We start from the raw sequence: 461,373 nt of genomic DNA on the forward strand, positions 1-461,373 counted from the left end.
GTAGACACCACGAGAGCGGAACAACCGAGTCGGAATAGGACCGGTCGTTCACTATGTCCTCGCTGTGTGCATTGCCTACCAGGCCGTGAAGCCTGTTAGGACTTTTCAAAGGAACCTCGAACCTGCCGAAACAGGTCGGGGTATCAACATATCTGGCGTTGACTTTTGGCACGCTGTTGAGTTCTCAAGGAACGGACGCTTCCTTCGTACTCACCCTCAGAACATTTTCTCGGGCTTTCCTCCGGGCGCTTCCCTTCGGTCTTGCGTTTCCGACTCTATCAGACTCTTTCGTGTCCGATTCCCGGTCGAAGCGGGCCTCGCATTTTCGCTTTCCAGTTCTTCGCTTTCGCGCTTTCCCTTTTCAGCGGTTCCAACCTTACCAGACCCATTTCGTTCCGTTTACCGGTCCGAATTTGAATCCAGTGGCCGTTGAAGAGGCCTTGCCTTTCGGCGGATCCGACATTATCAGAAGTTCTGAGTCGGAATTCTCAGCCTCCTCGGGGGCTCGCGGCGTACACGTGCGCGCGCTGCTTCCCGGTGAGGCGGAGACGTAAACGTACTGGAGCGGGGCGCCCCGATGCAAATCGGGGGCCCCGCTCCGGAGTTCGCGCCTGTCGGGGTCAGACCTCGACGACGACGGGAAGGATCATCGGGCGCCGGCGGTAGGTGTCGGAGACCCACTTGCCCACCGTGCGGCGGACGAGCTGCTGGAGCTGGTGGGGCTCCATGACGCCGTCCTGGGCCGACTTGTTGAGCGCCTCCTGCACCTTCGGCACGACCGCACTGAACGCGGCGTCGTCGATGCCGGAGCCCCGGGCCTGGATGTGGGGACCGCCCACGATCTTGCCCGAGGAGCTGTCGACCACGATGAAGACCGAGATGATGCCCTCGTCGCCGAGGATGCGGCGGTCCTTGAGGGAGGTCTCGGTGACATCGCCGACCGAGAGGCCGTCGACGTACACGTAACCGGCCTGAACCTTGCCGACGATCTTGGCCTTGCCGTCGATCAGGTCGACGACCACGCCGTCCTCGGCGATGACGATGTGGTCCTTCGGAACGCCGGTGAGGGCGCCCAGTTCGGCGTTGGCCCTGAGGTGGCGCCATTCGCCGTGGACCGGCATCAGGTTCTTCGGCTTGCAGATGTTGTAGAAGTACAGCAGCTCGCCGGCCGAGGCGTGGCCCGAGACGTGCACCTTGGCGTTGCCCTTGTGGACGACGTTGGCGCCCCAGCGGGTCAGGCCGTTGATCACGCGGTAGACCGCGTTCTCGTTCCCCGGGATCAGCGACGACGCGAGGATGACGGTGTCGCCCTGGACGATGCGGATCTGGTGGTCGCGGTTGGCCATCCGGGACAGGGCCGCCATCGGCTCGCCCTGCGAACCCGTGCAGACCAGCACGACCTCGTCGTCGGGCAGGTCGTCGAGGGTCTTGACGTCGACGACCAGTCCCGCGGGCACCTTCAGATATCCCAGGTCACGGGCGATGCCCATGTTCCGGACCATCGAACGTCCCACGAAGGCGACCCTGCGGCCGTATTCGTGAGCCGTGTCCAGGATCTGCTGGATGCGGTGCACGTGGCTGGCGAAGCTCGCCACGATGATGCGCTTCTGCGCATTGGCGAAGACCGTGCGCAGGACGTTCTGGATGTCCCGCTCCGGCGGTACGAAACCGGGGACCTCCGCGTTCGTCGAGTCGGAGAGAAGAAGGTCGATGCCTTCCTCGCTCAGCCGGGCGAAGGCGTGCAGGTCGGTGAGACGACCGTCCAGCGGCAGCTGGTCCATCTTGAAGTCGCCCGTGGCGACGGCCATGCCCGCAGGCGTGCGGATGGCGACCGCGAGAGCGTCCGGGATGGAGTGGTTGACCGCGATGAACTCGCAGTCGAAGACTCCGATGCGCTCGCGCTGCCCCTCCTTGACCTCAAGGGTGTAGGGACGGATGCGGTGCTCCTGGAGCTTGGCCTCGATGAGCGCGAGGGTCAGCTTGGAGCCGATGAGCGGGATGTCCGGCTTCAGGCGCAGCAGGTACGGGACACCACCGATGTGGTCCTCGTGTCCGTGCGTGAGGACGATGCCCTCGACGTCGTCGAGGCGGTCCCGGATCGTGGTGAAGTCCGGAAGGATCAGGTCGATTCCCGGCTGCTCCTCTTCGGGGAAGAGGACGCCGCAGTCGACGATGAGCAGGCGGCCGCCGTACTCGAAAACCGTCATGTTGCGGCCGATTTCGCCGAGGCCACCCAGCGGGGTGACCCGGAGGCCGCCCTTCGGGAGCTTCGGCGGGGTGCCGAGTTCGGGATGCGGATGACTCAAAAGACTCTCCTTACCACGCACGCCACGTACCGCTTGGGCACGTGGCGCGCATGTCATTCGTGCACTTGCTGTTGTCTTTGGTGTGGCTCTGTCGCGAACGTTGTTCGCGTATTCAGTTGTGAAGTCCGTGGTTACAGCTGTACCCCACCGGCGGCGAGATCGATCTTGAGCTGTGCCGTCTCCTGTGCGGTGAGTTCCACCATGGGGAGGCGCAGCGGGCCCGCCGGGAGTCCCTGGAGGGTCAGCGCGGCCTTGGTGGTGATGACGCCCTGCGTGCGGAACATGCCCGTGAACACCGGCAGCAGCTTCTGGTGGATCTCCGTGGCCTTCTGCACGTCTCCGCCGAGGTGGGCCTCGATGAGTGCGCGCAGGTCCGGGGTCACGACGTGACCGACGACCGAGACGAAACCGACCGCGCCCACCGACAGGAGCGGCAGGTTCAGCATGTCGTCGCCCGAGTACCAGGCCAGCCCGGACTGGGCGATGGCCCAGCTGGCGCGGCCGAGATCGCCCTTGGCGTCCTTGTTGGCCACGATGCGCGGGTGCTCGGCCAGCCGGACCAGGGTCTCCGTGTCGATCGGCACACCACTGCGGCCGGGGATGTCGTAGAGCATGACCGGCAGGCCGGTGGAGTCCGCGATCGCCGAGAAGTGCCGGAGGAGGCCCTCCTGCGGCGGCTTGTTGTAGTAGGGCGTGACCGCGAGAAGGCCGTGGGCGCCGCTGCGCTCGGCCGTGTGGGCGAGTTCGACGCTGTGACGGGTGTCGTTGGTCCCGATGCCGGCGACGACGTGCGCCCGGTCGCCGACCGCCTCCAGGACAGCCCGTACGAGCTGGTCTTTCTCCGTGTCGCTGGTGGTCGGGGACTCGCCGGTGGTGCCGTTGATGATCAGGCCGTCGTTGCCTGCGTCCACCAGATGGGTGGCGAGCCGCTGGGCGCCGTCGATGTCGAGTGCGCCGTCCGCCGTGAAGGGCGTGACCATAGCGGTGAGGACCCGCCCGAAGGGGGTCTGCGGAGTGGAGATCGGAGCCATGGGTACCACGCTACTCGTTGCTCGGCGCCCGGTGTCCCCTCGGGGGGACACGCAGTAGGAGCCCGGCACTGCCTGCTCGGGGGTTCAAGCAGTGCCGGGTCCGTTTGATCAGCCTAGATGAACTTCACGAAACGCCGCAATACGGACACCGCCTACGGGGCGACGCGTCCGTTTTTGTTGAAGGCTGCATGGGTGAGCGGCATGAGCTGGGCCCAGTGCGCCTCCATCTGCTCGCCGACCATCTCGATCTCCCGCTGCGGGAACGACGGCACCTTCGCGAGCTCGTGCTGCGTGCGCAGGCCGAGGAAGTGCATCAGCGAGCGGGCGTTGCACGTGGCGTACATCGAGGAGAACAGGCCGACGGGGAGGACCGCCCGGGCGACCTCGCGGGCGACGCCGGCGGCGAGCATCTCCTGATAGGCCTCGTACGCCTGGCGGTACGAGGCCTCCATGACACGGCCGGTGAGCTCTGCCTGGGCCGCGGTGCCGTCCACAAACTCGTACTTGCCGGGACGGCCCTGCTGGACGAGCTTGCGGGACTCCCCCGGGACGTAGAAGACCGGCTCCAGCTCCCTGTAGCGGCCCGATTCCTCGTTGTACGACCATCCGACGCGGTGCCGCATGAACTCGCGGAACACGAAGATCGGGGCGCTGATGAAGAAGGTCATCGAGTTGTGCTCGAACGGGCTTCCGTGCCGGTCCCGCATCAGGTAGTTGATGAGCCCCTTGGAGCGCTCAGGATCCTTGGTGACCTCTTCGAGGGACTGCTCACCGGCCGTGGAAACACGGGCGGCGAACAGCACATCGGAGTCGCCTGCGGCGTGTTTCACCAGGTCAACGGTGACATCACTGCGGAAGCTGGGCCTTGCGGGCTCGGGGGTCTCGGTCACCGGCGGGGGTCCTTCCAATGGCGTCGCTCGGGCGGCGCCCACTCTACGGGCCGCCACTGACAACGCGGTCCGCACCGCCCGTCCGGGGATTTCTTCGGCCGATCCGGCGATTCGGGGCACCGATCGGGCTCGTCGTGCGTCTGACTCAGTAGCACCACCCGAATCAGAGTTCAAGGAGAGTTACCTCATGTTCCGCCGGCGTGAATCCGTCCCGTTCTCGTTCGTAGCCGAGGCCGACCGATTCCGCAGTAACGTCACACCGCCCCCGCGGGAGCGCACCTCCCTCTCCGAGAAGGCGGGCCGCGCCCTGACCGGTCTCGTCGTGGTCGCCGGACTCGTCGGCTCGCTGCTGTTCGGCCTGCCCGCCCTGGGACCCGAGCAGTCGCCGCAGCACAGCCAGCAGACCGAGGCGGCGCACGGACGCTGACTCGTACGGACCCCCTGGGGTGGTCGGGTCGGTGGCCACCTCGGTAGCCTCACCGGGCACAGCAATCGAGCGTGCTTGTGAGTGAGGATCAGTCGTGCCCCTGCCCTTTCTGACGGCCGACCGCGCATTTGACGCGAGCGCTGAGGACATCGCGCTGCCGTTCGACGACCACGACAGCTGGCGGCGCCCCTACCGCCCCGGGCCCTGGCGTGTCGCGGCCGCGGCAGGCCTGCTGCTGCTTGCCTCGTTCATCCTGTTCGCCGGCATGATCACGGCGTTCGCCGGGGCGATGCCCGGGGCCGGTGCGTGTCTCGCCCTGGCCCTCGCGATCATCCTCTGCGCCCTGCGGATGCTGCGGATCGGCGCCTGGGTGAGCCGGCACGGTGTGCGCCGCGTGGGCTTCTTCCGTACCACCACGGTGCCGTGGAACCGCGCCGCCGCGGTGCGTACGGTGCAGCAGCCGGTGAAGTGGCTCGGGTTCCCGCGCACGGTGCAGGGCCAGGCCCTGATCGTCGTACGCAAGGGCGGGGACGCGGTGCCGCCGCTGCTCACGGACTCCAACGCGGACTTCCTGGCGCGCGGTGAGGCGTTCGACCGGGCCGCCGACACGATCGAGGCGTGGGGGGACGAGTACCGGCAGCCCTAGCCGGGGCGGGCCCGTCCGGCACGTATGTCCTCAATCGCCGGACGGGCTCGATGTGGCCGCCGGGGCTGAGGTGCCGGACGGCGCCGTAGTGGGTGCCGGGCGGTTGTGGAGGGCGATGGCGCGCTGCATGGCCTTGCGGGCGCGCGGGGTGTCCCGGGCGTCCTGGTAGGCGACAGCGAGGCGGAACCAGCAGCGCCAGTCGTCCGGGGTGTCCTCCGTCTCCTCCCGGCGGCGGGCGAACGCCGCGTCTGCGGAGTCCCGGTCGATACGGCCGCTCGGGGTACGGGCCAGGTCATCGACCGGCAGGCCGCCCTCGGCGTCGAGTTCGGCGGCCAGGGCGTTGGCCCTCCGGACGAACTGGGTGTTCTTCCAGAGGAACCAGATGCCGATCACCGGAAGGATCAGCACGGCGACCCCGAAGGTCACCGTCAGCAGCGTGCCGTGCTTGATGAGCAGGACACCTCGGCTGCCGACCAGGACGAAGTAGAAGACCAGGACGGCGGCGGTGACGGCATAAGTGATCTTTGCGCGCATGGCGGTGGGCTCAGTCAGTTCAGGTCGAGGAAGTTTTCCAGGCCGAATGTGAGGCCCGGAGTGGTCACCACGCGGCGTGCTCCGAGCAGGATGCCCGGCATGAAGCTGCTGTGGTGCAGGGAGTCGTGCCGGATGGTGAGGGTCTCGCCCTCGCCCCCGAGCAGCACCTCCTGGTGGGCAAGGAGGCCGCGGAGCCGGACCGAGTGGACCGGGATCCCGTCGACGTCGGCGCCGCGCGCCCCGTCCAGTCCGGTCGCGGTGGCGTCCGGCTGCGGCGCGCAGCCCGCGTCGCGGCGGGCCTCGGCGATCAGCTGGGCGGTGCGGGCGGCGGTGCCGGAGGGGGCGTCGGCCTTGTTGGGGTGGTGCAGCTCGATGACCTCGACCGACTCGAAGTAGCGGGCTGCCTGCTGGGCGAACTTCATCGTGAGGACCGCGCCGATGGAGAAGTTGGGCGCGATGAGCACACCGGTCCCCGGCGAGGCGGAGAGCCAGGTGTCGAGCTGCGCGAGCCGTTCATCGGTCCAGCCGGTGGTACCGACGACGGCGTGGATGCCGTGCCGGACACAGAAGCCGAGGTTGTCCATCACCGACGTGGGGGTGGTGAGCTCGACGACGACCTGGGCGCCGGCGTCCGTGAGGGACTCCAGCTTGTCGTCGCGGCCGAGTGCGGCCACCAGTTCCATGTCGTCGGCGGCCTCGACCGCTCGTACCGCTTCCGAGCCGATACGGCCCCGGGCGCCGAGAACGGCTACGCGCAGCTTGCTCATTGCTCTGCTTCCTTACAAAGGGATTTAGGAGACCGCTTCGTCGAGGCGGTCGGCCTGCTTGTCCTTGAGCGGGCCGATGACGGAGAGCGAGGGGCGGTGTCCGAGGACCTCGCCCGCCACCGCGCGGACGTCGTCCGGGGTGACCTGCGCGATGCGGCCCAGCATGTCGTCGACCGACATCTGCTCGCCCCAGCACAGTTCGCTCTTGCCGATCCGGTTCATCAGGGCGCCGGTGTCCTCCAGGCCGAGGACGGTGGAGCCGGAGAGCTGGCCGATGGCGCGGCTGATCTCCTCGTCGTCGAGCCCGTCCGACGCGACGCGGTCGAGTTCGTCGCGGCAGATCTTGAGGACGTCATGGACCTGGCTGGGCCTGCAGCCCGCGTACACGCCGAAGAGTCCGCAGTCCGCGAAGCCCGAGGTGTACGAGTAGACGCTGTAGGCGAGGCCGCGCTTCTCCCGTACCTCCTGGAAGAGGCGGGAGCTCATGCCGCCGCCGAGGGCGGTGTTGAGTACGCCGAGCGCCCAGCGGCGTTCGTCGGTACGGGCCAGTCCCGGCATGCCGAGGACCACATGGGCCTGCTCGGTCTTGCGGTTCAGCAGGTCGACGCGGCCCGCGGTGCGCAGCGTGCGGGAGCCCTCGCGCGGCGCCGTCGGGACGGCGTCGGTGCGGGAGAGTGCTCCGGCTCGCTCGAAGGCCTTGCGGACCTGGCGTACGACCGTGGCGTGGTCGACGTTGCCGGCGGCGGCGACGACCAGGTGCGTGGGGTCGTAGTGCTTCTTGTAGAAGCGGGCGATCTGGCCGCGGTTCAGGGCGTTGATCGTGTCGACGGTGCCGAGGACCGGGCGGCCGAGCGGGGTGTCGCCGAGCATGGTGTGCGCGAACAGGTCGTGCACGCAGTCGCCCGGGTCGTCCTCCGTCATCGCGATCTCCTCGAGGATGACGCCGCGCTCGGCGTCGACGTCCTCGGGGGCGATCAGGGAGCCGGTCAGCATGTCGCAGACGACGTCGATGGCCAGCGGCAGGTCCGTGTCGAGGACCCGCGCGTAGTAGCAGGTGTACTCCTTCGCCGTGAAGGCGTTCATCTCGCCGCCGACCGCGTCGATCGCGGACGAGATGTCGAGGGCGCTGCGCTTGGCGGTGCCCTTGAAGAGGAGGTGTTCGAGGTAGTGGGTCGCGCCGTTCAGCGTCGGGGTCTCGTCGCGTGATCCGACGTTGGCCCAGATACCGAAGGTGGCGGAGCGTACGGAGGGCAGCGTCTCGGTGACGATGCGCAGGCCGCCGGGGAGGACCGTGCGGCGGACCGTGCCGATGCCGTTGGTGCCCTTGAGAAGCGTTTGGGTACGGGCGACGGCCCGCCCCTCCGAGGAGGGGCGGGCCGTCGTCACGGAACTACGGGACGTCACTTGTCGGTGTCGTCCTTCTTCTCGTCCTCTTCACCCTCGACGACGGGGATGAGGGAGAGCTTGCCGCGGGAGTCGATCTCCGCGATCTCCACCTGGACCTTGGCGCCGACGCCGAGCACGTCCTCGACGTTCTCCACGCGCTTGCCACCGGCGAGCTTGCGGATCTGCGAGATGTGCAGCAGGCCGTCCTTGCCGGGCATCAGGGAGACGAACGCACCGAAGGTGGTGGTCTTGACGACCGTACCCAGGTAGCGCTCGCCGACCTCCGGCATGGTCGGGTTGGCGATCGCGTTGATCGTGGCGCGCGCGGCCTCGGCCTGCGAGCCCTGCTGGGCACCGATGTAGATGGTGCCGTCGTCCTCGATCGTGATGTCGGCGCCGGTGTCCTCCTGGATCTGGTTGATCATCTTGCCCTTGGGGCCGATGACCTCACCGATCTTGTCCACCGGGATCTTGACGGTGATGATCCGCGGGGCGTTCGGGGACATCTCGTCCGGGACGTCGATGGCCTCGTTCATCACGTCGAGGATGTGGAGGCGTGCGTCACGGGCCTGCTTCAGCGCGGCGGCCAGGACCGAGGCGGGGATGCCGTCGAGCTTGGTGTCGAGCTGGAGCGCGGTCACGAACTGCTTCGTACCGGCGACCTTGAAGTCCATGTCACCGAACGCGTCCTCGGCACCGAGGATGTCGGTGAGGGCGACGTAGTGGGTCTTGCCGTCGATCTCCTGCGAGATCAGGCCCATGGCGATACCGGCGACGGCGGCCTTGAGGGGCACACCGGCGTTCAGCAGGGACATGGTGGAGGCGCAGACCGAGCCCATGGACGTCGAGCCGTTGGAGCCCAGCGCCTCGGAGACCTGGCGGATCGCGTAGGGGAACTCCTCGCGCGACGGCAGCACCGGCACGATGGCGCGCTCGGCGAGCGCGCCGTGGCCGATCTCGCGGCGCTTGGGCGAGCCCACGCGGCCGGTCTCACCGACGGAGTACGGCGGGAAGTTGTAGTTGTGCATGTAGCGCTTGCGGGTCACCGGGGAGAGGGTGTCCAGCTGCTGCTCCATGCGGAGCATGTTGAGGGTGGTGACGCCCAGGATCTGGGTCTCGCCACGCTCGAACAGCGCCGAGCCGTGCACGCGCGGGATGGCCTCGACCTCGGCGGCGAGCGTACGGATGTCCGTGACGCCACGGCCGTCGATGCGGACCTTGTCCTTGATGACGCGCTCGCGGACCAGCTTCTTGGTCAGCGCGCGGTAGGCACCGGAGATCTCCTTCTCGCGGCCCTCGAAGGCCGGGAGGAGCTTCTCGCCCGCGATCTCCTTGATGCGGTCGAGCTCCGCCTCGCGATCCTGCTTGCCGGCGATGGTGAGCGCCTTGGCGAGCTCGGTGCGGACGGCCTTGGTGAGGGCCTCCAGGACGTCGTCCTGGTAGTCGAGGAAGACCGGGAACTCACCGGTGGGCTTGGCAGCCTTGGCGGCGAGGTCCGACTGGGCCTTGCAGAGCGCCTTGATGAAGGGCTTCGCGGCTTCCAGACCGGCGGCGACGACCTCTTCGGTCGGGGCCTCGGCACCGTCCTGGACGAGCTGGATGGTCTTCTCGGTGGCCTCGGCCTCGACCATCATGATCGCGACGTCGCCGTCCTCGAGGACGCGACCGGCGACGACCATGTCGAAGACGGCGTCCTCGAGCTCGGTGTGCGTCGGGAAGGCGACCCACTGGCCCTTGATCAGGGCGACGCGGGTGGCGCCGATCGGGCCGGAGAAGGGCAGGCCCGCCAGGATCGTGGAGGCGGAGGCGGCGTTGATCGCGACCACGTCGTACAGGTGGTCGGGGTTGAGCGCCATGATCGTCTCGACGATCTGGATCTCGTTGCGCAGGCCCTTCTTGAAGGAGGGGCGCAGCGGGCGGTCGATCAGGCGGCAGGTGAGGATCGCGTCCTCGGAGGGGCGGCCCTCCCGGCGGAAGAAGGAGCCGGGGATCTTGCCGGCGGCGTACTGCCGCTCCTCGACGTCCACCGTGAGGGGGAAGAAGTCGAGCTGGTCCTTGGGCCGCTTGGAAGCGGTGGTGGCCGACAGCACCATGGTGTCGTCGTCCAGGTACGCGACGGCGGAGCCGGCGGCCTGCTTGGCCAGGCGGCCCGTCTCGAAGCGGATGGTGCGGGTGCCGAAGGTTCCGTTGTCGATAACGGCCTCGGCGTAGTGGGTCTCGTTCTCCACTAGTGATTTCTCCATACTCGTCGTCTTTCGTCCTGGCGCCCGTGTGGCGCAGGACGGTGCGGAGAAGCGCACCGTGTGTGCGGGGCCGGTCTTCGATCGAAGCTCCCGGGCGTTGTCCCGGGGGCCACTACCGAGGACCGGCGGCGGCCGTGGCGCGCCTCTCCTCGTCTGTCGTCGTACGTCCAGGGTACTGAGGTTGCCCCCGGTACCGCACGTACGGCAAAGGGAGCGGCCCCCTGGAAGTGGGAACCGCTCCCTTTCACAGCGTCCTTACTTGGCGCCGCCGGCCGCGCCACGGCGGATGCCGAGGCGGTCGACGAGCGCACGGAAGCGCTGGATGTCCTTCTTGGCCAGGTACTGCAGGAGGCGGCGACGCTGGCCGACCAGGATCAGCAGACCACGACGGGAGTGGTGGTCGTGCTTGTGCGTCTTGAGGTGCTCCGTCAGGTCCGAGATGCGGCGCGAGAGCATGGCGACCTGGACCTCGGGGGATCCGGTGTCGCCCTCCTTCTGCGCGAACTCGGTCATGATCTGCTTCTTCGTAGCGGCGTCGAGCGGCACGCGTACTCCTCTTGGTGTTCGATGCGCCCACGAGTGCCCCTGGTCTAGATCTCAGGGGAGCTTGGGTGACTCGGGAGCGAAGGTCCGATGAGCGCAGCTCCCAGGATGAACCGGGAACGCGTACACAAACGGCCACCGACAGAATACCAGCCGTACGGAGCGGCCTCGACAGGTGTCAGCCGGTGAGGGCCCTCGCGCGCGCGAAGACGTCGAGGACCGCCAGGCAGAGCGGCACCAGGGAGAGCAGGAGCGCGCTCTCCGTCAGGTCGAGCGCGCGCCCCCAGAAGGGGGAGAGCCCCTTGCGGGGAACGATCAGGCCGGCCGCGGTCAGCAGCGTCACTCCGGCTGCGACGGCCGCGCAGAGCCAGACCGTACGCAGGTCGAGGGAGCCGCGGTCCCCGTACCGGGCGAGCGCCGCCACCAGGTCGGCGGGCGGGTGCAGCGCGAGACCGAGGATCAGCACGGCGAGGGCGCCGAGGCCCGCCGCGAGGACGCACACGACCTGCGCGGTGTAGCGGAAGAGCCGGGCCCGCAGCAGCATGGCCGCTCCGGTGGCCAGGGCGAGGAGCTGGGCCCAGGAGTCGCCGGAGAAACCGAGCACCGCGCAGGCCGCGACGACGAGGGCCGCGCAGCCGCCGACGAGGCCGAGCAGGAGTTCGTGGCCGCGCCGCGCCCGGGCCGCGATGTGCGCGGCGTCGACGGGTGCGTCCCGGTGGCCGGCGTCCGGATCGGCGAACGGGTCGGCGAAGGCGTCGGCGTAGCCGGGCCGGGCGGTGCGCTGCGGGGCGTATCCGATGGGCAGGCGGGCGAACCGGGCCGACAGGCCGGGCAGGAAGGCGACGAGCCCGATGGCGACCGGGGCGCAGACGGCGGCCGCAGCGGCTGCCGAGGATTCCGCGAGGATCGCCGCGAAGGACGCCAGGGTGCCCGCGGTGGCCAGGAAGGCCGCCGCGACGAACGGCGCGTCGCCGCCCGGGGTGACGGCGACCAGGACCACCGAGACGACCAGCACGGCGACGCAGCCGAGCAGGAGCTGGAGCCTTCCCGGCCCCTGGCCGGCGTCCGGGCCGATGGCGCCGGAGCCGGCGATGAGGACGAGGGGCAGGGCGCCGAGGCCGAGGGCGACGGCCGTCACCCGGTCCCCGTAGACCCTGGCGCGGACGCCCGCGAAGGCGGTGAGCAGCACTCCGGCGGCGCCCGCGACGACGCCGGGCAGGCTGTGCGTGTCGTGGCGGACCGGGTCGGCGAACCAGAGGACGAAGCCCATCAGGACGAGCAGCAGCGCGGCGCCCGCCGGGCCCGCCCCGCGCAGCAGGTCGTCGCTCCACAGGTGGCGGTCGCGGGAGACGGCGGAGGCGACGGCGTCCGAGACGTCGTCGAACACGGCGGGCGGCAGGGATTGCGCGAAGGGGCGCAGGCTGAGGATCTCCCCGTCGAGCACCTGCTGGGCGGCGAGAGTGCGGGCGCCGTCGAGGACGGTGCCGTCGCGCCGTACGAGGTGGTAGCCGGTGGGGGTGGCGACGGCCTGGGTCCGGCCGGTGAGGCGGAGGATCTCCGGGCAGACGTCGGCGACGGCGAGGTCCTCGGGCAGCGCCACGTCGATCCTGCTGTCGGGCGCCACGACAGTGACGCGGCAGAAGCCGGTCGCTGCGGTCGTACTCACGTGTCCGGTCCCCCGCTCCGCGGTTGCGCACCACCTGATCCGCGGTCGCGCACGATGCGGGCGCAACCTTACCGGGAGGGGTGAATCCCGGAATCCGCGCCGGAGTCCGGGAAGTAGGATCGCGGTCGCGCGGAGGCCAGTCCGTGGGCGGAGGCAGCCACGGGGGCGCCGGTGCGGGTCCGCCCGGCCTCCGGCCCGTCCGTACCGAGGGATTGATGCACCGGTGAGCCAGATCGTCGTGAAGCGACCGCCGCGGGCCCTGCCGCCGGAACTCCCGACGGACGGGCTGACGTTGAAGGCCCCGCCCCTGCTGCCGCGCGGGCAGCGCGAGGGCTTGTTGATGCAGGTCCTGCCGGTGCTCGGCATGGGTTCGTCGGTGGTGTTCTTCTTCTCGCCGCAGGCACCGCCGTTCATGCGGATCATGGGTGTGCTGATGCTGGTGTCGACGGTCGCGATGGTGGTCGCCCAGCTGGTCCGGCACCGGCGGGGGACGCAGGGGCAGCTGGTGGATGCCCGGCGCGACTATCTCGCGTATCTGGCGCAGACCCGGCGTACGGTGCGCCGGACGGCGCGCGCCCAGCGCGACGCGCAGTGGTATCTCCATCCCGGCCCCGATCAGCTGTGGTCGGTGGTGGCGGAAGGCGCCCGGGTGTGGGAACGGCGGGCCGGTGACCAGGACTTCGGCCAGGTACGGATCGGGCTCGGGGTGCAGGGGCTGTCGACGCCCCTGTCGGGGCCGGACACCGATCCGGCCGATGATCCGGAGCCGGTGTGCGCGGGCGCGCTGCGGCGGTTCCTGGCCGTGCACCGCTCACTGGACGGGCTGCCGGTGGCGTTCCCGCTGCGGGGGTTCCACCGGGTGACGGTGTGCGGTGAGCCGGAGTCGGCGCAGTCGGTGGTGCGGGCGATGGTGGCCCAGGCGGTGACGCTGCACGCGCCCGACGACCTGGTGGTCGCCGTCGTGGCGGGGCCCGACGCGGTGGCGCGCTGGGACTGGACGAAGTGGCTGCCGCACACGCAGGTGCCGGGTCAGGCGGACGGGGCCGGTTCGAAGCGGCTGTTCGCCGCCGACCCGGCCGCTCTGGAGCCGTTGCTGGACGGCCGGCTGGAGGGGCGGCCGCGGTTCGGCCGGGAGAGCGCGCCGCTGCCGGACCAGCCGCACGTCGTGGTGGTGCTGGACGGCGGCCGGACGGCGCCCGACTCGGTGCTGGTGGCGCCCGAGGGGCTGCAGGGCGTGACCGTCGTGGAGGTGGTGCGAGGTGAGCCCGCCACTCCCCGCGGGGGGCTCACCGTGATGGTGCGGCCGGGACGGCTGCGGATGGAGTCGGGTGGGGACACGGTGTACGAGGGCGTGCCGGACGGCCTCTCGCTGCCGGCGGCCGAGGCGCTGGCCCGGCAGTTGGCGCCGCTGCGGACGGGCGGCGGCAAGGACGGTGAACCACTGCTGTCCGACCTGGGCTTCACGGAGCTGCTGAACCTCGGCGACGCGGACGCGGTCGACGTGGCGCGCACCTGGCGGCCGCGTCCGGCCTCCGAGCGGCTGCGGGTGCCGATCGGGGTGGGCGAGGACGGGCTGCCGGTGATGCTGGACCTCAAGGAGGCGGCGCAGGACGGGATGGGGCCGCACGGGCTCTGCGTCGGCGCGACGGGTTCCGGCAAGTCGGAGCTGCTGCGGACGCTGGTGCTGGGGCTGGCGGTCACGCACCCCTCCGAGACGCTGAACTTCGTGCTCGCGGACTTCAAGGGCGGGGCGACGTTCAGCGGCATGTCGCGGCTGCCTCACGTGGCCGCGGTCATCACCAACCTGGCCGACGACCTGGCGCTCGTCGACCGGATGGGCGACGCGATCCGCGGTGAGCTCCAGCGCCGGCAGGAGCTGCTGCGCTCGGCGGGCAACTACGCGGGCATCCACGACTACGAGCGGGCCCGGGCGGCGGGTGCGGCGCTGGAACCGCTGGCCTCGCTGGTGCTGGTGATCGACGAGTTCTCCGAACTGCTCACCGCGAAGCCCGACTTCATCGACATGTTCATCCAGATCGGCCGCATCGGCCGTTCGCTGGGCGTGCATCTGCTGCTGGCCTCGCAGCGGCTGGAGGAGGGCAGGCTGCGCGGTCTGGACACGTACCTCTCGTACCGGATCGGGCTGCGGACGTTCTCGGCCGCGGAGTCGCGGACGGCGCTGGGGGTGCCGGACGCGTACCACCTGCCGCCGGTGCCGGGATCGGGTTATCTCACGTCCGGCACGCAGGAGATGACGCGGTTCAAGGCGGCGTACGTGTCGGGGGCCCACCGGACGGGCGCTCCGGCCCCCGCTGCGGGGAAGGTGCCGGCCGTGCGACGGGCGGCGCTGTTCCGTGCCCTGCCGGTGCCGTCGGCGGATGCGGAGGGCGGCGGGGACGCTGTGCCGGCCGGGCCGGTGCGCCAGGACGTGTTCGCCGACACCGTGCTCGACGTGGTGGTACGGAGGCTGGAGGGGCAGGGGGTGCCGGCTCATCAGGTATGGCTGCCGCCGCTGGACCGGGCTCCGGCGCTGGACCAGCTGCTGCCGGGGCTCGCGCCGGCCGAGGGTCGTGGGTTCACCGCGACGGGGTACACCCGGCCCGGTGGGCTGACGGTCCCGCTCGGTCTGGTCGACAAGCCGTTCGAGCAGCGGCGCGAGGTGCTGTACCGGGACTTCTCGGGGGCCGCGGGGCATCTGATGGTGGTCGGCGGCCCGCAGTCGGGCAAGTCCACGCTGCTGCGGACGTTGATCGCGTCGTTCGCGCTCACGCACACCCCGTGGGAGGTGCAGTTCTACGGTCTCGACTTCGGTGGCGGCGGGCTCGCCCCGCTGTCGGAGCTGCCGCACGTGGGGCAGATCGCGTCGCGGCTGGATCCGGAGCGGGTGCGGCGCACGGTCGCGGAGGTGGCGGGGGTGCTGGCCCGGCGCGAGGAGCTCTTCCGCGCCGGGGGCATCGACTCCGTCGCCACGTACCGGCGCATGCGCGCGCTCGGTGAACTGCCCGGTGAGGCGTGGGGGGACGTGTTCCTGGTCATCGACGGCTGGGGCGCCTTCCGGACCGCGTACGAGTCGCTGGAGCCGGTCGTCACGGACATCGCCGCGCGCGGTCTCGGCTACGGAGTCCATGTGGTGCTCTCGGCCGCGCGGTACATGGAGGTGCGCGCCGGGCTCAAGGACCAGATCCTCGGGCGGCTCGAACTGCGGCTCGGTGACGTCATGGACTCGGAGTTCGACCGGAAGGTCGCCCGTCTGGTGCCGGCCGGGGTGCCGGGCCGCGGGCAGGTGGCGGAGAAACTGCACTTCATGGCCGCGCTGCCGCGCGTCGACTCGGCCACCGACGCGGCGGGTCTCGCCGACGCGACCGCCGCGCTCGTGGGGGCGGTGCGGTCGAACTGGCCCGGCCCGCCGGCACCTCCCGTACGGCTGCTGCCGCTCGGGCTGCCCGCGGAGCGGTTGCCGAAGGGGTTCGAGTTCCCGGACCGCGGGATCGCGATCGGGATCGCCGAGACGGATCTTGAACCGGTGTTCGTCGACTTCGACACCGATCCGTTCTTCCTGGTCTTCGGGGAGAGCGAGTCGGGCAAGACCAATCTGCTGCGGCTGATCGCGAAGCAGATCGCCGAGCGCTACTCCCCCGACGAGGCGAAGCTCGTCGTCGGGGACTACCGGCGGGGACTGCTGGGCGCGCTGCCGGAGAGCCATCTGCTGGAGTACGCGCCGACGGCGGACGCCCTGGGCACGCACATGGAGGCGCTGGCCGGTGTCTTCGCCCGGCGGCAGCCCCCCGCGGACGTGACGCCGCAGCAGCTGCGGGACCGGAGCTGGTGGTCCGGTCCGCGGATCTTCATCGTCGTCGACGACTACGACCTGGTGGCGACGGGCGCGGGCGGTCCGCTGGCCCCGTTGGCGGAGTACCTGCCGTTCGCCCGGGACACCGGGGTGCGCTTCGTCATCGCGCGCAGTTCGGCGGGGGCCTCGCGTGCCATGTACGAGACGTTCATGCAGCGGATCAAGGAGCTGGGGGCCCAGGGGGTGGTGCTGTCCGGCAACGCGGCCGAGGGAGACCTCATCGGGGCGGTGCGCGGTCATCCGATGCCGCCGGGGCGCGGGTACTTCGCCACCCGGCGGCGCGGCCATCCGCTGGTGCAGACCGGCCGGCTTCCCGAGCGGCCCTGAGCCGGTCGCGCGACGTCACCGGAGCACAGAAAAGGGGCCGTTCGCAGGGGAACCGCGGACAGGGCCAAAGGCCCGGGCCGTGCCTGTACGGTGCCGTGCAGAGCCACGTACGGAGAGGAACCCTTGACCATGGGCACGCAGGCGGAGAAGGACGAGCTGTACGCACTCGACATCTCGGGGGTGGAATGGCTGAGTGCGCCGGGGACCGAGGAGGCGGAGGAGCGCGTCGAGATCGCGCATCTGCCGGGCGGGGCGGTGGCGATGAGGTCCTCGCTGGACCCGGACACCGTGCTGCGGTACACGGAGGCCGAGTGGCGTGCGTTCGTGCTGGGCGCCCGGGACGGCGAGTTCGACCTGACGTAGGGCGGGGCGGGGCACGTTCACCGGAACGTGCTTCCCCGTACGGCGGGAGGGGCACGTTCGGGTGAACGTGCCCCTCTGCTGTACGCGGTGTTCCGGGTCTTCAGTACGCCTCGGTGAACAGGCGTGAGGCCCTGAGGTCGGTGGCGCGGTAGTTGTCCTTGCCGTTCTCGATGATCCTCGCGACGTGTTCCAGGCGGCCCTTCATGTCGTCGGCCTTGCCGCGGTACTTGTTCTGGAGCATCACGTACGCGGTGTGGGCCTCACCGTCCCAGGTGTCGGTGACCACCTTGAGCGCGCCGTCCATCTCCTCCAGGTCGCGGCAGATGTTCTGCGACACCACGCGGATGCGGTGCGCCATCTCCTGGACGCTTTCGTACCTGACCTTGGTGTGCGGGTCGTGCCCCATCCGGGTTCTCCTCTGGCTCGGCTGCGGGGGGAAAGAGGGTCGGCCTAGAGGCCGTTGAGCCCCGAGGCGTTGCCCGCCGAGGCCGGTGTCCTGACCGCGTTGAAGGCCGCGCGGACCTCGTCGTCGTTGGCGTTGCTGAGGTTTCTGGTACTGCCCACCGCGTGCAGCAGTACGTTCAGCAGCCGGCGGATCTCGTCGTGGTCGTCGTTGATCACGAGCTGCGCGGACGTGAATCCGGAGGCGCCGGCTCCGGTCCATCCCGCCCCGGCCGTCGCGAGGATGTCGGCGAGCTCCCTGGCCTGCGTGGAGACCGCCTCGGCGGTTTTGACGATCTTGTTCCTGGCCTGGATGACCGGCTCGTCGGCCAGTCCGAAACCGCCCGCGGGGTTGGTCATGCGAGGGTCCTCTCTCGGTACGCGAAGGGATGCGGGGCAGGGGTGCTCGCGCCGGCTCCGGCGTGACGCCTCCGGCCGTTCCCTGATCCCCCGTCACTCATGTGAAGTCCGTGATCACCCTAGCCATTTCGCCGCCTCGTCCCGGTACGTCCGGGCTGTCGGCGGCCTCCGCTGCGCGGGTCATCCGCGAGGCGGCACCCGGCGTCCGCGGAGGTCGCGCGCCACGGTCGCGATGCCGGCCACCGCACCGACGAGCACGGCCGCCGCGGCCAGTGCGTAGGTCGCGTACCGCTTGTCGCGCTGCTGCGGGGTATCCGACATCGCCAGGCGCGCGGGCTCGGGGGCGGGGGCCGCGGCGGGCGGTGGGTCGGCACGGGGGGCGTCCTGCGGGGTGTCGTCCCCGGACAGCGCGCGGACGGGATCGACTACACCCCATCCGACGAACGGGTCACGGCCGTTGACGGAGCGTTCCGCGGTCTGTTCGATACGGGCGATGATCTGCGCCGACGTCCAGTCCGGGTACTTGGCGCGCATCAGCGCGACGACCCCGGTGACGTACGGCGCGGCGAAACTGGTGCCGTTGTCGGTGCACTGGCCGTTGCCCGGGACGGTGGAGACGATGTCGACCCCGGGTGCGGCGATCCCCACGAACTCCCCCGCCTGGGAGAAGGGGGCACGTTCGTTGTCGCGGTCGGACGCGGCGACGGCGAGGACGCCGTCGAAGGCGGCGGGGTAGGTGCTCCGGCGTCTGCCGTCCATGCCGTCGTTGCCCGCGGCGGCGACGACCACGACGTCCTTCTCCACCGCCCGCGCCACCGCCCGGCCCAGCAGGGAGTCGGCGGTCAGTGGCCTGGTGGTGTCCTGGGAGATGTTGATGACCTGGGCGCCCTCGGAGATCGCGTGGTCGATCGCGGCGGCCATCGTGCTGTCCTTGCCGCCCCGCCTCCCGTCGTTCTGGCGGATCGGAATGACGGTGGCCTCCGGGGCCAGCCCGACGAAGCCGGTGCCGCCGCGGGGGCGGGCGGCGATGATCCCGGCGACCTTGGTGCCGTGACCGACCTCGTCCACGGTCCCGTCGCTCCCGCCGCCGTCGGTGTAGTCGATGCCCGCGGAGGTGTCCACGGCGTCCCTGAGCTGCGGGTTGGCGTCGTCCACCCCGGTGTCGATGACGGCGACCCGGATCCCCTTGCCGCGCGTGTCCTGCCACAGTTCGTCGAGGAGGACCCGCTGGAGCGGCCACGGGCGGCCCTCGAACTGGGTCTTCATCGGGAAGTCGCACGTGCCGACGCCGGCTGTGCGCAGGCCCTCCGGGTCCTGGGCGGCGTACGCGGCCTGCGGCCCCGCGAGGGTGCCCAGCGCGGCGGCTGCCGCCGCCAGCAGAACCGTCTTCCGGTACGGCATCCCGCTCTCTCCCCCGCCTGTGTCCACTGGTGTTCCGCCGCCCCGGTCCTTTCAGGAACCCTGGGGACTGCGGGCGCTGTTGGTGTCGAGCCGGGGCCCCTTGGCGAGGAACTCCGACCAGGCGATCGGGACGAGGGCGGGCGTCACCTTCCCGTATCCGAGCCTGATCTGTGCCTGGCCGGGTTCGGGCCGCGCGTCCGGACCGTCCTTCGCGCCGCCGGTGCCGATGCCGGACGGCCGGGCGTCGCTGTCCCCGTTCGCCTGAACCGCGTAGCGCAGTCCGGTGTCGGTCACCAGGAAGAGTGATCCGTCCGGGCTGGTCTGCCCCTCCCGGACCTGGGTGTAGAGCAGCCCGCTGCCCGGGGTGACGTACGTGCTCGTGCCGCCGGCGCCGACGGGCGCGGGATAGGCGGGGCCGGCCCAGGTGCTCAGCGTCGTGCGGCCCGTGCCGTCCGTGCGGCGCAGCACGTTGCACACGGTGTCGCGGCCGGAGGTGCCCGCATCGGTGGTGTTGACGCGGACCGCTCGGTGCGCGGGCCAGTGCGCGGCCTGGCCCGCGAACGGCTCGGAGCCGGGGACGAAGTCCTGGAGGCCGGCCGGACGCGCCTCGCCTGCCTGGTCGAGGGCCGCGGTCTGCGGGGAGTTGATGATCAGCCAGGCGGTGAACTCGGTGACCGGCCGGGCCTCGCCGTCGAGCACGACGTAGTAGGCGGTGCCCTCCCCGTTCCTGGTGCGCAGCACCGTGCCCACGCGGTTCTCCCGCGCGGACAGGTGGCCCTCGACGCGGGCCGGGGCGCCGATGTCGCCGGGGATCCGGGGGAAGGCGACGGGGCTGCCGTCGTGCAGGGTGGCCAGCCAGTCGTCGGTGACGGGCTGGGGCTGCGCGCCGCCGACCAGGGCGCCGGTCAGATGGCCGAGGTCGGCCGCGGTCTCGTCGACGCGGTACTTGGTGCCGCGGGCGTCGACGAGGTAGCGGGTGCCGTCCTGTCCCCTGACATAGAGGACCTGGCCGCCGGTGAGCCGGCCGGCGCCCTCGGTCAGGCCGTGGTCGCGTTCGGCGAGGACGAAGGCGGCCTTCTGCACGGTGTTCCCCCGGCTGCCGGGCTGCACGCAGACGGCCCAGCGCTTGGCGGTGCCCGCGTCCTCGTCCTCGGGCAGCCGGTCGGGGGCGTACGGGATGCCGAGGACGGGTCCGCGCGGGGGCGTGCCCGCGTCGAGGATGTCGTCGTCGACCTGGATGACGCCGTAGTTCCGCGGGGTCAGCAGCAGTCGTGCCGAGGCGAGGTTCAGCACCGGGTGCAGCAGCGTCCTGCGGTCCTGGCCCGTGCCGGTGGTGAGCACCACGTAGCGGGTGGTCGACGACTTGCCGACGATCACTTTGGTGCCGGGGCTGTCCCAGTCCTTGGGGGCGGCCGGTCTGAACATGCCGTAGGCGCCGAACCCCGCGAGGATCAGGGCACCGGCCACGAGGCCCGGCAGGACGGCGCGCAGGGGGCGCGGGGCGCCCTCGTCGGAACCGGTGGGCGAGGGCTGGAGGAAAGCCGCCACCATGCGCCGCTTCGCGAAGGTGTACGCGTTGAGGTCGTCGCGCCGCGATGCCATGAGTCCGTCCGTCTCCCCGTGTCCGACGGCGCGGCACCGGGGGCGACCGCGGCCGGCGTCCCGTACCGGACCCCCGATGCCGGACCGGCTCCCTACTATGCCTGTCGATCCAGGGGTGTTGCGGGCCGGGTAGGGTGATCCACCCCGCCGGAGACCTCGGCGGGACGGGCCTGGCACGGGCCGGGCCGGAAGGCGCCGGACCGGATGAACGGGGGGTGCCGCGATGACGGCTTCCGCGACGCGGACGGCTCCGGTGCCGGACGCGCGGCCTCCCGGAGCCCTTCGGGGCGAAGCGCCCGGCTCTCCGGGCCGGGGCATCGCGCGGTGGGGCGGACGGGCCGGGGCCATCGGGCCGTTACGGCTGCACCAACTCGTCCTGTTCGAGATCGCGGGGGCGCTGCTGCTCTGCGCCTGGGTCCTGGATCCGCTGCTGCTGGCCCCGGCCTCGGTGCCGGCCGCGCTGCTGGTGGTGTTCGCCGTCGTGCGCCGCCGGCGCCGTTCCCTTCCCGCACTGCTGCACGCGGTGCTCGCGCTGCGGGCCCGTCACCGCAGGGCCGCGTCGACGGGACCGGCCGCCGGAACCGAACCGGGCATCGCGCCCCTGACCGAGTGCGAACCGGCGCTGCGCACCCACTCGTTCGGGGGTCACGACCGGCGCCCGGTCGGCATGATCGGCGACGGTACGTATCTGACGGCCGTCCTCAGGATCGACGCGGACGGTACGGCGCTGCGCTCGGACCGGTCCGCTCGACCGCTCCCCCTGACGCTCGTACGGGACGCGCTCGACGTCGACGGCATCCGGCTGGAGTCGGCGCAGGTCGTGCAGCACACCCAGCCGGCCCCCGCACCGCATCTGCCGGAGCAGTCGGTCGTGGCGCGCAACTACGCGCCCCTGCAGGCCGGAACGGGCTCCCCCGCGGTCCGGATCACCTGGATCGCGCTGAAGCTGGCCCCGGAGCTCTGCCCGGAGGCCGTACGGGCACGGGGTGGCGGCCTCACCGGCGCGCAGAAGTGCCTGGTGCGCGTGGCCGACCAACTGGCCGGCAGGCTGACCGGGGCGGGGTTGACCGCGACGGTGCTCACGGAACAGGAGCTGGGTGCGGCGATCGCCACGTCCGCCTGTGCGAGCCCGTCGGCCACGGCGCGGGCGGGCCGTGACGGTGAGCCCGTCCGCCGCACCCGGGAGACCTCGCGCACCTGGCAGTGCGACGACCGGCCGCACACCACGTACTGGGTGCGCCGCTGGCCGGAACTGGGCGGGGGCGGTGCCCCGTTGCCCCAGCTCGTCGCGCTGCTCACTTCGGTGCCTGCCCTGGCCACGACGTTCAGCCTCACGCTGGGACACGGTGACCGGCAGGACGTCACGGTCACCGGCCACGTCCGCGTCACCGGTCGCGACGACGGGGAACTCCTGGCGGCTCGGCATGAGTTGGAGCGCACCGCCCGTGGAGTGAAGACCCGGCTGGTCCGGCTCGACCGTGAACAGCTGCCCGGTCTGCTCGCCACCCTGCCCCTCGGAGGTACTCGCTGATGTCCCTGCCCGTACGGCGCCGCGGCCGGCTGGGGTTCGGGCCGGCCGGCCCGCGCCGGCCCCGCCACACGGTCCGGCCGGAACAGCTGGGGTCGCTGGCCCTGCCGGTCGGCGACGACGGGGTGGTGATCGGTGTGGACGGCGAGGGGCGCCCCGCCGTGCTCGGCATCATCCGGCCCACTCCGTATGACGTCACGCTGATCGGAGGGCTCTGGACGGCGCAGGTGCTGGCGCTGCGGGCGGCGGCGACCGGCGCCCGGATCGTCGTCGAGACGGGGCGGGCCCCGGCCTGGGACGGGCTGGTGCGGGCGGCGGGCGGCGACGGCTGCGGCATCGCGCTGCATGAGGTGGGACGGGTGCCTCCGCAGGGCCCTTCGGCCGGATCGCCGGTCGTCGTGGTGCGGGACTGCGGCATAAGGCCGCCGCGCGGGCGGGTGGCGTCGGGTCCGTGGCAGTCGGTGGTGACGTTGCTGCCGTATCTGAGTCCGGTGGCGGCCGGGCTGATGGAGAAGGCGTCCGTGGTCGGCGTTCAGCGGGTGTCTCCCGACGAAGCCGGACAGATCGGGCAGCTCATGTCCCTGGGCTCCGACGAGACCCGGGCCCTGTCGACTCTGACGGACGGGGTCACCCTCTGGTGCACCCGGCAGGACCGGCAGTTCGTGATGCTCCGGCCGACCGATGCGGAATCGGGACTGCTGGGCAGTGCCCGCAGGATGGACTGACGGCCCACCACCGCGTGTACGAATTGTTCGGATTCCCCTGTACAGATGTGCAGGTTTGACCGCTTTACACCTCACCGCAGGTCGTACTCAGTCCACTTGGGCGCAGTACGTGACGTACGGGACAGCAGTCGCGGTGCCGTACGGCCTGCCGTGGCGGGCCCGATGGCGATTAGGGTGGGTCCGGGCGCGGCAGAAGAACCTGCGGGCAGGCAACGCGCGCCCCGGGGGGAGAGCCGGGCGGTTCGCACCAGGTCAGGACCTGAGAGGGAACGGTCGCCCCCACCCACCACGGCACAAGGGTGCTCGACCACACCAGGAGGCAAAGTGAACGGCGATCGGGACGAGATGCGCGGGGGCTGGAACAAGCCCGTCGACGAGTCGTCCGACGCGGAGCCCGCCGAGATGACGGGTGAGTTCACCATCGACTACACCCCGCCCGCCTGGTACACGCAGAACGCGCCGGGCGACTCGTCGGGCGGCGCCGGAACGCACCTGGCCCCGCCCCCGCCGCCCACCGGTGCCCCGGTGTCCGTGCCCGGCCTGCCGGCTCCGGGCGGTTACGACTCCGACTGGACTCCGGCGCCCCCGGCACCGGTCCAGGGTGCCGCCGACGGTCACCCGGGTGCGGGCGACGCGGGCGGTGCGCCGGATCCCTTCGGGAGTGGCGATGTGGAGAGCGGCGCGACCATGCGGTTCTCGTCCGCCGCGCTGAAGCGGGAGATCGCGGAGAGCGAGGCCGCGGAGACCGCTGCCTCGGCGGGCGACGGGGCCGAGGGCCATGCGGCCGATTCGGGTCCCGCCGTCGCCGTCGACCCCGCCGGGGACGAGGCCGCGGACGCGGATGCCGACATGGACGCCCCCGAGGACCGGTCCGGGGAGGACCTGGACTCGTCGTCATCCGCATCGTCCTCGTCCGCTTCCGATGCCGTGCCGTCCGACGCGCCGCCCTCCACCTCGACGGAGGAGGAACAGTCCGGCGAGGCGCCTCCCGGTCTCCCACAGGTGGACGACGCCGCCCCGGGCTCCGCGAGCCGCGACGGTTCCGACGACGGCCCGCACGCCGACGAGCCGGCCGACTCCGTACCCACCGACCCGGCCCCGTCCGACGCGTCGCCCGCCGCGGCCCCCACGGACGCGGCGCCCACTCCCTGGACCCCCGCGCCGGCAGCGGGCGGACTGCCGCCGCTGCCGCCGTCGTTCCAGCCCGCCGCGCCCCAGCCCGTGGCACCTCAGCCGGCCTCCCAGTGGCCGCCGACGCCTCCGGTCGGCGGCGGGCCCGGCGGCTACGGCTTCCCGCAGGCTCCGGCGGCCCCGGACCCGCAGAGCCCGCAGGCACCCGCGTTCCCGCAGCAGCCGCACCCCCACCAGGCCCCGCCCGGAGCCGCGCTTCCGGCACAGCTCCCGCCGCCCCCCGCGCCCCAAGCACCGCAGACACCTCAGGCTCACCAGTGGGCCGGGCAGCAGCAGGGCGCGGCGCTGCCGCCGCCGGCACCCCAGCCCCCGCACCAGCCGCAGCCGCACCAGCAGCCCAGCGGTTACGGGTTCCCCCAGGGTGCCCAGCCCCCGGCCCAGGCCGCCCCGAACCTGCCCGCGCAGATTCCGCCGCAGCAGCCGCAGCAGCAGCCCGGCCCGCACCAGCCCGGCCCGCACCAGCAGCACGCCCCCCAGCCGTACCCGCAGCAACTCCCGCCGCAGGGCCCGCCCGCCGACCCCCGGGCGGGAAACGCCTGGCCCACGCCGGTCACCCACGACCAGCGCGAGCGTTCGGTGCCCGGCGCACCGCTCGGTTACACGGCCGCCGTCGAGCTCTCCTCCGACCGGCTCGTCCGGGGCAAGCAGAAGGCGAAGAGCAGCCGCACCCCGTCCGGCGCGTCCCGGTTCAAGCTGGGCGGCAAGAAGGAGGAGATCGAGCGGCAGCGCAAGCTCGATCTGATCCGCACCCCGGTGCTCTCCTGCTACCGGATCGCGGTGATCAGCCTCAAGGGCGGCGTGGGCAAGACCACGACGACCACGGCTCTGGGCGCGACCCTGGCCACCGAGCGGCAGGACAAGATCCTCGCCATCGACGCCAACCCCGACGCCGGCACGCTGGGCCGCCGGGTCCGTCGCGAGACCGGGGCCACCATCCGTGACCTCGTCCACGCGATCCCGCACCTCAACTCGTACATGGACATCCGGCGGTTCACCTCGCAGGCGCCCTCCGGTCTGGAGATCATCGCCAACGACGTGGACCCGGCGGTCTCGACCACGTTCAACGACGAGGACTACCGGCGCGCGATCGAGGTGCTGGGCAAGCAGTACCCGATCATCCTCACGGACTCGGGCACCGGGCTGCTCTACAGCGCGATGCGCGGGGTCCTGGACCTCGCCGACCAGCTGATCATCATCTCGACCCCGTCGGTCGACGGCGCGTCAAGTGCCTCCACCACGCTGGACTGGCTGTCGGCACACGGATACGCGGAGCTGGTCCAGCGCTCCCTCACCGTCATCTCCGGGGTCCGTGAGACCGGAAAGATGATCAAGGTCGATGACATCGTCCAGCACTTCGAGACGCGCTGCCGCGGGGTGGTCGTCGTACCGTTCGACGAACACCTGTCGGCCGGTGCCGAGGTCGACCTCGACATGATGCGTCCGAAGACCCGGGACGCGTACTTCCACCTCTCCGCCCTCGTCGCCGAGGACTTCGCGCGCGCCCAGCAGCAGCAGGGGCTGTGGACGTCGAACGGCGGCAACCCGCCGCCGCAGTACGCCCCGCCGATGCCGGGACAGCAGATGCCGGGTCAGCCGGCGCCCGGACAGCAGCCGTACGCCCCCCAGCAGCCCTACCCGCCGCAGCAGCAGCCGTACGGTGGGCAGCCGCAGCAGCCCTATCCGCCGCAGCAGGCGCCAGGTGCCGGGCAGGGCTGGCAGCAGTCACTGCCCTCCCAGGCGCAGTCGACGGCCGGCCAGACCGGTCCGCCGCAGCCGCAGCCGCACGGCGGAGCGCCAGGTCAGCCGGGTCAGCCCGCGCACCCCGAACTCCAGGGCCCCGTCCCGCCCGCGGGGTGGCAGCAGCAGCCTCCGCCAGCGCCTCAGCAGTAAGGCGTCAGAGGTCTGAACCAATGAGGGTCCACATCGCTCCCGCGATGTGGACCCTCATTGCATTCCCGCAGACCACACGCCGTTTCGATGACCGTTGACGCGGCTCGACCACCGCTGATAAACCTTCGCTTCACCAGCTGGCGAACCACAGATCAACCCGCCTTCTCCGTGCGAGTCCTGACGCGAGGTCCCTGACCATGGTCGAAAGAGTTCCACCGCCCTCAGCCCAGCCACGCTCACGTCTGCGTATTCTCCTGGCCTCCGGCGCCGCCGCCCTCGCTCTCGCGGCCGGGTCCGTCGTGCCGGGTGTGCCCTTCGGGCCCGCGCCCCAGCAGGCGCAGGCCGCCGACAGCGGCGGCAGGACGCTGACCGTCGCCGTCGCGCAGAGCGTCGACTCCCTGAGCCCGTTCCTCGCCCAGAAGCTGCTGAGCACGAGCGTTTCCCGGCTCATGTACGACTTCCTCACCAACTACGACCCGAAGGACAATCACGCCGTCCCGGGTCTCGCCACCAAGTGGGAGCCGTCGGCCGACAAGCTGACGTGGACGTACACCATTCGGTCCAATTCCAAGTGGTCGGACGGTCAGCAGGCCACCGCCGAGGACGCGGCCTGGACGTTCAACAAGATCATGGACGACGAGGGCGCCGCCCAGGCGAACGGCAGCTTCGTCACCAACTTCAAGAAGGTGACGGCGCCCAGCCCGACAAAGCTGGTCATCGAGCTCAAGGAACCGCAGGCCACGATGGCCGCGCTCGACGTCCCGATCGTCCCCCGGCACGTCTGGGAGAAGGTCAAGGACTTCTCGAAGTTCAACAACGACACCGCGTTCCCGATCGTGGGCAACGGGCCCTTCGTGCTGAGCGACTACAAGGTCGACCAGTACGTGAAGCTCAAGGCCAACAAGGACTTCTGGCGCGGCAAGCCCAAGTTCGACGAACTGGTCTTCAAGACGTACAAGGACCAGGACGCCGCGGTCGCCGCACTCCGCAAGGGCGAGGTCTCCTTCGTCGCCGGCTCGCCCGCGCTGACGCCCGCCCAGGCCAACTCGCTCAAGGGCGACGCGAACATCAAGGTCAACGAGGGCCCGGGCCGCCGCTTCTTCGCGCTGGCCACCAACCCGGGCGCGCAGACCAAGGACGGCAAGAAGTTCGGCAACGGCAACAAGGCGCTGCTCGACCAGAAGGTCCGTCAGGCGCTGTTCCTGTCGATCGACCGCAAGACGATCATCGACAAGGTCTTCCAGGGCCACGCCGTCGAGGGCCAGGGCTACATCCCGCCGCGCTTCTCGGAGTACGCCTGGCAGCCGTCGGCGAGCCAGAGCCTCGCGTACGACCCCGCCAAGGCCGGGCAGCTGCTGGACCAGGCGGGTTACGAGCTCAAGGGCGGCAAGCGCGTCGGCAAGGACGGCAAGGCGCTCGACCTGCGCATCCTGTGCCACGCGACGGACCCGAACGACAAGGCGATCGGCAAGTACCTCAAGGAGTGGTGGGGCAAGCTCGGCGTCGGCCTCAAGGTCGACTGCCTCGACGACGTCTCCGTGCCCTGGTACGCCGGTGAGTACGACCTCGCCTTCGACGGCTGGTCCGTCAACCCGGACCCGGACTTCGTCCTCGGCATCCACACCTGCGCCGCCCTGCCGGCCAAGGCCAAGGCGAGCGCGGCCACGGACAACTTCATCTGTGACAAGACGTACGACGGCCTCTACAAGAAGCAGCTCGCCGAGTACGACCCCGCCAAGCGGGCGGACCTCGTCGGACAGATGCAGTCGTGGCTGTACGACTCCGGGTACATGAGCGTCATCGCGTACCCGAACGCGGTCGAGGCCTACCGCACCGACCAGATCGAGTCGATCACGACCATGCCCGAGGCGGCCGGCAACATCTACGGCCAGGACGGGTACTGGAGCTGGTGGTCGGCCGTTCCGGCGGGCGGTGACGACGCGAACGGTGACAGCGACTCCGGTTCGGGCTCCACCGGGATCGTCATCGGCATCGTCGTGGCCGTGGTGGTACTCGCCGGTGGCGGGTTCCTCCTCTCCCGGCGCCGCCGCACCACAGCGGACGACCGCGAGTAGTTCCGCGGACCGCGGGTAGTCCCCGCGGACGGGATGAGAGCGAACGGGGCGGGGCCCGGACAGCTGGGCCCCGCCGGCCGCTCCCTCTAAGCGCAGCACGAGTAACGAGAGTTCCCATGACAGCTGACAGCACTCCGGCGCTCGTGAAACAGGCGGACGCGGACACGGAAGGTCCGGCTCCGGCCGCCTCTCCGGCCGCCCGCGGCCCACGGGCGCGCAACACCAAGGCCTATCTGAAGTACGTGGCCGGCAAGATCGTCGGCGCGGCCGTCTCGCTGTTCGCCGTACTGGTCACCAGCTTCTTCCTCTTCCGGCTGATCCCCAGCGACCCGGTGAAGCAGATGACCGGCGGGCGCCGCGTGTCCGCCGAGCAACTCGAATCACTGCGTCACCAGTTCGGTCTCGACCAGCCGATGTGGCAGCAGTTCACCAGCTACGTGGGCGACGCGCTCACCGGCGACTTCGGCACCTCCTTCCAGTACCACGCGCCGGTCATGGACAAGATCACCGAGGCGCTCCCGGCGACCCTGCTCCTCACCGGAACGGCGTACGTCCTCTACAGCGCGCTGGGCATCTGGCTCGGCACCCGTACCGCCTGGCGCAACGGGTCCAAGAGCGACCGGTTCAACACCGCGCTGGCGCTCACGCTCTACTCCGTGCCCTCGTTCTGGCTCGGCCTGCTCCTGATCATCGTCTTCTCCGTGGGCGTCGGACCGATCCCGGGCATGTTCCCGACCGGCGGGCTGGAGTCGGGCAACGAGTCGGGCTTCGCGTACGTGCTCGACGTCGCGCACCACATGGTGCTCCCCGTGATCACCCTGGTCGCGGTCGGCTACGCGCAGACGCTCCTCGTGATGCGCTCCTCGCTCCTCGACGAGATGGGCAGCGACTATCTGACGACGGCGCGCGCGAAGGGGCTGCGCGACGACACCGTCCGCCGCCGGCACGCCGTCCCCAACGCGATGCTCCCGACCTTCACGCTGATGTTCGTCAACCTGGGCCATGTGGTCGCGGGACAGATCCTGGTGGAGACCGTCTTCTCCTGGCCGGGTCTGGGCGGACTCTTCTACCAGGGGCTGAGTGTCCCCGACCTTCCGCTCGTCCAGGGGCTGTTCTTCGTCTTCGCCACCGCGGTGATCCTGGCGAACACCCTGGCCGACCTGCTGTATCCGCTGCTCGATCCCCGGGTGGGCCGATGACGACCGAATCCATGCCCGCGTCCACACCGGGGGCCGAGGTCCCCGCGCCCGAGGAGTCCGGGCCCGAAGAAGCCAAGAGCGCGAGCGCACTGGCCCGGGCCCGCAAGCGCCGTTCCGTGGCCCGGTTCTGGCGGGAGTACCGCAGCCACCGCGGTGGCCTGTGGGGGCTTGCCGGGCTCATCCTGATCGCGCTGATCGCGGTGTGCGCGCCCGTACTGACGGGCGCGGACGCGCAGAGCGTCACCGAGGCACCGGGCGGCGCCCTGGAGTCGCCGAGCGGCGAGTTCCCGCTCGGGACCGATCAGTTCGGCCGTAGTGTCCTCGCCCTGCTGATCTGGGGTGCGCGCGTCTCGCTGACGGTGGGGCTGCTCGCGGCCTTCCTCTGCGTGGCCATCGGTACGGTCGTCGGGATCGTCGCGGGGCACTTCCGCGGCTGGTACTCGACGGTCCTGATGCGGGTCACCGACTGGTTCCTGGTGATGCCGACCCTGGTTCTGGCCATCGCGCTCGCCACCGTGATGGACCGCTCCCTGTGGACGGTCATCATCGCCATCGGCGTCACCACCTGGCCGACGACCGCCCGGCTGGTACGGGCGCAGACCCTCGCCGTGGAGTCCCGCCCGTACATCGAGCGGGCCCGCGCGCTGGGCGGCGGGCACGGACACATCATGCTCCGGCACGTCCTGCCGAACGTGATGCCGCTGGTGCTCGCGCAGACCACGCTGGTGATCTCCAGCGCGATCCTGACGGAGGCCACGCTGGCCTTCCTCGGGCTCGGCGACCCGACCATCACCTCCTGGGGCGGCATGCTCCAGGACGCGCGCGAAGCCGGTGCGGTGAGCGCGGGCGACTGGTGGTACCTGGCGCCCCCCGGCATCGCGATCGCCCTGGTGGCCCTGGCGTTCACGCTGTGCGGCCGCGCCATCGAGACCGTCCTCAATCCCAAGCTGGGGGTGGCCCGTTGAGCACGACGAGCATCCGTAAGACGCCTCTTCTCGAGGTACGCGATCTGACGGTGACGTACGCGGGCGGGGCCCGGGCGGTCCGTGGGGTGAATCTGGAGGTCGACGCCGGCCGGAAGCTCGGCATCGCCGGGGAGTCCGGCTGTGGGAAGTCCACGCTGGCGCTCGCACTGCTGCGGCTGCTGCCTGCGGGCGCGAAGGTCACCGGCGAGATCCTGCTGAACGGCGAGGACGTCCTCGCCATGAAGTGGGGTCAGGTCAGGGCCGTGCGCTGGGCGGGCGCCTCGATCGTCTTCCAGGGCGCGATGCACTCGCTCAACGCGGTGCACCGCATCGGGGACCAGATCGCCGAGCCGATCGTGCTGCACAAGAGGACGACGCAGGCCGCCGCGCGCAAGCGCGCCGGTGAGCTGCTGGAGCAGGTGGGTCTGCCCGCCGCCCGGGCGGACGCCTATCCGCACGAGCTCTCCGGCGGGCAGCGGCAGCGCGTGATGATCGCGATGGCGCTGGCCTGCGATCCGGGGCTGATCATCGCGGACGAGCCGACGACGGCCCTCGACGTGATGATCCAGGCCCAGATCCTGCGGCTGATCGAGCAGCTGGTCTCCGAGCAGGACCTCGGACTGATCATGATCAGCCATGACCTCGCGGTGCTCTCGGACACCTGCGACCGGCTCGCGGTGATGTACGCGGGACGGGTCGTGGAGCAGGGCCCGGCGTCCGAGGTCTACGAGCGGGCGCACCACCCGTACAGCAAGGCCCTGTCGGGCGCCTTCCCGCGGATCGGGGACCCGGCCTCGCGGTTCGCGCCCCGCGGGCTGCCGGGCGATCCGCCCGACCCGTCGGCGCTGCCGCCCGGCTGCACGTTCCATCCGCGCTGCACGGTGGCCCTGGACTCCTGCGCCACGCAGGACCAGGTGCTGCGGGTGGCGGGGCCCGGGCGGGAGGCCGCGTGTGTGCTGGTGGGGCCGGACGGGGCCGCGGCCCCACAGGGCGCCGAGGAAGCAAGGAGCACATCATGACCACCACCACGGACCTGCTCAGCGCGCGGGACCTGCGGATCGCGTTCCCCGGCAGGCACGGAGCCGACCCGGCGCGCGCGGTGGACGGGGTCGACCTGGACATCCGCCCCGGTGAGATCGTCGCGCTGGTCGGCGAGTCGGGATGCGGCAAGACGACCCTGGCCCGCTCACTGCTGGGCCTGGTCCCGCCGACGGGCGGACAGGTCACGTTCGACGGCAAGCCGCTCGACTACGGGAGCCGGGCGCTGAAGGCGTACCGCAAGCGGGTCCAGCTGGTGCTCCAGGACCCCAGCGGTTCACTGAACCCGCGGCACACGGTGTACGACGCCGTGGCCGAGGGGCTGCGCATCCACCGCTATCCGGGCGACGAGCGGAAGGCGGTGGCCGACGCGCTGTCCCGGGCGGGGCTCCGGCCCCCGGAGCGGTTCTTCCTGCGCTACCCGCACGAGCTGTCGGGCGGTCAGCGTCAGCGGGTCGTGATCGCGGGCGCGCTGGTCCTGGAGCCGGAACTCATCGTGGCCGACGAGCCGGTGGCCTCCCTGGACGCGTCGGTGCGCGGCGAGATCCTGGCGCTGCTGCTGCGCCTGCGGGACGAACTGGGTCTGTCCGCGCTGGTCGTCACGCACGACCTCGGTCTCGCGTGGAACATCGCGGACCGGGTGGCGGTGATGTATCTCGGCCGGATCGTGGAGACGGGGGACGTGGAGCAGATCCTCACGGCTCCGCAGCATCCGTACACCAAGGCGCTGCTGTCGGTGCTGCCGGAGGCCGAGGGCGAACCGGTGGTGCTGACCGGCGAGCCGCCGGACCCGTCCAAGGTGCCGTCCGGCTGCCGCTTCCACCTGCGCTGCCAGGTCCTGGCCTCGGGCGAGGCGGAGCGGGCGGGTGTCGCCGACGCCTGTCGTACGAAGGACCTGCCGGTGCTCGCGGGCGGCGGCGAGACCCAGGTGGCGTGCCACTGGGCGGCGGTGGCGCGGCCCTAGGTCCTCGGATTCGGGGGGGCCGCCCGCTACCGCCGGCCGTGGTGGTGGATCGCGCCGGACCGCTCGCCGAGCGGCTGCCCGGTGCCGCCCCACCGGTGCTGGATGATCTCCGCGGCGATCGAGACGGCCGTCTCCTCCGGCGTCCGGGCTCCGATGTCGAGCCCGACGGGTGAGGCCAGCCGGGCGAGCTCGGCCTCGCCCACTCCCTCCTCCCGCAGTCGCGCCACCCGGTCGAGGTGGGTGCGGCGGCTGCCCATCACCCCGATGTAGGCCGCGGGGGTGCGCAGTGCGGCGACCAGCAGGGGAACGTCGAACTTCGGGTCGTGGGTGAGCACGCACAGGACGGTGCGCGCGTCGACGTCCGTGTCCGACAGATAGGTGTGCGGCCAGGCGCGGACGACCTCGTCGGCGGTGGGGAAGCGCTCGCGGGTCGCGAAGGCGGGGCGGGCGTCGCACACGGTGACCCGGTAGCCGAGGAAGGAACCGATACGGGCGGTGGCCGCCGCGTGGTCGATGGCGCCGAAGACGATCATGCGGGGCGGTGGCGCGTACGTCTGGATGAAGACGGACACGTCCTGCATCCGGCGTTCGCCGTGGGCGCCGTAGCGCTGACAGCCCGTCGCGCCCTGGGCGAGCAGGCCCCGCGCATCGTCGGTGACGGCCGCGTCGAGCCCCTCGTCGCCGAGCGTTCCCTCCGCGCCGTCCCCCCGCACCACCCGTCGCGCACCCGCACCGGCGTCCGGGAGGAGGGTGGCGACGGCGACGGGTTCACCGCGTGCGACGGTCTCGGCCACGTCCCGGAGCCACGTCCGGTCGGTGGCCGCGGCGAAGGGGGCGACGAGGACATCGATCGTGCCGCCGCACGTCAGGCCGACGCCGAACGCCTCGTCGTCACTGATCCCGTACGACCGCAGCTGCGGGGTCCCGGTGGCGAGCACCTCGCCGGCCACCTCGTACACCGCTCCCTCGACGCACCCCCCGGAGACGCTGCCCGCCACCGTGCCGTCGGCGGTCACGGCCATCATGGCGCCGGGCGCCCGGGGAGCGCTGCCGCGGACGGAGACGACGGTCGCCAGTGCGAAGGGCGTGCCTGCCTCGTGCCAGGCGCGCAGTTCCGACAGCAGTTCACGCACGGTACGAACCTCTCCTCGGGGCCGGCACCCGGGCCCCGGCACGCCCGATGGGGGAAAGCCTGAGCACTCAGATACCGAGCACTATGGATTATGCACCGAATCCTTACGCATGGCCGCCGTCAACGCGGCACGGTCCGGCGGAGTCCGTTCCGCCGTCTCCAGCGAGCGTTCGAGCTTGCCGAGCAGCCGGCCCAGCCGGTGCCGTTCGGCGTCGGAGAGTTCCGCGAGCATCCGCTCCTCGTTGGCGAAGTGTGCGACGGCGACCACATCGGCGACCTCGACGCCTCGCTCGGTCAGGCACGCGTACACGACCCTGCGGTCCTTCGCGTCGCGCTCCCGGGTCACCAGACCGGCCTTCTCCAGCCGGTCCAGCCGCAGCGTGATGCCGCCCGTGGTGACCAGGGCGATGTCCGCGAGCTGTCCGGCGGTCTGCCGGTACGGTGGCCCTGACCTGCGCAGCGCCGCCAGCACATCGAAGGAAGCCATGTTCAGGTCGAAGCATTCGAAGAGTTCGGAGAGCAGCGCCTGGTATCGCAGGAAGCTTCGGTGGAGCCGGCCGAGCACCTCCATCGGCGAGGCGTCCAGGGTCGGGAGTTCACGCTTCCACTGCTCGAGGACGAGGTCGACCGCGTCGGGGCGGCCGGATGCTCTACGGGTCATGGGCGATGGGAGGACGGTGCGGTGCCGGGCCCCCGCGCCTCCTTCCGGAAACACCGCGCACGGTGCGGCGGCGAGGTGTTCACGATACAACCGGCGCCCGCCTCCGACTCCTGCTCTCGGGAGCCCTCATAACATTTAAGTGCTTAGTCATTGACCGCTAAGACACTTCTTCCTAGGGTCACCGCAACTCCTGTTCGCGGAAGGATCCCCATGTCAATCGTGGCCAACGGCCCCGCCGTGAGCTCCGTCTCGGCCAGACTCGAACGTCTGCCGAGCTCTCGCTGGCACATCAAGGTCCGCACACTGATCGGCACCGTCACGTTCTTCGAGGCGTTCGACCAGTTGCTGACCGCCTCCGCGCTGCCCGTCCTGACCGAACAGTGGAAGCTGAGCACCGGCCAGGGCACGATGATCGTCACCAGCGGCTCCGTCGGCATGCTGCTCGGCGCGCTCGTCGCCGGCTGGCTCGGCGACCGGATGGGCCGGGTGAACACCGTGGCCCTCGGTGTCGCCGTGACGGCGCTGGCCAGCCTGGCTGTCGCGTTCTCGCCCGGATTCACCCTGTTCACCCTCTTCCGGTTCGTTCAGGGCCTCGGGATCGGCGGGGTGGTACCGGTCGCCGCCACGTACATCAACGAGATCGCACGGGCGGAACACCGCGGCCGGTTCGTGCTGCTGTACGAGCTCATCTTCCCGGCCGGTCTCACGGTGGCCACGCTCGTCGCGAGCTGGGTGGTGCCCAGCTTCGGCTGGCGGGTGATGTTCGTGATCGGCGCCCTGCCCGTCCTCCTCGTCGTCGCCCTGCGCCGCCAGGTGCCGGAGTCGCCCCGCTGGCTGCTCTCCCGGGGACGCGTCACCGAGGCCGAAGAGGTCATCGCCCGGATCGAGAAGGACGTGGTGAAGTCGACCGGAGCCCCGCTCCCCGACCCCGGCCCGGCGACGGTCGTCGAGGCCTCCCGGGGCGGGCTGCGGGACCTCTTCACGGGCCGCTACCTGCGGCGCACGGTCGTGGTGTCGGCGCTGTGGTTCGTCGCGTACTACGTCAACCACGGCATCGCGGCCTGGCTGCCGTCGCTCTACACCAAGGAGTTCGGTCTCGATCTGCGCACCGCGCTCAACTACTCGCTGCTGAGCAATGTGACGGGTCTGCTCGGCTGTCTGCTGGTCGCGCTCGTCATCGACAGGGTGGGACGCCGGGTGTGCCTGACCGTCGGTCTCGGCGGGGCGGCCGTCGCCCTGCTCGCACTGGCGGTCTCCGGCGCCACGTCCGGCGGCCAGGTCGCGTTGTGGGCCTCGGTCTCGACGCTGTTCGTCTTCGCCACCAATGTGAGCCTCTACCTCTACGCACCCGAGCTCTATCCCACCCGGAGCCGGGCGCGCGGGGCCTCGTTCGGCGGGGTGTGGAACCGGCTCGGAGTCATCCTCGGACCGATCGTGGTCGGCGCGATCATCGGCTCGGGCGCCGGCCTGACCATGGTCTTCACCCAGCTGGGCTGTGTGGCCGTGGCGGGCGCGGTGATCGCGCTGTTCGCCGTGGAGACCAAGGGGAAGACGCTGGAGGAGCTGAACAGCTGACGCGTACGACGGCTTCGGCCGGGACCGCGTGATCGCGGTCCCGGCCGAAGCCGTCGGGGCGAGGCGAGCCGTCAGCCCCGGTCGTACGCGGAGATCAGCTCGCTGCACCGCTTCACGTCGGCGGCCATCGCCACGAGCAGATCGTCGATCGAGTCGAACTTCAGCATGCCCCGCACGTACGCGAGGAAGTCCACGGCGACGTGCAGGCCGTACAGGTCGAGGCCGACGCGGTCGATCGCGTACGCCTCCACCGTCCGCTCCGTGCCGTCGAACTGCGGATTGGTGCCGACCGAGATCGCGGCGGGCATCGCCTCGCCGTTCACATGCAGCCAGCCCGCGTACACGCCGTCGGCCGGGATCGCGGTGTGCGGCAGGGTCTCCACGTTCGCGGTGGGGAAGCCGAGTTCGCGGCCGCGCTGCGCCCCGCGGACGACGATGCCCTCGACGCGGTGCGGACGGCCGAGGATCTCCGCGGCACCGGCCACGTCCCCCTCGGCGACCAGGCGCCGGGTGAGGGTCGAGGAGAACGGCTCACCGCCGCCGGCCTCGCCGCGCACCCGCAGATCGATGACCTCGACGCGGTAGTCGTAGGTGTCGCCGAGCTCGGTGAGCAGGCCCACGTTCCCGGCGGCCTTGTGGCCGAACCGGAAGTTGGGGCCCTCGATGACCAGCTGGGCGTGCAGCTTGTCGACGAGCACCTTCACGATGAAGTCCGCCGGAGCCAGCTTCGAGAACTCGGTGGTGAACGGCAGGATCAGCACCGCGTCCACGCCGAGCTCGGCCATCAGTTCGGCGCGGCGGTGGTGCGGGGCGAGCAGCGGCGGGTGGCTGCCGGGCCGGACGACCTCGCTGGGGTGCGGGTCGAACGTCACGACGACCGACGGCACCCCCAGCTCGCGGGCCCGCTCGACGGCCCGGCCGATGATCAGCTGGTGTCCGCGGTGCACCCCGTCATAGGAGCCGATGGTGACGACGCTGCGTCCCCAGTCCTGGGGGATGTCCTCCAAGCCACGCCAGCGCTGCACTCTGACCGCTCCTCGCCCGAACCTGTGTACGTGGGTGTGTCTCTTACGCAGGTCTAAGACTGCCATGCTCACGCCCTGCGGCCTGCATCGGCATGGTCATCGGGGCTCCGAGGGCCTCGACCGTGTGCCGCGCGCTGGGCCCGACGACCGCCGCCCACTCCTGCGGGGCCTCGGCCAGCCACCCGATGACCAGAGTCCCGAACCCGGGCACGTCACGGGCGAGTACGACCAGCAGGCGGTCGAACACACCGGCCCCTTCGGGGGTACGGACCAGCAGCATCCCGGTGCGGTGCACCAGGGCCCGGGTGCGGGCCGGTGACCGCGCCGCGCTGCCGGTCGCGGCGGCCCGCAGCAGCGCCTCCAGCACGACCGGGTCCCGGCGGCCGGCGCCCTCCTCGAAGTCCAGCAGCACTTCCAGCAGGGTGTCCCGCAGGTGCTGGGACGAAGGGCTGCCGGGCGAGGCCAGCACCCCGGCGAGCGAGCCCCGGACCGGCGCGGGCGCCGGGCGGTCCCGGAGCAGACCGCTCACCAGGGGAAGCAGCAGGGCCCGGGCGGCGGGCCCGTGCTCCAGCCTGCGGTCGAGGTACGCGGCGGTGTGCGAGGTGTCCCCGGGGTGGCTCTCGACGAAGGCGCGTACGAGCCCGGCGGTGTGCAGGGCCAGCGCCGGCGCGTCGATCCCCGCGAGGGCGCGGAGCACCTCACCCGCGCCGTCCCCGGGCCGTGCGAGCCGCTCCCGGTACGCGGCCAGCACCGGCTCCGGATGGGTGGGCAGCGCGACGGCGAGCGCGGCGGCGGACACCTTCGGCCCGTCCCCGGTGAAGGCCCTCAGGGCTTGCGGCAGACAGCGGTCCCGGGTCTGCGGATCGGCCACGAGCAGGGCGAGCGCCGAGCCGTGCAGATCGGCGTCGGCGGGGCGGGCGAGCAGGGCGAGCGCGGCGCGGCGCAGCAGCGCGCGATCCGTGTCGCGGGTCAGGTGCGGGGCCACGAGCGCTCCGTACGAGGCTGCCGCGATCCGGCGGGCACGGCGGTCCTCGTCGCGGGACCACCGCTCGACGGCCCGGCAGAGCGCCGCCGGTTCGTCCTCGGCCAGTGCGGCGAGCAGTTCGTCGGCGCGGGGGTGGCCGGACGAGACGAGTGCGTCGGTGAGGTCGTCCACGGCGAGGTCGCGGCGGGCGTGGAGGAGCGCCTGCGCCGCCGCCGCGACGGTGGGCCGCGGGACGACACCCGCCTCCGCCGCGAGCGGCTGCTCGTCGGTGAACCAGGTGCACAGGAGGGGCTGGAGCACACGGGGATGGGCGGCGAACCGCCGGGCCACGGCGTCCAGGAAACGATCGCCGTCACCGTCGCCGCGCGGTGGCCCGTCGGCCGGGACGAGCCGCCGGAACAGATCCATCCGGTCCGCCTCGGGCAGCCGCAGCCGCCGCCAGAACCACGGACCGAACTCGGCGTACGCAGCCCGCGCACCGGTCCCGCCGGCATCGGCCGAGCTGCGGACGACGCGCCCGGCGAGCAGCCGGAGCACACCGAGGTGCGGCCGGGCGTCGGGGACCCGCAGGAGCGTCTCGGACAGCAGGTGCCCCGCCCACCAGCGCGCGTCGAAGGACGACACGACGGCATCGCGCTCCACGGCCCGGGTTGCCTTCGCGGTCTGCGCCGCCTGCGCGGCCTGTGTCGTCTCCCCCGTCGGCAGCCGGTCCAGCGCCTCGATCAGGTCGGCCAGCCGGTGGGCCAGGGCGGCCGGGCCCTGGCGGCGGCCCAGGAGCAGGAGCGCCTGGATCACCGGGCCGATCCGGTGGCGCGGCACGGGAAGGCTGTGCTGCCCCGGTGCGCGCGCCGGGGGTTCCCCGCCCGGCCGGCGCGGATGCGGCACCCGGCCCTCGCCCTCCACGGCCGCCGCCTCCGCGTGCCACCGGTGCACCAGCGCCCGCAGTGCGGCGTCCAGGTCCAGATGCGCCCCCTGGATCCAGTCCCCCAACTCCTCGTGCGCGAACCGGTATCCCGCCCCTGCCGGGACCAGCAGGCCCTCGGCCAGCACCGCCGACGCCCAGCCGGTGCGCCACGGGAAGACCTCCTCGAACGCGGCCCGGTCCAGCTCCCCCTGCCCCGGCCCCAGGCAGCGCCTGGCCGCCTCGTGGACCTGGCCCGCCACCCGCGCCGCGAGCCGCCGCACCACCGCCCCGTGCGGCGCGGGACGCCACTGGGCGGCGATCCGGACCGCGACGCGCAGGCACATGAGGTCCAGGTGGGCGCCGAAGACCTCCTCCGTGCCGGGGCGCCCCGGGGTGTCCGCGGGCAGGGCCTCGCGCACTTCCGCGAGGAGCCGCAGCGTGAGCGGATGCCGGTCGTGGCCGACGGCGAGCGCGTCGGGCGGGAGGGCGTACCGCTCCCGGGCCCGCTCGGCCTGGCCCACGGTCAGGTCGCCGATGCGGACGGCCGAGGGGAGCCGCCCGGCGGGACGGGCCGGGCGGTGCAGCGCACCGGGCGGGTGGAGCGCGCCCGCGCTCTCCCAGTGTTCGGGCCGGCAGGCGACGACGAGGCGCGCCCCGTGTTCCCGCAGCCAGGCGACCGTGCCCGCCGTCCACCGTGGCAGCCGGTGTGCCAGGACGGGCGGCATTTCCTCGGGGCCGTCCAGCAGGACGAGCAGTGGGCTGCCGGTGTCCGCGGCCAGCCGCGCCACCCGCTCGGGAGTGGCGGCCGCCATGTCCCCTGCGGCTCCGGCGGCGGTGACGATGCGCCCGGCCTGCCGGAGCGTGCGGGCGATCGCGTCGGCGACGGAGGCGTCCCCGGCCAGCAGATCGGCGCCGCGCAGCCACAGGGTGAGCTCGGGTGCCGGGCCCCGGGCCCGGCGTGCGGCGAGCGCCGCGAGTTCGGTGGTGCGGCCGGTGCCCGGCGCTCCGACCAGCGCGAGGACCACCGCGGCTTCATGCGCGTCCCCGTCCGGAGCGGCCGCCGCGAAGGCGTCGCACTCCGCGACGACGTCGGGCCGTTCCACCGGATCGGGCCAGGCGCCGGGGCCGCCCGGTGAGCCGACGGACGTGGCGGTCAGCTGGAGCGCACCCGCCGCGTTGAGATCGGCCCCGTAACCGGGTACGCCCCTCGCGTTGCGCCGCAGCAGCGCACCCAGCGGGTGGTCCCGGTCCGGGCCGGCCAGCGGCACCGCGCATCCGGCGACGGCGTGCCCGGCGCGCAGGGCGGAGCCGAGGACGGCGATGACGGCGCCGCTCTCCGGGTCCAGGACGGGCCCACCGACGGCCGCGCCGCCGAGCCGGAGCGCATCGCTGCCGTCCGTGCCGAGGGCCAGCTCCAGCGCCCGGCCGATCGTGTGGGTGCGCCCGCAGGCGGTGTACGTCACCGGGGTCGCGCCGAGGACGCGCGCCTCGCGCCAGCCGTGCGCGGCGATCGTCACGTACGTACCGGCGTCGACCCGCTTCCGCGCGCCGATCGGCAGGGGCGGGACGCCGAGGACATCCGGGCCGCCGGTGGGCAGGAGCGCGAGGTCCAGTTCCGGCAGGGCGGTGATGTCGTGGGCCTCGACGCGGCAGTCCCGGCCGTCCGCGCCGCGGAGCAGGAGGTGCGGGAGGCCGTCGACCGCCTCGTGACTGGTCACGACCGTGCCGCGGTCGTCCGCGACGAAGCCAGTCCCCCGCGGCCGGCCCGCCGGATCACACAGTCGTACCAGCGTCGCCCGGTCCCCGCATCCCATGATCCGACGTTAGGGCGGCGATGATCGGCGCGGGCAGCGATCGGGGTAAAAGCGCCCCGTTCGCACCCCCGATTCACTCCGAGCGCCTGCCCGTTGGTGTGAATCGGTGGCGTTCGCCGGACAGAATGCAGTGGGGGGACGTGGGGCGGGCCCGGGGGGGCCCTGCCCGCTCCACGACGGGGTCTCCCCCGGAAGGTCAGGCGAAGACGGCGAGGCTCTTGGCCTTGCCCTTCTGCTCCTCGACGAGGACCAGGAACCGCCCGTCGGGCCCGAAGACCGCGACCGGACCCGGCGGGTAGGCGGGCATGTCGAGCCGCACGCCGTTGAGCAGCAGCTTGGCCCGCCTCTCGTCGACGTCCCAGCGGGGGAACGCCGAGTCGGCGGCCTCGGCCACCGGCATCACGACGAGCTCCTCCTGGTGCTGGTCGAGCGTCCGCGCGCCATCGAGACCGTACGGACCGACGCGGGTGCGCCGCAGGGCGGTCAGATGGCCGCCCACGCCGAGCCCGGCGCCGAGGTCGCGGGCGATCGCCCGGATGTACGTACCGGAGGAGCAGACCACGGAGACGACGAGGTCGACGACCGGGGTGCCGTCCTCGGCGACGGCCTCGCGGACGTCGTAGACGCGGAAGGACGAGATGGTCACCGGCCGGGCCGGGATCTCGAACTCCTCACCGCCGCGCACCCGTGCGTAGGACCGCTTGCCGTCGATCTTGATGGCGCTGACCTTGGAGGGCACCTGCATGATGGCGCCGGTCAGCGCGGCGACTCCCGCGTCGATGCCCTCGCGCGTCACAGCGGAGGCGTCGGTGGACGAGGTGATCTCGCCCTCCGCGTCGTCCGTGACGGTGTCCTGGCCGAGCCGGATCGTACCGAGGTACTCCTTCTCGGTCAGCGCGAGGTGGCCGAGGAGCTTGGTGGCCTTCTCGACGCCGAGCACGAGCACGCCGGTCGCCATCGGGTCCAGCGTGCCGGCGTGACCGACGCGGCGGGTCCGGGCGATGCCGCGCATCTTGGCGACGACGTCGTGCGAAGTGAAGCCGGACGGCTTGTCGACGATGACAAGTCCGCTCTCCCTCGGCCCGCCGCCACCCTTGCCCGAGGCCGCCGCGCTCCCGCTCCCTTCCTGGGGCGTCTTGTTCTGCGCTGTCATTCGGAGGCGGTGTCCTCGTCCTCCGGCTTGCGGTACGGGTCCGCGTCGCCGGCGAACGTGGCGCCCGAGGACGCCTCGCGCACCTTGGCGTCCGAGGCCCGTACCCGGTCGAGGAGGTCCTCGATCGCCTTGGCGTTCTCGGGCAGCGCGTCCGCCACGAAGGAGAGGGTGGGGGTGAACTTCGTCCCCGCCGCGGAGCCGACCGCGGAGCGCAGGATGCCCTTGGCGCTCTCCAGGCCGGCCGCCGCGCTCGCCCGCTCCTCGTCGTCGCCGTAGACCGTGTAGAAGACCGTGGCCTCCCGCAGGTCGCCGGTGACGCGGGTGTCCGTGATGGTCACGTGCGTACCCAGGCGCGGGTCCTTGATCCCACGCTGCAGTTTCTCGGCGACCACCTCCTGGATGAGGTCCGCCAGCTTCTTAGCCCGCGCGTTGTCGGCCACTGGTCCGTCTCCTTCTCGCTTTGGACCGATCCGGGAACCGGGGGGCGGCGTCGCGCGGCTGCGCGCGTGCCTTCACCCACGATTCCCGGCCGGGTCCTGCTCAATCGTCTTCGTCGCTGTGCAGCCGCCGCCGTACGGACAGCAGCTCCACTTCCGGCCGGCCGGCGACCAGCCGCTCGCACCGGTCGAGTACGTCTGTGAGGTGTCCGGTGTCCCCGGAGACCACGGCGAGGCCGATCTCGGCCCTGCGATGGAGGTCCTGACCGCCCGTCTCCGCCACGCTCACCGCGTACTTGCGCTGAAGCTCGGCAACGATCGGACGGACTATGGAGCGCTTCTCCTTCAGCGACCGTACGTCGCCGAGAAGCAGATCGAAGGACAGTGTCCCCACATACATGTGTGTCCGGATGTCCCGCCGGTTCGGGTTCGCGCCCCGCCGTTGATTGGCAGGGACACAAGAACCGTACACGGAACGGCCGGGGCCGATCGACGGATATACGTCCCGTCGACCGGCCCCGACTGTTGAGGTACGGGTCAGCCTCGCGGCTTCTCGCGCATCTCGTACGTCGCGATGACGTCGTCGATCTTGATGTCGTTGAAGTTCCCGAGGTTGATACCGCCCTCGAAGCCTTCGCGGATCTCGGTGACGTCGTCCTTGAAGCGGCGCAGACCGGAGATGTTGAGGTTCTCCGCGATGACCTTGCCATCGCGCAGCAGGCGCGCCTTGGTGTTGCGCTTGACCTCGCCGGACCGGACCAGCACACCGGCGATGTTGCCCAGCTTGGACGAGCGGAAGATCTCGCGGATCTCCGCCGTACCGAGCTCGACCTCTTCGTACTCCGGCTTGAGCATGCCCTTGAGGGCCGCTTCGATCTCTTCGATCGCCTGGTAGATGACCGAGTAGTACCGGACGTCCACGCCTTCGCGGTCGGCCATCTGCGCGGCACGCCCTGCGGCGCGCACGTTGAAGCCGATCACGATGGCGTCGGAGCCGGTCGCCAGGTTGATGTCCGACTCAGTGACCGCACCCACACCGCGGTGCAGGACCCGGATGTCGACCTCTTCACCGACGTCGAGCTGGAGCAGCGAGGACTCGAGAGCCTCCACCGAACCGGACGCGTCGCCCTTGATGATGAGGTTGAGCTCCTGGACCAGACCGGCCTTGAGCGCCTCGTCCAGGTTCTCCAGGGAGAACCGGACACCCTTGCGGGCGAAGTTGGCGTTGCGCTCACGAGCGGCACGCTTCTCGGCGATCTGACGGGCCGTACGGTCCTCGTCGACGACCAGGAAGTTGTCGCCGGCACCCGGGACGTTGGTGAGACCCAGCACGAGGACGGGGGTCGAGGGACCCGCTTCCTCGACGTTCTCGCCCTTGTCGTCGAGCATCGCGCGGACTCGGCCGTAAGCGTCGCCGACGACGACCGTGTCGCCGATACGCAGCGTGCCGCGCTGGACCAGGACAGTCGAGACGGCACCGCGACCACGGTCGAGGTGGGACTCGATCGCAATACCCTGAGCGTCCTGCTCCGGGTTGGCCCGCAGGTCGAGCGAGGCGTCGGCGGTGAGGACGACGGCCTCCAGAAGAGCCTCGATGTTGAGGCCCTGCTTGGCGGAGATGTCGACGAACATCGTGTCGCCGCCGTACTCCTCGGCCACCAGACCGAACTCGGTGAGCTGACCGCGCACCTTGACCGGGTCGGCACCCTCGACGTCGATCTTGTTGACCGCGACCACGATCGGCACGTCGGCCGCCTTGGCGTGGTTCAGCGCCTCGATCGTCTGGGGCATCACACCGTCGTTCGCCGCCACCACGAGGATCGCGATGTCGGTGGACTTCGCACCACGTGCACGCATGGCGGTGAACGCCTCGTGACCCGGGGTGTCGATGAAGGTGATCCTGCGGTCCTCGCCATTGACCTCGGCGCCGACCTGGTACGCACCGATGTGCTGCGTGATACCGCCGGCCTCGCCCGCGATGACGTTCGTCTTGCGGATCGCGTCCAGCAGTCGGGTCTTACCGTGGTCGACGTGACCCATGACGGTCACGACCGGCGGACGGGAGACCAGGGCCTCTTCGCCGCCCTCGTCCTCGCCGAACTCGATGTCGAAGGACTCGAGCAGCTCGCGGTCCTCCTCCTCGGGGCTGACGATCTCCAGGACGAAGTTCATCTCGTCCGCGAGCATCTTCAGCGTCTCGTCGGGGACGGACTGCGTCGCGGTGACCATCTCGCCGAGGTTCATCATCACGCCGACGAGCGACGCCGGGTTGGCGTTGATCTTCTCGGCGAAGTCGGTGAGGGAAGCACCGCGGGACAGCCGGACAGCCTGCCCGTTGCCGCGGGGCAGCATGACGCCGCCCACCGACGGGGCCTGCATCGACTCGTACTCCTGGCGCCTCTGCCGCTTCGACTTGCGACCACGACGCGCGGGACCGCCGGGACGGCCGAAGGCGCCCTGCGTGCCACCACGGCCACCGGGACCACCGGGACGCCCGCCGAAGCCGGGACGACCGCCGAAGCCGCCGCCGCCACCCGGACGACCGGGAGCGCCACCGCCGCCACCGGGACGACCGGCGAAACCGCCGCCGCCGCCACCGGGACCGGCCGGACGGCCTGCGAAGCCGCCGCCGCCACCGGGACGGCCTGCACCGCCACCGCCGCCGGGACGACCGCCGCCGCCACCGGGACCACGGCCACCGCCGGGGCCACCACCGGGACGCGGGCCGGCAGCGGGACGCTGCGGCATCATGCCCGGGTTCGGACGGTTACCGCCGGCGCCGGGGGCGCCGCCGGGACGAGGGGACTGCGGGCGCGGCATGCCGCCGGGAGACGGACGTGCGCCGCCCTGGCCCTGACCCTGCGGACGCGGGGCGCCGCCGGGGCCGCCCTGCGGACGCGGGGCGCCGGGGCGCTCCGAGCCGCCACCGGGACGCGGGGCGCCGCCGGGACGGGGCGACTGCGGACGGGCCATGCCCGTCGAGCCACCGGAGGTGAAGGGGTTGTTGCCCGGACGGGGACCGGCCGGACGGGCACCGCCGGGGCGCGGGGCGCCCTGACCCGCGGGGCGTGCGGGGCGCTCGGCGCCACGCTCTCCACCGCGGCCGCCGTCACGCTGACCACCCTCACGGCCACCGTCGCGCTGGCCGCCGGCCGGAGCCGGACGGGAAGCGGCGGGACGGGGGCCCGGGGTGGCACCCGCGGGACGCGGGGCCTGCTGCTGCTGCGGCGCTGCCGGCTGGGCCGGTTCCGGAGCCGAGAACTCGGCTGCGGGCACCGGGGTGACCGGGGCGGCCTTGGGCGCCGGCTTGGGGCCCGGACGCGGGCCCGCGGACGGCGCGGAAGGTGCGGCGGGGGTGCTGCTCGGGGCCTCGGCGGCGGCCGGCTTGGGGGCCGGTGCGCCGGGCTTCGGGGCAGCAGGACGTGCCGCAGCGGCCGGGGAGGGCGCTGCGGGCTTCACGGGGGCGGCCTTACGGGGCGCGCCCGGCTTCGCAGCGGACTTGCCGGCGTTGCCGCCGGGCCCCTGCAGTGCGTCAGTCAACTTGCGTACAACCGGCGCCTCGATCGTCGAGGACGCCGAACGTACGAATTCACCGAGTTCTTGGAGCTTGGCCATGACGACCTTGCTCTCAACCCCGAACTCCTTGGCGAGTTCGTATACCCGGACCTTAGCCACTTCGCTCCTTTTAGGTCCGGGTTACCGCCGGACCGTCGCTACTTCATGGGCGTACTCATCGCGTACTCATCGAGTGCTCATCGCAATCTCGACCTACTTCCAACTCGCGAGGTACCTGACCGCACGGGGACCCGTGCCGTTCAATTTCTTACGGTGTCGCCCGCTCGACGAACCGCTGCACCGCAGCGGGGTCGAACGGCCCCTTGGCCTTGAAGGCCCGGGGGAAGGCCCGGCGGCGAACCGCCAGGTCCAGACAGACGGAGACGGGGTGAACGTATGCACCCCGGCCGGGCAGCGTACCGCGAGGATCGGGGACGCATGCATCCCCGTCCACCACGATGCGCAGCAACTCGCTCTTGGCCGCTCGCTCCCGGCATCCCACACAGGTTCGTTCGGGGCAAGCGCGAGCATGCGTCCGGCCAGACACGTTTAAGTCTACCTCCCCGCACCGACCTCACCCCTTTGGGGCAAGAATCGAACGGATGTTGTCGTGATCTCAGCGGCGTGTCGACGAGATCTATTCCTTGTCGCCCCGCCGGCCCGGCCCGGGCAGAGCCCGACCGGACCATCGGGATCGTCGTCCGGTCAGCGCCGCTCGGAGCGCTCCCGGGCCCGCTCGGCCCGCTCACGGTCCGCGACGTCGCGCTCGGCGTCGGTCTCGGTGTCCGGGCGGATGTCGATGCGCCAGCCCGTCAGACGGGCGGCCAGACGGGCGTTCTGCCCCTCCTTGCCGATCGCCAGCGACAGCTGGTAGTCCGGCACGGTGACCCGGGCGGAACGCGCGCCGAGGTCAACGACCTCGACCTCGCTCACCCGTGCGGGCGACAGCGCGTTGGCGACCATCTCGGCCGGGTCGTCCGACCAGTCCACGATGTCGATCTTCTCGCCGTGCAGCTCGGCCATGACATTGCGCACACGTCCACCCATCGGACCGATGCAGGCGCCCTTGGCGTTCAGGCCCGAGCGGGTGGAGCGCACGGCGATCTTGGAACGGTGGCCGGCCTCGCGGGCGATGGCGCAGATCTCGACCGAACCGTCGGCGATCTCCGGGACCTCCAGCGCGAAGAGCTTCTTCACAAGGTTGGGGTGGGTCCGCGACAGGGTCACGGACGGGCCGCGGACGCCCTTGGCGACGCGTACGACGTAGGTGCGCAGCCGCAGGCCGTGGGTGTACTCCTCGCCCGGGACCTGCTCCTGCACCGGCAGGATGGCTTCCAGCTTGCCGATGTCGACCAGGACGTTCTTCGGGTCCTTGCCCTGCTGGACGACGCCGGTGACGACATCGCCCTCGTGGCCCGCGTACTCGCCGAAGGTCCGGTCGTCCTCCGCGTCACGCAGCCGCTGCAGGATGACCTGCTTGGCGGTGGTCGCGGCGATCCGGCCGAAGCCCGACGGGGTGTCGTCGAACTCCTTGGGCTCCTGCCCCTCCTCGAGGTCGGCCGGGTCCTCCTTGGCCCACACGGTCACGTGGCCGCGCTCGTCCAGCTCCACACGCGCCCTGCGGTGGCTGCCGTCCGTGCGGTGGTACGCGATGAGGAGGGCCGATTCGATCGCCTCGACGAGCACGTCGAACGGGATCTCCTTGTCCTGCGCCAAGCCCTTCAGAAGCTTCACATCGATGTCCACGGCTACGCCTCCTCTTCCTTCTTGTCCTTGCGGTTGAATTCCAGCTCCACGCGCGCCTTGGCGATCTCGTCGAAGGCGATCCGGCGGGACGTGGGCTTGCGGCCCTTGACGCCCGGCACCTCGAGATCGAGGCCGTCCTCGTCGACCGCGAGGACGCGGGCCACCAGCTCGCCGCCCTCGTTCAGCGTCAGCCGGGCCAGACGGCCCGTGGCACGTACGTAGTGGCGGTGCTCCGTCAGCGGACGGTCGGCACCGGGAGAGCTGACCTCCAGGACGTACTCGTCCTCGCCCATCGCGTCGCTCTCGTCGAGCACGGCGGAGATCGCGCGGCTCAGATCCGCACAGGCGTCGAGCTCCACGCCCTCCTCGGAGTCCACGATGATCCGCAGCACCCGGCGACGGCCGGCCCGGGACACTTCGATCTCTTCCAGATCCAGCTGCTCGGCGCTGACGAGCGGTTCGACCAGCCCGCGCAGCCTCTCGCTCTGGGTGGTGCTCATCCGGGTGACTCCTCGGCCGCGTGTGCTGTTGTGGGGATCGTCGCGTGTCTGGTCAAAGGGTATCCGGTCCCAAGGGGTGTTGCTGTCCGCCGGCCCCCTGCGCGCGGGTACGCTCGCCAACGGTGATCACTTCCGGACAGATCCAGTCAAGACAGGTCCAGGCCCGAAGGAGAACAAGTGCGGCGCACGGGGACGACGCGCAGGGGAGCGCTGACCGCGACGGGAGCGATCGCCATGGGGGCGGTGCTGGCCGGCTGCGGCAGCGGAGGCGATGACGAGAGCGCCGGGCGCAAGGGCTCCGCACGGACCGGCGCACGGACCGCCGCCGAAGGCTCGTCGGCCGGCCGGGCGGAGACGTCGCTGCGGCTGGCGGCCCGCGACGTGAGCACCTCGCTCTTCGCCCAGTACGAGACCGTGGTCCGCGCCCACCCGGCGACCGCGCCCGGGCTCACTCCACTGCGGGACGCCGTCCGCGCCCACATCGCGGCCCTGGGCCCCGGCGCCGCACCCGGCCTCGTCCGGACCCGGCCCGGCACCGGCGACGCCCGGGCGGCGGTCAGGGAGCTGGCAGCCGCGGAGCGCCGCGCCGCCGCCTCGCACACCGAGGCGCTGATGAAGGCTCCGCCGGAGCTCGCCCGCCTGCTCGCGTCCGTCGCGGCGGCTGCCTCGGCCCACGCCTATCTGCTGACCGCACTGGCCAAGGAGACGAAGGCATGAGCGAGGACGGAACGCTGGAGGCCGCACAGGCGGCGCTGGCCGCCGAACACGCGACCGTGTACGGGTACGGGGTCGCGGGCGCCCGGGTCGCGGCGGAGCGCCGCGCCGAGGCCACCGCCGCGCATCACGCCCACCGGGCCCGGCGCGACGCGCTGGTACGGACGGTGCGCGACCTGGGCGGCGAACCGGCGGCCGCGGCTCCCGCGTACGCTCTGCCGTTCGCGGTACCGGACGCCGCCTCCGCGGTGCGTCTGGCCGCCGTGCTGGAGGACCGGGTCGCGGATGTGTACTCCGACCTCGTACGGGCCTCCGAGGGTGCTTTGCGGCGGTCGGCGGCGGACGCCCTCCGGGAGGCCGCGGTGCGCGCGGTCCGCTGGCGTGGCAGCGGCGTACCCTTTCCCGGGCTCGCCGAGCGGGCCGCGGACGGGTCCCGTACGGACGGGCCCGGCGAGAAGGACGACACGACCGGGGCACGGGCGAAGGCCGGGTCCGACGCGCAGGCCACTACCGGCACGACGCGCTGAAGAAGGCTCTGAAAGGGAACACGGCACGTATGGGTTTTGAACCGCCGCAGCGTCTGGTGCGAGCGCTCGGCGAGTCGTACGGGGATACGGCCGCCGCGCAATGGCTCGCGCGGCTTCCCGCGCTCACCGAGCAGGCACTGGCCGCGACCGGGCGGGAGTTGACCGTCGAACGGGTGGCCGCCCCGGGCGGGCGCAGCAGCCTGGTCCTGCTGGTACGTGCGGCCGACGGCACTCCGGCGGCGCTGAAGTTGGCCCCTGCCGGGGCGGACCCGGAGCTGGAGAGGGCGGCGCTGGCACACTGGAACGGCTGGGGCGCGGTGCAGCCGCTCGCGGCTGTGGACGGCGCCCTGCTGCTGGAGCGGCTGCACCCCGAGGTGTCGCTGCGCTCGCTCCCGGAGGCGAAGGCGCTGCTGGAGGCGGCCGGGACGGTGCGGCGGCTCTGGGTGGATCCGCCCGCCGGGCACGCCTTCGAGACGGTCGCCGGGCGCACCGGGCTGCGCACCGATGCGATGCGGGCATCCGCGGCGGCCGATCCCGCCCTGGAGCCCTTGGTGTCGGCGGCCCTGACTGCGCGGGACGAGCTGGTCACCCACTCCCCCGAGGCCCTGCTGCTGCACGGCAACTTCCGGCAGAGCAAGGTGCTTTCCGGCGAACGCGCGCCCTGGCTGACGGTCGGCCCCGAGCCGGTCGTCGGCGAGCGGGCCTACGACCTGGCGCGGCTGGTGCGGGACCGGGTCGAGGACCTGATCGCCTCGCCCGGTGGCGCGATGACCGCCCGGCGCAGGATCAAGAAGCTCGCGGACGCGCTGGACGTGGACCGCGAGCGGCTGCACGGCTGGACCCTGTTCCGTGCGGTGGAGTCGGGCACCCGGGCGCTGGCGGCCGGTCGACGCCAGGAGGGCGAAGTGACGCTGGAGTTCGCGGGCTGGCTGTAGGACGGACGCCTTCCGGGTCGGCCCGGATGCCGAAGGGCCCCGCACGGATGTCCGTGCGGGGCCCTTCGGCATGCGGCGGGGTGGGTCAGCCCTGATCGGTGAGGCGGGCGACCGCCTCGTCGACCGTGAGCTCCTCGCGCTCGCCCGTGCGGCGGTCCTTGAGCTCCAGGACGCCCTCGGCCGAGCGGCGGCCGGCGACCAGGATCTTCGGGACGCCGATGAGCTCGGAGTCGGTGAACTTGACGCCGGGCGAGATGCCCGGGCGGTCGTCGACCAGGACGCGCAGGCCGGCGGCGTTCAGCTTCTCGGAGACGTCGAGGGCGAGCTCCGTCTGGAGGGCCTTGCCCGCGGCGACGACGTGGACATCGGCCGGGGCGATCTCGCGGGGCCAGCACAGGCCCTTGTCGTCGGCGGTCTGCTCGGCGAGTGCGGCCACCGCGCGGGAGACGCCGATGCCGTACGAGCCCATCGTGACGCGGACGGGCTTGCCCTGCTGGCCGAGCACGTCGAGGGAGAAGATGTCGGCGTACTTGCGGCCGAGCTGGAAGATGTGACCGATCTCGATGGCACGGTCGACCTGGAGGCCGGCGCCACAGTTGGGGCAGGGGTCGCCCGCCTCGACGACGACGACGTCGAGGTGGTCGTCGACCTCGAAGTCGCGGCCCGCGACGACGTTCTTCGCGTGCTTGCCCTCCTTGTTGGCACCCGTGATCCAGGCGGTGCCGGCGGCGATGCGGGGGTCGGCGATGTAGCGGACCTTCTCCAGTCCCTGGGGGCCGACGTAGCCGCGGACCAGGTCGGGGCGGCCCACGAAGTCCTCGGCGGTGACGAGTTCGACGACGGCGGGGGCGAGGTGCTCGCCGAGCTTGCCGAGGTCGACCTCACGGTCGCCGGGCACGCCCACGGCCACGATCTCGCCGTCGACCTTGACCAGGAGGTTCTTCAGGGTGGCGGAGGCAGGGACGCCGAGGTGGGCGGCGAGCGTCTCGATGGTCGGGGTGTCGGGGGTGTCCAGCTCCTCGACGGCGGCGGTCGCCGAGCCGTCGACCGGGGTGGCCCTGTAGGTCACGGCCTCGGTGTTGGCGGCGTAGTCGCACTGGGGGCAGTCGACGAAGGTGTCCTCACCGGCGGGCGCGGGGGCGAGGAACTCCTCGGAGGCGGAGCCGCCCATGGCGCCGGAGACGGCGGAGACGATGCGGTGGTCCAGGCCGAGCCGCTCGAAGATCCGGATGTAGGCGGCGCGGTGCAGCTGGTACGCCTCGGCGAGACCCTCGTCGGTGGTGTCGAAGGAGTACGAGTCCTTCATCTGGAACTCGCGGCCGCGCAGCACACCGGCACGGGGGCGGGCCTCGTCGCGGTACTTCGTCTGGATCTGGTACAGGATCACGGGCAGGTCCTTGTAGGACGAGCACATGTCCTTGACGACCTGGGTGAAGACCTCTTCGTGCGTCGGGCCGAGGAGGTAGTCGGCGCCCTTGCGGTCCTTGAGCCGGAACAGCAGGTCGCCGTACTCGTCGTACCGGCCGCTCGCCTCGTACGCCTCCTTGGGGAGGAGCGCGGGGAGCAGGACCTCCTGGCCGCCGATGGCGTCCATCTCCTCGCGGACGACGCGGATCACGCTCTCCAGGACCTTCTTGCCGAGCGGCAGCCAGGACCAGATGCCGGCCGCGGTGCGGCGTACGTATCCGGCGCGGACGAGGAGCTTGTGGTTGAGCGTCTCGGCGTCCGCCGGGTCGTCGCGCAGTGTCTTGATCATCAATCGGGACATGCGCTGGACCTGGGCCATGATGAACTCCTGCTCGGAAGGGTGAGGTGGCCGAGGTTAGCCGGGCGGCACGGGCGGGCGGAAATCGATTCCCTCAGGCGTGCCCGCGGCGGAGCAGCGGAAGCGGCGCTCCCATGACCGCGTACGGCATGGGAGCACTGGGGAAATGCACCTGCCGGGCCAGGTCCCGGTAGCCGAGCGATCGGTACAGGCCGCGTGCCGGGCTCTCCGTGTCGATGGCGGAGAGGATGGAGCGGGGCTGGTCGACGGCGTCCGTGATGGTGGTGATGAGGGTGCGGCCGACGCCGCGGTTCTGGAACTCCGGGTGGACGTGGAGTTCGGTGATCACGAAGGAGTCGTCGAGCCAGTCCGCCGAGCCGGTGGCCCGCAGGCAGGGCTCGACGACGGTGGACCACCAGTGTCCGCGTTCGTTGGGCATGCCGTAGACGAATCCGACGAGGGCGCCGTCGGGCGTCGTGGCGCCGAGCGCGCGGGCGCAGGGGTGGTCGAGGTGTCTGAGGACGATGTGGCGGCGTACTTCGATCTCTTCGGGCCCGAGCCCGAAGGCGACGGCCTGCACGGCGAGCGCGTCGTCCACGCGTGCGGCGAGATCGATCGGTGCGATCCGGACGCCGGTGGTGTGGGGGCCGCCCCCGGGAGCTGCTGCCATGAGCAGACCCTACTGTCCGGGGCGGGGTGCCGGGTACGGGCCCTTGACGGGCGGCGTCGTGATCAGAACAGCACGCTCATGAACGCGCCGGTCTCCCGGAAGCCGATGCGGCGGTACGCCTTGCGCGCGGGGGTGTTGTAGTCGTTCACGTACAGGCTGACGATGGGCGCGACATCCGCCAGTGCGTAGCGCAGGACGGCCGCCATGCCGGTCTCGGAGTGGCCGCGGCCGCGGAACTCGGGGGCGACCCAGACACCCTGGATCTGGCAGGCCTGTGACGTGGTGGCGCCGATCTCAGCCTTGAAGACGACCTTGCCGTCCTCTATCCGGGCAAAAGAGCGGCCGGCGGCGATCAGCTCGGCGACGCGGGCCTGGTAGAGGAGTCCGCCGTCGCCGGCGAGCGGGGAGATGCCGACCTCTTCGGTGAACATGGCGACGCAGGCCGGCATGAGTACGTCCATCTCGTCCTTGCGGACGCGGCGGACCAGCGGGTCGGGGGCCACGTCGGCGGACGGGCTCTCGGTGACCATCACCGGCTGGTTGGCCCGGACCTCGCGGGCGGGGCCCCAGCCCGGTTCGAGGAGCCGCCACAGCTGTGTGGTGGGCACGGCCGGGCCGACGATCGAGGAGCAGCGGCGGCCGGCCCTGCGGGCCCGGTCGGCGAAGGCGCGCACGGCCTCGGGGGTGGCGCAGATGGGGACGAGGTTGGCCCCCGAGTAGCAGAGCGAGCGCAGGTGGCCGTCGGCGTACCAGCCCCACATCTCGCCGCCGAGGCGCCACGGGTCGAGGCCCGCGATCTGGACCCGGGACGTCACGAAGGCGTTGGTCACGGGTTCGCTCTCCAGCACCGCGAGGGCGGCGCCGAGGTCGCTGGGTTCGAGGACCCGGGTGGTGGTCTGCGTCAACACGAGGGGGCCTCACCATGCGGTCTGCTGATTTCCGCACTGTACCCAAAGAGGCTGGGGCACGCCGCTCGTGGCCGTGAACCGTTTCTGCGGAAGGCGGTGAGCTCGCTCACGGAAAGCGCCCCGCGGAGAGGGTTCCTCCGGCGGGGCGCTGTCGTGGCCGTCCTGAACCGGGCTGTCGCGGATGTCCTGAACCGGGCGGTCGTGGACGTCATGGGTCAGCCGGTGGATGTCATGGCTCAGCTGATCGAGACCTCGGGCTCGCCGGAGGCGATGCCGTCCTTCTCCATCTGCTCGGCGATCTTGAGGGCTTCCTCGATGAGGGTCTCGACGATCTTGGACTCGGGCACCGTCTTGATGATCTCGCCCTTGACGAAGATCTGGCCCTTTCCGTTGCCCGAGGCCACGCCCAGGTCCGCTTCACGCGCCTCGCCGGGACCGTTGACGACACATCCCATCACCGCGACGCGCAGCGGCACCTCCATGCCTTCGAGGCCCGCGCTCACCTGGTCCGCCAGCTTGTACACGTCCACCTGCGCACGGCCGCACGACGGGCAGGACACGATCTCCAGCCGGCGCTGCTTCAGGTTCAGCGACTCCAGGATCTGGAGACCGACCTTGACCTCCTCGGCGGGCGGCGCCGACAGCGAGACGCGGATCGTGTCACCGATGCCCTCGCTCAGCAGGGCGCCGAAGGCGACGGCCGACTTGATCGTGCCCTGGAACGCCGGGCCTGCCTCGGTGACGCCGAGGTGCAGCGGGTAGTCGCACTGTGCGGCGAGCTGCCGGTAGGCGTTGACCATCACGACCGGGTCGTTGTGCTTGACCGAGATCTTGATGTCCCGGAAGCCGTGCTCCTCGAAGAGGGACGCCTCCCACAGCGCCGACTCCACGAGGGCCTCCGGCGTCGCCTTGCCGTACTTCTTCAGCAGTCGCGCGTCCAGCGAACCCGCGTTCACGCCGATGCGGATCGGCGTACCGGCGTCGTTCGCCGCGCGCGCGATCTCCTTGACCTTGTCGTCGAACTGCTTGATGTTCCCCGGGTTCACCCGCACCGCCGCGCAGCCCGCGTCGATCGCGGCGAACACGTACTTCGGCTGGAAGTGGATGTCCGCGATCACCGGGATCTGCGACTTCGAGGCGATCGTCGCGAGCGCGTCCGCGTCGTCCTGGGTGGGACACGCCACGCGCACGATCTGGCAGCCGGAGGCCGTCAGCTCCGCGATCTGCTGGAGCGTCGCACCGATGTCCGACGTGCGCGTCGTGGTCATCGACTGCACCGAGACCGGCGCGTCCCCACCGACCGCCACCGACCCGACCTGGATCTTGCGGCTGACCCGCCGTACGGCGAGCTGGGTCGGAACGGTGGGCATTCCGAGAGAAATCGCAGTCATGCGCTGAGCATCCCCAAGGTGTGGATCGAGGTCCCGAAGTCGGCGGGCTCCGGCCTTCGAGGTTACGGCACCGAGCACGGCGTGAAGCACACCGCGTCCGGACGCCCGGGCAAAATATGGGCTTCCGGACGCACCGTGCGCATCCGCCGTCACTCGGGGTACTTACGGCCCCCGGAGGGCCCGATCAGGAGATCTTGACCGGGTTGACGACGTCGGCCACGAGGACGAGCAGGGTGAAGCAGATGAACACCCCGGCGACCACGTAGGCGACCGGCATCAGCTTGGCGACGTCGAACGGGCCGGGGTCGGGCCGCTTGAAGATCCGTGCCGCGTTCCGGCGCAGCGCCTCCCACAGCGCCCCCGCGATGTGACCGCCGTCCAGCGGCAGCAGCGGCAGCATGTTGAAGAGGAACAGCGAGAGGTTGAAGCCGGCCAGCAGGAACAGCATCATCGCGACCTGGTTCTGCGCCGGAACGTCCAGCGTCATCACCTCGCCGCCGATCCTGGCCGCGCCGACGACGCCCACCGGGGAGTCGGCCGCGCGCTCGCCGTCCGAGAAGGCCGCGTCCCAAAGGGCCGGGATCTTGGACGGCAGGGCGATGATCGAGTCGACGCCGTTCTCGATCATGTCGCCCATGCGGACGACGGAATCACCGAAGGAGAGCGGGACGATCTCCGTCTTCGCCGCGAAGCCGAGGTAGCCGGCGGAGACGAACTTGTCCGGGACGACCTCGCCGTCGGAGTCCTTCTTCGCCACGGCGTTCTTCTTCAGCACGGCGTGGAGGGTCTGCTCCTGCCCGTCGCGCCGGACCGTGATGGTGGCGGGGCCGATCGTGTCGCGGATCTTGTCGGAGAGTACGGACCACTCGTCGATCTTCTGGCCGTTGAAGGCGACGATCTTGTCGCCGACCTTCAGTCCCGCCGCCTGCGCGGGCGAGACCGGGTCGGACTTCTCGCAGGTCTCCCGCTTCTCGCTCTGGGAGATCACGCACTTCTGGACGCCCGCGACCTCGGTCGTCTGCGTCTGGAACCCGAAGGTCATGGCCACGCCGAGGAAGATCGCCACGGCCAGGATCAGGTTCATGAAGGGGCCGGCGAACATCACGATGACGCGCTTCCACGGCTTGCGCGTGTAGAAGAGGCGCTTCTCGTCGCCCTCCTCGAGCTCCTCGAAGGCGGCGGATCTGGCGTCCTCGATCATGCCGCGCCACGGGGAGGTGGACCGTGCCTCCAGCTTCCCGTCCGGCCCCGGCGGGAACATCCCGATCATGCGGATGTAGCCGCCGGCCGGGATGGCCTTGATGCCGTACTCCGTGTCGCCCTTCTTCCGCGACCAGACGGTCGGGCCGAAACCGACCATGTACTGGGGAACGCGGATACCGAAGAGCTTCGCGGTCGACAGGTGGCCCAGCTCGTGCCACGCGATGGAGAACAGCAGGCCGACGGCGAAGACCGCGATGCCGAGAATCGTCAGCAGGATCGTGGTCATGCTCATGCGCGCGCCTCCGCGGTGGCCTTGGCCGAGAGTTCCCGGGCCCGGGTCCGTGCCCAGGCCTCCGCTTCAAGGACGTCGGAGACCGTCAGCGAAGTTCCCGCCGGCGGCGTTCCGTGTTCGGACACCACCGTCGTGACGGTGTCCATGATGCCGTTGAACGCGAGCCGGCCGGCCAGGAACGCGTCCACGCACTCCTCGTTCGCCGCGTTGAACACCGCCGGAGCGGTGCCGCCCAGCGTGCCCACGTGCCGCGCGAGTCCGACGGAGGGGAAGGCCTCGGTATCGAGCGGGAAGAACTCCCAGGTGGAGGCCTTGGTCCAGTCGAAGGCGGGCGCCGCGTCGGGGACGCGCTGCGGCCAGCCGAGGCCGATGGCGATCGGTCCGCCCATGTCGGGCGGGGTGGCCTGGGCGAGGGTGGAGCCGTCGGTGAACTCCACCATGGAGTGCACGTACGACTGGGGGTGGACCACGACCTCGATCCGGTCGAAGGGGATGTCGTAGAGGAGGTGCGCCTCGATGACCTCGAGCCCCTTGTTGACCAGGGTGGCCGAATTGACCGTGATCACCGGGCCCATCGCCCAGGTCGGGTGGTTGAGGGCCTGCTCCCGGGTGACGTCCGCGAGCTCGCTCCTGGTACGTCCCCGGAACGGGCCGCCGGACGCGGTGACGACGAGCCTGCGCACATCGGCACGCTTGCCGGCCGCGAGCGCCTGGAAGAGCGCGGCGTGTTCGGAGTCGACCGGGATGATCTGGCCGGGGGCGGCGAGCGCCTTGACCAGCGGGCCGCCGACGATCAGCGACTCCTTGTTGGCGAGCGCCAGCGTGCGGCCCGCCTTCAGCGCGGCCAGGGTGGGGGCGAGACCGATCGAGCCGGTGATCCCGTTCAGCACGGTGTGGCAGTCGCTGCCGGCCAGCTGTGTGGCTGCGTCCGGTCCGGCCAGGATCTCGGGCGGCTGCTCACCCGCTCCGTACTCCTCGCGCAGCGCCTCGCGCAGGGCCGGCACCGCCTCGGGGGAGGCGACGGCGACCGTGCGCACCCTCAGTCGGCGCGCCTGCTCGGCGAGGAGGGCGACCCGGCCGCCCGCCGCGGAGAGCGCGGTGACGCGGAAACGGTCGGGGTTGCGCAGCACCAGGTCGATGGCCTGGGTGCCGATGGACCCGGTGGAGCCGAGGATGACGAGATCCCGGCGGCCTTCCACGGCGTCGAAGACGAGATGCGGGTCGGCGAGGGGGGCGGGGCTGTCGCTCATGGCCCCCATTGTTGCCGCATCGGCTGTGTGTGTGGACAGCGCGCCCCTCGCGCCGCGTCGTGACTGCTCGCTCACCTCGCTGTCAGCCCTTCGCCGCACGGAACTTGGCCCACTGGGCGGCCATCACCTCGGGCGGTACTCCGCCGATGTCCTTGGTGGAGGTGATCTCCGCCCGGAAGGCGAGGGTCGTGGAGCCGGAGCGGACGACGGTGAGGTACTCGTACAGCTTCTCCTGCCCCTTCACGTCGAGGATGGTGAAGCGGTACGCCTTCGCCTCGTCGGCCTCGGCCGCGAAAGCGGGGGCCTTGGCCGGTTCGGCCTTCAGGTACTTCGCCGCCGCGACGGCGCGCTGTTCGGTGAACCCGCCGGCGCAGTCCCGGCCGGCCCTGTCGAGGGCCTTCATGACGGTGGCGGCGCCGCCGTTCGCGTAGCTGCGCAGGGTGACGTCGACGGTGGTGCCGAGCATCTCGTCCGGAACGTCGACCTTGCGCTGGACCTGGGCGGCCGGGTCCGGGTCGCTGACCTCGCCGGAGAGGCTGACGAGCGGCTGGCAGCCGGCCGGGACGGCGGTGTACGCGTCACCGAGCGGGCCGTCGAGTACGTACTCGGACGCCGTGTACGCGCCGACCTTCTCGCCGTCGGTGAAGGACGCGGCCTTCAGCCGTGCCGCGTCGGGTGCCGCGGGCGCGGAGGGCCTGGCTGAGGCCTTGCCGTCCTTGTTCCCGCCGGCCGGGCCGGCCGCGCCGTCGTCGTCACTGCCGCAGGCCGACACCCCCAGTGCCATCGCGGCCACGATCCCGACGGCCGCCACCCGGCGCCGTCGGCCCCGCTGGTCCCTCACCCCGTACATGCCTGTCCCCATTTCGTGGTTCCCGATTTCCTGGTACTTCATCACGCGCCCCGGCAGGCGCGATGGTGCCGCGTGCCGCCGGCCGGGCTCACCGGCGGACCGGACCGGCTCAGAAATGTGTCGCCACACCGAATTCCTCGCGGAGCCGCGCCATGTCGTGCAGGTCGGCTTCCCGGGGGTCGTACCCCTGGTGGAACTCCGCCTGCCGCTCCGCCGAGAGGCAGCGCACCCGCGTCCCGCCGATTCTCCCGCCCACGAAGCACTCCGCCGGGTAGTGGAACGGCTTGCCCGGATCGAGCGAGGACTGCGTCGCCGATCCGTCGGCGGAGAACCGCAGGGGATGCAGGTCGATCTCCAGCCCGGACGGGTGGCTGAGGACGAACCGGGCGGGGCGCCGGTCGAGCGTCTCCGTGTAACCGGCCGCCGTCAGCGCGGCCACGAGCGCGGCTTCCCGCTCGTGACGGTGCAGCAGGTCGAGGTCCTGGTGGTCGCGGGTCTCCCGGCCGAGCAGCGCGTCGATACCCCATCCCCCGGCGATCACCACTTCCGCACCGGCCTCGCGCGCCACGGAGAGGACGGACAGCACATCGGAGGCGGACATCATGGCGCGCAGCCTAGCCGTCCCGCACCGGTGCGCGCCCGGAGATCTTCTCGGCCCGGCCCCCTGTTCCCCCGTGGCGTCCGCTATCCCCTCGTGAGGTCCGCGAACCCGGCGAACGCCTCGTGGAACCGGGGGAACGTCTTGCGTACGCAGCCGGGGTCGTCGTACGTGATGCCGGGTGTGCGCAGGGCCGTGACGGCGAAGGACATGACGATGCGGTGGTCGCCGTGGGTCTCGACCTCCGTGGGGTGAGGGGTGCCCGGCCGGATCTCGATCCAGTCCGGGCCGGTGGCGACCGAGATGCCCATCCGCCGCAGGTTCCGGGCGCACGCCTCCAGCCGGTCGCACTCCTTGACCCGGGTGTTGCCGACGTCCTCGATGCGGACCGGGCCGGAGGCGAAGGGGGCGATCGCGGCCAGCGTCGGCATGGTGTCGGAGATGTCGCGCATGTTGACGGTGACGCCCCGGAGCCGGCCGGTGGAGCGGACCGTGGTGGACTCCGCCGTCATGTGGACCTCCGCGCCCATGCGGCGCAGCACGTCGACGAAGCGCAGGTCCCCCTGGAGGGCGCCCTGTCCGAGGCCGGGGACGGTGACTTCGCGGCCCGTGAGCGCCGCCGCCGCGAAGAAGTAGCTCGCGGTGGAGGTGTCGGGCTCGACGGCGTACTCGGTGGCCCGGTAGCCGCCGGGCGGCACCGTGAAGACGGTGGCGCCGGGGCCGCCGCGGGTGACCTCGACGCCGAAGCTCCGCATCATCGCGAGGGTGATCTCGATGTACGGCGCCGACACCAGATCGGTGACGGTGATCGTGAGCCCCTCCGCCGTCAGCGGTCCGAGCATCAGCAGCGCGGTGAGGTACTGGCTGGACTGCCCGGCGTCCAGGGTCAGTTCACCGCCCTTGATGCCGGCGGCCTCGACGCGCAGCGGGTGGTGGCCCTCGGCGGCCTCGTGGCGGAGGTCGACGCCGAGCGTGCGCAGGGCCTCGGTGAGCGGGGCGAGGGGGCGGCGGCGCATCTGGGCGGAGGCGTCGAAGCGGTAGCTGCCGCGGGCGCCGGCCGCCGCGAGGGTCGGCAGGAACCGGGCGGTGGTGGCGCCGTCCCGGCAGTAGACGTCGGCGTCGGTGGCGGCGGGCCCTGACGGGCGGCCCGTGATGCGCCAGGCCTCCGCCTCCCGCACCACCTCGTAGCCGAGGGCGGTGAGTCCTTCGGCGAAGCCCTCGGTGTCGTCCGAGGCGAGGGGGCGTACGAGGGTGCTGGTGCCGTGCGCGGCGGCGGCCAGGAAGAGGGCGCGCGCGGTGACGGACTTGGAACCGGGGACATGGATGACGGTCACGGGCGCCCATCCTGCCGTGCCGGACGCACAGCGGCGGGGCACGTCCAGCGCGTGGACGTGCCCCGCCGGCCGGGCGCACGGGTCAGCGGATCGGCCGGTGCACGTTCTCCCGTGCCGAGGGGCCCGGGGTGGCGTCGGCGATCCACGGGCCTTCGCCGCTCGGGTCGATGACACCCTCCTCCAGCCAGGTGTACGTGCCCGCCAGGACTCCGTCGACCACCTTGCGGTCGAGGTCGTCGGTGTTGGACCAGAGCCGGGTGAAGAGCTCCTCGACCCGGAGGCGGGACTGGCGGCAGAAGGTGTCGGCGAGCTGGTACGCCTCGCGGCCGTGGTCGCCCTCGGCGCGCAGGTGTTCGGCCCGGACGCAGGCGGCGCTCATGGCGAAGAGCTCCGCCCCGATGTCGACGATCCTGCCGAGGAAGCCCTGCTTCGTCTCCATCCGGCCCTGCCAGCGGGACATGGCGTAGAACGTGGAGCGGGCCAGCTTGCGGGAGGTCCGCTCGACGTAGCGCAGATGACCGGACAGGTCGGCGTGGCCGGTGGGGTGGAAGTCTCCGTAGGTGCGCGGGAGCTGTCCCGGTCCGGCGACGAGCTTCGGCAGCCACTTCGCGTAGAAGCCCGCCGCGTTGGCCCCCGCCTTCGCCTTGGCGGAGAGCGGTTTGTCGGGGTCGATGATGTCGCCGGCGACCTTGAGGTGGGCGTCGACCGCCTCGCGGGCGATCAGGAGGTGCATGATCTCGGTCGAGCCCTCGAAGATCCGGTTGATCCGCATGTCCCGGAGCATCTGCTCGGCGGGGACGGCCCGTTCGCCGCGGGCGCCGAGGGACTCTGCGGTCTCGAAGCCCCGGCCGCCGCGGATCTGGACCAGTTCGTCCGCCATCAGACAGCCCATCTCGGAGCCGTACAGCTTGGCGAGCGCGGCCTCGATCCGGATGTCGTTGCGGTTCTCGTCCGCCATCTGCGAGGAGAGGTCGACCACCGCTTCGAGGGCGAAGGTGGTCGCCGCGATGAAGGAGATCTTGGCGCCCACGGCCTCGTGGCGGGCCACCGGCCGGCCCCACTGCTCACGGACGGCCGACCATTCGCGGGCGATCTTCAGGCACCACTTCCCGGAGCCGACGCACATGGCGGGCAGGGAGAGCCGGCCCGTGTTGAGGGTGGTGAGGGCGATCTTGAGCCCTGCCCCCTCGGGGCCGATGCGGTTCGCCGCCGGGACGCGCACCTGGTGGAAGCGGGTGACGCCGTTCTCCAGTCCGCGCAGGCCCATGAAGGCGTTGCGGTGTTCCACGGTGATGCCCGGGGAGTCGGCCTCGACCACGAAGGCCGTGATGCCGCCCTTGTGCCCTTCGGACTTCGGTACGCGTGCCATGACGACCAGCAGGTCCGCGACGACTCCGTTGGTGGTCCACAGCTTCACTCCGTCGAGGACGTAGTCGTCCCCGTCCCGGACGGCTGTGGTGGCGAGCCGTGCCGGGTCGGAGCCCACGTCCGGCTCGGTGAGGAGGAACGCCGAGATGGCGGTGCGGGCGAGCCGGGGCAGGAAGGTGTCCTTCTGCTCCTGGCTGCCGAAGGTCTTCAGTGGCTGTGGCACGCCGATGGACTGGTGGGCGGAGAGCAGGGCGCCGATCGCGGGGCTGGCGGAGCCGACCAGGGCGAGGGCCTTGTTGTAGTAGACCTGCGTCAGCCCGAGGCCGCCGTACTTCACATCGATCTTCATACCGAGCGCGCCGAGTTCCCTGAGGCCGTTGATCACCTCGTCGGGGATCTTCGCCTCGCGCTCGATCAGGGCGCCGTCGATGCGGGTCTCGCAGAAGTCGCGCAGTCGGGCGAGGAACTCCTCGCCGCGCCGGACGTCCTCTGCGGCGGGCAGCGGATGCGGATGGATCAGGTCGAGCCGAAAGCGGCCCAGGAAGAGTTCCTTGGCGAAACTGGGTTTGCGCCAGTCCTGCTCGCGCGCTTCCTCGGCCACCTGTCGCGCTTCGCGTTCGGTGACCTTGGGCGTATGCGGTTGTGCGGACGGACGCTGTGCGGATGGTGCGGACATGAGGAGCTCACCTCGCCGCTTCGTGGGGTGGGTGGATCCGGCAGATTCGCGGGCGGACGGAGGCCGTCCGCCTGTGCTTGCCCACCGGTTCTACTCGTCCGTATGTACCCGATTCCCGCACCTGTCACCAGCCTTCGGGCGCCGATCGGGTCGGGCACCACTCCACTGCCCGCCAGGGGGTGCGGTATTCCCTCAGGCGTATCCCCCGCACGCGAGAACGGCCCGAACCCCCGCACAGCGGGTTCGGGCCGTTCCCCTGACGCCCGCCGCCCGCCGTCTCGCTGTCCGGGCGGAGTGCGGGTGGCGTACGGGCGCCGGGGCTTACAGGGCGAGGCCGGTGAGGACCAGGACGCGCTCGTAGGTGTAGTCGTCCATCGCGTAACGGACGCCCTCGCGGCCCACGCCGGACTGCTTGGCTCCGCCGTACGGCATCTGGTCCGCGCGGTACGAGGGGACGTCGCCGATGATCACGCCGCCGACCTCCAGCGCACGATGGGCGCGGAAGGCGGTCTGCAGGTCGTGGGTGAACACGCCGGCCTGGAGGCCGTACTGGGAGGCGTTGACGGAGGCGAACGCCTCGGCCTCACCGTCCACCTTCTGCACCGAGAGGACCGGCCCGAAGACCTCCTCGTGGGCGAGGGTGACGCCGTCGGGGAGATCGGCGAGGACGGTCGGGGCGTACGTCGCCCCGTCGCGCTTGCCGCCGGCGAGCAGCCGCGCGCCGGCCCGCACGGCCTCGTCGACCCAGGACTCGACGCGCTTGGCGGCGTTCTCGTCGACGAGCGGGCCGACGTCGGTGGTGGCGTCGGACGGGTCACCGGTGACCTGGGCCTCGACGGCGGCGACGATCTTGGGCAGGAGCCGGTCGTGGACGGCGGCGTCGGCGATGACCCGCTGCACCGAGATGCAGGACTGGCCGCCCTGGTAGTTGGAGAAGGTCGCGATACGGGTCGCGGCCCAGTCCAGGTCCGCCTCGGAGGCGTAGTCGCCGAGGACGACCGCGGCGCCGTTGCCACCGAGCTCCAGGGTGCAGTGCTTGCGCGGCACCGAGTCCATGATCGAGTAGCCGACCGGCGCGGACCCGGTGAACGAGATCACGGGCAGGCGCTCGTCCTGGACGAGGGCGGGCATGCGGTCGTTGGGGACCGTCAGCACGGACCAGGAACCGGCGGGCAGGTCCGTCTCGGCCAGCAGCTCGCCGAGGATCAGCGAGGAGATCGGGGTGGCCGGGGCGGGCTTCAGGATGATCGGCGCGCCGACGGCGATGGCCGGGGCGACCTTGTGGGCGCTCAGGTTCAGCGGGAAGTTGAAGGGGGCGATGCCGAGGACCGTGCCGCGCGGGAAGCGGCGGGTCAGGCCGAGGCGGCCGGTCCCGCCGGCGTCGGTGTCCAGGCGCTGGGCGTCACCGCTGTTGAAGCGGCGGGCCTCCTCGGAGGCGAAGCGGAACACGGAGACGGCCCGGCCGACCTCGCCGCGCGCCCACTTGACCGGCTTGCCGTTCTCGGCGGAGATCACCTGGGCGATCTCCTCGGTGCGCTCGGCCAGGCGCCGGGCCACGTGGTCGAGCGCGGCGGCGCGGACGTGGGCCGGGGTCGCGGCGAACTCGTCGCGCACGGCGTGCGCTGCGGCGACGGCCTCCTCCACCTGGGCTTCGGTGGGCACGCTGACGGTGCCGACGAGACGCCCGTCCCAGGAGTTGGTGACGTCGAAGCTTTCCTCGCCGGTGGCCTCGCGGCCGGCCAGCCAGAAGGCGTGGGTGGAGGTCATGGAGGTTCCGGCCCTTCGAGGTCGTGGGGTGATTCAGTCCCCCACCGTAGGGCCGCACCGCGCACCTGGCGTTTGTCCGGCGTGGAGTACGGCCGGGTCCGGGTGCGCCGGATTGGCGCACGCCGACAGCCCTTACGTCTACGGCGCCGTCGGGGGGCTGGCGATCTTGAGGGCGAGCCACATCTCCATGCGCACGTCCGCGTCGTCCAGTGAGCGGCCGAGGATCTCCTCCACGCGGCGCATCCGGTAACGCAGGGTGTGGCGGTGCACGCCCAGGTCGGCCGCGGCCGCGTCCCACTGGCCGTGGTGGGAGAGCCAGGCGCGCAGGGAGGCCACGAGGTCGCCGCGACCCTTGGCGTCGTGCTCGTACAGGGCGCGGAGCATGCTGTCGGCGAAGGCCCTGACCGCGTCGTCCGCGAGCAGCGGCAGCACGGAACCGGCCGCCAGTTCCTCGTGCTCGACCAGGACCCTGCCGCGGCGGCGGGCGACCGAGAGGGCCTGTTCGGCCTGTTTGTACGCGGCTGAGACGGCGATCGGCCCCGCGGGGGCGGAGAGGCCGAGGACCACCTCCGCGTCCTGTCCGGACGGTTCGCCCGGGGGCGCGGCCTCCTGGGCCTCGGCGTGGGCGGCGACCGCTGCGACGGCGGCGCCGCGGTCGGCGGCCAGCACGACGAGGCGCTCGGCCTCGGGCACCATCAGCAGCGTCTCCCCCGACCTGGCGGCGGCGGTCTCCATGGCCTCGGTCAGCTGCGCCGTGGCCGACGGGTCGGTGGCCTCGGCGATGAGCAGCCGGAAGGGCGCGTCGAGCAGTCCGCCGTACAGGTCCCCGGCGACGGCGCGCGCGTGGTCGGGCTGGCCGGCCAGGAGCATGCGGAGCACCGCCGCGCCGAGCCGCTGTTCGGCGCCCTGGAGTGCCCGGGAGCGGGCGGTGGTGAGGGTGAGCAGGGCCACCGCCGAGTGCACCGCGTAGCGCTCCGCGGTGCCGAGCGCCGCCCCGGTGCCCACGGCCAGCGCGCCGCGGACCCGGCGGCCGGTGCCCAGGGACTGCAGCTCGACGCGGTCGTCGGTGTCGCCGACGACCACGCTGGCCGGCGCCGGTCGCTCGCGCAGGCGTTCCACGTCCGGGGTGAGCCGGGCGGCGCGGCGGGCCGCCCAGTCGGGCGCGGCGGCCACGACGGTGCCGGAGGCGTCGTACAGCGCCGCCCAGCCGTCGACGTGTACGGCGAGACGGGTGAGGAGTTCGGCGGGGCCGTCCCCGGCGAGGGCCGCCCTGGTGAGTTCCCGCTGGGCCTCGAAGCCCGCCGTGACAGCCCGGTACTGGTCGGCGGCGATCTCCGAGGAGACGGCTTTGGCGATGGCGAGGAACGGGGTGCGGCGCGGCACTTCGAGCAGCGGCAGCCCCGCTTCCTCGGCGGCGTCGACCAGGGGCTGCGGCACCTCGTCGTAGGTGACGCCGACGGCGAAGCCCAGCCCCACCACCCCGGCCCCGGCCAGCCGTCGCACGTACCGTCGCATGACCTCCGGGTCCTCGGCGTCGAGGTTGGTCGCGGTGACCAGGAGCAGCTCACCGCCCTCCATGTAGGGGACGGGGTCGGCCAGCTCGCTGGCGTGCGCCCAGCGCACGGGCGCGTCGAGCCGGTCCGCCCCCGCACGCACCGTGAGTTTGAGCGCCGAGTGCTGGACGAGCGAGGCGAGAGTGGGGGGCATGGGGATCGGCGACCTTTGGGATCGGGGCGATTACGCCGTCCCGTACGAACGGCTCCGGGCGATTCTGCCAGGGTGGCAGAGTCCCCGTCACCGCCCCTCCCGCGGGACCGTCAGTCGCCCAGCCGCACCAGGAGCGGCGGCGCGTGCTCGCCGCCGACCGTGGTGAGGGAGAGGACCGCGTGGCCGGCCGGCAACTCGTACGCGAGGCCGGAGGCGGACCACCGTTCCCGCTCGACCTGGCGCACGGTCACCGCGTCCGTGGTGACGGCCTTGCCGGTGGCCAGCTTCCGCAGGGCGTGCAGGGCGCGGGTGAGCGGCTGGTCGGCGAAGACGCCGTGCTGGGCGACCTCGCGTACCTCGACCCACTCCTTGCCCCAGGCCTCGGCGAAGCGCTTGCCGTCCCAGGTGGTGACACCGGGGAAAGCCATGGTGCAGCCGACCGCGCCGAGCAGCGCCGTGTGCAGTTCCTCGGGCACGTCGTCCAGGGTACGCAGGGTGAGGACCGCCCCGGCGTTGACGGAGCGCAGCCGGCGGATGCCCCTGACGGTCTCGGCGGTGACGGCGTGGGTGGCGTCGTCCAGGACCAGGCAGACGAAGAGCGAACGGTCGGCCCGGGCGGCGGTGATCGCGTTGAACTGGGCGAGGATCAGACGGGCCAGCACCCGGGACGCCTCGGCGTGGGCGCGTTCCGGCAGGTCGACGCGCACCCGCAGCGGATGCTGCTCCAGGGAGCGCAGCGAGAACGGGCGGGCGTCCGGTCCGGTGGCGAAGAACCCGGCGAACACCGGCCGGTCGAGCACGGCGATCCGGTCGGCGAGGGCGGCGGCGGGGTCACCGGCGCCCCCCGCCTGACGCTGCCGGGCGTCCAGCTCGCGCAGCATCGCGTGGTGGCCGGCCGAGTCCAGGGCCTCGCGCAGCCCGCCCAGCGCGGTGGCGGAGCCTTCGAGGAGTTCACGGAGTTCGGGTACGCCGGGGAAGGTGCCGTGGACGGCACGGTAGGGGCCGAGCAGCTGGCTGAGCGCGGTCGCCGCGCGCCGCGTGTCCAGGGCGGGGAGGTCTCCGGCCAGACCCTCGGCGAGGGCGGCCGCCGCTTCGTCGGGGTCGGTCGTTCCGCCGTACAGGTCGAAGTCGTGCACGGACGCGGGGTCACCGATCCTGACGACGACGTCGTAGGCACCGTCCGGGCCGAGCCGGTCGCCGGCCCCGCCGACGGCGAGCACCGCCGCCTGGCCGGTGAGCGCCCGCAGGGCGAGGGATTCGACGACGGGCCGCACCACCCGTTCCGTCTTGCCCGAGCCGGGCGGCCCGACGACCAGGAGCGAGGTACCCAGCGACGCGGGTTCGAGCGCCATGCCCGAGCCGCGGCGCGCGTAGGGATTGCGTGGGTCGTCGGCGCAGTCGCCGATGCGGACCTGGCCGGTGAGCGGGTCGTGGACGGCGGTGCGCCGGGGCAGGTCCCGGCGGCCCGAGGGGTGGAGATAGGCGTCGGCGCCCATGCGCAGCACGGTGTCGGTGAAGGAGGCGCGCCGGTCGGGGTGGGTGCGGGCGGCGCCCCAGGCGTGGCGCAGCCGTACGCAGTCGATGTCGTTGAGCCGGTCGGCGCGCAGGGCCCCGGTGAGCGCCTCAGCGGCGTCCGTGCTTCCGGCGGCCCGCATTTCGGGCCAGTGGGCGAGGTCCGGGCCGGTCTGCGCGGGAGCGGTCCCGCGCTGCTGCGGGGCGGGGCTGTCGCGCCCGAGCAGAAGGCGCAGTTCCCTCGCCCACGCGCCGGCCCGGGCGAAGGGCCACACGATCGCGACCGCCGCCAGGGCGTAGAGCACCCAGGAGAGCAGCGCGGCCGCGTACTGGTTGCCGCCGGCTTCCTGCACGCTCAGGGGGATGAGGGGGTACAGCAGGGCCATCAGCGGTACGTGCTGGGTGAAGTACAGCCACAGGGCGAGCGCGGCGCCCGCCGCCGCGGCCACCGCCCTGGCCCGGTCCCGCCGCTCACCCGCGTAGTAGCGGAACACGCCCGCCCAGTCGCCGATCCGGGCGGCCCAGAAGCCCAGGCCGACGACCAGGGCCTGGTAGTAGAGCGTGTTGGAGGTGCGCACCACCAGCGGCGCGTCCGCCCGGAGGCTGTGGTAGGGCCACCACTCGGGACCGGTGATGATCTCGATCGGCCAGAACACGTAGGGCACCCTGCGCTCCGTGAGCAGCAGCCACAACAGGAGCCACAGGGCCAGCGTGGCCAGCGGGCCCACCAGCGAGGGGCGCGGCGGCCGTTCGGCGGGCCGCGGCACGTGGGCGTACCGCCAGACACCCGGCTCGGCCTCGGGGCGGGGGGCGTTCAGCCACTCGGCCGTGTCCGCCCGGGCACCGGCGTGCCGGGGCTGCCCGGGGGACGCCGCGGGCCGCTTCGGTACGGCGGGCGGCGGGATCGTCGGAGGGAACGGGGGCGGGGCGACGGGGGGCGGGCCGGGCGGCAGGGCGGGCGGTGGGCCCGCCGGATGCGGCAGGGAGCTCCCGGGCCGTCCGTCGGGCGGCTGCGCACCCCGCGTGCCCCGGGCGCCGTGCGTGCCTTCGTTGTCCATGAACCGTTGCCCCCTGACCAGCCAGGTCCGACCGCTGCCCCGGCCAATCTAGTGCGCGAGCACGGTGAGTTCAGCCAGGCGCCGGATAGTGACGGCCAGGGGCCACGTCGTCCCCGTACGTGCCCCGGTCCGTGGGAGGGGCCCCCGGCGGCTCCCCGCCCCACGTCCCGTACCGCCTTCTGTCCGCCTTCTGCCCGTCTTCTGTCCGTCGCGGACAAGGACACGCGCGCCACCACTCCCGAACGGAGCATGCCGCACCCCCTCCCCCGCCCCTAGCCTGCAGAAAGAGAAGCGTCCGAAACACCCCCAGGAGCCCCGCATGACCGCAATTCCGCAGGAGCGCCGCGTCGTCACCGCCATTCCCGGCCCGAAGTCCGTGGAGCTGCAGGCCCGCCGGCTCGCCGCGGTCGCCGCGGGTGTCGGCTCCACCCTGCCGGTGTTCACCGCCCGCGCGGGCGGCGGGATCATCGAGGACGTGGACGGGAACCGTCTGATCGACTTCGGTTCCGGCATCGCCGTGACGTCCGTCGGCGCCTCCGCCGAAGCCGTCGTGCGCCGCGCCACCGCCCAGCTCGCCGACTTCACCCACACCTGTTTCATGGTGACGCCGTACGAGGGGTACGTCGAGGTCTGCGAGCAGCTCGCCGAGCTCACCCCGGGCGACCACGCGAAGAAGTCCGCGCTGTTCAACTCGGGCGCCGAGGCCGTCGAGAACGCGGTGAAGATCGCCCGCGCCTACACCAAGCGCACCGCGGTCGTCGTCTTCGACCACGGCTATCACGGCCGGACCAACCTCACGATGGCGCTGACGGCGAAGAACATGCCGTACAAGCAGGGCTTCGGCCCGTTCGCCCCGGAGGTCTACCGCGTCCCGGTGGCGTACGGCTACCGCTGGCCGACCGGTGCCGAGAACGCCGGGGCGGAGGCGTCCGCGCAGGCCATCGACGAGATCACCAAGCAGATCGGCGCGGAGAACGTCGCCGCGATCATCATCGAGCCGGTCCTCGGCGAGGGCGGCTTCATCGAGCCGGCGAAGGGTTTCCTGCCGGCGATCGCGCAGTTCGCCGCGGACAACGGCATCGTCTTCGTCGCCGACGAGATCCAGTCCGGCTTCTGCCGCACCGGCCAGTGGTTCGCGTGCGAGGACGAGGGCATCGTCCCGGACCTGATCACGACCGCCAAGGGCATCGCGGGCGGCCTTCCGCTCTCCGCCGTGACCGGCCGCGCCGAGATCATGGACGCCGCGCACGCCGGCGGCCTCGGCGGCACCTACGGCGGGAACCCGGTCGCCTGCGCGGGTGCGCTCGGCGCCATCGAGACGATGCGCGAGCTGGACCTGAACGGGAAGGCGAAGCGCATCGAGGAGGTCATGAAGGGCCGGCTCGCCGAGATGCGGGCGAAGCTGCCCAACGGCGGCCTGATCGGTGACATCCGCGGCCGCGGCGCGATGATCGCGATCGAGCTGGTGAAGGCGGGCACGAAGGACCCGAACCCGGAGGCCGCCGCTCAGCTCGCGAAGGCCTGCCACGCCGAGGGCGTCCTCGTCCTCACCTGTGGCACGTACGGCAACGTCCTGCGCTTCCTGCCGCCGCTGGTGATCGGCGAGGACCTGCTGAACGAGGGGCTCGACGTCCTCGAGCAGGCGTTCGCCGGCGTCTGATCCGCCGGGCACCGGGGGGCGGGGCACGACCATTCCTCCGGGGATGCCCGATGCCCGCGTGAGGGCCTGTGAAGAAGGTGTGCGGGGGCGATGGCGGGATAACGTTCCCGCTGTCGGTCCCCCCATCGCCTGACGTACGGTTTGCGCAGATGAGAGAAACACCCCGCCCGCAGGGGACTGCGGGCGACGCCGGGCCGGAGCTTCCCCAGCGCCGTCCTGGTTGTGCCTTCGCGCACACCACTGGGGCCTCCGGCTCCGGAACTCCTCACCGATCGGATGGCCGCCCGCCCCACACCCCCCGGGGCGCGCGGCACACCGGTCCCACCGTCCGGCCCGGAACAACCCCCCCTGTTCCGGGCCGGACGGCCCTTTTCCTCTCCGTGGTGTCGGCTCTGACGGCCCTGTTCGCGCTCACCACCTGGCAGATCGCGGCCGAGGGTCCGCTGCGCCGCCTGGACGAGCGCACCGGCCGGGCCCTCGTCGGACACGGCCCGGAGCGGCTCACCGAACTCCTCGCCGATCTCGGCAACACGCAGGTCGCCCTCCCGGTCCTCGGCTGCGCGATCGTCTGGTCCCTGCTGCGCGGTGAGCGACGGGCTCCCCTCGCCGCCGTCCTGGCCATGGCGGCGGTGCCGCTGCTCGTCGTCCCGCTCAAGGACTGGATCGCCCGCCCGGGGCCGCTGACCGACGCCACCGGCTACTACCCGTCGGGCCATGCCGCGACGGCCGCCCTGGCGTACGGCGCGGCCGCCCTCCTGCTCTCCCCGTACGTACGGCGCGCATGGATGATGCCCGTCGCCGCCGTCCTGATGACGGTGGCGACGGGCATCGGTCTGGTGCTCCGCGGCTACCACTGGCCCCTCGACGTGGCGGGCAGCTGGTGGCTGTGCGGAGTGCTGCTGGTGGCGCTGCGGGTGCCCGGCCGCCGAAGTGGGCGGCGGACGGCTACGGGCTCTCAGCCACCGAAGTAGGCGTCGAAGTTCTTCGAGAACTCCCAGTTGTTGAAGCGGTCCCAGTTGACGGACCACGTCATCAGCCCGCGCAGCCCCGACCAGGTGCCGTGCGTGGCGTACGAGCCGCAGTCGCTCTTCTTCGTCAGGCAGTTCAGCGCCTTGGTGACCTCGGCGGGCGAGGTGTGTCCGTTGCCGGCCTGGGTGGAGGCCGGAAGGCCGATCGCGACCTGCTCGGGGCGGAGACCGGGGAAGATCTTGGTCTGGTCGCCCGCCACCGGGAAGCCGGTGAGCAGCATGTCGGTCATCGCGATGTGGAAGTCGGCGCCGCCCATGGAGTGGTACTGGTTGTCCAGTCCCATGATGGAGCCCGAGTTGTAGTCCTGGACGTGCAGCAGCGTGAGGTCGTCGCGCAGTGCGTGGATCACCGGCAGATAGGCACCGGCGCGCGGGTCCTGGCCGCCCCACGGCCCGGAGCCGTAGTACTGGTAGCCGAGCTGCACGAAGAAGGTCTCGGGGGCCATGGTGAGGACGAACTTCTCGCCGTACTTGGCCTTGAGGGACTTCACCGCGGAGATCAGGTTGACGACGACGGGTGTGGTGGGGCTGCGGAAGTCGGTGTCGCCGGTGTTCAGCGAGAGGGAGTGGCCCTCGAAGTCGATGTCCAGGCCGTCAAGACCGTACTCGTCGATGATCTTGCTGACCGAGGAGACGAAGGTGTCACGGGCTGCCGTGGTGGCGAGCTGCACCTGGCCGTTCTGGCCGCCGATGGAGATCAGCACCTTCTTGCCCGCGGCCTGCTTGGCCTTGATGGCCGCCTTGAACTCGGCCACGGACTCGACGTTCGGGCATTCGGCGACCGGGCAGAGCGAGAAGCGGATGTCACCGGAGGTGACGGAGGTCGGCTCGCCGAAGGCCAGGTCGATGACGTCCCAGGAGTCCGGCACGTCCGACATCCGGGTGTAGCCGGAGCCGTTGGCGAAGCTGGAGTGCAGGTAGCCGACGAGCGCGTGGGCCGGCAGGTCCCCGCCGCCGCCCGAGCCGCCACCCGCCGTGGTGGTGGCCGGGACCGCGGCGGACTTCGCGGACTCACCGGCCTCGTTGGTGGCGGTGACCTGGAAGCTGTACGCGGTCGAGGCGGTCAGGCCCGTCACGGTCGCCGAGGTACCGGTGACGGAGAGGACCTTCGTACCGCCCCGGTAGACGTTGTAGCCGGTGGCGCCCGTGGCGGCGGTCCAGGACAGCGGGACCGAGGACGAGGTGGGCGTGCCGGCCCTGAGGCCCGCGGGGGCCGCCGGGAGGACGACCGGGTCGCCGCCGGGGCCGACGAGGGTGAGGTCGTCGGCGTAGTACGCGGGGGTTCCGTACCAGCCGTGGGTGTAGACCTTGACCGAGGTGGTCGACGCGCCCGTTTTGAAGGTGGTGGTGAGCTTCTGCCAGGCCCCGGCGGACTGCGTCCAGGTGGACACGTCCGTCGTGCCGGTGTCCTCCGCGCCGAGGTAGACGTAACTGCCCTGCACCCAGGCGCTCAGCGTGTACGTGGAGCCGGGCTTGACCGTCACGGTCTGGGAGCACTTGGCGTTGTCGCTGCCGGCCGGGGTCGCCTTCAGCGCCGAGGTGCCGCCGTGCACGGGCGTGCTGACGGCGACGCCGCTGCCGGCCGTACAGTTCCAGCCGGTCAGGCCGGCCTCGAAGGTGCCGTTGCGTGCCAGATCGGCGTCGGCCGCGGCGGCACTCGGCGCCGTGGCGGCCAGGCCGCCGGCGGCGAGCAGGGCGGCCGAGAAGGCGGCCAGAAGTCCGGTCATGCGGGCGGGGGGTCCCGTGCGTTCCACAACGGCCTCCGTGCAGGGGGGAATTGATGGTGGCGCACAACATGGTCCAGACCAATCAGGTTGTCAAGACCTCTGGCGCCCACCTCCCTGTTCCCGGCCTGCCGCCGCGGCCTCGTGCATCGCCAGTTCCAGCAGCGTGGCGTCGGTGAGCGTGCCGGAACCGTCCGGCGGAATCAGCCAGCGCACCCTGCCGACAACGGCCCGCCCCGGGTGCGGGACGACGATCCAGGTGCCCCGGCCCGCGCCCCGGACCCCCGTGCCCACCCAGCGGGCGACCGTGCCCGGCGGCACGAAGAAGCCCATGCGGGCGTCGCCGAAATCGGTCAGGACCGGTCCCGGCCGGTCGATGAGCCGGGTGAGCACGTCGAGCGTCGGATAGCCCAGCTCCCCCGGGAGGATCAGCACGTCCCATCGCCTGCCGGCCGGCAGGAGCGCGATCCCCCGCGGATCGCGCTCCCACCCCCGCCGGCAGGCGCCGGGATCCGGCGCCACCGCCGCGAGCCACTCGACTGCTGCCTCGACCTCCGAGCCGGTCATGGACGGCCTCCCTACCGTGGTGCACCAGCGGGAGTCGCCGGTGCGTTCACAGGAGAGAGAGCGGTGGGGCCGATCCATTACGCGGGTCTGCTACCCATCGGTAGTGAGCTGGGTCACGCCGCTCAGCTGTCGAACCCGAGGCCCACGCGGTCCATCGTCCGCAGCCACAGGTTGCGGTGGCCGCCGTTGTCGTCCGCCCTGGCCAGCGACCGCTTCGTCAGCTCGATGCCGGCCCATGCGAGGGGCTCCGGCGGGAACGGCATCGGCTTGGTCCGCACCATCTCCAGGGCGGTCCGCTCCGTCGCCGCGCCCCCGAGGAGGTCGAGCATGACATCGGCACCGAACCGGGTGGCCCCGACGCCGAGCCCGGTGAAACCGGCGGCGTAGGCGACCCGGCCCTGATGGGCCGTACCGAAGAACGCGGAAAAGCGGGAACAGGTGTCGATGGCGCCGCCCCAGGCATGACTGAAACGCACGCCCGCCAATTGCGGGAAGCACGCGAAGAACTGCCCGGCGAGCTTCAGGAACGTCTCGGGCCGCTGGTCGAGTTCGGCGCTGAGCCGCCCTCCGTAGGGATAGATCGCGTCGTATCCGCCCCACAGAATCCGGTTGTCCGCGGAAAGCCGGAAGTAGTGGAACTGATTGGCGCTGTCCCCGAGGCCCTGCCGGTTCTTCCAGCCGATGGCGGCGAGCTGGTCCTCGGTCAGCGGCTCGGTCATCAGCGCGTAGTCGTAGACCGGGACGGTGTACGGGCGGACCCGCTTCACGAGCGAGGGGAAGATGTTCGTACCGAGGGCGACGCGGCGGGCGAGGATCCTTCCGTACGGGGTGCGGACCGCCATTCCGGTTCCGGTTCTGGCCAGTTCCAGCCCGCGGGTGTGTTCGTACATCCGCACGCCGAGGTCCAGACATGCCTGCTTCAGGCCCCAGACCAGCTTGGCCGGATGCAGCATCGCGACGCCTCGCCGGTCCCACAGCCCGCCGAGGAATGTCGGTGAGTCGACTTCTGCGCGCAGGGCGTCGCGGTCGAGGAACTCCACCCCGCCGAAGCCGTGCTGTTCGGCCTCCTGCTGCCACTCCCGCAGCTCTTCGAGCTGGTGGGGCTGGGTGGCGACATCGATCTCGCCGGTGCGCTCGAACTCGCAGTCGATGGAGTAGCGGGCCACGGCCTCCTCGATGGCGTCGAGGTTGCGCGCGCCCAGCTCCTCCAGCGTCCCGATCTCGTCGGGCCAGCGCTCCAGCCCGTTGGGCAGTCCGTGAGTGAGGGAGGCCGCACAGAACCCGCCGTTGCGGCCCGAGGCGGCCCAGCCCGTCTCGCGCCCCTCGATCAGTACGACATCACGTTCCGGTTCGCGCTCCTTGGCGAGCAGCGCGGTCCACAGTCCGCTGTAGCCGCCGCCGATGACGAGCAGATCGCAGTGCTCGTCGCCGGTGAGCGCGGGAAGTGCCTCGGGCCTGCCGGGGTCGTCCAGCCAGAACGACACCGGCTTCGCGTCGGCGAGTGAGCGTGCGGCAGTACGCATGGCGGCTGGGGCCATGGTTTCCAACTCCTTCGGGACTTTCAGGGTCGTGCGTTCTTCCGCCGGTTCGCGATCAGCTGGCCGGCGAGGACCACCAGTACCGCGATGACGAACATCGCCGTACCGATGACGTTGATCTGTACGGGCGTGCCGCGCTGCGCCGAGCCCCAGACGAACATGGGGAAGGTGACCGTGGAGCCCGCGTTGAAATTGGTGATGATGAAATCGTCGAAGGAGAGCGCGAAGGCGAGCAGTGCTCCCGCGGCGATTCCGGGGGCGGCGATCGGCAGCGTCACCCGTACGAAGGTCTGGACGGGCCCCGCGTAGAGATCGCGGGCCGCCTCCTCCAGCTTCGGGTCCATCGACATGACGCGCGCCTTGACGGCCGTCACGACGAAGCTGAGGCAGAACATGATGTGCGCGATGAGGATCGTCCAGAAGCCGAGCCGCGCGCCCATGTTGAGGAACAGCGTGAGCAGCGAGGCGGCCATGACGACCTCGGGCATCGCCATCGGCAGGAAGATCAGCGAGTTGATCGCGCCGCGCGCCCTGAAGCGGTAGCGGACCAGGGCGAACGCGATCATCGTGCCGAGCACGGTCGCGCCGACCGTGGCCCAGAGCGCGATCTGGAGCGAGAGCGAGAGCGAGCCGCACATGTCGGCGACGCCGCACGGGTCCTTCCAGGCGTCTGTCGAGAAGCGCTGCCAGGAGTAGTTGAAGCGCCCGTTGGGCTTGTTGAAGGAGAACACCATCACGACGATGTTCGGCAGGATCATGTAGGCGAGGGTCAGCAGACCCGCGATGACGATCAGATGGCGTCGCAGCCTGCGCAGTATGGGCATCAGACCAGGTCCTCCGTCCCGGAGCGGCGGATGTAGAACGTGACCGCGATCAGGACGACCGCCATGAGGATGAAGGAGAGCGCGGCCGCCGTCGGATAGTCGAGGACGCGCAGGAACTGGCTCTGGATGACGCTGCCGACCATCTTGGTGTCGGTGGAGCCCAGCAGTTCCGCGTTGACGTAGTCACCGCTGGCCGGGATGAAGGTCAGCAGCGTCCCGGAGACGACACCCGGCATGGAGAGCGGGAACGTCACCTTGCGGAAGGTGGTGGCGGGGGTGGCGTACAGGTCCCCCGCGGCCTCGTGCAGCCGGCCGTCGATCCGCTCCAGCGAGGTGTACAGCGGAAGGATCATGAACGGCAGGAAGTTGTACGTGAGTCCGCAGACGACGGCCATCGGGGTGGCCAGCACACGGTTGTCCTCGGTCCAGCCGAGCCAGCTGGTGACGTCCAGGACGTGCAGCGTGTTCAGAACGTCGACGACCGCGCCGCCGTCCGCGAGGATCGTCTTCCAGGCGAGCGTACGGATCAGGAAGCTGGTGAAGAACGGGGCGATGACCAGGACCAGCACCAGGTTGCGCCAGCGGCCCGCCTTGAAGGCGATGAGGTAGGCGAGCGGGTAGCCGAGGAGCAGGCACAGGACCGTCGCGGTGCCCGCGTACAGCAGGGACCGGATGAACTGCGGGTAGTAGTCGGTCAGCGCGTCCCAGTACGTCCGGAAGTGCCAGGTGACCTCGAATCCCTTCTCCAGGGATCCCGTCTGTACGGAGGTCGAGGCCTGGTACACCAGCGGCAGTGCGAAGAAGACGACGAGCCACAGGATGCCGGGAAGCAGCAGCCAGTACGGGACGAGGCGCCTGCGGGTGGAGGGCTTGCGCACTTCCGGCTCGGTGGCGGGGGCCGGTGGCGCCTCCTTGGTGAGGCTCACGCCGCGTCCTCCACCGTCTCCACACCGGCGTCGATGTCCTGAGCGGCGTCGAGGCCGAAGGTGTGCGCCGGATTCCAGTGCAGGACGACCTCGGCACCGGTAGTGAGCCGGGTGTCTCTCTCGATGTTCTGCTCGTAGACCTGGAGGGACTTGCCGGCCGGACTCTCCACCACGTACTGCGTGGACACCCCGATGAAGCTGGAGCCGACGATCCGGCCGGTGACCCGGTTACGGCCCTCCGCTATCGCGTCGGAGTCGTCGCGGTGCGCCAGGGATATCTTCTCCGGGCGGATGCCCAGCAGCAGCCTGCCGCCGTTCGCGGTCGGTGACGGACACCGGTCGGCGGGCAGTCGCAGCTTCCCGCCACCGGCCGCTACGACGATGTCCGTGCCGGCGGAGACGACTTCGCCCTCGATGAGGTTCGAGGTGCCGAGGAAGTTGGCGACGAACGTCGTCCGCGGGTTCTCGTAGAGATCGGCGGGGTCGCCGAGCTGCTCGACCCGGCCCGCGTTCATCACCGCGACGGTGTCGGCCATGGTCATGGCCTCCTCCTGGTCGTGGGTGACGTGGATGAACGTGATGCCGACCTCGGTCTGGATGCGCTTGAGTTCGAGCTGCATCTGGCGGCGCAGCTTGAGGTCGAGAGCGCCGAGCGGTTCGTCGAGCAGCAGCACCTGCGGGTGGTTGATCAGGGCGCGGGCGACAGCGACGCGCTGTTGCTGGCCCCCGGAGAGCTGATGGGGCTTGCGCTTCGCGAAGTCGCCGAGCTGGACGAGCTCCAGCATGTCGTCGACCTGCTTCTTGACCGACTTGATGCCGCGCCGCCGCAGTCCGAAGGCGACGTTCTCCGTGATGTCGAGGTGCGGGAACAGCGCGTAGCTCTGGAAGACCGTGTTGACGGGCCGCTTGTAGGGAGGGAGTCCGGTGATGTCCCGGCCGCCGAGCGAGATGGTGCCGGTGGTGGCCTCCTCCAGGCCCGCGATCATCCGCAGGGTGGTGGTCTTTCCGCAGCCGGACGCGCCGAGCAGCGCGAAGAAGGAACCCTGCGGGACGGTCAGGTCGAGCGGCCGGACGGCGGCGAAGGAGCCGTACGTCTTGCTGATCCCGGTGAGGCGGACGTCGCCGCCTGTCTGCTGCTGTGTCATGGATCGCAGTCCCAGTGGTGTCAGAGGGAGATCAGGGGAGTCATCGAGGGAGGAGAAGTGCTGCGTCAGGCGCCGATGAGCTTGGCGAACTTCTCCTCGTACGCCGTCTCTTCCCCGGCGGTCAGGGAGCGGAAGGCGTGCGACTTCGCGGCCATCGCCTTGTCCGGAAGGATCAGCGTGTTGTCGGCCATCGCCTCGTCGATCCCGGCGAGTTCGTCACGGACCCCGTCGACCGGGCAGACGTAGTTGATGTACGCGGCGAGCTGGGCGGCGACCGGGGGCTCGTAGTAGTAGTCCATGAGCTTCTCTGCGTTGGTCTTGTGCCGTGCCCCGGCCGGGATGAGCATGTTGTCGCTGGAGGTGATGTATCCGGCGGCCGGGATGGCGAACTTGATGTCCGGGTTGCCGGCCTGGAGCTGGATGATGTCTCCGGCCCAGGCGACGCAGGCGGCGATGTCGCCCTTGTCGAGGTCCGCCGTGTAGTCGTTGCCGGTGAAGCGGCGTATCTGGTTCTTGTCGACGCCCTTCTGCATCCGGCCTATCGCGGCGTCGTAGTCGGCGTCGGTGAACTTCCCGGGGTCCTTGCCCATGTCGAGCAGGGTCATGCCGACGGAGTCGCGCATCTCGGAGAGGAAGCCGACCCGGCCCTTGAGCTTGGGGTCGTCGAGCAGCTGCGTCACGGAGTCGACCTTGCGGCCGCCGGTCGCCTTCGCGTTGTACGCGATGACGGTCGGGATGCCGGTCCAGGGGTAGGAGTAGGCGCGGCCCGGGTCCCAGTCCGGGGTGCGGAACTGGGGCGAGAGGTTGGCGAAGGCGTGCGGCAGGTTCGCCGGGTCGAGCTTCTGGGCCCAGCCGAGCCGGATGATGCGGGCGGCCAGCCAGTCGGTGACGATGATCAGGTCGCGGCCGGTGTCCTGGCCGGCCGCGAGCTGCGGCTTGATCTTCCCGAAGAACTCGACGTTGTCGTTGATGTCCTCGGTGTACTTGACCTTGATCCCGGTGCGCTCGGTGAACGCTTCCAGGGTGGGCCGGTGCTTCTCGTCCTCGCTGACGTCCATGTACTCGGTCCAGTTGGAGAAGTTGACCTGCTTCTCCTTGGCCGAGTGGTCGTCCGAGGCCGTCGCCGCGTCGCCCTCGCGTTTGGCGGCGGGGATGCCGCACGCGCTCAGCGTCCCCAGACCGCCGATCGCGAGCGCGCCCATGCCTGAGGCGCGCAGCAGCGATCGGCGGGTGAGGGCTCCCCTGCCGTTGGCCAGACTCCGGCGCATCGCGGCCAGCTGGGCCGCCGAGAGACGCTCGGGCTCGTAACTCTCCATACGCGTTGCCCTTTCGGGTGGGTGTGCGGCCGGACCGGCCGGCCGGGTTATCGGTCCCCGAAGATCGTGCGGTGCCAGTCCTTCCGGGCGACCGCGGTGTTGTCGTACATCACGTGCTTGACCTGCGTGTACTCCTCGAAGGAGTACGACGACATGTCCTTGCCGAAGCCGCTGGCCTTGTATCCGCCGTGGGGCATCTCGCTGATGATCGGAATGTGGTCGTTGATCCACACACAGCCCGCCTTGATCTCGCGGGTGGCGCGGTTCGCGCGGTACAGATCGCGGCTCCAGGCGGAGGCGGCGAGTCCGTAAGGGGTGTCGTTGGCCAGCGCGATGCCCTCGTCGTCGGTGTCGAAGGGGAGCACGACCAGGACCGGTCCGAAGATCTCGGACTGGACGATCTCGCTGTCCTGCGCGGCACCCGCGACCAGGGTCGGCCGGTAGTAGGCGCCGGCCTCCAGTTCACCGCCGGGGGCCTCGCCGCCGGTGACGACGGTGGCGTAGGCGCGGGCGCGCTCGACGAAGCCGGCGACCCGGTCGCGCTGGGCGTGGCTGATCAGCGGGCCGAGGTCGGTCTTCGGGTCGAACGGGTCGCCGAGGCGGACGGTCTCCATCAGCGCGGCGACGCCCTGGACGAAGGCGTCGTAGAGCGGGCGCTGGACGTAGGCGCGGGTGGCCGCCGTGCAGTCCTGGCCGGTGTTGATGAGGGATCCGGCGACGGCTCCGTTGACCGCGGCCTCCAGGTCGGCGTCGTCGAAGACCACGAACGGGGCCTTGCCGCCGAGTTCGAGGTGGAGGCGCTTGACGGTGGAGGTGGCGATCTCCGCGACGCGCTTGCCGACCGCGGTGGAGCCGGTGAACGAGGTCATCACCACATCGGGGTGGCCGACGAGGTGTTCACCCGCGTCCCTGCCGGCGCCGGTGACGATGTTGATCACGCCGTCCGGGATGCCGGCCTCGGTGGCCGCCTGGGCGAACATCAGCGAGGTCAGCGGGGTGATCTCGGCGGGCTTGAGCACGATGGTGTTGCCGGCGGCGATGGCCGGGAGGACCTTCCAGGCGGCCATCTGGAGCGGGTAGTTCCAGGGGGCGATGGAGCCGATGACCCCGATCGCCTCACGCCGCACGTACGAGGTGTGGTCGCCGTCGTACTCGGCGGCGGACTTCCCCTCCAGGTGACGGGCGGCGCCGGCGAAGAAGGAGGTGTTGTCGACCGTGCCGGGGACGTCGAACCCGGTGGAGAGCTTGACCGGCTTCCCGCACTGGAGGGACTCCGCGTACGCGAAGTCGTCCGCCTGCCCGGCGAGGACGGCGGCGAAGCGGTGCATGGCCTCGGACCGCTCGGCCGGGGTGGCTCCGGACCAGCCGGGGAACGCCTCGCGCGCCGCGGCGACGGCCGCGTCCACGTCGGCGGTCCCTGCCAGTTCGTAGGTGTAGACGGTGTCACCGGTGGCCGGATTCACCACCTCCTGCCTGCGTCCCGAGGTGCCGGACCGCAGCCTTCCGCCGATGTACTGCGCGCCGTCCGCGAAACGGTCCTGCACCTGGAAGTCGTTGCCCATCACGTTCTCCTCCGCCACCGTCCCGCAGACCGGGGGCGGCGTAGCTTCTGCCCGAGTTGAGTGCCGATCCTGACAGAGGGGACCGAGCCCAACAAGTGATTCCGTTGTTGCCTTTTGGTTACGCGACGGAATCTGTCGACCATGTGTCGTGTCGAGAAGGGCTACCCCGTACGGAGTGTCAGTGGCGGATGCCAGACTCGCGTGTCATGGAACACATCGGGGATGTCCGGGACGTCGACGCTCTCGTGGCGCGGGCCGGCGCGGGCGACAGGGTGAAGTACCTGCTGTTCTGGGGGCACCGGCCGCGCCCGGACGGCCGGATCGGTGCGAGCTGCCTCAGTCAGTGGTGGCCGTCACCGTTCACGGTCGACGGGGTGACCTATGCGTCGGCCGAGCACTGGATGATGGCCGGCAAGGCGAGGCTGTTCGGTGACGCGGAGGCCGCGGAGCAGGCGGTGGCGGCGAAGAGCCCGGCCGAGGCGAAGAAGGTGGGCCGCCTGGTCCGCGATTTCGACGCGGCCGTCTGGGAGCGGGAGCGGTACGGGCTGGTGGTCGCGGGCAGCGTCCACAAGTTCGGCCAGGACCCGGAGCTGTGCGATTTCCTGCGGGGCACGGGCGACCGGGTGCTGGTGGAGGCGAGCCCCATGGACCGGATCTGGGGGATCGGACTCGCGGCGGACGATCCGCGGGCGCAGGATCCGGCGACGTGGCGGGGTCTGAATCTGCTGGGGTTCGCGCTGATGGAGGCGCGGGCCGCGCTGCGGGACGGCGAGGGCGGAGCTCGGGGACAGGGCGGGACGGACAGGATATGAAACGGCCCGTGGGGCGGTGGGAGGGTTCCCATCGCCCCACGGGCCGTTTCGCGCGCACGGCGCCGGTCGACGTCCGGGGCCGAACGGCTCCCGGCCTTCGAGTCCTACGGGTGCGTCACCTCGACGACCAGCGACGTCGACTCGTAGATCGAACCGCTGTCGGAGTCCGAGTCGAAGTCGTCGTTGGTGACGGCCCAGATGAAGAACCCCAGGAATGCCGCGCTGACGACGATGCCGATCGAGCCGAGGATGATCCCGGCCAGCGCCACCCCGCCGTTGTTGGCCTCACCCTTGGTGACCCGACCCCGGCCTATCAGACCGAAGATCAGCGCGAGCACCCCGAGGATGATGCCGAGGCCGTACATGCAGAAACCGGCCACCGAGATGATGCCGAGCACCAGGGAGGCGATGCCCATCCCGTTCGCGGGGCCGGGCCCGCCCCAGGCGTTCTGGCCGTACCCGGGGTATCCCGGGTAGCCGCCGTACTGCGGGCCCGGCTGGGCCGGGTAGCCGTACTGCGGCTGCGGGGGAGCCGGGTAGCCGTACTGCCCCACGGGCGGCGGCTCCGCGTGCCCGGGACCGTTCGGCCCGACCGGCGGTGGCGGCACCGCCCCCGGGTCCTGCCAGGGGCCGGGGCCCGTCGGCGGCTGCCCCTGACCGGGCGGGCCGAAGCCGGCCGCGGGGATCGGACCCGTTCCGGCGTTCGGCACTGAGGTGACCGTCCGCTGGTCGTGCACGGCCGGCGGGCGGGGCTCCCCTGGTACGGCGTCCGACGGGGCGCCGGGTCCCCCGGTGTTCTTCTCCAACGGCACTCTGTTGTCCGGCGGAGCCCACGGATCGCGCGGCACGGACCCGTCCGCGGGCCGTTCTGAGCTGTCTGACATGGGCCTCCCCCATCGTGATGCCCGTCATGCTACGGGCCGCCCCCGTCCTACGATGACTCCCGTCCCCTGCCCGGTCCCCCGACGTACCGGGTCTCGCACCACCCCCTGCCCCCGGAGGATCCGATGACCGATCTGCACCCCTTCATCGCGGGGCTGCCCAAGGCCGAGCTCCACGTCCACCACGTCGGCTCGGCCTCGCCCCGCATCGTCGCCGAACTGGCCGCGCACCACCCCGACTCCAAGGTCCCCACCGCCGCCGAGGCGTTGGCCGACTACTTCTCCTTCACCGACTTCGGCCACTTCATCGAGGTGTACCTCTCGGTCGTGGACCTGATCCGCACCCCGGAGGACGTCCGGCTGCTGACGTTCGAGGTCGCGCGTGACATGGCGAGGCAGAACATCCGCTACGCGGAGCTGACCGTCACCCCCTTCTCCTCCACCCGCCGCGGCATTCCCGAGCAGGCCTTCATGGAAGCCATCGAGGACGCCCGCAAGGCCGCCGAGTCCGAGCTCGGGGTCGTACTGCGCTGGTGCTTCGACATTCCCGGCGAGGCCGGCCTGGAGGCCGCGGAGGAGACCACCCGCCTCGCCGTGGACCTGCGGCCCGAGGGGCTCGTCTCCTTCGGTCTCGGCGGCCCCGAGATCGGCGTGGACCGGCCCCAGTTCAAGCCCTACTTCGACCGGGCGATCGCCGAGGGCCTGCACTCCGTCCCGCACGCCGGGGAGACCACGGGGCCGCAGACCGTCTGGGACGCGCTGACCTCGCTGCGCGCCGAGCGCATCGGCCACGGCACCAGTTCGGTGCGCGACCCGAAGCTGCTGGCCCATCTCGCCGAGCACCGCATCGCGCTGGAGGTGTGCCCCACCTCCAACATCGCGACCCGGGCGGTCGCGGACATCGAGCAGCACCCGGTCAGGGAGATGGTGGAGGCCGGCGTCCTGGTCACCATCAACAGCGACGACCCGCCCATGTTCGGTACCGACCTCAACAGCGAGTACGCGGTGGCGGCCCGTCTCCTGGGGCTCGACGAGCGGGGCCTCGCCGCGCTCGCGAAGAACGCCGTCGAGGCGTCCTTCCTCGACGCGGCCGGCAAGCGCACGCTGTCCGCCGAGATCGACACGTACACGACGGACTGGCTGGAGCACACCGGTCGGTGAGCTCTCGGTGGTGACAATGTCCCCATGGCCACCCCTGTCACCCCCGTTGCCCCCGTCACCGCCGTCGCGCACCGCGGCGATCCCTACCGGGTCCGTGAGAACACGCTCGCCTCGATCCGCTCCGCCCTCCAGCGGGGGGCGGACGCGGTCGAGGTCGACGTCCGGATCACCCGCGACGGTGTGCCGGTCCTGCTGCACGACGCCACGCTGGAGCGGCTGTGGGGTCATGACGTGCGACTGGACCGGCTCACCCATCACGAGCTGACCGAGCTGACCGCCGGCGCGGTGCCGACCCTGCGCGAGGCCCTGCTCGCCGCCGGGGCGCACCGCCTCATGCTCGACCTGCCCGGCTCCACCGACGCATCCGTACGAGCGACCGTCGGCGTGGTCCGTGAGTGCGGGGCCGGCGAGCGCTCCTACTACTGCGCGGGCCCCGAGGCGATGCTGCGGGTGCGGGCCGCCGACCCCTCCGCCGAGATCGCGATGACCTGGACGACGCTCGCGCCGCCCCGCGCGGCGCTGCTGGACGCGGTGCGGCCGCGCTGGCTGAACTACCGCTTCGGTCTGGTGAGCCCGGAGCTGACGGACCGCAACCACCGGGACGGGCTGCTGGTGTCGGCGTGGACGGCGGACACCGGCCGCACCATGCGCCGCCTGATCCGGCAGGGCGTGGACTCCATCACCACGAACCGGATCGACGTCCTGCACAGGATGATTCTCAACTCGACGAGCGACGAGGGTTCTTGACCGTTCCGGCATCATGTACGGGACCTCATCGTCCCGATGCCAGGCCGGCGCCAAGGAGTCAGCAGTGACCGCCCCCCGCAGCAATCCGCTTCCCGCCCGCGTCCGTTCCGACGTCGCCCACAACGCCCGGGTCTGGAACTACTGGCTCGGCGGCAAGGACCACTTCCCGGTGGACCGGGCCGTAGGTGACCGGGTCACCGGCATGTATCCGAGCATCGGCGAAGTGGCGCGGGCGGACCGGGCGTTCCTCGGGCGGGCGGTCCGGTACCTGGCCGGGGACGCGGGCATCGGCCAGTTCCTGGACATAGGCACCGGCCTGCCGACGGCGGACAACACCCACGAGGTGGCCCAGCACACCGCGCCCGACGCCCGCGTCGTCTACGTCGACAACGACCCGATCGTCCTCGCCCACGCCCGTTCGCTCCTCACCAGCTCGCCGGAGGGCGCGACCGAGTACATCGACGCGGACGCCCGGCACCCGGACCGGATCCTGCGGGCCGCTCAGCCCACGCTCGACCTGGAGCGCCCGGTGGCGGTCATGCTGCTGGGCATCCTGAACTTCGTCCTGGACACGGACGAGGCGCTGCGGATCGTCCGGCAGCTGATGGACGCGGTGCCGTCCGGCAGCTATCTGGTCCTCACGCACCCCACGCTGGAGCTGGGCGGCGAGGGCAACGAGGCCGCGATGCGGTTCTGGAACGAGAACGCCACGCCTCCGATCACCGCACGCGGCCGGTTCGAGTTCGCCGCGTTCCTGGACGGGCTGGACATCGTCGATCCGGGCATCGTCTCGTGCGCGCGCTGGCGCCCGGGCTCCGGCCCGGCCGGCGCCGAGGTCGCCCAGTTCGGCGCTGTGGCACGGAAGCCCTGATGCGTCTGCGTGACCTCACGGCGAAAGCGCTCGGGGCCGGGCCACGCACCGTCGACCTGCTCATCGCGCTGCTGGTCCTGACCGCCATGACGATGCCGTTCGTCGTTCCGCGCGCCCCGGAACTGCCGGAGGCGACGTGGACGGCGTACGGCCTGACCACCCTGACGGTGGTGCCGTTGGTGGCCCGCCGCCGGGCGCCGGTCGCGGTCCTCCTTGCCGTGCTCGTGGCCGGCGGGCTGTACAAGTTCGCCGTCGACGGTCCGGGCCAGCCGCTGCCGTACACCGGTCTCGTGGCGTTCTACACGGTGGCCGAACTCTCCTCGCCGCCGAAGCGGATCGGGATCGCGGCGCTCACCGCACTGGCGGTGCTGGCCTCGGTCGGTCTCGACGGCAACGCCCTGCGGGAGCTCCTGTTCTCCCTCTTCGTGTTCGCCGCGGCCTACGCCTTCGGCCGGCTCGCCGTGACGCGCAAGGCCTATCTGCGGGCCGTGGAGGACCGGGCGCGTCAGCTGGAGCTGACGCACCGCATCGAGGCCGAGCAGGCCGCCGCCCGCGAACGGGCCCGGATCGCCCGGGAGATGCACGACATCCTGTCCCATGCGGTGAGCCTGATGATCGTGCAGGCGGAGGCCGGCCCGGTGGCGGTGCGGACGGCGCCGGAGCGGGCCGAGGCGGCCTTCGACGCGATCTCGGAGACGGGCCGGGACGCGATGGTGCAGTTACGCCGGATGCTCGGCCTGCTCCGTGAGGACGAGGGCGCGCCGGACGCCCCGCGCGAGCCGCAGCCCGCGCTGGACGGGCTGCCCGGTCTGGTGGAGCGGGTCCGGGCGGGCGGTCCGGCGGTCTCGTACGAGGTCACGGGCGATGCCAGGCCGCCCGGCCTGGCGGTCGAGGCCACGCTCTACCGGATCGTGCAGGAAGCCCTGACGAACGTGGTCAGACATGCGGACGCGGCCTCGGTCCGGGTGCGGCTGGAGCACGGCCCCGACGCGCTGACCCTCACGGTCACCGACGACGGACGCGGCCCCGGCGGCGGATCGGGGCTGGGACTCACCGGCATCCGGGAGCGCGCCGCCGCGCACGGGGGCACGGCCCGCACCGGTCCCGGCCCGGACGGCAGGGGCTTCCAAGTCGGGGTGACGATTCCGCACCCGCGGCCGGAGACCGTACCGGGACGACCGACAGGGGTGGGGCGGTGACGATCCGCGTGGTGGTGGCGGACGACCAGGAACTGGTGCGCAGCGGCTTCGCGATGATCCTTGACGCGCAGCCCGGCATCGAGGTGGTGGCCGAGGCCGGCGACGGCGCTTCGGCGGTCGAAGCGGTGCGGCGGCTGGCTCCCGAGGTGGCGCTGCTCGACATCCGGATGCCCGGCATGGACGGCATCGAGGCGTGCCGCGCCATCACGGCCGGGAGCGCCTGCCGGACGGTCATGCTGACCACGTTCGACTCGGACGAGTACGTCTACGAGGCGTTGCACGCGGGTGCGAGCGGTTTCCTGCTCAAGGACGTCCGCCGCGACGACCTGGTGCACGCGGTACGGGTGGTGGCGGCCGGGGACTCGCTGCTGGCGCCGTCGGTGGCCCGCCGGCTGATCGCCGCGTACACCTCGCGTCCGCCCGCCGCGGCCGTGGAGCCGTCGGCGCGCCTGGACGTGCTGACCGCGCGGGAACACGAGACGCTGCTCCACCTGGCGCGCGGGCTGTCGAACGCGGAGATCGCGGCCGCGCTGGTCGTCAGCGAGCACACGGTGAAGACGCATGTCGGCAATGTGCTGTCCAAGCTGGGCCTGCGCGACCGGATCCAGGCGGTGATCTGCGCGTACGAGAGCGGTGTCGTCTCTCCCTCCCCGGAGGGAGGACCGGCCGCTTCCTCCCCCGCGCAGGGGAGGAAGCCTCCCCCGAGGAAACCCTCGGACGGGTGATCCGCCCGGAGGCGTGAATCAACAGGATGGATCCCATCAGCAGTTGGGAACTCCACCCGATTCCACGCCCAGGAGGCACCGGACATGAACGCCCGTACGTCCCGCACCGTCATCGCGGCCGCCCTGCTCCTCGGCATCGCCGCGGGCCCCGCCTCACCGGCCCTGGCTGCGGCCGCCGCACCGGCGGCGCGCCAAGCCGCACCGCGGTCACCGGCCGTCGGGGCATCCGACGCGGCTGCGCTGCGCGCCGCGATCCGCGGGCTGCCGAAGGACGACGCCACGGCCGCACTGGTGCGCGTATCGGGCACGGCGGGTGTCTGGCGGGGCAGCTCCGGCGTCCACGACCTGGCTTCCGCCCGGCCGGCGGACCCGGCCGGGCGCTTCCGGGTCGGTTCGGTCACCAAGGTCTTCACGGCGGCCGTGGTGCTCCAGTTGGCGAGCGAGGGCAGGGTCGGCCTGGACCGGCCGGCCCGGCACTATCTGCCCGACCTGATCCCGGCGACGTACGGGAAGGTCACGGTGCGCCAGCTGTTGAACCACACCAGCGGCATCCCGTCCGTGGACCCGGGCAACGGCGACACGCTGGAGGACTGGTACGCGCACCGCTTCGACCTGATCGACCCGGCGGACGTGGTGCGCGAAGCCACCGCGCACCGGCCGGACTTCGCGCCCGGCACCCAGCAGCACTACGCCAACATCGGCTCCACCGTGGCGGGCCTGCTGATCGAGCGGGTCACCGGTGACACGTACGCCTCCCAGGTCTCGCGCCGCGTCCTTGAGCCGCTGCGCCTGAACGACACCTACTTCCCCGGCACCGATCCGTCGATACGCGGACGGCACAACCACGGCTACCAGGTCTTCGGCACGGAGGGCGAGCTGCGCGATGTGACGGTGTGGGGTGCGAGCGACGCCTGGGCGGCGGGGGACCTGATCTCGACCACGGCCGATCTGGAGCGGTTCACCCGGGCGCTGTTCGGCGGGCAGGTCGTGCGCGGACCGCTGCTGGAGGAGATGTTCACCCTGCCCGACGCCTCGGTGCGGGAGTACGGCACGGGCAAGCCCGCCGCGTTCGGCGCGGGTCTCTCCGTGATGACCCTGGGCGGGCGCCAGGTCTGGGGCAAGACGGGCGGACGCTGGGGATACAACACCGCCATCGCGGCCACCCGTGACCTCTCCCGGACCCTCGTCTACAGCGTCAACGCGACGGACGCGAAGGGGGACGGCATGAATCCCACCGCGCAGAACATCGTGGTGGCCGCGTTCGGCGCCCCCTCTGCCGGGTGATTCAGGCCGCCGGGGCGGCCGCTCCGTCGGGCGCCGGCTCCGGTGTCCGCGGGACGGTGGCGTACGCCCGCATACCGGCCCTCTACGCCACCCGTGACAGGGCTTCACAAGCCGACGATGGAGTTCCACTTCTTGGCGAATTCGGCCCGCTCCTCCGAGGTGATGTCGCGGGCGATCGCCAGCCGTTCGCGCATGTCACCGTCGGGGAAGATCAGCGGGTCCTCGGCCAGCGCGGCGGTTTCCTCGTCCTTGGAGGAGGCCAGGACGTCCCTGGCGGCGGGGACGGGGCAGACGTAGTTGACCCAGGTGGCCAGCTCGGCGGCCACCTCGGGCTCGTAGTAGTGGTCGATGAGCTTCTCCGCATTGCGCTTGTGGCGGGCGAGGTTGGGGATCATGAGTGATTCCGCCCAGAGCTCGGCCCCCTCCTCGGGCACCACGAACTCGATGTCGGGGTTGTCCGCCTGGAGCTGGATGACGTCGCCGGAGTAGGCCTGGCAGGCGAGTACGTCTCCGGTGGAGAGGTCCTTGATGTAGTCGTTCCCGGTGAAGCGGCGGATGTGCTTGCTCTTCACGAGCTTCTCCACCTGGTCGCAGATGTCGTGGAAGTCGTCGCTCCTCCAGCGGGTGATGTCGACACCGTTGCCCTGCATCAGCAGGGCGAAGGACTCGTCGAGCCCGGACAGGAGGGTGACCTTGCCGCGCAGGTCGGGGGCCCACAGGTCGCTCGTGTGCCTGATCTCCCGGCCGAGCCGCTCGCGGTTGTACGCGATGCCGGTGATGCCGGACTGCCAGGGGACGCTGTGGGTCCGGCCCTCGTCGAAGGCGGGCGAGCGGAGCTGCGGGTCGAGGTACTTCGTCACGTTGGGCTGCTTCGCCCGGTCCATCTCCTGGACCCAGCCCAGCCGGACGAAGCGCGCGGCCATCCAGTCGCTGATGACGATCAGGTCGCGGCCGGTCTGCTGGTGGTTCATCAGGGCGGGGCTGATCTTCCCGAAGAACTCGTCGTTGTCGTTGATCTCCTCGGTGTACGTCACGGAGATCCCGGTCCGCTCGCTGAACGCGTCGAGGGTGGGCCGCTTCGACTCGTCCTCGTCGTCGGTGTCGATGTAGAGGGGCCAGTTGGCGAAGTGCAGGGTGTGGTCGCCGGCGGAGTCGTCGCGTCCGGCACGGTCACCCGGCTCCACATAGGCGGCGGGGACGCCGCAGCCTGCCGACGTGACGCCGGCCGCTCCCGCCCCGAAGGCGCGGAGCAGGGACCGGCGGGACATGAGGTGGTTCGGGATCGCTCGCACCCGCGCAGAATGCCGGTCGGCCGGCGTCGCGGGCAATGGACCAACCGTCCAGCGGTACCCGTCCCGCACGCACACCCTGTCGAGGGGGTGGTCCACGGAAACGGGTACGGCCCCGGGCACTCGCACAGTGCGCCCGGGGCCGTACCCGTACCGACTGCCGCGACGGTCAGCCGTCGAGGGAGGTCATGACGTGCTTGATGCGGGTGTAGTCCTCGAAGCCGTAGGCGGAGAGGTCCTTGCCGTAGCCGGACTTCTTGAACCCGCCGTGCGGCATCTCGGCGACGAGCGGGATGTGGGTGTTGATCCACACGCAGCCGAAGTCGAGGTTCTTGGACATCCGCATGGCGCGGGCGTGGTCCTTGGTCCAGACGGAGGAGGCCAGCGCGTACTCGACGCCGTTCGCCCACTCCAGGGCCTGGGCCTCGTCCGTGAACGACTGGACGGTGATGACCGGGCCGAAGACCTCGTGCTGGATGATCTCGTCGTCCTGCTTGAGCCCGGAGACGACCGTCGGGGCGTAGAAGTAGCCCTTCTCGCCCACCCGGTGGCCACCGGCCTCGACCTTGGCGTGCGCGGGGAGCCGCTCGATGAACCCGCTGACCTGGGCGAGCTGGTTGGCGTTGTTGAGCGGGCCGTAGAGCACGTCCTCGTCGTCCGGCTGCCCGGTCTTCGTGTCGGCGGCGGCCTTGGCCAGCGCGGTGACGAACTCGTCGTGGATCGACTCGTGGACGAGAACACGGGTCGCGGCCGTGCAGTCCTGGCCGGCGTTGAAGTAGCCCGCGACCGAGATGTCCTCCACCGCCTTGGCGATGTCGGTGTCCTCGAAGACGACGACGGGGGCCTTGCCGCCGAGCTCCAGGTGGACCCGCTTGACGTCCTTGGCTGCGGACTCGGCGACCTGCATGCCGGCCCGGACCGAACCGGTGATGGAGGCCATGGCCGGGGTCCGGTGCTCGACCATCGCGCGACCGGTGTCGCGGTCGCCGCAGACGACGTTGAAGACGCCCTTCGGCAGGATCTGCCCGATGATCTCGGCGATCAGCACGGTCGACGCCGGAGTGGTGTCGGACGGCTTGATGACGACGGTGTTGCCCGCGGCGAGCGCCGGAGCGAACTTCCACACGGCCATCATCATCGGGTAGTTCCACGGCGCGACCTGCGCACAGACACCGACCGGCTCGCGGCGGACGATGGAGGTCAGGCCCTCCATGTACTCGCCGGCCGAGCGGCCCTCCAGCAGCCGGGCGGCGCCCGCGAAGAAGCGGATCTGGTCCACCATCGGCGGGATCTCTTCGGTGCGGGTCAGCCCGATCGGCTTGCCGGTGTTCTCGGACTCGGCCGCGATAAGGTCCTCGGCGCGCTCCTCGAAGGCGTCCGCGATCTTCAGCAGGGCACGCTGACGCTCGGCGGGCGTGGCGTCGCGCCACGCGGGGAAGGCGGCAGCGGCGGCGTCCATGGCGGCATCGACGTCGGCCTCGCCGGACAGCGGGGAGGTCGCGTAGACCTCCTCCGTCACCGGGTTGACCACATCGATGGTCCGCCCGTCGGCGGCGTCCCGGAACTCGCCATTGATGTAGTTGCGCAGACGGCGCACCTCGGTGGTCACAACCACCCCTCCTGTCGACACGTCCAATGGGTGAGACGCCCAGCCTAGCCGCATGGGTAACGGTTTCGACATACCCACCTGCCGTGAACTTCGGATTCAGTGAGATCAGGGCCCCTTCACAACGAATTTCATCGATCGAGGGTTGCGAGACAGACGAGTCGCGGTGCAGAGTGGGGCTGTGGCCAGTCGCAGCGCAGACTCCAGGACCGGGAACGGATCGTCCCCAGCGGTCGATGCCGTGTCCCTCGCAATCATCGAGCAGCTCCAGGAGGACGGGCGTCGCCCGTACGCCGCGATCGGCAAGGCCGTGGGCCTCTCCGAGGCGGCCGTACGGCAGCGCGTCCAGAAGCTGCTCGACCAGGGCGTGATGCAGATCGTCGCCGTCACCGACCCGCTCACCGTGGGGTTCCGGCGGCAGGCGATGGTGGGGATCAACGTCGAGGGCGACCTCGACCCCGTCGCCGAAGCCCTGTCGGCCATGACCGAATGCGAGTACGTGGTGATGACCGCGGGCTCCTTCGACCTGATGGTGGAGATCGTCTGCGAGGACGACGACCACCTGCTGGAGACGATCAACAAACGCATCCGGGCCATTCCCGGTGTGCGCTCCACCGAGAGCTTCGTCTACCTCAAGCTCAAGAAGCAGACCTATATGTGGGGAACCCGATAGCCGTGAGCAAGGACCTCAGCCGGACCGCGTACGACCACCTGTGGATGCACTTCACCCGCATGTCGGACTACGAGAACGCAAGCGTTCCCACCATCGTGCGTGGCGAGGGCACCTACATCTTCGACGACAAGGGCAAGCGCTACCTCGACGGGCTGTCCGGCCTGTTCGTGGTCAACGCCGGCCACGGCCGTCACGAGCTCGCCGAGGCCGCGTACAAGCAGGCGCAGGAGCTGGCCTTCTTCCCGGTGTGGTCCTACGCCCACCCGAAGGCCGTCGAGCTGGCCGAGCGCCTCGCGCACCACGCCCCGGGCGACCTGAACAAGGTCTTCTTCACCACCGGTGGCGGCGAGGCCGTCGAGACCGCCTGGAAGCTGGCCAAGCAGTACTTCAAGCTCAAGGGCAAGCCGACCAAGTACAAGGTCATCTCGCGTGCGGTCGCCTATCACGGCACCCCGCAGGGCGCCCTGTCCATCACCGGCCTGCCGGCCCTCAAGGCCCCCTTCGAGCCGCTGGTCCCCGGCGCGCACAAGGTGCCGAACACCAACATCTACCGCGCCCCGCTCTTCGGCGACGACCCGGAGGCCTTCGGCCGCTGGGCCGCCGACCAGATCGAGCAGGAGATCCTCTTCGAGGGCGCGGACACCGTCGCGGCCGTCTTTCTGGAGCCCGTGCAGAACGCGGGAGGCTGCTTCCCGCCCCCGCCCGGCTACTTCCAGCGCGTCCGCGAGATCTGCGACAAGTACGACGTGCTGCTCGTCTCCGACGAGGTCATCTGCGCCTTCGGCCGCCTCGGCACGATGTTCGCCTGCGACAAGTTCGGCTACGTCCCGGACATGATCACCTGCGCCAAGGGCATGACCTCGGGCTACTCGCCGATCGGTGCCTGCATCATCTCGGACAAGCTCGCCGAGCCGTTCTACGAGGGCGACAACACCTTCCTGCACGGCTACACCTTCGGCGGCCACCCGGTGTCCGCGGCGGTCGGCCTCGCCAACCTCGACATCTTCGAGCGCGAGGGCCTCAACCAGCACGTCCTCGACAACGAGAACGCCTTCCTCACCACGCTGCAGAAGCTGCACGACCTGCCGATCGTCGGCGACGTCCGCGGCAACGGCTTCTTCTACGGCATCGAGCTGGTGAAGGACAAGGCCACCAAGGAGACGTTCAACGACGAGGAGACCGAGCGCGTCCTGTACGGCTTCCTCTCCAAGGCGCTGTACGACAACGGCCTGTACTGCCGGGCCGACGACCGGGGCGACCCGGTCGTCCAGCTCGCCCCGCCGCTGATCTCCGACCAGTCCACGTTCGACGAGATCGAGGGCATCCTGCGGTCCGTCCTGACGGAGGCGTGGACGAAGCTCTAGGTCCGGTCCGGTCCGGACCGGACCTCGGCACGCGGCCGAACGGCCCAACGGCCGACACCGGCTTGACCGCCGCTTGACCGTCCCGCGACGGCCCTCCAGCGGTCATTTCATACGGCCCACGCGGCCCGGATGCGCCCATTCGAGTGGGAAGAAGCGCACCCGGGCCGCGTGCTGTGCGCACACCGCGATCCGAATCCTTACGGTGCCGAGTGACCGATCGGCCCCGCCTTCGTTCCCCCGTACGGGGGAACGGGATATCTGATCTGAACCGAGGTGTACGCCATGGTGGCCCCGCCGGACAACGACGTGATCTGGGCGCGTTCCCTGCAGCACTCCCACAACGGCTCACCCGCGCTCGGCGGGGTCTCCCTGGGGATCCGCGACGGCGAGATCCTCGCGGTGACCGGCCCGCGCGGCAGCGGCAAGACGACGCTGCTGCACTGCCTCTCCGGTCAGCTCGTGCCCCAGCAGGGCGAGGTGTGGTTCAACAGCGTCCCCGTCCACACCATGGGCCCGCGACTGCGTGAACGGCTGCGCCGCGACAAGTTCGGCTGGATCGCCCCCGAACCCCAGCTCGTCCCGGAACTGACCACCTGGGAGAACACCGCCCTGCCACTGCTGCTCCGCGGCTGCTCGCACCGGGAGGCCAAAAAGGCCGCCATGGAGTGGCTGGAGCGCCTCGACATCGGCATGTGCGCTCGCAAGCGGCCGCACACCCTCCAGCAGAGCCAGCGGCAGCGGATCGCCGTGGCCCGCGCGCTGGCCGCCGCCCCCGCGGTGATCTTCGCCGACGAGCCGACCGCGACGCTCCACCGCACCGACCGCGCGCATGTGCTGCGCACCCTGACGAGCGCGGCCCGCTCGCACGGCATCACGGTGGTCCTCGCCACGCACGACGCGGAGATCGCCGCCCTCGCCGACCGCGTGGTGCCGCTGCTGGACGGACGCCGGGTCGCCACGGTCGCCCTGCCCGCCGAGGCCGATACGGAGGGCCGCGCGGCGTGCTCGCTCTCCGTCTAGCCCGCGGTTCCCACCCACTGGTCCTGATGCGGCGGCTGCTCGTCGCGGCCGCCTCCGCGGGGGTCGGCTTCCTCCTGCTGTGCACGCTCGGCTACGCATCCGGGCACCCGGCGCACTCCGCCGGTTCCGTACTGCGGCTGCTGTGGTGTTTCGTACCGCTGGCCGCGACGGTGCAGTTCGCGGTCGCGGTGGCGCGTACGGACCCGAGCACCCGCCCGCGCGCCGGACTGTCCGCCGTCGGCCTCGGACCGGTCCGGCTCAGCGTGCTCGCCGCGGTCTCCACCGCCGTCTCCTGCACCCTCGGCTCGATGGTGGCGCTGCTCTTCTTCCTCCACCTGCGCGGTGACCTGTCCGGCCTGCCGTTCGACGGCGCCGCGGCCCGCCTGCTCGGCGCCGACGCGCCGCTGCCCCTGGCGGCCGTCCTCCTCCTGCTGACGCTGGTGCCCCTGGCCGCCGCGACGGCGAGTGCCCTGGCCCTGCGGACCAGTCCGGTGCGGGCCGCGGCCGCGGAGGAGTCCGAGGGCCTGCTCCCGGAGGAGGAGACCCCGGCCCCGGCGGCACCACCGGCCGGGCTGCCGTGGGGCGTGGCGCTGACCGCGGCCGGACTCGCCGTCGAGGCGTACGCGAACCGCGGCGCGGCCGGCAGCCCCTTCCCGCTCCCGGGAAAGCTCGACTCCACACCGGCGTGGGTGCTCGTCGGATGGACTCTGACGGCGATCGGTCTGGCCACGGCCGGCCCGGGACTGACCTACCTGTGCGGGCGCCTGCTCCAGGCGGCGCGTCCCGGAGCCGTACGCCTGCTGGCGGGCCGGGTCCTCATGAACGAGGCGCGCCGCATCGGCCGGCCGCTGGGAGTCGTCTGCGCCGTCGTCTCCGCGGTCGTCGCCGCGTTCGCGTTGTACGGGACGGGGCCGCGTCCCTTCGGCCCGCTCACCGCGCTCGGCGCCGTGCTCGTCATCGGCTGCACGACCGCGACACTGCTGACCTCGGCGCTGGAGGCGAAGCAGGCCCGTGCCGAGACCGCCAGGGCACTGCTGCGGCTCGGCGCACCGGCCTCGGCGCTGCGCGCGGCGACGGCGCTGCGCGCGGCCGCACTGCTGCTCGTCTTCGCCCCGCTGACCTGGGCGATCGCCGAGCTGGCCGCGCTGCCGCTGACCGCCTGAACGGACTCCGGCCGGGGCAGCTCCCGGCCGGTCCGTAGCATGAGGGCGTGGAGAGCCCAGAGGTCAGCATGCCCGCACCCGGCCCCGAGATCGAGTCACTCGCCGAATTCGACGCGGCGGTCGCCGCCGGCTCACTGGCGGGCAGCCGCGTCCAGTCCGTCGACCTGACGGACCGCAGCACGGCGCTGCTGGCCGCGGACACGTCCGGCGCCGTGTTCCTCGGCTGCCGGATGGAACCCGCGGCGGCCGAGAAGGTGCGGGCGGACGGCGCGTTCGTCTTCCCGCCGATACCCGGCCTCCCCTTCGATCCTTACCGCGGCCTGCTCTACTCCCCCGGCACCCTCTACGACGGGCTGGCGCGAGGCGGTTACGACGCGACGCCCGACGCCCGCGCGTACCGCTGGTTCTGCCGCACCCGCTCGGACGGCGACGCCTTCGCCTCGATGCTGCGCGCGCTGCACGACGACGCGATCTCCGACGCGTTGGAAGAACTCCTCGTCGGGGCGCGGGTGGTCGGCGTGATGGGCGGCCACGCGACACCCCGGGGCAGCAGCCAGTACGCGGCGGCGGCCCGTCTCGGCAGGACCCTGGCCCGCAGCGGCCTGACGGTGGCCACCGGCGGCGGCCCGGGCGCGATGGAGGCGGCGAACCTCGGCGCGTACGCGGCCCCGCACCCCGACGCGATGCTGGACAAGGCCTGTGAACTCCTGGGCGAGGTCCCCTCCTTCACCCCGTCGGTCACCGACTGGGCGCTGGCGGCGTTCGCCGTACGGGAGCGCTGGCCGGACGGTGGCCGGTCCGTGTCGATCCCCACCTGGTTCTACGGCCACGAGCCGCCGAACCCGTTCGCCGGCAGCATCGCCAAGTACTTCGCCAACGCCCTGCGCGAGGACGGGCTGCTGGCGCGCTCGACCGCGGGCGTGATCTTCCTGCCGGGCGCGGCCGGCACCGTCCAGGAGATCTTCGACAGCACCACCCCGAACTACTACGGCTCACGCGGCGAGCCGTCGCCGATGGTGCTGGTCGGCCGGGACCACTGGACACGGGAACTGCCCGCCTGGCCACTGCTCCGGTCCCTCGCGGCGGGCCGGCCTATGGAAGCGCGCATCGCCCTCGTCGACACGGTGGAGGAAGCGGCCGACGCGCTCGCCCGGCTGTCCTCGACGCAGGGCACCGCAGGCGGGTGACGGCCGGTCGGTGCCGCGGTCGTGGAACCCGGGCGCTGATGCCACCGGCCGTCCACGACGGAGGGTTTCAGCGGTCGCGTGAGCCGATCAGCGGATGCGCGGCCGACGGGACGTGGGCAGGGTCGGACATGTCGGCGTTTCCCGGTGCCAGGTCCGGCATCGGGCCGGATGCCACGGCCTGCGCGGCCGGTTCGGGGAAGTAGTCGGCGTCCTTGGGGCGACTGCGCGCCAGTCCCAGGGGGCGGGGAGCGGGCTCGAGGTGGGGAATGTGTTTGGAACAGTGCACGTAGGCCTCGTGGAGGGTGATGTGCGTCCACAGCACGGGGAGCCGCCCCGGGGCGGTCTCGGCGGGTATCCAGGAGTGGGCGGCGCGCAGTTCCTGGTCACTGACGAGCTGGGCGGAGCCGTTGACGTGCAGTCCGATGTGGTCTCGGGCGAAGTCCATGAAGAGCAGACCGATGTGTGGGTTGTCGGTGATGTTGCCGGCGCTGGCCATGACGCCGTTCCCGCGGTACTCGGGGTAGGCCAGGGTGCGGTCGTCCAGCACGGAGACGAATCCGGGAGGGCCGGCGCGGAAGGTGGCGTCGCAGTGGCCACGGGCGTCGGCGGTGGAGAGGAAGACCATGGACTGGCGGCCGATGAAGTCACGCATGGCTGCGGTGAGGTGCGGGTGGACCTGCCGGTCGTAGAAGGCGTCGGCGCGTTCGCTGGTGCCCAGATGGGCCTGCAGCAGGCGCTCCCCGTGCGAAGGCGTGGCGTCGTGGCGGGTCACGGCTGGTCGATCTCCTGATGGGGTCGGAGCGGAGTGAGGGGGGCGGTGAGAACGGGGGTGTCGAGCGGGTCGTGGTGGATGCGGGCCTGGGGGGTGCCCTGCTGCAGGAGGGTGCGCACGGCCGTGGTGACCATGTCGGGCGGACCGCAAAGGAAGGCTTCGTGCCGGTACCAGGGGCCGAACTCGCGCAGCACCTGCGGGAGTGTGCCCTGCTGGCCGGGGATGTGCTCGTGCGAGACGGCCGCCCTGACTGTCAGCCAGTAGTGACGCTGGGCCAGACGCAGCATGTCGTCGAGCCCGTACAGCTCCTGAGCGGTGCGTGCTCCGACGAACAACTCCACATAACGCCGCATGTCCAGGGCGGCGGCTTCCTCGATCAGGGCGCGGATCGGCGCGAGGCCGGTCCCGCCGGCCACCAGCAACAGGTCGCGGTCGCCTGCCGCGGCAAGGGTCATCTCGCCCTGGGGCGGACCGAGCCGCACCCGGTGTCCGGCGGCGGCGTGGTGAACCAGCGCGTTGCTGACCTGCCCCCCGTGGACGGCCCGGACGTGGAACGTCAGCGCGTTGTCCGTGCGCGGCGGGTGAGCGGGGGAATAGTGCCGCCAGGTACGGGGGTACCAGGGGGTCTCCATGCTCACGTACTGTCCGGCGGTGTACGGGTAGGGCAGGTCGGTCTGCACGGTGATCTCGGCGATGCCGTTGCCGCGGTATTCGTGGCGGATGATCTGCGCTTCCCAGGCAGCCGGGCGCAGGCGCGTGTCGTCCTCGGCTGCTGCGGTCATCACTTGGGCGGCGACGGTGTAGGCACGGCTCCAGGCTGCGGCGGTCTCGGCGTTCCACGCGGTTCCCGCGTAGCGGGCCAGGGAGGCCAGCAGACAGTCGCCCACTGCCGGGTAGTGGGCGTCCAGGGCTCCGAACTTACGGTGGTCCCGGCCCAGCCGGGAGCAGAACCGCACAAGGTTGTCGACGTCGTCGACCAGATCGATGATGCGCAGCAGTCCGCGCAGCAGCCGGTCACGCTGGACGTCCATGTTGTCGGGGAACAACCCCCGCACTTCGGGGTGCCGGGTGAAGAGGATGGCGTAGAAGTAGACGGTCATCTCCGTGGCCTGGGGTGCGACCACCGCCAGACTCGTACGTACCAGGGAGATCTCCCGGTCTGTCAGCGGAGCCGCTGTCACGATCTGCCCCCGGAGAGCGCGAGGGGCAGGCGCGTCCTCACGCGTCGGGCGGCAACGGGATGGGGATGGCGATGAGCGGGTGGCGCACATGGTGAAGGGGTCACCAGGTGTACTGGATGCGCTGGCAAGTAGAAGTTCGCAATCGTAGATGGACGTTCCACGTCAGTCGGGTTCAGAACAGTGAAAGTGTGTTCGCCTGACGAGCCATTGTGCACAGGCTGCCGGGACCGGACCCACCCATGGGGTCTGCCCCCGATCCTCGAACAAACACAATCCCGTGGAAAACGGCGTCCCACGACCGTCCGCACCTACGAGTGCGAGGCGTGGTCGTGGAACGTCCCCAGAGCTCCGACCTGCTTGATGATGCCCTCGGAGGGACACCGGCAGCTCGCAAACGAGCGTGACGGGGAGATTCGGTAAGCAAACCCGCGAGATCACGTGAACGCACGTCCACTGCGCGCACGATGGCGCGGCGCGCTCGCGAGAGACGTCCCGGGCGGCGGCCCAGTCCTGACGGCCGCAGCCGCCCGGGGCCGGTTCCGTCGCGCCGGCGCGGACGCGGAGCGAGCCAGGAGAGGCCCGTTCACACGACGGGCAGCACGACGCTCTCCGCCGAGGCGAACGTGACGCCGACCCGCGCGCCCTCGTCCGGAGTGCTGTTCAGCGCGCACTCCGCGTCCAGGACGGGGCCGACCTCCGGGTGCAGCTTCACCGCGACGTGGTTGCCGCGGAAGGTGCGCGCGCCCACAGTGCAGCGCAGGCCGTCCTGCGGAGCACCGATCAGGACCCCGGCCGGTCGCACCAGCAGATCGCACGCCCCCTGCGGCGACCCCGCCGGCACCGGCACCTTGCCCCAGTCCGTCGCCGCGGCCTCGCCGGTCACCATCGCCTCCACCACGTTGTCGAAACCGAGGAAGCGGGCGACGAAGGCGGAGGCGGGACGCTGCCAGACCTCCAGGGGTGTGCCCACCTGCGCGATGTGGCCGTCGCGCATCACGACGACGCGGTCGGCGAGCGCGAAGGCCTCGCCCTGGTCGTGGGTGACGGCGAGCACCGTCGTACCCAGCCGGGCGAAGAGCGTGCGCAGTTCGACGACGAGGCGTTCGCGCAGACTGCGGTCCAGCTGGCCGAGCGGCTCGTCCAGCATCAGCAGCTTGGGCCGGGGGGCGAGGGCCCGGGCGAGGGCGACGCGCTGCTGTTCGCCGCCCGACAGCGCGGCGACGGCCCGTCGTTCGGCGCCGGGGAGGCCCACCATGTCGAGGAGTTCGGCGACCCGGCGGTCCTGCTCGGCCCGTTTCACACCGTGCATCCGCAGGCCGAAGGCGACGTTGGCACCGACATCGCGGTGCGGGAACAGCTGGTGGTCCTGGAACATCAGGCCGAGGCCGCGCCGGTGGACCGGCACACCGCTCTGGTCCGCGCCGTCGAGCAGCACTCGTCCGCCGTCGGCCTCCTGGAGTCCTGCCACCACCCGCAGCAGGGTGGACTTCCCACTGCCGCTCGGTCCGAGGACGCAGACGATCTCGTGCTCGGCCACCTCCAGGTCCACCGCGTCGAGCGCGGCACGTTCGCCGAAGCGCACGGTGGCCGATTCCAGTGTCAGCATCTCTAGAACTCCCCGGATCGGTCCGTGCGGATACGTTCGAGCAGCAGCAGCGACACTGCGCACACGAGCATCAGGATGGTGCTGAGGGCCATCGCCTGGCCGTAGTTGAGTTCGCCGGACCGTCCCAGCAGCCTGGCGACGGCCACCGGTAGCGTCGGGTTGTCGGGCCGCGCGATGAACACGGTCGCCCCGAACTCACCCAGCGACACGGCGAAGGCGAATCCGGCGGCGACCAGCAGCGCCCGCCGCACCAGCGGCAGGTCCACCTCGCGCCAGGCCCGCAGCGGCGAGGCGCCCAGCACCGCGGCGGCTTCGCGCAGCCGCCCGTCCACCGCCCTGAGGACCGGCAGCATGGTGCGTACGACGAAGGGCACACCGACGAGCGCCTGGGCGAGCGGCACCAGGATCCAGGAGGTGCGCAGATCCAGCGGCGGCTCGTCGAGGGTGATCAGGAAGCCGAAGCCGACGGTGACGGCGGAGACGCCGAGCGGCAGCATCAGCAGCGCGTCGAACCCGCGGACGAGCCGGCCCGCCTTCCTGGTCAGGGCGGCTGCCGCGAGTCCCCCGACGACCAGGGCGATGAGGGTCGCGACCAGGGCGTAGCGCAGCGAGTTCCCGATCGCTTCGATCGGCGCGACCAGGAACGTACCGCTGTTGGCCTCCGCCGAACCGAGTGCGCGGTAGTACGCGAATCCGTGCCCGCCGGACACATCGAGCGACCGCTCCACCAGGACGGCGAGCGGCAGCAGGATCAGCACGAGCACGGTCAGCAGCACCCCGCCGAGCAGCGTCCACTGTCCCGCGCCGCGCGGCTTGCGGGCCGTCTGCGCCGGGTCGACGAGTTTCAGCGCGGTCTCCCTGCGCCGCACGGTCCACGCGTGCACCGCGAGTACGGCGCCGACCGCGACGAACTGGACCAGGGTGAGCACTGCGGCCGTGGGCAGGTCGAGCAGTTGCGCGGTCTGCCGGTAGATCTCCACCTCCAGCGTGGAGAAGCCCGGTCCGCCGAGGATCTGTACGACACCGAAGGAGGTGAAGGTGAAGAGGAAGACCATCAGCGCCGCGGCCGCCACGGCGGGCCCGAGGGCGGGGAGGGTGACACGCCGCCAGGCGGCGAACCGCCCGGCGCCCAGGACCCGCGCGGCCTCCTCCTGCCGCGGGTCGAGCTGCGCCCAGAGTCCGCCGACGGTGCGCACGACGACGGCGTAGTTGAAGAAGACATGGGCGAGCAGGATCGCCCACACCGTGGTGTCGAGCCGTACACCCCACAGCTCGTCGAGGAAGCCACCGCGGCCGAGCAGCGCGAGGAACGCGGTACCGACGACCACGGTCGGCAGGACGAACGGCACGGTGACGACGGCCCGCAGCAGTTGTTTGCCGGGGAAGTCGAACCGGGCGAAGACATAGGCACCCGGCAGCGCGATCAGCAGGGTCAACGCGGTCGAGGCAAGGGCCTGCCAGAGCGTGAACCAGAGGACATCCTGGATGTCCGGCCGGCTCAGCACCTCGCCGAACCGTCCGAACTGCCACACGCCGTCGGCCTTGAGCCCGCGCCCCACGATCGCGACGACGGGGTAGGCGAAGAACAACGCGAAGAACACCACGGGCACGGCCATCAGGCCGAGCCGCACCGCGCCCCCGCGCAGCGACCGGGCGCGCGCGGCCCTCCCGCGCGCGCCCGGTCCGCGTACGGGAGTCTTCGCTACTTCACTACGAGCGAGGACCATGACTGGACCCACTGCTCACGGTTCTTGGCGATCTCGTCCGGGGCGACGGTCGTCGGCTTGTCGACGGTGGCACCGAACTTCGTGAAGAGGTCCGGTACCTTCGCGCCCTTCGTCACGGGGCTGACGAACATGTTGAGCGGCATGTCCTCCTGGAACTTCTTGCCGATCAGGAAGTCCAGCAGGGCCTTGCCGCCCGCCTCGTTCTTCGCTCCGTCGAGCAGACCGGCGAACTCGATCTGGCGGAAGCACGTCCCGGTGGCGACACCGGTCGGCGCGGTCTTCGGCTGCGGGTCCGCGTACAGCACCTCGACGGGCGGACTGGAGGCGTAACTGACGACGAGCGGCCGGTCGGCCTTGGCCTTCTTGCCGCCGGCGGAGCCGGAGAACTCCTCGTTGTACGCCTGCTCCCAGCCGTCGACGACCTTGACCCCGTTGCTCTTCAGCTTCTTCCAGTAGTCCTGGTAGCCGTCCTCGCCGTACGTGGCGACGGTGCCGAGGAGGAAGCCGAGGCCCGGCGAGGAGGTCGCCGCGTTCTCGGTGACGAGCAGGTTCTTGTACGCGGGCTTCGCCAGGTCGTCGAAGGACCGCGGCGGAGCGAGCTTCCTGTCGGCGAAGTACTTCTTGTCGTAGTTGACGCAGATGTCACCGGTGTCGATGGGGGTGACCCGGTGCTTGGCGGCGTCCAGCTGGACATCGGGGGGGACCTGGTCGAGGCCCTTCGCCTCGTACGGCGTGAACAGGCCGTTGTCGAGGGCGCGCGAGAGCAGGGTGTTGTCGACGCCGAAGAACACGTCGCCGCGGGGCGAGCCCTTGGTCAGGATCTCCTGGTTGAGGGCGGCGCCCGCGTCGCCGCTCTTCAGCACCTTGACCGTGTAGCCGGTCTCCTTGGTGAACTCCTTCAGCACGCCCTTGGAGGCGTTGAAGGAGTCGTGGCTGACGAGGGTGACGGTCTTGGAGCCGGAACTGCCGGTGCTTCCGGAACCGGACGCCGAGTCGTCGGAACTTCCGCATCCGGCGAGCGCGCTCGCGCCGAGCGCGGCGGCGACGGCCGTCACCGCGATCTTCTTGGTGGTGCTCATGTGATTCCTCCTGGGGGTGACCAGGAAGAGACGCGGCCCTGCCCGCACCGGCGGAGACCGGAAGCGGGCAGGGCGCAACAGCTTGAGTAAGGTCCGAACTTCCTACCCGGAATGACCCGGGCGAGGTTCAGAGGGTCTGCGGCCAACCTGTCCTTGGTGCCGCACTCTCAGCGCTGTGGCGCTCCCCTGTCGGAATATGAAGTTGAATTCGAGCCCAGGCTACACGGCCGTTTCCGGCCGTGAGCGCGGCCGTCAGCGCTCGGACGCCGCCAGCTGTCCGCAGGCCCCGTCGATCTCCTGACCCCGGGTGTCGCGGACGGTCACCGGCACCCCGTGGGCGGCGATGGCCTCGACGAACGCCTTCTCGTCCTCGGGCCGCGAGGCCGTCCACTTCGAGCCGGGCGTCGGGTTCAGCGGGATCAGGTTGACGTGCACCCGCTTGCCCTTGAGCAGCCGGCCCAGCCGGTCGCCCCGCCAGGCCTGGTCGTTGATGTCGCGGATCAGCGCGTACTCGATGGAGATGCGGCGTCCGGACTTCTCCGCGTACTCCCACGCGGCGTCCAGTACCTCGCGCACCTTCCACCGGGTGTTCACCGGCACGAGGGTGTCGCGCAGCTCATCGTCCGGGGCGTGCAGCGAAACGGCGAGACGGCACTTGAAGCCCTCGTCGGCGAAGCGCAGCATCGCGGGGACGAGACCCACGGTGGAGACGGTGATCCCGCGCTGCGAGAGCCCGAGGCCGTCCGGCTCCGGGTCGGTCAGCCGGCGGATGGCGCCGACGACGCGGTTGTAGTTGGCGAGCGGCTCGCCCATACCCATGAAGACGATGTTGGAGAGCCGGGCCGGTCCGCCCGGAACGTCGCCGTCGCGCAGCGCCCGCATGCCGTCCACGATCTGGTGGACGATCTCGGCGGTGGAGAGGTTGCGGTCGAGACCGGCCTGTCCGGTGGCGCAGAACGGGCAGTTCATGCCGCAGCCGGCCTGCGAGGAGATGCACATCGTGACGCGCTCGGGGTACCGCATCAGGACGGACTCGACCAGCGTCCCGTCGTGCAGCTTCCACAGCGTCTTGCGGGTCGTGTCGTCGTCGCAGCTGATGTGGCGGACCACGGACATGAGGTCCGGGAACATCGCCTCGGCGAGCTTGCCCCGCGACGCGGCCGGGATGTTGGTCCACTCCGCCGGGTCGTGCGCGTACCGCGCGAAGTAGTGCTGCGAGAGCTGCTGGGCGCGGAACGGCTTCTCGCCGATCGCGGCGACTGCTTCCTTGCGCTCGGCGGGCGTGAGGTCGGCGAGGTGCCGCGGGGGCTTCTTGGCTCCGCGGGGCGCGACGAAAGTGAGTTCTCCGGGCTTAGGCATGGTTCTTCCAGTGTCGCAGACGCGCGGCGGTGCCCCCGCTCGTCACCCGGGACGGCCCCGGCGCGGGCTGCCGTGGCCCTGATGGTCCGGGGCGAACGGGGTATCCGGGACATGACAGGGACATCCGTCGACGTCGCAGGAGGTACGTGCTGTGCACACCGTGAAGCACTGGTTCAGTGACAGTCTGATGGCGCAGGGACTGGTGGTCCTCGTGCTGGGCGTGGGCCTCGGCGCCCTCTTCCGCGGGGACGCGCATCCGGGCTTATGGGTGATCCAGGGCCTGTTCTACACCGTGGTGGTCATGGGGGCCCTGGCCTTTCAGCGCCGTAGGACCAGCCGCGCGACCGGCGCCGACACCCGTACCATCGCCGGCCTGACCCGCAAGATCCGGCACCGCGAGGTGCCGCGGGATCCCGAGGAGCGGGCGGTGATGCGGCGGCTGGTCGACGATCAGTTGGGGAAGATCGAGCGCGGAGGCCGGTGGCTGCCGTACTGGCTGGGCTTCATGGGACTGGCCGCGGTCGGCCTGGTCGTCCTGGGGGCCACGACCGACGGCTCGCTGGTCTTCCCCCTGGTCTTCGCGGTGGGTGTCGTCGCGTTCTGCTTCTGGATCCTGTGGATGCGCCGCCGGGCCCTGGAGCTCCATCACCACATGCGCTCTGCCCTTCGCGACCGTGCCTGACATCACATGCGTGAGGGCCCCTCGTCCGCGGACGAGGGGCCCTCACGCGTGTGCATGCCCGCGTCGCTCAGCCGGAGCCGACGAAAATGACCAGCAGCAGCCAGGCGACCGGTGCGGTCGGCAGCAGGGAGTCCAGCCGGTCCATGATCCCGCCGTGCCCGGGGAGCAGCGTTCCCATGTCCTTGATCCCGAGATCCCGCTTGATCATGGACTCGCCCAGGTCGCCGAGGGTGGCGCTGGCGGCGACCGCGAGGCCGAGCAGCAGTCCCTGCCACCACGCACCGTCGTCGATCAGGAACTGCATGCAGAGCGCACCGGCCACCATCGCGAAGGCCACGGCACCGAACAGGCCCTCGCGGGTCTTGCCGGGGCTGATGCGCGGGGCGAGCTTGTGCTTGCCGAAGCGCCAGCCGACGGCGTACGCGCCCGTGTCGCTGACGACCGTCAACAGCAGGAAGGTCAGGACACGCTGCGGTCCGTCGTCGGCGGTCAGGAGCATGGCGACGAAGGTCGCGAGGAACGGCACGTAGAACGCGGCGAAGACGCCGGCCGTGACGTCCTTGAGGTAGCCCTCCGGCTGCTCGGTCATCCGCCAGACGAGCACCGCCAAGGCGGTGAGGGCCATGGCGATCCAAGCGCCCTCCGCGCCCCGTGCGTAACCGGCCACGACCATGGCCGCGCCACCGATCGCGAGCGGTACGAGGGGCGCCTTGATGCCCTTGCGCTCCTCCAGCCGGGAGGTGAGCTCCCACAGGCCCACGACGACGGCGACCACGATCACACCGACGAAGACGGCCTTGACGATGAAGAGCGAGGCGACGACGACGGCACCGAGCCCGACGCCGACCCCTATGGCGGCGCCCAGATCACGGCCCGCACGTTTCTTCTGCGGAGGTGGCGGCGCGGTGGACATGGGCTCCTGCGGCTTCTCGTCACGGAACAGGGGGCCGCCGCTCAGGCGTCCGGCCCCCTGGTCCCGGTCATCACGGTCGTCAGCGTCTCTACCTGCGTCGGGAACGTCCGGCACGATGGGCATGGGCCGAGTCTGCTGGGCGTCATGCACATCGTATGCAGGACCCGCCGGAGCGGCCCGCATCTCGGGCGCAGCCCGGTGGCCGGCGCCCTGCGGGACGCCCCAGGAGGAGTCGTTCATCAGACTTCGAGCAGCTCGGCTTCCTTGTGCTTCAGCAGCTCGTCCACCTGCGCGACGTACTTCGCGGTGGTGTCGTCGAGCTCCTTCTCGGCGCGGCGCACCTCGTCCTCGCCGGACTCCTTGTCCTTGACCAGCTTGTCGAGCGTCTCCTTGGCCTTGCGGCGGACGGCCCGGATCGAGATCTTGGAGTCCTCGGCCTTGGTCTTCGCGACCTTGATGTAGTCGCGACGGCGCTCTTCGGTGAGGTCGGGGAAGTTCACCCGGATGATATTGCCGTCGTTGCTCGGGTTGACGCCGAGGTCCGAGTCGCGGATGGCCTGCTCGATGTTGCGCAGCGCGGTCTTGTCGAACGGCGTCACGACGGCCATACGGGGCTCGGGCACCGAGAACGAGGCCAGCTGGTTGATCGGGGTCAGCGCGCCGTAGTAGTCCGCGACGATCTTGTTGAACATCGCCGGGTGCGCACGGCCGGTGCGGATCGCGGCGAAGTCCTCTTTCGCGACGACGACGGCCTTCTCCATCTTCTCCTCGGCCTCGAGGAGGGTTTCTTCGATCACCACGTGCTCCTGCGTGTCTTGAGTGGGCCCTGCGTGCTCGAGCCCGGCGGGTCCTGCGTCGCGTCCTCACCTGCACGGTGTCCGACCGGCAGGCCGTTGTCCATCCTTCGGGGGCGTCGTCCCGCGCGCCCCCGGGGCCTCACCGGGCTCCCCGGTGCGGCCCCCCGGTTGTCAGGCCCGGGTGCCCCGGTCACTCACGAGCGTGCCGATCTTCTCACTCTTGACGGCGCGGGCGATATTGCCCGCCGTGGTCAGCTCGAAGACGAGGATCGGCAGCTGGTTGTCACGGCAGAGCGTGATGGCGGTGGCGTCGGCGACCTTGAGATCGCGGGCGAGCACCTCGCTGTACTCCAGCGCGTCGAACTTCACCGCTGCGGGGTTGGTCTTCGGGTCGGAGTCGTAGACCCCGTCCACACCGTTCTTCCCCATCAGCAGCGCCTCGGCGTCGATCTCCAGGGCGCGCTGTGCCGCGGTGGTGTCGGTGGAGAAGTACGGCATGCCCATGCCGGCGCCGAAGATGACGACGCGGCCCTTCTCCAGATGCCGTACGGCGCGCAGCGGAATGTACGGCTCCGCGACCTGGCCCATGGTGATGGCGGTCTGGACGCGGGAGTCGATGCCCTCCTTCTCCAGGAAGTCCTGGAGCGCGAGGCAGTTCATGACGGTGCCGAGCATGCCCATGTAGTCGGACCGGGCCCGGTCCATGCCGCGCTGCTGGAGCTCGGCACCGCGGAAGAAGTTGCCGCCGCCGATGACGATCGCGATTTCCGCGCCGTCGCGGACGACTGCCGCGATCTCGCGGGCGATCGCGTGCACGACGTCGGGGTCGACACCGAGACCCCCGCCGCCGGCGAACGCCTCTCCGGACAGCTTCAGCATGAAGCGTCCGCGCACCTTGCCGTCGTCGCGCTTGTGGTCACCTGTTGCGGCGTCCGCGCCCTTGTTCATGGAGATTCTCCTCGTGCACATACGAAGAAGGCCATTGCCGGTGGGTCTGATGTCCCTCAGCGGCAATGGCCTCCTCGTCAGATCTGCGGTCGTACGGCGGTGTGCGGCCGTCGACTGCACCAGACCCTATCGGGGTCCACCGTTTTTCGCGGACGGACTCAGATGCCGACCTTGATGCGCGTGAAGCGCTTCAGGGTGACACCGGCCTCGTCCAGGACCTTCTGGACGGACTTCTTGTTGTCCAGCGCGTACGGCTGGCCGAGGAGGGTGGCCTCCTTGAAGAAGCCGTTGACGCGACCCTCGACGATCTTCGGGAGCGCGGCCTCGGGCTTGCCCTCGGCGCGCGTGGTCTCCTCGGCGACACGACGCTCGGCCTCGACGATTTCGGCCGGGACGTCCTCACGGGAGAGGTACTTCGGCGCGAAGGCGGCGATGTGCTGAGCAAGACCCTTGGCCAGGTCGGCGTCGGCCTTGTCCAGCTCGACCAGAACACCGATCTGCGGGGGCAGGTCGGGCATGGTGCGGTGCATGTACACGGAGACGTAGGCGCCGTCGAACTGCGCGAAGCGGTCCAGGACGATCTTCTCGCCGAGGTTGGCGTTGGCCTCGTCCACGTACGCCTGCACGGTCTTGCCGGGCTCGATCTCGGAGGCGAGCAGCGCCTCGATGTCGGCCGGGGAGGTCGCGGCGACGTGAGCGGCGAGCGTGTTGGCGACGGCCTGGAACTTGTCACCCTTGGCGACGAAGTCGGTCTCGCACTTCAGCTCGAGCAGAACGCCGGACGTCTTGTCCTCGGAGACGACGGAGACGACGGCGCCGTTCTCGGCAGAACGGCCCTCGCGCTTGGCGACGCCCTTCTGGCCCTTGATACGGAGGGCTTCGACGGCTCCGTCGACGTTGCCGTCGGCCTCGTCGAGCGCCTTCTTGCAGTCCATCATGCCGGCGCCGGTGAGCTCACGGAGCTTCTTGACGTCAGCGGCGGTGTAGTTCGCCATGAGTCTGTATTTCTCTCTCGAAGTCTGAAAGATCTACGGGTGAACGGCGGGGGCGGTGCCTGTGGCACCGGCCCCCGCCGTCTTCAGCCGTGACGGGTGTCAGGCCTGCTCGGCGTCCGCGGCCGGAGCCTCGGCGGCGGGGGCCTCAGCCGCGGGGGCCTCGGCAGCAGCCTCGGCGGCGGGGGCCTCAGCGGCCTCCGCGTCGGCGACCTTCTCGGTCTCGGCGGAGGTCTGAACCTCGGCGTCGGCCTTCTTGTCGCCCTCGAGCAGGTCGCGCTCCCACTCGGCGAGGGGCTCGCCGGCGGCCTTCTCGCCCGGCTTCGAGTCGCCGGTCGCAGCGCCGGAGCGGGCGATGAGGCCCTCGGCGACGGCGTCGGCGATCACGCGGGTGAGCAGGGTGACGGAGCGGATCGCGTCGTCGTTGCCCGGAATCTTGTAGTCGACCTCGTCGGGGTCGCAGTTGGTGTCCAGGATCGCGACGACCGGGATGTGGAGCTTGCGCGCCTCACCGACGGCGATGTGCTCCTTCTTGGTGTCGACGATCCAGACGGCGCTCGGCACCTTCTGCATCTCGCGGATACCACCGAGGGTCTTCTCCAGCTTGGCCTTCTCGCGGGAGAGAACCAGGAGCTCCTTCTTGGTGAGGCCGGAGGCGGCCACGTCCTCGAAGTCGATGAGCTCGAGCTCCTTCAGACGCTGAAGGCGCTTGTAGACGGTGGAGAAGTTGGTGAGCATGCCACCGAGCCAACGCTGGTTGACGTACGGCATGCCGACGCGCGTCGCCTGCTCGGCGATGGCCTCCTGGGCCTGCTTCTTCGTACCCACGAACATGATGGAGCCGCCGTGGGCGACGGTCTCCTTGACGAACTCGTAGGCGCGGTCGATGTACGACAGCGACTGGAGCAGGTCGATGATGTAGATGCCGTTGCGCTCCGTGAAGATGAAGCGCTTCATCTTCGGGTTCCAACGACGGGTCTGGTGACCGAAGTGGACGCCGCTTTCCAGCAGCTCCCGCATCGTGACGACGGCCATGGCCGTACTCCTTGAGGTGCTCGGTTATCGCGACCGCAGGTTTGCTGTCGCGCCTGACGCCCCGACGCGCCGTGCCACGAAGGACCGAGGAGCGCGGCCACCTTCCGCAGAGAGAAGGTGGCGGGGCGTGCGAAGTCGACCCGGTGACCCGGATCGCCAGAAGAAGTGTACGGGACCAGCCGGGTGCCGGGTGACGGCGCTGTCCACAACCGGCCGGTAGTCCACAGATCCGGTCCATGATCCCCGCGGGTCCCCGGGGACGGGGGACCGTGGCGGCATGCGATTCACATCGGAACGTGATGGTCGCCGGATCCGGTCCGGCCGCCGCCCTGCCGTGCGCCGCGGTGTGCCGGCCGGCGGAAAGGGGTGGCGGGCCGGCCGTGCGGTGGTGGCCGTTTCGGGGCTGCTGCTCATGGCGCTGCTCGCGTGGGGGTGCGGCGGGCTGTACGCCCTCGCGGCGCAGCCGCCGCCGAGTGGGGCGGGGGCTGCGGGGCAGGTGGTGGCTCCCAGTGCGGCGGACGGCCGTGCGCCTGTCCCGGGGGATCCGGATGCGGGCGCGGGTGCGGGCGCGCGTGTGGGCGCGGGTGCGGGTGCGGGTGCGGTCGGTGAACGGGGCTGGCCGCTGGAGGGCCGGCCCCCGGTCCTGCGGGGATGGGAGCCGCCCGCCACGGAGTACGGCCGGGGGCACCGCGGGGTCGACCTCGGCGCCGGGCCGGGCTCGCGGGTGCTCGCGGCCGCAGCGGGCCGGGTGTCCTTCGCAGGCGGGGTGGCGGGGCGCGGGGTGGTCGTGATCGAGCTCGCGGGGACGGGCGATCCACCGCTGCGGACCACCTACGAGCCGGTGCGCCCGCTGGTCGCGAAGGGCGACGAGGTCACGACGGGCCAGGTGGTGGCGGTGGTGTCGGACGGGCCCTTCCACTGCGCGTCCGGCTGTCTGCACTGGGGGCTGCGGCGCGCGGAGGCCTATCTGGACCCGCTGTCGTTGCTGCCGCCGTCGGCGCTGCGGCGCGGGCCGTCCCGGCTGCTGCCCGTGGCCGGTGTGCCCGTTCCGGCCCCGGCGCAAGCCGGGCCGGGACCGTGAGCGCCCCGGCCGGTGCGCGGGGCGGGGAGCGGAATGGAAATGGGGGGAGCAGGTCAGGCGTGGTCGCCGCGGATGTCCCGGACGCCGTTGAGGATCATGGCGACGGCGGTGTCCGCGATCACGCCGGGCTCCTCCGCCACGCTCAGCTCGATGCGACGGACCGCCGCGTCCACGGAACCCTGGAGCAGCATGGCCGCCAGCCGGGGCTGCTCGTGCCCGAGGTCGCCGAGCGCCTCCACGATCATGGCGATCAGACCCCCGTGCGCCGCCCGGATCTTCTCGCGCGCGCCGGCGTCCAACTCGCTCGCGGAGATGGCGACGACGGCCCGGTGGCGGCGGTCACCGACGAGATCGAGCTGCCGCCGGACGTACGCCTCGATCTTCTCCTCCGGCGTCCCCGCCCGCTCCATCGCGCCCTCCACCTCGGCCGCCCACACGGGGAAGTCGACGGTGCAGAGTTCTTCGACGACCGCGGCGCGGGAACGGAAGTACTCGTAGACGGAGGACCGTGCGAGGCCCGTGCGTTCGGCGAGGGCGGGGAAGGTCAAGGCCTCCGTGCCTCCCTCGGACAGCAGGGAGCGCGCTGCGTCCAGGAGGGCGCCGCGCTGCATGGTCCGGTGCTCGGCCACGGAGGCCGCTCGAATCCTGGGCACCCGACCACTCTACGGCGGCCGGTGTGCGCGAGGAGGGCGGGCGGCCCCCGCCGTTGGCCGAAGCGACCCTGCCGGGGTCCGCCCGGAGCCCGCCCGGGCCGTCTCAGCGTCCGGCGTCGGCGAGCTTCGCACGCAGTTGCAGCACCGACTTCGTGTGGATCTGGCTGACCCGGCTCTCGGTGACCCCGAGGACGTTGCCGATCTCGGCGAGGGTGAGCCCCTCGTAGTAGTAGAGCGTGACGACCGTCTTCTCACGGTCCGGGAGGGTGTTGATCGCTCGGGCGAGGAGCCTTCTCAGCTCGCGGTCCTCGGCCACCTCCACCGGGTTGTCGGCGGCGGTGTCCTCCAAGGTGTCCATCAGGCTCAGCCGGTCGCCGCTCTCACCCCCCACATGGAGCAGCTCCTCCAGCGCGACGACGTTGGCGAGGGACAACTGGCTGAAAACCGCGTGCAGTTCCTCCAGCGCGATGCCCATCTCGGCGGCGACCTCCGTCTCCGAGGGCGTGCGTCGCAGTTGCGCCTCCAGCGTGGCGTAGGCGCGCTCCACCGCTCGGGCCTTCTGCCGGACGGAGCGCGGGATCCAGTCCAGCGCCCGCAGTTCGTCGATCATCGCGCCCCGGATGCGGGTGATCGCGTACGTCTCGAACTTGATCGCGCGCTCGATGTCGAACTTCTCGATCGCGTCGATCAGGCCGAAGACCCCTGAGGAGACGAAGTCCGCCTGCTCCACGTTGGACGGCAGACCCACGCTCACCCGGCCGGCGACGTACTTCACCAGGGGCGAGTAGTGCAGGATCAGCTGTTCCCGCAGCCGCCCGTCGCCCGTGGTCTTGTAAGAACGCCACAACTCGTCGAGCGAGGAGGGGGCGGGCGGGCGCACAGTGCCACGCGCAGCCGGTGGTACTGCCGCGCGGTCAGACCCGGAGGTGTGCTGGGGCATGTGGTGCCTTGAGCCGTTCTGCCGTGAAGTGCTGGGGGACTTGTGTCTGGGCCGGAATCCTTGTGAGCGTAGCGTGACTGAAGTGTCGCGGTCCGCGCAGGATAAGGGATCGGTGCTGTGCGCTTCCCGGCGAACGGACATGGAGCGGGACGCGGCGGCGGTGAGGACCGCGCACCTGAGCGAGGACATGACGTGCGTCCGGGGCCGTCGCGTCGCGCGCCGGCCCCGGAGGCGTCGCCGAAGGAGCCACCGAGGTCATCGGCATCACCTTTTCACCCGAATGCCCCAGGTCAAGAACCGCCTCGCCGCGCGTCGCCATTGCATGTGGGCGGCTTCGTCAACCTCCATCCGTCGCCTTCGCGTTCGACGAACCCCAGTGAGTGCAGTTCGTACAGCTTGCCGAGGGCCTCGTCCGCGCTGGTCCCCGCATCACGTGCCACCTCCCGCCCGTTGACCGACCCGTGGGCCGGCAGGGCGTCAAGGACCCTGCCGCAGACGGGGTCAAGGTGGTCGCGGGGCAGCACCGGGCCGTGTCTCGGCGGGGCGAGATCACCGATGTCACCGACCATTTCCGCGACTTCGGCGGCGTCCGTCACCAGCACGCCCTCACCCCGGAGCAGTTCGTGGACGCCTGCCGAGAGGCCGCTCGTAGCGGGGCCGGGCACGCCCATGGTGTGGCGGCCGAGCCGTTGCGCGCAGCGGGCCGTGACCAGGGAGCCGCTGCGGTACTCGGCCTCGACGACGACGGTGCCTCGCGTCAACGCGGCGATCACCCTGTTCCGGAGGATGAATCTGCTGCGGGTGGGGTGATCGGCCGGTGGCAGTTCACCGAGGACGAGCCCCTGTTCGACCATGCGTCCGATGAGTTCGGCATGTCCGCGGGGGTAGGCGACGTCCACCCCGCAGGCCAGTACCGCCATCGTCGCGCCGCCTGCGGCCAGGGCGCCCCTGTGCGCGGCGCCGTCGACGCCGAAGGCCGCCCCGGAGACGACCACCCACCCCCGTTCCGCGAGGCCCGCGCCGAGCGACGTGGCCATGTGGGCCCCGTACGGCGTGCAGGCGCGGGCCCCCACCACGGCGACCGAGCGCAGCGCCCAGAGCCGCAGATCGGGCCTCCCCCGCACCCAGAGCCCCGTGGGCCTGGCGTCGCCCAGGTCGTCCAGCTGGCTGGGCCACTCCCGGTCGCCTGGGCAGATGAAGCGCCCGCCGGCCGAGGCCACCGCGGCCAGGTCCCGTTCGGGCTCGACGTTCGCCGCCCGGAGCCGGTATCCGGCCAGTCGTCTCGCCGTCATCCCGCTCAGCTGCTCGGCCGATCCGTCCGGGGTGGTGATCCTCCGCATCAGCTCCGTACCACCGCACTCCCGCAGCCAGCGCCCGCCGCGTACGTCCCCCGGCTCCAGGACCCGGGTCAGTGCCGCCCGGGCCAGCCGCTCCCCGTCGCCAGCCCCGCCGTGAGCGCCCGTCCCGCCCAGCACCCTCCGCTCTCCGGCCGCCTGCCCCTGTGGCCCGCCCGTACGGCCCGCTCCCCCGGCGGCGCCCGTGCGGCCCCCCGCCCGCTGCCCGGTCATGACGCTCCCGCACTCATCGGGGCCCCGCGCGGAATTCCGGTGCGCAGCTCCAGGGCCACCCCGATGTCCGAGGCGTCCGGGCGGTCGGCTCCGCGCAGATCCGCGACGGTCCACGCCACCCGCAGCACCCGGTCCAGACCGCGCGCCGTGAGCATGCCCCGCTCCATGTCCCGCTCGGCCGCCATCAGCGCGCCCGGTGCCGCGGCCAGCCGGGTCCGCAGCTCATGCCCGGGCACCTCGCTGTTCGTGGTCCACGGGGTGCCCGCCAGCCGCTGCGCGGCCCGCGCCCGGGCCCCGAGCACCCGGGCGGCAACCGCCTCGGTCGACTCGCCCCGGCCGCCCCGGCCCATCAGGTCCTCGCGCCTGACGGGGTCGACGGTCACCCGCAGATCCACCCGGTCCAGCAGCGGCCCGGAGAGCCGGGCCTGGTACCGCCGCACCGCCGAGGGCGGGCATTCGCACCCGGCTCCGCTCAGGGTGTGCCGCCCGCACGGGCAGGGGTTGGCGGCGAGCATCATCAGGAACCGGGCCGGCAGCCGCACCACACCGGCGCTGCGGGCCACCACGACGTGCCCCGACTCCAGGGGCTGACGGAGCGCGTCCAGCGCCCGTACCGAGAATTCGGGCGCCTCGTCCAGGAAGAGGATCCCGCGGTGCGCCAGCGATACCGCGCCGGGCCTCGGGAGTCCGTTGCCCCCGCCGACCAGCGACTGCATGGTCGCCGAGTGGTGCGGTGCGCAGTAGGGAGGGCGGGTGACCAGCGGTTCGCCCGGCGGCAGGATGCCGGCCACCGAGTGGACCGCGGTCACCTCAAGGGCTTCCTGCCTGGTCAGCGGCGGCAGGATGGCGGGCAGCCGTTCGGCCAGCATGGTCTTGCCCGCGCCCGGCGGTCCTGACAGCAGGAGGTGGTGTCCGCCCGCCGCGGCGACCTCCAGGGCCATGCGCGGCCGCTCCTGGCCCGCGACGTCGGCCAGGTCCGGCCGGTTGCCCTCGCCCTGCGCCGAGCCCCTGGCGATCCCGGTGCCCATACCGGCGCCGGGCACCATCAGCCCGGCCAGCATGGTGTCGGGGCGCCCCTGATCGTGGTCCTCGGGCTCCTCCGGCACCGGTTCGTCGCAGAGCACGGCGATCAGCTGCCGCAGGCTCCGGACCCCGAGCACGGAGACCCCGGGCACCAGGGCCGCCTCACCCGCGGTCTGCTCGGGGACGACCACCTGCCGGTATCCGGCCTCCGCCGCGGCCAGGACGGCGGGCAGCACCCCGCGCACGGGCCGCACCCGGCCGTCCAGTCCCAGCTCCCCGATTATCACCACGTCGGCGATCGACGCGGGATCGATCCGCTCGGCGGCGCCGAGCACCGCGCACGCGACGGCGAGATCGAAACCGGAGCCGCCCTTGGGCACCGAGGCCGGTGACAGCCCTACCGTGAGCTTCTTCTGGGGCCACTGGGCCCCGGAGTTGACCACGGCCGCCCTGACCCGGTCCCGGCTCTCCACCAGGCTCTTGTCCGGCAGTCCCACCAGGGTGAACGCCGCCACCCCGGCCTCCAGGTCCGCCTGGACCTCCACCACCACGCCCTCGACACCGACGAGTGCCACCGAGCAGGCTCGCGCGAACGCCATCAGGCCACCCCCCGCGCATGCTCGGCCAGGGGCGCGCCGCGCCTGGGCAGCACCACGCCGACCAGGTCGATCCGCACCCCACCGGGCGGCGGACCGCCGTGCCGCGCCAGCCAGAGTCCGGCCAGTCGCCGCAGGCGGTCCGCCTTGGCGGGTGTGACCGCGGCCATCGGGTGCTCGTAGGCACCCGCCCTGCGGGTCTTCACCTCGCAGATGACGAGCGCGTCACCGTCCTTCGCGACGATGTCGATCTCGCCGGCGCGACAGCGCCAGTTCCGTTCCAGTACGGACATGCCGGCGTCGGTCAGCAACCGAGCCGCCACGTCCTCGCCGTACCGCCCGAGTGCCCCCCGTGCGTTCATATCGGCACCACCTCCGGCACCGACTGTGACGCGTCCGCCCCCAACTAGTGGATCTTGGTGGACAACTCAGCCGTTGTGGACAACTCAGCCACCCGGAAGCTCGAGATCGCTCTTGTTGAGCTCCTCGATGTTGACGTCCTTGAACGTCAGTACCCGTACCTGCTTGACGAACCGTGCGGGCCGGTACATGTCCCAGACCCAGGCATCCGCCATGGACACCTCGAAAAACACCTCACCCTGGACCGAGTGCACCTGCATCTCGTAGTCGTTGGTGAGGTAGAAGCGCCGTTCGGTCTCGATCACATATTTGAACAGACCGACGACATCGCGGTACTCCCGGTAGAGCTTCAGCTCCATCTCGGTCTCGTACTTCTCGAGGTCCTCGGCGCTCATTGGCATGTTCCCCTTCAGCCGTGCGTTCCCCCATTGTGCGCCAGGGTCCCGCACCCCCGGTCGCTCAGGCGATTTCGGGGGCCAGGACCATCGGCGTACGCGGAGGACCCTCGTCGAGCAGCGTGCGCAGCAGCTCGGCGAGTCTGGTCGGGTACACCGTCTCACGCGCCGCCGACAGTTCGGCGGAGGTCCACCACCTCAGACCCGCGACACTGCGGCGTTCCAGCCCGGTCTGCCCGCTGGTGTCCGTCGTGGTCTGTGCCGTGCGGGCGAGGAAGTACCACTCGTCCTGCTCCCAGCGCCGCCCGTCGAACGGGAACGAACACATCCGCTGCCAGAGCAGGGGGCCCAGCTCGACGTCCGTGATCCCGGTTTCCTCGGCCAGCTCCCGCAGGGCGGCCTGCTCTCGGGTCTCGTCGCCCTCGAGACCGCCGCCGGGGGTGAACCACCAGGTGCTCGCCGGGTCTTCCGGTTCGAAGCCGTGCAGCAGCAGAACGCGGTCCTCCGGATCGAGGAGCACCAGGCGGGAGACCTTGCGCGTCTCAGCGGGCACCGGCGGTCACTTTCCCCTGCTTGTTCCGCTTCGACCGGGCGGACCGCGCCGCGACGGGGCCGTACACGGCACCGCCCAGAATGAGCAGCACGCCCCCGGCCATGGCCCCGAGCTGAACCTTCAGAGGCCCCGGGGAGGACACTCCGCCGGGCAGGGCGGCAAAGGGCTGCGGCCGCCCGATCATGCCGCCCAGCGGCCACGCGACGGCGTCCACCCGGGCCTGTACGGCGCTGCGCGGCACCGAGCCCTGGCCGCCCTCCTCCAGGTGGACCCGGGAGTCCAGCGAGGACCTGCGGTCGTCACCCAGGAGGAAGAGCTTGCCCTTCGGCACCTCCGCCGTGAAGTCGTTCGCCGAGGCGGGGTCACCGGCCTGAAGATACGGTTCCTCGATGGGTATGCCGTTGACCGTGAGCCGGCCGCCCTTGCCGCAGCAGGCGATCTTGTCGCCGCCGATTCCCACGACCCGCTTCACCATCGGCATGTCACCCCAGGCCTCATCGGTGAACACCACCACGTCGCCCCGGCGCACCTCGCCGCCGTCCACCCGCTGCGCGAGGACCCGGTCGCCGGCGTTCACCGTCGGGGTCATCGACTCGGTCGGCACCGTGTACGGCCGGTACACCACGGCCGCCCAGGCGAAGCCGCCGAGGAAGAGCACACAGCCGACGGCTACGGCCAGCCCCGACAGCTTGCTGCCGAGCCGGCCGCGGCCGTCTTCCGAACGTCCTGTTGCACTCATCGCAGCGTCCCCCATCGGAGATCGACAATCGCTGATCCGAGTCGGCACCCTACCCGGCGGTACGCCCGGCGGTCAGCCTCCGTCGCCGCCAGAACACGAGGGGCAGCGCCCCGGCTACACCGAGTGCTCCCGGAGCCAGCCCCATCGCGGCGTTGATCCCCGGCTGGTCGAAGGTCTTCGGGACCGGCAGGGTCGCCCAGCGGTTGACCGGCCACGCGATGACCACGGCCCGGCCGACGACCTCGTCGGTGGAGACGGTGCCGCCACCCGGCAGCTCCTGGTGGTAGCGCGAGTCGAGAGAGTTCTGGCGGTGGTCACCCATCACCCAGATACGGTCCTTGGGGATCTTGATCGGACCGAACGGCTCGTCGTTGCAGGGAGTGTTGCCCTCGAAAATGAACGACTTGTCGTCGAGCGCCTTGCCGTTGACCGTGACGGGGCCGTTCTTCTTGCACTCCACCGTGTCACCGCCGATCGCGATGACGCGCTTGATCAGGTCCTTCTCCTCGGCCGACGGCATCAGGCCGATGAAGCTCAGGAACTTCTGCGCCACGTTCGGGTCGGGTGCCGCGGTGTCCTCCAGCCAGCCGCCCGGGTCGTGGAAAACAACCACTTCGCCCCGCTCGGGCTCCGAGCCGAACCACGGCGTCAGCTTGTCGACCAGCACCCGGTCGCCCCGCTGCAGCGTGTTCTGCATCGAGTCCGAGGGAATCGAGAACGCCTGCACCAGGAATGTCTTGATCAGCAGCGCGAGAACGAGCGCGATGCCGATGAGCAGGGGCAGCTCCTTCCAGAAGGAGCGGGGCTTCTTCTGCGCCGCCGTACTGCCACTGCCCGGGGAGCCGCCGTCACTCTCCGTCGGGTCCGCCGTCGTCCCCGCGGGCTCGGCATTCCCCGGAATGTCCGGCCGGTCCTCGGGTTCGTCGTGTCCGGATCGTGCGCCGACCGCCAAATCCCCCACATCCACTCCTTATTCCGTGCCACCGCCTGCGCCCTAGCCGGTGCAGGCCCGCCACTCCCATAACGAGCGGGAGTTCCGCAGGAGTCGGGAGCCGGATCATTCCGTTCGGATCCGGAGACACACTATTCGACGCCCGGGGGGCAGCCGCCGTCCCGGCGCGCGCGTCCGGGACCGAGGAGAACGCCGAACGTTCCTCCAGCCGGCTCCAGTGTCCGAAGGGCCAGGCGATCACCACGGCCCGTCCCACCACCGCGTCCTCGGAAACCGTGCCGTGGCCCGTCTTGTCCAGGTGGAAGCGTGAATCGGCGGAATTGGAGCGATGGTCCCCCATCACGAAGATTCTGCCGGCTGGAACCTTTACCTCGAATTTGATCGTGGAGGGCGAATCGCCGGGATAGACATAGGGCTCGTCGACCGCCATCCCGTTCACGATGAGCCTGCCGTCCTTCTCGCAGCACTTCACCGTGTCGCCGCCGACGGCGACCACCCTCTTGATCAGATCCTGCTCGTCGTCGGAGGGCAGCAGACCGATGAAGGTCAGCACTTCCTTCACCTGCTTGATGACGACGGGTGACTCCCCGGACGTCTCCACCGGGTTCGGCGGGGGCCAGTCGGAGGGGTTCTTGAACACGACGACGTCACCCCGCTCCGGTTCGGACCCGAACCAGGGCGTCAGCTTGTCCACGAGCACCCGGTCGCCGATCCGGATCGTCTGTTCCATGGACCCCGACGGGATCACGAAGGCCTGCACCAGAAAGGTCTTGAGGACGAGGGCGATCAGCAGCGCCACGATGATGAGAACGGGAATCTCCTTCACCGCCGACCTGCGCCGCTTGCGCTTCACCTTGCGGGCCAGCTTGCGCCGCTCCGCGCGGGTGGGCAGCGAACGGGGGGTCGTCGGCCGGGTGCCGGTGGGCAGCGGAATCTCCGGATCCGCGGCGTCGGACCTCCGCCCGCGGTTACCCATGCGCCGAACCGGGCGCCGGTATGCCGTCGTACGCCGTGGTGTCCGGAACGGACCCCAGCCGTCCCAGCGGCCAGCCGAGCCAGTCGGCACGGCCGATCACGCGGTCGACGGGCACCATGCCGCCCCCGGGTTCGCCCAGGTGGTCGCGGGAGTCGCGGGAATTGCTCCGGTGATCGCCCATCATCCAGAGCGTGCCGTCGGGCACGACGATGTCGAAGGGCGCCCGGGACGGCACGTCCCCCGCGAACAGATAGTCCTCGTCCACGGGCCGGCCGTTCACCTCGACCCTCCCGCGTTTGTCGCAGCAGACCACCCGGTCACCCCCCACACCCACCACCCGCTTCACGAAGTCGGTCTCGGCGGGCTCCGCGAGCCCCAAGGAAGCCGCCGCGCCGTGCAGCAGTCCGGTCACGGGGTTCTCCGGCGGCGCCTCCTGGACGAAGGAGCCCGTGCCGTCAAAGACCACCACGTCACCGCGCTGGGGTACGGAGCCGAAACGGTACGCCAATTTGTTGACGAGCACCCGGTCCCCGACCTGCAGGGTGGACTCCATCGAGCCACTCGGGATCAGGAAGGGCTGCACCACGAAGGTGCTGAAGAGCAGCACGCCGACCGCGCAGACCGCACCGAGCGCGAGGGTGCGCCGCCACGACATCGAGGCGGCGATACTGCCTCCGACACGCGAGAAGCGCGACCCCTCCTCCGATCCCGTAGCGGGTGCGGAGGAGCGGTCGCGCTCCAGGGGCTGTGATTCCGTGTCCATCGGGGCCAGATCCTATCCGGCCGTCCTGTGGACCAGGGAGTCAGCTCAGCGGTCGCGCTTCTCCTTGATCTTCGCGGCCTTGCCGCGCAGCTCACGGAGGAAGTACAGCTTGGCGCGACGCACGTCACCGCGGGTGATGATCTCGATCTTCTCGAAGATCGGGCTGTGCACCGGGAAGGTGCGCTCGACGCCGACCTGGAAGGAGACCTTGCGGACCGTGAAGGTCTCGCTGATGCCCGCGCCCTGACGGCGGATGACAATGCCCTTGAACTGCTGGATACGGGAGCGGTTGCCCTCGATCACGCGGACGTGGACGTTGACGGTGTCGCCGGGGCGGAACGCCGGGACGTCGGTGCGCAGTGAAGCGGCGTTGACGCCATCGAGCAGGGAAGTCATGGTGTCTGCTTTCTTCGCCGATGCCACAGGTCATCGACGGGAGAGTGTGATGAGTTCGGGGTGCTGATCGCGTCGGACGGGCGTCTTTCCCCCTGTGGCAGGGGCGCACGCGGACGTACAGCAGCGGCCTATTCTTCCACGGCCTGGGGCCTGCGCCAAAATCGGCCGCCGGGCTCCGGCGACCAGCCGAGGATGGAGAGCATCTCGCGGTCCTTCTTGTCGAAGGCGCTCGCCTCGCAGCGCTCGATCAGATCGGGCCGGTTGAGCGCGGTACGACGGAAGGCCTCGTCCCGGCGCCAGCGTGCGATCCGGCCGTGGTGGCCGCTGAGCAGCACGTCCGGGATGCCCCGGCCGCGCCACTCGGGCGGCTTGGTGTAGACCGGGCCCTCCAGCAGGTTGGCCATCGCGCCCGGGGCGAAGGAGTCGTCCCGGTGCGACTCGGCGTTGCCGAGCACGCCGGGCAGCAGCCGGGCCACCGCCTCCGTGATCACCAGCACCGCGGCCTCGCCGCCGGCCAGCACGTAGTCGCCGATGGACACCTCGACGACCGGCATCCGGGTGGCGTACTCCTCCGTCACCCGCCGGTCGATTCCCTCGTAACGCGCCGGGGTGAAGACCAGCCAGGGCCGCTCGGCCAGTTCGACGGCGAGTTCCTGGGTGAACGGCCGGCCGCTCGGCGTGGGCACCACGAGCACCGGGGAGTGCGCCCCCGACTCGTACCCGTCCGCCAGTGCCTGGTCCAGCGCGTCGCCCCAGGGCTCGGTCTTCATGACCATGCCGGGGCCGCCGCCGTAAGGGGTGTCGTCGACCGTGTTGTGGCGGTCGTACGTCCACTCCCGCAGATCGTGCACGTGCACGTCGAGGCGTCCGCGGGCGCGGGCCTTGCCGACGAGCGAGACGTTCAGCGGTTCCAGGTACTCGGGGAAGATCGTGACGACGTCGAGGCGCATCAGACGTCTTTCCCGGGTGCGGCCGAACCCTCTTCGGAGGATTCGGCGGCCGCCTCCTCGTCGCGCGCGGACACCACGACCGCCTGGCTCTCGTCGATCAGACCGGGGGGCGGCGTGATCACCGCGCGCTGTTCCTCCAGGTCGATCTCCGAAACGATCTCCTCGACGAACGGGATCATCACCTCGGTGCCGTCGGGACGCTCCACGATGAAGAGGTCCTGGGACGGCAGGTGCGTGATCTCGGTGATCCGGCCGATCTCGGTGCCGTCGGCGAGAACCACGTCGAGGTCCATCAGCTGATGGTCGTAGAACTCCTCGGGGTCCTCCGGGAGCTCCTCGGGATCCACATCGGCGATCAGCAGCGTGTTGCGCAGCGCCTCGGCGGCCGTACGGTCCCGTACGCCCTCGAAGCGCAGCAGCAGCCTGCCGCTGTGCACCCGGCCCGTCTCGATCGTCAGCGGTCCCGTCGAGGCCGGCTCGGTGGCCAGTACGGCACCGGGTCCGAGCCGGATCTCCGGCTCGTCCGTGCGCACCTCGACGGTGACCTCGCCCTTGATGCCGTGGGCGCGACCGATCCGCGCGACTACCAACTGCACCTTGTGTCTCTCCTGTCGTACGACGACGGGCCGGGGCGGGCGCATGGCCCTCCCCGGCCCGTGCCGGTGTTCAACTCTGTCAGCGAACCTGGTCCACATCGACGAGGTCGACGCGGATACCACGGCCGCCGATGGCGCCCACGACGGTACGCAGCGCGCGTGCGGTGCGGCCGTTGCGGCCGATCACCTTGCCGAGGTCATCGGGATGAACCCGAACCTCGAGCACACGTCCACGACGCAGGGTGCGCGAGGCGACCTGCACGTCGTCGGGGTTGTCGACGATGCCTTTCACGAGGTGCTCGAGAGCCTCCTCGAGCATGCTCAGGCCTCGGTCGACTCGGTGGGCGCGGCAGCGTCAGCAGCCTCGTCCGCCTTCTTGTCGGCCTTCTTCGCCTTCTGCGTGATGGCCTCGCCCTTGGACTCCTCGCCGGCGTCCTTGGTGAGGGCCTCGAACAGGGCGCGCTTGTCGGGCTTGGGCTCCGGCTGCAGCAGCGGCGCGGGGGCCGGGAGGCCCTTGTGCGCCTGCCAGTCACCGGTGAGCTTCAGGATCGCGAGAACCGGCTCGGTCGGCTGGGCGCCGACGGACAGCCAGTACTGCGCGCGCTCTGCGTTGACCTCGATGCGCGAGGGGTTCTGCACCGGGTGGTACAGGCCGATCTCCTCGATGGCCCGACCATCACGGCGGGTACGGGAGTCGGCGACGACGATGCGGTAGTGAGGCGAACGGATCTTGCCCAGACGCTTCAGCTTGATCTTGACTGCCACGGAAGTGGTGTCTCCTGGTCTATGACGTGGGTGGGCACAACGTAGATGCCACGTGGGGTTGCGGTACTCGGAGTGCCCGATGGACGCGTCAGCCGGAGGAGAGAGGGGTCCTATGCGACTGTCGAGTACAGCTAGCCATTGTGCCACACCCCGTCGCCTCACCCCACCGCGACCACTGCCTCCGGGATCCGGAACGGCTTTCCGCAGCCGCCGCAGACGATCGGGGCCTGCGCGAGGACCGACGGGACCACGCGCACGTTGCGACCGCAGTCGCAGACGGCCTTGACGCGCACGCCTCCTCCGGAGGAGCCGTGCCGGGCGGCGGGCCCGCGGAACGAGCGCTTGGTGTCGGCGGCGGTGGCGACCGTGTGCGCCTTGAGGGCGCGCTGCAGTCGTTCCATCGTCGGCCGGTAACGGCGCTTGGCCTCGGGATTGAGCGAGACCAGCGAGAAGCCACTGCTGGGGTGGGGCTCCTCGGCATGGTCGAGGCCCAGCTCCTCGGCGATCGCGAGGAATCGACGGTTGTGGTATCGGCCGGCGCGCGAGGTGTCACGGACACCTCGGGCGGCGGCAATGCCGTGGACTGCCTCATGGAGCAGTCGCTCGAAGGAGAGCTCGCCGCCACAGGCGGACGAGGACTCTCCGATCAGGGACTCGGGCGCGGCAAGATCGGGCAGCTCGGAGTGGTACCGCTGAATGTCGGCCCACGCCTGTGCCAGCTCTGCGGCAAGTACAGGTGGTGTCGTGCTCACGTCGTGACAACGAGCGCGGGGGCCTCGGTGTTCCGATTCCGGGCCATCCCAAATAATTTGCACGTACCAGTCAGTTGCCGTTGATGCGTCCTGACGAGGGCGGGTGCGCTGATCTGCGGAGAAGACGCACAGCTCGCACCAAGGTGGTACGTAGCGCCGTGTACGCCCCGGCGCGTAGACGGCGCGTACGCCCGCCCGTCGAAGGGTGCGGGCGCGGGGGGCGGAGACCGACAGTACCCGGCCCGCCGTCCGCCCCCGCACCCCTCCCCCGAGCAGCGCCGCAGGCGCCCCGCGGCCCGGCCCGGAGCGCTCGACGTGCCCGCCTCCGCCCGCCGGGTGAGACTGGGACCGCGACACGGGACAGCGGAACCTCCGCGGCTCCCCGGCGCACGGGTGCCACGGCCCCGGTCGCATCGCCGGACGCCGCCGGGGGCAACCATTGCCCGTAGACCCCTGGACGCGGCGGCGGATGCGCAGTTCTCTGGCATACGGGGGAAGCGCGGACGCACGGCCACGGGGAGATCGTCCATACAGGCACGACCGAACGGTATGACCGGCATCTCGGCGGATTGGGGCGCATTCCATGACACCAACGCTCGTCCGGCACCACACGCAGGCGGAGCAGTCCGCGTCCGTGGACACCGGTTCCCGCGCCCGTGACTGGGCCGAGATCCAGGAGCGGATGCTCGCACCGCTCTACGAGGCGGTGTACACGCGGCTCGAGGTCGGACCCGCCACACGGATGCTGTCGCTCGGCTGCGGCTCCGGGCTCGCGCTGCTGATCGCGGCCGGCCGCGGGGCACACGTCACCGGGGTCGACCCCGACCTCGAACGCCTGGCGCTGGCCCGGGTGCGGCTGCTGCCCGGCCCCGGGGAAGGGAGCGGGTCCGGGTCCGCCGACGAACCGCAGCTCCTGGAAGCCCTTCCGGCAGCAGCGGCCGGCCACGAGCCGTACAACCTGATCACCGCGTTCACCCCCATCGGCTGCTCCCCCGACGACGGGGAGGAACTGGTGAGGACGCTCGGTGGCGCGGTGCCCTCGGCGGCCCGGCGCAGCACCGTCGTCCTCACCGGTTGGGGGCCGCCCGAGCGGTGCGCCACCGATGCCGTGCTCCAGGTGGCGACGCGGCTCGCGGAGGGCTCGCCGCGGGCCACGAGCGAACGGGGAGCGCGCCGGGACGACCTGGAGAACGTGGCGTTCCGGGCCGGGCTGAATCCGGACGGCTCGGGACGGGTGGCGTGTCCGTTCGGTTATGCCGACGTGGACAGTGCGGTACGGGGCCTGCTGTCGACCCGGCTGTTCGACTCCGCCGTACGGGCGACGGACCGCTCCCAGGTGGAGAAGGAGGTCGCGGAGGCCCTGCATCCGCATCTGCGCCGGGACGGGACGGTCTGGATGCCCAACGTGTTCCGCTACCTCGTCTGCACCACGTAGGACCTCACGGTGCCGGCCCGTGCGCGGGCCGGCACCGTAGAGCGGCTCTACCGGAGAACGGCTACTTCACCGTCCGGGTGATCCCCGCCGCCCGGTAGGCCTCCGCCTCGTCCAGCGTCTCGTTCGCCAGCAGCGCGGCGGCCAGCGCGTCCAGCCGTTCCCGGTTCTCGCGCAGCATCCGGCAGGCCTCCTCGTAGCACTCGTCGACGATGCGTCGCATCTCCCCGTCCACCGCGTCCAGCGTCGCGGGCGCCGCCGACAGGCCGTACGCCTGCTGGGCATCGCCCGGGATCGCCGTCAGCCGGCCCACTTTGTGGCTCATGCCCCAGCGGCCGGCCATGCCCCTGGCGAGCTGGGTGACCTGCTCCAGGTCGCTCTCCGCGCCCGTGGTGATGACCTCGAACACCACCTGCTCGGCCGCCATCCCGCCGAGCGCGCCGATGATCCGGCCGCGCAGGTACTCCTCCGTGTACGCGTACTTGTCGGCGTCCGGCGTCGAGAGCGTGACGCCCAGCGCGCGGCCGCGCGGCACGATGGTGACCTTGCGGACCGGGTCCGCGCCCGGCTGGAGCATCCCCAGCAGCGCGTGCCCGCTCTCGTGGTACGCGGTCCTGCGCCGCTCCTCGTCCGACATGACGAGCGAGCGCTCCGCCCCGAGCTGGACCTTCTCCAGCGCGTCCGAGAAGTCGGCGCCGTTGACCTCCGGCTGCCCCCGCTTCACGGCGAGGAGCGCGGCCTCGTTGGCGAGGTTGGCGAGGTCGGCGCCGGTCATGCCCGGAGTCGTGCGGGCCACCTGGGCCAGGTCCACGTCCCCGGCCATCGGGATCTGCCGGGTGTGGATCTCCAGGATCGCCTCCCGGCCGTTCCTGTCCGGCGGGCTGACCTGCACGGTCCGGTCGAAGCGGCCGGGCCGGGTGAGCGCCGTGTCGAGCACGTCGGCCCGGTTGGTCGCCGCGAGCACCACCACGCCCTCCGAACCGGAGAAGCCGTCCATCTCCGTGAGGATCTGGTTGAGCGTCTGTTCTCGCTCGTCGTGCCCGCCCATGCCCGAGCCGCCGCCGCGGGCCCGTCCGATGGTGTCGATCTCGTCGATGAACACGATGGAGGGGGCGACCTTGCGCGCCTCGGCGAACAGTTCCCGGACCCGGCCGGCGCCGACCCCGACGATCATCTCGATGAACTCGGAGGCCGAGGCGGAGAAGAACGGCACTCCCGCCTCACCCGCGACCGCCCTCGCCAGCAGCGTCTTGCCGGTGCCGGGGGGCCCCGCGAGCAGCACTCCCCCGGGCATCCGCGCACCCATCTTCCGGTAGGCGGCCGGGTTCTTCAGGAAGTCGACGACATCGTTGAGCTCTCCCTCGACCTCGTCGATGCCCGCCACGTCCTTGAACGTGGTACGCCGGTCCCCTTCCAGCTCGACCGGTTTCGGCGGGGCCTTGCGGCCGAAGCCGCCCATGCCGCCGCCCATCGGGCCGCGCGACATCCGCCGGGCGATGAACACCCACAGGAGGACGAGCAGCAGCATCGGCGCCAGCGAGATCAGCAGGTTGGCGAGGAAGCTGCGTTCCTGGACGACCGGTTCGGCGGTGACCGTGACGTTGTCCTTGACGAGTTCGCCCCAGAGGTTGTCATCGGCGAAGGCGGGCCGTTGCGTGACGAACTTCGTGTACTTGTCGTCGCTGCCCGGGACTTTCGCCTCCTTCTTCAGCTGCCCCTGGATGGCATCGCCCTTGGAGTAGATCTTGGAGACGTTGCCCGAGGTGACCTGCTTGCTGAACTCCGTGTACGCGATCGTCGGCTCGTCCTTGCCGTTGAAGAACGAGAGCACCAGATTGGCGATCAGATAGACGGCCAGCGCCATCAGCAGCAGTCCGCCCCAGCCTCCTGGCATCTTCCGGCCGGGTGGCGGGGGCTTCGGCGCGCCCTCGGAGCGCCAGGGCTGGTCCGTCCGATCACGCGGAGGTACGGGGCTGGTCACGTGTGCTCCTCTGCCGGCGGCCACTTCTCGTGACATTAAGGGAGAAACCACACAAAAACCTCCGGAGTATCTGACACTTCGCGGGACATGCTTGTCAGTATCCAGAATCCTGTTTACTGTTCCCTTCGTGAACGCCTTCGATGACCGCTTCCTCACGCGCAACGGACTGGCCGCCCGCCAGCTCGCGGTCCTGCTGCTCAACCACGAGCCGGACACGCGACTGCCCCGGGTGCGGGACTATGCGCAGGAGCTGGGCTGCGGAAACGGCACGGTCCAGGCGGCCCTTCAGCTGCTGGAGGAGTCCGGCGCCATCAGGACGACCGCCCGCGGGCACCTCGGCACCTTCCTCGTCCACTCGGACCGCTCCATACTCTGGCGGCTCTCCGGGCTCGGGACGCTGCTGGCGGCGATGCCCCTGCCCTACTCCCGCCGGTACGAGGGCCTGGCGACCGGACTGCGCAGCGCCTTCGAGGAGGCCGGCGCACCGTTCGCGATCACGTTCATGCGAGGCGCCGGAGCCCGTACCGCCGCACTGCTCGAAGGCAAGGTCGACCTCGTCGTCCTGTCCCGCTTCGCCGCCGACGAACTGATCGCCGAGCATCCGGTGGAGCTGGTGGCCGACCTGGGCCCGGCCACCTACGTCGGCGCGCACGGCATGCTCCTGCGGCACGGCGTGGACCTGAACACCCCGGGCCTGCGGGTCGCCGTCGACCACGCGTCGGAGGATCTGCGCATGCTGGTCGATCTGGTCTTCGCCGGGCGCGAGGACGTCCGGCGGCTGGAGGCCTCGTACATGCAGCTGCGCGATCTCTTCGCCCGCGAGGAGGTCGACGCCACCGTCTGGAACCTGGACGAGGTGCAGGACCGGCTCGGGTTCGGCGTCGACGTGCTCCCGCTGGGGGACGAGGTCACCCGAGAGCTGTCGCTGCGCAACTCCAGCGCGGCCATCATCGGCCGGACCGACGGGACCAAGGCCCTGGCCGCCGTCCGGGACTCACTGGACCTCTCGCTGATCACCTCGCTCCAGGGCGAGGTGCTCAGGGGCACGCGCGTGCCCTCGTACTGACCGCGGAAAGGGACGAAGGTCCTGCCGGGGCGGGACCTTCGCCCTCATCAAAATACAAAATCCTGGTTACTGTCGATTTTAGGAGGATCGCCATGGACGACCAGCTGGCCATGCGGCTTCAGCTCTTCCGCGAAGGCGGACAGATCAAGCCCGAGGTAGCCGACTTCGTCACGGCCGAGCTGGCCGCTCTCGAAGCGGAGGGCCGCACCGTGACCGAGGCGACCGCGGGCATGCTGACCAGCCATCTGATGATGGCGCTCACCCGGCTCCTGAACGGCGAGCCCATCGAGCAGTTCCTCACCGACGACCAGGTCGCCGCCGAACTGGCCGGACACCCCGACGCCGTCTCCCGCGCCCGCGCCGTCGCCGAGCGCGCCCGGCGGGAACTCGGGGCCGCCCTCCCGGAGTCCGAGGTGAACTTCCTCGGCATGCACCTCGCGGTGCTGGCCCGGCAGACCCCCGCCGCACCCTCCTCCTGACCACTCCCCCTCGGGCCGGCGCGACCCGGCCCGAACCACCAGAAAAGAAGCACGGACATGACAAAGATCCTCACCGGCGGCGTCGGCAAGACCGAGGTCACCAGCACCATCAAGCAGCTCGGCATCGAAGGGCTGGAGGTCGTCGCCTCCAGTGACATGGACGCCGCGATGAAGCTGCGCGTCGCCCAGGCCGACTACTACCTGGGTACCTGTCACACCGGCGCCGGCGCCTCGCTCGGCGTCCTCGTCGGCCTGATGGGCAGCGCCGCCTGCCACACCTTCGGCCGCAGCGTCCCCACCGAGGAGCAGATCAACGCCCTGCTGGCCGAGGGCAAGAAGGTCTTCGGCTTCTCGATGGACCAGATCGACATCATCGCCCCTCTCATGGCGCGCGCCATCGCCGCCCGCGGCTGACCCCAGCCACCCCGATCCGATCACCCCGGGCACGAAGGAGTGACCCCGTGAGTACGACACTCGCAGCCGGCGCAAGCCTCGATTTCTCGCTGGCCCAGCAACTGACCGTCATAGCCCTCTGTGCGCTGACCGCGTACATCTCGCACATGGCACTGGCCGTCTTCAACGACGGCGTACGTCCGTTCCTCCTGGACTTCATCCAGGGGCGCACCACGCGCAGCGCGACGACGGCGGTCTCGTTCGGCCTCTCGGCCGGATTCATCTTCGGACTCGGCGCCCCGATGGCACTGTCCACCGGTGTGCTGAACCCGTGGCTCCTCTTCCTGCCCACCGACATCCTCGGCATGCTGTCGCCGAAGAAGTGGCTCGCGCCGATCCTCGGCGGCGCCTGGGGCGCGGTCGTCGTCTTCGGCCTCAACGGCGCCAACGACGTGGCACACGACCTGCCGGTCGACTTCATCACCGCCATGCAGCAGATGTCGACGCCGATCCTCTTCCTCTTCACGCTGTTCCCGGTGCTGGCCATCACCAAGCAGTTCGGCCGCAAGTGGGGAGGCATCGCCGGGCTCCTGGAGTTCGCCCTGGTCGTCATGACCATGAAGCTGTGGCCCAACATGTTCGCCGGCGCACTGGCGATGGCCGTCGGCGTGCTGATGCTCATCGGCCTCGCCGTCGCCAAGGACCTCGCCCAGCGCAAGGCCGACAGGGCCGCGGGCGTGAGCGAACCGGTCATCGAGGGCGACGACCCGATGGCCTCCCTCTTCAGTGCCAGTGCGGCCCGGCTGCGCAGGTACCTGCCCCTGTTCATGGTGCTGGGCGCCGGAGTCTGTGTGCTCGCCCAGATGCACATATTCGGCGGCGGCGAGGCAACCAGCTTCCTGATCGCCAAGGGGCACTACTCCGAGGCCGCCCAGGTCGACTTCTACCGGGTCTTCGGTTTCATCCCGCTGATCGCGACCACCGCGCTGGCCTCCGGCGCGTACGGCATCGCGGGCTTCACCCTCGTGTACCCCATCGGCTACCTGATGCCGAACCCGTTCCTCGCCGCGATCGTCGGCGCCCTGGTCTTCGCGGCCGAAGTGCTGGCCCTGTCCTACATCGGCAAGCTCCTCGGCCGGCTCCCCAGCGTCCGCGACTCCTCGGAGCACCTGCGCAGCGCGATCAGCGACACCCTCCAGCTGGCGATCCTCTTCGGTTCGCTGATGGCGGCCAACGCCATGGGCGGCGGCCTCGGCATCCTCGTCGTCGGCGGGCTCTACCTGCTGAACGAGGCCATGGGCCGGCCGATCGTCCGCATGGCCGCGGCACCGGCGGCGGTCATCGTCGGCGGCATCCTCCTGAACCTCCTGTACTGGATGGACCTGTTCACACCGATCAAGGGTTAGGGCCTCTCGTCCGGATCACGCAGGCCACCCCAAGAAGGACCCCCCACGATGAACAGCCCCGCCCCCGTGCTGCGTACCGTCCTCGGAGACATCGCCCCCGACGCGGTACGCGGCCCCGCCCTCGCCCACGAACACCTCGTCCTCGACCTCGACCACCGGGGTGACGGCGCCGCGGTGCTCGCCCCCGGCCGGCACACCGCCGCCGTCACCGCCGAACTGGCCGCACTGCGCAAGGAGTACGGACTCGCCCTCGTCGTCGAGCTGACCTGCCGCGGCATGGGCCGCGACGTGCGCACCCTGGCCCGTATCTCCCGGGACGCCCAGGTCGCGGTCGTCGCCGCGACCGGCTGGTACTACGAGCCGTTCCACACCCCCGAGATCGACCGCGGCAGCGTCGGCGAACTCACCGAGACCCTCGTCCGTGAGATCGGCGACGGCATCGACGCCACCGGCATCCGCCCCGGCGTCCTCGGCGAGATCGGCAGCCACGGGGACACCCCGACTCCGCCCGAGAGCAAGGTGCTCCGCGCGGCGGCTCGGGCCGCCCTCGCCACCGGGCTCTCCGTCGCCACCCACGCCCAGCTCGGCCGCGGCGGACTCGCCCAGCTGGAGCTGCTCACCGGCGAGGGTCTGCCCCCGCACCGGATCTCCCTCGGCCACCAGGACCTGCTGGACGACCCGGCGGTGCACCGGGAGCTGGCCGCGAGCGGCGCGTACGTGGCCTTCGACACCATCGGCAAGGACGGCTACCAGAGCGACGACACCCGGCTACGGCTCCTGCTCGCCCTCCTGGAGGCAGGACACGCCGACCGGGCCCTGCTCAGCTGCGACATCTCCCGCCACGGCTACCTCACCTCCGAGGGCGGCCAGGGCTACGGCCACCTCTTCGGCGGTTTTCTGCCCGAGGTCCGCGCGGCGGGCGCGGACGAGGACCTGATCGACCTGCTGACCCGCCGCAATCCGCTGCGCTTCCTCACCGGCGCGAACGTGGAAGAGAGCTGACCATGAACCCCGTACTCCCCCGGACGTTCCCGCTGGCGACCGTGGCCCCGGCCGACGCCGTCGCCCGGCAGTTCCGGCTCATCGAGGCCACCGCCCGGCACTTCGAGGGCCCGCAGCTCTTCGCCTCCGACGCCGGGGTCGTGCCCGGCCTCGGACGCCCCGCCACCACCGCCCGCGTCGAGGCCGTCCTCGCCGACTTCTTCGGCGCCGAGGACGCCGCCTTCGTCCAGGGCGCGGGCACCGGCGCGATCCGGGCGGCGCTGGGCGCCGCCGTCCGTCCGGGCGACCCCCTCCTCATCCACCGCGCGCCCGTCTACCGCACCACCGAGGTCACGCTGCGCGGCATCGGGGCCGAGACCGTCGAGGCCGACTTCAACGACGCCGACGAGCTGCGCGAGGCACTGGAGTCCGGCCGGTTCCGCTGGGCCTACGTCCAGCACACGCGGCAGCGGCTCGCCGACTCCTACGACCCCGGCGCCGTCCTCGCGGCCTGCCGGGCCGCCGGCGTCCGCACGATCGTCGACGACAACTACGCCGTGATGCGCACCCCTGCGGCCGGGGTCGAACTGGGCGCCGACGCCTCCTGCTTCTCCCTGTTCAAGCTGCACGGCCCGGAGGGCGTCGGCATCGTCGTCGGCGCCCGCGACCTGGTCGAGCACATCCGCCGCGACAACTACTCCGGCGGCGGCCAGGTCCAGGGCCACCAGGCACTCGACGCGCTGCGCGCGCTCACCCACGTACCGCTCATGTGGTCCGTGCAGTCCCAGGTCGGCGCCGAGGTCGCCGAGCGGCTGGCCGCGGGCGAGGTGCCAGGCGTCGCCGAGGTCCGGCTCGCCAACGCGCAGGACCGGTGCCTGCTCGTCCGCCTCGACCGGCCCGTCGCCGGGGAACTGCCCGCCGTCGCCGCCCGCTTCGGCGCGGCCCCGTACCCCGTCGGCTCGAACTCCCGCTACGAGATCACGCCGCTCTTCTACCGGATGTCCCGTTCCGCCCTGGACGACTCCCCCGAACTGGCCGACTGGACCGTACGCATCAACCCGATGCGGGCGGGCGCGGACCTCGTCATCGAGATCCTGCGCCGCTCGCTGGCCGCACTGAACGACCCGAAGGACCACTGACCGTGTTTCTCGACACCGTGCTGACCCGCAACCCCGGGCTCGTCGAGGCCGCGGCCGCACTCCACCGCGACGGCCGGATCCCGCCGGACACCTATGTGATGGACCTCGACGCCATCGAGGCCAACTCCGCGCTGCTGGCCGCCGAGGCCGACCGGCTCGGCATCTCGCTCTGGTTCGTCGTCAAACAGCTCGGCCGCAACCCGGAACTGATCCGGGCCATCGCCCGGCACATCCCCCGGTACGCCGCCATCGACCCGCCCGAGGCCCGCACCCTGCACGCCTCCGGCGCCCGGGCCGGCAACCTCGGCCACCTCGTCCAGATCCCGCGCCGCGACCTGCCCGAGATGCTGGCATGGCGCCCCGAGACCGTCACCGTCTACGACCTGGACAACGCCCGCGCGGTCTCCGACGCCGCAGAACGGCTGGGGTTCGTCCAGGACGTCCTGATCCGCCTCGAAGGCGCCGAGGGCAGCGTGTACCCCGGCCAGGAGGGCGGCGTCCCGCTCACCCGGCTCGACGCGTTCGCCGACGCCGCCGAACAGCTGCCCGGCATCCGGATCGCGGGGGTCACCGCGTTCCCGTGCGTGCTGTGCGACCCGGCGACCGGAATCCCGTACGCCACACCCAACTTCGCCCTCGCCCTCAAGGCCCGCGAGGCACTCGCAGACCGCGGCCACCGGGACCTCGGGCTGAGCGCCCCCAGCGCCACCTCGATGGCCTCCCTGCCGCTGCTCGCGGGCCTCGGCGCCACCCACGGCGAGCCGGGCCACGCCCTGACCGGCACCACCCCGCTGCACGCACTCGACCCGACGCAGCCCGAGACACCCGCCTACGTGTACGTCACCGAGGTCGCCCACACCCTGGACGACGGCCGTCCCGCCGTCTTCGGCGGCGGGTTCTACGCCCGCTCCCACATCAGGAGCGCCCTGCTGCCGCGCACCGGGGCACGCCTGAACGTGCAGGACGCACCCGCCGAGAACATCGACTACTACCGGCTGCTCGACGCACCCGCCCCCGGACAGGACGTCCGGATCGGCGACACCGCGCTGCTCGCCTTCCGCACCCAGATCTTCGTCACCCGCTCGACCGTCGCCGTCGTCTCCGGAATCGCATCCGGTACGCCCCGTCTCAACGGTCTGTACGACGCCCAGGGCCGGTCCCTGAGCTGAGGAGGCACCCCATGGCCAAGACCGTCATCGTCGTGATCGACGGATTCGGCATCGGCGCCATGCCCGACGCGGGCGCCCCGCGCCCCGGCGACCTGACCGCCGACACCTGCGGACATGTGCTGGACCACTGCCGGGAGGCGTTCGGCCGCCCGCTGCGGCTGCCGGTGCTGGGATCGCTCGGGCTCGGCCTCGTCCACCCGCACCCCGACCTCGCCCGGCGCACCCACCTGCCCGTGGCCGCGGGCCGGGCGGCGCTCGGCTATCCGGGCGCCGACACCTTCGCCGGTCACCAGACCATGATGGGCGCCGACTTCAGCCGGGTCACCGTCGCCCGGCTCGCCGATCACATCGACGAGGTGACCGCCGCCCTCGAAGAGGCCGGTCACCGGGTCGAGCCGCTGGACGGCAAGCCGCTCCTGGTCGTCGACGGCGTGGTCCTGGTCCACGACAACCTGGAGGCCGACCCGGGGATCAACTGGAACGCGTCGGGGCGGCTGGAGGACCTGCCGTTCGACGGGCCGGACGGCATCCTCGCCGTGGCCCGCACGGTACGCACCGTCGCCCCCGTGGCCCGGGTCATCGCGGTGGGCGGACACGCGGACGGCCCGCTGGAGCGCTTCGTGCGGGCCGGGGAGGAGGTCACGGTCGGCCTCGACACCCCCGCCACCGGCTTCTACCGCAACGGCGGCCTCGAAGTGCGGCACCTGGGTGCCGGAATCGACCACACCCGCCAGCTCCCCGACCTGGCCGCCCGAGCGGGCATCCCCGTCACCCTGGTGGGGAAGGCCGCCGACATCCTGGCCTGCGACGCCGCGACCCGGCACCCGGCCGTGGACACCGCGGACGTCCTCACGCACACCCTCGAAGCGGTACGCGCCTGCGGCGACGGCCTGGTGATCGCCAACATCCAGGAGACCGACCTGGCCGGACACCAGCAGGACACCGAGCGCTACGGACATCTCCTGGAGCAGGCCGACGCGGGCCTGGCCGCACTCGTCGCCCTGCTCGACGCACCCGGTGACCGCCTCATCGTGACCGGCGACCACGGCAACGACCCCACGGTCGGGCACGCCTTCCACACCCGTGAGTACGTCCCCGTCCTCATCCACCGGCCCGGAGCGGACGGCGTGGAGCTGCTGCCGGACTCGGAGAGCCTGGCGGACGTCGGCGCGACCGCCGCCGTGTCCCTGTCGCTGGACCCGGACGGACTGGCGAACGGCCGGGAGCTGCGGACGGGCCGGCGGGCGGCGTAGGAACCGGCACGACGCGGACATGTGTAAGGGGCGCCCGCCAAGAGCGGGCGCCCCTTACACATGGCTCATCCGGGCCGTCAGCCCATGAACTTCTTGAACTCGTCCGGCAGCTCGAAGTTCTTGTCGTCCTGACCGGCCGGCAGACCGAGCGCGCCGCCCTGGGCCGCCTGCTCCCGGCGGGCGGCCTCGGCCGCTTCCTCGGCCTTGCGCTTCATCGGGTTACCGCTCTTGCGCTTGCCCTTGGCCTGCTTGACCTGCTTCTTCTGCCGACCGGGTCCGCCGCCCATGCCCGGCATCCCGGGCATCCCCGGCATGCCGCCGCCCTGCGCCATCTTCGACATCATCTTGCGGGCCTCGAAGAACCGCTCGACCAGGTTCTTCACGGCGCTGACCTCGACACCGGAGCCCTTGGCGATACGGGCCCGCCGCGAGCCGTTGATGATCGTCGGCTCGGCGCGCTCCTTCGGGGTCATCGACTTGATGATCGCGGCGGTGCGGTCGACGTCACGCTCGTCGATGTTGTTGATCTGGTCCTTGATCTGCCCCATGCCGGGCAGCATCCCGAGCAGCTTGGAGATCGAGCCCATCTTCCGGACCTGCTCCATCTGGGCCAGGAAGTCGTCGAGCGTGAAGTCCTTCCCGCCCTTGCTGGACGCCAGCTTGGAGGCCATTTGAGCGGCCTCTTCCTGGCTGAAGGTCTTCTCCGCCTGCTCGATCAGGGTGAGCAGGTCACCCATGTCGAGGATGCGGGACGCCATGCGGTCGGGGTGGAAGGCGTCGAAGTCCTCGAGCTTCTCACCGTTCGACGCGAACATGATCTGCTTGCCCGTGACGTGGGCGATCGACAGGGCCGCACCACCGCGGGCGTCACCGTCGAGCTTGGAGAGCACCACGCCGTCGAAGCCGACGCCGTCGCGGAAGGCCTCCGCGGTGTTGACCGCGTCCTGGCCGATCATCGCGTCGACGACGAAGAGGATCTCGTCCGGGTTGACCGCGTCGCGGATGTCCGCGGCCTGCCGCATCAGCTCCTGGTCGATACCGAGGCGTCCGGCGGTGTCGACGACGACGACGTCGTACTGCTTGGTCCGGGCGAACTCGATCGAGTCCTTGGCAACCTTGACCGGGTCACCGACGCCGTTGCCCGGCTCGGGCGCGTACACCGCGACACCGGCGCGGTCGGCGACGACGCTCAACTGGTTCACGGCATTGGGGCGCTGGAGGTCACAGGCGACGAGCAGCGGGGAGTGGCCCTGGCCCTTGAGCCAGACGCCGAGCTTTCCGGCGAGGGTCGTCTTACCGGCACCCTGGAGACCCGCGAGCATGATCACGGTCGGCGCGGTCTTCGCGAACCGCAGCCGCCGGGTCTCGCCACCGAGGATGGAGACGAGCTCCTCGTTGACGATCTTGACGACCTGCTGAGCGGGATTCAGCGCCTGGGAGACCTCGACGCCGCGCGCCCGCTCCTTGACGTTGGCGATGAAGGCGCGCACGACGGGCAGCGCGACATCCGCCTCGAGGAGGGCGATACGGATCTCGCGAGCCGTGGCGTCGATGTCCGCCTCGGACAAGCGGCCCTTGCCCCTGAGGTTCTTGAAAGTCGCGGCAAGGCGGTCGGAGAGAGTATCGAACACGGCGCTCGTCGGTCCTCAGGGTCGGGGGCGGGGGCAGGTAGTCGTCCCCCAGGGTATCCGGACGCCGGAGAACGCAAAGCCCTCGCCCGGTTCTCGTGACGGACGAGGGCTTCTTCACATGTCCGTCGGGCTCACCCGAGGGCCTTCTCGATCTCCCCGGCCAGCTCCGCGGCCCGCTCCGCGGACAGCGGTTCACCGTCCGCGTCCGTGACGTAGACGGTGTCCACCGCGTTCGCCCCCAGCGTCGACACGTGCGCGCTGCGTACCCGTACCGCGCTCTGTTCCAGCGCCCGTCCGATCCGGTGCAGCAGGCCAGGGGCGTCCTGGGCGCGCACCTCGATCACCGTGGCCAGCTGCGATCCCGCCGCCGCGACCGTCACCCTGGGCGGCGGGGCCTTCACCCCGCGGCGCCTCGGGTAGGCCGCCTCGCGCTCGGCGAGACGGGCCCGGATGTCCAGGGAGCCGTCCAGCGCGCGGACGAGGTCGGCGCGCAGCCGGGCCGCCTGGGGCAGGGAGCCGTACTCGGCCGCGACGCGCCAGCTGAGCAGCAGCAGGTCCGCGCTCTCGCCCAGTTCGGTGGGGAGCTCCACCGCCCGCAGGTCGGCGGCACGGACGGTGAGGCGGTGCAGGGCGAGGACGCCGGCGGCGGCGGGCAGGACGCCGGGTCGGTCGGGGAGTGCGATGAGGAGTTCGACGCCGACGGGTTCGGGGCCGCCGTCCTCGTGCGGCGCCTCGGTCTGGGTGTGCAGCGAGAGGACCGGTTCGCCGGTGCGCAGGGCCTCGATGGCCAGGCGCTCCTGTTCGGCGCTGGGGGCCTCGGGTGCGGGTTCCTCGGGTGCCTCGCCGGCGAGGACCGCCGCGACGCGCCTGACCAGGTCGGTGACGAGGGAAGCGCGCCAGGTGGACCAGGCGGCGGGCCCGGTGGCGAGCGCGTCGGCCTCGGTGAGCGCGTGCAGGAGCTCCAGCGTGGAGGCGGTACCGACCGCCGTGGCGACGGAGCGGACCGTGGCCGGGTCGTCGAGGTCCCGGCGGGTGGCGGTCTCGATCAGCAGCAGGTGGTGGCGGACGAGGGTGGCGATGACGCCCACGTCGTGCTGGTCGAAGCCGATCCGGGCGGCCATGTCGCGTGCGATGACCTCGCCGGCGACGGAGTGGTCGCCGGGCCAGCCCTTGCCGATGTCGTGGAGCAGCGCCGCGACCAGCAGGAGGTCGGGGCGTCCGACGCGGCGGGTGAGGGAGGAGGCGCGGACGGCCGCCTCGACGAGGTGGCGGTCGACGGTCCAGGTGTGGACGGGGTTGCGCTGGGGCCGGCAGTGGACTCGTTCCCAGTCGGGCAGGAGCCGGGTGACGAGCCCTTCGGCTTCGAGGGCCTCCCAGACGGGGACGGTGGCCTCGCCCGCGCCGAGGAGGGTGACGAGCTCCTCCCGGGCCTCGGCGGGCCAGGGCACCGGCAGCGGTTTGGCGGCTGCGGCGAGGTGGCGTACGACGTGGCGGGAGAGCGGGAGCTCGGACTGGGCGGCCGCCGCCGCGGCGCGCAGGACGAGGACCGGGTCACGCTCGGGCCGGGCGGTGCGGGCGAGCACGACCTCGCCGTCCGCCTCGACGACCCCGTCGGCGAGCGGGGTGCGGTCGACGGCGGGGGCCCGGCCGCCGCCCAGCATGGCGCGCAGCCGGGGGCGGGCCGAGCGGGCGCGCAGCACCCGGTTGACCTCGCGCCAGGTCACGTCGGTGGCGTACGAGACGGTGCGGGCGGCCTCGTACACCTGGCGCAGCAGGGCGTCGGCGTCGAGGAGGCCGAGGGCGGCGGCGACCTGGTCCTGCTCCTGGAGGGCGAGGCGGTCGGTGGCGCGGCCGGTGGTGAGGTGGAGGGCGTCGCGGGCGTCGAGGAGGACACGGCGGGCCTCGGCGAGGCCTTCGCGGGGGGCGTCGGCGACCCAGGAGGCGGCGACGGCGCGCAGGGCGGTGGCGTCCCGCAGTCCGCCGCGGGCCTCCTTGAGGTCGGGTTCCAGGAGGAACTGGAGCTCACCCTGGCGCTCGGCCCGTTCGCGGCAGAGCTCGTCGAGTGCGGGCAGGCGCTTGGGGGCCTGGTTCCGCCAGTCGGCGAGGATCGCGGTGCGCAGGGAGGCGACGAGTCCCAGGTCCCCGGCGACCGGCCGGGCGTCGAGCAGGCCGAGCTGGACCTTGAGGTCCTCGCCGGCTGTCTTCCGGGCTTCGGCCGGGGTGCGTACGGAGTGGTCGAGGGCCAGGCCCAGGTCCCAGACGGGGTACCAGACGCGGTCGGCGAGGGCCGCGACCGCTCCGGCGTCGGCGCTGCCGTCGTGCAGGAGCAGCAGGTCGAGGTCGCTGCGCGGGGAGAGTTCGCCCCGGCCGTAGCCGCCGACGGCGACGAGGGCGGCGCCCCGGACGCCGGCGTGCTCGGCCGCGGCGGTGAAGAGGCCGGTCAGCCACGTGTCGGTGAGCGCGGCGAGGGCCGCACGGCGCGGCGGCCCGGACCGCTCCTTCTCCTGGAGAAGGCGCAGCCGGGCCGCCGCGTAGCCGCTGGGTCCCGATTCCTCGGATTCGGTGGTCACTTCGGTGCTCGTCACCCAGCTGCCTTTCCGTGTGCGGAACAGTCGGTCAGAGTGCGTCCGGGCCGCGTTCGCCGGTACGGACCCGGATCGCGGTCTCGACCGGGACGCTCCAGACCTTGCCGTCACCGATCTTGCCCGTACGGGCGGCCTTGACGACGACGTCGATGAGCTGTTCGGAGTCCTCGTCCTCGACGAGGACCTCGATGCGGATCTTCGGGACGAGGTCGACGGTGTACTCGGCACCCCGGTAGACCTCGGTGTGGCCGCGCTGGCGCCCGTAGCCGCTGGCTTCCGTGACCGTCAGGCCCTGGACGCCGAAGGCCTGGAGGGCCTCCTTGATCTCATCGAGCCGGTGGGGCTTCACGACTGCGGTGATGAGCTTCATGCGTCCACCTTCTTGTTCGTCGGGGCTGCCGTGGTGCCGGGCGCGGTGCGCGGGGCCGCACCGCCGCCGGCGCCGCTGAAGTCGTACGCCGTCTCGGCGTGTTCGACCTGGTCGATGCCGGAGACCTCGTCGTCCTCCTCGACCCGCATCCCGATCGTCCTGTCGAGCAGGAAGGCCAGAATCGCGGAGACGACCAGAGAGTACGCGAGGACCGCGAAGACGCCGACGGCCTGCTTGCCGAGCTGGTCGAGGCCGCCGCCGTAGAAGAGGCCCTTGGCGTCGGACTGGACGCCGCCGGTGGCGAAGAGGCCGACGAGGAGCGATCCGGCGATACCTCCGACGAGGTGGACGCCGACGACGTCCAGGGAGTCGTCGTAGCCGAACCTGTACTTGAGGCCGACGGCCATGGCGCACAGCACACCGGCGATGGCACCGACGGCGATGGCACCGAGCGGGCTGACCGCGCCGCCCGCCGGGGTGATGGCGACGAGTCCGGCGACGGCGCCGGAGGCGGCACCGAGCGTGGTGAAGGAGCCGTGGCGGATCTTCTCGTAGCCGAGCCAGGCGAGCATCGCGGCAGCGGTGGCGACCTGCGTGTTGACGAACATGACCGCGCCGACACCGTCGTCGTTGCCGAGCCACGAGCCGGCGTTGAAGCCGAACCAGCCGAACCAGAGGAGACCGGCGCCGAGCATGACGAGCGGCAGGCTGTGCGGCCGCATCGGGTCCTTCTTGAAGCCGACGCGCTTGCCGATGACGAGGATCACGCCGAGGGCCGCGGCACCCGCGTTGATGTGGACGGCGGTGCCACCGGCGAAGTCGATGACGCCCAGCTCGAAGAGCCAGCCGCCCGCGCCCCAGACCCAGTGCGCGACCGGGAAGTAGACGACGGTGACCCAGAGGGTGATGAAGAGCGCCCACGAGGTGAATTTGACCCGGTCGGCGAGGGCACCGCTGATCAGGGCCGGGGTGAGCACGGCGAACATCAGCTGGAAGACGGCGAAGACGTACACCGGGATGGTGTAGCCGTCCCAGAGTTCCGTGACGCCGATCCCGCTGAGGCCGACGAAGTCCTGGCTCCATCCGATGATCGAGCCGGCGTCGGTGCCGAAGGCGAGGCTGAATCCGTAGAGCACCCACAGGATGGTGACGATCCCGAGGCTGATGAAGCTCATCATCAGCATGTTGAGGGTGCTCTTGACGCGGACCATGCCTCCGTAGAAGAAGGCCAGGGCCGGGGTCATGAGCATCACCAGGGCCGAGCAGATGAGCATGAACCCGGTGTTGGCGGCGGACAGCTCGATCGGAGCGTCTGCGGCAAGCGTCGTGATGCCTGGGGGCATCGGCGTCTCCTCGTCGTCGGTGCGGCCGCGTGCGGGGGCGGTGGGGACGTATCCACGTGCGGGACCACTGGGGAAAAGGTGCGGGCCGGTCGGACCGCCCTCCAGTTGCCGGTCGGTCCTTATGCGCCATGAGATTCGCCCAGCGCCGTTTCGGCCGATGCCACACGATGTTTCGCCGCAGTGACTAAGAGGACCGCCGTGTTACGTCCCCATGAACGCCCGTGCCGTATCCACGCTCGGGCCTACTCTGCGGCCTGAGCCGCATACGGTGCGGTTACGACGCTCCGGCAGGGGAACGACCACACGAACCGGCCACGACAACCACCCACTGACCAGGCAATCGGGGGAGCCGAAGTCGGTCCGTGCGGGGTGGCCGTCGTGGCCGGGGCAGAGGTGCCGCTCAGACCGCTTCCGCGGTCTCGGGCAGTTGTTCGGTGAGGAGATCGGTGAGCCGGGCCACCTCGGGAATGTCCCCGAAGTCCCTGGCAGCGGTGTCGACGGTCTTGCGCAGCCGGGTGTTGACGCGTTCCGAGCGGACCTTCTTGGCGACGCGCAGCGCCTTCTCGGCCAGCACGGTGGACTGCTCGGGCTCGCGCTTGAGGAGGTGCACGGTGGCGAGGCCGACGAGGTTGAGCGCGTACGACCGCTGGTGCTCGTCGTCCTCCCCGAAGAGCTCGACCGCCTTGCGCATCACCGGTTCGGCGAGCGAGGCGTACGTGGGACTGCGGCCGGCCACGTAGGCCAGGTCACGGTAGGAGTGCGAGTTCTCGCCGTTGAGCTCGGCCTCGGAGAAGAAGCGGATCCAGTCGGGCTCGGGCTCGCCGTCCATCCCCGCGTCGGAGAAGGTGTCCTCGGCCATCCGGACGGCCCGCTTGCACTTGCTGGGCTGGCCCATGTTGGCGTAGGCGCGGGCCTCCATCGCATACAGCATGGCCTGGGTCCGCGCGGTGGCGCATTCGCGGCTGCCGTACTGCGCGAGGTGGATGAGTTCGAGGGCGTCGTCGGGGCGGCCGAGGTGGATCATCTGGCGGCTCATGCTGGACAGGACGTACGAGCCCAGCGGCTTGTCGCCGGCCTCCTTGGAGGCGTGCAGGGCGAGCACGAAGTACTTCTGGGCGGTGGGCTGGAGGCCGACGTCGTAGCTCATCCAGCCCGCCAGCTCGGCCAGTTCGGCGGCGCAGCGGAACAGGCGCTTCGCGGTGGCGGCCGGCTGCGGCTCCTGGAGTAGGTCGGTGACCTCGTGGAGCTGGCCGACGACGGCCTTGCGGCGGAGCCCGCCGCCGCACTGGGCGTCCCACTGGCGGAACATCGCCGTGGTGGACTCCAGCAGGTCGAGCTCGGGCCCGGAGAGCCGGGACGGGCGGCGGGCGGCGTCGGCCGACTCCGGTTCGACGGGTCCGCCGGACGCGACGGGTACCAGCCAGCGCTGCATGGGCTCGATGAGGGCGGGTCCGGCGGCGAGGGCGAGGGAGCTGCCGAGGAAGCCGCGGCGGGCGAGCATCAGGTCGCTGCGGGAGAACTCGCTGAGCAGGGCGACGGTCTGGGGTCCGGCCCAGGGCAGGTCGACACCGGCCACGGAGGGCGCCTGGCGGGCGGCGCGCAGCCCCAGGTCCTCGACGGCGACGACGGAGCCGAAGCGCTCGGAGAACAGCTCGGACAGAATGCGCGGGATCGGTTCGCGCGGCTGCTCACCGTCGAGCCAGCGCCGCACCCGTGAGGTGTCGGTGCTGATGTGGTGGGCGCCCATCTGGCGCGCTCTGCGGTTCACCTGCCGGGCCAGTTCACCCTTCGACCAGCCGCTGCGCACGAACCATGATCCCAATTGCCCGTTGGGGCGCTTACCGGCATTCGCATCGCCCGCGCCGCTGCCACTCACTGGAACGCCCCCATCCGCCGAATACTGTCGCGCGAACCTCTATCAGAATGCCGCGAACCGATGCTGCCCGTATGCCCGTTGCCCACCATCGAACAGAAAATCGGGTTGCCTCCGGCATACCCATGCGCGCCCATACTCCCATGGTTCGTGTACCGACGGTAATCCTACGATCACCCTCCCGGGGAGGGTGTTTACAGAAACGCCACCATTCGCCACCCCTTCGAATGAACGCCATCACGTTCGGGCGCGATTCACTTGACAGACAGCGATCAGCGGCAGGCGCGGGGATACGCCCCGGGGCGTGCGAAAGGCCTCGCACCCCGGGGCGCCTCCCGCGCTCACGCCGGTCGGCCGGGAGGGCGGAGCGTCACGACTTCGCTCCGGTTCGTAACCACCGGCGCGTCGGACCCGTTGGAGGGGGCATGGGCTTCACGATCGGCGGCATCCGCGAGTTGCGCTCCGGCGCACGGCGCCGAGGCCGTGCACCGGAGGGCAGCATGGCGGTGGCCGAGTACACGGGACTGTGGGGCTGGGCGGTCGTCCCCGGAGCACGCGCCGCGGACGGCGCCTGCTCGTGCGGGAAAGCCCGTTGCCCCTCCCCCGGGGCGCATCCACTGGACTTCGCGCGGGAGGTTCCCGCCGGGGCGACGCTCGACACCGCGGCGCGCGCCTGGGCCGAGGTGCCCGGTGCGGCGATGCTGCTGCCGGTGGGCCGCAGCTTCGATGTGCTCGACGTCGCGGAGCAGGCCGGACGCCGGGCGCTCGTGCGGATGGAGCGGATGGGGCTGCCGCTGGGCCCGGTGGCGGTGACCCCGGCCGGCCGGGCGCAGTTCCTCGTGGCGCCCGGAGCGGCCGCCGAGCTGCCCCGGCTGCTGTACCGGATGGGCTGGGACGACACGGGCCTGGACCTGAGGGCCTTCGGCACCGGCTCCCACATCACCGCGCCCCCGTCGGACCAGGGCGGTCTCGGCCCGGTCCGGTGGCTGCGTCCGCCGGCCCTGGACACCGCGGCGGCACCTCCCGAAGCGCGGCTGCTGCTGGGCACGCTGGCGTACATCTGCCACCGACTGTCCCCCTGCGGCTGAACGGTTACAGCGAGGAGCCCGGTCGCACCGTGCGTGCGGCCGGGCTCCTCGAGGCAGTCGTACGGGGGAGGCCTCAGTCCCCGATCAGGGCGTCCACGAACGCCTCCGGCTCGAACGGAGCCAGATCGTCCGGCCCCTCGCCGAGGCCGACCAGCTTCACCGGGACGCCCAGCTCACGCTGGACGGCGATGACGATGCCGCCCTTGGCGGTGCCGTCGAGCTTGGTGAGGACGATGCCGGTGATGTCCACGACCTCGGCGAACACCCGCGCCTGCACCAGGCCGTTCTGGCCGGTGGTGGCGTCGAGGACGAGCAGGATCTCGTCGAGCGGTCCGTGCTTCTCGACGACCCGCTTGACCTTGCCGAGCTCGTCCATCAGTCCGGTCTTGGTGTGCAGCCGGCCCGCCGTGTCGATGAGGACGACGTCGGCGCCCTCGGCGATGCCTTCCTTCACGGCGTCGAAGGCGATCGATGCCGGGTCACCGCCCTCGGGCCCGCGCACGGTACGCGCACCGACGCGCTCCCCCCAGGTCTGGAGCTGATCGGCGGCGGCGGCACGGAAGGTGTCGGCCGCGCCGAGGACGACACTGCGGCCGTCGGCCACGAGCACCCGGGCCAGCTTGCCGGTGGTGGTGGTCTTGCCGGTGCCGTTGACGCCGACGACCATCACGACGCCGGGGGTCTCCGCGCCGCCCTCCGTCTTCACCGCACGGTCGAAGTCGGTGCCGAGCAGGGTCAGGAGCTCCTCGCGCAGCAGCTTGCGCAGCTCGTCGGGGGTACGGGTGCCGAGGACGCGGACGCGCTCCCGGAGCCGTTCGACGAGTTCCTGGGTGGGAGCGACGCCGACGTCGGCGGTGAGGAGGGTGTCCTCGATCTCCTCCCAGGTGTCCTCGTCGAGGTTGTCCCGGGACAGGAGCGTGAGCAGCCCCTTGCCCAGGGTGCTCTGCGAGCGGGCGAGCCGGGTCCGCAGCCGTACGAGACGGCCGGCGGTGGGCTCGGGGACGTCCAGCGCGGGGGCCGCGGGCGTCTCCGGTTCAGCGGTTTCCGGGGCCTCCTCGGGCGGAAGGCCGACCTCCTCGATGGTGCGGCGCGAGGTGTCGCGCGGCGTCTCGGCCTCCTCGCCGACATGGGGCTCGGCGGGAGGAGTGAGGGTCGGCGTGCTCGACGGTGCCGGGGGCAGCTGCTTCTTCTTGCGGCTGCTGACCACGAGCCCGCTGATCACGCCGACCGCGACCAGGGCGATGACTACAGCAAGGATGACGAATTCCATAACGGACCCAGTATCGGTCACGTACGGCGGCAAGCGAGGGATGCGCGGTCCCGCACGAGGTCGAGCATCCGGTGAGTTATGCCCCGTATGCCGGTAAAGGTACGATCCTGGCCGTGGAGACCCGTGGGCTGGACCCCGTGCCCGACCGTGAGCGGACCGCCCGGGTCAGGGCACTCTTCCCCACCTGGGCGGCCGCCAACATGACCGTGCTGCTGCTCACCATCGGGGCGGGTCTCGTCGTCCTCGACGGGCTGAGTCTCTGGCAGGTGCTGGTCGTCGCGGTCGCGGCGCCGGCCCTCTCGTTCGGCCTGGTCGGCCTGATCTCGGTGGCGGGGCGCAGTGGCGGCGCCCCCGGCATGGCGCTCTCGCGGGCGGTCTTCGGGCCGCGGGGCAATCTGGCACCCGGCGCGCTGATCTGGATGGCCCGCTGGGGGTGGGAGACGGTGAACGCGGTCACCGGTACGTACGCCCTGCTGGCCGTGCTCGGCCTGCTCTTCGGCGTCCGGAGCACCTCGACGCTGATCATGGTGACCCTGCTCGCGTTCGTGGCGAGCAGCTTCCTGCTGTCGGGGCTGGGCATCCGGGCGCTGCGGCTGTGCTGCGCCTGGTCCGCGTACCTCTTCGGCGGGTTCAGCGTCCTGGTCCTGGTGCACCTGGCGGGGGCGACGGCCTGGCCGGCGGTACTGGACCGGCCGGCCGGTCCGACGTCGGCCATGATCGCGGGGATCGGCACCCTGGCGGCCGGCGGCATCAGCTGGGCGCCCACGGGGCCGGACTTCACCCGCTATCTGCCGCGCACCGCGTCGGGGCGGGCCATGGTCGCGGCAACCATGGGCGGCGCCGGAATCGTGTTCCTGCCCCTGGTCCTGATGGGGGCGGTGATGGCGGTCGGCACGCCGGAGCTCGCCGTCACCCGCGATCCGGTCTCGTTCATCGGGGTGCTGCTGCCCGACTGGATCTCGGTTCCGTATCTGGTCGTCGCCGTGCTCGGCATGGTGCTGATCAACGCCATGTCGATGTATTCGGCCGGATTCACCGCGCAGACCCTGGGATTCACGGTCCCGCGCGCCTGGGCCGTCGGGGTGAATGCCGCGATCAGCCTGTTCCTGGGGGGCCTGCTGATGCTGGTGGCGAGCAGTTTCGTCGATTCGTTCGTCTCCTTCCTGAATCTGCTCGCCGTGACGTTCTCCGCATGGATCGGCGTCTTCGGCGTGGACCAGCTGAGGGGGCGCGCGTACGACCGGGTGGCGCTGATGGACACCACACCCACCAGTGCCTACTGGTACACGGGTGGTGTCGCGTGGACCGCGGTGGCGTCCTGGGCGGCGGGGCTGGTGGTGGGACTGCTGTTCACCGGCGTGGGGTGGTTCACCGGCCCGCTCGCGACGACCTGGACCGGGCGCAACGGGCTCGGCTGGGCGGCCACGATCATCGTCGCGGGCGGGCTGTACGCGGTGCTGCCGCGGCCCGCCGCACGGCGTCGGACCACACCCCTACACTTCTGACGCTGCGTCAGTTAAGGTCCGGCCCCCGCCCGTACAGGACCCAGGGGGAGAGCGTCATGGCCTTCACAGTCGTCCGGTTCAACCTCGTCGATCCCGATGCCACCCCGGGGCCCCTCTCGGCCCGTTACCGTGCGGCGCTGGACATGGCCGCGTACGCCGACGAGCACGGCGTCGACACGGTGCAGACCGAGGAGCACCACGGGGCCGCCAACTCGTGGCTGCCGTCCCCCTTCATCCTCGCCGGGGCCGTGTTCGGGGCCACCCGCCGGATCGCGGTCACGGTCTCCGCGGTCATCGGACCGTTGCACGACCCGTTGCGGCTGGCCGAGGACATCGCGGTGCTGGACCTGCTGAGTGCGGGCCGGCTGGTCACGGTCGCGGGGATCGGCTACCGGCCCGAGGAGTACGAGCGGGCGGGCGTCGAGTGGGGCAGGCGCGGCCGGCTCCAGGACGAGGTGCTGGAGACGCTGCTGCGGGCGTGGACCGGGGAGCCGTTCGAGTTCCGCGGCCGCACGGTCACGGTCACTCCCCGGCCGTACACCCGCCCCCACCCGCTGCTGCTGGTGGGCGGCAGCTCGCGGGCGGCGGCGCGGCGGGCGGCTCGGCTGGGGCTGCCGCTGTTCCCGAGCGCGCATCTGCCGGAGCTGGAGGCGTACTACGACGAGCGGCGCGCGGAGCACGGCACGGAGGGGTTCTGCATGATGCCCGCGGCCGAGACGCCGTTGCTGCACGTGTCCGAGGACCCGGACCGGACGTGGGCGCGGTACGGGGAGCACTTCCTCCACGAGGCCCGTACGTACGCCTCCTGGCAGTCCAAGGACATCCGCTCGGCCGTCCGCTCGGCGGCGACGACGGTGGCGGAGCTCCGGGACGAGGGCGTCTACCGGGTCGTCACACCGCAGGCGTGCGCGGCGCTCGCCGGGGAGCTGGACAGCCTGGTGCTGCACCCGCTCTGCGGCGGCATGCCGGTCGAGGAGGGGTGGCGCAGTCTGCGGCTGTTCTGCGGGGCGATCGGAGGGTGAGGTGCGCGTACGGCCCCGGTTCGCGGGTGCGAGCCGGGGCCGTACGGATGTCGAGGAGGAGGCAGCGGGGACGCGTGTCCTTCTCCCGCGCCCGCGAGAGGCCCTAGCCCATCTCCTCCAGCGCCTTGCCCTTGGTCTCCTTGACGAACTTGATGACGAAGGGGATCGAGAGCGTGGCGAAGCAGGCGTAGATGATGTACGTGCCCGACAGGTTCCAGTCGGCGAGGCTCGGGAAGCTCGCGGTGATCGCCCAGTTGGCGATCCACTGCGCGGAGGCGGCGACGCCGAGTGCGGCGGCGCGGATCCGGTTCGGGAACATCTCACCGAGGAAGACCCAGACCACGACGCCCCACGAGAGGGCGAAGAAGAGCACGAAGACGTGCGCGGCGACGAGTGCGACCACGCCCTGGGTGTTGGGGAGTTTGCCGTCGACCAGGTCGGCGGAGAAGGCCCACGCCTCGAAGGCGAGGGCGATGGCCATGCCGCAGGAGCCGACGAGGGCCAGCGGGCGGCGGCCCACCCGGTCCACCAGGACCATCGCGATCACCGTACCGATGATGTTGATGATCGACGTCGTGAACGAGTAGAAGAAGGAGTCGGTCGGGTCGATGCCGACCGACTGCCACAGGGTCGCGGAGTAGTAGAACGCCACGTTGATGCCGACCAGTTGCTGGAACACCGACAGGCCGATACCGACCCAGACGATGGGCAGGAAGCCGAAGCGGCTGCCGAGCAGGTCCTTGAAGCTCGACTTGTGCTCGCGGTGCATCGCGGTCTCGATCTCGGTGACCCGGGCGTCGAGGTCGATGTTCTTGCCCTCGACCTCTTCGAGGATCTTCCGGGCGCGGTCCTTCTTGCCGACGGAGATCAGGAAGCGCGGCGACTCGGGGATCGCGAACGAGAGGAGCCCGTAGAGAATCGCGGGCACGACCATCACGCCGAGCATCCACTGCCAGGCTTCCAGCCCGCCGATCTTGCCGCGCTGGTCGCCGTCGGCGATCTGCAGGATGCCGTAGTTGACCAGCTGGGAGATGGCGATGCCGATGACGATCGCCGCCTGCTGGAAGGAGCCGAGCCGCCCCCGGTAGGCGGGCGGGGAGACCTCGGCGATGTACGCCGGGCCGATGACCGACGCCATGCCGATGGCGAAGCCACCGATGATGCGCCACATCGCCAGGTCCCAGAGCGCGAAGGGAAGCGCGGAGCCGACGGCGCTGATGGTGAAGAGCACCGAGGCGATCTGCATGCAGCGGATGCGGCCGATGCGGTCGGCGATCCGGCCCGCCGTGGCGGCGCCGATCGCGCAGCCGATCAGGGCGATGGCGATGACCTGGGCGAGCGTGCCGGAGCCGATGTCGTACCGGCTGCGGATCGCTTCGACCGCGCCGTTGATCACGGAGCTGTCATAGCCGAAGAGGAAGCCACCCATAGCGGCCGCGGCGGTGATGAAGATGACATGGCCGATGTGGTCCGGATGGGCCGTCTTGGCTCCGGACGCTGGTCCCTGCGGTGTGCTGGTCACATGAACTCCTGGGGCCTGGCCGCAACGTCAGGCGTGGGGGGTGAGCTCCTCCAGTGGCGCATAACTTCAGCCCTGCCACCACTTGAAGGCAAAATCGACGTTGCAGAGACTATGCGTTCAACTTATGAAGTAAACATCGGGGTCAGGGCTGACGTGTACCCAGGCGTGTGCGCATATGCATGTTGGAGTCTTGAAGATTGAGTAAAAGCTCAGCGCAGCCGCTGGCTGATCACCTTGGAGACGCCGTCGCCCTGCATCGAGACGCCGTACAGCGCGTCGGCGACCTCCATCGTCCGCTTCTGGTGCGTGATCACGATGAGCTGGGAACTCTCCTGGAGCTCCTCCATGATCCGGATCAGCCGCTGCAGGTTGGTGTCGTCGAGCGCCGCCTCGACCTCGTCCATCACGTAGAACGGGCTCGGCCGGGCCTTGAAGATCGAGACCAGCAACGCCACCGCCGTCAGGGACCTTTCCCCGCCCGACAGCAGGGAAAGCCGCTTGACCTTCTTGCCCGGCGGCCTCGCCTCGACGTCCACGCCGGTCGCCAGCATGTTGCCCGGATCGGTCAGGATGAGCCGCCCCTCACCGCCCGGGAAGAGGCGCGAGAAGACCCCCTCGAACTCTCTGGCCGTGTCCCGGTACGCCTCCGTGAAGACCTGCTCGACCCGCTCGTCGACCTCCTTGATGACCTGCATCAGATCGGCCCGGGTCTTCTTCAGGTCCTCCAGCTGCTCGGAGAGGAACTTGTGCCGCTCCTCCAGTGCCGAGAACTCCTCAAGGGCGAGCGGATTCACCTTCCCGAGTTGCTGATACGCCCGTTCGGCCGACTTCAGCCGCTTCTCCTGCTCGGCCCGGACGAACGGCTTCGGCTGGTTGCGCGGGTGCTCCGGGTCCTGTGGCAACTCCTCCCCCTCGGCCGCGGGGGACGGCGGGACCAGCTGGTCGGGTCCGTACTCCGCCGCCAGACCGGCCGGCTCCACACCCAGCTCCTCCAGGGCCCTCGCCTCCAGCTGCTCTATCCGCAGCCGCTTCTCGGCACCGAGCACCTCCCCCCGGTGGACCGAGTCCGTCAGCTTGTCGAGCTCGCCCTTGAGCTCGCGGTCCCGGTGGCGCTCGGCCGCCAGCTCCCGCTCCCGCTCGGCCTTCGACGCCTCGGCGGCAGCCCGCTCCTCCGCCGCCCGCACCACGGACACCTCGACGTGGGCGAGCAGCTGCCGGGCGCCGGACGCGACGGCCGAGGCCACGGCGGCCTCGTGACGCAGCCGGGCGCGGCGCTGCTCGACGCGGGCGCGCGCCTCGCGTTCGGCGCGGGCGCCCCGGTCCAGGGAGTCGGCGCGTCCGGCGAGGGCCTTGACCCGTTCCTCGTGGGTACGGACCTGGAGCCGGGCCTCCATCTCGGTCTGGCGGGCGTTGGCACCGTCGGCGGCCAGCCGGTCGCGCACAGCGGTGTCCGGCTCCTCGTCCGCGCCGTCCTGTGCCGCCTCCTCGGCCACCAGCAGCCGTTCGGCCAGCTCCTCGGCCTCCTGGGTCGCCCGCTCCAGGGCGTCCTGGGCCCGGGCGGCGGACGCGGTCATCCGCTCGGCCTCACCGGCCGCCCCGCGCGCCTGCCCGGCCAGCCGGCCGAGGTCCTGGGCCACCCCGGACTTCTCCCGCTCCGCCGTCCGGCGGCGCTCCCCCAACTCCTCGACGAGCGCCGCGCAGTCGCCGCGCCGCCGGGCCGCGTTCCGCTGCGTCCCGGCCAGCTCCGCGCACCGCACGGCCAGCTCGGCGAGCTCCGCCGCCGCTTCGTCCACGGACGCCTGGACTTCCAGGAGGCTGGGCGCTCCCGCCGAGCCGCCGTGCGCGAAGTGCGCCGAGAGCACGTCGCCCTCGCCGGTCACCGCCGTCAGCTCCGGGCGGGCGGCGACCATGTCCTCGGCGTCCTCCAGCGTGGGGACGACCACCATGTCCCGTACGAGCCTGCGGACCGCGGCCATCAGTTCGGCGGGGCCGCTGACGAGATCGGCGACGGCTGGGGCGACCCGGCTGCCGGGGGGAACCAGGGCGGTCAGCTGTGCGTCCGCGTCGGCTTCCGCCCCGGTCGCGGTCCCGGCTCGGGCCGGTCCGCCGGGGATGAGGGGTTCGGCCGTCCCCGGCGCACGGGGTGCGTCCCCGGGCGCCGTTCCCTGCCCGGGGACATGGGCGGCACCGGCCGGCGCCGCGGGAGCCGCCTCGGTGCCCTGTCCGGGTACGTGGGGAGCGCCGCCGAGCAGCAGGGACGCGCGTCCCGCGTCCTGCTTGCGCAGCAGCCGGATCGCCTCCGCGGCGGTGGCCGGGTCCGTCGCCGCCACCGCGTCCGCGGCCACGCCCAGCGCCGCCGCCACCGCGATCTCGTGTCCCGGGGCCACCGTGAGCAGTTCCGCGGCCGGTCCGAGCAGTCCCGCCAGCCGGTCCCGGGCGCCGAGCAGCACACCGGTGCCGTCCTTCCGGCGCAGCCCGAGGGCCAGTGCGTCGTGGCGGGCCGCGACCGCCGCGCGCTCGCGTTCGGCGGTGGTGAGGGCTTCCCTGGCGGCGGAGAGCCCGCCCTCCGCCTCCTTCAGTTCGCTCCGGGCGGCCTCGTGGCGCTCGGCGAGCTCCGTGTCCCCGGCGTCCAGGCCGTCGACCTCGGCCTTCAGCTGCTCGTACTCCTCCTGGGCCCGGGCCGCCCGCTCCCTCGCCTCGTCGCGCGAGGCGGCCAGCCGGTCGATCTCCGACTGCGCCGAACCGGCCCGGCTGCGGGCGGCGTTGACCTGACCGCTGAGCCGGGCGAGCCCTTCGCGGCGGTCAGCGAGCGCGCGGGCCGCGTCCTTGAGCCTGCGCTCCTCGGCGGCCAGGTCCCGTTCCAGTTCGGCGCGGTGGGACGCGGTGTCCTCCAGCGCGTGCTCGGCCGCCTCCAGGGCTGCGGTCAGTTCCGCCTCCTGTTCGCGGATCCGGGCCGCCTCGCGCTCCATGTCCTCGGGGTCGCGTCCGCGTCGTTCCTCGTCGGGCGGCGCGGTGGCGCTCTTCACGCGGGCGTCGGCGAGCGAGACGGTGCCGCGTACGCGTTCGGCCAGTTGCGACAGTTCGTACCAGGTCTGCTGGGCGCGCTGGAGCCGGGGCGTCAGCCGCCGCACTTCCGCCTCCAGTTCGGCCTCGCGTGCCAGGGCCGCCTTCAGTTCCGTCTCGGCCGCTTCGCGGCGCTGCTTCAGCTCCGCCTCGTCGGCGATCTCGCTGCGCAGCGCGGTGTGCAGCCGCACCAGGTCGTCGGCGAGGAGACGCAGCCGGGCGTCGCGCAGATCGGCCTGGATGACGGCGGCCCGGCGGGCCACCGCCGCCTGCCGGCCGAGCGGTTTCAGCTGCCGCCGCAGTTCGTCGGTGAGGTCCTGCACGCGGGCCAGGTTCGCCCCCATCGCGTCCAGCTTCCGCAGCGCCTTCTCCTTGCGCTTGCGGTGCTTGAGGACGCCCGCGGCCTCCTCGATGAAGGCGCGGCGCCCCATCGGGTCCGCGTGGAGTACGGAATCCAGCTGGCCCTGCCCGACGATGACGTGCATCTCGCGGCCGATACCGGAGTCCGAGAGGAGTTCCTGGATGTCCAGCAGCCGGCAGGTGTCGCCATTGATCTGGTATTCGCTGCCGCCGTTGCGGAACATGATCCGGGTGATCGTCACTTCGGCGTACTCGATGGGCAGTGCGCCGTCGGAATTGTCGATGGTCAGCGATACCTCCGCCCGGCCGAGCGGAGGCCGCCCGGTGGTACCGGCGAAGATCACGTCTTCCATCTTGCCGCCGCGCAGGGATTTGGCCCCCTGCTCCCCCATGACCCAGGAGAGCGCGTCCACCACATTGGACTTGCCCGACCCATTGGGGCCGACCACACAGGTGATCCCGGGTTCGAACCGCAGGGTGGTGGCGGACGCGAATGATTTGAAACCACGCAGGGTCAGGGCCTTGAGATGCACGCCGCCGGACTCTACCTTTCGCTCTCGGTTTCGCTGATGAAGGTGCAGGGCACATCAGACGGTAAGGGAAGGGGTGTACGTCCGGGGGCGGGACGGGCGCGGTCCGGAGGGGAAAAGAAAGAAGGGACGCCGAAGCGTCCCCTGCAAATCTTGTGGCGTGGTGCGTGATCTCATACCGAGACCCGGTGTCCCGAGATCTCGTGCGGTGTCGAGTCGTCGGATCCGCCGCCTCCGGGTGAAGGCGTGCGTGCCCGGATCAGTGACGAGGCTCGGGAAGAAGCAGACCAAGAGCGATTGATCTTCAATGATCCGGTGACGATCCGACGATGGTCCTGTGCGGCTGACGCGTGCAGCCCGACCGGCCCCTGGGGGCCATGGGTCAGGTCAGCGCCGGCTCCGCCTGAGGTACGTCGATGTCGATGCTGTCGAGCAGCGACTCTTGGTGCTGGGCGGCGGCGTTGAGCGCGTCGTTCTCGTCCTGAATCCGTACGAGCTCGGATTCAAGATCCTGGACGCGCTGCTGAAGCCGTCGCATCTCGGCGAGGAGTCGCGGATCGGAACCGCCGACGTAACCGAGAAGCGCCTTTGCCATGATGGATGGTCCTCCACACTGAGTGACCGACCGATGCGGTGTGGGTCGTGAGGGAATCGCACCCGCGGTGCTCGGCAGTGCTCTGTGTTCACTGCTGTTCTGCTGCCAAACAGCTCTGCCGAACAGCTAAGGTGCGCGGGGATTTCAGCGTCTCACCAAAAAGTTTGACGGTCAACACGATCACACCCTGTAGAGGCGGGCGTCCCGGGGGTGCGCGGCTTGACGATCATGCGGCGCGACTCTCCAGCGGGGCCCTCAGGGGCAGGGAGATCATCCCTACTGCCGCAGCCTGGCACGGCAACCGAATCTTGGCAACCACCGGGTCATTCCGCAGGTCATTTCATGTGTACGCAGGAACGCGCCCTTCGCCGTCACCCCCCGCCGCGTATCGAACACGGCCCGAACACGGGCCGTGTTCCTCCCCTGTGCGGGCACCGTGTCAGCGGATCGCGAATCCCTCATATCCACCTCGCGGCGTGTCCCAGATCTCAGTGACTCCGTCAACGCGGCCGGGTGTGTCGTCCGAGCGCAGCCAATCCAGCAGACGGTGGCAATTCTCACGCCGCCCTTCCGCCACAACCTGCACTCTGCCGTCGTCGAGATTGAGGGCGAATCCGGTGAGGCCACCGATCTCCAAAGCGTTTGCCCTGGTGAACCAACGGAACCCTACTTGCTGTACTCGACCGCGTACCCAGGCGGTGAGGCGCACATCTTCGTTCATGCCCGAACGCTAACCGGGCAATTGCTCGCGGAGCACTTCTCGCCGATAAGCCATGGCGTACAGTCCCCTCGCAATAGCTCACTCGATCGGGTGAGTCAGGGTGCGCCGACAACGGCGTCCAGATCGTCAGAAGGGCACAGCAGATGGGACGCCATCGACGCTCCGCCGCAGCTCCCGCCGCTGAATCGCACGCGGAGGGAAACGCAGGCCAGAACCCGGGTGCGCGCCGCAAGAAGCGGGTGGGCATGCCCGTGCGCACGGGTCTGCTCGGCCTCTCCGCGGCCCTCGCCGTCGGCGGCGTGGCCGTGGCCTCCGGCTTGCTGCCCGGGGGTGACAACTACAACGTGAGCGGCGGCCCGGCCGCCGACCATGTGCGCTCCGACGGCGCCCCCGACCTGCTCACGCAGGGCGGCTCCACGACCGCGCCGGCCGACCGCGGATCCGCGCCGGCCACCGCCGGCCGGGGCACCGAGCGCGCCAAGGCGCCCACGAAGTCCGCTTCTCCCGAGGCCGGGACGCCCTCCGCGTCCCCCTCCAGGACGTCCGAGCCCACGAAGACCAAGGCGGCGGCCGCCAAGGAGCAGGCTCGGCGCACCGCCGCCGCGAAGGCATCCGCCTCCGCGAAGGCCCCCACCGCCTCGAAGACGGCCCCGGCCGCACGAACGACGAAGAGCTCGGCACCGGCCTCCGCGTCGAGCCCGGCCAGGACGGCCAAGCCGACGACCAAGCCTTCGGCCTCCGCGCCGGCCGCCGGGAAGACCACCGCACCGGCCGTCGCCACCTCGGCCCAGGCCGCCGTGCTCGCCCTGGTCAACCAGGAGCGGGCCACGGTCGGCTGCAGTCCGGTGACCGCGAGTTCCTCGCTGGCCTCGCTCGCCCAGAACTTCAGCGACGACATGGCGTCCCGCGGGTTCTTCGACCACACCGACCCCGACGGGAAGTCTCCCTGGGACCGCGCCTCCGCGGCCGGCGTCTCGGGTCTCGGCGGTGAGAACATCGCCCGCGGCCAGGCCGACGCCGCGGCCGTGATGGAGGCCTGGATGAACAGCGAGGGCCACCGCGCGAACATTCTCAACTGCGACTACAAGACGCTCGGCGTCGGTGTCCACTTCGGCTCCGGCGGCCCCTGGTGGACGCAGGACTTCGGCTTCTGAGGCTGCCGGGCCCCCTTGGGCCCGCACCTCCTCCCGTACCACCGCCCGCTCCGACCTCGTACGCCCCACCGCTCACCCACGGAATGCGCAATCCCGTGGAAAGCGCTGTGCGGGCGTACGCTGGTTTTCATGGACGAGACCGGCGCCGGCACAGCGGACGGGGGCTGCCCGGACGGCGGACTCCCCTTCGACGTCTTCTCCCGGCAGTGCCCCTCGCGCGGAACCCTGGAACACGTCACCGGCCGCTGGGGCAGTCTCACGCTCGGCGCGCTGTACGAGGGCAGCCTCCGCTTCAACGCACTGCGGCGCCGGGTCGACGGGGTGAGCGAGAAGATGCTCTCCCAGACACTGCACGCGCTGGAACGTGACGGGCTGGTGCACCGCGAGGCCCGGCCGACCAATCCGCCCCGCGTCGACTACGAGCTCACCCCCCTGGGGCGGCAGGTCGCCGGACAGCTCCTCACCCTGATCCAGCTCGTCGAGGGCCGGATGTCCGAGGTCCTGGACGCGCGTGGACGGTACGACGAGGCCCACGCGGACCCGCGCTGAAGGTCTTACGCGCGCGGCGGGCGCTGGCAGCGGGGGCAGAAGTAGCTGGACCGGTTCATCCAGGCGCGTCGCCGCATCGGCGTACCGCAGCGGTGGCAGGGCTCGTCCTCGCGGCCGTAGGCATCGAGCGAGCGGTCGAAGTAGCCGGACTCGCCGTTCACGTTCACGTAGAGGCTGTCGAAGCTCGTGCCGCCCTGTGCCAGTGCCGCGTTCATCACGTCGCGGACGTGGCCGAGAAGCTCGGCCGACTTGGGCCGGGTCAGGGTCGCCGTCGGCCGGTCGTAATGCAGCCTGGCGCGCCAGAGCGCCTCGTCCGCGTAGATGTTGCCGACGCCGCTGATCAGTGACTGGTCGAGCAGTGCCCGTTTGACCGTCGTGCGGCGCAGGCGCAGCGCGGTGTGGAACGCGGCGTCGTCGAAGGCCGGGTCCAGTGGGTCGCGGGCGATGTGGGCGATGGTGTCGGGCAGTCCCTCGGCGGTGTTCTCGTGGAGGGAGAGTCCTCCGAAGGTGCGCTGGTCGACGAAGCGCAGCTCGGTGCCGACGGCGTCGTCGAAACAGATCCTGATCCGCAGGTGTTTCTCGTCCGGTGCGCCTGTGGGCTGGACGAGAAGCTGGCCGCTCATGCCCAGGTGCCCGAGGAGCGAGGTGGCCGCGTCGTCGAGCGGCACCCACAGGTACTTGCCGCGGCGCATGGCCGTGCCCAGGCGGACCCCGCCGAGCCGGGCCGCGAAGTCCGCACCTCCCGCGAGGTGCCGGCGCACCGCGCGCGGGTGCAGGACCTCGACCTCTCCGACCGTACGGCCGGCGACCCAGCGCTCCAGACCGCGCCGGACGACTTCGACCTCGGGCAGCTCGGGCACGGTGTCGCTCCTGAATCAGTGGGCGGATCTTGGTCGCGGACAGAGAGAACCCCCCGGTGCACTGGGCACCGGGGGGTTCTCGGGGTCAGGCAGGAGCAACGTCCGTGGACGCCGGGTCGGCAGGGGTGTCGGCGGCCCCTCCGTCGGCAGCGGACTTCTCCGCTGTCTCCCGTGCTTCCGCGGCGGCGCTGATCTCACGCCAGGCGGACTCTGCCGCCTGCTGCTCCGCTTCCTTCTTGCTACGGCCGGTGCCGGTGCCGTACGAGACACCACCGACGCGAGCAGCAGCAGTAAAGGTCTTCTCGTGGTCCGGGCCGGTCTCCGTGACGAGGTACTCGGGGACTCCGAGGCTCTCGCTCGCGGTGAGCTCCTGGAGACTGGTCTTCCAGTCCAGGCCGGCACCGAGGTTCGAGGACCTGTCGATCAACGGGTCGAAGAGCCGGTGAACCAGCTCCGAGGCCACGTCGAGGCCCTGATCGAGATAGACCGCACCGATCACCGCTTCCAGGGTGTCGGCGAGGATGGACGCCTTGTCCCGGCCACCCGTGCCCTCTTCACCGCGGCCGAGCCGGATGAAGGAGCCGAGTTCGAGGCCGCGGCCCACTTCCGCAAGCGCACGCGAGTTGACCACCGCGGCCCGCAATTTGGCCAGCTGGCCTTCAGGCAGGTCGGGGTGAGTGCGGTACAGCGTGTCCGTGACCACCAGGCCGAGCACCGAATCCCCGAGGAATTCGAGCCGCTCGTTGGTGGGCAGACCGCCGTTCTCGTACGCGTACGAACGATGGGTCAGCGCACGCACCAGAAGGGCGGACTCGAGGTGGTACCCGAGCCGCCCTTCCAGAAGCGTGTGGGACGAGGCTGTGTTGACGTTGTCTGCCTGCTTCTTGGCGTGGGACAACTCAGACATCGGGCCTCTCACCAGCCGCTCAGACCTCGAGGACCTGGCGCTTGTTGTACGTGCCGCAGCTGGGGCACGCGATGTGCTGCAGCTTCGGCTCCTGGCAACGCTCGCACGAAACCAGGGTGGGGACCGCAGCCTTCCACTGCGACCGGCGGTGGCGCGTGTTGCTGCGCGACATCTTCCGCTTCGGAACAGCCACGGCTACTTCTCCTGCTTCTCGTCGACGCCGGGTTCGGCGCCGCCCATGTTGTCCTTCTCGCCGTCCTGAACGGTCTCGGCGAGTCCTTGCAATGCCGCCCAACGAGCATCGACGACATCGTGGTGGTGGCCCGGATTCTCGTCCAGCCTGATTCCGCATTCGGAACACAGACCGGCACAGGTCTCCTTGCACACCGGCTGCATCGGCAGTGCGAGCACCACCGCATCACGCAGCACCGACTCGAGGTCGAACAGGCCGTCCTCGAGGAAGTACCTGTCCTCGTCGTCCTCGGCGTCGTCGACCGGGTCCGCGGTCTTGCTGCGGTTCCGGTCATCGGCGTCAGGGTACGAGAACATTTCCTGGAAGTCCGCCTCGACCTCAAGGCTCAGCGGCTCCAGACACCTTACGCACTCCCCCTCGGCGGATGCACGGGCGGTGCCTGTGACGAGCACACCTTCCATGACCGATTCGAGGCGGACGTCCAGCTCCACGGGTGCGCCCTCCGGCACACCGATGACCCCGTCGATACCGAGGTCCTTGGGAGCGTCCGCCGAGCGGGTCAGCCGCTTGAGGGCACCGGGACGCCGACCCAGCTCGTGCGTATCGAACACGAGGGGGTTTCGGTGGTCGAGGTGGCCGTTCAGGGCTTCTCCTGCTTTCGAAATCGTGCGCATCACGCGTGGTGGGGGTGGGCCGACCGGTTCGGAGTCGAAGCGGGCAGCCGGGATCGCGGACATACGCGCGACCGAAGAGCCAGGATACTGGACACACCGCCCAGCTCCCAATCCGGCCCTGATCCGGGACCGGGAAGCGGCTCAGCGCTCCTGTTCGTACCGGCGGAGCTGCTCCAGGTCGATCATGCTGGTGTCGAACAGGCTGGTCTCGTCCAGCGCGCCCTCACCGTGCTGCTGGAGGGGCTGCTGCGGGGGCTGCGCCGGCTGCTGCCAGGCGTCGTAGCCCTGCGCCGGCATGGGGATCTGGACCTGGTTCGGGTCGTAGCCCTGCTGCTGGTACCCCGCGTACGGGTCGGGCTGCTGCTGGTATCCGGCGTACGGGTCGGGCTGCTGCGGCTGCGCCTGATAGGCGTCCTGCGGCTGCTGCTCCTGGTAGCCGTCCTGCGGCTGCTCCTGGTAGGCGTACGTCTGCGCGTACTGCGGCTCCGGCTGCGCCGGGTACTGCGGCTCGCCGTGCTGCTGGGGAACCTGCAGCGGTTCGGGGGTGGCGATCTCGGCCAGACCGGCCCAGTGGTCCTCGTCGCTGGTGTGGCCCTGGCTGCCCGCGGCGTCCTGGGCGGCCATGTGTGCGCCGAGGTCGTCGGTGGCGACCCGGCCGTGCAGCTTCTGCCGGCCGCGGCCGACGGCCTCCAGGGTCTTGGCGAGCACCGCCTCGAAGGCGCCGAGCTTGGTGTCCACGTACTCGTCGGCCCGGCGCTGGAGCGTGGCCGGGTCGGCGCTGCGCTCGGGGGCCTCGGCGAAGTCGGGGTCCTCGTAGCCCTGGTCGTCGAAGCCCTGACCGCGGCCGAGGAGCTTCTCGCGGCCCCGGTCGACCGAGCCGATCGTCTTGGTGAGGACGACCTCGAAGTTGGCGAGCTTGCTGTCGACGTACTCGTCGGCCTCGGCACGGACCTCTTCGGCCTCCTTGCGGGCCTCGCCGAGGATCCGGTCGGCCTCCGCCTGGGACCGCCGGGCGATCTCCGTACCGGAGATGAGCGAGCCGCGCTCGGCGTGGGCGGACTCGATGATCCGGCCGGCCTCCTGGCGGGCCTGCTCGACGAGCTGCTCGTGGCCGCCGATGACCTGCGCGGCCTGTGCGAGCGAGCCGGGCAGGGCCTCGCGCACCTCTTCGAGCATCGAGAGCAGGTCGGCGCGGTTGACCACGCAGGATGCCGACATGGGCATGGACCGGGCGTTCCCGACCGCTTCGACGATCTCGTCGAGCTTCTTCTGCACGTCCACCGTGTGCTCGCCACTCTCTACTGCCGATTGGAGACGGACGGAACGACTGTACGGCCAGTCGGCGCCCGTCCGACACCTACGGGGCCTCCGGAAAGGCCCTGGTGACGGGCAGTCAGCGCCTCACTGCTGAGCGAGGCGTTCGGTCAGGGCCTCGTGGACCAGCGGCGGCAGCAGGTGCGAGACGTCACCGCCCCAGGTCGCCACCTCCTTGACCAGGGAGGACGACAGGAAGCTGTAGGTCGGGTTGGTCGGCACGAAGAGCGTCTCGACACCCGAGAGCCCGTTGTTCATCTGGGCCATCTGGAGTTCGTAGTCGAAGTCGCTGACGGCCCGCAGGCCCTTCACGATCGCCGGGATGTCGCGCTGCTTGCAGAAGTCGACCAGCAGCCCGTGGAAGGCCTCGACCTGGACGTTCCCGAAGTCCGACGTGACCTGGCGGATCAGCTCGATCCGCTCGTCGACGGTGAACAGGCCCTTCTTGGACTGGTTGATCATCACCGCCACATGGACGACGTCGTACAGCTTCGAGGCACGGCCGATGATGTCGAGATGTCCATTGGTGATGGGGTCGAACGACCCCGGGCAGACGGCGCGGCGCAACTTGATTCCCTCGCTCTCCGGTCCGGTCATCGTGCGTCTTCGCACGTAGCGGCGGCGCGACCGTACCAAAGCGTCCCCTCGCCGTAGCGACGGGCCCGCAATGGCTCGAATCCCGTGGGCCAGCTGAATTCTCCGCCTCTGGTGCTGCGTTCCACCGTGACGATCGCATCGCCTGTGAGCCACCCCTGAGCACGGAGTGTGAGCAGGATCTCGCCAAGATCGTCGTCGGTGACGGCGTACGGAGGGTCGAGGAAGACCACGTCGTACGGGTCCGCGGGTGCCGGTCCTGTCACAATCTGTTCCGCTTTGCCGGCCCGGACCTCGGCGCCGGGCAGGCCCAGGGTGCGGACGTTGTCCCGGACGGTGCGCACGGCCTTCGCGTCGGCCTCGACGAGCAGGGCGTGGACCGCTCCGCGGGAGAGCGCTTCGAGGCCGACGGCTCCCGAGCCCGCGTAGAGGTCGGCGATCCGGATGCCGTCCAGGGTGCCGAGGAGCGCCTGCCAGGTGGAGAACAGGCCTTCGCGTGCGCGGTCGGAGGTGGGGCGGGTGCCGGTGCCGGGCGGGACGGCCAGGCGGCGTCCGCCGGCCACGCCTGCGATCACGCGGGTCATGGGTGTCTGGTCCTCGGCTCGGGGCGGCGCGCAGGGTGCTGCGGGCGCCGTGCCACCCACGATATGGCGTCGGGGCGGGCGGGGCTCCCGCGGATCCCGCACCACCCCGCGTCACCCCTTGTCGAGGTACTCCTCGCGGTCCTTGTCGAGCAGGGCGTCCAGGGCGATGCGCAGCTCGGGCAGGTGCTCCAGGTCGGGGTCGGCGGCCACGATCGTGACGGCCTCCTGACGGGCGGCGGCGATGACCTCCTCGTCGTCGATCACGCTGAGGACCCGGAGCGAGGAGCGGACCCCGGACTGGGCCTGTCCGAGGACGTCGCCCTCGCGTCGCTGTTCGAGGTCGATCCGGGACAGCTCGAAGCCGTCGAGGGTGGCGGCGACGGCGGAGAGCCGGGCGCGGGCGGGGCTCGCCTCGTGGGCCTCGCTGACCAGCAGGCAGAGGCCGGGAGCGGATCCTCGCCCGACCCGGCCGCGCAACTGGTGGAGCTGGGAGACGCCGAACCGGTCGGCGTCCATGATCACCATCGCGGTGGCGTTCGGGACGTTGACGCCGACCTCGATGACGGTGGTGGCGACCAGGACGTCGACCTGCCCCGCGGCGAAGCGGCGCATCACGTCGTCCTTGTCGTCCGGGTGCATCCTGCCGTGCAGCACCTCGACGCGGAGACCGGTCAGGGGCCCCTTGGCGAGCTGCTCGGCGATCTCCAGGACGGCGAGCGGAGGGCGCTTGTCCCCCTCCTCCTTCTCCTTCTCCTCGGCGGCCTTCTTCTTCCCCTTCTTCTTGGCGGCGTCGTCCTCGTCGTCACCGATGCGGGGGCAGACCACGTACGCCTGGTGACCGGTCTCCACCTCTTCACGGACCCGTTCCCAGGCGCGGCTGAGGAAGTGGGGCTTGTCCTTGGCGGGGACCACATGGCTGGCGATCGGCGAGCGGCCGGCCGGAAGCTGGTCCAGGACGGAGGTCTCCAGGTCACCGAAGACGGTCATGGCGACCGTACGGGGAATGGGGGTGGCGGTCATGACGAGGAGGTGGGGAGGCTGCTTTCCCTTGGAGCGCAGGGCGTCGCGCTGTTCGACCCCGAAGCGGTGCTGCTCGTCGACGACGACCAGCCCCAGGTCGTGGAACCGCACCTTGTCCTCGATCAGCGCGTGCGTCCCGATGACGATCCCGGCCTCCCCGGTCACCAGGTCGAGCAGGGCCTGACGGCGGGCGGCCATGCCCATCGAACCGGTGAGCAGGACGACCTTGGTGCCCTGGTCCGCGCCGCCCAGCATGCCGCCCTCGGCCAGCTCCCCCATCATCTCGGTGATGGACCGGTGGTGCTGCTGGGCGAGGACCTCGGTGGGCGCGAGCATGACGGACTGTCCACCGGCGTCGACGGTGCCCAGCATGGCGCGCAGCGCGACCATCGTCTTCCCTGATCCGACCTCTCCCTGGAGCAACCGGTGCATCGGGTGTTCGGTCGCCAGGTCGTCGAAGATCTCCTTGGAGACCTTGACCTGGCCGTCGGTGAGGGTGAAGGGCAGTTTGGCGTCGAAGGCGTCGAGGAGTCCGCCGGGGACCGGCCTGCGGGCGACGGCGGGCAGCTGGGTGTCCGCGTATCTGCGGCGGGCCAGGGCGACCTGGAGGACGAAGGCCTCGTCCCACTTCAGCCGGTCCCTCGCCGCGGCGACGTCGGCCTTGGTCTGCGGGCGGTGGATCTTCACGAGGGCCTCGGGCAGCGGGGCGAAGCCGCGGCCCTCGCGCAGCGCGGGCGGCAGTGGGTCGACCGCCTCCTGGGCGCTGGGCAGCACCGCGTCGACCGCCTTGGCGATCCGCCAGGAGTCGAGCTGCTTGCAGGCCGGGTAGATCGGGAGCAGCTTGCCGGCGAACGCGTCCACGGCCTCGGTCGCCCCGGCCTCGTCGACGGACTCCGCGTCCAGCAGCTGGTACGTGGGGTGGGCCAGCTGCATCTTGCGGTTGAAGACGGAGACCTTGCCGGCGAACATGGCGCGTCGGCCCGGCAGCAGCTCCTTGTGCGGCTTGTGGACGCCGTGGCCGAAGAAGACCAGCTGGAGGCGGCCGTGTCCGTCGGTGAGAGTCACTTCGAGGCGCTTGCCCCGGCCGCCGTTGAACGTCATCACGCGGGCGTCGTCGACCTGGGCGACGACCGTCACGTGTTCGTCGAGCGGGAGGTCGGTCAGCGCCGTGAGCCGGCCGCGCTCCTCGTACCGCCGCGGGTAGTGATGCAGGAGATCACCGACCGTGTGCAGGTCGAGGTGCTCGGCCATCACCTTCGCGGTGGCGCCACCGAGCAGCTTCTTGAGGGGTTCGTCGAACGCAGACACGCGGTCCATTGCACACCACGCCACTGACAGTTGTCCGCCGGGCAGCGCCCGAGCCGCGAAATCCGCGGGCGGTGACGGTGGTGCTACTCCACGCCGATCAGCAGCGGAGCGCACTGGTGGCCGCCTCGGTAGACCACCGTGTCCACCGCCAGGTAGCCCTCGCGGACGTGTGCCTCCAACGCGTCGGCCAGCGTCTCGGAGACGCCCTCGCCGAGGACCAGGGTGACGAGTTCGCCGCCCGCCGCCAGCATCCGGTCCAGCACCTTGCGGGCCGTTTCGGGGACGTCCTCGCCGATGACGGCCACATCGCCGTCGATCAGGCCCAGGATGTCGCCGGTCTGGCAGATGCCCGCCATGGTCCAGGACTGCCTCTCGGCGACGGCCAGTTCGGCGTAGCGGGTGGCGCCGGCCGCCGCGGTCATCGCGACCACGTCCTCGTCGAAGCTGCGGTCCGGCTCGTGGACGGCCAGGGCCGCGATGCCCTGGACCGCGGCCCTCGTGGGGATGAGGGCGACCCTGACGCCCTCGGCCCGGGCCTGTTCGGCGGCGGCGGCGGCGGTGTGGCGCAGGTCCCCGTCGTTGGGCAGGAGCACCACCTCGCGGGCGTGCGCGCGGCGGATGGCGTCCACGAGCTCGCCGCTGGCCGGGGGCTCCCCGGGCCGCGCGAGCACCGTCGTCGCTCCGGCCTCCGCGCACAGGCCGCCCAGGCCGTCACCGGGGACGACCACGACGACGGCGCGCTGGGCGGGTTCGGGGCGGGCGTGCGCCCGGTCCGCGGCGAAGTGGGTGATCCGGATGCGGTACGGCCGCCCGGCGTCGACCCCGGCCTCCACCGCCGCTCCCGCGTCGTCGACGTGCACGTGGACGTTCCACAGCCCGTCGCCGCCGACCACCACGAGGGAGTCGCCCAGCCCGTCGAGCCGGGCCCGCAGCCGCTCCACGGCCTCGTCACCGGCCTCCAGCAGGTAGATGACCTCGAAGGCCGGGCCGCCCTCGGGATCGTCCGCCGCGAGGCAGTCCCCGACCGCGGTGAGAGAGGGAACGGGCGTGGCCGGTGTCTCGTACATCCGTTCCGGCGCGCGGCCCGAGACCGCCTCGACCAGTGCGCCGAGCACCGCCACCAGGCCCCGTCCGCCGGCGTCGACGACTCCGGCCCGGCCGAGGACGGCGAGCTGTCCGGGGGTCGCGTCCAGTGCCGTGCGCGCCCCTTCGTACGCCGCACGCACCACCGCTCCCGCTCCGGCACCGTCCGCCGTCCGTCCCGCCGCCGCGGCGGCTTCGGTGGCCACGGTGAGGACGGTGCCCTCGACGGGGTGGGCGACCGCCTCCCGGGCCGACGCGGCGGCCGTGGTCAGCGCGAGGCGCAGCCGGCGGGCACCGGTGCCCTCGGCCAGGACTCCGGCCATGCCGCGCAGCAGCTGCGCCAGGATCGTGCCGGAGTTCCCCCGTGCCCCGATCAGCGCCCCGTGCGCCATCGCGCGTACCGCGTCGGCGGTGGAGGGGGCCGAGGTGCCGGTCTCGTGGGCGGCGAAGACGGCCTCGACTGCGGCCGCCGCGGATTCCACGGTCAGGTAGAGATTGGTGCCGGTGTCGCCGTCGGCGACGGGATACACGTTGATCGCGTCGATGGCCTCGCGCTCCCGGCCCAGTGCGTCCAGCGCCAGTGAGCACCAGGTACGCACCGCGACGGCGTCCAGGTCGTCGGCGGTCTGCGGCACCTGATGGTCCTCCTCGAAGCGCGTACCGGGACGGCGGGCTGCACCGCAGACTAGCCTCGGCGGGCGGCCGGGACGGGTCCAGGGGCGGGGCGGACGGCTGTGCACCCATGGTAGTTTCGTATCTCCGACGCAGCCGTTGTATGCTGCTTCGGTTGCCCGACGAGAGTCGGGAACATTCCCCCGGTACCGCCACTTCAGTCAATGAATCCGGCGTGCCGGAATTCACTGTAAGTGCATCTGAAGTTTTGGAGTGACCCGTGGCTGCCAACTGCGACGTTTGCGGCAAGGGGCCGAGCTTCGGCAACAGCATTTCGCACTCGCACCGCCGTACGTCCCGTCGCTGGAATCCCAACATCCAGCGCGTGCGTGCCGTGGTCGGGCGGACGCCGAAGCGGCTCAACGTCTGCACCTCGTGCATCAAGGCCGGCAAGGTCGCGCGCTGACGTTCCCGTCGTAGCGCAGCCTTACCGGTTGCCCAAAAAGCCGGTCCACCTCGGTGGACCGGCTTTTTGCTGTGCTCCTGCGGCGCTGCGGGAGCAGCGGGTCAGCGGGCGTTCCGGAGCCGCCACGCGTGGTCGACCGGGCCGATCCCCGACCCCAGCGGGAAGCCCGCCATGATCGCACCGGTGACATAGTTCTTCGCGGACCGTACCGCCGTGGGCACGTCCTGGCCGAGGGCCAGTCCGCAGGCGATCGCGGAGGCGAGGGTGCAGCCCGTGCCGTGGGTGTGGCGGTTGTCGTGACGGGGGGCGCGCAGCCAGTGTTCCTCGGTGCCGTCCGTGAGCAGGTCGACGGGTTCGCCCGGCAGGTGTCCGCCCTTGACGACGACCCAGCGGGGCCCGAATCCGAGCAGCGCGTCCGCGGCCGGCCGCATTCCTGTCTCGTCGGTGACGGTGATGCCGGTGAGCTGCGCCACTTCGTCGAGGTTCGGGGTCGCCACGGTCGCGACGGGCAGCAGCTTCGTACGGACCGAGTCGAGTGCCTCGGCGGCCAGGAGCGGGTCTCCGTGCTTGGAGACGCCGACCGGGTCGACGACGACGGGGGCGTCCGTCCCGGCGAGAAGTTCGGCGACGGTCTCGACGAGCAGCGTCGACGACAGCATGCCGGTCTTGACCGCGCTCACGCCGATGTCGTCCACGACGCTGCGGTACTGGGCGCGTACGGCCTCGGCGGGCAGGTCCCAGGCGCCCTGCACGCCCAGCGAGTTCTGGGCGGTGACGGCGGTCAGCACGCTCATGCCGTGGACGCCGAGCGCCAGCATCGTCTTCAGGTCGGCCTGGATGCCGGCACCGCCGCCGGAGTCGGATCCGGCGACGGTGAGCACGCGGGGCGGTACGGGGGAAGGTATGGCCATACGCGGCAATCTACTGGGTCCTGTCCGGAGCTCCCGGGCGTCGGGGCGCGGACGGGGAGCTCCGGACAGGACCGCAGGGTCCTTCGTCCGGATCGAGCCCAGCATGATCCGAACGAGAGGCGCTAAGGGCTGTCCCGTAATCCCGGGTGGATCAGCGCGCGGCGTCAGATGCGGTGCATCCAGGGATTACGGGACAGCCCTTAGGCGTCCTCGATGTCGCCGAAGTGGTCCCATCCGCTCTTGGCCGTCCAGGGCGCCCCGTCGACCGTCACCTGCGGCAGCGCCGAGGGGTTGAGGACCTCGCCGATCACCTTCCAGCGGGCCGGCAGCTTCACGTCGGGCGGGAACGTCGCGACGATCGCGTGGTCCTCGCCGCCGGTGAGCACCCACTGGAGCGGGTCCACGCCGACGGCCTGCCCGATGTCGGACATCTGGGTCGGGATGTCGATGAGCCCGGAGCGCAGGTCGATGCGGACCTTGCTGGCCTCGGCGATGTGGCCGAGGTCGGCGACGAGTCCGTCGCTGACGTCCGTCATCGCGGTGGCGCCGAGCCCGGCCGCCGCGGGGCCCGCGTGGTACGGCGGTTCGGGGCGGCGGTGGGCCTCCACGAAGGCGCGGGGCGAGCGGAATCCGCGGGAGAGGACGGCGTACCCGGCGGCGGACCAGCCGAGCCAGCCGGTGACGGCGACGACGTCTCCGGGCTGGGCCCCCGCCCTGGTGACGGGTTCGTGGTTGCGCAGATCGCCGAGCGCGGTGATCGCGACGGTGATGGTGTCGCCGCGCACGACATCGCCGCCGACCACGGCCGCCCCCGCGACCTGGCACTCGTCGCGGATGCCGTCCATCAGCTCCCCGGCCCAGGTGACCGGGAGTTCGGCGGGCACGACGAGGCCGAGGAGCAGTGCGGTGGGCACGGCGCCCATGGCGGCGATGTCGGCGAGGTTCTGCGCGGCTGCCTTGCGGCCGACGTCGTACGCGGTCGACCAGTCACGCCGGAAGTGCCGTCCCTCCAGCAGGATGTCCGTGCTGGCCACGACCCTGCGGTCGGGGGCGGTGACGACCGCGGCGTCGTCGCCGGGCCCCAGCCGTACCGCCGGAGTGGTGGTGAGGCGGGACGTCAGTTCTCTGATGAGCCCGAACTCCCCCAACTCGCCCACGGTTCCCTTCACCGAGTCTCACCTCTCATCTATGGGGCCGGACGGGCGTCCGGCCTGCTCCAGCGGCCGGGCGCCCGATCCGGCCGTGAAGCGTGTCCGCCGACGGGGGCGGTCCGTCCTGCTGGTCACGGGCATGCCTGTCCCCCGTCCGCCCCGCCGAGCTTGCGGTCGCGGGCGTTCACTGCTGTCGGTACTGTCAAGAGATACGTCAACTTGTGTGTGCTGTGCGCCACGCTGTGGGCGTCATCCGGCCCGCAGGTCTCCCCGCGGCCCGGGGCAACGCGATAACGTGGCGTCCCTTTCCCCCACATGATCCTCGTGGCCGCCCTGGAGGTTCCGTGGTACAGGCGTACATCCTTATCCAGACCGAGGTGGGCAAGGCGTCGACAGTCGCCGAGACCATCGCCAAGATTTCGGGAGTGATCCAGGCAGAGGACGTCACCGGTCCCTACGACGTGATCGTGCGGGCCCAGTCCGACACGGTCGATGAACTCGGTCGCATGGTGGTCGCCAAGGTCCAGCAGGTGGACGGCATCACCCGAACCCTGACCTGTCCGGTCGTTCACCTGTAGCCCCCGTCTACGCTGGGCCGGTGACGTCTTCCTGCCGCCGGCTTCCCCACCCCGTGCTCCTCGGTCCGTCCGCGGCCCTGGTGCTCCTGGCCGCGGTGGGCTGCACTTCCACGGATCCGTCGGCATCGGTCACGGTGCCCACTCCGTCCTCGGAAGCCGCAGCCTACTGCCGTGCACTGCACAAGGAGCTGCCGAGTTCCGTCGCCGGTCTGGAGCGCAGTGATCCCGCGCCCCGTTCGGATCTGACCGCCGGGTGGGGGGACGGGGCGATCGTACTGCGCTGCGGTGTCGCGCGCCCCGCGAAGATGGACGACTCCCAGGCGAAGGCCGCCGAGGCTAACGGCGTCAACTGGCTGCTGGAGCAACGGGACGACGACGGCCCGCGCTTCACGACCACCCTGCGCAAGGCGTACGTCGAGGTCACGCTCTCGGCGGCGTACGCGCACGACGCGACCCCGCTGGCGGCCTTCGCCCCGGCGGTCAGGAAGACGGTTCCCAGCAGCCTGTAGGGAGTGCGCCCCGAGCGGAGCGCACTCCCCGAGCCGTTCCGGGGGGTCTCAGCGCAGGCCGGTCGGCCGGTCCAGCGCCGCCTGGATGAGCCGGTCGACCAACTGCGGGTAGCTGACACCGCTCTCCTGCCACATGCGCGGGTACATGGAGATCGGGGTGAACCCCGGCAGGGTGTTGATCTCGTTGATGACGAAGCCGCCGTCCTCGGTGAGGAAGAAGTCTGCTCGCACCAGTCCCTCGCAGGAGGCGGCCTCGAAGGCCTCGACCGCGAGCCGCTGGACCTCGGCGGTCTCCTCGTCGGTGAGCGGGGCGGGCACGATCCCGGACGCCGCGTCGATGTACTTGGCCTCGAAGTCGTAGAAATCGTGCGAGGTGACCGGCGGGATCTCGGCGGGCACGCTGGCGCGCGGACCGTCCTCGAACTCCAGCACCCCGCACTCGATCTCGCGGCCGCGCAGCAGCGACTCCACCAGGAACTTCGGGTCGTGGCGGCGGGCCTCCTCGATCGCCTCGTCGAGCCCGGAGGCGTCCTCGACCTTGGTGATGCCGATGGACGAGCCGGCCCGGGCGGGCTTGACGAAGAGTGGCCAGCCGTGTTCGCCGGCGAAGTCCGTGATGCGCTTGCGGGCGCCCTCGGGGTCGTTGTCCCACTCGCGGGGGCGCACGACCGCGTACGGCCCGACGGGGAGCCCGAAGGAGGTGAAGACCCGCTTCATGTACTCCTTGTCCTGGCCGACCGCCGAGGCGAGGACGCCGGCGCCGACATACGGCACGCCGGACAGCTCCAGGAGACCCTGGAGCGTGCCGTCCTCACCGTAGGGGCCGTGCAGGACGGGGAAGACGACGTCGACCTCGCCGAGCGCCTTGGGGACCGATCCGGGCTCGCTGTAGACCACTTCGCGGCTGCCGGGATCGACGGAGAGGACGACGCCGCCCTCGTCGGATTCGGCCAGTTGTGCCACGTCGGGCATCTTCCGGTCCGTGATGCCCATGCGTTCGGGTTCGTCGGCGGTGAGCGCCCAGCGGCCGTCCGTCGTGATGCCGATCGGCAGGACGTCGTACTTCGTCCGGTCGATCGCGTTCAGGACCGCACCGGCCGTGACCACCGAAATGCCGTGTTCGGAACTGCGGCCGCCGAACACGACGGCCACACGCGGCTTGCGGAGCTGCTGCTCCGTGCTCTGGGGGAGGTTCTCGCTGCTCATATCGCGATGAGCGTACCTGCTGGTACGAGTCGCGTCAGCGCGGCCGGGGCCGTCCGGGGCCGAACGGGTCAGCTTCTCAGTGCCGTTCGGCCTTGGCGCTGCGCGACATCAGTTCCTTGAGCGCGACCATCGGCGGCTTGCCCTCGTGGACGATGCCGACGACCGTCTCGGTGATGGGCATCTCGATGCCGTGCCGACGGGCCAGGTCGAGCACGGATTCGCACGACTTGACGCCCTCGGCGGTCTGCTTGGTGACGGCGATGGTCTCCTTGAGCGTCATGCCGCGGCCGAGGTTGGTGCCGAAGGTGTGGTTGCGCGAGAGCGGCGACGAGCAGGTCGCCACCAGGTCGCCGAGGCCCGCGAGCCCCGAGAAGGTCAGCGGGTCGGCGCCCATCGCCTCGCCCAGCCGCATGGTCTCGGCGAGACCGCGGGTGATGAGCGAGCCCTTGGCGTTGTCGCCCAGTCCCATGCCGTCGGCGATGCCCACGGCCAGCCCGATGACGTTCTTGACGGCGCCCCCGAGTTCGCAGCCGACCACGTCCGTGCTGGTGTACGGGCGGAAGTACGGGGTGTGGCAGGCGGCCTGGAGGCGGCGCGCGACGGCTTCGTCCTGGCACGCGACGACCGCTGCCGCCGGTCGGCGTTCCGCGATCTCCTTGGCGAGGTTGGGCCCCGTGACGACGGCGACGCGGTCGGCGGAGACCTTCGTGACGTCCTCGATGACCTCGCTCATCCGCTTAGCGGTGCCGAGTTCGACGCCCTTCATCAGGGAGACCAGGACCGTCTGCGGCTCCAGGTGCGGCACCCAGTCGGCGAGGTTGGCGCGCAGCGTCTGGGAGGGCACGGCGAGCACGGCGAAGTCGGCGCCGCGCAGCGCTTCGGCGGCGTCCGTCGTGGCCCGGACCGAGGCGGGGAGTTCGATGCCCGGCAGGTAGTCGGGGTTGGTACGGGTGGTGTTGACGGCCTCGGCGACCTCGGCCCGGCGCCCCCAGAGGGTGACCTCGCAGCCCGCGTCGGCGAGGACCATGCCGAAGGCCGTACCCCATGAGCCGGTTCCGAAGACGGCTGCCTTTACGGGGTGCGTCACTTGGTTCCCTCTCCTTCGGCCTTGCGCCGTTGCTGTGCCCGGGCCTTGCGGTGGTCGTAGAGCTCGGCGGGCGCCTTCTCGCCGCGCACTTCCTCCAGCTGCGCGGTGACCGCGAGCATGATGACCTCGGTCGCCTCGCGCAGCACATCCGGCGTCGGCTCCCGGTCGTAGAACCGGGTGAGGTCGACCGGCGGGCCGGCCTGGACCTGAAGGGTCTTGCGGGGGAAGAGGCGCACCTTCTTCTCCGTGGCGTAGGGCGGCACCGCCAGGTTGGCGCCCCACTGGGCCACGGGGATGACCGGAGCGCGGGTCATCAACGCCACGCGGGCGGCACCGGTCTTGCCGGCCATCGGCCACATGTCGGGGTCGCGGGTGAGGGTGCCCTCGGGATAGAAGGCGACGCACTCACCGCGCTCGATGGCGTCGACGGCGGCCCGGAAGGCGTCCAGCGCGTTGGTGGTCTCGCGGTACACGGGGATCTGTCCGGTGCCGCGCAGCATCATGCCGACGAAGGGGGCCTTGAAGAGACCCGCCTTGGCGAGGAGCCGCGGCACCCGTCCGGTGTTGTACTGGAAATGCCCGTACGAAAGCGGGTCCAGGTACGAGTTGTGGTTGACCGCGGTGATGAATCCGCCGTCGGCCGGAATGTGATCCATTCCCCGCCAGTCGCGCTTGAACAGAATCACCAGCGGGGGTTTCGCGATGACCGCCGCCAAGCGGTACCAGAAGCCGATTCTGCGGCGGGACACTCGGACACCTTCCTTTAGGACCTGACTGCGGAGCTGACTGCTGGCTGACTACCGACGGTCAAGTCTCGCCCCAGGCCCCTGCTCTGTCGAGAACACCGTACGCCTCACCTTCGGGACCGACCCTCCGGGTTGTCGCACCGGCAGGCGAGAATAGGCGGCCATGCGCATCGAGGGGGAGACCGCCACGAACACCGACCCGACCGGCCCCTGGTCACTGGTCGTCCCGCTGAAGCCCCTGGCACGGGCCAAGAGCAGGCTGACGCCCGCTTCCGGGGCCCTGTTGCGGCCGCGGCTCGCCCTGGCCTTCGCCCGGGACACCGTGTCCGCCGCGCTGTCCTGCCCGGGGGTCGCCGATGTGGTGGTCGTCACGGACGACCCGGCGGCCGGGGCGGCGCTGGCGGCGCTCGGGGCCCGGATCGTGGCCGACACCCCGGCCGCCGGGCTCAACGCGGCCCTCGCCCACGGTGAGCGGGCGGTGCGGTCGGCCCGGCCGCGGGCGGCGGTCGCGGCGCTCAACGCCGATCTGCCCGCGCTGCGGCCGACGGAATTGTCACGCGTGCTCGGAATTTCTGCCTCTTTTCCGCGGACGTTCGTCACCGATGCCGCGGGAATCGGAACGACATTTCTCTCCGCCGGTCCGGGGGTGGAATTGCGCCCCGCTTTCGGCGGTCCGTCCAGGGCCCGGCATCTCGCGTCGGGGGCGGTGGAGATCACGCTGACCGGAATCGATTCGGTGCGCCAGGACGTGGACACGGGCGACGATCTGCGGGCGGCGCTGGCGCTGGGCGTCGGCCCGTACACAGCGGGGCGCTGGGCCGCGGGGGTTCGCTCGGCGGACCGATAGGCTGCCGCCCATGCAGGCGACCTCGTACACGTACGACCCCGAGACCCGCACCGGCAGCGTGCTGCTCGACGACGGCACCCCGGTGGACTTCGACGCCCCGGCCTTCGACGCCGGCGGCCTGCGGCTGCTGCGCCCCGGGCAACGGGTGCGGATCGAGGGGCGGGGCGAGGGTGCCGGGCTGCGGATCACCCTGGTGACGCTGCAGACCTTCTGAACCGGTCCGGACAGCCCGCGGGCCGGGCTCCCCGAGGGGAGCCCGGCCCGGCGCGTGTGTGAGGAGCCCTGAGGTTCCGGTCCTCACTTCTTGCGTGCGGTGGCCTTCTTGGCCGTGGTCGTGCGCGCGGTGGTCTTCTTCGCGGGCGCCTTCTTCGCCGTGGTCTTCTTGGCGGGCGCGGTCTTGCCTGCGACGGCCTTCTTGGCGGTCGTCGTCTTCTTCGCCGCCGCCGGGGTCGCCTTCTTCGCGGCCGGCGTGGTCTTCTTCGCCGCCGCGGACGTCTTCTTCGCGGTGGCCGCCTTCTTGGCGGTGGCCGTGGTCTTCTTCGCGGGAGCCACGGCCTTCTTGGCGGTGGCCGCCTTCTTGGCGGTGGCCTTCTTGGCGGTCGCCTTCTTCGCGGCGGCCTTGGCCGTCGTACGGGTGGAAGAACCGCCCGAGAGGCTGCCCTTGGGGGCCTTCTTCACGGCCACGTCGTTCTTGGGGAGCTTCTTCGAGCCGCTCACCAGGTCCTTGAAGCCCTGTCCCGCACGGAAGCGGGGCACCGAGGTCTTCTTGACCCGTACGCGCTCACCCGTCTGCGGGTTGCGGGCGTAACGGGCGGGGCGGTCGACCTTCTCGAACGAGCCGAAGCCGGTGACCGAAACCCGGTCACCTGCGACAACCGCACGAACGATCGCGTCGAGCACCGCATCGACGGCGTCCGCGGCCTGCTGACGGCCGCCGACCTTGTCGGCAATCGCTTCTACGAGCTGCGCCTTGTTCACGTCTTCCCCTTCGGAGACATTGCCCGAACGAAACTGTTCAGGCTTTTTCGCACGTTAGGCAGATATATACCGCAAATCAAACACGAAACGGGCTAATCACCCTAGTGCCGCAACGAAGTCGACCGCTGCGCAGTTCCGCAGAGTCAGTCACCTTCGGGGAATCGGCCCTCATCGAGGTCCTTCATCAAACGGTCCAGACGCCTTGCCGCGCCCGGGAGATCGTGCTTTGCCGCGGCCGTGACGACCAACAGCTTCCGGTTCAGCGCCATCCGTACGCCCTCCGGGACTTGCAGTGCACGCACTCGCGAGTGCGCTTCCTTCAATTGGTCGGCGACTTGGCCGTAAAGCTTGAGTTGGCTGTCGCGTTCCATGCACCGATTGTGCCATCTGGGGCGAGTTGTCGCCCGACGGGGTCTCAACAAGCGACTGCGCCCCCTACCAGAAGGCAGGGGGCGCAGTACGGGAAACGCGCTGCTCAGGCGTTAATTGTACGGGGCTTGTGGGCCGGCCTGGCCGCCTCGTAGCCCGCGATGTCCGCTTCGTTCTGCAGGGTGAGGCTGATGTCGTCCAGCCCGTTCAGCAGCCGCCAGCGGGCGTTCTCGTCGAGCTCGAAGTCGGCGGTGATGCCTTCCGCGAGGACCTGGCGCTTCTCCAGGTCGACGGTGATCTCGGCCGTCGGATCGGCCTCGGTCAGCTCCCACAGGGCGTCGACGACCTGCTGGTCCAGGACCACGGTCAACAGCCCGTTCTTCAGCGAGTTACCGCGGAAGATGTCGGCGAACCGGGCGGAGATGACGGTCTTGAAGCCGTAGTTCTGGAGCGCCCAGACCGCGTGCTCGCGGGACGAGCCGGTGCCGAAGTCGGGGCCGGCCACCAGGACCGAGGCACCCTGGCGCTCCGGGAGGTTGAGGACGAAGTTCTCGTCCTTGCGCCAGGCCTCGAAGAGCCCGTCCTCGAAGCCGTCCCGGGTGACCTTCTTCAGCCAGTGGGCGGGGATGATCTGGTCGGTGTCGACGTTGCTGCGGCGCAGCGGGACGGCCCGGCCGGTGTGTGCGGTGAAAGCTTCCATGATTCTCAGACTCCGGCGGGCGTACGGACGTCGGACAGGTCGGCGGGCGAGGCCAGATGGCCCAGCACGGCGGTGGCGGCGGCGACCTGCGGGGAGACCAGGTGCGTACGGCCGCCCTTGCCCTGCCGGCCCTCGAAGTTGCGGTTCGAGGTCGAGGCGGAGCGCTCGCCGGGGGCCAGCTGGTCGGGGTTCATGCCGAGACACATCGAACAGCCCGCGTGCCGCCATTCGGCGCCGGCGGCGGTGAAGACCTTGTCCAGGCCCTCCTCCACGGCCTGCAGGGCGACCCGGACGGAGCCCGGGACGACCAGCATGCGTACGCCGTCGGCGACTTTGCGGCCGTCCAGGATCGCGGCCGCGTTGCGCAGGTCCTCGATCCGGCCGTTGGTGCAGGAGCCTACGAAGACGGTGTCGACGTTGATCTCGCGCAGCGGCTGCCCGGCGGTCAACCCCATGTACTCCAGAGCCTTTTCGGCGGCGTTGCGCTCCGAGGCGTCCTCGTACGAAGCAGGATCGGGGACGTTGGCCGACAGCGGCGCGCCCTGGCCGGGGTTGGTGCCCCAGGTGACGAACGGCGCCAGTTCGGTGGCGTCGATGACCACCTCGGCGTCGAAGACCGCGTCGTCGTCCGTGCGCAGCGTCTTCCAGTACGCGACGGCCGCGTCCCAGTCCTCGCCCTGCGGGGCGTGGTCCCGGCCCTGCAGATAGTCGAAGGTGGTCTTGTCGGGGGCGATCATGCCCGCCCGCGCGCCGGCCTCGATCGACATGTTGCAGATGGTCATCCGGGCCTCCATCGAGAGCTTCTCGATGGCGGAGCCGCGGTATTCGAGGATGTAGCCCTGGCCGCCGCCGGTGCCGATCCGCGTGATGATCGCGAGGATCAGGTCCTTGGCGGTGACGGTGTCGGGCAGTTCGCCTTCGATGGTGATCGCCATCGTCTTCGGGCGGGCCAGCGGCAGCGTCTGGGTGGCGAGCACGTGCTCGACCTGGCTGGTGCCGATACCGAACGCCAGGGCGCCGAACGCACCGTGCGTGGAGGTGTGGGAGTCGCCGCAGACGACCGTCGTGCCGGGCTGGGTCAGCCCCAGCTGCGGGCCGACCACGTGCACGACGCCCTGCTCGACGTCGCCCAGGGGGTGCAGCCGGACGCCGAACTCCGCGCAGTTCCTGCGCAGGGTCTCCAGCTGGGCGCGGGAGACCGGGTCGGCGATCGGCTTGTCGATGTCGAGGGTCGGGGTGTTGTGGTCCTCGGTGGCGATGGTGAGGTCGAGGCGCCGCACCGGGCGTCCGGCCTGCCGCAGACCGTCGAAGGCCTGCGGGCTGGTCACCTCGTGCAGCAGGTGCAGATCGATGTAGAGGAGGTCGGGCTCGCCTTCGGCGCGCCGGACGACGTGGTCGTCCCAAACCTTCTCCGCGAGTGTCCTACCCATCGCTTTCCCTCCGGCCGGCGTCGTCGCCGGCCCAACTAGAGATTCGGTGCGCCCCCGTCCGGACCCCCGTGCGGGGCGGTGGCTACGGGCCGTTGTGGGGCCGCCCGTACAGGTTCGCAACTTCCCTGGAAAATTGAACTTGCGTTTCACAGAGTGAGACGCGAGTATCGTCGTATGGACAACTCTAGCGGCGTCGGCGTTCTCGACAAGGCAGCTCTGGTATTGAGCGCCCTGGAGTCCGGACCGGCCACCCTCGCCGGGCTGGTAGCGGCGACCGGGCTCGCACGACCCACGGCACACCGGCTGGCCGTGGCACTGGAACATCACCGCATGGTGGCAAGGGACATGCAGGGCCGTTTCATTCTCGGCCCCCGCCTGTCGGAGCTCGCCGCCGCGGCGGGCGAGGACCGGCTGCTCGCCACGGCGGGACCGGTGCTCACCCACCTCCGGGACATCACCGGCGAGAGCGCCCAGCTCTATCGCCGGCAGGGGGACATGCGTATCTGCGTGGCGGCGGCGGAACGGCTGTCCGGCCTGCGGGACACCGTGCCGGTCGGCTCCACGCTCACCATGAAGGCGGGATCCTCCGCCCAGATCCTGATGGCCTGGGAGGAGCCGGAGCGCCTGCACCGCGGCCTCCAGGGCGCCCGCTTCACGGCGACGGCCCTCTCCGGCGTACGGCGCCGGGGCTGGGCCCAGTCGATCGGTGAGCGCGAACCGGGCGTCGCCTCGGTCTCCGCCCCGGTGCGCGGCCCCTCGAACCGGGTGGTCGCGGCGGTCTCGGTCTCCGGACCGATCGAGCGGCTGACCCGCCACCCGGGCCGGATGCACGCCCAGGCCGTCATCGACTCGGCCGCCCGGCTGAGCGAGGCGCTGCGCCGCACGGGCTGAACCGCCGGGCCTCCGCTTTTCCCCAATGCCGCCCCAGCGTCGTGGCGGCCCCCACTCCGTTCAGCCCAACGCCTCACTTCGCCGTCGAGCGGTGTGCGAAACGATCCGCCCCACGGCGGCCCCGCCCCTCGATCGGCAGCGACCCGGTCGCCGCGGCCAGTCCGTACGCCGGCATATCCGCGTATATGGACTCGTACCCGCCCTCGGGCACCACGTAGGTCTCGTGCCACAGCCCCACGTGCTGCCGGGACTTCTTCTCCTTGCGGTTGATCATCGCCCACGCCTTGCGGTGCAGCATGTCCGGCGCCTGGGCGTATGCGTACAGCTTCTCCTTCGACTCCCAGTACTGGACGACGTAGTACGTCCTCGGCGAGCCGGACAGCAGCGTGTACCCGAGCAGGCCGCGGCTCTTGTTCCGGCTCAACTCCCTCAGCAGACGCGGCATCGCGAGCAGGACGGGAAGCCAGTGGTGAACGCCCCGGAAGTGGTTGATGCGCATGCCGATCAGCAGGATGACCACATCCCCCTCGGCCGCCGCGGTCGTCCGTCCCGGAATCGGTTGAGCGAACATGCGGGCCCCCAGGCTCCGTTGGAGAGTGGAACTATCCAATGATTGGATAGTTCCACTGCCCGAACGGCAGCGCAAGAGAGGGGACGGAATGCGGCTCTCGGAACTGAGCGAGCAGAGCGGCGTGAGTACGGCGACGATCAAGTACTACCTGCGCGAAGGGCTGTTGCCGCCGGGGCAGCGAGTGAGCGCGACACAGGCCGAGTACGACGACGGCCATGTGCGCCGGCTGCGACTGATCCGGGCCCTCCTCCAGGTGGGCCGCCTCCCCGTCGCCACGGCGCGCGAGGTGCTGAACCATGCCGACGACACGTCCCTGAGCCGGACGATCCGGCTGGGGGCGGCCCTCTGGTCGCTGCCGCACGGTCCCGAGCCGGATGAACAGGCGCCCGAGACGGCGCTCGCCGCCGCGGAGGTCGAGCGACTCCTGGACCGGCTGGGGTGGACCACCGCGCAGGAGATCGGCGCCCTCTCCCCCTCCCACCGCTCCCTGGTGGCGTCCCTGGCCACCCTGATCCGTCTCGGCTACCCGTGCTGGGGCGACTATCTGGCGGACCACGCCCGCCTCATGCACGCCGTGGCGGTCCGGGACCTGGACATGATGGAGACGTATCCCACACAGTCCGAGCAGGTGGAGATGGCGGTCGCCTCCGCGGTGCTGCACGAACCGCTGCTGGCGGCGCTGCGACGGCTGGCGCAGGAGGAGGAGTCGGCCCGGCGGTACGGGCTGTGAGCGCGCCCCCGGTAGACGCGCGGGCCGAATAGCCCACGCACACAAGCAGAAGGCCCCTCACCGGAGTGAAGGGCCTTCGCCTGCTGCTCTGTTGTACCCCCGACCGGATTTGAACCGGCGCTACTGCCGTGAGAGGGCAGCGTGCTAGGCCGCTACACAACGGGGGCTTGGATACTGCGACTTGCTGGTCTTGCTGTCTTGCGCTGGGCTACCAGGACTCGAACCTAGAATGACGGTACCAGAAACCGTAGTGTTGCCAATTACACCATAGCCCATGGTGTTTCAAGTACCCCCGACCGGATTCGAACCGGCGCTACTGCCGTGAGAGGGCAGCGTGCTAGGCCGCTACACAACGGGGGCCCTAGCGATCCTGCATCGAAAACGTGGGTGCGACCCAGGTGTTCTCGCGGGAAGGATCTGTACCCCCGACCGGATTTGAACCGGCGCTACTGCCGTGAGAGGGCAGCGTGCTAGGCCGCTACACAACGGGGGCTTGTTCCTGCAACTTACTTGTCTTGCTGTCTTGCGCTGGGCTACCAGGACTCGAACCTAGAATGACGGTACCAGAAACCGTAGTGTTGCCAATTACACCATAGCCCACTGAAACGCAACCCCTGGGGGTCTTGTCCCTGTCCGCGCTTCCCGTTCGGATCTTTCGTTCCGCTTGGGCGGCGCAGGAAGAACATTACCTGAAGGTGTCCGGCGCTCCAAAACGGGTATCGGCCGACAGCAGGCCGGGGAGCTGGTCGAGGGCCGTGATCCGGGCCAGTTCGGGGCGCCCGCCCCTCCCCCGCCGGTCCAGCCAGACGCCCGCGAGCCCGGCGGCCACCGCGCCGGCGGCGTCGATGTCGGGTTCGTCCCCCACGTAGGCGATCTCCCCCGGGGGCAGGTCCAGCGCCTCACAGGCGGCGAGGAACGCGCCCGCGTCCGGCTTGGAGACCCCCAGCTCGACGGCGCACAGCACCACCTCGAAACGGTCCCGGACGCCGAGCTTGCGCAGCTTGCGGTCCTGGTTGTGGATGCTGGAGTTCGACAGGACGGCGTGACGGTATCCGTCCGCCAGTCGGTCCAGGACCGGCACGGCGTCCGGGAACAGCTCCCAGGCCGCCTCGTAGTGCCCCGCATGCCTTCCGAACCAGCTGTCGGCCTCACCGTCGCTCAGCCACCGCCCCAGGAACGACCGCACCCGCTCCCTGCGCTGCCCCTGGAAATCGACCTCGCCGGCCGCGAACCGTGCCCACTGCACGTCCGTGATGGCCTTCCACGCGTCGAGGGCCTGTTCCAGCGAGGCGTATCCCTCGGGCAGGCCCTCGGTCTCCAGGTGCTTGCGCATGCCGACGCGGTCGGCGCCGGAGTAGTCGAAGATCGTGTCGTCGATGTCCCAGAGCACGGCGCGGATCGGCATGCGCACCAGCGTATGCGGCTACGCGGCGAGCGCGTGGGGCTTTGCGGTGCTGCGCAGGCCGAGGAGGACGGCCTCCAAGCCCTCTGCGCCCCGGCCGACGGCCCGCGCGAGGCGCCGCGCGTGTCGTGAACGGCCGGAGGCCGGGGCTCCCCTGTGGGAACCCCGGCCTCCGGCGTACGTACGGCTGTTACGCGGCAAGCTTCGCGAGCGCCGCGTCGATCCGGGCGATCGTGCGCTCGCGGCCCAGGATCTCCAGGGACTCGAAGAGCGGCAGGCCGACCGTGCGGCCGGTGACGGCGACGCGGACCGGGGCCTGCGCCTTGCCGAGCTTCAGGCCGTGCTCCTCACCGGCGGCGAGGATGGCGGCCTTCAGGGCCTCCGCGTTCCACTCGGCGGCGATGAGGTTGGCGCGGGCCGTGACGAGCAGGGCGTCGGAGCCCTCCTTCATCGCCTTGGTCCAGGACGCCTCGTCGGTCGCCGGCTCGTCGAGGAAGAGGAAGTCGACGTTGGCCGTGATCTCCGAGAGGACCGTGACCCGGGTCTGGGCGTGGGGGGCGATCGCCGCGAACACGTCCGCGTCGAAGGCCTCCGGGGCCCAGGGGGCGAACGGGGCCCGCAGCCAGGGGCCGCACGCCTCGGTGAACGTCTTCACATCCAGCTTGCGGATGTGTTCGGCGTTGATGTGCTCGCACTTCTTGAGGTCGAAGCGGGCCGGGTTGGCGTTGACGTCCGTGATGTCGAACGCGGCGACCATCTCGTCGATGTCGAAGATGTCCCGGTCCTCGGCGATCGACCAGCCGAGCAGCGAGAGGTAGTTGAGCAGCCCCTCACGCAGGAAGCCACGCTCGCGGTAGACGTTGAGCGAGGCCTGCGGGTCGCGCTTGGAGAGCTTCTTGTTGCCCTCCCCCATGACGTACGGGAGGTGCCCGAAGGCGGGGGTGTACTTGGCGATGCCCAGCTCGGTGAGCGCCGCGTACAGGGCGATCTGGCGCGGGGTGGAGGAGAGCAGGTCCTCGCCGCGCAGGACGTGGGTGATCTCCATCAGCGCGTCGTCGACCGGGTTGACCAGCGTGTACAGCGGGGCACCGTTGGCGCGGACGATGCCGTAGTCCGGCACGTTCTCCGGCTGGACGGTGATGTCGCCGCGGACCAGGTCGGTGAAGGTGAGGGCCTCGTCGGGCATCCGGAAGCGGACGATGGAGGTGCGTCCCTCGGCCTCGTACGCGGCCTTCTGCTCGTCGCTCAGGTCGCGGCAGTGGCCGTCGTAACCGGACGGCTTGCCGGCGGCGCGGGCGGCGTCGCGGCGGGTGTCGAGCTCCTCGGTGGTGCAGTAGCAGTGGTACGCGTGGCCGGCGGCGAGGAGCCTCTCGGCGACGTCCTTGTAGATGTCCATGCGCTGCGACTGGCGGTACGGGGCGTGCGGGCCGCCGACCTCGGGGCCCTCGTCCCAGTCGAGACCGAGCCAGCGCATCGCGTCGAGGAGCTGCTCGTACGACTCCTCGGAGTCGCGCGCCGCGTCGGTGTCCTCGATGCGGAAGACCAGGGTGCCCTGGTGGTGCCGGGCGAAGGCCCAGTTGAAGAGAGCTGTCCGGACCAGGCCCACGTGGGGGTTGCCGGTGGGGGAGGGACAGAAACGTACGCGATGGGGCCTCCCCTGCTCGAGCGGAGCCGAGGGCTTGGGGATAGGTGCGTTAACCACGCTTGATCACCTTGTTGGTGAGAGTGCCGATGCCTTCGATGGTGACGGCGACCTCGTCGCCGACATGGAGGGGTCCGACCCCTGCGGGAGTCCCGGTGAGGATGACATCGCCCGGGAGCAGCGTCATGGCTTCCGTGATGTGGACGACCAGGTCCTCGATGCTCCGGATCATTTCGCTCGTCCGGCCGAGCTGGCGTTGCTCGCCGTTGACGGTGGCCTGGATGGCGAGGTCGCTGGGGTCGAGGTCGGTCTCCACCCAGGGGCCGAGCGGGCAGGAGGTGTCGAAGCCCTTGGCCCTGGCCCACTGCTTCTCGCGCTTCTGGGCGTCGCGCGCGGTGACGTCGTTGGCGCAGGTGTAGCCGAAGATGACGTCCTTGACCCGCTCCCGCGGCACTTCGCGGCACATCCGGCCGATGACCACGGCCAGCTCGGCCTCGTGGTGAAGCTCGTTGGAGAAGGAGGGGTACTCGATGGCGTCGCCGGAGCCGATCACCGAGGTGGTGGGCTTGAAGAAGGCGACGGGGACGTCGGGGACCTCGTTGCCGAGCTCCGCGGCGTGCTCCGCGTAGTTGCGGCCGATGGCCACGACCTTGTTGGGGAGCACGGGCGGGAGCAGCCGGACCTTGCTCAGCGGGACCTTGGTCCCGGAGAGCTCGAAGTCGGCGTACGGGATGCCCTTGATGATGTCGAGGACGAGACCATCGGGCCCGTCGCCCTCGACCGCGCCGAAGGCGACATTGCCGTCGATGGAGAACCTGGCGATGCGCACGGGTTGCTGTCGCCCCTCACTTGCTGGGTAGCTGAAGACTGACGCTCCAGGCTAACGCGGGTGAGGGGCCGATCCGTGCGGGATTACTCCGCGGCGGCCGTGGTGGCCGCGGGGGCCGTCATCAGGATCGTGCGGCGCGGGTTGGCCGTCTGCGTCGGCAGGTCGAGTGCGTGCTCCGGCCGCTCCGGCGTCTGCAGCGCTTCGGCGTCCTTGAGGTGCGCCAGCGTGGTGCGCCGGGGGTTGGCAATGTTGCGGAACATCATCGTCGTCTTCATCTGCCGTACGGACCCTGTCGGTAGGGGCGCCACCCGGAGGGGCGCCGGTTGTCGGTTTCGCCATCCCTGTAAAGCGCCAGGCTAAACATCCCATTCCCTCCGGAGGCTCGGAAGAGACGGCGATCATCCTGTGAGTTTGCTCACGAAGTGCGCGACAATTCCACCAATTCGGGCGTCGAACGTGGATGGATGAAAGGGACATTGCATCACTGAATGATCCATTCCGCTCCTGATCATGCCGACTGGGACAGCTGAGGCTCCGCCCCGTTTCCCCGACAATGCCCCGTTATGCCGGGGAACGGTGTCCACGACTTGTGACCCCGTCATCACAACGTGTCACCCAGGTCACAGCCCGGTACCTGGCCCTTGTTGGAGATCCGGCACTGTGCTGGAATTCCACGCACCGCCGCGGGTTTCAAGCCGGCGCGCAGGGGCGCTACGCAGCGCCGAGTGGCGGCGGGAAGGGGAAGAGCGCCGGTCACTCACGACCACCATGGGGCGGTACAACGCCCCACGACGCCGACACCGTTCCTTCCGTTCATGACGGGAGAACGCCTGGTCCAGAGGTTGCGACGCTAGTGCAGGGACGTTTCAAGAGGGATGGCAGCGCTGCGGCGGAACAGGAGCCGCGCGGCGGGACCGGCCGCGGTTCCTCGCCCCAGCACGCCCAGAACCCGGGACCGGCCGCGGCCGGCGACAACGGCGAGCGCTCCCAGCGCCCGGGCGTCACGGCGGGCGGTGGGACCGATCCGGTCTCCGCGCTCAAGCCGCGGGGTCCGGTCAGCACGGGATCACGAGTGGCTCTGCGCAACTGGCGCATCAGCACGCGTCTGGTCTCCCTGCTCGCCCTCCCCGTGGTCGCCGCGACCACGCTGGGTGGTCTGCGTATCAACGACTCCATGAACGACATCCAGCAGCTGGAGCACATGCAGCTGCTGACCCAGATGACGAAGCAGGCGACCTCGCTGGCGCAGGCGCTCCAGGAGGAGCGCGACCGGTCGGCCGGCCCGCTGTCCAACAAGGTGGCCGCGACCGACTTCAAGGTCACCGAGCCGCGGAAGAAGACCGACCGGGCGAAGAAGGCTTTCCTCGCCGCGACGACCGACATCGGTGACACCACCGGTGACGAGGCCCTGGAGAGCATCCACTCCAGCGTCCAGCAGATCGCGTCGCAGCTCGGCTCGATCCGTGACATCCGCAAGCAGGCGTACGCCAAGAACAGTCCGAGTCTCCAGACCGTCGACGCCTACAGCCAGCTGATCACCTCGCTGCTGAGCCTCTCCCAGGACATGGCGCAGGCGACCAGCAGCCCCGAGATGATCAAGCGGACCCGCGCCCTGGCGGCCTTCTCCTCCGCCAAGGAGTACGCGTCGGTCCAGCGCGCGATCATCGCGGCCGCGCTGCCCGGCGGCAACGACAAGGAGCCGCACCTCGACCGCAACGACCAGCAGTTCGGTCTCGCGGCGCAGCGCAAGGAGGACGCGGCCCGCCGCTCCTTCGAGGCGATCTACACGACCACGGGCAAGAGCGCCGACGAGCTGACCTCCACGCTCGACGAGGGCCAGCCCGAGATCAAGGCCGCCGACACCTACGCCAAGAAGGTGCTCAACAACGCCAACGGCATGAGCGGTCCGGGCGTGCGGCGTTCGTACATGGACTGGTACGACCAGGACTCCACCAAGATCCAGGCCATGAAGCAGATCGAGGAGACGCTCCTCAGCGACATGGAGGGCAAGGCGCGCGAGCTGCGCGACGAGTCCCAGCGCGAAGCGATCATCTCCGGTGCGCTCATCCTGCTCGTGCTCGGTGTCTCGCTGGTCGGCGCCTTCGTCGTCGCCCGGTCCATGATCCGCTCGCTGCGCCGGCTGCAGGACACCGCCACGCGCGTCGCCCAGGACCGGCTGCCCGAGCTCGTCAAGCAGCTCTCGGAGACGGACCCGCAGGATGTCGACACCTCCGTCGAGTCGGTCGGTGTGCACTCCCGTGACGAGATCGGCAAGGTGGCCGCGGCCTTCGACGACGTGCACCGTGAGGCCGTCCGCCTCGCCGCCGAGCAGGCCCTCCTCCGGGGCAACGTCAACGCGATGTTCACCAACCTCTCGCGTCGTTCGCAGGGCCTCATCCAGCGTCAGCTCTCGCTCATCTCCGAGCTGGAGTCGCGCGAGGCCGACCCGGACCAGCTGTCCTCGCTCTTCAAGCTCGACCACCTCGCGACGCGTATGCGCCGTAACGGTGAGAACCTCCTCGTCCTCGCGGGTGAGGAGCCGGGCCGCCGGTGGACCCGTCCGGTGCCGCTGGTCGACGTGCTCCGTGCCGCCGCCTCCGAGGTGGAGCAGTACGAGCGCATCGAACTGGCCGCGGTGCCCGCCACCGAGGTCGCCGGCCGGGTCGTCAACGACCTCGTGCACCTCCTCGCCGAGCTGCTGGAGAACGCCACGTCGTTCTCCTCGCCGCAGACGAAGGTCCGGGTCACCGGTCACGCGCTTCCCGACGGCCGGGTGCTCGTCGAGATCCACGACACCGGCATCGGCCTCTCCCCCGAGGACCTCGCGGCGATCAACGAGCGGCTCGCCTCGCCGCCCACCGTGGATGTCTCGGTCTCCCGCCGCATGGGTCTGTTCGTGGTCGGCCGGCTGTCGCTGCGTCACGGCATCCGCATCCAGCTGCGTCCCTCGGACTCCGGTGGTACGACCGCGCTGGTCATGCTCCCGGTCGATGTCGCGCAGGGCAACAAGCAGCCGGCTCCGAAGCAGGCTCCGGGCCAGCAGCCCGCCCCCGGTGGGCTGCTCGCGGGCAACAACGCGCCCCGTACCGGCCTCGAAAGCTCTCCGTCGGCCCCCGGCGGGCCGCTTCCCGCCGGCCCCGGAGCCGCGCGCGGCCAGGTCGGCGCGGGCTCCGGTCCGCGGGCGGCCCTGCCGGCCCGCGACGGCTCGAACCGTCCCCAGAACCAGCAGGGTCAGCCCGGCCGGCCCGGTCAGCCCGGCAGCCAGCAGGACGCCGGCTTCCCGAGCCCCGGGTTGTCCGGCAACGGTCCGCAGGGCCGGCAGCCGGACGCCTCGCGCCAGGAGCCGCCGCGTCAGGGCGGCGGGCTCTCCGGTGCCTTCGGCGGCGGCGCCCGCCTCGGCGCCCGCGGTCAGGGTGACGGCTCCGGCCGTACGGACTCGGGCCGGCCCAGCCTGTTCGACCAGAAGCGTCCGGAGCAGAGCGGCCCCGGCCGTCAGGCCCCGCAGCCGCAGCACGCCCGGCAGGACCAGGCCGGCCAGGGCGGCGGCTTCCAGCAGCCCGGCGGGCCCGGCCGGAACGACCGTCAGCTGCCTCCCGTCGGCGGTCCGCGTGCGGAGCTGCCGGGTGGCAACCCCCAGCCGCAGCGCCCGCAGGCCACCAGCTGGGGCAGCAACGAGGAGCCGTCCGCACCGCGGCGCTCCCCGCTCGACGCGCCCCGCGGTCACGAGGAGCCCGAGTCCACCGGCCAGTTCCAGCGGCCGCTGAACCCGCCGCCGCTCAGCCCGCGTCCGCCGATGGACAACAGCCGGCAGGGTCCCGCCGCCACCGCCGAGTTCGCCCGTCCGGACTTCTCGGCACCGGCTCCGCAACAGCGGCCCGTGCCGCAGATGCCGGACCCGGCGAGCACCGCGCAGTTCGCCCGCCCGGACTTCGGGCAGCAGCCCGCGCAGGGGCAGGGCCGGCCCGCGCCGCGCCAGCGTGACCGTGACAACGGGGACTTCGGTGCCCCGCGTCCGCCCGTCGCGCCGGTTCCGGGCGGGGACTTCCGGCCGCCCGCGCCGCAGCAGCCCGAGGCGCTGCCTCCGGCCGGCCCCGGTGACGGCCGTACCCCGCTCTACGACACGCTGGAGACGAACTGGTTCCACGGTCCGCAGCAGGGTGGCCAGCAGCCGCCCGCCGCGCCGCAGGCACCCGGTTTCCCCCAGCAGCCCGCCGAGGAGCGTCCCGCTCCCGCCGCACCGCGTCGCGGTTCCGGTGACACCAACGGCGCCACAAGCTCCTGGCGCGCCTCGCCGAACGACGAACTCGTCCGGCAGGCGGAGCGGGTGAAGAAGCCCGCAGCAGGCGGAATTACTACGTCCGGTCTGCCTCGGCGGGTCCCGCGTGCCAATCTGGTGCCGGGTACCGCCCAGCAGCAGAACCATCAGTCCGGTCCCCAGGTCTCACGTGCACCCGATGACGTGCGCGGGCGGCTGACCAATCTCCGTCGGGGCATCCAGCAGGGACGGCAGGCCAACAACGGCCCGTCTACCGGCAGTTTTCCCCTCGGCCCCACTCACCAGCAGGAGCGTTAGTTGAGCCCGATGAGTCAGGCCGCACAGAATCTGAACTGGTTGATCACCAACTTCGTGGACAACACCCCCGGGGTGTCGCACACGGTGGTGGTCTCCGCAGACGGCCTGCTGCTGGCGATGTCCGAAGGTTTCCCGCGTGACCGCGCCGACCAGCTGGCGGCTGTCGCCTCCGGTCTGACCTCGCTGACCGCGGGTGCCTCCCGGATCTTCGAGGGCGGCGCCGTCAGCCAGACCGTGGTGGAGATGGAACGCGGGTTCCTCTTCCTGATGTCCATCTCGGACGGCTCCTCACTGGCCGTGCTCGCCCACCCGGACGCCGACATCGGTCTGGTCGGCTACGAGATGGCCCTGCTGGTGGACCGGGCGGGCACGGTCCTGACCCCGGACCTCCGTGCCGAGCTCCAGGGCAGCCTGCTCCACTAGGCGGCCGTGAACCGGTGACACAGACGATTAGCCCAGGTAACGCACTCATCTCTCGCCCGTCCGGCCGCTTACAGCCCCCCACCGGCCCCTTCAGACGGCAAGCCGACACCCTGCTGTCACGCCCGGAGGATTCATGACCCCGCCCCCCGCCTCACCCGATCCGTACGGCGCGTTGAACCACGCGTCGTACGAAGGTGAAGGCGACCAGCCGCTGGTCCGTCCGTACGCCATGACCGGCGGCCGGACCCGACCGCGCTACCAGCTAGCGATAGAGGCGCTGGTCAGCACCACGGCCGACCCCGCGCACCTGGGGACGCTGCTCCCCGAGCACCAGCGGATCTGCCACCTGTGCCGTGAGGTCAAGTCGGTGGCCGAGGTGTCGGCCCTGCTGTCGATGCCGCTCGGCGTGGCCCGCATCCTCGTCGCGGACCTGGCGGAAGCCGGCATGGTGGCCATCCACCAGCCGGGCAACGGAGAGGCCGGCGGCGCGCCGGATGTGACACTGCTCGAAAGGGTGCTCAGTGGACTTCGCAAGCTCTAGTGGCGGTGCAGCCCGGGCCACCACCTCGGCGAAGATCGTGGTGGCGGGCGGATTCGGCGTGGGTAAGACCACGTTTGTCGGTGCCGTTTCGGAGATCAATCCGCTGCGTACCGAAGCCGTGATGACGTCCGCCTCGGCGGGCATAGACGACCTGACGCACACCGGCGGCAAGACCACCACGACGGTGGCCATGGACTTCGGCCGCATCACCCTGGACCAGGACCTGATCCTGTACCTCTTCGGTACGCCCGGACAGGACCGCTTCTGGTTCATGTGGGACGACCTCGTACGCGGCGCCATCGGCGCCGTCGTGCTCGTCGACACCCGACGCCTCGCCGACTGCTTCCCCGCCGTCGACTACTTCGAGAACAGCGGCCTGCCGTTCGTCATCGCCCTCAACGGCTTCGACGGCCACCAGCCGTACACCCCCGACGAAGTCCGCGAAGCCCTCCAGATCGGACCCGACACCCCGATCATCACGACCGACGCACGGCACCGCGGTGACGCGAAGAGCGGTCTGATCACGCTGGTGGAGCACGCTTTGATGGCGCGGCTCAAGTAGGCACAAGTCGGTATTGCCGTACGACAATTACACTAGTCACACGGGGGTGGACTGTGTCCTTTGACACGATCCACCCCTGTGTTCATAACGTTTCGAGAGAGAATTACCCCCCGGTCAGTACCCGATGCGCACGTTCGGTTCCACTGCGCTCACCTGAGCCCCGTCATTTGACGGGGCTCGTTCTTTATGCCCGTTTTATCTGAGGCGTGGGCCACTCGGAATCGCACATTCCGACTGTTTGGAACGCGACCGGTAGCCGTGCTGCAATTCGACGAAACTCCCGAGTAGTACGGCCCTGAACGAACACGGCACAACGTAGGTGCCGACGCCGAGAGGTTGTTGGTCGAGTGAGGCGTAACAACGAGGGCGCTGCGGCGCAGGCGGAACGGGGCAACTTCACCCCGCCGTCGCGCACCGCGGTGCCGTCCGCCGATGTGTCCGAAGGGATACCGGCCGGTGGCAGCACCAGCCGGCTGTCCCCGCGCAACTGGCGGGTGCCCACCCGGCTGAACGCGATCCTGCTGATCCCGGTGCTGGTCGGCCTGATCATGGGCGGCTTCCAGGTGAAGGGCTCGCTCGACACCTGGCGGGAGGCCCAGGACGCCGAGAAGACCGCGCTGATCGTGCGCGCGGCCGCCGAGTACGGGCAGGCGCTGCTCAACGAGCGTGACCTCACCGCTCAGCCGCTGCTGTCCAACAAGCGCGACTCCGAGGTCGTCACCCAGGCCCGGGCCACCACCGACGCGGCGGCGGCGAAGTTCGACACGGCCGTGCAGGACAAGCCCGCCAAGCAGGGTCTGGAGCGCCGCCTCAAGCTGTTCAAGCTGGAGGAGCCCAAGCTCCCGGCGCTGCGCAAGGCCGCGTACACCGCCGCCATGGACCCGGTGAAGACCGAAGAGGGATACACCCAGGTCCAGCACTCCCTCATGGAGTTCTGCAACGAACTGGGCCTCGGCACCGGCAACATCACCAGTTACGGCCGTACCGTGTACGCGATCGAGCTGGCCAAGGCCGCAGAATCGCTTCAGCGCTCCATCGGCATGCACCTGCTGGTGCGGCCCAGCCGGGAGTCCGGGAAGTTCAACGACCAGGTCAAGGCATTCGGCTCGTACAACTACCTGGAGCAGATCGCCCTCGGTGAATTCGTCTCCGGTGGTACGGAGGCCGACGCCACCCGGCTGAAGACGGTCATGGCCGGCAAGGCCGCGGAGGGCGCCGCCAAGCTCAAGTCGGCGAAGGAGCAGGCCGACGCGGCCGGCGTTCCTTTCGTGACGCCCCCCACCGTCGACGGCTCGGTCTACGACGGCATGGCCCAGGAGATCGGCCTGGGCAAGGACCCCAAGGAACTCAAGGCGAAGGGGATCACCCCCGAGACCTGGATGGCCGCCGCGACCGCGAAGTTCGACGGGTACACCACGGTCGAGGACGAGCTCGTCGACAAGGCGGTGACCGAGGCCGCGGACATCTCGACCAGCGCCCGGACCGACGCCATCGTCAACGCCGCGATCGTGATCATCGCCCTGCTGGCCGCCTTCGTCCTGGCCGGGCTCATGGCCCGCCAGATGAGCCGCTCGATGCGTCAGCTGCGTACGGCGGCCTTCAGCATCGCCGAGCAGCGGCTGCCCTCGCTCGTCGACCAGCTCTCCCGGACCGACCCGGGCCGGGTGGACACCCGTGTCCAGCCGATCCCGATCAACACTCAGGACGAGATCGGCGAGGTCGCCCGCGCCTTCGACCAGGTGCACCGCGAGGCGGTCCGGCTGGCGGCCGAGCAGGCCATGCTGCGGGGCAACGTCAACGCGATCTTCACCAACCTCTCGCGCCGCAACCAGTCGCTCATCGAGGGCCAGCTGACCCTCATCACCGACCTGGAGAACAACGAGGCCGACCCGGACCAGCTGGAGAGCCTCTTCCGGCTGGACCACCTGGCGACCCGTATGCGCCGCAACGGCGAGAACCTCCTCGTCCTCGCCGGTGAGGAGCCCGGCCGCCGCTGGAACCAGCCGGTTCCGCTGGTGGACGTGCTGCGGGCCGCCTCCTCCGAGGTGGAGTCCTACGAGCGCATCGAGCTCTCGGGCGTGCCGGAGACCGAGATCCACGGCCAGTCCGTCACCGACCTCGTGCACCTGCTGGCCGAGCTGCTGGAGAACGCCACCACGTTCTCCTCGCCGCAGACCAAGGTGCGGGTCACCGCGACCCGGCTGCCCGACAGCCGCGTGATGATCGAGATCCACGACAAGGGCATCGGCCTCACCGCCGAGGACTTCGCCGACATCAACCACAAGCTGGCCAACCCGCCGACGGTGGATGCCGCGGTCTCCCAGCGCATGGGGCTCTTCGTGGTCGGCCGGCTCTCCGACCGGCACGGCATCCGCGTGCAGCTGCGTCCCTCGGGCGAGCAGGCCGGCACCACCTCGCTGGTCATGCTGCCGGACGCGATCACCCACGGTGGCGGCGGCGACAGCGCCCCCTCGCAGGACGACTTCACGGTCTCCTCGATCATTCCGCAGCAGGAGCAGGCGTTCGCCGCTGCCCCGCAGCAGCCCCAGATGCGTACGGCGGCGGAGCTCGGCTTCGACGACTCGCGCTACGAGGAGCCGTCGGCGGACTCCCCCCAGCTCGACCCGGTGGGCCGCTCGCTGATGCGTGAGGAGCGCCGTGCCGCGCTGGAGGCGCAGACCGGCGGTGAGCGGCCGCCCTTCCCGCAGCAGCAGGACCATAGCCAGGCGCAGCAGCAGTTCGCGCAGGCCCCGTACGGCGAAGCCCCGTACAGCGAGGACCCGTACGCCGCCGATCCGTACGCGCAGCAGCCGCAGCAGGCCCAGCAGGCGCTCGGGCAGCAGGAGCAGCAGCAGCAGTACGGGCAGCCCTCGCACGAAGGCGGTTACGACCCGTACCAGGGTGGCACCGGCTATGCCGAGCAGCCCGGGTACGACGCGCAGGGCGGCTACCAGGACGCCTCGTACGCGGCACCCCAGGCGCCCGTTCAGGCCTACGACGAGCAGTACGCCCCCCAGCCCCAGCAGGAAGAGTGGGCTGATCAGGGCTCGTACCAGGGCGCGTTCGAGCCGGCGGCGCAGGACGGGACCGATTCCCTTCCGGGAGCTCCCGCGCCGTCACAGGACCCCGTAGGCTTCGACCCTTCGGGACCCGTCCCGAACTCCGGCCACGAGCTGACCGACGCCGGTCTGCCGCGACGCGGCGGCCAGCAGCACTGGCAGCCCACCGGCCGGGGCAACGAACAGCCGGTCGCCGCGCCTCAGTCGGCGCAGCAGCAGGAGGAACCGCCGCCGCAGCCCGCACAGGCGGACGGGGCCGGTCCCGAGGACTGGCGCTCGGCGAACGACGAGCGCTGGGAGCGGGCCGAGAAGCTCCGGGAGCCGAAGGCGGGCGGGGTCACCCCCTCCGGTCTTCCCCGGCGCGTGCCCAAGGCCAACCTGGTCGAGGGCACGGCCGAACAGACCCAGCAGGGCGGCCCCCAGGTCTCCCGCGCCCCGGAGGACGTGCGTGGCAGGTTGAGCAACCTGCGACGTGGCGTGCTGCGGGGACGTAACGCGGGTTCGGACACCAGTAATACCTACCACCAGGAGCGTTAGTGTGAGCCCGATGAGCCAGGCGGCGCAGAATCTGAACTGGTTGATCACCAACTTCGTGGACAACACCCCCGGGGTGTCGCACACGGTGGTGGTCTCCGCGGACGGACTCCTGCTGGCGATGTCCGAGGGATTTCCGCGCGACCGTGCGGACCAGCTGGCGGCTGTCGCCTCCGGTCTGACCTCGCTGACCGCGGGCGCGAGCCGGATCTTCGAGGGCGGCGCCGTGAATCAGACAGTTGTGGAGATGGAGCGAGGATTCCTCTTCATCATGTCCGTTTCCGACGGATCCTCGTTGGCCGTTCTTGCACACCCGGACGCCGATATCGGTCTGGTTGGGTACGAAATGGCCCTTCTGGTCGACCGCGCCGGCAGCGTCCTCACCCCGGACCTCCGCGCCGAGCTTCAGGGAAGTCTTCTTAACTAGTAGACAGACAGTGCGTTTCGCGTCACCGCGCCATAGGGTTCGGTGGCGCGGACCCACTGTGATCGGGACCGGCAGGCGGAGGAGGAATCGTGGGTACACCCCCAGGCGGGCACCAGTTCAACGGTGGCCAGCGAACTCCGGGTGAGCACGGGGACAATGGTTTCGGCTTCCCCTCCACACCCGGCAGACAGGGCGCGCAGCAGCCTTACCAGCCGTACGGGCAGCCGCAGCAGCAGCCTCAGCACGTTCAGGGCTCGGACTGGCCGCAGCAGCCTCAGCACGGTCAGGGTTCGGACTGGCCGCAGCAACAGCCGCAGCAGCCCCACCGGCCGCAGCGCCCGCACCGGTACGACTCCCCGCAGCAGCCCCGCATTCAGCCGGTGCAGCCGCGGCGAGCCCCCGAGCCGGCCGCGCCCGCGGCCCACAATCCGCTCGTTCGTCCGTACGCCATGACCGGTGGACGGACCCGACCGCGCTACCAACTCGCCATTGAGGCGTTGGTCAGTACGACGGCCGATCCGAGCCGGTTGCAAGGGCAGTTGCCCGAGCACCAGCGGATCTGCCGGCTGTGCATCGAGATCAAGTCGGTGGCCGAGATCTCGGCCTTGCTCTCGATCCCGCTCGGCGTTGCCCGGATCCTCGTAGCCGACCTGGCTGAGGCCGGACTCGTCGCTATCCACCAGCCCGGCGGCGACGAGTCCGCCGGCGGCCAGCCAGATGTGACACTGCTCGAAAGGGTGCTCAGTGGACTTCGCAAGCTCTAGCGGCGGAGCGGCCCGCTCCACTACCTCGGCGAAGATCGTGGTGGCAGGGGGCTTCGGCGTGGGTAAGACCACGTTTGTCGGTGCCGTTTCGGAGATCAATCCGCTGCGTACCGAAGCCGTGATGACGTCCGCCTCGGCGGGCATCGACGACCTGACGCACACCGGGGACAAGACCACCACGACGGTGGCCATGGACTTCGGCCGCATCACCCTGGACCAGGACCTGATCCTGTACCTCTTCGGTACGCCCGGACAGGACCGCTTCTGGTTCATGTGGGACGACCTCGTACGCGGCGCCATCGGCGCGGTGGTACTCGTCGACACCCGACGCCTCGCCGACTGCTTCCCCGCCGTCGACTACTTCGAGAACAGCGGCCTGCCGTTCGTCATCGCCCTCAACGGCTTCGACGGCCACCAGCCGTACACCCCCGACGAAGTCCGCGAAGCCCTCCAGATCGGGCCGGACACGCCGATCCTCACGACGGACGCGCGGCATCGGGCGGATGCGAAGAGTGCGCTGATCACGTTGGTGGAGCATGCGCTGATGGCTCGCCTGCGGTAGGGCCTGCGGCCCGCTCACGGATGTACGTGAGGCCCCGTGCTCCCTTGCTGGGAGTGCGGGGCCTCTCGTGGTGCGTGCCGCCCGGCCTTCGGCCGTGCTGTGGTCTCAGCCTCCCCCACAGCCTGAAGGGCATGGGAGGTGCTCGACCGGCTTGGTCCGGCCGGTGTCAGCCCTGCCAGCTGTGGGGGGCGCGGAAGCCCGGGGTGCGCTCCAGGCGGCGCCAGCCCGCGGTGTTGCGGCCGAGGTGGGCGGCCGGGGCGTCGGAGGGCTGGGTGGCGGCGCGGGCGAGCAGGACCGCGGTGATGGCGGCCAGCTCCTCGGGGTCGGCCAGACCCTTCTCGACGCGCAGCACGGACTCGGTGGCAGTGGTCATGGGTGTTTCTCCGTCTTCTTCGGCAGGTCTTCGCGGGGCCTCGCAGGGTCACTGCGGGCCGCGGACTACTGCGGGGGGTTGCCGTGCTTGCGGGACGGCAGGTCGGCGTGCTTGGAGCGGAGCATCGCGAGCGAGGCGATCAGGACCTCGCGCGTCTCGGCGGGGTCGATGACGTCGTCGACCAGGCCGCGCTCGGCGGCGTAGTACGGGTGCATCAGTTCGGCCTTGTACTCCTTGACCATGCGGGTCCGCATGGCTTCCGGGTCCTCGGCGTCGGCGATCTGCCGGCGGAAGATGACGTTGGCGGCACCTTCGGCGCCCATCACCGCGATCTCGTTGGTCGGCCAGGCGTAGGTGAGGTCGGCACCGATGGACTGGCTGTCCATCACGATGTAAGCACCGCCGTAGGCCTTGCGCAGGATCAGGGAGATCCTCGGCACCGTCGCGTTACAGTAGGCGTAGAGCAGCTTCGCGCCGTGCCGGATGATTCCACCGTGCTCCTGGTCGACGCCGGGCAGGAAGCCGGGTACGTCCAGAAGAGTGACGATGGGGATGTTGAACGCGTCGCACATCTGGACGAAGCGGGCTGCCTTCTCGCTCGCCTCGATGTCCAGGACACCGGCGAGGGCCTGCGGCTGGTTGGCGACGATGCCGACGACCTTGCCGTCCAGCCGTGCCAGCGCGCAGATGATGTTGCGGGCCCAGCGCTCGTGGATCTCCAGGTAGTCGCCGTCGTCGACGAGCTCCTCGATGACCTTGTGCATGTCGTACGGGCGGTTGCCGTCGGCCGGGACCAGGTCCAGGAGGACGTCGCCGCGCCGGTCGGCCGGGTCGTCGCTCGGCACGACGGGCGGGTTCTCCCGGTTGTTCGAGGGCAGCATCCCGATGAGGTAGCGGACCTCGGCGATGCAGGTCTCCTCGTCGTCGTACGCGAAGTGCGCGACGCCCGAGGTCTCGGCGTGCACATCGGCGCCGCCGAGGCCGTTCTGCGTGATCTCCTCGCCGGTGACCGCCTTGACGACGTCCGGTCCGGTGATGAACATCTGCGAGGTCTCACGGACCATGAAGACGAAGTCGGTGAGGGCGGGGCTGTAGGCCGCGCCGCCCGCGCACGGGCCGAGCATCACACTGATCTGGGGGATGACACCGGAGGCCCGGGTGTTGCGCTGGAAGATGCCGCCGTAACCGGCGAGGGCGGAGACGCCCTCCTGGATACGCGCGCCGGCGCCGTCGTTGAGCGAGACCAGCGGAGCACCGGCCGAGATGGCCATGTCCATGATCTTGTGGATCTTCGTGGCGTGGGCCTCGCCCAGCGCGCCGCCGAAGATCCGGAAGTCGTGTGCGTAGACGAAGACCGTGCGGCCGTCGACCGTGCCCCAGCCGGTGATGACACCGTCGGTGTACGGCTTCTTCTCCTCCAGGCCGAAGCCGGTCGCCCGGTGCCGGCGCAGCTGCTCGACCTCCTTGAACGAACCCGGGTCCACGAGCAGCTCGATGCGCTCACGCGCCGTCAGCTTGCCCTTGGCGTGCTGGGCCTCGGTCGCCCGGTCACTCGGTCCGCGCCGGGCCTGCTCGCGCAGCGCCAGCAGTTCCGCCACACGGCCACGGGTGTCGCTCGGCTCGCCCTGGGTTTCGTCCACAACGGTCATGTATCGACCCTACGAACCAGACCTCGAAAACCCTGCCGTCGACTCTGTACAGTCTCCTGCCCGGTTTCCTGGTGGAGCCTGACAGAAGCCTTGGGCCATGCAGGCGAAGTACCAGCCCACACCCGTCCTCATTTGTGGGAGTCCCACAAAGACTCACTGTGGTCTGCCACACACCCCCGTCAGCCGGGGGGTTTCCGGGAGCTGGGTGTCCTGGACCTTCTGGATGTCCTCCAGCCTCGGCCGCACCGGCTCCGCGGGGTGCGCCATCGTGAGCAGTACGGCCTCGTAGAACGCGTCCCGCACCGCCGCCGGCATGACGTCCGACGCGTCCAGGCACAGCGGCACCCGCTGGTCCGCGAGGCGCCGGCTCACCTCTTCGTCGACCGCGCCCTTCCTGGGCGGGACCGCGGCGTTCGGCGAGAACACCCCGCCCTTGCGGCCCCAGTCCTCCTGGGTGTCGCGTGAGGCGAGCCGCCGGATCACTTCGCGGGCCGCGTCACCGCCGCCGAAGAGCGCGGCGAAGTCGGCCGAGACCTCGTGCGCCTTCAGCGTATAGGGGCCGCCGGGCAGCAGGGACGCCGAGTCCTCGAAGGCGGCCCGGCCGCTGCGGTCCCCGTAGAAGGCGCGGGCGAAGGAGCCCTGGTGCTCCAGGCCGCAACCGCCCCCGAACAGCAGTCCGTGTCCCCCGGCCGGGCCGCGGTGGTCGGCCAGCAGCATGTCACCGGCCCTGCCCGGGTCCCCGGCGAGCATTCCGGCCCAGATGGTCCAGGCGTCGGCCACCCGGGCGTCGGTCCACTCGAGGTCGCCGGTCGCCCAGCGCGCGTACAGCACCGGTCCGGCGCGCTGGAGGATGAGGTCCTCGATCCAGTCGCTGCCGGGCCAGCCGGACGCGCCGTCGTCCCCCATGCCCACGCACCACGAGGCCAGGGGTGCGGGGCGGGGCGCCGGGGCCTGGCCGTCGCGGTACCAGACGATGGACTTGAGGTCGGCCTTGAGCGGCACCCACCGGTGGGCGATGTCCTTGGCCGCGGGCTGCCACGGGTTCCCGTACTCCTCGGGCTCGTACAGCCCCTCCAGCGAGCGCAGCCGCCCCTCGTCCGCGTACTCGACGAGTTCGCCGACGCCCGGCAGGATCGCGATGTCGGGCGGGTTGCCCGCCTGGACCTCGGCGAGCAGCACCTCGCGGGTGGCGGCGGTCCCCTGGTAGGTGTAAGGGATACCGAACCCGTCCAAAACGTCCTTGAACCGCCGCTCCTGCGTGTCGGTCCACGGGCCGAGGATCGTCACCTTCGGTTCCGCGTCGCTGCCGCCGGGGGCGGCGAGTCCGCAGCCGGCCGCGGTCATGAGCAGGGCGAGGACGAACAGGAGCGCGCGGGCGCGCGGGTTCGTCCGGCCGTCGGGGCGCCCGGCGCCGGGCGCGTTCATCCGGCCCTCCAGTAGTCGGCGTTGAGGCGCCGGACGATGCCGACGGCGGGCAGCACGACGATCAGCGCGGCGCCGCCCAGCGCCCCGTAGTACGTCCAGCTCTGCCAGCTCCGGGCGGCCAGCCGGCCACGCAGCGCGGTGGAGTTGTCGGTGACGTACGTCTGGGAGCCGGCCAGGTCCACGCGGTCGTGGGCCCGTCGTTCGATCGCGACCAGCTGGTGGCGGGCGGTGTCCAGCCGCTCCTGGGTGTGGACGGTGGCCCACAGCGGGACGACGGCGAGCGCGACGGTCACCAGCAGCGTCGCCAGCAGCCAGGGGTCGTGACTGCGGCCGCAGCGTCGGCGCAGCACCCACAGGGCGCCGACGCAGGTCAGGGCGAGGACCAGCAGGCCCAGTTCGGCGGCCGCCCAGCCGGTCTGCTGGAGGGTGCCCAGCGAGCTGATCCGGTCCACGCGCCGCATCTGGTGCTCCTGGAGGACGTCCAGGCGCGGTACGACGCCGGTGCCGGGCCGGGTGAGGAGCGTCTCGGCCTCCAGGAACTTCTCCCGCTGCATCAGGTCGTCCTCGGCCCGCACGTACTTGACGGCGCCGGACGTGAGGGAGCTGCTGTACGAGGTCCGCACGCCGTTGACCGTATCCAGGACGCCCTGGCCGTGTTCCCCGTCGAGCTGCACGTCGTAGAGCCGGGACAGGCCCTGGCCGGCGGCGGACAGCTGGTTCTCGTACCGCGCACCGGCGCCGACCACCGTGTCGATCTTTCCCTCCACCGATCGCCGCGCCTCCTGGTGGGCGCGCAGCCAGGCCAGTTGGGTGGCCGCCACGCCCTGTACGGCGGGTGCGCCCCGGGTGCGCATCTCGCCCGCGGAGTTCTGCACCTCCCGGTAGGAGACGAGCAGGGCCGTCACCGAGACGAGCGCGGTGACCACCATGACGACCAGGTACCGCTCCAGCAGCCGCCTGGTGCGTGAACGGCTCGCCCGGCGGGCCCGGAAGGCGCGCACCCACCGGGCCGGCGAGGGCATCGGGCTCGGCATCACAGGTTCCTTCCGCAGGCGATGCAGAACCGGGCCCGGGGCCCGGCGGGATGACGGCAGTGCGGGCACTTCACCGGCTTCTTCGCCGGAGTGGGGCCGGGCAGTTCCAGCCCGTGGCCCGAGGCGATGTGCAGCCGTCCCCGGCGCACGGTGCCGCGGTCGACGGTCGGGCCGACCCGGACCACTCCGCCCGGGCCGTCGAGGATGTCGGCCACCTGGCGCACGTCCTGGAGGACCCAGGCGGCGCCGATCTCGTTGGCGAGCCGGACCGCGAGGCCGAACTGCGCCTCGGCCTCGTCGCGGCTCATCGGGTCGAGTGCGGCGTAGCCGCGGTTGAGGGCGGTCCGCATCCGGGTGGCGGCGTTCATCGCCCGGAGGGTGCCGCCCCCGCCGCCGGTCGCACCCGCGCCCACGGCGACGCCGGGCGGCAGCCAGCGCACCAGCAGCGCGGTGGTGGCGTCCCCCACGGAGACGGTGGCCAGTTGCAGCAGCACGCCGAGCGGGTCGGTGCTCGCGTCGGCGTGCACGGTGAGGAGGTAGTCGCGGATGCCCGGCTCCCACTGGTGGGTGGGGAAGTCGGTCCGGTGCGGCAACCACACCTGTTCCCGCGGGCGGGGGGCCGGTTCGAGGCGTTGCTGACGGGGGGCGGTCTCGGTCAGTTCCACCGCGCGCACCGCCGGACGTGCGGTCACCACGACGGGCAGTTCGGGGCTGCGGACCCGGCGCAGCCGTCGCAGTGCCCCGGTGACCGCGGGGGCGAACCGGTCGGGGGCGTGCTCGGCGGTGCCGTGCAGGGACTCGGCGACGGCGAGCAGCGGCGCGGGATCCCAGTCCCCGCCGACCGCCACCACGTCCGCGGTGAACACGCCTTCGCAGGAGGCGAGTTCCTCCTGCAGCGCGCAGCCGCCCCCGTCCGGTTCGGCGTCGTCCGCCGGGCCCCGGCCGCTGCCGTCGGTGATCAGCAGCAGGTGGCGCAGCGGCAGCGGGCGCCCGGCGAGCAGTGCGCGGGCGGCGGCGAGCCAGGCCGGGTACCCGGGCGGCGGCCGCTCCGGCGCGGCCGGGGCGATCCGGCCCGCGCTGAACGCGGCGCGGCGCCTCTCCATCGTGTCGGCCACGGCCCACCGTCCGCGCAGCGGGTAGCAGAGGGTCGGCTCCCCGCTCTCGTCGGCGCCGCCCAGGACGGCGAAGGAGGCCCCGTCGGGCAGGGCGCGCAGTGTGGCGGCGAGGGCGGCGGAGGCGGCCTCCCGGCGCCCGGCGGCGACGTCCAGCGCGAGGACGACGGCGAGTTCGACGGCCGGTACCTCGTCACGGGGGCCGATGCCGATGGCCTTGACGCGCAGATGGGCGTCGATCCGGGCGTCGTGGTGCGGCTGCTGGTCGCGCCGGACGTCCAGGGAGACCTTGAACTCCAGCCCGGACGAGGGGGTGTCAGCGCCCACGGACTACCTCCAGGGGTTACGGGACGGGGGTGCGGCGACGGGGTCAGAAGCGGGTCTGCGGGCGGACCGCGTGCGACAGGTCGATCAGGTGCTCGTACTCGGCCGGTCCCTGCCGCTGCCGGGCCAGCCAGCGGTAGCACTGCTCCAGTTCCGCCCGTACGGCCCGCTCCCCGGGTACGGGCGGGGGCGGCAGTCCGATCCGGAGCGGGCCGCCCCGGGGCCGCGGGGCCCGCGCCGCGGCGCGGACGGCGTCGAGCTTCCACTCGTACAGCTCGGTCCGCAGCAGCCAGGCCGCCTCGTCGCCCGCGACCACCGGGGACGGTGTGCCCGGCTCCGGGGCGAGGGCGCTCAGGCAGGCGTCGATCTCCGCCTCCCCCGGCAGCGGCCGCTCCCCCGTCGCCAGCCGGGCGGCCCTGATACGGAGGGCGGCGATCCGGGCGACGGCGTGGTCGCGCGACTCGTCCGGCACCAGGTCCAGGACCTCCGTGGCCGCCGCCCGGTCGCCGCGCGCCAGGGCGAGCCTGGCCAGCCCGAGGGCCGCGCCGACGTGCGAGGGGTTCCGGGCGTGCACGGCCCGGAAGAGTTCGTACGCCGAGGGGCCCGCCCCGGCCGGCCGGCCGTCGCCGAGCTGTTCCGCGCTGTACGCGAGTGCCAGCTTGGCCGCGTACTCGCCGGGCAGGGCCCGGTGCACGGCGGAGAAGTGCTCCAGGGCCGCTTCGAGCATCGGCTGCCGGTCGTCCAGCACATCGGCGCTGCGCAGCGCGACGAGCCCCCAGTGCCAGCTGAGCCGCCATTGCCGGACCGGCCCCGGGCCGGGGATCGCGGCGGCGGCCTGGACCTGCTCCCGGGCCGCGACGAGTGCCTCCTCGCCGTCCTGGCCGAGCAGCAGCCGGGCGTTGTGCAGGCAGATCTCCACCGACCGCTCACCGTGGGCCGGCTGGGCCAGCGGCTGTCCCGGGTCGTAACTGCTGACCCCGAAGCGGGCGGCCTGCGGATCCCGCGGGTAGGGCCGGGGCACCGGCAGCCTGCGGGCGATCTCGGTCGGGGTGGGCAGCCCGGAGTCGAGCGCGGGTGCCCGGGGCGTGTCCCGGCGGGCGTACAGCGGGCGGCGCAGCCAGTGGGCGTAGTCGGGTACCGAGCCCAGGCGCGCGCCCAGCAGTTCGGTGGACGCGGTGACGGCCGGGCCGAAGTAGGCGGAGGGCTCGGGCTGGTCGCGCTTGCCCCGCAGGGCCCGGATCTCGCGCAGCACTCCGCGCAGTTGGCCCGCCATGTCCTCGGCGGAGCCGAACCGGCGCTCCGGGTCGTGGGCCGTCGCCCGCTCCACGGCCAGCCGGAACGAGCTGATGCCGAGCCCCGGCACGTCGTCGCCGACGGCCCAGCCGGCCAGTTCGGCCAGGGTGACCCCGACCGTGTGCACGTCGTGGGCGACGGTGAGGGGGCCGGTACCGTCCGTCTCGGGCGCGGCGAACCACGGGGTGATGACGGGCGGCGGATCGGTGGCCCCCGCCTTGCGGACCCCGCCGAGGTCGATGACCTTGATGCCGTCGAGGTGGTGGATGACGTTGGACGGCTTCATGTCGCCGTACAGGAAACCCATCCCGTGCAGATGGGCGAGGGCCTCCAGGATCTGGCACCCGTAGGTGATGACGTGCTCGATGTCGAGGACGAAGGCGCCCTGGCGGGCCGACTCGACGACGGCCGTCAGGGTGCGGTCGCCGACGTCCTCCATGACGATGTACCCGCCGGAGACGGTGCCGTCGGCGTTTCGCGTACTGACGAAGTCGCGGATCTGGACGATGCGTTCGTGCCGGATGGCGACCAGGCTGCGGCGCTCCTCACCGGCCTGGGCGGCGCCGCGCTCCGCGTACCGGTTGAGGAGGCCCTTGACCGCGACGAAGTCCTCCAGGTGGGTGTCCTCGGCCAGGTAGACCCAGCCCTGGCCGCCGTGGGCGATGGGGCCGCGGATGCGGTACTGGTCCTGGAGCGGGGGCCCGTCCTTCGTCAGCTCGGGGCGGTAGGAGTACGGGGCGCCGCACTGGGGGCAGTACCCCTCGTCCGGTGGCGGGGCCGCGGTGTGCGGCGGGACGAACGAGGTGCGGCACGCGTCGGCCGAGCACGTCATCACGATGCGCACCGGCTGCTCGGCGGCGGCGAGGCGTTCGGCCGGGCTGCCCGGGTCCAGCAGCGGGAGTTCGAGCAGTCCGGCGGGGCCGTACCGCTCGGGTTCGGTGGGCAGCGGCGGCAGTCCGGGCGCCCCCTCCTCACGGCCGCAGGTGTCGCAGTAGCCGGTCTGCTGGACGGCGCCGCCGCAGGGGGCGCCCGTGAAGCGGCGGTGCGGGCACGGGATCCTCATCGGCGCTCCGCCGGGCCGCGACCGGTCCGGGGGCCGGGCAGACCCGGCGGCTCCGGCCGCCCGGAGCCGCTCGCCCCGTCGAGGCCGTCACGTAACCGCGGACCTGGCTGCTCCGGTTGCCGAGATCCGCTCGCCCGGTCGAGGTCGTCGCGTAACTCCCTCAGGAGCAGCTTCAGTTCGGCCAGCTGGTCCTGCGGGTCGGCCAGCAGTTCCACCTCCCGCAGCCGGTGGCGGCGGGCCGCCGCGTCGACCGCGGGGCGCGGGACGAGCGAGGCGGACTCCACCATGCCCCGCAGTCCGGTCCACTCCCGCTCGATGCGTTCGACCCGGCGCACCAGCGTCTGGGCCCGTTCCTCCAGGGCGGGCACCAGCAGGTGCCGCGCGACCTCGGCCCGCCCCTCGCCGTCGGCCCGGCGGAAGATGACCAGGAGCCGGAACCCGAGCGTCCGGACGCGGGCCAGCAGCGGCACCAGGGCGGCCGGGTCCGGGTCCTCGTCCAGGCCGATCACCGCGAGCACCGGCCCCGATCCGGCGGGCCTGCCGCCGTCCGAGCGGTCGGGGGCGTCGCCGCCCTCGAGGAGCCAGTCACGGTAGGCGTTGCGCTGGTAGCGGGGCGGGCGCAGCCGCTCCACGAGGGTCTCGACGAGTTCCTCGGGCCGGGTGACGCCGCCCCGGCAGACGAGGTGGGCCCGGTGGAGCTGGTGCTGGAGGGCGCGGTCGCGGCCGGTGCCGTGTGCGACGACGCCGAAGCGCACCGCGGGCTCCTCGCCGCCCGCGAACCAGTGCCGCAGCCGCTGTTCCAGGGCCCGGTCCCAGCCGTCCGGGCCGCTCAGTTCGGCGACCAGCGGGACGAGTTCGGCGATGCGGTCGACGGGGATCATGTACGAGAACGCCAGGTCGTTCTCGGTGGGCGGGGCCAGTTCCAGATCGCCGCGCCAGCTGACGACCAGGCCGACGACCTCCTCCGTCCCCGGCCGTGCGCCCCGGGTCTGGACGGCGGCGCCGCTGAAGCCGGGGCGCACCACCTCGGCGTTGGTCCGTGCGTCGAGCTGCACCCAGTCGCCGTGGAGTCCGCTGATCCGGCCGCTCAGCCACATCCCGTCGTCGAAGGCCTGGGAGTAACCGCCGATCCACACCTCCCGGCCGCGCTCCAGCCGACGGCCCAGCGGTGCGGGCGCCGCCTGTGGGCGGGGGCTGTCCAGGGCGAGCACGGCGATGTCCTCGCCCGCGGCCCCGCCCAGGCCCGGCAGCCAGCCGTCCGGTGCGACCCGCGCTCCGACGGGCGGAATGCCGGGGCTCTCGGCGAACTCCACCCACATCCGGGCATCCCGCTCACCGACGACATGGGCGCAGGTCAGCATCCGGTCCTGGGTGAGGAGCACCCCGGCCCCGCACACGGGCCCCTCCGCACCGCCGCGGCGTAACCGGAGCCGCCAGTCCGCTCTCAACTCCCCCATAGCTACCGAGAGTACGCGCGCACCACGCCTTGTTCCCAGAGTGCGCGCACACTCCGCCCAACGGGTTACCGGACGTCACACCGCAGGGTCGCCCCAGCCGTCCCCGGGTCCACACCGAGCACCAGCCGTCGGCCGGTGGCGCGGACCTCGATGCCCGGGTCCGCCGAGACGACCTCGCGCACCGGGCGGTCCCAGACCACTTCGAAGGGTGTGCCGCTCCGGTCGGGCCCGCTGACCCGCACCGCCGTGGTGCCTCGGCGCTCCCGTACGAGCACACTGGCCGCTCCGGTCGAGGAGAGGCGTCCGGCGGCGCCGGGCTGCCAGAAGTTGGCAACGGTCAGCCCGAGCGAGCGCACGGCGACGGCCTGTGCGGCGGCGGTGTTGGCGAGCACCTTCATCCAGTGGCCGTCCGCCGCGCGGGCGGCGACGGTGCGCCGGGGGGCGCCGGGCATCAGGAGGTAGAGGTACGTGGCATCGGCCGGGTCCGTGCCGTGGTCGAGCCAGAGGGTCTGCCAGTGGCGGGTCTGCCGCTCGGTGGAGCTGGTGGTGTTGATGTCGGACCAGCTGCCGGTCCTGGCCTCGCGCAGGGTGTGCAGGGCGGCGCCCCCGGGCAGCACCCAGCCGCCGTGGCCCTCCAGATGGGCCCAGCGGGGGCGTTCACGGTCGTCGACGGTGAGGCGCTGCTGCCCGGTGGGGCCGAGGTTGCGGTTGTCGACGACGGTCTCGACGGGGACCCCGTCCGCGGCGGTGATGCCCGCGCCGAGGCAGATGACCGTATCGGCCGCGCAGAACCAGGACTTGCGGGCCTCCAGAGTGGAGTCGAGGCCCTTCACGTGCTGTCCGACGGCGGCGAACTCACCGTCGTGGGCGCCGCCGACCCACCGCACGGCCGGGCGGGGTTCGCCCCATTCACCGCCGGCGCGGTCGGCGAGGCGCTTGGTGGAGACGGTGGTGCCGGGCAGCCGGTACCAGTCCACGGTGGGCCAGAACCAGTCGGTGTACTGGCCGCCGCCGTCCCGTCCCTGCCACCAGTAGAGCATTCCGGCCCCGGTGTGCCAGCCGCGCGGGTTCTCGCCGTTGCCGCACTCGTACGAGCTGATCCGCTCCGACGCCATGGAGAGGTTCGCGACCCAGCCGGGGCGGCGGTGCACGGCCCGGTCCATCGCGGCGAACAGGGTGTGCCCGACGGGTTCGGGCGCGGCCGGGACGGGTGCGGCGGCCGCCGCCCGCAGCCGGGAGAGGTCGGCGACCCCGAACTGCGGGGCGGCGAGGATCGGGCTGACGGTGTCCCGTTCGATCCACCCCTTGACCATGCCGTTCCACCGGTCGCGTTCGGCCGCGGACGCGCCGCCCGCGAGCAGGGCGATGGCGGCGATCAGCCCCTGGCCGTGGAAGTGGTCACTGCGCATGATGCGGCGTTCGTCGCTCTTGAGGAGGCCCCGGCTGATGGCACGGCCGTTGACGCTGTCCATCATCAGACCGTCGTGGATGAGCGGCGCGTAGGCGTGTTCGACGCTGTCGAGGATGATCTGCCGGTGGGGGTCGGTGACCTCCCAGGTGGATCCGGCCAGCAGGGCGAAGAGCCGGCCGAGGCCGTCGAGCATGACCTGGCCGTACGTGCCCGAGTAGGCGACCCAGGTGTGCTGGACGAACGAGCCGTCGGCGTACAGACCGTCGCCCTTCGTCACGTACGGGAAGACGGGCGAGAGCGCGTCGCGCGCGAGCGCGGTCCTGGCCGCGTCCCGGCCGAGGATGCCGCGCAGGGCGACGGAGCGGCACAGGTCGACCCGGTTGGCGCCGGTCGAGGTGCCGCTGTAGTCGGTGAGCATGGTGTCGGGGATGAAGTGGTCGACGGCGGCGCAGGCGGCGGCGACACGCTCCTCGCCGAGGTGGGGGCGGAGGACGGCGACGATGTCCATGAGCAGGCGGGGGCTGCCGATCTGCCACTCCCACCAGTTCCCGTACCGGGCCGTGGCCGGGTTGTAGACCGTCGCGGAGAGGTGGTCGAGGCCGCGGAGGACGTCGGCGAGGAGGCCCGCGTCGCCGGTGTGGCCGGTGCCCTGCTGGGCGTAGGCCTGGGTCATCGTCCACAGCCGGTTGTAGCTCCAGGTGATGCCGGACGGCGGGTCGAAGGTGTGCCCGTCCCAGAGGGAGTCGGCGGCCGGGGCCATGGTCGAGCGGAAGTCCGCGGCGAGTTCGCCGGTCTCGGCCAGCTTGGAGGCGTACGGCTCGGTGGCGGGGTCGTAGCCGGTGCCGAGCGAGAGGTCGTTCCAGCGGAGCCGGAGCGTCTCGAACTCGTCCTGCGCCGCGCGGGCCGTCGGGGCGAGCGCCAGACCGAGTGCGGTGGCGCTGCCGGTGGCGAGGAAGGCGCGGCGGGACCAGGCGGGCAGGAGTGACACGGGGCTACCTCCGGTGGGCAAGTGGTATAGACCGGACGGGTGTTGGTCTAGCACGCGCTTACTACGACCGGGAAGGGGGCGGGCCGTCTTCGGCCCGCCCCCTTCCCTTCATGGAGCGGTTCAGCTGCCGCAGTGGAAGCGGGCGCTGCCCCAGTCGGCGTGGTCGTTTCCGTTGCCGTCGCCGCCGTCCCCGGCGATCAGCTCGACGTACTTCGCGCCGGTGACGTCCGCCGTGAGCGACCAGGCGGTGTCGGCGGCCCTGAGGACCGGCGACTTCACCTTCTCCGTACCGTCGGCCTTGACGGAGAACTGCACGCTCCCCGCGCTCTTCTGCACGTCGTCCACGCCCACCTCGGCGGTGAAGGAGGTGCACTTGCCGCCCAGGTAGTAGCGGATGCTCGCCGGTGCGTGGCTGCCGATGCCCTTGTCGTACACGGTGCCGCCGATGGTCAGCGCGGTGCCGTCGCCGGTGCCGGTCTCGCCGTTGGAGAGGTCGCGCTCGACCGGCCCCCAGCCGTTCGAGGTGGCGGTCCAGTCCAGGTCACTGGCCCAGCTGTCCGTGGTGGGCGGCGGGGGCAGGGTCCGCACGGACGTCTGCGCTCCGAGCGTCCGCCGCGCACCGCCGACGGTGTACGACACCTCGGAACCCAAGGCGTACGTCTGGTACTTGGCGTCCACCGGCGGGGTCACCTGCCAGCTCGCGGTGACCTTCGCGCCGGCCGCGACGGAGTCGAAGGTGACGGCTCCAGCGGGCTCGGCCGTCCAGCCCTCGGGGAGGGTGAGGCCGGCCGAGACGCCGGTGGCCGCCGTTGCCTCGTAGTTGGTGAAGCTCGCCTTCACCGTGTTGGCCGCGCCCGGCTCCAGGGTCTCGGCGGCTGGGTCGAGGGTGAGCGTGCCGCAGGCCGCCTGCTCGCCGGCGGGGGCGGCGCCGAGGTCGGTCACGGTGAAGCCGTCGAGGACGAAGTCGGCGCCGTCGGGTGCGTCGCCGCGCTTGCGCAGCCCGGTCCATGTGTCGCCGCAGCCGGCCGTGACGGTCTCGGTGAAGTGCCCGGTCGTGTGCTGGGCGCCGATCGCGGTGGTCCGGGTCTCGACCGAATCGGGTGCGCCGTCCGCGGTGATCCGGTCGTAGCCGTCGACCCATTCGTAGGCGCCGGCGTGGCTGGACTGGTAGTCGTACTCGACCTTGTAGCGATGGCCGTCGGTCATCGGGACGGTCCAGGGGGCGGTCCGGTAGACGAGTCCGGTGTTCTCCTCGTGGGCCTTGAGGGACTCCTTGCCGCCGAGCACGTCATCGACGAGCTTTCCGTTCCACCCGGCCTGGGTGTACGGGGCGTGCAGCTGGGAGATGCTGGTGCGGGGGTCGGTGGAACCGCCCGCGTCGCCCTTGAGGAAGGGGCCCCAGCCCTGGTCGACGTCCTCGAAGTCCTCGTGGACGACGGTGTCCGCCTTCGTGGCGGGGGCGTTGGCCACGAGGCGTACGTCATCGGCGCGGACGGTCGCCGCGCTGCCGCCCGCGGCCTCGATGCGCAGGGTGGTGCGTCCGTTCGCCGGGGCGGTGAAGTTCACCTTCGCGCGCTGGAAGTACGTGCCGTGCCAGTCGGACGCGGCGACGTAGTCCTTCGCGGTGGAGCGGTCCACGGCGACGGACTTCCCGCCGGCCGACAGCGTGGTGTGCCGGGTCTTCCCGGGCTGGACCTCGATGCGGGCGGACGCGGTGTAGCGCGCGCCGGGCTTCAGTCCGGTGATGCGCTGGGAGAGCGCGGCGGCAGAGGCCCCGGAGAGCTTCGCGCTGTTGCGGCCCTGGTCATCGGTGTCGCGGACGGCGGCGCCGGTCCTGGACCAGTCGCCCAGCTCGTCGTCGTTGAAGCCGGGGTCGTCGACGAGGGTGCCTTCGCCCCACTTCGCGTCGGCGGCCTTCGGCGCCTTGTGCGGGTAGAGGACGTACGGCTGACCGGCCTCCGCCTTGAGCGTGATCTTCCCGTCGACGGGACGGACGGTGCCGGTCTTCACCCGGCCGTTGTCCGTGAGCTCGTACACCGTGTACGGGGCCTTGGAGGGGACCGCCCAGGTGCTCGTACCGCCGGAGCGGCTGTAGTGGTACAGCTTCTTGCCGCCGTCCCACGGCAGCAGGTAGTCGGTGCCGCTGAGCACCTTGCGGCCGTGGTCGTAGAAGGTCCGCTTCCCGTCCTCGACCGTGCCGCTCACCCCGCCCGTGAAGGCGATGTCGTTGCCGTCCCAGCGGGTGATCTTCTGCTGCTGGAGGTACTTGGCGGGCAGGTTGCGCTGCCAGATGTTGTCGTAGAAGGCGTTCCAGTCCGTCTCGCCCGTCCAGCCCTCGAACTCGTCGATGGCGCTCTGGCCGAGGACCGGGTCGTTGTTCCAGACGTCCCTCTCGCCGTTGCGGATGAACCGGATGATCTGCGAGTTGAGGCCCTTGTTGGTGGCGCCGCCGTAGTCGAGGTCGTTGGCCCAGTGCGACCAGAGCGAGCCGCGTTCGAACTTGTCGGACCATTCGCTGGAGACGTTCCAGCCCTGCTGCTGCACGGCCTGGAGGGTCTTGTCGGCGATCCAGCCGTGCGTGTAGTAGACGTCGATGTAGAGCATGCTGAGGTTGCGGTCGGTCTCGTCCCGCAGCTGCTGGAAGCGCCGGGCCAGGTCACCGCTGTTGATGTCGCGGCGCTGGTCGATGTAGTAGCTCTGGTTGAGCCAGTTCCAGCCGGGCTTCGACTTGTCGACGAGGTTCTCGTCGAAGGCCTTCGCTTCCGGGTAGGCCTCGGTGGCGTTGACGTGGACGCCGAAGGTGGCGCCCCACTTCCTGCCGTCCTTCAGGAGCTCGTTGAGGTCCTTCAGCCCGCCGGCACGCTTGTTGTAGTCGCCGCCGTAGTCCGGGTGGGCGGAGTCGTGCCCCTCGGAGGCGTACCCCTTGAGCAGCGCGAGCTGGCCGAGGCCGTCCGTGGCCAGGGAGATCCGCTTGACGTCGTCGAGCGTGCGCAGGAAGGGGTGGGTGGCCTGGCTGGCGAAGTTGAACGGAATGTGGGTGATGACCCGGTCCGCGGTGTCCTTGCCGCCCGGCGCGACCACGCCGATGGAGCGGAAGGCTACGGCGCCGTCCTGCCAGTCGACGGCCTTGTCGCCGTTGGCGTCGGGCGTGACGACGACCTTCGCCCAGGGCAGGTTCTCCCCGCTCTCCGGCTTCGGCGCGCCGGCGCCCCGGTAGGTCCACTGGCCGGACCACACACCGACGCGGGTGGAGCCGTCGGCGTCCTTGCGGGCCTGGTGCCAGAAGCGGGCGTCGTCGCCGCCGGTGGCGCCGGAGGGCTTGTCGTACGAGGAGTTGGACTCGACGGCCGCCGCGAGCGATCCGGTGTTGAGAAGCGCGTACGTGGCGCCGAGCGGCGCGGCGTCGGCCTCGGTGTCGGCGGTGACCTTCGCGAAGACGTCCGCGGTCTTCGTCGAGTCGGTGTCCAGCTTCGTGAAGGCGGTGGCGGCCCCGGTGTCGGTGCTCGCGACGGAGACGAGGTCATGGCCCGGGATGTCGATCGTGCCGACCCTGAACGCCTCGGTGTCGCGGACGGCGGTGACCTTGAAGGTGGTGGCGCGTCCGGAGACGGAGAGCGAGGCGTCGATCTCGACACCGGGCAGACCGGCGAAGACGAGCGTGTAGCGGGCGGCCGACGCGGTGATCTCCGGGGCGCCCTTGAGCCCCACCGGATGGGCGGTGCCGTTGAGGGTGACGGCGGTGACCGGCCGGGTGCTGCCGGACAGTGTGGCCCCGGTGGCCCGGTCGGTGTACGTGAGGACGCGCGGGAAGTCGTCGGCGACGGCGACGGCGAGCTGCGCCGATCCGATGACGGCGGCGTCCGCCGGGACGGCGGCTTCGGCCGCGGCGGGGGCGGGGGCGGCGGCTGAGGCGGGGAGGGCGGTCCCCACCAGAGCCAGGACGGCTGCTGAGGCGGCGGCTGCGGCGCCCACCGAAGTAAATCTTGGCGACATGTGCTCTGCGTAGTCGCCGTGTCGTGACACCGTCAACGACGTGCGGCCCCGAGGGCTTCTCCAGTCCAACAACCCCGCCGCGTAAGTCCAAGTGCGGGTGCGCGGGTCACCGTGGCCGCCGTGTTCAGTTCCTGATCGCGACCACTCGGGCCATCCAGCGGCCGACCCGCCAAATACTGTTCACCTGCGTCGAGTTGTGAAGACTTCTTTCATTTGAGAGCGCTCTCAGTCACAAGTCTTGACGCCCGTCCCGGCCGTCGCGAGAGTGGTGCGCACCGCGGACGCTCCCGTTCCACCTCCCCTCACGGCCCACCCGTCCGCGGCCCCCCACACACCCGGAGTCGTCTGATGATTTCGCGCAGAATGTTCCTCTCCGGCGGCGTTGCCGCCTCCGCGACCGCGCTCACCTATCCCCTCTGGGGCAGCGCACTGAGTCCGCACGCGTCGGCCTCCGCCGCGACCTGTGAACTGGCCCTGGAGAACAAGTCCCTGCCCGGCCGCGTCAACGCCTACGTCACCGGCCATGAGCAGGGCACCGACCGATGGGTGCTGCTGCGGCGGGACGGCAGCGTCTACCGCCCCGACTCCCCCGCCGCGCCGCAGACCCCGCTCCCGGTCGACTGCGCCATCCCGCTGAACGCGGCGGGCGGCGCCCCGGTGGTCCTGACGCTCCCGCAGATGTACGGCGCCCGGGTCTACTTCGTCCGGGACGACACCCTGGACTTCTACCTCAACCCCGGTCCTGCCCTGGTCGAGCCGGCCTTCGCCACGTCCACGGACGCGAACTACGGGCGCACCTGGTCGTTCTGCGAGTTCACCTTCAACCCGCAGCAGCTGTACGCGAACATCAGCTACGTCGACCTGGTGACGGCACTGCCCATCGGCCTGAAGCTGGAGGGCGACAGCACGCACACGGTGGCCCCGCTTCCCGACGGCGCCGTGCAGCGGATCGCCGACGGCCTCACCGCGCAGGCCGCCGCCGACGGGCAGCCGTGGGACCAGCTGGTCACGCGTGGCTCGAACGGCAGCGTGCTGCGGGTCATCTCGCCGCAGAACCTGATGGCCCCGTTCTTCGACCGGCCGGACCAGATGCCGTTCCGCGACCTGTTCACCGCGCAGATCGACGAGGTCTGGCAGAAGTACCGCTCGACCGACCTGCGGATCGACCTCCAGGGCGGACGCGGGGTCTTCACCGGCCGGGTCAGCGGCGACACCCTGACCTTCAACGGCGGGCACACGTTCACCAAGCCCGTCTCCAAGGACATCTTCACCTGCAACCACGGGCCGTTCACCAACAACCCGGCGGACTCCGACGACAAGAAGGCCCTGCTGGCCCGTCTCGCGGCCGGCTTCAACCGCTCCATCATGCTCAGCCACCCCGACCAGCCCAACGGCACCACAGTGGCCGACTACTACAAGGGTGCGGTGACCAACCACTGGTCGCGCATCGTCCACGCCAACAGCCCGATCGGCTACGCCTTCCCCTACGACGACGTCCGCCCCGACGGCGAGCCCGACGTCTCGGGCGCCGCGAACGACGGCAACCCGAGGCGCTTCACGGTGACCGTGGGGTCCTGACCCCCATCCGCGTACGCGTGTGCCCCCGTCCGTGCGTTCCAGGACGGGGGCACACGCGTACGCGGATGGGGGCATCCACAGGTCGGGGCCCGGACGGCCCCGCGACCGGTTTCCCGGAACCGGAGCGGGGCGGGCGCTTCCCTCATGGACCGGGCGGCCTCAGGCCGGGGAACACACCCCGAGTTCCTGCCGCGCCCGTGCCGCGCCGCCGACCGGTACGGCGTCGGCGCCCAGGCCGGACCTGACCAGCTGGACGGGATGACCGCTGACCGGCGGATCGGCGGCCAGCGATTCGAGGATGATCGGGCTCAGCAGCGACCACGCGTGGCTGACCCCGCCGCCCACGACGACCGTCGTGATGTCGACGACGCCCGCCGTCATCACGATCGCCCGTGCGATGCCGGCACCGGCGGCCCGGAACACCGCGAGGGCGTCCTCGTCACCGCGCTCCGCCGCTCCCGCGACCTCGCGGGCCGTCAGCCGCCGACCGGTGCGCTCCGCGTAACGCGCAGCGATGGAGCGGCCGGAGGCCAGGGTCTCCAGATGCCCCCGCCCGCCGCACGAGCAGAGCAGGTCACCGAAGCCGGGGATGTGCCCGATCTCGCCGGCCGCGCCGTGCGGGCCGGTGAACAGCGTGCCGCCGCTCCACAGCGCGCCACCGACACCGGTGCCGAGGGTGATCCCGAGTACGTCCGGCTCGTCCCGGACCGCGCCGCCCGACGTCTCCCCGTACAGGAAGGCGTTGACGTCGTTGTCCAGGAAGGCCGGGACTCCCAGCGCGTCCTCGACGGCGTCCGTCACCCCGAAACCGGCCCAGCCGGTGAAGGAGTCACTGGCCACCAGGATGCGACCGGTGGCGGAGTCCACGACGCCGGCGGCGCCGACCCCGCACCCCACGAGCCGGCCCGGGGTGCGCTCCAGCAGCGGGGCCAGCGCGTCCAGAGCCGCGCGGATCATGGCCCGGCCGCCGTGAGCCGCCGGGGTCACCGTCCCGGCACGGTCCAGGACGCTCAGGTCGTCGTCGCACAGGACCACCTGCGTGGTGGTGCCGCCGATGTCCACGCCGGCGAAGAGCCTGCGGTCGTACGGGTTCATGCCTGGACCTCCGTCCGGCCGGCCGAGAGGGCGGCCAGGCGCTCGGCCCTGCGGCCTCGCTGGATCACCGGGTCCGGTACCGGTACGGCGGCCAGCAGGCCGCGCGTGTAGTCGGTCTCCGGGTGCAGGAGGGTCGCTCCGGTGGGGCCCTGCTCCTGGATCCGGCCGCCCCGCAGCACCACGACGCGCTGCGCGAAGTGCTGGACGACGGCCAGGTCGTGGGAGACGAAGAGGCAGGCGAAGCCCAGCTCGTCCTGGAGCTCGGAGATCACTTCCAGTACCGCCTGCTGCACGCTCACGTCGAGCGCGCTGGTGGGTTCGTCGGCGACCAGCAGCCGGGGCTCCAGGACCAGCGCACGGGCCAGGCTGACCCGCTGGCGCTGCCCGCCGGACAGCTCCCGGGGTGCCCGGTCGGCGAGTTCGCGCGGCAGCCGGACGCGGTCGAGGATGGCGGCCACCTTGCTCCGGCGGTCCTTGGCGGTCAGGCCCCGGCGGTGGACCCTGAGCGGCTCGGCGACGCACTCGCCGACCGTCATCCGGGCGTCCAGCGAAGCGACCGGGTCCTGGAGGACCACGCCGATACCGGCCCGCAGTGCCCGGCGGGCCCGGGGCCCGGAGCGCCCCAGGTCGGTGCCGAACAGGGAGACCGTGCCGGAACTCGGCGCGATCAGACCGAGCGCGACCCGGGAGGCGGTGGACTTGCCGGAACCCGACTCGCCCACCAGTCCCAGGGTCTGGCCGGCGTGCACGGCCAGGGAGACACCGTCCAGAGCGCGCACGGCGTTCTTGCCGCGGCCGAAGACCACGGAGACGTCACGGAGTTCGGCCACCGGCTCGGTGTCCGGATCCGCGGCGGAGGCGGCCGGGGCCTCCTGGCCCGCCTCGGCCACCGACAGCCGGGGCACGGCGGCCAGCAGGCGGCGGGTGTATTCGTGGGAGGGGCGCAGGAGCACGTCCTCGACCGGACCGGTCTCCACGATCTCGCCGCGGTACATCACGGCGACCCGGTCGGCGAAGTCGGCGACGACGCCCATGTTGTGGGTGACCAGCAGGACGCCGGTTCCGGTCTCGGCGGCGAGCCGGCGCAGCAGGTCGAGGATCTCGGCCTGCACCGTGACGTCCAGCGCGGTGGTCGGCTCGTCGGCGATCAGCAGGGCCGGGTTGTTGGCGATGGCCATGGCGATGACCACCCGCTGGCGCTGCCCGCCGGAGAGCTGGAAGGGGTAGGCCGCGGCCCGCCGCTCCGGTTCGGGTATGCCGACCTTGCGGAGGAGTCCGACGGCCTCGGCGGCGGCGTCCTTGGCGGACACCTCGCGGTGGTTGCGGATCACCTCGGCGATCTGCCTGCCGACCCGGGTGAGCGGGTCCAGCGCGGTGGCCGGCTCCTGGAACACCATGGAGGCGGTCCGGCCGCGCAGCGAGGCGAGGTCGCTCTCACGGGCGCCGACGACCTGGGTGCCCGCGATGACGGCGCTGCCGGTGGCCCGGGCGTTGCCGGTCAGCAGGCCCATCGCGGCCAGCGCGATGGTGGACTTCCCGGAGCCGGACTCGCCGACGAGGGCGAGGGTCTCGCCGGGTTCGACGTGCAGGGAGACACCCCGCACGGCCGGCACCTCACCGGTCTCGGTGGTGAAGACGACGCCGAGGTCGTCGAGTTCGAGGATCGGCCCGGCCTGCGGTACGGCGGGGCTCTTGGTGACGGTCATCCGCGTCCCCTCACGTCGAATGCGTCGCGGAGCCCGTCCCCGATCGCGTTGAACGCCCACACCACCAGGATGATGGCCAGGCCGGGCGGAATGATGAGCCACCAGTAGCCGGAGTAGGCGGCGGTGAGACCGGCCGACAGCATGCCGCCCCAGTCGGTGGCCGGCGGCTGGACGCCCAGGCCCAGGTAGGAGACGTAGGCGACCAGCAGGATGGCGTCGGCGATCTGGAAGGTGGCCGCGACGATGATGGTCGAGACCGAGTTCGGCAGGATGTGCCGGGTGATGGCCCGGCTGTGCGTCCCGCCGATGGCCCGGAGCGTCAGCACGTAGTCGCGGTTCTTCAGACTCAGCGTCTCCGCCCTGATCAGCCGTGACGGCACCAGCCAGGAGACGAAGCCCAGGATGACGATCAGTCCCGTCAGGTCCGGAGTGGTGATGGCCGAGACCACCAGCAGGATGAAGAGCGCGGGGATGGCGATCCCCGCGTCCACGATTCGCATCATGACCGCGTCGACCCAGCCGCCCGCGTAGCCGGCGACGGCGCCCCACAGGGTGCCGATGACGGTGGCCAGGACACCCGCGGCGAGACCGACGATCAGCGACACCTTGCCGCCGTACATGAGCCGGCCCAGTACGTCATGGCCGACCGCGTCGGTGCCCAGCCAGTGCGAGCCGCTGGGCGCGAGGTTGACCTGCTCAAGCATGGTGTGGGTCTGATCGGTGGAGTACACCAGCGGACCGGCGAAGCAGAACAGGAAGAAGACGGCCACCACGCAGAGCCCGACGACGGCGAGCCTGTTGCGCCGGAAGCGCCTGACGGCGAGGCGGGAGCCGGACGCCGCGGGGGCGGTGGCCGTGCCGGGCACGTGGCCCGGCTGGATGACGGCACTCATGCCCGGCCTGCCTTCACTCGGGGGTCGATGACCCGCTGGACGATGTCGGCGAGGAGCGTGCCGGTCACCGTGGCGACCGCGATGACGAGCACGCAGCCCAGGAGTACCGGGTAGTCGGAGGACTGTGCGCCGGTCCAGAAGAGCAGGCCCATACCGGGGTAGTTGAAGAGCTGCTCGACCACCAGCGCGCCGCCGAACAGCACCGGCACGTAGTACCCGAGCATGGCGACCACCGGCGTCAGCGAGTTGCGGAACACATGCCGCCACAGGATGGCGCGGGAGCGGGAACCGCCGGCCCGCGCCGTCCTGACGTAGTCCTCGGAGAGGTTCTCCAGGGTGGCCGCCCGCATGTAGCGGCTGAACACCGCGATCATCGAGGCGGCGCCCGCGACCACCGGCAGGACCAGTGCCTGCGGTTCGGCGAACACCTGGGCGAGCGTGTCGCCCTGCGGTGCCTGGGAGGGGAACCACGGCAGCACCTGGCTGAACACCAGCACCAGGATCAGCCCGAGGAAGTACACGGGCGTGGAGTAGGCGATGAAGCTCAGCGTGGTGATGACGTAGTCCGCCGGCTTGTTGCGCCGCATGGCCTGCCACATCCCCAGCGGGATCGCCAGCACCAGGCCGACGAGCGCCGACAGGATGGTGAGCAGCAGGGTCTTCGGCAGCCGTTCGGTGATGAGCTGGGACACCGGCTCGTTGAGGGTGTACGAGGTCCCGAGGTCGCCGTGCAGCAGCTGGTTCAGGTAGTAGAGGTACTGAACAGGCAGCGGCTTGTCGAGGCCCTGTTCGTGGTTGAAGGACGTGATCTGCTGCGCGGTGGCCTGCGGGCCGAGGATCCCGCGTGCGGGACCCCCGGGCAGGGCGTGCAGCAGACCGAAGACCACGATCGTCACGATGACGATCACCACGACGGCCTGGAGGACCCGCCTGATGAGGTACGAGGAAGTGCTCATGTGTTTTCCGGTCGCTTCGGCTCAGTGATGCGCGTGGTCGGCGACCGGTCTCACTTGGTCCACTTCCACATGGCGGGGTGGAAGTTGGCGAGCGAGTCCTGGGCGAAGCCGCCGAGACCGCTCTTCACCACGGAGACCTGGTAGTCGGGTTCCGGCAGCCAGACCACCGGGAGGTCCTTGGCCAGGGCGGCGCTGTACTTCTGCATGGCGGCGTCGGAGGAGTCGGTGGTGGTCTCGCTGATCAGCTTGTCCACGGCGGCGTTGGAGTAGCTGCCGAAGTTGGAGCCGCCGCCGGTGGCGAAGAGCGCGTCACCGCTCGGGTAGGCCGGGAAGTACCAGCTGCCCGCGCTGCCGAAGAAGGACAGCTGCCACTTGCAGCCGGAGTCGCCGGCGTTGCACTGACCGGCCTGCGAGAGAACCGAGTTGACCGGTGCGGTCTTGATGGAGAAGCCGATGCCCGACTTGGCGAAGGACGACTGGAGCGCGCTCATCAGGTTGTCGGTCACGGTCGAGCCGGACTGCGACAGCACCTGCATCTGGAACTTCGTGCCCTTGTCCACCCCGGCGCCGCACTGGTCGTCGCCGCTGCCCGGGTCGGTGCAGACCATGGTGCCGCTCCGCTCGGTCCAGCCGTGGCCGGTGAGCAGCTCCTTCGCCTTGGCGGTGGAGAAGGGGTACGGGTTGTTCTTCTGCTCCGAGGAGACGAATGAGGAGGCCTGGCCCTGCGGGACGGGCCCGTAGGTGGAGACGGCGGTGCCGTTGAAGATCACCTTGGAGAGGGTCGTCTGGTCCACCGACATCTGGATCGCCTGGCGGGCGTAGAGCTGCTTGAAGACGGGGCCCATGGTGGGGTTGTTGAAGTTGTAGGGCATGTACGTGATCGCCCAGCCGGCCCACGGCTTGAGGGTGTAGCCCTTGGCCTTGAAGGACGCTTCCTGGCCGAGGTTCGTGGCGTTGATGTAGCCGTAGTCGACCGTGCCTGCCCTCAGGGCGTTCTCCTCGGCGTCCGCGGTGGTGAACGGGAGCAGGTTCACCGTCTTGATGTTGGCCTTGCCGCCGCCGTCGTACTTGGCGTTGGCCGACAGCTGCACCTTGCCCGCAGTCGAGAACGACTTGATGGTGTACGGGCCGCTGACCGTCTTCCAGAGCGGGTCGGTGGCGTAACCGGAGATCTTCTTGGCGGCGGTGTTGAGGTACGTCCAGACCTTCTTGGCGCCCGCGGGGGTGAGGTCGAGGTCCGACACCTTGCCCGCGTCGCTGGTCTTGTCCCAGACGTGCTGCGGCATCGGGCGGATCATGCTCAGCTCGTTGGCGAGCATCCACTGCGTGTTGTACGCCTTGTCGAACGTGATGGTGAAGTGCGTGTCGTCCACGATCTTCAGCGAGGTCCAGTTGTCCGGCGCCTTGCCCGGGCTGTAGCTGGCCCAGTCCTCCTTGTTCGCCTTGACCAGGTTGAACCAGAACTGCACGTCACGCGAGGTGATCTGCTTGCCGTCGCTCCAGTGCCGGTCACCGAGGGTGATCGAGACGCTCTTGCTGTCCTCGGCGAACTCGGCGCCGGTGGCCAGCGAGTTGTCCTTGTTCCAGCCGACCTTGCCGGTGGAGCCGTCGTACGCGATCAGCGGCTCCCAGAGGGACTGGGATATCGAGGAGTTGTTGGTGTTCAGGTGAGCGGCGGTGCCGACCGGGAGGATCCAGTTCGGCGTGAAGTTTGCCGGCAGGGCGTAGTTGATGCTGTCCGACGAGCTGGAGCCGGACGAGGTCGTACCGCCGCCGGAACAGCCGGACAGCAGAACGGCCGCCGTGGTGGCGACGCCCGCGGCGAGGGCCCAGCGGCGGCTGGTCGCCGTGCGGGTAAGGATCATGACTCTCCTCGGATTGAAACGGCCGCAGCCGCTCAGGAGGGTCGGCGCTGCGTTCACGACAGCTAACGCCGCCATTGTTGAAGAAACAAACAAGAATTAATAACAAGTAAGTTACTGCACATTCGACAAAAGCCATCTCGCCCCATTTCTTCCGACTACTTGGGGCATTTAGGAGGGATATGGGGGATTTTACGGGTGGCGTACTTCCTTCACGACACTGTTCCCCTGTGCGAAGTGCGGGCGTATCGTCTTCGCCACATACCCCGTTGCGGAAGTAACTTTGTACATGACTGGAATAAGTGCGTGGGACCGCAAGGCCACGAAAGGGACCCCGTCCCTCGCCGTGCGTGTCCTGGAACTCATCGCATCGGGCCAGGCGACGTCACGTGCCGAACTCGCCGAACGCCTCGGGGCCGCCGCCTCCACCATCTCCCTCGCCGTGGGGCATCTCGTGGAGCGCGGTCTGGTCGCCGAGGAGGGCACCCACTCCTCCACCGGTGGGCGCCCCCGCAAAGCGCTGAGGATCGGGAGCCGTGACGAGTTCGCCGTCGCCGCCGACCTCGGCGGCCGGCACGCCAGGATCGGCGTGGTGCTTCCGGGCGGCGGTCTGACCGACGTCTCGACCGTCCCCTTCCTGATCGCCGACGGACCCGAGGCGGCCCTGCCCCGGCTGGCCGAGGCCCTGGAAGCACTGGCCGACCAGCACGGACCCGCCCGACTGCGCGGGGTCGGGCTCTCGCTGCCCGGGCCCGTGGACATCGCGTCGGGGTCGGTCGTCCGCCCGTCGCGGATGCCCGGGTGGAACCGCTTCCCGGTCACCGCCTGGCTGGAGGAACGCTTCGGCGTCCCGGCGGCCGTGGACAACGACGCCAACTGCATGGCGGTCGGCGAACACACCGTCCGGCTCGACGGGCACGCCCAGACGATCATGGTGAAGGCCGGATCCGCGATCGGCGCGGGCGTGATGGCCGAGGGGCGCCTCTACCGCGGCGCGACCGGCGCCGCCGGGGACATCACCCATATCCGGATCGACGCCGGTGCCGGCATCCCCTGTTCCTGCGGCAACACCGGCTGCCTGGAAACCGTGGCGTCCGGTGCCGCGCTGGTCCGCATCCTGCGCGAGCGGGGGGCGGATGTGAACAGCATCGAGGACGTGGCCCGACTGGCCCTCGACGGCGATCCGCCGGCCACTCGCACGGTCCGCAGGGCCGGCGACTACCTGGGCCAGGTGCTGGCCGCCAACGTCAACTTCTTCAACCCGGACGCCGTCTACCTCGGCGGCATCCTCTCCACCCTGGAACAGTTCGTCGCCGCTGTGCGCAGCCGGCTCTACGAGAACTGCCACCCGCTCGTCACCGAGCACCTCACCATCGAGCGGACCAGGCTCGGCGCCGACGCCGGGCTGGTCGGCGCCGGGCAGTTCGCCCTCCAGCGCGCCCTGGCGCACGCCCTGCACGAGGTGGGCGGAACCGACCGGTTCGGCACTCTCGCCCCCCGTCACCTCTGACGCCCGACCCCTACGAGGAGCCATGTCGCAATCCCGCACCGCAGCATCCCGCCCGGTCATCGCCATCGCAGGGCTCGGCATCGAGTCCTCCACCTTCTCCCCCGCCCGGACCCGGGCCGCCGCCTTCCATCCCTCGCGCGGCGCCGAGGTGCTGGACCGCTACCCCTTCCTGGCCCCCGGTGAGGAACTGCGCGAGGCGGCCGACTGGCACGGCGCCCTGGTCGGCAAGTCGCTGCCGGGAGGCACCGTCACCGCCGACGCCTGGGCCGAGCTGACCGATGAGCTGATCGAACGGCTCGCCGCGCTGCCTCGCCCGGACGGCCTCTGGTACGACATTCACGGCGCGATGACCGTGGAAGGCATCGCCGACGCCGAGGCGGTCCTGCTGGAACGCATCCGCGCCACCGTCGGCCCCGACGTCATCGTCTCCACATCGATGGACCTGCACGGCAACGTCTCGCGCGAACTCGTCCACGGCAGCGACCTGATCACCTGTTACCGGATGGCCCCTCACGAGGACCACATGGAGACCAAGGAGCGGGCCGTCCGCAACCTGGTGGATCTGCTGGTCTCCGGGGCGCACCGTCCGGTCAAGGCCTGGGTGCCCGTACCGGTGCTGCTGGCCGGCGAGCAGACCTCCACCCGGATCGAGCCCGCCAGGAGCGTGTACGCGGCGGTGGACGACGTCGAGGCCATGGACGGCGTGACCGACGCGGCCATCTGGGTCGGCTACGCCTGGGCCGACGAGCCCCGCAACCGCGCCGCGGTGGTGGTCACCGGCACCGATCGGGCCGCCGTGTCCGCCGGTGCGGAGCGCCTGGCCGAGGGCTTCTGGAAGGCCCGCGACGACTTCGAATTCGTCGCCCCGACCGGCACCTTCGACGGCATCCTGGACGAGGCCCTGGGCTCCGACCAGCGCCCGTACTTCATCAGCGACACCGGGGACAACCCGACCGCGGGAGGCTCCGGTGACGTGACCTGGGGCCTGACCCGGCTGCTGGCCCGCCCGGAGTTCCAGGAGGATGACGGCCCGACCGTCATCTACGCCTCGGTGCCGGGACCGGCCGCCGTCGCGACGGCCGTCGCCGCGGGTGTCGGCGCCACCGTCACGGTCACCGCCGGGGCGGAGGTCGACGACCGGCACGCGGGCCCGGTCACCCTGACCGGCACGGTGCACTCCGTCCGGCACGGCGACCGCGACGCCCGGACCGAGGTCGTGATCCGGGTGGGCAGTGTGTACGCGATCCTCACGGAGCTCCGCAAGCCCTACCACCACGAACACGACTTCACCGGCCTCGGCCTCGACCCGCGGGGCGCCGACATCGTGATCGTGAAGATCGGCTACCTGGAGCCCGAACTCTTCGACATGTCGGTCGGCTGGAAAATGGCGCTCACCCCCGGCGGTGTGGACCAGGACCTGGTACGTCTGGGCCACCACCGCATCCGCCGCCCGATGTTCCCGTTCGACCGCGAGATGGCCGACCCGGACCTGTCGGCCCGCGTCATCCCCGCCTCCGACCAGCCGCTGACCGGGAAGGACGAGTGACCGCCCGCCCCGCCCTGGAGATCGCCGTCACCTCACCGGCGGGCGCCCGCATCGCCAGGGAGAACGGCGCCGACCGGGTCGAGCTCTGCACCGCGCTCGAACTGGGCGGCCTGACCCCGTCGGCCGCGCTCGTCGAGGCGGTCGCGGCAGAAGGGCTGCCGGTCCAGGTGCTGATCAGATGCCGGCCCGGCGACTTCGTCCATGACGCGCAGGAGATCGCACTCATGGTCGCCGAAGTGCGCTCCGCCATCGCCTCCGGCGCCGCCGGGGTGGTCATCGGCGCGCTCACCGCCGACGGCGCGCTGGACACCGTCGCGGTCGCCCGCCTCGCCGAGGCGGCCCGCACCGCGGGCCGCCCGGTGGAAGTCACCCTGCACCGCGCCATCGACCAGTCCGCCGACCCGGTGGCCACCGCCGCGCTCCTGCCCTCCCTCGGTCTGACCCGGGTCCTCACCTCGGGCGGCGCTCCCGCCGCGGCCGACGGGCGGGCGGCTATCGCCGCGATGGTCACCGCCGCGCCGGGGGTGCAGGTGATGGCCGGCGGCGGCGTGCGCCCCGCCGATGTCCCGGCGCTGGCATCGGCCGGTGTCGCCTCCGTCCACCTCTCCGCCAAGGCCCGCGCGCCTCGCCGGCTCGGCGGCACCTGGATACCGCTCGGCGCGGGCGGAGCGTCGGCCGAGCAGGACACCCACTTCGTCACCGACCCCGAGGTCGTCGCTCAGGCGCGACGGGCCCTGGAGTCGGTGGGCTGACCGCCACCCCGCGCATGACGGCGCCCCCGCCCGTGAACTCACGGGCGGGGGCGCCGTCATGCGCGGGGGCGAAAACTGTCAGCAGCCGCCGCAGTTGTAGTACGTCACGTCCCAGTGGTTGCCCTCGTCGGCGTAGACGTTGCCGGAGCCGGACTTGTACTGGGGCGCGCCGTCACCGCGCAGGCCGATGTAACTGAACACGCCGTGGACGTAGTTGGTGAGACAGGTGGTCTTGCCGAAGTCGAGCTTGTAGCCGTTCCAGTGCGAGTACGTGCCACTGGCGTGCCCGGTCTCGGTACCGCCGGTGATGTTGAGCGCGCAGCCCGTGGCGCTCTTGAGGGTCTGGGCGCCCTGGGCGGTCGGCAGGTTGAGCTGGTCGAACGACGTGCAGGTGGAGACGTTCCGGTTGGAGCAGCCGCCGGAGGACGACCAGGTGATGCCGGACGAGCTGAATCTGGCGGTCGCCTGGCTGTGGGTGAGCTTGGTGACGGCGTAGGCGTCCGTCGTACCGGCGACGACACCGATTCCGGGGGCGAAGAGGACCCCGAGGACCAGGGCGAGGGCGGTCAGGACGGGGCGCAGCGTCATACGGGACACCATGGGGGGACTCCTCCTGTGCATGACAAAGTTGGCAGGACGATACTGCCCGAGTTCTACGCGCGTCCGCCAGAGGGCCCGCGGTGACGGTCGAGTGAACACCCGCCCGCACCGGACCCTCCTTCCGTAACAGTCGGAGCCATGGATGTTGAACTTTGAACAAGATGGGTCTACAGTGAATCTCGTTGAAGGTTAAACAAATACGTCGAGCCCGCTCGATCACGTCCCCGAGGAGGAGCCATGGCTCTGTTCAACCGCAAGAACAACGACGCCCCCGCCACCACCACCGTCGCCGTCGACCCCGCCCTGGCCGCCCTCACCGGTGACTACGCGATCGACCCGGCCCACAGCAGCATCGGCTTCACCGTCCGTCACGCGATGGTCACCAACGTGCGCGGCTCCTTCGGTGAGCACGAGGGCAGTCTGAAGCTGGACGGGAGCGACCCGGCCAACTCCGCGGCCTCGATCGACGTCAAGATCGCCAGCGTGGACACCGGCATCGCCGACCGCGACGGCCACCTCGTCAGCGGCGACTTCTTCGACGCCGAGAAGTTCCCCCTCATGACGTTCCGCTCGACGGGCGCCGAGCAGCTCGGCGGGGACACGTACCGCGTCACCGGCGACCTCACGATCAAGGACGTCACCCGCCCGCTCGCCATCGACCTGGAGTTCAACGGCTCCGCGACCGATGTGTACGGCAACGAGCGTGTCGGCTTCGAGGGCAGCGCGGACATCCTGCGCTCCGACTGGGGCCTGACGTGGAACGCGGCGCTGGAGACCGGCGGCGTGATGGTGAGCGACAAGGTGAAGCTGAACTTCGACATCTCCGCGATCAAGGCCGCCGCACCGCAGGCCTGACCTACGGCGACACCCCGCACCGAGCGCGCCCGCCCTCCACCCCTTCCGGGGCGGACGGCGGGCGCTCGGCGTGTGCGCCCGCGCGGTCAGCGCGGCTATGCCCACTCTTGCCACCCTCCGCCAGAATGTAGTACTTCTTATACATGAGCGAGCAGGTGCACAACAGGTTGGCGATGGTGCGCGCGGAACGCAAGGTGTCGCGGCAAGCACTGGCCGAGGCGGTCGGGGCCCACTACCAGACCATCGGCTACATCGAGCGCGGGCAGTACAACCCGAGCCTCGATCTGGCGCTGCGCGTCGCCGAGTTCTTCGAACTGCCGGTGGAGGCGTTGTTCTCCCTCCGGCCGTTCCGCCCGCTCACGGACGAGGTCTACGGGAGGAAGCGATGACCACCACGGGTACGACGGCACCCACGCGCCACGACCGGCGCATGTTCGCCGTCATGAACGACGGCCGGGCGAGCGCCCTGTACGCGACGGCCACGCGCCGCCGCACGGCCGTCGCGGGCCACGCGGTTCTCACGGCGGCCGGTCTCGTCGCCGGCATCGGCGCGTACGCGACCGACCACCGCTGGCCCGCCTTCGCCCTCCTCGCCCTGCTCCTGCCGTGGTGCGTCGCCACCGGCGTGATCAACGGCGCCACCCGCGGCCTGCTCGAACTGAGGACGCGCGTCCTGGACGAGCGCCAGGTGGCGGAGCGGGACCGGGTGCGGGCCCGGGCGCACCGCCTGACCACACTGCTGCTGGCGAGCGCCTTCGGCGTCGTCGCCGTCGGCCACTGGACCGGGCGGGCCGACGCGGGCACGCTGCTCGCCCCCGTCCTGGCCACGGTGTTCGTCGCGCACTGTCTGATGCCACTGTGGGTGGCGGGACTGAGCGTCCGGGACGAGCCGGAGCAGGAGGAGGAGTTGTTCTGATCTCCGGTCCTGGGTCGTGCCGTGGTGATCCGCTGCGGTGATTCCGCCGGCTCGTCCGTCCCCGGCGGGCCGCCTCGGCGGGAAGAGCCGGCACCCCGCCACCCGCCGCCCGGTACGGCGTCGCCCCAGCACCCGGCCGGACGCTCAGCCCATGCTCTTGGCGCCGTCGATCGACTCCCGGATGATGTCGGCGTGGCCGGCGTGCTGAGCGGTCTCGGTCATGATGTGCATCAGCACCCGGCGTGCCGACCAGTGCGCGGCGCCCTCGAACCACGGAGCCTTGGGCAGCGGCTGGGTGGCGTTCAGGTCGGGCAGGGTGGCGATCAGCTCGTCGGTCCGACGGGCGGCCTCCGCGTAGTCGTCCAGCACGCCCGCCAGCGTCTCGCCGGGCAGCATGCGCATGTCGTCGGCCCGTTGCTCCCAGTCGGCTGCGGTCATCGCGGTGAAGTCCGGCATGGCCGCCGGGCCGTCCACGATGAAGTTGGCCCAGCTCCGTTCGGCGCTGGTGACGTGCTTGATGAGCCCGCCCAGACACAGCTCGCTCACCGTGGCGCGCAGCCCGGCCTGCTCGTCGGTGAGGTCACGGGTGGTGAAGCGGAGGAAGTGCCGGTGCTTGGCCAGCATCTCCAGCAGGTCGGAACGCTCGCCGGTGAGGGCCGGGGCCTCGGCCGCGTCGTGGGTGGTCGTCTCACTGACGGTCATGATGGCTGCCTTCTGTCGTCGTTCCTGTTTCGCCGTGCAAGGAACACGTTAGAAGTCATATAGGTCAGGTCCCGACCTGAATGCGCCCCGATCCGGGCGCAGTTGACGCCCGGACGGGTCAGCCCCGCCCGCCCCCTCCGCCTGATCCTGCCTGACCGGAGAACCTCCCCGGTGCGCGACGACGGCTACCGCCGCGCACCGGCCAACGACCCGCACGGCCTTCCGGCCGCCGGGCCCCGCGGGGCTCATCCCCTCGTCAACGGCGGCGCACCTTCAGCGCGTTGTCGGTACGGGTGGTGGGGTTCCCGTCCGGGTCGTTCTGGACGCGCTCGTGCTCCGCGCTGACCAGGACGTCCCACTCCCCCTCGGGAAGTTCGAGGGAGACGAGCACCTCGTCCGTGGTCGGGAGTTCCACGTCCGCGTGGTTGTGCTCCCAGGCCGGGAAGCCGGCGTGCCCGACGATCAGGAGCACCCCGCCGGGGGCGACCGCCGCCGCGGCCCGGCGCAGGATCTGCTCGCGCGGCAGGTCACCCATGGAGTGCAGGAACTGCGCGGAGACCAGGTCGAACTCCCCCTCGGGGAACGAGACCCCGAGGTCGTGGAACTGCCAGTCGATGCGGTCGGCGACCCCCGCCTCGGCCCCGTGCTCGGCGGCCCGGCCCAGGGCGACGCGCGAGATGTCGGTGGCGGTGACCTGCCAGCCCCAGCGGGCGAGCCACACCGCGTCGGCCCCTTCGCCGCACCCGAGGTCCAGGGCGCGCCCCGGCTCCAGGCCCTCCACCTCCCGGACGAGGGCGACGTTGGGGTTTCCGCTCCAGATCCGCTTGCTCTCGCGGTAGCGCTCGTCCCAGAGTCCCGCGTCGGAGGTGTCCGAGGCGCCCGAAGCGGTGTTGTCGGTGGTCATCGTGTCTCCTGCAGTCCGTGACGGCGGTTTCCGAGGGTCTTCTCGCAGACCTGGCGCTCGGCCTCAGCCGAGAAGGGTGCGCGGCGAGCCTCGACCGCGCGACGGGTGTCCTCGGCCATGAGGTCACCGTTGATGGCGGCACCGGCCTTCAGCCCGGCCGCCGCAGCGCCGATGACCTGCTCCATCAGACTCGCGACGTTACCGGCCACCCACACACCGGGCACCTCCGTCGCTCCTGTCGGGTCGGCCGCGATGTACGTACCGAGCGTGTGACCGCCCATCTCCATCGGGGTCGCGTGCAGCCCGAGCCCGTCGAGCACGCCGGAGCGCGCCGTGAACCGGGGCTGGACCACGACGGCGTCGCGCGGAACGACCCGGCCGCCGGCCAGCCGCACCCCGGTGAGGCGCTCGTCGCCGATCTCCAGCCCGGTCACCTCCCCGTCCACCACGGCGATGCCCCGCGCGGCGAGCTGCTCGTACTCCTCGTCGCTCGGCTCGGGCGCGTTGTGGAGGAAGAGGGTGACATCGGGGCTCCACTGCCGCCAGAGCAGCGCCTGATGGACGGCCATCGGCGTCAGCGCCACGATGCCGATCGCCGTGTCCCGGACCTCCCAGCCGTGGCAGTACGGGCAGTGCAGCACGTCATGCCCCCAGCGCTCGGCGAGGCCGGGGATCGGCGGCAGCTCGTCGACGAGCCCGGTGGTGACGAGGAGGCGGCGCGCCGTGACAGCGGTCCCGTCCCCCCGTACGACCCGGAACCCGGCCCCGCCCGGCAGCCGCTCGGCCGCCGTGACCTCACCCTCGACGATCTCGGCCCCGTACGCGGCCACCTCCTTGCGGCCGACGGCCACCAGCTCGCCGGGCGGTGTGCCCTCGCGGCCGAGGTAGTTGTGCACGTGGGACGCGGGTGCGTTGCGCGGGTTGCCCGCGTCGATCACCAGCACCGAACGCCGGGCCCGCCCCAGGGCCAGCGCCCCGCTCAGGCCCGCGGCCCCGCCACCGATGACCACCACGTCGTAGGTCTGCGTCATGTCGCTCATGCGAAACACCTCCATCTACGGAAGATGGTGCGCGCCGGGCTCCGATGCGGCAAACATCCTTGCCGAAGCGGCAAAATCGCATCGGGCGCCGGCGGCGGGTGTCCGCGAGGGCTTGACCCTCACACCGCGTCGAGGTCTGCACCTCCTCGTCGTCTCTCGTGGCTCCTCCGGCGTGCCGCTCGCCGCAGATCTGAGTGCGGGCGGGCACGCGGTCTCGTACGTCTCCGCGGACCTCGGCTCGCTGGACGGCGTCCGGTCTGCGGCCACCGAGATCGGTACGACCCGGGCGCCGACCGGGTCCTACGTCGACCGCACCCGTGAGGTCCGGTCGTCGGAGGAGTCCTACGACCCCCAGCGCGAGGGCGAGCTCTGGGACGCCGTCGAACGGTTCACCGCGACGTGCGCCGCCCGAGACGGGCGGAGCGACGGGAGTGTCCGCTCGTCACAGCCCGGCGCGGAGAGCGGCGACGCGCGCGGCGGCGGCGTCGAAAGCCGTACCGTCGAGCTCACCGGACGCCAGGGCGTCGCTCAGGGCGCTCACCGCCTCGTCCCCCTGGGAGACGCTGCGCGACGAGCAGAGCAACAGGTCCATGCCCGCGGACGCGGCCGTGACCGCGCGCTGCGACGTACCGCCGAAGGACTGGAGAGCACCGGCCTCCAGAGCGTCGGTGATCGTGACACCCGTGTAGCCGAGCCGGTTGCGCAGTTCACCGACGACGGCCGGGGACAGACCCGCGGGGCGGCCGGCGTCCAGGGCCGTGTAGATGGCCCAGGACAGCATGACGAGCTTGGTCCCGGCGGCGATGGCGTCCCGGTACGGTGCCTCGTCCACGCTGCGCAGGGTGGACGCGGAGGTGGTGATGGTGACGGGGCGGAGGTCCGTGTTCTGGCTCGCGGACGCGGGGCCGAGGCCGGGGAAGTGCTTGGCGGTGGCGGCGGCACCGACGCCCTGCTGCGCGGTGATGAAGGCCGAACCGCAACTGGCGACGGCGGCGGCGGACTTGCTGTACGAGCGCTCGTACTGGTCGGTGAAGTCGCCGTCCCGGCGGTAGACGTCGAGGACCGGCGCGAGGTTGACGTTCATACCGATGCCCGCGAGGTTCATCCCCGCGCCGCTGCCGGTGAAGTCGGCCCACTGGTGCGGGTCGACGGAGGCGCCGACGTCCTTGGCGGACATGACGGGTTCACCGGGCAGACGGCGGATCAGGCCGCCTTCCTGGTCGGTCATCAGGAGCAGCGGGGCCCGCACGGGGGACGAGGCGTGCGCCGCGTTCATCGACTGGATGACGCTCTCGATCTGGGTCAGGTTCCGGATGTTCTCCCCGAAGAAGATCACACCGGCCGTGCGGCCTTCCTTGATGGCGTTGATCAGGGAGGCGGGGGGTGTGAGGCCCGGGTAGGAGTGGATGACGCACTGCCCGGCGCGCTGCTGGGGGGACAGGGCGGCGACGCGGGAGCGGGAGCTCTCGGGTCGCCGTGCGGCCGCTTCGGAACCGGTCGCCGGCCCCAGTCCCGCGGCCAGGGCCGCGGTCCCGGCGATCAGCGCGGCGCGCCTGCTGAGAGGTGGTGTCGAGCGCATGACGTACTCCTTCGCGAACTGTCATGAAGCCGGGGAGGACCCCGAAGGAGGCGCGGGCCGGAGCGGCCGGGGCACGGCCGCTCCGGCCCCCGTGCCCTTACGCGGAGGCCGCGCCCGGGACGGGGCAACGTGTTCCGGCGTCCACCGTCATGCGGTGTTGTTGGCCAGAGCCAGCAGGCGGGAGCGGTCACCGCCGAACCGGTCGCGGTCGACGTTGCCCGAGACACCGCTCACCGAGCCGGTGGAGGAGTACTGCCAGACCGTCCAGTACGGGAATCCCGACGGAATGCTGGGGCTGCCGGCGGAGGTCCAGTGCGCGACCCACAGCGGGCTGAGGGCGGACATGCCGCTCCAGCCGCCGGTGCACGAGTTCCACCAGCTCGGGCTGGTGTAGATCACGACGTCACGGCCCGTGCGGGCCTTGTACTTGTTGTAGAAGTCGAGGACCCACTGCCGCATGCCGGCCTGGGAGTAGCCGTAGCAGGTGCCCTCGATGTCCAGCACGCCGGGCAGCGTGAGGTTGTCGCGGGACCAGGCGCCGCCGTTGCTCGCGAAGAAGTCGGCCTGGGCCGCGCCGCCGGAGACGTCCGGCCGCGCGTAGTGGTACGCACCCCGGATGACGCCCGCGTTGTAGGCGTTCAGGTAGTTGGCGCTGAACGTCGGGTCCTTGTACGTCAGGCCCTCGGTCGCCTTCATCCAGGAGAACTCGATGCCCGCGCCGCGGACCGAGCTCCAGTTGATGCCGCCCTGCCACTTGGAGACGTCGATGCCCTCCGGGTTCGCCTTGAGGTTGGCGTCCGCTTGAGCGCCGACGTGCAGTTGCCGGGCGTCGGGCCTGAAGTCCTCGCCGTCCTGGAGGTAACCGACGCCCATGTATCCCTGGCCCAACGGCACGGGGTTGTCCGGCAGGGGCGTTGCCGACGCGGTGCCGGACATCAGGCTCAACAGCAGCGCGGCGCTCGTGCCGACGACACCGGCCAGCGTGAGTCTCTTCTGGGTGGGCTTGAGGGAGATACTCCGGGGGAACATGGCGGCCTCCTGCTCGTGGGGGGACTTGCGTTCGGCGATGTTCTACGCGCGTCGCATTGTCGCGAACACGTCATAGTCAGCCACAGGAGCAGGCGCTCGGTAAATAGTTTTCCTCGTCGTTAGTGGACTAGACCAACCTCCGGTCTGCTGAGCTGTACGAATGGCCGAAGCGGGAAGGAAGTTTCCGAACTGACGGGTCTGCCCAGAAGGGCTTCTTCAAGGCGCCACCCATGAACCCCTCACCTCCGAGGGCAAGTTGCTCACCATCACGGACGTCGGGATCGGCTCGGTGGCGGTGCGAGGCCCGTCCGCGTCGCCGCCAGGTAGATACGGCGGGTCGGGATCTCGTCGTCGTACGCCTCGCGGACCGTGCAGTCGTCGATGCGGAACGCGGCGGCCCCGACCGCCGCGCGGAGCTCGTACTCCGTGAACTCCGCCCAGTACACCCGCAGATCGCCGCCGAGCGGATCGTCGATGACACCCTCGTGCGCCCCCTCCTTCGCCACGATCAGCAACTGCCCTCCCGGCCGGATGGCCACCGCCCATGACGTCAGCGTGGTGGCCAGCTCCCTCTTGGGCTGGTCGTGCAGCGAGTAGTACGAGACCAGCCCGTCCAGCCGCTCCCCCGCGACGTCCCGCTGGTCCATGACCGCGAACCGGCACCCCGGCTTCTCCTGTCTCGCGAGGGCGACACAGCTCGGTGAGAGGTCGATGCCCAGCACGTCGAGACCGCGCGCCGTCAGCAGCTCCGTGACATGGCCGCAGGGTCCGCAGCCGGCGTCGTACACCCTGCCACCCGCGGCGACTCGCCCCGCGAACGCGTTCAGGGCATCCAGGTCGAAGGGCTTGCCGTGCAGTTCATGCCGGAACAACCGGAGATAGTGGTCGGCGCGCGCCTCCCATGTACGGACGACGTCGTCGGCGCTGCCGGGCTCCGGCGGGAACAGGGGCATGTCAGCCATCGCCTCAATGTAGTGCGCCGCTTGCGGTACCGATGGCACGGGCAGCGGCGGGCAGGCTCCGCTCGTCAGCCGAACCGGCCGGCCGTGCGATCGCCGGCGGGCTGCCGGACGACGACCTCACGCGATTGACGGTGTTGATGAGGGCAATCCCGCACACCAGGGCGGCAGGCTCGCCGTCGTACCCGGGTCGCGATGCACGGACGCACCACGGGCCCGCACTCGATCGAGTGGACGTTCCGCACCTTGGAGGTGGTGCACGGGATAAATGCCCTTCCGGAAGCGATCATTCGGCGGTGATCTCAACCATTCGGACGGCACGCCGTCCCAAGTCCCTCTTCGTCGCCGGGCTCGGCGCGCTCACCGTGCTGACCCTGCTTCCGGCGATCCCGGCCGCGACCGCGTCGCCCGCCGACGCGTCGTCGCGGGCGGCCGGGTTCGCCTCGCCCCGCGTGGTGACCGCGGCCGAGCGCAGGACCGCCGCGTATCTCGATTCGCTGCAGGGCAGGCCCGGGAGGCTGAAGGCCTTCTTCTCGGCGCTGCCCAAGGGGGGTGACCTGCACAACCATCTGTCCGGCGCGGTCACCACCGAGTACCTGATCAGGCTGGCGGGCGAGAAGGGGCTGTGCATCGACGCGACGATGACGGCTGTCGCGCCGCCCTGCGGTCCCGGTACGCGGCCCGCCGCAGACGCGCGGACAGATGCCGCCTTCCGGCAGCAGATCGTCCGGGCCTGGTCCATGCAGGACTTCCCGGCCGACCAGTCCGGGCACGACCACTTCTTCGACACGTTCGGCAAGTTCGGCATGGCGACGTGGGACCGGGGCAAGCTCCTGGCCAACGTGGCCAACACCGTGGTGAAGCAGAACCAGTTCTACCTGGAGACGATGGTCACCCCGGCCTCGGACAGCGCCAAGGCGCTCGCCGAAGCCGTGGGTTACGACGCCGACCTGGCGGCGTTCCACCGCAAGCTCCTGGCAGGCGGGCGGCTCGACCGGGTGGTCGACGAGGCGGTGCGGGAGGCCGACGCCGCCAACGCGGAGTTCCGCGAGGCCGCGCACTGCAACACCCCGCGCCCCGATCCGGGCTGCCGGCTGCCCGTCCGATGGATCTCCCAGGTCTCCCGGGGCAGCACCCCGGCGCGGGTGTTCACGCAGATGGCGGTCGGCATGCGGCTGGCCGAGCGCGACCCGAGGTTCGTCGCCGTCAACCTCGTACAGCCGGAGGACGGGGAGAGCGCGCTCAGCAACTACAGCCTCCAGATGCGGATGCTGAAGTACCTGCGCGGCCAGTACCCGGGTGCCCATCTCACGCTGCACGCCGGTGAGCTGGCTCCCGGCCTGGTCAAGCCCGAGGACCTGACCTTCCACATCCGCGAGGCCGTCCTCGTCGCCGGAGCCGAGCGCATCGGTCACGGCGTCGACCTGGTCCACGAGGACGACTGGCGGCAGCTCGCCCGGACCATGGCCCGGCGCCAGGTCGCGGTCGAGGTGCCGTTCTCCAGCAACAAGCAGATTCTCGGCATCGCGGGCGCCGACCACCCGTTCAACGCCTACCGCCGCTACGGCGTCCCGGTGGTGCTGTCCACCGACGACCCGGGCGTCTCCCGGATCGACATCAGCCACGAGTACCAGTACGCCGCCCGGACGTACCGCCTCGGCTACACCGAGCTGAAGGACCTGGCGCGCGCCTCGCTGGAGTACGCGTTCCGTGACGGCCGCAGCCTGTGGGCCGCCGGTTCCGCGCCCTCCGGCTACCGCACCGTTCCTGCCTGTGCCGATGCCCGGCCCGGCAGCGATCACCCGGGCGCGCGCTGCGTCCGCTACCTCGCCGACAACCCGAAGGCCGCGACCCAGTGGCGCCAGGAGACGGCCTTCGCCGCCTTCGAACGCGACCACGCCCGCCGTAGCTGACCCGAGGCCTGCGTCGTAAGGGGTGCGGGGCCGCGGCCCCGCACCCCTCAGGCGCCCGCGAGGCGCTCGGACGGCCGGAGAGCGACGAAGAACCGTGGCCGGCCCCGCTGTGGGCGACCGCGCGGGGTGACCTCCCGGGGCGGGAGCGGCTGGAGAAGTGGCGCGAGGCCGGGGAGGTCCGGGAAACAGAGTGAGGCAGTGCGGCGCCGGCCGTGGCAGCGCCGTCCGCCCGCCCCCGCCCTGCCCCGGCACGGCTGCCTGTCCACCTCAGGTCCAGGGGAGCGTGCGCCACGGGCCGGCCGGGTCCCCGGTAAGGGCGCGGTGGGTCGCGAGGGCAGTCTCGTACCACTCGCCGAACTCCTCTTCGTCGAAGTGGAGGCAGCGGCCAAGGACGTAGGCGGCCGAGAAGTCCTCCCATGACCGGTAGTTGAGCTGGACGAGTCGGCCGGCGCTGACCACGGCCGCCTCCGCCTCCCGCAGGGAACACAGGCGGGCGGCGAGGCCCCAGCGGGCCATCCCGGAAGCCCGGCCGTAGTCCCAGGCCTCGACGCTCTGGACGAAGCCCGCTTCGGGGAGCAGGCCGTCGGCGCGGAACCGCGCCTCGTAGCGGGCGATGCGGCCGATCAGCCGCTGCACGCCGGTCACTTGGCCCTCCAGCTCCGCGGCGGTGACGGTGCGGCCCGGGGTGACGCCGTCCGCGGTCAGGCGGGGTTCGGTGGCGGCCTCGGTGCGCCGGCGCACCACATTCACCGCGGCCTGGCGCCAGTGGTCGACGTCGACGGGGCCCGCGAAATCCCGGGCCATGACGCGGCGCAGTTGCAGGACGAACTCCCAGACGCCGCTGACCATCCCGGCACGCAGCAGCTGTTCCTGTGTGTCCTGCCAGTCCTCACGGGTGGTGACGCCCCACCAGCGTTCCAGCGTGCGCTTCTCGGTGCGGTAGCCGCTCCCGTGGTAGGCCATCGAGTTCCAGTAGTGTCCGTTGCGCACGTTGACGTGCGCGCCGACCGCGAGACCGAAGGCGACGAGACCGCTGCGCGGGCCGCCCGTCTCCAGGGTGTGGACGACGTTCCGGGCCAGCCCCGGCCGTTCGACCGGGGCGGAGTGGCGCTGCCACAGGGCGCGGCCCTCAGGTCCGGCCGGCAGGACGCCCTCGCAGGGGCTGCCGGGGTTGACGACGAGGTAGGGCGGGTCGTTCTGGGCCCAGACCTCCGCGAACCACCCCAAGTCGTAGCAGTTGTAGACCGGGTCGGCGACGGGCGGCGGCAGCATGCCGCCGGTGTAGACGGCCAGGCACATGGTCTGGGTCTGCGGGTTCCAGTAGGGGTGGAAGCAGGTGTTGCCCGGGTTCGTGTCGACGTACTCCCGCGACTGCACCATGTACAGGTCGGCCCGGGCGACGAGGTCGTAGTATGCGGGCCAGTCGCCGCGCATCTTCGCCTCGTACAGACCCCTTTCGACCGCGCTCGGCGCCTGCCAGCCCTGCGCTGGGGCCGTCGGACCGGGCAGGACTCCTCCGTCGTGACCTGCTGTCAAACCCATGGGCAAACCTTAAGGGGTTGTCCGGCACGGTCGGCGTGCCGGACCGGCGCCGGGCCCTTGGGGCGAGGGTCGACCTGGGCGAGGGTGCCGAGGCGGTCCCCGAGGGCCTCGGCGGCGTCCAGGCGCCGGCTGCCCGGCTCCTACGACATGGGCTTCACGCCTTCGCCACCGTCCGGTAAGTGCACACCTGCACGCCCGCGTCGCTCGTGGCGTGCGAGACCAGTTCCAGCGTGCGCAGCCCGCCGTCCTCCGGGAAGATCGACTTCCCGCCGCCGAGCAGCACCGGCATGATCACGAGCCGGAGTTCGTCGACGAGCCCCTCGCTCAGCAGGCCGCGTACGAGGGTGGGGCTGCCCATCACCAGCAGGTCGCCGCCGTCCTTCTCGCGCAGCTGCTGGATACGGAGCGCGAACTTCTCGCCGGGGATGCGCTCGGTGTTGCTCCACGTCAGGTCGTCGTCGCCGAGGGTGCCGGTCACGACGTACTTCTCGATCGCGTTCATCCGGTCGGCGAACGGATCACCGGCCCGCTCGGGCCATGCCGCGGCCATCGTCTGCCAGGTGCGGCGGCCGAACAGCAGGGCCTCGGCCCCGTTCATCGAGTCGTTGAAGGAGCCGCCCACGACCTCCGGGTCGAAGAAGGGGTGCGACCAGCCACCGTGGGCGAAGCCGCCGTCCAGGTCCTCCTCGGCACCGCCCGGCGCCTGTACGACGCCGTCCAGGCTGATGAACTCACTGATGACGATGCGCATGTGGCTCTCTTTTCATGGGCCGCGGGTTCAGGTGTACGGGAAGTGAGACTGCCACGCCGTCCGGAACTCATCGCGAACCCGGCGGCGCTTCCCCGCGTACTCAGAAGCTCCCGCCCCCGAAGTCCCCGCCCCCGCCGAAGCCTCCCCCGTCACCGAAGCCGCCGCCGCCTCCGTCGCCGAAGCCGCCGCCCCCGAAGCCGGACGAGTCGAAGTCGGAGCCGGAGAAGTCGCCGCCCGAGAAGTCACCACCGCCGAAGTCGCCCCCGCCGTACTCCCCCGCGTACGCCGGGGTGGAGAGCATCGAGCCGAGCATGGTGCCGACCAGCAGGCCGGGGAGCAGGCCGCCGCCGAAGTAGCCGCCCGCCCAGGGGCCGTAGGCCGGGCCGGCCTCCCAGTACGGGCGGCGACTGCCGTCTCCCACGTCGACGGTGCGGCTCATCGGGTCCTCGCCCTTCCGCAGCCGTACCTCGTCGGCGCCGCAGACCGGGACCTCGCGGGCCGTGCCGCCGGAGGGGGCCCAGCGGACGTCGGCCACCGAGGGACCGTGGCGCGGGTCGAAGAAGCAGGGCGGGCGGCGGGCGGGGAGTTCGCGTCCCGCGCGGCGGGCTTCGAGGACGGTGAGCGAGTACCGCCCGTCCTCCAGGGCCTGGGTCACCCCGCGCACGTCCGAGGGGTGCCGGGCCTGTGCCATACGGGACTTCGCGGTCTCGTAGGAGTCGAGGGCGCGTTCGTAGTCGGCGCGCATCGTGTCGTCGGCGCCCGGCTCCGAGGGGTGGAAGTCGAGCCGGTCCAGGGCCTCCCCGTACGCCGTGATGTCCTCGTCCACGACGACCCGCAGCTTGTCCAGGGCGGCCTCCTCCTCGGCCTCCTTGCGCTTACGGTTGCGGCGCACGACCGTGTACGCCGCCGCGCCGCCGAGGACCACCACGGCGCCGACCGTGATCAGGCCCGCGGCGGCCGAGGAGCCCCGGCCGGAGGACGAGGAGCCGCCCCAGGAGCTGGGTGCGCTGCCCCGGGCCTGTTCGACGGCCCGGTCGACGAAGGCGTTCAGCTGGGTCGCGGCGGACGTGTCCGCGCCGGGTGCCTTCACGGCGGCGGTGAGGTTCTGGACTGCCTGCACGGACATCACCTGCGGGTCGGCGCCCGCGTTGAAGCCGTCGCCGAGGCGGATCGCGTAGACGCCGGTGATCCCGGTGTCGGTACGCAGGGTGCGCAGGACGCTGTCCTCGGGGAAGGCGGAACTCTGCGGCAGCACGGCCACGAAGACCGGCTTGTCGGCGTCCTTGATCTTCTTCGTCAGGGCGTCGGCCTGGCTCCGGGAGAGCTGGCCGGCCGCTGCCGGATCGACGTACACCGGGCCCTTGCGCAGGGCCCGGGCGACGTCATCGACGGTGGAGGCGGTCGCGGAGTGAGCGGCCGGGGCGGCAGGGGCGGCCTGGACGGCCGGGGCAGCAGGCGCCGCGGGGGCCAGGAGCAGGGCGGCTGCCGACAGCAGGAGGAGGAGTCCCGCGAGGAACGCCGGGACCAGGAAAGAGGGGAACGGCCTGTTCCGCATAATTCAACGTTAACCCGGACGGGTGAGAAACGCGGGCGGGCGGCAGACCTCACCGCCCGCCCGCTTCGCCTCAGGCGGCCCGGTACGCCGCCCTCAGCTTCGCCACCGCACCGGTCAGATCACCGGTGAGCAGCAGGTGGTCGGCGTCGGCGAAGGGCTTGGAGACCTTCTCCGTCAGCTTGCCGCCGATCTTCTGCTGGACCAGCAGCCGGGCCTGCCCGACGATGGTCCGGCCCACGTCCGTCCGGCCGAGGCCCGTCCGCTCCGCGACCTGTGCGGCCAGCGCCAGTGCGCCGAGCGTGAGCTCGCCACCGGCCGGGGGCTTCTTCAGCGTGGTGAGGCCCCAGCCGTAGGGGAACTGCGGGTCGTACGCCGCGTCGCCGACGTTGATCGGCAGCTGCGACTCGGACTTCGGCCAGGTCACCGGCAGCTGCCCGGTGAAGGCCCGCTTACCGAAGAGCACGTCGGCCACGCCGTCGCCCTCGGTGCCCGGCAGCCAGGAGGCCACCAGCGCGTCGATGCCGTCGAGCCGGTCGCCGATCAGCTGCGGGCGGCCCGAGACGATGAGCACGGCGCACTTCATCGCGGCGCAGACCTTGTCGACGGCGGCCTTGTCGGCGGCGGACAGCTCCAGGTCGTGGCCGTTGCCGACGTCGCCGATGCCCTCCGCGTACGGGGTCTCGCCGACGACCACGACACCGACGTCGTAACCGTCCGTGGCGGCCGAGGCGTCCTTGGAGTACGTGACCGAGGCGGCGTCCTTCTTCATGGCCGACAGGATCGTGGTGCCCGGGGTGATGTTGCCGGACGAGCCCTGCCAGCTGACGGTCCAGCCACCGGCCTGGTTACCGATGTCGTCGGCGTTGGAGCCGGCGACGTACACCTTCTGCGAGGACTTCAGCGGCAGCACACCGCCGTCGTTCTTCAGCAGCACCTGGGACTTGGCGGCGGCCTCGCGGGCCACGGCACGGTGTTCGGCCGAGCCGACCTTGTCGAGGTTGGACGTGTCGGCGTACGGCTTCTCGAACAGGCCCAGCTTGAACTTCTGGGTCAGGATGCGGGAGACCGCGTCATCGATCCGGGCCTGCGTGATGCGGCCCGCGGTGACCTCGGCCTGGAGCGTCTTCGTGAAGTCCTTGTACGCCGTCGGGACCATGATCATGTCGAGTCCGGCGTTGACCGAGGTGCGGACGTCGCTCGCGTAGTCGCCGGGGATCTGGTCGATCGCCTGCCAGTCGCTGATGACGAAGCCGTCGAAGCCCATCCGGTCCTTGAGCACACCGTTGATCATCTCGGCGTTGGCGTGCATCTTCACCGGGCCCTCGTCGTCCCCGAGGATGTCGAGCGAGGAGTACGACGGCATGACCGTGCCGACTCCGCGCTTGACGGCGTCGGCGAACGGGGCGAGGTGGACGGCTTCGAGCTCCTGCCGGGTGACCTTGGTGACGCCCTGGTCGATGGGGTACGAACCGGTGGTCGAGGAGCCGTACTCCGTACCACCGTCGCCGACGTAGTGCTTGGCGGTGGCCAGCACCTTGTCGTTGCGGTGGAGGTCCTTGCCGGACGCGGCGCCCTGCATGCCCTGGATCACCGTCTCCAGGGACTCCACGAGGGCCGGGTCCTCGCCGTACGCCTCGTAGGCGCGGCCCCAGCGGTCGTCGCGCGAGACGCAGAGGCAGGGGGCGAAGTCCCACGGGATGCCGGTGGCGCGCACCTCGTTGGCGGTGACGGCGCCGGTCTTCTCGACGGTCCTCGGGTCGCGGGTCGCGCCGAGGCCGACGTTGTGCGGCATGATCGTCGAGCCGATCACGTTGTTGTGGCCGTGCACCGCGTCCACGCCGTAGATCAGCGGGATCTGGAAGCGGGTCGCCTGGGCGCGCAACTGGTAGGCGTCGACCATCTTCGCCCAGGCCGCCGCCGTGTTGGGCGTGGGGACCGAGCCGCCGCCGGAGAGCAGCGAGCCGAGGTCGTACGTGGCGATGTCGCCCTGCGAGGAGAGCGCGTTGCGCTCCGCCTGCGTCATCTGGCCGGCCTTCTCGGAGGGCGACATCCGGGCGAGCAGGTCGGCGACCCGCTTCTTCACGGGCAGCTTCGGGTCCTGGTAGGGCAGCCCGTGGGCGTCGATGACGACCTGCGGGTTCTCCTTCGGCGGCCTGGCGCCGGTCACGGTGAGTTCGAGCGGGACCGTCTTCGCGGAGGCGGCTCCGGTGATCTTCTTCGTGGTGACGGAGACCCGGTGCGTGGTGCCGGAGGCCGTGCCCGCGGGGAAGGTGTACGTGCCGCTGACCGGGGCGTAGTCGGTGCCCGGCCCGCCGCTGCCGCCCTTGGTCTCGTACGCGACCGTGACGGGCTCGTCCAGGGGGAGCGAACCGGTGGTGGCGACGGAGAGGTCGATGTCCGCGGTCTCGCCCTGCTTGACGGGGTGCACGGCCGCGTCGGTGACGACGCTCGCCTTCAGGGCGGCGTCGGCCTTCCCGTACAGCTCCATGCCGTCGATGGCGAACTTTCCGGGGGCCCCGGGCGGCAGGGTGAGGGCGTACCCCCACATCTCGTTCAGACCGAGCACCTGGTCGATGCCGCCGACGGGCTGGTAGTCGCCGCGGTAGGTGAGGTCCGCGAACAGGATCTCGACCTGGTGCCAGCCCTCCCAGTCGTCGGTGAACGAGGTGGTCCACAGCTCGGAGGCCTCGCCGTTGGCGCCGCCGTCCTTGATCTCGAAGCTGATCTTCTTGCCCGAACCGGGCGGCAGGGGCGCGGTGTTCTGCCCGTACCACCAGAAGCGGATGCCCTTGTGCGCGGACCAGTCGTGGGCGGGCTGGTCGGCGGCGTAGTCGTGGCTGAGGCCGCCGTAACCACTGATGTCGTAGGTGCCTTCGAGGACCTTGGCGCCCTCGGGGGCGTCCGCGCGCTCCTTCAGGGCGAGGGTGGGCGGGTCGTCGGCGTCGCCGCCCCAGGTGAAGATGCCTTCGGCCGGCTGGTTGGCGAAGGGCACCTCGCCCTCGAACCGGTCGATGGCGACGGGTGCCGGTTCGTCGGCCGCGGCCGCGCTGGGGACGGCCCCGGCGAGGAGGCCGGCCAGGACGGTGGCGGCGGCCAGTGCGGCGGTCGCGGGTCTCGCCCGGTGACGGGTGCGGGGTGGCATGTGCGGCTCCTTCGTACGGTGGGTGCGACGTGGGTACGGGAGTGCGGTCGAGAGGGTGGCGAGGCGGCTGGGGGCGGTTACGCGCCGCGGGTGAGGCGGATGGTGTCGCGGTACCACTTGGCGCTGTCCTTGAGCGTCCGCACCTGCGTGTCGTAGTCGACGCGGACGATGCCGAAGCGCTTGTCGTAGCCGTAGGACCACTCGAAGTTGTCCATCAGCGACCAGGCGAAGTAGCCCCGGACGTCGGCCCCTCGTGCGCGGGCGGCGGCGACTGCGGCGATGTGGTCGAACAGGTACGTGGTGCGGTCGGCGTCGTGGATCTCGCCGTCGGCCGAGACGGTGTCGTCGAAGGCGGCGCCGTTCTCCGTGATGACCGTGGGCAGGCCGTAGTCCTCCTCCAGCCGGACCAGCAGGTCGGTGAGGGCGGTGGGGGTGATCTCCCAGTCCATGGCGGTGCGCGGCAGGTCGCGTTCGACGACGCGCGTGACGGGCAGTCCGTCGGTGTCCGTGGTCGCTCCGTCCTCGGTGACGCCGGAGAAGAGCGAGCCCCGGTAGAAGTTGACGCCGAGGACGTCCAGCGGGGTGGCGATGGCCGCCAGGTCGCCTTCCTCGACGGGGAGTTCGATGCCCTGGGCGGCGAGGTCGGTGACGATGTCCCCGGGGTAGGCGCCCTTGACGATGGGGTCCAGGTAGAGGCGGGCGCCGAGGCCGTCGGCGCGGCGGCAGGCCTCGGCGTCCTCGTGGCTGTCGGTCTCGGGGGTGGCGGTGCCCAGGTTGAGGGTGATGCCGAGTTCGAGGTCGTTGCCGCGTGCGGCTGCCTGCTCCCTCATGTACCGCGAGGCGAGGCCGTGGCCCAGGAGCAGGTGGTGGACGGCGTGGATCGCCTCGCCGAGGTTCTTCCGGCCGGGGGCCTGGTTGCCGTACGCGTAACCGAGCATCGCCGAGCACCACGGCTCGTTCAGCGTGGTCCAGTGCTTCACCCGGTCGCCGAAGGCGTCGTAGGCGAGGGCCGCGTACTCGGCGAAGCGGTGGGCGGTGTCGCGGGCCGGCCAGCCGCCGGCGTCCTCGAGCTCCTGCGGGAGGTCCCAGTGGTAGAGCGTGATCCACGGGGTGACGCCCTTGGCGTCCAGCTCGTCGAGCAGCCGCTTGTAGAAGTCCAGGCCCTTCCCGTTGGCGGGGCCCCGGCCGCCGGGCTGGATGCGGGGCCAGGCCAGCGAGAAGCGGTACGTGTCCACGCCCAGGCCGGCGATCAGCGACACGTCCTCGGACATCCGGTGGTAGTGGTCGCAGGCCACGTCGCCGTTCTCGCCGCGGACGACCATGCCCGGCACCCTGCAGTACGTGTCCCAGATCGACGGCGTTCTGCCGTCCTCCGCCGCCGCGCCCTCGATCTGGTACGCGGCGGTGGCGACGCCCCAGCGGAAGTCGGCGGGCAGACCTGGTACGGCCTGGGCGGCGAGCTCGCGGGCGTAGGCCTGAGGGGTGACGAGGTTCATGGTTCTCCTGTGGTGTGCGTGGCGTACGGCTCTACGAGCGGGCAGCGGCTGGGGCCGGGGCTCCCTTGTGGAGCCAGCAGGCCACCGAGCGGGAGCCGTCGCCCGTGTCCGGCGCCGCGAGCACCGGGACGTGGCTGTCGCAGCCCTCGACCTTCTTGGCACAGCGGGGGTGGAAGGCGCAGCCGGCCGGCATCGCGGACAGGTGCGGGGGCGAGCCCGGGATGCCGCTGAGTTCGCGTCGGGGGCCGTGCAGCGCGGGGAAGGAGTGCAGCAGTCCGTCGCTGTACGGGTGCCGGGGGTCGCGGTAGATGTCGGCCGCGCCGGCCTCCTCGACGATCCGGCCGCCGTACATGATCGCGATGCGGTCGGAGAACTCGATGAGGAGGGAGATGTCGTGCGTGATGAAGACGACGGAGAAGCCGAGCTCCTCGCGGAGCCTGACGAGTTGGCGCAGGATCTGGCGCTGCATGACGACGTCGAGCGCCGTCGTGGGCTCGTCCATGATGACGATCTCGGGTTCAAGGGCGAGGGCCATCGCGATCATCACGCGCTGACGCATGCCGCCGGAGAGCTGGTGCGGGTAGGCGCCGAGCCGGTCGGCGGAGATGCCGACCAGGCTGAGCAGTTCCTTGGCCCGGGCGGTCCGCTCGGGCTTCCTCATCTCCGGGCGGTGGGCCTGGAGTACGTCGGTGAGCTGGCTGTGGACCGTGTGCACCGGGTTGAGGGAGTTCATCGCGCCCTGGAAGACGATCGACAGCTCCTGCCAGCGGAAGGCGCGCAGTTCGGGCGCCGACAGGGTGAGCAGGTCGAGCGCCTCGCCGCCCGGCCGGTGGTAGTGGACCTCGCCGCCGGTGATCACGCCGGGCGGGGAGAGCAGCCGGGTGACGGCGTAGGCCAGGGTGGACTTGCCGGAGCCCGACTCGCCCGCGAGGCCGAGGACTTCGCCGCGGTGCAGGGTGAGGTCGATGTCGCGGAGCGCGTGCACGGCGTCCGCGCCGGTCCCGTAGTCCACGTTGAGGCCGCTGATGGTGAGGACGGGCTCGCTCATGAGCGGGTCTCCTTCTCGGAGGTACCGGTACGGGCGACGGGGGTGAAACCGGCCTCGGCGGATCCGATACGGGCCGCCGGCGTGCCGGTACGGGGCACGGGCGTTTCGGTACGGGCCACGGGTGTGAAGCCGACGCGCATCCGGACCTTCCGGGAGCCGCCAGTCTCGGTGCGCAGGCGCGGGTTGACGAATTCGTCGATGCCGAAGTTGATGAGGGCGAGCGACATGCCGAGCAGCGCGATGCAGAGCCCCGCCGGGACGAACCACCACCAGGCGCCCTGGGCGAGGGCCTGGTTGGACTGCGCCCAGAACAGGACGGTCCCCCAGTTCCAGTTGGAGATGTCGGCGACGCCGATGAAAGCGAGCGTGATCTCGGAGAGGATCGCGAAGATGACCGTGCCGACGAAGCCTGAGGCGATGACGGCGGTCAGGTTGGGGAGCACCTCGAAGAAGATGATCCGCCACGTCGACTCACCGGTGGCGCGGGCCGCCTCGACGTAGTCCCGGCGGCGCAGCGAGAGCGTCTGGGCGCGGAGCACACGGGCTCCCCAGGCCCAGGAGGTGAGGGCGATGACGGCCGCGATCAGGAGGTCGCCCGTGTCGGAGACGAAGCTGGCGATGATGATGATCAGCGGAAGTCCGGGGATGACCAGGAAGACGTTGGAGAGCAGCGAGAGCACCTCGTCGGCGGTGCCGCCGAGGAAGCCGGCGCTGACGCCGATCAGCACGGAGAGGATCGTGGCGATGATGCCGGCGACGAAGCCGACCACGAGCACGCCGCGGGTGCCGACGAGGATCTGCGAGAGCACGTCCTGACCGGTCTGCGTGGTGCCGAACCAGTGGGAGCCGGACGGCGGCTGGAGCAGTTCCTTGCCCATCATGTCGGGGTCGTACGGGGCGATCCACGGGCCGATGACGGCGATCAGCACGAAGAACAGCAGGATGGCGAGTCCGACGACGGTCTTGCGGCCGCGCAGGAAGCGGAACCTGCGCTTGCTCGCAGCCGGTGTCTCGGTCGCGTCGAGTACGGCGACCTCTGTGGCGGTGACGGCCATGTCCCTACGCCTCCCTTCGGGTACGGGGGTCGAGGAGCATGTAGAGGACGTCGGCGAGGAGGTTCGCCGCGAGGACGGAGAGCGTGATGATCAGGAAGACGCCCTGCATGAGGGGGTAGTCCTTGGCTCCCACGCCCTGGAAGAGCTGATAGCCGATGCCCGGGTAGGAGAAGACCATCTCCACCAGGAGCGTGCCGCCGACGATGAAGCCGAGCGAGAGGGCGAAGCCGGAGATGTTGGGCAGGATCGCGTTGCGGGCGGCGTAGCCGAACATCACCCGGCGCTCGGAGAGCCCCTTGGCCTGGGCGACCATGACGTAGTCCTCGCTCGACACCGTCACCATCATGTTGCGCATGCCGAGGATCCAGCCGGCCACGGCGCTGAGCACGATCGTGAGGCCGGGCAGCGCGCCGTGGTAGAGCGCGCTGGAGATGAACGGCCAGTCGAAGGCGGGTACGAGCGAGTTGTCGTATCCGCCGGCGGCCGGGAAGAGCGGCCACTTCACCGCGAACAGCGAGATCGCGATGAGGCCGAGCCAGAAGTACGGGATGGCGGAGATGAAGGTCGTGACGGGCAGCAGACCGTCCATCCAGGAGCCTCGCCGCCAGCCGGCGAAGACTCCGATCCCGGTGCCGAGCACGAAGCTGATCAGCGTGGTGATGCCGACGAGCGCCAGCGTCCACGGCAGCGACTGGGCGATGACCTCGCTCACCGGGGTCGGGAAGAAGGTGAAGGACAGGCCGAGGTCGCCGTCGAACAGATGCCCCCAGTAGTCGGTGTACTGCTGCCAGATCGACTGGTGCTCGTCCAGACCGAAGAGGGCCTGGAGCGAGGCGATGGCATCGGTGTCCAGCTGGCCCTGGAAGCGGGCCATGAGGGACTGCACCGGGTCACCGGGCATCATCCGCGGGATGAGGAAGTTGATGGTGATCGCGGCCCAGGCGGTGACCAGGTAGAAGGCGAGCCGTTGGAGCAGGAACTTCACTTCGCAGCCTCCTTCGCCGCAGCGCCTTCGGAGTCGTACAGCCAGCAGGCGGCCCACTGGCCGTCGTCGAGGTCGAAGCGCGGCGGGAGTTCGGTGCGGCAGCGCTCCATCGCCTTGGGGCAGCGCGGGTGGAAGCGGCAGCCGGCCGGCGGGTCGATGAGCGAGGGGGGTTCGCCGCTGCCGGTCTCCTCCTGCTCCTCCTCTTCGACGACCCGGTCCGGGTCGGGCGCCGAGGCGATCAGCAGTTGGGTGTAGGGGTGGGCGGGGTGCTGGGTGACGGTCTCGCTGTCACCGCCCTCGACGATCCGGCCCGCGTACATCACGAGGGTGGAGTCCGCGAAGTAGCGGGCGGACGCGATGTCGTGGGTGATGTAGAGGATCGCGAGGTGCATGCGGTCCTTGAGGTCCGCCAGCAGGTTGAGCACCCCGAGCCGGATCGAGACGTCCAGCATCGAGACGGGCTCGTCGGCGAGGAGGACCTGGGGGTCGGCGCCGAGCGCGCGGGCGATGGCCACGCGCTGGCGCTGACCTCCCGACAGCTCGTGCGGGAACTTGTCCAGATACTGATGAGGAGGAGTCAGCTGGACGCGGTTCAGCAGAGCGGTCAGGTTCTGTTCCAGTTCCGCCTCGCCGCTGCCCGCCCGGCCGTGGATCTTCAGCGCGCGGGTGAGGTGGTAGCGCACGGTGTGCACCGGGTTCAGCGAGGCGAACGGGTCCTGGAAGATGAGCTGGACCCGTCGTACGTAACTGCGGAAGGACCGGCCACGTCCGGCCTTCACCGCCTGGCCGCCCAGGTGGATCTCGCCCTCGGTGAGCGGATACAGCTGAGCGAGCAGGCGGGCGACGGTGGACTTCCCGGAGCCCGACTCCCCCACCAGCGCCGTGACGGTGCCGCGCCGCAGTTGCAGCGAGACGTCGTCGACGGCGTGGACACTGCGGCGCTTGCCCGCGACGAGGTCGCGGCCGGTGCGTCGCACGGCGAAGTGCTTGGTGACTCCGCGTGCTTCGAGCACGACGTGGTTCTTCTCGGTCTGTTCAGACATGGCCGGTACCTGGATCCCTGGGTTCTGGAACAGCCGGCTACTTCGACGGCTTGAGCTTCAGCACGACTTCCAGCGCCGAGCGCTGGGTGTGCTGCGGGTCGGCGTACGGGTCGGCCTCGGTGGGCCAGCCCACCCAGTTCTTCGTGGAGTACTCGGCCCCGATGGGCGCGGCCGCGGTCGGGATCACCGGCGCCTGCTCGACCATGATCTTCTGCAGGGTGCTCATCGCCCCGTTGCGCGCGGAGTCGGTCGTCGCACCGGCGAAGTCCTTCAGCGCCTCGGTCGCCTCGGTGCTCTTGAAGCGGCCGAAGTTGCCCTGCTGGGAGGGCTTGCCGATGGGCTGGAGCAGCGCGCCGTCCATGATGTTCTGGTACATGTCGTACGGGGTCGATCCGCTGTTGGTCCAGTGCAGGGTGGCGTCGAAGTTGCCGTTGGCCACGTCCGCGGTCCAGGCGTCGGCCGTCTGCGTCTTGACCTTGGCCTCGATGCCGATCTTCTTGATGTTGTCCTTGATGATCGCGAGGCCGGTGATGTAGTCGTTCCAGCCGGCCGGGTCGGTGAAGGTGAGCTTCACGGCCTTGCCGCCCGGGTCCTTCAGCACGCCGTCGCTGAGCGTGAAGCCGGCCTTCTCCAGGACCTTCTTGGCGCCCTCGACATCGGGCTTCGTGGTCGCGCTCTTGTACTCGGGCGAGATGAAGGACTCACCGGCGGGCAGGGGGATGCCGGTCGGGTTGGTGATCTCCGGGTAGAGCGTCGCCTCGGCCTGGGTGTAGATCGCGTTGCGGTCGACGACCATCGCCATGGCCTTGCGCAGCGCCGGGTTGTCGAAGGGCTTGCGGGTGGTGTTGAACCAGAGTCCGTGGATGCCGAGCCCGGAGGGGAACCACAGCTTGTGGTTCTTGGGGTCCTTGGAGATGAACAGCTGCTTGTAGTTCGGCATGAAGACGAACGACCACTCGAGCTTGCCACTGGCCAGCGCGGTGGTGGCGGCGCTGTTGTCGTTGTAGGTGCTGTAGCGCAGCTCCTTGACCTTCGTCGTGCCCTTCCAGTAGGTCGGGGTGGCGGTCAGCGTGGTGGTCTGCGGGGTGAAGGTCTTCAGCTTGTACGGACCTGAGCCGACGGGTGTGCGGTTGGGCCAGGTCTCCGGGTCCTTGACGCCCTCCCAGATGTGCTTGGGGACGATGAACTGCTGGATGATCTTGTTCTGGTTGACGTACTGCGAGTCCTCGAAGGTCAGGACGACCTTCTTGCCCTGGACCTTGACGTCGCCCCACGCGATGCCGTCGGCGTTGAGCGCCGGGTGCTTCTTCAGCAGGTCGAACGTGAACGCGACGTCCTCGGCGGTCAGCGGCTTGCCGTCGGCCCACTTGGCCTTGTCGTTCAGGGTGAAGGTGACCTTGGTGAAGTTGAGGTCCCACTTCCAGTCCGTCGCCAGCCACGGGTCGGCCTTGTCGGAGGGCCGGATCTGGCTCACCATCGCCAGCGGCTCGTAGATCATGAAGCGGTAGCCGAGGGTGGCGCCCGCCGAGGTCGCCAGGAACGGGTTGCTGTTGTTCGTCTGCGGCCCGTCCGGCTTGCCGATGTTCAGGACGCCCGTGGCGCCACTGCCGCTCTTGTCGCGGTTCGAGTTGGCTGACGAGCATCCGGCGGCGAGCGCGACCACCGCGGTGGCGAGCGCGACCGCTCTGAGCGTGTGGTGACGGCGTGCGGGCATGGCGACTCCAGGAGGGACTGGCGGGTCTGGGAGATCCGGAAACGGGCAGCGCTCGGCGCGCCGGGTACGGGAGGTGCGGGTACGTACGGGCGGTGCGGGTGGTGCGGGTGCGTGCGGGCCGGGGCCGCAGCGCTAGGGCGCCGAGTGGCGCACGACCAGTTCGGTGGGCAGCACGAGCGGTGCGTCGGGTACGGGCGTGCCGCCGAGGTGGGAGAGCAGCATCCGTGCGGCCGTCTCACCCATCTGCCGGGTGGGCTGGCGCACGGTGGTCAGAGGGGGTTCGGTGTGCTCGGCCATCGGGATGTCGTCGAACCCGACCACCGCGATGTCGCCGGGCACGGTCCGCCCCGCGGCGCGCAGCGCCCGCAGCACGCCTGCCGCGGTGATGTCGTTGTGCGCGAAGACCGAGTCGAACTCCGTCCCGGAGGCGAGGAGTTCCTCGACGGCCAGCCGGCCGCATCGCTCGGTGAAGTCTCCGCGGTGGACGAGATCGGTCGGCAGGACGGAGACGAATCCCTCCAGCCGGTCGCGTACGCAGCCGAAGTCCTGGGGGCCCGTGATGACCAGGGGCCTGGTGCGGCCGGCGTCCCGCAGATGGCGGGCGGCCGACGCGCCTCCTTCGTGGTTGGTGGTCACGACGGAGGGGAACTCGGGGTGGTGGCCGCGATCGTCGATCAGCACGATCGGCAGGCCGGCGCGGTGCAGCGAGGTGAGGTGGTCAAGGGTGTTCTCGGGCTCGACGACGACCAGTCCGTCGAAGGCGCGCGCCGACACCTGGCTGGTGAAGCGCTGCACGGACTCGGCTCCGCGGTTGCAGGTGAAGAGCAACAGCCCGTAGTCGGCGGCCTCGACGGTGTCGACGACGCCCTGAAGCACCTCGCCCATCCACGGCCAGGTCAGCGAGGGCACCAGCATGCCGACCGTACGGCTGCTGCCGCGGGCCAGACCGACGGCGCCCGAACTGGGTACGTAGCCGAGCTGTGCGATCACTTCACGAACACGGGCGGCCGTCGAACCGTCCACTTCGCCCTTGGTGTTGATGACCCGGGACACGGTCGTCTTGCTGACGCCGGCCTCGCGGGCGACATCAGCGATGGTGACACGCATCGGGGGCCTCCAGGACACAACGGGACAGAGCGAACGAACAGCTGTGGAACCGGTACCGCAACCGGTTCCGGAACCGGTACCGGCGTTGGTGGCGTGAGTTAACCCCCCTGGAACAGGGCCGTCAATACTTCACGCCGAGATTGGTCCGTACCCATATTCCGGGCAGCCGGAATTGACCCTTGCGTTCAAGTCATGAACGCACAAGCTCTTGACGTGGGCACGTAAGAGCAGTTCACTCCCGTCTCGTCCGACGGCACGTCCCCCCACGCTCCCGCCGAGGAAGGCATCAGCCATGACCCGTTCAGGAAGGGCGGCCAGGGCGCTGCTCGCCGCAGTGCTCGCGACCGCCGGCCTCACCGGGCTCTCGTCCACCGCCGCGCAGGCCGCGGGCGAGACGGTGAACATCGCCCTGACCACCACCGATGACTCCGGCGGCCGTCATGTCACCCGGGGGCTGGAGGCCCAGACCCCGGTCGCGTTCGCCGGCGGCAACGGGGGCGGCGGCACGAACATCACGGTCGACGAGAACACCCGCTACCAGACGTTCACCGGCGGCGGCGCCTCGTTCACCGACACCGCCGCGTACCTGATGAAGAGCAGCGGAGCCCTGAGCCAGGCGACCCGCGACGCCACGATGAAGAAGCTGTTCTCGCCCACGGAGGGCATCGGGCTGTCGTTCGTACGCAACCCGATGGGCGGTTCGGACCTGGCGCGCTACGGATACACGTACGACGACATGCCCGCCGGGCAGACCGACCCCTCCCTGGCGCACTTCTCGATCGCACACGATCTGGAGGATGTGCTGCCGCTGACGAAACAGGCCAAGCAGCTCAACCCGGCGCTGACGACGGTGGCGTCCCCGTGGACCGCTCCGGCATGGATGAAGGACAACGGGCAGCTCAACGGCGGCTGGCTGAAGGCGGAGAACTACGGCGCCTACGCCGACTACTTCGTGAGGTACCTCCAGGCCTACCGGGACCAGGGCGTGCCGGTCGACTACGTCACCGCGCAGAACGAGCCGACGTGCTGCGGCGGCTATCCCTCGATGAGCTGGAACGGCTCCGGCCTGGCCTATTTCACCAAGAGCGAGCTGCTGCCGAAGCTGGCATCGGCGGGCCTCGCCACCAAGGTGCTCGCGCACGACTGGAACTGGGACACCTACGACGCGTACGCGGCGGCCACCGTGGACGACGCGGCCGTGCGCGACCACCCCAACTTCGGCGGGGTGGCCTGGCACGGCTACGGCGGTGACATCGCCAAGCAGACGACGGTGCACGAGCGGTACCCGTCGATGGACGCCTTCCAGACGGAGCACTCGGGCGGCACCTGGATCGCCGACCAGCAGCGCGAAGACATGATGAACATCATCGATTACACCCGCAACTGGGCGAAGTCGGTGACCAAGTGGTCGCTCGCGGTGGACCAGAACCGCGGCCCGCACAACGGCGGCTGCGGCACCTGCGACGGGCTGATCACCGTGCACGACGGAGACAGCAGGAGCGGACAGGTCGACTACACGATCGAGTACTACACGATGGGCCACCTGACGAAGTTCGTCCGCCCGGGCGCCTCCCGGATCTCCTCCACCGCCAGCTCCACGGTGCCCAACGTCGCCTGGCGCAACCCGGACGGCTCGAAGGCGCTGATCGCGTACAACGGTGGCGGTTCCGCCCAGCAGGTGACGGTCAACTGGGGCGGCCAGAAGTTCACTTACTCCCTCCCGGCCCGCACATCGGCCACCTTCACCTGGTCGGGGACGCAGTCGGGTGCGGACGCCCCGTCGGGCGCCCTGTCCGGCCCGGGCGGCAAGTGCCTGGACGCGACGGGCAACACCGGCGCCGACGGCACGCCCGTCCAGCTCTGGGACTGCACCGGCGGCGCCAACCAGCGCTGGACGGTGCGGGGCGACGGCTCCATCCGTACGCTCGGCGCCTGCCTGGACGTGTCCTCGGGCTCCACGGCGAACGGCGCGAAGGTCCAGCTGTACACCTGCAACGGCTCGGGGGCACAACGCTGGACGTACAACGCTTCAACGGGCGACATCGTCAACACGGCGGCGGACAAGTGCCTGGACGTGACCGACCGGTCGACGGCGAACGGGGCCCGTACACAGATCTGGACGTGCACCGGGGCGGCCAACCAGAAGTGGCACCTCCAGCCTTAGGTCCGGTCTGGAGTTCCCGCGCGGCGTCGGAACTCCAGACCGGACCTGGCCGCACGCGCCCGGACCACGGGCCGGGAAGCCGGTCCGCGGTCCGGGCGCGTGCGTGCCGGACCGGCCTACTCGGTCGGCTCGATCCCCGCGCGCAGCAGACCGAAGGTGTACGCGTCCTCCAGCGCCTGCCAGGACGCGGCGATGATGTTCTCCGCGACGCCCACGGTCGACCAGTCGGCCGCGCCGTCACCCGTGGTGATCAGGACCCGGGTGGTGGAGTCGGTGCCGGTGCGGCCCTCCAGGATGCGGACCTTGTAGTCCACCAGCTCCAGCTTGGCGAGCTGCGGGTAGATCCGTTCCAGGGCGACGCGCAGTGCCCGGTCGAGGGCGTTGACCGGGCCGTTGCCCTCGGCGGTGGCGACGATGCGCTCGCCCTTGGCCCACAGCTTCACGGTCGCCTCGTTGGCGTGGGTGCCGTCGGGGCGGTCCTCGACGATGGCGCGCCAGGACTCGATGCGGAAGTACCGGCGTACCCGGCCCTCGGCCTCGGCGCGCAGCAGCAGTTCGAAGGAGGCGTCGGCCGCCTCGTAGGTGTAGCCCTGGAGCTCGCGCTCCTTGACCCGCTCGACGACCCGGCCGATGAGCTCGCGGTCGCCGCCGAGGTCGATGCCGAGCTCCACGCTCTTGAGCTCGATGGAGGCGCGGCCCGCCATGTCGGAGACGAGCATCCGCATGGTGTTGCCGACCAGCGCGGGGTCGATGTGCTGGTACAGGTCCGGGTCGACCTTGATCGCGGAGGCGTGCAGCCCGGCCTTGTGCGCGAAGGCCGAGACGCCGACGTAGGGCTGGTGGGTGGAGGGCGTGAGGTTGACGACCTCGGCGATGGCGTGCGAGATGCGCGTCATGTCGGCGAGCGCGCCCTCGGGCAGGACGGTCTTGCCGTACTTGAGTTCCAGCGCGGCGACGACGGGGAAGAGGTTGGCGTTGCCGACCCGCTCGCCGTAACCGTTGGCGGTGCACTGGACGTGCGTGGCGCCCGCGTCGACGGCTGCCAGCGTGTTGGCGACGGCGCAGCCGGTGTCGTCCTGGGCGTGCATGCCGAGGCGGGCGCCGGTGTCGGCCAGGACGGTGGCGACGACGGCCTGGACCTGGGCGGGGAGCATCCCGCCGTTGGTGTCGCAGAGGATGACGACGTCGGCGCCGGCCTCGGACGCGGCCCGGACGACGTCCTTGGCGTACGCGGCGTTGGCGCGGTAGCCGTCGAAGAAGTGCTCGCAGTCGACGAAGACCCTGCGTCCCTGGGCGACCAGGTGGGAGACGGTGTCGCGCACCATCTCCAGGTTCTCCTCCAGCGTGGTGCGCAGGGCGAGCTCGACATGGCGGTCGTGCGACTTGGCGACCAGCGTGATCACCGGGGCGCCCGACTCGAGCAGCGCCTTGACCTGGGGGTCCTCGGCCGCCTTGCCACCGGCGCGGCGGGTGGCGCCGAAGGCGACCAGCTCGGCGTTCCTGAACTCGATCTCCTGCCGGGCGCGCGCGAAGAACTCGGTGTCGCGGGGGTTGGCGCCCGGCCAGCCGCCCTCGATGAAACCGACGCCGAAATCGTCCAGGTGCCGGGCGATGGTCAGCTTGTCCGCGACCGTCAGGTTGATGCCTTCACGCTGGGCACCGTCGCGCAGCGTGGTGTCGAAGACATGGAAACTGTCGTCGGTGGGCTTGGCCTTGGTGGTCATGCTGGTCTGACTCCTGTCGGATGAGTGGATCCGGACGATCTGACTCCACTTGCCCCCATCATCCCGCGTGCCTCGTCCCGGCCGGTGGTGAGGGCCGGAAAACAAAAAACCCCTCGCGGGTGCGAGAGGTCTGCGCGCGGGTCTGGGGCACGGTGGCCGTGCCGTACGTGGTGGTACGGGACGATCACTGCGGACCGGCGCGCCTGTTGCCAATAATCATGACGAACGAGGACACGGAAGCAGTCTGACACAGGACCGCTTCCGTGCCCGGCCCGTCTCAGGATGCGGGCGTGACGCTCGTCGCCCCGGACGGCGAGGCCTTCTCCCCCGCCCGCACGGCGGCGACGCGGTTCAGGTCGATGTCGCGGGTCTCGCGCATGGTCAGGTAGACGACGAGCGAGACGGCGGCGCAGCCCGCCACGTACCAGTAGAAGCCGGACTCGATCCCTGCGTTCTTGAACCACAGCGCCACGTACTCGGCGGTGCCGCCGAACAGCGCGTTGGCGACGGCGTACGAGAGACCGACGCCGAGGGCGCGGATGCCGGTCGGGAACAGCTCGGCCTTCACGCAGGCGTTGATCGAGGTGTAGCCGGTGATCACGAGCAGGGCGAGGAGCGCGAGGCCGAGCGCGGGCCAGAAGGTGTCCGCGTGCTTGAGCATCGTCATGATCGGCACGGTCAGGAAGGTCGAGCCGACCGCGAAGGTGATCAGCAGCGGGCGGCGGCCGATCCGGTCCGACAGCATCCCGGCCAGCGGCTGGACGCACATGAAGACGAACAGCGCGCAGAAGCTGACGAGCGAGGCGGTGGACTTCTCCATGCCGGCGCTCTTGGAGAGGAACTTCGTGAGGTAGGTCGTGTACGTGTAGTAGGCGACGGTGCCGCCCATGGTCAGCGCCATCACGAGGAACGCCTCGCGCCGGTGCTGCCAGAGCACCTTCAGCGTGCCGCGGTCCTGCTGCTCGGCGGCGCCGGACTCGGCGTACACCTCGGTCTCCAGCATGGAGCGGCGCAGGTAGAAGACGATGCCGGCGCCGAGCGCGCCGACGACGAACGGGATGCGCCAGCCCCAGCTGTGCAGCGCCGCGTCGGACATGTTGCGCTGCAGGAGGATCTGGAGGCCGAGACCGACGAGTTGTCCGGCGGTCATGGACACGTACTGGAAGCTGGAGGCGAAGCCGCGCTTCTCGGGTGCGGAGGCCTCGGTGAGGTACGTGGCGCTGGCCGCGTACTCGCCGCCGACGGACAGGCCCTGGAGCAGCCGGGCCACCATCAGCACGGCGACACCGCCGTACCCGGCGACGTCGTAGGTCGGCGCGACCGCGATGAGGACCGCGGAGGCCGACATGAGGGTGACGGTCAGGGTGAGCGCGGCCTTGCGGCCCCTGCGGTCACCGATCCTGCCGAGCAGCCAGCCGCCGACCGGCCGCATGAAGAAGCCGACGGCGAAGATGCCCATGGTGTTCATGAGGTTGGCGGTCTCGTTGCCTTCGGGAAAGAACGCATCCGCGAAGTACACCGCGAAGGTCGCGTACACGAACCAGTCGAACCACTCGACCATGTTGCCGGCCGAGCCGACCCAGATTTTCTTCCACTGCTCTCGTCCCATGGTCGGCCACCGTGCCCGATCCACCGGAACCCCAACAAGGGTGCAGGGCGCAACGATCACGCGTACTTAAGTGCGTTGTGTTCACGGGCGGGTGACGTCAGCCGCCGCGGCCAGGGTTTCACCGATGAACTCGGCCACCCTTTCGAGGACTTGGTCCCGAGAGGTCCCGGGGAGGCCGACCGCCACATGGACGCTGAAGCCGTCCAGCAGGGCGCGCAGCCGGGTCGCGGAACGCTCGGCGTCGACCCGGCGCAGCTCCCCGCGCGAGCCGCCCTCGGCCAGCAGGGCCACCAGGTCGCGGTGCCAGGCCCCCTCGATCGCGGCCTGCCGGGCGCGGGCCTCGTCGCCGGCGTCGCGCGAGCGGTTCCAGACCTCCAGCCAGAGCGTCCAGTGCGGGTCGCGGGGGCCTTCGGGGAGATAGAGGGCGATGTACGCGTCGAGCCGTTCGCGGACCGTCCCCGGCCCGGACAGCAGCCGGCGCCGCTCGGCCCCGAGCCGGTTCTCGCTCCATTCGAGGGTCTGGAGCAGCAGTTCGTCCTTGGTGCGGAAGTAGTAGAGGAGGTGGCCGCTGCTCATGCCGACCTCTCGGCCGAGAGCCGCCATGGTCAGGCCGTCGAGGCCGCGCGCGGCGACGGTGGCCATGACGGCGGCGAGCACGTCCTCGCGGGGCGGGGCGGTGTGGCGACTGCGCGGGGCGGAGGGCACGGTTTCAGACCTTCGGCTGCTGCTGGGTGATGCAGTGGATGCCGCCGCCCCCGGCGAAGATCGCGCGGGCGTCGACGAGAGTCACCGTACGGGTGGGGAAGAGGCGGCGGAAAATCCCGGCGGCGAGCTCGTCGCGCGGGTCGCCGAAGGCGCACAGGACGACGCCGCCGTTGCAGAGGTAGTGGTTGATGTAGGAGTAGTCGACCCACTCCCCGCCGGCCCTCAGCACGGTGGGCGCCAGGACCTCCACGACCTCCAGCGGCCGCCCCTGCGCGTCGGTGGCGGCGCGCAGGACGCGGACGGTCTCCCGGGTGATCTCGTGGTCGGGATGGGCCGGGTCCGGCTGGACGTGGGCGACGACGGTGCCGGGGCGCGCGAAGGCGGCGACGATGTCGACATGGCCGAGCGTGCCGTACGTGCCGTAGTCGCCGGACAGACCGCGGGGCAGCCAGATCGCCTTCCGGGTGCCGAGGCGCGCGTGGACCTCGGCCTCGACGTCCGCGCGGCTCCAGCCGGGATTGCGTTCCCCGCCGAGCTGGACGGTCTCCGTGAGCAGGACGGTGCCCTCGCCGTCGACGTGGATCGCGCCGCCCTCGTTGACGAGCGGTGAGCCGTGCACGGGGACGCCGGCGAGCTCGGCGACGGAGCGGGCGATGTGCCGGTCCTGCTCCCAGCGGGCCCAGCCCTGGGCCCCCCAACCATTGAACGTCCAGTCGACGGCGGCCAGTTCATGGCCGTCGGTGACGAAGGTGGGACCGATGTCGCGCATCCAGGCGTCGTCCAGCGGGCGCACCGCCAGCTCGATGTCCGGGCCGAGCAGAGCCCGGGCACCGTCCTCCTGGCCGGGGCCGACGACCATCGTGACGGGTTCGAAGCGGCGGACGGCGTGGGCGACGGCGGCCCAGGCGCGCCGGGCCCCGTCGAGTTCGGCCGCGGTGTCGAAGGTGGGGTTGGGGCCGGGCCAGGCCATCCAGGTGCGTTCGTGCGGGGCCCATTCGGGCGGCATGCGGAAGGTCACGGCGGGTCGGGTCCTTGGAGGTCGTTTCTTACAGGAAGTAGAGCCGGTTGAGGGAGACCGATTCGGCGGGTTCGGAGCGGAGCGGGTCGCCGTCCAGAGTGACGAGACCGCTGTGTCCGTCCACGTCGACCGTCCCGGTACGGGAGTTGAGCCGCAGGTCGGCGGGGCCGATGCCACGCGTGCCCCGGACGCCGACACGTCGCCGGCGGGTCGGCATGGCGTCCGCCCCCAGCTGGGTGGCGGCCTGCGAGACGAAGGCGACCGAGAGATCGGCGGCGGTGGCCCCGTAGGCGCCGAACTGCGGACCGAGGACGAGGGGTTCACAGGTGTCGGTGGCGGCGTTGGGATCGCCGGTGACACCGTAGGCGGGGAAGCCGGACTTCAGGACCAGTTGCGGCTTCGCGCCGAAGAACTCGGGCCGCCACAGCACGATGTCGGCGAGCTTGCCGGTCTCGATGGAGCCGATCTCGTGCGCGAGGCCGTGCGCGATGGCCGGGTTGATGGTGAGCTTGGCCATGTACCGCAGCACCCGGGCGTTGTCGTCGCCCGGCCCGTCGCCCTCCATCGGGCCGAGTTCGGCCTTCATCTTCCCGGCCATGGCGAAGGTGCGGCGGACGGTCTCACCGGCCCGCCCCATGCCCTGGGCGTCGGAGGAGGTGATGCCGATGGCCCCGAGGTCGTGCAGCACGTCCTCGGCGCCCATCGTCCCCGCCCTGATCCGGTCCCGGGCCATGGCGGCATCCCCGGGCAGGTCCGTCTTCAGGTCGTGGACGGAGACGATCATCCCGTAGTGCTCGGCGACCGCGTCCCGGCCGAAGGGGAGGGTGGGGTTGGTGGAGGAGCCGATGACGTTCGGCACACCGGCCATCTTGAGGACGTTGGGGACGTGTCCGCCGCCGCAGCCCTCGATGTGGAAGGCGTGGATGGTCCGACCCTCCAGGACGCTCAGGGTGTCCTCGACCGACAGGCACTCGTTCAGCCCGTCGCTGTGCAGGGCCACCTGGACGTCGTACTCCTCGGCGACGCGCAGCGCGGTGTCCAGGGCGCGGGTGTGGGCGCCCATGTCCTCGTGGACCTTGAAGCCGCACGCCCCGCCCTCGGCGAGCGCCTCGACGAGCGGCGCCTGATGGGAGGAGGAACCGCGGCCCAGGAAACCGATGTTGACCGGCCAGGCGTCGAACGCGTTGAAGGCGTGGCGCAGGGCCCAGGGCGAGTTGACGCCGACGCCCCAGACCGGGCCGAACTCCTGGCCGATGATCGTGGTCACGCCGGAGGCGAGCGAGGCCTCCATGATCCGCGGCGAGAGCAGGTGGACATGGGTGTCGACGGCGCCCGCGGTCGCGATGAGGCCCTCGCCGGACACGATGGAGGTCCCGGTGCCGACGACGACGTCCACCCCGTCGAGGGTGTCCGGGTTCCCGGCCCGGCCGATCGCGGAGATCCGGCCCTCGCGGATGCCGACGGACACCTTGCGTACGCCCTGCACGGCGTCGATGACCAGCACGTTGCTGATCACCACGTCACAGGTCTCCCGGACGGCGGCGGCCTTGAGGTGGAGGCCGTCGCGGGCGGTCTTGCCGAAGCCGGCGAGGAACTCGTCGCCGGGCTTCTGGGCGTCGGACTCGACCCGGACGGTCAGCCCGGAGTCGCCGAGCCGGACCCGGTCACCGGCGCGCGGGCCGTGCACGGAGGCGTACTCGTGGGGGTCGATGCTCATCGCGTGGCCCCCAGGTATCCGCAGGCCGCAGCGCGCCGCAGCGCTTCCTCGCGCGCGCCGGGGACGTCGAGCGGGCCGTCGACCAGCCCGGCGAACCCGATCGCGACGCGGTCGCCGCCGATGGGCACGAGGCCCACCTCGACGTGCTCCCCCGGCCCGAAGCGGACGGAGGACCCCGCGGGGACGCAGAGCCGCATCCCGTAGGCCGTGGCCCGGTCGAAGTCGAGCCTCGGGTTGGCCTCGAAGAAGTGGAAGTGCGAGGTCACGGAGACCGGGACGGTCGCGGTGTTGCGGACGCCCAGCCGTACCGCGGGCACGGGCTCCGGTGTGGCGGGTCCGGGCACGACCGCGCCGGGCGCTTCGTCGCCGAGGCCCGCGCCCAGCGGCCGGGAGACCACGGCGAGCCGTGACCCGTCGTCGAAGACGGCCTCGACGTGGACCTCGGTGACGACGTCGGCGACCCCGGGCAGCACGTCGTCCGGGCCCAGCACGCGGCGCGCGGCCTCGATCGCCTCGGCGAGCCGTCGCCCGTCGCGTGCGGCCTCGCAGACGGTGTCCGCGATCAGGGCGGTGGCCTCGGGGACGTTGAGCCGCAGACCGCGGGCCCGGCGGGCGCGGGCCAGTTCCGCGGCGCCGAAGAGCAGCAGCCGGTCGCGCTCGGTCGGGGTCAGTCGCATCGTCACACCTCCTGGTTAGAGCAGCACTCTAACCAGGAGGCAGGGATAAATGGAAGCCTGGGCGTGATGATTCGAGTGCTGCTCCAAACCCTCGTACGGAGAAAGGCCGCGCCCGGCGGGGCGCGGCCTTTCTCCGTACGAGAGGTGTGACTAGCCGAGCGGGTGCATCCAGCCGTGGGTGTCCTCGGCGACACCGCGCTGGATGTCCAGCAGGCGCTCGCGCAGCCGCAGGGTGACCGGGCCCGGCGTGCCGTCGCCCTGGGCCCACTCGCCGCCCGCGCTCTTCACGATGCCGACGGGGGTGATGACGGCGGCGGTGCCGCAGGCGAAGACCTCGGTGAGGGTGCCGTTCGCGGTGTCGTCGCGCCACTGGTCGATGGAGACACGGCTCTCCTCGGGCTCGTAGCCGAGGTCCGCGGCGAGCCTGAGCAGCGAGTCACGGGTGATGCCCGCGAGCAGGGAGCCGGTCAGGGTGGGGGTGACGATCCTGTTCCCGTACACGAAGTACAGGTTCATCCCGCCGAGCTCCTCGACCCACTTGTGCTCGACTGCGTCGAGGTAGGCGACCTGGTCGCAGCCCTTGGCCGCGGCCTCCGCCTGGGCCAGCAGGGACGCGGCGTAGTTGCCGCCGGTCTTGGCGTCGCCCATGCCGCCGGGGACGGCGCGGACGCGGTCCTCGGAGAGCCAGATGGAAACGGGCTTCACACCGCCGGGGAAGTACGCGCCGGCCGGCGAGGCGATGACCAGGAAGAGGTACTCGTTGGCGGGGCGGACACCGAGCCCGACCTCGGTGGCGATCATGAACGGGCGCAGGTACAGCGACTCCTCGCCGCCGTGCTGCGGCACCCAGGCCGCGTCCTGCTGGACGAGCGCGTCGCAGGCCGCGACGAACGTCTCGACGGGCAGCTCCGGCATGGCCAGCCGGTTCGCGGAGCGCTGGAAGCGCTCGGCGTTGGCCTCGGGGCGGAAGGTGGCGACCGTGCCGTCGGGCTGGCGGTACGCCTTGAGGCCCTCGAAGATCTCCTGGCCGTAGTGCAGCGTCATGTTGGCCGGGTCGATCGACAGCGGCGCGTACGGGACGAGCTGGGCGTCGTGCCAGCCGCGGCCTTCGGTCCACTTGATCGTCACCATGTGATCGGTGAAGTGGCGGCCGAAGCCGGGCTTGACCAGGATCGCCTCGCGCTCCGCATCGGACAGCGGGTTCGAGGAGGGCTTGAGCTCGATCGTGGGCGTCGTCATGAGTACGTGTCCTTCACCGGTTTTGTGTGTGTAGGACCACGCCCGCGTCAGCTCCTGCGGGGCAGGTGCTAGGACGTCCGAGCTTCGTGGCGAGCCACGGTCCCGTTCGATTATCTCTCGCGGGGTGCCGTGCACGAAATGACGTGGATGCGGTCCAGGGTTCGATGGTGACACCCGGGGCCGCACAGGAGAAGCCGCCGGGTGCGTGTGCGACCCGGCGGCTTCGTGAGGCAGTCGTCGGGTCAGCCCGCTACGCGTACCGCGAGCGCGTCGCCGATCTCGTCGGTGGTACGAGCGGTCCCTCCCCCAGAGCCCGAAAGGCCTGGGAGGTTCCCCCCTCGCTCCGCGAGGTCGGCGGAGACGGCGTCCTCGATGCGCACGGCCTCGGCCTCGTAGCCGAGGTGACGCAGGAGGAGGGCGACGGAGAGGACCGTGGCGGTCGGGTCCGCCTTGCCCTGGCCCGCGATGTCGGGGGCCGTGCCGTGGACCGGCTCGAACATCGACGGGAAGGCACCCGTCGGGTTGATGTTGCCGGAGGCGGCCAGACCGATGCCACCGGAGATGGCGGCGGCGAGGTCGGTGAGGATGTCACCGAAGAGGTTGTCGGTGACGATGACGTCGAAGCGCTCCGGCTGGGTGACGAAGAAGATCGTCGCCGCGTCGACGTGCAGGTAGTCGGTGGTGACCTGGGGGTACTCGGCCGCGACCTTGTCGAAGGTGTTCTTCCACAGGTGGCCCGCGTAGACGAGGACGTTGTTCTTGTGGACCAGCGTCAGCTTCTTGCGCGGGCGGGCGGCGGCCCGCTCGAAGGCGTCGCGGACGACGCGCTCGACGCCGAAGGCCGTGTTGAGGCTGACCTCGGTGGCGACCTCGTGCTCCGTACCGGTGCGCAGCGAACCGCCGTTGCCGGTGTACGGACCCTCGGTGCCCTCACGGACGACGACGAAGTCGATGTCCGGGCTGCCGGCCAGCGGGGTCGCCGTGTTCGGGAACAGCTTCGACGGCCGCAGGTTGATGAAGTGGTCGAAGGCGAAGCGCAGCTTCAGCAGCAGCCCGCGCTCCAGAACGCCGGAGGGCACGGACGGGTCACCGATCGCACCGAGCAGGATGGCGTCATGACCCTTGAGGGCCTCCAGCTCCGCGTCCGGGAGGGTTTCACCGGTGCGGTGCCAGCGCTGGGCGCCGAGGTCGTACTCCTTGGTCTCCAGCTTCACGTCCTGCGGGAGAACAGCGTTGAGGACCTTCAGGCCCTGGGTCACGACCTCCTGGCCGATACCGTCACCAGGGATCACTGCGAGATTGATGCTGCGAGACATGTCCGGCACATTACTGCGCGTCCCATCCCATGACACGTGGCGTCCACCATACGGACACATGGGCAGCTGTACGTGTACCGTTCACCTACCCGACGGAGTGCCGTCAGGAAACGGGTGCACCTTGTCGCTCATGGACATCCCCCGCTTCGGCATCCCCGAGAAGCTCGCCGACCGCATGAGCATGGCCGAGCAGCACGACTACCTCCGCACCCGGCTGACGCGACGCGGTGTACTGCGTACGGGTGTGGCGACCGCCGCCGTGGCCGGCGCCGGTCTCGGCACCTCGCTCGCCGCCTCCCCCGCCTCCGCGGCACCGTCGGTGCTCACCTCGCACAGCACCACCCGGGTGGACGGTTCGCTGGTCGCGCCCTTCGGGCGGCACCTGGCTTACGGCGCCGACCCGAAGTCGCAGATGACGGTCTCCTGGCAGGTCCCGTTCGCGGTGCGCCGCCCGTACATCCGGGTCGGCCTGAAGCCGTGGGCGCTGAGCCGGAAGATCGACGCCGAGGTGCGCCACCTCACCACGCCGCGGCTGAACGACGGCAGGATCGCGGCCGCCGAGCAGTACTACGTGCACGCGGCCCTGGAGCGCCTCGAGCCCGGGACGACGTACTACTACGGTGTCGGACACGACGGCTTCGACCCGGCCGACACCCGCAACCTGGGCACGCTCGGCACCTTCACCACGGCGCCGTCGCGCGCCGCCTCCTTCACCTTCACCGCCTTCGGCGACCAGGGCGTCAGCTACCACGCGCTCGGCAACGACCAGCTGATCCTGGGCCAGAACCCCGCCTTCCACCTGCACGCGGGCGACATCTGCTACGCCGACCCGTCGGGCTCCGGCCAGAGCGGCGACACCTACGACGCGCGCACCTGGGACCAGTTCCTCGCGCAGACGGAGACGGTCGCCAAGACCGTGCCGTGGATGGTGACGACCGGCAACCACGACATGGAGGCCTGGTACTCGCCGGACGGCTACGGCGGCCAGAACGCCCGCTGGACCCTGCCGGGCAACGGCCCGGACCCGGTGAACCAGCCCGGGGCGTACTCCTTCGTGCACGGCAACGTCGGCGTGATCGCACTCGACGCCAACGACGTCTCGTACGAGATCCCCGCCAACTTCGGCATCAGCGGCGGCAAGCAGACGCGTTGGCTGGACCGGCGCCTGGGCGAGCTGCGGGCGCGCCACGACATCGACTTCCTGGTGGTCTTCTTCCACCACTGCGCCTTCTCCACGACCAATGCCCACGCCTCGGACGGCGGGGTGCGCGAGGCCTGGGTGCCGCTCTTCGAGAAGCACCAGGTGGACCTGGTCATCAACGGGCACAACCACGTCTACGAACGCACCGACGCGATCCTGCGGAACACCGTCCGGCGCACGGTACCGATCGGCGAGCGCACCGACCCGACGCGGGACGGCATCGTGTACGTCACGGCGGGCGGCGCGGGCAAGGCGCTGTACGACTTCCCGGCGCCCGACAGTTACGAGGGACATGTCGCGGACCGGGAGAGCGTGGACACGTACCACTCGGTCAAGGGCGGCGGCAGGGCCGTCGAGACCGTGGAGTGGTCGCGGGTGCGTTACACCGGCTTCTCGTTCCTCGCGGTGGAGGTCGAGCCCGGACGGAACGCGCGGATGAAGGTCACCGCGCTCGCCGAGTCCGGCGAGCGCATCGACCACTTCGAGATCAGCCGCGGCTGAGCGCGGCCGACCGGGTACAGACTGGCGAACGGCCCGGTTCAGTGACCGGTGGAACCGCCGTTGTCCCTGCGGTCGAGGGCGCGCTGCAGGGCGGCGGCGGCATTCTGCCGCTCCGACTCGGTCGGGCGGTGGGTGTGACGGACGCGGCGGCGGACAGTGGTCTCGGCCATGGTGGATCGACTCCTTGAGATCGCGAGGATTTCGAGATCGGAACAGCGTGAACACTGATTTCGAGATCGGTGATTTCGAGGTGCCGGAAGGGGCGGGAGCAGGCGCCGCAGGGGTTACCTGCATCAGGGCGCGCACTCACAACGCCAGTCGCTGGTTCCAGCGAGACGTTCGGCTCCTACAAAGCTAGAACAGCCGCGCCGGTCTGTCTCCACAATTACTCGGACTTCCTACTATCTGAGACGGAGGTTTACGCCCGCCCACCCCTCGCTCACTCTCAGCTCCCTGCTGAGCGCCCGCCCGGCGAGCGATCGTGCCTGCTCAGGGAGGGTGGTGTGGCCCACGGACCGGGTCGGGCGCTCCGGGCCGAGAGCGGTGACCCCGACCGTGTCCGGTGCTCCTTCGAGTGACCGTCCCGGCGCAACCGCCCTACCGGGAGCACGGGACACCATCGAGAGCACCGCTCCGCCACCCTCGGCCTCCCTCGACGCCCGCGGGCACCGCGCTGCCACCGGAATACTCAGCCGCCGTCTGAGTACCTGCCCCGTGTCGAAGAATGCCGCGGCGCACGACAGTTGTCCCCATGAACGGCCTCTACGCTCTCAAGCCCTGGTACGCGAACCGGCTCTCCGGCGTCCGCGCCTCGCTGGTCCGCCGCGAGGTGTCGCCCGACACCCTCACCGCCGCCGGTGTCGTCGCCGCGGCCGGCGGCGCGGCCGCGCTCGCCTGGCTGCCCACCGGGATCGCCGCGCTGCCGGTCGCCGCGCTGCTCGCGGCCCGGCTCGCCTTCGCCAACCTGGACGGGGCTCTGGCCCGTGACACGGGCCGTACGACGAGGCGCGGTGCGGTGCTCAACGAACTCGGCGACCGGGTCGCGGACCTGGTCGTGCTGGCGGGGTTCCTGGCCCTCGCCCCGCTGTGGCTGGTGGCGGTGGCCGCGCTCGCGGCGACGCTGCCGTCCTGGGTGTCACTGGCCGGGGCCGCGGCCGGCGCCTCCCGGCGCAACGGCGGACCGGTCGGCAAGACCGAGCGCTGCCTGCTGGTCGTGGTCGCCGCGGCGAGCGGCTGGGCCGTACCGGTACTGATCGTGATCGCCGCCGGTTCGCTGCTCACGGCGGCACTCCGGCTGGCCGGGCTCTGGAGGGAGCTGGCATGAGCGCCGTACTGATCGCCGAGGAGGCGGCCGCGCGGGCGGTGCCGCTGGTGGCGGGTGTGCTGGGAGCGGGCGGCGTCGCGGTCGCGGTCCTTCCCTCGAAGGTGCGGATGCGGGCCGAACTGCGCAGGCGGTGGCGGACCTGGGCCCTGGTCGCGCCGGTCTTCCTGGGGGCCTACTTCCTGGGCGGCGGCGGTACGTACGCGCTGGCCGCCGGGCTCGGGGTGATCGCCGCGAGTGAGTTCGTCCGGATGGCGGGGCTGCGACGCGGCGACCACATGGTGCTGGCGGCGGCCGCGGTCACCCTCCCGGCCCTGGCCTGGCTGGCTCCGCATCTCCTGGACACGCGGGCGGCGGCGCTGCTGCTGGTCGCCGCCGCGCTGCCGTCGGTGCTGGCCGGGGACGACCGGACGGGCTTCACCCGGACCGCCCGCACCGCGTTCGGGCTGCTGTGGATCCCCGTCGCGCTGACCGGTCTGGTGACGCTCGGCGAGACGGCTGTGGCGGTCGGCCTGGCGGTGGCGCTCGGCGATGTCGGCGCCTGGTGCGGGGGCACGGCGCTGGGCCGGAACGGCCCTCTCGCCCGGCCGCTGTCGCCGCTCTCCCCCAACAAGACCTGGGCGGGCGTGCTCGGCGCGGCCGTCGCAACGGCCGGACTCCTGCTCGTGCTCGGCCAGTTCAGCTTCCCCCTGTGGGCCGCGGTGATCGGCGGCTGTGTCCTCGGGGACCTGATCGAGTCCATGGTCAAGCGCGAGTCGGGGGTCAAGGACGCGGGCAGTTGGCTGCCCGGCTTCGGCGGCCTCCTCGACCGGATCGACTCCCTGCTGGTGGCCCTTCTCCTGGCGACGGTGATGACGTGATGAGTACGCTCCTGAACCTCCCCGCCCGAGCCGTGCTCCCGCGCCGCTCACGTGTCTCCGCAGCGCTCCGGCGCGGGCTGTGGTGGGGCGTACTGAGCCTCACCGGTGGGGTCGAGCGGCGCGGCAGGCTGCCGCGCGGCGGCTGTGTGGTGGTCGCCAACCACTCCTCGCACGCGGACACCGCGGCGCTTCTCGCGGCGCTCGACGCCCGGCACAGCCCGGCGATCGGGGCGGCGGCCGACTACTGGTTCGCCTCCCCGTGGCGTCGGCGGATCTGCCGCAGACTGGCGGCCGGCTTCCCGGTGCGGCGGGGCGGCGGCGGGATGGAGGACCTGCTCACGATGGCGGGTGAACTGCGGGCGGGCCGGGCGGTCGTGCTCTTCCCCGAGGGCACCCGGGCCGAGGACGGCGCGCTGGGCTCCTTCCACCGGGGCGCGCTGGTGCTGGCCGAGGAGGCGGGGGTGCCGGTGGTGCCGGTGGGGATCGCCGGTACGGACCGGTTGCTGCCCAAGCACGGGCGGCTGCGGTCGGCGCTGGTCCGGGTGACGATCGGTGAGCCGCTGCCGTCGGCCGTGTCGCCGGACGAGGCCCGGGACGCGGTGATGGCCCTGCACGCGCGTACGTCCGCCGAGCCGCTGAGGGACTCCGCGACGCGGCGCCGGGTCGCGGGGGTCGTCACCTCGCGCTGGGGCGTGCCGCTGGCGTTCTGCTGGGCGTTCGCGGAGGCGCTGAGCTGGCCGCTGATGCCGGAGCTGCTGCTGGGCGCGGTGTGCGTGGCGGTGCCGCGCGCGGCCCTGAAGATGTCACTGGGCGCGCTGGCCGGCAGCCTGGCGGGCGGCCTGCTGGCGCTCCAGCTGGCTTCGGCGGGCATCCACTTGCCCGCGCCGCTGACGACGGACCGGATGCGGGCGGAGGTCCGGCACGAACTGGCCCTGGAGGGTGCGTCCGCGGTGCGCCACCAGCCGTGGAACGGCATCCCGTTCAAGGTGTACGGCGCCGAGGCGGGCCGCGCCGGTGTCCCCGCGGCCGACTGGCTGACCGCGTCGGCGGCGGCCCGCGGCTCCCGCACCCTGACGGTGGGCCTCGCCTTCGCCGGCTTCGGCCTGCTGCTGCGCCGCCACCGCCGCCAGTACGGCCGTTACCTGGTGCTGCTGGGCGGCGGGTTCGCGGCGGGGCTGTCGATGATCGTGCACGGGTGGGGCTGAGCGACCGGCCGCCTCGGCAGGTCCAGGTCGCACATCGCGCGGACGCGGTACTGCTCCCGTACGGCATTGAGCGCGCCGCACCCGACATGGAAACCGCCCCCCGGCCGGCAGGGGAACCGGTCGGGAGGCGGAGTTCGGGGCGGGGTGCCGGGGGGCGGCACCCCGCCGGTCTCAGCCCTGGTGGGGGTAGGTGTACTCGGTCGGCGGGACCAGCGTCTCCTTGATGGCCCGGGTCAGGGTCCAGCGCTGGAGGTTCTGCGGGGCGCCCGCCTTGTCGTTCGTACCCGAGGCGCGGCCACCGCCGAAGGGCTGCTGGCCGACGACGGCGCCGGTGGACTTGTCGTTGATGTAGAAGTTGCCCGCGGCGTACCGCAGCTTCTCCATCGTGGACGCGGCCGCCGCGCGGTCGCCCGCGATGACGGAACCGGTGAGCGCGTAGTCGGAGACCGACTCCATCTGCTCCAGCATCGCGTCGTACTTCTCGTCCTCATAGACGTGCACGGCGAGGATCGGGCCGAAGTACTCGGTCGTGAAGACCTCGTTCTCGGGGTCGCTGCACTCGATGACGGTCGGGCGGACGAAGTAGCCCACCGAATCGTCGTACGTGCCGCCGGCGATGATCGTGCACGCCGGGTCGGCGGCGGCGCGGTCGATGGCGGCCTTGTTCTTCGCGAAGGCGCGGTCGTCGATGACGGCACCCATGAAGTGCGACAGGTCGGTGACGTCGCCCATGGTGATCGAGTCGACCTCGGCCGCGAACTTCTCCTTGAAACCGGAGTTCCAGATGGAGGCCGGGACGTAGGCGCGCGAGGACGCCGAGCACTTCTGGCCCTGGAACTCGAAGGAGCCACGGGTCAGCGCGGTCTTCAGGATCGCGTGGTCGGCCGACGGGTGCGCGACGACGAAGTCCTTGCCACCGGTCTCGCCCACGAGCCGCGGGTAGGTGCGGTACTTCGCGATGTTGTTGCCGACCGTCTTCCACAGGTGCTGGAAGGTGGGGGTCGAGCCGGTGAAGTGGATACCGGCCAGGTCGCGGTGGTTCAGGGCCACCTCGGAGACGGCGATGCCGTCGCCGGTCACCAGGTTGATGACGCCCTTGGGCAGACCGGCCTCCTCCAGGAGCTGCATCAGCAGCACGGCGGCGTGGGTCTGCGTGGGGGACGGCTTCCAGACCACCACGTTGCCCATGAGGGCGGGGGCGGTGGGCAGGTTGCCCGCGATGGCCGTGAAGTTGAACGGCGTGATCGCGTAGACGAAGCCCTCCAGCGGGCGGTGGTCCATGCGGTTCCACACGCCCGGGGAGTTGGCCGGGGGCTGCTCGGCGAGGATCTGGCGTGCGTAGTGCACGTTGAAGCGCCAGAAGTCGACGAGCTCGCAGGGGGTGTCGATCTCGGCCTGCTGGGCGGTCTTGCCCTGGCCGAGCATCGTGGAGGCGGCCAGCGTCTCGCGCCAGGGGCCGGAGAGCAGCTCGGCGGCGCGCAGGATGATGGCCGCGCGGTCGTCGAAGGCCATCGCGCGCCAGGCCGGGGCGGCGGCGAGGGCGGCGTCGATCGCGTCCTGGGCGTCCTGCTCGGTCGCGCCGGCGAACGTGCCGATGACGGCCTTGTGGTTGTGCGGCTGGACGACGTCGAAGCGCTCGCCGCCACCCATCCGCTTCTCCCCGCCGATGGTCATCGGCAGGTCGATCGGGTTCTGGCTGAGCTCCTTGAGCTTCGCCTCCAGGCGGGCGCGCTCCGGGGAGCCCGGGGCGTAGGAGTGGACCGGCTCGTTGACCGGCGCGGGGACCTGGGTGACAGCGTCCATGGGTTCCGTGGCTCCTTAAGTAGGGGGGAAGGGGGCTCAGCCCTTGGTGAGGATGGAGCGGCCGAAGAACAGCAGGTTGGCGGGCTTCTCCGCGAGGCGGCGCATGAAGTAGCCGTACCAGTCGGTGCCGTACGCGGTGTAGACACGCATGCGGTGCCCCTCGGCCGCGAGCCGGACGTGCTCGTCGCTGCGGATGCCGTACAGCATCTGGAACTCGTACTCGTCGAGCTTGCGGCCGGCCGTGCGGCCCAGTTCCTGGGCGATGGCGATCAGGCGGGGGTCGTGGGACCCGATCATCGGGTAGCCCTCGCCCTCCATCAGCGTCCTGAGGATGCGGACGTACGCCTTGTCGATCTCGGCCTTGTCCTGGTACGCGACGGAGGCGGGCTCCTTGTAGGCGCCCTTCACGATGCGCACGCGGCTGCCGGCGGCGGCCAGGCGGCGGGCGTCGTCCTCGGTGCGGAACAGGTAGGCCTGGATGACGCAGCCGGTCTGCGGGTGGTCCTTCCGCAGCTCCTCGTGGATGGCGAACATCGAGTCGAGGGTGGTGTGGTCCTCGGCGTCCAGGGTGACCGTGGTGCCGATCGCGGCGGCGGCCTCGACGACCGGGCGGACGTTGGCGAGGGCCAGCTCGTGGCCGTTCTCCAGCGCCTGGCCGAACATGGAGAGCTTGATGGACATCTCGGCCCTGGTGCCCAGGTCGAGGGCGCTCAGACGGTCGACGAGCTCCAAGTAGGCATCCCGCGCGGCGGCGGCCTGCTCGGGGGTGGTGATGTCCTCGCCGACCACGTCGAGGGTGACTTCGAGGCCCTTGCCGGTGGCGTCCTCGATGATCGGGACGACCTGCTCGACCGTCTCACCGGCGATGAACCGGTCGACGACCTGCTTGGTGCCCGGGGCTGCCGAGATGAAACGGCGCATCTTGTCGCTGCGTGACGCGGCGAGAATCACGGGACCCAGCACGGGGCACCTCCACGGAAAGTACGGACGAAGGCCGGACCGCCACACGTACCCGAGAGGGAACAGAGGCGGTACAGCACGGAGAACCACCGTGAAATCTAAGGATCCCTCCGATCCTGTGCCATCGACAGCTGTCACGCATCCGTGCCCTGGATCTCAGACATATGTCTGAAGGGGTGCGAGAATGGGCGGGTGAAGGGCGATTACCAGGAGCTGGTCGACGAGATCTCCGCGCTGCTCGGCGTCCCCGCGACGCTGGAGAACCGGGACTTCGGCCTGGTCGCCTTCGGGGCACACGACAGCGACGACGACACGGCGATGGACCCGGTCCGCACCCGTTCGATCCTGACCCGCCGCTCGACCCCGGCGGTCCGCGCCTGGTTCGAGAACTTCGGCATCACCCGAGCCACCGGCCCCGTCCGCATCCCGGCTGCCCCGGAGGCCGGTGTCTACCGGGAGCGGATCTGTCTTCCCGTGCGCCATCGGGGTGTCGTGCTCGGTTACGTATGGCTGCTGGACGCCGACCCCGGGCCGACCGACCAGCAGCTCGACGCGGCGATGGACGTGGCGGCCCGGATCGGGATGCTGCTCTCCGACGAGGCGCGGGCCGGCGCCGACCTGTCCCGCGAGTTCGGCGCGGTCCTCACGGCGGGACGCGGCCGGCAGCGCGACATGGCGGTGTCCGCACTCGCCGAGGCGCTCGGGCCGGACGCCGAAGGACTGCACACCGTGGTGTGCGTGACCCCTTGGCCGGACGACCCGCCGTCCGTGCGCACGGTGCCGTCCGCGGCGGCCCTGTCCGGCGCCCCTTTCCCGGGAGGCTCGGGGGCCCCGGCCCTGGCCGCGCTGGTCCGCCTGCGGTCGCACGACGTCCTGGACCCCGCGCTCACCGCCGCCGACCGCCTGCGCACCGGCGCGGGGACGGCCTCCACCGCCGGGCTCTCGGTCCCGCGCCGCGGCCTTTCCGAGCTGGCCGACGCCTGGCACGAGGCATCGGCCGCGGCCCGGGCGGCAGCGGCGGAGACACGGTTCGGCCCGGTCGCCGAGTGGTCGGCCATCGGCCCGTACCGCCTGCTGGCCGCCCTCGCCCCCGGCGCACCGCCGGACCCCGCGGTCCGCACGCTCCTCACCCCACCGCACCGCGAACTCGCCCGCACGGCCGAGGTGTTCCTCGACTGCGCGGGCCAGGCGTCCCGGACCGCAGCGGAGTTGGGCATCCACCGCCAGACGCTCTACTACCGCCTCTCCCGCGTCCACCAGCTCACCGGGCTCGACCTGAACGACGGGGAGGACCGGCTGCTGCTGCACATGGCGCTGAAGGCGTCGCGGCTCTGAGCGCCATTGGCGGTCAGAGAGGTGGGGCCCTGAGGCCGAAGAGGGAGCCGGAGCCCAGGGGCAGGCACGGCCGGCCCGCCGAAACGTGAGCGGCGGGGCCCCGATGTGACGGATCGATCCCTCTTACTCGGCGCCCTGACCAGGCTGCTTCCGGCCCTCCAGGACCGCCTTCAGGCCGTCCGTCAGGTCCTGCGCCGAGGGCGCCGATTCGCTGTCCATCAGCCACTGGACCATGACGCCGGCGAGCAGTGCCTGGCAGAAGAGGCCGGCCACCCGGGCCTTCTCGGGTTCGGCCTCGGGATCGATGCCGAGCATGTTCTCGACCAGTCCGTTACGACCCTCGCGCTGCGGGCCGGCGAGGGCCTTCTGCAGCTCGGGGTCGGAGTCGATCCGCGAGATGACCTCCATCTGGAGCTGCCAGACGGCGCGGGTCTGCTCGTAGCTCCCGATCACCCGCTCCCAGGTCTCGCGGAACTGGTCGAGCGGGGCCGCGGGCACGTCCTGGACCGGTTCGGCCGCGTCGCCGTCCTTGGTCAGCACGTCACCCCACTCCTCCGTCACCTTGAGGAAGGCGAGGTTGAGCAGGGCCTCCTTGGAGCCGTAGTGGTAGCCGATGGAGGCGAGGTTCGTTCCCGAGGCCGCCACGATGTCGCGCGCCGTCGTCCGGGCATACCCCTTCTCCAGCAGGCAGCGCTTGGCGCCTTCGAGCAGATCCTCACGATGTCCCATGACAGCAGCGTACCCGGCAGGCAGACGTTTGTGTAAGACGTACGTCTACATGCCGGGTACGGGAGCCCGGGTGCTGTGCCGCGAGATATCAGCCGGTGAGGTTCACCGAGCGGGCCGAGGCCGCGCCGATCTCCGAGGAGATCTCGGTGAGCACCGGCGCCGGGACGTCGTCGTCGACGGTGAGGACGACCAGCGCCTCGCCACCCACGTCGGCCCGGGACACCTGCATGCCCGCGATGTTCAGCCCGGCCTCGCCGAGGATCTTGCCCACCGCGCCGACGACGCCGGGACGGTCCTGGTACCGGAGCACGACCATGTGGTCGGCGAGCGCCAGGTCCACATCGTGCTCACCGATCGCGACGATCTTCTGGAGGTGCTTGGGACCGGCGAGTGTGCCCGAGACCGCGATCTCCTGGCCGTCGGCCAGCGTGCCGCGGACGGTGACCACGTTGCGGTGGTCGGGCGACTCGGAGCTGGTCGTGAGGCGGACCTCGACACCGCGCTCCTGCGCGAACAGCGGGGCGTTGACGTACGACACGGTCTCGTCGACCACGTCCTCGAAGACGCCCTTGAGCGCGGAGAGTTCGAGCACCTTGACGTCGTGCTGGGTGATCTCGCCGTACACCTCGACGTCGAGGCGGGCCGCGACCTCGCCCGCGAGCGCGGTGAAGATCCGGCCCAGCTTCTCGGCGAGCGGCAGCCCGGGACGGACGTCCTCGGCGATGACGCCGCCCTGGACGTTGACCGCGTCCGGCACGAGCTCGCCGGCCAGTGCCAGACGCACCGACTTGGCGACCGCGATGCCCGCCTTCTCCTGGGCCTCGTCCGTGGAGGCGCCGAGGTGCGGGGTGCAGACGACCTGGTCGAACTGGAACAGCGGGGAGTCCGTGCAGGGCTCCTTGGTGTACACGTCGAGACCGGCGCCGGCGACGCGGCCCTCCTTGAGGGCGGAGGCGAGCGCCTCCTCGTCGACGATGCCGCCGCGCGCGGCGTTGACGATGCGCACCGAGGGCTTCACCTTGTGCAGCGCCTCGTCACCGATCAGGCCGAGCGTCTCCGGGGTCTTGGGGAGGTGCACGGTGATGAAGTCGGAGACCTCCAGCAGCTCGTCCAGCGAGAGGAGCTTGACGCCCATCTGCGCGGCCCGCGCCGGCTGGACGTAGGGGTCGTACGCGACGATCTTCATGCCGAAGGCCGACATGCGCTGGGCGACCAGGACGCCGATGCGGCCGAGGCCGACGACGCCGAGGGTCTTCTCGCTCAGCTCGACGCCGGTGTACTTGGAGCGCTTCCACTCGCCGTTCTTGAGGGCGGTGTTGGCCTGGGGGATGTTGCGCGCGGTGGCGACGAGCAGACCGCAGGCGAGCTCGGCGGCGGTGACGATGTTGGAGGTCGGTGCGTTCACGACCATGACGCCGGCCTTGGTGGCCGAGGAGACGTCGACGTTGTCCAGACCGACGCCCGCGCGGGCGACGACCTTCAGCTTCTTCGCGGCGGCGATGGCCTCGGCGTCGACCTTGGTGGCGGAGCGCACCAGGATGGCGTCGACATCGGCGATCGCGGGGAGGAGCTCGGCGCGGTCGGCGCCGTTGCAATGCCGGATCTCGAAGTCCGGTCCCAGGGCGTCCACCGTGGCGGGCGACAGCTCTTCAGCGATGAGTACGACAGGTTTCGAGCTCACGTGAGTCCTCACAGATCCAGTGCGGACGGCCGTCCCGACGGCCGCAGGCGGTGGAGGGGCTTGCCGCGTGGAAGACGCACGACACTGTGGGCCTGACGCGTGTATGTGTGGAGAAGTGTAGTCATGCGCGACGACGCACACTGCGCCCCGTCGGCAGGATCACCCACAAGAGGCTGGACGACTTGTACACACGTACGACGCCGCCTCTTCCAGCGGGTTGAGCGGGGCTGATGCCCGGACGGGCGGGATGGCCGCCCGTCCGGACACCGGAGTTACGCGTCCTCGTCGTTGACCCAGCTCATGAGCTTGCGCAGCTCGCGGCCGGTGGTCTCCAGCAGGTGGTCGCTGTCGGCCTTCTTGTACTCGTTGTACTTGGGCAGACCGTTGTGGTACTCGGCCATCCAGGCGTTGGCGAAGGTGCCGTCCTGGATCTCGGTGAGGACCTTCTTCATCTCGGCCTTGGTGTCGGCGGTGATGATCCGCGGGCCGGTGACGTAGTCGCCCCACTCGGCGGTCTCCGAGATCGACCAGCGCATCTTCTCCAGGCCGCCCTCGTACATGAGGTCCACGATGAGCTTCAGCTCGTGGAGGCACTCGAAGTACGCGATCTCCGGCTGGTAACCGGCCTCGGTCAGGGTCTCGAAACCGGCCTTGACCAGCGCGGCGGTGCCACCGCAGAGGACGGCCTGCTCACCGAACAGGTCGGTCTCGGTCTCCTCGGTGAAGGTCGTCTTGATGACGCCGGCGCGGGTGCCGCCGATGCCCTTGGCGTACGAGAGGGCGAGCTCCAGGCCCTTGCCCGAGGCGTCCTGCTCGACGGCCACGATGCACGGAACGCCGCGGCCCTCCTCGTACTGGCGGCGGACCAGGTGGCCCGGGCCCTTGGGGGCGACCATGCAGACGTCGACACCGGCCGGCGGCTTGATGAAGCCGAAGCGGATGTTCAGACCGTGGCCGAAGAACAGCGCGTCGCCGTCCTTGAGGTTGTCCTTGACGGACTCCTCGTAGACCTGGGCCTGGATCGGGTCCGGAACCAGGATCATGATGACGTCGGCCTCGGCGGCGGCCTCGGCGGGGGTCACCACGCGCAGGCCCTGCTCCTCGGCCTTGGCCTTGGACTTGGAGCCCTCGTGCAGACCCACACGGACGTCGACACCCGAGTCGCGCAGCGACAGCGCGTGGGCGTGGCCCTGGCTGCCGTAGCCGAGAACCGCGACCTTGCGGCCCTGGATGATGGACAGGTCGGCATCGTCGTCGTAGAACATCTCGGCCACTGGGTCTTCTCCTTGGTGTGCAGGTGTTGCGTCCCACCGTACGGCGGGGTGCGTCAGATACGTTTTCGGGTCTCGCCATGCGAGCGGCGCGGCGGACCCGGGGTGTGTCACGCCGAGCGGTCGAGGGCGCGCAGGGACCGGTCGGTGATCGAGCGCGCGCCGCGCCCTATGGCGATGGTGCCGGACTGGACGAGCTCCTTGATGCCGTACTGCTCCAGCATCTTGAGCATCGCCTCCAGCTTGTCGGCGCCGCCGGTCGCCTCGATCGTGACGGCCTCCGGGGAGACGTCCACGGTCTTGGCGCGGAACAGCTGGACGATCTCGACGATCTGGGAGCGGGTCTCGCTGTCGGCGCGGACCTTCACCAGGACGAGCTCGCGCTGGATCGCAGCGGACGGCTCGAGTTCGACGATCTTCAGGACGTTGACCAGCTTGTTGAGCTGCTTGGTCACCTGCTCCAGCGGCAGGTCCTCGACATTCACGACGATGGTGATGCGGGAGATGTCGGGGTGTTCGGTGGTACCGACCGCGAGCGAGTCGATGTTGAAGCCGCGGCGGGAGAACAGGGCGGTGATCCGGGCGAGGACACCGGGCTTGTTCTCGACCAGGACGGAGAGCGTGTGCTTGGTGGACATGGAGTCGGTCTCTCTGTCTCTCAGTCGTCTTCGTTGTCGCCGAAGTCGGGGCGGACACCGCGGGCTGCCATGACCTCGTCGTTGGACGTGCCGGCGGCGACCATCGGCCACACCATGGCGTCCTCGTGGACGATGAAGTCGATGACGACCGGCCGGTCGTTGATCGAGTTGGCCTCGGCGATGACCTTGTCCAGGTCGGCCGGGTCCTCGCAGCGGATCGCGTAGCAGCCCATGGCCTCGGACAGCTTGACGAAGTCGGGCACCCGGGTGCCCTTGGCCGCGTTGCCGTCGGTGTCGGCGCCGGAGTGCAGCACGGTGTTGGAGTACCGCTGGTTGTAGAAGAGGGTCTGCCACTGGCGGACCATCCCGAGGGCGCCGTTGTTGATGATGGCGACCTTGATCGGGATGTTGTTGAGCGCGCAGGTGGTGAGCTCCTGATTTGTCATCTGGAAGCAGCCGTCGCCGTCGATCGCCCAGACCGTGCGGTCCGGCATGCCGGCCTTGGCGCCCATCGCGGCCGGGACCGCGTAGCCCATCGTGCCCGCGCCGCCGGAGTTCAGCCAGGTGGCGGGCTGCTCGTACTGGATGAAGTGCGAGGCCCACATCTGGTGCTGGCCGACGCCCGCGGCGAAGATCGTGTCCGGCGGGGCGAGTTCACCGACGCGCTGGATGACCTGCTGCGGCGAGAGGCTGCCGTCCTCCGGCAGGTCGTAGCCGACCGGGTAGGTCTCGCGCCACCGGTTGAGGTCCTTCCACCAAGCGGCGTAGTCGCCGGTGTGGCCCTCGGTGTGCTCGGCCTGGACCGCCTGGACGAGGTCGGCGATGACCTCACGGGCGTCCCCGACGATCGGGACGTCCGCGGCACGGTTCTTGCCGATCTCCGCCGGGTCGATGTCCGCGTGGACGATCTTGGCGTACGGGGCGAAGCTGTCCAGCTTGCCGGTGACCCGGTCGTCGAACCGGGCGCCGAGAGCGACGATCAGGTCGGCCTTCTGCAGCGCGGTGACGGCGGTGACCGAACCATGCATACCGGGCATTCCCACGTGCAGCGGGTGGCTGTCGGGGAAGGAACCGAGCGCCATCAGCGTGGTGGTGACGGGCGCTCCGGTGAGCTCGGCCAGCACCTTGAGTTCGGCGGTGGCACCGGCCTTCATGACGCCGCCGCCCACGTACAGCACCGGGCGCTTGGCCTGGGTGATGAGCCTCGCGGCCTCGCGGATCTGCTTGGCGTGCGGCTTGGTCACCGGGCGGTAGCCGGGCAGGTCCATGACCGGCGGCCAGCTGAAGGTGGTCCGCGACTGGAGGGCGTCCTTGGCGATGTCGACGAGGACGGGGCCCGGACGGCCGGTGGAGGCGATGTGGAAGGCCTCCGCGATCGTGTGCGCGATGTCCTCGGCGCGGGTGACCAGGAAGTTGTGCTTGGTGATCGGCATGGTGATGCCGCAGATGTCGGCTTCCTGGAAGGCGTCGGTGCCGATGGCGCCGGAGGCCACCTGGCCGGTGATGGCCACCATGGGCACGGAGTCCATGGCCGCGTCGGCGATCGGGGTGACGAGGTTGGTGGCACCGGGGCCCGAGGTGACCATGCAGACACCGACCTTGCCGGTGGCCTGCGCGTAACCGGTGGCCGCGTGACCCGCGCCCTGCTCGTGGCGGACCAGGACGTGGCGCACCCGGGTGGAGTCCATCAGCGGGTCGTACGCCGGCAGGATGCAGCCGCCGGGGAGGCCGAATACGGTGTCGGCCCCGACTTCCTCGAGAGAGCGGATGAGCGACTGCGCGCCCGTGAGGTGCTCAACGGTGGCGGAGGACGGTCCGCCGTTACGGGCCCGCGGCTGGGGATGGTGGCCCCCGGTGGCCTGCTCGGTCATCGGCATTCTCTTCTCGAAGCTGAGGGTTTTTGCGAGTGTTTTGCGATGGTTTGACTGGTGCCGGTGCAACAAAAAACCCCTCGTGCCGTGAGGCAGGCGAGGGGAGCGCGTCGGTGCGGTCTGCAGAGTGTCATCGAGAGACCCTGCTTCAGCCGACGCGCTTTCCAAGTACGAGAATTCGGGTGCGCATGGCATTGACCCTCTCTCCGACGCACTCGACGTGTCAAGTGGGTGGGACGGGCGTCTCAGCATGTGAGCCGGTGAGGAGGGGGATCGAGCCACCCGCCAGGACCGGCTGGACGGCCGGGGTGCCGGGCACCGGGAACTCGCCGCGGACCAGGGCGCGGCGCAGCCGGTACTCGTCCAGCGGCCCGGAGAAGGCCATGCCCTGGCCGTGCGTACAGCCCATGGCGCGCAGGGCGAGGACCTGTTCGGGGACGTCGACGCCGTCGGCCACGGACTGCATGCCGAGGTCGCAGGCGATCCGCAGCAGCCCGCTGGTGATCTTGTGCAGCCGGGCGGACTCGACGACGCCCTCCACCAGGCCGCGGTCCAGCTTCAGTACGTCGATGGGGAGCCGGCGCAGGGCGTTGATCGCGGCGTAGCCACTGCCGAAGCCGTCGAGCGCGATCCGTACGCCGAGGCGTCGCAGGGCGACCAGCCGCTGTTCGAGGTCATCGAAGGAGACCCGGGGGTCGCTGTCGGCGACCTCGATCATCAGGGCTCCGGACGGCAGCCCGTACCGCGTCAGCAGCGCCTCGACGGAGCCGAACGGCATGCCCTTGTCCAGCAGTCTGCGGGCGGAGAGCCGGACGGCGACGGAGACCTGGTGGCCGGCCCTGGCCCGGTCGGCGGCCTGCTCGACGGCCTCTTCGAGGAGCCAGCGGCCCAGTTCCGCCGTGCGGTCGCTGTCCTCGGCCACGCGCAGGAACTCGGCGGGCGTGAAGAGGATGCCCTGGGCCGAACGCCAGCGGGCCTGCGCGGCGACGGCGGCGACGGTGCCGCTGGCCAGGTGGACCACGGGCTGGTGCAGCAGCGCGAACTCGCCGTCGCGCAGGGCGGTGCGCAGCCGGGCCGCCAGCTCGGAGCGGCGCACCACCTCGGCCTGCATCTGCGGGGCGTACAGCTCGACGCGGTCCTTGCCGCCCGCCTTGGCGCGGTACATGGCGAGGTCGGCGTTGCGCATGAGGTCGGTGGGGGTGATGCCGGGCTCGGCGAAGGCGACCCCGATGGAGGCGGTGACGCGGACCTCGCCGGCGCCGATGCGATAGGGCTGGGAGAGCGTGAGGCGCAGCCGGTCGGCGATCTCGTGGACCTGGTACTCACGGGCCGCCTGGTCACGTCCGCCGTCGCCGACGATGAGCGCGGCGAACTCGTCCCCGCCGAGGCGGGCCGCGGTGTCCCCCGTCCGGACGGACTCCTGGAGGCGGCGGGCGGCCTGGATCAGGAGCTCGTCGCCGGCCTGGTGGCCGAGCCGGTCGTTGGCGGCCTTGAAGCCGTCCAGGTCGATGAAAAGCACGGCGGTGCCCGCGTCGCCCGCCCGGCGGCCGCCGAGGGTCCTGCGGACCCGGTCGGTGAAGAGCGCGCGGTTGGGCAGGTCGGTGAGCGGGTCGTGCTCCGCGTTGTGCTGTAACTGGGCCTGCAGACGCACCCGTTCCGTCACGTCGCGGCTGTTGAGGATCAGGCCGCCCTGGTGGCGGTTGACGGTGGACTCGACGTTCAACCACTCGCCGGTGCCGGAGCGGAAGCGGCACTCGATGCGCGTGGTGGGTTCCTCGGCGGGCGGGGCGGCGAGGAACCTCCGCACTTCGTGGACCACCCCGCCGAGGTCGTCGGGATGGATGATCGAGGCGAGCTCGGCGCCGACGAGGTCGTCCGCCTCGCGCCCGTAGACCCCGGCGGCCGCGGGGCTGACGTAGCGGAGCGTGCCGGACGGGGCGGCGATCATGATGACGTCGCTGGAGCCCTGCACCAGGGAACGGAAGTGGTTCTCCTTCTGGGCCAGTTCCTGGGTGAGGGCGATGTTGTCGACGAGCATGATGCCCTGCCGGACGACCAGCGCGAGCGCCACCGTGCACCCGGTGAAGACCACGATGCGGTCGACCCGGCGGCCCTCGATGACGTTGTAGAGGATGCCCAGGGTGCAGACCGCCGCGGCGAGGTACGGCGTCAGCGCGGCGAGCGAACCGGAGATGGGACGGCTGGTGGTACAGGACGCGGACCACTGCCGGTCGGTGTCGTCCTCGTCCCGGGCGACGCCCCAGGGGGCGTACGCGAGGAGCAGTGACCCGGCGAACCAGCCGGCGTCGAGCAACCGGCCCGACTGGTAGCTCTGGCGCAGCAGCGGCGAGGTGAACAGCGCGTCGCACAGGACGGTGAGGGCCAGGGCGGCGATGGCGGTGTTCACCGCGGCGCGGTTGACGCTGGAGCGCCGGAAGTGCAGCGCGAGCACCATGGACACCAGCACGATGTCCAGGAGGGGATAGGCCAGCGAGAGGGCGGCCCGGGCCACGCTGGCGCCCTCGACGTCCGCCTCGTGGGCGGTGTGGGCGAGGGCGAGGCTCCAGGAGAGCGTGAGGAGTGATCCGCCGATCAGCCAGGAGTCCAGGACCAGGCAGACCCAGCCGGCCCGGGTGACGGGGCGCTTGGCGAGGACGAGCAGGCCGACGATGGCGGGCGGCGCGAAGCAGAGGAAGAAGAGGTCGGCCACGGACGGGCTGGGCACCTGGGCCTCGCGCACGAACTCGTACCAGCCCCAGACCCCGTTGCCCGCCGCCGCCATGAGCGAGGAGAGCGAGAACAGCAGCCAGGCCGGCCGGAACCTGTTGTCCGCCGAGCGCGCGTACAGGAAGCAGGAGACGGCGGCGACCAAAGCGGCCGCACTCAGGCCGAAGTCGCCCATGAACAGCGCGAGTCGCCCCGAGCCCCAGCCCACGGCCGCACCCACCGCGTATCCCCCGCAGACGAGGGCGAGCAGGATGCGCGGGGCCATCGCGGGCGCCCGGCCCACAGCCGCCCGGCGGGCCAGGAATGCCGCGCGGGCGCTCGCCGGCGCGCTCACCGGGGTGCCCCCGACGTCGCGGGACGGCTGCGGCGCCGGCGCACCGGACGCGCCGGCGGCAGCCGCCGGCCGCCCCGCCGTGTCGGATCGTTCGCCCATCGGCCATACATCGCCCGTCGCCCCCTCGCGTGTGGCTTCCTCCCCGGGCGCCGTCCCTTCCACGGCGCAACCCCCCTTTCGGGACGATACACCAGACTCGTCACAGAGGGACATAGTTCCTCTACTCTCCGTGACGACCAGCGGAGTTGTCGGCACGGAGGGATACGAAACGTGCCCGTAGCGTGTTCATCCGGTGGTACGTACGACGTTGTGAACGGGCTCCCCCGCGGCGAAACGGCTGAGCTGTCCGGCGAGCAGACGCTTGGCGCGCGGCAGGAAGGCCGAGGTGCTGCCGCCGACGTGCGGAGTGATGAGGACGTTCGGAGCATGCCAGAGGGGGTGGCCGGAAGGCAGCGGTTCGGGGTCGGTGACGTCGAGGGCGGCGCGCAGCCGACCGGACTCGAGTTCGGACAGCAGGGCCTTGGTGTCCACCACACCGCCGCGGGCGACGTTCACCAGCAGCGCCCCGTCCCGCATCGCGGCGAGGAAGTCCGCCCCGACCAGCCCCTGTGTGGACGGGTTCAGCGGGGTCGACAGAATGACGACGTCGGCCTCGGGCAACAGCGCGGGCAGATCGTCGAGCGTGTGTACGGGCCCGCGTGCGGTTGTCCGTGCGGAGCGCGCGACGCGCGCCACCCGCGCGCACTCGAACGGCGCGAGCCGGTCCTCGATGGCGGCGCCGATCGACCCGTAGCCGACGATCAGCACGGACTTGTCCGCGAGCGCCGGGTAGAAGCCGGACCGCCACTCCTCCTTGTCCTGGCCGTGCACGAATCCGGGGAACCCCCGCAGCGAGGCGAGGACGAGAGCGAGGGTGAGCTCGGCGGTGGACGCCTCGTGGACCCCCTTGGCGTTGCAGAGCCGTACGCCCGCGGGCAACAGCCCGAGGCCCGGCTCCACATGGTCGATGCCGGCGGAGAGCGTCTGCACGACCTGGACGCCCCTCATGCCGTCGAGCGGACGGACCGCGACCGCCGGTCCCTTCATGTAGGGGACGACGTAGAAGGCGCAGTGTGCGGGGTCGGCGGGGAAGTCCTGCCCGCCGTCCCAGAAGCGGTAGTTGAGACCCTCGGGGAGTCCCTCGATCGATTCCGCCTCGAAGGGCAGCCATACGTCGGGGGCATCGGCGGAACGCGTGGTGGAAGTCATGGTCAGGAGGCTATGCGAAGCCCGGTGGGACGCAGAGGTTAGTTTTGGGGGTGCGGTGCGAGGAAGGGTTCGGGGAGTTGGAGCGCAGAAGTCTCGGTGCGGCGGCGCTCGCCGTGGGCGCGATCGGCCTCGGCTGCATGCCGATGAGCTGGGCGTACAGCGCCTCGCGGCAGCGTGGTGACGAGGCGTTGCGGGCGGTGCACGCGGCACTCGACTCGGGCGTCGACCTCTTCGACACCGCCGACATGTACGGGCCGTTCACGAATGAGCACCTGCTGGGGCGGGCGTTGAAGGGGCGGCGTGAGCAGGCGTTCCTCTCCACCAAGTGCGGTCTGCTGGTGGGCGATCAGCACATCGTGGCCAATGGCCGTCCCGGCTATGTGCGGCGGGCCTGCGACGCCTCGCTGCGGCGGCTGCAGACGGATGTGATCGATCTGTACCAGCTCCACCGCGCCGACCCCGAGGTGCCCGTCGAGGAGACCTGGGGCGCGATGGCGGAGCTGGTGACCGCGGGCAAGGTGCGGGCCCTCGGGCTGTGCGCGGTCGGCGCCCGGGCCGCCCGCCGTCGGGGCGCGCGGACCCATGACGAAACGATCCGGCAGCTGGAGCGGGTCCAGCAGGTCTTTCCGGTGAGCGCGGTGCAGGCGGAACTCTCCGTGTGGTCCCCGCAGGCGTTGGAGGCCCTGGTGCCGTGGTGTGCGGCGCGCGGGGTCGGGGTACTGGCCGCGATGCCGCTGGGCAGCGGCTATCTGACGGGCACGCTCACCCCGGGGCAGGGCTTCGAGCCGGAGGACCTGCGGGCCAGGCATCCTCGCTTCACCGCCGAGATGATGGCCGCGAACCAGCCGGTGGTGGTGGGGCTGCGGCGGATCGCGGAGCGGTACGGGGCGACGCCGGCGCAGGTGGCGCTGGCGTGGGTGCTGCGGCAGGGGCCCCAGATCGTTCCGGTGCCGGGGACCAAGCGGGAGCGTTGGGCCGTCGAGAACGCGGGGGCGGCCGGGCTGACGCTGACGGACCGGGACCTCCACGAGATCGACCGGCTTCCGGCCGCGCGGGAGTCGTGGGACTGAACGCCCGTACACCGCCCTCGTCGTGTGAAGTTTGATCGCCGAGCGAGAAAGTCCACGGGCTTCGGGAACCCTGGGCCCGGCCGCGGTGTAAGAACAGTGGACAGGCGGTCGTCGAAGGGGTCGGTGCTGTGCGCGGTGCGAGGTTCGGATCTGTGCGGGAGCCGGTGGGGCGTCGCGCGACGCCCCGCGGGAGTGGTCGCGGTGCGCGGCGGGGGGCGGTGGCCGCACTGGCGGCGGGCGCCCTGATGCTCGCCGCGGGGTGCTCCTCGCAGGAGGGGGCCGAGAGCACCGCGGGCCGGGGGGCGAGTTCACCGGCAGGTTCACACGCCACCCCGCCGGGCCGGGCGGCCTCCCCGTCGACGTCACCGTCGGCCTCGCGTCCCGCGGCCGATCTGCCGCCCGCCAAAGGCTCGGTGAAGGTGGTGTCGACGCTCACGGAGGGTCTGGACTCGCCATGGGGTCTCGCGAAGCTGCCGGACGGCGATCTGCTGGTGTCCTCGCGCGACAAGGGGACGATCACCCGGATCGACGCCAGGAGCGGGAAGAAGACGCTGCTGGGCACCGTGCCGGGGGTGGCGGCGGCCGGCGAGGGCGGGCTGCTCGGCCTCGCGGTCTCCCCCGACTACGGCACGGACCATCTGGTGTACGCCTACTTCACCACCGCTTCCGACAACCGCATCGCCCGCATGCTCTACGACGAGGACGGGACCACCCCCGGTCAGCTGCTGGGCGCACCGGACACGATCCTGCGGGGCATCCCGAAGGGCGCCATCCACAACGGCGGCCGGATCGCCTTCGGCCCGGACCGCATGCTCTACGCCGGCACGGGTGAGACGGGCGACGACGGCCGCGCGCAGGACAAGGAGTCCCTGGCCGGCAAGATCCTGCGGATGACTCCGGACGGTGAGCCGCTGCACGGCAATCCGCAGGCCGACTCCGTGGTGTATTCGTACGGTCACCGCAATGTGCAGGGCCTGGCCTGGGACGGGCACAAGCAGCTGTGGGCGGCCGAATTCGGCCAGGACACCTGGGACGAGCTGAACCGGATCGTGCCGGGCGGGAACTACGGCTGGCCGGAGGCCGAGGGCAAGGCGGGCAAGGCCGGATTCATCGATCCCGTGGCACAGTGGAAGACGTCCGAGGCGTCCCCGAGCGGGATCGCCTTCGCCAAGGGTTCGATCTGGATGGCCGGTCTGCGCGGTGAGCGGCTCTGGCGGATTCCCCTGTCCGGTACGCCGGACAAGGAACCTCTCGCGGCACCCCAGTCGTTCCTCGAGGGGAAGTACGGCCGTCTGCGCACCGTGCTCGCGGCGGGCGGCAACAGACTCTGGCTCGTGACGAGCGAGACGGACACCCGTGGCACCCCGAAGCCGGGAGACGACAGGATCCTGGTGGTCGATGTGCGCTAGGTGTATTGACCCGCAGGGTTGTTGACGCGGGTGACCGGGGGCCGGCCTCCGAGGACGGCGGTGACGCGGACGGGGGCGGCGGATCCGGCGACGACGGTGCGGGCGCCGACGGCGACGCGGGCTGATCGCGCCCCTGGCGGCACCCGGGCCGCGGTTCTACGAGTCCTTCGGCATCCGGTACAGCCGCAGCCGGTGGGCGAGTGCGGCCGCCTCGCCGCGGCCCGTGACGCCGAGCTTGGCCAGGATGTTGGAGACGTGCACGCTCGCGGTCTTGGGTGAGATGTAGAGCTCCTCGGCGATCTTGCGGTTGGTGTGACCGGCGGCCACGAGCCGGTGCACGTCCTGCTCGCGCGGGGTCAGCCCGAAGGACTCCACGGCGGCCGCCGCCGCGGCCCTGAGCTGTTCCTCGGAGTGACCGGGGCCTCCCCCGCCCTGCTCGTCGCCGTGGTCCGGGACGGTCACGGCCACCGGGACCGCGTCGCCGGAGCCCGGCGAACCGTGAGCGGAGTCGGGCTCGGTGAGGGTGATGCGGGCGCGGCCCGCCAGCAGCTCGATGGTCTCGGTGAGCGGACGCGCCCCGAGGCGCCCGGCGGTGCCGTGGGCGTCGCGCAGCAGGGTGGTGGCCGCGGCGCGGTCGCCGGAGGCGATGAGCAGGGCCTCCGCCCAGCGGTGGCGGATCTGCGCCAGCTCGTACGGACGGTGCAGCGGGGCGAAGACCTGGGCGGCGCGGGACCAGTGGTCCGGGGTGTCGAGGCCTTCGGCCCGGGCCAGTTCGGCGTCGATCAGCACACCGTAGGCGGCCCATATCGGGACGAGGGTCGGCAGCCGCTTGAGGTGGGTCCGCACGAGCGCGAGGATGCCCGGCCGGCCCGGTTCGGTGGCGGGCAGCCCCCGGGCGTCGGCCTCCGCCGCCGCGACGACGTGCAGCAGCGGGAAGGCGTACCGCTGGGTGCCGGGCGGGAAGCCCGTCGCCGCCTGGGCCTCGAAGGCCGCCCGCGCCTCGGGCAGGCTGCCCTGCTGCACGGCGATGGTGAGGGTGTGGCGGACGATGTTGATGAAGTGCTGCGGCTGAGGATCATTGGAGCCGAAGCCCTTCCTGGTGAGGGCGAGTTGGTTTTCGGCCTCGGCGAGGTCCCCGCGCGCCAGCGCCACTTCGGTGCGACGGGCGGCGACCAGGGCCTGAGACTTCCGGGACAGCGCCTGGCGGGAGGCGGCCTCGGTGGTGGCGAGGGCCTCGTCCCAGCGGCCGAGGGAGAACAGGGACATCGCCTGGTTGGTACGGGCCCAGGCCTCCATGTCCGCGACACCGTGGCTGTGGCAGACCTTGATGCCGTGGTCGGCGGCGGCCACCGCCTCCAGCGACCGGCCCATGGCTTCGAGGGTGGAGGGGAGGTTGATGGCGGCCCGGCCCATGACGCCGACGAGTCCCAGCTCGTCGGCGCGGTCACGGACGGCGTACAGCTCGGCGATGCCCTCGTCGACGGATCCGGCGTCGGCGTTCAGCCAGCCCCGGGTGAGCCGTGCCTGCAGCTCGATGTACTCGTCGCCGACCAGTCGGGCGTACTCCACGGCCCGGTCCGTGGCGGTGAGGGTCTGGGCACCGGGCCGGTGCAGGGCGCCCCAGCCGGCCACGCTCGTCAGGACGTCCGCGTGCACGGCCGACGGGGGCAGGCCGCGGACCAGTTCCTCCGCCGTGGCCAGTTCGTCCCAGCCGTCGCCCCGGGTGAGATCCTGGACCAGGCGGGAGCGCTGGACCCAGAACCAGGCGGCGCGCAGGGCGTCGTCCTCGCCCTCCAGGATGCGCAGGGCCTTCTTGCAGAAGGTGAGGGCCCGTTCGCGCTCGCCGCCGAAGCGCGCGGCGACGGTGGCTTCGGCCATCAGGTCGAGGTGACTCAGCGGGGCCGAGCCGTCGCGGCCGCAGGCCGGATAGACCTCGGCGTAGTCGATGGGGCGGAGCGTGCCGCGTATCGCCTCCGGGGCGTCGTCCCACAGTTCCATGGCCCGCTCCAGCAGCCGTAGTTGCTCGGCGTAGGCGTTGCGGTGGCGTGCTTCGACGGAGGCCTTCAGTACGGCGGGCAGGGCCTTGGCCGGATCATGCGCTCCGTACCAGTAGCTGGCCAGGCGTGTGGCGCGTTCCCCGGCGCGGACGAGCGTGGGGTCGGCCTCCAGGGCCTGGGCGTAACGGCGGTTGAGCCGGGAACGTTCGCCGGGGAGCAGGTCGTCGCTGACGGCTTCGCGGACCAGGGAGTGCCGGAAGCGGTAGCCGTTGCCCTCCGGGGTGGTGAGCAGCAGATTGGCGCCGACGGCTCCGCGCAGGGCCTCGATGAGCTCGTCCTCGGCGAGGCCGGCGACGGCGGCCAGCAGTTCGTACTCGACCGCGGATCCACCCTCGGCGATGATGCGGGCGACCTTCTGGGCGTCGTCGGAGAGGGCCTCGACTCGGACGAGGAGGAGGTCGCGCAGGGAACCGGGCAGCCCCCCGCCGTCGCCGCACTCCAGGCTGCAGGCGAGCTCCTCGACGAAGAAGGCGTTTCCGTCGGAGCGCTCGAATATCTCGTCCACCAGGGCGGGTTCGGGCGTGCCCGCGAGAATGCCGGTGAGCTGGCGGCGGACTTCGGCCCGGTTGAACCGGGCGAGCTCCATGCGGCGCACGGTACGCAGCCGGTCCAGCTCGGCGAGCAGGGGGCGCAGCGGGTGGCGGCGGTGGATGTCGTCGGCGCGGTAGGTGCCGACGACGACGAGGCGGCCGCTGCGCAGCGTACGGAAGAGGTAGGCGAGCAGGTGTCTGGTGGAGGAGTCGGCCCAGTGCAGGTCCTCCAGGACGAGCACGACGGGGCGGTCCGCGGAGATGCGCTCCAGCAGCCTCGCGGTGAGCTCGAAGAGGCGGGCGGTGCCGTGTTCGTCGGCCGGGTCGCGGCCGGCCTCGCCGAGTTCCGGAAGGAGCCTGGCCAGTTCGCCCTCCTGGCCCGCGCAGGCCGCGGCCATCTCCTCGGGCAGGGTGCGGAGCAGGGCGCGCAGGGCGGTGGAGAAGGGGGCGTACGGCAGGCCGTCGGCCCCGATCTCCACGCAGCCGCCGACGGCGACGACGGCCTCGCGGCGGACGGCCACCGCGAGGAACTCCTCGACCAGCCTGGTCTTGCCGACGCCCGCCTCGCCTCCGACGAGGAGCGCCTGCGGCTCGCCGCCACCGCCGGCCGGGGCGGTGCCGGCGGCGGTGGCGCGGGCGAGCGCGTCGGTGAGCCTGGTGAGTTCACCTGCGCGGCCGACGAACACGGGACTGACTGACCTGGTCTCCACGTCGCCGAGCATCGCACACGGGTCCGACAGCGCGGAGCCGGGAAGCCGGACAGGCACGACCGTCCGCCCTTACGCAGCGTGCGCGAACCGCTCCCGGCCGCTGTCCGCACTCACCGTCCTTCCGCGCTCCTGGCGTGCGGAGAGGCGCGCCGCCCTGCGGGCACGGCGGGCCTCCCGGACGAGCCGATCGTTGTCGGCGCGGCGGATGAGTTCGGCTGCCATGATCTTGTGGAGTTCCAGCTCGTACATGGTGATTCCCCCTGGGGACTGGCCCGTTGGGCCTCGGTGGCGGCAGTGCTTCTGCCGTGTCACCACTGTCGTCCCCCAGGGGGTGCCGCCGCATCGGGCGAGTGCCGCATCTGTGACGGCCGGGGGCCTTAGGGAGGTCCTCACACCACCGCACAGCCAGGGCCGCGGTGCGCGCGGATGCCTTAGGCCGCACGGTGGGGCGGCGTACCGAGGGGCCCGTGGGGTGCCCGGGAGGCGCCCTAGCCCGCCGCGGCGGGCGCCGTCGGCAGCGCGACGATGAGGTCGAAGTACATGCACACGGCGATCAGCACGCCCAGCACACCGAGGGCGATTCCGCCCTTGGCGACCGCGCGGATCCAGCCCGGCTGCGGGTGCGAGGACGGGGCGCCGAACGCCGGCCGGACCAGGACGTAGACGCCGACGAGCAGGGCGAGCAGTCCGAAGAGGCCGTTGACGAGAGCGGTGGCGTGCCACGCGTCGCCGTAGATCTCGGAGATCTGCCGGCCGGCCGACGCACCGGACGAGGTCTTGAACTGCCCGATCAGCGTTTCGCGCTCGGCGGCGACCCGGCCGCTCCAGGCGCCGCTGAGGGAGACGATGCCGAGCCCGACGGCCACGACGGCCGCGGCCGCGGTGGCGAGGCCCGAGGACTCCTTGTCGTCCTCGTGATCGTCCAGGTCGGGGTCCTGCGCCGGGTCGAGGTCCTGCGCCGGGTCGAGATCCTGCTCGGCGGTGTTCTCCACGGGCTTGTCGGCGGTCTTCGCGACGGTCTTGTCAGCGGTCGCCTTCTCGGTGGTCTTCGGCTCGCCGTCGCCCTCGGCGACGGGAGCGGTGGGAGGAGTGGGGGTGGTGGAGTTCATCTTCCGCACGCTAGGCGGGGCAGATGAGAACCCTCTTAACGCCCGTCCCCGCCCGGCCTCGGACGTGTTCCGCGCACCGTTCAGTGCACGCGCTGTGCGACCTCGTTCGCTCGTGCCGACGCCGCCGGGATCTTCGCACCCGGTACCCCGCGGCCGGGCGGTTCGATGCTGATGCGCGGCAGCCGCCGGTCCAGCCACCCGGGCAGCCACCAGTTCGCACCGCCCAGCAGGTGCATCAGGGCGGGAACCAGCAGGGTGCGCAGGACGAAGGCGTCGAGGGCCACGGCCGCGGCCAGTGCGATGCCGAACATGGCGATGACCCGGTCGCCGCTGAGTACGAAGGCGAGGAAGACCGAGATCATGATCACGGCGGCCGAGTTGATCACCCGGCTGGTCTCGGCCAGACCCACCCGGACCGCCCGCCGGTTGTCGCCGGTCTCCAGCCATTCCTCGTACATCCGGCCGACCAGGAACACCTGGTAGTCCATGGAGAGGCCGAAGAGCACGGACACCATGATCACGGGCAGGAAGGGCTCGATGGGGCCCGCACTGCCGAGACCCAGCAGTTCGCTGCCCCAGCCCCACTGGAAGATCGCCACGACCACGCCGAACGAGGAGGCCACCGCCGCCACGTTCATCGCCGCGGCCTTCAGCGGGATGCCGATCGACCGGAACGCCATCAGCAGGAGCAGACAACCGAGTCCCACGACGACGCCGATGAAGAGCGGGAGTTTGCCGACGATGATCTGCGCGAAGTCGTCGTAGCTGGCCGTCACTCCGCCCACATGGGTTTCGAGTGACGTGTTCTCGGACGCCTCGGGCAGGACGTCCGTCCGCAGCCGGTCCACGAGCTCGCTCGTCCGACGGGACTGCGGGGCCGAGTCCGGCACGACGGTGACGTACGCGGTGTCGCCGCTGGAGTTGTACGTCACCGGGTAGGCCCAGGACACCCCGTCGGTGGCGCGCAGCGTCGCGGGCAGGGTGTCCATCGCGAGCCGGTCGTCGGCGCCGTCCAGGTGCGCGGCCACGGTCAGCGGGCCGTTGACCCCGGGGCCGAATCCGTCGGCGAGCAGGTCGTACGCCTGTCGGGTGGTCGAGGACTTCGCGTTGTTGCCCTGGTCGGAGCTGCCCAGATGGAGCGAGAAGGTGGGGAGCGCGAGGACCAGCATGCCCGCGGCGGCGAGGGCGCCGAGCAGTTTGGGGTGGCGCTCCACGAAGGCGGACCAGCGGGCGGCGAAGCCCGTGACCGACGCGGGCTGCGGGCCGTACTCGGCCAGCCGTCGGCGCTCGCGCCGGCTCAGTGCCCGCATGCCGATGAGGGAGAGCAGCGCGGGCAGCAGGGTCACGGAGGCGGCGACGGTCAGGACCACGGTGAGCGAGGCGGCGACGGCGACGCCGTCGAGGAAGCTCAGCCGCAGGATCAGCATGCCGAGCAGCGCGATGCAGACGGTGGCCCCGGCGAAGACGACGGCGCGCCCGGTCGTGGCGACCGCGTGTTGCGCCGCCTCGGGTACGGTCATGCCGCGCCGCAGCCCTCTGCGGTGCCGGGTGACGATGAAGAGCGCGTAGTCGATCCCGACGCCGAGCCCCACGAGCATGCCCAGCATGGGGGCGAAGTCGGCGACGGTCATCAGGTGACCGAGCAGCACGATGCCCGCGTACGCCGTGCCGACCGAGACGAGGGCGGTGGCGATCGGCAGGAGGCTGGCGGCGAGCGAGCCGAAGGCGAGGAAGAGCACGACGGCGGCGACGGCCACCCCGACCGCCTCGCTGAGGTGTGCGGCCGGCGCTTCGGTGAGGGCTATGGCCGAGCCGCCCAACTCGACCCGGAGGTGCTCGCCCGCGGCGGCCTTCGCGGTGTCGACGACGGCGTGGACCTGCCCGACCGGTACGTCGTCGGCCTGCCGGTCGAAGGTGACGGTGGCGTAGGCAGTCCGGCCGTCCGCGCTGATCTGCCCGGAACCGGGGTCCGCGTACGGTCCGCTGACCGCTCCCACACCGGGCAGCCGTTCGACGGCATGCAGGGTGGCGGTCATCTTCTGTGTGACGTCGGCGGCCCGCACGGTGGAGTCGTCCGTGTGCCAGACGATGGTGTCGGTGTCACCGCCGAGGTCCGTGAAGCCGTCCTTCAGCAGTGCGGCCGCGCGCCCGGACTCGGTGCCAGGGGCCTCGTAGTCGTTGGAGTAGGCGGAACCCGCGAACCCCGCTGCCGCCGCCGTGCCGCCGAGGGCGAGCAGCCAGATGAGGACGGCGAGGAGACGGTGCGTGACGCACCAGCGGGCGATGGCAGCCAAGGGACGTACTCCCTGCGGGTTCGTGGTCCCCACGGTTCGGCGGAACCGTCCGTGTGAGAACGCATGACCTTGAGCACCGTCACTCTGACAGCCGGTTGTGATCGTTTGCCCCATTCGTGGCCTTACTCACAGGGATCAGGTCCACATATGAGCGACATGCGCACCGCCGTACGGCGGGAGCGTCCACGACCCTCGTCGTCAAGGTCCTGGACTCCAGGACCACGATCACCATCGAGCAGTGCCGCGCGCCTCGGCGCGAAACGGTGCGAGCAGACGGAGCTGCTGCGGTCGAGTGACCTCGCACGGCACGCGCGAAGGGGCGGTGCACCCGGTGGAGAACCGGATGCACCGCCCCTTAGCGGTCGTACGGGAGGGACTCAGCCCTCGACGCCGAGCTTCTCCAGGATCAGCTCGCGCACACGCGCCGCGTCCGCCTGGCCACGGGTGGCCTTCATGACGGCGCCGACGAGCGCACCGGCGGCCGCCACCTTGCCGCCGCGGATCTTGTCCGCGATGGCGGCGTTGCCCGCGATGGCCTCGTCCACGGCCGTGGACAGCGCCCCCTCGTCGGAGACGACCTTCAGACCGCGCTTCTCGACGACGGCGTCCGGGTCGCCCTCGCCCGCGAGGACGCCCTCCAGCACCTGGCGCGCCAGCTTGTCGTTGAGGTCGCCCTTGGCGACGAGTTCGGCGACCCTGGCGACCTGCGTGGGCGTGACACCCAGCTCGTCGAGGGCGCGGCCGGTCTCGTTGGCGTTACGGGCCAGCTCGCCCATCCACCACTTGCGGGCCTGGTCCGACGGAGCGCCCACCTCGGTCGTGGCGACGATCAGGTCGACGGCGCCCGCGTTGAGGATGGACTGCATGTCGTGCTCGGAGACGCCCCACTCCTCCTTGAGCCGGGCGCGGCGCAGCCGCGGCAGCTCGGGCAGCCCCTTGCGGAGCTCCTCGACCCACTCCCGGGCCGGGGCGACCGGCACCAGGTCGGGCTCGGGGAAGTAGCGGTAGTCCTCGGCGTTGTCCTTGATGCGGCCGGCCGTGGTGGAGCCGTCCTCCTCGTGGAAGTGCCGGGTCTCCTGCACGATCGTGCCGCCCGAGTTCAGCACCGCGGCGTGGCGCTGGATCTCGAAGCGGGCGGCGCGCTCGACGGAACGCAGCGAGTTCACGTTCTTCGTCTCGGAGCGGGTACCGAACGCCTCGCGGCCGTGCGGGCGCAGCGACAGGTTCACGTCGCAGCGCATCTGGCCCATCTCCATGCGTGCGTCCGAGACGCCGAGCGCCTTGATGAGCTCGCGGAGCTCGGTGACGTACGCCTTGGCCACCTCGGGGGCGCGTGCGCCCGCTCCCTCGATCGGCTTGGTGACGATCTCGATGAGCGGGATGCCCGCGCGGTTGTAGTCGAGCAGGGAGTGGGACGCGCCGTGGATGCGGCCGGTGGCTCCGCCGACGTGCGTCGACTTGCCGGTGTCCTCCTCCATGTGGGCGCGCTCGATCTGCACCCGGAAGATCTCCCCGTCCTCCAGCTGGACGTCCAGATAGCCGTCGAAGGCGATCGGCTCGTCGTACTGGGAGGTCTGGAAGTTCTTCGGCATGTCCGGATAGAAGTAGTTCTTCCGGGCGAAGCGGCACCACTCGGCGATCTCGCAGTTCAGCGCGAGACCGATCTTGATGGCGGACTCGACGCCGATCTCGTTCACGACCGGCAGCGCGCCGGGCAGTCCGAGACAGACCGGGCAGGTCTGCGAGTTGGCGTCCTGCTTGAGCTCGGTGGAGCAGCCGCAGAACATCTTGGTCTTGGTGCCGAGCTCGACATGGACTTCGAGGCCCATGACGGGGTCGTACGTCGCGAGGGCGTCCTCGTACGACTCCAGGTCAATGACAGTCACTGAAACTTTCCCTCTCAGCCCAGCAGGACGTCGTCGTCGCCGAGACGCTTGAGCTCGCGGTAGAGGATCGCGAGTCCGGTCACGATCGCGGCGGCGGATACGGCGGCGTCGATCAGCCGCAGCGTGTCGTTGTCCTGGCGGGCCATCTTCGCCTGCTTGACGACGCTGAGCGCGCCGAAGGCGGTGGTGCCCAGGGACATGTAGACGCCGGACTTGGACTTCTTGAAGTTCTTGGCCTTCTTAGCCATTGCGCTCATAGCGACGGAGCCTCCTCAAGCAGCGGGTGCCCCCACCTTTCCACGAAGGCGGCCTCGACGGCGGCTCCGACCTTGTACAGCCGGTCGTCCTTCATGGCGGGAGCGATGATCTGCAGCCCGACCGGCAGGCCGTCCTCCGGCGCCAGGCCGCAGGGAAGCGACATGGCGGCGTTGCCGGCCAGGTTGGTCGGAATGGTGCACAGGTCCGCGAGGTACATCGCCATCGGGTCGTCGGCGCGCTCGCCGATCGGGAAGGCGGTGGTGGGCGTCGTCGGCGAGACGATGACGTCCACTTGCTCGAACGCCTTCTCGAAGTCCCGCGTGATCAGGGTGCGGACCTTCTGGGCCGATCCGTAGTACGCGTCGTAGTAGCCGGAGCTCAGCGCGTACGTACCGAGGATGATGCGGCGCTTGACCTCGTCGCCGAAGCCGGCCTCGCGGGTGAGCGCGGTGACGTCCTCGGCGGACCTCGTGCCGTCGTCACCGACCCGCAGGCCGTAGCGCATGGCGTCGAAGCGGGCGAGGTTCGAGGAGCACTCGGACGGCGCGATGAGGTAGTACGCCGAGAGGCCGAGGTCGAAGGACGGGCAGTCCAGCTCGACGATTGTGGCGCCGAGCGACTTCAGCAGCTCGACCGACTCGTTGAAGCGCTGGACGACACCGGCCTGGTAGCCCTCGCCCGAGAACTGCTTCACGACACCGACGCGCATGCCCTGTACGGAGCCGTTGCGGGCGGCCTCGACGACCGGCGGGACCGGGGCGTCGATGGACGTCGAGTCCAGCGGGTCGTGTCCGGCGATGGCCTCGTGCAGCAGGGCCGCGTCCAGGACCGTACGGGCGCAGGGCCCGCCCTGGTCGAGGGAGGACGAGAAGGCCACCATGCCGTAGCGGGAGACGCCGCCGTAGGTGGGCTTGACGCCGACCGTGCCGGTGACGGCGGCGGGCTGGCGGATGGAGCCGCCGGTGTCCGTGCCGATGGCGAGGGGCGCCTCGAAGGAGGCCAGCGCGGCGGACGAGCCGCCACCGGAACCGCCCGGGACGCGGGTGAGGTCCCACGGGTTGCCGGTCGGGCCGTAGGCGCTGTTCTCGGTGGAGGACCCCATGGCGAACTCGTCCATGTTGGTCTTGCCGAGGATGACGACGTCGGCGGCCTTCAGCCGCTTGGTGACGGTCGCGTCGTACGGCGGGACCCAGCCTTCGAGGATCTTCGAGCCGACGGTGGTCGGCATGTCCTCGGTGGTGAAGATGTCCTTCAGCGCGAGCGGGACGCCGGCCAGCGGGCCGAGCTTCTCCCCGGCCGCCTTCTTGGCGTCGACGGCACGGGCCTGCGCGAGCGCGCCCTCGCGGTCGATGTGCAGGAAGGCGTGGACCTTCTCGTCGATGGCCTCGATCCGGGCCAGGTGGGCCTCGGTGACCTCGACGGCCGTGAACTCGCCCGAGGCGATCCCGGCGGCGATCTCGGCTGCGGTGAGCTTGATGATGGTGCTGATGTCCGTCATGACTTTTAGTCCTCCCCCAGGATCTGCGGCACCTTGAAACGCTGCTGCTCCTGGGCCGGGGCGCCGGAGAGCGCCTGCGCGGGGGTGAGCGACGGGCGGACCTCGTCCGCCCGCATGACGTTGGTCAGCGGCAGCGGGTGGGACGTCGGCGGTACGTCTTGGTCGGCGACCTCGGAGACGCGGGCGACCGCGCCGATGATGTCGTCGAGCTGACCGGCGAAGTGCTCGAGCTCTTCGCCCTTCAGCTCCAGACGCGCCAGCCGGGCGAGGTGGGCGACCTCCTCGCGCGTGATGCCAGGCATGCAGCGATCCTCAGGGGTTGGTGTGTGGTTTTGGCCGGGGGCAGGTGGCAACGTGCCGCCGATGCCCAATCCTATGGGGTCGCCCGCACCGGGTGCGGCCACCCGGGGGACGCCCGCTCGGTGAAGCGGCCGCGGGCCGTGCCGCGACGTGCGTGCGGCGCTCAAGGACAGGCCGCCACCAGACACACCGAGCCCGTCCGGCGATTGAGGACGCAGCGGCCGTCCGGGCGCCTCCGGTCACCACACCGCAGCCCGCGCCCCGCCGCTCCCCGCCTCAGGTCGTCGCGGGCCGCGAGTCGACCGCCCGCCCGGACGGCCGCTGCTCCAGCTCGGGTGTCACCGTGGCGGCCGCACCCGCGGCAACCGCACTCGCCGCCGCCGCCGCGGCTGCCGCTGCCGCCGCCAGTTCCGCCGGCCGCCGCCATCCGTGCTCGCCGCGCGCCCGCAGCCAGGCCGTCGTCTCCTGGGGCGGCATCGCGGCCGCCACCAGCCAGCCCTGCACCGCGTCGCAGCGCAGGTCCCGCAACCGCTCCCACGTCTCGTCGTCCTCGACGCCCTCGGCGACGACCAGCAGACCGAGCGAGTGGGCCAGGTCGATGGTGCAGCGGACGATCTCGGCGTCCTCGTGGTCGATGGCGAGCCGGGCGACGAACGACCGGTCGATCTTGAGCTCGCTGACCGGCAGCCGGCGCAGGTGGACGAGCGAGGAGTACCCCGTGCCGAAGTCGTCCAGGGACATCTTCACGCCGTGCCCGGTCAGTCCCGCGAGGGTGTCCGCGGCCCGCTGCGGGTCCTCCAGCAGCACATGTTCCGTTATCTCCAGCTGCAGGGCCCCGGCCGGAACGCCGTGCCGGGCGAGCCGGGCCGCGACGCCGCCCGCGAACCCCGGGGTGTGCACATCGCGCGGGGACACGTTGACCGCGACCGGGACGAAGAGGCCCTGGGCCCGCCACCGGGCGACCTGGGCGAGCGCCGTCTCCAGTACGTACTCCGTGAGGTGCGGCATCAGCCCGGAGGACTCGGCGATGGCGATGAACTCGTCCGGGGGGACCCTCCCCCGCTCCGGATGCACCCAGCGCACCAGCGCCTCCAGGCCGGCCACCTGACCGTCGAAGCGCACCTTCGGCTGGTAGTGCAGCTCCACCTCCCCGGCGTCCAGCGCGCGCCGCAGATCGCCGAGCAGGCCGAGCCGGTCCGGGGTGTTGCTGTCGCGCTTCGACTCGTACACCTCCACGCCCGTCCGGTCACGCTTGGCCTGGTACATCGCCACGTCCGCACGCCGCAGCAGCCCCTCCGCGTCCAGCGCGTGGTCGGGGTGGACGGCGACGCCCGCGCTGGCTTCCAGCACCAGCGTGAGTCCGTCGAGGTCCAGTGGCGAGGACAGCTCGGCCACCAGGTGGCGGGCGACGCGCTGGACACTGGTGGTGGAGTCCGCGGTCGGCAGCAGGACGGCGAACTCGTCGCCGCCGAGCCGGGCCGCTTCCGCGCCTCGTGGCAGGGCGAGCCGCAGCCGGTCCGCTATCTGCAGCAGCAGCCGGTCGCCGGCGAGGTGACCGAGCGTGTCGTTGACCGCCCGGAAGCGGTCGAGGTCGATCAGGACGAGTCCGACGCGGCTGCCGAGGCTCTCGGCCTCCTCCAGCGCCGTCCAGGTCCGCTCAAGGAGCCACTGCCGGTTCGGCAGTCCGGTCAGCGGGTCCCGCAGTTGTTCCTCCGCCCGGGCACGGGCGATCCAGAGCGTGGAGTCCAGCGCTATCAGCGGGACCGCGAAGAGGGGCAGCAGGACGGGCATCGCCATCGCGACGACGCAGATCAGCGGGGCGATGCCGAGGAGCGCGACGGCGACGAGTCCCTGCCGCAGCAGCGCGGTACGGGCGACCGTCGGCAGCCCGCCGCCCTGCTGGGCCCGGGAGTACCACAGCAGGACGCGGGTGACGAGCAGGTACGTGGAGGCCGCGAGCAGCACCTCCGGGACGGCGTCGATGCCCCAGTCGAGTGGCTGCCAGGGGGCCTCGACGGTCTGCACCTCGCCGAACGCCGCCATGACCAGCGCCGCCGCCCCCACGCCCAGGATGTCCACCGCCCCGTGCAGCAGCCCCTGCCACCAGCGGTGCCGCCGCGCCACGCCGACGAGCACGACCACGACCAGGCTGACGAGGCCCGCGGGCACCCAGCCGTAGAGGAGCAGCACCGCGAGGGTGAGGGCGGCGCCGGAACCGGTGCCGCCCCACCAGCGGTCGCGGCCGAGCGCGACCAGGTGCCCCACGACGATCCCGGTGAGGACGGCGAGCGACCAGCCGGCGCGCCCGTCCGGGAAGAGGGCGTGACCACTGCTCAAGGTCCGGTAGAAGCCGGTCGCGAGCTGAACCGTGGCGAGGGCCACGACGACGGCGCCCACTTTCGGCGTGAGGCCGGCGAAACCTTGCAGCCGCGACACCGGTGCGGCGTTCTCGGTCGGTTTCATTCCGTCCCTCTCACAGCCGGCGGTGCCGATGTCACCTGATGGTTCCGCTCCGTGCCACCACGCCCCGTCCCGCGCGGTGGCCGGGTACCGCGGGCGCATCTCCCAACAGTAGGCCGCCGAGGGCGTCCAGGGGCAGCGGTCTACCGCTCTTGCCCGAATGCGAACCGACCACCCGTCAGCATCTGCTATGCGCCGATCGGGTGAATCCGACGGTGTGTCACACCCGTCTCACCCTCCGGCGGCGCGCCCGTCCGCCCCCTCCTGCTCCTCGGGCCGGACCGCGGCTTCGCGCGCCGCGTCGGGCCCCTGTTCGAGCAGGACCCCGAAGCCGTCCTCGTCCAGCACGGGCACCTTCAGCTGCATCGCCTTGTCGTACTTCGAGCCGGGGTTGTCGCCGACCACCACGAACGAGGTCTTCTTCGAGACGGAACCGGTGACCTTCGCCCCGCGGCTCTGCAGGGCGTCCTTCGCGCCGTCCCTGGTGTGCCCGGTCAGCGTGCCGGTGACGACGACGGTGAGCCCTTCGAGCGGCCTCGGCCCCTCGTCCTCACCGGCGCCCTCGTCCTCCATCCGCACGCCGGCCTCGCGCCACTTGCGCAGGATCTCGCGGTGCCACTCCTCGGCGAACCACTGTTTGACCGAGGCGGCGATGATCGGGCCGACCCCGTCGGCGTCGGACAGCTCCTGCTCGGTGGCCTCCTCGATGCGGTCCATGGACCGGAACTGGCGGGCCAGCTCCTGGGCGGCGACCGGCCCCACGTGGCGGATGGAGAGCCCGGTGAGGATGCGGGCCAGCGGGGCCTCCTTCGCCGCGGCGATGGAGTCCAGCATGGCGCCGGCGTTCTTCTTCGGTTCGCCCTGCTGGTTGGCGAAGACCAGAGCGGTCTTCTCCTCGCCGGTCTTCGGATCCCGCTTGGGCAGTCCGCTGTCCGGGTCGCGGACATAGGCGCGGATGGGCAGCAGCTGCTCGACGGTCAGCCCGAAGAGGTCGCCCTCGTCCCGCAGCGGTGGATCGGCGGGCTCCAGCGGCCTGGTCAGCGCCGCGGCGGCGACGAAGCCGAAGTGGTCGATGTCCAGGCACTTGCGGCCCGCCAGATAGGCGACGCGCTCCCGCAGCTGTGCCGGGCACGAGCGGGCGTTGGGGCACCGGACGTCGACATCCGCCTCCTTCATGGGCTTCAGCTCCGTCCCGCACTCGGGGCAGTGCGTGGGCATGACGAACGCCTGCTCGGTGCCGTCCCGCAGGTCCACGACCGGGCCGAGGATCTCCGGGATCACGTCCCCGGCCTTGCGGAGCACGACGGTGTCGCCGATCAGGACGCCCTTGGCACGCACCACGTTCTGGTTGTGCAGGGTCGCGAACTCGACCTCGGAGCCTGCCACTTCGACCGGTTCCACCTGGCCGTACGGGGTGACGCGGCCGGTCCTGCCCACGCCCACGCGGATGTTGACGAGCTTGGTGTTGACCTCCTCCGGCGCGTACTTCCACGCGATCGCCCATCGCGGTGCGCGGGAGGTGGAGCCGAGCCGGCCCTGGAGCGGGATCTCGTCGAGCTTGACGACGACTCCGTCGATCTCGTGCTCCACGGAATGCCGGTGCTCGCCGAAGTACGCGATGAACTCCCGCACCCCGGCGAGCGAGTCCACCACCTTGTTGTACTTGGCGGTGGGCAGGCCCCACTCGTGGAGCAGCTCGTAGGCGTGCGAGAGGCGGTCGATGTCGAAGCCCTCGCGGGCGCCGATGCCGTGGACCACCATGTGCAGCGGCCGGGTGGCGGTGACCTTGGGGTCCTTCTGGCGCAGCGAACCGGCCGCCGCGTTGCGCGGGTTGGCGAAGGGCTTGTCGTCGGCCTCGACCAGCCGGGCGTTCAGCTCCTCGAACCCCTCCATCGGGAAGAAGACCTCGCCCCGGATCTCGACGAGCTCCGGGATGCGGTCGCCCTTCAGCCGGTGCGGGATCTCCGCGATCGTGCGGACGTTGGGCGTGATGTCCTCGCCGGTGCGTCCGTCGCCGCGGGTCGCGGCCCGGGTCAGCAGGCCGTGCTCGTAGGTGAGGTTGACCGCGAGGCCGTCGATCTTGAGCTCGCACAGGAAGTGGTAGCCGGTGGAGCCCACGTCCCGGGCGATCCGCTCGCCCCAGGCGGCCAGCTCCTCGTCGTCGAAGGCGTTGTCCAGGGACAGCATCCGCTCGCGGTGCGCGACGGAGGTGAATGCCGTCCGGTAGGGCCCGGCCACCTTCTGGGTCGGCGAGTCGGGTGTGCGCAGCTGCGGGTGTTCGTCCTCCAGTGCCTCCAGCTCACGCATCAGCCGGTCGAACTCCGCGTCGCTGACGACCGGCTGGTCGTTCACGTAATAGCGGAAGCGGTGCTCCTCGACCTGCTCGGCCAGGAGCGTGTGCCGCTCCCGGGCCTCCGTCGGCACCGCCGTCTCCTGTGCACCCGGCAGTGACGTCTGCTGTTCGCCGGTCATCGTCCCGTCCTCCCGTTACCCAGTTACCCCGTTACTCAGGGTTGTCTGCGAGCGATTTCGCGGCCCGGGCGCAGTGGGCGAGCGCGGCACGGGCGTACGCGGGCGAGGCACCCGCGAGACCGCACGAGGGAGTGATCACCACGGACTCGGTCAGAGTCCCCGGATTCAGCCCCAGCCTGCGCCACAGCGTCCTGACACCCATGACGCTACCGCCCGGGTCCGACAATCCGCCCGAGGCCGGGTCGGTGCCGGGCACGACCCCGAGGAACAGCTGGGTCCCGCCCTCGACCGCTTCCCCGATCGCCTCCTCCTCACGCTCCGTGAGCAGGGAGAAATCGAACGAGATCCCGTCGGTCCCGGCCCGGCGCAGCAGCGCGAACGGGACGTCGGGGGCGCAGGTGTGCACGACGGTGGCGGCGTCCCCGGCCACGCCCAGCACATCGCGCAGGGTGTCCTCCACGACCTGGCGGTCCACGGACCGGTAGGTGCGGTAGCCGCTCGCGGTCCTGATCCGCCCGAGCAGGACCCCGGTCAGCGACGGTTCGTCGAGCTGGAGGATCACGCGTGCGCCGGGCATCCGGCGCCGCACCTCGGCGAGGTGGTCGCGCAGCCCCTCCGCGAGTGAGCCCGCCAGGTCGCGGCAGGCGCCGGGATCACCGAGGACGGCCTCGCCGCTCCGGCGCTCCAGCGCGGCGGCCAGCGTCCACGGCCCGACGGCCTGCACCTTGAGCGGGCCCTCGTACCCCTGGGTGAACTCCTCCAGCGCGTCGAGGTCCTCGCCGAGCCAGGACCGGGCCCGGCGGGTGTCGCGCCCCGGCCGGTCGCTGATGCGCCAGCCGCTGGGCTCGACGTGTCCGTACATCTCGACGAGCAGCCCGATGGTCCGCCCGATCATGTCCGCGCCGGGGCCGCGCGCGGGGAGTTCCGCCAGGTGGGGCACGCCCTGGCCGTCCCCGAAGGAGCCGGTGACGGTCTTGGCCGCCTCCCGGGCGTCCCCTCCGGGCATCGAGCCGATTCCGGTGGCCGGGCAATCCCTGAACTTGCTCTTCTCGCTCACGCGGGAAGCCTACGGCCGTCCGGCGCCGCGACCGTCAGCGGCCGATTCCGGCCCCGCCCGGTCAGCGGCAGATCCCCACCAGGGCCGTCAGCGGCCGGGACGCACCGTGAGGTCGTTGACCTCGGCGTCGCGCGGCAGGTCGAGAGCCATCAGGATCGTGGTGGCGACGGACTCCGGGTCGATCCAGCGGGAGGCGTCGTACTCCTTGCCCTCCTGCTGGTGGACCTTCTCCTGCATGGGGCTGGCGGTGCGTCCGGGGTAGACGGACGTCACCCGGACCCCGTTCTCGTGCTCCTCGTGCCGCAGCGAGTCGGCGAGCGCCTTCAGTCCGTGCTTGCTCGCCGCGTAGGCGCCCCACTCGGCGTGCGCGGCGAGTCCGGCGCCGGAGTTGACGAAGAGGACGTGGCCCTGGGCGACCCGGAGCTGGGGCAGGAGGAGGCGGGTCAGCTCGGCCGGGGCGATCAGGTTGGCGTTGAGCTGGAAGTGCCAGGCCTTGGGGGTGAGCTCGCCGACGCGGCCGAGCTCCACGACGCCCGCGATGTGCAGCAGCGAGTCGAGCCGCTCCGGCATCGTCTGCTGGCCGAATGCCCAGGAGAGCCGGTCCGGGTTGGACAGGTCGCCGACGATCGTGCGGGCACCGGGGTGGAGAGCGGCCAGTTCCTTGGCGCGGCCGGCGTCACGGGCCAGCAGGACGAGTTCGTCCCCGCGCTCCGTGAGACGACGGGCGACGGCTGCGCCGATGCCGGAACCGGCACCGGTGATGAGGTGAGTGGACATGCCCCCATCGTCGCACCCGCCCGCTCACCGGCGGCACATCACTGCAGGCCGGCCCACTCCTCCAGGTAGGCCAGGGCGCCGACCCCGTCCTCGGCGAAGAAGACCAGGTCGGTCAGCGGGAGCGGCAGGAAGCCCTCGTCGTCCATGCGCCGGAACTGCTGGCGCAGACCGTCGTAGAACCCCGCCGTGTTGAGCAGGACGACCGGCTTGGTGTGCTTGCCGTGCTTCTTGAGCTCCAGGATCTCGGTGGCCTCGTCGAGCGTGCCGGTGCCGCCGACCATGATCACGATCGCGTCGGACTTCTCCAGCAGCAGCGCCTTGCGCTCGGCGAGGTCCCGCGCGATCACCATCTCGTCCGCGTCGGTCCGCGCCTTCGCGGCCAGGAAGTCCACCGACACCCCGACCAGCTTCCCGCCCGCCTCCTGCACACCGTCGGCGACGACCTTCATCAGCCCGCTCTCCGAGCCGCCCCAGACCAGGGTGTGCCCACCGCGGCCGATCAGTTCGGCGAACTCGCGGGCGGGCACGGTGTAGCGGTCGTCGAGGTCGGCGGCGGAGAGGAAAACGCAGATCTTCATGACGGCCACGTTAGATCCCGCCACCGGCCGTGCGGAATCCGGGGAAGAATCCGGCGGACGTTGGGGCTGAACAGAACATGACTGCCACCCGAGGACACCGCATCACCGTCGAGCCCGGCACCGAGCACGTGCGCGTGGTCCGTGACGGCGTACTGCTCGCCGAGAGCCGCCGCCCGCTCGTGCTGCGCGAGACGGGCTGTCCGGTCCGCTACTACCTGCCGCCCGAGGACGTCCGTACGGAACTGCTGACGCCGTCGGACACGCACACCCACTGCCCGTTCAAGGGGGACGCCTCCTACTGGTCGCTGCCGGGGGCGGCCGACCTGGTCTGGGCGTACCCGGAGCCGAAGGACGAAGTGGCCGGGATCAAGGACCACTTCTGTTTCTACGACACCGAGACGCTGACCGGCTGAGCGGCTGACGCCCCGCCAAACACCGCTGTGAGCCGCGGAGAAGAGAAACTTCGGAAAGTTCTCGCGGAAAGCGATGAGTTTCCCGGAGCCCCGCAGTCCACCACCACATGGAGAAGACTCTTTCCCGCGACGGCACCCTGATCGCCTACCGGCGCCGGGGCGAAGGACCACCGTTGATCCTGGTGAGCGGGGCACTCGGCACCGCGGAGACCGAGGCCCCGCTGGCCCGTCTCCTCGCGCCGCGTTTCGAGGTCATCACGTACGACCGGCGCGGCCGTGGCGCCAGCGGTGACGGGTCGCCGTACGCGGTGGAGCGGGAGATCGAGGACCTGACCGCGCTCGCGGAGGTGGTGGGCGGGCGGCCCTCGGTGTACGGGATCGGGGCCGGCGGGGCGCTGGCTTTGGAGGCCCAGGCGGCCGGGCTCCCGGTCGCCCGGCTCGCGGTGCACGAGCCGCCGTACACCCCGGGCGCCGCTGGCCTGCTGTTCAAGGCCGACTGCACGGCCCGGCTGCACCGGCTGCTGTCCGCCGGGGACCGGGGCGGGGCGGTGGAGCTGTTCCTGACCGTGACGGGGGTCGCGGCCGACATGGTCGCCAGGATGCGGAGCGCGCCGCTGTGGCGGACCCTGGAATCCGTGGCGCACACCCTGGCGTACGACGATGCGGTGCTGGGCGACGGCGCGGTTCCGGTGGAGCGGTTCGCCTCGGTGACGGCGCGGACCCTGGTGGTCTGCGGCGGCTTCAGCCCGGCCAACGCCCGGACGTCGAGCCGCGTGCTGGCGGACGCGCTGCCCAGGGGCCGGCACCGCACTCTGACGGGACAGACGCGGGAGATGGCGCCGCAAGCGGTCGCACCGGTGCTGGCGGAGTTCTTCACCAGGGACGTGTACGTACGCCAGGCGTCCTGAGAACGCACGGGCGGGCCGGGGGGCTGAGCACCCCGCGCGGCTGCGCCCGTACAGGGGTCGGGCGCTGCCGTGCGGGGCCGGACGATGCTCCTCAGCGATGCGAGGTCACCGAATCGCCCCACGCCACAGGGCTGGTTCGGCATCACCGAACAGTGTCTCCCGGGCGTCGACGTCCGGGAACACAAGTCTCAGCTGCCGACGGAACGCGACTCCATGACCGGGTGCGCGCAGGTGGCAGAGTTCGTGGACCAGGACGAGGTCCACCAACGAGGGCGGCAATTGCAGCACCGCCCAGTGCACCGTGATGGCACCGTCCTGTCCCAGCGCCCCCCACCTGGGGCCCAGGTCACGGGCCTCGACGCGGGGAGTCGGCAGTCCGACGCGTGATGCGTACGAGGGCAGCCGCCCGGAAAGCCACCGGGTGCCGCACGCCTCGTACCACTGGGCGATCCGGCGTGCGCCTTCGTCTGCCGTGCGAGGCCTGGGCATCTCCAGCCATCCCCGGTACAGCCTCACCCGGCCACCCTCTCCCGGGGGCAGGAGCCTCAGACGGTGGCGTCGTCCCAGGTAGCTGAAGCCTGTGCCGCCGACGAGTTCCTTGGTTGGCTCGTCCGGTCTCGTGCGCCTGTCCCGTACCTCGCGCGCCAGGCGTGGCAGCCTCGTCCGCACGGCCCGTGCGACGGCGGCCGGGTCCGCGTTCGGCGGTACGGCGAACAGGACGTCGCCGCTCTCGTCGACCTCAATGCCCAGCGTGCGCCGTCGGGGCCTTACGACGACCTGCCACGTCCACTCCCCGGGCACGGGGAGTGCCGCGATCGCCTGGTGGACGGGAGTACTCACGGGGCATTCCTACCATCCGACAACACGGATTCCCGGCGACGCCCCTCACTCAGCGCTCATTACGCTCCCCGTACCGCAGGAAGTCGTCACGGCGCTCGACGGCCAGTTCCACCAGGAGTCCGGCCAGCGGGCCGGTGTCCTCCCAGTCCAGGGAGACATGCCTCTCCAGACTGTCCCGAAGGTGCTTGCGGACACGGTCCCTCGTATCCGCCAGGTGCACGATGTCCGGTGAGCGCACATGCCCGGCGATCTCCACGGTGAGAGCGCGGGCGGCTGCCGTCAGGTCGGCACCCGGCGGAGTCAGTGCACCCTCCTCCAGTTCCTGCACGAGCAGTCCGTGGACCGGCCGCTCGGTCCACGGGTCGAGACCGCTTGCCTCCACGGCCTCGTTCTCGTTCATGTCGCCGACCAGCCGAGTGAGCTCTGAGGCGGCCTTCTCGAAGTCGTCCCGCATCTGCTCCAGGATCTCGTCGAGGCGTCGGCTGAAGCGTGTATAGCGGGCTCGGTCGGAGCCGATCTCGGCTGCGATGCGCACCTTCACCGAGCTGGACATGTACGAGACCCGGGTACGGGCATCACTGTTCGCGTTGACCCGCTCCATGAAGTCGGGGGCGGTGAGCTCGATGGGAGGAACTCGCTGCTCGATGTTCGTCACCTTCAGGTGCCGTGCCATCAGCTGCCGGATCTTGGCACCGTAGCGGCGCGGACTGAAGTCGTCACGGCCGTCGAGGTAGCGGCGGCGGGCCAGGTACTGGACCTCGCCGAGGAGCCCTGCGAACGCCTCGTACTTCAGGGCCTCGGGGCGCGGCAGTACGGCGTTGAGGGCGCCGAGGAAGTCACGTGCGAGCTCGTCGAAATCGGCGCGCAGCAACGGGTCCTCAAGCGCGGCCAGCAGGTCCTCGCGCTGCTCCTCCGCCTTGAGGGAGGTGATGCCCAGCCGGTCCAGGAAGCCGGAGACATGGGTATGCAGATCCGCGAGCAGGGCGTCGGCAGCCGCGTCGGCCTGGAGCAGCAGACGGTCCCGGACCGGCTGGCCGCCCGTGAACGTCTTCTTGTCGAGGTGGTCGACGGACGTGTCGTAGCCGTACAGCTCGCGAAGGTGCGCCTTTTCGTACTCCCCGAGCGAACGGGCCAGCTCCGGGCCGATCCCGATGAAGTCGACCACCTGCCCCCAACGCTTGTTCCGGTACGGGCGGTTGGTGCGGGCGACCGCTTGGAGCAGCCCCGCACCGGACAGCGCGCGGTCGAGGTAGAGCACCTGCTCGACGGGGGCGTCGAAGCCGGTGAGCAGCATCGACTGCACGACCAGGAAGGCCATGGGGCCCTCGCCCGGTTTCTCGCTCTCGTTCACCGGCGGATCCGGCTGCTGCCCGTCCGGGTGCCACTCCTCCCTCGCCCCGCCGGGCGTGCCAAGACCGGAAGCCGAGGTCCCGTGGGCGGACACCTTCCACGCGGGGTCATCGGCAGCGGCGAACGGGTCACCGAGGCCCTTCTGGAAGCGCTCGATGTAGCCGTCCTGCTGTGACTTCGAGGTCCAGCACTTCCATGTCCTGGGGTCCTTGCGCCCGCTGTTCGGCTGAGCTTCGGAGATCACCACGGCGGCATCGATGGACCGGAGCAGGTCCCGGTGAGCGACCAGGTCCAGCAGCTCGCGCTTCTCCGCCTCGGCATGGAAGGCCGCCATCGGATCGTGGACGTCTGCCGGATCGAGGGCGTCGATCCGCTCCACCAGACGGTCGCGTGCCGCGAGGAGGGCGTCCCGGTAGCGGACGGCCGCGAGTCGTGAGACGGCTGCGAGCTGGGCGCCGAAGCGGTCGGGCAGCGCGTTCCTCGCCCAGTGCCGCAGCATGTAGTCGGCCTTCGCCTCGATCACGGAGGGCGCTTCGAGGATCTCCTTGCGCCGCGCGAACTTTTCCAGGACGCGCTCGCGCTGCTTGGGGTCCTCGGGCACCTTCTCGTCGAACTCGGCGTCCAGTGCCGCCTTCTCGATCACTTCCAGCGGGACGCTGTACGCCTCGTAGCGCACAGGAACCACTGCACCGTCCCGCTCGGCGTCGCGCAGGGTGTAGAGGTCGGCGAACGGGCCGAAGATGTCCTCGGTGGTCTTCCGGTCCTCGCTGAGAATCGGGGTTCCGGTGAAGCCGACCATCATGGCGTTCGGCAGCATGGCACGCAGTCGCGCGTGCTGCCACTGGGCCTGCCCCCGGTGGGCCTCGTCGATCAGGACGACGATCTCGGAGCTCGTGTTCTCCGCCTTGTTGTAAAGGTGGCCGTCGTCGTCCACCTCGGGAAGCTTCTCTTCCCGGCCGTCGTACTCCGTGTCGTCTCTGCGCGCCTTCTGCAGGGTGACGAGTACGAGGTCGGGCACGGGCACCGCGAGGTAGCTGCGCGCCTGCGCCACGCTGGACGCCCGGTAGATCTTCTGGTTGCTCGACGCGAGACTCCCCCGGATCTGCTTCTCCAGGTCGAGCCGGTCCGTCACGACGACGACCTTGTGGTTCTTGAGCCCGGCTGTGCTGCGGAGATGCCGGACGAGGAAGGCCATGGTGAGGCTCTTGCCCGAGCCCTGGGTGTGCCAGACGACTCCGCCCCGCTGGTCGACCGGCTCACCGGCATCGATCTTCCTGCGCCGTTCCAGCAGGCGCTGGGCCAGTTTGTGCACGGCCTTGAACTGCGGGTAGCGCCCGATGATCTTGACGGTACGAGGACCGCTCCCGGCCTGCGTGGTGAAGTCCCGGACCAGGGAGAGCAGGTGGGCCGGTCTCAGCACGCCAGCCACCAAGACCTCCTGGTCACTGAGCACGGCGCCGCGGCTACTGCCCGCCTCCTCGCGTACCTGCTCCTCGGTGGCGGGCAGAGTGGTGCGCCAGGGGGCGAAGTGCAGCGAGTCGGCGGTGACGGTGCCGAGCTCGGCGTGGTCCCGGTCCGTTCCGATCAGCACCTGAGCGAAGCGTACGAACTCCGCGACGGGCTGGGGCGCGTCCACACCGGCGTAGCCGATGACCTGCTCGACGGCCGCGTCCAGCGCCGCGCGCTGTTCCCGCCGGGCCGACACCAGGGGCGCCTTGCACTCGATGACGACCCAGGGGAGACCGTTGACGAACAGGACGATGTCCGGGATGACGGGTTCGGCGTTCTTGCGTTCCACCCGGAACTGCGAAACGGCGAGGAAGTCGTTTCCGTTCTCGAACTCACCGTCCCAGTCGACCAGGTTGATGTTTTCGGGCTGACCCTTGGTCCAGCCGGGGACGGTCCGGGAGGGGATCCCCTTGCGCAGGAGCTCGGTCGCATCGAGGTTGCCCGCAACACCCCTCCCCGGGCTTCCGAATCCCGGCGCCTTGCCCAGCACCCGGGCGAGGAGGTGATCCAGTTGAGCGTCGGACAGCCAGGTCTTGCCGTGCGGTCCGGGGTTGATCCGGGCCACGGCGTCGCGGAACCGTTGCGCGTAGACGACCTGCTCGAAGCTCGACCGCCCGGAGGGGCCCGGCTCGGTGACCGTGCCGTGTGGCGGGCCGCCTTCGAGGTGCGTCCAACCCATGGCGGTCAGCTGCCTGGTCAGCGGCTTCTCGGTCTTGTCGTACTCCGGCTGCCCCATGCCTGGTCTCCCCGCGCGCCCGTCACCGTACGTCCCACCCGCACCCGTATGGGTGTACGCGGAACTCTACCGGCGGGGGCCGGATCGACCAGGGGCGGAGGCGGGGCTGCCGAGCGGGGACGGCGGTCAGCCGGTGAGCGCCAGCTCGAACCAGACGGTCTTGCCGCCCGAGCCCAACTCCCCTTCCCCTATGGCGCAGCCTCCCCAGCGGTCGGCGACGAGTTCGAGGATGGCCATGCCCCGCCCCGCTTCGGCCTCGGCCTCGGCACCGACGGCCAGCCTGTAGGGCTTGGGAAGGTCCGGGCTCAGATCCCAGACGCTGACCCTGAGCACCGGATGCCGCCACTGGAGCCGCACCCCGGCGTGCCCCTGGGAGTGCCGCACGGAGTTGGTGGTCAGCTCGGAGGTCAACAGCTCGGCGCGGTAGCTGAGTTCGGTCAGTTCGTGCGCCCCGAGGACGGCCCGGAGGGTGGTGCGGGCGATACGGGGGCCGCGCGGGTCATGAGGGAAGACAAGTTCGTAGCTCCAGGGGTCAGCGAAGGGGATGGGGGCGGGGTGGGGCGCGTACGGGGCGTCGTCGTACGGGGCGGTGGGGGTCGGGGTGGGCTTGGTCCTCACGGGCACCTCCTGGGGTGCGAGTGGGTGGGTGAAGTGGGGTTGCGCCAGGGGTGGTTGCGGTTGGCGGGCCGCGAGTGGCGGTGGCAATGCCGGTCCTGGCCTGCTTCCCGGGTAGGCAGGGTGGATCGGTGCGCTTCCGCACCCGGAGGCGTGTGGCGCAGGTCATAAGCTAGAGCACAATCACTCACATGTGAGTCGATTTCCACGAATGAGTGAGTGTCTTTCCCGTGTTGGACCGCAGAACCCAAGGCCTGCGAGACTGTGCAGGGATACGAGAGAGGACCCATGGCCCCACGTAACGCGCCCACTGGCCGTCAGCGTCGCTTGGCGACTGAAGTTCGCCGCATGCGTGATCAAGCGGGTATATCGATCCAGGAAGCCGCGACGCTCCTGGGATCGGACCGCACCATGGTGTCCAATATCGAGGCCGGACGTACTGGCCTGAGCGCTGACCGCGTGCGACAGATCGCCTGTCACTACGGATGCGGAGACACCGAGCTGATCGACGCCCTCGCGGCGATGGCGGCGGGGCGACGCACCAAACACTGGTGGAACGAGTACCGGGGCAAGCTCCCGGAAGGCCACTTGGACGTCTCCGAGATCGAGCACTTCGCGACGCGCATCCGGACAGCTCAGACCGTGCACCTGCCAGGCCTCTTCCAGACCGAGGAACACGCGCGAGCGATCTTCGAGTTCACGGTGCCTCAACTACCCAGGCTGGAGGTTGAGCTCCGCGTGGCCCATCGGATGAGCCGTCAGGCCGTTGTGACCGGCGAGACCCCGACTCCGTACCTCGGCATCATCCACGAGGCCGCCCTGCGACTTGAGTTCGGGGGACGTGAAGTCGCCCGCCGGCAGCTCAGCTATCTGGTGGAAGCCTCCGAGCTTCCCCACGTGATCCTGCTGGTCATCCCGTTTCGTGCAGGTGCCTTCCACGGCGCCGGCCAGTCGATCCTGTACGCCGAGGGGCCGGTCACTCAGCTCGACACCGTTCAGCTCGACACATCATTCGGCGGCCACTTCGTTGATGCACCGACACCTCTGGGAAACTACCGTTCGCTGTTGGACCTGATGGAGGGTTCAGCCCTCCCGCCGGATGAGTCGCGTGACCTCATCCGGTCGATCGCCCGCGAACTGTAAGGGGTCGTGCTGTGACAGAAAATGACTGGCAGCGCTCGTCGTTCTGCGGCGGGGGCGGTAACAACTGCGTCGAGGTTGCCGCTTGGCCTGAAACGGAAGGCATCGCGCTCCGGGAGAGCGACAGCCCGGCTTCCGTCCTGACGACAAGCCGGGCTGCGCTGCGCGCACTCGTGCGCGGGTTGAAGGCCGAGAAAAGTGGCCTCAGCTAGTCGGGGCAACCTGCCGCTGCGACAGGGCGCTTGTCTTCCCGCCAAGCAAGTCTTCGACAGCTCCTTGCTGGACCACCCGCAGTTTCGCGATATGCCGCTCGATCACCGAAATCCGGCTACGTACCGAACGAATCGGGCTCAGCAATCGCTCCTGCTCCTCAATCGGCGGCACAGGGACGGGCATCTTCTTTACCTGCGTCGAGTTAATCGAGGCCAGATTGGTCGTCTGCTTACCCACACGCTGGAAGTAGGACCGCCCCTCGGCCGACGATGTATACAAGGCAAGAAAGTCCGGCAACATCCGCGCGCCGCATCGAACGCGGAAAACATGGTTCTGGTACAAGCACACGTCGATACGCCCGTCCCAGACCGCGCCTCGCCCCAGCTTGTCCAGGTCTCCACCTTCGGTGAGAAGCAGATCTCCTTTGCGAAGAGCGAACCGCTCGCGCTGCGCCTGGAGAATTCGGACCGACTTCACTTCCGCAGTGTCGATGCGACCATCTAGCACATTTGCCACGCGAAGGTACGGGAGCTCTATAGTCCCCTCACCAACAGGCTCGGATCCAAGGGTCACCCCTGCGGCCACTGCGGCTACCTCATCCAGGGGTCGACGGGGCCAGCCCTCCCCTTGGCCATCACCCAGAGCTTGGGCAGACAGAGCCTCACGCGCAACGTCCAGCTTGCTCAGCACCTGTTCCAGGGCGCCGATCCGTCGCTCGAAGGCGGCGTGCACGGCGATGATTCGCCGCTGCTCGTCCATCGACGGGACGCCGATTTCCAGTTCCTTGAGGCGTGCAGTGTCCAAACGGCCTGTGCCATGGCTGGTCTCTTCGACCATGCTCAGGATCTCCGGCGTACGAACCCGGATCGCGTAAGCAAGGAAATGGGGATCAATGCCGTCGGCGGGGATCAAGGCCTTGACGTCTTGTCCGAATGCCACCTGCCGCTCAGCAACACCGATTCTGAACTCCGACTTGAGGCTCATGCCCCGCACTACGAATAGTGTCGTACCCGGTTCAGCCAGTCTCGACCCGTTCTTCGCGCCTAGCAGGGTAAGGCGGCGTGCGGAGTCCGTGACGTGGAAGTCCTTCATGCTTGCGCCACTGATCCACGGGATATCACCGTCCCAGTAGGCAGCGTTCGACGTGCTGGGAGTCCCGCCCGACCGCCACTGTCCCGCATCTGCGAGTCGCAGCCGCCGCCAGCCAGCCGACAGAGAGGCGCGCTTGCGCTCAGTCTCAACGCGCATAGCCCAGCTCCTCCAGCCACTTTCCCAACTCGCCCGCAGCCCCATCGCTCTCCGCCTCCAGGTCGGCAAGCGACACCGCGTACTTGTCCGCCCACCCACGGAACGCCGCCACCAACTCGCGCCGTCGCCCGGCCGCAGCCGAGTCCAGACGCCCGGACAGGTCACCGTCCAGCACCTCCAGGACCACCCGCTCCGGGCCGCCCTTCTCCGCGTCCCTCACCACATCCCGCGCGGCCCGCAGCTGGGGCAGGAACACCTCGTCCAAGCCCTTCCGCTTCTTCCTGGCCGCCGCCAGGGCCTTCTTGTCGGCCGCGACATCATCGGCCAGCACGGCGATCTCCTCCGCCGAGGCCACCTGAGCGGCGTCCTCCTCCGGCTCGACTCCGTCCGCGTCCTCCGCAGCCGCGTCCTCGTCCCCGTCCGCCGGCACCGGCCCCTTCGCCTCGGCCAGCGCCTCCAGCGCCGTCTTGTACGCCACATCCGCCTCGGCGACCGTCTTGTCCGCCGTCGTCACCGCGTCCAGGAACTCCGGGATCAACACGCGCACGACGGGCTGGTCCATGGCGCGGCGGCGGTCGAGTGCCGTGACCGTCGTCTTACGGGTCGTGCTGTCGTCGTCCGGGATCACCGGCTCGACGATCGCCTCGACCGAGTCGACCCACCCCGTCAGCACCCGCTCGAATCCGCCCGCGGCCAGCGCCTTCATGTCGTAGCGGTTGGTGGCCCACCAGTCGGCGATGATGCCGGCCGTGGTGAACTCGTCGATCACGCCGACGGCGCCGATGTCCCGCTTGAACGAGTCCAGCAGCCCGCTCCGCAGCTTCATCAGCTCACGGTCCGCCGCAAGCCCCGCGAACAGCGGCGCGTGGGCCTCCCACCACCCGGCGTACACCTCGTCCAGCTCGGACTTCTTCTTCTCCGCCAGCCACGGGATGCGGGCCGCCGTCGCGTCCGGTCCCTCCGGCAGGAAGTCGTAGTAGTCCGGGTCGCCGTCCCTTACCGCGAACAGCTCCGTCGCGTCCACACCGAACGAACGGAACAGCTCCGCCCGGTCCGCGACCTCGGTCACCGGGACCCCGCCGTACAGATGAGCCCGTACGTCCTGAGGCTCGGCGGGCGGCGAGTTGTCCACCCAGCGGCGGATGTTGAGATTGGCCTCCGCCGCCAGTAGGTCCTCCACCTCGACCTCGCACGAGTACCGGGGGATCTGGCGCCACTGCTCGTACGTGGTGACGATCTTCTCGACGTGCTCCGGACGGAGCTCGTTCTGGTTCCGGCCCACCGTGAAGTCCCGGTCGGCGTTGATGAAGAGAACCTTGCCCACCCGGCCCGTGCGCTTGCGGTGCGGGCGGCGGAGCACCAGCACGCAGGCCGGAATGCCCGTCCCGTAGAACAGGTTCGGACCGAGGCCGATGACCGCCTCGATGCAGTCGTCCCTCAGGAGCTGCTCGCGGATGTCGCGCTCCTTGCCGCCCCGGAACAGCACCCCATGCGGCATGACGATCGCCGCGACGCCCCGTTCCTCCAGCACCGCCACCATGTGCTGGACGAACATGAGGTCGGCCTTCTTGCCGCCCTCCGGCGCCCAGTGCTTCATCCGCTTCCCGTGGTCTTCATCGGCCTTCCTGACCAGAGAGGCGTCGTAGTTCAGGGAGAACGGCGGGTTGGAGAGGACCTTCGTGAACCGGCGCAGCTGCGTGGTACCCGGCTGGAAATGCAGCGGTTCGGTGAGGGTGTCACCGTGCTTGAGGTCGAACTCCCTGATGCCGTGCAGCACCATGTTCATGCTGGCCATGGACCAGGAGGGGCCGTTCTTGTCCTGGCCGTTGACCGAGAGGTGCGTCGGGTCCTCACCGTGCTCCTCCACATGCTCACGGGCCGCGATCAGCATGCCGCCGGAGCCGGCGCACGGGTCGTAGACGGACTCCTGGGCCTTCGGGTCGACGAGTCGGACCATCATGCGTACGACAGCACGCGGGGTGTAGAACTCCCCGCCCTTCTGCCCGGCCGAGTCGGCGAACTCTCCCAGCAAATACTCGTAGGCAGCGCCCAGCATGTCGGGGAACTCGAAGTCCTCGTTGCGCAGCCGGTAGAGCGTGAAGTGGCGGATCAGCTGGGACAGTTCGGCATCGGTGAAGCGGGGCTTGGTGCCGACGACCTCGTTGAAGCTGATGTGGGTGGTCACACCGGCGAGACGCTCGTTGCCCTCGCTCAGCGCGACCATCGCCTGGTCGAGCCGCTCGCCGACCTTGTCGGTGAGGTTCTGGATGCCGGGCGCAGGATTGTCCGGGGCCGCAGGGTCGACGTGGGGGCCGTTCCACCAGCGCGCCCGGGGCGGGACGTAGAAGACGCTGGTGTACGAATCCGGGTCGTTGGCCCTCGTCAGCGCCTTCGTCTCGTCCTTCGTCCGCTCCAGGTGCTCGCGGTGCACCCGCTCCCACTCCGGCTGGAACTCGTCCGAGGCGCGCTTCAGGAAGAGCATCCCGAAGATGTAGTCCCGGTACTCGGAGGCGTCCATCCGACCCCGCAGGATGTCGGCGGCCGAATACAGGTGCCGTTCGAGCTCGGGCAAGGTGATTCTGGCCACGCGCCATTCCTTCGTACGTACGGTGAGCGGATCGGGATGCTCAGGGAAGCGTAGACGGCCCTCGGATCCGGTGAGGACCGATGGTCCGATCGGGCTGCCTCCCGAGCGATCAGGCGTCCACGATTTCGAGGCTCACCAGCAGCCGCCAGACATCGGTGGACGGGTCGCGGTCGAGGACCGGGCAGTCGGCGGCGTGGCCCGAGTGCGGGATCAGAGGATCGGGGCGCTCGGGGGCGCCGACCCATTGGTAACGGTCCTTCCGGGTGGACTTCACCTTGCACCTGGCGCTGTGCTCGCACTGGTCGACCATGCTCCGCGCATGACGGACGGCGGCTGACTCCTTCTTCTTCAGTGCCTCACGACGCCCGTCCTTGACGCTCTTGTCATTCCGCTTGTCGAAGTTCTTGAAGGCCGGGTCCGCCTGCCGCAACGCGTCCACCACGTCCTTGCTGCTCCCACTGCGCTTGCCGCCGAACGCCTGGAAGTGGAGCAGCAACCACAGGTCGAACGAAGGGTGCGAGAAGCAGACCTCGGTGCCCGTCTCAGCCGCCAGTTCCAGCGCCTCGGGAATGTCGTGGTGCTGGTCCCTGTCAAAGAGGGCCCATGCCTCGTCCTCCTCCGCCTTCTCCTGGACCTTGGCGACCGCCCTGGCCGGCGTCATCCCGTTCTTGGCGAACACCGGCTGGATGCGGAACCGCCGTCCGCCGGTGAGGCTGCCGTCCCCGAAGCGTTCGTTGAGGTAGTTGAGATAGTCCGGCTCGGTGGACTCGCCCTCGCAGCCGACGTACAGCACGCGTTGCGCCCGCGTATCAGCCGGAGGCGGTGGCGCGGGAGCCACGAGGGGCTTCTCTTCGCCCTTGCGGCTCTTACGCTTCCGCCGGGGCGGCTCGTCCGCCTGCTCCTCGGCACCGTGCTGTCCCTGCTGCCCGCCCCGCGTACTCACGCTGTTGCCTTCTCCTCCTGCCAGGACAGTTCGCGGGCGATCTCGCCCGCGCTGACGCGGGGCACGCCGCCGTAACGCCCGCGCAGATAGCCGCGCTCCAGGTTCTCGCCGTCCTTCGGGTGGGCGGCGGTCAGCGGATAGATCTCCGTCGCGCCCGACCGGTCCTTGGCCGCGATCCAGACCTGGTCGCGGCCCAGTGGCCGGTCCAGCACCTCGCTGCCCAGGAGGGTGGCGTCGTGCGTGGTGAAGATGAGCTGGGCGTTGCGCGGGTTGGCCTTCGGGTCCTGGAAGATCCGCACGACCTCCGCCGCCAGTGTCGGGTGCAGGGAGGAGTCCAGCTCGTCCACGAGCAGCACCGCGCCCTTGTCGAGCACGGTGAACATCGGCCCGAGAAAGGCGAACCATGCGTGGGTGCCGAAGGACTCCTCAGTGAGGAAGTCCAGCGGGGTGTCGGTTCCGTCTCCGGTGCGGTGCCGCAGCCTGACGGCTCCGGTCTCCGGGTCGACCTCCATGCCGGTGACGCCGAGATCGGCGGCGGCCAGCAGATGCAGGACCCGCTCGCGGTACCCGTCCTTCGCGTTCTGCTCGATGAGGTCCAGCGTCCACTTGGTGCGGTGTCCGACATCTTCACCAGGTGTGACCAGCCACAGGTTGTCCAGGAACCAGCGGTGCAACGAGGAGAGTTGGCGGTCGTTCAGGGTGGCGGCGGTGGACAGGAACAAGGAATCGGGCCGCGTGACGGACTCCAGGAGTTCGCGATTCCCGGTGAAGCCATCGCCCTCGAAGACGAACTCCCCGCCTTCCTCCTCGGGACGCCCCGCTTCGCGGTCGAACCAGGTCTCCCGCTTGCCCCCGGGGTAAGCGTGCAGCCATTCGGCCTCGACGCGCTCGTCCGAGAGCTCGAAGCCGTACGTGAAGCGGGTAGCGCTGCGGCCGAGGGAGAGGTCGACCTCGAACAGGCTGGTCTCCTCCGCGCACGCGGGGTCGAGCTTGAAGGGCTCGCGCGGCACGCCGGGCGACTTCGTCCAGTCGGCGAAGGATGTCCGGACCGCATGGCGCATGTCGGACAGTGCGCTGAGCATGTTGCTCTTGCCCGCCGCATTGGAGCCGAAGATACCCAGGACCGGGAGGGCCGAGACCTCGTGCCCGTCGTGACGGAGTCCGGTCACTCGGGCGTTGCCGTCACCGTGATCCGGTCCGATGAGCGACAGCTCGCACTCATCGCGGATCGAGCGGTGATTCGCCACCCGGAAACGCAGTAGCACCCTCGGCCTCCCGACAGGACGGGGAGGCTGACCCCGTCGTACGTACACCGCATGCGGACGATCCGCACGTGCAGCCTATGACGCCGGCACCGGGCGTGCCAGCCCCGGCCCTTCAGCCCGCCGCCCTGGGGGAACGCCCCCGGTCAGCGGCGCAGGGCGGAAGGCTGGGCCGTCGGGCGCATCGCGGCGTCCGTGCCGCCGTCGACGTACAGCACGGCGCCCGTGGTGAAGCGGGCCTCGGGGCGCAGGAACTGCTCCACCCAGAAGGCGATGTCGTCCGGCTGACCGAAGATGCCCAGCGGCATGGGGGTCGGGAAGGAGTCCGGGTCGAAGTCCTTGTCGGCGCCCGTGGAGCCCGTCATCAGGGGCGTGAGGACGGCACCGGGGGCGATGGCGTTGAGCAGGATGCCCTTGCGGCCCCATTCCGGGGTGACCGCCGTGCGGCGGACCCAGTGCGCGAGGGCCAGCTTCGACGTGGCGTAGGCGGAGATGCTGGGGCTCTGTTCGAGAAGCGCCGCCGGCATCGCGCTCTGCGCGGTCGCGGCGTGCGCGCGGGCGGCTTCCTCGTCCCCGCCGAGCATCAGCTCCACCAGTGCGTCATCGATCATCGGGACGGTGCTGGCGGAGTTCGAGCTGATCACGACGGCGCGCGGGGCGTCCGAGCGTTCCAGCGCCCCGCGCACTCCGTTCAGCAGTTCCACGGGGCCGAAGTAGTTGATCGACGCGACGGCGGCCGTGTCCCGCATGCTCGGTCCGACGCCGGCGACGGCGGCCACGCCGTCCAGGACACCGCCGCTCAGTTCGAGGATCTCGGCTATCGCGCCCTGCCGGCCTGCCGGGGTGCCGAGGTCGGCGACGACATCGGCGGAACGCAGGTCCACGCCGATCACCCGGTGGCCGGACGCGCGCAGCCGTTCGGCGCTCGCCGCCCCCATGCCCGACGCGGATCCGGTGACGACGATGGTGCCCATGGCGCTGCTCCTCTGCAAGGGGTCGCGACTCTCGCGGCCTCACGTTTCAAACATAACTCAATCAGTGATTGGAGTGTCGCCGTGGTCTGTGCTGCAATGTGCGCATGAGCCGGCAACCCGATGCCTCGACCCGCGAGAGACTCCTGAACGCGGCAAAGAAGCTGTTCCTGGAGAAGTCGCCCGACCAGGTGTCCGTCCGCGCCATCAACATGGAGGCAGGCCTCAATCCCGGTGCGGCGCACTACCACTTCGGTTCGCGGGAGGGACTGATCGCCGCGCTCCTGGAGGAAGAGCTACGGCCTCTGTGGACGGACCGCATGGCGCAGCTGCTGCACGGCCCGGCCGCCGCGCCCTCGGTGCGCGACCTGGTGGTCGCTCTCGTCGAGCCCTTCGCGGAACTGGTGAGCACCGGGGACGGCCGCATGCTCTGTCACCTGCTCGCGCGGGCGGCCCTGCCGACCGGGCAGCTCACCCACGTCTCCGCGCAGTTCCTGCCCGCCCCGTTCGAGGTCATGATCGGCCGCACACTGCCGGAGCTGTCGGTGCACGAGGTCTCCGAGCGCTGCGGGCTGGCGTTCAGCCTCGTGCTGGAAACGTACGGGCGGCCGCTCGCCGGGCCGCCCAGGGCAGCGGCCCCGTTCCCGCGCGCGGCCACCGTCATCGCCTTCGTGACCGCCGGGCTGACCGCGCCCCCCGCGAAGTCACCGTCCGGTGCGGTCCGGGCGCCGTAGAGCCGGCCATGAGCGGGGCGGGCCTCGCCGCGCCCGGCCCCGGCCACCACGAGGGCGTCGACCCGGCTGCCGGCGGACGCCCTGCCGGGGGCCGAGCACCCCGCGCGGTCACACCCGTACAGGGGTCGGGCGTTGCCGCGCGGGCATAGGGGGCTGCATCTGGCGCCAGCCGTCCGAGATCATGGGGCATGCTCCCGGACGGCTGGCACCTCACCCAAGACGTTGACGACTTCCTCGCCCGAGCCGGAGACTTCCTGCACTCGCGCCCCGCACTGCACAACACGCCCCTGACGGACATCGAGAAGCTGCGGACACAAGGGGCCGTCGGCCACGACGCCGAAGCCGCCGTGTTCGGCCGGCTGGAGTCGGGAGGCAGCGTCGTCGCGATCCTCTACCTCACTCCGCGTGGCCGCCCGGGTCTCACGCCCCTGTCCCCCGAGCGGACCGGCGCGCTCGCCGCCCAGCTGGCGGACCTCGGCCTCTCCCCGCCCACGTCATCGCCGACCAGGACACCGCCGGCGCTTTCGCCGAGTCGTGGCGGCGGCACACGGGGGCGGTGTCCCTGCCCTTCTGGCGCACGCATCTCTACCGTCTCGGCACGCTCACTCCCCCGCTGCCGCGGCCGGAGGGCCAGGGGCGCACGGCGGGCGGCGGGGACCGCGAGCAAGTCGTGCGCTGGTGCCGTGAGTTCTGCGTCGATGTCGGGGAGCAGCCCTCCATCGATCTGATCGACGCCGAGTCCTGGGACGACTCGCGTTTCGGCGACCGGCACTTCACGTTCTGGGAGACCCCGGACGGCATCCCCGTCTCGATGGCGGCCGCGACCTCGCTCGTCGGCGGCATGGTCCGCGTGGACCCCGTCTACACCCCGGTCCGCCTCCGCGGCCATGGCTACGCGGGAGCCGTGACGGCCGAGGCGAGCAGGGCGGCCCTGGCCGCGGGCGCCACGGACGTCGTCCTGTTCACGGACCCGGACAACCCCACCAGCAACGCCCTCTACCAGCGCATCGGGTTCATCCATGTCGCCGACTTCGCCGGGCACCGGTTCTCCTACGGCGCGCCACAGACCGGCTAGGGGCACTCAGTCGGAAGCGGCCGCGGCCGTCTCCCGCCGCACCGTCGTAGCGATCGTCGCCGACCCGACCACGCGCGTCCCGTCGTACAGCACGACCGCCTGGCCCGGGGCCACTCCCCGTACCGGCTCGGCGAACTCGACGCTCAGCGTCCCGTCCACCAGCTCGGCGCTCACCTCGGTCTCGCCGCCGTGGGCGCGCAGCTGGGCGGTGTACGTGCCGGGGCCGGAGGGCGGGGTGCCGCACCAGCGGGGCTTGATCGCGGTGAGGGCGGTGACGTCGAGGGCCTCGACCGGACCGACGGTCACCGTGTTGTTCACCGGCGAGATGTCCAGGACGTAGCGCGGCTTGCCGTCGGCGGCCGGGTGGCCGATGCGCAGGCCCTTGCGCTGGCCGATGGTGAAGCCGAAGGCGCCGTCATGGGTGCCGAGCTTCGTACCGGACTCGTCGAGGATGTCGCCCTCCGCCGTGCCGCCGAGGCGGTCCGCCAGGAAGCCCTGCGTGTCGCCGTCGGCGATGAAGCAGATGTCGTGGCTGTCGGGCTTCTTGGCGACGGCGAGACCGCGGCGCTCGGCCTCGGCGCGGATCTCGTCCTTGGTGGTGAGGGTGTCGCCGAGCGGGAACATGGCGTGGGCGAGCTGGCGCTCGTCCAGGACGCCCAGCACATAGCTCTGGTCCTTGGCCATGTCGGAGGCGCGGTGCAGCTCGCGGCTGCCGTCCTCGGCGAGCACGACGGTGGCGTAGTGGCCGGTGCACACCGCGTCGAAGCCGAGCGCCAGGGCCTTGTCGAGCAGGGCCGCGAACTTGATCTTCTCGTTGCAGCGCAGGCACGGGTTGGGCGTGCGGCCCGCCTCGTACTCGGCGACGAAGTCCTCCACGACGTCCTCGCGGAAACGTTCCGCGAGGTCCCAGACGTAGAAGGGGATGCCGATGACGTCCGCGGCACGGCGGGCGTCGCGGGAGTCCTCGATCGTGCAACAGCCCCGGGCCCCGGTCCGGAAGGACTGCGGGTTGGCCGACAGGGCGAGGTGCACACCGGTCACGTCATGGCCCGCCTCGGCGGCGCGGGCCGCCGCCACGGCGGAGTCGACACCGCCCGACATGGCGGCGAGCACACGGAGGGGGCGCTGGGAAGTCTGAGTCATAGCTCCCCCAGGGTACGGGGCTCCGGGAACCGAATGCTCGCGGATAAGCGTTGTCGCTCACATGGGGAGCAAGGGGACGGCGGGCGCCAAGGGCCCCGCGGGATCGGGTACCGGCAGCGGCATCAGCCGGCGCGCGGTGCTGATCGGCGGCGTCGTCACGGCGGCGGGCACGGCGACGCTGGCGCGGGACCAGCTGAAGCGGGCCTGGTGGCGGCTGCCCGGCGTGGAGAAGCCGCGCAAGCCGGGCGAGGTGGACTACGCGCGGGCGACGTGGACCGCGGCCTCCGAGGCGAACTGGCGGCGGGCGGACCGCCCCGACGACTACGACATCGACCGCGTGGTCATCCACATCACACAGGGCGGCTTCGACAGCGCGGTCCGGGCCTTCCAGGACCCGGGGCACGGGGCCGCCGCGCACTACGTGGTGCGCAAGGACGGTCATGTGACGCAGATGATCCGCGAGCTGGACGTGGCGTTCCACGCGGGCAACCGCGACTACAACGAACGCAGTGTGGGCATCGAGCACGAGGGCTTCGTGGACCGCCCGCAGGGCTTCACCGCCGCGATGTACGGGGCCTCCGCCCGGCTCACCGCGGCGATATGCGAGCGGTACGACATACCGGTGGACCGCGAGCACGTCATCGGGCATGTGGAGGTGCCGGGGGCCGACCACACGGACCCGGGGAAGCACTGGGACTGGGGCCGGTACATGAAGCTGGTGCGGGCGGCGAAGGCCTGAGGCGGGGGCCCGGCCCGCCCGGCCCCCGTCAGCTCAGCCCCGCCGTCCTCGCCCGTTCCACCGCCGGGCCGATCGCCCGCGCCACGTCCTCGACGTCCTGCTCGGTCGAGGTGTGGCCCAGCGAGAAGCGCAGGGTGCCGCGGGCCAGGTCCGGATCGGTGCCCGTCGCCAGCAGGACGTGGCTGGGCTGGGCGATCCCGGCCGTGCAGGCGGAGCCGGTGGAGCACTCGATGCCCTGGGCGTCCAGCAGCAGCAGGAGCGAGTCGCCCTCGCAGCCGGGGAAGGTGAAGTGCGCGTTGGCCGGGAGCCGGCCCCCCGGGGCCGGGTCGCCGCCGAGGATCGCGTCGGGGACCCGGGCCAGGACGGCCGCGGCCAGCTCGTCGCGGAGTCCGCCGATCTGCCGGGCGAAGTCCGCGCGCCCGTCGGCGGCGAGCCGTCCCGCGACGGCGAACGCGGCGACGCCGGGCACGTCCAGCGTGCCGGAGCGCACATGGCGTTCCTGCCCGCCGCCGTGCAGCACGGGCACGGGGGTGTACTCGCGGCCGAGCAGCAGTGCGCCGACGCCGGACGGGCCGCCGATCTTGTGCGCGCTCACGGTCATCGCGGCCAGTCCGGAGCGGGCGAAGTCGACTTCGAGCTGCCCGAAGGCCTGTACCGCGTCGGCATGCATGGGGACGTCGAACTCGCGGGCGACCTCGGCCAGTTCCCGTACCGGCATGACCGTGCCGATCTCGTTGTTCGCCCACATCACGGTGATCATCGCGACGTCGTCGGGGTGACGGGCCAGCGCTTCGCGCAGCGCCTCGGGGTGGACGCGGCCGTACCGGTCGACCGGGAGGTATTCGACGGTCGCACCCTCGTGCTCGGCGAGCCAGTCGACAGCGTCCAGCACCGCGTGGTGCTCGACGGGGCTGGCCAGGATCCGGGTGCGGCGGGGGTCGGCGTCGCGGCGGGCCCAGTACAGGCCCTTCACCGCGAGGTTGTCCGACTCGGTGCCGCCGGAGGTGAGGACCACCTCGCTGGGGCGGGCGCCGAGGGCGTCGGCGAGGGTCTCTCTGGACTCCTCGACGGTACGGCGGGCCCGGCGCCCGGCGGCGTGGAGTGAGGACGCGTTGCCGGTGACGGCGAGCTGCGCGGTCATCTCCGCGATCGCCTCCGGCAGCATCGGCGTGGTCGCGGCGTGGTCGAGGTAAGCCATGGTGGGCTCGATTCTACGAGCCCGCGGCGGGGCGTACGGCGGGCGCATCGGGTCCCGGGGCCCGCGCACCGCTGAAGGCCCGTCCGGACCGTCCCGCTCCGGAGCCCGATCCGGTGGGGCCGGGTCGGTGTGCGGGCTCTGTCAGCCGCCGAAGTTCCAGGCGACGGCGCCGTCTCCCGTGACGAGGAAGGCGAGGATGACCAGGTCGGCGACCCCGAGCGCGAGCCCGAGCAGGGCGCGGCCGCGACGGGCGGTGGAGCGGGTCAGCGCGATGATCGCCATGACGATGGCCATCGGGCCGAGCAGCAGATTCATCACCAGGAGGCCCACGAGGCCGAGCACGAAGGACGCGACGGCGAGACCGTCCGCGTCCCGGGTGGACCGCTTGACCGGGGCGGCCGGCGATGACGGGCCCACCGGGGCGGTGGTGTCGCCGACGGGGGGCCGGGCGGCGGTCTCGGAGCGGCGGGCGAACGCGGTGAGGGTCATGGTGCGGACTCCTTCGGGTCGGGATGCGGTGCGACGGGCGGCCTGGCGCAGGTGCGGGCGGTCACCGGGAACGGCGACGCGCACCCGCCCGCTCGCGTACGGCGAAGACCAGCAGCCAGCAGCCGATCAGGACGCCCAGCGCCAGGGAAAGCGAAAGCGGGATCTGGGCCACCGCTCCCAGCACGATCCCCAGCAGGAGCAGGGCGGCGACGAGGACGATCATGGTCAGCCTTTCCATGATTGGGAGTACGAGTGTTCACTGACTTGTCAGTCTAGACCCGCACCCCGCTTCCCCGCTCCGGAGAACAGTTGTTTACTGAATGGCATGAGTCACACCGCCGGCATCCGCCAGACCCAGAAGCTGAAGACACGGCAGGCACTCCTGGACGCCGCCCTCGGGCTGCTGGAGCACCAGAGCCTGAGCAGCCTGGGGCTGCGCGAGGTGACACGAGCCGTGGGTGTCACGCCCACGGCCTTCTACCGGCACTTCGACGACATCGCCGCGCTGGGCGTCGCCCTGGTCGAGCAGACGCTGGGCAGCCTGCACGGAATGATCGGCGCGATCCTCGCCGAGACCGGGGACAGCGAGGTCCGGCTGGACCGCAGTGTCGACCTGATAACGCGCCATGTCCGCGCGCAGCCCGCCCACTTCCTCTTCATCGCCCGCGAGCAGCACGGCGGAGTGGGCCCGGTCCGCGAGGCCATCGCGGCGCAGCTGGGGCGGTTCGCCGAGGAGGTGGCGGCGGCGCTCGCGGACGAGCCCGAGTCACGGGGCTGGAACGAGGAGGATCTGCTGATGCTGGGCGGTCTCTACGTCGACCACATGGTGATCACCGCCTCGGCCATGCTGGACGCCGGCCCGGAGGGCGCCGCCCAGGTGGCCCGGGTCGCCCGGCGCCGCCTGCGGCTGGTCACTCTCGGCCGCCTGCACTGGCTGGACGGGCCGCCACCCCCTTCATCGGCTTACGGAGCGCCCTAGGCTGCCCTCATGAGCGACGACGCATGGGCCCTGGACCGTACGTTCCACAGCTCCGCCGGGGAGGTCCGCTGGGCAGCCCTCGGAAACGCGGAAGCGCCGCCCGTCGTGCTGGTGCACGGCACACCCTTCTCGTCGTACGTCTGGCGCGGCGTGGCCCGGGCACTGGCCCAGGACCATCGGGTGTTCGTCTGGGATCTGCCCGGGTACGGCGACTCCGCACAGTTCGACGGCCAGGACGTCTCGCTCGGCTCCCAGGCCCGGGTCCTCACCGATCTCCTCGGTCACTGGGAGCTGTCCGAACCCGCCGTGATCGCCCATGACTTCGGTGGCTGCGTCGCCCTGCGAGCCCACCTGCTGCACGGCGCCCGCTACCGCTGCCTCGCCCTGGTAGACCCGGTGGCACTGGGGCCCTGGGGTTCTCCCACGTACCGGCTGCTCGGCGGACACCCGGAGGTCTTCGGACAGTTGACGCCCGCGCTGCACCGGGCGCTGGTGCGGGAGTACGTGCGTTCCGCCAGCGGCCCCGGGCTGCCACCGGCGGTCCTGGACCGGCTCGTCGCGCCCTGGTGCACCGGGGCGGGGCAGGCGGCCTTCTACCGGCAGATCAGCCAGAACGACCAGCGGTTCACCGACGAGATCCAGCACCGTTACGGGGAGCTCGCCCTGCCGGTGCTGATCTGCTGGGGCGCCGAGGACACCTGGATCCCGGTCGCCCGCGGCCGCGAACTGGCCGCCCTCGTCCCCGGCAGCGAGCTGCGGATCATCGACGGAGCCGGCCATCTCGTGCAGGAGGACGCCCCCGCGGAACTGACCGCCGCGCTCAGCCGCTTCCTGCGCACTCCCCCGGCCCCGGCTCCCCGTACAGCGCCATGACCGCGGCGGCGTGTGCGGCGAGCACCGCGCGGGCCTCGGGCGGGGCCAGCACCTCGACGTTGGGGCCGAAGGAGAGCAGGGAGCGCGCCCACTCCACCGACTCCACGGCGAGTTCGGCCCGCACCCACCCGTCCCCGTCCTCGGGTCTCGGCTCCCCCGTGAGCACGCCCGTGTGCAGCCGCAGGAAGAGGTCGAGCCGGGAGCGGTGGACCCGCACCCGCAGGGTCTCCCGGCCCTGCCGCTGCTCCACCTGCTGCCGCAGTTCCTCCCAGACCTGTGCCAGCTCCACGCCGGGCCTGCGGATCACCGGGTCCCCGGTGAGGGCGGCCTCCCGCACCCGGTCGGCGCGGAAGAGCCGGGGCTCCCCGTCGCGGTCGGCGACCAGGTACCAGACGCCCGCCTTCACCACCAGGCCGTACGGATCGACGGTGTAGGTGCGGACGGCCCGCGTACCGCTGTGCCGGTAGTGCAGGTGCAGCCGACGGTCGGCGAACACGGCGTCGTGCAGGTCGCCGATGTCGACGGCGGTGCGCCGGCCGCGCATCCAGCGCACCGGGTCGACGAGGATCCGCCGGCTGGTCAGCTCGGCGGCGGGACGGTGCGGAGCGGGCAGCGCCGCCATCACCTTGCGCAGGGCGGAGCCGATCGCCTCGTCGAGGCCGAGCGCGGCGTGGGCGCCGTCCGCGGCCAGGACGAACAGGGCGCGCGACTCGTCAGCGGTCAGTCCGGTGACGTCGGTGCGGAAGCCCGGCAGCAGGGCGATGCCTCCGTGGCGGCCGCGTTCGGCGTAGACGGGCACGCCGGACGCGGAGAGCGCCTCGACGTCCCGGTAGATGGTGCGTACGGAGACATCGAGGCGCTCGGCCAGCTCGGTCGCGGGCACCAGCCCACGGGTCTGGAGCAGCAGCAGGATCGAGAGCAGCCGGTCGGATTTCACCGCTCCAGCATCCCCCGGCGCCGGGCGGTGCGGGCGTCAGCTGCGCGGGGCGCGGGCCAGTTGGCGGGACTGGGCGACCAGTCGGTCCGCGCTGTCCCAGACGTCCGCGTCCTCCTCCAGGAAGCCACCCGCCAGGTTGCGGGTGGTGATGGACACACGCAGGGGCCCGGGGGCGGGGCGGCACCGGATGTGGGTGGTGAGTTCGATGGTCGGCGTCCAGCCCTTGAGCCCGAGTTCGAACGATGTCGGCGGCAGCGCGTCCACGGTGAGGAGCAGCGAGAGCGGGTCGGCGTCGCGGCCGTCCGCGAGCCCGAACCAGCCGCGCATCTCGCCCTTGCCGGAGGGCTGACCGATGGCCCAGCCGATGGTCGCCGGGTCGAGCTTGATGTCGAGCCGCTCGGTGATGGCGGAACTGCCGGGGATCGGGGCGGGGCCGTCGCTCGGGCCGAGGCACTGCTCGCGGGGCGGGATGGCCGGAGGCTGGGCCGACGTACGGATGTCGTCGGTCAGGGCGTCCAGGTCGCCGTAGGTGGCGATGACCCGGATGCGCTCGACCTCGGTGCCGTCCTCGGCGTACTGGAAGAGGGAGGCCTGGCCGGTGGAGAGGGTGCGCCCGCTGCGGACGGTCTGGGTGCGGATCACCGCGGGGCCGGGGACGGACGCGGTGAGGTAGTGCGCGGAGACCGAGAAGGGGTCCGTGTGCGGCAGCGCCTCACCGAGGGCGCGGCCGAGCATGGCCAGCAGATAGCCGCCGTTGACGGCGTGGATGATCGTCCAGCCCGCGGAGAGCTCGGCGTCGTAGACGCCTTCCTCGCGGAGGGTGACGGCGGTGTCCCGGTCGAACTCGCTGTCACCGATGGATGCCTGGGCGGTCGGTGCCGCCTGCGTTGCTGCCTGTGCCATGCAAGCACCGTACATCGATAGCGTTACTGAGCGGTAGCTTTTTCTTCGGCTCAGGAGCCGACGGAAACCGCGGCACTATCCCTCGTCCGCCGCCGCGGAGCGCCGGTTGTAGGCGCGCGGGGCCCGCCAGTGATAGCGCAACGCCAGCAACCGCAGGGCGAACGCCGTGAGCACCGCACAGCCGCTGGTGAAGGCGTTGAGGGCCTCGAAGCGGATGCAGAGCACGATCATGACCGCCCCCACGATGGCGGGCACCGCGTACAGGTCGCGGTCCCAGCGCAGCAGCGACGGCACCTCGTTGGCCAGCACGTCGCGCAGTACACCGCCGCCGACCGCGGTGGTCAGGCCGAGCGCCGCGGACGCGGTCAGCCCGAGGCCGTAGTCGTACGCCTTCACCGTCCCCGTGACGCAGAAGAGCCCGAGGCCGGCCGCGTCGAAGACGTTGACACCGAGCTGGATCCTTTCGACCTGCGGGTGCAGGAAGAAGACCAGGCCGGCGGCGAGCAGCGGGGTGGTGAAGTACCCGAGGTCCGTGAAGGCGGCGGGCGGCACCGCACCGATGATCACGTCACGGAACAGCCCCCCGCCCAGCGCGGTCACCTCGGCGAGCACCGCGATGCCGAAGACATCGAAGTTCTTGCGTACGGCGAGCAGAGCGCCGGAGATCGCGAAGACGAAGATTCCGACGATGTCGAGCGCATGCTGGACGGAGGGCGTGAACAGTTCGTTGAGCACCGGGCAATTGTGCCGGTACTACTCCTTGGGGCTGTCCTCGGAGGCTCCCGAGGGTGTTGCGGCGTCGGGCTTCGCGTCGGGCTCCGCCTCCGCGACCGGCTCGGCCTCCATGTCGGACTGCGCTTCCGCGTCCGCCTCCGCGACCGGCTCCGCCTTCGCGACCGAGACCAGCTCGACCGCTTCCCGGGCCCCGGCCAGCACCTGCTGGCCCGGCGCCTGGTCCTCGGCGTTCTCCGGGTGGTGGCAGGCGACCTGGTGGCCCGTCTTCAGCGCGATCAGCGGCGGTTCCTGCGTCTTGCAGATCTCCGTCGCCTTCCAGCACCGCGTGTGGAAGCGGCAGCCGCTGGGCGGCGAGATCGGCGAGGGCACATCGCCCTTGAGCAGGATGCGCTCGCTCTTCGCCCCGCGCCGCCGCGGGTCCGGCACCGGCACCGCGGACATCAGGGCCTTGGTGTACGGGTGCATGGGCGCCGCGTACAGCGACTTGCGGTCGGCCAGCTCGACGATCTTGCCCAGGTACATGACCGCGATGCGGTCCGAGACGTGGCGGATGACGGAGAGGTCGTGCGCGATGATCACGTATGTGAGGCCGAGCTCCTCCTGGAGGTCGTCCAGCAGGTTCACCACCTGCGCCTGGATCGACACGTCCAGCGCCGAGACCGGCTCGTCGGCGACGACCAGCTTCGGGCGCAGGGCGAGCGCGCGGGCGATGCCGATGCGCTGGCGCTGGCCGCCGGAGAACTCGTGCGGGTAGCGGTTGTAGTGCTCGGGGCTGAGCCCGACCAGCGACAGCAGCTCCTGGACGTGGTTCTTCAGACCGCCCTCGGGCTCGACACCCTGGAGCCTGAACGGCGCGCTGACGATCGTGCCGATCGTGTGCCGCGGGTTCAGCGAGGAGTACGGGTCCTGGAAGATCATCTGGACGTCGCGGCGCATCGGCCGCAGCTTCCCCATGGACAGGTGCGTGATGTCCCGGCCCTGGAACTCGACCTTGCCGCCCGACGGTTCGATCAGCCGGGTGATGAGCCGGCCCATCGTCGACTTGCCGCAGCCGGACTCGCCGACGACGCCGAGGGTCTCCCCCGGGTACACCTCGAAGTCGATGCCGTCGACGGCCTTGACCGAGGTGCTCTGCCGTCCCAGCAGGCCCTTGCGGATCGGGAAGTGCTTGACCAGGCCCTCGACCCTGAGCAGCGGCTCGCGCGTGGAGGTCGCCTGCTCCGGGATCTTCACGTCCTTCTCCAGCACCGGGGGATCCTTCTTCTCGCTCACGTCGCTCACATCACTCGCCTCGCTCACAGCTTCGGCGCAATCTCTTCGGTCCAGATCCGGGACCGCTCCTCCGGTGCCATGTGGCAGGCGGAGAAGTGGCCGTCGCCGACCAGTTCCAGCTCGGGACGCGTCGTGCGGGTGAGGTTGTCCTTGGGGATGTCCGCGTACGGGCAGCGCGGGTTGAAGGCGCAGCCGGAGGGGACGTTGATCAGCGACGGCGGCTGGCCCTTGACGGGGATCAGCCGCTCGGTCTGCTCGCGGTCGATGCGCGGCATCGAGGTGAGCAGACCCCAGGTGTACGGGTGCTGGGCCTCGTAGAAGACCTTCTCCGCCGGACCGCGCTCGATGCACCGGCCGCCGTACATCACCAGGAGCTCGTCGGCCATCTCGGCGACGACCCCGAGGTCATGGGTGATCATGATGACGGCGGAGCCGAACTCCTTCTGCAGGTCCCGGATCAGGTCCAGGATCTGCGCCTGGACGGTGACGTCCAGGGCGGTGGTCGGCTCGTCGGCGATGAGCAGTTCCGGGTTGTTGACCAGGGCCATCGCGATCATGGCGCGCTGGCGCATACCGCCGGAGAACTCGTGCGGATGGGAGTCGACCCGCTTGTGGGGCTCGGGGATGCCGACGCGGTCGAGCATCTCGATGGCCCGGGTGCGGGCGACCTTCTTGCTGACCTTGTTGTGGACCCGGTACGCCTCCACGATCTGCGCGCCGACCGAGAAGTACGGGTGCATCGCGGAGAGCGGGTCCTGGAAGATCATGGCCATCTTGCGGCCGCGCAGCTCCCGCACCCGGTCGTCGGACGCGCCGATCAGCTCCTCGCCGTCCAGCCAGACCTCGCCGGAGATACGGGCGTTGGGGGCCGTGCGGTGCAGACCGAGCACGCCGAGCGAGGTGACGGACTTGCCGGAGCCGGACTCGCCCACGATGCCGAGGGTCTGTCCGGGCTTCACGTCGAAGCTGACACCGTCGACCGACTTGACCAGGCCGTCGTCGGTCTTGAAGTGGATGCGCAGGTCCCGCACGGAGAGGAAGGCGTCATCGCTGCCGGCCCGCGCGGCGGTGGCGGGCTCTCCCACCACCGCGGTCTGTGCCTTGGAAACCTCGGTCACGAAAGCCTCACCCTGGGGTCGATGGCGGCGTACACCAGATCCACCAGCAGATTGCAGATGACGATGAAGAAGGCGGCGACGAGCGTCACGCCCATCACGATCGGCAGGTCGTTCTCCTGCACGCTCTTGATGGCGTACTGGCCGAGGCCGGGGAAGGAGAACACGGTCTCGGTGATGACGGCGCCGCCGACCAGCAGACCGAAGTCCATGCCGAAGATGGTGACGATCGGGGTGAGCGCGGCCCGCAGACCGTGCTTGCCGATGACCTTGCTCTCCCTGAGGCCCTTGGCACGGGCCGTACGGATGTAGTCCTCGCCCATCGTCTCCAGCATCCCGGCTCTGGTGATGCGGGCGTAGAGCGCGGAGTAGAGGAAGGCCAGCGAACACCACGGGATCAGCATGTTCCACGCCCAGTCCAGTGGACTGTCGGTGAAGGCCACGTAGTTGACGCCTTCCCAGATCGGCCATTGCACCGTCAGCACACCCAGCGCGAGCATGCCGGTGAAGAAGATCGGGAGGGAGACGCCGGCGAGGGCGATCGTCATGAAGAAGCGGTCGAGGATCGAGCCCCGCTTGAGCGCGGAGATGACACCGATGGCCACACCGCTGATCAGCCAGATCACCGCGGCACCGATGGCCAGGGAGAACGTGACCGGAATGCGCGCGGTCAGCTCGGGCCAGACCTCGACGTGGCGCTTGAAGGAGTAGCCGAAGCACGGCACGCCGCAGTGGGTGGCCTCGGGGCCGAACTGGAAGTCGGCGCCGACGAACAACTGCTTGAGGAAGTGCCAGTACTGGATGTACAGCGGCTGGTCGAGGCCGAGGTTCTGCTTGACCGCGAGGATGGACTGCGGATTGGCGTCCTTGCCCACGTACTGGGCCGCCAATTGGTCCATCGTCTGCCCGGCCAGTCGGGGGACGAGGAAGAAGATCGCGAAGGTGACTGCGCTGACGATCAACAGCAGCAGTACCGCGCCGAAGACGCGTCGGATGATGTACGCAGCCACAGCTATCCGGCGCCGGTATCTCCTCGCCGGGGGTTACCCGTGCGGTCGGACACCGTGCCTTCACCTGCCTTTCAGGACAATTCTGGGGGGTCCGGAGGCCGCCTCCCGGGCCGCGTGCGCGGCCCGGGAGGCGGGGCCGTTCCTACTTGGCGGAACCCATCAGCACGTAGTCGTACATGCCGAGGTAGGCCTGGGTGACCGTGACGTTCGTCGCGGACACCGGGCGGAGCAGCAGGTTCTTGCGGTAGATCAGCGGCACGGCGGTCGCGCCTTCGGCGACGGCCTTGTCGATGTCGCCCCACGCCTTGGCGCGGGCGACGTCATCGGTGTTGGCGATGCCGTCGTTGAGCATCTTGTTGATCTTCGGGTCGTTCAGTTCCTGGACGTTGTTACCACCGGACGGCTTGATGGCCGAGCCGTTGATGATCTGGTCCAGGAAGCCGAAGCCGGTCGGCCAGTCGGCACCCCAGGCGCTCATGATCATGCCGAGCTTGTTCGCGTGCACGTAGCTCGGGTTGCCCGCGAAGTTCTGGAAGTACTTGCCCGCCGGGAAGGTCTTGATCTCGGCGTTGACGCCGATCTTCTTCAGCGAGGCCTGCACCGCGGTGACCATGGCCATCTCGGCGGGGCGGTCGGAACGGGCCGAGATCTTGGTGTCGAAGCCGTTCGGCTTGCCACACTGCTTCAGCTCGTCCTTGGCCTTGGCCTCGTCGCCCTTGTGGCCGGCCGACTCGTACAGGTCGAACTTCGCGTAGCCGTTGACCGTCGGCGGCAGCAGCGTCGTCGCGACGTCACCCTTGGGGTCGCCACCCTGGGCGGCCTGGATCGACGCCTTGTCGATGCCCCACTGCACGGCCTTGCGGCAGTGGATGTTGTCGAACGGGGCGACGTTGACGTTCAGACCGACGTACGAGGTGGCACCCGCGTACGAGTTGTCGGTCTGCTTCTTCAGGTCGGCCTTGGTGAGGACCTTCGGCTGGGTCGCCGGGGCGACACCGGTGCCGGCACCGTCGACCGTGATGTTGTCGGAGAGCAGGTTGTTGTCGACCGTCTCCTGCTTGACCTTGAAGCGGACCGTCACCTTGTCCGGCAGGGCCGGGCGGATCGGGTCGGTCTTCGGGTCCCAGTTCGTGTTGCGGACCAGGGTCGCGCCGCGGCCCTCGTCGTACGACTCGAACTTGTACGGGCCCGAGGACACGATGTGCTTCACGTAGTCGGCGCCCTTGTCCTTCGCGGCCGGCACGGGGGCCGTCTGCGAGAACGTCGCCAGGTAGTCGAAGTCCGCGAAGGCGTCCTTCAGCTTGAAGACGATCGTGAGGTCGTCCGGCGTCTCGATGGACGCGATGCCGTTCGGGTTCTTGTCCTTGTACGGACCCTTGTACTTGTCGCCACCGAGGAGGTGGGCCTTGAAGTACGTCGGGCCGTTGGACAGGGCCTCCGGCGCGAAGTTGGAGCGCTCGACGGCGTACTTGACGTCCTTCGAGGTGATCGGGGTCCCGTCCTCGTACTTGAGACCCTTCTTCAGCGTGTACGTCCAGGTCTTCGCGTCCGGGCTCGACTTGCCGAGGCCCTCGGCGAGGTCCGGGACGACCTCCAGGCCGTCCTTGCCGGCGGCCGGCTTGAAGGACGTCAGGGTGCGGCCGTACAGGCGGGCGAAGTTCTGCACCCAGCCGTAGTACGTGTTGCCGGGGTCGAGCGAGTCGGGCTCGTCGGACATCTCCAGCTTGAGAGTCCCGCCCTTCTTGTCCGACTTGTTGACGATCGAGGTCAGCGCGGCGTCGGTGGCACCGGAACCGCCGTTGCCGCCCTTACCGCCGCCGTTGTCGTCCTTGGAGCCGTTGCACGCGGACGCTCCGAGCATCAGGACCACAGCTGTGGCGACCACCGCTGTCGTTTTTCTGGTCTTCACCTGAGGAAATCCCCCTCAATCGATGGTTGCCGTGGCTTGTCGCACGACGTTGTGACGAGCACCCGGGCACTACTTGCTACGAGGATCGAGCGCATCACGCAGCCCGTCTCCCAGCAGATTGAACGCCAGCACCGTGACGAAGATGGCCACGCCCGGCACGATCATGTACATCGGGTCGTTCTGGTAGAAGTCGATCGCGTTGGTGAGCATCCCGCCCCAGGAGGACTGCGGCGGCGCGATACCGACACCCAGATAGCTGAGACCCGCCTCGAAGAGGATGTTCGAGGGGATGAGCAGCGTCGAGTAGACCAGGATGGGCGCCACCAGGTTCGGCAGCAGCTCCCGGAAGAGGATGAAGGGTCCGCGGGCGCCCAACGACCGTGCCGCTTCGACGAATTCGCGATTGCGCAGGCTCATGGTCTGGGCGCGGACGATGCGGCCCATGTACGGCCAGCTGAAGAAGCCGATCACGAAGATCAGGACCGCGATCCGCAGCGGCAGCCCCTCCAGGCCGAACGCGCCGTCCTGCAGCGCCGCCGAGATGGAGATCGCGAAGAGCAGCAGCGGGAACGCCAGGAAGGTGTCCATCATGCGGCTGATGAAGGTGTCCACCCAGCCGCCGTAGAAGCCCGACACCACGCCCATGAAGACGCCGATCACCACGGAGAGCAGGGTGGCTCCGACCGCGACGACCAGGGACACCCAGGAGCCCTCGATGATGCGGGTCATGATGTCGCGGCCGTACTGCGGCTCGACGCCGAGCGGGTGGCTCCAGCTGATGCCGCCCCAGTCGCCCTTGGGCGCGAGCAGCGCGGGGTCGATGAGGTCCTGGTGGAACTCGTTGGGGTCCAGTCCGAAGACGGCCTGGATCGGCTTGGAGAGCACGGCGAGCAGGATCAACAGGATGACAACGATGCCGCCTGCCACTGCCACCTTGTCGCGCTTGAAGCGCGTCCAGGCGATCTGCCCGAGCGAACGGCCTTCGATCTGGCTCTGTTTGACTCCCGTGAGTACTGCCTCCGGCTGCGCCTCGGCAGCCGAACCGGTGGTCTCGATCGGTGCGGTCACAGTGCCTCTGACCCCTCCCGCCGGCGGTGGCCGGCCCTTACTCGCCGCGGTGACGGCCTGGCGCGTGTCAGCCGCGGTGCATGCTGCGGCTGATGTTTTCGGTGCGATGAATGCGTCTGTGAAATGACCGCCGGTGCAACCTCGTACAAGGGACCGACGATCCCCACTAGCCGGGAGTCTTCAACGCCGTTGCGATCACCCGCCAGACCTGACGGGGAATGTTTGCTCAAACGTGATGCGGTCAGTGAGCTTCCGTTATCCGGACAGCTTGATCGAGTGAGCGGACTACTCGGCCGCTAATCCACCAGAACGGACATGACACCCAACGCGCGTCATTGGGTGGCTATTTGGGTGACCGCGACGGATGTCTTGTCCGCCGGGGAGTCGTTTGTCCGGTACGCGGCCGGACCCCGGGAGGGCCTAGTAGGCGCGCGGGGCGGGGCCGGGGGGCTGGGGGTAGCCGTAACTGGGAGCGACGGCGGCACCACGGCCGGCCGGGGCGTGCGGCTCGCGGTCGTAGAACGGCCGGGAGTTGGCGCGCAGCCACATCGTGACCGGGTCGTACTCATCGGCCATCGCGACCGTGGAGACCGGGAGGCCCTCCGGGACCGCGCCGATGGACTGCTGCATCATCGCCCGCACGGCGTCGACGGAGGGGCCGCTCGTGTCGTACAGATCGAGACCGATGGCGAGGTACGGGACGCCGAGCGCGGGCTGGACCCAGGCGCGGCGCAGCGAGCGGATCGCGGGGGTGCGGTGGGCGTTCTGCGTGAGCTGGGCGTAGAACTGCGGGATCTCGATGGCGGGGTCGCTGATCCGCAGCGGACCGGCGGGCATCCGGTCCAGGCCGGTGGCGATCCGGCGCAGGTCCAGCCAGGGGATGCCCACGCCGCCGCCCTGGGCGTGCGGATTCAGCCAGATGCCCCAGCGGTCGGGGAACAGGGCGCGGGCGATGTCACGGCCGCCCACGACCTCGTGGTCCCGGTTCCAGCCGCTGGCGGAGAGCTCCTGGGCGGAGGTGACGCACGGGGCGTAGCCCAGGCCGTCGATCTCCATGTTGCCGTACTGGGCGTCGGGCGAGCCGGCCCGGCCGTGCCACAGCAGCATCCAGATCCGGTCGGCCGCCAGCGCCTGGAGGAGTGCCTCGTACGCGTCGTAGCGCCCGGGCGTCACCTGTCGCAGCATCTGCTCGACCTGCCCGGCCGCCGCGGTGCCTGACGCACTCACCTGGGTCCCGCCCCTCTTCGATCCAACGTGTCGGCCTGCCGTTCCCGGGGCTCTCGGGGCGGCGCGGTGCCGAGCACCAGCCATCAAACCAGCTTATGCGGCGGCCCTGACACCGACTTGACTCCGTGGGCCGCGGCCGTGGGTCCCCGGCGCCCGGCCGGTCGCCCCGGCGCTACTCGGCGGCGCGCTGGTAGAAGGGCCGCACCCGTGCGCGCATCCAGTCGGCGACGGGGTCCTGCGTGACGTCGAGCAGCACCAGGTTGACCGGCCACGGCACCTCGACGCGCCCCAGTGCCCGCCCCAGGGCGTCCATGGGGGCGTTGCGCCCGGCTCCGTCCCAGGTGGAGAACTCGACGCCGACGAAGAGGACGGGGTCGCCGCCCTCGATGCTGGCCAGGGCGCGCCGGGCACTGAGCACGACGCCGCTCTCCTCGAACTCCCCGGCCGCGGCGGAGAGGAAGTCGACGGGTTCCTGCTGCCAGTCCGGCTCGTACAGCCGGACGCGGCCGCCGCCGGCCGGTCCGTCCAGCAGGGTGCGGCCGGCCCGGCAGAGTTCGGCGACGGCGGGCGGCGGCAGCGGCACGCCGACCGCGCCGCCCGGATTCACCGCGATGCCGAGTTGCGGGGGCAGACCCCGGGCGAACTCGCGGGCGGGGGCCACGGTGAACGACATGTGCGCGCCGACACAGGCGAGGAACTGCTGTTCGGAGCTGAACACGGGGACGTACACAGCGCCCTCGACCTCCAGCGTCGGCAGATCCAGGTCGGTGGCGTCCGGCGAACCGCCGTTGGGCAGCGGCACCCAGAGGTGGCTGCGGCCGAGCACCTCCACCAGCCGGCCGCCCGCCTCGGGGCTGCCGAGTGATGCGCTCAGCACTTCTTCGAGCTCGTTGGCCGGCCATCCGCCCTGCGGATGGGTCCGGGCCGGTGCCGGAATGTCCACTGTCTCCCTCTCTCGCCCCAGGTCGTGCGGCAAGCCCTCACACCAGGTCTCGTGCAGCAAGAGGTTAACGCCGCTTCCCCGGTCGGCCGCCGGCCGCACGCGGACGTCCAGCCATCGGACAGCCCGCCCTCAGGCCTCACTCTGTGCGTCTGCGAACGTGATCCGCGTCAGCAGCCCCGCCGCCTGCCGGTCCAGCAGCACCGCCGAGGCGCACCCGAGCGGCAGCAGGCCCGACTCGGTGTCGCGCAGCAGCCGCCCCACGGCCCTGCGGTGCCGGGCGAACGCGTATCCGGACACTCCGCGCCCGCGCTCGCGCTGGCCCTTGCGCGCCGCCTGCGGGGTGACGTCGAGCAGCACGAGGTGCAGGGTGCGGCCGCGGCGCCGGGCGTCGCGGGCCAGCCAGCCGCGCACCCATGCCTGGGTGCCGCAGTCGTGGACGACGACGGAGGCGCCGGAGCGCAGCACGCGCCACAGCCCCCCGTAGTGGGCGACGCGGACGAGCGGGCGGTAGAAGGCGTACGGGAGTAAGCGGGGCAGCAGGGCCGCCCAGCGGTCCCTGGTGTCCTGGGAGTCGATGGCGTGCGCCGAGACGGCCCGGGCGATGAGGGTCGACTTGCCGCTGCCGGGCAGTCCGGAGACGACCACCACGTCGCCCGCCGCGAAGTGCAGGCTGCGCGGGCTGCGTCCGTCCCGCGCCCGCAGGTCCCGTACGACAGGGGCGTGCGGGCCGACCGTCTCCCTGGCCGGCGCCCCCGGCTGCGCGGGCAGTGCGCCGTGCGCGACCCCCGCGGTCGTCGCGTACCGCTGCAACGTCATCGCCCTCCCCCTGTCGGCTGACCCACACCTGCTCAAGAAGTGTAAAGAAAAGGTAATGCGGCACAACCTTCCGACCCGCCGGAACCCGTGGGAAACCGGCATCGGCACCGGCCCCCCACTCTCCCGCAATGCGTGCGATGATGACCCCCGTCAACTGCATAAAGGCCGCTCGAATCCGCGCGGGAGAGTCCCGGCCCCCGTGCCGGGCGCCGAAGGAGCAAGATCCTCCCTTGAATCTCTCAGGCCCCGTACCGCGTGGATGAGGCAGATCTGAAAAGCGAGCCGCCCTGCGGCTCCACCCAAGGTGCAAGCCGAACCCCTGCGGGGTCTCTCGGCGAACCTCTCAGGTTCCGATGACAGATGGGGAGGGATCGTCCTCGTCGTCATGCCCTGGGAGCCTTATCCATGAGCACCACCACCCCCCGCCTCACAGCCCTCGACGCCCTGCACCGTTCGCTGGGCGCGACCATGACCGACTTCGCCGGCTGGGACATGCCGCTGCGCTACGCAAGTGAGCGCGACGAGCACAACGCCGTCCGTACGAAGGCCGGGCTCTTCGACCTCTCGCACATGGGCGAGATCACCGTCACCGGTCCCCAGGCCTTGGCACTGCTGAACTTCGCGCTCGTCGGGAACATCGGCACCGTCTCCGTGGGCCGTGCCCGTTACACGATGATCTGCGCCGAGGACGGGGGCATCCTGGACGACCTGATCGTCTACCGGCTCGGCGAGACCGAGTACATGGTCGTCGCCAACGCCGGCAACGCGCAGATCGTGCTGGACGCGCTGACCGCCCGCGCCGAGGGCTTCGACGCCGAGGTCCGTGACGACCGCGACGCGTACGCGCTGCTCGCCGTCCAGGGCCCCGAGTCCCCCGCCATCCTGGGCGCCGTCACCGACGCCGACCTGGACGGCCTGAAGTACTACGCCGGCCTGCCCGGCACCGTCGCCGGGGTCCCCGCGCTCATCGCCCGTACCGGCTACACCGGCGAGGACGGCTTCGAGCTGTTCGTCGCGCCCGAGCACGCCGAGCAGCTGTGGAAGGCCCTCACCGAGGCCGGTGCTTCCCGCGGCCTGATCCCGTGCGGGCTCTCCTGCCGCGACACGCTGCGCCTGGAGGCGGGCATGCCGCTGTACGGGCACGAGCTGACGACGGCGCTGACGCCGTTCGACGCCGGTCTGGGCCGGGTCGTGAAGTTCGAGAAGGAGGGCGACTTCGTCGGCCGCAAGGCCCTGGAGGCCGCCGCCGAGCGTGCCGAGACCGCCCCGCCCCGCAAGCTCGTCGGCCTGGTGGCCGAGGGCCGCCGGGTGCCGCGCGCCGGCTTCCCGGTCGTCGCGGACGGCCAGGTCATCGGCGAGGTCACCTCGGGCGCGCCCTCGCCCACCCTCGGCAAGCCGATCGCCATGGCGTACGTCGACGCCGCCCACGCCACGCCCGGCACCACGGGCGTCGCCGTGGACATCCGGGGCAGCCACGAGCCGTACGAGGTCGTGGCCCTGCCGTTCTACAAGCGGCAGAAGTAGCACCGCAGGCGGATCCGGTACTGCGTACGTGACGCAGTCCTGTCTCACACCGTAAGACCACCGTTCATCAGCACTCCCCCGCGTACAGGAGAATTCAGGTCATGAGCAACCCCCAGCAGCTGCGGTACAGCAAGGAGCACGAGTGGCTGTCGGCCGTCGAGGACGGCGTGGCCACGATCGGTATCACGGAGCACGCGGCCAACGCGCTCGGTGACGTCGTCTACGTCCAGCTCCCCGCGGTCGGCGACACGGTGACCGCGGGCGAGACCTGCGGCGAGCTGGAGTCGACCAAGTCGGTCAGCGACCTGTACTCGCCGGTGACCGGCGAGGTCACGGCCGCGAACCAGGACGTCGTGGACGACCCGTCGCTGGTGAACTCCGCTCCGTTCGAGGGCGGCTGGCTGTTCAAGGTACGTATCGCGGAGGAGCCGAAGGACCTGCTCTCCGCCGACGAGTACACCGCGTTCTCCGGTAACTGAGACCCAAGGGACCACCTGATGTCGCTTCTCAACTCCTCCCTCCACGAGCTGGACCCGGACGTCGCCGCCGCTGTCGACGCCGAGCTCCACCGTCAGCAGTCCACCCTCGAGATGATCGCGTCGGAGAACTTCGCTCCCGTCGCGGTCATGGAGGCCCAGGGCTCCGTCCTGACCAACAAGTACGCCGAGGGCTACCCCGGCCGCCGCTACTACGGCGGCTGCGAGCACGTCGACGTGGTCGAGCAGATCGCGATCGACCGCATCAAGGCACTCTTCGGCGCCGAGGCGGCGAACGTGCAGCCGCACTCCGGTGCGCAGGCCAACGCCGCCGCGATGTTCGCGCTGCTGAAGCCGGGCGACACGATCATGGGCCTGAACCTGGCCCACGGCGGTCACCTGACCCACGGCATGAAGATCAACTTCTCCGGCAAGCTCTACAACGTGGTCCCGTACCACGTCGACGACACCGGCACCGTGGACATGGCCGAGGTCGAGCGCCTCGCCAAGGAGTCCAAGCCGCAGCTGATCGTGGCCGGCTGGTCCGCCTACCCCCGCCAGCTGGACTTCGCCGCCTTCCGCCGCATCGCGGACGAGGTCGGCGCGTACCTGATGGTCGACATGGCGCACTTCGCCGGTCTGGTCGCCGCGGGCCTGCACCCCAACCCGGTGCCGCACGCCCACGTCGTCACGACCACCACGCACAAGACCCTCGGCGGTCCGCGCGGCGGCGTGATCCTCTCCACCCAGGAGCTCGCCAAGAAGATCAACTCGGCGGTCTTCCCGGGTCAGCAGGGCGGCCCGCTGGAGCACGTGATCGCGGCCAAGGCGGTCTCGTTCAAGGTCGCGGCGACGGAGGAGTTCAAGGAGCGCCAGCAGCGCACCCTGGACGGCGCCCGCATCCTGGCCGAGCGCCTGGTGCAGGCGGACGTCACCGAGGTCGGCGTCTCCGTCCTGTCCGGCGGTACGGACGTGCACCTGGTCCTGGTGGACCTGCGCAACTCCGAGCTGGACGGTCAGCAGGCCGAGGACCGGCTCCACGAGCTGGGCATCACGGTCAACCGCAACGCCATCCCCAACGACCCGCGGCCGCCCATGGTCACCTCGGGTCTGCGGATCGGTACGCCGGCGCTCGCCACCCGCGGTTTCCAGGTGGAGGACTTCACCGAGGTCGCCGAGATCATCGCCTCCGCCCTCAAGCCGTCCTACGACGCGGACGACCTGAAGGCCCGCGTCGTCGCGCTCGCCGAGAAGTTCCCGCTTTACCCCGGTGTGAAGTAGTCGAACCGGCGCATTTGTACATACGGGCGGGGCACCACGCACACTGAACAGTGAGCGCGGTGCCCCATCCCTTGCCCCCGCTCCCTTGTCCTCGCTCTTCGGGCCCACCCCGCCCGTACCGCACCACCCGGCAGACAACGGCGTCTACCAACCCCTTAGGAGTCACCCCGTGGCCATCTCGGTCTTCGACCTGTTCTCGATCGGCATCGGCCCGTCCAGCTCCCATACGGTCGGCCCCATGCGCGCGGCCCGTATGTTCGCGCGCCGGCTGAAGAACGAGGGCCTGCTGGCCCACACCGCCTCGATACGCGCCGAACTCTTCGGCTCGCTCGGTGCCACCGGGCACGGCCACGGCACCCCCAAGGCCGTCCTGCTCGGCCTGGAGGGCGAGTCCCCCCGTACCGTCGACGTCGAAACGGCGGACGCCCGGGTCGACGCCATCCGCGCCACCGGCCGGATCAACCTCCTCGGCATGCACGAGATCGCCTTCGACTTCGACGAGCAGCTGATCCTGCACCGCCGCAAGGCGCTTCCGTACCACGCCAACGGCATGACGGTCTTCGCGTACGACCACGAGGGCGCCCCGCTCCTGGAGAAGACGTACTACTCGGTCGGCGGCGGCTTCGTCGTCGACGAGGACGCGGTGGGCGAGGACCGGATCGTCCTCGACGACACCGTCCTCAAGCACCCCTTCCGCACCGGCGACGAGCTGCTGCGCCTCGCCGGGGACACGGGCCTGTCGATCTCCTCCCTGATGCTGGAGAACGAGCGCGCCTGGCGCACCGAGGACGAGATCCGCTCCGGCCTGCTGGACATCTGGCGCGCCATGCAGGCGTGCGTCTCGCGCGGCATGTCCCGCGAGGGCATCCTCCCCGGCGGCCTCAAGGTCCGCCGCCGCGCGGCGAACACCGCCCGCCAGCTGCGCGCCGAGGGCGACCCGCAGACCCACGCGATGGAGTGGATCACCCTCTACGCGATGGCGGTCAACGAGGAGAACGCCGCGGGCGGCCGCGTCGTCACCGCCCCGACCAACGGGGCGGCCGGCATCATCCCGGCGGTGCTGCACTACTACATGAACTTCGCGGCCGGCGGCGCGACCGAGGCCGAGAAGGACGACAGCATCGTCCGCTTCCTCCTGGCGGCCGGCGCCATCGGCATGCTGTTCAAGGAGAACGCCTCCATCTCCGGCGCCGAGGTCGGCTGCCAGGGCGAGGTGGGCTCCGCCTGCTCCATGGCCGCCGGCGCGCTGGCCGAGGTCCTGGGCGGTACCCCGGAGCAGGTCGAGAACGCCGCCGAGATCGGCATGGAGCACAACCTGGGCCTGACCTGCGACCCGGTCGGCGGCCTCGTCCAGATCCCGTGCATCGAGCGCAACGGCATGGCGGCGGTGAAGGCCGTCACCGCGGCGAAGATGGCCCTGCGCGGCGACGGCAGCCACAAGGTCTCCCTCGACAAGGTCATCAAGACCATGAAGGAGACGGGTGCCGACATGAGCGTCAAGTACAAGGAGACCGCGCGGGGCGGGCTCGCGGTGAACATCATCGAGTGCTGAGCCTGTAGGCCCTGACCAGTGCTTTTGTGTCTCTCAGCGCTGCCAGGGCCTTCCCCGCACACGCGACGGAAAGTCCTGGTCGGCGGTCGGCCCGGCGAAGCCGCGCCGGCAGGGGTGGCGTCCGAACGCCACGACCTCCGCGGCCGTCAGCCCCTGGGGCGCGGGCCTCGACCGGGAGAACAGAGTGACCTCTCGGGCGCACTCACGGAGGTGGGCAGGGCAGCGTCACGCTCGGCCTGTCCCTCGGGGGCACCGAGCGTCACCCGGCCGCCGTTCAGCTGATGCAGTCGGGAGAGCGCGCGCGGCAGCGTGGACTTCCCGCTGCCGTTCGGCCCCACGAGGGCTGTCGCACGGCCGGGTTCCAGGGCGGCCGAGACGCCGTGGACGACCGGCTTGCCGCCGTAGCGCAGCACCAGGTCGTGTCCGTCGAGCGCGGCCACCGGAGCGGCGGGGCCGTCCGGGCGTCTTCCGGCACGCCGGAAAGGGCTGGCCGCGCCGACAATCAGGCGGTCCGGACACCCGATACGGAATGCATCACGGGACGATCGGGCCATGCGCCGAGTCTTTCCGCGTAGGCGTCGGCGCCCTGGCCGCCGACGAAGAGACCGAAACATTTCGAATGATTGACCGCAACTATCGGACGGACTAGCCTGCCGCGTGGTCCGGCGGGCGCATGGATGGGGATGCCATCCGCGTACGTGGACGCTTTGCGTGTCATCCCGTTTCCCCACCGCACAGAGGGAACACATCCATGAACCGAAGATCGTCGCTCATCAGCCTGATCACCGCAGGGGCGCTCCTCACCTCACTCGCCGCCGTCACGCCCGCGCTCGGTGCCGGAGAGACCGCCAGACCGGCGCGGACGGCTCACGCGCCCGGGCCCGAGGAACGCGACGCGCACTGGGTGGCCGCGTGGACATCGATGCCGCAGCTCACCGAGCCGTCCAACATGCCGCCGGCCCCGTTCACCCAGGAGGACTCGGTCCTCACGGACACGACGTTGCGGCAGACCGTCCACGTCTCGGCGGGCGGTGACCACATCCGGCTGCGGTTCTCCAACGCCTTCGGCGGTGCGGCGCTGCCCCTCACGAAGGTGTCCGTGGCGCTGCCGCTGGACGGGCGGGCCGGTACGGGAGCCATCCGGGAGGGGACCACGCGCCGGGTGACCTTCGGGGGCGCTTCCTCGGTGACCGTCCCGGCCGGGGCGCAAGCCGTCTCCGATCCGCTGGACTTCCGGCTCGCACCCGGCTCCAACCTGACGGCGACCGTCTACCTGGCCACCGGGCAGGCGTCCACGGCCATCACCTCCCACCCCGGTTCCCGTACGACCTCGTACCTCCGGGCGGGAGACCACGTCCAGGACCCGGATCTCCCCGGGGCGACCACCACCGACCACTGGTACTTCCTCAGCGGCGTCGAGGCCTGGTCCAGGAGCACCACCTCGGCGACCGCCGTGCTCGGCGACTCCCTGACCGACGGCCGGGGGTCCACCACCAACGGGAACGACCGCTGGCCGGACGTGCTGCAGGAGCGACTGGCCGCCGGCGCCGGTCCGGTGCGGACCTCGGTCGTCAATCAGGCGGCCGGCGGGAACCGCCTGCTCGACGACGGCCTGGGCCCGAACGGGCTGGCCCGGCTGGACCGGGACGTACTGGCCCAGAGCGGCGTCGACCGGCTGATCGTCTTCGAGGGCGTCAACGACATCGGGACGGCGGCCGCCACGCCCGCCGCGCAGAAGCGGACGGCGGACGACGTCATCGCCGCGTACGACCAGATCATCACCCGGGCCCACGCCCTGGGGATCCGGGTGTACGGAGCGACACTGACGCCCTTCGGCGGCAACACCGGGTACGACGACCCGGACGGCTTCCGCGAGGGCGCCCGGCAGTCCGTCAACACCTGGATCCGCACCAGCGGCCGTTTCGACGAGGTGATCGACTTCGACCGGGCCGCCCGCGATCCGCAGAGCCCCCGTGCGCTGCGTCCCTCGCTGGACGTCGGTGACCATCTCCATCTGAACCTGGCGGGCTACCGCGCCCTGGCCGGTGCCGTCCCGGACCGCCTGTTCCGGCAGTCCCCGCTTCCGGCGGGCTTCGGCTACAACTGACCGGCGCGCAAGGACGGCTCGCGCCCGCGCGAAGGGTGCGCGGGCCGTCCGTTTGCCGATACGGCAACAGAACTCGCACGCGGTCCTGCGGGCGTCAGATGCTCATGGCCCGGGCCGGGCGCCCGGTACGGACCCGCGCAGGCCGACAGCCGTGGAGGAAAACATGTCGCGACAGCCCCACTCCGCCCCCGACCCCACGCACCGTCTGGTGCCCTCACCGGCCGGCCGGATCCACCTGGTGGAGCAGGGCACGGGGCCCCTGGTGCTGCTGGTGCACGGGTTCCCCGAGTCCTGGTACTCCTGGCGCCACCAACTGCCTGCGCTGGCAGCCGCCGGATACCGGGCGGTCGCCGTGGACGTGCGCGGTTACGGTCGCTCCTCCCGGCCCGGGGACGTCGCCGCGTACCGCATGCTCGAACTGGTCGAGGACAACGTCTCCGTGGTGCACGCACTCGGCGAGCGGAGCGCGGTGGTGGTCGGCCACGACTGGGGGGCGACGATCGCGGCGAACTCCGCCCTCGTCAGGCCGGACGTCTTCAGGGCGGTCGGGCTGCTCAGCGTGCCGTACAGCCCGCGCGGTGGTCCGCGCCCCAGCGAGGTCTTCGCGGGGATGGGCGGGGACGAGGAGTTCTACGTCTCGCGGTTCCAGGAGCCCGGGCGGGCGGAGACCGAGATCGAACCGGACGTCCGCGGCTGGCTCGCCGGTTTCTACGCCGCGCTCTCCGCCGACACCATGCCCGCACCCGACGCGCCGGACCCGCACTTCGCCACCCGTGGCGGGACGCTCCGCGAACGGTTCCCCGCAGGCCGTCCCAGCTGGCTCGGGGAGGCCGAACTCGACTTCTACGCGGGTGAGTTCGAGCGTACGGGGCTGAGCGGCGCGCTCAATCGCTACCGGAACATGGACCGGGACTGGGAGGACCTCGCCGACTTCGACGGCGCACCCGTCAGCCAGCCCTCGCTCTTCCTCGGCGGCTCCCTGGACGCCTCCACCACCTGGCTGGCCGACGCCATCGCCGCGTATCCGACGACGCTGCCCGGCCTGGCCGCGTCGCACATCCTGGACGGCTGCGGCCACTGGATCCAGCAGGAGCGGCCCGACGAGGTCAACTCGATCCTGACGGACTGGCTCGACGCACTGCCGGGCTGAACCGGCCCCGGCCGGAGGCGAATCGGCCAGAAGTGTGGCCGCGGTCTCCCGCCCCGTCCCACCCAGGAGTGCCCCAACTGCTCATAACCGAGCAGTTGTTCATGGCGAACACACATTTTCAGTCACAAGCGGCTTCCCTCCTCCGCATACTGGGAGTTCACTGGTCGTGACGAGTGGTGACGCCATCGCCGTGCACGCCAGGCGGTGCGCTGCCCTGGGCCCTGCGGGGCCCCGCGTCGACAGCCCGGCCCTGCGGAGGAAAGAGGACAGCGATGACAGCCGCCCCTCCCGTGACGCTTTTTCGGCGGGATCCGGCCGTCCGGCCCGGCCACGACGCACGCGGAGTGCCACGGGTCGCCCGCTGCGACCGTCCACCCCGCCGGCCCTGATCCACTCCCGCGGCGCTCTCCGCCGCCGCCGGACCAGGGCCGTGCCGCCCGTGCACGACGCCGGTGCGGACAGTCGTCCCCCCATGACACGGCTTCGTCGAAGCGCCGATCGACGGACCCGCGTGCACCGACTGCCGCTCCGGCCTGTGCGTGCGCGGCTCTCCGCGCATCCCCCTTCCCTGTTCGTACCGTTCAGACGAGGTGCACCATGAGCAAGTTGGCGCTTCCCGAATTCCACATGCCGTTCGAAAGCGCGGGATGTCATCCGGGAGTCGAGCAGACCAAACAAGCCGCCTGGGAATGGGCGGCGGCCACTGATCTCGTCCTGTCACCGGTGGCCCGAAAGAAAATGATCCGGACCCGTCCCGAACTGTGGATATCGCTCATATTTCCCGAGGCTTCACAGAAACACCTCGACCTCTTCTGCCAGTGGCTGTTCTGGGCCTTCCTCGTCGACGACGAGTTCGACGACGGCCCGGCCGGCCGGGATCCGCAGGTGTGCGAGAGCGCGATCGCACGCCTCGTGGATGTGCTCGACGGCGCGCGGGCACCGGGCGGCCCCATGGAACGCGCCCTGGACGAACTGCTGGTCCGGACCTGTGAGGGCAGGCCGGCGCACTGGGTCCGGCAGTTCCGCCGTGACACGGCGGCCTGGCTGTGGACGTACTACGCGGAGGCCGTCGACCGGGCCGCCGGGCACGTTCCGAGCACGGCGGACTTCGTGAAGCACCGCCGCGATTCGGTGGCCATGCAGCCGTTTCTCGATCTGCACGAAATCACGGCGGACATCGACCTTCCGGAATCCGCTCGGAGCCTTCCCGCCTATATCGCCCTGCGCAATGCGGTGGCCGACCATTCGGGGCTCTGCAACGATATCTGCTCCTTCGAGAAGGAGGCCCTGCTCGGATACGAGCACAACACCGTCCGGCTCATCCAGCGGGACCGCGGCGGCACACTCCAGGAAGCCGTCGACGAGGCCGGGATTCTGCTGTCCCGCATCGCCGACCGGGTGCAGCGGGCGGAGAAGGAACTGGCCGAGGAGATGGAGGCGGCGGGAATCGAGGGGCCCCCGAGAGCCGCGCTGGAACGGTGCGTGAGGGACTACCGCGGTCTCGTCCGGGGCGACTTCGACTACCACGCACGCGCGGAGCGCTACACCCGCCCCGACCTCATGGAGATCGACGAACAGGGCTCCATGTCCCGCAACTTCGCCGCCTGACGGGACGCACGCCGTACAAGTGCCCACACGGGGCAGCGAGTTCAGGCCATTTGTTGTCGATACGACACGCGGCCTTCCGGTCGCTCCGCAGCGGCCGGAAAGCCGTGCCGCCCGAACCGGCCACCCCGAGGGGGCGTGACACGGCGAGCACGATGGAAGTGGACCTGCGGCGGACTGGTGCGGGCACACGGGACGGGGCCGCTGCCCCTGCCCCCTTCCCTGAACGACAACCACACCAATCGCCTGTTCCTGTCCATGGAAACAGCGGCCGTTCACCCGGAAGAAGGCATTGAGGAATGCGCGAACGTTTCTTCGTCGCCGCCTGCCGGACCTTCGGGTTAGGTTCACCGACTGTCACCTCACCGACCGTCCCCCCACCGACTGTCACGCGGGCCCCGGCACGTCCGCGGGGCCCGGCGCTGCGAGGAGAGGCACAGATGACCGAGACGCCGGCCCCCACGGCAACCCCCGTGACGGCCCTGCTGCCCGAGCCGTGCGGCCGGGTGTACCGCAGGGACGGACGCACGGTGGTGGCGCTGCGCGACGAGATCGACATCGCGACCGCCGCGCTCATCGCACCCGCCCTGGACGGCGCGACGTCGGACGGCTCACCCCAGCTGGTGGTCGACCTGACCGAGGTGAGCTTCCTCGACTGCTCGGGGCTGACGCTGCTGTGCCGGGCCCGCCGACGCGTGCTGGACCGCGAAGGGCGGTTCTGGCTCGTGTGCGGCTGCCCGCGGATCCTGCGCCTGCTGCGGGCCGGCCGGCTGCACGATGTGTTCGGCCCGGTGGCGACCCCGGACGAGGCCTTCCGCTCGGCGGACGCGGTTCCGACCCCGGACGAGGCCGTCCGCACGGCGGACCCGCTGGCCCCGGCCGTCTCCTGAACGCGCCCCGCCGTGCCGTCCCGCGGCCCCCCGGCCCGTCGGCCGGGGGTCCTGGGCGTCAGTTCTGCGCGGCCCAGAACTCGTCGAACGTGAGGAGCCCGTCCCCGTTCGCGTCGTGGGAGTTGATCACGGCCTGTGCGACCGTCTCGGTGACGTAGGGGTCACCCAGCTGAGCCATGACGCTCTTGTACTCGACAGCCGAGATCAGCCCGTCGCCGTTCAGGTCGTACCGCTCGAATGCCTTGCGCGCCGACTCGATGTCCGCCACTTTTCCGCCCCTTCGTATGACTGTCTGACGGAGGTCAGATTAACGGGCGCGACGGATGGCCCCGGCGGCGGCCGGTCGTCGATCATGGGTGGGCCGTCCACCGCCCGGTGGCCGGTGGCCCGAGCGGGAGCGCGGAACGCGATGAGTGAGGCACTGGCACAGATCCTGGACGCCGCGGCGCACGGGCGGTTCCCCCCGCCGGACGGGTCGACGACCGTGGTGGGGCAGCCGAACGCACGGGACGCCGGGGTGCTGGCGTTCACCGCGCACTCGGTGGTCTTCACCGACGAGGACCCGGCATGGGTGCGTGACACGCTGGCCGCCGCCCCCGGGGACGCGCTCGCCGCGACGATGAATCCGCACTTCCTGGGCGCCCTGCTGGCCCGGACCGGCCGGCACATGAACACCATCGACCTCCTCACGGTCGCCCCCGCCCTGCCGGGCACCCCGGAACTGGACCTGCGGGAGCTCCGCGACCCGGAACACCCCCGGGTGGCGCGGGCGATGAAGTTCCGTGACGAGGTGCGGGTCTGGGGGACCGAGGGCGGGGTGCTGATCCTCGGCCGCGGGGTCGCGGGCCGTTGGGAGACGGCGATCGAGGTGGCCGAGGAGGCGCGCGGACATCGGCTCGGCGAGCGGTTGGCGCGAGCGGCCCGGCAGTTGGTGCCGGGCACGGTCGTGTGGGCCCAGCAGTCGCCGGGGAACGCCCGCAGCGTGCGGACGTTCCAGGCGGCGGGCTACCGGCCGGTGGGCTCGGAGGCCCTGCTGGTCGCGGGCTGAGCCACCGGGAGCGGCCTCAGCGGAAGACGCCGGTGTGGCCGAGCGAGTAGCGGCCGGGCTGCGGGTAGACGGCGAGGCCGTGCGGGCCGCTGCCCACCGGGATCCGGGCCAGCTGCTTGCCGGTGGTGGTGTCGATCGCGTACACCTCGGCGTCGTAACGCCCGGACAGCCACAGGACCTTGCCGTCCGCCGAGACCCCGCCCATGTCCGGGCTCCCGCCGTTCGGCAGGTGCCACTTCTTCGCCAGCTTCTTCTTCGCGAAGTCGAACACGGAGACCGAGCCCTCGCCGCGGTTGGAGATGTACATCTCCTTGGCGTCCCGGCTGACGTAGAGCCCGTGGCAGCCCTTGCCGGTGGGCAGCAGCTCGGGGGTGGTGAACTTCTTCCCGTCCAGCACCCACACACCGTTGGCGATCATGTCGGCGATGTAGAAGGTGCTGCCGTCGGGGGACAGCTTGACGTCCTGCGGCATCGCGCCCTCGAACGGCAGCTTCTGTTGCCCCACGACCTCCATCTTCGCCGTGTCGACCTTGAGGAGTTCGCCGGAGAACTCGCAGGAGACGATGAAGTACCGGCCGTCCGCGGAGAAGTCGGCGTGATTGACACCCGCGCAGCTCACCGGGACGGTCTTGGCCGTCTTCATGGTGTGGGCGTCCCGGAAGACGAGCTCACGGTCCATGGAGGCCATCACGATGGCGTACGTGCCGTCCGGTGTGAAGTAGAGGTTGTACGGGTCGGAGACGTCGACCGTCTTTCCCGCCTTCCCGGTCGCCGGGTCGATGGCGGTGAGGCTGTCACCGATGTCGTTGTTGACCCAGAGCGTCTTCAGGTCCCAGGACGGGACGACGTGCTGCGGCTGGTGGCCGACCGGGATCGTCTCGATCACCTTGTACGTGGCGGGGTCGATGACCGACACGGTATTGGAGTTGGTGTTGGGCACGTACACCCGGGACGGGAAGTCCTTGACGACCGGCGACAGCTTTCCCGGGGCGTCGGCCGCGTACACGTTCTTGGCATCGAGCACCGGCGGCATCCCGGGCAGTCCCGGGGGCGCGGGCGGGGTGACGCGCTCGGGCCTGCCGGGCGGGGCGGCGGCGTCGGTGGGTGCGTCGGACGACGCCTTGTCCGCGGGAGTGCCGCAGGCGGTGAGCACGGCGAGCAGGACGCCCCCGAGCAGGGCCGCGGCGCGTGGGGTGGAGGGAGGCATCAGGTCAGCAGCTCCGTGGTCGTCACCGCGCGCAGTCGGCGGCGGTCGAGTTCGGTGAGGAGGAGGGGCAGCGCGGCGACCGTGTCCGCATAGCCGAAGTGCATGCTCACCACTGATCCGTTACGGATCTCGCCGGCCACCTTGCGCGTGACGGCCGCGGCACCGGGCGAGGTGAAGTCGAGGGAGTCCACGTCGTACGAGAGGACGTGCGGGTACCCGGCCCGGACGGCGAGCCGCTGGACGAGAGGGGTGGCGTACCGGGTGCGCGAGGGCCGGAACCAGGTGCCGATGGAGCCGGTGAGGCGGCGCAGCCGCCGGGCGCACTCGGTGATCTCCGCGTACGCCCGCGTCTCGTCCATCGTGGAGATGTCGACGTGGTGCTGGGTGTGGTTGCCGAGGTCGTGACCGCCGTCGAGGATGCGGCGGGCCATCTCGGGGTGCTCGTCCAGCCAGCTGCCCACCGCGAGGACGGTGACCCTCGCCCCGGCGCGTTCGGCCTCTCCCAGGACGGTCCGGGCGACGGCGGGATCGCCCTGGCCGTGGAAGGTGAGCGCGACGCGGGCCCGGTCGCGGGGGCCGTGGTCGATCTGCGCGGGCTGCCCGGGGATGCGGTGCGGGGCGGGCGCGGGGGCGTGCGCGCCGGTGGTGGCGGCGAGCCTCTCCGGGGCCGGGCGGGTGGAGGGCTTCGCCGGCGTACCGGGGGTGTCCGGGTCCGCGCACCCGGCGGCGAGGGCGGCCGCCAGGGCAGCCCCGGCTCCTGCGCGCAGGGCGCTGCGGCGGTGCACCGGTCTGTCGGGGGCGTTCATGCGCAGAACACTAAGTGCGTGATGTCCGGAAAATAACAATTGACCCATGATGGCGATCGAAGGTCACACGGATGCGCACGTCCACCCCTTGGATGATCAATGAATCACTCAGGGAATCCGCTATACATTCTCCGTTTGCCAGGCGAGTGACCCATCACACCTGTGATTCATCGAAGAATTATCCACTCATGGGCAAGAATCATCCGATTTGCGGCTTTGGCTAGGGACTCGTCCGTCTGTCATAGTCGGTGACACGACCCCCATCGACCCGGGCCAGGTCGTCTTAAGCGGCCGTGAACACACCCCCCATTTCACGGCCCCACACACAGAAGCCCCCGAAAGCGCCGCACCACGGCCGGTCCGGGGGCTTCTGTGCGTCCGCGCACAGGGGGGTCCACACCTCGGCCGGTCAGCGGTCCGAGGTACGCATCTCGAACCAGGTGGTCTTGCCGCGCGGCAGCAGGTCGACGCCCCAGCGGTCGGAGAGCTTGTCGACCAGGAAGAGCCCGCGGCCGCTGACGTCCATCTCCTGGACGGGCATCAGACACGGCAGCCCGCGCGAGGGGTCGCGCACCTCGATCCTGATCCAGCCGCGACGGCGCATCATCCGTAACCCGAAGACCCTCGCACCGGTGTGACGCACAGCGTTCCCGACGAGTTCGGACACGAGCAGCACGGCGTGCTCGGCGGTCTGCGGGGAGAGTGCCCACTGGTGCAGCACGACACAGGAGGTGATCCTGCGGGCGGTGGCGGCGGACTCCGGGCGGGAGGGCAGCCGGACTTCGTCCTCCGTCGGATTCCCGAACAACTCCAGCGCCTTGAACGCCTGTTCGTCCTCGACGGCCGGCATCCTCCGTGCCGCTGTCGCGCTGCTGCGCTGTCGCGGCTGCTCCACACCCTCCAGGCCCGCCATGGACACCATCATGGCCGCACAGCGGGCGCTCCGTGACCGTTCCGCGGGAATCCCTGACCCGGAATCAGGCCTTCCGTAGCGGGCTGCGGGCATATGCCACCGGCAGAATGCACCACCGGATACCCACCCTGACCTGCGCGGATGCCAGGCCCGAGCGGGTTTGCCACGGCATACGGAAGGCTGAGCCTTAAGGTTGCCTTAAGGCTCAGCTAATCCGCCCACACGGATGAACGCACGCCCAGCCGTTCCCAACTTGCGTTCGGTCAGAGGAACTTGGCCTTGCCCGGACCCTCGTCCACGAAGCTGCGCATTCCGCGCTCCCGGTCCTCGGTGGCGAACAGTCCGGCGAACCAGGTCCGCTCGATCGTGAGGCCGGTGTCGATGTCCGTCTCCAGCCCGGCGTCGACCGCCTCCTTGGCGGCGCGCAGCGCGAGCGCCGGGCCCGTCGCCAGCTTGGCGGCCCAGGCGTGCGCCTGCTCGTACACCTCGGCGGCGGGCACCACCCGGTCCACCAGCCCCATGGACAGGGCCTCCTCGGCCTTCACATGACGGCCGGTGAAGATGAGGTCCTTGGCCTTGGCCGGGCCCACCAGGCGGGCGAGGCGCTGAGTGCCTCCGGCGCCCGGGATCAGCCCGAGCATGATCTCCGGCTGCCCCAGCTTGGCGTTGTCCCCGGCGATCCGGAAGTCCGCGCACAGGGCCAGCTCGCAGCCGCCCCCGAGCGCGTATCCCGTGACGGCGGCGACGACCGGCTTGGGAATCCGGGCCACCGCGGTGAACGACTCCTGCAGCGCCTTGGACCGCACGACCATCGCCGGGTGGTCCATCGCCTGCATCTCCTTGATGTCCGCGCCGGCCGCGAACACCTTCTCGCCGCCGTAGAGCACAACGGCGCGCACGTCGTCGCGCCGGGACGCCTCTTCGGCGAGCTCGCGCAGCCGGTCCTGGGTGGCGATGTCCAGGGCGTTCATCGGAGGACGGTCCAGCCGGATCGTGCCGACGCCGCCGCTTACTTCGAGGGTTACGGTCATGAGCAGCAGGTTAGACCGACCGGCAAGTGGGGGTGGAAAGAGGAGCGGGGCCGGGTGCGTGCAGCTGCAACGCGGAGCGTTGGTGATTGACGACAACGCCGCAGATGGGCGTGCCCAGCCCCGCGAGCCGCCCCCTGCTTGCCGGTCGGTCTCAGCCGGCGCTGACGGCGAAGGGCCCGGTGCTGTTGGTCACAGCGCCGGGCCCGTTCCGTGTTCCGTACGCCGGGACCTACTTGGTCCACTCCGACCAGCTCATGTTCCAGCCGTTGAGCCCGTTGTCCGGCTGGATCGTGTCGTCGTGGGAGTTCTTGACGATCACGACGTCGCCGATGAGGGAGCTGTTGAAGAACCAGGCAGCCGGGGTGTTCGGGTCACCGGCGCCGCGCGCGTCCTGCAGGCCGACGCAGCCGTGGCTGGTGTTGGTGGCGCCGAAGATGCCCGAGCCGCCCCAGTAGTTGCCGTGGATGAAGGTGCCCGACGTGGACAGGCGCATCGCGTGCGGCACGTCCTTGATGTCGTACTCACCGCCGAAGCCCACGGTGTCACCGTTCATCCGGGTCACCCGGAGCTTCTCGCTGATGACCATCTGGCCGTTGTACGTGGTGGTGGCCGGGGCTCCCGCCGAGATCGGGATGTCCTTGATCTGCTTGCCGTCGCGGACGACCTTCATCCGGTGCGAACTCGCGTCGACCGTGCTGACCTGCCGGCGGCCGACGGTGAACGACACCGTCTTGGCCTGCTTGCCGTAGACCCCGGGGCGCCCCTCGACGCCGTCGAGGTTGAGCTTCACGGTCACCTTGGTGCCCGCGGCCCAGTAGTCCTCGGGACGGAAGTCCAGACGGTCGTTGCCGAACCAGTGGCCCTCGATCGCGACGGCGGGCTCGGCCGTCACCTCGATGGCCTTCTCGACGGACTCCGGGTCGGTGATGCCCCGGGTGAAGTGGATCGAGACCGGCATGCCGACGCCGACCGTGGAACCGTCCTCCGGGGTGTACTGCCCGATGAAGGTGTTCTTGGGCACCAGCGTGGTGAAGGTGGTGTCCTTCGCCGACTCAAGGCCCTTCGCGTCCTTGGCGACCGCGTGGACCTTGTACTTGGTCGCCGAGGCCAGGTGCCGGTCGGGCTCCCAGCTCGTGCCGTCGGCCGCGATCTTCCCCGGGACGTCGGCCCCCTTCGGGTCGGAGACCTTGACCGTGGTCAGCTTCCCCTGATCCGCGGAGACCTTCAGTGCCCCGCTCGTGGCGACGGAATCGGCACCGTCCTTGGGCACGATGTTCACGACGGCCTGCGAGGCGCTGGTGTCCGCGCTCGCCGACCCGCCCCCCTTGCCGCCCTTGCTCCCGCTGCCGCTGTCTCCCCCGCCGCACGCCGTCACCAGCAACAGCAGCGCACCCAGCACCAGAGCCAGCAGTCCGGTGGCCCCACGCCCTCGTCGCCTGCTGTCCGCCCCGGCCGATGCCCCCGATATCGGCTGCCCGTTCAATGTGGTCGTCTCCCCTCACACGGCCTGGTCCCGCCAAGGCCCCAGGGAACCCGCAGGCTCCCACCCCCGCACGCTGCACATGCGCGCTCAGCGAAAGATAATCACACTGATCGCGGGCAGATCTCCTCAGGAATGTCACCGTTCCGTCCCAACTCCTCGCAGGAGTTCGCCTGGTCGTGCGGGGTGCCGCCGCCGCGGGGCCGGTACGCCGGACGGCGCGGCCGAAGCGGCCGCGCCGTCGATGAGGGAACAGGGGGTGCGCCCCCGGGAGTCAGCGGAGTGCGGAACCCGCCTTCCACTGCTTCCAGTCCATGTTCCAGCCCCCCAGGCCGTTGTCCGGAGCGACCTTCTTGTCCTTGGAGTTGACGACCTCGACGACGTCCCCGATCAGCGTCCGGTCGAAGAACCAGCCGGCCGGGGTGGAGCCGCTGCCGCCCTGGACGTCGCGCAGCCCGATGCAGCCGTGACTGACGTTGGTCGAGCCGAAGGTGTCCTCGTCGGACCAGTAGTTGCCGTGCAGGAAGGTGCCGGACTCGGTGAGCCGGATGGCGTGCGGGACGTCCTTGATGTCGTACTCGCCGCCGAAGCCGACGGTCCGCCCGTCCATCCGCGTCACCTCGTGCATCTCGCTGACCACCATCCGGCCGTTGTACGTGGTCGTCGTCGGGGAGCCCGCGGTGATCGGGACGGTGGAGACGAGCTGTCCGTCCCGGCGCACCTCCATGGTGTGCGCGGCCGAGTCCACCCGGGACACCTGCTCCCGGCCGATGGTGAACCGGACCGTCTTGCGCTGGCTGCCGTACACCCCCGGCGCCCCCTCCACATCGCGCAGCCCCACCTCGACGGTCACCTCGGTGCCCGGCTGCCAGTAGGCGGCCGGGCGGAAGTCCAGGCGTTTGTCGCCGAACCAGTGACCCGCGATCCCGACCGCGGGATCGGCGGTCACCCGGATGGCCCGTTGCACGGCCGCGCGGCGGCTGACGGGCCGGTTGAACTCGAAGGAGACGATCATGCCGGTGCCGACCGTCGACCGGTTCTCCGGCTTGAAGTACCCGATGAAGCGGTGCTCGGGGACCGCCGTGGTGAAGGTGGTGTGGCGGGCCGCACGGTGCCCCGCCCGGTCCACGGCCACCGCGTCGACGCTGTACTTGGCGGCGAGCCCGAGCCGGGCGGACCCTCCCTGCGGAGACCAGGAGCGCCCGTCCTTCGCGATCAGGCCCCGCACCTCGGTCTGCTGCGCGTCCTCGATCCGGGTCACCTCGACGCTCTCCAGCCGCCCGTCGGGAACCTTCACCTCGACCCGGGTGTCCGGCGCGACGTCGTCGGCCCCGTCCCGGGGGGTGATCCGGATGGCCTCCTGCGGCGAGCGGGGTTTCCCGCCGATGATCGAGTTCGTACCCGAGCAGCCGGTCAGAACCGCCAGTACGGCCAGTACGGAGAGCAGTCCCCACCGGGCCGTCACGGTCGCCGGGCTCGCTCCTGCCTTCTTCGCTACGTGGTTCACGTCCCCCCAACGACGGGGGCGGGCCGGGGGAAACGTGAGTGCGGGCCCCGTCGTGGGCAGAACAGAGGGGACGACCACACTCGGGGAGCCGCGGCCGGGACGCCGCACGCCCCCCATTCCGGTGCCGGTCCCACGAGCCGCGGGAGGCGAGCAGGTGTCGAGCGCAGCCGAGCAGGAGGCAGTGCCGAGGGCGGACACGGGGCCGTCCGGGGCGGCGGTGGAGCGGGTGGGCGCCGCTGGATCCGGGCGGTCCACCGAGCCTGCGCAGCGCCCTCCCGCCGTGTGGCCGGGGGCCCCCACACCCCTGGGCGCCCGCTTCAGAGTGGGCCCCGACGGGGTCGCGGGCACCAACTTCGCCCTCTGGGCGGGCGGGGCGGAGGCCGTCGAGCTCTGCCTCTTCGACGAGGACGGCACCGAGACCCGTCTCGCGCTGACCGAGCTGACCCACGAGATCTGGCACGGCTTCGTGCCCGGTGTGCGGCCCGGCCGGCGTTACGGCTACCGGGTGCACGGCCGCTGGGATCCGTGGACGGGCGCGCGGTGGAACGCGGCGAAGCTGCTCCTCGATCCGTACGCCCGGGCCGTCGACGGCGATTTCACCCTTCCGGCGGAGGTGTACGGCCATGTGAGGGACTGGCCCCAGCAGCAGGTCGCCGACACCGTGCGCGACGAACGGGACTCCGCTCCGTACGTCCCCAAAGGGGTGGTCGTCCATGACGACGACGACTGGGCCGAGGACCGCCGGCCCAAGACGCCGTGGGCCGACTCCGTCATCTACGAACTGCACGTCCGCGGCTTCACCGCGCGCCACCCCGGCATCCCGGAGGAACTGCGGGGCACGTACGCCGGTCTCGCGCACCCCGCGGCCATCGGCCATCTGCGGCGCCTTGGGGTCACGGCCGTGGAACTGCTGCCGGTGCACCAGTTCGCCCACGAGGACCATCTGCTGCGGCGCGGGCTGCGCAACTACTGGGGCTACAACTCGATCGGCTACTTCGCCCCGCACGCCGGCTACTCCGCGAGCGGCACGGCGGGAGGACAGGTCGGCGAGTTCAAGCGGATGGTGCGCGCCCTGCACGACGCCGGGATCGAGGTGATCCTCGACGTCGTCTACAACCACACGGCCGAGGCGGGCGAACTGGGCCCGATGCTGTCACTGCGGGGCATCGACAACCGCGGCTACTACCGGCTCCAGCCCGACGCCCGCCGCTACGCGGACTACACGGGATGCGGCAACACCCTGCACGTGGTGCAGCCGAACGTGCTGCGGCTGATCACCGACTCACTGCGCTACTGGGTGACCGAGATGGGCGTCGACGGCTTCCGCTTCGACCTGGCGGCGGCGCTCGCCCGCTCGATGCACGACGTCGACATGCTCTCCCCCTTCCTCGCGGTCATCGCCCAGGACCCGGTCCTGCGCCGGGTGAAGCTGATCGCCGAGCCCTGGGACGTCGGCAACGGCGGCTACCAGGTAGGAGCCTTCCCGCCGCTGTGGACCGAGTGGAACGACCGGTACCGGGACGCCGTCCGGGACTTCTGGCGCGGCGCCCTGCCCGACGTGCGGGACCTCGGCTACCGGCTGACCGGATCGAGCGACCTGTACGCGTGGGGCGGCCGGCGGCCCTACGCCTCGGTCAACTTCGTCACCGCGCACGACGGTTTCACCCTGCGCGACCTGGTGAGCTACGAGCACAAGCACAACGAGGCCAACGGCGAGGGCAACCGCGACGGCACCTCGGACAACCGGGCCTGGAACTGCGGGGCGGAGGGAGAGACCGACGACGACGGCGTCAACGCGCTGCGCCGCCGCCAGTTGCGCAACCTCCTCACCACGCTGCTGCTGTCGACGGGGGTGCCGATGCTCGTCGCGGGCGACGAGATGGGGCGTACCCAGGGCGGCAACAACAACGCCTACTGCCAGGACAACGAGATCGGCTGGGTGGACTGGTCGCTGCTGGAACAGCCGCAGTGGCGGGAGCTCACCGAGCTGACGGCCCGGGTGCTCGCGCTGCGCCACACCCATCCGGTGCTGCGGCGCCGGGCGTTCTTCTCCGGGCGGGCCCAGGCACCCGACGGGCTGCGGGATCTGGCCTGGTTCACCCGGCAGGGGGCGGAGATGACGGAGGAGGACTGGTACGCACCGGCCGCCACGGTCGGGCTGTACCTCTCCGGCCGCGACATCCCGGGCCGCGACGCCCGGGGTGAGCAGGTGAGCGACGACAGTTTCCTGGCGGTCCTGCACGCCGGGGACCGGCCCGCGGACTTCCGGCTGCCGGGGCCGCCGTGGGCGGACGCGTACGAACTGGTCCTGGACACCTCGCGGGAGGACCAGTCCGCCGCCCCCGGCACCGTCCACGCCGGCGGCGCGGACTTCACGGTGCCGGCGCGGTCGGTGCTGCTGCTGCGGGTGAGGTCGTGACGCGATGCCTCAGCCGAGGATGCCGCGTTCGTAGGCCACCGCGACGGCGGCGGCGCGGTCCTTGGCGCCCAGTTTGGCGAAGACGTGGGTGAGGTGGGTCTTCACGGTCGCCTCGCTGATGAACAGCTCGGCGGCGATCTCACGGTTCGACGTCCCCCTCGCCACGAGCCGGAGCACCTCGCGCTCCCGAGCGGACAGCGCCTCGTGGCCGGGTGCGACCGGGGTGCGCACCCGTGAGATCAGCCGGGAGGCGACGGCGGGCGACAGGACGGTGCGGCCGTCGGCGGCGGCGCGGACGGCGGTGAAGAGTTCGTCGCGCGGGGCGTCCTTGAGCAGATAACCGGTGGCGCCCGCCTCGATCGCGGGCAGGGTGTCGGAGTCGGTGTCGTACGTGGTGAGGACCAGGACCTTGGAACGGGCGCCGAGCCTGGTCAGTTCGCTGATCGCCGCGACTCCGCCGCCCCCCGGCATCCTCAGGTCCATCAGGACGACGTCGGGGTCGAGCCGGACGGCCATGTCGACGCCCTCGACGCCGTCGGCCGCTTCGCCCAGCACCCGGAACTCCGCCGCCGACGCGAACATGCCCCGCAGTCCGTCCCGTACGACGGGGTGGTCGTCGACGACGATCAGGGTGATGACGCGCGCGGGTTCCCGGTCCATGGCGGTCCAACCTACTGTGCCGGGGCGGGCGGCGCCTCAGCCGTGGCGGACCATCGGGACCCGGGCGCAGACCGCCGTGCCGAGGTCCGGGCCGGTCTCCACCTCGACCGTGCCCGCGATGCGTTCGGCGCGCGCCCGCATGCCGCCGAGCCCGAATCCGCCGGCGCCCCGGTACGGCGGCAGCGCGGCCGGGTCGAAGCCGCGCCCGTCGTCGCGTACGTCCAGCGATATTTCGTCGCCCATGTACGACAGGGTGACGCCCGCCCGGGAAGCCCCGGCGTGCCGGGCCGCGTTGGCCAGGGCCTCCTCGGCGATGCGCAGCAAGGTCGCGCCGACCTCGTCGTGCAGCGGCTCGGCGGTGCCGGTGACCGTGAACTCGGCCCGGACCCCGGTCCGCTGCGACCAGGTGGTGACCGTCTTCTCCAGGGCGCCGGGCAGGTCGTCGTGCTCCAGCGCGGACGGTACGAGATCGTGAACGGACCGACGCGCCTCGCCGAGGCTGTGCCGGGCGAGCGCGGAGGCCCGGGCGAGGTGTTCCCCGGCGAGGACGGGGTCGGTCTCCGCCGTGGAGGTGACGGCCTGGAGCTGGGCGATGATGCCGGTCAGCCCCTGGGCGATGGTGTCGTGGATCTCGGCCGCCAGCCGGCTCCGCTCGTCGGCCACCCCCGCCTCCCGTGCCTGCACGAGTAGTTGGGCGTGCAGGCCGGCGTTCTCCGCCAGTGCCTGTTCGAGGCGGGCGTTGGCGGACTCCAGCGCGGTGATGGTGTCGGTCTGGGTGCGGGACTGCTCGGCCTCCCGGTTGCCGATCTGCGCGAAGACCATGGTGAGGCTGACGTGCACGGCCAGCACGATGGCGAAGACGACCCAGTTCATGAGGGTGGTGGGCGGCAGGCCGCTGCCGGACTGCGACCCCGCCATGATGACGGCGGTGGCCAGAAGCCCGGCCCGCATGCGCCGTCGCGGAAGGAGCCGGCCCGCGTCGAAGTAGCCGACCACCGCGTACATCGAGAAGAACGGGTTGCACCAGGTCAGCCCGAAGGCCAGCAGGGTGCGGACGATGAAGTGGAACTGGGCCGCGCGTGATCCCTGCTCGGCCGGGGCGCGGCTCCACAGGAGCTGCAGCCCGAGCGCGGCCGGGAACAGCACCGCGGCGGCGTACACCTCCGTGCGGGACATGATGAGCCCGCTGGTCACGGCCGAGACCACGGTGGCCAGGCCGAGCAGCGCGTACGGTCCGTGCCGGAAGAACCGTTCCCACCACTGCTCCGCCGTCGTCTCCCCCGCGCCCCCCGTGTTCATGGGTGAAGTCTGCCCGGTCCCGGTCACTCCCATCGGAACGTGCGGATCGCGGCCACCGCCGCCAGAACGGTCCACAGGGCCACCACCCCGAGGTAGGCCCAGCTCGGCCAGGCGCCGGTGGCCGCGCGGTCCAGTGCCTGGGAGGCCGCGCCGAACGGGGTGACCTGGACGATGCGGCGGACCGTGTCGGGCATGGTCTGCACCGGCACCCACACGCCCGCGGTGAACATCATCACGAAGAAGACGACCGAGCCGATGGCGGCCGAGATCTTGGTGGTGCGCGAGACGGCGCAGACGAGCGCGCCCAGCCCCAGCACACAGGCGACGGCCAGCAGCAGCGCGAGCAGATAGCCGTACGGCTGTCCGGGCAGCCGTACGCCGAAGGCGATCCGGCCGACAGCCATCACCAGCAGGGTGGAGCCGAGCGCCGCGGCGCCGTGCAGGGCGATCTGCGCGCCGAGCAGGGCGGAGGGCCGCACGGGGGTGGTGGACATGCGGCGCAGGATGCCGCGTTCGCGGTAGCCGGTGAGTACGGGAGGCATCGCCTGGAGGCCGGCCATGATCATGGCGAGCAGTACGGCCACGGGGACGTACAGGTCGATGACGCGGCGGCCGCCGAGGGCGTCGTCGTGCTCCCGGAAGGAAGGGATGAGGCCCAGGATCGTCATCAGTACGGTCGGGAAGGCGAGGATCCAGAACAGGCTGCCGGGTTCCCGGAGGAAGAGCCGGGCCTCGGACCTCAGGACCGCGAGCATCGGGCCGGCGGAGGCGGCGCGGGTCGCGGGTGTCGGGACGGTGTTCGCCGTGGCCATCTCAGACCGCCTGTTCTGTCAGGCCGCGCTCGTCCGCGGGGCCGGGGTGCTCGGTGAGGTCGAGGAAGGCGTCGTCGAGGGTCGCTTCGGCGACGCGGAGCCGGTGTGCGGTGATGCGGAGCCGGGCCAGCAGCGAGATGACGGCGTTGACGGTCTCGTCGGTGCCGTTGATGGCGATCCGGCCGTCCTTCGTCCCGTACGAGGTCGCACCGGGCAGCTCGGCCAGCTCGGCCTCCGGGAGAGGCTCGGAGGGTGTGAAGGAGATGGCCGTGGAGCTGCCGGCCAGGGCGATCAGTCCGGACGGGGTGTCCAGGGCGGCGAGTCTGCCCCTGTCGATCACGGCGATCCGGTCGCAGAGGCGCTGGGCCTCCTCCATGAAGTGGGTGACCAGCAGGACCGTGACCCCGCTGTCGCGCACCTCTTCGATCAGCTGCCAGGTGTCGCGTCGTGCGCGCGGGTCCAGTCCGGTGGTCAGCTCGTCGAGGACCACGACTCCCGGGTTGCCGACGAGGGCGAGCGCGATGGAGAGGCGTTGCTTCTGGCCGCCGGAGAGCCGGGCGAAGCGGGTGGTGAGCTTGGTGTGCAGCCCGAGCCGTTCGGCCAGGGGGCGCCAGTCGGCGGGGCGGGGGTGGAAGGCGCTGTACAGCTCCAGCGCCTCGCCCACGGTGATCTTCGGCTGGAGTTCGCTCTCCTGGAGCTGCGCGCCCAGCAGGAGCGTCACGCGGTCGTGGTCGGCGACGGGGTCGAGTCCGGCGACCCGGACCGTACCGGCGTCGGGGACGCGCAGGCCCTCGACGCATTCGACGGTGGTGGTCTTGCCCGCGCCGTTGGGGCCGAGGATGCCGAAGATCTCCCCCTCGTCCACGGAGAAGCTCACCCCGTCGACCACGGGGCGGCCGGCGTAGGTCTTGCTCACCCCGTTGACTTCGATGATTGCCATACCGGTGAGCATCCCGGGCGCGGGGCCCTTCGCGGCATCCGTCAACGCGCTCGAACCGGCATCATCCGATCGGTTGATGCCTCCCTACGACCCGGCACCCTCGACCTTCCGGATGGGGGAAAACCACATGAGCGATGTCAGTCGTGAACCGTAGGCTCACCCCTGATGCCCGAAGAACATGCAGAGCCCAAGGACCGGTCCGCCGCACAGACCCTGCTGCGGCTGTGGCCGTATGTGAAGCCGGTACGGAGCCGTCTGTTCGGTGCCGCGCTGGTCGCGATCGTCGCCTCGTGTCTCGGCCTGGTGATCCCGCTCGTACTGAAGTGGATCGTCGACGGCCCGGTCGCCCACCAGGACCCGGGCGGGGTCTGGCTCGGTGCGCTGTTCCTGTTGCTGCTGGGGATCGCCGAGGCCGTCCTGTTCGGGGTGCGGCGATGGATGGTGGCGCGTCCGCTGGCCGGCGTCGAGGCGTCGATGCGGGCCGACCTCTACCGGCATCTGCAGCGGCTGCCGGTGGCCTTCCACGACCGGTGGCCCTCGGGTCAGCTGCTGTCGCGCGGCACCACGGACCTGATGCTGCTGCGGATGTTCCTGGCCTTTCCGCTGACCTTCCTGCTGGTCAACGCCACCACCATCCTCGTCGGTTTCGTGATCCTGCTGCTCCAGGAGTGGACGCTCGGCCTGGTGCTGCTGGTCCCGGTCGTGCCCCTGGTGATCCTCTGCTCGGTCTTCGAGACGAAGTACTCGGTGGTGGCGCGCAAGGCCCAGGACCAGGTGGGCGACCTGACGACGGTGGTCGAGGAGAGCGTCCTCGGCATCCGCATCATCAAGGGCTTCGGCCGGCACCGCAGCCAGGCCCTCGCCTTCCGGGCGCTGTCCGAGCGGCTGCGCACCACGGAGCTCGGCAAGGCGCGGCTGCTCGCGGGCATCTGGGCCCTCATCACGACGATTCCCGAACTCGCGATCGGGGCGGCGCTGGTGCTCGGCACGATCGAGGTCGCGGACGGCGGGCTGTCGGCGGGCACCCTGGTCGCCTTCCTCTCCACGGCGCTGGCGCTGCGCTGGCCGGTCGAGTCGATCGGCTTCCTGCTGGCGATGAGCCAGGAGTCGGCGACGGCGACGGAGCGGTTCTTCGAGGTGATGGACGTGGCGGAGGAGGAGGACACCGCCGTGGCCGGGAGCGCCGCCCCGGACGAACGCCCCGAGGCCGGCGGCATGGTCTTCGAGGGCGTCGGCTTCCGCTACCCGGACGCGGCGGCCGACTCCGTCCCCGTCCTGAGCCGCATCGATCTGCGGATCCGGCCCGGCGAGACGATGGCGCTGGTCGGGGCCACGGGTTCCGGCAAGACCACCCTCTCCGCGCTCGTCCCCCGGCTGCACGACGCCACATCGGGGCGGATCACGCTGGACGGCGAGGACATCACCGCCATGCCGCGTGAACGGCTGCGGGAGCTGGTGTCGGTGGCGTTCGAGGAGCCGACGCTCTTCTCGGCGAGCGTCGGGGAGAACGTGCTGATGGGCGCGGGCGGCGGGAGCGAGGAGGAGCTGCGGCGGGCCCTGTCGGTCGCGCAGGCCGACTTCGTCCACGACCTGCCGCACGGCATCGACACCCAGGTCGGCGAGCAGGGCCTCAGCCTCTCCGGCGGGCAGCGCCAGCGTCTCGCCCTGGCCAGGGCGGTGGTCGGACGGCCGCGCTTCCTGGTGCTCGACGACCCGCTCTCCGCGCTGGACGTGCACACGGAGACCCTGGTCGAGGCGGCGCTGCGTCGCGTGCTGGAGGAGACGACGGCGATCGTGGTGGCGCACCGCCCGTCCACCGTGATGCTCGCCGACCGGGTGGCCCTGCTGTCGGAGGGCCGGATCAGCGCGGTCGGCACCCATCAGGAACTGCTGCGCGGCAACGCCGAGTACGCCTGGCTGATGTCCGGGGCGGGTGTCCCGGACGGCGAGGGGCCGAACGATGTGCCCCCTCCGCCCGCGACGGGGGACTCCGGCCAGGACCTGTACCTTCCGGGCGGGCACGCCCCTGCCAAGGAGAGCAGCACTCGATGACCAGCACCACGACGGGCCGGCCCACCGAGCCGGGCGACAGCGACGACAGGTATCCGGGGGCTTCTCCGGAAGCGGCGGCCGGCGCACCGGCCGAGCGGCCCGGGGACGACTTCGACCGTGACGACCTGCCCGCCCCGCGCGGCGCCACGCGCGCGCTGCTGCTCTCGCTGCTGAGGCCGATGCGGGGGCGGGTCGTTATCGCGGCGCTGTTCCTGCTGGTCCAGCAGGCCGCGGTCCAGGCAGGGCCGTTGCTCGTGGCGTACGCCATCGACAGCGGGGTGCCCGCGTTCCGGGACGAGGACTACGGGCCGCTGATCGCGGTGGCCCTCGGTTACGCGCTCTGCTCGGCCGGTGCGGGCGCCATGCAGTACGCCTTCATCCGGGCCTCCGCGCGGGTCAACCAGGACGTGCTGCTCGACCTGCGCGGCCGGATCTTCCGTCATGCGCAGGCGCTGAGCGTGGACTTCCACGAGCGGTACACCTCGGGCCGGCTGATCTCCCGCTCCACGACCGATGTGGAGTCGCTGCGGGAGCTGCTCAGCGAGGGCCTCCAGGAGCTGATCGGTGTCGTCCTCTCCTTCGTCTCCATCTCCCTGATGCTGCTGTGGCTGGACTTCGGTACGGGCGCCGCCGCCGTCCTGTCCTTCGTCCCGCTGTACCTGCTGGTGCGGCTCTACCAGCGCCGGGCGGCGGTGATCTTCGCCTCGCGGTCGACGGCGATCGCGGCGGTCATCGTGAAGTTCGCGGAGACGATGAACGGGATCCGTCCCGTCCAGGCCTTCCGCCGCGAGCCCGTGAACGACGAGGTCTTCGGGAAGCTGAACCACGAGCACCGGCGCACGAACGGCAACGCGATGCTGGAGAACGCGCGTTACGTCGTCGGGTCCCGGCTGGTCGCCAACACCGCCGTGGCCGGAATCGTACTGTGGGGCGCCTACCGCGTCGCGTCGGGAAGCCTGGCGCTGGGTGTGCTGGCCGCGGTGGTGCTGTATCTGCGACGGCTCTACGACCCGATCGACCGGCTCAGCATGTTCCTCAACTCCTACCAGTCGGCGGCGGCCTCGCTGGAGAAGATCGCGGGTCTGCTGGCCCAGACGCCCACCGTCCCCGAGGCCCTGGAGCCTCGGGAACTGCCGCCGCTCGCGGGCGATCACCCGGGCCGCGAGGTGGTCTTCGACGGGGTGAGCTTCTCCTACCGCACGGGCGGTGAGGTGCTGCCCCGCTTCGATCTGACCGTTCCCGCGGGGCGGACGGTCGCCGTGGTCGGCTCCACGGGCGCGGGCAAGTCGACGCTGGCCAAGCTGCTGGCCCGCTTCTACGACCCGACCGAGGGCCGGGTCCTGCTGGACGGCACCGACCTGCGGGACCTGGCCACCCCGGAACTGCGGCGCGGGGTCGTCATGGTGACCCAGGAGGCCTTCCTGTTCTCCGGCACGGTCGCGGAGAACATCGCGATCGGCAGCCCGGACGCGACCCGTGCGGAGATCGAGCAGGCGGCCAAGGCCATCGGCGCCCACGACTTCATCGCCGGTCTGCCCGACGGGTACGACACGGACGTACGCAAGCGGGGCGGCCGGATCTCGGCCGGTCAGCGCCAGTTGGTCGCGTTCGCCCGCGCCCTGCTCGCCGATCCGGCGGTCCTGATCCTCGACGAGGCGACGAGTTCCCTGGACATCCCGGGCGAGCGGGCGGTGCAGCGGGCGATGGACACCGTGCTGCACGGCCGCACCGCGGTGGTCATCGCCCACCGGCTGTCGACCGTGGAGATCGCGGACCGGGTCCTGGTGATGGAGCACGGCCGCATCGTGGAGGACGGCGCCCCCGCCGAACTCATCGGCGGCACGGGCCGGTTCGCCGGACTGCACCGCGCCTGGCGGGAGAGCCTGGCCTGAGGGCGGCCGCCGACGCCCGGCGGCCGCGCGCGAGGGCGCGGAACGCGCCACAGTGCGAAGCCGTCTCGACAGGTGGGAACTTTCCGGTTCTCCACACTCTTTTCGAACGCGTCACCTTCGCGCCGAACCTCAACGCCCTCTGCACATTCGGCCTTCCCGGGCTCCCGGGCAACATCTCGGTGATGATCGGCGAAACGTCCGCTTAACGAACATGACCATTCCGGCAACGGACGAATTCCGGCCAACTTGTTGACGCGGTCCTGACAGACAACGCGTTCTGCTGAGACTCTTCACCCCGTTCTGCGCACTGCTTGCTCTGCCCGGACGGCTCACCCAGCCGCCGGTACCCCCCTCGCAGAAGGAGTCCGCGTGAGATCCACGCTCAGCCGTCGTACCACCGCGACCGGCGCTCTGATAGCCGCAGCAGCCCTCCTCGCCGTAGGAGTCCAGACCGGCACCGCCACCGCCACACCGGGTGGCACCGCCCAGGCGCCCGCCACCGCCTCGCAGGCCCGTTCCGGCGCACTGGCCAAGCAGCTTTCGCCCTCGCAGCGGGCCGAGCTGATCCGTGAAGCGAGCGCCGGCACCCCGGCCACGGCCAAGAAGCTGGGGCTCGGCTCGCAGGAGAAGCTCGTCGTCAAGGACGTCATCCAGGACAACGACGGCACCACGCACACACGTTACGAGCGCACCTTCGCCGGGCTTCCGGTCCTCGGTGGCGACCTGGTCGTCCAGGAGTCGAAGGCCGGCGTGACCAAGAGCGTCACCAAGGCGTCCCGGACCACCTCGGCGCAGCTCAAGGCCGTCGACATGACGGCGGACGTGGCTCCGGCGACCGCCGAGAAGCAGGCCGTCGGCCTGGCCAAGGCGGACGGCTCGTCGAAGACCGCCGCCGACACGGCACCCCGCCAGGTCGTCTGGATGGCCTCGGGCACCCCGCAGCTCGCCTACGAGACCGTGGTCGGCGGACTGCAGGAGGACGGCACCCCGAACGCCCTGCACGTCATCACCGACGCCACCACCGGCGCGAAGCTCTACGAGTGGCAGGCCATCGAGAACGGCGTCGGCAACACGGAGTACAGCGGCCAGGTCACCCTCAACACCTCGGGGTCGTACAACCTGACCGACACCACCCGCGGCAACCACAAGACGTACAACCTGAACCACGGTACGTCCGGCACGGGCACCCTCTTCTCCGGCTCCGACGACGTCTGGGGCAACGGACTCGCCTCGAACGCGGAGACCGCGGCGGCGGACGCCCACTACGGTGCGGCCGAGACCTGGGACTACTACAAGAACGTCCACGGCCGGACCGGCATCAAGGGCGACGGCGTCGGCGCGTACTCCCGCGTCCACTACGGCAACAACTACGTCAACGCCTTCTGGGACGACAGCTGCTTCTGCATGACGTACGGCGACGGCAGCGGCAACGCCTCCCCGCTGACCGCGCTGGACGTCGCCGCACACGAGATGACGCACGGCGTCACCTCCAACACCGCGGACCTGAACTACAGCGGTGAGTCCGGTGGCCTCAACGAGGCGACCAGTGACATCTTCGCCACCGCCGTCGAGTTCTACTCGAACAACGCCACCGACAAGGGCGACTACCTCATCGGTGAGAAGATCGACATCAACGGCGACGGCAGCCCGCTGCGCTACCAGGACAAGCCGAGCAAGGACGGCGCGTCCAAGGACGCCTGGTACTCGGGCATCGGGAACGTCGACGTGCACTACTCGTCGGGCCCGGCCAACCACTTCTTCTACCTCCTGTCGGAGGGAAGCGGCGCCAAGACCATCAACGGCGTCTCCTACGACTCCCCGACCTCCGACGGCCTGCCGGTGACCGGCATCGGCCGCGACAAGGCCGCGCTGATCTGGTTCAAGGCGCTCACCACGAAGTTCACCTCCACGACCAACTACGCCTCCGCCCGCACGGGCACGCTGGCCGCGGCCGGTGAGCTGTACGGCACGACCAGCGCCGAGTACACCGCCGTCGCCAACGCCTGGGCCGGCATCAACGTCGGCACCCGTCCCGGTGGCGGAGACCCCGACCCGGGCGGCACGGTCTTCGAGAACAACACCGCCGTCTCCATCCCCGACCGGGGCTCCGCCGTCACCAGCTCGGTCAACGTCACCGGCCGCACCGGCAAGGCCCCCAGCACCCTCAAGGTCGGCGTGGACATCACCCACACCTACCGCGGTGACCTGGTCATCGACCTCGTCGCCCCGGACGGCACGTCCTACCGCCTGAAGAACTCCTCGTCGAGCGACTCCGCGGACAACGTCAAGACGACGTACACCGTCAACGCCTCCTCGGAGACGGCGAACGGCACCTGGAAGCTGAAGGTCCAGGACGTCTACTCGGGCGACACCGGCAAGATCAACAGCTTCAAGCTGACCTTCTGAGACCGGTCGGCCCCCACCACCCGCACCCTCGCATGAACCGCGACTGACGCGGCATCCCGCCCGGGAGGAGACCACTCCTCCCGGGCGGACGGCGTTGGCCGGTTCAGCGCATCAGCACGCCCGCGCCCTCGCCCGTCGCCTCCGTCGGCTGTGCGACCAGGCCGAGTTCGGCACCGCCGGCCAGCAGCCGGTGGGCCGGCAGCACCCGCACGGTGTAGCCGTACGGACCGGTGCGGTCGAGGGCGAGCGGACCGTCGTACAGCCAGCGGCCCTCCAGGTCCTGGCCGCCCGCCGGCTTCAGCGGGAAGACCTGGGCGTCCGAGATCCCGTCGGCGGAGTCGACGCGGCCGGCCACCGCCTGCACCTCGACATCGTCCGGCTCCAGCGACCCGAGGGTGATCCGGACCCGCAGCGCCAGCGTGGAGCCCAGTTCGGCCGATCCTCCGGCCTCGGTGGGCGTCACGGCCTCGACGTGGTCGACGGCCACCCGCGGCCAGGCCGCCCGGACCCTCGCCTTCCAGCCGGCGAGCTCCCGTGCGGCGGCGGGCTCCAGCAGGCGCCGGGCCTGTGCCGCGGGGGCGTACAGCCGCTCCACGTACTCACGGACCATCCGGTCGGCCAGCACCTTGGGCCCCAGCGTGCCCAGCGTGCTGCGGACCATCTCGATCCAGCGCCCGGGGAGGCCCTCCTCGCCCCGGTCGTAGAAGCGCGGTGCGACCCGGTCCTCGATCAGCTCGTAGAGGGCGCCCGCCTCCAGGTCGTCGCGCCGGTCCTCGTCCAGCGCGGAGCCCTCGGCCGTGGGGATGGCCCAGCCGAAGTCCGGCTCGAACCACTCGTCCCACCAGCCGTCGAGGACGGACAGGTTGAGGCAGCCGTTGAGCGCCGCCTTCATCCCGCTCGTACCGCAGGCCTCCAGCGGGCGCAGCGGGTTGTTCAGCCAGACGTCGCAGCCCGGGTAGAGCTTCTGGGCCATCGCCATCCCGTAGTCGGGCAGGAAGACGATGCGGTGGCGCACCCTGGGGTCGTCGGCGAACCGGACCAGCTCCTGGACCAGGCGTTTCCCGCTGTCGTCGGCCGGGTGCGCCTTGCCCGCGACGACGATCTGGATCGGGCGCTCCGGATGCAGGAGCAGCGCCCGCAGCCGGTCCCGGTCGCGCAGCATCAGGGTCAGCCGTTTGTACGAGGGCACCCGCCGGGCGAAGCCGATGGTGAGCACGTCGGGGTCCAGCACCCCGTCGATCCAGCCGAGTTCGGCGGCCTGGGCGCCGCGGGTGCGCCAGGAGTCGTGCAGCCGCCGGCGCACCTCGGTGACCAGCTGTTCGCGCAGGGTGTGGCGCAGGTCCCAGAGCTGCCGATCGGGGACCTGCGCGACGGAGTCCCACCGGCCGGGGGCGGGAGCGGACTCGGTGCGCAGCCGGTAGACCTCCGGGGCGACCCAGGTGGGTGCGTGGACGCCGTTGGTCACGGAGGTGATCGGCACCTCCGGGGCGTCGAAGCCAGGCCAGAGACCGGCGAACATCTCCCGGCTGACGGCGCCGTGCAGGGTGGAGACCCCGTTGGCGCGCTGGGCGAGCCGGAGCCCCATGACCGCCATGTTGAAGACGCCGGGATCGCCGCCGTCGTACGTCTCCGTGCCCAGGTGCAGGATGCGGTCGGCCGGGACGCCGGGCAGTTCGCCGTCGTCGCCGAAATGGCGGGCGACCAGCTCGCGGTCGAACCGGTCGATGCCGGCCGGGACCGGGGTGTGGGTGGTGAAGACGGTCCCGGCGCGGACGGACTCCACCGCGGAGTCGAAGTCGAGGCCCGTTCCGGACAGCTCGCGGATGCGTTCGAGTCCGAGGAAGCCGGCGTGCCCCTCGTTGGTGTGGAAGACCTCGGGGGCCGGATGGCCGGTGAGCCGGCAGTAGGTCCGCACCGCGCGCACCCCGCCGATCCCCAGCAGCATCTCCTGGAGCAGCCGGTGTTCGCTGCCGCCGCCGTAGAGCCGGTCGGTGACCTCGCGTTCGACGGGGGCGTTGTCCTCGACGTCGGAGTCGAGCATCAGCAGCGGGACCCGGCCCACCTGGGCCTGCCAGATCTGGGCGTGCAGGGAGCGGCCGCCGGGGAGGGACAGGACGACCTGGCTGGGTGTCCCGTCGGCCTCACGCACGAGCGTGAGCGGCAGTTCGTTCGGGTCGAGGACGGGATAGCGCTCCTGCTGCCAGCCGTCGCGCGACAGGCTCTGACGGAAGTAGCCGTGGCGGTAGAGGAGGCCGACGCCGACGAGGGGGACGCCCAGGTCGCTGGCGGCCTTCAGATGGTCCCCGGCGAGGATGCCGAGTCCACCGGAGTACTGCGGCAGGGCCGCCGTCACTCCGAACTCGGGTGAGAAGTAGGCGATGGCGGCGGGGAGCCCGTCGTCGCCGTCACGTTGCTCCTGGTACCACCTGGGGCCCTCCAGGTACTGCCGGAGGTCGGCGGACACCTCGGTGAGCCGGTGCAGGAACTGCTCGTCCCGGGCCAGTTCGGCGAGGCGGCCGGCGGACACGGCGCCGAGCAGGCGGACGGGATCGCACTCCGCCGCCCGGCCGGCCTCGGGGTCGACGGCCTGGAAGAGCTCTCGGGTCTCGGTGTGCCAGGACCAGCGCAGGTTGCGCGCGAGGTCGCTGAGCGGTTGAAGGGAGTCGGGGAGGACTGGACGTACGGTGAATCGACGAATGGCCTTCACGTATTCCACCTTTACAGGGGACGTACGAATCCGAGGGGACGCACCGCTGTGTGCGCCGCTCCGTCACCCTCGACGTTAGCGGTGCGCGGCGGCCCGCAACCACGGCGCGCGACCGGCTCGGGGTGTGCGACCCCAGCGGGTCCGGCCGCCCCTGCCGCCGGGCACCGCGGGTCCGTCCCGCACCACACGCAGATCCCGACACATCCGTCACAGGCGTTATGGCCGATTCCCTCACCTCGTACGGCCTTGTGGGCCTTCGTGTCACAGGGAAAGCTGCCCTGTGTCGCCGGTACCGCCCCGCGTACGCCGGTTCCGCACCCTCCCGCGTGCGCGCTGCGGAGCCCGGCGCATTCAGACGTCACACATACGCCCGAGTAGTTAACAAACCGCCGGATTGGCCCACCGAGATCCGTGGGAAGGCTTCTCCGGTACCCGGAACGAAGGCATTCGGATGAGAGCCGAAGGCGATCCGTAACCATCCCGCGCATGATTCATCCCCTGTCCACCGGCCATCCGCTCGCGGTTCGTACGCAGTCGGTACGGACGACGTGCGCATTCGGTCCACACCCGTGCACCGCATCACTTACCTCATCCATTCGAGTGCCATTCGAGTGAACGCGGACAGGAGCGGCCATGCCCACACCCCACCAGTCGTCGACGGAGCAGCTACAAAGGACCGAACCCCACCATCGCGGCGCGCACGTTCCGCCCTCCGCGCCCGCTTCGCGCCCTGTCGCATCCGAGTTCCAGCCCCCAGGTGATTCCATGATCGGTCGCATTCCCGTCCTCGACGTCCGTCCGCTCGTCGACTGCGGCAGAAGGCCCGCCAAGGCCGTCGTCGGTGAGACCTTCCAGGTCACCGCGACCGTCTTCCGGGAGGGCCACGACGCGGTGGCGGCCAACGTCGTCCTGCGGAGCCCGAGCGGGCGCCCCGGGCCCTGGACGCCGATGCGCGAGCTCGCCCCGGGCACCGACCGCTGGGGCGCCGAGGTGACTCCGGACGCGGAGGGCCGCTGGACGTACAAGGTCGAGGCCTGGAGCGACCCGGTGGCCACCTGGCTCCACGCGGCGAGGATCAAGATCCCGGCGGGGATCGACACCGCGCTCGTCCTGGCGGAGGGCGCCGAGCTGTACGAGCGGGCAGCCGAGGGCGTGCCGAAGCGCGACGGGCGCGAGGCGGTGCTCGCCGCGGTCGACGCCCTGCGCGACGAGTCCCGGCCGGCCGCCGCCCGGCTGGCCGCGGCGCTCACCCCCGCGGCGGGCGACGCGCTGGCCCGTCACCCCCTGCGCGAGCTGGTCACGGCGTCGCGCCCGCACCCGCTCGTCGTCGAGCGCCGGCGCGCCCTCTTCGGCTCCTGGTACGAGCTGTTCCCCCGTTCGGAGGGGGCCAGGGTCGAGCCCGCCCAGGCGCCCCGCAAGGGCCGTACGGCCAAGGCCGGCGCCGCCGCGAAGCCGCCCCGGATCATCAGCGGCACGTTCCGCACGGCGGCCGAACGGCTGCCCGCGGTCGCCGCCATGGGGTTCGACGTGGTCTACCTCCCGCCCATCCACCCCATCGGCACCACCCATCGCAAGGGCCCCAACAACTCCCTCTCCCCCGCCGCGCACGACGTGGGTGTGCCGTGGGCGATCGGTTCCGCCGAGGGCGGTCATGACGCGGTCCACCCGGATCTCGGCACCCTGGACGACTTCGACCACTTCGTCGAGACGGCCCGCACCCTGCGCATGGAGATCGCGCTGGACTTCGCGCTCCAGTGCTCGCCCGACCATCCATGGGTGGAGGAGCATCCGGAGTGGTTCCATCACCGGGCGGACGGCACCATCGCCTATGCGGAGAATCCCCCGAAGAAATACCAGGACATCTATCCGATCGCCTTCGACAAGGATCTGCGGGGGATCGTCACGGAGACCGTGCGCATCCTGCGTTTCTGGATGGATCACGGCGTACGCATCTTCCGGGTCGACAATCCGCACACCAAGCCGGTGATCTTCTGGGAGAAGGTGATCGCCGACATCAACCGCACCGACCCCGACGTGATCTTCCTGGCCGAGGCATTCACCCGCCCCGCGATGATGCACACGCTCGCCACCGTCGGATTCCAGCAGTCGTACACCTACTTCACCTGGCGCAACACCCGGCAGGAAATCACGGAGTACGTGACCGAGCTGTCCGGCGAATCGGCCTCCGTCATGAGGCCCAATTTCTTCGTGAACACCCCCGACATCCTCCCCGGTCATCTCCAGGAAGGCGGCAGGCCGGCCTTCGAGGCACGGGCGGTGCTCGCGGCGACCCTCTCCCCCTCCTGGGGGGTGTACGCGGGGTACGAGCTGTGCGAGAACACCCCGGTCCGCGACGGCAGTGAGGAGTACCTCGACTCGGAGAAGTACGAGATCCGGCCCAGGGACTGGGAAGCCGCCGAGCGCGAGGGCCGGTCGCTGGCTCCGCTCATCACCACACTCAACCGGATCAGGCGCCGGCACCCGGCGCTGCAGCAGCTGCGGGACGTGCACTTCCACTCGTCCGACAACGACGCCCTGCTCGTGTACAGCAAGCGCTCCGGTTCGAACACCGTTCTGACGGTCGTCAACCTCGACCCGCACCACACCCAGGAGGCGACCGTCTCGTTGGACATGCCGCAACTCGGCCTCGACCGGCACGAGAGCGTGCCGGTGCGCGACGAGCTCACCGGCCATTCCTATCACTGGGGCAGGACCTTCTATGTGCGTCTGGAACCGGGCGTCACGCCCGCGCACATCGCGGTCCTGCGACCGTCCCCGCCGACCGGAGGGTCACCCACACCATGATCGTCAATGAGCCCGTCCACGACACGTTCGAGGACACCCCGGCCAAGGACCGCGATCCCGACTGGTTCAAACGTGCCGTCTTCTACGAGGTCCTCGTCCGGTCCTTCCAGGACTCCAACGGCGACGGCATCGGAGACCTGAAGGGGATCACCGCCAAGCTGGACTATCTGCAGTGGCTGGGCGTAGACTGCCTCTGGCTGCCGCCGTTCTTCAAGTCGCCGCTGCGCGACGGCGGTTACGACGTATCGGACTACACCGCCGTGCTGCCGGAGTTCGGCGATCTCGCCGACTTCGTCGAGTTCGTCGACGCCGCGCACCAGCGCGGCATGCGCGTGATCATCGACTTCGTCATGAATCACACCAGCGACCAGCACGACTGGTTCCAGCAGTCCCGTACCGACCCCGACGGTCCGTACGGCGACTACTACGTCTGGGCCGACGACGACAAGCAGTTCCAGGACGCCCGGATCATCTTCGTCGACACGGAGACGTCCAACTGGACCTTCGACCCGGTGCGCAAGCAGTACTACTGGCACCGGTTCTTCTCCCACCAGCCCGACCTCAACTACGAGAACCCGGCGGTGCAGGAGGAGATCATCTCCGCGCTGCGCTTCTGGCTGGACCTCGGCATCGACGGCTTCCGCGTCGACGCGGTGCCCTACCTCTACACGCGTGAGGGCACCAACTGCGAGAACCTCCCGGAGACCCACGGCTTCCTCAAGCGGGTCCGCAAGGAGATCGACGCCAACTACCCGGACACCGTGCTGCTCGCCGAGGCCAACCAGTGGCCCGAGGACGTCGTCGACTACTTCGGCGACTACCAGGCCGGGGGCGACGAGTGCCACATGGCGTTCCACTTCCCGGTGATGCCGCGGATCTTCATGGCCGTACGGCGCGAGAGCCGCTACCCGGTCTCGGAAATCCTGGCCAAGACGCCGGCGATCCCCTCGGGCTGCCAGTGGGGCATCTTCCTGCGCAACCACGACGAGCTGACGCTCGAGATGGTCACGGACGAAGAGCGCGACTACATGTACGCGGAGTACGCCAAGGATCCGCGGATGCGGGCCAACATCGGCATCCGCCGCCGGCTGGCGCCGCTGCTGGACAACGACCGCAACCAGATCGAGCTGTTCACCGCCCTGCTGCTGTCCCTGCCCGGCTCCCCGATCCTCTACTACGGGGACGAGATCGGGATGGGCGACAACATCTGGCTGGGCGACCGGGACGCCGTACGCACCCCGATGCAGTGGACGCCCGACCGCAACGCCGGCTTCTCCTCCAGCGATCCGGGGCGGCTCTACCTTCCCACGATCATGGACCCGGTCTACGGCTACCAGGTCACCAACGTCGAGGCTTCGATGGCCTCGCCCTCGTCGCTGCTGCACTGGACGCGGCGGATGATCGAGATCCGCAAGCAGAACCCGGCGTTCGGCCTCGGCACGTACAACGAACTGCCCTCATCCAACCCCGCCGTGCTCGCCTTCACCCGTGAGCACGGGGACGACCTCGTGCTGTGCGTCCACAACTTCTCGCGGTTCGCGCAGCCGACGGAGCTCGACCTGAGGTCCTTCAACGGGCGTCATCCGGTGGAGCTGATCGGCGGGGTGCGCTTCCCAGCCGTCGGTCAGTGGCCCTACCTGCTGACTCTCGCGGGACACGGCTTCTACTGGTTCCGGCTGCGGAAGGACGCACCGCCGAGCTGACCGCCGGTGCCCCGTGCGGGGCGGTTTCCGCCGCCCCGCACGGGGCACCCTTCCCCCCATATCGAGCAGTTCCTGAACCTTCCTGGACGCTCCTGGCGTTTCGATCACCCCGAGTCGAGTCCGTACGGACCATCCTGACCCGACACGTCCCGCACAGCCGGACAGCCAAAGCCGCAATCCGGGACACTCTTCGCATCCTGTGGTGTGCCCGGGGAAAGGACGCGATGCCATGTCGGAGGTTGCATCCGCTCAGGTCACCCTGACGAACAGCACAGCCCTGCTCCCGTCTCTCGGACCGCTGCTGCATGAATGGCTGCCCCGGCAGCGGTGGTTCGCAGGCAAGGGGCGGGCCATCACTGCCTTCTCGCTCGTATCGGCCACCGAAATACTGCCGGTGGACTCCGGCGCCGCCGATACCGGCCCCGGCCTCCTGCACCTCCTGGTGAGGGCCCATCAGCCCACGATGTCGGAGCAGCCGCCGCCGGACTGCTACCAACTGCTGCTCGGCGTACGGACCACCCTGCCCCCGCGACTGGCTCCCGCCCTCATCGGCCACGTGGCGGAAGGGCCGCTCGCCGGCCGCACCGTCTACGACGGGCTGCACGACCCGCGCCTGGCCTCGCTGCTGCTGGAGCGGCTGCGCACCCCCGGCGGTCTCGGCGCCCTGCGCTTCGGCCGGGGAGCCGACCCGGTCCCCGCCGGGCTGACCCCCCGGGTGCTGGACACCGAACAGTCCAACTCCTCGCTCGTGTACGGCGACTCCTACATCCTGAAGATCTTCCGCCGGGTCTTCCCGGGCACCAACCCCGATCTGGAGCTGCCGCTCGCGCTCTCCCGCGAGGGGTGCGGACGCGTTCCCGCGCCGGTCGCGTGGTTCGAGGCCGCCACAGCGGAACGCCTCACGCTCGGTGTGCTCCAGCCGTTCCTGCGGGGCGCCCAGGACGGCTGGCAGCTCGCGCTGCGCGCGCTGGCGACCGGCAACGACTTCACGCGGGAGGCCCACGCCCTGGGCCGGGCCACCGCCGAGGTGCACACCGCGCTCGCCGCCGCACTGCCCACACCGTCCCTGCGCCGCTCCCAGACCGACGAGCTGGCCGCCGCCATGGTGCGGCGGCTGGAGGCTGCCGCCCACGCGGTGCCCGCACTCGTCCCGTACGTCCCCGGGCTGCGGGCCGCCTTCGACGCCGTGACGGCCCTGGGCCACCGGGGCCACGCCTGGGCCGCCCAGCGGGTGCACGGCGATCTGCACCTCGGCCAGACGCTGCGCGGCACCGACGGTTTCTGGTCACTGATCGACTTCGAGGGCGAACCGGCGCGCCCGCTCCCGGAGCGCCGCAGCCCGCAGCCACCGGTCCGCGACATCGCCGGCATGCTCCGCTCCTTCGACTACGCGGCCCGCTCGCACCGGCCCTGGAACGCCGCGTGGGCGGCGCGCTGCCGGACCGCCTACTGCGACGGCTACGCCGAGGCCGCGGGCGTCGACCCACGCGACGAGCCGGAGCTGCTGCGCGCCCACGAGACCGACAAGGCGGTCTACGAGGTGCTGTACGAGGCCCGGCACCGGCCCGACTGGCTGCCGGTCCCGATGGCCGCGATCCACCGCCTGGCGGCCGACGCCGACTGACGCGGCACGGTCCGCCGGCCCCGCTTCCGTCCCGCCCACCCCACCCACACCCTCCGAGGAGGCTGTCCCTGTGACCGCCCGCAAGCCGTCCCGCAACGCGCCCGATCCCGCTCCGTTCACCCCCGACACCCCTGCCTCCGCGGCCCCCGCGTCCACGGCCCCTCTCGCCGCGGCCCCTGCCTCCGCGGCCCCCTCCGAGCACGCGGACGCCGCCGTCGGCCCGGCCACCGGAACCCTCGCGCCGGCGGAGGCGAGCGCACCGCCCGTCACGGCCGCGGCTGCCCCGGCCAAGCGGGCCGGAAAGGCGGCAGCCCCGCCGCGCCCCCGCCGCGCCGGCGGGCAGGGGGTCCGACCGGCCGCCCCGCTCGACGACGGGGACCGGGGACGCCTCCTGGCGGGTGAGCACCACGCCCCGCACGCGCTGCTCGGCGCGCACCAGATCCGCGGCGGGGTCACCTTCCGGGTGCTGCGCCCGTTCGCCCGCTCGGTCACCGTGCTCGCCAAGGGGCTGCGGGCCCAGCTGATCGACGACGGCGACGGTTTCTTCTCCGGGCTCCTGCCGATGCCCGCGGTCCCCGAGTACCGGCTCCTGGTGGCCTACGACGACAACGAGATCGAGATCCACGATCCGTACCGCTTCCTGCCCGCGCTCGGCGATCTCGATCTGCACCTGATCGGCGAGGGACGGCACGAGGAGCTGTGGACGGCGCTCGGTGCCCGGACGATGGAGCACCAGGGCGTCACGGGCACCCGGTTCACGGTGTGGGCGCCCAACGCGCGTGGAGTGCGGGTCAGCGGGGACTTCAACTACTGGGACGGCACCGGGTTCCCGATGCGTTCGCTCGGCTCCAGCGGGGTGTGGGAGCTGTTCCTGCCGGCGATCGGCGAGGGCGCGCTGTACAAGTTCGACATCTGCCGCCCGGACGGCTCGCACACGCTGCGCGCCGACCCGATGGCCCGCCACGCCGAGGTCCCGCCGTCGAACGCCTCGGTCGTGACGGCCGCGCACCACGTCTGGCAGGACCAGGAGTGGATGGCCCACCGCGGGGACGTACCCGTGCACGAGGCGCCGCTCTCGGTCTACGAGGTGCACCTGCCGTCCTGGCGCCCCGGCCTCACCTACCGCCAGCTTGCCGAGCAACTCCCCGCGTACGTACGCGATCTGGGGTTCACGCACGTGGAGCTGATGCCGGTCTCCGAGCATCCCTTCGGCGGCTCCTGGGGCTACCAGGTCACCGGCTTCTACGCCCCGACGTCCCGGATGGGCTCGCCCGACGACTTCCGTTTCCTCGTCGACGCGCTGCACGGGGCGGGGATCGGCGTCATCGTGGACTGGGTGCCCGCGCACTTCCCGCGCGACGAGTGGGCGCTCGCGGAGTTCGACGGCCGCCCGCTGTACGAGCACTCGGACCCGCAGCGGGCCGCGCACCCGGACTGGGGCACGCTCGAATTCGACTACGGCCGCACGGAGGTGCGCAACTTCCTCGTCTCCAACGCCACTTACTGGTGCGAGGAGTTCCACATCGACGGGCTGCGGGTCGACGCGGTCGCCTCGATGCTCTACCTCGACTACTCGCGCGAGGACGGGGAGTGGTCCGCGAACGAACACGGCGGCCGGGAGAACCTGGACGCCGTCGCCTTCCTCCAGGAGATGAACGCGACGGTCTACCGGCGCAACCCCGGGGTCGTGACGATCGCGGAGGAGTCCACCGCCTGGGACGGCGTCACCCGCGCCACCCACCACGTGGGCCCCGGCGGTTTCGGCGGGCTCGGCTTCGGGCTCAAGTGGAACATGGGCTGGATGCACGACTCGCTGGAGTACGTGTCGAAGGAGCCGGTGCACCGCAAGTACCACCACAACGAGATGACCTTCTCGATGGTGTACGCGTACAGCGAGAACTACGTCCTGCCGATCTCGCACGACGAGGTCGTGCACGGCAAGCGGTCACTGGTCAGCAAGATGCCCGGCGACTGGTGGCAGCAACGCGCCAACCACCGCGCCTACCTCGGCTTCATGTGGGCCCACCCCGGCAAGCAACTGCTCTTCATGGGGCAGGAGTTCGCGCAGGGCGCGGAGTGGTCGGAGGGGCACGGCCCGGACTGGTGGCTCCTCGACCCGTCGTACGCGGCGGAGAGCGACCACCGCGGCGTACGGACGCTGGTCAGCGATCTGAACAAGGTCTACGGGGCGACGCCCGCGCTCTGGCAGCGCGACACCGTCCCCGAGGGCTTCAGCTGGATCGACGGCGGCGCCGCGGAGGACAACGCCTTCGCGTTCGTACGGTACGACGCCGACGGGTCCCCGCTGATCGCCGTCTCCCACTTCTCCCCGGTGGTACGGCACGACTACCGCATCGGGGTGCCGGACGGGGCGGAGGCCTGGGTGGAGGTCCTGAACACGGACGAGCTGCGGTACGGGGGCAGCGACGTGCGCAACGAGGAGCCGCTGAAGCCCGAGGCGGTGGGGGCGCACGGCAGGGACACCAGCATCACGCTGACGCTCCCGCCGCTGGCGACGGTGTGGCTGCGGCCGGCCTGACCGCACGCCGACCGCTCCGGGGTCCGCACCACGAGGACGTGGCGCGGACCCCGGCCGTCGGCCGTACGTCAGACCGGCGCCGGAAGCACACCCTCCAGCTCCTGGAGCAGTCGCCGCTTGGGGCGGGCGCCCACCATCGACTTCACCGGTTCGCCGTCCTGGAAGACCATCAGGGTGGGCATCGACAGCACGGCGTAGCGGCTGGTGATCTCCGGGTTGTGGTCCACGTCGATCTGCACCACCTTGAGCCGGCCGGTCTCCTCCGCGGCGATCGCGCTGAGCACGGGGGCCAGCTGACGGCAGGGGCCGCACCAGTCGGCGGTGAATTCGACCAGGACCGGCAGGCCGGCTGCCAGCACCTCCGCGTCGAACGTCGTGTCGGTGACCTCGGCGACACCTTCTGCGTGAATCATCTCTCGTCCTCCCGTTCCGGACCGATCGGTCGCAGTTCACAGCGTGGTTCGGGGCCGCCCGGCAGCTCGGCGGACGCCTCCAGTTCGGCGCGGGCCAGCTGGGCCCCCACCTCCGTGCGGACCGACCGCAGCTGGGCGATGAGCGCGTCCAGCTCACCGAGCTTGCGCCGGTAGACGGCCAGCGAGGCCGGACAGGAGTCACCCGCCGGATGGCCCGCGCGCAGGCAGTCGACGAAGGGGCGGGTCTCCTCCAGGTCGAACCCGAAGTCCTGAAGGGTCCGGATCTGCTGGATCAGCCGCAGATCGGCCTCGTCGTAGGCGCGGTAGCCGTTCTCCGCGCGGCGTGCGTGCAGCAGGCCCCGCGACTCGTAGTACCGCAGCGTCCGTGTCGTCGTCCCGGCCCGTTCGGCCAGTTCCCCGATTCGCATGGCCCGACCGTAAGCCTTGACGTCGGCGTCAAGGCAAGGCCCGCCCGGCCGTCTTCGGAAAGTGGAACGGCCGGAGGCATTGACGGCCGCCCCGAGTGCAACTAAATAACCCGTGAGAGCGCTCTCAACGACGACCTTCCCGGCACCGTCCCCACCGGAGGTTCCCTTGCGTACGAGCCGCACCACCCCCCACAGACGCACCACCGTCCTCGCCGCCGTCACGGCCTTGGCCCTCACCCTCGCCGGGGCGATCACCGTCGCCGGTTCCGGGCCCGCCCGCGGCGACGTACCGGCCACGCCCGGCTGGAACCTCCAGTGGAGCGACGACTTCAACGGCGCGAACCGCAGCCTGCCCTCCTCCGCGAACTGGCAGATCGACACCGGGCACGGCTATGCCGGCGGCCCGGGCAACTGGGGCACCGGCGAGATCCAGAACTACACGGCCAGCCCCGACAACCTCAGCCTCGACGGCAGCGGCAACCTGCGCATCACCCCGCTCCGCGACGGCGCGGGCAACTGGACCTCGGGCCGCATCGAGACCAAGCGGGCGGACTTCAAGGCCCCGGCCGGCGGCACCCTGCGCATCGAGGGCCGCGTACAGATGCCGAACGTCACCGGCAACGCGGCCCTCGGCTACTGGCCGGCCTTCTGGGCGCTCGGCTCCCCCTACCGGGGCAACTACTGGAACTGGCCGGGCATCGGCGAATTCGACATCATGGAGAACGTCAACGGGATCAACTCCGTCTGGGGCGTCCTGCACTGCGGGGTGAACCCGGGCGGCCCCTGCAACGAGACCACCGGCCTCGGCAACAGCCGCACCTGCCCGGGGGCGAGCTGCCAGTCCGCGTTCCACACCTACCGCTTCGAGTGGGACCGCGCCGTCACCCCCAACGCCCTGCGCTGGTACGTCGACGGCCAGCTGTTCCACAGCGTCACCCAGAACCAGCTGGACGCCGCGACGTGGGCGAACATGACCGACCACGCCGGGTACTTCCTGCTGCTGAACCTCGCGATCGGCGGCGCCTTCCCGAACGCCCTCGGCGGCTCCACCCCGACCGCCGAGACCGTCCCGGGCCGGCCCATGCTGGTCGACTACGTGGGCGTGTGGACCAAGGGCGGCGGAGGCACCACCGAGCCGCCGACCGACCCGCCCACGGACCCGCCCTCCGGCTCCTCGACCCTGGCCCTGCGCAGCGCCGGCGGCCTCGGGGCCACCCAGTCCGCCGCCTCCTCGGTGACGGTCGCCTCGGCCGGAGGCGGTAACTACGACGGCGCCCCGCACAGTCCGCAGACCTTCACCGCCACCGGCATCACCCGGGCCTACGACGGCGGCTCCACCCAGTTCGACGTGTTCGCCGACTCGGGCACGACCATCGCCAACGGCCAGCAGGTGCGGGTGAGTTACGACCGGACGGGCGACGGCACCTGGGACCGCGCGGAGACGTACCAGTACTTCGCCACCGATCCGGTCAACGGGTACGAGCACTACACACAGAGCAAGGGACTCAAGTCGTCCACCGGGAGCCACGGCAACCTGGTCAACGGCACGGTGAGGGTCGAGGTCTGGAACGCGATCGGCAACGGCACGAGCACGGTGGGCGTCGGCAACCAGTCCGTCGTACACATTCCGTACGGCTGAGGACCGCCGTGCCCGTCCCGCACGGCTGAGGACCGGCCGGACGGACGGGAGCGGCCGGTACGGGAGTCCCGTACCGGCCGCGTCAGCGACGCGTCACACCTTCGCGAGCGCGGGCTTCTCCTCGCCGCCGTCCCTGGCCTCGGGGACGTGCGGCTCGGTGGGCCCCTCGTCCGTGATCATCGCCTCGTCGAACGGGAGCGCTCCGGAGAGGACCTGGTCCACCCGCTCCTTGTCGATCTCCTTGGTCCAGGTGCCGACGAGCACCGTGGCCACCGCGTTGCCCGCGAAGTTCGTCAGGGCGCGGGCCTCGCTCATGAAGCGGTCGATGCCGACGATCAGACCGACGCCGTCCACCAGCTCGGGGCGGTGCGACTGGAGGCCGCCCGCGAGGGTGGCGAGGCCCGCGCCGGTGACGCCCGCCGCGCCCTTCGAGGCGATCACCATGAAGACCAGCAGCGAGATCTGCTCGCTGACGCTCAGCGGGTCGCCCGTCGCGTTGGCGATGAACAGCGAGGACATCGTGAGGTAGATCGCGGTGCCGTCGAGGTTGAAGGAGTAGCCGGTCGGCACGGTGATGCCGACGACGGGCTTGCTGACGCCCATGTGCTCCATCTTCGCGATGAGCCGCGGCAGCGCCGACTCGGAGGAGGAGGTGGAGAGGATGAGCAGGAACTCGCGGCCCAGGTACTTCAGCAGGGAGAAGATGTTGAGCCCGGCCACCAGGCGCAGGATCGTGCCCAGGATCAGGAACACGAAGACCGCGCAGGTGATGTAGAAGCCGATCATGATGACCGCGAGCGACTTCAGCGCGTCCACGCCGGTCTCACCGACCACGGCCGCCATCGCGCCGAACGCGCCGACCGGGGCCAGCCACATGATCATGGCGAGGATGCGGAAGACGAGGCGCTGGAGGTGGCCGATGCCACGCAGGACCGGCTCGCCCGCCGAGCCCATGGCCTGGAGCGCGAAGCCCGCGAGCAGGGCGATGAGCAGGGTCTGGAGGACCTCGCCGGCGGTGAAGGCCGACACCATGGTGTCGGGGATGATGCCGAGCAGGAAGTCCGCGGTGGACTCGCTGGCGCCCGAGACCTGCTTCTCGCCCGCGGCGCGGGTCGCCTCGGTGATGTGGAGGCTGGAGCCGGGCTCCAGGATGTTGCCGACGACCAGGCCGATGGCCAGGGCGACGGTCGACATCACCAGGAAGTAGCCGAGGGCCAGACCGCCGACGGCGCCGACCTTGGCGGCCTTGCGGACCGAGCCGACGCCCAGCACGATCGTGCAGAAGATGATCGGCGAGATCATCATCTTGATCAGGTTGACGAAGCCGGTTCCGATCGGCTTGAGCTCGACGGCGGTGTCCGGGGCGACGAGGCCCACCAGGATGCCGAGCCCCACCGCCACGATCACAGCGAGATACAGATATTTCGTACGGTCCCGCTTGGCGGTGGCCACTCCCACGAGGGTCTCCTCGGCTCGTTCCTGATCCCTCCCCCGTCCCTGGGGGCCCCGGTGACTATTCCGGCCCCTGTGACGCCGGTCACCGTTGCGTGCATTTCGTTCACAAGAGGGCCGCCCGCCGGCGGTCGGCCCCTCTTGGTTTTCGGCCAGGCAGACTGGGGGGATGCGCTTCCCCCGTACCCGCCCGCGCAGCCTGGCGGGCCAGCTCTTCGCCATGCAGGTGGTGCTGGTCGCGGCCGTGGTCGCGGGGTGCGCCTTCTTCGCGTACGTCTCCGGCAGCGGTCAGGCCAAGGAGACCGCGACCCGGCAGGTGCGGACGGCCGCGCTGGCGATCGCCGGTTCACCGTCGGTACGGGAGGCGATCCGCACCCCGGACCCTTCGGCCGTGCTCCAGCCGTACGCGGAACAGGTCCGCAGGGACACCGGCATCGCCTTCGTCACCATCATGGATCCGCACCGGGTCCGCTGGACGCACCCGCACGCCGAGCGGATCGGCGAGAGCTTCCTCGGCCACACCGCCCGCGCCCTGCGGGGCGAGACGTTCTCGGAGACGTACACCGGCACGCTCGGCCCCTCGATACGGGTCGTCACCCCGATCCGGGACGGCGGCAGGATCGTCGGCCTCGTCAGCGCGGGCATCACCGTCGAGCGGGTCTCCTCGCAGGTGCGGGCCCAGCTGGGCGCGCTGGCGCTCGCGGCGGGCGCGGCGCTGGCGCTCGGCGGCCTCGGCACGTACGTGATCAACGCCCGGCTGCGGCGGCACACCCACGGGATGAACGCCGCCGAGCTGAGCCGGCTGCACGACTACCACGAGGCCACCCTGCACGCGGTGCGCGAGGGGCTGCTGATGCTCGACGGGCAGCGCAGGATCGCCCTCATCAACGACGCGGGCCGCGAGCTGCTGGGCCTGGCGCCCGGCACCGTCGGGCGCCGGATCACCGAACTCGACCTGCCCGCTCCGCTGACCGGGGCCCTGCTCGCCTCGGAGGAGCGGGTCGACGAGGTGCATCTGACGGCGGACCGGGTGGTCGTGGTCAACACCCGTCCGGTGGTGGGCGGGGAGCGGCGCGGCACCGTCATCACCCTGCGCGACCACACGGAACTCCAAGCACTGTCCGGCGAGCTGGACTCCGAGCGCGGGTTCACCCAGGCCCTGCGCTCGCAGGCGCACGAGGCGGCGAACCGGCTGCACACCGTGGTCTCGCTGATCGAGCTGGGCCGGGAGGAGGAGGCGGTCGGCTTCGCCACGGCGGAGCTGGAGCTGGCCCAGGTCCTCACCGACCGGGTCGTGGGCGCGGTCGGCGAGCCGGTGCTGGCCGCGCTGCTGCTCGGCAAGGCGGCGCAGGCGAACGAGCGCGGGGTGGAGCTGGTGCTGGCGGACGACAGCCTGATCGACGACGGGGCCCTGCCCGCGACGCTGCCGCAGCGCGACCTGGTGACCATCCTCGGCAATCTGATCGACAACGCGGTGGACGCGGCGTCGGAGGCGGTGACGGGTGCGCCGCCGGAGGGCGGCGGCGTCCCGGTTCAGCGCACGGGACCGCGCCCGGCCCGCGCCCGGGTCACGGTCACCGCGCTCGCCGGGGACGGGGAGCTCCTGCTGCGCGTCGCCGACAACGGCGCGGGCGTCGGGCCCGCCGACGCGGCGGAGGTGTTCCGCCGCGGCTGGTCGACACACGGCGCGGGCCGCGGGCTCGGCCTGGCGCTCGTCCGGCAGGCCGCGCACCGCAACGGCGGGGACGTGGTGCTGGAGCAGGGGCCGGACGGCGGCGCGGAGTTCACGGTACGGCTGCCGCTCGCGCAGGGCAGCGGTGTGCGGAAGGAGAGAACCCGGTGATCCAGGTACTGGTGGTCGAGGACGACCCCGTCGCAGCCGACGCCCATCAGCTGTACGTGAACCGCGTCCCGGGTTTCGCCGTGGCGGCCGTCGCACACACCCGGGCCGAGGCGGTGCGGGCGCTGGACCGCGTCCCGGTCGACCTGCTGCTCCTGGACCTGTATCTGCCCGACGGGCACGGTCTGCAGCTCCTGCGTGCGCTGCGCGCGGCCGGGCACGGGGCCGACGTGATCGCGGTGACCTCGGCCCGCGATCTGACCGTGGTCCGTGAGGGGGTCTCGCTGGGTGTCGTCCAGTACGTGCTGAAGCCGTTCACCTTCGCCACGTTGCGCGACCGGCTCGTGCGCTACGCCGAGTTCCGCGGCGCGGCCGGCGAGGCGAGCGGCCAGGACGAGGTGGACCGCGCGCTGGCCACCCTGCGCACGCCGCAGCCCGCCCGCCTGCCCAAGGGGCTCAGCAGCCCGACCCTGGAGGCGGTGACCCGCGTGCTGCGGGCGGCTCCGGACGGCGTGACGGCGGCGGCGGCCGGCCTGGAGCTCGGCATCTCCCGGATCACGGCGCGCCGCTACCTGGAACACCTCGTGACCGAAGGGCGGGCGGTGCGCAGTCCGCAGTACGGTCAGATCGGGCGCCCGGAGCTGCACTACCGGTGGCTGACGGAGGGACGCCGGGCGGCTCCCTAGAAAGGGTCTAATCCTCTGGACGTTCCTATGAGACGTGGTCATAGTGTGAACACACCGTGGTCATACCGTCTCTGACCTCCTACGGTAGGGCCGTGCACCCCACCCCGCCTTTCAACGCCCCCGCCGCGCGAAGACTCCGCGAGGCCCTGGGTATGGCCCCCGGCCATGTCGCCTACGGCCTCGGCGCCCAGTACGGCCTCCGGATCAGCGCCGAGACCGTCGCGGCCTGGGAACGCGGACTCGCCTGGCCGAGCGAGTACGAACTCACCGCGCTGGCCGGGGTGTTGTGGTGCGCCCCGGGCGAGCTCCTCACCGCCGCCCGCACGCTGCGCGAGCACCGGGTCGCCCGGGAGCTGACCCCGGAGGAGCTGGCGGGAGAGCTCGGGATGTCCGCGTCCGCGTATCTGCGGATGGAGGAGTCGGGCCGGTGGCGGGGCAACGAGCGCCAGTCCGCCGCGCTCATCGAGGCGCTGGGACTCGGCGCCGCCGCGTTCGTGACGGTTTCCGGACGGGACGAGGAGCTGGCCGAGCTGCTGCGCAGCGCGGTGACGACCCGCTGGCAGGGGTACGTCAAGCCGGTGTCGAAGCTCGCGCCGGTGGAGCGGCCGCAGGTCCAGAACATGCTGGAGCGCTTGCACTCCGACTACCAGGCACTGATGGTGTCCACGCTCAGCTGGAGCAGCACGGGCACGGAACGGCCGGGTGCCACCGGGGACGCCGGCCGGGCGTTCCTCGCGGGGATCGTGGGACGGTTCTGGGAGACGGCGGAGGCATAGGGCGTACCGGGCCGGCACGGCTCTCCGCACGCGAGTGGCTCCGGCCGTCCCGCGTGGGACTGCCGGAGCCACTGAAGCCTCACCGTGCCGGTGCCGGGGCTAGAAGACCGATTCGGCCTCGTGCATCCGGTCCAGGGGCACGGTCTTCAGCTGAGTGACCGCGTGGGCCAGCGGCACCATCTGGATGTCGTTGCCGCGCAGGGCCGTCATGTTCCCGAAGTCGCCCCGGTGGGCCGCCTCCACCGCGTGCCAGCCGAAGCGGGTGGCGAGCACCCTGTCGTACGCGGTCGGCGTGCCGCCGCGCTGGACGTGGCCGAGGATGACCGGCCGGGCCTCCTTGCCGAGCCGGGTCTCCAGCTCGACGGCGAGGCGGTTGCCGATGCCCTGGAAGCGCTCGTGGCCGAACTGGTCGATCGCGCCCTTGGCGTACGGCATGGAGCCCTCGGCCGGGTGCGCGCCTTCGGCGACGCAGATGACCGCGAACTTCTTGCCGCGCGCGAAGCGCTCCTCGACCATCTTGACCAGGTCCTCGACCTGGAACTTCCGCTCGGGCAGGCAGATGCCGTGCGCGCCGCCGGCCATGCCGGACTCCAGCGCGATCCAGCCCGCGTGGCGGCCCATCACCTCGACGACCATGACGCGCTGGTGGGATTCGGCGGTGGTCTTCAGCCGGTCTATGGCCTCGGTGGCGACGCCCACCGCGGTGTCGAAGCCGAAGGTGCGGTCGGTGCCCGAGATGTCGTTGTCGATGGTCTTCGGGACGCCGACCACGGGCATTCCGGCGTCGGACAGCATCCGGGCGGCCGTGAGGGTGCCCTCGCCGCCGATCGGGATCAGCGCGTCCATGCCGTAACGCCGGCTCAGCTCGGCGCAGTTCTCGGCCGCTTCGCGCAGCCGGTCGCGCTCCAGGCGGGCGGAGCCGAGGATCGTTCCGCCGCGGGCGAGGATGCCACTGACGGCGTTGAGGTCCAGGGGGCGATAGTGGCCGTCGAGGAGGCCCTTGAACCCGTCCTCGAAGCCGATGACCTCGTCGCCGTGACCCACCACGGCACGGTGCACGACCGAGCGGATCACTGCGTTGAGGCCGGGGCAGTCGCCGCCTGCGGTGAGAACTCCGATGCGCATCGTGCTGTATCTCCTGTCCGCCGGACAGTCCCTGGGGGCCCGTCCGGCTGCCGTGCTGGCCGGGGCAACGGCATCATCCCCCGTACCGTGAGTCACGACGATTGTCCCACGTCAGGTCCGTACCTCGCGCTTCCGGCTGCTCCATGGGCGGCGGGACCGGCCGTGGCGGCGGCCCGGGCGGCTGCGACCAGGGGCTTTCGTCCGGCGGGCGGCCTCTCGGCCCCCGCAGGTATCGTCAAACAGGCGATACCCCTCGAACCGGACAGCAAGCCGGACAAGAGATGACGGGAGAGCACGTGACGCGCAGCGTGTACGTGACCGGGATCGACCGGGGAGACGGCCGCCAGGTCGTCGATCTGGGAGTCATGGAGCTACTGACGCGTCAGGTGGACCGGGTCGGGGTCTTCCGGCCCCTGGTCCACGACGACCCCGACCGGCTCTTCGAACTGCTGCGGGCCCGCTACCGGCTCTCCCAGGACCCGGGGACCGTCTACGGCCTCGACTATCACCGGGCCTCCGCGATCCAGGCGGAGCAGGGGACGGACGAGCTGGTCTCCCGGCTCGTCGAGCGCTTCCACCGGGTGGCCGCCGCGTACGAGGTGGTGCTGGTCCTCGGCACCGACTTCGCGGCCACCCAGTTCCCCGACGAGCTGGCCCTGAACGCCCGGCTCGCCAACGAGTTCGGCGCCTCGGTGATCGCGGTGGTCGGCGGTCAGGACCAGGACGCGGAGTCCGTGCGGGCCGAGACGCGCAACGCCTACCGCGCGTACGCCGGGCTCGGCTGCGACGTCCTGGCGATGATCGTGAACCGGGTGGCCTCCGCGGACCGCGAGGTGATCGCGGAGCGGCTCTCGGCCACACTGCCGGTGCCGTGCTCCGTACTGCCGGACGACCCGGCCCTCTCGGCGCCGACGGTCGCGCAGATCACCACGGCGCTGGGCGGCACGGTCCTGCTCGGCGACGACGCGGGGCTGGCGCGGGACGCACTGGACTTCGTGTTCGGCGGCGCGATGCTGCCGAACCTGCTGAAGGCGCTGACCCCGGGGTGCCTCGTGGTGACCCCCGGGGACCGGTCCGACCTGGTGGTCGGCTCGCTGGCCGCGCACAGCGCCGGTACGCCGCCCATCGCGGGCCTGCTGCTGACGCTGAACGAGCGGCCGGGTGAGGAGATACTCAAGCTGGCCGCACGGCTCGCCCCGGGCACCCCGGTCGTCGCGGTGGCCGACGGTTCCTTCCCCACCGCCGAGAAGCTCTTCGCCCTGGAGGGCAAGCTGAACGCGGCGACGCCTCGCAAGGCCGAGACCGCACTCGGGCTCTTCGAGCGACATGTCGACACGACCGCACTCCTCGACCGGATCTCGGTCGCCCGCAGCGGCCGGGTCACGCCCATGATGTTCGAGCACGAACTGCTGGAGCAGGCCCGCGCGGACCGCCGCCGGGTGGTGCTGCCGGAGGGCACGGAAGAGCGGGTGCTGCGCGCCGCCGACGTACTGATGCGACGCGACGTCTGCGACCTCACCCTGCTCGGCGACCCCGACGTCATCCGCAAGAAGGCCGCCGACCTCGGCATCGACCTGGCCGGCACCCAGCTGATCGACCCGCAGACCTCCGAGCTGCGGCAGGCGTTCGCGGAGCGGTACGCACAGCTGCGCGCCCACCGCGGGGTGACGGTCGAGCTCGCGCACGACGTCGTCTCGGACGTCAACTACTTCGGCACCCTGATGGTCCAGGAAGGGCTCGCGGACGGCATGGTCTCGGGCGCCGTGCACTCGACGGCGGCGACGATCCGTCCGGCCTTCGAGATCATCAAGACGAAGCCGGACGCCTCGATCGTCTCGTCCGTCTTCTTCATGTGCCTCGCCGACAAGGTCCTGGTGTACGGCGACTGCGCGGTCAATCCGGACCCGGACGCGGAGCAGCTCGCGGACATCGCCGTGCAGTCCGCGGTCACCGCCGCCCGCTTCGGCGTGGAGCCCCGCATCGCGATGCTCTCGTACTCGACCGGGACGTCCGGCACGGGCGCCGACGTCGACAAGGTCCGCGAGGCGACGGACAAGGTCCGGGCGGGCCGCCCGGACCTGATGATCGAGGGTCCGATCCAGTACGACGCGGCGGTCGAGCCGAGCGTCGCCGCGACGAAGCTGCCCGGTTCCGAGGTGGCGGGCCAGGCGACGGTCCTGATCTTCCCGGACCTGAACACCGGCAACAACACGTACAAGGCCGTGCAGCGCTCGGCGGGCGCCGTGGCCGTCGGCCCGGTCCTCCAGGGGCTGCGCAAGCCCGTCAACGACCTGTCCCGGGGCGCGCTGGTCCAGGACATCGTCAATACCGTGGCCATCACGGCGATCCAGGCACAGGGCGAGGAGTGACCCGCGACATGACCACCACCGAAGGTGCCGCAGCAGGCAAGGGGGCGAGCCGGGTGCTCGTCCTCAACTCCGGCTCCTCCTCCGTGAAGTACCAGCTCCTCGACATGCGCGACCGCACCCGCCTCGCGTCCGGCCTGGTCGAGCGGATCGGCGAGGAGACGTCGCGCCTCGTCCACACCCCGCTGACCGGTGGCGGCGGGAGCCGGGAGCGCGAGGGCCGGATCGCCGACCACGACGCGGCGCTGAAGGCGGCCGCCGAGGAACTGGCCGCCGACGGACTCGGACTGGACTCCCCCGAGCTGGCCGCGATCGGCCACCGGGTGGTGCACGGCGGGCTGCGGTTCACCGAGCCGACCGTGATCACGGACGAGGTGCTGAAGGAGATCGAGCGCCTGGTGCCGGTGGCGCCACTGCACAACCCGGCCAACATCACCGGTATCCGCACGGCCCAGGCGCTGCGCCCCGACCTGCCGCAGGTGGCGGTCTTCGACACGGCGTTCCACACGACGATGCCGGAGTACGCGGCGCGGTACGCGATCGACGTGGAGACGGCGGACGCCCACCGCATCCGCCGCTACGGGTTCCACGGCACGTCGCACGCGTACGTCTCCCGCAAGGCGGCCGAGCTGCTGGACAAGGCTCCCGAGGACGTCAACGTCATCGTCCTGCACCTGGGCAACGGCGCCTCCGCCTCGGCGGTGGCGGGCGGCCGGTGCGTGGAGACGTCGATGGGACTGACCCCCTTGGAGGGGCTGGTCATGGGTACGCGTTCGGGAGACATCGATCCGGCGGTCACCTTCCACCTGAAGCGGGTGGCGGGCATGTCGGCCGACGAGATCGATGAACTTCTCAACAAGAAGAGCGGTCTGGTCGGCCTCTGCGGCGACAACGACATGCGGGAGATCCGGCGCCGGGTCGACGAGGGGGACGAACGGGCGGCGCTCGCATTCGACATCTACGTCCACCGGCTGAAGAAGTACATCGGCGCCTATTCGGCGGTGCTCGGCCGGGTGGACGCCGTGGTGTTCACGGCGGGGGTCGGCGAGAACTCGGCTCCCGTACGCGAGGCTGCCATCGCCGGCCTGGAGGAACTCGGCCTGGCGGTGGACGCGGACCTCAACGCCGTACGGTCCGGCGAACCCCGGCTGATCTCGCCGGATTACGCACGGGTCGCGGTCGCCGTGGTGCCGACGGACGAGGAGCTGGAGATCGCCGGCCAGACCTTCGCCCTGGTCGACAACTGAGCACCCCCGCGCCCCTTTGTATCTTCCACCAGACGGAATATTCCGCAGCGAAACAAACCGATAGGATCCGCCTCATGCGCCGTTCCAAAATCGTCTGCACCCTCGGCCCCGCCGTCGACTCCCATGAGCAGCTCGTCGCTCTGATCGAGGCCGGCATGAGCGTGGCCCGATTCAACTTCAGTCACGGTTCCCACGCGGAGCACCAGGGTCGTTACGACCGGGTCCGCAAGGCCGCCGCCGAGACCGGGCGGGCGGTGGGCGTGCTCGCCGACCTCCAGGGCCCGAAGATCCGCCTGGCGAAGTTCGCCGAGGGGCCGGTCGAGCTGGTCCGCGGGGACGAGTTCGTCATCACCTCGGAGGACGTCCCCGGGGACAAGTCGATCTGCGGCACGACCTACAAGGGCCTGCCCGGCGACGTCGCCAAGGGCGACCCGATCCTGATCAACGACGGCAACGTCGAGCTGAAGGTCGTCTCCGTGGACGGCCCCCGCGTCCACACCATCGTCATCGAGGGCGGGGTGATCTCCGACCACAAGGGGATCAACCTGCCGGGTGCGGCGGTCAACGTCCCGGCCCTGTCCGAGAAGGACATCGACGACCTGCGCTTCGCCCTGAAGATGGGCTGCGACCTGGTCGCGCTGTCCTTCGTGCGCGACGCGGGCGACGTCAAGGACGTCCACAAGATCATGGACGAGGAGGGCCGCCGGGTCCCCGTCATCGCCAAGGTCGAGAAGCCGCAGGCCGTCGAGAACATGGAGGGCGTCGTCGCGGCGTTCGACGGTGTGATGGTCGCCCGTGGCGACCTCGCCGTCGAGTACCCGCTGGAGAAGGTCCCGATGGTGCAGAAGCGCCTGGTGGAGCTGTGCCGGCGCAACGCCAAGCCGGTGATCGTGGCGACCCAGATGATGGAGTCGATGATCACCAACTCCCGCCCGACCCGCGCCGAGGCGTCCGACGTCGCCAACGCGATCCTGGACGGCGCGGACGCGGTCATGCTGTCCGCCGAGTCCTCGGTCGGCGCGTACCCGATCGAGACGGTCAAGACGATGTCGAAGATCGTCGTCGCCGCCGAGGAGGAGCTGCTCTCCAAGGGCCTCCAGCCGCTGGTGCCGGGCAAGAAGCCGCGCACCCAGGGCGGTTCGGTCGCCCGGGCCGCTGCCGAGATCGCGGACTTCCTGAACGGTGCGGCCCTGGTCGCCTTCACCCAGTCCGGCGACACCGCCCGCCGCCTCTCCCGCTACCGCGCGGCCCAGCCCATCCTGGCCTTCACCACGGACGAGTCGACCCGCAACCAGCTGGCCCTCAGCTGGGGCGTCGAGGCCTACGTGGTCCCGCACGTGGACACCACGGACGCGATGGTGGACCTGGTCGACGCGGAGCTGCTGAAGCTGAACCGCTACAGCAACGGCGACACGATGGTCATCACGGCCGGTTCGCCTCCCGGCGTCCCCGGCACGACCAACATGGTGCGCGTGCACCACGTGGGCGGCCAGGTCCGCGACTGACCGCACAGCGGTCCCGTACGCGAGACGAGGGCGGTGCCCCGGTCCGGAACGGACCGGGGCACCGCCCTCGGGCGTCGGGCCGGCCGGGATCCGGGCCGGTCCGGGTCATGTGCACGTGCTACGACGAGCTCCGCACCGTGACCCGACAGAACGGGACACGGGCCCGCGGGCCGACCTCGAGAAGTACATCCCGGAAGGCTGGTGCGAGTTGCGTATTCAGGTCACTGCGCTCGACGGACCCCTCACGGTCCGGTTCGAGCCTTCGGGAATGGAGTACGAACTCTCCGAGGGTGAGTACATGGACGTCGCGTTCCCTCCGGTTCCCGAGGGCCGCGTCGGCGGTCACGTGCACCACTCTCCCCGTGTGGTGACCTTCTCCGAACCGGCAAGCTCGCCGGGATTCACCCGGGCATGGAACATGCGCGGCGAGGAAGTCACGACCTGACCCGACCGCCTCCGGTGAACGCAATTCCCGCACGGAAACCCGTACCGGGAGACAAGGCTGCGGGCCGCTCCTCCTGAAGAGGGGCGGCCCGCAGCTGTTGCAGCGGCTCCCGGACGGGGTCGGCCCGCGTCAGGCCTTCGTGAAGTAGTTCTGCAGGCCCGGCACCTTCAGCGTCCCGCCGAACTGGCCCGCCTGCTTCAGCTTCACGTTGGTGAAGAACGCGAACGGTACGTTCAGCGGCGGCGGGGTCTCCGGGCTGAAGGTGATCGGGATGAGGCCGAAGAGGTTGCCCTTCAGCTCCTCCGTGTACATCGTCACCTCACCGTCGCGGATGGTGGACGTGGAGCCCTTCCGCGCCTTCACATGACCGGTCACGCCCGGCATCGGGCCGACCGTCAGCTGGTGGAGGTCCTTGATGTCGATGGAGGAGGCGGTGAACTTCAGCACCTTCTTCGTGCTGCCGTCGCCCTTCTCCACCTCGACGATGCCCTTGTAGTCGAGGCCGCCCAGGGTGAGCAGCGAACTCTCCAGGACCCACGGGTCGTTCGGGAGGCGCGGGATGCCCGGCTCCAGCTCGGCCGCGGCCAGGGCCTCGGGGTCGGCGGTCGGACACGGGAAGGAGGGCTTGGCGCCGTCCGGTATGTCCTCGTCCGCCTTCGGGTCGAGACCCTTGACGTCCTCGTCGAGCTCCTTGACCGGCTTGCCGGCCTTCTCCGCCGCGTCGCGGATGGCGTCGGCGGTCTTGTCGACCGTGTCCTTCGCCGCGTCCGTGGCCTTCTCGACGGGCTCGTCGGAGGCCTTGTCCGTCGGCTCCGCGGTGGCGGACTTCGAGGGCTCCGGGGTCGCCGTGGTGGCGCTCGGGGACGGGCTCGCCGTCTCCTTGTCCGGTCCGTCGAAGAGGTCCTTGAGCGCGTCGCCGACACCCAGCGGGTCGAGCGGGTTCGTCGACTTCGTGGCGGAGGGACTCGGGCTCGCCGTCGCGGCCGGGGCGTCGGCGCTCTTCTTGGTCGTGTCGGCCGCGTCGGTCGTCGCCTCGTCCGTGGCGCTCGCCGACGCCGACGGGGTCGCCGTGGGCTCGGCGGCCGCCTCGTCGCTCGTGGACGGCTTGGGCTCGGCGTTCTCGGTGGCCGACGGCGACGGCGTCTTCGACGCCGAGGGCGACGGATCCGCCGACTCGCTCGGCTCGTCGGAGCGGGTCACACAGGGGCCGGGCGCGAACGGGATGTCGGTGGCGTCGTCGGCCATCGCGAGCTTGGGGGTGAGCCCCATCCCGACGAAGACGGCCGTCGGCATCGCGGCGAGCGCGAACGCCTTCTTGCCGGAGGGCATGTGCAGCTTCGTCAGCAGCGACTTCCTGGGGGCGGCGTGGCGCGGCCCTCTTCGCTCGTCGAGCCCACCCTCGCCGAGGGCGTTCACCTGCCTGTCGTCACCCCGCACGATGCCTCCCGCCGTCGACCTCAACTGTCGTGTCGTACTGCGCCGAATGCTGCTGCTCGGGAACACCCGTCCCGTGGAGCGCGCCCTCGGGGTAGACCGGGGCCAGCGGTTCCGCGCCGAGGAGTTCCGGCTCCTCCTCCTCGCCGAGAAGGCCCTGGGCCGGTTCGGCTTCGTCCGTCTTCGGCTCGCCCGGAACCCATGACACGGAGAGCGCGCCACCGATGAGGGCGAACAGGAAGCCGATGAGGAAGCCGCCGATGTTGGCGACGGGGATCGAGATCAGCGCCAGCAGGATAGCGGCGACACCGGCGAACACCCGGACGATGCTGTGGAACCACATCGTCAGGCCCAGCGTGATGAGCAGGACTCCGATGATGAGCGACCCGGCGCCCGCGGTGGTGGACATGGCCAGCGTCATGTTGCCGAGGTGCATGTTCGCGTACGGGAAGTACGCGATGGGTACACCACCCAGCATGGTGAACAGGCCCGCCCAGAACGGCCGGTTACCCCGCCAGATGCGGAAGCGCCGCCGGATGACGCTGAGGTAGTGCTCGTTCTGCCCTTGGGATTCGGGGCTCATGGAAAACAGCTCCCTGGAACCGGTACTGCTGTGAGAAAGAGAAGGGTGGGCGGCCGGGACCCGCTGTCACGCGTCCCCCGGCCACCCGGGCGAGTGCTTAGTAGCACTCCTTGACGCCCTTGTGCAGCTTCAGCGACAGGTCGGGAAGCTTGAACGTTCCTGCCGTGGTGGCCCACGCCTGCTGGCGAACGCCCGACAGCTTGGCGACGTCGGCGCGCTGTGAGAACCCGTAGGGGTTGGCCTGGGTGCCAGGCTGGATGCCTATGCTCCCGGGCTTGTCCGTCTTCAGCGAACCGGCGGCGACGCCGATGTCGATGTTCGTGAACTCGGCGTCCGCTTCGAGCTGCGAGACATCGAGGTACAGGTCCTTGGCGTAGACCTTGTCCTTGCCGGTGCCCGCCTTGAGCTGCAGCGTGATGCTGCCGAGGCCGAACGGCAGGTCGGGCGTGACGACCGACTGGCACATGTTCGTGATGGTGGCCTCGCTGAACCCGGACACGGCGACCGGAGCGGCCATGTCCTTGCCCTTGAGGTCCTTGCCCGTCGCGACACTGCCGTACTGGACGAAGTCCTGGCCGACCAGTTCATCCGCGCTGACCTTGAACTCCTGGCCGGACACGCTGAACGACGCGGCGAGCGCGCCCTGTGCCAGGCCGACACCCACCGCGGCGGTGGCTATGACGCTCGGCACCATGACGACAGCGAAACGCTTCCATCTCGTGCCACCGCGAACCTGGGAACTCATACTTTTCCTCCTTCTCGGACGTACATCTCCGGCCTGGCATCCTGCCGGACCTGGGATGGGAGAAGTGCTACGTCCTCGGAAAGGAGAGCGCCTGAGAACGGAGGCATGAACCGCGCCCGCATCACCGGCGATCACCCCCGAGCGACAACCACTGGCCACGCGTTCGCGCAACCTGTTCGGACAGGCCCTGCCGGTGAGCAGGAACCCCCCTGTCCGGGATCGGCGCCACTGCCGCCGATCCACTCGGTGGGGACCCAACAGAGCCGCCGCACCGACTGGCAGCCGGACTGGCGTTATTGGACCGAGCGTGGCCGATCGTGGTCCATTCGCGGCCGTGACACAAGGGGGTTCGTTACTCGCTAGTAACGGCGCGATAACCGACCCGCGACCGGGCGGCACCGAGCGGGCACGCAGGGTTGCCCCGACCCACCAGACGAAAGCCACCATTGGCGATCGAAGTCGGGCAGATCGCAAAGATCGATTTACTGCGAGTAACAGGGCGCCCTTTTATCAAGATTTGGTAAAGCGGAGGGCTTCGTTAGCGCCAGAACGCGAAAAAGGCCGTGACCCCCAACCGGGGGCCACGGCCGTGTTGTCAGATCAGAACAAGACGCGCGCGAGCGCGGTCCGCGCCGCTCCGACGCGCGGGTCCTCGGGGCCGATCACCTCGAAGAGCTCCAGCAGGCGGAGCCTCACCCGGTCCCGGTCGTCGCCGAAGTTGCGGCGGACCGCCTCGATGAGACGCCCGAACGCGTCCTCGACGTGACCGCCGACCAGATCGAGGTCGGCAGCGGCGATCTGCGCGTCCACACTTCCCGGGTTCTCGGCGGCGTCCTTGCGGACCTGCTGCGGGTCCATCTTCTGCACCCGGCCCAGGAGTTCCGCCTGCCCGAGGCCCAGCTTGGCCTCGGGGTTCGCCGGGTCGTCGGACAGGACGTTCTTGTACGCCTGGACGGCGCCGGCGAAGTCATTGGCGTCCAGCGCCTGCGCGGCCGCCTCCAGCAGCGCGTCGTACGGTCCCGCGGGCACCTCGGCGGGCTGCGCGGCCGCCTCCGGGCCCGCCGCGTCCCGGTCGACCGCGATACCGGTGAGGCCGAAGCGCTCCTCGCCGACCTGGATCAGCTGGTCCAGGGTCTCCCGGATCTGGGACTCGGGGGCCGCGCCCTGGAAGAGGGGCAGCGCCTGTCCGGCGACCACGGCGAAGACCGCCGGGATGCCCTGGATCCCGAACTGCTGCATCAGCATCTGGTTGGCGTCGACATCGACCTTGGCCAGCACGAAACGGCCGTTGTACTCGTGGGCCAGGCGCTCCAGGAGCGGGCCCAGCTGCTTGCACGGCTCGCACCACTCGGCCCAGAAGTCGATGACGACCGGGACCTCGGCGGAGCGCTGGAGGACGTCGCTCTCGAAGCCCGCCTCATCGACGTCGATCACGAGGGAGGACGGGGGCACGGCTGCGGGGCCACCCTGCCGGGCGGACTCGGCGCGGGCCTGCTCCGCCTTCACCTTGGCCTCACCGGCCGCCTTCACCGCGGCGAGGTCGACGACGCCGCTCATGGACATGTTCCTAGGCTGCATACGTACATCCTCCCCCCTCGGCACACCGTTCCGGAAAGCGATACGGGAACCGCACCCGTCCGCTGCCCCCCGCCGGTGTGCGAGGTGCACGGACAGACACGGTCCATGGGCCCCTGAAAGACCCGGTTCGGCGCCCGGTCCCCACCCGGCGCCTGTGGCTGTAGCTCGTTCGCAGCGCCACGACGGCAGGCCATCGTTCTTACGCTACGACCCGTAGCGTAACTGCCCCCCACCCTTGACGCACAAGAGTGTTCGGTGATCTGTCTCACGGCGGGAGAGGTCGGCCGAAACTAGCTACCGGCGGGTATGGTCGCGGGATGCTGAGCCGCAGCCACCCCAAACCCTCACGAACGGGACGTCCGCGCAGTGTCGCGGCCGATGAGGCGATCCTCGAAGCCACCAGAGCCTCGCTGGTCGATCTGGGCTGGTCGAAGCTGACGATGGGCGACGTGGCGACGCGCGCGGGGGTCGCCAAGACGACCCTGTACCGGCGCTGGGCGGGCAAGAACGAACTGGTCGTGGACGCCGTGGCGGTGCTCTTCGACGAGCTGGAACTGCCGGACCTGGGCAGCCTGGCGGCCGATGTGCAGGCGATGGTGCTGCAGTTCGCCGCGCTGCTGGAGCGGCCGGAGACACAGACGGCGCTGATGGCGGTGGTCGCGGAGTCGACGCGCGACGAGGCGTTGCGGACCCGGATCCGCGACTCGATCGTGAACCGGCAGAAGCGCCTCGTGCTCCAGGGCCGGCAGCGGGCTCAGGAGCGCGGGGAGTTGCCCGTCGAAGCGGACGAGGCCACGGCGGCGCTGACCGCCGACCTGGTCTTCGACGTCATCGCCGGCGCGGTGGTGCACCGGGCCCTGGTCAGCGCCGAGCCCGTCGATGCCGAGTGGGCCCGACGCTTCACACTGCTGCTGCTCGCGGGACTGGGCGCGGCCGCCGCGGGTTAGCCCCGGGCTCCCATGAGGTGGTGGGTTGCCCGATGCGCCCCCGCCGACCGCTACGGGACCAGCCGGCCCTTTCCTCGGAGATCAGCTTTTTACGCGGATCAGGAAGGGACTCATGTCGTCATCGGCATCAACGGCGTGAAAGCCCGCAGATCCGAGAATCGCGATCAACGTCGCGTGCATACGCTCGGTGACGAAGCTGAAGTACTGGAATGCCGGCGACGACCGCAACTCATCCTTCTGCGCACTTTCCGCCAGAGCTTGGGTGAGGGACGGACCGATGAGCCACTCCACGAAGACTCCTCCCTCGGAGCCTTCTGCCGGGTCCGCCCAGACCAGCACGCTCCGCGCGACAGCCGGTCGGTTGATGTCCTGATGCACGCCGAATCCGGCCATCGTCAACGCTCGGGCCACCTGGTCGGCCAAATCGTCACGTTCGGCGATCTCCACCTCACTCGCCTTTTTGATGCCGAACATCACTACCTGCTGTCATTTCGCCATGAGGTCGGAAGAAGGGGTGGGTGACCCATCGGGTCACCCACCCCTTTGCATCCTACGAAGTTGCCCGGCCGGGATCAGGACCTTCGAGCCGCCCCCGTCGGCGTACCGACGAGGCCTCATGACGGATCGATCGTGACCGGGGGCTCCCGCGGGGCCGTCAGAAGCCGGGCGGCTCCGTGTACGTGCCCCACTCCTCGCGCAGCACCCCGCAGATCTCGCCCAGCGTCGCCTCCGCGCGGACCGCGTCGAGCATCGGCGCGATCATGTTGGAGCCGTCGCGGGCGGCCGCCAGCATCGAGTCCAGCGCCGCGGTCACGCGGGCGTCGTCGCGGCCCTCCTTGCGGCCGGCGAGCTCACGGACCTGCTCGCGCTCGACCTCGTGGCTGACCCGCAGGATCTCCAGATCGCCGGTGACGGAGCCGTGCGCGACGTTGACGCCGACGACCCGCTTCTCGCCCTTCTCCAGCGACTGCTGGTACTGGAAGGCGGACTCGGCGATCTCGCCGGTGAACCAGCCGTCCTCGATGCCGCGCAGGATGCCGGAGGTCATCGGACCGATCGGGTGCTGCCCGTCGGGGTGGGCGCGGGTGCCGCGCTCCCTGATCTGGTCGAAGATCTTCTCCGCCTCGGCCTCGATCCGGTCCGTGAGCTGTTCCACGTACCAGGAACCGCCCAGCGGGTCGGCCACGTTGGCGACGCCGGTCTCCTCCATCAGCACCTGCTGGGTGCGCAGCGCGATCTCGGCGGCCTGCGCGGAGGGAAGCGCGAGGGTCTCGTCGAGGGCGTTGGTGTGCAGGGAGTTGGTGCCGCCGAGGACGGCGGAGAGGGCCTCGACCGCGGTGCGCACGACGTTGTTGTACGGCTGCTGGGCGGTGAGCGAGACACCTGCCGTCTGGGTGTGGAAGCGGAGCCACTGCGCCTTGTCGGTCTTGGCGTCGTACGTCTCCTTCATCCAGCGGGCCCAGATCCTGCGGGCCGCGCGGAACTTGGCGATCTCCTCGAAGAAGTCGAGGTGTGCGTCGAAGAAGAAGGAGAGCCCGGGGGCGAAGGTGTCGACGTCGAGTCCGCGGGAGAGGCCCAGCTCCACGTAGCCGAAGCCGTCGGCGAGGGTGTAGGCGAGCTCCTGCGCGGCCGTGGCCCCGGCTTCGCGGATGTGGTAGCCGGAGACGGAGAGCGGCTTGTAGGCGGGGATGTCGCGGGCGCAGTGCTCCATCAGGTCGCCGATGAGGCGCAGGTGCGGCTCGGGCTGGAAGAGCCACTCCTTCTGCGCGATGTACTCCTTGAAGATGTCCGTCTGCAGCGTGCCGTTGAGCACGGCCGGGTCGACGCCCTGGCGCTCGGCCGCGACCAGGTACATGCAGAAGACGGGCACGGCGGGGCCGCTGATCGTCATCGACGTCGTGACGTCGCCGAGCGGGATGTCCTTGAAGAGGACCTCCATGTCGGCGGCGGAGTCGATGGCCACGCCGCAGTGGCCGACCTCGCCGAGCGCGCGGGGGTCGTCGGAGTCCCGGCCCATCAGCGTCGGCATGTCGAAGGCGACGCTCAGGCCGCCGCCGCCCGCGGCGAGGATCATCTTGTAGCGCTCGTTGGTCTGCTCGGCGTTGCCGAAGCCGGCGAACTGGCGGATGGTCCAGGTGCGGCCGCGGTAGCCGGTCGGGTGGAGGCCCCGCGTGAAGGGGTACTCGCCGGGCCAGCCGATCCGCTCGAAGCCCTCGTACGCGTCCCCCGGGCGGGGGCCGTACACGGGCTCGACCGGGTCCCCGGAGAGCGTGGTGAAGTCCGCGTCACGCTTGCGGGCCTTGTCGTAACGGGCCTGCCAGCGTTGGCGGCCTTCCTCGATCGCGTCAGCGTCCATACATATCAATTTACTAGGACGTCCTAGTAAATGTCGATGACAAACCGCCCGGTGCTTCGCACGGGGCGGTCGGGGTCAGGCGTTCGCGGGTGCGGGGGCGGCGTCTGCGAGCAGCGGCTCGACCTCACGGACGACCTTGCGCTCGACGAAGAACGCGGCCGTCGGGATCGTACCGGAGAGCAGCACCCAGGCCAGCTTGCCCATGCGCCACTTCGCCTTGGACCCGAGGTCGAAGGCGAAGATCAGGTAGATGATGTACAGCACGCCGTGGATCTGGGAGACGACGAGCGTCAGACCCTCGCCCTTGTCGAAGCCGTATTTGAAGATCATGCACACGCAGAGGATCAGCAACATGACGGCGGTGACGTAAGCCATCACCCGATAGCGGGTCAGCACACTGCGTTTCATGCCATCGAGACTAACCGGCCGTCCGGGGCGATCTTGCAGCGGCCCCGGGGCCCGGAACCGCGCCTCTCAGATCTCCTCGAAGTCCTGCGCGGCGATGCGCAGCGGACGCAGCAGCGCGAAGATCTCCGCGCACTCCTCGGCGTCGTACGCCCCGAGTCCGAACTCCATCGCGACCAGGTCCTGGGTGGCGGACTCGACGACCTCGCGGCCCTTGTCGGTGATGGAGGCGAGCGTTCCGCGGCCGTCGTTCGGGTTGGGGCGCTTGTCGACCAGGCCGGAGCGCACCAGCCGGTCCACGGTGTTCGTCACCGAGGTGGGGTGGACCATCAGGCGCTCGCCGATCTTGGACATCGGCAGTTCGCCGGCCTTGGAGAAGGTGAGCAGCACCAGCGCCTCGTACCGCGCAAAGGTCAGTCCGTACGGTCTGACGACCGCGTCGACCTCGCCGAGCAGGATCTGCTGCGCCCGCATGATCGAGGTGATCGCCCCCATGGAGGGCACCGGGCCCCAGCGCTGCTGCCAGAGCTCGTCGGCGCGGGCGATGGGATCGAAGGGGAGACTGAGGGGCTTCGGCACGGCCACGACCTTACCCATGAGGAACTTTCCGCTCCTCCCCGTCTCGAACTTCGGTCCGAATACCGAACCGGGGTGGGGATGCGCGAAGCCCCCGGCCGGCGATCGGCAGAGGGCTCCGGACGCGTATGGGGCGACGGTGTCAGTCCGCGAGGTACCGCTCCACCGTCTCGACCTTCGAGGTCAGGCCGTCGGTGACACCCGGGCGGATATCGGCCTTCAGTACGAGGGAGACACGTCCGGCGCGGGCCTCGACGGCCGCGACGGCGCGCTTGACGACGTCCATGACCTCGTCCCACTCACCTTCGACGGACGTGAACATGGCGTCCGTGCGGTTGGGCAGCCCGGACTCGCGGACGACCCGGACGGCGTCGGCCACGTATTCGCCGACGTCCTCGCCGACACCCAGCGGGCTGACGGAGAAGGCGACGATCATGCGCTGACCGTGCCTTCCCGGCGGGCCCGCGCGGCGATGACGCCGTCGGCCTCGTAGCGCTTGAGCACCTTGTCGCCGTACAGACCGCCGAACGGCAGCACACAGAGCAGGAAGAAGAAGGCGACGCGCTTGAGCGGCCACTTGGTCTTGTTCCAGACGTCCAGCAGCGCCACCACGTAGATCACGAAGAGCACGCCGTGCAGCATGCCGAGCGGCATCATCAGGAAGTCGATGTCGGAGACCCGGCTGAGGACCGAGCCGAAGAGGATCAGCGCGGGGAAGGACAGCGCCTCGGGAATCGAGATGAGGCGCAGCCGGTGCAGGGCGGTAGCGGTCTTGATGTCCACGGGGGCACCTTCGGTGGGAGGACGGTGACAGCTTGTGAACGCAGGCACAAGCGGTCCCCATTGTGGCATCGCCGCCCGGGGTGCCCGGCAGCGGGGGCTGTCCCGTACCGCCCGGCCCGTAAGGCATACGTCCCGATTGCGTCCGCGTCCCGTACCGGATGCGTATCAGGGGCGGTTCCGGGGCCTGATCGTGGCGCAGGCCCTGTTCCGGCGGTGCTCCCTGCCGCTACCTTCGCCGGGTGGCGATGTTCCGACTCCAAAGCAGCAAGACGCTCGCCGTCGACCTGACCGGCGACGCAGTCAAGGCGAAGAACGGCTCGATGGTCGCGTACGACGGCCGGGTGACGTTCAAGAAGATGACCGGCGGCGGTGAGGGTCTGCGCGGCATGGTGACCCGCCGGCTGACCGGTGAGCAGATGACCGTGATGGAGGTGACCGGGCAGGGCACCTGCTACTTCGCGGACCGTGCGAGCGAGATCAACCTCGTCTCGCTGCGCGGCGAGAAGCTGTACGTCGAAGCGAGCAATCTGCTCTGCACCGATGCCGGCCTGCGCACCGGCACCACCTTCACGGGGCTGCGCGGCGGCGCGACGGGCAACGGCCTGTTCACCACGACGATCGAGGGGACGGGCCAGGCGGCGATCATGTCGGACGGCTCGGCGGTGGTCCTGCGGGTCTCCGCCCAGTACCCGCTCTTCGTCGACCCGGGCGCCTACATCGCCCATCAGGGCAACCTCCAGCAGCATTTCCAGTCCGGGGTGAACTTCCGGACGCTGATGGGCGAGGGGTCGGGCGAGTCCTTCCAGATCCGGTTCGAGGGCGAGGGACTCGTCTACGTCCAGCCCAGCGAGCGGAACACGATCGGGGGCGATGTCTGATGCCGTTCCGCGAGATCAACTCGAAGATGGTCGAGGCGACGGTGATCCCCGGCCAGAAGATGTTCAGCCAGCGCGGCGCGATGCTGGCCTATCGCGGCGAGGTGTCGTTCACGCCGAACATCCAGGGGGGCCAGGGCGGTGTGATGTCGATGATCGGCCGCCGGATGGCGAACGAGGCGACTCCGCTGATGACCGTGGAAGGCAGCGGCACCGTGATGTTCGGCCACGGCGGCCACCACATCCAGGTGATCAACCTGGCCGGGGACACCCTCTACGTGGAGGCCGACCGGCTGCTCGCCTTCGACGGGACGCTCCAGCAGGGCACGATGTTCATGGGCTCGCAGGGCGGCGTGATGGGCATGGTGCGCGGCCAGGTGACCGGGCAGGGCCTGTTCACCACCACGCTCAAGGGCCATGGCGCGGTGGCGGTGATGGCGCACGGCGGGGTGATCGAGCTGCCGATCGCCCCGGGCCGCGACGTGCACGTGGACCCGCAGGCGTACGTCGCCCACCACGGCGACGTACGCAACAAGCTCTCCACCGCGCTCGGCTGGCGCGACATGGTGGGGCGGGGCTCCGGTGAGGCGTTCCAGCTGGAGCTCAGCGGCAGTGGTGCGGTGTACGTCCAGGCGTCGGAGGAGAAACTGTGAGCACGCCCGTGGTCTTCGACCCGATGACGCTGCCGTCGGACGACAACGTCAACGCGTACACCTTCTGCGTGGAGCTCAAGGGGAGCCAGTGGTTCCTGCAGAAGGGCAAGATGATCGCCTACTACGGGCGGATCGAGTTCAACGGCATCGGCCACGGCCGCTTCGAGCGGCTGATCCGTACGAGCTTCCACTCCCCGCTGCACGCGAGCGACTGGGTGGTGGCCGAGGGCAGCGGCAAGATGCTGCTCGCGGACCGGGCCTTCGACGTGAACTCGTACGACCTGGACAACGGGAATCTGACGATCCGGTCCGGCAATCTGCTCGCCTACCAGCCGACGCTGGCGCTGAAGCAGTCGATCGTGCCGGGATTCCTGACGCTGATCGGTACGGGGAAGTTCGTCGCCGCGTCCAACGGGCCGGTGGTCTTCATGGAGCCGCCCCTGCGGGTCGACCCGCAGGCGCTGGTGGGCTGGGCGGACTGCCCCTCGCCGTGCCATCACTACGACCACGGCTACATGACGGGCGTGATGGGCGGGCTGCGGGCGTTCACCGGGATCGGGGGCGCCTCGGGCGAGGAGCACCAGTTCGAGTTCGTGGGGGCCGGTACGGTGTTGCTCCAGTCCACCGAGGTGCTGATGGCCGAGCAGCCGACGGGAGCCGTACCGCAGCAGGCGGGGGTGCCGGGCGGAGGCGCGGGTCAACCTGGGTCCGCACCCCGCATGCCAGGTCAGCTGGGGGACATCCAGCGTCGCTTCGGGTTGTGAGCGGTAGTCTGCGGAGTGTGACGTCGAACGTCTGCGCCCAGTCTGCGAGCGCGTGCCGGGCGTCACACTCCCTCACTTCGTCCGGCTTTCAACTTCTTAGGTAGAATCCATATATGGAGACCGAGACGGCCACCCGCTGGCTGAGCGACGCGGAGCAGTGCGCCTGGCGCACCCACCTGGACGTCGGCAGGCTGCTGACGCACCAACTGGAGAAGGACCTCCAGCCGTTCGGCCTGACCATGAACGACTACGAGATCCTCGTCAATCTGTCGGAGTCGGACGACCAGCGCATGCGGATGAGCGACCTCGCCGGCGCCACGCTGCAGTCCAAGAGCAGGCTCTCGCACCAGATCACCCGCATGGAGAGCGCGGGCCTGGTCCGCCGGGAGAACTGCGAGTCCGACCGCCGGGGGCTGTACGCGGTCCTCACCGAGACCGGTGCCGAGACGATGCGCAAGGTCGCGCCGCACCACGTGGCGTCGGTCCGCAAACACTTCATGGACCTGCTGCCACCCGAGGCCCTGGAGCAGCTGCACACGGCCCTGACCCCGGTCGCCGACCACCTGCGCGGGCGGCGCGGAAAGCTCTGACCCACCGGGTCCTCAGCGGGCGTCCGGCAGCCACAGCGCGAACCGGGCGCCTCGCTCCCCCGCTCCCGACACCCTCAGCCGGCCCCCGTGCCGCACGGCCACGTCGCGGGCGATGGCCAGGCCCAGGCCCGCGCCGCCCTCGTCGCGGGTACGGGCGTCGTCGAGGCGGACGAACCGTTCGAAGATCCGCTCTCGCTCCGCCTCGGGGACCCCGGCGCCGTCGTCGGTGACCTCGACGACGACACCGCCGCCCTCCCGGCGCACGGCGACCGCCACCGCACCGTGTGCGTGCCGCTCGGCGTTGTCCAGCAGATTGCCGAGCACCCGGGCCAGCTGCGCACGGGAACCCGTCACCTCGAAGCCCCCGGCCTCCGGCGCGGACACCGTCACCGGGATCCGGTCACCGGTGCGCTGCGAGACCTCCTCACGGACCAGGGCGCCGAGCTCCAGCAGGGCCGCGCCCGGCCGCTCCCCCGCGTCCAGCCGGGCCAGCAGCAGCAGATCGGCGGCCAGCGCCTGGAGCCGTACGGTGTCGGCGACCGCGCCCGTCACGTCCAGCAGCCCCGGGTGCGCGGCGCCCACCTCCAGCTGGGTGCGGAGCGACGCGATCGGGTTGCGCAGCTCGTGCGAGGCGTCGGCGACGAAGCGGCGCTGCCGCTCGACGGAGGCCTCCAGCGCGGTGAGCGTCTCATTGGTCGTACGGGCCAGGCGGGCGATCTCGTCGTGCGAACCGGGCTCCGGCACCCGCCTGCTCAGGTCCTCGGACGCGGTGATCGCGGCCATCTCGCGCCGGATGCCCTCGACCGGGCGCAGCGCCCGGCGCGTCACCAGCCAGGTCACCCCGGCGACGACGAGGAGCACGACGGGCAGTCCGGCCAGCATCGCGCCGCGCACGCTGGCGACGGCCCGCTGCTCCGCGGCGAGCGGGGCGCCCGCGTGCACGGTCAGGGTCAGCCCCGCCGGGTTCGTGGCCTCGACGGAGGCGAAGCGGTAGTCGGCGCGGTCGCCGTCGACGGTGGCGGTGCCGTGGGTGAAGTCCGGGTCGTCGGTGGAGACCTCACCGCGGGCGGGATCGGCGGTGGCGTCGTCGTCGTCGCGTTCCTCGTCGTCATCGCCCGTGGCGGCGGGCGGGCGCTGCGGCGCGACCCCGCCCGTGCCGGTGCCGGAGATCGCCTCCAGGTCCTTCGATACGGCGACCACCCGGCCGTCCTCGTCGGTCACCTGGACGGGGTGGTCCTCCTCGTCGCTCATGTCCAGCTTGTCGTACGGCACGCCCAGGGCCAGCTGTCCCGCGGTCTCCCGGGCCGCGACCTCGGCCTGGAGACCCGCCTGGTCGGTGAGGTTGGCCCCCAGGACGAGGAGGACGGCGAGCCCGGCGGCGGCCAGCGCGAGCGCGACCACGAGGGTGGCGCCGAGCGCCGCTCTGGCCCGTACTGACCTCACGGCGTCTCCAGCCGGTAGCCGGCACCGCGCACCGTACGGATGGCGGCCGCGCCCAGCTTGCGGCGCAGGGTGCTGACGTACACCTCGACGATGTTCGGGTCGCCGTCGTAGGCGAAGTCCCAGACGTGCTCCAGGATGTCCGCCTTGCTGACCACCTGCCCGGCCCGCAGTACGAGCTGTTCCAGCACCGCGAACTCCTTGGCGGTGAGGGTGATCTCGTCCTCGGCGAGGTGGACCCGGCGGGCGGCCGTGTCCATCCGCAGCGAGCCGGCCGTGACCACCGGCGACGCGGCCCCCGCGCGGCGCCGCAGCAGCGCCCGGACCCGGGCGACCAGCACCACGTAACTGAACGGTTTGGTCAGGTAGTCGTCCGCGCCGGTGTCGAGGCCCTCGGCCTCGTCGTACTCCCCGTCCTTCGCGGTCAGCATGAGGATGGGCACCTCGTGGCCGGCGGCACGCAGGGCGGCGCAGATCCGGTAGCCGTTCATCCCCGGCAGCATGATGTCGAGGACGACGAGGTCGTACGCGCCGTCGGAGGCCCGGTGCAGCCCCTCGAGGCCGTCGTGGACCACGTCCACGGCGAAACCCTCGGCGGTGAGCCCCCGGGCCAGGGAGATCGCCAGCCGCTTCTCGTCCTCCACGATCAACAGGCGCATGCGCACAGCCTCGCAAACCGAAGCTGAAGACGGCTTCAGGTGGCTTCAGGCTGCGTTCAGCATCGCCCCGGCAGTGTGGGCCGCATCGCAACGCCGCTCATACGACTGAAACGACCGGGGAGGAACCCCTCATGAAGCGAAAGATCGTCATCGCCGCCGTCACCGCGGCCGTACTCGTCGCCGGCACGGCCGCGACGGCCGTGGCCTTCGCGGCCGACGACGGCCGCGACGCGGACAGGGGCGCCGCGGCGCGCGTCTCCGTGGGCGACGCGGCCTCGTCCGCCGTCCGGGCCGTCCCGGGCACGGTGACCGGGGCGGAGCTCGACGACGAGGACGGCGCCGTGGTCTGGGAGCTGGACGTGTACGGCTCCGACAAGATCACGCACGACGTGACGGTGGACGCGGGCGACGGCAAGGTGCTCGGGAAGCACGCGTCCGACGACAACGACGACCGCGACCGCCGTGCCCCCCGCCCGGCCCCCGTCACGCTCGACGCGGCGGTCGCCGCCGCGCTGAAGGAGTCCCCGGGCACGGTGACCTCCATCGAGCTGGACGGTCGCGAGGGCGGGGCGACGCACTGGGAGGTCGATGTCCGCGGCGAGGACGGCAAGGAGCACGAGATGGACGTGGACGCGAAGTCGGCCGCGGTCACGGTGGACCGCTCGGACGACGGGCGCGATTCCGACGACGACTGAGGCAGGGCCCCGTTCCCGGTGCGGCCGCACGCCGCGCCGGGAACGGGAGCGAGGCCGGTCAGGCCTCGCCGGTGAGCCCCGCCACCAGTTCGTCCGCCGCCGCGTACGGATCGAGTCGCCCGGCCACGATGCGTGCGGCGAGGGCGTCCAGGCGGCGGTCGCCGTGCAGGTCCCCGATGCGTTCGCGGAGGCGGGTGACGGCGATCGTCTCGACCTCACGGGCGGCGCGGGCCGTGCGCCGCTCGGCGAGGACACCGTGCTCCTCCATCCACGCCCGGTGCTTCTCCAGCGCCTCGACGACCTCGTCGATGCCCTCGCCCCGGGCGGCGACCGTCTTCACGATCGGGGGGCGCCAGTCGCCGGCACCGCGGGACTCCCCGAGGCCCAGCATGTGGTTGAGCTCGCGGGCGGTGGCGTCGGCGCCGTCCCGGTCGGCCTTGTTCACCACGTACACGTCGCCGATCTCCAGGATTCCGGCCTTCGCCGCCTGGATGCCGTCGCCCATGCCCGGGGCGAGGAGGACGACGGAGGTGTCGGCCTGGGAGGCGATCTCCACCTCCGACTGGCCGACCCCCACCGTCTCCACCAGGATCACGTCGAAGCCCGCCGCGTCCAGCACCCGGATCGCCTGCGGGGCCGACCAGGCGAGACCGCCCAGATGGCCCCGCGTGGCCATGGAGCGGATGTAGACGCCCGGGTCGGACGCGTGGTCCGACATCCGGATCCGGTCCCCGAGGAGCGCGCCGCCGGAGAACGGCGACGACGGGTCGACGGCGAGCACGGCGACCCGCTTGCCCTGCCGCCGGTAGGCGGAGACGAGCGCCGACGTCGATGTCGACTTGCCGACACCCGGGGATCCGGTCAGGCCGACGACGCAGGCGTTCCCCGCCAGGGGTGCCAGCGCGGCCATCACCTCGCGCAGTTGCGGCGACGCCCCCTCCACCAGGGAGATGAGCCGGGCCACGGCCCGCGGCCGGCCCTCCCGCGCCTGCTCGACCAGGGTGGGGACGTCCACCTTCACGCTCGGCCTCCTCGCTCGCTCGTACCGACTACTTGCCCGGTACGCGGATGATCAACGCATCGCCCTGGCCGCCGCCGCCGCACAGCGCCGCCGCCCCGGTGCCGCCGCCGCGCCGCTTGAGCTCCAGCGCCAGGTGCAGCACCACGCGGGCGCCGGACATCCCGATGGGGTGACCGAGCGCGATGGCGCCGCCGTTGACGTTGACCTTGTCCGAGGTGACGCCGAGGTCCTTCATGGACTGGACGGCGACGGCCGCGAACGCCTCGTTGATCTCGATCAGGTCGAGGTCCTCGACGCCGATGCCCTCCTTCTTGAGGGCGTGACGGATGGCGTTGGACGGCTGCGACTGGAGCGAGTTGTCCGGACCGGCCACGTTGCCGTGGGCGCCGATCTCGGCGATCCAGTCCAGGCCCAGCGCCTCGGCCTTGGCCTTGCTCATGACGACGACGGCGGCCGCACCGTCGGAGATCTGCGAGGAGGTGCCGGCCGTGATCGTGCCGTCCTTGGCGAAGGCCGGGCGCAGCTTGCCGAGGGACTCGACGGTCGTCTCGGCGCGGATGCCCTCGTCCTTGGAGAAGAGGACCGGGTCGCCCTTGCGCTGCGGGATCTCGACCGGGGTGATCTCGGCCTCGAAGAGACCGTTCTTCTGCGCCGCGGCGGCGCGCTGGTGGGACAGGGCGCCGATCTCGTCCTGGGCCGCACGCGCCAGGCCGAGACGGGTGTTGTGCTTCTCGGTGGACTCGCCCATCGGGATGTTCTCGTAGGCGTCGGTCAGACCGTCGTACGCCATCGAGTCGAGCATCTCGATGGCGCCGTACTTGTGGCCCTCGCGGGACTTGGGGAGCAGGTGCGGGGCGTTCGTCATGGACTCCTGGCCGCCGGCCACGACCACGTCGAACTCGCCGGCGCGGATCAGCTGGTCGGCCAGGGCGATGGCGTCGAGCCCGGAGAGGCACACCTTGTTGACGGTGAGCGCCGGGACGCTCAACGGGATGCCGGCCTTGACGGCCGCCTGGCGTGCCGGGATCTGCCCTGCCCCGGCCTGCAGCACCTGGCCCATGATCACGTACTCGACCTGGTCGCCGCCGATGCCGGCCCGGTCCAGCGCCGCCTTGATGGCGAAGCCGCCGAGGTCGGCTCCGGAGAAGCTCTTCAGGGAGCCGAGGAGGCGGCCCATGGGCGTACGGGCGCCCGCGACGATCACTGAGGTGGTTCCGGTCGTTCCTGACATGAGGCGCGGCCCCTTGGGATCGGTAGTGAACGAGGGTTTACTTGAATGTACTGAGCAGTACCTCGCTCGTCATCCGGCAGCGGGTGTGATCGCGCGCACGTTGCGTAACCATCCGCCGAGCGCTGCACTGGTTCCATGCTGACGCGAATCGACCACATCGGGATCGCCTGTTTCGACCTCGACAAGACCGTCGAGTTCTACCGCTCGACCTACGGGTTCGAGGTGTACCACTCCGAGATCAACGAGGAGCAGGGCGTGCGGGAGGCCATGCTCAAGATCAACGAGACGTCGGACGGCGGCGCCTCCTACCTCCAGTTGCTGGAACCGACCCGCGAGGACTCCGCGGTAGGCAAATGGCTGGCCAAGAATGGCGAGGGAGTGCACCACATCGCCTTCGGTACGGCGGACGTGGACACGGACGCCTCGGACATCCGCGAGAAGGGTGTCAGGGTGCTGTACGACGAGCCCAGGACGGGTTCGATGGGATCCCGGATCACCTTCCTGCACCCCAAGGACTGCCACGGCGTACTGACCGAACTGGTCACGTCCCGGACGGAGCACTGACCGGCCGGGCCGCGGTCCGGCCCAGCGGGAGCCGGACAACAGCTTCTCAGGGATACCCGGCCCGGTAGAGTGGGCTGTTCCGGGCCGGGGCCGGGTCGGGGCCGCGCCGCGTCCTCAGCCGTTGATCTGTCACCATTCCCCGGGGGGCCGTTCGCCGGTGAACGGTACTCGTGTGGACTTTGCGACCAGGGTTGGGGCCTCCCCTGCTCAGTGGGGCATCTCCTGCTCGAACGAAGTTGAGAGCTTGGGGAAGACGTTGAGAGCTCGGGGAAGGATGGGACCGCGCAGTGCGGGGCTACGAACGCCAGGAGAGCCACCGAGCTGAAGACGACCATCTCTCGCGGTTCGAAGCCGAGATGGACCGGCTGAAGACCGACCGGGAGAAGGCCGTCCAGCACGCCGAGGACCTCGGTTACCAGGTCGAGGTCTTGCGTGCCAAGCTGCACGAGGCCCGGCGCAGTCTGGCGACCCGTCCCGCCTACGACAGCGCGGACATCGGTTACCAGGCGGAGCAGTTGCTCCGTAATGCCCAGATCCAGGCCGACCAGCTGCGCAACGACGCCGAGCGCGAGCTGCGTGACGCCCGGGCGCAGACGCAGCGGATCCTTCAGGAGCACGCCGAGCACCAGGCGCGGCTCCAGGCCGAACTGCACAACGAGGCCGTGCAGCGCCGCCAGCAGCTCGACCAGGAGCTGGCGGAGCGCCGCCAGACCGTCGAGTCCCACGTCAACGAGAACGTGGCGTGGGCCGAGCAGTTGCGCGCCCGCACCGAGTCCCAGGCGCGCCGGCTGCTGGAGGAGTCGCGGGCCGAGGCCGAGCAGGCGCTGAGCGCCGCCCGTGCCGAGACCGCCCGGCTGGCCGACGAGACGCGCCAGCGTCTGGGAGCCGAGGCCGAGTCCGCCCGCTCCGAGGCCGAGTCGATCCTGCTGCGCGCCCGCAAGGACGCCGAACGGATGCTGGGTGCCGCTTCCAGCCAGGCGCAGGAGGCCACCGCCCACGCCGAGCAGCTGCGTACGTCCACGACGGCGGAGACCGAGCAGGCGCGGCAGCAGACCACCGAGCTGAACCGGGCCGCCGAGCAGCGCATGCAGGAGGCCGAGACGCAGCTGCGCGAGGCGCGCCTCGAGGCGGAGAAGGTCCTGTCCGAGGCGAAGGAGGCCGCGGTCAAGCGGCTGGCCGGAGCCGAGTCGCAGAACGAGCAGCGCACCCGTACCGCCAAGTCGGAGATCGCCCGGCTGGTCGGCGAGGCCACCAAGGACGCCGAGTCCCTCAAGGCGGAGGCCGAGCAGGCGCTCGCCGATGCCCGTGCCGAGGCCGACCGGCTCCGTTCCGAGGCGGCCGACTCCGCGCGCACCGCCGCCGCGGAGGACGCCGCGGCCCAGCTCGCCAAGGCGGCCCGCGCCGCCGAGGAGGTGCTGACCAAGGCGTCCGACGACGCGAAGTCGACCACCCGGGCGGCGAGCGAGGAGGCCGACCGGATCCGCCGTGAGGCGGAGGCCGAGGCGGACCGGCTGCGCGGCGAGGCCGCCGAGCAGGCCGACCAGCTCAAGGGCGCGGCCAAGGACGACACCAAGGAGTACCGGGCCAAGACGGTCGAGCTCCAGGAGGAGGCGCGCCGGCTGCGCGGCGAGGCCGAGCAGCTGCGTTCCGAAGCGGTCGCCGAGGGCGAGCGGATCCGCGGCGAGGCCCGTCGGGAGGCGCTCCAGCAGATCGAGGAAGGCGCGAAGACCGCCGAGGAGCTGCTGGCCAAGGCGAAGGCGGACGCGGAGGAGCTCCGCGGCGCCGCGGGCACCGAGAGCGAGCGGGTCCGCAGCGAGGCCACCGAGCGGGCGGCGGCGCTGAAGAAGCAGGCGGAGGAGGCCCTGGAGCGGGCCCGCGCCGAGGCGGAGCGGCTGCGCACCGAGTCCGAGGAGCAGGCCGAGGCGGTGACGGCCGCGGCCGAGCAGGCGGCGGCCGGGCTGCGCGAGGAGACCGAGCGGGCGATCGCGGCCCGGCAGACGGAGGCGGCGGCCGAGCTGACCCGTCTGCACGGCGAGGCCGAGACCCGTCTCGCCACCGCCGAGCAGACGCTGGGCGAGGCGCGCGGCGACGCGGAGCGCGTCCGTCGCGAGACGAACGAGGAGTCCGAGCGGCTGCGCGCGGAGGCCGCCGAGCGGCTGCGCACGCTCCAGGAGCAGTCCGAGGCAGAGGCCCAGCGGCTGCGCGACGAGGCCGCGGCCGACGCCGCGCAGTCCCGTGCGGAGGGCGAGACCGTCGCCGTACGGCTGCGCAGCGAGGCCGCCGCCGAGGCCGAGCGTCTGAAGACCGAGGCGCAGGAGAGTGCCGACCGGGTGCGGTCGGAGGCCGCGGCCGCCGCCGAGCGGGTGGGCACGGAGGCCGCCGAGGCGCTCGCCGCCGCCCAGGAGGAGGCGAACCGGCGCCGCCGCGAGGCCGAGGAGACCCTCGACGCGGCACGTACCGAGGCCAATCAGGAGCGTGAGCGGGCCCGCGAGCAGAGCGAGGAGCTCCTGGCCTCCGCCCGCAAGCGGGTCGAGGAGGCGCAGGCCGAGGCCCAGCGCCTGGTCGAGGAGGCGGACGCACGCGCGACCGAGTTGGTCACCGCGGCCGAGCAGACCGCCCAGCAGGTACGGGATTCGGTCAACGGGCTCCAGGAGCAGGCCGAGGCGGAGATCGCCGGGCTGCGCTCCACCGCCGAGCACGTCGCGGAGCGCACGAAGTCCGAGGCGCAGGAGGAGGCGGACCGGGTCCGTTCCGACGCGTACGCGGAGCGGGAGCGGGCCGGCGAGGACGCGGCCAGGATCCGCCGGGTGGCGCAGGAGGAGACCGACGCCGCGAAGGCGATGGCCGAGCGCACCGTCTCCGAGGCGATCACGGAGTCGGAGCGGCTGCGGGCCGACACCGCGGAGTACAGCCAGCGGATGCGTACCGAGGCGTCCGACGCCCTGGCGTCCGCCGAGCAGGACGCGTCGCGCAGCCGGGCCGAGGCCCGTGAGGACGCCAACCGGATGCGGTCCCAGGCGGCGGAGCAGGCCGACAGCCTGATGTCCGAGGCCACGGCCGAGGCCGAGCGGATCCGTACGGAGTCGACGCAGCAGGCCGACAGCCTGGTCTCCGAGGCCACGGCCGAGGCGGAGCGGCTGCGGGCGGAGGCCACGCAGCAGGCGGCCCGGCTCGGTGACGAGGCGGCGGGCGAGGCGGAGCGGCTGCGGGCGGAGGCGGCGGCGACCGTCGGTTCCGCGCAGGAGCACGCGGCCCGTACCCGCGAGGAGTCGGAGCGGCTGCGGGGCGACGCCGAGGCGGCGGCCGAGCAGATGCGTGCCGAGGCGCGCCAGGAGGCGGACCGGCTGCTGGACGAGGCGCGCGAGTCGGCCTCGAAGCGCCGCGCCGATGCGGCCGAGCAGGCGGACCAGTTGATCAACAAGGCCCAGGAGGAGGCGCTGCGCGCTGCCACCGAGGCCGAGGAGCAGGCCGACACGATGGTCGGGGTGGCTCGCAAGGAGGCCGTGCGGATCACCTCCGAGGCGACCGTCGAGGGCAACTCCCTGGTGGAGCGGGCCCGGACGGACGCGGACGAGCTGCTGGTCGGTGCCCGCCGGGACGCCACCCAGATCCGGGAGCGGGCCGAGGAGCTCAGGACGCGGGCCGAGGCCGAGGTGCAGGAGCTGCACGATCGTGCGCGGCGGGAGACGTCCGAGCAGGTCAAGACGGTCGGCGAACGCGTCGACAAGCTGATGAAGGCGGCGACCGAGCAGCGCGAGGAGGCCGCCGCGAAGGCCAAGGAGCTGCTGTCGGACGCCAACTCCGAGGCGAGCAAGGTCCGCATCGCGGCCGTGAAGCGGGCGGAGTCGCTGCTCAAGGAGGCCGAGCAGAAGAAGGCCAGCCTGGTGCGCGAGGCCGAGAAGCTGCGGGCCGACGCCGAGGCCGAGGCCAAGCGGACGGTGGACGAGGGCCGGCACGAGCTCGATGTCCTGGTACGCCGGCGCGCGGACATCAACACGGAGATCTCCCGTGTCCAGGACGTCCTGGAGGCGTTGGAGTCCTTCGAGACCCCCGGGGCGGGCGGCAAGGGCGCGGGTGGCGGGCCGCCGGGCGGCGGCAAGGCCACCGCAGCGGCGGGCACTCGTGCGGGTGGGAAGCAGTCGGATGGGTAGCCAACCGGTGCTCTCCCGTGGTTAGGCATGGACGTTCAGCCCTCCGAGTGGCAAGGGTTACGGGGGTTAGCCACTCAAAAGGGGTGTCATTCTCCAGATCAAACGGGCATCCGCTCGATGACACGCCGTTCTGACCCCTAGGATTCCCTCTATCACCTCACCGGTCTCACTTCGACAGGAACCCCATGAGTGACCCTTCCTCCCCCTTCGGCTTCGAGCTCGTGCGGCGTGGTTACGACCGCGGTCAGGTGGATGACCGCATTACCAAGATCGTCGCCGACCGTGATAGTGCTCTCTCCCGCATCACGTCTCTGGAAAAGCGCATCGAGGAACTCCACCTCGAAACGCAGAACGCCCAGGCACAGGTGAGCGACGCGGAACCGTCGTACGCCGGCCTCGGCGCGCGGGTGGAGAAGATTCTCCGCCTGGCCGAGGAGGAGGCCAAGGACCTGCGTGAGGAGGCCCGTCGCGCCGCCGAGCAGCACCGTGAGCTCGCCGAGTCCGCCGCCCAGCAGGTGCGCAACGACGCCGAGACCTTCGCCGCCGAGCGCAAGTCCAAGGCCGAGGACGACGGCGTCCGCATCGTCGAGAAGGCCCAGGGTGAGGCCACCACGCTGCGCTCGGACGCGCAGAAGGACGCGGCCCAGAAGCGCGAGGAGGCCGACGCCCTCTTCGAGGAGACCCGCGCCAAGGCCGCCCAGGCCGCCGCGGACTTCGAGACCAACCTGGCCAAGCGCCGCGACCAGTCGGAGCGTGACCTCGCGGCCCGTCAGGCCAAGGCCGAGAAGCGTCTGGCCGAGATCGAGCACCGCGCCGAGCAGCTCCGCCTGGAGGCCGAGAAGCTCCGCACGGACGCCGAGCGCCGCGCCCGTCAGACGGTGGAGACCGCGCAGCGCCAGGCCGAGGACATCGTGGCCGACGCCAACGCGAAGGCCGACCGGATCCGCAGCGAATCCGAGCGCGAGCTGGCTGCGCTCACCAACCGCCGCGACTCGATCAACGCGCAGCTGACCAACGTCCGCGAGATGCTGGCGACGCTGACGGGTGCCGCGGTGGCCGCCGCCGGCTCCCCCGCCGACGAGGAGCCCGCCTCCCGCGGCGTCCCGGCGCAGCAGACCCGCTGATCACCTGTACGGTCCAGCCCTCGCGCGCCCGGTTCCGCCTTTGTGGTGGCGCCGGGCGCGCGGCCGTTCTAGCGTGAACGCATGATCGAGCTCGATGGCCTCACCAAACGCTTCGGCAACAAGGTTGCCGTCGATCAGTTGTCGTGCCGGATCAAGCCGGGGATGGTGACGGGTTTTCTGGGACCGAACGGGGCAGGCAAGTCCACCACGATGCGGATGATGCTCGATCTCGACAACCCCACCAGCGGATCGGTGCGCATCGACGGCAAGCACTACCGCGAGTTGTCCGAGCCCCTGAAGTACATCGGCGCGCTCCTGGACGCCAAATCGATGCATGGCGGCCGCAGCGCCTACAACAACCTGCTCTGTCTCGCCCAGAGCAACCGGATCCCGGAGAGCCGGGTGGCGGAGGTCCTCGACACCGTCGGTCTGACCGCGGTGGCGAAGAAGAAGTCCAAAGGGTTCTCCCTCGGTATGGGCCAGCGCCTGGGAATCGCGGCGGCGCTGCTCGGTGATCCCGAGATCCTGATGTTCGACGAACCCGTCAATGGTCTGGACCCCGAGGGAATTCACTGGATCCGCAATCTGATGAAGACACTCGCCGCGGAAGGCCGGACGATCTTCGTCTCTTCTCACCTGATGAGTGAAATGGCGCTGACCGCGGACCATTTGATCGTGATCGGGCAGGGCCGGCTGCTCGCCGACACTTCGATGGCCGACTTCATCCATCAGAACTCCCGCAGTTATGTGCGCATGCGCTCCCCGCAGCAGGAACGGCTGCGGGACGTCCTGCACGCGGAGGGCCTCGTCGCGGTCGAGTCGGGCAACGGCACGCTCGAGATCGACGGCGCCACCACCGAGGCCCTGGGCGAGCTCGCCGCCCGGCACACGATCGTGCTGCACGAGCTGAGCTCCCAGCGGGCCTCATTGGAGGAGGCGTTCATGCAGATGACGGCGGACTCGGTGGAGTACCACGCCCACTCGGAGCGGGGGACCCCGCCGCCGCCGGTGGGGCCGCACTGGGGCGATCAGTGGGACCAGCCGCCCGGCGGCACCCCGGGGGTTCCCGGCGGTTCCGGCGGTTCCGGCACCGGAACGGGAGCGTGACGACGATGGCGTCGGTACCCGCGGTCCTGACCTCCGAATGGACCAAGATCCGTACGGTCTCCTCGACGACCTGGACGCTGATCTGCGCGTTCGCCGTCACCGTCGCGATGAGCGCGGCGCTCTGCGCGGTGATGAACTCCCAGTTCGACGACCTCTCCGACGCGGAGCGGGCCACGTTCGACCCCACGTTCATCAGCTTCTCCGGCATGATCCTCGGTCAGCTGGCGATGGTCGTCTTCGGTGTCCTGGTGGTCGGTACGGAGTACAGCTCCGGCATGATCCGCACCTCCCTGGCGGCCGTGCCGCAACGCGCCACCTTCCTGTTCAGCAAGATGCTGGTCGCCGGCGTACTGGCCCTGGTGGTCGGGATGGTCACCAGTTTCGTCTCGTTCTTCCTCGGCCAGGCCCTGCTCGGTGACCACGGCATCGGCATCGGCGAGGACAACGTGCTGCGGGCGGTCTTCGGCGCCGGGCTCTACATGGGGCTGATCGCGCTCTTCTCCATGGGGGTGGCGGCGATGCTGCGCAGTTCCATGCTGTCGCTCGGCATCCTGATGCCCTTCTTCTTCCTGGTCTCGCAGATCCTGTCGGCCGTCCCGGGCGCGAAGAGCGTCGCCCAGTACTTCCCGGACCAGGCCGGTTCCAAGATCATGCAGGTGGTGCCCGACGCGATGAACAGCGATCCGGCTCCGTACGGGCCGTGGGCCGGGCTGCTGATCATGGTGGCGTGGGTGGCTGCCGCGGTGTTCGGCGGCTTCCTCGTACTCAAGAAGCGCGACGCCTGACCGTGTGTCGTGGGCCACGGCCCACGGCCCCGGGAGGGGCCCCGCAAGGGCTGTCGAAGAGGGGAACCGGAAGAGACTCGCCCCGTGACGACTTGGCCGGAACCGTCAGGGCCTGGTTATCCTCCTCACTCATACGGGGGGCGTGCGGCCGACGGCCTGTGCCCCGACGACAGATAAGTCGATGGGGCTGGAGCATGATCGAGGCAGTCGGCCTGACCAAGCGCTATGGCGCGAAGACGGCCGTGTACAACCTTTCCTTCCAGGTGCGGCCCGGCACCGTCACCGGGTTCCTCGGTCCCAACGGGTCGGGCAAGTCGACGACGATGCGGATGATCCTCGGTCTGGACCGGCCGACGGCGGGCCGGGCGACCATCGGCGGACACGAATTCCGCAATCTGCCGAACGCGCCGCGTCAGGTGGGCGCCCTTCTGGACGCCAAGGCCGTGCACGGCGGGCGCAGCGCCCGCAACCACCTGCTCTCGCTCGCCCAGCTGGCCGGTATCCCGGCTGCCCGGGTCGACGAGGTGCTGGGCGTCGTCGGCCTCCAGCAGGTCGCCTCGAAGCGGTCCAAGGGCTTCTCGCTGGGCATGGGGCAGCGTCTGGGCATCGCGGCGGCTCTGCTGGGCGACCCGCAGGTGCTGCTCTTCGACGAGCCGGTCAACGGTCTGGACCCGGAGGGCATCCTCTGGGTCCGCAATCTGATGAAGATGCTGGCGTCCGAGGGCCGTACGGTCTTCGTCTCCAGCCATCTGATGAGCGAGATGGCCCTCACCGCGGACCATCTGATCGTGATCGGCCGCGGTCAGCTGATGGCCGACATGAGCATCACGGACTTCATCTCCGCCAACTCGGCCGATTTCGCACGGGTCCGGGTCTCGGACGACAAACCCGAGCAGCGCGAGAAGCTCACGGCCACGCTCACCGAGGCGGGCGGCCAGGTTCTGTCGGAGCCGGACGGGGCCCTGCGGATCACCGGGCTCAGGCTGCCGCGGATCAGCGATCTGGCCCATGAGTCCGACGTCCGGCTGTGGGAGCTCTCGCCGCACCAGGCCTCGCTGGAGGAGGCGTACATGCGGATGACACAGGGCGCCGTGGACTACCGTTCGACGGCGGACCAGGTGGCCCACCTGCAGGCGCCGCCGCCGCCCGGCGGATACGGGCCGCAGCCGGGGTACGCCCCGCCGCAGCAGAGCGTCCCCGAGGTTCCGCAGCAGGGCTGGTACGCCCCGCCGCCGCCCGGACAGAACCCGTACGCGGCCGCCCAGGCCCCCGCTGCACCGGCAGCCGCCCCGGCCGCTCCCGCGGTCCCCGCCGCTCCTGCCCCGGCCCCGGCAGCGCCCCCCGGACCCCCCGCAGACCTGACCGAGCGCGAGACCAGCGAGGACTCCCGATGACAACGCCGTCCACGCCGCCCACGCCGCAGGCGCCGTACCAGCAGCAGGCGTACCAGCAGCCCCCCGCGCCCCAGCAGCACGGGCAGGGCATGCAAACCGCTTACTACACCTCACCGATCCCGGTGCGCCCCGCCACCCTCGGCGACGCGCTCGCCTCGGAGTGGACCAAGATCCGGTCCGTGCGCTCCACGATGTGGACGCTCGGCGTCATGATCGTGCTGCTGCTCGTCATCGGCGTGCTGTCCGCGGTCGCGGTCAGCGCCTCCGACGCCGACATCGGCACCACGCCGGTCCTCAGCCTCGGCTTCTTCGGCGTGCTGCTGGGAACGATCTGCGTGATCACGCTCGGCGTGATGACCATCGCGTCGGAGTACGGCACCGGCATGATCCGTACGACGCTGACGGCCTCCCCGAGCCGGGCCAGGGTGCTCAGCGCGAAGGCGATCGTCTTCTTCCTGCTCACCTTCGTCCTGACGACCGTGATGACCACGATCGTCGCCCTGCTCCAGACGTCCATCCTGGACGGCGAGGCCCCCTCCGGGGACGAGTGGCTGCGCGGCACGGTCGGGGTGGGTCTCTACCTCGCGACGCTGGGGCTGCTCTCGCTGGCCGTCGGGGCGCTGATCCGGCACTCGGCCGGCGCGATCACCATCATGATCGGCGTGGTGCTGCTGCCGCTCGTGCTGGCCATCTTCATGTTCTCGGATTCACTGCGGTCGATCCAGGAGTGGCTCCTGGAGTACTCGATCCCCAACCAGCTCAGCATCTTCTACGACAACTCGGTCACGTCGTCCGGCGGGCCGTCCGGCTGGGATCCGCTGTGGATCATGCTGGGGGTGACCGCCGTGGCCCTGGGCGGCGCCTACCTGGTGATGGACAAGCGCGACGTCTGACGCCGGCGGCCGCCCGGCGGCCGTTCAGTGCCGAGGCGCGTTCCTGGACCGCTGCACCCGTGTGGTGCGGCGGTCCCTCGCGTTCCAGCAGGCCTTGTGCCAGTGCCTGCGGTCGTCGATCCCGCCGTACTGGGACCAGGCCACGAGGTGCGGGATGCCCGAGGGGATCTCCTGGTCGCAGCCGGGGCAGCGGTAACGCTTGCCCGCCGCGCTCGCGCCGCTCACCGGGCGGACCGACCACTCCTCGCCCTGCCACTCCTCGGAGCGCCCTCCGCCGCCGTACCGGTCCCCCGCCGCGCTCGCGCTGGCGGTGGGACTCTCGCCGCCTCGGGGGCGGTTGCGGCGCGGGGACACGTGACACCTCACAGGGCGGACCGGGCAGTTCCCGTCAAGCGTAGGGCCATTCGGCGGGGGCACACGTCCCGCACCGCCCGGGACGGGACGGGTTACCGGAAAATCGCAACAACTTCCCGTTGGACCGTGCCCTTGGCACGTGTCAGACGTTGTTGCCAGTAGGGGAGAGCCGCGTCGGCCGCAAGGAGGTATCTGGCGATGCGTGTGGGAACGTTCGTACTGGCAGCCCAGTTTCCGGGGCAGGGGCCGGGTGAGGCGCTGCACCGCGCGATCCGGTCCGCCGAGGTCGCGGAGGAGTCCGGACTCGACTCGGTCTGGCTGGCCGAACATCATTTCGTGCCGTACGGGGTCTGCCCGTCCGCCGTGACGCTGGCAGCGCTGCTGCTCGGACGCACGCGCAGGATTCGTGTCGGTACGGCGGTGAGCGTGCTGCCGACCCAGCATCCGGTCGCGCTCGGCGAGCAGGCCGCGCTGCTCCACCTCACCAGTGGCGGCCGGTTCACGCTCGGTGTGGGCCGGGGCGGGCCGTGGATCGACCTGGAGGTGTTCGGCGGCGGCCTGGAGGCGTACGAGCACGGCTTCCCGGAGTCCCTGGGGCTGCTGCTCGACTGGCTGCGCGAGGCGCGGGTGGCGGGCCGCGGGGAGCGCTACGGCTTCCGCGAGGTGGCGGTGGTCCCCCGGGCCGACGAACTGCTCGACGCGGAGAGCGGGGAGAGCCCCGGGGGCCCCGAGGTGATCGTCGCGTGCACCTCGCCGAAGAGCGTGAAACTCGCCGCCGAGAACGGCTTGCCGATGCTGCTCGGGATGCACTGCGGGGACGAGGAGAAGGCCGAGATGGTCGCCCTCTGGCGCTCCTGCGCGCTCGCGGCGGGCCGTTCGCCGGAGAGCGTACGGGAGGCGGGGCACGTGTCCGCGGGGGTCGCACAGATCGCGGACCGTACCGACGACGCCCGGGAGACGCTCGTGAAGGCGATGCCCGGCTGGCTGCGGCAGGGGCTGGAGGCTCATGTGACGGTGGACGGCCGGCACCGGGTGATGCGCGACCCGGTCGGCTACACGGAGCTGTTGTGCGGGCTTCATCCGGTGGGCCCGCCCCGGCTCGCCGCGGACCGCCTCGCGGCCACGGCGGAGCGCACGGGGATCACCCGCTTCGCGCTGCTGGTGGAGGGTTCCGGAGATCTCGTCGCCACGGAGGAGAACGTAGCGCGGCTGGGCACCGAGGTACTGCCCCTCCTCGAATGACCCCCGCACGGAGGTTTCACGGTGTACGTGCGGGAGCTGCCGCCCCGGACCAGTCGCACCTCCCGCGGCCCGGAACGGCAGCAGAAGCGTTCAGCAGTCCCGTAGTTCGGGCGACTGGTTGAGCAACTGGCCCCTCACCGAGGTGAACTTGGCCAGTCGGTCGTCGACCGAGGCGTCCAGCGGGAACACCGCGACGCGGTGGCAGTTCTGGAATGCCAGGCGCACTCCGAAGTGCCGCTGCAGCGCGCCGCGTATCGCATCACTCGCGAGCGCACGCAGCAGCTGACCACGTGCCTGCTCGTTGGGCGGCGGCGTCTGGTTGTCGGCGAACTGCCCGCCGTCGACCTTCAGCTGTGCCACCAACGAGCTGATCATCTCCCATGCGTAGGGCAGGGAGGTCCGGACGCAGTCGACGAAGTCGGCTTCGTCGACCTCGCCTCGCTCGGCCTGTTCCAACAGCGCCGGTGAGACGTCGAGCGACATGGGTTCTCCTCTCGCGACCCCGGCAGAGTGCCGGAGCCTTACGGGCAGGGAAGAAGGACGGCGACGCAGCGTGCACGCACGGCGACCTCCTGCATCCACGGTAAGGGCGCAGTCCGGGCCGCACCAGGAGATTGGGAACACAACCGGCCAATAACGAAGGGGTTCAAAGAGGGGCAAGCCAGAAAGCGTCACTCCGGGGCGGGGATGGAGTGACGGGTGGGTGAATCGCGTCGAGCACCTGTCGTCGAGTAGCGTTGTCGACCATGCGTCTCGTCATCGCCCGTTGCTCCGTGGACTACGCGGGCCGGCTCACGGCCCACCTGCCCTCCGCTCCCCGTCTGATCCTGGTGAAGGCGGACGGGAGCGTGTCGATTCACGCCGACGACAGGGCGTACAAACCGCTCAACTGGATGTCGCCGCCCTGCACCCTGAAGGAGGGCGCCGACGACACCGCGGGCATCTGGACCGTGGTGAACAAGGCGGGCGAAAAACTGATCATCACGATGGAGGAAATCCTCCACGACTCGTCCCACGAGCTGGGCGTCGACCCCGGCCTGATCAAGGACGGCGTGGAAGCGCACCTCCAGGAACTGCTCGCCGACCGGATCGAGACGCTCGGCGAGGGCTACACCCTCATCCGCCGCGAGTACTTCACCGCGATCGGCCCCGTCGACATCCTGTGCCGTGACGCCGACGGGCAGACCGTGGCGGTCGAGCTGAAGCGGCGCGGCGACATCGACGGCGTGGAGCAGCTGACCCGCTACCTGGAGCTCCTCAACCGCGATCCCCACCTGGCACCGGTGAAGGGCATCTTCGCCGCCCAGGAGATCAAGCCCCAGGCCCGCGTCCTGGCGACGGACCGCGGCATCGGCTGCGTGGTCCTCGACTACAACGCGATGCGCGGCATCGAGGACGACAAGCTCCGCCTGTTCTGACCCGCCTGCCTGCCCGAAGCCCGTCCGACTCCTCGAGCCCGTCCGGCGATTTCAGGCCCCACTCAGCCATGTCGAGCCCGTCCGGCGTTTGAGGACGGAATCCTCTCGCCGGAGCCGGGGCGACATCTCTCCGGACGGGCGCACACGTGTGAGGCCCGTCCGGAGATTGCGGACAACGCGTCCGCCAGGGCGTCCCGGCTCAGGTCAGCGACGGACTCGCGTCCGGCCCGGACGGCCCACTCGCCGAGTCCGACGACTCGGGCGTCGTCGCCGTGTCCGTGGGAGTCGGAGGCTCGCTGGTCTCCGTCTCCGTCTCGGTCGGCGACGGAGACTCACTGGCCGGAGGCGTGGTCGACTTCGTCGGCCCGGGTGACTTCGTCGTCGTACGCGACGGCGAAGGCCCGTCCGAGGACGGCTCGTCCGGCGACGACGGAGCGGTCTCCGAGACCGTGGCCCCCGGGGAGGTCGCCCCGCTCCCGCCCGCCGGCGCGGACCCGCTCCCCGACGGCCCGGGCGTCGCCGGCGACGACGCCGAACCCGACGTCCCGGCGGAGGGAGTCGCGCCGTCCGTGGTCTCCTCGGCCGGCGACTCCTCCTGCGTCTCGCCGCCCTCGGTCACCGACTGCTCGGTCGAACCCCCGGGGTCGCCACCCTGCGGTTCGCTGTTCGAGGTGAGCCCGAGGGTCACCACCGTGCCGAGCACCCCGGCGAGCAGCACGCCCGCTCCGGCGGCGACGAGATTGCGCCGGGCCCCACCGAGTACCGCGAAGCGTCCGCCACTGCTCAGTCCGGCGGTGACCGGCGGTGCGCTGCGGCGGGGCACGACGACCGTCTCGTCCGGGTACGTCCGCGGCATCGACACGGGTATGACGGTCGGCAGCCCACGAGGCGGCGACGCGTCGAAGCGGCCGGCCGGCATCACGTCGGTCGCCGCGACACCACCCGCGGCCGGTCCGCCTGAGCGGTCCTCGACCAGGGCGAGCGCCCGCCGCCCGGCCACCGCACCGGACTTGTCGGCGAGCGCCCCCCGCATGCTGATGGATGTCTCCAGCTCGGCCCTGGCCCGGTCGAGGTTGCCGGTGCAGAGGGCGAGCACGCCCAACTCATGGTGGAAGTAAGCCTCTTCGGCGACCTCACCGGCGATCCGGCCCGCCTCCTGGCCGATCCGCAGGGACCTCTCCCAGGCGCTCCAGTGCAGCCCGGCGGCCAGGGCGGGCGAGGCGCTGCGGGCCAGCAGCACGGCGACGCTGGTCTGCCCGGCCCCGTCCCCCGGCACGAGCTGTGCCATCGCCGCGACGATGGCGTCGGACTCCGCCACCACCCGTGCGGGCGTGACGGAGGGGTGGCCGGCCCACCAGGCGTAGTGCTGGGCCACCGTTCGCGCCCGCTCCGTGGCGTCGTCGCCGTATCCGGCGGCCTCCAGCTGGGCGAGGACCCCGGCGGCCAGCCGGTAGCGGGAGCCGGCCGGGGACAGCAGTCCGCAGCCGGCCAGTTCACCGAGCGCCGCGTCGGCGTGGGTGTCCCCCACGAGCGCCGGCAGGTGCGCCTGGTGCGGCACCTCACCGCCGAGGGCGACCGCGAAGCGCAGGGTGTCGCGTGCGGCCGCGCTCAGCCGTGAGCCGAGCAGCGCGGCGGGCGCGGCGCCCTCGCCGAGGCTGGGCAGCGGTACGTCCGCCGCCTCCGCGGCGACTGCGTCCTCGTCCGCCGGCGATTCCTCGACGGGCCGGTTCTCCAGGTATCCGTACTCGTCGTACGCGGTCGGGTCGGTGCTCAGCAGGTCGCGCTGGCGCAGCAGGGCGCCCGCCTGGACGAAACGCAGCGGAAGACCCTCGGACTCGAACCAGAGGTCGCCCGCCCAGTTGGCCTCCTCCTCGGTGAGCTTGCGCTCGACCACCCTCTCCATGAGATCGATCGAGGCACCGCGGTCGAGGCCGGCGAGGAGGACCTCTTCGAGGTGGGAGTCGGGTCCGGGCGCGGCGACATCGGGTGTCGCGGCCATCAGGAAGGCGCATTCGGGTGTCGCGTCGAGCAGTTCGTCCAGGGCCGCGCCGCCGAACTCCAGGTCGTCGAGGACGACGACGGCGCCGGTCGTGCGCAGCTTCTCCAGCAGCAGCTCCCGGTCGGGGCGGTGCAGCGGCGCGTCGTGCACGGCTTCGAAGAGTCCGTGCAGCAGGTCGGCCACGGTGCGCTTGTGGCCGTTCAGCCGGACGACTCCGTCGGGGGCGAGTTCCGCGCAGTCGGCGGCGACGGCGTTCAGCAGCGCGGTCCGGCCGGAACCGGCCGGCCCGGTGAGTCGTACGGAGCGGCCGCGGGCCAGCAGGCGCATCAGCCGTTCGCGTGCGTCCTCGCGCTGCAGGAGCGGGAGCTGCGGGACCGGCGGGCCCGGCGGGACGGGGGGCGCGGTGGCCCGCTCACGGTCGGCCCGCTCCGCCGGGGTGCGGCGGACGGGCGCGGCCGGCTGCTCACCGGGCGGGCAGGGTTCGACCTCGCTGCCGTCGACCGGGTTGACGGTGAGCAGGAGGTCGCCGGATATGAGCGGGACGATGCGGGCCTGTTGCGGTGTTTGCTGACCGAAATCAGGCGTCAGCGGATCACGGGAGGGACGGCGCCGGCCTGATTCCTCGGTGAAGTCGCTGCTGTCATGGCCGAACTCTTCCGGCCCCCGGTGTGTCGGGTCCATCGCCAAAGCCCCCAAGACGCGTCGAGCACGGTTGCCCCTCCCGGCCTCGCACGCCCAGCTGTCGCTTCCGGTCCGGTGTCCGCCAGGTGGGTCCGTCAATCGGCAGACGGCCGAACCCTAAACCTTCGCACAGTATCTACGAACATCCGGGGTGCGACGCCGTCCCACAGATCACGGTCTCGTGAGGATTGTGTGGTTCCGACCGCGCCCCCGGAGGGAAGGTGTCGTTCAGACGCGCGGCAGGGATTCCGCGGCGATTCCGCCCTCGATGGCCAGAATGCGGTGCAGTCTGGTGGCCACGAGCAACCGTTGCATCTGCGGCGGTACGCCCCGGAGCACCAGCCGCCGCCCGGCACGCCCGGCCCGGCGGTGCGCTCCCATGATGACGCCCAGTCCCGTCGCGTCCCACGAATCCAGCTCGGTCAGGTCGAGCACCAGGTCGCCGACTCCGTCGTCGAGGGCCGAGTGCAGGACCGTACGGGCGTCCGCCGCGCTTCGGACGTCGAGGCGGCCCCCGACGACCAGCTCGGCGTGGTCGCCCCTGATGTGCATATGCGCTCCCCTGGAATGCTCCGTGGCATGGCCGGTCTGTCTGAAACTGTCTCTGCCCCAACTGACTGCGGCAACGACAGGGAAGTTGCCGTCTGTAAGCGAACCGATACCGAATTCACTCCGTGGAGTGACCCCGGCGCGCAGTGGACCCTGCGGATCCACGTGCGGATCCACTGGTACCGGACGCCGGCCCTCCCGAAGCCCCGGACCTGATCGACGGCGGATCAGGCAACCGGGGACCGAAAACGATCAGTAGGTGTAGAAGCCCTGCCCGCTCTTGCGCCCGATGTCACCTGCGTCGACCATTCGGCGCATCAGTTCCGGGGCGGCGAACTTCTCGTCCTGGGACTCGGTGTAGATGTTGCCGGTGGCGTGCAGCAGGATGTCGACGCCGGTCAGGTCCGCGGTGGCGAGCGGCCCCATGGCGTGGCCGAAACCGAGCTTGCAGGCGATGTCGATGTCCTCGGCCGAGGCGACACCCGACTCGTACAGCTTGGCGGCCTCGACGACGAGCGCCGAGATCAGCCGGGTGGTGACGAAGCCGGCCACGTCGCGGTTGACCACGATGCAGGTCTTGCCGACCGACTCGGCGAACTCCCGCGCGGCGGCGAGGGTTTCGTCGCTGGTCTTGTAACCGCGTACGAGTTCGCAGAGCTGCATCATCGGAACCGGCGAGAAGAAGTGCACACCGACGACGCGCTCCGGGCGCTCCGTCACGGCCGCGATCTTGGTGATCGGGATGGCGGACGTGTTGGAGGCGAGCACGGCGTCGTCCCGGACGATCTTGTCGAGGGCCCGGAAGATCTCGTGCTTCACCTCCAGCTTCTCGAAGACGGCCTCGACGACGACGTCCGCGTCGGCGACCGCGTCGAGATCGGTGGTCGTGGTGATGCGGGCGAGCGCCGCCCCGGCGTCGGCTTCGGCGAGCTTGCCCTTGGAGACGAACCGGTCATAGGAGGCCTTGATGCCGTCACGGCCGCGGGTCAGGGCCGCGTCGGTGACATCACGCAGCACGACGTCCCAGCCCGCCTGGGCGGAGACCTGCGCGATACCGGACCCCATGAGTCCGGCGCCGATGACGGCGAGCTTCCTGGCCACGTTGGCACCCCTATGCATTCTCGGCGGTTCTTGTTCCTTGCTCTCCGGCGGAGGTTAGTACCCGTGAGGGACGCTGGGGCGGTGAAGAGATGCGCGTCACGTCTCAAATGACGGACATCACACCGGGGCGCGTCATTCGGCGGCGCGCCGGGCGTAGTTGAGCACCCTTTCGCCCAGCAGGTCCTCGATGTCGTCGAGCAGGACGAGGGCGTCGCGTGACACCTCGGCGGCCTTGCGGCCCGCCACCATCTCCCCGCCGATGTACGCCATGAGTGTGGCGTGCACCCAGGCGAGCTGACCGGCCACCAGGACCGCCGTCCGGTCCCCCGGCTCGGGCCGGCACTCCTCCTGAAGAGTCGCCTCCAGGTGCTGGAGGGCCTCCTGCTGAACATGCCAGAGGCGGGCCTTGAGACTGTCCGCGCCCTCGATGACCCGCATGAACCGCTCGTAGCCCTCCATCAGGCCGACGGTGGGCGACACACCCTCGACCTGGACGCGCAGTTCGCGCAGGACGGCGTCGGCTGCGGACTCGCCCTCGTCCCGGCCCCGGACGTACCGCGAGAGGCGGTCGACGATGCCGCTGCTGCGGTCGAGGAAGAGGTCCTCCTTGGTCGGGAAGTAGTTGTACACCGTGTTCACCGAGACGTCGGCGGCGCGGGCGATCTCGGCGATCGTGACCGCGTCGAAGCCCCGCTCCAGGAAGAGACCGGTGGCCACGTCCGAGAGGTGCTGCCTGGTCCGGCGCTTCTTGCGCTCCCTGAGTCCCTCAGCCATGGCCCCATCGTAGGCCTCCCTGGGGTCTCTGAATCTTTGGTGTCATTGCAATTTTTAAGTGACTCTGTTTCTGTGGTCACTATGCCAATCATCAGCACGGCCGGGCTCGCCCGGACCTTCACCGCGAAGACCGGCCCCGTGGAGGCCGTACGTTCCGTCGACATGACGGTCACGGCCGGCGAGATCGTCGGTCTCCTCGGCCCCAACGGAGCGGGCAAGACCACCACCCTGCGCATGCTCACCACCCTGCTCGCCCCCACCGGCGGCGCGGCCACCGTCGCCGGCTGCGACCTGCTCACCGACCCGGCGGGTGTCCGGAAGAACTGCGGATACGTGGCCCAGTCGGGCGGCGTCGACCCCCACATCAGCGTCCGGGAGGAGCTGGTCACCCAGGGCCGGCTCTACCGGCTCGGCAAGGACGCGGCCGCGGCCCGGGCCGCGGAACTCGCCGCCGAGCTGGGCCTGACCGCACTCCTCGACCGCAGGACGCTCACGCTCTCCGGCGGCCAGCGCAGGCGGCTCGACATCGCGATGGGGCTCACCCACCGCCCGGCCGTGCTCTTCCTCGACGAACCGACCACCGGGCTGGACCCCGGCAGCCGCACCGATCTGTGGGAGCTGGTGCGCCGGCTGCGCGACACGTACGGCACGACCGTCGTGCTCACCACCCACTACCTCGACGAGGCCGACGCACTCGCGGACCGGCTCGTCGTCATCGACGGCGGCCTGGTCGTGGCCGAGGGCACCCCCGCCGCACTGAAGACGCGGCACGCCGGCTCGTCCGCCGCCTCCCTCCAGGACACCTTCCTGGCGATCACCGGCCGCTCCCCCGCCCCCACCGACGCCACTCCCGTCGCCGTCTAGGAAACCCGCCGACGCCACTCCCGTCGTTGTCCAGGAACCCGCCGACGCAACTCCCGCCGACGTCCAGGAAATTGAGTCCGATGCTTCTCCACGACACCGCGCTCGTCTTCGGGCGCTATGCCCGGCAGACCCTGCGCTCCCGCTTCCAGATCCTCTTCGGCATCCTCATGCCGCTGCTCCACCTGCTCTTCTTCGGCCCGCTGCTCACCGGTCTGCCACTCGGTCCGGCCGGTGACTCCTGGCAGGTACTGGTGCCCGGACTGCTGCTCCAGCTCGGCCTGTTCGGCGCCTCGTTCGCGGGATTCGCCATCATCATCGACAAGTCGACCGGGGTCGTGGAGCGGATGCGGGTCACCCCCGTCAGCCGACTGGCCATGCTGCTGGGGCGGGTCCTGCGCGATGCGCTGCTGTTCATGTTCCAGGCGGTGCTGCTGGTGCTCGTCGCCGTACTCATGGGGCTGCGCGCACCGCTGCCCGGTGTGCTGATCGGCTTCGCCTTCGTCGGTCTGCTGACGGTCTCGCTGGCCTCGCTCTCGTACGCGCTGGCCATGAAGGTCGGTACGCCGCAGGAGTTCGGACCGGTGATCAACTCGCTCACCATGCCGGCGATGCTGCTCTCCGGGCTGATGTTGCCGATGACGCTGGGCCCCCGGTGGCTGGACGTGCTGTCGCACTTCACACCGTTCCGCTACCTAGTGGACGCGGTGCGGGACGCGTACGTGGGTTCTTACGCCACGGCCCACATGCTGTACGGCGTCCTGGTCGCCCTCGGATTCGCGGCGCTCGCCGTGACGGTGGGCACACGCGTCTTCAGGAGGGCCGGGGCATAGGGGGTCCGCCGGACCCTCTTCACTAGGCTGGCCCCATGGTCAATCTGACACGCATCTACACCCGCACCGGCGACACCGGCACCACCGCCCTCGGCGACATGAGCCGGACCGCCAAGACCGATCCGAGGATCTCCGCGTACGCCGACGCCAACGAGGCCAACGCGGTCATCGGCACGGCGATCGCGCTCGGGCAGCTGGGTGAGGAGGTCGTCAAGGTCCTCGTCCGTGTGCAGAACGACCTGTTCGACGTGGGCGCGGACCTGTCGACGCCGGTCGTCGAGGAGCCGAAGTACCCGCCGCTGCGGGTCGAGCAGAGTTACGTCGACAAGCTGGAGGCGGACTGCGACCACTTCCTGGAGCAGACGGAGAAGCTGCGCAGCTTCATCCTGCCGGGCGGTACCCCGGGCGCCGCGCTCCTGCACCAGGCGTGCACGGTGGTCCGGCGTGCGGAGCGGTCCACCTGGGCCGCGATGGAGGTGCACGGCGAGGTGATGAACCCCCTGACGGCCACCTACCTCAACCGGCTCTCGGACCTGCTGTTCATCCTCGCCCGGGTGGCGAACAAGGAGCTCGGCGACGTGCTGTGGGTGCCGGGCGGCGAGCGCTGACCGAGCACGCACGGGCCCGCCCGCGAGACCTCATCCCGCGGGCGGGCCCCCCAGCCGCTTCGCACCCCTGTCGGGCTCCCGCTTCGGGAACAGCGTGTAGCTCCCCGCGATCACCAGGTTGATGCCGATCAGGAACAGCATCTTCTCCTGCCACGCCCGCAGCGACGCCGTGTCCCCGTCTCCTCCCACGTACCAGACCGCCGCCTGCAGCAGAGCCAGGGCCGTCACCGAGGCCACCGTCCAGCGACCGGCCACCCGCCACTCGTGCGCCGCCCGTGCCATCCCGTACCTGGGCGGCCTCACCGGCGGCGGACCGCCCGCGAACCGGTGCGCGACCCGGGCGTCGATCCACTTGATGGTGGAGTGCCCGAGGCCCAGCGTGAAGCCGATGTACACCGCGGCCAGTCCGTGCTTCCAGTCCGGCTCGGCCCCGTTCTTCAGGTCGATGGCCGTCACCACCAGCAGGACGACCTCCAGCAGCGGCTCGCACAGCAGCACGGTGGCGCCCAGCCGCGGCATCTTCGCCGCGTAACGCAGCGCGAGCCCGGCGGCCAGCAGCACCCAGAAGCCGATCTCGCAGAGCACGATCAGTGTGACGATCACGTCCCTCTCCTTCCCCTCCCTCCCAGCCTCGCGGCGTCGCCGCCCCGGTTCATCGCCCGCGGTGACGAAAGCCCACTGCATCCTTCGATGTAGTGGCGGTTCACTCCGGGTACGGAGGTGTGCCGGGGACCTGACGTGTTGGATGGGAGGGTGTTCCCCATCGCCCGCCCGGCCCGGCCCCACCGCAGCGACGTCCTGATCGCGGTCATCGGGCTGCTCGGCGGAACCGTCCTGTCGCTGCTCGGTCTGCACATGCAGACCGGCCGCCTCCTCGACGCGCCCCTGCTCGCGCTCATTCCGCTCGCCGTGACGTCGGGGGCGGAGCTGCTGCGCCGGAGCGCGCCGAAGACGGCACTGGTCATCGGCACCCTCGCCCTGGTCGCGGACCAGTTCACCCGCGGGAACCTGGCGACCCTGCTGATGTACACCGACCTGATGTACGCCGCCGTGCTGTACGGGAGCCCGGCGGCCGCCCGCCGCATCCCGGTGGTCACCTTCCTGATCACCGTCGCGGGCGCGATCGGCTTCCTGGCCTGGTTCCGCGATGCCGAGGCGCTGCTCTTCGGCATCGTCATCGGTCTGATCTCGTTCGCGCCCGCGCTCACCGGCGTCAGCGTGCGCAACCACCGCGACGCCGCGGAGACCGCCCGGCTGCGGGCCGATCAGACCGCTCTGCTGGCGGAGATGGACCGCGTGCAGGCCGTGACCGCCGAACGCGCCCGGATGGCCCGCGAACTGCACGACATGGTCGCCAACCACCTCTCCGCGATCGCCATCCACTCCACCGCCGCGCTCTCCATCGACGACCCGGAGACCTCCCGTGACGCCCTCGGCGTCATCCGCGAGAACAGCGTCGACGGTCTGGCCGAAATGCGCCGTCTGATCGGGCTGTTGCGCACCGGTGCCGCGGATCCGGAGCCGAGCAGCTCGCCGACCCTCGGCTCGCTGGACGCCCTCATCGAGCAGCACCGTACGAACGCCACCTCCAGCGGGCTCGTCTGCACCCTGGACGACGCCCGCACCGATCCCGGCCGACTGCCCGCACCGGTCGAGCTCGCGGCGTACCGCATCGTCCAGGAATCCCTCACCAACGCGCTGAAGCATGCCGCGCCGGGCCCGGTCACGGTGCGGCTGGGGCTGACGGGAGGACGGCTGACGGTGGAGGTCGGCAGCGTCCTCGGGGAGCGGCCCGGGCCGCGCGCCCCGGGGTCGGGGGCCGGTCTGATCGGGATGCGGGAGCGAGTGGCGCTGCTCGGCGGGGAGTTCGAGGCGGGGCCCGTGTCCACCGGGGGCGGGCCGAGGATCTGGCAGGTACGGGCGCGGCTGCCCGTGGAGGAAGGAAGAGTGAAGGCATGACGATCCGGGTTCTGGTCGCCGAGGACCAGTCGGCGGTACGGGCGGGGCTGGTCCTCATCCTGGGCAGCGCACCGGACATCGAGGTCGTCGGTGAGGCCGGTGACGGCGAGGAGGCCGTCCGGATGGCTCGCGAACTGCGCCCGGACCTGGTGCTGATGGACATCCAGATGCCCCGGCTCGACGGGGTGTCCGCGACGAAGCAGGTGGTCGCGGAGCGGCTGGCGGACGTACTGGTGCTGACGACGTTCGACCTGGACGCTTACGTGTTCGGCGCGCTGCGGGCCGGGGCGTCGGGCTTCCTGCTGAAGGACACGGAGGCGCGCGGGCTGATCGACGCGGTCCGCACGGTGGCGGGCGGCGAAGGGCTGATCGCCCCGTCGGTGACGCGCCGGCTGATCGCGGAGTTCGCGGGGTCGACGCCTCCCCAGCAGCCGGGGAGCCCCGACAGGGCGGTCCTGGACGTGCTCACCCGGCGCGAGCGCGAGGTGCTCGGCTGTCTCGGGGAGGGGATGTCGAACGCGGAGATCGCGGTGCGGCTGTCGATGGCCGAGGCGACGGTGAAGACGCACGTCAGCCGGTTGCTGGGGAAGCTGGAACTGCGCAGCCGGGTCCAGGCAGCCGTGCTGGCACAGGAGTTGGGCATCTGAGGTTTATCCGGACCCGTCTCCGAACTTTGGTCCAGACCTCTTGACGATTGGTCCAGACCTTCCTAATCTCACCGAGCACACTGCGGTGAGCCCGCCATGACAAGACGGGCTCAGGGCGGCGCAGGGTTTGCAGTCCACGAACCATCCCCGTTCGGCCGGACCCCACCCGAGGAGCACCGTTGAGCACTGAGACCCCCCGCCGGACCCGATTCAGATTCGGGGCCGGAAAAGCCACCAGATCCCGAGCAGTCGCGGGCCTCACCGCACTGCTCCTTCCGCTCGCCGCGCTGGTCGGCCTGGCCTCCCCGGCCGAGGCCGCCACATCGGCGACCGCCACGTACACCAAGAAGTCCGACTGGGGCACCGGCTTCGAGGGCCAGTGGACGGTGAAGAACACCGGCACCACCGCCCTCAGCTCCTGGACCATCGAGTGGGACTTCCCCTCCGGCACCGGTGTGGGTTCCGCCTGGGACGCCACCGTCACCCACACGGGTAACCACTGGACCGCCAAGAACGTCGGCTGGAACGGCTCGGTCGCCCCCGGCGCCAGCGTCTCCTTCGGCTTCAACGGCACCGGCTCCGGCGGTGGCGCGGCCACCGGCTGCAAGCTGAACGGCGCCTCCTGCGACGGCGGCAGTGTCCCCGGCGACAACGCCCCCTCGGCGCCGGGCACCCCCACCGCGAGCGCCATCACCGACACCTCGGCGAAGATCAGCTGGAGCGCCGCCACCGACGACCACGGCATCAAGAACTACGACGTCCTGCGGGACGGCGCCGTCGTCGCCACGGTCACCGGCACCACGTACACGAACACCGGCCTCACCGCGGGTACCGACTACTCGTACACCGTGAAGGCCCGGGACACCGCGGACCAGACCGGCCCGGCCAGCGGCGCGGTCAAGGTGCACACCACCGGCGGCGGGGGCACCGACCCCGGCACGGGCACCGGCGACAAGGTCAACCTCGGCTACTTCGCCGAGTGGGGCGTCTACGGCCGGAACTACCACGTCAAGAACCTGGACACCTCCGGTTCGGCCGCGAAGATCACGCACATCAACTACGCCTTCGGCAACGTCCAGAACGGCAAGTGCACCATCGGTGACTCGTACGCCGACTACGACAAGGCGTACACCGCCGACCAGTCCGTCGACGGCGTCGCCGACACCTGGGACCAGCCCCTGCGCGGCAGCTTCAACCAGCTGCGCAAGCTCAAGGCGAAGTACCCCCACATCAAGGTCCTGTGGTCCTTCGGCGGCTGGACCTGGTCCGGCGGCTTCGGCCAGGCCGCGCAGAACCCGGCCGCGTTCGCCCAGTCCTGCTACGACCTGGTGGAGGACCCCCGCTGGGCCGATGTCTTCGACGGCATCGACATCGACTGGGAGTACCCCAACGCCTGCGGTCTGACCTGTGACACCAGCGGCCCGGCCTCGCTCAAGGCCCTCACCTCCGCGCTGCGCACCAAGTTCGGCAGCAGCAACCTGGTGACCGCGGCCATCACGGCCGACGGTTCGCAGGGCGGCAAGATCGACCTCGCCGACTACGCGGGCGCCGCGCAGTCGCTGAACTGGTACAACGTGATGACGTACGACTTCTTCGGCGCCTGGGACGCGAAGGGCCCGACGGCCCCGCACTCCCCGCTCACGTCGTACAGCGGCATCCCGAAGGCCGGCTTCACCGCCGCCGAGGCCATCGCCAAGCTGAAGGCCCAGGGCGTCCCGGCCTCGAAGCTGCTGCTCGGCATCGGCTTCTACGGCCGCGGCTGGACCGGCGTCACGCAGGACGCACCCGGCGGCACCGCCACCGGCGCGGCCCCGGGCACGTACGAGGCGGGCATCGAGGACTACAAGGTCCTCAAGAACAGCTGCCCCACGACCGGCACCATCGCCGGCACCGCGTACGCGCACTGCGGCACCAACTGGTGGAGCTACGACACCCCCGCCACCATTTCGTCCAAGATGACCTGGGCGAAGAACCAGGGCCTGGGAGGCGCGTTCTTCTGGGAGTTCAGCGGGGACACCGGCAACGGTGAGCTCGTGAGCGCGATGCACAGCGGTCTCCAGTAGTCCCCACCGCACACCCCATCGCGTAACCCCCGAAAACGCCGGGGAGACAGGTCCGCCCCCTGTCTCCCCGGTTTTCGTATGCCGTGCGTGTGGCCTCAGGCCACGTTCACCCTCTGGCCGGGCGGTGCCGCCTCCAGCCAGGCGAGGAATCCGGTGAGGGCGTCCTCGCTCATCGCCAGCTCCAGGCGGGTCTCCCGGTGGAGGCAGCCGAGCACGACGGCGTCGGAGAGCAGTGCGAGTTCTTCCTCACCCTCGGGCAGCCGGCGGGCGACCACCTCGATCGAGGCGCGCTCCAGCACCCGGCGCGGGCGGGGCGAATAGCTGAAGACCCGGAACCAGTTCACCTTGTCGCCGCTGTACCGGGCGACCCCGTACACCCAGCCCTTGCCCGACAGATCTGGCTCCTCGGAGACATTCCATCGCAGGCTGCAGTCGAAGGTCCCGCCGGAGCGCTGAATCAGCCGCCGGCGCAGACCGAAGACGAAGAGACCCATCAGGACCAGTGCGACGACGAGTCCGCCCACCCACAGCGCGAGGACCATCTCCACCGACCTCCTCGCGTCATCGAGTAAACGGATACCGCCCGAACTTCACCTGCACCTGCATCGCCTCAGCCGCGACACGGTCCGGAGAGTCTCCGGAACGGGCCGCGGCTGAGGGTAAAACCGTTTCGCGGGGTGACTAGTGCACCGCCACCGCACGCAGTCGCACATCGGCGCGGCGCTCCGCAGCGCCGTCCGTGTCCGACTTCGCACGTTCGAACGCACGCTCCGCGCGCTCGACATCGATCTCGTCCGCCAGCTCGGCAATCTCCGCCAGCAGCGAGAGCTTGTCGTCGGCGAAGGAGATGAAGCCTCCGTGCACCGCGGCGACGACAGTGCCGCCATCGCTCGTACGGATCGTCACCGGGCCCGATTCCAGCACACCCAGGAGCGGCTGGTGACCGGGCATGACGCCGATGTCGCCGGACGTCGTACGTGCGACAACGAGGGTGGCCTCGCCGGACCAGACACTGCGGTCCGCGGCGACCAGCTCGACATGCAGCTCAGCAGCCAAGGGTGGCTCCTCGGGTCACCACCCGGCGGTCGTGCCGGGTGTTGGGTCAATTCTACGGGGCGTGGTGAGGGGGGTGGGACACACCCACCCCCCTCGGTGAGCCGGAGGCTCAGGAGACGCCGAGCTCCTTGGCGTTGGCCTTGAGGTCCTCGATGCCACCGCACATGAAGAACGCCTGCTCGGGGAAGTGGTCGTACTCCCCGTCACAGATCGAGTTGAACGCGGCGATCGACTCGTCGAGCGGAACGTCCGAACCGTCCAGGCCGGTGAACTGCTTGGCGGCGTGGGTGTTCTGCGACAGGAAGCGCTCGACGCGACGGGCACGGTGGACAACGAGCTTGTCCTCCTCGCCGAGCTCGTCGATACCGAGGATCGCGATGATGTCCTGGAGGTCCTTGTACTTCTGCAGGATCCCCTTGACGCGGCTGGCCGTGTCGTAGTGGTCCTGCGCGATGTAACGCGGGTCCAGGATGCGGGACGTGGAGTCCAGCGGGTCCACGGCCGGGTAGATGCCCTTCTCGGAGATCGGACGGGAGAGAACCGTCGTCGCGTCGAGGTGGGCGAACGTGGTGGCCGGGGCCGGGTCGGTCAGGTCGTCCGCGGGAACGTAGATCGCCTGCATCGAGGTGATCGAGTGACCACGCGTCGAGGTGATGCGCTCCTGGAGCACACCCATCTCGTCGGCCAGGGTCGGCTGGTAACCCACCGCGGACGGCATGCGGCCGAGCAGCGTGGAGACCTCGGAACCGGCCTGCGTGAAGCGGAAGATGTTGTCGATGAAGAGCAGCACGTCCTGCTTCTGCACATCGCGGAAGTACTCCGCCATGGTCAGGGCGGACAGGGCCACGCGAAGACGCGTGCCCGGCGGCTCGTCCATCTGACCGAAGACCAGCGCGGTCTTCTCCAGAACGCCCGAGTCCGTCATCTCGTCGATGAGGTCGTTGCCCTCACGGGTGCGCTCACCGACGCCGGCGAACACCGACACACCGTCGTGCAGCTTCGCCACACGCATGATCATTTCCTGGATGAGGACCGTCTTGCCGACGCCCGCACCACCGAACAGACCGATCTTGCCGCCCTTGACGTACGGGGTCAGCAGGTCGACGACCTTCAGGCCGGTCTCGAACATCTCGGTCTTCGACTCGAGCTGGTCGAAGGCCGGGGCCTTGCGGTGGATCGGCCAGCGCTCGGTGATCTGCGCCTCGGCCTCCGGCTCGTTCAGGATCTGACCGAGGGTGTTGAACACCTTGCCCTTGGTGATGTCACCGACGGGCACCATGATGCCCTTGCCCGTGTCGGTCACCGGGGCCTGGCGGACCAGACCGTCGGTGGGCTGCATCGAGATCGCGCGGACCACGCCGTCACCCAGGTGCTGGGCGACTTCGAGGGTCAGCAGCTTACGAGCGCCGGCCTCGGCCGGGTCGTCGACCTCGACGTGCAGGGCGTTGTAGATCTCCGGCATCGCGTCGACGGGGAACTCCACGTCGACGACCGGGCCGATGACCCGGGCGACGCGGCCCGTGGCAGCGGCCGTCTCAACTGTCGTCGTCATTACTTGTCACTCCCCGCGGACGCGTCGGCCAGCGCACCTGCACCGCCGACGATCTCGCTGATTTCCTGGGTGATTTCGGCCTGGCGGGCCGCGTTGGCAAGCCGGGAGAGGCTCTTGATCAGATCCCCGGCGTTGTCGGTCGCCGACTTCATCGCGCGGCGGCGGGCGGCGTGCTCGGAAGCGGCAGCCTGCAGCAGTGCGTTGTAGATGCGGCTCTCGACGTAGCGCGGCAGAAGGGCGTCAAGGACGTCCTCGGCCGACGGCTCGAAGTCGAACAGGGGAAGGATCTCGTCCTTCTCCGTGCTCTCCTTCGCTACCTCGTCGATCGAGAGCGGCAGCATCCGGCCGTCGACCGCGTTCTGCGTCATCATCGACACGAACTCGGTGTAGACGATGTGCAGCTCGTCGACGCCACCCTCGGCCGTGTCCTTGGTGATGGACTCGATCAGGGGCGCGGCGATCTTCTTGGCGTCCGCGTACTCCGGGCTGTCGGTGAAGCCGGTCCACGACTCCGCGACCTTGCGCTCACGGAACCCGTAGTAGGCGACACCCTTACGGCCGACGATGTACGTGTCGACCTCCTTGCCCTCGGCCGCCAGCCGCTCCCGCAGCTTCTCCGCGGCCTTGATGGCGTTGGAGGAGTAGCCGCCGGCCAGACCGCGGTCGCTCGTGAGGAGCAGGACCGCGGCCCGTGCCGGGGCCTCGGCCTCGGTGGTGAGCGGGTGCCTGGTGTTGGAGCCGGTGGCCACCGCGGTCACCGCGCGGGTGAGCTCGGTGGCGTACGGCATGGACGCCGTCACCTTGCGCTGCGCCTTGACGATGCGCGAGGCGGCGATCATCTCCATCGCCTTGGTGATCTTCTTGGTCGCGGTGACGGCTTGGATGCGGCGCTTGTAAACGCGAAGCTGAGCGCCCATCGATCAGCCCTCGCCCAGGAGCTTGCCGTCCGAGGTCTCGAACTGCTGCTTGAAGGCGGCGATCGCGTCGGCGATCGACTGCAGCGTGTCGTCGGACATCTTGCCGCCCTCGGCGATGCTGGTCAGGAGGTCCTTGCGCTCACGGCGCAGGTACTCCAGCAGCTCGCCCTCGAAGCGGCGGATGTCCTCGACCGGGACGTCGTCCATCTTGCCCGTGGTGCCGGCCCAGACGGAGACGACCTGCTCCTCCATCGGGAACGGGGCGTACTGCGGCTGCTTCAGCAGCTCGACCATGCGCTTACCGCGCTCCAGCGACGCCTTGGAGGCCGCGTCCAGGTCGGAACCGAAGGCGGCGAACGCCTCCAGCTCGCGGTACTGGGCGAGGTCCACACGAAGACGGCCGGAGACCTGCTTCATGGCCTTGTGCTGGGCGGAGCCACCGACTCGGGAGACCGAGATACCGACGTTGAGCGCCGGACGCTGACCCGCGTTGAACAGGTCGGACTCCAGGAAGCACTGGCCGTCGGTGATGGAGATGACGTTGGTCGGGATGAACGCCGACACGTCGTTCGCCTTGGTCTCGACGATCGGGAGGCCCGTCATCGAACCGGCACCCATCGCGTCGGAGAGCTTGGCGCAGCGCTCCAGCAGACGCGAGTGCAGGTAGAAGACGTCGCCCGGGTAGGCCTCGCGGCCCGGCGGACGGCGCAGCAGAAGCGACACGGCGCGGTAGGCGTCGGCCTGCTTCGAGAGGTCGTCGAAGATGATGAGGACGTGCTTGCCGTCGTACATCCAGTGCTGGCCGATGGCCGAGCCGGTGTACGGCGCCAGGTACTTGAAGCCGGCCGGGTCGGACGCCGGGGCGGCGACGATGGTCGTGTACTCGAGCGCGCCGGCCTCTTCCAGGGCACCTCGCACGGAGGCGATGGTGGAGCCCTTCTGACCGATGGCGACGTAGATGCAGCGCACCTGCTTGTTCACGTCGCCCGAGCGCCAGTTGTCGCGCTGGTTGATGATCGTGTCGACGGCCAGCGCGGTCTTACCCGTCTGACGGTCGCCGATGATCAGCTGACGCTGGCCGCGGCCGATCGGCACCATGGCGTCGACGGCCTTGTAGCCGGTCTGCATCGGCTCGTGCACCGACTTGCGGACCATGACGCCAGGGGCCTGCAGTTCGAGGGCGCGACGACCTTCGGTCGCGATCTCGCCGAGGCCGTCGATCGGGTTGCCGAGCGGGTCGACGACGCGGCCGAGGTAGCCCTCGCCGACGCCGACGGAGAGCACCTCACCGGTGCGCTGCACCGGCTGGCCCTCCTCGATTCCGCTGAACTCGCCGAGGACGATCGCACCGATCTCGCGCTCTTCGAGGTTGAGGGCGAGACCGAGGGTTCCGTCCTCGAACTTCAGCAGTTCGTTCGCCATGGCGGAGGGCAGGCCCTCCACCTTCGCGATGCCGTCGCCGGCAACGCTGACCGTTCCGACCTCCTCGCGCGAGGCCGCGTCCGGCTGGTACGACTGGACAAAGTTATCCAGTGCGTCCCGGATCTCCTCCGGCCGGATCGTGAGCTCCGCCATCTGGGTTCCCTGCTCTCCTTGTTGGGCCCGAAGTTTCTTAAGGGGGTCTGGGGGCCGACCCCCAGGAATCTTCTGCAATTTCTGCACGGCCCAACCGGGCCGCTGGTCTTGCTCTGTTCTGTTTGGTACGTCGCGCCGCGTCAGCCGGCCATGCGACGGGTCGCCTCGTCGAGGCGCTCCGCGATGGAGCCGTTGATGACCTCGTCACCGACCCGCACCACGATCCCGCCGAGGACCGCGGGGTCCACGTCGAGACTCAGGTGCATCTGCCGGCCGTAGATCTTCGCCAGTGCGGCGCCGAGGCGCTGCTTCTGCCGGTCACTGAGCGGTACGGCGGAGGTCACCACCGCCACCACACGGTCCCTGCGGTCCGCGGCGAGCTTGGACAGGGACTCGAGTCCCGCTTCCAGGCTACGTCCACGGGGCTGGGTGACGAGTCGCACGACGAGGCGCTCGGTGACGGGCCGCGCCTTACCGCCGAGCAGGCTGCGCAGCAGCTCGCCCTTGGCGGCGGGGGTCGCGGTCCGGCTGGTCAGCGCGGAGCGCAGCCCGGGGTCCGAGGCCACGATCCGGCCGAACCGGAACAGCTCGTCCTCGACGTCGTCGAGGTCTCCGCTGCGCTGGGCGGCGGTGAGGTCCGCGGTGTTCGCCAGTTCCTCGGTCGAGTCGACCAGGTCACGCGACTGCGACCAGCGCGAGCGGACCATTCCGGAGACCAGGTCGACGGCTTCGCCGCCCACCTGACCGCGCAGCAGCCGTCCGGCCAGCTCGGCCCTGGCCTCGCCGGCCTGCGCCGGGTCGGTCAGGACCCGGCGCAGCGACACCTCGCGGTGCAGCAGCGCCGTGACGCCGGCCAGGTCCTCGGCGAGCTTCGCCGCGTCGACCGACGTGTTGTCGGTCAGCGCGTCGAGACGCTCGCGTGCGGCAGCCAGTGCCTCGCGGCTCGCGCTGTTCATCGGACTGCCTCGGCCTTCGCCTCGAGCTCGTCGAGGAACCGGTCGACGGTGCCGCTCTGCCGGGCGTGGTCCTCGAGGGACTCGCCGACGAGCTTGCCGGCCAGGGTCGTGGCGAGCGTGCCCACGTCCTGACGCAGCGCCGAAGCGGCGGCCTTGCGGTCGGCCTCGATCTGGGCGTGGCCGGCAGCGACGATCTCCTCGCGCTGCCGCTGGCCTTCCGCCCTCATTTCCTGCAGGATCACGGCGCCCTGCTCCTGCGCCTCCTGGCGCAGACGAGCGGCTTCGTGGCGGGCCTCGGCGAGCTGAGCCTTGTACTGCTCAAGAACGCTCTGGGCCTCGGTCTGGGCCGCATCGGCCTTTTCGATACCACCTTCGATGGCCTCGCGACGCTCTTCCAGAACCTTGTTGATGTTCGGGAGGAGCTTCTTGGCGAGGAAGCCGAAGACGATGACGAAAGCGATGAGGCCAATGACGAGCTCAGGAATCGGCGGGATGAGCGGGTTTTCCGGCTCCTCCGCCGCGAGCTGAACCAGGGGGTTCACGTCAGTGCCTTCCGTCGAATGGGCTGTTCGCGACCGGTCAGGAGGTCGGGTAGACGAACGGCATGACCAGACCGATCAGGGCGAGCGCCTCACAGAAGGCGAAGCCGAGAATCTGGTTGGCGCGGATGAGACCGGCAGCCTCGGGCTGACGGGCGAGTGCCTGGGTGCCGTTACCGAAGATGATGCCGATGCCGACGCCGGGGCCGATCGCGGCGAGGCCGTAACCGATCGAGCCGAGGTTGCCCTTGATTTCGACGCCGGCGGCGAGGGTCTGGAGAGCGGACATGCCGGTTCTTCCTTCTCTTTCAATGTCCGGTGGGGGTTGGCCACCGGGTGCTTCAGGAGGTGGGTGCTCAGTGGCCCTTGGCGAGAGCGCCCTGGATGTAGCTGCAGGCCAGCAGCACGAACACATAGGCCTGGACAGCCTGGATGAAGAGCTCGAAGGCCGTCATCACGAGGACCATCACGAACGACACGCCTGCGTACGCGAAGCCGATGCCGTTGAGCAGGTACCAGCTGGCGATCGTGAAGAGCAGCAGGAGCGTGTGGCCCGCGAACATGTTGGCGAAGAGTCGGACCGCGTGCGTGAACGGCCGGACCAGCAGGTTCGAGAAGAACTCGATGGTCATCGAGAGCGGCAGGACCCCGCCGAGGCTCTTGTCGTAGCCCGTGAAGTTCTTGAGGGCGCCGACGAAGCCGTGCTTCTTGAAGGTCAGGACGACCCACAGGATGTAGACGATCCCGGCGAGAGCCGCCGGATACGAAATGATCGCCGTGACGGGGAACTGGGCAACCGGAATGATGGACCAGAGGTTCATCATCCAGATGACGAAGAACAGGGAGACCATCAGCGGGACGTACTTCTCGCCGTCGCGCTTGCCGATCGTCTCGTAGACGATGCCGCGGCGGATGAAGTCGTATCCGGCCTCGGCGGTCATCTGAAGCTTGCCGGGCACCAACTTCGGCTTACGGAAGGCGGCCCAGAAGAAGCCAACGATGATGACCGAGCCGAGCAGGGCCAGCAGCATCGTCTTGTTGAAGTACAAGTTGCTGTCCGCGTCGCCCCAGAGGGGCTCGAACAGGAACGAGTGCAGGCCGGGTGCCGGGAAACCACAACCGTCGAAGATGTGGCAATCGGTCTCGAAGGCGAGCACCTGTGTCGGGTCAGCACTCACCGCGGGCTCCTTCAGCGTGGCGCATAGGTACGGCAACCTCGTTGTGTCGGCGCGGCGCGCAGCCGCGGTTCGGCACTGGACTGGTGTTTCGGATGTGTGAGCGGCAGTCAGGCATGTGAGCCTCGCGATCGTGCAGGCGTCAGCTCACATGCCCGCGCCCGCAGTGCCGCAGTTGGAACCGGACGATAGCAGGGTCGTGGGCCTGCACTTATTCCGCCCCTACCCTTCACGCTGTGGACCCCGGCTTCTTGGGCTTTTCGTCCTTGTCGGACTCGGGTTCCACGTAAAGGATCTTGGCCTTCATGTGCGCACGCGCCTGTGCGCCGATCCACACGAGTGTCGTCACGACCAGAGTGATCGCGAAGGCCTTCGGGTTGAACAGCGAGGTGTTCTTGAATACGGCGACGAAGATGAACAGCAACAGGAGTTGCGCCGTGTACAGCGCGAGCCCCATCGCCTGGAAGAGGTGAGGCATGGACCGGGCGGTCCGTTGCAGGACCAGCAGTCCGATCCCCATGAAGAGGATGACCACGATCGTCGCAACGATCGCGCCCAGGGCTCCCTTGCCACCGGCGACGCCACCGCTGATCGCGGCGGCGACTGCGCCGGCGACAGCGGTGGGTACGGCGGTCTGGAGGAGAGTCCGGACGTCGTTGGACGGCATGGCGGCAGCTCCGCTTGCAGGGGGTGGGCAGTGTGTCGTCATGGACGAGCGTAGGCCCGGTCCGAGTCGATGCCTCGGGGCCAAGGGACCGTGCTACTCAGGTCCTTCGGCTCTGGCACCGGGTTCGTGAACGGTATCACAAACTATTTGATGAGGTCTTTACCTGGAAAGTGTGCTTGCTGTCACACGTGAGGGCTAATTCGCCCGTGTGAGCAAGGCAACTCAACGGCTTGTCTGGTATTGCCCCTTGATGACCGAATCATCGACGCGTCGAACCGGCCTTGCGTCGGTCCGCGAAGCGCGAACGGGGGCCGACGGCGGTCGCTCCGTTGACGCCGGACACCCCTGCGGCGATCGGGGGCTGTGGCGCGGGCTCGTGACCGTCCTGCCCCATCTGGTCGCCCTGGGGCCCGTGTTGGCCCTCCAGCCCCTGCGAGGGCTCTGTCCCGGGTTCCCCCTCGCCGCGGCGACGGCGGCGGTAGCGCGGCGGCACGAAGTGCTCCGCCCAGCGTGGGGCCCGCGGGGTGAACCGCGGCATCAGCAACAGGATCAGGCCGAGCGCGCTCAGCCCGACGATCAGGAGCACGATCCACATCGACGTCGAGTGCACCGAGTAGCCGACAGCCCCGAAGGCGATCAGCGCCGACCAGAAGTACATGATCAGCACCGAGCGGCTGTGCGAATGGCCGATCTCCAGCAACCGGTGGTGCAGGTGCCCGCGGTCCGCGGCGAACGGCGACTGGCCGTTCCACGTGCGCCGCACGATCGCCAGCACCAGGTCGGCCGCCGGGATGGCGATGATCGTCAGCGGCAGGAGCAGCGGGATGAAGACCGGCAGCATCGCGTGGGTCGCCTGACGCTCACTGCCCTCGAAGATCTTCATCGTGTCCGGGTCTACCTGCCCGGTCACGGAGATCGCGCCGGCGGCCAGGACCAGGCCGATCAGCATCGACCCGGAGTCCCCCATGAAGATCCGCGCGGGATGCATGTTGTGCGGCAGGAAGCCGAGGCACATGCCCATCAGGATCGCCGTGAAGAGCGTCGCGGGGGCGGCCGCCTCGATCCCGTACCCGTACCAGAGCCGGTAGGTGTAGAGGAAGAGCGCGGCCGAGGCGATGCAGACCATGCCGGCCGCGAGGCCGTCCAGTCCGTCGACGAAGTTCACCGCGTTGATGGTGATGACGACGAGCGCGACCGTCAGCAGGGTGCCCTGCCACTGGGTGAGCGGGACCGTGCCGACGCCCGGGATCGGCAGCCACAGGATCGTCAGGCCCTGGAGCACCATGACGGCCGCGGCGATCATCTGCCCGCCCAGCTTGATCAGGGCGTCGATCTCGAACTTGTCGTCCAGGACGCCGATCAGCCAGATCAGGGCCGCTCCGGAGAGCAGCGCCCGCGGTTCGTTGGAGAGTTCGAAGACGCCGTCGAGGTTGGCCAGGTGATCGGCGACGATCAACCCGGCGCACAGCCCGCCGAACATGGCGATGCCGCCGAGCCTCGGTGTCGGTTCGCGGTGGACGTCGCGCGCACGGATCGCGGGCATCGCCCCGACCGCGATGGCGAACTTACGCACCGGGCCGGTGAGCAGATACGTCACCGCGGCCGTGACACAGAGCGTCAGCAGGTAATCACGCACGGGCTGCCCCAGAAATATCGCCGGCCATCTCAGCCCACACCTTAACTAGGCCGGGCTCATGGTTGAGGACACAGAGGTCCCCGCGATGGTTGCACAGGCAGTCACCATTACGGACATATGGCTTATTCCATCCCCGGCATCCCTGGATAGGGAGGATGTTCCGCCGCCATCTCCCGCACCTCCGCGAGGACATCACCCTCCCCGCGAACCGCGGACCCCATGAGCACCGCGAGGCGCGCCATGTCGGTGTCGTCCATGCCCTGGGTGGTGACCGCCGCGGTGCCGAGCCGGATGCCCCGCGCGTCCCCGTACGGAAGTGCGCAGGTGTCCAGCACCAGACCGGCGGCGGCCAGCCGGGCGCGGGCGGCGGGGCCGTCGACGCCGAGCGGGGCAGGGTCGGCGACGATCAGGTGGGTGTCCGTGCCACCGGTGGTGACGTCGAAGCCCTCGGCCTCCAGGCCGGCCGCCAGGACCCGGGCGTGGTTCACGACGTGATGGGCGTACGCGGCGAAGGCGGGCGCGGCGGCCTCGCCGAACGCGACGGCCTTCGCGGCCACCGTGTGCATCTGGGCGCCGCCCTGCGTGAAGGGGAACACCGCCCGGTCGATCCGCTCCGCCAGTTCCGAGCCGCACAGGATCATGCCGCCGCGCGGCCCGCGCAGCACCTTGTGCGTGGTGGCGCAGACCACGTCCGCGTACGGGACGGGGCTCGGCGCCGCTCCCCCGGCGATCAATCCCATCGGGTGCGCGGAGTCGGCGATGAGGTACGCGCCCACCTCGTCGCAGATCTCCCGGAACAGTTCGTGGTCGGGGTGGCGGGGATAGGAGATCGAGCCGCTGACGATCGCCTTGGGGCGGTGCGTGCGGGCCAGGGTGCGGACCTGGTCGTAGTCGATCAGACCGCTCTCGGAGTCGACCCCGTAGCCGATGAACTCGAACCAGCGGCCGGAGAAGTTGGCGGGCGAGCCATGGGTGAGGTGGCCGCCGTACGGGAGTCCCATCGCGAGGACCGTGTCGCCGGGGCGCAGCAGCGCCGCGTACGCCGCGAGGACGGCCGAGGAGCCGGAGTGGGGCTGCACGTTGGCGTGCTCGGCCCCGAAGAGCGAGGTGGCGCGGCGGATCGCGATGCGTTCGGCGGCGTCCGCCTGCTCGCAGCCGCCGTGGTGGCGGGCGCCGGGGTACCCCTCGGCGTACTTGTTGGCGAGCGGGGAGCCGAGTGCCGCCAGGACCGCGGGCGAGGTGAAGTTCTCCGCGGCGGTCAGCTGCAGGGTCTCGGACTGGCGGCGGAGCTCCCCCACCAGGACATCGGCGATCTCCGGGTCCTCCCGGAGCAGCGCGCCGAAGTCCTGCGGCAGGGCGGCGACGGCGGAGGGTGCGGCAGCAGCGGTGGTGACCGGCATCGGGGGCTCCGGGCCTGGGGAGGGGCGACGCCTGGGGGGTGGCGTCAGCTCCAATGTAGGCCCGGGGCGGGCCCGCTGCCCGCTGTCCTGAGCCGTGGCGCACCCGATCGGCCCCTGGGGGGCCCCGGCCCTCGCCGTACGGCCGTCAGCGCGGCGCGGACGGCCTCCCGGACGTCACATCAGCGCGGCGCCGGGACGCCCGTCAGCGCGGTGACGACGGGGTCCAGGGCCTGGTTGATCTCGTCACCGATGGACCGGAAGAAGGTGATGGGGGCGCCGTACGGGTCGTAGACCTCGTCGGCCTCCGCCGTCGGGGCCAGCAGCCAGCCGCGCAGCGCGGCGGCCGCGCGGACCAGGGCGCGGGCGCGCTCGACGACGCCCTCGTCACACGCGTCCGGCAGTGTGGCGGGGTCTATCGCCCGGACCAGCCGGGTGAATTCCTTGAGCGTGAAGGTCCGCAGTCCGGCCGAGTGCCCCATCGAGATCACCTGGGCCCGGTGGTCACGGGTCGCGGTGAGCACGAGGTCGGCGCGGATCACGTGCTCGTCCAGCAGTTCGCGGCCGACGAAGCCGGTGGCATCGGCGCCGAAGTCGGCGAGGACCACCTCCGCGTTGGCCTCCATCGGTGCGCCCTCGTGCCCCCAGGTGCCCGCGCTCTCCACGATCAGCCCGCCCTGGAGCGGGTCGCCCAGGCGGTCCACGAGGGCATGCCGGGTCAGCCGCTCGGTGATCGGTGAGCGGCAGACGTTGCCGGTGCTGACGTGGAGGATGCGGAAGGTGTCGGTCTGCCCCGCTATGCCACGCCCCTCAGGGGCGGTCAATTGGCCACCTCGAGGTCGGGTACCACCTTGCGCAGCTCCTCCGCGGAGAGCGCGCCGGCGCGCAGCAGGACCGGCACCTTGCCGGTGACGTCGACGATCGAGGACGGCACGATGCCCGGGGTGGGGCCGCCGTCGAGGTACACGGACACGGAGTCGCCGAGCATCTCCTGGGCGGCGTCGCAGTCCTCGGGCGAGGGGTGTCCGGTGAGGTTGGCGCTGGAGACGGCCATCGGGCCGACCTCCGTGAGCAGCTCGATGGCGACGGGGTGCAGGGGCATCCGGATGGCGACGGTGCCGCGGGTGTCACCGAGGTCCCACTGGAGCGAGGGCTGGTGCTTGGCGACGAGCGTGAGCGCGCCCGGCCAGAAGGCGTCGACCAGCTCCCAGGCCTGCTCCGAGAAGTCCGTGACCAGGCCGTGCAGGGTGTTCGGCGAGCCGATGAGGACGGGCGTCGGCATGTTGCGGCCGCGGCCCTTGGCGGCCAGGAGGTCGACGACGCCCTCGGAACTGAAGGCGTCCGCACCGATCCCGTACACGGTGTCGGTGGGGAGCACGACCAGTTCGCCGCGGCGGACGGCGGACGCGGCCTCGCGCAGACCCGTCGTGCGGTCGGTCGCGTCGTTGCAGTCGTATCGCCGTGCCATCAGCCGGCCTCCTCAAGCATGTACGGGTAGGGCTGGTACGGGTCGTGCGGGTGGTTGCCGCCGGTCACGGCATGGCCTTGCGGGCCGTGGCGAACCGGGGACGCCTGTTGAGGTCGGGGTGGTCGGCCGCGTCGGCCCAGCCCCGCTCCTCGGTGAAGATCCACGGCACCTGGCCGCCCTGGGTGTCGGCGTGCTCGATGACAACGAGGCCGCCGGGGCGCAGCAGACGGTGGGCGGTGCGCTCGATGCCGCGGATGGTGTCGAGGCCGTCCTCGCCCGAGAAGAGGGCCATCTCGGGGTCGTGGTCACGGGCCTCGGGGGCCACGTACTCCCATTCGGTGAGCGGGATGTACGGCGGGTTGGAGATGACCAGGTCGACCTGGCCATCGAGCTCGGGAAGGGCCGTCAGGGCGTCTCCGCGGTGCACGGTGACCCTGGACTCCTCGGCGTTCTTCCTGGTCCATTTGAGGGCGTCCTCGGACAGCTCCACGGCGTGCACGCGCGAGCGCGGCACCTCCTGGGCCATGGCGAGGGCGATGGCGCCCGACCCGGTGCACAGATCGACGATCAGCGGCTCGACGACGTCCATCGCGCGGACGGCGTCTATCGCCCAGCCGACGACCGACTCGGTCTCCGGCCGGGGCACGAAGACGCCGGGGCCGACCTGGAGCTCCAGGTAGCGGAAGAAGGCGCGGCCGGTGATGTGCTGGAGCGGTTCGCGGGCCTCGCGCCGGGCGATCGTCTCCCAGTAGCGGGCGTCGAAGTCGGTGTCCGGCACGTTGTGCAGCTCGCCCCGCTTGACGCCGTGCACGAACGCGGCGAGCTCCTCCGCGTCGAATCGCGGTGAAGGGACACCGGCGTCGGCCAGCCGCTGGGTGGCCTGGGCCACCTCGGCGAGCAGCAGGTTCATCGCGGTTCTCCGTACGGGTTACGAGCGGGGCGGGGCGGTGGGAATCTACGCTGCGGCGAGCTTGGCCGCGGAGTCGGCGTCGACACAGGCCTGGATCACGGCGTCCAGGTCCCCGTCGAGCACCTGGTCCAAGTTGTACGCCTTGAAGCCGACGCGGTGGTCCGAGATCCGGTTTTCCGGGAAGTTGTACGTACGGATCTTCTCGGAACGGTCGACCGTTCGCACCTGGCTGCGCCGGACGTCCGACGCTTCCTGCTCGGCGGCCTCCTGGGCGGCGGCCAGGAGCCGGGAGCGCAGGATGCGCATGGCCTGCTCCTTGTTCTGGAGCTGGCTCTTCTCGTTCTGGCAGGAGGCGACGACACCGGTGGGCAGGTGCGTGATGCGGACCGCTGAGTCGGTCGTGTTGACGGACTGGCCGCCGGGGCCGGAGGAGCGGTACACGTCGATACGGAGATCGTTGGCGTGGACCTCGACCTCGACCTCCTCGGCCTCGGGCGTGACGAGCACGCCGGCGGCGGAGGTGTGGATACGGCCCTGGGACTCGGTGGAGGGCACGCGCTGCACGCGGTGCACGCCGCCCTCGTACTTCATCCGGGCCCAGACGCCCTGGCCGGGTTCGGTGGCCCCGTTGCCGCCCTTGGTCTTCACGGCGACCTGGACGTCCTTGTAGCCGCCGAGCTCGGACTCGGTGGAGTCGATGATCTCGGTCTTCCAGCCGACGCGCTCGGCGTAGCGCAGGTACATGCGCAGCAGATCACCGGCGAACAGGGCGGACTCGTCGCCACCCGCGCCCGCCTTGATCTCCAGGAGCACGTCCTTGTCGTCGCTGGGGTCACGGGGAACGAGCAGGAGGCGGAGCTTCTCGGTGAGCTCCTCGCGCTCCTTCTCCAGCTCCTTGACCTCGGCGGCGAAGTCGGGGTCGTCGGCGGCGTACTCGCGGGCGGTCCCGATGTCCTCGCCGGTCTGCTTCCAGGAGCGGTACGTGGCGACGATCGGAGTCAGCTCGGCGTAGCGCTTGTTCAGCTTGCGCGCGTTGGCCTGGTCGGCGTGGACCGACGGGTCTGCGAGCTTGTTCTCGAGATCGGCCTGTTCGCCGATCAGTTCCTCGACCGCCTCGAACATCTTCGCGCTCCTGGTTCCTTCGCTCATCGTGCCTGCCGGCCGGCGGGTGCCTGCCGGGCGGGATACGGGGATGCCGTCGTCCCGGCCGGAAAAAAACGCCGGTCCCGGCGCCCCCGGAAGAGGGCGCCAAGGACCGGCGCAGTGGCTCGCTACTTGCTGGCGGAGCCGGCGGCCTTGCCGAAGCGGGCCTCGAAGCGGGCCACGCGGCCACCGGTGTCGAGGATCTTCTGCTTGCCCGTGTAGAACGGGTGGCACTCGGAGCAGACGTCGGCACGGATGGCGCCGCTGTCCAGGGTCGACCGGGTGGTGAACGACGCGCCACAGGTGCAGCTGACCTGCGTCTCGACGTACTGGGGGTGAATGTCGCGCTTCAAGGTGTCTCCTAGGTTCGGGAGGGCGCCGGGTCGTACGCGCGGATTGCGCGTCCGTGAACCGGGGCCGACGTACCAGTCTGCCAGGACCGGCCGTATCTCCCAAAACGAGGGTCGGCCGCCGGCTATTCCCGGGCGGCCCGGATCACTGCACGATCTGCCCGGCGTCGCCCTTGTCGCCCGCCGACTTCTCGGTGGCGGAGGCGGGGATCGGCCGGTCGTGGAGGAGCGCCGTCCACACCTGCCGGCCGGCCTCCTCCTGCGGGATGACGCGGTTCGGGTCGGCCGGGTCGTACTCCACGGGCAGGGTCACCATGTGGACGTCGTCGGACCCGAGACCCTTGAGACCGCTCGCGAAGGACGCGAGCGCCTTGACGGAGCCCAGGTCGGAGTCGGTGGTGATGGCCTTGGTGGCGGTGTCCGCGATCCCGTACAGCTTGGTGCCGTTGAGGATGCCGACGCTCTTGGCCTGCTCCATCAGCGCCTTGATGAACGCCTGCTGGAGCTGGATGCGGCCGAGGTCGCTGCCGTCGCCGACGCTCTTGCGGGTGCGGACCAGGCCGAGTGACTCCTCGCCGTTCAGGGTGTGGGTGCCCGGTTCGAGGTTCAGATGGCTCTTGGGGTCGTTGATCGCCTGCCTGGTGGTGATCTCGACCCCGCCGAGCTTGTCGACCAGCTTCTTGAAGCCGGTGAAGTCGACCTCGAGGTAGTGGTCCATGCGGATCCCCGACATCGACTCCACGGTCTTGACCGCGCAGGCCGGTCCGCCGACCTCGTACGCCGTGTTGAACATCGCGCGCTGCTCCCCGGCGACGGGCTGTCCGCTCGTGTCACCGGTGCACTCGGGCCGGGTGACGAGGGTGTCGCGCGGGATGGAGACGACGCTCGCCGTCCTGTGGCCCTTGTTGACGTGCACGACCATCGCGGTGTCCGAGCGGGCGCCGCCCTGGTCCTCGCCGTACTGCGCGTTGGCACCGGAGCGGGAGTCCGAACCGAGCACGAGGATGTCCTCGGAGCCGTTGTCGACGTTGTCGGGGCGGTCCTTGCCCAGCGCGTTGTTGATGTCGACGGCCTTGAGGTTGCCGTTGAGGTGGAAGTACGCGTAGCCGAGCCCCGATCCGCCGAGGACGACGATGGCGGCCAGAGCCCACGCGCCGATGACGGTCGCCCTGCGGCAGCGGGACGGCTTCCTCCGGCGTCTGCCGGTGGCCCGTATTCGGCTGCTGCTCCCGCTCTGGTCGCTCATCGGTCTCCCTCGTTCCTCGGCTGCTCCCGGCTACCCCCTGCAGTGGTGTGCGGGCCCTGTGTGCCGCTTTGTCGCTGTTGGTGTCGCTCTCGATGTCGCTCTTCGTTACGACGCTGCGGCGACAAGAAGGGTTGCACAGGGGGCTGTGACCTCCGGGTGAACCCGGAACGTGCGCGCGGGGTGCGGGGACATCCGGTGACCCGGCGCTCACCTGCGGTTTCTTGGCCGCTACAGGCAAGGGCGCGTCGCTGTGGGTCCGCGGGCCGTGTGGCGAAGGTCTCGGGGCGGGCAACGGCACAGGGCCGCCCCCGGCACCGAAGTGCGGGAGGCGGCCCTGTGTACTGCCGGAGGACTCGAACTAGTCGTTGTTGCCCGGGGCCGGCGTCGTCTTCTGGATCTGGAGCAGGAACTCCGCGTTGGACTGGGTCTTCTTCATCCGGTCCAGGAGGAGCTCGATCGCCTGCTGCTGGTCCAGCGCGTGGAGCACCCGGCGCAGCTTCCAGGTGATGGCCAACTCGTCGCTGCCGAGCAGGATTTCTTCCTTACGGGTGCTGGACGCGTCGACGTCCACCGCCGGGAAGATGCGCTTGTCGGAGAGCTTGCGGTCGAGCTTGAGCTCCATGTTGCCGGTGCCCTTGAACTCCTCGAAGATCACCTCGTCCATGCGCGAGCCTGTCTCGACGAGCGCGGTGGCCAGGATGGTCAGCGAGCCGCCGTCCTCGATGTTGCGCGCCGCACCGAAGAAGCGCTTCGGCGGGTAGAGCGCGGTCGAGTCGACACCACCGGACAGGATGCGTCCGGAGGCCGGGGCCGCGAGGTTGTACGCGCGTCCCAGACGGGTGATCGAGTCCAGCAGGACGACGACGTCGTGACCCAGCTCGACGAGACGCTTGGCGCGCTCGATGGCCAGCTCGGCGACGGTCGTGTGGTCCTCGGCGGGACGGTCGAAGGTCGAGGAGATGACCTCGCCCTTCACCGACCGCTGCATGTCGGTGACCTCTTCCGGACGCTCGTCGACCAGGACGACCATCAGGTGGCACTCGGGGCTGTTGACCGTGATCGCGTTGGCGATCGCCTGCAGGATCATGGTCTTACCGGTCTTCGGCGGGGCCACGATCAGGCCTCGCTGGCCCTTGCCGATGGGAGCGACCAGGTCGATGATCCGCGTCGTCAGGACGTTGGAGTCGGTCTCCAGGCGGAGCCGGTCCTGCGGGTACAGCGGCGTCAGCTTCTGGAACTCCGGGCGGCCACGGCCGGTTTCGGCACCGTTGACCGTGTCGAGGCGGACCAGCGCGTTGAACTTCTCGCGGCGCTCGCCGTCCTTGGGCTGGCGCACGGCGCCGGTGACGTGGTCACCCTTGCGCAGGCCGCTCTTGCGGACCTGGGCGAGGGAGACGTACACGTCGTTCGGGCCCGGCAGGTAGCCGGAGGTCCGGATGAACGCGTAGTTGTCGAGGATGTCCAGGATGCCCGCGACGGGGATCAGGACGTCGTCCTCGGTGACCGGCGGTGCGTCGCTCGCGAAGTCGTCGCGGCCACGACGGCCCCGGCGGTCGCGGTAGCGGCCGCGGCGGCCACGACGGCCGCCCTCGTCGTCGAAGCCGTCGTCCTGGGGACCGCCGCCGCCCTGCTGGCCCTGGTTCTGCCCCTGGCCGCCCTGGCCGCCGCCCTGACCGCCCTGGCCGCCCTGACGCTGACGCTGGCCGCCCTGGCCGCCGCCCTGGTCGTCGCCCTTGCCGCGGCGGTCGCGCTGACGCTCGCGGCGCTCGCCGCGTTCGCCCCGCTCACCGCGCTGGCGGTCCTGGCGGTCGCCACGACGGCCCTCGGCGTTGTCCGCGGCGGCTTCGGCCTTGGACTCGGAACGGTCCTCGGCAGGAGCCTCGTGCTTCGGCTCGTGCTTCGGCTCGTCCTGCGTGCGGTCCTTGGCCTGCGCCTTGGTGTCCGCCTTGGTCTCCGGGCTGCCCGCCTGGGCCGTGGCACGGCGCCGACGGCGCTCGCCCGTGGGCTGGTCGTCGCTGGCCGGCTGACCGGGGATGTCGATCTGCTGCTGGGCGGTGGCCTTCTCGGCGGGCGCGGCGGCCGGGGTCTCGTCCCCGGCGCCGGTGCGCGCCTTGGAGGTGGCCCGGCGCTTCGGCTTGGTCTCCGCCTCTTCGGCCGGGGCCGCGGCGGCCTTGGCCTTGGACGCGGAGGAGCCGCCGGCCTGGGTCTCCTTGATGACCTCGATCAGCTGGCTCTTGCGCATCCGCGCGGTGCCCTTGATGCCGAGGCCGGACGCGACCTGCTGCAGCTCGGCCAGGACCATGCCGTCAAGGCCGGTGCCGGAGCGGCGGCGCCGTGCGGTGGTGCCAGTGGCAGCACCTTCGGCGGGCGCGGCACTGTCGACGTTCTTGTCGGCAGTCACGCCCATCAGATCGGTGGTGTCGCTCACGAAGGGTCCTTCCCTGGAGCGGACGTCGGCCTTCTGGCTCGGCGACCGGTTGTGCTGTCCGACTGCGGTCTTCGGTGCGGACCGTGCCGGGGCGGTGGTCCGCCGGATAGGTACGGCGGAGAGATGAACGTGTGCTGGGGCCCGGCGCGAGCATCCCCCTGCTCGGCCCACTCCTGGATGAGCGAGGGGTGTCGTGCCGGTTCCGGAGCGTGCTCGAAACTGCTCAGGCAGGCTGCTCAGGCAGTTGGGGAGGCTCCCGGAAGAAGGGTGGTCCCGGAAAGGGACACGAAGCAACGCGCCACATAGACGTCGATTGCAGACTTGAGGTTAACACTACCGGCTCCAACAAACATTCCCCCTCTCACTCACCGGCAATCACTTCTCGCTAAGGCGCGAGCGGCAGCACGCTCGCACCCCGGGCGTCGAGAGCGAGCCGGTTGGCCGCCCATCCCTCGCCCGCCAGCCGTGCGACCTTGTCGGCAGCACCGTCCTCGGCCAGCGCCAGCACGGTCGGCCCGGCGCCGGAGATGATCGCGGGCACCCCGTCGGCGCGCAGCCGGTTCACGAGTTCCACGCTCTGCGGCATCGCCGGGGCGCGGTACTCCTGGTGGAGCCGGTCCTCGGTGGCCGTGAGCAGCAGCTCGGGGCGCCTGGTCAGGGCCTCGACGAGGAGCGCGGCACGGCCGGCGTTGAAGGCGGCGTCGACGTGCGGGACGGATCGCGGCAGCAGTCCCCTGGCGGTTTCGGTGAGCACCGGCTTGCCGGGAACGAAAACCACCGGAACGATGGATTCTGCGGGGTCCATCCTGATGGCGCGGGCCGACCCGCCGTCCATCCACGCGAGCGTGAACCCGCCCAGCAGACAGGCCGCGACGTTGTCCGGGTGGCCCTCGATCTCGGTGGCGAGTTCCAGCAGTGCCGCGTCGTCGAGCCGGGCGTCACCGCCGGTCGTCACGGCGCGGGCGGCGACGATCCCGGCGCAGATGGCGGCGGAGGAGGAGCCGAGGCCACGGCCGTGCGGGATGCGGTTGGCACAGACGATCTCCAGCCCGCGGGGCTGTCCGCCGAGCAGGTCGAAGGCGGTGCGCAGGGACCGTACGAGCAGGTGCTTCTCGTCGCGGGGCAGCGTGTCCGCGCCCTCGCCGGCGATGTCGATGTGCAGGCCGGCGTCGGCGACGCGGACGACCACGTCGTCGTACAGGCCCAGCGACAGGCCGAGGGCGTCGAAACCCGGGCCCAGGTTGGCGCTGGTTGCGGGGACGCGCACCCGGACGGCGGCGGCTCGGAAGGCGGGACCGGCCATCGCTCTGACGACTCTCCTTGTGAGGCGGCGGGGAATTCGAGGAGCTGCGGGGTCTTTCGGAGGTCTCGCGGCTCTTCGGCTTCTGCTCTGTGCGGCTCTTCGGGTTCTGCTGGGGCTCGGAATTTCGGGGGTCTGCGGCTGTGTGGGGTTTCTTCGGGGTGCCTGCGGCGGCGGGTACGGCCTGACCCGGAAATGAACCGACGGCCGCAACGGCCCGAGCACCCCGGCACAGGCGGCGGGGCGGGTTGGGTACAGCTTATCGAAGGAAGGTTCTGTCGCGACATAGGGCGCACAGGAGGCGCACGATGCGTGTCGCACGGCTTCGATGCGCTCTCCGCTCCGAAAAGGGGGCGTTCCTGCCGTCTTCCTGACGAACCGTTGCCGCGGCCGCACCCGGGGCCCGTCGTCCGGACCGGGGGTGCGGCCGCCCTGCGGCGGGTGCCGCGCGCTGCTACGCGAGGCCCAGCTTCTCCGCGGCGGTGACCGCGTCGACCGGGACGGTGACCGGCTGGGGGGCGCCGGCGACGGCCCAGTCCGGGTCCTTCAGCCCGTTGCCGGTGACGGTGCAGACGATCTTCTGGCCGGGGTCGACCTTGCCCTCTTCGGCGGCCTTGAGCAGACCGGCGACGGACGCGGCCGAGGCGGGCTCCACGAAGACGCCCTCCTGGGAAGCCAACATCCGGTAGGCCGCCAGGATCTGACGGTCCGTGACCTCGTCGATGAAGCCACCCGACTCGTCCCGCGCGGCGAGCGCGTACTGCCAGGACGCCGGGTTGCCGATCCGGATCGCGGTGGCGATGGTCGACGGGTCCTTGACGATCTCACCGCGCACGATGGGCGCGGAGCCGGAGGCCTGGAAGCCCCACATCCGCGGCTTGTGCGTGGACGGACCGTCCCCGGCGTACTCCGTGTATCCCTTCCAGTACGCGGTGATGTTGCCCGCGTTGCCGACCGGGAGGACGTGGATGTCCGGGGCGTCGCCGAGCGCGTCGACGATCTCGAACGCGGCGGTCTTCTGGCCCTCGATGCGGACCGGGTTGACCGAATTGACCAGCGCCACGGGGTAGTTGTCCGAGAGCGAGCGGGCCAGCGTCAGGCAGTCGTCGAAGTTGCCGTCGACCTGGAGGATCTTGGCGCCGTGGACGAGCGCCTGGCCCATCTTGCCGAGCGCGATCTTGCCCTGCGGTACGAGCACGGCACAGACCATTCCGGCCCGCACCGCGTACGCGGCGGCGGAGGCGGAGGTGTTGCCGGTGGAGGCGCAGATGACGGCCTGCGCGCCCTCCTCCTTGGCCCGGGTGATGGCCATCGTCATACCGCGGTCCTTGAAGGACCCGGTGGGGTTGGCGCCCTCGACCTTGAGGTGCACCTCGCAGCCCGTGCGCTCGGAGAGGATCTGAGCGGGAACGAGCGGCGTACCGCCCTCACGGAGCGTGACGACGGGCGTCGTGCTCGTGACCGGAAGACGGTCCCGGTACTCCTCGATGATGCCGCGCCACTGGTGGGTGCCCTTGGTGGTCATGGGTCCTTACTCCCCTTCAACACGCATGATGCTGGCGACACCGCGCACGGTGTCGAGCTTGCGCAGCGCCTCGACGGTCCCGGAGAGGGCGGCGTCGGGCGCGCGGTGGGTGACGACGACGAGCGAAGCCTCGCCGCTGCCGTCCTGTCGCACTTGCTGGCGGACCGTATCGATCGATACGCCCTGTTCGGCGAAGACCGTCGCGACCTGGGCGAGTACGCCAGGCTTGTCGGCCACGTCGAGGCTGATGTGGTACCGCGTGACGACGTCGCCCATGGGGCTCACCGGCAGACGCGTGTACGCGGACTCGCCGGGGCCGGGGGCCTCGTTGAGTTTGTTGCGGCAGACCGCGACGAGGTCGCCGAGGACCGCGGAGGCGGTCGGCGCGCCACCGGCGCCGGGGCCGTAGAACATCAGCTGCCCGGCGGCCTCGGCTTCGACGAACACCGCGTTGTACGCCTCGCGGACGGAGGCCAGCGGGTGGCTGAGCGGGATCATCGCGGGGTGCACGCGGGCCGTGACGGACTGCCCGTCGGCCGCGCGCTCGCAGATGGCGAGGAGCTTGACGGTGCAGCCCATGCGGCGGGCGGAGGCGATGTCGGCGGCGGTGACCTCGGTGATGCCCTCGCGGTGCACGTCGCCGATGCGCACCCGGGTGTGGAAGGCGATTCCGGCGAGGATCGCGGCCTTGGCGGCGGCGTCGAAACCCTCGACGTCGGCGGTCGGGTCGGCCTCGGCATATCCGAGGGCGGTGGCCTCGTCGAGCGCCTCGGAGTAGCCGGCGCCGCTCGTGTCCATCTTGTCGAGGATGAAGTTCGTGGTGCCGTTGACGATGCCGAGGACGCGGTTGACCTTGTCGCCGGCGAGGGACTCGCGCAGCGGCCGTACGAGCGGGATGGCGCCGGCCACGGCGGCCTCGTAGTAGAGGTCCCGGCCGTGCTGCTCGGCGGCGGCGTGGAGGGCTGCGCCGTCCTCGGCGAGCAGGGCCTTGTTGGCGGAGACGACGCTCGCACCGTGCTCGAACGCGGTGGTGATGAGGGTACGGGCGGGCTCGATGCCTCCGATGACCTCGACGACGACGTCGATGTCGCCCCGTTTGACCAGGGCGGTCGCGTCGGTGGTGATCAGCGCGGGATCGATGCCCGCGCGGACCTTGGAGGGCCGGCGCACGGCGACTCCGGCGAGCTCCACCGGCGCGCCGATGCGCGCGGCGAGGTCGTCGGCGTGCGTCGTCATGATGCGGGCCACCTCTGAGCCGACCACTCCACAGCCCAGCAGCGCCACCTTCAGCGGACGCGTACGCATCATCCGACCTCGTTTCCTTTACATCTGATGTGTGAACCAGTCTCACTCACCGGACGGGGGTTTCCGCCACCCGTCCGGATCCTGAGATGTTTGCCAGCCCCCGGGGTGCCCCCCGGGAAATAGAGCGTCAGCCGACGTCGAGACGCAGAAGATCTTCCTCCGTTTCGCGCCGGACGATGACCCGTGCCTGTCCGTCGCGCACCGCGACGACGGGCGGACGCAGGGCGTGGTTGTAGTTGCTCGCCATGGAACGGCAGTACGCGCCGGTGGCGGGCACGGCGATCAGGTCGCCGGGGGCCAGGTCGGACGGCAGGAACGCGTCCTTGACCACGATGTCACCGCTCTCGCAGTGCTTGCCGACGACCCGGACGAGCATCGGCTCGGCGTCCGAGGTGCGCGAGACGAGCGCGACGCTGTACTCGGCGTCGTACAGCGCGGTGCGGATGTTGTCCGACATGCCGCCGTCGACGCTGACGTACGTACGCAGCCCCTCCAGGGGCTTGATGGTGCCGACCTCGTACAGCGTGAAGGCCGTGGGGCCGACGATGGCGCGGCCGGGCTCGACGGAGATCCGGGGGGTGGCGAGTCCGTTGGCCTCGCACTCGCGGGTCACGATGTCGCCGAGCGCCTTGGCGATCTCGTGCGGTTCGCGCGGGTCGTCCTCGGAGGTGTACGCGATGCCGAGGCCGCCGCCGAGGTCGATCTCGGGCAGTTCGACGCCGTGCTCGTCGCGCACCTCGGCGAGCAGCTGCACCACGCGCCGGGCGGAGACCTCGAAGCCGGCCATGTCGAAGATCTGCGAGCCGATGTGGGAGTGGATGCCGATGAGTTCGAGCCCGTCGAGGGTGAGGGCCCTGCGGACGGCCTCGGCTGCCTGTCCGTCGGCCAGCGCGATGCCGAACTTCTGGTCCTCGTGCGCGGTGGCGATGAACTCGTGGGTGTGCGCCTCCACGCCGACGGTCACCCGGATCTGCACGCGCTGGCGCTTGCCGAGCCGCTGCGCGATGTGGGCGACGCGGACGATCTCCTGGAAGGAGTCGAGCACGATCCGGCCGACGCCTACGGAGACGGCCCGCTCGATCTCGTCGACGCTCTTGTTGTTGCCGTGGAACGCGATGCGCTCGGCGGGCATCCCGGCGTCCAGCGCGCAGGTCAGCTCGCCGCCGGAGCAGACGTCGAGGTTGAGGCCCTCTTCCCGGAGCCAGCGGACGACCGCGCGGGAGAGGAAGGCCTTGCCGGCGTAGAAGACGTCGGCGCCGGGGCCGAACGCGTCGGACCAGGCGCGGCAGCGGGCCCGGAAGTCGGACTCGTCGAGGAAGTAGGCCGGGGTGCCGAACTCCTCGGCAAGCCGGGCGACTTCGATCCCGCCGACGGTGAGAGCACCGTGTTCGTCGCGGGTGACCGTACGGGCCCAGACCTTTTCGTCGAGGACGTTGAGGTCCTCGGCGGGGGCGGTGTAGTGGCCCTCCGACATGACGTCGGCGTGACGGGGCCCGGCGGGGTGTGCGGATCGGCTCATCGTGTTGCTCTGCTCTCTCGGGTCTCTCAGAGGTGTGCGGGTGCGCTGATACCGAGCAGGGACAGGCCGCCGGCCAGCACCGTCCCGGCGGCCTCGGCGAGGGCGAGCCGGGAGCGGTGGGCGGCCGAGGGTTTCTCGTCCCCGACGGGAAGCGGTGAGGCGGCGTCGTGGAAGTCGAGGAAGGCCCGCGCGACCGCTTCGAGGTGTCGGGCGAGCCGGTCGGGGGCGCGGTGGCGTGCGGCGGCGAGGAGTACGCCGGGGTGGTCGGCGACGAGGGCGAGGAGCGCGAGCGCCTCGGGGGCGGGGGTGTCGCCCGGGGCGCTGGTGAACCCGAGGAGCGCGGCGCCGCGGGTCAGCGCGTGGGTGCGGGCGTGCGCGTAACGGACCACGAACAGCGCGTTGCCCTCGCCCTGGACGAGGAGGTCGTCGCCGAGGGGGGCGCGGTCGTGGCCGGCGGGCCGCAGCAGCCCCCAGCGCGTCGCGTCGGGGCCGAGCCGGCCGAGCAGCTCTCCGGCGGTGGCACCGGCGGGTACGGGGCGTATCTCCGTGGCGGACGGTTCTGCTTCCCGGGCGTCGCCGATGATCCCCAGCCGCGCCCAGTCCGGGTCGGGCGCCTCGTCGCAGCCGACGCTCACGCGCGCGCCCTGCGCCCGCGCCAGCCCTCCCACGGCGTCGGCGATGACCGCGGCACGGACCTCGCGGGAATGGCCGAATCGCAGCGGTGTCCCGGCGAGGGCGCCCCCGTGCCCGTACCGCATGCCCTGCTCCCGTACCCGGTCCAGGAGGGCGCGGTGCACGTCTGCGGAGTCGTCGAGGGTGAAGTTCAGGAACCCGGGCCCGGTGATCTCGACCCGCCCGATACCGGGCGCACCAACCACCCGCTCCCGCAGGATCTCGGCCACTTCCCGCGCGGTCAGGGCGGCGGGCCCGGCCAGCTGGAGGGCGACGGCGCTGGCGTAGTCACCCCGTCCGCCGGGCCGTGTCCGCTCCACTCGCACGCGCGCGGGCACGGGCGCGCGCAAGGCGTTCTCGTCGACCGCGCGGCGCACGGCGTGCAGCACGGTCATGGAGAGATCGGCGGGGGTCACGGGACAAGCGTATGGGAGGAAGGGGGGCCTTTCGCGAACGCGTTTCGCCATCCGGTCAACCGGCGGCGCTCTCCGCCCGCCCCGCACCCTGTCTCCCGTCCAGCACCGACGGGCGCCCACGCTCCACCAACTGCCGCACGAGCCGCACCAGCTCGCTCGGCTCGAAGGGCTTCGCCAGGAACGCGTCGACACCCGCCGCGACCCCGTTGTCCACCTCGTACGGTGTGCAGGCACTGACGATCGCCAGCGGCAGATGGCCGGTCCGCGGATCGGAGCGCAGCCTGGTGGCCGTCTGCAGCCCGTCCAGCCGGGGCATCACGACGTCGAGCGTGATCACGTCGGGCCTGACCCGATGCACCAGATCCAGACACTCGACACCATCGGCCGCGGTCACGACCTCGAAGCCCTCCAGCTCGAGATTGACCCTGATCAACTGCCGGATGACCTTGTTGTCGTCGACAACAAGCACGCGGCCGCACGCCCCTGACACCCTTCGAGAGTAGGCGGGGCGGAGCGGCCGCGTCCGGGTTTTGCCCACTTCCGTCCCCGGACGGGTGGCGCGGGGGTGGCTGGATGTGTGTACGAGCGACCACCGGGGTCGCCGCCGGCCCGGCGGCGACGCGGAAATACCTGTTCACGGGCACCGCGTGGAAGCTGGTAGTGTTTCACCCGTCGCAGAGCAACACAGCGATACGCCCCCGTAGCTCAGGGGATAGAGCATCGGCCTCCGGAGCCGGGTGCGCAGGTTCGAATCCTGCCGGGGGCACTTCGCAGGAAGTGCCAAAAAGACCTTCTGACCAGTGGGAACACTGAGCAGGGGGTCTTTTTCATGCCCGCCCGAGTCGATGCGCCGGGGGCCGCCGCACTTGACGTTCCGCGAGGCACGAGGCATCCCTGCCCACGCTTCTCCCCGGCCGATAGACAGCACGCCAAGTGGCCGAGGCAGACGCCACGGAGTACGGGAGCGAGTGGTCCCCTCACTCCAGCTCCACACGCCGAGCCACAGGGAGGATCAAGGGTAGGATTGACAGCATGAGCGAGCCTACCGGCAAGTACTCGATCACCATGCCGCGCGACATCGCCGAAGCGGCCAAGACGCGCGGCGGCCCCTCCGGCCTGTCCGCCTACGTGGCCGCCGCTGTCGCCCGCCAGATCGAGCGCGACAACCTCAACGAGCTCATCCAGGTCGGCGAAGCCGAACACGGCCCCATCTCCCAGGAGGAGAGCCAGGCCCTGCGCGACCAACTCCACCACGCACGCCGTCAGACCCGCGACGCGGCATGACGCGTTCCCCGGCCGCTCCGGGCGGCACGCTCGTCCTCGACAGCGAAGGCCTGGCCAAGGCCGTGATGCGCGACCGTACGGTCACCGCCTGGCTCGCCCTCGCCCGCGCCGACGACCTGCGCGTGATCACGTCGGCCGCCACCCTCGTGGAAGTGACCCACCCTCGCATCAACCGCCCCGCGCTGGAGTGGACCCTGCCCCGCCTCGTCGTCGAGCCCCTCACCGAACCGGTGGCACGTCACGCGTCGACGCTGCTCGCCGACGTCGGCCTGCACGGCCACAAGTACGCCATCGACGCCATGCTCGCCGCGACCGCCCTGGCCTCACCGGGCCCGGTGACCGTGCTCACGTCCGATCCGGAAGACCTCGCCGCGCTGTGCGGAAGCCGGATCACCGTCATCAAGCTCTGACCACCGGCCGCCGTCGGGGCGACATCGCGTCCGGGGCCGGCGCACCCCGGCGGGGCTGCCATGTCTCGCCGGCTCCAGGTCACCGGGTCAGTCGGCCGGATCGCGCCGGTCTGCGCGCACGGGATCGTACGGGAGGGCATCGGCGGGCCCTGCACGAAGTGCGCCCTGTCCGCTCGGCCGAAGGTGCGCGCGAAGAGTGTGGGCCATACGGTCCGCCTGGTCGGCCGGTACTCGTTCCGGTTCCGGGCGGCGAAGCAACTCGAAGACTCCCGGTCCGCGTTGTCCGGGAGGCAGATCTGCCATGCGCGGCACGATGTGGAAGTGCACGTGGGCGAAGCCCTCGGCTTCCGCGAATTGGACTACATACGTCTTGACGCAACCCGTCACGCCGCGAAGGGCCCTGGACAGCTTGACCTGCCAGACTCCCAGCGCGGCGGCCTCGGCATCAGTGAGGTCATGGACAGCCGTGACATGGCGCCGGGGAAGCAGCACCAGCCAGCCGGGGAGCGCCGCGTTGAAGCCATGGGCCACTCGCCAGTGCCGGTCGGACACGACGCACTCGCGCGGGGGGAGTTCGGCGAACCGTGCTTCCTGGCCGCAGGCGTAGCATTCGGCAGTCGTCATGGGGCGAGAGTGTAGAACTGCCCCCGCAGACCGTGGTCAGTGGTCAGTAGCGCTTCGACAACGCGGTGGCCGCCGGCACCATCCCTTCGGCCCGCGCCCGCGGGATCGGAAGCCGCTACGGCACCGAGGTGGGCCCCCGGTGCCGCACCGGCAACCGGCCAGTGGTCAGGCGACCGGCAGCCCCGGTGCCGGGTAGCCGTCCATCAGGGCCTTCACCTCGGCGCGGACCGCGGTGACCGTGGACTCGTCGCCGGTGCGGGCGGCGGTGACCACGCGGTCGATCCAGCCCGCGACGGTGGCCATCTCGGAGGCGGGGACACCGCGTGAGGTCAGGGCCGGGGTGCCGATGCGGATGCCTGAGGGGTCGAAGGGCCTGCGGGGGTCGTACGGGACGGTGTTGTAGTTGACGACGATGCCCGCGC

Annotated in this window: 393 protein-coding genes, 6 tRNA genes, 2 pseudogenes and 2 riboswitches (1 of these 403 only partly in view); of the genes and pseudogenes, 135 read left to right on the plus strand and 266 right to left on the minus strand. The window is 70.9% G+C overall.

Annotation, left to right across the window (positions count from 1 at the left end):
• Positions 1-620 precede the first annotated feature (620 nt).
• From ACFYPA_RS07440 to thyX, 3 genes are all read right to left on the minus strand, one after another.
• A complete protein-coding gene (locus ACFYPA_RS07440; RefSeq protein ID WP_359077766.1) occupies positions 621-2,306 on the minus strand; it encodes a ribonuclease J in 1,686 nt (561 codons plus the stop codon).
• Between the two features lie 131 nt (positions 2,307-2,437).
• Positions 2,438-3,337 (minus strand): 4-hydroxy-tetrahydrodipicolinate synthase, encoded by a 900-nt coding sequence (gene dapA, locus ACFYPA_RS07445; protein WP_359317033.1) that lies wholly within the window; start codon positions 3,335-3,337, stop codon positions 2,438-2,440.
• Positions 3,338-3,489: 152 nt separating this feature from the next.
• Positions 3,490-4,227 (minus strand): FAD-dependent thymidylate synthase, encoded by a 738-nt coding sequence (thyX, locus tag ACFYPA_RS07450; protein WP_359317036.1) that lies wholly within the window; start codon positions 4,225-4,227, stop codon positions 3,490-3,492.
• A gap of 187 nt (positions 4,228-4,414) precedes the next feature.
• On the opposite strand from thyX, the gene ACFYPA_RS07455 reads away from it, so the two are divergent.
• Positions 4,415-4,654: a hypothetical protein gene (locus tag ACFYPA_RS07455; protein WP_359317038.1), complete on the plus strand. Its 240-nt coding sequence runs from the start codon at positions 4,415-4,417 to the stop codon at positions 4,652-4,654.
• Between the two features lie 94 nt (positions 4,655-4,748).
• Positions 4,749-5,300, plus strand: coding sequence for a hypothetical protein (locus tag ACFYPA_RS07460; RefSeq protein WP_359077758.1), 552 nt, complete (start codon positions 4,749-4,751; stop codon positions 5,298-5,300).
• 30 nt (positions 5,301-5,330) lie between these two features.
• On the opposite strand, the gene ACFYPA_RS07465 is transcribed toward ACFYPA_RS07460, so the two are convergent.
• The 6 genes from ACFYPA_RS07465 to eccD form a co-directional block, all read right to left on the minus strand.
• A complete protein-coding gene (locus tag ACFYPA_RS07465; protein ID WP_359317041.1) occupies positions 5,331-5,834 on the minus strand; it encodes a hypothetical protein in 504 nt (167 codons plus the stop codon).
• Between the two features lie 14 nt (positions 5,835-5,848).
• Complete coding sequence (gene dapB / locus ACFYPA_RS07470) at positions 5,849-6,601, minus strand: 4-hydroxy-tetrahydrodipicolinate reductase (RefSeq protein WP_359317044.1); 753 nt, start codon at positions 6,599-6,601, stop codon at positions 5,849-5,851.
• A gap of 24 nt (positions 6,602-6,625) precedes the next feature.
• Positions 6,626-8,005: a pitrilysin family protein gene (locus tag ACFYPA_RS07475; protein WP_359077753.1), complete on the minus strand. Its 1,380-nt coding sequence runs from the start codon at positions 8,003-8,005 to the stop codon at positions 6,626-6,628.
• Positions 8,002-10,215: a polyribonucleotide nucleotidyltransferase gene (locus ACFYPA_RS07480; protein ID WP_359077839.1), complete on the minus strand. Its 2,214-nt coding sequence runs from the start codon at positions 10,213-10,215 to the stop codon at positions 8,002-8,004. The genes ACFYPA_RS07475 and ACFYPA_RS07480 overlap by 4 nt, the downstream gene beginning before the upstream one ends.
• A gap of 270 nt (positions 10,216-10,485) precedes the next feature.
• Positions 10,486-10,776: a 30S ribosomal protein S15 gene (gene rpsO / locus ACFYPA_RS07485; RefSeq protein WP_018551846.1), complete on the minus strand. Its 291-nt coding sequence runs from the start codon at positions 10,774-10,776 to the stop codon at positions 10,486-10,488.
• Between the two features lie 175 nt (positions 10,777-10,951).
• On the minus strand, positions 10,952-12,439 hold the full coding sequence (eccD, locus tag ACFYPA_RS07490; protein ID WP_389130438.1) for a type VII secretion integral membrane protein EccD: 1,488 nt from the start codon (positions 12,437-12,439) through the stop codon (positions 10,952-10,954).
• A gap of 223 nt (positions 12,440-12,662) precedes the next feature.
• On the opposite strand from eccD, the gene eccCa reads away from it, so the two are divergent.
• Both eccCa and ACFYPA_RS07500 read left to right on the plus strand, forming a co-directional pair.
• A complete protein-coding gene (gene eccCa / locus ACFYPA_RS07495) occupies positions 12,663-16,616 on the plus strand; it encodes a type VII secretion protein EccCa (RefSeq protein WP_389130441.1) in 3,954 nt (1,317 codons plus the stop codon).
• A gap of 129 nt (positions 16,617-16,745) precedes the next feature.
• A complete protein-coding gene (locus tag ACFYPA_RS07500) occupies positions 16,746-16,979 on the plus strand; it encodes a DUF397 domain-containing protein (RefSeq protein ID WP_148021251.1) in 234 nt (77 codons plus the stop codon).
• Between the two features lie 100 nt (positions 16,980-17,079).
• Here ACFYPA_RS07500 and ACFYPA_RS07505 read toward each other — a convergent pair whose 3' ends face one another.
• From ACFYPA_RS07505 to eccB, 4 genes are all read right to left on the minus strand, one after another.
• Positions 17,080-17,385 carry a WXG100 family type VII secretion target gene (locus ACFYPA_RS07505; protein WP_359077746.1) on the minus strand — a complete coding sequence of 102 codons (306 nt, stop codon included), beginning with the start codon at positions 17,383-17,385 and terminating at the stop codon, positions 17,080-17,082.
• Positions 17,386-17,429: 44 nt separating this feature from the next.
• Complete coding sequence (locus tag ACFYPA_RS07510; protein WP_359077744.1) at positions 17,430-17,780, minus strand: hypothetical protein; 351 nt, start codon at positions 17,778-17,780, stop codon at positions 17,430-17,432.
• Between the two features lie 180 nt (positions 17,781-17,960).
• The gene (gene mycP / locus ACFYPA_RS07515; protein WP_389130446.1) at positions 17,961-19,181 is read right to left on the minus strand and encodes a type VII secretion-associated serine protease mycosin; all 1,221 of its coding nucleotides are present in this window, start codon (positions 19,179-19,181) and stop codon (positions 17,961-17,963) included.
• A gap of 51 nt (positions 19,182-19,232) precedes the next feature.
• Positions 19,233-20,783, minus strand: coding sequence for a type VII secretion protein EccB (eccB, locus tag ACFYPA_RS07520; RefSeq protein ID WP_389130449.1), 1,551 nt, complete (start codon positions 20,781-20,783; stop codon positions 19,233-19,235).
• A 223-nt stretch (positions 20,784-21,006) separates the two neighbouring features.
• Between eccB and eccE the strand changes: the two genes are divergently transcribed.
• From eccE to ACFYPA_RS07560, 8 genes are all read left to right on the plus strand, one after another.
• Positions 21,007-22,314, plus strand: coding sequence for a type VII secretion protein EccE (eccE, locus tag ACFYPA_RS07525; RefSeq protein WP_359077738.1), 1,308 nt, complete (start codon positions 21,007-21,009; stop codon positions 22,312-22,314).
• Positions 22,314-23,036, plus strand: coding sequence for a hypothetical protein (locus ACFYPA_RS07530; RefSeq protein ID WP_389130452.1), 723 nt, complete (start codon positions 22,314-22,316; stop codon positions 23,034-23,036). The genes eccE and ACFYPA_RS07530 overlap by 1 nt, the downstream gene beginning before the upstream one ends.
• 324 nt (positions 23,037-23,360) lie before the next feature.
• Positions 23,361-26,117 carry an SCO5717 family growth-regulating ATPase gene (locus ACFYPA_RS07535; protein ID WP_389130455.1) on the plus strand — a complete coding sequence of 919 codons (2,757 nt, stop codon included), beginning with the start codon at positions 23,361-23,363 and terminating at the stop codon, positions 26,115-26,117.
• 197 nt (positions 26,118-26,314) lie between these two features.
• Positions 26,315-28,192 carry an ABC transporter substrate-binding protein gene (locus ACFYPA_RS07540; protein WP_359077733.1) on the plus strand — a complete coding sequence of 626 codons (1,878 nt, stop codon included), beginning with the start codon at positions 26,315-26,317 and terminating at the stop codon, positions 28,190-28,192.
• 116 nt (positions 28,193-28,308) lie between these two features.
• On the plus strand, positions 28,309-29,391 hold the full coding sequence (locus ACFYPA_RS07545; protein WP_359077731.1) for an ABC transporter permease: 1,083 nt from the start codon (positions 28,309-28,311) through the stop codon (positions 29,389-29,391).
• Complete coding sequence (locus ACFYPA_RS07550; protein WP_389130460.1) at positions 29,388-30,356, plus strand: ABC transporter permease; 969 nt, start codon at positions 29,388-29,390, stop codon at positions 30,354-30,356. Before ACFYPA_RS07545 ends, ACFYPA_RS07550 begins: the two co-directional genes overlap by 4 nt.
• The gene (locus ACFYPA_RS07555; RefSeq protein WP_359077729.1) at positions 30,353-31,375 is read left to right on the plus strand and encodes an ABC transporter ATP-binding protein; all 1,023 of its coding nucleotides are present in this window, start codon (positions 30,353-30,355) and stop codon (positions 31,373-31,375) included. Before ACFYPA_RS07550 ends, ACFYPA_RS07555 begins: the two co-directional genes overlap by 4 nt.
• Entirely contained in the window at positions 31,372-32,358 is a 987-nt protein-coding gene (locus tag ACFYPA_RS07560; RefSeq protein ID WP_359077727.1) for an ABC transporter ATP-binding protein, read from the plus strand. Before ACFYPA_RS07555 ends, ACFYPA_RS07560 begins: the two co-directional genes overlap by 4 nt.
• Before the next feature lie 26 nt (positions 32,359-32,384).
• On the opposite strand, the gene ACFYPA_RS07565 is transcribed toward ACFYPA_RS07560, so the two are convergent.
• The gene (locus ACFYPA_RS07565; protein ID WP_389130463.1) at positions 32,385-33,491 is read right to left on the minus strand and encodes an XdhC family protein; all 1,107 of its coding nucleotides are present in this window, start codon (positions 33,489-33,491) and stop codon (positions 32,385-32,387) included.
• Positions 33,492-33,572: 81 nt separating this feature from the next.
• Positions 33,573-34,151: a MarR family transcriptional regulator gene (locus ACFYPA_RS07570; RefSeq protein ID WP_359077723.1), complete on the minus strand. Its 579-nt coding sequence runs from the start codon at positions 34,149-34,151 to the stop codon at positions 33,573-33,575.
• Positions 34,152-34,361: 210 nt separating this feature from the next.
• Between ACFYPA_RS07570 and ACFYPA_RS07575 the strand changes: the two genes are divergently transcribed.
• Positions 34,362-35,726 carry an MFS transporter gene (locus tag ACFYPA_RS07575; protein WP_389130466.1) on the plus strand — a complete coding sequence of 455 codons (1,365 nt, stop codon included), beginning with the start codon at positions 34,362-34,364 and terminating at the stop codon, positions 35,724-35,726.
• A gap of 71 nt (positions 35,727-35,797) precedes the next feature.
• Here ACFYPA_RS07575 and ACFYPA_RS07580 read toward each other — a convergent pair whose 3' ends face one another.
• The 9 genes from ACFYPA_RS07580 to rimP all read right to left on the minus strand — a co-directional run bounded on the left by ACFYPA_RS07580 (position 35,798) and on the right by rimP (position 47,845).
• Positions 35,798-36,751 carry a bifunctional riboflavin kinase/FAD synthetase gene (locus ACFYPA_RS07580; protein ID WP_389130468.1) on the minus strand — a complete coding sequence of 318 codons (954 nt, stop codon included), beginning with the start codon at positions 36,749-36,751 and terminating at the stop codon, positions 35,798-35,800.
• 43 nt (positions 36,752-36,794) lie between these two features.
• On the minus strand, positions 36,795-40,454 hold the full coding sequence (locus ACFYPA_RS07585) for a trypsin-like peptidase domain-containing protein (protein ID WP_389130471.1): 3,660 nt from the start codon (positions 40,452-40,454) through the stop codon (positions 36,795-36,797).
• 196 nt (positions 40,455-40,650) lie between these two features.
• Positions 40,651-41,607, minus strand: a complete 957-nt coding sequence (truB, locus tag ACFYPA_RS07590) for a tRNA pseudouridine(55) synthase TruB (protein WP_389130473.1) — start codon at positions 41,605-41,607, stop codon at positions 40,651-40,653.
• Entirely contained in the window at positions 41,604-42,047 is a 444-nt protein-coding gene (rbfA, locus tag ACFYPA_RS07595; RefSeq protein ID WP_359077714.1) for a 30S ribosome-binding factor RbfA, read from the minus strand. The genes truB and rbfA overlap by 4 nt, the downstream gene beginning before the upstream one ends.
• 100 nt (positions 42,048-42,147) lie before the next feature.
• Positions 42,148-42,444, minus strand: coding sequence for a DUF503 domain-containing protein (locus tag ACFYPA_RS07600; RefSeq protein ID WP_326739190.1), 297 nt, complete (start codon positions 42,442-42,444; stop codon positions 42,148-42,150).
• Positions 42,445-42,581: 137 nt separating this feature from the next.
• Positions 42,582-45,719 (minus strand): translation initiation factor IF-2, encoded by a 3,138-nt coding sequence (infB, locus tag ACFYPA_RS07605; protein WP_389130478.1) that lies wholly within the window; start codon positions 45,717-45,719, stop codon positions 42,582-42,584.
• A 148-nt stretch (positions 45,720-45,867) separates the two neighbouring features.
• A complete protein-coding gene (locus ACFYPA_RS07610; RefSeq protein WP_359077709.1) occupies positions 45,868-46,146 on the minus strand; it encodes a YlxR family protein in 279 nt (92 codons plus the stop codon).
• 158 nt (positions 46,147-46,304) lie between these two features.
• Entirely contained in the window at positions 46,305-47,345 is a 1,041-nt protein-coding gene (gene nusA / locus ACFYPA_RS07615) for a transcription termination factor NusA (RefSeq protein ID WP_219571906.1), read from the minus strand.
• A 2-nt stretch (positions 47,346-47,347) separates the two neighbouring features.
• The gene (gene rimP / locus ACFYPA_RS07620) at positions 47,348-47,845 is read right to left on the minus strand and encodes a ribosome maturation factor RimP (RefSeq protein WP_359077707.1); all 498 of its coding nucleotides are present in this window, start codon (positions 47,843-47,845) and stop codon (positions 47,348-47,350) included.
• Positions 47,846-48,022: 177 nt separating this feature from the next.
• On the opposite strand from rimP, the gene ACFYPA_RS07625 reads away from it, so the two are divergent.
• Genes ACFYPA_RS07625 through ACFYPA_RS07635 form a run of 3 tightly spaced genes read left to right on the plus strand, consistent with a single transcriptional unit; the run spans position 48,023 to position 50,021 of the window.
• Positions 48,023-48,562, plus strand: a complete 540-nt coding sequence (locus ACFYPA_RS07625) for a hypothetical protein (protein ID WP_359317094.1) — start codon at positions 48,023-48,025, stop codon at positions 48,560-48,562.
• Positions 48,559-49,086: a ferritin-like domain-containing protein gene (locus ACFYPA_RS07630; protein ID WP_359077703.1), complete on the plus strand. Its 528-nt coding sequence runs from the start codon at positions 48,559-48,561 to the stop codon at positions 49,084-49,086. Before ACFYPA_RS07625 ends, ACFYPA_RS07630 begins: the two co-directional genes overlap by 4 nt.
• A gap of 29 nt (positions 49,087-49,115) precedes the next feature.
• Positions 49,116-50,021, plus strand: coding sequence for an aminoglycoside phosphotransferase family protein (locus tag ACFYPA_RS07635; protein WP_359077701.1), 906 nt, complete (start codon positions 49,116-49,118; stop codon positions 50,019-50,021).
• A gap of 85 nt (positions 50,022-50,106) precedes the next feature.
• Here ACFYPA_RS07635 and ACFYPA_RS07640 read toward each other — a convergent pair whose 3' ends face one another.
• The 13 genes from ACFYPA_RS07640 to ACFYPA_RS07700 all read right to left on the minus strand — a co-directional run bounded on the left by ACFYPA_RS07640 (position 50,107) and on the right by ACFYPA_RS07700 (position 68,370).
• A complete protein-coding gene (locus ACFYPA_RS07640; RefSeq protein WP_359317097.1) occupies positions 50,107-51,807 on the minus strand; it encodes a proline--tRNA ligase in 1,701 nt (566 codons plus the stop codon).
• Positions 51,808-51,880: 73 nt separating this feature from the next.
• Positions 51,881-52,456 (minus strand): GNAT family N-acetyltransferase, encoded by a 576-nt coding sequence (locus tag ACFYPA_RS07645; RefSeq protein ID WP_359317099.1) that lies wholly within the window; start codon positions 52,454-52,456, stop codon positions 51,881-51,883.
• A 62-nt stretch (positions 52,457-52,518) separates the two neighbouring features.
• On the minus strand, positions 52,519-53,361 hold the full coding sequence (locus tag ACFYPA_RS07650; protein ID WP_359077835.1) for a GNAT family N-acetyltransferase: 843 nt from the start codon (positions 53,359-53,361) through the stop codon (positions 52,519-52,521).
• A 239-nt stretch (positions 53,362-53,600) separates the two neighbouring features.
• Positions 53,601-54,755 carry a flavodoxin-dependent (E)-4-hydroxy-3-methylbut-2-enyl-diphosphate synthase gene (gene ispG / locus ACFYPA_RS07655; protein ID WP_219571918.1) on the minus strand — a complete coding sequence of 385 codons (1,155 nt, stop codon included), beginning with the start codon at positions 54,753-54,755 and terminating at the stop codon, positions 53,601-53,603.
• A gap of 184 nt (positions 54,756-54,939) precedes the next feature.
• Positions 54,940-56,250, minus strand: coding sequence for a site-2 protease family protein (locus ACFYPA_RS07660; protein WP_359317101.1), 1,311 nt, complete (start codon positions 56,248-56,250; stop codon positions 54,940-54,942).
• Positions 56,247-57,500 carry a 1-deoxy-D-xylulose-5-phosphate reductoisomerase gene (gene dxr, locus ACFYPA_RS07665; protein WP_359077693.1) on the minus strand — a complete coding sequence of 418 codons (1,254 nt, stop codon included), beginning with the start codon at positions 57,498-57,500 and terminating at the stop codon, positions 56,247-56,249. The genes ACFYPA_RS07660 and dxr overlap by 4 nt, the downstream gene beginning before the upstream one ends.
• A gap of 82 nt (positions 57,501-57,582) precedes the next feature.
• The gene (locus tag ACFYPA_RS07670) at positions 57,583-58,362 is read right to left on the minus strand and encodes a hypothetical protein (protein ID WP_359317104.1); all 780 of its coding nucleotides are present in this window, start codon (positions 58,360-58,362) and stop codon (positions 57,583-57,585) included.
• 97 nt (positions 58,363-58,459) lie between these two features.
• Positions 58,460-58,954 carry a nucleotidyltransferase domain-containing protein gene (locus ACFYPA_RS07675; protein WP_359317106.1) on the minus strand — a complete coding sequence of 165 codons (495 nt, stop codon included), beginning with the start codon at positions 58,952-58,954 and terminating at the stop codon, positions 58,460-58,462.
• Positions 58,955-59,034: 80 nt separating this feature from the next.
• Positions 59,035-60,282 carry a 3-phosphoshikimate 1-carboxyvinyltransferase gene (gene aroA, locus ACFYPA_RS07680; protein ID WP_359317109.1) on the minus strand — a complete coding sequence of 416 codons (1,248 nt, stop codon included), beginning with the start codon at positions 60,280-60,282 and terminating at the stop codon, positions 59,035-59,037.
• An 82-nt stretch (positions 60,283-60,364) separates the two neighbouring features.
• Positions 60,365-62,326 carry an acyl-CoA dehydrogenase family protein gene (locus tag ACFYPA_RS07685; protein WP_359317112.1) on the minus strand — a complete coding sequence of 654 codons (1,962 nt, stop codon included), beginning with the start codon at positions 62,324-62,326 and terminating at the stop codon, positions 60,365-60,367.
• A 321-nt stretch (positions 62,327-62,647) separates the two neighbouring features.
• Positions 62,648-64,093 (minus strand): aldehyde dehydrogenase family protein, encoded by a 1,446-nt coding sequence (locus tag ACFYPA_RS07690; RefSeq protein ID WP_359077683.1) that lies wholly within the window; start codon positions 64,091-64,093, stop codon positions 62,648-62,650.
• A 138-nt stretch (positions 64,094-64,231) separates the two neighbouring features.
• Complete coding sequence (locus ACFYPA_RS07695; protein ID WP_359077681.1) at positions 64,232-65,800, minus strand: PucR family transcriptional regulator; 1,569 nt, start codon at positions 65,798-65,800, stop codon at positions 64,232-64,234.
• A gap of 110 nt (positions 65,801-65,910) precedes the next feature.
• Complete coding sequence (locus ACFYPA_RS07700) at positions 65,911-68,370, minus strand: ATP/GTP-binding protein (protein WP_359317113.1); 2,460 nt, start codon at positions 68,368-68,370, stop codon at positions 65,911-65,913.
• 319 nt (positions 68,371-68,689) lie between these two features.
• Here ACFYPA_RS07700 and gabT point away from each other — a divergent pair, with 319 nt between their 5' ends.
• The gene (gabT, locus tag ACFYPA_RS07705) at positions 68,690-70,030 is read left to right on the plus strand and encodes a 4-aminobutyrate--2-oxoglutarate transaminase (protein ID WP_359077677.1); all 1,341 of its coding nucleotides are present in this window, start codon (positions 68,690-68,692) and stop codon (positions 70,028-70,030) included.
• A gap of 383 nt (positions 70,031-70,413) precedes the next feature.
• Positions 70,414-71,001, plus strand: coding sequence for a phosphatase PAP2 family protein (locus ACFYPA_RS07710; RefSeq protein ID WP_389130488.1), 588 nt, complete (start codon positions 70,414-70,416; stop codon positions 70,999-71,001).
• Here ACFYPA_RS07710 and ACFYPA_RS07715 read toward each other — a convergent pair.
• The 8 genes from ACFYPA_RS07715 to ACFYPA_RS07750 all read right to left on the minus strand — a co-directional run bounded on the left by ACFYPA_RS07715 (position 70,986) and on the right by ACFYPA_RS07750 (position 80,660).
• Entirely contained in the window at positions 70,986-72,812 is a 1,827-nt protein-coding gene (locus tag ACFYPA_RS07715; RefSeq protein WP_389130490.1) for a chitinase, read from the minus strand. The two genes, ACFYPA_RS07710 and ACFYPA_RS07715, sit on opposite strands and share 16 nt — an antisense overlap.
• Before the next feature lie 63 nt (positions 72,813-72,875).
• Positions 72,876-73,349 carry a hypothetical protein gene (locus tag ACFYPA_RS07720; RefSeq protein ID WP_359077671.1) on the minus strand — a complete coding sequence of 158 codons (474 nt, stop codon included), beginning with the start codon at positions 73,347-73,349 and terminating at the stop codon, positions 72,876-72,878.
• A 122-nt stretch (positions 73,350-73,471) separates the two neighbouring features.
• The gene (locus ACFYPA_RS07725; RefSeq protein ID WP_359317123.1) at positions 73,472-74,887 is read right to left on the minus strand and encodes an FAD-dependent oxidoreductase; all 1,416 of its coding nucleotides are present in this window, start codon (positions 74,885-74,887) and stop codon (positions 73,472-73,474) included.
• Between the two features lie 23 nt (positions 74,888-74,910).
• Complete coding sequence (locus tag ACFYPA_RS07730; RefSeq protein WP_389130493.1) at positions 74,911-75,711, minus strand: ABC transporter permease; 801 nt, start codon at positions 75,709-75,711, stop codon at positions 74,911-74,913.
• Complete coding sequence (locus ACFYPA_RS07735; RefSeq protein WP_359077665.1) at positions 75,711-76,637, minus strand: ABC transporter permease; 927 nt, start codon at positions 76,635-76,637, stop codon at positions 75,711-75,713. Before ACFYPA_RS07735 ends, ACFYPA_RS07730 begins: the two co-directional genes overlap by 1 nt.
• On the minus strand, positions 76,634-77,782 hold the full coding sequence (locus ACFYPA_RS07740) for an ABC transporter ATP-binding protein (protein ID WP_359077663.1): 1,149 nt from the start codon (positions 77,780-77,782) through the stop codon (positions 76,634-76,636). The genes ACFYPA_RS07735 and ACFYPA_RS07740 overlap by 4 nt, the downstream gene beginning before the upstream one ends.
• A gap of 65 nt (positions 77,783-77,847) precedes the next feature.
• Positions 77,848-79,098 (minus strand): spermidine/putrescine ABC transporter substrate-binding protein, encoded by a 1,251-nt coding sequence (locus ACFYPA_RS07745; protein ID WP_359317129.1) that lies wholly within the window; start codon positions 79,096-79,098, stop codon positions 77,848-77,850.
• A gap of 47 nt (positions 79,099-79,145) precedes the next feature.
• Positions 79,146-80,660 carry a gamma-aminobutyraldehyde dehydrogenase gene (locus ACFYPA_RS07750; protein WP_359077660.1) on the minus strand — a complete coding sequence of 505 codons (1,515 nt, stop codon included), beginning with the start codon at positions 80,658-80,660 and terminating at the stop codon, positions 79,146-79,148.
• 206 nt (positions 80,661-80,866) lie between these two features.
• Here ACFYPA_RS07750 and ACFYPA_RS07755 point away from each other — a divergent pair, with 206 nt between their 5' ends.
• On the plus strand, positions 80,867-81,472 hold the full coding sequence (locus ACFYPA_RS07755; RefSeq protein ID WP_389130497.1) for an NADAR family protein: 606 nt from the start codon (positions 80,867-80,869) through the stop codon (positions 81,470-81,472).
• A 104-nt stretch (positions 81,473-81,576) separates the two neighbouring features.
• On the opposite strand, the gene ACFYPA_RS07760 is transcribed toward ACFYPA_RS07755, so the two are convergent.
• Positions 81,577-82,356 carry a DUF4190 domain-containing protein gene (locus ACFYPA_RS07760; RefSeq protein ID WP_389130500.1) on the minus strand — a complete coding sequence of 260 codons (780 nt, stop codon included), beginning with the start codon at positions 82,354-82,356 and terminating at the stop codon, positions 81,577-81,579.
• Positions 82,357-82,479: 123 nt separating this feature from the next.
• Between ACFYPA_RS07760 and ACFYPA_RS07765 the strand changes: the two genes are divergently transcribed.
• The 6 genes from ACFYPA_RS07765 to ACFYPA_RS07790 all read left to right on the plus strand — a co-directional run bounded on the left by ACFYPA_RS07765 (position 82,480) and on the right by ACFYPA_RS07790 (position 88,340).
• Positions 82,480-83,514: an adenosine deaminase gene (locus ACFYPA_RS07765; protein WP_359077654.1), complete on the plus strand. Its 1,035-nt coding sequence runs from the start codon at positions 82,480-82,482 to the stop codon at positions 83,512-83,514.
• Positions 83,515-83,538: 24 nt separating this feature from the next.
• Complete coding sequence (locus tag ACFYPA_RS07770) at positions 83,539-84,261, plus strand: glycerophosphodiester phosphodiesterase (protein ID WP_359077652.1); 723 nt, start codon at positions 83,539-83,541, stop codon at positions 84,259-84,261.
• 64 nt (positions 84,262-84,325) lie between these two features.
• Positions 84,326-85,132, plus strand: a complete 807-nt coding sequence (locus ACFYPA_RS07775; RefSeq protein WP_359077650.1) for an SAM-dependent methyltransferase — start codon at positions 84,326-84,328, stop codon at positions 85,130-85,132.
• Positions 85,132-86,331, plus strand: a complete 1,200-nt coding sequence (locus ACFYPA_RS07780; RefSeq protein ID WP_359317136.1) for a histidine kinase — start codon at positions 85,132-85,134, stop codon at positions 86,329-86,331. The genes ACFYPA_RS07775 and ACFYPA_RS07780 overlap by 1 nt, the downstream gene beginning before the upstream one ends.
• Complete coding sequence (locus tag ACFYPA_RS07785) at positions 86,328-87,056, plus strand: response regulator transcription factor (RefSeq protein WP_359077646.1); 729 nt, start codon at positions 86,328-86,330, stop codon at positions 87,054-87,056. Before ACFYPA_RS07780 ends, ACFYPA_RS07785 begins: the two co-directional genes overlap by 4 nt.
• 84 nt (positions 87,057-87,140) lie before the next feature.
• Entirely contained in the window at positions 87,141-88,340 is a 1,200-nt protein-coding gene (locus ACFYPA_RS07790; protein ID WP_359317139.1) for a serine hydrolase domain-containing protein, read from the plus strand.
• A gap of 104 nt (positions 88,341-88,444) precedes the next feature.
• Here ACFYPA_RS07790 and ACFYPA_RS07795 read toward each other — a convergent pair whose 3' ends face one another.
• Positions 88,445-89,608, minus strand: coding sequence for an extracellular solute-binding protein (locus ACFYPA_RS07795; RefSeq protein WP_359317251.1), 1,164 nt, complete (start codon positions 89,606-89,608; stop codon positions 88,445-88,447).
• A gap of 190 nt (positions 89,609-89,798) precedes the next feature.
• Positions 89,799-91,238 carry a gamma-aminobutyraldehyde dehydrogenase gene (locus tag ACFYPA_RS07800; RefSeq protein ID WP_359317142.1) on the minus strand — a complete coding sequence of 480 codons (1,440 nt, stop codon included), beginning with the start codon at positions 91,236-91,238 and terminating at the stop codon, positions 89,799-89,801.
• Positions 91,239-91,416: 178 nt separating this feature from the next.
• Here ACFYPA_RS07800 and ACFYPA_RS07805 point away from each other — a divergent pair, with 178 nt between their 5' ends.
• From ACFYPA_RS07805 to ACFYPA_RS07825, 5 genes are all read left to right on the plus strand, one after another.
• Complete coding sequence (locus tag ACFYPA_RS07805) at positions 91,417-91,908, plus strand: Lrp/AsnC family transcriptional regulator (RefSeq protein ID WP_326739069.1); 492 nt, start codon at positions 91,417-91,419, stop codon at positions 91,906-91,908.
• Positions 91,893-93,272: an aspartate aminotransferase family protein gene (locus ACFYPA_RS07810; RefSeq protein WP_359077640.1), complete on the plus strand. Its 1,380-nt coding sequence runs from the start codon at positions 91,893-91,895 to the stop codon at positions 93,270-93,272. The genes ACFYPA_RS07805 and ACFYPA_RS07810 overlap by 16 nt, the downstream gene beginning before the upstream one ends.
• A gap of 282 nt (positions 93,273-93,554) precedes the next feature.
• Complete coding sequence (locus ACFYPA_RS07815) at positions 93,555-94,292, plus strand: ATP-binding cassette domain-containing protein (RefSeq protein WP_359077638.1); 738 nt, start codon at positions 93,555-93,557, stop codon at positions 94,290-94,292.
• Complete coding sequence (locus ACFYPA_RS07820; protein WP_359077636.1) at positions 94,274-95,455, plus strand: hypothetical protein; 1,182 nt, start codon at positions 94,274-94,276, stop codon at positions 95,453-95,455. Before ACFYPA_RS07815 ends, ACFYPA_RS07820 begins: the two co-directional genes overlap by 19 nt.
• A gap of 68 nt (positions 95,456-95,523) precedes the next feature.
• On the plus strand, positions 95,524-96,642 hold the full coding sequence (locus ACFYPA_RS07825) for a Rossmann fold nucleotide-binding protein (RefSeq protein WP_359077831.1): 1,119 nt from the start codon (positions 95,524-95,526) through the stop codon (positions 96,640-96,642).
• A gap of 67 nt (positions 96,643-96,709) precedes the next feature.
• On the opposite strand, the gene ACFYPA_RS07830 is transcribed toward ACFYPA_RS07825, so the two are convergent.
• The 6 genes from ACFYPA_RS07830 to rlmN all read right to left on the minus strand — a co-directional run bounded on the left by ACFYPA_RS07830 (position 96,710) and on the right by rlmN (position 104,366).
• Positions 96,710-97,414 carry a pyridoxamine 5'-phosphate oxidase family protein gene (locus ACFYPA_RS07830; RefSeq protein ID WP_359077634.1) on the minus strand — a complete coding sequence of 235 codons (705 nt, stop codon included), beginning with the start codon at positions 97,412-97,414 and terminating at the stop codon, positions 96,710-96,712.
• A complete protein-coding gene (locus tag ACFYPA_RS07835; protein ID WP_359077632.1) occupies positions 97,411-98,595 on the minus strand; it encodes a globin domain-containing protein in 1,185 nt (394 codons plus the stop codon). Before ACFYPA_RS07835 ends, ACFYPA_RS07830 begins: the two co-directional genes overlap by 4 nt.
• Positions 98,596-99,178: 583 nt before the next feature.
• Positions 99,179-100,201, minus strand: coding sequence for an ABC transporter ATP-binding protein (locus ACFYPA_RS07840; protein WP_359077630.1), 1,023 nt, complete (start codon positions 100,199-100,201; stop codon positions 99,179-99,181).
• Positions 100,202-100,203: 2 nt separating this feature from the next.
• Positions 100,204-101,817 carry an iron ABC transporter permease gene (locus ACFYPA_RS07845; protein WP_359077829.1) on the minus strand — a complete coding sequence of 538 codons (1,614 nt, stop codon included), beginning with the start codon at positions 101,815-101,817 and terminating at the stop codon, positions 100,204-100,206.
• 86 nt (positions 101,818-101,903) lie between these two features.
• Positions 101,904-103,007, minus strand: a complete 1,104-nt coding sequence (locus tag ACFYPA_RS07850; protein WP_389130508.1) for a thiamine ABC transporter substrate binding subunit — start codon at positions 103,005-103,007, stop codon at positions 101,904-101,906.
• An 81-nt stretch (positions 103,008-103,088) separates the two neighbouring features.
• Positions 103,089-103,205, minus strand: a riboswitch (TPP riboswitch).
• Between the two features lie 54 nt (positions 103,206-103,259).
• Positions 103,260-104,366 (minus strand): 23S rRNA (adenine(2503)-C(2))-methyltransferase RlmN, encoded by a 1,107-nt coding sequence (gene rlmN, locus ACFYPA_RS07855; RefSeq protein WP_359317147.1) that lies wholly within the window; start codon positions 104,364-104,366, stop codon positions 103,260-103,262.
• A gap of 151 nt (positions 104,367-104,517) precedes the next feature.
• On the opposite strand from rlmN, the gene ACFYPA_RS07860 reads away from it, so the two are divergent.
• On the plus strand, positions 104,518-105,048 hold the full coding sequence (locus ACFYPA_RS07860) for a hypothetical protein (protein ID WP_359077625.1): 531 nt from the start codon (positions 104,518-104,520) through the stop codon (positions 105,046-105,048).
• 67 nt (positions 105,049-105,115) lie between these two features.
• Here ACFYPA_RS07860 and ACFYPA_RS07865 read toward each other — a convergent pair whose 3' ends face one another.
• The 5 genes from ACFYPA_RS07865 to rpsB form a co-directional block, all read right to left on the minus strand.
• Complete coding sequence (locus ACFYPA_RS07865) at positions 105,116-106,201, minus strand: phosphatidate cytidylyltransferase (protein ID WP_359317149.1); 1,086 nt, start codon at positions 106,199-106,201, stop codon at positions 105,116-105,118.
• Complete coding sequence (gene frr, locus ACFYPA_RS07870) at positions 106,201-106,758, minus strand: ribosome recycling factor (RefSeq protein WP_024488459.1); 558 nt, start codon at positions 106,756-106,758, stop codon at positions 106,201-106,203. The genes ACFYPA_RS07865 and frr overlap by 1 nt, the downstream gene beginning before the upstream one ends.
• Positions 106,759-106,929: 171 nt before the next feature.
• Positions 106,930-107,706, minus strand: coding sequence for a UMP kinase (pyrH, locus tag ACFYPA_RS07875; protein WP_359077620.1), 777 nt, complete (start codon positions 107,704-107,706; stop codon positions 106,930-106,932).
• Positions 107,707-107,864: 158 nt separating this feature from the next.
• Positions 107,865-108,701 carry a translation elongation factor Ts gene (tsf, locus tag ACFYPA_RS07880; protein ID WP_359077618.1) on the minus strand — a complete coding sequence of 279 codons (837 nt, stop codon included), beginning with the start codon at positions 108,699-108,701 and terminating at the stop codon, positions 107,865-107,867.
• A 99-nt stretch (positions 108,702-108,800) separates the two neighbouring features.
• Positions 108,801-109,733: a 30S ribosomal protein S2 gene (gene rpsB, locus ACFYPA_RS07885; RefSeq protein ID WP_306057991.1), complete on the minus strand. Its 933-nt coding sequence runs from the start codon at positions 109,731-109,733 to the stop codon at positions 108,801-108,803.
• A gap of 277 nt (positions 109,734-110,010) precedes the next feature.
• On the opposite strand from rpsB, the gene ACFYPA_RS07890 reads away from it, so the two are divergent.
• Complete coding sequence (locus ACFYPA_RS07890; RefSeq protein WP_389130512.1) at positions 110,011-110,814, plus strand: M23 family metallopeptidase; 804 nt, start codon at positions 110,011-110,013, stop codon at positions 110,812-110,814.
• A 53-nt stretch (positions 110,815-110,867) separates the two neighbouring features.
• On the opposite strand, the gene ACFYPA_RS07895 is transcribed toward ACFYPA_RS07890, so the two are convergent.
• The 17 genes from ACFYPA_RS07895 to ACFYPA_RS07975 all read right to left on the minus strand — a co-directional run bounded on the left by ACFYPA_RS07895 (position 110,868) and on the right by ACFYPA_RS07975 (position 123,791).
• Positions 110,868-111,443 (minus strand): helix-turn-helix domain-containing protein, encoded by a 576-nt coding sequence (locus ACFYPA_RS07895; protein ID WP_359077825.1) that lies wholly within the window; start codon positions 111,441-111,443, stop codon positions 110,868-110,870.
• A 127-nt stretch (positions 111,444-111,570) separates the two neighbouring features.
• Positions 111,571-112,407: an RNA polymerase sigma factor WhiG gene (gene whiG / locus ACFYPA_RS07900; protein ID WP_389130515.1), complete on the minus strand. Its 837-nt coding sequence runs from the start codon at positions 112,405-112,407 to the stop codon at positions 111,571-111,573.
• 290 nt (positions 112,408-112,697) lie between these two features.
• Entirely contained in the window at positions 112,698-113,975 is a 1,278-nt protein-coding gene (dprA, locus tag ACFYPA_RS07905) for a DNA-processing protein DprA (RefSeq protein WP_389130518.1), read from the minus strand.
• On the minus strand, positions 113,972-115,597 hold the full coding sequence (locus tag ACFYPA_RS07910; RefSeq protein WP_389130521.1) for a YifB family Mg chelatase-like AAA ATPase: 1,626 nt from the start codon (positions 115,595-115,597) through the stop codon (positions 113,972-113,974). The genes dprA and ACFYPA_RS07910 overlap by 4 nt, the downstream gene beginning before the upstream one ends.
• A complete protein-coding gene (locus ACFYPA_RS07915; protein ID WP_359077612.1) occupies positions 115,597-115,956 on the minus strand; it encodes a YraN family protein in 360 nt (119 codons plus the stop codon). The genes ACFYPA_RS07910 and ACFYPA_RS07915 overlap by 1 nt, the downstream gene beginning before the upstream one ends.
• An 84-nt stretch (positions 115,957-116,040) precedes the next feature.
• Positions 116,041-116,349 (minus strand): DUF2469 domain-containing protein, encoded by a 309-nt coding sequence (locus ACFYPA_RS07920; RefSeq protein WP_003965949.1) that lies wholly within the window; start codon positions 116,347-116,349, stop codon positions 116,041-116,043.
• A 64-nt stretch (positions 116,350-116,413) separates the two neighbouring features.
• Positions 116,414-116,902, minus strand: a complete 489-nt coding sequence (locus ACFYPA_RS07925; RefSeq protein WP_359317154.1) for an NUDIX hydrolase — start codon at positions 116,900-116,902, stop codon at positions 116,414-116,416.
• Positions 116,892-117,641, minus strand: a complete 750-nt coding sequence (gene lepB, locus ACFYPA_RS07930; protein ID WP_389130525.1) for a signal peptidase I — start codon at positions 117,639-117,641, stop codon at positions 116,892-116,894. The genes ACFYPA_RS07925 and lepB (ACFYPA_RS07930) overlap by 11 nt, the downstream gene beginning before the upstream one ends.
• Positions 117,642-117,690: 49 nt before the next feature.
• Positions 117,691-118,593 carry a signal peptidase I gene (lepB, locus tag ACFYPA_RS07935; RefSeq protein ID WP_359077823.1) on the minus strand — a complete coding sequence of 301 codons (903 nt, stop codon included), beginning with the start codon at positions 118,591-118,593 and terminating at the stop codon, positions 117,691-117,693.
• Positions 118,490-119,569 carry a signal peptidase I gene (lepB, locus tag ACFYPA_RS07940; protein WP_359077606.1) on the minus strand — a complete coding sequence of 360 codons (1,080 nt, stop codon included), beginning with the start codon at positions 119,567-119,569 and terminating at the stop codon, positions 118,490-118,492. Before lepB (ACFYPA_RS07940) ends, lepB (ACFYPA_RS07935) begins: the two co-directional genes overlap by 104 nt.
• Positions 119,562-120,332, minus strand: a complete 771-nt coding sequence (gene lepB, locus ACFYPA_RS07945; RefSeq protein ID WP_359077604.1) for a signal peptidase I — start codon at positions 120,330-120,332, stop codon at positions 119,562-119,564. Before lepB (ACFYPA_RS07945) ends, lepB (ACFYPA_RS07940) begins: the two co-directional genes overlap by 8 nt.
• A 45-nt stretch (positions 120,333-120,377) precedes the next feature.
• Positions 120,378-120,728: a 50S ribosomal protein L19 gene (rplS, locus tag ACFYPA_RS07950; RefSeq protein ID WP_359077602.1), complete on the minus strand. Its 351-nt coding sequence runs from the start codon at positions 120,726-120,728 to the stop codon at positions 120,378-120,380.
• Between the two features lie 128 nt (positions 120,729-120,856).
• The gene (gene trmD, locus ACFYPA_RS07955; protein WP_359317160.1) at positions 120,857-121,678 is read right to left on the minus strand and encodes a tRNA (guanosine(37)-N1)-methyltransferase TrmD; all 822 of its coding nucleotides are present in this window, start codon (positions 121,676-121,678) and stop codon (positions 120,857-120,859) included.
• A complete protein-coding gene (rimM, locus tag ACFYPA_RS07960; RefSeq protein WP_359077598.1) occupies positions 121,678-122,274 on the minus strand; it encodes a ribosome maturation factor RimM in 597 nt (198 codons plus the stop codon). Before rimM ends, trmD begins: the two co-directional genes overlap by 1 nt.
• A gap of 79 nt (positions 122,275-122,353) precedes the next feature.
• A complete protein-coding gene (locus ACFYPA_RS07965; RefSeq protein ID WP_003980229.1) occupies positions 122,354-122,593 on the minus strand; it encodes an RNA-binding protein in 240 nt (79 codons plus the stop codon).
• Positions 122,594-122,595: 2 nt separating this feature from the next.
• Positions 122,596-123,039 (minus strand): 30S ribosomal protein S16, encoded by a 444-nt coding sequence (gene rpsP / locus ACFYPA_RS07970; RefSeq protein ID WP_359077596.1) that lies wholly within the window; start codon positions 123,037-123,039, stop codon positions 122,596-122,598.
• Positions 123,040-123,197: 158 nt separating this feature from the next.
• On the minus strand, positions 123,198-123,791 hold the full coding sequence (locus ACFYPA_RS07975) for a hypothetical protein (protein WP_359077595.1): 594 nt from the start codon (positions 123,789-123,791) through the stop codon (positions 123,198-123,200).
• 583 nt (positions 123,792-124,374) lie between these two features.
• Between ACFYPA_RS07975 and ACFYPA_RS07980 the strand changes: the two genes are divergently transcribed.
• Complete coding sequence (locus ACFYPA_RS07980; RefSeq protein ID WP_389130531.1) at positions 124,375-125,226, plus strand: SAM-dependent methyltransferase; 852 nt, start codon at positions 124,375-124,377, stop codon at positions 125,224-125,226.
• Positions 125,227-125,287: 61 nt separating this feature from the next.
• On the opposite strand, the gene ftsH is transcribed toward ACFYPA_RS07980, so the two are convergent.
• Positions 125,288-127,204, minus strand: coding sequence for an ATP-dependent zinc metalloprotease FtsH (gene ftsH, locus ACFYPA_RS07985; protein ID WP_389130534.1), 1,917 nt, complete (start codon positions 127,202-127,204; stop codon positions 125,288-125,290).
• A 127-nt stretch (positions 127,205-127,331) separates the two neighbouring features.
• Between ftsH and yhfZ the strand changes: the two genes are divergently transcribed.
• From yhfZ to ACFYPA_RS08025, 8 genes are all read left to right on the plus strand, one after another.
• Positions 127,332-128,270, plus strand: coding sequence for a GntR family transcriptional regulator YhfZ (yhfZ, locus tag ACFYPA_RS07990; protein ID WP_359077591.1), 939 nt, complete (start codon positions 127,332-127,334; stop codon positions 128,268-128,270).
• Positions 128,271-128,362: 92 nt separating this feature from the next.
• Positions 128,363-128,749 carry a PRD domain-containing protein gene (locus ACFYPA_RS07995; RefSeq protein ID WP_359077589.1) on the plus strand — a complete coding sequence of 129 codons (387 nt, stop codon included), beginning with the start codon at positions 128,363-128,365 and terminating at the stop codon, positions 128,747-128,749.
• A 57-nt stretch (positions 128,750-128,806) separates the two neighbouring features.
• The gene (locus ACFYPA_RS08000) at positions 128,807-129,163 is read left to right on the plus strand and encodes a DUF2620 domain-containing protein (protein ID WP_359317176.1); all 357 of its coding nucleotides are present in this window, start codon (positions 128,807-128,809) and stop codon (positions 129,161-129,163) included.
• Between the two features lie 47 nt (positions 129,164-129,210).
• Positions 129,211-130,548, plus strand: a complete 1,338-nt coding sequence (locus ACFYPA_RS08005) for a YhfT family protein (RefSeq protein WP_359077585.1) — start codon at positions 129,211-129,213, stop codon at positions 130,546-130,548.
• A gap of 48 nt (positions 130,549-130,596) precedes the next feature.
• On the plus strand, positions 130,597-131,550 hold the full coding sequence (locus ACFYPA_RS08010) for a phosphotriesterase (RefSeq protein ID WP_359317179.1): 954 nt from the start codon (positions 130,597-130,599) through the stop codon (positions 131,548-131,550).
• 2 nt (positions 131,551-131,552) lie between these two features.
• Positions 131,553-132,668: an aminotransferase class V-fold PLP-dependent enzyme gene (locus tag ACFYPA_RS08015; protein WP_359077581.1), complete on the plus strand. Its 1,116-nt coding sequence runs from the start codon at positions 131,553-131,555 to the stop codon at positions 132,666-132,668.
• Between the two features lie 2 nt (positions 132,669-132,670).
• Positions 132,671-133,837 (plus strand): YhfX family PLP-dependent enzyme, encoded by a 1,167-nt coding sequence (locus tag ACFYPA_RS08020; protein ID WP_359077579.1) that lies wholly within the window; start codon positions 132,671-132,673, stop codon positions 133,835-133,837.
• 11 nt (positions 133,838-133,848) lie between these two features.
• Entirely contained in the window at positions 133,849-135,090 is a 1,242-nt protein-coding gene (locus tag ACFYPA_RS08025) for a phosphopentomutase (RefSeq protein WP_359077577.1), read from the plus strand.
• Positions 135,091-135,167: 77 nt separating this feature from the next.
• Here ACFYPA_RS08025 and ffh read toward each other — a convergent pair whose 3' ends face one another.
• The 5 genes from ffh to ACFYPA_RS08050 form a co-directional block, all read right to left on the minus strand.
• Positions 135,168-136,721, minus strand: a complete 1,554-nt coding sequence (gene ffh, locus ACFYPA_RS08030; RefSeq protein ID WP_359077575.1) for a signal recognition particle protein — start codon at positions 136,719-136,721, stop codon at positions 135,168-135,170.
• A 131-nt stretch (positions 136,722-136,852) separates the two neighbouring features.
• Positions 136,853-139,306, minus strand: coding sequence for a [protein-PII] uridylyltransferase (locus tag ACFYPA_RS08035; protein ID WP_359077573.1), 2,454 nt, complete (start codon positions 139,304-139,306; stop codon positions 136,853-136,855).
• A gap of 31 nt (positions 139,307-139,337) precedes the next feature.
• On the minus strand, positions 139,338-139,676 hold the full coding sequence (locus ACFYPA_RS08040) for a P-II family nitrogen regulator (RefSeq protein WP_136330688.1): 339 nt from the start codon (positions 139,674-139,676) through the stop codon (positions 139,338-139,340).
• Positions 139,673-141,019 (minus strand): ammonium transporter, encoded by a 1,347-nt coding sequence (locus ACFYPA_RS08045; RefSeq protein ID WP_359077571.1) that lies wholly within the window; start codon positions 141,017-141,019, stop codon positions 139,673-139,675. The genes ACFYPA_RS08040 and ACFYPA_RS08045 overlap by 4 nt, the downstream gene beginning before the upstream one ends.
• 400 nt (positions 141,020-141,419) lie before the next feature.
• Complete coding sequence (locus ACFYPA_RS08050; protein ID WP_359077570.1) at positions 141,420-142,895, minus strand: hypothetical protein; 1,476 nt, start codon at positions 142,893-142,895, stop codon at positions 141,420-141,422.
• 422 nt (positions 142,896-143,317) lie between these two features.
• Between ACFYPA_RS08050 and ACFYPA_RS08055 the strand changes: the two genes are divergently transcribed.
• A complete protein-coding gene (locus tag ACFYPA_RS08055) occupies positions 143,318-143,980 on the plus strand; it encodes a bifunctional DNA primase/polymerase (RefSeq protein WP_359077568.1) in 663 nt (220 codons plus the stop codon).
• A 73-nt stretch (positions 143,981-144,053) separates the two neighbouring features.
• Here the strand turns inward: ACFYPA_RS08055 and ftsY are convergent, their stop codons facing one another.
• Positions 144,054-145,250, minus strand: coding sequence for a signal recognition particle-docking protein FtsY (gene ftsY, locus ACFYPA_RS08060; RefSeq protein ID WP_359077566.1), 1,197 nt, complete (start codon positions 145,248-145,250; stop codon positions 144,054-144,056).
• Positions 145,251-145,363: 113 nt separating this feature from the next.
• Here ftsY and ACFYPA_RS08065 point away from each other — a divergent pair, with 113 nt between their 5' ends.
• On the plus strand, positions 145,364-146,755 hold the full coding sequence (locus ACFYPA_RS08065) for a cytosine permease (RefSeq protein WP_359077564.1): 1,392 nt from the start codon (positions 145,364-145,366) through the stop codon (positions 146,753-146,755).
• Between the two features lie 56 nt (positions 146,756-146,811).
• The gene (locus ACFYPA_RS08070) at positions 146,812-147,777 is read left to right on the plus strand and encodes an LLM class flavin-dependent oxidoreductase (protein ID WP_359077563.1); all 966 of its coding nucleotides are present in this window, start codon (positions 146,812-146,814) and stop codon (positions 147,775-147,777) included.
• 103 nt (positions 147,778-147,880) lie between these two features.
• On the opposite strand, the gene ACFYPA_RS08075 is transcribed toward ACFYPA_RS08070, so the two are convergent.
• From ACFYPA_RS08075 to ACFYPA_RS08090, 4 genes are all read right to left on the minus strand, one after another.
• Positions 147,881-149,299: a sugar porter family MFS transporter gene (locus ACFYPA_RS08075; RefSeq protein ID WP_359077562.1), complete on the minus strand. Its 1,419-nt coding sequence runs from the start codon at positions 149,297-149,299 to the stop codon at positions 147,881-147,883.
• A 209-nt stretch (positions 149,300-149,508) separates the two neighbouring features.
• Positions 149,509-153,255, minus strand: coding sequence for an AAA family ATPase (locus ACFYPA_RS08080; RefSeq protein WP_359077560.1), 3,747 nt, complete (start codon positions 153,253-153,255; stop codon positions 149,509-149,511).
• A gap of 379 nt (positions 153,256-153,634) precedes the next feature.
• Complete coding sequence (locus tag ACFYPA_RS08085; protein ID WP_018551753.1) at positions 153,635-153,847, minus strand: hypothetical protein; 213 nt, start codon at positions 153,845-153,847, stop codon at positions 153,635-153,637.
• 439 nt (positions 153,848-154,286) lie between these two features.
• Positions 154,287-154,568, minus strand: coding sequence for an acylphosphatase (locus ACFYPA_RS08090; protein ID WP_026242487.1), 282 nt, complete (start codon positions 154,566-154,568; stop codon positions 154,287-154,289).
• Between the two features lie 143 nt (positions 154,569-154,711).
• On the opposite strand from ACFYPA_RS08090, the gene ACFYPA_RS08095 reads away from it, so the two are divergent.
• The gene (locus ACFYPA_RS08095; RefSeq protein ID WP_359077558.1) at positions 154,712-155,722 is read left to right on the plus strand and encodes a CAP domain-containing protein; all 1,011 of its coding nucleotides are present in this window, start codon (positions 154,712-154,714) and stop codon (positions 155,720-155,722) included.
• A gap of 129 nt (positions 155,723-155,851) precedes the next feature.
• A complete protein-coding gene (locus tag ACFYPA_RS08100; protein WP_359077557.1) occupies positions 155,852-156,271 on the plus strand; it encodes a helix-turn-helix domain-containing protein in 420 nt (139 codons plus the stop codon).
• Positions 156,272-156,276: 5 nt separating this feature from the next.
• Here the strand turns inward: ACFYPA_RS08100 and mutM are convergent, their stop codons facing one another.
• From mutM to ACFYPA_RS08145, 9 genes are all read right to left on the minus strand, one after another.
• A complete protein-coding gene (mutM, locus tag ACFYPA_RS08105; protein ID WP_359077555.1) occupies positions 156,277-157,131 on the minus strand; it encodes a bifunctional DNA-formamidopyrimidine glycosylase/DNA-(apurinic or apyrimidinic site) lyase in 855 nt (284 codons plus the stop codon).
• Between the two features lie 85 nt (positions 157,132-157,216).
• The gene (gene rnc / locus ACFYPA_RS08110) at positions 157,217-158,038 is read right to left on the minus strand and encodes a ribonuclease III (RefSeq protein WP_359077553.1); all 822 of its coding nucleotides are present in this window, start codon (positions 158,036-158,038) and stop codon (positions 157,217-157,219) included.
• 19 nt (positions 158,039-158,057) lie between these two features.
• Positions 158,058-158,231, minus strand: coding sequence for a 50S ribosomal protein L32 (gene rpmF / locus ACFYPA_RS08115; protein ID WP_003965982.1), 174 nt, complete (start codon positions 158,229-158,231; stop codon positions 158,058-158,060).
• Between the two features lie 2 nt (positions 158,232-158,233).
• The gene (locus ACFYPA_RS08120; protein WP_359077821.1) at positions 158,234-158,842 is read right to left on the minus strand and encodes a DUF177 domain-containing protein; all 609 of its coding nucleotides are present in this window, start codon (positions 158,840-158,842) and stop codon (positions 158,234-158,236) included.
• A gap of 204 nt (positions 158,843-159,046) precedes the next feature.
• The gene (locus ACFYPA_RS08125; protein ID WP_359317192.1) at positions 159,047-160,186 is read right to left on the minus strand and encodes a cell division initiation protein; all 1,140 of its coding nucleotides are present in this window, start codon (positions 160,184-160,186) and stop codon (positions 159,047-159,049) included.
• 120 nt (positions 160,187-160,306) lie between these two features.
• The gene (gene coaD / locus ACFYPA_RS08130; protein ID WP_328898434.1) at positions 160,307-160,786 is read right to left on the minus strand and encodes a pantetheine-phosphate adenylyltransferase; all 480 of its coding nucleotides are present in this window, start codon (positions 160,784-160,786) and stop codon (positions 160,307-160,309) included.
• A 26-nt stretch (positions 160,787-160,812) separates the two neighbouring features.
• The gene (gene rsmD / locus ACFYPA_RS08135; protein WP_359317195.1) at positions 160,813-161,397 is read right to left on the minus strand and encodes a 16S rRNA (guanine(966)-N(2))-methyltransferase RsmD; all 585 of its coding nucleotides are present in this window, start codon (positions 161,395-161,397) and stop codon (positions 160,813-160,815) included.
• A gap of 111 nt (positions 161,398-161,508) precedes the next feature.
• Positions 161,509-163,734: an ATP-dependent DNA helicase RecG gene (gene recG / locus ACFYPA_RS08140; protein WP_359317198.1), complete on the minus strand. Its 2,226-nt coding sequence runs from the start codon at positions 163,732-163,734 to the stop codon at positions 161,509-161,511.
• 74 nt (positions 163,735-163,808) lie between these two features.
• Positions 163,809-165,443, minus strand: coding sequence for a DAK2 domain-containing protein (locus ACFYPA_RS08145; protein WP_359317200.1), 1,635 nt, complete (start codon positions 165,441-165,443; stop codon positions 163,809-163,811).
• A gap of 257 nt (positions 165,444-165,700) precedes the next feature.
• On the opposite strand from ACFYPA_RS08145, the gene rpmB reads away from it, so the two are divergent.
• Positions 165,701-165,886 (plus strand): 50S ribosomal protein L28, encoded by a 186-nt coding sequence (gene rpmB, locus ACFYPA_RS08150; RefSeq protein ID WP_003965989.1) that lies wholly within the window; start codon positions 165,701-165,703, stop codon positions 165,884-165,886.
• A gap of 101 nt (positions 165,887-165,987) precedes the next feature.
• Here the strand turns inward: rpmB and thiD are convergent, their stop codons facing one another.
• Together thiD and ACFYPA_RS08160 are read right to left on the minus strand one after the other, a co-directional pair.
• The gene (gene thiD / locus ACFYPA_RS08155; protein WP_359077544.1) at positions 165,988-166,797 is read right to left on the minus strand and encodes a bifunctional hydroxymethylpyrimidine kinase/phosphomethylpyrimidine kinase; all 810 of its coding nucleotides are present in this window, start codon (positions 166,795-166,797) and stop codon (positions 165,988-165,990) included.
• Positions 166,798-166,997: 200 nt separating this feature from the next.
• The gene (locus tag ACFYPA_RS08160) at positions 166,998-167,966 is read right to left on the minus strand and encodes a thiamine-phosphate kinase (protein WP_359077542.1); all 969 of its coding nucleotides are present in this window, start codon (positions 167,964-167,966) and stop codon (positions 166,998-167,000) included.
• Positions 167,967-168,292: 326 nt separating this feature from the next.
• On the opposite strand from ACFYPA_RS08160, the gene ACFYPA_RS08165 reads away from it, so the two are divergent.
• Together ACFYPA_RS08165 and ACFYPA_RS08170 are read left to right on the plus strand one after the other, a co-directional pair.
• The gene (locus tag ACFYPA_RS08165; protein ID WP_359077540.1) at positions 168,293-168,526 is read left to right on the plus strand and encodes an Lrp/AsnC ligand binding domain-containing protein; all 234 of its coding nucleotides are present in this window, start codon (positions 168,293-168,295) and stop codon (positions 168,524-168,526) included.
• Between the two features lie 20 nt (positions 168,527-168,546).
• Positions 168,547-169,035: a DUF3515 domain-containing protein gene (locus ACFYPA_RS08170; RefSeq protein ID WP_359077538.1), complete on the plus strand. Its 489-nt coding sequence runs from the start codon at positions 168,547-168,549 to the stop codon at positions 169,033-169,035.
• 48 nt (positions 169,036-169,083) lie between these two features.
• Here the strand turns inward: ACFYPA_RS08170 and ACFYPA_RS08175 are convergent, their stop codons facing one another.
• From ACFYPA_RS08175 to ACFYPA_RS08185, 3 genes are all read right to left on the minus strand, one after another.
• Positions 169,084-170,241, minus strand: a complete 1,158-nt coding sequence (locus ACFYPA_RS08175) for a D-alanine--D-alanine ligase family protein (RefSeq protein WP_359317202.1) — start codon at positions 170,239-170,241, stop codon at positions 169,084-169,086.
• 76 nt (positions 170,242-170,317) lie between these two features.
• Complete coding sequence (locus tag ACFYPA_RS08180) at positions 170,318-171,328, minus strand: NAD(P)H-dependent glycerol-3-phosphate dehydrogenase (protein ID WP_389130548.1); 1,011 nt, start codon at positions 171,326-171,328, stop codon at positions 170,318-170,320.
• Positions 171,325-172,077: a lysophospholipid acyltransferase family protein gene (locus ACFYPA_RS08185; RefSeq protein ID WP_359077532.1), complete on the minus strand. Its 753-nt coding sequence runs from the start codon at positions 172,075-172,077 to the stop codon at positions 171,325-171,327. Before ACFYPA_RS08185 ends, ACFYPA_RS08180 begins: the two co-directional genes overlap by 4 nt.
• Before the next feature lie 160 nt (positions 172,078-172,237).
• Here ACFYPA_RS08185 and cofC point away from each other — a divergent pair, with 160 nt between their 5' ends.
• Both cofC and ACFYPA_RS08195 read left to right on the plus strand, forming a co-directional pair.
• The gene (gene cofC, locus ACFYPA_RS08190) at positions 172,238-172,921 is read left to right on the plus strand and encodes a 2-phospho-L-lactate guanylyltransferase (protein ID WP_359317206.1); all 684 of its coding nucleotides are present in this window, start codon (positions 172,238-172,240) and stop codon (positions 172,919-172,921) included.
• A gap of 10 nt (positions 172,922-172,931) precedes the next feature.
• Positions 172,932-173,135 (plus strand): hypothetical protein, encoded by a 204-nt coding sequence (locus ACFYPA_RS08195; protein ID WP_207315838.1) that lies wholly within the window; start codon positions 172,932-172,934, stop codon positions 173,133-173,135.
• A gap of 83 nt (positions 173,136-173,218) precedes the next feature.
• Here the strand turns inward: ACFYPA_RS08195 and ACFYPA_RS08200 are convergent, their stop codons facing one another.
• The 4 genes from ACFYPA_RS08200 to leuC form a co-directional block, all read right to left on the minus strand.
• A complete protein-coding gene (locus ACFYPA_RS08200) occupies positions 173,219-173,899 on the minus strand; it encodes an HU family DNA-binding protein (RefSeq protein WP_359317209.1) in 681 nt (226 codons plus the stop codon).
• Positions 173,900-174,042: 143 nt separating this feature from the next.
• Positions 174,043-174,270 carry a hypothetical protein gene (locus tag ACFYPA_RS08205; protein WP_359077526.1) on the minus strand — a complete coding sequence of 76 codons (228 nt, stop codon included), beginning with the start codon at positions 174,268-174,270 and terminating at the stop codon, positions 174,043-174,045.
• Positions 174,271-174,374: 104 nt separating this feature from the next.
• On the minus strand, positions 174,375-174,968 hold the full coding sequence (gene leuD / locus ACFYPA_RS08210) for a 3-isopropylmalate dehydratase small subunit (RefSeq protein ID WP_359077524.1): 594 nt from the start codon (positions 174,966-174,968) through the stop codon (positions 174,375-174,377).
• 5 nt (positions 174,969-174,973) lie between these two features.
• Complete coding sequence (gene leuC, locus ACFYPA_RS08215; protein WP_359077522.1) at positions 174,974-176,398, minus strand: 3-isopropylmalate dehydratase large subunit; 1,425 nt, start codon at positions 176,396-176,398, stop codon at positions 174,974-174,976.
• Between the two features lie 174 nt (positions 176,399-176,572).
• Here leuC and ndgR point away from each other — a divergent pair, with 174 nt between their 5' ends.
• Positions 176,573-177,289, plus strand: a complete 717-nt coding sequence (ndgR, locus tag ACFYPA_RS08220; RefSeq protein WP_003966003.1) for an IclR family transcriptional regulator NdgR — start codon at positions 176,573-176,575, stop codon at positions 177,287-177,289.
• Between the two features lie 73 nt (positions 177,290-177,362).
• On the opposite strand, the gene ACFYPA_RS08225 is transcribed toward ndgR, so the two are convergent.
• A complete protein-coding gene (locus ACFYPA_RS08225; RefSeq protein WP_359077519.1) occupies positions 177,363-177,860 on the minus strand; it encodes a DUF4188 domain-containing protein in 498 nt (165 codons plus the stop codon).
• Positions 177,861-177,948: 88 nt separating this feature from the next.
• Between ACFYPA_RS08225 and ACFYPA_RS08230 the strand changes: the two genes are divergently transcribed.
• Positions 177,949-178,590, plus strand: a complete 642-nt coding sequence (locus ACFYPA_RS08230; protein WP_359077517.1) for a MerR family transcriptional regulator — start codon at positions 177,949-177,951, stop codon at positions 178,588-178,590.
• A 94-nt stretch (positions 178,591-178,684) separates the two neighbouring features.
• Here ACFYPA_RS08230 and ACFYPA_RS08235 read toward each other — a convergent pair.
• The 9 genes from ACFYPA_RS08235 to ACFYPA_RS08275 form a co-directional block, all read right to left on the minus strand.
• Positions 178,685-178,757, minus strand: a tRNA-Glu gene (locus ACFYPA_RS08235).
• Positions 178,758-178,793: 36 nt separating this feature from the next.
• Positions 178,794-178,865, minus strand: a tRNA-Gln gene (locus tag ACFYPA_RS08240).
• Positions 178,866-178,877: 12 nt separating this feature from the next.
• Positions 178,878-178,950 (minus strand) — tRNA-Glu (locus tag ACFYPA_RS08245).
• A 60-nt stretch (positions 178,951-179,010) separates the two neighbouring features.
• A tRNA-Glu gene (locus ACFYPA_RS08250) sits at positions 179,011-179,083 on the minus strand.
• Between the two features lie 35 nt (positions 179,084-179,118).
• Positions 179,119-179,190, minus strand: a tRNA-Gln gene (locus ACFYPA_RS08255).
• Positions 179,191-179,275: 85 nt separating this feature from the next.
• The gene (locus tag ACFYPA_RS08260) at positions 179,276-179,995 is read right to left on the minus strand and encodes an HAD family hydrolase (protein WP_359317211.1); all 720 of its coding nucleotides are present in this window, start codon (positions 179,993-179,995) and stop codon (positions 179,276-179,278) included.
• A gap of 187 nt (positions 179,996-180,182) precedes the next feature.
• Positions 180,183-181,694: a glutamate--tRNA ligase gene (gene gltX / locus ACFYPA_RS08265; RefSeq protein WP_359077513.1), complete on the minus strand. Its 1,512-nt coding sequence runs from the start codon at positions 181,692-181,694 to the stop codon at positions 180,183-180,185.
• Positions 181,687-182,463, minus strand: coding sequence for a fumarylacetoacetate hydrolase family protein (locus tag ACFYPA_RS08270; protein ID WP_359077511.1), 777 nt, complete (start codon positions 182,461-182,463; stop codon positions 181,687-181,689). The genes gltX and ACFYPA_RS08270 overlap by 8 nt, the downstream gene beginning before the upstream one ends.
• 83 nt (positions 182,464-182,546) lie before the next feature.
• Positions 182,547-182,738: a hypothetical protein gene (locus tag ACFYPA_RS08275; protein WP_359317214.1), complete on the minus strand. Its 192-nt coding sequence runs from the start codon at positions 182,736-182,738 to the stop codon at positions 182,547-182,549.
• Positions 182,739-183,316: 578 nt separating this feature from the next.
• On the opposite strand from ACFYPA_RS08275, the gene ACFYPA_RS08280 reads away from it, so the two are divergent.
• The 8 genes from ACFYPA_RS08280 to ACFYPA_RS08315 all read left to right on the plus strand — a co-directional run bounded on the left by ACFYPA_RS08280 (position 183,317) and on the right by ACFYPA_RS08315 (position 193,908).
• The gene (locus ACFYPA_RS08280; protein ID WP_389130555.1) at positions 183,317-187,036 is read left to right on the plus strand and encodes a nitrate- and nitrite sensing domain-containing protein; all 3,720 of its coding nucleotides are present in this window, start codon (positions 183,317-183,319) and stop codon (positions 187,034-187,036) included.
• Positions 187,037-187,045: 9 nt separating this feature from the next.
• On the plus strand, positions 187,046-187,459 hold the full coding sequence (locus ACFYPA_RS08285; protein WP_006127850.1) for a roadblock/LC7 domain-containing protein: 414 nt from the start codon (positions 187,046-187,048) through the stop codon (positions 187,457-187,459).
• A 133-nt stretch (positions 187,460-187,592) separates the two neighbouring features.
• Positions 187,593-188,000, plus strand: coding sequence for a DUF742 domain-containing protein (locus tag ACFYPA_RS08290; protein ID WP_073738726.1), 408 nt, complete (start codon positions 187,593-187,595; stop codon positions 187,998-188,000).
• The gene (locus ACFYPA_RS08295) at positions 187,981-188,562 is read left to right on the plus strand and encodes an ATP/GTP-binding protein (protein ID WP_073738725.1); all 582 of its coding nucleotides are present in this window, start codon (positions 187,981-187,983) and stop codon (positions 188,560-188,562) included. Before ACFYPA_RS08290 ends, ACFYPA_RS08295 begins: the two co-directional genes overlap by 20 nt.
• Before the next feature lie 347 nt (positions 188,563-188,909).
• Complete coding sequence (locus tag ACFYPA_RS08300; RefSeq protein WP_389130558.1) at positions 188,910-192,158, plus strand: nitrate- and nitrite sensing domain-containing protein; 3,249 nt, start codon at positions 188,910-188,912, stop codon at positions 192,156-192,158.
• A gap of 10 nt (positions 192,159-192,168) precedes the next feature.
• Positions 192,169-192,582, plus strand: coding sequence for a roadblock/LC7 domain-containing protein (locus ACFYPA_RS08305; RefSeq protein WP_018551717.1), 414 nt, complete (start codon positions 192,169-192,171; stop codon positions 192,580-192,582).
• Between the two features lie 89 nt (positions 192,583-192,671).
• Positions 192,672-193,346 carry a DUF742 domain-containing protein gene (locus ACFYPA_RS08310; protein WP_359077502.1) on the plus strand — a complete coding sequence of 225 codons (675 nt, stop codon included), beginning with the start codon at positions 192,672-192,674 and terminating at the stop codon, positions 193,344-193,346.
• Positions 193,327-193,908 carry an ATP/GTP-binding protein gene (locus ACFYPA_RS08315; RefSeq protein ID WP_014048542.1) on the plus strand — a complete coding sequence of 194 codons (582 nt, stop codon included), beginning with the start codon at positions 193,327-193,329 and terminating at the stop codon, positions 193,906-193,908. The genes ACFYPA_RS08310 and ACFYPA_RS08315 overlap by 20 nt, the downstream gene beginning before the upstream one ends.
• Positions 193,909-194,074: 166 nt before the next feature.
• Here ACFYPA_RS08315 and ACFYPA_RS08320 read toward each other — a convergent pair whose 3' ends face one another.
• The 9 genes from ACFYPA_RS08320 to ACFYPA_RS08360 form a co-directional block, all read right to left on the minus strand.
• Positions 194,075-194,281 carry an acyl-CoA carboxylase subunit epsilon gene (locus ACFYPA_RS08320; protein ID WP_359077500.1) on the minus strand — a complete coding sequence of 69 codons (207 nt, stop codon included), beginning with the start codon at positions 194,279-194,281 and terminating at the stop codon, positions 194,075-194,077.
• Positions 194,282-194,346: 65 nt separating this feature from the next.
• Entirely contained in the window at positions 194,347-195,930 is a 1,584-nt protein-coding gene (locus ACFYPA_RS08325; RefSeq protein WP_359077498.1) for an acyl-CoA carboxylase subunit beta, read from the minus strand.
• Between the two features lie 153 nt (positions 195,931-196,083).
• Entirely contained in the window at positions 196,084-197,355 is a 1,272-nt protein-coding gene (locus ACFYPA_RS08330; protein ID WP_389130562.1) for a carbohydrate ABC transporter substrate-binding protein, read from the minus strand.
• Positions 197,352-198,389 carry a hypothetical protein gene (locus ACFYPA_RS08335; RefSeq protein WP_389130565.1) on the minus strand — a complete coding sequence of 346 codons (1,038 nt, stop codon included), beginning with the start codon at positions 198,387-198,389 and terminating at the stop codon, positions 197,352-197,354. Before ACFYPA_RS08335 ends, ACFYPA_RS08330 begins: the two co-directional genes overlap by 4 nt.
• A complete protein-coding gene (locus ACFYPA_RS08340) occupies positions 198,389-199,828 on the minus strand; it encodes a zinc ribbon domain-containing protein (protein WP_359355811.1) in 1,440 nt (479 codons plus the stop codon). The genes ACFYPA_RS08335 and ACFYPA_RS08340 overlap by 1 nt, the downstream gene beginning before the upstream one ends.
• Positions 199,829-199,871: 43 nt before the next feature.
• Positions 199,872-202,181 carry a tetratricopeptide repeat protein gene (locus tag ACFYPA_RS08345; RefSeq protein ID WP_359077491.1) on the minus strand — a complete coding sequence of 770 codons (2,310 nt, stop codon included), beginning with the start codon at positions 202,179-202,181 and terminating at the stop codon, positions 199,872-199,874.
• A complete protein-coding gene (locus tag ACFYPA_RS08350) occupies positions 202,178-203,638 on the minus strand; it encodes a serine protease (protein ID WP_389130568.1) in 1,461 nt (486 codons plus the stop codon). Before ACFYPA_RS08350 ends, ACFYPA_RS08345 begins: the two co-directional genes overlap by 4 nt.
• Before the next feature lie 65 nt (positions 203,639-203,703).
• Positions 203,704-206,028 (minus strand): polysaccharide lyase 8 family protein, encoded by a 2,325-nt coding sequence (locus tag ACFYPA_RS08355; RefSeq protein WP_389131052.1) that lies wholly within the window; start codon positions 206,026-206,028, stop codon positions 203,704-203,706.
• 129 nt (positions 206,029-206,157) lie between these two features.
• Positions 206,158-210,030 carry an endo-alpha-N-acetylgalactosaminidase family protein gene (locus tag ACFYPA_RS08360; RefSeq protein WP_389130571.1) on the minus strand — a complete coding sequence of 1,291 codons (3,873 nt, stop codon included), beginning with the start codon at positions 210,028-210,030 and terminating at the stop codon, positions 206,158-206,160.
• A 348-nt stretch (positions 210,031-210,378) separates the two neighbouring features.
• Between ACFYPA_RS08360 and ACFYPA_RS08365 the strand changes: the two genes are divergently transcribed.
• Positions 210,379-211,608 carry a glycoside hydrolase family 64 protein gene (locus ACFYPA_RS08365; RefSeq protein ID WP_359077486.1) on the plus strand — a complete coding sequence of 410 codons (1,230 nt, stop codon included), beginning with the start codon at positions 210,379-210,381 and terminating at the stop codon, positions 211,606-211,608.
• Positions 211,609-211,767: 159 nt separating this feature from the next.
• Here ACFYPA_RS08365 and ACFYPA_RS08370 read toward each other — a convergent pair whose 3' ends face one another.
• From ACFYPA_RS08370 to ACFYPA_RS08390, 5 genes are read right to left on the minus strand one after another with little or no spacing between them, the layout of a single operon-like run.
• Positions 211,768-212,703 (minus strand): ROK family protein, encoded by a 936-nt coding sequence (locus ACFYPA_RS08370; protein ID WP_389130574.1) that lies wholly within the window; start codon positions 212,701-212,703, stop codon positions 211,768-211,770.
• A complete protein-coding gene (locus ACFYPA_RS08375; RefSeq protein WP_389130576.1) occupies positions 212,700-214,409 on the minus strand; it encodes a dipeptide ABC transporter ATP-binding protein in 1,710 nt (569 codons plus the stop codon). The genes ACFYPA_RS08370 and ACFYPA_RS08375 overlap by 4 nt, the downstream gene beginning before the upstream one ends.
• Complete coding sequence (locus ACFYPA_RS08380; RefSeq protein WP_359317238.1) at positions 214,406-215,302, minus strand: ABC transporter permease; 897 nt, start codon at positions 215,300-215,302, stop codon at positions 214,406-214,408. The genes ACFYPA_RS08375 and ACFYPA_RS08380 overlap by 4 nt, the downstream gene beginning before the upstream one ends.
• Positions 215,299-216,258, minus strand: coding sequence for an ABC transporter permease (locus ACFYPA_RS08385; protein WP_359077481.1), 960 nt, complete (start codon positions 216,256-216,258; stop codon positions 215,299-215,301). The genes ACFYPA_RS08380 and ACFYPA_RS08385 overlap by 4 nt, the downstream gene beginning before the upstream one ends.
• A gap of 50 nt (positions 216,259-216,308) precedes the next feature.
• Positions 216,309-218,123 (minus strand): peptide ABC transporter substrate-binding protein, encoded by a 1,815-nt coding sequence (locus ACFYPA_RS08390; RefSeq protein WP_389130578.1) that lies wholly within the window; start codon positions 218,121-218,123, stop codon positions 216,309-216,311.
• Between the two features lie 286 nt (positions 218,124-218,409).
• Between ACFYPA_RS08390 and ACFYPA_RS08395 the strand changes: the two genes are divergently transcribed.
• Genes ACFYPA_RS08395 through ACFYPA_RS08405 form a run of 3 tightly spaced genes read left to right on the plus strand, consistent with a single transcriptional unit; the run spans position 218,410 to position 221,928 of the window.
• Positions 218,410-219,630 carry an ROK family protein gene (locus ACFYPA_RS08395; RefSeq protein WP_359077478.1) on the plus strand — a complete coding sequence of 407 codons (1,221 nt, stop codon included), beginning with the start codon at positions 218,410-218,412 and terminating at the stop codon, positions 219,628-219,630.
• A gap of 22 nt (positions 219,631-219,652) precedes the next feature.
• On the plus strand, positions 219,653-221,176 hold the full coding sequence (locus tag ACFYPA_RS08400; RefSeq protein ID WP_359355829.1) for a M81 family metallopeptidase: 1,524 nt from the start codon (positions 219,653-219,655) through the stop codon (positions 221,174-221,176).
• Positions 221,173-221,928, plus strand: coding sequence for a copper homeostasis protein CutC (locus tag ACFYPA_RS08405; RefSeq protein ID WP_359317246.1), 756 nt, complete (start codon positions 221,173-221,175; stop codon positions 221,926-221,928). Before ACFYPA_RS08400 ends, ACFYPA_RS08405 begins: the two co-directional genes overlap by 4 nt.
• A 78-nt stretch (positions 221,929-222,006) precedes the next feature.
• On the opposite strand, the gene ACFYPA_RS08410 is transcribed toward ACFYPA_RS08405, so the two are convergent.
• On the minus strand, positions 222,007-222,528 hold the full coding sequence (locus tag ACFYPA_RS08410; RefSeq protein ID WP_359077472.1) for a hypothetical protein: 522 nt from the start codon (positions 222,526-222,528) through the stop codon (positions 222,007-222,009).
• Positions 222,529-222,765: 237 nt separating this feature from the next.
• Here ACFYPA_RS08410 and ACFYPA_RS08415 point away from each other — a divergent pair, with 237 nt between their 5' ends.
• The 3 genes from ACFYPA_RS08415 (at position 222,766) to ACFYPA_RS08425 (ending at position 224,299) form a co-directional block, all read left to right on the plus strand.
• Positions 222,766-223,383: a YceI family protein gene (locus ACFYPA_RS08415; protein ID WP_359321118.1), complete on the plus strand. Its 618-nt coding sequence runs from the start codon at positions 222,766-222,768 to the stop codon at positions 223,381-223,383.
• Positions 223,384-223,526: 143 nt separating this feature from the next.
• Entirely contained in the window at positions 223,527-223,772 is a 246-nt protein-coding gene (locus ACFYPA_RS08420; protein ID WP_123461860.1) for a helix-turn-helix transcriptional regulator, read from the plus strand.
• Positions 223,769-224,299, plus strand: a complete 531-nt coding sequence (locus ACFYPA_RS08425) for a hypothetical protein (RefSeq protein WP_359077467.1) — start codon at positions 223,769-223,771, stop codon at positions 224,297-224,299. Before ACFYPA_RS08420 ends, ACFYPA_RS08425 begins: the two co-directional genes overlap by 4 nt.
• Positions 224,300-224,443: 144 nt before the next feature.
• Here ACFYPA_RS08425 and ACFYPA_RS08430 read toward each other — a convergent pair whose 3' ends face one another.
• The 6 genes from ACFYPA_RS08430 to ACFYPA_RS08455 all read right to left on the minus strand — a co-directional run bounded on the left by ACFYPA_RS08430 (position 224,444) and on the right by ACFYPA_RS08455 (position 230,515).
• Positions 224,444-225,001, minus strand: a complete 558-nt coding sequence (locus tag ACFYPA_RS08430; RefSeq protein ID WP_359321115.1) for a DinB family protein — start codon at positions 224,999-225,001, stop codon at positions 224,444-224,446.
• 256 nt (positions 225,002-225,257) lie between these two features.
• Positions 225,258-225,905, minus strand: a complete 648-nt coding sequence (locus ACFYPA_RS08435; RefSeq protein ID WP_389130585.1) for an SAM-dependent methyltransferase — start codon at positions 225,903-225,905, stop codon at positions 225,258-225,260.
• Positions 225,902-226,945 (minus strand): NAD(P)/FAD-dependent oxidoreductase, encoded by a 1,044-nt coding sequence (locus ACFYPA_RS08440; RefSeq protein ID WP_389130588.1) that lies wholly within the window; start codon positions 226,943-226,945, stop codon positions 225,902-225,904. Before ACFYPA_RS08440 ends, ACFYPA_RS08435 begins: the two co-directional genes overlap by 4 nt.
• Before the next feature lie 442 nt (positions 226,946-227,387).
• The gene (locus tag ACFYPA_RS08445; RefSeq protein WP_389130590.1) at positions 227,388-228,524 is read right to left on the minus strand and encodes a glycoside hydrolase family 3 N-terminal domain-containing protein; all 1,137 of its coding nucleotides are present in this window, start codon (positions 228,522-228,524) and stop codon (positions 227,388-227,390) included.
• A 147-nt stretch (positions 228,525-228,671) separates the two neighbouring features.
• Positions 228,672-229,553, minus strand: a complete 882-nt coding sequence (locus tag ACFYPA_RS08450) for a GH25 family lysozyme (protein WP_359077458.1) — start codon at positions 229,551-229,553, stop codon at positions 228,672-228,674.
• A 266-nt stretch (positions 229,554-229,819) separates the two neighbouring features.
• A complete protein-coding gene (locus tag ACFYPA_RS08455; protein WP_389130593.1) occupies positions 229,820-230,515 on the minus strand; it encodes a class I SAM-dependent methyltransferase in 696 nt (231 codons plus the stop codon).
• Positions 230,516-230,808: 293 nt separating this feature from the next.
• On the opposite strand from ACFYPA_RS08455, the gene ACFYPA_RS08460 reads away from it, so the two are divergent.
• Positions 230,809-232,425 carry an adenosine deaminase gene (locus ACFYPA_RS08460; RefSeq protein ID WP_389130596.1) on the plus strand — a complete coding sequence of 539 codons (1,617 nt, stop codon included), beginning with the start codon at positions 230,809-230,811 and terminating at the stop codon, positions 232,423-232,425.
• Positions 232,426-232,692: 267 nt separating this feature from the next.
• Here the strand turns inward: ACFYPA_RS08460 and ACFYPA_RS08465 are convergent, their stop codons facing one another.
• The 11 genes from ACFYPA_RS08465 to ACFYPA_RS08515 form a co-directional block, all read right to left on the minus strand.
• Complete coding sequence (locus ACFYPA_RS08465; protein WP_359077452.1) at positions 232,693-233,967, minus strand: DUF1266 domain-containing protein; 1,275 nt, start codon at positions 233,965-233,967, stop codon at positions 232,693-232,695.
• A 154-nt stretch (positions 233,968-234,121) separates the two neighbouring features.
• A complete protein-coding gene (locus ACFYPA_RS08470) occupies positions 234,122-234,718 on the minus strand; it encodes a dihydrofolate reductase family protein (protein ID WP_359077450.1) in 597 nt (198 codons plus the stop codon).
• 100 nt (positions 234,719-234,818) lie between these two features.
• A complete protein-coding gene (locus tag ACFYPA_RS08475; RefSeq protein ID WP_389130599.1) occupies positions 234,819-236,273 on the minus strand; it encodes a hypothetical protein in 1,455 nt (484 codons plus the stop codon).
• A gap of 70 nt (positions 236,274-236,343) precedes the next feature.
• Positions 236,344-239,415, minus strand: a complete 3,072-nt coding sequence (locus ACFYPA_RS08480; RefSeq protein ID WP_389130602.1) for a glycoside hydrolase family 3 N-terminal domain-containing protein — start codon at positions 239,413-239,415, stop codon at positions 236,344-236,346.
• A gap of 77 nt (positions 239,416-239,492) precedes the next feature.
• Positions 239,493-240,911: a GH1 family beta-glucosidase gene (locus ACFYPA_RS08485; RefSeq protein ID WP_389130605.1), complete on the minus strand. Its 1,419-nt coding sequence runs from the start codon at positions 240,909-240,911 to the stop codon at positions 239,493-239,495.
• 31 nt (positions 240,912-240,942) lie between these two features.
• A complete protein-coding gene (locus ACFYPA_RS08490) occupies positions 240,943-241,959 on the minus strand; it encodes an ABC transporter ATP-binding protein (protein ID WP_359077442.1) in 1,017 nt (338 codons plus the stop codon).
• Positions 241,956-243,014, minus strand: a complete 1,059-nt coding sequence (locus ACFYPA_RS08495; protein WP_389130608.1) for an ABC transporter permease — start codon at positions 243,012-243,014, stop codon at positions 241,956-241,958. The genes ACFYPA_RS08490 and ACFYPA_RS08495 overlap by 4 nt, the downstream gene beginning before the upstream one ends.
• Positions 243,015-243,018: 4 nt before the next feature.
• Positions 243,019-243,999 (minus strand): ABC transporter permease, encoded by a 981-nt coding sequence (locus ACFYPA_RS08500; RefSeq protein WP_359077438.1) that lies wholly within the window; start codon positions 243,997-243,999, stop codon positions 243,019-243,021.
• A complete protein-coding gene (locus tag ACFYPA_RS08505; protein ID WP_359314042.1) occupies positions 243,996-245,042 on the minus strand; it encodes an ABC transporter ATP-binding protein in 1,047 nt (348 codons plus the stop codon). The genes ACFYPA_RS08500 and ACFYPA_RS08505 overlap by 4 nt, the downstream gene beginning before the upstream one ends.
• A 37-nt stretch (positions 245,043-245,079) precedes the next feature.
• Positions 245,080-246,756, minus strand: a complete 1,677-nt coding sequence (locus ACFYPA_RS08510) for an ABC transporter substrate-binding protein (RefSeq protein WP_359077434.1) — start codon at positions 246,754-246,756, stop codon at positions 245,080-245,082.
• A 132-nt stretch (positions 246,757-246,888) separates the two neighbouring features.
• Positions 246,889-247,863 carry a LacI family DNA-binding transcriptional regulator gene (locus ACFYPA_RS08515; protein ID WP_359077432.1) on the minus strand — a complete coding sequence of 325 codons (975 nt, stop codon included), beginning with the start codon at positions 247,861-247,863 and terminating at the stop codon, positions 246,889-246,891.
• Between the two features lie 292 nt (positions 247,864-248,155).
• Between ACFYPA_RS08515 and ACFYPA_RS08520 the strand changes: the two genes are divergently transcribed.
• Positions 248,156-250,027 (plus strand): ricin-type beta-trefoil lectin domain protein, encoded by a 1,872-nt coding sequence (locus ACFYPA_RS08520; protein ID WP_359077430.1) that lies wholly within the window; start codon positions 248,156-248,158, stop codon positions 250,025-250,027.
• 116 nt (positions 250,028-250,143) lie between these two features.
• Here the strand turns inward: ACFYPA_RS08520 and cimA are convergent, their stop codons facing one another.
• From cimA to ACFYPA_RS08560, 8 genes are all read right to left on the minus strand, one after another.
• Positions 250,144-251,751, minus strand: coding sequence for a citramalate synthase (gene cimA / locus ACFYPA_RS08525; protein ID WP_359077428.1), 1,608 nt, complete (start codon positions 251,749-251,751; stop codon positions 250,144-250,146).
• Between the two features lie 277 nt (positions 251,752-252,028).
• Entirely contained in the window at positions 252,029-253,360 is a 1,332-nt protein-coding gene (locus ACFYPA_RS08530) for an MFS transporter (RefSeq protein WP_389130614.1), read from the minus strand.
• A gap of 81 nt (positions 253,361-253,441) precedes the next feature.
• Positions 253,442-254,065 carry a TetR/AcrR family transcriptional regulator gene (locus ACFYPA_RS08535; RefSeq protein ID WP_359077424.1) on the minus strand — a complete coding sequence of 208 codons (624 nt, stop codon included), beginning with the start codon at positions 254,063-254,065 and terminating at the stop codon, positions 253,442-253,444.
• Positions 254,066-254,069: 4 nt separating this feature from the next.
• On the minus strand, positions 254,070-255,071 hold the full coding sequence (locus ACFYPA_RS08540; RefSeq protein WP_389131054.1) for an agmatine/peptidylarginine deiminase: 1,002 nt from the start codon (positions 255,069-255,071) through the stop codon (positions 254,070-254,072).
• 40 nt (positions 255,072-255,111) lie between these two features.
• Complete coding sequence (locus ACFYPA_RS08545) at positions 255,112-256,800, minus strand: urease subunit alpha (protein WP_389130617.1); 1,689 nt, start codon at positions 256,798-256,800, stop codon at positions 255,112-255,114.
• Positions 256,797-257,477 (minus strand): urease subunit gamma, encoded by a 681-nt coding sequence (gene ureA, locus ACFYPA_RS08550; protein ID WP_389130620.1) that lies wholly within the window; start codon positions 257,475-257,477, stop codon positions 256,797-256,799. The genes ACFYPA_RS08545 and ureA overlap by 4 nt, the downstream gene beginning before the upstream one ends.
• Before the next feature lie 150 nt (positions 257,478-257,627).
• On the minus strand, positions 257,628-258,716 hold the full coding sequence (locus tag ACFYPA_RS08555) for a branched-chain amino acid aminotransferase (protein ID WP_359314052.1): 1,089 nt from the start codon (positions 258,714-258,716) through the stop codon (positions 257,628-257,630).
• A 242-nt stretch (positions 258,717-258,958) separates the two neighbouring features.
• Positions 258,959-260,032 carry a 3-isopropylmalate dehydrogenase gene (locus ACFYPA_RS08560; protein ID WP_359314055.1) on the minus strand — a complete coding sequence of 358 codons (1,074 nt, stop codon included), beginning with the start codon at positions 260,030-260,032 and terminating at the stop codon, positions 258,959-258,961.
• Positions 260,033-260,162: 130 nt separating this feature from the next.
• On the opposite strand from ACFYPA_RS08560, the gene ACFYPA_RS08565 reads away from it, so the two are divergent.
• Positions 260,163-261,734 carry a metallophosphoesterase family protein gene (locus ACFYPA_RS08565; protein ID WP_359077414.1) on the plus strand — a complete coding sequence of 524 codons (1,572 nt, stop codon included), beginning with the start codon at positions 260,163-260,165 and terminating at the stop codon, positions 261,732-261,734.
• A 38-nt stretch (positions 261,735-261,772) separates the two neighbouring features.
• On the opposite strand, the gene ACFYPA_RS08570 is transcribed toward ACFYPA_RS08565, so the two are convergent.
• A complete protein-coding gene (locus tag ACFYPA_RS08570) occupies positions 261,773-261,904 on the minus strand; it encodes a hypothetical protein (protein WP_261991728.1) in 132 nt (43 codons plus the stop codon).
• A 581-nt stretch (positions 261,905-262,485) separates the two neighbouring features.
• Between ACFYPA_RS08570 and ACFYPA_RS08575 the strand changes: the two genes are divergently transcribed.
• The 3 genes from ACFYPA_RS08575 to ACFYPA_RS08585 are packed head-to-tail and all read left to right on the plus strand — an operon-like array spanning position 262,486 to position 265,120.
• Complete coding sequence (locus ACFYPA_RS08575) at positions 262,486-263,058, plus strand: CDP-alcohol phosphatidyltransferase family protein (RefSeq protein WP_389130624.1); 573 nt, start codon at positions 262,486-262,488, stop codon at positions 263,056-263,058.
• Entirely contained in the window at positions 263,055-263,915 is an 861-nt protein-coding gene (locus ACFYPA_RS08580; protein WP_359077411.1) for a phosphatidate cytidylyltransferase, read from the plus strand. The genes ACFYPA_RS08575 and ACFYPA_RS08580 overlap by 4 nt, the downstream gene beginning before the upstream one ends.
• A complete protein-coding gene (locus ACFYPA_RS08585) occupies positions 263,915-265,120 on the plus strand; it encodes a lysophospholipid acyltransferase family protein (RefSeq protein WP_359077409.1) in 1,206 nt (401 codons plus the stop codon). The genes ACFYPA_RS08580 and ACFYPA_RS08585 overlap by 1 nt, the downstream gene beginning before the upstream one ends.
• 171 nt (positions 265,121-265,291) lie before the next feature.
• Here the strand turns inward: ACFYPA_RS08585 and pruA are convergent, their stop codons facing one another.
• Positions 265,292-266,923, minus strand: coding sequence for an L-glutamate gamma-semialdehyde dehydrogenase (gene pruA, locus ACFYPA_RS08590; protein WP_359077408.1), 1,632 nt, complete (start codon positions 266,921-266,923; stop codon positions 265,292-265,294).
• 36 nt (positions 266,924-266,959) lie between these two features.
• Positions 266,960-267,886 (minus strand): proline dehydrogenase family protein, encoded by a 927-nt coding sequence (locus tag ACFYPA_RS08595; protein ID WP_359077406.1) that lies wholly within the window; start codon positions 267,884-267,886, stop codon positions 266,960-266,962.
• 189 nt (positions 267,887-268,075) lie between these two features.
• Here ACFYPA_RS08595 and ACFYPA_RS08600 point away from each other — a divergent pair, with 189 nt between their 5' ends.
• Positions 268,076-269,218, plus strand: coding sequence for a helix-turn-helix domain-containing protein (locus tag ACFYPA_RS08600; RefSeq protein WP_359077404.1), 1,143 nt, complete (start codon positions 268,076-268,078; stop codon positions 269,216-269,218).
• 123 nt (positions 269,219-269,341) lie between these two features.
• Here ACFYPA_RS08600 and ACFYPA_RS08605 read toward each other — a convergent pair whose 3' ends face one another.
• The 7 genes from ACFYPA_RS08605 to ACFYPA_RS08635 form a co-directional block, all read right to left on the minus strand.
• Positions 269,342-269,947 (minus strand): TetR/AcrR family transcriptional regulator, encoded by a 606-nt coding sequence (locus ACFYPA_RS08605; RefSeq protein ID WP_359314066.1) that lies wholly within the window; start codon positions 269,945-269,947, stop codon positions 269,342-269,344.
• A gap of 88 nt (positions 269,948-270,035) precedes the next feature.
• Positions 270,036-271,628: a phosphoglycerate dehydrogenase gene (gene serA / locus ACFYPA_RS08610; RefSeq protein WP_359077400.1), complete on the minus strand. Its 1,593-nt coding sequence runs from the start codon at positions 271,626-271,628 to the stop codon at positions 270,036-270,038.
• 272 nt (positions 271,629-271,900) lie between these two features.
• A complete protein-coding gene (ilvC, locus tag ACFYPA_RS08615; protein ID WP_359077399.1) occupies positions 271,901-272,902 on the minus strand; it encodes a ketol-acid reductoisomerase in 1,002 nt (333 codons plus the stop codon).
• Positions 272,903-273,009: 107 nt separating this feature from the next.
• A complete protein-coding gene (gene ilvN / locus ACFYPA_RS08620) occupies positions 273,010-273,537 on the minus strand; it encodes an acetolactate synthase small subunit (RefSeq protein ID WP_327370018.1) in 528 nt (175 codons plus the stop codon).
• 20 nt (positions 273,538-273,557) lie between these two features.
• The gene (locus ACFYPA_RS08625) at positions 273,558-275,414 is read right to left on the minus strand and encodes an acetolactate synthase large subunit (protein ID WP_359077397.1); all 1,857 of its coding nucleotides are present in this window, start codon (positions 275,412-275,414) and stop codon (positions 273,558-273,560) included.
• Between the two features lie 217 nt (positions 275,415-275,631).
• Positions 275,632-278,400, minus strand: coding sequence for a putative bifunctional diguanylate cyclase/phosphodiesterase (locus ACFYPA_RS08630; RefSeq protein ID WP_389131056.1), 2,769 nt, complete (start codon positions 278,398-278,400; stop codon positions 275,632-275,634).
• A gap of 354 nt (positions 278,401-278,754) precedes the next feature.
• Positions 278,755-279,717: a 2-hydroxyacid dehydrogenase gene (locus ACFYPA_RS08635; protein WP_389130631.1), complete on the minus strand. Its 963-nt coding sequence runs from the start codon at positions 279,715-279,717 to the stop codon at positions 278,755-278,757.
• A gap of 113 nt (positions 279,718-279,830) precedes the next feature.
• Here ACFYPA_RS08635 and ACFYPA_RS08640 point away from each other — a divergent pair, with 113 nt between their 5' ends.
• Both ACFYPA_RS08640 and ACFYPA_RS08645 read left to right on the plus strand, forming a co-directional pair.
• Positions 279,831-280,787 (plus strand): aldo/keto reductase, encoded by a 957-nt coding sequence (locus ACFYPA_RS08640; RefSeq protein WP_359349220.1) that lies wholly within the window; start codon positions 279,831-279,833, stop codon positions 280,785-280,787.
• A gap of 218 nt (positions 280,788-281,005) precedes the next feature.
• A complete protein-coding gene (locus tag ACFYPA_RS08645) occupies positions 281,006-282,196 on the plus strand; it encodes a PQQ-dependent sugar dehydrogenase (protein WP_389130633.1) in 1,191 nt (396 codons plus the stop codon).
• A 156-nt stretch (positions 282,197-282,352) separates the two neighbouring features.
• Here ACFYPA_RS08645 and ACFYPA_RS08650 read toward each other — a convergent pair whose 3' ends face one another.
• The 13 genes from ACFYPA_RS08650 to ACFYPA_RS08710 form a co-directional block, all read right to left on the minus strand.
• Positions 282,353-285,505 (minus strand): AAA family ATPase, encoded by a 3,153-nt coding sequence (locus ACFYPA_RS08650; protein WP_359314470.1) that lies wholly within the window; start codon positions 285,503-285,505, stop codon positions 282,353-282,355.
• A 57-nt stretch (positions 285,506-285,562) separates the two neighbouring features.
• Positions 285,563-285,742 carry a hypothetical protein gene (locus tag ACFYPA_RS08655; RefSeq protein WP_359077393.1) on the minus strand — a complete coding sequence of 60 codons (180 nt, stop codon included), beginning with the start codon at positions 285,740-285,742 and terminating at the stop codon, positions 285,563-285,565.
• 239 nt (positions 285,743-285,981) lie between these two features.
• Positions 285,982-286,602 (minus strand): hypothetical protein, encoded by a 621-nt coding sequence (locus ACFYPA_RS08660; RefSeq protein WP_389130636.1) that lies wholly within the window; start codon positions 286,600-286,602, stop codon positions 285,982-285,984.
• A gap of 80 nt (positions 286,603-286,682) precedes the next feature.
• Positions 286,683-288,896, minus strand: coding sequence for an MMPL family transporter (locus ACFYPA_RS08665; RefSeq protein ID WP_389130639.1), 2,214 nt, complete (start codon positions 288,894-288,896; stop codon positions 286,683-286,685).
• 377 nt (positions 288,897-289,273) lie between these two features.
• Positions 289,274-290,782: an Asp-tRNA(Asn)/Glu-tRNA(Gln) amidotransferase subunit GatB gene (gene gatB / locus ACFYPA_RS08670; RefSeq protein WP_359314077.1), complete on the minus strand. Its 1,509-nt coding sequence runs from the start codon at positions 290,780-290,782 to the stop codon at positions 289,274-289,276.
• Between the two features lie 14 nt (positions 290,783-290,796).
• Complete coding sequence (locus ACFYPA_RS08675; RefSeq protein WP_359077385.1) at positions 290,797-291,039, minus strand: hypothetical protein; 243 nt, start codon at positions 291,037-291,039, stop codon at positions 290,797-290,799.
• A complete protein-coding gene (gene gatA, locus ACFYPA_RS08680; RefSeq protein WP_359349161.1) occupies positions 291,036-292,538 on the minus strand; it encodes an Asp-tRNA(Asn)/Glu-tRNA(Gln) amidotransferase subunit GatA in 1,503 nt (500 codons plus the stop codon). The genes ACFYPA_RS08675 and gatA overlap by 4 nt, the downstream gene beginning before the upstream one ends.
• Positions 292,539-292,543: 5 nt before the next feature.
• The gene (gene gatC, locus ACFYPA_RS08685; RefSeq protein ID WP_014048481.1) at positions 292,544-292,840 is read right to left on the minus strand and encodes an Asp-tRNA(Asn)/Glu-tRNA(Gln) amidotransferase subunit GatC; all 297 of its coding nucleotides are present in this window, start codon (positions 292,838-292,840) and stop codon (positions 292,544-292,546) included.
• 274 nt (positions 292,841-293,114) lie between these two features.
• Positions 293,115-295,301, minus strand: coding sequence for a bifunctional diguanylate cyclase/phosphodiesterase (locus ACFYPA_RS08690; protein ID WP_359077382.1), 2,187 nt, complete (start codon positions 295,299-295,301; stop codon positions 293,115-293,117).
• Positions 295,302-295,529: 228 nt separating this feature from the next.
• Positions 295,530-297,770, minus strand: a complete 2,241-nt coding sequence (ligA, locus tag ACFYPA_RS08695; protein WP_359077380.1) for an NAD-dependent DNA ligase LigA — start codon at positions 297,768-297,770, stop codon at positions 295,530-295,532.
• A gap of 31 nt (positions 297,771-297,801) precedes the next feature.
• On the minus strand, positions 297,802-298,827 hold the full coding sequence (locus ACFYPA_RS08700; RefSeq protein ID WP_359077379.1) for a methionine synthase: 1,026 nt from the start codon (positions 298,825-298,827) through the stop codon (positions 297,802-297,804).
• A gap of 87 nt (positions 298,828-298,914) precedes the next feature.
• Positions 298,915-299,604: an SDR family oxidoreductase gene (locus tag ACFYPA_RS08705; RefSeq protein ID WP_359077377.1), complete on the minus strand. Its 690-nt coding sequence runs from the start codon at positions 299,602-299,604 to the stop codon at positions 298,915-298,917.
• Positions 299,605-299,642: 38 nt separating this feature from the next.
• Entirely contained in the window at positions 299,643-300,182 is a 540-nt protein-coding gene (locus ACFYPA_RS08710; protein ID WP_359077375.1) for a TIGR00730 family Rossman fold protein, read from the minus strand.
• 77 nt (positions 300,183-300,259) lie between these two features.
• On the opposite strand from ACFYPA_RS08710, the gene ACFYPA_RS08715 reads away from it, so the two are divergent.
• Both ACFYPA_RS08715 and ACFYPA_RS08720 read left to right on the plus strand, forming a co-directional pair.
• Entirely contained in the window at positions 300,260-300,595 is a 336-nt protein-coding gene (locus ACFYPA_RS08715) for a DUF427 domain-containing protein (RefSeq protein WP_359077374.1), read from the plus strand.
• Between the two features lie 107 nt (positions 300,596-300,702).
• Positions 300,703-301,503: an alpha/beta fold hydrolase gene (locus ACFYPA_RS08720; RefSeq protein ID WP_359077373.1), complete on the plus strand. Its 801-nt coding sequence runs from the start codon at positions 300,703-300,705 to the stop codon at positions 301,501-301,503.
• 105 nt (positions 301,504-301,608) lie between these two features.
• On the opposite strand, the gene ACFYPA_RS08725 is transcribed toward ACFYPA_RS08720, so the two are convergent.
• From ACFYPA_RS08725 to ACFYPA_RS08735, 3 genes are all read right to left on the minus strand, one after another.
• Positions 301,609-302,343, minus strand: coding sequence for a M48 family metallopeptidase (locus tag ACFYPA_RS08725; protein WP_389130648.1), 735 nt, complete (start codon positions 302,341-302,343; stop codon positions 301,609-301,611).
• 49 nt (positions 302,344-302,392) lie between these two features.
• Positions 302,393-305,938, minus strand: coding sequence for a type I restriction endonuclease subunit R (locus ACFYPA_RS08730; RefSeq protein ID WP_389130651.1), 3,546 nt, complete (start codon positions 305,936-305,938; stop codon positions 302,393-302,395).
• A gap of 126 nt (positions 305,939-306,064) precedes the next feature.
• The gene (locus ACFYPA_RS08735; RefSeq protein ID WP_389130654.1) at positions 306,065-306,556 is read right to left on the minus strand and encodes an ATP-binding protein; all 492 of its coding nucleotides are present in this window, start codon (positions 306,554-306,556) and stop codon (positions 306,065-306,067) included.
• A 285-nt stretch (positions 306,557-306,841) separates the two neighbouring features.
• Between ACFYPA_RS08735 and ACFYPA_RS08740 the strand changes: the two genes are divergently transcribed.
• On the plus strand, positions 306,842-307,696 hold the full coding sequence (locus ACFYPA_RS08740) for a helix-turn-helix transcriptional regulator (protein ID WP_389130657.1): 855 nt from the start codon (positions 306,842-306,844) through the stop codon (positions 307,694-307,696).
• An 11-nt stretch (positions 307,697-307,707) separates the two neighbouring features.
• Positions 307,708-307,905 (plus strand): DUF397 domain-containing protein, encoded by a 198-nt coding sequence (locus ACFYPA_RS08745; RefSeq protein WP_389130659.1) that lies wholly within the window; start codon positions 307,708-307,710, stop codon positions 307,903-307,905.
• On the opposite strand, the gene ACFYPA_RS08750 is transcribed toward ACFYPA_RS08745, so the two are convergent.
• The 5 genes from ACFYPA_RS08750 to ACFYPA_RS08770 form a co-directional block, all read right to left on the minus strand.
• Positions 307,898-309,199: a restriction endonuclease subunit S gene (locus tag ACFYPA_RS08750; protein WP_389130662.1), complete on the minus strand. Its 1,302-nt coding sequence runs from the start codon at positions 309,197-309,199 to the stop codon at positions 307,898-307,900. The two genes, ACFYPA_RS08745 and ACFYPA_RS08750, sit on opposite strands and share 8 nt — an antisense overlap.
• Positions 309,144-311,741, minus strand: a complete 2,598-nt coding sequence (locus ACFYPA_RS08755; RefSeq protein ID WP_389130665.1) for an N-6 DNA methylase — start codon at positions 311,739-311,741, stop codon at positions 309,144-309,146. Before ACFYPA_RS08755 ends, ACFYPA_RS08750 begins: the two co-directional genes overlap by 56 nt.
• Positions 311,742-311,850: 109 nt before the next feature.
• On the minus strand, positions 311,851-312,684 hold the full coding sequence (locus ACFYPA_RS08760; protein WP_389130667.1) for an RloB family protein: 834 nt from the start codon (positions 312,682-312,684) through the stop codon (positions 311,851-311,853).
• Positions 312,681-313,931 (minus strand): ATP/GTP-binding protein, encoded by a 1,251-nt coding sequence (locus ACFYPA_RS08765; protein WP_389130669.1) that lies wholly within the window; start codon positions 313,929-313,931, stop codon positions 312,681-312,683. Before ACFYPA_RS08765 ends, ACFYPA_RS08760 begins: the two co-directional genes overlap by 4 nt.
• A 161-nt stretch (positions 313,932-314,092) precedes the next feature.
• Entirely contained in the window at positions 314,093-314,920 is an 828-nt protein-coding gene (locus tag ACFYPA_RS08770; protein ID WP_389130672.1) for an SDR family oxidoreductase, read from the minus strand.
• Between the two features lie 104 nt (positions 314,921-315,024).
• Here ACFYPA_RS08770 and ACFYPA_RS08775 point away from each other — a divergent pair, with 104 nt between their 5' ends.
• Together ACFYPA_RS08775 and ACFYPA_RS08780 are read left to right on the plus strand one after the other, a co-directional pair.
• Positions 315,025-315,651, plus strand: a complete 627-nt coding sequence (locus ACFYPA_RS08775; protein ID WP_389130675.1) for a TetR/AcrR family transcriptional regulator — start codon at positions 315,025-315,027, stop codon at positions 315,649-315,651.
• Positions 315,652-315,839: 188 nt separating this feature from the next.
• Positions 315,840-316,726: pseudogene (locus ACFYPA_RS08780) on the plus strand (GNAT family N-acetyltransferase).
• 6 nt (positions 316,727-316,732) lie between these two features.
• On the opposite strand, the gene mnmA reads toward ACFYPA_RS08780, so the two are convergent.
• A complete protein-coding gene (gene mnmA, locus ACFYPA_RS08785) occupies positions 316,733-317,869 on the minus strand; it encodes a tRNA 2-thiouridine(34) synthase MnmA (protein ID WP_389130678.1) in 1,137 nt (378 codons plus the stop codon).
• 61 nt (positions 317,870-317,930) lie between these two features.
• Here mnmA and ACFYPA_RS08790 point away from each other — a divergent pair, with 61 nt between their 5' ends.
• Entirely contained in the window at positions 317,931-318,608 is a 678-nt protein-coding gene (locus ACFYPA_RS08790; protein WP_359349148.1) for an N-acetylmuramoyl-L-alanine amidase, read from the plus strand.
• A 28-nt stretch (positions 318,609-318,636) separates the two neighbouring features.
• Here the strand turns inward: ACFYPA_RS08790 and ACFYPA_RS08795 are convergent, their stop codons facing one another.
• From ACFYPA_RS08795 to ACFYPA_RS08805, 3 genes are all read right to left on the minus strand, one after another.
• Positions 318,637-319,806 carry a cysteine desulfurase family protein gene (locus ACFYPA_RS08795; RefSeq protein WP_359077364.1) on the minus strand — a complete coding sequence of 390 codons (1,170 nt, stop codon included), beginning with the start codon at positions 319,804-319,806 and terminating at the stop codon, positions 318,637-318,639.
• Between the two features lie 141 nt (positions 319,807-319,947).
• Positions 319,948-320,295: a DUF4190 domain-containing protein gene (locus ACFYPA_RS08800; protein WP_359077362.1), complete on the minus strand. Its 348-nt coding sequence runs from the start codon at positions 320,293-320,295 to the stop codon at positions 319,948-319,950.
• Between the two features lie 61 nt (positions 320,296-320,356).
• Positions 320,357-320,533, minus strand: coding sequence for a hypothetical protein (locus tag ACFYPA_RS08805; protein WP_359077841.1), 177 nt, complete (start codon positions 320,531-320,533; stop codon positions 320,357-320,359).
• A gap of 87 nt (positions 320,534-320,620) precedes the next feature.
• On the opposite strand from ACFYPA_RS08805, the gene ACFYPA_RS08810 reads away from it, so the two are divergent.
• Complete coding sequence (locus tag ACFYPA_RS08810) at positions 320,621-321,274, plus strand: TetR family transcriptional regulator (protein WP_359077360.1); 654 nt, start codon at positions 320,621-320,623, stop codon at positions 321,272-321,274.
• Positions 321,275-321,283: 9 nt separating this feature from the next.
• Entirely contained in the window at positions 321,284-322,147 is an 864-nt protein-coding gene (locus ACFYPA_RS08815; RefSeq protein WP_359077359.1) for an alpha/beta hydrolase, read from the plus strand.
• Here ACFYPA_RS08815 and ACFYPA_RS08820 read toward each other — a convergent pair.
• From ACFYPA_RS08820 to ACFYPA_RS08870, 11 genes are all read right to left on the minus strand, one after another.
• Positions 322,095-323,084, minus strand: coding sequence for a helix-turn-helix transcriptional regulator (locus ACFYPA_RS08820; RefSeq protein WP_389130683.1), 990 nt, complete (start codon positions 323,082-323,084; stop codon positions 322,095-322,097). The two genes, ACFYPA_RS08815 and ACFYPA_RS08820, sit on opposite strands and share 53 nt — an antisense overlap.
• Positions 323,085-323,120: 36 nt before the next feature.
• A complete protein-coding gene (locus ACFYPA_RS08825) occupies positions 323,121-323,987 on the minus strand; it encodes a thioesterase family protein (RefSeq protein WP_359077355.1) in 867 nt (288 codons plus the stop codon).
• A gap of 75 nt (positions 323,988-324,062) precedes the next feature.
• Complete coding sequence (locus ACFYPA_RS08830; protein ID WP_359077354.1) at positions 324,063-324,722, minus strand: trimeric intracellular cation channel family protein; 660 nt, start codon at positions 324,720-324,722, stop codon at positions 324,063-324,065.
• Between the two features lie 18 nt (positions 324,723-324,740).
• Entirely contained in the window at positions 324,741-325,967 is a 1,227-nt protein-coding gene (locus ACFYPA_RS08835) for a dipeptide ABC transporter ATP-binding protein (RefSeq protein WP_359314473.1), read from the minus strand.
• Positions 325,968-326,017: 50 nt separating this feature from the next.
• Entirely contained in the window at positions 326,018-327,112 is a 1,095-nt protein-coding gene (locus ACFYPA_RS08840; protein WP_359077352.1) for an ABC transporter ATP-binding protein, read from the minus strand.
• On the minus strand, positions 327,109-328,119 hold the full coding sequence (locus tag ACFYPA_RS08845) for an ABC transporter permease (RefSeq protein WP_359077351.1): 1,011 nt from the start codon (positions 328,117-328,119) through the stop codon (positions 327,109-327,111). Before ACFYPA_RS08845 ends, ACFYPA_RS08840 begins: the two co-directional genes overlap by 4 nt.
• Positions 328,120-328,261: 142 nt before the next feature.
• Positions 328,262-329,980 carry an ABC transporter substrate-binding protein gene (locus ACFYPA_RS08850; protein ID WP_389131059.1) on the minus strand — a complete coding sequence of 573 codons (1,719 nt, stop codon included), beginning with the start codon at positions 329,978-329,980 and terminating at the stop codon, positions 328,262-328,264.
• Between the two features lie 117 nt (positions 329,981-330,097).
• On the minus strand, positions 330,098-331,096 hold the full coding sequence (locus ACFYPA_RS08855; protein WP_359314104.1) for an ABC transporter permease: 999 nt from the start codon (positions 331,094-331,096) through the stop codon (positions 330,098-330,100).
• A gap of 420 nt (positions 331,097-331,516) precedes the next feature.
• On the minus strand, positions 331,517-332,323 hold the full coding sequence (locus ACFYPA_RS08860; protein ID WP_359314107.1) for an enhanced serine sensitivity protein SseB C-terminal domain-containing protein: 807 nt from the start codon (positions 332,321-332,323) through the stop codon (positions 331,517-331,519).
• Between the two features lie 172 nt (positions 332,324-332,495).
• Positions 332,496-333,266 (minus strand): enhanced serine sensitivity protein SseB, encoded by a 771-nt coding sequence (locus ACFYPA_RS08865; RefSeq protein WP_359077344.1) that lies wholly within the window; start codon positions 333,264-333,266, stop codon positions 332,496-332,498.
• A gap of 129 nt (positions 333,267-333,395) precedes the next feature.
• Positions 333,396-334,082 (minus strand): AAA family ATPase, encoded by a 687-nt coding sequence (locus ACFYPA_RS08870; RefSeq protein WP_389130689.1) that lies wholly within the window; start codon positions 334,080-334,082, stop codon positions 333,396-333,398.
• Between the two features lie 170 nt (positions 334,083-334,252).
• Positions 334,253-334,346, plus strand: a riboswitch (glycine riboswitch).
• A 141-nt stretch (positions 334,347-334,487) separates the two neighbouring features.
• Here ACFYPA_RS08870 and gcvT point away from each other — a divergent pair.
• The 4 genes from gcvT (at position 334,488) to ACFYPA_RS08890 (ending at position 338,915) form a co-directional block, all read left to right on the plus strand.
• Positions 334,488-335,606 carry a glycine cleavage system aminomethyltransferase GcvT gene (gene gcvT, locus ACFYPA_RS08875; protein WP_359077341.1) on the plus strand — a complete coding sequence of 373 codons (1,119 nt, stop codon included), beginning with the start codon at positions 334,488-334,490 and terminating at the stop codon, positions 335,604-335,606.
• A gap of 101 nt (positions 335,607-335,707) precedes the next feature.
• Complete coding sequence (gene gcvH / locus ACFYPA_RS08880; protein ID WP_359077339.1) at positions 335,708-336,085, plus strand: glycine cleavage system protein GcvH; 378 nt, start codon at positions 335,708-335,710, stop codon at positions 336,083-336,085.
• An 18-nt stretch (positions 336,086-336,103) separates the two neighbouring features.
• Positions 336,104-337,363 carry a serine hydroxymethyltransferase gene (glyA, locus tag ACFYPA_RS08885; RefSeq protein WP_359077337.1) on the plus strand — a complete coding sequence of 420 codons (1,260 nt, stop codon included), beginning with the start codon at positions 336,104-336,106 and terminating at the stop codon, positions 337,361-337,363.
• Between the two features lie 169 nt (positions 337,364-337,532).
• On the plus strand, positions 337,533-338,915 hold the full coding sequence (locus tag ACFYPA_RS08890; protein ID WP_359314114.1) for an L-serine ammonia-lyase: 1,383 nt from the start codon (positions 337,533-337,535) through the stop codon (positions 338,913-338,915).
• 78 nt (positions 338,916-338,993) lie between these two features.
• On the opposite strand, the pseudogene ACFYPA_RS08895 reads toward ACFYPA_RS08890, so the two are convergent.
• Positions 338,994-339,328: pseudogene (locus ACFYPA_RS08895) on the minus strand (ATP-binding cassette domain-containing protein); the annotation flags it as partial.
• Between the two features lie 338 nt (positions 339,329-339,666).
• Here ACFYPA_RS08895 and ACFYPA_RS08900 point away from each other — a divergent pair.
• From ACFYPA_RS08900 to ACFYPA_RS08915, 4 genes are all read left to right on the plus strand, one after another.
• Complete coding sequence (locus tag ACFYPA_RS08900; protein ID WP_389130693.1) at positions 339,667-341,022, plus strand: SGNH/GDSL hydrolase family protein; 1,356 nt, start codon at positions 339,667-339,669, stop codon at positions 341,020-341,022.
• A gap of 163 nt (positions 341,023-341,185) precedes the next feature.
• Positions 341,186-342,172: an alpha/beta fold hydrolase gene (locus tag ACFYPA_RS08905; protein ID WP_389130696.1), complete on the plus strand. Its 987-nt coding sequence runs from the start codon at positions 341,186-341,188 to the stop codon at positions 342,170-342,172.
• A gap of 627 nt (positions 342,173-342,799) precedes the next feature.
• Positions 342,800-343,780 (plus strand): terpene synthase family protein, encoded by a 981-nt coding sequence (locus ACFYPA_RS08910; RefSeq protein ID WP_389131062.1) that lies wholly within the window; start codon positions 342,800-342,802, stop codon positions 343,778-343,780.
• Positions 343,781-344,217: 437 nt separating this feature from the next.
• The gene (locus ACFYPA_RS08915) at positions 344,218-344,667 is read left to right on the plus strand and encodes an STAS domain-containing protein (RefSeq protein WP_359077331.1); all 450 of its coding nucleotides are present in this window, start codon (positions 344,218-344,220) and stop codon (positions 344,665-344,667) included.
• Positions 344,668-344,725: 58 nt separating this feature from the next.
• Here the strand turns inward: ACFYPA_RS08915 and ACFYPA_RS08920 are convergent, their stop codons facing one another.
• Positions 344,726-344,935 carry an EF-hand domain-containing protein gene (locus ACFYPA_RS08920; protein ID WP_219574369.1) on the minus strand — a complete coding sequence of 70 codons (210 nt, stop codon included), beginning with the start codon at positions 344,933-344,935 and terminating at the stop codon, positions 344,726-344,728.
• A 141-nt stretch (positions 344,936-345,076) separates the two neighbouring features.
• On the opposite strand from ACFYPA_RS08920, the gene ACFYPA_RS08925 reads away from it, so the two are divergent.
• Positions 345,077-345,715, plus strand: coding sequence for a GNAT family N-acetyltransferase (locus ACFYPA_RS08925; RefSeq protein ID WP_359077329.1), 639 nt, complete (start codon positions 345,077-345,079; stop codon positions 345,713-345,715).
• Positions 345,716-345,731: 16 nt separating this feature from the next.
• Here ACFYPA_RS08925 and ACFYPA_RS08930 read toward each other — a convergent pair whose 3' ends face one another.
• The 6 genes from ACFYPA_RS08930 to ACFYPA_RS08955 all read right to left on the minus strand — a co-directional run bounded on the left by ACFYPA_RS08930 (position 345,732) and on the right by ACFYPA_RS08955 (position 352,659).
• The gene (locus ACFYPA_RS08930; RefSeq protein ID WP_389130700.1) at positions 345,732-346,922 is read right to left on the minus strand and encodes a hypothetical protein; all 1,191 of its coding nucleotides are present in this window, start codon (positions 346,920-346,922) and stop codon (positions 345,732-345,734) included.
• Entirely contained in the window at positions 346,922-347,728 is an 807-nt protein-coding gene (locus tag ACFYPA_RS08935; protein WP_359314123.1) for a polysaccharide deacetylase family protein, read from the minus strand. The genes ACFYPA_RS08930 and ACFYPA_RS08935 overlap by 1 nt, the downstream gene beginning before the upstream one ends.
• A gap of 409 nt (positions 347,729-348,137) precedes the next feature.
• Positions 348,138-348,653 (minus strand): ATP-binding protein, encoded by a 516-nt coding sequence (locus tag ACFYPA_RS08940; RefSeq protein ID WP_359077323.1) that lies wholly within the window; start codon positions 348,651-348,653, stop codon positions 348,138-348,140.
• Positions 348,654-348,904: 251 nt separating this feature from the next.
• Complete coding sequence (locus ACFYPA_RS08945; protein ID WP_359077321.1) at positions 348,905-349,672, minus strand: enoyl-CoA hydratase-related protein; 768 nt, start codon at positions 349,670-349,672, stop codon at positions 348,905-348,907.
• 229 nt (positions 349,673-349,901) lie between these two features.
• A complete protein-coding gene (locus tag ACFYPA_RS08950; RefSeq protein WP_359077319.1) occupies positions 349,902-351,155 on the minus strand; it encodes an Ig-like domain-containing protein in 1,254 nt (417 codons plus the stop codon).
• A gap of 271 nt (positions 351,156-351,426) precedes the next feature.
• Positions 351,427-352,659, minus strand: coding sequence for an Ig-like domain-containing protein (locus ACFYPA_RS08955; protein ID WP_359077317.1), 1,233 nt, complete (start codon positions 352,657-352,659; stop codon positions 351,427-351,429).
• A 154-nt stretch (positions 352,660-352,813) separates the two neighbouring features.
• On the opposite strand from ACFYPA_RS08955, the gene glgX reads away from it, so the two are divergent.
• Positions 352,814-355,078: a glycogen debranching protein GlgX gene (gene glgX, locus ACFYPA_RS08960; protein WP_359077315.1), complete on the plus strand. Its 2,265-nt coding sequence runs from the start codon at positions 352,814-352,816 to the stop codon at positions 355,076-355,078.
• Between the two features lie 9 nt (positions 355,079-355,087).
• Here the strand turns inward: glgX and ACFYPA_RS08965 are convergent, their stop codons facing one another.
• The 4 genes from ACFYPA_RS08965 to ACFYPA_RS08980 are packed head-to-tail and all read right to left on the minus strand — an operon-like array spanning position 355,088 to position 358,789.
• Positions 355,088-355,738: a response regulator transcription factor gene (locus ACFYPA_RS08965; protein ID WP_359077313.1), complete on the minus strand. Its 651-nt coding sequence runs from the start codon at positions 355,736-355,738 to the stop codon at positions 355,088-355,090.
• 36 nt (positions 355,739-355,774) lie between these two features.
• Complete coding sequence (locus ACFYPA_RS08970; RefSeq protein WP_359077311.1) at positions 355,775-357,037, minus strand: sensor histidine kinase; 1,263 nt, start codon at positions 357,035-357,037, stop codon at positions 355,775-355,777.
• Positions 357,038-357,060: 23 nt separating this feature from the next.
• Positions 357,061-357,849 carry an ABC transporter permease gene (locus ACFYPA_RS08975; protein ID WP_359077309.1) on the minus strand — a complete coding sequence of 263 codons (789 nt, stop codon included), beginning with the start codon at positions 357,847-357,849 and terminating at the stop codon, positions 357,061-357,063.
• Between the two features lies 1 nt (position 357,850).
• Positions 357,851-358,789: an ABC transporter ATP-binding protein gene (locus ACFYPA_RS08980; protein ID WP_359077307.1), complete on the minus strand. Its 939-nt coding sequence runs from the start codon at positions 358,787-358,789 to the stop codon at positions 357,851-357,853.
• 165 nt (positions 358,790-358,954) lie between these two features.
• Here ACFYPA_RS08980 and ACFYPA_RS08985 point away from each other — a divergent pair, with 165 nt between their 5' ends.
• From ACFYPA_RS08985 to ACFYPA_RS08995, 3 genes are all read left to right on the plus strand, one after another.
• Entirely contained in the window at positions 358,955-360,841 is a 1,887-nt protein-coding gene (locus tag ACFYPA_RS08985; protein WP_359349107.1) for an ABC transporter ATP-binding protein, read from the plus strand.
• A complete protein-coding gene (locus tag ACFYPA_RS08990) occupies positions 360,838-362,733 on the plus strand; it encodes an ABC transporter ATP-binding protein (RefSeq protein WP_359077303.1) in 1,896 nt (631 codons plus the stop codon). Before ACFYPA_RS08985 ends, ACFYPA_RS08990 begins: the two co-directional genes overlap by 4 nt.
• 369 nt (positions 362,734-363,102) lie before the next feature.
• Entirely contained in the window at positions 363,103-365,139 is a 2,037-nt protein-coding gene (locus ACFYPA_RS08995; protein ID WP_389130708.1) for a M4 family metallopeptidase, read from the plus strand.
• Positions 365,140-365,242: 103 nt separating this feature from the next.
• Here ACFYPA_RS08995 and glgP read toward each other — a convergent pair whose 3' ends face one another.
• The gene (glgP, locus tag ACFYPA_RS09000; RefSeq protein WP_389130711.1) at positions 365,243-367,846 is read right to left on the minus strand and encodes an alpha-glucan family phosphorylase; all 2,604 of its coding nucleotides are present in this window, start codon (positions 367,844-367,846) and stop codon (positions 365,243-365,245) included.
• Positions 367,847-368,611: 765 nt separating this feature from the next.
• Here glgP and ACFYPA_RS09005 point away from each other — a divergent pair.
• The 4 genes from ACFYPA_RS09005 to glgB all read left to right on the plus strand — a co-directional run bounded on the left by ACFYPA_RS09005 (position 368,612) and on the right by glgB (position 376,517).
• A complete protein-coding gene (locus ACFYPA_RS09005) occupies positions 368,612-370,651 on the plus strand; it encodes an alpha-1,4-glucan--maltose-1-phosphate maltosyltransferase (protein ID WP_359314142.1) in 2,040 nt (679 codons plus the stop codon).
• Positions 370,648-372,354 carry a maltose alpha-D-glucosyltransferase gene (gene treS, locus ACFYPA_RS09010; protein WP_359077295.1) on the plus strand — a complete coding sequence of 569 codons (1,707 nt, stop codon included), beginning with the start codon at positions 370,648-370,650 and terminating at the stop codon, positions 372,352-372,354. The genes ACFYPA_RS09005 and treS overlap by 4 nt, the downstream gene beginning before the upstream one ends.
• A 229-nt stretch (positions 372,355-372,583) precedes the next feature.
• Positions 372,584-373,978: a maltokinase gene (locus ACFYPA_RS09015; protein WP_389130714.1), complete on the plus strand. Its 1,395-nt coding sequence runs from the start codon at positions 372,584-372,586 to the stop codon at positions 373,976-373,978.
• A 70-nt stretch (positions 373,979-374,048) separates the two neighbouring features.
• On the plus strand, positions 374,049-376,517 hold the full coding sequence (gene glgB / locus ACFYPA_RS09020; RefSeq protein ID WP_389130717.1) for a 1,4-alpha-glucan branching enzyme: 2,469 nt from the start codon (positions 374,049-374,051) through the stop codon (positions 376,515-376,517).
• Positions 376,518-376,585: 68 nt separating this feature from the next.
• Here the strand turns inward: glgB and trxA are convergent, their stop codons facing one another.
• Together trxA and ACFYPA_RS09030 are read right to left on the minus strand one after the other, a co-directional pair.
• Positions 376,586-376,930, minus strand: coding sequence for a thioredoxin (gene trxA, locus ACFYPA_RS09025; protein ID WP_389130720.1), 345 nt, complete (start codon positions 376,928-376,930; stop codon positions 376,586-376,588).
• Positions 376,927-377,358: a MerR family transcriptional regulator gene (locus ACFYPA_RS09030; protein ID WP_359314150.1), complete on the minus strand. Its 432-nt coding sequence runs from the start codon at positions 377,356-377,358 to the stop codon at positions 376,927-376,929. Before ACFYPA_RS09030 ends, trxA begins: the two co-directional genes overlap by 4 nt.
• A 166-nt stretch (positions 377,359-377,524) precedes the next feature.
• Here ACFYPA_RS09030 and ACFYPA_RS09035 point away from each other — a divergent pair, with 166 nt between their 5' ends.
• Positions 377,525-378,997: a glycoside hydrolase family 16 protein gene (locus ACFYPA_RS09035; protein ID WP_389130724.1), complete on the plus strand. Its 1,473-nt coding sequence runs from the start codon at positions 377,525-377,527 to the stop codon at positions 378,995-378,997.
• A 93-nt stretch (positions 378,998-379,090) separates the two neighbouring features.
• Here ACFYPA_RS09035 and ACFYPA_RS09040 read toward each other — a convergent pair whose 3' ends face one another.
• Positions 379,091-380,449 (minus strand): cation:dicarboxylate symporter family transporter, encoded by a 1,359-nt coding sequence (locus ACFYPA_RS09040; protein ID WP_389131064.1) that lies wholly within the window; start codon positions 380,447-380,449, stop codon positions 379,091-379,093.
• 169 nt (positions 380,450-380,618) lie between these two features.
• Between ACFYPA_RS09040 and ACFYPA_RS09045 the strand changes: the two genes are divergently transcribed.
• The 3 genes from ACFYPA_RS09045 to ACFYPA_RS09055 all read left to right on the plus strand — a co-directional run bounded on the left by ACFYPA_RS09045 (position 380,619) and on the right by ACFYPA_RS09055 (position 383,751).
• Positions 380,619-382,292 (plus strand): ATP-binding protein, encoded by a 1,674-nt coding sequence (locus ACFYPA_RS09045; protein WP_359077282.1) that lies wholly within the window; start codon positions 380,619-380,621, stop codon positions 382,290-382,292.
• Positions 382,289-382,975, plus strand: a complete 687-nt coding sequence (locus ACFYPA_RS09050) for a response regulator (protein ID WP_359077280.1) — start codon at positions 382,289-382,291, stop codon at positions 382,973-382,975. The genes ACFYPA_RS09045 and ACFYPA_RS09050 overlap by 4 nt, the downstream gene beginning before the upstream one ends.
• A gap of 152 nt (positions 382,976-383,127) precedes the next feature.
• Positions 383,128-383,751, plus strand: a complete 624-nt coding sequence (locus ACFYPA_RS09055) for a helix-turn-helix transcriptional regulator (RefSeq protein WP_359077802.1) — start codon at positions 383,128-383,130, stop codon at positions 383,749-383,751.
• A gap of 99 nt (positions 383,752-383,850) precedes the next feature.
• On the opposite strand, the gene ACFYPA_RS09060 is transcribed toward ACFYPA_RS09055, so the two are convergent.
• Positions 383,851-384,876 (minus strand): ATP-dependent 6-phosphofructokinase, encoded by a 1,026-nt coding sequence (locus tag ACFYPA_RS09060; protein WP_359077278.1) that lies wholly within the window; start codon positions 384,874-384,876, stop codon positions 383,851-383,853.
• A gap of 296 nt (positions 384,877-385,172) precedes the next feature.
• On the opposite strand from ACFYPA_RS09060, the gene pta reads away from it, so the two are divergent.
• The 4 genes from pta to ACFYPA_RS09080 all read left to right on the plus strand — a co-directional run bounded on the left by pta (position 385,173) and on the right by ACFYPA_RS09080 (position 390,439).
• A complete protein-coding gene (pta, locus tag ACFYPA_RS09065; RefSeq protein ID WP_359077277.1) occupies positions 385,173-387,245 on the plus strand; it encodes a phosphate acetyltransferase in 2,073 nt (690 codons plus the stop codon).
• A gap of 8 nt (positions 387,246-387,253) precedes the next feature.
• Positions 387,254-388,489, plus strand: a complete 1,236-nt coding sequence (locus ACFYPA_RS09070) for an acetate kinase (RefSeq protein ID WP_359314160.1) — start codon at positions 387,254-387,256, stop codon at positions 388,487-388,489.
• Between the two features lie 74 nt (positions 388,490-388,563).
• Positions 388,564-389,994, plus strand: coding sequence for a pyruvate kinase (gene pyk, locus ACFYPA_RS09075; protein ID WP_359077273.1), 1,431 nt, complete (start codon positions 388,564-388,566; stop codon positions 389,992-389,994).
• Positions 389,995-390,262: 268 nt separating this feature from the next.
• A complete protein-coding gene (locus ACFYPA_RS09080; protein ID WP_359077271.1) occupies positions 390,263-390,439 on the plus strand; it encodes a hypothetical protein in 177 nt (58 codons plus the stop codon).
• 129 nt (positions 390,440-390,568) lie between these two features.
• Here the strand turns inward: ACFYPA_RS09080 and ACFYPA_RS09085 are convergent, their stop codons facing one another.
• The 4 genes from ACFYPA_RS09085 to ACFYPA_RS09100 form a co-directional block, all read right to left on the minus strand.
• A complete protein-coding gene (locus ACFYPA_RS09085) occupies positions 390,569-391,876 on the minus strand; it encodes a hypothetical protein (RefSeq protein ID WP_389130730.1) in 1,308 nt (435 codons plus the stop codon).
• Positions 391,866-392,456 carry a DUF6114 domain-containing protein gene (locus tag ACFYPA_RS09090; RefSeq protein WP_359077267.1) on the minus strand — a complete coding sequence of 197 codons (591 nt, stop codon included), beginning with the start codon at positions 392,454-392,456 and terminating at the stop codon, positions 391,866-391,868. The genes ACFYPA_RS09085 and ACFYPA_RS09090 overlap by 11 nt, the downstream gene beginning before the upstream one ends.
• Positions 392,457-392,553: 97 nt before the next feature.
• Positions 392,554-393,201, minus strand: coding sequence for a DUF6230 family protein (locus ACFYPA_RS09095; RefSeq protein ID WP_359077266.1), 648 nt, complete (start codon positions 393,199-393,201; stop codon positions 392,554-392,556).
• A gap of 600 nt (positions 393,202-393,801) precedes the next feature.
• Positions 393,802-394,779 carry a tetratricopeptide repeat protein gene (locus ACFYPA_RS09100; RefSeq protein ID WP_359077265.1) on the minus strand — a complete coding sequence of 326 codons (978 nt, stop codon included), beginning with the start codon at positions 394,777-394,779 and terminating at the stop codon, positions 393,802-393,804.
• Positions 394,780-395,096: 317 nt separating this feature from the next.
• On the opposite strand from ACFYPA_RS09100, the gene ACFYPA_RS09105 reads away from it, so the two are divergent.
• A complete protein-coding gene (locus ACFYPA_RS09105) occupies positions 395,097-395,726 on the plus strand; it encodes a TetR/AcrR family transcriptional regulator (RefSeq protein ID WP_389130735.1) in 630 nt (209 codons plus the stop codon).
• A gap of 81 nt (positions 395,727-395,807) precedes the next feature.
• Here ACFYPA_RS09105 and ACFYPA_RS09110 read toward each other — a convergent pair whose 3' ends face one another.
• From ACFYPA_RS09110 to ACFYPA_RS09135, 6 genes are all read right to left on the minus strand, one after another.
• Positions 395,808-396,200 (minus strand): hypothetical protein, encoded by a 393-nt coding sequence (locus tag ACFYPA_RS09110; RefSeq protein WP_389131067.1) that lies wholly within the window; start codon positions 396,198-396,200, stop codon positions 395,808-395,810.
• A 181-nt stretch (positions 396,201-396,381) separates the two neighbouring features.
• The gene (locus ACFYPA_RS09115) at positions 396,382-398,082 is read right to left on the minus strand and encodes a methylmalonyl-CoA mutase family protein (protein WP_359077260.1); all 1,701 of its coding nucleotides are present in this window, start codon (positions 398,080-398,082) and stop codon (positions 396,382-396,384) included.
• A 75-nt stretch (positions 398,083-398,157) separates the two neighbouring features.
• Positions 398,158-398,490: a DUF3817 domain-containing protein gene (locus ACFYPA_RS09120; protein ID WP_389130739.1), complete on the minus strand. Its 333-nt coding sequence runs from the start codon at positions 398,488-398,490 to the stop codon at positions 398,158-398,160.
• A 66-nt stretch (positions 398,491-398,556) separates the two neighbouring features.
• Positions 398,557-399,066, minus strand: a complete 510-nt coding sequence (locus ACFYPA_RS09125) for a MarR family transcriptional regulator (RefSeq protein WP_359077257.1) — start codon at positions 399,064-399,066, stop codon at positions 398,557-398,559.
• Positions 399,067-399,205: 139 nt separating this feature from the next.
• Positions 399,206-399,499, minus strand: a complete 294-nt coding sequence (locus tag ACFYPA_RS09130) for an MTH1187 family thiamine-binding protein (protein ID WP_014048385.1) — start codon at positions 399,497-399,499, stop codon at positions 399,206-399,208.
• The gene (locus ACFYPA_RS09135) at positions 399,496-399,846 is read right to left on the minus strand and encodes a DUF3817 domain-containing protein (RefSeq protein WP_359077255.1); all 351 of its coding nucleotides are present in this window, start codon (positions 399,844-399,846) and stop codon (positions 399,496-399,498) included. The genes ACFYPA_RS09130 and ACFYPA_RS09135 overlap by 4 nt, the downstream gene beginning before the upstream one ends.
• Before the next feature lie 245 nt (positions 399,847-400,091).
• On the opposite strand from ACFYPA_RS09135, the gene ACFYPA_RS09140 reads away from it, so the two are divergent.
• From ACFYPA_RS09140 to ACFYPA_RS09155, 4 genes are all read left to right on the plus strand, one after another.
• The gene (locus ACFYPA_RS09140) at positions 400,092-400,724 is read left to right on the plus strand and encodes an AIM24 family protein (RefSeq protein WP_359077800.1); all 633 of its coding nucleotides are present in this window, start codon (positions 400,092-400,094) and stop codon (positions 400,722-400,724) included.
• Positions 400,724-401,374, plus strand: coding sequence for an AIM24 family protein (locus tag ACFYPA_RS09145; protein WP_359077253.1), 651 nt, complete (start codon positions 400,724-400,726; stop codon positions 401,372-401,374). The genes ACFYPA_RS09140 and ACFYPA_RS09145 overlap by 1 nt, the downstream gene beginning before the upstream one ends.
• Entirely contained in the window at positions 401,371-402,138 is a 768-nt protein-coding gene (locus ACFYPA_RS09150) for an AIM24 family protein (protein WP_359077251.1), read from the plus strand. Before ACFYPA_RS09145 ends, ACFYPA_RS09150 begins: the two co-directional genes overlap by 4 nt.
• 113 nt (positions 402,139-402,251) lie before the next feature.
• Positions 402,252-402,728, plus strand: coding sequence for a MarR family transcriptional regulator (locus ACFYPA_RS09155; RefSeq protein WP_359077250.1), 477 nt, complete (start codon positions 402,252-402,254; stop codon positions 402,726-402,728).
• 12 nt (positions 402,729-402,740) lie between these two features.
• Here ACFYPA_RS09155 and ACFYPA_RS09160 read toward each other — a convergent pair whose 3' ends face one another.
• The gene (locus tag ACFYPA_RS09160; RefSeq protein ID WP_389130745.1) at positions 402,741-404,171 is read right to left on the minus strand and encodes a sensor histidine kinase; all 1,431 of its coding nucleotides are present in this window, start codon (positions 404,169-404,171) and stop codon (positions 402,741-402,743) included.
• The gene (locus tag ACFYPA_RS09165) at positions 404,168-404,827 is read right to left on the minus strand and encodes a response regulator transcription factor (protein WP_359077246.1); all 660 of its coding nucleotides are present in this window, start codon (positions 404,825-404,827) and stop codon (positions 404,168-404,170) included. The genes ACFYPA_RS09160 and ACFYPA_RS09165 overlap by 4 nt, the downstream gene beginning before the upstream one ends.
• A 131-nt stretch (positions 404,828-404,958) precedes the next feature.
• On the opposite strand from ACFYPA_RS09165, the gene ACFYPA_RS09170 reads away from it, so the two are divergent.
• On the plus strand, positions 404,959-405,522 hold the full coding sequence (locus ACFYPA_RS09170) for a PepSY domain-containing protein (protein ID WP_389130748.1): 564 nt from the start codon (positions 404,959-404,961) through the stop codon (positions 405,520-405,522).
• A gap of 58 nt (positions 405,523-405,580) precedes the next feature.
• On the opposite strand, the gene meaB is transcribed toward ACFYPA_RS09170, so the two are convergent.
• Together meaB and ACFYPA_RS09180 are read right to left on the minus strand one after the other, a co-directional pair.
• Complete coding sequence (gene meaB, locus ACFYPA_RS09175) at positions 405,581-406,543, minus strand: methylmalonyl Co-A mutase-associated GTPase MeaB (RefSeq protein ID WP_359077243.1); 963 nt, start codon at positions 406,541-406,543, stop codon at positions 405,581-405,583.
• Positions 406,544-406,571: 28 nt separating this feature from the next.
• Complete coding sequence (locus ACFYPA_RS09180) at positions 406,572-407,774, minus strand: acetyl-CoA C-acetyltransferase (protein WP_359077241.1); 1,203 nt, start codon at positions 407,772-407,774, stop codon at positions 406,572-406,574.
• Between the two features lie 135 nt (positions 407,775-407,909).
• Between ACFYPA_RS09180 and mce the strand changes: the two genes are divergently transcribed.
• The 7 genes from mce to ACFYPA_RS09215 all read left to right on the plus strand — a co-directional run bounded on the left by mce (position 407,910) and on the right by ACFYPA_RS09215 (position 417,792).
• Positions 407,910-408,338 carry a methylmalonyl-CoA epimerase gene (gene mce / locus ACFYPA_RS09185; protein WP_359077239.1) on the plus strand — a complete coding sequence of 143 codons (429 nt, stop codon included), beginning with the start codon at positions 407,910-407,912 and terminating at the stop codon, positions 408,336-408,338.
• A 287-nt stretch (positions 408,339-408,625) separates the two neighbouring features.
• Positions 408,626-412,489, plus strand: a complete 3,864-nt coding sequence (scy, locus tag ACFYPA_RS09190) for a polarized growth protein Scy (RefSeq protein ID WP_359077237.1) — start codon at positions 408,626-408,628, stop codon at positions 412,487-412,489.
• Positions 412,490-412,674: 185 nt separating this feature from the next.
• A complete protein-coding gene (locus ACFYPA_RS09195) occupies positions 412,675-413,613 on the plus strand; it encodes a cellulose-binding protein (protein ID WP_359077235.1) in 939 nt (312 codons plus the stop codon).
• Between the two features lie 81 nt (positions 413,614-413,694).
• A complete protein-coding gene (locus ACFYPA_RS09200) occupies positions 413,695-414,720 on the plus strand; it encodes an ABC transporter ATP-binding protein (RefSeq protein ID WP_389130760.1) in 1,026 nt (341 codons plus the stop codon).
• Between the two features lie 5 nt (positions 414,721-414,725).
• Positions 414,726-415,505, plus strand: coding sequence for an ABC transporter permease subunit (locus ACFYPA_RS09205; protein ID WP_359314191.1), 780 nt, complete (start codon positions 414,726-414,728; stop codon positions 415,503-415,505).
• 194 nt (positions 415,506-415,699) lie between these two features.
• Positions 415,700-416,899: an ABC transporter ATP-binding protein gene (locus tag ACFYPA_RS09210; RefSeq protein ID WP_359077229.1), complete on the plus strand. Its 1,200-nt coding sequence runs from the start codon at positions 415,700-415,702 to the stop codon at positions 416,897-416,899.
• Positions 416,896-417,792 (plus strand): ABC transporter permease, encoded by an 897-nt coding sequence (locus ACFYPA_RS09215; RefSeq protein WP_389130763.1) that lies wholly within the window; start codon positions 416,896-416,898, stop codon positions 417,790-417,792. The genes ACFYPA_RS09210 and ACFYPA_RS09215 overlap by 4 nt, the downstream gene beginning before the upstream one ends.
• Before the next feature lie 24 nt (positions 417,793-417,816).
• Here ACFYPA_RS09215 and ACFYPA_RS09220 read toward each other — a convergent pair whose 3' ends face one another.
• Entirely contained in the window at positions 417,817-418,146 is a 330-nt protein-coding gene (locus ACFYPA_RS09220; protein WP_389130766.1) for an ATP/GTP-binding protein, read from the minus strand.
• 198 nt (positions 418,147-418,344) lie between these two features.
• Here ACFYPA_RS09220 and ACFYPA_RS09225 point away from each other — a divergent pair, with 198 nt between their 5' ends.
• The gene (locus tag ACFYPA_RS09225; RefSeq protein WP_359077223.1) at positions 418,345-419,388 is read left to right on the plus strand and encodes an LLM class flavin-dependent oxidoreductase; all 1,044 of its coding nucleotides are present in this window, start codon (positions 418,345-418,347) and stop codon (positions 419,386-419,388) included.
• A gap of 90 nt (positions 419,389-419,478) precedes the next feature.
• Here ACFYPA_RS09225 and ACFYPA_RS09230 read toward each other — a convergent pair whose 3' ends face one another.
• Positions 419,479-419,871, minus strand: coding sequence for an SCO5389 family protein (locus ACFYPA_RS09230; RefSeq protein ID WP_148020754.1), 393 nt, complete (start codon positions 419,869-419,871; stop codon positions 419,479-419,481).
• 263 nt (positions 419,872-420,134) lie between these two features.
• Here ACFYPA_RS09230 and nucS point away from each other — a divergent pair, with 263 nt between their 5' ends.
• Complete coding sequence (gene nucS, locus ACFYPA_RS09235) at positions 420,135-420,806, plus strand: endonuclease NucS (protein WP_359077221.1); 672 nt, start codon at positions 420,135-420,137, stop codon at positions 420,804-420,806.
• A gap of 199 nt (positions 420,807-421,005) precedes the next feature.
• On the opposite strand, the gene ACFYPA_RS09240 is transcribed toward nucS, so the two are convergent.
• From ACFYPA_RS09240 to ACFYPA_RS09255, 4 genes are all read right to left on the minus strand, one after another.
• A complete protein-coding gene (locus ACFYPA_RS09240; protein ID WP_389130770.1) occupies positions 421,006-423,486 on the minus strand; it encodes an ATP-binding protein in 2,481 nt (826 codons plus the stop codon).
• A gap of 228 nt (positions 423,487-423,714) precedes the next feature.
• Complete coding sequence (locus ACFYPA_RS09245; protein ID WP_018102617.1) at positions 423,715-424,038, minus strand: STAS domain-containing protein; 324 nt, start codon at positions 424,036-424,038, stop codon at positions 423,715-423,717.
• A gap of 249 nt (positions 424,039-424,287) precedes the next feature.
• Positions 424,288-425,136, minus strand: a complete 849-nt coding sequence (locus ACFYPA_RS09250) for a 3-hydroxyacyl-CoA dehydrogenase family protein (RefSeq protein WP_359077217.1) — start codon at positions 425,134-425,136, stop codon at positions 424,288-424,290.
• Positions 425,137-425,268: 132 nt separating this feature from the next.
• Positions 425,269-425,910, minus strand: a complete 642-nt coding sequence (locus ACFYPA_RS09255) for a TetR/AcrR family transcriptional regulator (protein ID WP_359077215.1) — start codon at positions 425,908-425,910, stop codon at positions 425,269-425,271.
• 81 nt (positions 425,911-425,991) lie between these two features.
• Between ACFYPA_RS09255 and ACFYPA_RS09260 the strand changes: the two genes are divergently transcribed.
• The 3 genes from ACFYPA_RS09260 (at position 425,992) to ACFYPA_RS09270 (ending at position 428,212) form a co-directional block, all read left to right on the plus strand.
• Positions 425,992-426,774: an ATP-binding cassette domain-containing protein gene (locus ACFYPA_RS09260; RefSeq protein WP_359077213.1), complete on the plus strand. Its 783-nt coding sequence runs from the start codon at positions 425,992-425,994 to the stop codon at positions 426,772-426,774.
• An 80-nt stretch (positions 426,775-426,854) separates the two neighbouring features.
• Positions 426,855-427,604 (plus strand): ABC transporter permease, encoded by a 750-nt coding sequence (locus ACFYPA_RS09265; protein ID WP_359077211.1) that lies wholly within the window; start codon positions 426,855-426,857, stop codon positions 427,602-427,604.
• 35 nt (positions 427,605-427,639) lie between these two features.
• The gene (locus ACFYPA_RS09270) at positions 427,640-428,212 is read left to right on the plus strand and encodes a cob(I)yrinic acid a,c-diamide adenosyltransferase (protein ID WP_359077209.1); all 573 of its coding nucleotides are present in this window, start codon (positions 427,640-427,642) and stop codon (positions 428,210-428,212) included.
• 30 nt (positions 428,213-428,242) lie between these two features.
• Here the strand turns inward: ACFYPA_RS09270 and ACFYPA_RS09275 are convergent, their stop codons facing one another.
• A complete protein-coding gene (locus tag ACFYPA_RS09275; protein ID WP_389130775.1) occupies positions 428,243-428,815 on the minus strand; it encodes a hypothetical protein in 573 nt (190 codons plus the stop codon).
• A gap of 159 nt (positions 428,816-428,974) precedes the next feature.
• On the opposite strand from ACFYPA_RS09275, the gene ACFYPA_RS09280 reads away from it, so the two are divergent.
• The 3 genes from ACFYPA_RS09280 (at position 428,975) to ACFYPA_RS09290 (ending at position 432,881) form a co-directional block, all read left to right on the plus strand.
• The gene (locus ACFYPA_RS09280) at positions 428,975-430,171 is read left to right on the plus strand and encodes a sensor histidine kinase (RefSeq protein ID WP_389131069.1); all 1,197 of its coding nucleotides are present in this window, start codon (positions 428,975-428,977) and stop codon (positions 430,169-430,171) included.
• The gene (locus tag ACFYPA_RS09285) at positions 430,168-430,818 is read left to right on the plus strand and encodes a response regulator transcription factor (protein WP_359077205.1); all 651 of its coding nucleotides are present in this window, start codon (positions 430,168-430,170) and stop codon (positions 430,816-430,818) included. Before ACFYPA_RS09280 ends, ACFYPA_RS09285 begins: the two co-directional genes overlap by 4 nt.
• Before the next feature lie 179 nt (positions 430,819-430,997).
• Positions 430,998-432,881 (plus strand): glycoside hydrolase family 18 chitinase, encoded by a 1,884-nt coding sequence (locus ACFYPA_RS09290; protein WP_359077203.1) that lies wholly within the window; start codon positions 430,998-431,000, stop codon positions 432,879-432,881.
• A gap of 95 nt (positions 432,882-432,976) precedes the next feature.
• On the opposite strand, the gene ACFYPA_RS09295 is transcribed toward ACFYPA_RS09290, so the two are convergent.
• The 25 genes from ACFYPA_RS09295 to ACFYPA_RS09415 all read right to left on the minus strand — a co-directional run bounded on the left by ACFYPA_RS09295 (position 432,977) and on the right by ACFYPA_RS09415 (position 459,102).
• On the minus strand, positions 432,977-433,423 hold the full coding sequence (locus tag ACFYPA_RS09295; RefSeq protein ID WP_359077796.1) for a DUF2550 domain-containing protein: 447 nt from the start codon (positions 433,421-433,423) through the stop codon (positions 432,977-432,979).
• A 139-nt stretch (positions 433,424-433,562) separates the two neighbouring features.
• On the minus strand, positions 433,563-433,937 hold the full coding sequence (locus ACFYPA_RS09300; RefSeq protein ID WP_359077201.1) for a F0F1 ATP synthase subunit epsilon: 375 nt from the start codon (positions 433,935-433,937) through the stop codon (positions 433,563-433,565).
• Positions 433,938-434,046: 109 nt separating this feature from the next.
• Positions 434,047-435,489: a F0F1 ATP synthase subunit beta gene (gene atpD / locus ACFYPA_RS09305; RefSeq protein ID WP_359077199.1), complete on the minus strand. Its 1,443-nt coding sequence runs from the start codon at positions 435,487-435,489 to the stop codon at positions 434,047-434,049.
• On the minus strand, positions 435,489-436,406 hold the full coding sequence (locus ACFYPA_RS09310; protein WP_389130778.1) for a F0F1 ATP synthase subunit gamma: 918 nt from the start codon (positions 436,404-436,406) through the stop codon (positions 435,489-435,491). Before ACFYPA_RS09310 ends, atpD begins: the two co-directional genes overlap by 1 nt.
• A gap of 3 nt (positions 436,407-436,409) precedes the next feature.
• Positions 436,410-437,981, minus strand: coding sequence for a F0F1 ATP synthase subunit alpha (gene atpA / locus ACFYPA_RS09315; protein WP_359077195.1), 1,572 nt, complete (start codon positions 437,979-437,981; stop codon positions 436,410-436,412).
• Positions 437,982-438,121: 140 nt separating this feature from the next.
• Positions 438,122-438,937 carry a F0F1 ATP synthase subunit delta gene (locus ACFYPA_RS09320; protein ID WP_359314212.1) on the minus strand — a complete coding sequence of 272 codons (816 nt, stop codon included), beginning with the start codon at positions 438,935-438,937 and terminating at the stop codon, positions 438,122-438,124.
• Positions 438,934-439,479, minus strand: a complete 546-nt coding sequence (locus ACFYPA_RS09325) for a F0F1 ATP synthase subunit B (protein ID WP_359077191.1) — start codon at positions 439,477-439,479, stop codon at positions 438,934-438,936. The genes ACFYPA_RS09320 and ACFYPA_RS09325 overlap by 4 nt, the downstream gene beginning before the upstream one ends.
• Before the next feature lie 37 nt (positions 439,480-439,516).
• Positions 439,517-439,765 carry an ATP synthase F0 subunit C gene (gene atpE, locus ACFYPA_RS09330; protein ID WP_018102636.1) on the minus strand — a complete coding sequence of 83 codons (249 nt, stop codon included), beginning with the start codon at positions 439,763-439,765 and terminating at the stop codon, positions 439,517-439,519.
• A gap of 67 nt (positions 439,766-439,832) precedes the next feature.
• Positions 439,833-440,654 carry a F0F1 ATP synthase subunit A gene (gene atpB, locus ACFYPA_RS09335; protein WP_359077189.1) on the minus strand — a complete coding sequence of 274 codons (822 nt, stop codon included), beginning with the start codon at positions 440,652-440,654 and terminating at the stop codon, positions 439,833-439,835.
• A gap of 226 nt (positions 440,655-440,880) precedes the next feature.
• Positions 440,881-441,318: a hypothetical protein gene (locus ACFYPA_RS09340; protein WP_359077187.1), complete on the minus strand. Its 438-nt coding sequence runs from the start codon at positions 441,316-441,318 to the stop codon at positions 440,881-440,883.
• 259 nt (positions 441,319-441,577) lie between these two features.
• On the minus strand, positions 441,578-442,966 hold the full coding sequence (locus ACFYPA_RS09345; protein WP_359077795.1) for an MraY family glycosyltransferase: 1,389 nt from the start codon (positions 442,964-442,966) through the stop codon (positions 441,578-441,580).
• Positions 442,967-443,076: 110 nt separating this feature from the next.
• Complete coding sequence (glyA, locus tag ACFYPA_RS09350; protein WP_359314216.1) at positions 443,077-444,354, minus strand: serine hydroxymethyltransferase; 1,278 nt, start codon at positions 444,352-444,354, stop codon at positions 443,077-443,079.
• Between the two features lie 179 nt (positions 444,355-444,533).
• Positions 444,534-445,175 (minus strand): protein-tyrosine-phosphatase, encoded by a 642-nt coding sequence (locus ACFYPA_RS09355; protein ID WP_359077183.1) that lies wholly within the window; start codon positions 445,173-445,175, stop codon positions 444,534-444,536.
• Positions 445,172-445,819 carry an L-threonylcarbamoyladenylate synthase gene (locus ACFYPA_RS09360; protein WP_266782896.1) on the minus strand — a complete coding sequence of 216 codons (648 nt, stop codon included), beginning with the start codon at positions 445,817-445,819 and terminating at the stop codon, positions 445,172-445,174. Before ACFYPA_RS09360 ends, ACFYPA_RS09355 begins: the two co-directional genes overlap by 4 nt.
• A gap of 64 nt (positions 445,820-445,883) precedes the next feature.
• Positions 445,884-446,729, minus strand: coding sequence for a peptide chain release factor N(5)-glutamine methyltransferase (prmC, locus tag ACFYPA_RS09365; RefSeq protein WP_326738782.1), 846 nt, complete (start codon positions 446,727-446,729; stop codon positions 445,884-445,886).
• A gap of 45 nt (positions 446,730-446,774) precedes the next feature.
• Positions 446,775-447,851 (minus strand): peptide chain release factor 1, encoded by a 1,077-nt coding sequence (gene prfA, locus ACFYPA_RS09370; protein ID WP_359077793.1) that lies wholly within the window; start codon positions 447,849-447,851, stop codon positions 446,775-446,777.
• 149 nt (positions 447,852-448,000) lie between these two features.
• Positions 448,001-448,225 (minus strand): 50S ribosomal protein L31, encoded by a 225-nt coding sequence (rpmE, locus tag ACFYPA_RS09375; RefSeq protein WP_136328765.1) that lies wholly within the window; start codon positions 448,223-448,225, stop codon positions 448,001-448,003.
• A gap of 142 nt (positions 448,226-448,367) precedes the next feature.
• Positions 448,368-449,468 (minus strand): LCP family protein, encoded by a 1,101-nt coding sequence (locus tag ACFYPA_RS09380; protein ID WP_389130786.1) that lies wholly within the window; start codon positions 449,466-449,468, stop codon positions 448,368-448,370.
• Positions 449,469-449,826: 358 nt separating this feature from the next.
• On the minus strand, positions 449,827-451,896 hold the full coding sequence (gene rho / locus ACFYPA_RS09385; RefSeq protein WP_389130789.1) for a transcription termination factor Rho: 2,070 nt from the start codon (positions 451,894-451,896) through the stop codon (positions 449,827-449,829).
• Positions 451,897-452,281: 385 nt separating this feature from the next.
• Positions 452,282-453,199 (minus strand): homoserine kinase, encoded by a 918-nt coding sequence (gene thrB, locus ACFYPA_RS09390; RefSeq protein WP_359077177.1) that lies wholly within the window; start codon positions 453,197-453,199, stop codon positions 452,282-452,284.
• 451 nt (positions 453,200-453,650) lie between these two features.
• Entirely contained in the window at positions 453,651-454,721 is a 1,071-nt protein-coding gene (gene thrC, locus ACFYPA_RS09395) for a threonine synthase (protein ID WP_359077175.1), read from the minus strand.
• A 6-nt stretch (positions 454,722-454,727) separates the two neighbouring features.
• On the minus strand, positions 454,728-456,029 hold the full coding sequence (locus ACFYPA_RS09400; protein ID WP_359077174.1) for a homoserine dehydrogenase: 1,302 nt from the start codon (positions 456,027-456,029) through the stop codon (positions 454,728-454,730).
• A 124-nt stretch (positions 456,030-456,153) separates the two neighbouring features.
• Entirely contained in the window at positions 456,154-457,545 is a 1,392-nt protein-coding gene (gene lysA / locus ACFYPA_RS09405; RefSeq protein ID WP_359077172.1) for a diaminopimelate decarboxylase, read from the minus strand.
• Positions 457,546-457,571: 26 nt separating this feature from the next.
• Positions 457,572-458,633: an ArgS-related anticodon-binding protein NrtL gene (nrtL, locus tag ACFYPA_RS09410; RefSeq protein ID WP_389130793.1), complete on the minus strand. Its 1,062-nt coding sequence runs from the start codon at positions 458,631-458,633 to the stop codon at positions 457,572-457,574.
• Between the two features lie 55 nt (positions 458,634-458,688).
• On the minus strand, positions 458,689-459,102 hold the full coding sequence (locus ACFYPA_RS09415) for a response regulator (protein ID WP_359077170.1): 414 nt from the start codon (positions 459,100-459,102) through the stop codon (positions 458,689-458,691).
• A gap of 225 nt (positions 459,103-459,327) precedes the next feature.
• On the opposite strand from ACFYPA_RS09415, the gene ACFYPA_RS09420 reads away from it, so the two are divergent.
• The 3 genes from ACFYPA_RS09420 to ACFYPA_RS09430 all read left to right on the plus strand — a co-directional run bounded on the left by ACFYPA_RS09420 (position 459,328) and on the right by ACFYPA_RS09430 (position 460,327).
• Positions 459,328-459,399 (plus strand) — tRNA-Arg (locus ACFYPA_RS09420).
• A 266-nt stretch (positions 459,400-459,665) separates the two neighbouring features.
• Entirely contained in the window at positions 459,666-459,917 is a 252-nt protein-coding gene (locus ACFYPA_RS09425) for a CopG family transcriptional regulator (RefSeq protein ID WP_389130796.1), read from the plus strand.
• A complete protein-coding gene (locus ACFYPA_RS09430) occupies positions 459,914-460,327 on the plus strand; it encodes a type II toxin-antitoxin system VapC family toxin (RefSeq protein WP_389130799.1) in 414 nt (137 codons plus the stop codon). The genes ACFYPA_RS09425 and ACFYPA_RS09430 overlap by 4 nt, the downstream gene beginning before the upstream one ends.
• Before the next feature lie 87 nt (positions 460,328-460,414).
• On the opposite strand, the gene ACFYPA_RS09435 is transcribed toward ACFYPA_RS09430, so the two are convergent.
• Both ACFYPA_RS09435 and glyA (ACFYPA_RS09440) read right to left on the minus strand, forming a co-directional pair.
• Positions 460,415-460,951 carry an HIT family protein gene (locus ACFYPA_RS09435; RefSeq protein ID WP_389130802.1) on the minus strand — a complete coding sequence of 179 codons (537 nt, stop codon included), beginning with the start codon at positions 460,949-460,951 and terminating at the stop codon, positions 460,415-460,417.
• A gap of 165 nt (positions 460,952-461,116) precedes the next feature.
• On the minus strand, positions 461,117-461,373 hold the final stretch of the coding sequence (glyA, locus tag ACFYPA_RS09440) for a serine hydroxymethyltransferase (protein WP_389130804.1). The gene runs 1,027 nt beyond the window's last position; only the last 257 of its 1,284 coding nucleotides appear in the window; its start codon lies off the right edge, out of view — the gene reads right to left on this strand; the stop codon is at positions 461,117-461,119.

Origin of the sequence: Streptomyces sp. NPDC005775 (assembly GCF_042871565.1) — a bacterium.
In the GTDB taxonomy this organism is placed as follows: domain Bacteria; phylum Actinomycetota; class Actinomycetes; order Streptomycetales; family Streptomycetaceae; genus Streptomyces.

Excerpts from the sequence above, each read along its gene's own strand:
- dapA (WP_359317033.1), bottom strand. The coding sequence starts at position 3,337 with ATGGCTCCGATCTCCACTCCGCAGACCCCCTTCGGGCGGGTCCTCACC.
- ACFYPA_RS07455 (WP_359317038.1), top strand. The coding sequence starts at position 4,415 with ATGTTCCGCCGGCGTGAATCCGTCCCGTTCTCGTTCGTAGCCGAGGCC.
- ACFYPA_RS07465 (WP_359317041.1), bottom strand. The coding sequence starts at position 5,834 with ATGCGCGCAAAGATCACTTATGCCGTCACCGCCGCCGTCCTGGTCTTC.
- dapB (WP_359317044.1), bottom strand. The coding sequence starts at position 6,601 with ATGAGCAAGCTGCGCGTAGCCGTTCTCGGCGCCCGGGGCCGTATCGGC.
- ACFYPA_RS07500 (WP_148021251.1), top strand. The coding sequence starts at position 16,746 with ATGGGCACGCAGGCGGAGAAGGACGAGCTGTACGCACTCGACATCTCG.
- ACFYPA_RS07505 (WP_359077746.1), bottom strand. The coding sequence starts at position 17,385 with ATGGGGCACGACCCGCACACCAAGGTCAGGTACGAAAGCGTCCAGGAG.
- ACFYPA_RS07510 (WP_359077744.1), bottom strand. The coding sequence starts at position 17,780 with ATGACCAACCCCGCGGGCGGTTTCGGACTGGCCGACGAGCCGGTCATC.
- mycP (WP_389130446.1), bottom strand. The coding sequence starts at position 19,181 with ATGCCGTACCGGAAGACGGTTCTGCTGGCGGCGGCAGCCGCCGCGCTG.
- eccB (WP_389130449.1), bottom strand. The coding sequence starts at position 20,783 with ATGGCATCGCGGCGCGACGACCTCAACGCGTACACCTTCGCGAAGCGG.
- eccE (WP_359077738.1), top strand. The coding sequence starts at position 21,007 with ATGACGGCTTCCGCGACGCGGACGGCTCCGGTGCCGGACGCGCGGCCT.
- ACFYPA_RS07530 (WP_389130452.1), top strand. The coding sequence starts at position 22,314 with ATGTCCCTGCCCGTACGGCGCCGCGGCCGGCTGGGGTTCGGGCCGGCC.
- ACFYPA_RS07540 (WP_359077733.1), top strand. The coding sequence starts at position 26,315 with ATGGTCGAAAGAGTTCCACCGCCCTCAGCCCAGCCACGCTCACGTCTG.
- ACFYPA_RS07545 (WP_359077731.1), top strand. The coding sequence starts at position 28,309 with ATGACAGCTGACAGCACTCCGGCGCTCGTGAAACAGGCGGACGCGGAC.
- ACFYPA_RS07550 (WP_389130460.1), top strand. The coding sequence starts at position 29,388 with ATGACGACCGAATCCATGCCCGCGTCCACACCGGGGGCCGAGGTCCCC.
- ACFYPA_RS07560 (WP_359077727.1), top strand. The coding sequence starts at position 31,372 with ATGACCACCACCACGGACCTGCTCAGCGCGCGGGACCTGCGGATCGCG.
- ACFYPA_RS07570 (WP_359077723.1), bottom strand. The coding sequence starts at position 34,151 with ATGACCCGTAGAGCATCCGGCCGCCCCGACGCGGTCGACCTCGTCCTC.
- ACFYPA_RS07575 (WP_389130466.1), top strand. The coding sequence starts at position 34,362 with ATGTCAATCGTGGCCAACGGCCCCGCCGTGAGCTCCGTCTCGGCCAGA.
- ACFYPA_RS07585 (WP_389130471.1), bottom strand. The coding sequence starts at position 40,454 with ATGGGATGCGGGGACCGGGCGACGCTGGTACGACTGTGTGATCCGGCG.
- truB (WP_389130473.1), bottom strand. The coding sequence starts at position 41,607 with ATGACAGCGCAGAACAAGACGCCCCAGGAAGGGAGCGGGAGCGCGGCG.
- ACFYPA_RS07600 (WP_326739190.1), bottom strand. The coding sequence starts at position 42,444 with ATGTATGTGGGGACACTGTCCTTCGATCTGCTTCTCGGCGACGTACGG.
- rimP (WP_359077707.1), bottom strand. The coding sequence starts at position 47,845 with ATGAGCACCACCCAGAGCGAGAGGCTGCGCGGGCTGGTCGAACCGCTC.
- ACFYPA_RS07630 (WP_359077703.1), top strand. The coding sequence starts at position 48,559 with ATGAGCGAGGACGGAACGCTGGAGGCCGCACAGGCGGCGCTGGCCGCC.
- ACFYPA_RS07635 (WP_359077701.1), top strand. The coding sequence starts at position 49,116 with ATGGGTTTTGAACCGCCGCAGCGTCTGGTGCGAGCGCTCGGCGAGTCG.
- ACFYPA_RS07640 (WP_359317097.1), bottom strand. The coding sequence starts at position 51,807 with ATGGCCCAGGTCCAGCGCATGTCCCGATTGATGATCAAGACACTGCGC.
- ACFYPA_RS07645 (WP_359317099.1), bottom strand. The coding sequence starts at position 52,456 with ATGGCAGCAGCTCCCGGGGGCGGCCCCCACACCACCGGCGTCCGGATC.
- ispG (WP_219571918.1), bottom strand. The coding sequence starts at position 54,755 with ATGACTGCGATTTCTCTCGGAATGCCCACCGTTCCGACCCAGCTCGCC.
- ACFYPA_RS07660 (WP_359317101.1), bottom strand. The coding sequence starts at position 56,250 with ATGAGCATGACCACGATCCTGCTGACGATTCTCGGCATCGCGGTCTTC.
- dxr (WP_359077693.1), bottom strand. The coding sequence starts at position 57,500 with ATGAGCGACAGCCCCGCCCCCCTCGCCGACCCGCATCTCGTCTTCGAC.
- ACFYPA_RS07670 (WP_359317104.1), bottom strand. The coding sequence starts at position 58,362 with ATGGGGACAGGCATGTACGGGGTGAGGGACCAGCGGGGCCGACGGCGC.
- ACFYPA_RS07675 (WP_359317106.1), bottom strand. The coding sequence starts at position 58,954 with ATGATGTCCGCCTCCGATGTGCTGTCCGTCCTCTCCGTGGCGCGCGAG.
- ACFYPA_RS07685 (WP_359317112.1), bottom strand. The coding sequence starts at position 62,326 with ATGTCCGCACCATCCGCACAGCGTCCGTCCGCACAACCGCATACGCCC.
- ACFYPA_RS07690 (WP_359077683.1), bottom strand. The coding sequence starts at position 64,093 with ATGACCTCCACCCACGCCTTCTGGCTGGCCGGCCGCGAGGCCACCGGC.
- ACFYPA_RS07695 (WP_359077681.1), bottom strand. The coding sequence starts at position 65,800 with ATGCCCCCCACTCTCGCCTCGCTCGTCCAGCACTCGGCGCTCAAACTC.
- ACFYPA_RS07700 (WP_359317113.1), bottom strand. The coding sequence starts at position 68,370 with ATGGACAACGAAGGCACGCACGGCGCCCGGGGCACGCGGGGTGCGCAG.
- gabT (WP_359077677.1), top strand. The coding sequence starts at position 68,690 with ATGACCGCAATTCCGCAGGAGCGCCGCGTCGTCACCGCCATTCCCGGC.
- ACFYPA_RS07720 (WP_359077671.1), bottom strand. The coding sequence starts at position 73,349 with ATGACCGGCTCGGAGGTCGAGGCAGCAGTCGAGTGGCTCGCGGCGGTG.
- ACFYPA_RS07725 (WP_359317123.1), bottom strand. The coding sequence starts at position 74,887 with ATGGCCCCAGCCGCCATGCGTACTGCCGCACGCTCACTCGCCGACGCG.
- ACFYPA_RS07730 (WP_389130493.1), bottom strand. The coding sequence starts at position 75,711 with ATGCCCATACTGCGCAGGCTGCGACGCCATCTGATCGTCATCGCGGGT.
- ACFYPA_RS07740 (WP_359077663.1), bottom strand. The coding sequence starts at position 77,782 with ATGACACAGCAGCAGACAGGCGGCGACGTCCGCCTCACCGGGATCAGC.
- ACFYPA_RS07745 (WP_359317129.1), bottom strand. The coding sequence starts at position 79,098 with ATGGAGAGTTACGAGCCCGAGCGTCTCTCGGCGGCCCAGCTGGCCGCG.
- ACFYPA_RS07750 (WP_359077660.1), bottom strand. The coding sequence starts at position 80,660 with ATGGGCAACGACTTCCAGGTGCAGGACCGTTTCGCGGACGGCGCGCAG.
- ACFYPA_RS07755 (WP_389130497.1), top strand. The coding sequence starts at position 80,867 with ATGGAACACATCGGGGATGTCCGGGACGTCGACGCTCTCGTGGCGCGG.
- ACFYPA_RS07760 (WP_389130500.1), bottom strand. The coding sequence starts at position 82,356 with ATGTCAGACAGCTCAGAACGGCCCGCGGACGGGTCCGTGCCGCGCGAT.
- ACFYPA_RS07765 (WP_359077654.1), top strand. The coding sequence starts at position 82,480 with ATGACCGATCTGCACCCCTTCATCGCGGGGCTGCCCAAGGCCGAGCTC.
- ACFYPA_RS07770 (WP_359077652.1), top strand. The coding sequence starts at position 83,539 with ATGGCCACCCCTGTCACCCCCGTTGCCCCCGTCACCGCCGTCGCGCAC.
- ACFYPA_RS07780 (WP_359317136.1), top strand. The coding sequence starts at position 85,132 with ATGCGTCTGCGTGACCTCACGGCGAAAGCGCTCGGGGCCGGGCCACGC.
- ACFYPA_RS07790 (WP_359317139.1), top strand. The coding sequence starts at position 87,141 with ATGAACGCCCGTACGTCCCGCACCGTCATCGCGGCCGCCCTGCTCCTC.
- ACFYPA_RS07795 (WP_359317251.1), bottom strand. The coding sequence starts at position 89,608 with ATGTCCCGCCGGTCCCTGCTCCGCGCCTTCGGGGCGGGAGCGGCCGGC.
- ACFYPA_RS07815 (WP_359077638.1), top strand. The coding sequence starts at position 93,555 with ATGGTGGCCCCGCCGGACAACGACGTGATCTGGGCGCGTTCCCTGCAG.
- ACFYPA_RS07825 (WP_359077831.1), top strand. The coding sequence starts at position 95,524 with ATGCCCGCACCCGGCCCCGAGATCGAGTCACTCGCCGAATTCGACGCG.
- ACFYPA_RS07840 (WP_359077630.1), bottom strand. The coding sequence starts at position 100,201 with ATGCTGACACTGGAATCGGCCACCGTGCGCTTCGGCGAACGTGCCGCG.
- ACFYPA_RS07845 (WP_359077829.1), bottom strand. The coding sequence starts at position 101,817 with ATGGCCGTGCCCGTGGTGTTCTTCGCGTTGTTCTTCGCCTACCCCGTC.
- ACFYPA_RS07850 (WP_389130508.1), bottom strand. The coding sequence starts at position 103,007 with ATGAGCACCACCAAGAAGATCGCGGTGACGGCCGTCGCCGCCGCGCTC.
- rlmN (WP_359317147.1), bottom strand. The coding sequence starts at position 104,366 with ATGCCTAAGCCCGGAGAACTCACTTTCGTCGCGCCCCGCGGAGCCAAG.
- ACFYPA_RS07865 (WP_359317149.1), bottom strand. The coding sequence starts at position 106,201 with ATGAACGACTCCTCCTGGGGCGTCCCGCAGGGCGCCGGCCACCGGGCT.
- pyrH (WP_359077620.1), bottom strand. The coding sequence starts at position 107,706 with ATGAACAAGGGCGCGGACGCCGCAACAGGTGACCACAAGCGCGACGAC.
- tsf (WP_359077618.1), bottom strand. The coding sequence starts at position 108,701 with ATGGCGAACTACACCGCCGCTGACGTCAAGAAGCTCCGTGAGCTCACC.
- rpsB (WP_306057991.1), bottom strand. The coding sequence starts at position 109,733 with ATGGCCGTCGTCACGATGCGGGAGCTGCTGGAAAGCGGCGTCCACTTC.
- ACFYPA_RS07890 (WP_389130512.1), top strand. The coding sequence starts at position 110,011 with ATGCGATTCACATCGGAACGTGATGGTCGCCGGATCCGGTCCGGCCGC.
- whiG (WP_389130515.1), bottom strand. The coding sequence starts at position 112,407 with ATGCCCCAGCACACCTCCGGGTCTGACCGCGCGGCAGTACCACCGGCT.
- dprA (WP_389130518.1), bottom strand. The coding sequence starts at position 113,975 with ATGACCGGGCAGCGGGCGGGGGGCCGCACGGGCGCCGCCGGGGGAGCG.
- ACFYPA_RS07910 (WP_389130521.1), bottom strand. The coding sequence starts at position 115,597 with ATGGCGTTCGCGCGAGCCTGCTCGGTGGCACTCGTCGGTGTCGAGGGC.
- ACFYPA_RS07915 (WP_359077612.1), bottom strand. The coding sequence starts at position 115,956 with ATGAACGCACGGGGGGCACTCGGGCGGTACGGCGAGGACGTGGCGGCT.
- ACFYPA_RS07920 (WP_003965949.1), bottom strand. The coding sequence starts at position 116,349 with ATGAGCGCCGAGGACCTCGAGAAGTACGAGACCGAGATGGAGCTGAAG.
- lepB (WP_389130525.1), bottom strand. The coding sequence starts at position 117,641 with ATGAGTGCAACAGGACGTTCGGAAGACGGCCGCGGCCGGCTCGGCAGC.
- lepB (WP_359077606.1), bottom strand. The coding sequence starts at position 119,569 with ATGGGTAACCGCGGGCGGAGGTCCGACGCCGCGGATCCGGAGATTCCG.
- lepB (WP_359077604.1), bottom strand. The coding sequence starts at position 120,332 with ATGGACACGGAATCACAGCCCCTGGAGCGCGACCGCTCCTCCGCACCC.
- rplS (WP_359077602.1), bottom strand. The coding sequence starts at position 120,728 with ATGACTTCCCTGCTCGATGGCGTCAACGCCGCTTCACTGCGCACCGAC.
- trmD (WP_359317160.1), bottom strand. The coding sequence starts at position 121,678 with ATGCGCCTCGACGTCGTCACGATCTTCCCCGAGTACCTGGAACCGCTG.
- ACFYPA_RS07965 (WP_003980229.1), bottom strand. The coding sequence starts at position 122,593 with ATGCTCGAGGAGGCTCTCGAGCACCTCGTGAAAGGCATCGTCGACAAC.
- ACFYPA_RS07980 (WP_389130531.1), top strand. The coding sequence starts at position 124,375 with ATGACACCAACGCTCGTCCGGCACCACACGCAGGCGGAGCAGTCCGCG.
- ACFYPA_RS07995 (WP_359077589.1), top strand. The coding sequence starts at position 128,363 with ATGGACGACCAGCTGGCCATGCGGCTTCAGCTCTTCCGCGAAGGCGGA.
- ACFYPA_RS08000 (WP_359317176.1), top strand. The coding sequence starts at position 128,807 with ATGACAAAGATCCTCACCGGCGGCGTCGGCAAGACCGAGGTCACCAGC.
- ACFYPA_RS08010 (WP_359317179.1), top strand. The coding sequence starts at position 130,597 with ATGAACAGCCCCGCCCCCGTGCTGCGTACCGTCCTCGGAGACATCGCC.
- ACFYPA_RS08015 (WP_359077581.1), top strand. The coding sequence starts at position 131,553 with ATGAACCCCGTACTCCCCCGGACGTTCCCGCTGGCGACCGTGGCCCCG.
- ACFYPA_RS08025 (WP_359077577.1), top strand. The coding sequence starts at position 133,849 with ATGGCCAAGACCGTCATCGTCGTGATCGACGGATTCGGCATCGGCGCC.
- ACFYPA_RS08040 (WP_136330688.1), bottom strand. The coding sequence starts at position 139,676 with ATGAAGCTCATCACCGCAGTCGTGAAGCCCCACCGGCTCGATGAGATC.
- ACFYPA_RS08045 (WP_359077571.1), bottom strand. The coding sequence starts at position 141,019 with ATGCCCCCAGGCATCACGACGCTTGCCGCAGACGCTCCGATCGAGCTG.
- ACFYPA_RS08055 (WP_359077568.1), top strand. The coding sequence starts at position 143,318 with ATGGGCTTCACGATCGGCGGCATCCGCGAGTTGCGCTCCGGCGCACGG.
- ftsY (WP_359077566.1), bottom strand. The coding sequence starts at position 145,250 with ATGGAATTCGTCATCCTTGCTGTAGTCATCGCCCTGGTCGCGGTCGGC.
- ACFYPA_RS08070 (WP_359077563.1), top strand. The coding sequence starts at position 146,812 with ATGGCCTTCACAGTCGTCCGGTTCAACCTCGTCGATCCCGATGCCACC.
- ACFYPA_RS08085 (WP_018551753.1), bottom strand. The coding sequence starts at position 153,847 with ATGGCAAAGGCGCTTCTCGGTTACGTCGGCGGTTCCGATCCGCGACTC.
- ACFYPA_RS08090 (WP_026242487.1), bottom strand. The coding sequence starts at position 154,568 with ATGAACGAAGATGTGCGCCTCACCGCCTGGGTACGCGGTCGAGTACAG.
- ACFYPA_RS08095 (WP_359077558.1), top strand. The coding sequence starts at position 154,712 with ATGGGACGCCATCGACGCTCCGCCGCAGCTCCCGCCGCTGAATCGCAC.
- ACFYPA_RS08100 (WP_359077557.1), top strand. The coding sequence starts at position 155,852 with ATGGACGAGACCGGCGCCGGCACAGCGGACGGGGGCTGCCCGGACGGC.
- rnc (WP_359077553.1), bottom strand. The coding sequence starts at position 158,038 with ATGTCTGAGTTGTCCCACGCCAAGAAGCAGGCAGACAACGTCAACACA.
- rsmD (WP_359317195.1), bottom strand. The coding sequence starts at position 161,397 with ATGACCCGCGTGATCGCAGGCGTGGCCGGCGGACGCCGCCTGGCCGTC.
- recG (WP_359317198.1), bottom strand. The coding sequence starts at position 163,734 with ATGGACCGCGTGTCTGCGTTCGACGAACCCCTCAAGAAGCTGCTCGGT.
- thiD (WP_359077544.1), bottom strand. The coding sequence starts at position 166,797 with ATGGCCATACCTTCCCCCGTACCGCCCCGCGTGCTCACCGTCGCCGGA.
- ACFYPA_RS08175 (WP_359317202.1), bottom strand. The coding sequence starts at position 170,241 with ATGAGCAGCGAGAACCTCCCCCAGAGCACGGAGCAGCAGCTCCGCAAG.
- cofC (WP_359317206.1), top strand. The coding sequence starts at position 172,238 with ATGCGCATCGAGGGGGAGACCGCCACGAACACCGACCCGACCGGCCCC.
- ACFYPA_RS08195 (WP_207315838.1), top strand. The coding sequence starts at position 172,932 with ATGCAGGCGACCTCGTACACGTACGACCCCGAGACCCGCACCGGCAGC.
- ACFYPA_RS08205 (WP_359077526.1), bottom strand. The coding sequence starts at position 174,270 with ATGGAACGCGACAGCCAACTCAAGCTTTACGGCCAAGTCGCCGACCAA.
- leuD (WP_359077524.1), bottom strand. The coding sequence starts at position 174,968 with ATGGAAGCTTTCACCGCACACACCGGCCGGGCCGTCCCGCTGCGCCGC.
- leuC (WP_359077522.1), bottom strand. The coding sequence starts at position 176,398 with ATGGGTAGGACACTCGCGGAGAAGGTTTGGGACGACCACGTCGTCCGG.
- ndgR (WP_003966003.1), top strand. The coding sequence starts at position 176,573 with ATGGACAACTCTAGCGGCGTCGGCGTTCTCGACAAGGCAGCTCTGGTA.
- ACFYPA_RS08225 (WP_359077519.1), bottom strand. The coding sequence starts at position 177,860 with ATGTTCGCTCAACCGATTCCGGGACGGACGACCGCGGCGGCCGAGGGG.
- ACFYPA_RS08230 (WP_359077517.1), top strand. The coding sequence starts at position 177,949 with ATGCGGCTCTCGGAACTGAGCGAGCAGAGCGGCGTGAGTACGGCGACG.
- ACFYPA_RS08260 (WP_359317211.1), bottom strand. The coding sequence starts at position 179,995 with ATGCCGATCCGCGCCGTGCTCTGGGACATCGACGACACGATCTTCGAC.
- ACFYPA_RS08275 (WP_359317214.1), bottom strand. The coding sequence starts at position 182,738 with ATGAAGACGACGATGATGTTCCGCAACATTGCCAACCCCCGGCGCACC.
- ACFYPA_RS08285 (WP_006127850.1), top strand. The coding sequence starts at position 187,046 with ATGAGTCAGGCCGCACAGAATCTGAACTGGTTGATCACCAACTTCGTG.
- ACFYPA_RS08290 (WP_073738726.1), top strand. The coding sequence starts at position 187,593 with ATGACCCCGCCCCCCGCCTCACCCGATCCGTACGGCGCGTTGAACCAC.
- ACFYPA_RS08305 (WP_018551717.1), top strand. The coding sequence starts at position 192,169 with ATGAGCCAGGCGGCGCAGAATCTGAACTGGTTGATCACCAACTTCGTG.
- ACFYPA_RS08320 (WP_359077500.1), bottom strand. The coding sequence starts at position 194,281 with ATGACCACTGCCACCGAGTCCGTGCTGCGCGTCGAGAAGGGTCTGGCC.
- ACFYPA_RS08325 (WP_359077498.1), bottom strand. The coding sequence starts at position 195,930 with ATGACCGTTGTGGACGAAACCCAGGGCGAGCCGAGCGACACCCGTGGC.
- ACFYPA_RS08330 (WP_389130562.1), bottom strand. The coding sequence starts at position 197,355 with ATGAACGCGCCCGGCGCCGGGCGCCCCGACGGCCGGACGAACCCGCGC.
- ACFYPA_RS08335 (WP_389130565.1), bottom strand. The coding sequence starts at position 198,389 with ATGCCGAGCCCGATGCCCTCGCCGGCCCGGTGGGTGCGCGCCTTCCGG.
- ACFYPA_RS08345 (WP_359077491.1), bottom strand. The coding sequence starts at position 202,181 with ATGAGGATCCCGTGCCCGCACCGCCGCTTCACGGGCGCCCCCTGCGGC.
- ACFYPA_RS08350 (WP_389130568.1), bottom strand. The coding sequence starts at position 203,638 with ATGGGGGAGTTGAGAGCGGACTGGCGGCTCCGGTTACGCCGCGGCGGT.
- ACFYPA_RS08360 (WP_389130571.1), bottom strand. The coding sequence starts at position 210,030 with ATGTCGCCAAGATTTACTTCGGTGGGCGCCGCAGCCGCCGCCTCAGCA.
- ACFYPA_RS08365 (WP_359077486.1), top strand. The coding sequence starts at position 210,379 with ATGATTTCGCGCAGAATGTTCCTCTCCGGCGGCGTTGCCGCCTCCGCG.
- ACFYPA_RS08370 (WP_389130574.1), bottom strand. The coding sequence starts at position 212,703 with ATGAACCCGTACGACCGCAGGCTCTTCGCCGGCGTGGACATCGGCGGC.
- ACFYPA_RS08375 (WP_389130576.1), bottom strand. The coding sequence starts at position 214,409 with ATGACCGTCACCAAGAGCCCCGCCGTACCGCAGGCCGGGCCGATCCTC.
- ACFYPA_RS08380 (WP_359317238.1), bottom strand. The coding sequence starts at position 215,302 with ATGAGTGCCGTCATCCAGCCGGGCCACGTGCCCGGCACGGCCACCGCC.
- ACFYPA_RS08385 (WP_359077481.1), bottom strand. The coding sequence starts at position 216,258 with ATGAGCACTTCCTCGTACCTCATCAGGCGGGTCCTCCAGGCCGTCGTG.
- ACFYPA_RS08390 (WP_389130578.1), bottom strand. The coding sequence starts at position 218,123 with ATGATCCTTACCCGCACGGCGACCAGCCGCCGCTGGGCCCTCGCCGCG.
- ACFYPA_RS08395 (WP_359077478.1), top strand. The coding sequence starts at position 218,410 with ATGACTGGAATAAGTGCGTGGGACCGCAAGGCCACGAAAGGGACCCCG.
- ACFYPA_RS08400 (WP_359355829.1), top strand. The coding sequence starts at position 219,653 with ATGTCGCAATCCCGCACCGCAGCATCCCGCCCGGTCATCGCCATCGCA.
- ACFYPA_RS08410 (WP_359077472.1), bottom strand. The coding sequence starts at position 222,528 with ATGGTGTCCCGTATGACGCTGCGCCCCGTCCTGACCGCCCTCGCCCTG.
- ACFYPA_RS08415 (WP_359321118.1), top strand. The coding sequence starts at position 222,766 with ATGGCTCTGTTCAACCGCAAGAACAACGACGCCCCCGCCACCACCACC.
- ACFYPA_RS08420 (WP_123461860.1), top strand. The coding sequence starts at position 223,527 with ATGAGCGAGCAGGTGCACAACAGGTTGGCGATGGTGCGCGCGGAACGC.
- ACFYPA_RS08425 (WP_359077467.1), top strand. The coding sequence starts at position 223,769 with ATGACCACCACGGGTACGACGGCACCCACGCGCCACGACCGGCGCATG.
- ACFYPA_RS08430 (WP_359321115.1), bottom strand. The coding sequence starts at position 225,001 with ATGACCGTCAGTGAGACGACCACCCACGACGCGGCCGAGGCCCCGGCC.
- ACFYPA_RS08435 (WP_389130585.1), bottom strand. The coding sequence starts at position 225,905 with ATGACCACCGACAACACCGCTTCGGGCGCCTCGGACACCTCCGACGCG.
- ACFYPA_RS08440 (WP_389130588.1), bottom strand. The coding sequence starts at position 226,945 with ATGAGCGACATGACGCAGACCTACGACGTGGTGGTCATCGGTGGCGGG.
- ACFYPA_RS08445 (WP_389130590.1), bottom strand. The coding sequence starts at position 228,524 with ATGCGCTCGACACCACCTCTCAGCAGGCGCGCCGCGCTGATCGCCGGG.
- ACFYPA_RS08450 (WP_359077458.1), bottom strand. The coding sequence starts at position 229,553 with ATGTTCCCCCGGAGTATCTCCCTCAAGCCCACCCAGAAGAGACTCACG.
- ACFYPA_RS08455 (WP_389130593.1), bottom strand. The coding sequence starts at position 230,515 with ATGGCTGACATGCCCCTGTTCCCGCCGGAGCCCGGCAGCGCCGACGAC.
- ACFYPA_RS08465 (WP_359077452.1), bottom strand. The coding sequence starts at position 233,967 with ATGGGTTTGACAGCAGGTCACGACGGAGGAGTCCTGCCCGGTCCGACG.
- ACFYPA_RS08470 (WP_359077450.1), bottom strand. The coding sequence starts at position 234,718 with ATGCGCATCGTCATCAGTGAGTTCATCAGCCTGGACGGCGTCGTACAG.
- ACFYPA_RS08475 (WP_389130599.1), bottom strand. The coding sequence starts at position 236,273 with ATGCGGAACAGGCCGTTCCCCTCTTTCCTGGTCCCGGCGTTCCTCGCG.
- ACFYPA_RS08480 (WP_389130602.1), bottom strand. The coding sequence starts at position 239,415 with ATGCCACCCCGCACCCGTCACCGGGCGAGACCCGCGACCGCCGCACTG.
- ACFYPA_RS08485 (WP_389130605.1), bottom strand. The coding sequence starts at position 240,911 with ATGAACCTCGTCACCCCTCAGGCCTACGCCCGCGAGCTCGCCGCCCAG.
- ACFYPA_RS08490 (WP_359077442.1), bottom strand. The coding sequence starts at position 241,959 with ATGAGCGAGCCCGTCCTCACCATCAGCGGCCTCAACGTGGACTACGGG.
- ACFYPA_RS08495 (WP_389130608.1), bottom strand. The coding sequence starts at position 243,014 with ATGGCCGTCACCGCCACAGAGGTCGCCGTACTCGACGCGACCGAGACA.
- ACFYPA_RS08505 (WP_359314042.1), bottom strand. The coding sequence starts at position 245,042 with ATGTCTGAACAGACCGAGAAGAACCACGTCGTGCTCGAAGCACGCGGA.
- ACFYPA_RS08510 (WP_359077434.1), bottom strand. The coding sequence starts at position 246,756 with ATGCCCGCACGCCGTCACCACACGCTCAGAGCGGTCGCGCTCGCCACC.
- ACFYPA_RS08515 (WP_359077432.1), bottom strand. The coding sequence starts at position 247,863 with ATGCGTGTCACCATCGCTGATGTCGCCCGCGAGGCCGGCGTCAGCAAG.
- ACFYPA_RS08520 (WP_359077430.1), top strand. The coding sequence starts at position 248,156 with ATGACCCGTTCAGGAAGGGCGGCCAGGGCGCTGCTCGCCGCAGTGCTC.
- cimA (WP_359077428.1), bottom strand. The coding sequence starts at position 251,751 with ATGACCACCAAGGCCAAGCCCACCGACGACAGTTTCCATGTCTTCGAC.
- ACFYPA_RS08530 (WP_389130614.1), bottom strand. The coding sequence starts at position 253,360 with ATGGGACGAGAGCAGTGGAAGAAAATCTGGGTCGGCTCGGCCGGCAAC.
- ACFYPA_RS08540 (WP_389131054.1), bottom strand. The coding sequence starts at position 255,071 with ATGCCGCCCGAATGGGCCCCGCACGAACGCACCTGGATGGCCTGGCCC.
- ACFYPA_RS08545 (WP_389130617.1), bottom strand. The coding sequence starts at position 256,800 with ATGAGCATCGACCCCCACGAGTACGCCTCCGTGCACGGCCCGCGCGCC.
- ureA (WP_389130620.1), bottom strand. The coding sequence starts at position 257,477 with ATGCGACTGACCCCGACCGAGCGCGACCGGCTGCTGCTCTTCGGCGCC.
- ACFYPA_RS08555 (WP_359314052.1), bottom strand. The coding sequence starts at position 258,716 with ATGACGACGCCCACGATCGAGCTCAAGCCCTCCTCGAACCCGCTGTCC.
- ACFYPA_RS08560 (WP_359314055.1), bottom strand. The coding sequence starts at position 260,032 with ATGTCTCGCAGCATCAATCTCGCAGTGATCCCTGGTGACGGTATCGGC.
- ACFYPA_RS08565 (WP_359077414.1), top strand. The coding sequence starts at position 260,163 with ATGGACATCCCCCGCTTCGGCATCCCCGAGAAGCTCGCCGACCGCATG.
- ACFYPA_RS08570 (WP_261991728.1), bottom strand. The coding sequence starts at position 261,904 with ATGGCCGAGACCACTGTCCGCCGCCGCGTCCGTCACACCCACCGCCCG.
- ACFYPA_RS08575 (WP_389130624.1), top strand. The coding sequence starts at position 262,486 with ATGAACGGCCTCTACGCTCTCAAGCCCTGGTACGCGAACCGGCTCTCC.
- ACFYPA_RS08580 (WP_359077411.1), top strand. The coding sequence starts at position 263,055 with ATGAGCGCCGTACTGATCGCCGAGGAGGCGGCCGCGCGGGCGGTGCCG.
- ACFYPA_RS08585 (WP_359077409.1), top strand. The coding sequence starts at position 263,915 with ATGAGTACGCTCCTGAACCTCCCCGCCCGAGCCGTGCTCCCGCGCCGC.
- pruA (WP_359077408.1), bottom strand. The coding sequence starts at position 266,923 with ATGGACGCTGTCACCCAGGTCCCCGCGCCGGTCAACGAGCCGGTCCAC.
- ACFYPA_RS08605 (WP_359314066.1), bottom strand. The coding sequence starts at position 269,947 with ATGGGACATCGTGAGGATCTGCTCGAAGGCGCCAAGCGCTGCCTGCTG.
- ilvN (WP_327370018.1), bottom strand. The coding sequence starts at position 273,537 with ATGTCCACCAAGCACACGCTCTCCGTCCTGGTCGAGAACAAGCCCGGT.
- ACFYPA_RS08625 (WP_359077397.1), bottom strand. The coding sequence starts at position 275,414 with ATGCCGATGACCGAGCAGGCCACCGGGGGCCACCATCCCCAGCCGCGG.
- ACFYPA_RS08630 (WP_389131056.1), bottom strand. The coding sequence starts at position 278,400 with ATGGCCCCGCGCATCCTGCTCGCCCTCGTCTGCGGGGGATACGCGGTG.
- ACFYPA_RS08635 (WP_389130631.1), bottom strand. The coding sequence starts at position 279,717 with ATGACTTCCACCACGCGTTCCGCCGATGCCCCCGACGTATGGCTGCCC.
- ACFYPA_RS08650 (WP_359314470.1), bottom strand. The coding sequence starts at position 285,505 with ATGCTCGGCGACGTGGAGACCAGGTCAGTCAGTCCCGTGTTCGTCGGC.
- ACFYPA_RS08655 (WP_359077393.1), bottom strand. The coding sequence starts at position 285,742 with ATGTACGAGCTGGAACTCCACAAGATCATGGCAGCCGAACTCATCCGC.
- ACFYPA_RS08660 (WP_389130636.1), bottom strand. The coding sequence starts at position 286,602 with ATGAACTCCACCACCCCCACTCCTCCCACCGCTCCCGTCGCCGAGGGC.
- ACFYPA_RS08675 (WP_359077385.1), bottom strand. The coding sequence starts at position 291,039 with ATGAGCGCAATGGCTAAGAAGGCCAAGAACTTCAAGAAGTCCAAGTCC.
- gatA (WP_359349161.1), bottom strand. The coding sequence starts at position 292,538 with ATGACGGACATCAGCACCATCATCAAGCTCACCGCAGCCGAGATCGCC.
- gatC (WP_014048481.1), bottom strand. The coding sequence starts at position 292,840 with ATGCCTGGCATCACGCGCGAGGAGGTCGCCCACCTCGCCCGGCTGGCG.
- ACFYPA_RS08690 (WP_359077382.1), bottom strand. The coding sequence starts at position 295,301 with ATGAAACCGACCGAGAACGCCGCACCGGTGTCGCGGCTGCAAGGTTTC.
- ligA (WP_359077380.1), bottom strand. The coding sequence starts at position 297,770 with ATGACCGGCGAACAGCAGACGTCACTGCCGGGTGCACAGGAGACGGCG.
- ACFYPA_RS08705 (WP_359077377.1), bottom strand. The coding sequence starts at position 299,604 with ATGTCCACTCACCTCATCACCGGTGCCGGTTCCGGCATCGGCGCAGCC.
- ACFYPA_RS08710 (WP_359077375.1), bottom strand. The coding sequence starts at position 300,182 with ATGAAGATCTGCGTTTTCCTCTCCGCCGCCGACCTCGACGACCGCTAC.
- ACFYPA_RS08715 (WP_359077374.1), top strand. The coding sequence starts at position 300,260 with ATGACTGCCACCCGAGGACACCGCATCACCGTCGAGCCCGGCACCGAG.
- ACFYPA_RS08720 (WP_359077373.1), top strand. The coding sequence starts at position 300,703 with ATGGAGAAGACTCTTTCCCGCGACGGCACCCTGATCGCCTACCGGCGC.
- ACFYPA_RS08730 (WP_389130651.1), bottom strand. The coding sequence starts at position 305,938 with ATGGGGCAGCCGGAGTACGACAAGACCGAGAAGCCGCTGACCAGGCAG.
- ACFYPA_RS08740 (WP_389130657.1), top strand. The coding sequence starts at position 306,842 with ATGGCCCCACGTAACGCGCCCACTGGCCGTCAGCGTCGCTTGGCGACT.
- ACFYPA_RS08750 (WP_389130662.1), bottom strand. The coding sequence starts at position 309,199 with ATGGGGCTGCGGGCGAGTTGGGAAAGTGGCTGGAGGAGCTGGGCTATG.
- ACFYPA_RS08770 (WP_389130672.1), bottom strand. The coding sequence starts at position 314,920 with ATGGGCACCATCGTCGTCACCGGATCCGCGTCGGGCATGGGGGCGGCG.
- ACFYPA_RS08775 (WP_389130675.1), top strand. The coding sequence starts at position 315,025 with ATGAGCCGGCAACCCGATGCCTCGACCCGCGAGAGACTCCTGAACGCG.
- mnmA (WP_389130678.1), bottom strand. The coding sequence starts at position 317,869 with ATGACTCAGACTTCCCAGCGCCCCCTCCGTGTGCTCGCCGCCATGTCG.
- ACFYPA_RS08790 (WP_359349148.1), top strand. The coding sequence starts at position 317,931 with ATGGGGAGCAAGGGGACGGCGGGCGCCAAGGGCCCCGCGGGATCGGGT.
- ACFYPA_RS08795 (WP_359077364.1), bottom strand. The coding sequence starts at position 319,806 with ATGGCTTACCTCGACCACGCCGCGACCACGCCGATGCTGCCGGAGGCG.
- ACFYPA_RS08800 (WP_359077362.1), bottom strand. The coding sequence starts at position 320,295 with ATGACCCTCACCGCGTTCGCCCGCCGCTCCGAGACCGCCGCCCGGCCC.
- ACFYPA_RS08805 (WP_359077841.1), bottom strand. The coding sequence starts at position 320,533 with ATGGAAAGGCTGACCATGATCGTCCTCGTCGCCGCCCTGCTCCTGCTG.
- ACFYPA_RS08810 (WP_359077360.1), top strand. The coding sequence starts at position 320,621 with ATGAGTCACACCGCCGGCATCCGCCAGACCCAGAAGCTGAAGACACGG.
- ACFYPA_RS08815 (WP_359077359.1), top strand. The coding sequence starts at position 321,284 with ATGAGCGACGACGCATGGGCCCTGGACCGTACGTTCCACAGCTCCGCC.
- ACFYPA_RS08825 (WP_359077355.1), bottom strand. The coding sequence starts at position 323,987 with ATGGCACAGGCAGCAACGCAGGCGGCACCGACCGCCCAGGCATCCATC.
- ACFYPA_RS08850 (WP_389131059.1), bottom strand. The coding sequence starts at position 329,980 with ATGCTCGGAGCGTCCGCGTGCAACGGCTCCAAGGACGACAACGGCGGC.
- ACFYPA_RS08870 (WP_389130689.1), bottom strand. The coding sequence starts at position 334,082 with ATGACGTTGCAGCGGTACGCGACGACCGCGGGGGTCGCGCACGGCGCA.
- gcvT (WP_359077341.1), top strand. The coding sequence starts at position 334,488 with ATGAGCACCACCACCCCCCGCCTCACAGCCCTCGACGCCCTGCACCGT.
- gcvH (WP_359077339.1), top strand. The coding sequence starts at position 335,708 with ATGAGCAACCCCCAGCAGCTGCGGTACAGCAAGGAGCACGAGTGGCTG.
- glyA (WP_359077337.1), top strand. The coding sequence starts at position 336,104 with ATGTCGCTTCTCAACTCCTCCCTCCACGAGCTGGACCCGGACGTCGCC.
- ACFYPA_RS08900 (WP_389130693.1), top strand. The coding sequence starts at position 339,667 with ATGAACCGAAGATCGTCGCTCATCAGCCTGATCACCGCAGGGGCGCTC.
- ACFYPA_RS08905 (WP_389130696.1), top strand. The coding sequence starts at position 341,186 with ATGTCGCGACAGCCCCACTCCGCCCCCGACCCCACGCACCGTCTGGTG.
- ACFYPA_RS08910 (WP_389131062.1), top strand. The coding sequence starts at position 342,800 with ATGCCGTTCGAAAGCGCGGGATGTCATCCGGGAGTCGAGCAGACCAAA.
- ACFYPA_RS08915 (WP_359077331.1), top strand. The coding sequence starts at position 344,218 with ATGACCGAGACGCCGGCCCCCACGGCAACCCCCGTGACGGCCCTGCTG.
- ACFYPA_RS08925 (WP_359077329.1), top strand. The coding sequence starts at position 345,077 with ATGAGTGAGGCACTGGCACAGATCCTGGACGCCGCGGCGCACGGGCGG.
- ACFYPA_RS08930 (WP_389130700.1), bottom strand. The coding sequence starts at position 346,922 with ATGCCTCCCTCCACCCCACGCGCCGCGGCCCTGCTCGGGGGCGTCCTG.
- ACFYPA_RS08935 (WP_359314123.1), bottom strand. The coding sequence starts at position 347,728 with ATGAACGCCCCCGACAGACCGGTGCACCGCCGCAGCGCCCTGCGCGCA.
- ACFYPA_RS08940 (WP_359077323.1), bottom strand. The coding sequence starts at position 348,653 with ATGATGGTGTCCATGGCGGGCCTGGAGGGTGTGGAGCAGCCGCGACAG.
- ACFYPA_RS08945 (WP_359077321.1), bottom strand. The coding sequence starts at position 349,672 with ATGACCGTAACCCTCGAAGTAAGCGGCGGCGTCGGCACGATCCGGCTG.
- ACFYPA_RS08965 (WP_359077313.1), bottom strand. The coding sequence starts at position 355,738 with ATGGACCGGGAACCCGCGCGCGTCATCACCCTGATCGTCGTCGACGAC.
- ACFYPA_RS08970 (WP_359077311.1), bottom strand. The coding sequence starts at position 357,037 with ATGAACACGGGGGGCGCGGGGGAGACGACGGCGGAGCAGTGGTGGGAA.
- ACFYPA_RS08975 (WP_359077309.1), bottom strand. The coding sequence starts at position 357,849 with ATGGCCACGGCGAACACCGTCCCGACACCCGCGACCCGCGCCGCCTCC.
- ACFYPA_RS08980 (WP_359077307.1), bottom strand. The coding sequence starts at position 358,789 with ATGGCAATCATCGAAGTCAACGGGGTGAGCAAGACCTACGCCGGCCGC.
- ACFYPA_RS08985 (WP_359349107.1), top strand. The coding sequence starts at position 358,955 with ATGCCCGAAGAACATGCAGAGCCCAAGGACCGGTCCGCCGCACAGACC.
- ACFYPA_RS08990 (WP_359077303.1), top strand. The coding sequence starts at position 360,838 with ATGACCAGCACCACGACGGGCCGGCCCACCGAGCCGGGCGACAGCGAC.
- ACFYPA_RS09005 (WP_359314142.1), top strand. The coding sequence starts at position 368,612 with ATGATCGGTCGCATTCCCGTCCTCGACGTCCGTCCGCTCGTCGACTGC.
- treS (WP_359077295.1), top strand. The coding sequence starts at position 370,648 with ATGATCGTCAATGAGCCCGTCCACGACACGTTCGAGGACACCCCGGCC.
- ACFYPA_RS09015 (WP_389130714.1), top strand. The coding sequence starts at position 372,584 with ATGTCGGAGGTTGCATCCGCTCAGGTCACCCTGACGAACAGCACAGCC.
- trxA (WP_389130720.1), bottom strand. The coding sequence starts at position 376,930 with ATGATTCACGCAGAAGGTGTCGCCGAGGTCACCGACACGACGTTCGAC.
- ACFYPA_RS09030 (WP_359314150.1), bottom strand. The coding sequence starts at position 377,358 with ATGCGAATCGGGGAACTGGCCGAACGGGCCGGGACGACGACACGGACG.
- ACFYPA_RS09045 (WP_359077282.1), top strand. The coding sequence starts at position 380,619 with ATGCGCTTCCCCCGTACCCGCCCGCGCAGCCTGGCGGGCCAGCTCTTC.
- ACFYPA_RS09055 (WP_359077802.1), top strand. The coding sequence starts at position 383,128 with ATGGCCCCCGGCCATGTCGCCTACGGCCTCGGCGCCCAGTACGGCCTC.
- ACFYPA_RS09060 (WP_359077278.1), bottom strand. The coding sequence starts at position 384,876 with ATGCGCATCGGAGTTCTCACCGCAGGCGGCGACTGCCCCGGCCTCAAC.
- ACFYPA_RS09070 (WP_359314160.1), top strand. The coding sequence starts at position 387,254 with ATGACCACCACCGAAGGTGCCGCAGCAGGCAAGGGGGCGAGCCGGGTG.
- pyk (WP_359077273.1), top strand. The coding sequence starts at position 388,564 with ATGCGCCGTTCCAAAATCGTCTGCACCCTCGGCCCCGCCGTCGACTCC.
- ACFYPA_RS09080 (WP_359077271.1), top strand. The coding sequence starts at position 390,263 with ATGGAGTACGAACTCTCCGAGGGTGAGTACATGGACGTCGCGTTCCCT.
- ACFYPA_RS09090 (WP_359077267.1), bottom strand. The coding sequence starts at position 392,456 with ATGAGCCCCGAATCCCAAGGGCAGAACGAGCACTACCTCAGCGTCATC.
- ACFYPA_RS09095 (WP_359077266.1), bottom strand. The coding sequence starts at position 393,201 with ATGAGTTCCCAGGTTCGCGGTGGCACGAGATGGAAGCGTTTCGCTGTC.
- ACFYPA_RS09100 (WP_359077265.1), bottom strand. The coding sequence starts at position 394,779 with ATGCAGCCTAGGAACATGTCCATGAGCGGCGTCGTCGACCTCGCCGCG.
- ACFYPA_RS09105 (WP_389130735.1), top strand. The coding sequence starts at position 395,097 with ATGCTGAGCCGCAGCCACCCCAAACCCTCACGAACGGGACGTCCGCGC.
- ACFYPA_RS09110 (WP_389131067.1), bottom strand. The coding sequence starts at position 396,200 with ATGTTCGGCATCAAAAAGGCGAGTGAGGTGGAGATCGCCGAACGTGAC.
- ACFYPA_RS09115 (WP_359077260.1), bottom strand. The coding sequence starts at position 398,082 with ATGGACGCTGACGCGATCGAGGAAGGCCGCCAACGCTGGCAGGCCCGT.
- ACFYPA_RS09120 (WP_389130739.1), bottom strand. The coding sequence starts at position 398,490 with ATGAAACGCAGTGTGCTGACCCGCTATCGGGTGATGGCTTACGTCACC.
- ACFYPA_RS09130 (WP_014048385.1), bottom strand. The coding sequence starts at position 399,499 with ATGATCGTCGCCTTCTCCGTCAGCCCGCTGGGTGTCGGCGAGGACGTC.
- ACFYPA_RS09140 (WP_359077800.1), top strand. The coding sequence starts at position 400,092 with ATGTTCCGACTCCAAAGCAGCAAGACGCTCGCCGTCGACCTGACCGGC.
- ACFYPA_RS09145 (WP_359077253.1), top strand. The coding sequence starts at position 400,724 with ATGCCGTTCCGCGAGATCAACTCGAAGATGGTCGAGGCGACGGTGATC.
- ACFYPA_RS09155 (WP_359077250.1), top strand. The coding sequence starts at position 402,252 with ATGGAGACCGAGACGGCCACCCGCTGGCTGAGCGACGCGGAGCAGTGC.
- ACFYPA_RS09165 (WP_359077246.1), bottom strand. The coding sequence starts at position 404,827 with ATGCGCCTGTTGATCGTGGAGGACGAGAAGCGGCTGGCGATCTCCCTG.
- ACFYPA_RS09170 (WP_389130748.1), top strand. The coding sequence starts at position 404,959 with ATGAAGCGAAAGATCGTCATCGCCGCCGTCACCGCGGCCGTACTCGTC.
- ACFYPA_RS09180 (WP_359077241.1), bottom strand. The coding sequence starts at position 407,774 with ATGTCAGGAACGACCGGAACCACCTCAGTGATCGTCGCGGGCGCCCGT.
- mce (WP_359077239.1), top strand. The coding sequence starts at position 407,910 with ATGCTGACGCGAATCGACCACATCGGGATCGCCTGTTTCGACCTCGAC.
- ACFYPA_RS09195 (WP_359077235.1), top strand. The coding sequence starts at position 412,675 with ATGAGTGACCCTTCCTCCCCCTTCGGCTTCGAGCTCGTGCGGCGTGGT.
- ACFYPA_RS09200 (WP_389130760.1), top strand. The coding sequence starts at position 413,695 with ATGATCGAGCTCGATGGCCTCACCAAACGCTTCGGCAACAAGGTTGCC.
- ACFYPA_RS09205 (WP_359314191.1), top strand. The coding sequence starts at position 414,726 with ATGGCGTCGGTACCCGCGGTCCTGACCTCCGAATGGACCAAGATCCGT.
- ACFYPA_RS09210 (WP_359077229.1), top strand. The coding sequence starts at position 415,700 with ATGATCGAGGCAGTCGGCCTGACCAAGCGCTATGGCGCGAAGACGGCC.
- ACFYPA_RS09215 (WP_389130763.1), top strand. The coding sequence starts at position 416,896 with ATGACAACGCCGTCCACGCCGCCCACGCCGCAGGCGCCGTACCAGCAG.
- ACFYPA_RS09225 (WP_359077223.1), top strand. The coding sequence starts at position 418,345 with ATGCGTGTGGGAACGTTCGTACTGGCAGCCCAGTTTCCGGGGCAGGGG.
- ACFYPA_RS09230 (WP_148020754.1), bottom strand. The coding sequence starts at position 419,871 with ATGTCGCTCGACGTCTCACCGGCGCTGTTGGAACAGGCCGAGCGAGGC.
- nucS (WP_359077221.1), top strand. The coding sequence starts at position 420,135 with ATGCGTCTCGTCATCGCCCGTTGCTCCGTGGACTACGCGGGCCGGCTC.
- ACFYPA_RS09240 (WP_389130770.1), bottom strand. The coding sequence starts at position 423,486 with ATGGACCCGACACACCGGGGGCCGGAAGAGTTCGGCCATGACAGCAGC.
- ACFYPA_RS09245 (WP_018102617.1), bottom strand. The coding sequence starts at position 424,038 with ATGCACATCAGGGGCGACCACGCCGAGCTGGTCGTCGGGGGCCGCCTC.
- ACFYPA_RS09255 (WP_359077215.1), bottom strand. The coding sequence starts at position 425,910 with ATGGCTGAGGGACTCAGGGAGCGCAAGAAGCGCCGGACCAGGCAGCAC.
- ACFYPA_RS09260 (WP_359077213.1), top strand. The coding sequence starts at position 425,992 with ATGCCAATCATCAGCACGGCCGGGCTCGCCCGGACCTTCACCGCGAAG.
- ACFYPA_RS09265 (WP_359077211.1), top strand. The coding sequence starts at position 426,855 with ATGCTTCTCCACGACACCGCGCTCGTCTTCGGGCGCTATGCCCGGCAG.
- ACFYPA_RS09270 (WP_359077209.1), top strand. The coding sequence starts at position 427,640 with ATGGTCAATCTGACACGCATCTACACCCGCACCGGCGACACCGGCACC.
- ACFYPA_RS09285 (WP_359077205.1), top strand. The coding sequence starts at position 430,168 with ATGACGATCCGGGTTCTGGTCGCCGAGGACCAGTCGGCGGTACGGGCG.
- ACFYPA_RS09295 (WP_359077796.1), bottom strand. The coding sequence starts at position 433,423 with ATGGTCCTCGCGCTGTGGGTGGGCGGACTCGTCGTCGCACTGGTCCTG.
- atpD (WP_359077199.1), bottom strand. The coding sequence starts at position 435,489 with ATGACGACGACAGTTGAGACGGCCGCTGCCACGGGCCGCGTCGCCCGG.
- ACFYPA_RS09310 (WP_389130778.1), bottom strand. The coding sequence starts at position 436,406 with ATGGGCGCTCAGCTTCGCGTTTACAAGCGCCGCATCCAAGCCGTCACC.
- atpA (WP_359077195.1), bottom strand. The coding sequence starts at position 437,981 with ATGGCGGAGCTCACGATCCGGCCGGAGGAGATCCGGGACGCACTGGAT.
- ACFYPA_RS09320 (WP_359314212.1), bottom strand. The coding sequence starts at position 438,937 with ATGAACAGCGCGAGCCGCGAGGCACTGGCTGCCGCACGCGAGCGTCTC.
- atpE (WP_018102636.1), bottom strand. The coding sequence starts at position 439,765 with ATGTCCGCTCTCCAGACCCTCGCCGCCGGCGTCGAAATCAAGGGCAAC.
- ACFYPA_RS09340 (WP_359077187.1), bottom strand. The coding sequence starts at position 441,318 with ATGCCGTCCAACGACGTCCGGACTCTCCTCCAGACCGCCGTACCCACC.
- glyA (WP_359314216.1), bottom strand. The coding sequence starts at position 444,354 with ATGCCGGTCACCACCGCTGCTGCCGCACCCTCCGCCGTCGCCGCCCTG.
- ACFYPA_RS09360 (WP_266782896.1), bottom strand. The coding sequence starts at position 445,819 with ATGGCACGGCGATACGACTGCAACGACGCGACCGACCGCACGACGGGT.
- prmC (WP_326738782.1), bottom strand. The coding sequence starts at position 446,729 with ATGAACCTGCTGCTCGCCGAGGTGGCCCAGGCCACCCAGCGGCTGGCC.
- prfA (WP_359077793.1), bottom strand. The coding sequence starts at position 447,851 with ATGTTCGAGGCGGTCGAGGAACTGATCGGCGAACAGGCCGATCTCGAG.
- ACFYPA_RS09380 (WP_389130786.1), bottom strand. The coding sequence starts at position 449,468 with ATGAGCGACCAGAGCGGGAGCAGCAGCCGAATACGGGCCACCGGCAGA.
- thrB (WP_359077177.1), bottom strand. The coding sequence starts at position 453,199 with ATGGCCGGTCCCGCCTTCCGAGCCGCCGCCGTCCGGGTGCGCGTCCCC.
- thrC (WP_359077175.1), bottom strand. The coding sequence starts at position 454,721 with ATGACCACCAAGGGCACCCACCAGTGGCGCGGCATCATCGAGGAGTAC.
- ACFYPA_RS09400 (WP_359077174.1), bottom strand. The coding sequence starts at position 456,029 with ATGATGCGTACGCGTCCGCTGAAGGTGGCGCTGCTGGGCTGTGGAGTG.
- lysA (WP_359077172.1), bottom strand. The coding sequence starts at position 457,545 with ATGAGCCGATCCGCACACCCCGCCGGGCCCCGTCACGCCGACGTCATG.
- ACFYPA_RS09425 (WP_389130796.1), top strand. The coding sequence starts at position 459,666 with ATGAGCGAGCCTACCGGCAAGTACTCGATCACCATGCCGCGCGACATC.
- ACFYPA_RS09430 (WP_389130799.1), top strand. The coding sequence starts at position 459,914 with ATGACGCGTTCCCCGGCCGCTCCGGGCGGCACGCTCGTCCTCGACAGC.
- ACFYPA_RS09435 (WP_389130802.1), bottom strand. The coding sequence starts at position 460,951 with ATGACGACTGCCGAATGCTACGCCTGCGGCCAGGAAGCACGGTTCGCC.